Annotated in this window: 437 protein-coding genes, 1 tRNA gene and 3 pseudogenes (2 of these 441 cut by a window edge); 269 read left to right on the forward strand and 172 right to left on the reverse strand. The window is 64.2% G+C overall.

The window, feature by feature from the left end; genetic code table 11:
- The 3 genes from QA639_RS17445 to QA639_RS17455 all read left to right on the forward strand — a co-directional run.
- Positions 1 to 1,444, forward strand: the 3' portion of a protein-coding gene (locus QA639_RS17445; RefSeq protein WP_283090323.1) for a type II and III secretion system protein family protein. The gene continues 194 nt to the left of window position 1, outside the view; only the last 1,444 of its 1,638 coding nucleotides appear in the window; its start codon lies off the left edge, out of view; it ends in the stop codon at positions 1,442 to 1,444.
- An 11-nt stretch (positions 1,445 to 1,455) separates the two neighbouring features.
- The gene (locus QA639_RS17450) at positions 1,456 to 1,857 is read left to right on the forward strand and encodes a hypothetical protein (RefSeq protein WP_028334095.1); all 402 of its coding nucleotides are present in this window, start codon (positions 1,456 to 1,458) and stop codon (positions 1,855 to 1,857) included.
- Positions 1,858 to 2,028: 171 nt separating this feature from the next.
- Positions 2,029 to 2,565 (forward strand): tetratricopeptide repeat protein, encoded by a 537-nt coding sequence (locus tag QA639_RS17455; protein ID WP_028334096.1) that lies wholly within the window; start codon positions 2,029 to 2,031, stop codon positions 2,563 to 2,565.
- 59 nt (positions 2,566 to 2,624) lie between these two features.
- On the opposite strand, the gene QA639_RS17460 is transcribed toward QA639_RS17455, so the two are convergent.
- Positions 2,625 to 3,755, reverse strand: a complete 1,131-nt coding sequence (locus QA639_RS17460) for a hypothetical protein (protein ID WP_283090324.1) — start codon at positions 3,753 to 3,755, stop codon at positions 2,625 to 2,627.
- A gap of 237 nt (positions 3,756 to 3,992) precedes the next feature.
- Positions 3,993 to 4,259, reverse strand: coding sequence for a hypothetical protein (locus tag QA639_RS17465; RefSeq protein ID WP_157341863.1), 267 nt, complete (start codon positions 4,257 to 4,259; stop codon positions 3,993 to 3,995).
- 374 nt (positions 4,260 to 4,633) lie between these two features.
- On the opposite strand from QA639_RS17465, the gene dinB reads away from it, so the two are divergent.
- Together dinB and QA639_RS17475 are read left to right on the forward strand one after the other, a co-directional pair.
- The gene (dinB, locus tag QA639_RS17470; protein ID WP_283090325.1) at positions 4,634 to 5,881 is read left to right on the forward strand and encodes a DNA polymerase IV; all 1,248 of its coding nucleotides are present in this window, start codon (positions 4,634 to 4,636) and stop codon (positions 5,879 to 5,881) included.
- A gap of 111 nt (positions 5,882 to 5,992) precedes the next feature.
- The gene (locus QA639_RS17475; protein ID WP_016846027.1) at positions 5,993 to 6,202 is read left to right on the forward strand and encodes a hypothetical protein; all 210 of its coding nucleotides are present in this window, start codon (positions 5,993 to 5,995) and stop codon (positions 6,200 to 6,202) included.
- 81 nt (positions 6,203 to 6,283) lie between these two features.
- Here the strand turns inward: QA639_RS17475 and pyk are convergent, their stop codons facing one another.
- From pyk to QA639_RS17505, 6 genes are all read right to left on the reverse strand, one after another.
- On the reverse strand, positions 6,284 to 7,699 hold the full coding sequence (pyk, locus tag QA639_RS17480; RefSeq protein ID WP_028334099.1) for a pyruvate kinase: 1,416 nt from the start codon (positions 7,697 to 7,699) through the stop codon (positions 6,284 to 6,286).
- A 3-nt stretch (positions 7,700 to 7,702) separates the two neighbouring features.
- A complete protein-coding gene (locus tag QA639_RS17485; RefSeq protein WP_157341855.1) occupies positions 7,703 to 8,998 on the reverse strand; it encodes a glycerate kinase type-2 family protein in 1,296 nt (431 codons plus the stop codon).
- Between the two features lie 30 nt (positions 8,999 to 9,028).
- A complete protein-coding gene (gene oxlT / locus QA639_RS17490) occupies positions 9,029 to 10,387 on the reverse strand; it encodes an oxalate/formate MFS antiporter (protein ID WP_283090326.1) in 1,359 nt (452 codons plus the stop codon).
- A 65-nt stretch (positions 10,388 to 10,452) separates the two neighbouring features.
- Complete coding sequence (locus QA639_RS17495) at positions 10,453 to 11,235, reverse strand: fumarylacetoacetate hydrolase family protein (protein WP_028334102.1); 783 nt, start codon at positions 11,233 to 11,235, stop codon at positions 10,453 to 10,455.
- 5 nt (positions 11,236 to 11,240) lie between these two features.
- Positions 11,241 to 12,260 (reverse strand): 2-dehydropantoate 2-reductase, encoded by a 1,020-nt coding sequence (locus QA639_RS17500; RefSeq protein ID WP_028334103.1) that lies wholly within the window; start codon positions 12,258 to 12,260, stop codon positions 11,241 to 11,243.
- An 80-nt stretch (positions 12,261 to 12,340) separates the two neighbouring features.
- Entirely contained in the window at positions 12,341 to 12,754 is a 414-nt protein-coding gene (locus QA639_RS17505; protein WP_028334104.1) for a CBS domain-containing protein, read from the reverse strand.
- A 237-nt stretch (positions 12,755 to 12,991) separates the two neighbouring features.
- Here QA639_RS17505 and QA639_RS17510 point away from each other — a divergent pair, with 237 nt between their 5' ends.
- The 4 genes from QA639_RS17510 (at position 12,992) to QA639_RS17525 (ending at position 17,644) form a co-directional block, all read left to right on the forward strand.
- Entirely contained in the window at positions 12,992 to 13,840 is an 849-nt protein-coding gene (locus QA639_RS17510) for an IclR family transcriptional regulator (protein ID WP_028334105.1), read from the forward strand.
- Between the two features lie 181 nt (positions 13,841 to 14,021).
- A complete protein-coding gene (gene gcl / locus QA639_RS17515) occupies positions 14,022 to 15,809 on the forward strand; it encodes a glyoxylate carboligase (protein ID WP_283090327.1) in 1,788 nt (595 codons plus the stop codon).
- 36 nt (positions 15,810 to 15,845) lie between these two features.
- Positions 15,846 to 16,631 (forward strand): hydroxypyruvate isomerase, encoded by a 786-nt coding sequence (gene hyi, locus QA639_RS17520; RefSeq protein WP_283090328.1) that lies wholly within the window; start codon positions 15,846 to 15,848, stop codon positions 16,629 to 16,631.
- Between the two features lie 125 nt (positions 16,632 to 16,756).
- On the forward strand, positions 16,757 to 17,644 hold the full coding sequence (locus tag QA639_RS17525) for a 2-hydroxy-3-oxopropionate reductase (RefSeq protein WP_028334108.1): 888 nt from the start codon (positions 16,757 to 16,759) through the stop codon (positions 17,642 to 17,644).
- A gap of 26 nt (positions 17,645 to 17,670) precedes the next feature.
- On the opposite strand, the gene QA639_RS17530 is transcribed toward QA639_RS17525, so the two are convergent.
- Positions 17,671 to 18,033 (reverse strand): hypothetical protein, encoded by a 363-nt coding sequence (locus QA639_RS17530; RefSeq protein WP_063779950.1) that lies wholly within the window; start codon positions 18,031 to 18,033, stop codon positions 17,671 to 17,673.
- Between the two features lie 8 nt (positions 18,034 to 18,041).
- Positions 18,042 to 18,572 carry a hypothetical protein gene (locus QA639_RS17535; protein WP_283090329.1) on the reverse strand — a complete coding sequence of 177 codons (531 nt, stop codon included), beginning with the start codon at positions 18,570 to 18,572 and terminating at the stop codon, positions 18,042 to 18,044.
- Between the two features lie 66 nt (positions 18,573 to 18,638).
- Here QA639_RS17535 and QA639_RS17540 point away from each other — a divergent pair, with 66 nt between their 5' ends.
- Positions 18,639 to 19,250 (forward strand): exopolysaccharide biosynthesis protein, encoded by a 612-nt coding sequence (locus QA639_RS17540; protein WP_028334109.1) that lies wholly within the window; start codon positions 18,639 to 18,641, stop codon positions 19,248 to 19,250.
- Positions 19,251 to 19,358: 108 nt separating this feature from the next.
- Entirely contained in the window at positions 19,359 to 19,631 is a 273-nt protein-coding gene (locus QA639_RS17545; protein WP_016842183.1) for a DUF2312 domain-containing protein, read from the forward strand.
- A gap of 206 nt (positions 19,632 to 19,837) precedes the next feature.
- On the opposite strand, the gene QA639_RS17550 is transcribed toward QA639_RS17545, so the two are convergent.
- The gene (locus tag QA639_RS17550; RefSeq protein WP_346283734.1) at positions 19,838 to 20,422 is read right to left on the reverse strand and encodes an alpha-ketoglutarate-dependent dioxygenase AlkB; all 585 of its coding nucleotides are present in this window, start codon (positions 20,420 to 20,422) and stop codon (positions 19,838 to 19,840) included.
- Between the two features lie 506 nt (positions 20,423 to 20,928).
- Between QA639_RS17550 and QA639_RS17555 the strand changes: the two genes are divergently transcribed.
- From QA639_RS17555 to QA639_RS17595, 9 genes are all read left to right on the forward strand, one after another.
- The gene (locus tag QA639_RS17555; protein ID WP_283090330.1) at positions 20,929 to 21,915 is read left to right on the forward strand and encodes an ABC transporter permease; all 987 of its coding nucleotides are present in this window, start codon (positions 20,929 to 20,931) and stop codon (positions 21,913 to 21,915) included.
- Positions 21,916 to 21,974: 59 nt separating this feature from the next.
- Positions 21,975 to 22,997, forward strand: a complete 1,023-nt coding sequence (locus QA639_RS17560; protein WP_028334112.1) for a sugar ABC transporter substrate-binding protein — start codon at positions 21,975 to 21,977, stop codon at positions 22,995 to 22,997.
- 114 nt (positions 22,998 to 23,111) lie between these two features.
- Positions 23,112 to 25,223, forward strand: coding sequence for an ABC transporter permease (locus QA639_RS17565; RefSeq protein ID WP_157341841.1), 2,112 nt, complete (start codon positions 23,112 to 23,114; stop codon positions 25,221 to 25,223).
- A gap of 3 nt (positions 25,224 to 25,226) precedes the next feature.
- Positions 25,227 to 26,345 (forward strand): SMP-30/gluconolactonase/LRE family protein, encoded by a 1,119-nt coding sequence (locus QA639_RS17570; RefSeq protein ID WP_157341839.1) that lies wholly within the window; start codon positions 25,227 to 25,229, stop codon positions 26,343 to 26,345.
- Complete coding sequence (locus tag QA639_RS17575) at positions 26,342 to 27,883, forward strand: sugar ABC transporter ATP-binding protein (protein ID WP_051376137.1); 1,542 nt, start codon at positions 26,342 to 26,344, stop codon at positions 27,881 to 27,883. The genes QA639_RS17570 and QA639_RS17575 overlap by 4 nt, the downstream gene beginning before the upstream one ends.
- Positions 27,884 to 28,028: 145 nt before the next feature.
- Positions 28,029 to 28,688 (forward strand): GntR family transcriptional regulator, encoded by a 660-nt coding sequence (locus QA639_RS17580; RefSeq protein ID WP_233285872.1) that lies wholly within the window; start codon positions 28,029 to 28,031, stop codon positions 28,686 to 28,688.
- 114 nt (positions 28,689 to 28,802) lie between these two features.
- Positions 28,803 to 30,482, forward strand: a complete 1,680-nt coding sequence (locus tag QA639_RS17585; RefSeq protein ID WP_157341836.1) for an AMP-binding protein — start codon at positions 28,803 to 28,805, stop codon at positions 30,480 to 30,482.
- A 68-nt stretch (positions 30,483 to 30,550) separates the two neighbouring features.
- Positions 30,551 to 31,798, forward strand: coding sequence for an acyl-CoA dehydrogenase family protein (locus QA639_RS17590; RefSeq protein ID WP_283090595.1), 1,248 nt, complete (start codon positions 30,551 to 30,553; stop codon positions 31,796 to 31,798).
- A 135-nt stretch (positions 31,799 to 31,933) separates the two neighbouring features.
- Positions 31,934 to 32,128 (forward strand): hypothetical protein, encoded by a 195-nt coding sequence (locus QA639_RS17595; RefSeq protein ID WP_050386250.1) that lies wholly within the window; start codon positions 31,934 to 31,936, stop codon positions 32,126 to 32,128.
- A gap of 132 nt (positions 32,129 to 32,260) precedes the next feature.
- On the opposite strand, the gene QA639_RS17600 is transcribed toward QA639_RS17595, so the two are convergent.
- Positions 32,261 to 32,500: a hypothetical protein gene (locus QA639_RS17600; RefSeq protein WP_028334120.1), complete on the reverse strand. Its 240-nt coding sequence runs from the start codon at positions 32,498 to 32,500 to the stop codon at positions 32,261 to 32,263.
- Between the two features lie 279 nt (positions 32,501 to 32,779).
- Between QA639_RS17600 and QA639_RS17605 the strand changes: the two genes are divergently transcribed.
- Entirely contained in the window at positions 32,780 to 34,072 is a 1,293-nt protein-coding gene (locus QA639_RS17605) for a c-type cytochrome (RefSeq protein WP_198400112.1), read from the forward strand.
- A 60-nt stretch (positions 34,073 to 34,132) separates the two neighbouring features.
- Here the strand turns inward: QA639_RS17605 and QA639_RS17610 are convergent, their stop codons facing one another.
- Together QA639_RS17610 and QA639_RS17615 are read right to left on the reverse strand one after the other, a co-directional pair.
- Entirely contained in the window at positions 34,133 to 34,426 is a 294-nt protein-coding gene (locus QA639_RS17610) for a hypothetical protein (RefSeq protein WP_283090332.1), read from the reverse strand.
- 4 nt (positions 34,427 to 34,430) lie between these two features.
- Entirely contained in the window at positions 34,431 to 36,401 is a 1,971-nt protein-coding gene (locus tag QA639_RS17615; RefSeq protein WP_157341834.1) for a 4Fe-4S binding protein, read from the reverse strand.
- A 148-nt stretch (positions 36,402 to 36,549) separates the two neighbouring features.
- On the opposite strand from QA639_RS17615, the gene QA639_RS17620 reads away from it, so the two are divergent.
- The 10 genes from QA639_RS17620 to QA639_RS17665 all read left to right on the forward strand — a co-directional run bounded on the left by QA639_RS17620 (position 36,550) and on the right by QA639_RS17665 (position 45,717).
- On the forward strand, positions 36,550 to 37,305 hold the full coding sequence (locus QA639_RS17620) for a biotin/lipoate--protein ligase family protein (protein ID WP_283090333.1): 756 nt from the start codon (positions 36,550 to 36,552) through the stop codon (positions 37,303 to 37,305).
- Positions 37,302 to 37,841 carry a DUF6505 family protein gene (locus QA639_RS17625; RefSeq protein WP_283090334.1) on the forward strand — a complete coding sequence of 180 codons (540 nt, stop codon included), beginning with the start codon at positions 37,302 to 37,304 and terminating at the stop codon, positions 37,839 to 37,841. The genes QA639_RS17620 and QA639_RS17625 overlap by 4 nt, the downstream gene beginning before the upstream one ends.
- Entirely contained in the window at positions 37,838 to 38,845 is a 1,008-nt protein-coding gene (locus QA639_RS17630) for a DUF6352 family protein (RefSeq protein ID WP_157341831.1), read from the forward strand. The genes QA639_RS17625 and QA639_RS17630 overlap by 4 nt, the downstream gene beginning before the upstream one ends.
- Complete coding sequence (locus tag QA639_RS17635) at positions 38,842 to 39,357, forward strand: DUF3305 domain-containing protein (RefSeq protein WP_157341829.1); 516 nt, start codon at positions 38,842 to 38,844, stop codon at positions 39,355 to 39,357. The genes QA639_RS17630 and QA639_RS17635 overlap by 4 nt, the downstream gene beginning before the upstream one ends.
- On the forward strand, positions 39,354 to 39,974 hold the full coding sequence (locus QA639_RS17640) for a DUF3306 domain-containing protein (RefSeq protein WP_157341827.1): 621 nt from the start codon (positions 39,354 to 39,356) through the stop codon (positions 39,972 to 39,974). The genes QA639_RS17635 and QA639_RS17640 overlap by 4 nt, the downstream gene beginning before the upstream one ends.
- Positions 39,975 to 40,103: 129 nt before the next feature.
- The gene (locus tag QA639_RS17645) at positions 40,104 to 40,883 is read left to right on the forward strand and encodes a Cro/CI family transcriptional regulator (RefSeq protein WP_283090335.1); all 780 of its coding nucleotides are present in this window, start codon (positions 40,104 to 40,106) and stop codon (positions 40,881 to 40,883) included.
- A 29-nt stretch (positions 40,884 to 40,912) separates the two neighbouring features.
- Positions 40,913 to 41,128 (forward strand): twin-arginine translocation signal domain-containing protein, encoded by a 216-nt coding sequence (locus QA639_RS17650; protein WP_157341823.1) that lies wholly within the window; start codon positions 40,913 to 40,915, stop codon positions 41,126 to 41,128.
- Between the two features lie 2 nt (positions 41,129 to 41,130).
- The gene (locus QA639_RS17655; RefSeq protein ID WP_283090336.1) at positions 41,131 to 44,073 is read left to right on the forward strand and encodes a formate dehydrogenase subunit alpha; all 2,943 of its coding nucleotides are present in this window, start codon (positions 41,131 to 41,133) and stop codon (positions 44,071 to 44,073) included.
- Between the two features lie 13 nt (positions 44,074 to 44,086).
- Positions 44,087 to 44,683: a formate dehydrogenase FDH3 subunit beta gene (gene fdh3B / locus QA639_RS17660; protein ID WP_011088224.1), complete on the forward strand. Its 597-nt coding sequence runs from the start codon at positions 44,087 to 44,089 to the stop codon at positions 44,681 to 44,683.
- A gap of 41 nt (positions 44,684 to 44,724) precedes the next feature.
- Entirely contained in the window at positions 44,725 to 45,717 is a 993-nt protein-coding gene (locus QA639_RS17665) for a formate dehydrogenase subunit gamma (protein ID WP_028334132.1), read from the forward strand.
- 31 nt (positions 45,718 to 45,748) lie between these two features.
- Here QA639_RS17665 and QA639_RS17670 read toward each other — a convergent pair whose 3' ends face one another.
- The gene (locus QA639_RS17670) at positions 45,749 to 45,871 is read right to left on the reverse strand and encodes a hypothetical protein (RefSeq protein ID WP_283090337.1); all 123 of its coding nucleotides are present in this window, start codon (positions 45,869 to 45,871) and stop codon (positions 45,749 to 45,751) included.
- A 184-nt stretch (positions 45,872 to 46,055) separates the two neighbouring features.
- A complete protein-coding gene (locus QA639_RS17675) occupies positions 46,056 to 46,925 on the reverse strand; it encodes an AraC family transcriptional regulator (protein ID WP_051376139.1) in 870 nt (289 codons plus the stop codon).
- A gap of 143 nt (positions 46,926 to 47,068) precedes the next feature.
- Between QA639_RS17675 and QA639_RS17680 the strand changes: the two genes are divergently transcribed.
- From QA639_RS17680 to QA639_RS17775, 20 genes and pseudogenes are all read left to right on the forward strand, one after another.
- A complete protein-coding gene (locus tag QA639_RS17680; protein ID WP_428841164.1) occupies positions 47,069 to 48,313 on the forward strand; it encodes an MFS transporter in 1,245 nt (414 codons plus the stop codon).
- Entirely contained in the window at positions 48,310 to 49,185 is an 876-nt protein-coding gene (locus QA639_RS17685; protein ID WP_157341819.1) for a hypothetical protein, read from the forward strand. The genes QA639_RS17680 and QA639_RS17685 overlap by 4 nt, the downstream gene beginning before the upstream one ends.
- Positions 49,182 to 50,492, forward strand: a complete 1,311-nt coding sequence (locus QA639_RS17690) for a tetratricopeptide repeat protein (RefSeq protein ID WP_283090338.1) — start codon at positions 49,182 to 49,184, stop codon at positions 50,490 to 50,492. Before QA639_RS17685 ends, QA639_RS17690 begins: the two co-directional genes overlap by 4 nt.
- A gap of 90 nt (positions 50,493 to 50,582) precedes the next feature.
- Positions 50,583 to 51,263 carry a cupin domain-containing protein gene (locus tag QA639_RS17695; RefSeq protein ID WP_283090339.1) on the forward strand — a complete coding sequence of 227 codons (681 nt, stop codon included), beginning with the start codon at positions 50,583 to 50,585 and terminating at the stop codon, positions 51,261 to 51,263.
- A gap of 354 nt (positions 51,264 to 51,617) precedes the next feature.
- Positions 51,618 to 51,818: pseudogene (locus QA639_RS17700) on the forward strand (acetyl-CoA C-acyltransferase); the annotation flags it as partial.
- A 125-nt stretch (positions 51,819 to 51,943) separates the two neighbouring features.
- Positions 51,944 to 52,996, forward strand: coding sequence for an NAD(P)-dependent alcohol dehydrogenase (locus tag QA639_RS17705; RefSeq protein ID WP_283090340.1), 1,053 nt, complete (start codon positions 51,944 to 51,946; stop codon positions 52,994 to 52,996).
- A 1,391-nt stretch (positions 52,997 to 54,387) separates the two neighbouring features.
- Positions 54,388 to 56,058, forward strand: coding sequence for an aromatic/alkene/methane monooxygenase hydroxylase/oxygenase subunit alpha (locus QA639_RS17710; protein ID WP_028334167.1), 1,671 nt, complete (start codon positions 54,388 to 54,390; stop codon positions 56,056 to 56,058).
- A gap of 82 nt (positions 56,059 to 56,140) precedes the next feature.
- Positions 56,141 to 57,181 carry a 2Fe-2S iron-sulfur cluster-binding protein gene (locus QA639_RS17715; protein ID WP_283090341.1) on the forward strand — a complete coding sequence of 347 codons (1,041 nt, stop codon included), beginning with the start codon at positions 56,141 to 56,143 and terminating at the stop codon, positions 57,179 to 57,181.
- Between the two features lie 59 nt (positions 57,182 to 57,240).
- Positions 57,241 to 58,311 (forward strand): aromatic/alkene monooxygenase hydroxylase subunit beta, encoded by a 1,071-nt coding sequence (locus QA639_RS17720; protein ID WP_283090342.1) that lies wholly within the window; start codon positions 57,241 to 57,243, stop codon positions 58,309 to 58,311.
- Positions 58,312 to 58,317: 6 nt separating this feature from the next.
- On the forward strand, positions 58,318 to 58,689 hold the full coding sequence (locus QA639_RS17725; protein ID WP_283090343.1) for an MmoB/DmpM family protein: 372 nt from the start codon (positions 58,318 to 58,320) through the stop codon (positions 58,687 to 58,689).
- A gap of 116 nt (positions 58,690 to 58,805) precedes the next feature.
- Positions 58,806 to 59,828 (forward strand): amidohydrolase family protein, encoded by a 1,023-nt coding sequence (locus QA639_RS17730; RefSeq protein ID WP_283090344.1) that lies wholly within the window; start codon positions 58,806 to 58,808, stop codon positions 59,826 to 59,828.
- 6 nt (positions 59,829 to 59,834) lie between these two features.
- Positions 59,835 to 60,638: an iron-sulfur cluster assembly protein gene (locus tag QA639_RS17735; RefSeq protein ID WP_050386213.1), complete on the forward strand. Its 804-nt coding sequence runs from the start codon at positions 59,835 to 59,837 to the stop codon at positions 60,636 to 60,638.
- 122 nt (positions 60,639 to 60,760) lie between these two features.
- On the forward strand, positions 60,761 to 62,392 hold the full coding sequence (gene groEL, locus QA639_RS17740) for a molecular chaperone GroEL (protein ID WP_050386212.1): 1,632 nt from the start codon (positions 60,761 to 60,763) through the stop codon (positions 62,390 to 62,392).
- A gap of 109 nt (positions 62,393 to 62,501) precedes the next feature.
- On the forward strand, positions 62,502 to 63,182 hold the full coding sequence (locus tag QA639_RS17745) for an MIP family channel protein (RefSeq protein WP_050386211.1): 681 nt from the start codon (positions 62,502 to 62,504) through the stop codon (positions 63,180 to 63,182).
- 140 nt (positions 63,183 to 63,322) lie between these two features.
- Positions 63,323 to 63,817 (forward strand): hypothetical protein, encoded by a 495-nt coding sequence (locus QA639_RS17750; RefSeq protein WP_050386210.1) that lies wholly within the window; start codon positions 63,323 to 63,325, stop codon positions 63,815 to 63,817.
- A gap of 121 nt (positions 63,818 to 63,938) precedes the next feature.
- Positions 63,939 to 65,978, forward strand: a complete 2,040-nt coding sequence (locus QA639_RS17755; protein ID WP_244482437.1) for a sigma-54-dependent Fis family transcriptional regulator — start codon at positions 63,939 to 63,941, stop codon at positions 65,976 to 65,978.
- 116 nt (positions 65,979 to 66,094) lie between these two features.
- A complete protein-coding gene (locus QA639_RS17760) occupies positions 66,095 to 66,442 on the forward strand; it encodes a hypothetical protein (protein ID WP_283090346.1) in 348 nt (115 codons plus the stop codon).
- Complete coding sequence (locus QA639_RS17765) at positions 66,439 to 66,747, forward strand: hypothetical protein (protein WP_283090347.1); 309 nt, start codon at positions 66,439 to 66,441, stop codon at positions 66,745 to 66,747. Before QA639_RS17760 ends, QA639_RS17765 begins: the two co-directional genes overlap by 4 nt.
- 8 nt (positions 66,748 to 66,755) lie before the next feature.
- On the forward strand, positions 66,756 to 67,865 hold the full coding sequence (locus tag QA639_RS17770; RefSeq protein ID WP_283090348.1) for a WD40 repeat domain-containing protein: 1,110 nt from the start codon (positions 66,756 to 66,758) through the stop codon (positions 67,863 to 67,865).
- A 50-nt stretch (positions 67,866 to 67,915) separates the two neighbouring features.
- Positions 67,916 to 68,101 (forward strand): hypothetical protein, encoded by a 186-nt coding sequence (locus QA639_RS17775; protein ID WP_028334180.1) that lies wholly within the window; start codon positions 67,916 to 67,918, stop codon positions 68,099 to 68,101.
- Positions 68,102 to 68,625: 524 nt separating this feature from the next.
- On the opposite strand, the gene QA639_RS17780 is transcribed toward QA639_RS17775, so the two are convergent.
- The 9 genes and pseudogenes from QA639_RS17780 to QA639_RS17815 all read right to left on the reverse strand — a co-directional run bounded on the left by QA639_RS17780 (position 68,626) and on the right by QA639_RS17815 (position 77,067).
- Positions 68,626 to 69,696, reverse strand: coding sequence for a threonine aldolase family protein (locus QA639_RS17780; RefSeq protein WP_050386206.1), 1,071 nt, complete (start codon positions 69,694 to 69,696; stop codon positions 68,626 to 68,628).
- Positions 69,697 to 69,713: 17 nt separating this feature from the next.
- Positions 69,714 to 70,253, reverse strand: a complete 540-nt coding sequence (locus QA639_RS41915; RefSeq protein WP_410712190.1) for an ABC transporter permease — start codon at positions 70,251 to 70,253, stop codon at positions 69,714 to 69,716.
- 366 nt (positions 70,254 to 70,619) lie between these two features.
- A pseudogene (locus tag QA639_RS41920) lies at positions 70,620 to 71,351 on the reverse strand (ABC transporter permease); the annotation flags it as partial.
- Entirely contained in the window at positions 71,348 to 72,409 is a 1,062-nt protein-coding gene (locus QA639_RS17790) for an ABC transporter ATP-binding protein (protein WP_050386204.1), read from the reverse strand. The gene QA639_RS17790 and the pseudogene QA639_RS41920, both read right to left, overlap by 4 nt.
- A 4-nt stretch (positions 72,410 to 72,413) precedes the next feature.
- Positions 72,414 to 73,424: an extracellular solute-binding protein gene (locus QA639_RS17795; RefSeq protein ID WP_080667077.1), complete on the reverse strand. Its 1,011-nt coding sequence runs from the start codon at positions 73,422 to 73,424 to the stop codon at positions 72,414 to 72,416.
- Between the two features lie 28 nt (positions 73,425 to 73,452).
- Positions 73,453 to 74,535, reverse strand: coding sequence for a pyridoxal-phosphate-dependent aminotransferase family protein (locus QA639_RS17800; RefSeq protein WP_283090350.1), 1,083 nt, complete (start codon positions 74,533 to 74,535; stop codon positions 73,453 to 73,455).
- A gap of 92 nt (positions 74,536 to 74,627) precedes the next feature.
- Positions 74,628 to 75,125, reverse strand: coding sequence for a LeuD/DmdB family oxidoreductase small subunit (locus QA639_RS17805; RefSeq protein ID WP_028334186.1), 498 nt, complete (start codon positions 75,123 to 75,125; stop codon positions 74,628 to 74,630).
- Positions 75,122 to 76,384 carry a 3-isopropylmalate dehydratase large subunit gene (locus tag QA639_RS17810; RefSeq protein WP_283090351.1) on the reverse strand — a complete coding sequence of 421 codons (1,263 nt, stop codon included), beginning with the start codon at positions 76,382 to 76,384 and terminating at the stop codon, positions 75,122 to 75,124. The genes QA639_RS17805 and QA639_RS17810 overlap by 4 nt, the downstream gene beginning before the upstream one ends.
- 2 nt (positions 76,385 to 76,386) lie before the next feature.
- Entirely contained in the window at positions 76,387 to 77,067 is a 681-nt protein-coding gene (locus QA639_RS17815; protein WP_283090352.1) for an RraA family protein, read from the reverse strand.
- Positions 77,068 to 77,158: 91 nt separating this feature from the next.
- Between QA639_RS17815 and QA639_RS17820 the strand changes: the two genes are divergently transcribed.
- Entirely contained in the window at positions 77,159 to 77,893 is a 735-nt protein-coding gene (locus QA639_RS17820) for an IclR family transcriptional regulator (RefSeq protein ID WP_283090353.1), read from the forward strand.
- A gap of 307 nt (positions 77,894 to 78,200) precedes the next feature.
- A complete protein-coding gene (locus QA639_RS17825) occupies positions 78,201 to 78,497 on the forward strand; it encodes a hypothetical protein (RefSeq protein ID WP_283090354.1) in 297 nt (98 codons plus the stop codon).
- A gap of 103 nt (positions 78,498 to 78,600) precedes the next feature.
- Here the strand turns inward: QA639_RS17825 and QA639_RS17830 are convergent, their stop codons facing one another.
- From QA639_RS17830 to dctP, 4 genes are read right to left on the reverse strand one after another with little or no spacing between them, the layout of a single operon-like run.
- The gene (locus tag QA639_RS17830) at positions 78,601 to 79,518 is read right to left on the reverse strand and encodes an SMP-30/gluconolactonase/LRE family protein (RefSeq protein WP_283090355.1); all 918 of its coding nucleotides are present in this window, start codon (positions 79,516 to 79,518) and stop codon (positions 78,601 to 78,603) included.
- A 12-nt stretch (positions 79,519 to 79,530) separates the two neighbouring features.
- On the reverse strand, positions 79,531 to 80,838 hold the full coding sequence (locus QA639_RS17835; protein ID WP_283090356.1) for a TRAP transporter large permease: 1,308 nt from the start codon (positions 80,836 to 80,838) through the stop codon (positions 79,531 to 79,533).
- Positions 80,835 to 81,389 carry a TRAP transporter small permease gene (locus QA639_RS17840; protein WP_157341611.1) on the reverse strand — a complete coding sequence of 185 codons (555 nt, stop codon included), beginning with the start codon at positions 81,387 to 81,389 and terminating at the stop codon, positions 80,835 to 80,837. The genes QA639_RS17835 and QA639_RS17840 overlap by 4 nt, the downstream gene beginning before the upstream one ends.
- 6 nt (positions 81,390 to 81,395) lie before the next feature.
- Positions 81,396 to 82,400, reverse strand: coding sequence for a TRAP transporter substrate-binding protein DctP (gene dctP / locus QA639_RS17845; RefSeq protein ID WP_244978420.1), 1,005 nt, complete (start codon positions 82,398 to 82,400; stop codon positions 81,396 to 81,398).
- Positions 82,401 to 82,609: 209 nt separating this feature from the next.
- Between dctP and QA639_RS17850 the strand changes: the two genes are divergently transcribed.
- Genes QA639_RS17850 through QA639_RS17860 form a run of 3 tightly spaced genes read left to right on the forward strand, consistent with a single transcriptional unit; the run spans position 82,610 to position 86,107 of the window.
- Entirely contained in the window at positions 82,610 to 83,806 is a 1,197-nt protein-coding gene (locus tag QA639_RS17850; RefSeq protein WP_028334193.1) for a CaiB/BaiF CoA transferase family protein, read from the forward strand.
- A gap of 47 nt (positions 83,807 to 83,853) precedes the next feature.
- Positions 83,854 to 85,002 (forward strand): acyl-CoA dehydrogenase family protein, encoded by a 1,149-nt coding sequence (locus QA639_RS17855; protein ID WP_028334194.1) that lies wholly within the window; start codon positions 83,854 to 83,856, stop codon positions 85,000 to 85,002.
- Between the two features lie 13 nt (positions 85,003 to 85,015).
- Entirely contained in the window at positions 85,016 to 86,107 is a 1,092-nt protein-coding gene (locus tag QA639_RS17860; RefSeq protein ID WP_283090357.1) for an acyl-CoA dehydrogenase family protein, read from the forward strand.
- Here the strand turns inward: QA639_RS17860 and QA639_RS17865 are convergent.
- Both QA639_RS17865 and QA639_RS17870 read right to left on the reverse strand, forming a co-directional pair.
- Complete coding sequence (locus tag QA639_RS17865; protein ID WP_038377463.1) at positions 86,104 to 86,934, reverse strand: IclR family transcriptional regulator; 831 nt, start codon at positions 86,932 to 86,934, stop codon at positions 86,104 to 86,106. The two genes, QA639_RS17860 and QA639_RS17865, sit on opposite strands and share 4 nt — an antisense overlap.
- Positions 86,935 to 86,953: 19 nt before the next feature.
- Complete coding sequence (locus QA639_RS17870) at positions 86,954 to 87,796, reverse strand: IclR family transcriptional regulator (protein ID WP_028334197.1); 843 nt, start codon at positions 87,794 to 87,796, stop codon at positions 86,954 to 86,956.
- On the opposite strand from QA639_RS17870, the gene QA639_RS17875 reads away from it, so the two are divergent.
- The 6 genes from QA639_RS17875 (at position 87,777) to QA639_RS17900 (ending at position 94,751) form a co-directional block, all read left to right on the forward strand.
- Positions 87,777 to 89,090 carry an acyl-CoA dehydrogenase family protein gene (locus tag QA639_RS17875; RefSeq protein WP_283090358.1) on the forward strand — a complete coding sequence of 438 codons (1,314 nt, stop codon included), beginning with the start codon at positions 87,777 to 87,779 and terminating at the stop codon, positions 89,088 to 89,090. The two genes, QA639_RS17870 and QA639_RS17875, sit on opposite strands and share 20 nt — an antisense overlap.
- A complete protein-coding gene (locus QA639_RS17880) occupies positions 89,087 to 90,610 on the forward strand; it encodes a class I adenylate-forming enzyme family protein (RefSeq protein WP_157341605.1) in 1,524 nt (507 codons plus the stop codon). The genes QA639_RS17875 and QA639_RS17880 overlap by 4 nt, the downstream gene beginning before the upstream one ends.
- Positions 90,607 to 91,821, forward strand: coding sequence for an ABC transporter substrate-binding protein (locus tag QA639_RS17885; protein ID WP_283090359.1), 1,215 nt, complete (start codon positions 90,607 to 90,609; stop codon positions 91,819 to 91,821). The genes QA639_RS17880 and QA639_RS17885 overlap by 4 nt, the downstream gene beginning before the upstream one ends.
- 62 nt (positions 91,822 to 91,883) lie before the next feature.
- Positions 91,884 to 92,708 (forward strand): DUF1932 domain-containing protein, encoded by an 825-nt coding sequence (locus QA639_RS17890; RefSeq protein WP_283090360.1) that lies wholly within the window; start codon positions 91,884 to 91,886, stop codon positions 92,706 to 92,708.
- Between the two features lie 13 nt (positions 92,709 to 92,721).
- Positions 92,722 to 93,852: an Ldh family oxidoreductase gene (locus QA639_RS17895; RefSeq protein ID WP_283090361.1), complete on the forward strand. Its 1,131-nt coding sequence runs from the start codon at positions 92,722 to 92,724 to the stop codon at positions 93,850 to 93,852.
- A gap of 2 nt (positions 93,853 to 93,854) precedes the next feature.
- Positions 93,855 to 94,751 (forward strand): amidohydrolase family protein, encoded by an 897-nt coding sequence (locus QA639_RS17900; protein WP_283090362.1) that lies wholly within the window; start codon positions 93,855 to 93,857, stop codon positions 94,749 to 94,751.
- A 319-nt stretch (positions 94,752 to 95,070) separates the two neighbouring features.
- On the opposite strand, the gene QA639_RS17905 is transcribed toward QA639_RS17900, so the two are convergent.
- Complete coding sequence (locus tag QA639_RS17905; protein ID WP_283090597.1) at positions 95,071 to 96,270, reverse strand: ABC transporter substrate-binding protein; 1,200 nt, start codon at positions 96,268 to 96,270, stop codon at positions 95,071 to 95,073.
- A gap of 55 nt (positions 96,271 to 96,325) precedes the next feature.
- Positions 96,326 to 97,465: an acyl-CoA dehydrogenase family protein gene (locus QA639_RS17910; RefSeq protein ID WP_283090363.1), complete on the reverse strand. Its 1,140-nt coding sequence runs from the start codon at positions 97,463 to 97,465 to the stop codon at positions 96,326 to 96,328.
- An 83-nt stretch (positions 97,466 to 97,548) separates the two neighbouring features.
- Here QA639_RS17910 and QA639_RS17915 point away from each other — a divergent pair, with 83 nt between their 5' ends.
- The 4 genes from QA639_RS17915 to QA639_RS17930 are packed head-to-tail and all read left to right on the forward strand — an operon-like array spanning position 97,549 to position 102,740.
- Positions 97,549 to 98,415, forward strand: a complete 867-nt coding sequence (locus QA639_RS17915; protein WP_283090364.1) for a FadR/GntR family transcriptional regulator — start codon at positions 97,549 to 97,551, stop codon at positions 98,413 to 98,415.
- Between the two features lie 59 nt (positions 98,416 to 98,474).
- Complete coding sequence (locus QA639_RS17920; protein ID WP_244482432.1) at positions 98,475 to 99,284, forward strand: enoyl-CoA hydratase/isomerase family protein; 810 nt, start codon at positions 98,475 to 98,477, stop codon at positions 99,282 to 99,284.
- 14 nt (positions 99,285 to 99,298) lie between these two features.
- Positions 99,299 to 101,536, forward strand: a complete 2,238-nt coding sequence (locus tag QA639_RS17925) for an acyl-CoA dehydrogenase family protein (RefSeq protein WP_283090365.1) — start codon at positions 99,299 to 99,301, stop codon at positions 101,534 to 101,536.
- Positions 101,537 to 101,546: 10 nt separating this feature from the next.
- The gene (locus QA639_RS17930; RefSeq protein ID WP_283090366.1) at positions 101,547 to 102,740 is read left to right on the forward strand and encodes a CaiB/BaiF CoA transferase family protein; all 1,194 of its coding nucleotides are present in this window, start codon (positions 101,547 to 101,549) and stop codon (positions 102,738 to 102,740) included.
- Positions 102,741 to 102,760: 20 nt separating this feature from the next.
- Here QA639_RS17930 and QA639_RS17935 read toward each other — a convergent pair whose 3' ends face one another.
- Entirely contained in the window at positions 102,761 to 103,255 is a 495-nt protein-coding gene (locus QA639_RS17935; RefSeq protein WP_283090367.1) for a MarR family winged helix-turn-helix transcriptional regulator, read from the reverse strand.
- A gap of 205 nt (positions 103,256 to 103,460) precedes the next feature.
- Between QA639_RS17935 and QA639_RS17940 the strand changes: the two genes are divergently transcribed.
- The 7 genes from QA639_RS17940 to QA639_RS17970 all read left to right on the forward strand — a co-directional run bounded on the left by QA639_RS17940 (position 103,461) and on the right by QA639_RS17970 (position 110,324).
- Positions 103,461 to 103,787, forward strand: a complete 327-nt coding sequence (locus tag QA639_RS17940; protein ID WP_283090368.1) for a hypothetical protein — start codon at positions 103,461 to 103,463, stop codon at positions 103,785 to 103,787.
- Between the two features lie 13 nt (positions 103,788 to 103,800).
- The gene (locus QA639_RS17945; RefSeq protein ID WP_283090369.1) at positions 103,801 to 105,120 is read left to right on the forward strand and encodes a Rieske 2Fe-2S domain-containing protein; all 1,320 of its coding nucleotides are present in this window, start codon (positions 103,801 to 103,803) and stop codon (positions 105,118 to 105,120) included.
- Entirely contained in the window at positions 105,117 to 106,067 is a 951-nt protein-coding gene (locus QA639_RS17950) for a PDR/VanB family oxidoreductase (protein WP_283090370.1), read from the forward strand. The genes QA639_RS17945 and QA639_RS17950 overlap by 4 nt, the downstream gene beginning before the upstream one ends.
- A 27-nt stretch (positions 106,068 to 106,094) precedes the next feature.
- Positions 106,095 to 107,318, forward strand: a complete 1,224-nt coding sequence (locus QA639_RS17955; RefSeq protein ID WP_283090371.1) for an ABC transporter substrate-binding protein — start codon at positions 106,095 to 106,097, stop codon at positions 107,316 to 107,318.
- A gap of 50 nt (positions 107,319 to 107,368) precedes the next feature.
- On the forward strand, positions 107,369 to 108,652 hold the full coding sequence (locus QA639_RS17960) for a CaiB/BaiF CoA transferase family protein (RefSeq protein WP_283090372.1): 1,284 nt from the start codon (positions 107,369 to 107,371) through the stop codon (positions 108,650 to 108,652).
- The gene (locus tag QA639_RS17965; RefSeq protein ID WP_283090373.1) at positions 108,649 to 109,845 is read left to right on the forward strand and encodes a thiolase C-terminal domain-containing protein; all 1,197 of its coding nucleotides are present in this window, start codon (positions 108,649 to 108,651) and stop codon (positions 109,843 to 109,845) included. Before QA639_RS17960 ends, QA639_RS17965 begins: the two co-directional genes overlap by 4 nt.
- A 77-nt stretch (positions 109,846 to 109,922) precedes the next feature.
- Positions 109,923 to 110,324 carry a Zn-ribbon domain-containing OB-fold protein gene (locus tag QA639_RS17970; RefSeq protein WP_080667087.1) on the forward strand — a complete coding sequence of 134 codons (402 nt, stop codon included), beginning with the start codon at positions 109,923 to 109,925 and terminating at the stop codon, positions 110,322 to 110,324.
- A 283-nt stretch (positions 110,325 to 110,607) separates the two neighbouring features.
- Here QA639_RS17970 and QA639_RS17975 read toward each other — a convergent pair whose 3' ends face one another.
- Together QA639_RS17975 and QA639_RS17980 are read right to left on the reverse strand one after the other, a co-directional pair.
- The gene (locus QA639_RS17975) at positions 110,608 to 110,742 is read right to left on the reverse strand and encodes a hypothetical protein (RefSeq protein ID WP_283090374.1); all 135 of its coding nucleotides are present in this window, start codon (positions 110,740 to 110,742) and stop codon (positions 110,608 to 110,610) included.
- Between the two features lie 51 nt (positions 110,743 to 110,793).
- Positions 110,794 to 111,285 (reverse strand): Lrp/AsnC family transcriptional regulator, encoded by a 492-nt coding sequence (locus QA639_RS17980; RefSeq protein WP_028334214.1) that lies wholly within the window; start codon positions 111,283 to 111,285, stop codon positions 110,794 to 110,796.
- Between the two features lie 142 nt (positions 111,286 to 111,427).
- On the opposite strand from QA639_RS17980, the gene QA639_RS17985 reads away from it, so the two are divergent.
- From QA639_RS17985 to QA639_RS18010, 6 genes are read left to right on the forward strand one after another with little or no spacing between them, the layout of a single operon-like run.
- Entirely contained in the window at positions 111,428 to 111,820 is a 393-nt protein-coding gene (locus tag QA639_RS17985; protein WP_283090375.1) for a RidA family protein, read from the forward strand.
- A gap of 33 nt (positions 111,821 to 111,853) precedes the next feature.
- Entirely contained in the window at positions 111,854 to 113,239 is a 1,386-nt protein-coding gene (locus tag QA639_RS17990; RefSeq protein WP_157341583.1) for an MFS transporter, read from the forward strand.
- Positions 113,236 to 114,039 (forward strand): putative hydro-lyase, encoded by an 804-nt coding sequence (locus tag QA639_RS17995; RefSeq protein ID WP_283090376.1) that lies wholly within the window; start codon positions 113,236 to 113,238, stop codon positions 114,037 to 114,039. The genes QA639_RS17990 and QA639_RS17995 overlap by 4 nt, the downstream gene beginning before the upstream one ends.
- A 28-nt stretch (positions 114,040 to 114,067) precedes the next feature.
- Positions 114,068 to 115,654 (forward strand): gamma-glutamyltransferase, encoded by a 1,587-nt coding sequence (ggt, locus tag QA639_RS18000; protein WP_283090377.1) that lies wholly within the window; start codon positions 114,068 to 114,070, stop codon positions 115,652 to 115,654.
- A gap of 8 nt (positions 115,655 to 115,662) precedes the next feature.
- Positions 115,663 to 116,916: a diaminopropionate ammonia-lyase gene (locus tag QA639_RS18005; protein ID WP_283090378.1), complete on the forward strand. Its 1,254-nt coding sequence runs from the start codon at positions 115,663 to 115,665 to the stop codon at positions 116,914 to 116,916.
- Positions 116,913 to 118,130, forward strand: coding sequence for a M20 family metallopeptidase (locus QA639_RS18010; protein WP_283090379.1), 1,218 nt, complete (start codon positions 116,913 to 116,915; stop codon positions 118,128 to 118,130). The genes QA639_RS18005 and QA639_RS18010 overlap by 4 nt, the downstream gene beginning before the upstream one ends.
- Before the next feature lie 83 nt (positions 118,131 to 118,213).
- Here the strand turns inward: QA639_RS18010 and QA639_RS18015 are convergent, their stop codons facing one another.
- Positions 118,214 to 118,723, reverse strand: a complete 510-nt coding sequence (locus QA639_RS18015; protein WP_028334220.1) for a ParB N-terminal domain-containing protein — start codon at positions 118,721 to 118,723, stop codon at positions 118,214 to 118,216.
- 189 nt (positions 118,724 to 118,912) lie between these two features.
- On the opposite strand from QA639_RS18015, the gene QA639_RS18020 reads away from it, so the two are divergent.
- Genes QA639_RS18020 through QA639_RS41930 form a run of 3 tightly spaced genes read left to right on the forward strand, consistent with a single transcriptional unit; the run spans position 118,913 to position 119,788 of the window.
- Positions 118,913 to 119,542: an enoyl-CoA hydratase/isomerase family protein gene (locus QA639_RS18020; RefSeq protein WP_051376150.1), complete on the forward strand. Its 630-nt coding sequence runs from the start codon at positions 118,913 to 118,915 to the stop codon at positions 119,540 to 119,542.
- Complete coding sequence (locus QA639_RS41925) at positions 119,521 to 119,622, forward strand: hypothetical protein (RefSeq protein ID WP_487247046.1); 102 nt, start codon at positions 119,521 to 119,523, stop codon at positions 119,620 to 119,622. Before QA639_RS18020 ends, QA639_RS41925 begins: the two co-directional genes overlap by 22 nt.
- Positions 119,591 to 119,788, forward strand: coding sequence for a hypothetical protein (locus QA639_RS41930; protein WP_428841165.1), 198 nt, complete (start codon positions 119,591 to 119,593; stop codon positions 119,786 to 119,788). The genes QA639_RS41925 and QA639_RS41930 overlap by 32 nt, the downstream gene beginning before the upstream one ends.
- 281 nt (positions 119,789 to 120,069) lie before the next feature.
- Here the strand turns inward: QA639_RS41930 and QA639_RS18030 are convergent, their stop codons facing one another.
- Positions 120,070 to 120,279 (reverse strand): hypothetical protein, encoded by a 210-nt coding sequence (locus QA639_RS18030; RefSeq protein WP_283090380.1) that lies wholly within the window; start codon positions 120,277 to 120,279, stop codon positions 120,070 to 120,072.
- A gap of 171 nt (positions 120,280 to 120,450) precedes the next feature.
- Between QA639_RS18030 and dusA the strand changes: the two genes are divergently transcribed.
- Positions 120,451 to 121,410, forward strand: a complete 960-nt coding sequence (dusA, locus tag QA639_RS18035; protein WP_157341419.1) for a tRNA dihydrouridine(20/20a) synthase DusA — start codon at positions 120,451 to 120,453, stop codon at positions 121,408 to 121,410.
- Positions 121,411 to 121,419: 9 nt separating this feature from the next.
- On the opposite strand, the gene QA639_RS18040 is transcribed toward dusA, so the two are convergent.
- The 5 genes from QA639_RS18040 to QA639_RS18060 form a co-directional block, all read right to left on the reverse strand.
- On the reverse strand, positions 121,420 to 122,337 hold the full coding sequence (locus QA639_RS18040; protein ID WP_244482431.1) for a LysR family transcriptional regulator: 918 nt from the start codon (positions 122,335 to 122,337) through the stop codon (positions 121,420 to 121,422).
- Positions 122,338 to 122,502: 165 nt separating this feature from the next.
- Positions 122,503 to 123,639, reverse strand: coding sequence for a muconate/chloromuconate family cycloisomerase (locus QA639_RS18045; RefSeq protein WP_283090381.1), 1,137 nt, complete (start codon positions 123,637 to 123,639; stop codon positions 122,503 to 122,505).
- Between the two features lie 109 nt (positions 123,640 to 123,748).
- Positions 123,749 to 124,618, reverse strand: coding sequence for an intradiol ring-cleavage dioxygenase (locus QA639_RS18050; protein WP_050386283.1), 870 nt, complete (start codon positions 124,616 to 124,618; stop codon positions 123,749 to 123,751).
- Positions 124,619 to 124,688: 70 nt separating this feature from the next.
- The gene (locus QA639_RS18055; RefSeq protein ID WP_157341415.1) at positions 124,689 to 125,213 is read right to left on the reverse strand and encodes a flavin reductase family protein; all 525 of its coding nucleotides are present in this window, start codon (positions 125,211 to 125,213) and stop codon (positions 124,689 to 124,691) included.
- Positions 125,210 to 125,827 (reverse strand): FAD synthetase, encoded by a 618-nt coding sequence (locus QA639_RS18060; RefSeq protein ID WP_244978413.1) that lies wholly within the window; start codon positions 125,825 to 125,827, stop codon positions 125,210 to 125,212. Before QA639_RS18060 ends, QA639_RS18055 begins: the two co-directional genes overlap by 4 nt.
- A 253-nt stretch (positions 125,828 to 126,080) precedes the next feature.
- Between QA639_RS18060 and QA639_RS18065 the strand changes: the two genes are divergently transcribed.
- Together QA639_RS18065 and catC are read left to right on the forward strand one after the other, a co-directional pair.
- A complete protein-coding gene (locus tag QA639_RS18065) occupies positions 126,081 to 127,658 on the forward strand; it encodes a 4-hydroxyphenylacetate 3-hydroxylase N-terminal domain-containing protein (RefSeq protein ID WP_028334229.1) in 1,578 nt (525 codons plus the stop codon).
- Positions 127,659 to 127,744: 86 nt separating this feature from the next.
- Positions 127,745 to 128,035, forward strand: a complete 291-nt coding sequence (gene catC, locus QA639_RS18070; RefSeq protein ID WP_028334230.1) for a muconolactone Delta-isomerase — start codon at positions 127,745 to 127,747, stop codon at positions 128,033 to 128,035.
- 22 nt (positions 128,036 to 128,057) lie between these two features.
- On the opposite strand, the gene QA639_RS18075 is transcribed toward catC, so the two are convergent.
- The 4 genes from QA639_RS18075 to QA639_RS18090 all read right to left on the reverse strand — a co-directional run bounded on the left by QA639_RS18075 (position 128,058) and on the right by QA639_RS18090 (position 131,910).
- Positions 128,058 to 128,648, reverse strand: a complete 591-nt coding sequence (locus tag QA639_RS18075) for a TIGR02281 family clan AA aspartic protease (protein ID WP_028334231.1) — start codon at positions 128,646 to 128,648, stop codon at positions 128,058 to 128,060.
- Between the two features lie 25 nt (positions 128,649 to 128,673).
- A complete protein-coding gene (locus QA639_RS18080; RefSeq protein ID WP_028334232.1) occupies positions 128,674 to 128,877 on the reverse strand; it encodes a DUF1289 domain-containing protein in 204 nt (67 codons plus the stop codon).
- 256 nt (positions 128,878 to 129,133) lie between these two features.
- Positions 129,134 to 130,741 (reverse strand): sensor histidine kinase, encoded by a 1,608-nt coding sequence (locus tag QA639_RS18085; RefSeq protein WP_157341413.1) that lies wholly within the window; start codon positions 130,739 to 130,741, stop codon positions 129,134 to 129,136.
- Positions 130,742 to 131,037: 296 nt separating this feature from the next.
- Positions 131,038 to 131,910 (reverse strand): NAD(P)-dependent oxidoreductase, encoded by an 873-nt coding sequence (locus tag QA639_RS18090; protein ID WP_283090382.1) that lies wholly within the window; start codon positions 131,908 to 131,910, stop codon positions 131,038 to 131,040.
- A gap of 200 nt (positions 131,911 to 132,110) precedes the next feature.
- Between QA639_RS18090 and QA639_RS18095 the strand changes: the two genes are divergently transcribed.
- The 7 genes from QA639_RS18095 (at position 132,111) to QA639_RS18125 (ending at position 139,312) form a co-directional block, all read left to right on the forward strand.
- Positions 132,111 to 132,548: a VOC family protein gene (locus tag QA639_RS18095; protein ID WP_016843272.1), complete on the forward strand. Its 438-nt coding sequence runs from the start codon at positions 132,111 to 132,113 to the stop codon at positions 132,546 to 132,548.
- A gap of 57 nt (positions 132,549 to 132,605) precedes the next feature.
- Complete coding sequence (locus QA639_RS18100; RefSeq protein ID WP_283090383.1) at positions 132,606 to 133,736, forward strand: Mrp/NBP35 family ATP-binding protein; 1,131 nt, start codon at positions 132,606 to 132,608, stop codon at positions 133,734 to 133,736.
- 220 nt (positions 133,737 to 133,956) lie between these two features.
- Positions 133,957 to 134,193, forward strand: coding sequence for a hypothetical protein (locus QA639_RS18105; RefSeq protein WP_028334236.1), 237 nt, complete (start codon positions 133,957 to 133,959; stop codon positions 134,191 to 134,193).
- A gap of 308 nt (positions 134,194 to 134,501) precedes the next feature.
- On the forward strand, positions 134,502 to 135,590 hold the full coding sequence (locus QA639_RS18110; protein ID WP_028334237.1) for a TRAP transporter substrate-binding protein: 1,089 nt from the start codon (positions 134,502 to 134,504) through the stop codon (positions 135,588 to 135,590).
- A 240-nt stretch (positions 135,591 to 135,830) separates the two neighbouring features.
- Positions 135,831 to 136,919 (forward strand): TRAP transporter substrate-binding protein, encoded by a 1,089-nt coding sequence (locus tag QA639_RS18115; RefSeq protein ID WP_028334238.1) that lies wholly within the window; start codon positions 135,831 to 135,833, stop codon positions 136,917 to 136,919.
- Positions 136,920 to 137,306: 387 nt separating this feature from the next.
- Positions 137,307 to 137,981 carry a response regulator transcription factor gene (locus QA639_RS18120; RefSeq protein WP_028334239.1) on the forward strand — a complete coding sequence of 225 codons (675 nt, stop codon included), beginning with the start codon at positions 137,307 to 137,309 and terminating at the stop codon, positions 137,979 to 137,981.
- Between the two features lie 2 nt (positions 137,982 to 137,983).
- Positions 137,984 to 139,312: a sensor histidine kinase gene (locus QA639_RS18125; RefSeq protein WP_028334240.1), complete on the forward strand. Its 1,329-nt coding sequence runs from the start codon at positions 137,984 to 137,986 to the stop codon at positions 139,310 to 139,312.
- Positions 139,313 to 139,345: 33 nt separating this feature from the next.
- On the opposite strand, the gene QA639_RS18130 is transcribed toward QA639_RS18125, so the two are convergent.
- The 6 genes from QA639_RS18130 to QA639_RS18155 form a co-directional block, all read right to left on the reverse strand.
- Complete coding sequence (locus tag QA639_RS18130) at positions 139,346 to 140,626, reverse strand: M20/M25/M40 family metallo-hydrolase (RefSeq protein ID WP_283090384.1); 1,281 nt, start codon at positions 140,624 to 140,626, stop codon at positions 139,346 to 139,348.
- Between the two features lie 218 nt (positions 140,627 to 140,844).
- The gene (locus tag QA639_RS18135; RefSeq protein WP_028334242.1) at positions 140,845 to 142,446 is read right to left on the reverse strand and encodes a TRAP transporter large permease; all 1,602 of its coding nucleotides are present in this window, start codon (positions 142,444 to 142,446) and stop codon (positions 140,845 to 140,847) included.
- The gene (locus QA639_RS18140; protein ID WP_028334243.1) at positions 142,443 to 142,982 is read right to left on the reverse strand and encodes a TRAP transporter small permease subunit; all 540 of its coding nucleotides are present in this window, start codon (positions 142,980 to 142,982) and stop codon (positions 142,443 to 142,445) included. Before QA639_RS18140 ends, QA639_RS18135 begins: the two co-directional genes overlap by 4 nt.
- 342 nt (positions 142,983 to 143,324) lie before the next feature.
- Positions 143,325 to 144,359 (reverse strand): GTP 3',8-cyclase MoaA, encoded by a 1,035-nt coding sequence (gene moaA, locus QA639_RS18145; RefSeq protein WP_016844402.1) that lies wholly within the window; start codon positions 144,357 to 144,359, stop codon positions 143,325 to 143,327.
- Positions 144,360 to 144,615: 256 nt separating this feature from the next.
- Entirely contained in the window at positions 144,616 to 145,104 is a 489-nt protein-coding gene (locus QA639_RS18150) for a PEGA domain-containing protein (protein WP_283090385.1), read from the reverse strand.
- 161 nt (positions 145,105 to 145,265) lie between these two features.
- The gene (locus tag QA639_RS18155) at positions 145,266 to 145,946 is read right to left on the reverse strand and encodes an HAD hydrolase-like protein (RefSeq protein WP_283090386.1); all 681 of its coding nucleotides are present in this window, start codon (positions 145,944 to 145,946) and stop codon (positions 145,266 to 145,268) included.
- Between the two features lie 139 nt (positions 145,947 to 146,085).
- On the opposite strand from QA639_RS18155, the gene QA639_RS18160 reads away from it, so the two are divergent.
- The 6 genes from QA639_RS18160 to QA639_RS18185 all read left to right on the forward strand — a co-directional run bounded on the left by QA639_RS18160 (position 146,086) and on the right by QA639_RS18185 (position 150,939).
- Positions 146,086 to 146,760: an SDR family NAD(P)-dependent oxidoreductase gene (locus tag QA639_RS18160; RefSeq protein ID WP_283090387.1), complete on the forward strand. Its 675-nt coding sequence runs from the start codon at positions 146,086 to 146,088 to the stop codon at positions 146,758 to 146,760.
- A gap of 205 nt (positions 146,761 to 146,965) precedes the next feature.
- Complete coding sequence (gene rpiA / locus QA639_RS18165; RefSeq protein ID WP_283090388.1) at positions 146,966 to 147,664, forward strand: ribose-5-phosphate isomerase RpiA; 699 nt, start codon at positions 146,966 to 146,968, stop codon at positions 147,662 to 147,664.
- A gap of 23 nt (positions 147,665 to 147,687) precedes the next feature.
- Positions 147,688 to 148,221, forward strand: a complete 534-nt coding sequence (locus tag QA639_RS18170) for a DUF2059 domain-containing protein (protein ID WP_028334248.1) — start codon at positions 147,688 to 147,690, stop codon at positions 148,219 to 148,221.
- 230 nt (positions 148,222 to 148,451) lie between these two features.
- Positions 148,452 to 149,837: a glutathione-disulfide reductase gene (gene gor / locus QA639_RS18175; RefSeq protein ID WP_283090389.1), complete on the forward strand. Its 1,386-nt coding sequence runs from the start codon at positions 148,452 to 148,454 to the stop codon at positions 149,835 to 149,837.
- Between the two features lie 481 nt (positions 149,838 to 150,318).
- Complete coding sequence (locus QA639_RS18180; RefSeq protein ID WP_038377471.1) at positions 150,319 to 150,528, forward strand: DUF2934 domain-containing protein; 210 nt, start codon at positions 150,319 to 150,321, stop codon at positions 150,526 to 150,528.
- A 57-nt stretch (positions 150,529 to 150,585) separates the two neighbouring features.
- Complete coding sequence (locus QA639_RS18185) at positions 150,586 to 150,939, forward strand: cupin domain-containing protein (protein ID WP_157341397.1); 354 nt, start codon at positions 150,586 to 150,588, stop codon at positions 150,937 to 150,939.
- Between the two features lie 314 nt (positions 150,940 to 151,253).
- Here QA639_RS18185 and QA639_RS18190 read toward each other — a convergent pair.
- A pseudogene (locus QA639_RS18190) lies at positions 151,254 to 152,180 on the reverse strand (alpha/beta hydrolase family protein).
- A 151-nt stretch (positions 152,181 to 152,331) separates the two neighbouring features.
- Between QA639_RS18190 and QA639_RS18195 the strand changes: the two are divergent.
- The 3 genes from QA639_RS18195 (at position 152,332) to QA639_RS18205 (ending at position 156,021) form a co-directional block, all read left to right on the forward strand.
- Positions 152,332 to 153,720, forward strand: a complete 1,389-nt coding sequence (locus QA639_RS18195; RefSeq protein WP_283090390.1) for a class II 3-deoxy-7-phosphoheptulonate synthase — start codon at positions 152,332 to 152,334, stop codon at positions 153,718 to 153,720.
- A gap of 46 nt (positions 153,721 to 153,766) precedes the next feature.
- Positions 153,767 to 154,120, forward strand: coding sequence for a diacylglycerol kinase (locus tag QA639_RS18200; RefSeq protein WP_028334253.1), 354 nt, complete (start codon positions 153,767 to 153,769; stop codon positions 154,118 to 154,120).
- A 149-nt stretch (positions 154,121 to 154,269) separates the two neighbouring features.
- Positions 154,270 to 156,021, forward strand: a complete 1,752-nt coding sequence (locus QA639_RS18205; RefSeq protein WP_283090391.1) for an NAD+ synthase — start codon at positions 154,270 to 154,272, stop codon at positions 156,019 to 156,021.
- 7 nt (positions 156,022 to 156,028) lie between these two features.
- Here QA639_RS18205 and QA639_RS18210 read toward each other — a convergent pair whose 3' ends face one another.
- Both QA639_RS18210 and QA639_RS18215 read right to left on the reverse strand, forming a co-directional pair.
- Positions 156,029 to 157,192 carry a DUF2865 domain-containing protein gene (locus QA639_RS18210; RefSeq protein ID WP_283090392.1) on the reverse strand — a complete coding sequence of 388 codons (1,164 nt, stop codon included), beginning with the start codon at positions 157,190 to 157,192 and terminating at the stop codon, positions 156,029 to 156,031.
- A gap of 143 nt (positions 157,193 to 157,335) precedes the next feature.
- Positions 157,336 to 157,659 (reverse strand): hypothetical protein, encoded by a 324-nt coding sequence (locus QA639_RS18215; RefSeq protein WP_283090599.1) that lies wholly within the window; start codon positions 157,657 to 157,659, stop codon positions 157,336 to 157,338.
- A gap of 295 nt (positions 157,660 to 157,954) precedes the next feature.
- Here QA639_RS18215 and cysS point away from each other — a divergent pair, with 295 nt between their 5' ends.
- From cysS to QA639_RS18235, 4 genes are all read left to right on the forward strand, one after another.
- Complete coding sequence (gene cysS, locus QA639_RS18220) at positions 157,955 to 159,370, forward strand: cysteine--tRNA ligase (protein WP_283090393.1); 1,416 nt, start codon at positions 157,955 to 157,957, stop codon at positions 159,368 to 159,370.
- Positions 159,367 to 159,873 carry a GNAT family N-acetyltransferase gene (locus QA639_RS18225; RefSeq protein ID WP_168859235.1) on the forward strand — a complete coding sequence of 169 codons (507 nt, stop codon included), beginning with the start codon at positions 159,367 to 159,369 and terminating at the stop codon, positions 159,871 to 159,873. Before cysS ends, QA639_RS18225 begins: the two co-directional genes overlap by 4 nt.
- Positions 159,870 to 161,468 (forward strand): citramalate synthase, encoded by a 1,599-nt coding sequence (gene cimA, locus QA639_RS18230; RefSeq protein ID WP_283090394.1) that lies wholly within the window; start codon positions 159,870 to 159,872, stop codon positions 161,466 to 161,468. The genes QA639_RS18225 and cimA overlap by 4 nt, the downstream gene beginning before the upstream one ends.
- Positions 161,469 to 161,576: 108 nt before the next feature.
- A complete protein-coding gene (locus tag QA639_RS18235) occupies positions 161,577 to 161,954 on the forward strand; it encodes a VOC family protein (protein WP_157341390.1) in 378 nt (125 codons plus the stop codon).
- 151 nt (positions 161,955 to 162,105) lie between these two features.
- On the opposite strand, the gene QA639_RS18240 is transcribed toward QA639_RS18235, so the two are convergent.
- Complete coding sequence (locus tag QA639_RS18240; protein WP_028334261.1) at positions 162,106 to 162,711, reverse strand: LOG family protein; 606 nt, start codon at positions 162,709 to 162,711, stop codon at positions 162,106 to 162,108.
- Positions 162,712 to 162,924: 213 nt separating this feature from the next.
- Here QA639_RS18240 and QA639_RS18245 point away from each other — a divergent pair, with 213 nt between their 5' ends.
- The 4 genes from QA639_RS18245 to QA639_RS18260 all read left to right on the forward strand — a co-directional run bounded on the left by QA639_RS18245 (position 162,925) and on the right by QA639_RS18260 (position 167,735).
- On the forward strand, positions 162,925 to 164,913 hold the full coding sequence (locus QA639_RS18245; protein ID WP_157341388.1) for an ABCB family ABC transporter ATP-binding protein/permease: 1,989 nt from the start codon (positions 162,925 to 162,927) through the stop codon (positions 164,911 to 164,913).
- Positions 164,914 to 164,966: 53 nt separating this feature from the next.
- The gene (locus QA639_RS18250) at positions 164,967 to 165,665 is read left to right on the forward strand and encodes a phosphatidylserine decarboxylase (protein WP_016846296.1); all 699 of its coding nucleotides are present in this window, start codon (positions 164,967 to 164,969) and stop codon (positions 165,663 to 165,665) included.
- A 77-nt stretch (positions 165,666 to 165,742) separates the two neighbouring features.
- Positions 165,743 to 166,624 (forward strand): CDP-diacylglycerol--serine O-phosphatidyltransferase, encoded by an 882-nt coding sequence (gene pssA / locus QA639_RS18255; RefSeq protein ID WP_038377503.1) that lies wholly within the window; start codon positions 165,743 to 165,745, stop codon positions 166,622 to 166,624.
- Positions 166,625 to 167,015: 391 nt separating this feature from the next.
- Complete coding sequence (locus tag QA639_RS18260) at positions 167,016 to 167,735, forward strand: RraA family protein (RefSeq protein ID WP_028334264.1); 720 nt, start codon at positions 167,016 to 167,018, stop codon at positions 167,733 to 167,735.
- A gap of 63 nt (positions 167,736 to 167,798) precedes the next feature.
- Here the strand turns inward: QA639_RS18260 and QA639_RS18265 are convergent, their stop codons facing one another.
- Entirely contained in the window at positions 167,799 to 168,431 is a 633-nt protein-coding gene (locus QA639_RS18265; protein WP_028334265.1) for a TerC family protein, read from the reverse strand.
- A gap of 179 nt (positions 168,432 to 168,610) precedes the next feature.
- Entirely contained in the window at positions 168,611 to 168,964 is a 354-nt protein-coding gene (locus QA639_RS18270) for a hypothetical protein (protein ID WP_283090395.1), read from the reverse strand.
- Positions 168,965 to 169,222: 258 nt separating this feature from the next.
- Here QA639_RS18270 and QA639_RS18275 point away from each other — a divergent pair, with 258 nt between their 5' ends.
- A complete protein-coding gene (locus QA639_RS18275) occupies positions 169,223 to 170,050 on the forward strand; it encodes an SDR family NAD(P)-dependent oxidoreductase (protein ID WP_283090396.1) in 828 nt (275 codons plus the stop codon).
- Here the strand turns inward: QA639_RS18275 and pdxR are convergent.
- The gene (pdxR, locus tag QA639_RS18280) at positions 170,028 to 171,482 is read right to left on the reverse strand and encodes a MocR-like pyridoxine biosynthesis transcription factor PdxR (protein WP_283090397.1); all 1,455 of its coding nucleotides are present in this window, start codon (positions 171,480 to 171,482) and stop codon (positions 170,028 to 170,030) included. The genes QA639_RS18275 and pdxR overlap by 23 nt on opposite strands.
- A gap of 88 nt (positions 171,483 to 171,570) precedes the next feature.
- Here pdxR and QA639_RS18285 point away from each other — a divergent pair, with 88 nt between their 5' ends.
- Together QA639_RS18285 and QA639_RS18290 are read left to right on the forward strand one after the other, a co-directional pair.
- A complete protein-coding gene (locus QA639_RS18285; protein WP_283090398.1) occupies positions 171,571 to 171,978 on the forward strand; it encodes a cupin domain-containing protein in 408 nt (135 codons plus the stop codon).
- On the forward strand, positions 171,975 to 172,445 hold the full coding sequence (locus QA639_RS18290; RefSeq protein ID WP_283090399.1) for a carboxymuconolactone decarboxylase family protein: 471 nt from the start codon (positions 171,975 to 171,977) through the stop codon (positions 172,443 to 172,445). Before QA639_RS18285 ends, QA639_RS18290 begins: the two co-directional genes overlap by 4 nt.
- 15 nt (positions 172,446 to 172,460) lie before the next feature.
- On the opposite strand, the gene QA639_RS18295 is transcribed toward QA639_RS18290, so the two are convergent.
- Both QA639_RS18295 and QA639_RS18300 read right to left on the reverse strand, forming a co-directional pair.
- Entirely contained in the window at positions 172,461 to 173,801 is a 1,341-nt protein-coding gene (locus QA639_RS18295; protein WP_283090400.1) for an MFS transporter, read from the reverse strand.
- A gap of 92 nt (positions 173,802 to 173,893) precedes the next feature.
- Complete coding sequence (locus QA639_RS18300) at positions 173,894 to 174,907, reverse strand: methyltransferase (RefSeq protein WP_283090401.1); 1,014 nt, start codon at positions 174,905 to 174,907, stop codon at positions 173,894 to 173,896.
- A gap of 28 nt (positions 174,908 to 174,935) precedes the next feature.
- Between QA639_RS18300 and QA639_RS18305 the strand changes: the two genes are divergently transcribed.
- From QA639_RS18305 to QA639_RS18315, 3 genes are all read left to right on the forward strand, one after another.
- Complete coding sequence (locus QA639_RS18305) at positions 174,936 to 175,196, forward strand: hypothetical protein (RefSeq protein ID WP_283090402.1); 261 nt, start codon at positions 174,936 to 174,938, stop codon at positions 175,194 to 175,196.
- Positions 175,197 to 175,275: 79 nt separating this feature from the next.
- Entirely contained in the window at positions 175,276 to 175,851 is a 576-nt protein-coding gene (locus QA639_RS18310) for a winged helix-turn-helix domain-containing protein (protein WP_283090403.1), read from the forward strand.
- Entirely contained in the window at positions 175,848 to 176,888 is a 1,041-nt protein-coding gene (locus QA639_RS18315; RefSeq protein WP_283090404.1) for a tetratricopeptide repeat protein, read from the forward strand. Before QA639_RS18310 ends, QA639_RS18315 begins: the two co-directional genes overlap by 4 nt.
- 110 nt (positions 176,889 to 176,998) lie before the next feature.
- Here the strand turns inward: QA639_RS18315 and QA639_RS18320 are convergent, their stop codons facing one another.
- The 3 genes from QA639_RS18320 to QA639_RS18330 form a co-directional block, all read right to left on the reverse strand.
- Positions 176,999 to 177,595, reverse strand: a complete 597-nt coding sequence (locus tag QA639_RS18320) for a DUF2889 domain-containing protein (RefSeq protein WP_157341374.1) — start codon at positions 177,593 to 177,595, stop codon at positions 176,999 to 177,001.
- A gap of 194 nt (positions 177,596 to 177,789) precedes the next feature.
- Positions 177,790 to 179,346, reverse strand: a complete 1,557-nt coding sequence (locus QA639_RS18325) for an acyl-CoA synthetase (protein ID WP_283090405.1) — start codon at positions 179,344 to 179,346, stop codon at positions 177,790 to 177,792.
- The gene (locus QA639_RS18330; RefSeq protein ID WP_428841166.1) at positions 179,276 to 180,175 is read right to left on the reverse strand and encodes a TetR/AcrR family transcriptional regulator; all 900 of its coding nucleotides are present in this window, start codon (positions 180,173 to 180,175) and stop codon (positions 179,276 to 179,278) included. The genes QA639_RS18325 and QA639_RS18330 overlap by 71 nt, the downstream gene beginning before the upstream one ends.
- Here QA639_RS18330 and QA639_RS18335 point away from each other — a divergent pair.
- The 5 genes from QA639_RS18335 (at position 180,166) to QA639_RS18355 (ending at position 184,369) form a co-directional block, all read left to right on the forward strand.
- Positions 180,166 to 181,350 (forward strand): lipid-transfer protein, encoded by a 1,185-nt coding sequence (locus QA639_RS18335; protein ID WP_157341370.1) that lies wholly within the window; start codon positions 180,166 to 180,168, stop codon positions 181,348 to 181,350. The genes QA639_RS18330 and QA639_RS18335 overlap by 10 nt on opposite strands.
- Before the next feature lie 7 nt (positions 181,351 to 181,357).
- On the forward strand, positions 181,358 to 181,813 hold the full coding sequence (locus QA639_RS18340; RefSeq protein ID WP_028334277.1) for a MaoC family dehydratase N-terminal domain-containing protein: 456 nt from the start codon (positions 181,358 to 181,360) through the stop codon (positions 181,811 to 181,813).
- Positions 181,810 to 182,217, forward strand: coding sequence for a MaoC family dehydratase (locus QA639_RS18345; protein ID WP_157341368.1), 408 nt, complete (start codon positions 181,810 to 181,812; stop codon positions 182,215 to 182,217). Before QA639_RS18340 ends, QA639_RS18345 begins: the two co-directional genes overlap by 4 nt.
- 92 nt (positions 182,218 to 182,309) lie before the next feature.
- The gene (locus QA639_RS18350; RefSeq protein ID WP_157341366.1) at positions 182,310 to 183,137 is read left to right on the forward strand and encodes an SDR family NAD(P)-dependent oxidoreductase; all 828 of its coding nucleotides are present in this window, start codon (positions 182,310 to 182,312) and stop codon (positions 183,135 to 183,137) included.
- An 86-nt stretch (positions 183,138 to 183,223) separates the two neighbouring features.
- Positions 183,224 to 184,369 carry an acyl-CoA dehydrogenase family protein gene (locus tag QA639_RS18355; RefSeq protein WP_028334280.1) on the forward strand — a complete coding sequence of 382 codons (1,146 nt, stop codon included), beginning with the start codon at positions 183,224 to 183,226 and terminating at the stop codon, positions 184,367 to 184,369.
- A gap of 148 nt (positions 184,370 to 184,517) precedes the next feature.
- On the opposite strand, the gene QA639_RS18360 is transcribed toward QA639_RS18355, so the two are convergent.
- Complete coding sequence (locus QA639_RS18360) at positions 184,518 to 186,008, reverse strand: methyl-accepting chemotaxis protein (RefSeq protein WP_157341364.1); 1,491 nt, start codon at positions 186,006 to 186,008, stop codon at positions 184,518 to 184,520.
- 531 nt (positions 186,009 to 186,539) lie between these two features.
- Complete coding sequence (locus tag QA639_RS18365; protein WP_157341362.1) at positions 186,540 to 186,746, reverse strand: hypothetical protein; 207 nt, start codon at positions 186,744 to 186,746, stop codon at positions 186,540 to 186,542.
- A 136-nt stretch (positions 186,747 to 186,882) separates the two neighbouring features.
- On the opposite strand from QA639_RS18365, the gene QA639_RS18370 reads away from it, so the two are divergent.
- Both QA639_RS18370 and QA639_RS18375 read left to right on the forward strand, forming a co-directional pair.
- Positions 186,883 to 188,544 (forward strand): thiamine pyrophosphate-binding protein, encoded by a 1,662-nt coding sequence (locus tag QA639_RS18370; protein ID WP_028334281.1) that lies wholly within the window; start codon positions 186,883 to 186,885, stop codon positions 188,542 to 188,544.
- A gap of 42 nt (positions 188,545 to 188,586) precedes the next feature.
- On the forward strand, positions 188,587 to 189,858 hold the full coding sequence (locus QA639_RS18375) for an NAD(P)/FAD-dependent oxidoreductase (protein ID WP_283090406.1): 1,272 nt from the start codon (positions 188,587 to 188,589) through the stop codon (positions 189,856 to 189,858).
- 20 nt (positions 189,859 to 189,878) lie between these two features.
- Here QA639_RS18375 and QA639_RS18380 read toward each other — a convergent pair whose 3' ends face one another.
- Entirely contained in the window at positions 189,879 to 190,112 is a 234-nt protein-coding gene (locus QA639_RS18380) for a hypothetical protein (protein WP_028334283.1), read from the reverse strand.
- Positions 190,113 to 190,450: 338 nt separating this feature from the next.
- Here QA639_RS18380 and QA639_RS18385 point away from each other — a divergent pair, with 338 nt between their 5' ends.
- Complete coding sequence (locus QA639_RS18385) at positions 190,451 to 190,822, forward strand: hypothetical protein (protein ID WP_157344867.1); 372 nt, start codon at positions 190,451 to 190,453, stop codon at positions 190,820 to 190,822.
- 6 nt (positions 190,823 to 190,828) lie between these two features.
- Here the strand turns inward: QA639_RS18385 and QA639_RS18390 are convergent, their stop codons facing one another.
- Together QA639_RS18390 and QA639_RS18395 are read right to left on the reverse strand one after the other, a co-directional pair.
- Complete coding sequence (locus tag QA639_RS18390; protein WP_016848414.1) at positions 190,829 to 191,017, reverse strand: hypothetical protein; 189 nt, start codon at positions 191,015 to 191,017, stop codon at positions 190,829 to 190,831.
- Positions 191,018 to 191,325: 308 nt separating this feature from the next.
- Entirely contained in the window at positions 191,326 to 192,303 is a 978-nt protein-coding gene (locus QA639_RS18395; RefSeq protein WP_157344865.1) for an NADPH:quinone oxidoreductase family protein, read from the reverse strand.
- Between the two features lie 273 nt (positions 192,304 to 192,576).
- Here QA639_RS18395 and QA639_RS18400 point away from each other — a divergent pair, with 273 nt between their 5' ends.
- From QA639_RS18400 to QA639_RS18430, 7 genes are all read left to right on the forward strand, one after another.
- On the forward strand, positions 192,577 to 193,350 hold the full coding sequence (locus tag QA639_RS18400; RefSeq protein ID WP_016848416.1) for a motility protein A: 774 nt from the start codon (positions 192,577 to 192,579) through the stop codon (positions 193,348 to 193,350).
- Positions 193,351 to 193,378: 28 nt separating this feature from the next.
- Positions 193,379 to 194,209: an OmpA/MotB family protein gene (locus tag QA639_RS18405; protein WP_016848417.1), complete on the forward strand. Its 831-nt coding sequence runs from the start codon at positions 193,379 to 193,381 to the stop codon at positions 194,207 to 194,209.
- Between the two features lie 112 nt (positions 194,210 to 194,321).
- Positions 194,322 to 196,220 (forward strand): potassium transporter Kup, encoded by a 1,899-nt coding sequence (locus QA639_RS18410; protein WP_157344863.1) that lies wholly within the window; start codon positions 194,322 to 194,324, stop codon positions 196,218 to 196,220.
- 155 nt (positions 196,221 to 196,375) lie between these two features.
- Positions 196,376 to 198,301, forward strand: coding sequence for a potassium transporter Kup (locus tag QA639_RS18415; RefSeq protein ID WP_028334288.1), 1,926 nt, complete (start codon positions 196,376 to 196,378; stop codon positions 198,299 to 198,301).
- Between the two features lie 137 nt (positions 198,302 to 198,438).
- A complete protein-coding gene (locus QA639_RS18420) occupies positions 198,439 to 198,768 on the forward strand; it encodes a rhodanese-like domain-containing protein (RefSeq protein WP_283090407.1) in 330 nt (109 codons plus the stop codon).
- An 8-nt stretch (positions 198,769 to 198,776) separates the two neighbouring features.
- Positions 198,777 to 199,946 (forward strand): aminotransferase, encoded by a 1,170-nt coding sequence (locus tag QA639_RS18425; protein WP_157344862.1) that lies wholly within the window; start codon positions 198,777 to 198,779, stop codon positions 199,944 to 199,946.
- A gap of 6 nt (positions 199,947 to 199,952) precedes the next feature.
- Positions 199,953 to 201,062: a polyamine ABC transporter substrate-binding protein gene (locus QA639_RS18430; RefSeq protein ID WP_050386380.1), complete on the forward strand. Its 1,110-nt coding sequence runs from the start codon at positions 199,953 to 199,955 to the stop codon at positions 201,060 to 201,062.
- 146 nt (positions 201,063 to 201,208) lie between these two features.
- Here the strand turns inward: QA639_RS18430 and QA639_RS18435 are convergent, their stop codons facing one another.
- The 6 genes from QA639_RS18435 to QA639_RS18460 all read right to left on the reverse strand — a co-directional run bounded on the left by QA639_RS18435 (position 201,209) and on the right by QA639_RS18460 (position 206,036).
- Positions 201,209 to 202,144, reverse strand: coding sequence for a lipid A biosynthesis lauroyl acyltransferase (locus QA639_RS18435; RefSeq protein WP_057019707.1), 936 nt, complete (start codon positions 202,142 to 202,144; stop codon positions 201,209 to 201,211).
- A 17-nt stretch (positions 202,145 to 202,161) separates the two neighbouring features.
- A complete protein-coding gene (locus tag QA639_RS18440; protein ID WP_028334293.1) occupies positions 202,162 to 203,439 on the reverse strand; it encodes a beta-ketoacyl-ACP synthase in 1,278 nt (425 codons plus the stop codon).
- 106 nt (positions 203,440 to 203,545) lie between these two features.
- On the reverse strand, positions 203,546 to 204,730 hold the full coding sequence (locus tag QA639_RS18445) for a beta-ketoacyl-ACP synthase (RefSeq protein ID WP_028334294.1): 1,185 nt from the start codon (positions 204,728 to 204,730) through the stop codon (positions 203,546 to 203,548).
- Positions 204,731 to 204,733: 3 nt separating this feature from the next.
- Positions 204,734 to 205,204: a 3-hydroxyacyl-ACP dehydratase FabZ family protein gene (locus QA639_RS18450; protein ID WP_157344860.1), complete on the reverse strand. Its 471-nt coding sequence runs from the start codon at positions 205,202 to 205,204 to the stop codon at positions 204,734 to 204,736.
- 9 nt (positions 205,205 to 205,213) lie between these two features.
- Positions 205,214 to 205,513, reverse strand: a complete 300-nt coding sequence (locus QA639_RS18455) for an acyl carrier protein (RefSeq protein ID WP_028334296.1) — start codon at positions 205,511 to 205,513, stop codon at positions 205,214 to 205,216.
- Positions 205,514 to 205,694: 181 nt separating this feature from the next.
- A complete protein-coding gene (locus tag QA639_RS18460) occupies positions 205,695 to 206,036 on the reverse strand; it encodes a hypothetical protein (RefSeq protein WP_028334297.1) in 342 nt (113 codons plus the stop codon).
- A gap of 422 nt (positions 206,037 to 206,458) precedes the next feature.
- On the opposite strand from QA639_RS18460, the gene QA639_RS18465 reads away from it, so the two are divergent.
- Positions 206,459 to 207,085, forward strand: a complete 627-nt coding sequence (locus tag QA639_RS18465) for a ParB-like protein (protein ID WP_016848428.1) — start codon at positions 206,459 to 206,461, stop codon at positions 207,083 to 207,085.
- On the opposite strand, the gene QA639_RS18470 is transcribed toward QA639_RS18465, so the two are convergent.
- The 3 genes from QA639_RS18470 to QA639_RS18480 form a co-directional block, all read right to left on the reverse strand.
- Entirely contained in the window at positions 207,046 to 207,558 is a 513-nt protein-coding gene (locus QA639_RS18470) for an MgtC/SapB family protein (protein ID WP_157344856.1), read from the reverse strand. The genes QA639_RS18465 and QA639_RS18470 overlap by 40 nt on opposite strands.
- Positions 207,559 to 207,566: 8 nt before the next feature.
- Positions 207,567 to 208,145 carry a peroxidase-related enzyme gene (locus tag QA639_RS18475; RefSeq protein ID WP_028334299.1) on the reverse strand — a complete coding sequence of 193 codons (579 nt, stop codon included), beginning with the start codon at positions 208,143 to 208,145 and terminating at the stop codon, positions 207,567 to 207,569.
- A 98-nt stretch (positions 208,146 to 208,243) separates the two neighbouring features.
- Entirely contained in the window at positions 208,244 to 209,992 is a 1,749-nt protein-coding gene (locus tag QA639_RS18480; RefSeq protein WP_028334300.1) for an ATP-binding protein, read from the reverse strand.
- Positions 209,993 to 210,390: 398 nt separating this feature from the next.
- Between QA639_RS18480 and QA639_RS18485 the strand changes: the two genes are divergently transcribed.
- The 8 genes from QA639_RS18485 (at position 210,391) to ggt (QA639_RS18520) (ending at position 219,979) form a co-directional block, all read left to right on the forward strand.
- Positions 210,391 to 212,283, forward strand: a complete 1,893-nt coding sequence (locus tag QA639_RS18485; protein WP_346283735.1) for a putative bifunctional diguanylate cyclase/phosphodiesterase — start codon at positions 210,391 to 210,393, stop codon at positions 212,281 to 212,283.
- Between the two features lie 173 nt (positions 212,284 to 212,456).
- On the forward strand, positions 212,457 to 213,413 hold the full coding sequence (locus tag QA639_RS18490; protein ID WP_157344852.1) for a catechol 2,3-dioxygenase: 957 nt from the start codon (positions 212,457 to 212,459) through the stop codon (positions 213,411 to 213,413).
- 158 nt (positions 213,414 to 213,571) lie between these two features.
- On the forward strand, positions 213,572 to 214,042 hold the full coding sequence (locus QA639_RS18495; RefSeq protein WP_157344850.1) for a DUF1801 domain-containing protein: 471 nt from the start codon (positions 213,572 to 213,574) through the stop codon (positions 214,040 to 214,042).
- 215 nt (positions 214,043 to 214,257) lie between these two features.
- A complete protein-coding gene (gene soxC / locus QA639_RS18500) occupies positions 214,258 to 215,535 on the forward strand; it encodes a sulfite dehydrogenase (RefSeq protein WP_028334303.1) in 1,278 nt (425 codons plus the stop codon).
- Positions 215,536 to 215,569: 34 nt separating this feature from the next.
- A complete protein-coding gene (locus QA639_RS18505) occupies positions 215,570 to 216,067 on the forward strand; it encodes a c-type cytochrome (protein WP_244978592.1) in 498 nt (165 codons plus the stop codon).
- A gap of 136 nt (positions 216,068 to 216,203) precedes the next feature.
- Positions 216,204 to 216,512 (forward strand): BA14K family protein, encoded by a 309-nt coding sequence (locus tag QA639_RS18510; RefSeq protein ID WP_157344846.1) that lies wholly within the window; start codon positions 216,204 to 216,206, stop codon positions 216,510 to 216,512.
- Positions 216,513 to 216,658: 146 nt separating this feature from the next.
- Positions 216,659 to 218,158, forward strand: a complete 1,500-nt coding sequence (locus QA639_RS18515; RefSeq protein ID WP_198400185.1) for an amino acid permease — start codon at positions 216,659 to 216,661, stop codon at positions 218,156 to 218,158.
- An 84-nt stretch (positions 218,159 to 218,242) separates the two neighbouring features.
- On the forward strand, positions 218,243 to 219,979 hold the full coding sequence (gene ggt, locus QA639_RS18520; RefSeq protein WP_283090409.1) for a gamma-glutamyltransferase: 1,737 nt from the start codon (positions 218,243 to 218,245) through the stop codon (positions 219,977 to 219,979).
- A 118-nt stretch (positions 219,980 to 220,097) separates the two neighbouring features.
- Here ggt (QA639_RS18520) and QA639_RS18525 read toward each other — a convergent pair whose 3' ends face one another.
- On the reverse strand, positions 220,098 to 220,433 hold the full coding sequence (locus QA639_RS18525; RefSeq protein ID WP_244978581.1) for a hypothetical protein: 336 nt from the start codon (positions 220,431 to 220,433) through the stop codon (positions 220,098 to 220,100).
- 556 nt (positions 220,434 to 220,989) lie between these two features.
- On the opposite strand from QA639_RS18525, the gene QA639_RS18530 reads away from it, so the two are divergent.
- The 4 genes from QA639_RS18530 (at position 220,990) to QA639_RS18545 (ending at position 224,756) form a co-directional block, all read left to right on the forward strand.
- Positions 220,990 to 223,485 (forward strand): penicillin-binding protein 1A, encoded by a 2,496-nt coding sequence (locus tag QA639_RS18530; protein ID WP_157344842.1) that lies wholly within the window; start codon positions 220,990 to 220,992, stop codon positions 223,483 to 223,485.
- 195 nt (positions 223,486 to 223,680) lie between these two features.
- Positions 223,681 to 223,875, forward strand: a complete 195-nt coding sequence (locus QA639_RS18535; RefSeq protein WP_157344840.1) for a hypothetical protein — start codon at positions 223,681 to 223,683, stop codon at positions 223,873 to 223,875.
- Between the two features lie 215 nt (positions 223,876 to 224,090).
- Positions 224,091 to 224,164, forward strand: a tRNA-Gln gene (locus QA639_RS18540).
- Between the two features lie 184 nt (positions 224,165 to 224,348).
- Entirely contained in the window at positions 224,349 to 224,756 is a 408-nt protein-coding gene (locus QA639_RS18545; protein ID WP_018271115.1) for a GNAT family N-acetyltransferase, read from the forward strand.
- A 22-nt stretch (positions 224,757 to 224,778) separates the two neighbouring features.
- Here the strand turns inward: QA639_RS18545 and QA639_RS18550 are convergent, their stop codons facing one another.
- From QA639_RS18550 to QA639_RS18560, 3 genes are all read right to left on the reverse strand, one after another.
- The gene (locus QA639_RS18550; RefSeq protein WP_050386386.1) at positions 224,779 to 225,285 is read right to left on the reverse strand and encodes an invasion associated locus B family protein; all 507 of its coding nucleotides are present in this window, start codon (positions 225,283 to 225,285) and stop codon (positions 224,779 to 224,781) included.
- A gap of 105 nt (positions 225,286 to 225,390) precedes the next feature.
- Positions 225,391 to 228,543, reverse strand: a complete 3,153-nt coding sequence (locus tag QA639_RS18555) for an efflux RND transporter permease subunit (RefSeq protein WP_157344813.1) — start codon at positions 228,541 to 228,543, stop codon at positions 225,391 to 225,393.
- Complete coding sequence (locus QA639_RS18560) at positions 228,540 to 229,709, reverse strand: efflux RND transporter periplasmic adaptor subunit (protein WP_157344810.1); 1,170 nt, start codon at positions 229,707 to 229,709, stop codon at positions 228,540 to 228,542. Before QA639_RS18560 ends, QA639_RS18555 begins: the two co-directional genes overlap by 4 nt.
- Before the next feature lie 182 nt (positions 229,710 to 229,891).
- Between QA639_RS18560 and QA639_RS18565 the strand changes: the two genes are divergently transcribed.
- The 7 genes from QA639_RS18565 to QA639_RS18595 all read left to right on the forward strand — a co-directional run bounded on the left by QA639_RS18565 (position 229,892) and on the right by QA639_RS18595 (position 236,571).
- Positions 229,892 to 230,353 (forward strand): MarR family winged helix-turn-helix transcriptional regulator, encoded by a 462-nt coding sequence (locus QA639_RS18565; protein WP_283090410.1) that lies wholly within the window; start codon positions 229,892 to 229,894, stop codon positions 230,351 to 230,353.
- A 127-nt stretch (positions 230,354 to 230,480) separates the two neighbouring features.
- The gene (locus tag QA639_RS18570; RefSeq protein WP_028344615.1) at positions 230,481 to 230,720 is read left to right on the forward strand and encodes a hypothetical protein; all 240 of its coding nucleotides are present in this window, start codon (positions 230,481 to 230,483) and stop codon (positions 230,718 to 230,720) included.
- A 249-nt stretch (positions 230,721 to 230,969) separates the two neighbouring features.
- Positions 230,970 to 233,537, forward strand: a complete 2,568-nt coding sequence (locus QA639_RS18575; protein WP_028334317.1) for a TonB-dependent receptor — start codon at positions 230,970 to 230,972, stop codon at positions 233,535 to 233,537.
- A 20-nt stretch (positions 233,538 to 233,557) separates the two neighbouring features.
- Entirely contained in the window at positions 233,558 to 234,247 is a 690-nt protein-coding gene (locus tag QA639_RS18580; RefSeq protein WP_157344806.1) for a Fe2+-dependent dioxygenase, read from the forward strand.
- 3 nt (positions 234,248 to 234,250) lie between these two features.
- Positions 234,251 to 235,297 carry a tonB-system energizer ExbB gene (gene exbB, locus QA639_RS18585; protein ID WP_157344804.1) on the forward strand — a complete coding sequence of 349 codons (1,047 nt, stop codon included), beginning with the start codon at positions 234,251 to 234,253 and terminating at the stop codon, positions 235,295 to 235,297.
- Positions 235,298 to 235,300: 3 nt separating this feature from the next.
- Complete coding sequence (exbD, locus tag QA639_RS18590) at positions 235,301 to 235,765, forward strand: TonB system transport protein ExbD (RefSeq protein WP_028334320.1); 465 nt, start codon at positions 235,301 to 235,303, stop codon at positions 235,763 to 235,765.
- Between the two features lie 11 nt (positions 235,766 to 235,776).
- Entirely contained in the window at positions 235,777 to 236,571 is a 795-nt protein-coding gene (locus QA639_RS18595; RefSeq protein WP_050386368.1) for an energy transducer TonB family protein, read from the forward strand.
- Positions 236,572 to 236,711: 140 nt separating this feature from the next.
- Here QA639_RS18595 and QA639_RS18600 read toward each other — a convergent pair whose 3' ends face one another.
- The 4 genes from QA639_RS18600 to QA639_RS18615 form a co-directional block, all read right to left on the reverse strand.
- Complete coding sequence (locus tag QA639_RS18600; protein ID WP_283090411.1) at positions 236,712 to 237,947, reverse strand: ABC transporter substrate-binding protein; 1,236 nt, start codon at positions 237,945 to 237,947, stop codon at positions 236,712 to 236,714.
- Between the two features lie 195 nt (positions 237,948 to 238,142).
- Positions 238,143 to 238,550: a hypothetical protein gene (locus tag QA639_RS18605; protein ID WP_028334323.1), complete on the reverse strand. Its 408-nt coding sequence runs from the start codon at positions 238,548 to 238,550 to the stop codon at positions 238,143 to 238,145.
- A gap of 103 nt (positions 238,551 to 238,653) precedes the next feature.
- Entirely contained in the window at positions 238,654 to 239,334 is a 681-nt protein-coding gene (locus tag QA639_RS18610) for a site-2 protease family protein (RefSeq protein ID WP_028334324.1), read from the reverse strand.
- A gap of 85 nt (positions 239,335 to 239,419) precedes the next feature.
- Complete coding sequence (locus tag QA639_RS18615) at positions 239,420 to 240,322, reverse strand: DMT family transporter (protein WP_283090412.1); 903 nt, start codon at positions 240,320 to 240,322, stop codon at positions 239,420 to 239,422.
- A 92-nt stretch (positions 240,323 to 240,414) separates the two neighbouring features.
- On the opposite strand from QA639_RS18615, the gene QA639_RS18620 reads away from it, so the two are divergent.
- Entirely contained in the window at positions 240,415 to 241,287 is an 873-nt protein-coding gene (locus tag QA639_RS18620; protein WP_283090413.1) for a LysR substrate-binding domain-containing protein, read from the forward strand.
- Here QA639_RS18620 and QA639_RS18625 read toward each other — a convergent pair.
- The 4 genes from QA639_RS18625 to gntR form a co-directional block, all read right to left on the reverse strand.
- Positions 241,284 to 242,030: an SDR family NAD(P)-dependent oxidoreductase gene (locus QA639_RS18625; protein WP_028334984.1), complete on the reverse strand. Its 747-nt coding sequence runs from the start codon at positions 242,028 to 242,030 to the stop codon at positions 241,284 to 241,286. The genes QA639_RS18620 and QA639_RS18625 overlap by 4 nt on opposite strands.
- A 13-nt stretch (positions 242,031 to 242,043) precedes the next feature.
- Positions 242,044 to 242,778 (reverse strand): SDR family oxidoreductase, encoded by a 735-nt coding sequence (locus QA639_RS18630; RefSeq protein ID WP_283090414.1) that lies wholly within the window; start codon positions 242,776 to 242,778, stop codon positions 242,044 to 242,046.
- A 114-nt stretch (positions 242,779 to 242,892) separates the two neighbouring features.
- Positions 242,893 to 244,731: an IlvD/Edd family dehydratase gene (locus QA639_RS18635; protein WP_028334986.1), complete on the reverse strand. Its 1,839-nt coding sequence runs from the start codon at positions 244,729 to 244,731 to the stop codon at positions 242,893 to 242,895.
- A gap of 210 nt (positions 244,732 to 244,941) precedes the next feature.
- Positions 244,942 to 245,970: an HTH-type transcriptional regulator GntR gene (gntR, locus tag QA639_RS18640; protein ID WP_050386361.1), complete on the reverse strand. Its 1,029-nt coding sequence runs from the start codon at positions 245,968 to 245,970 to the stop codon at positions 244,942 to 244,944.
- Between the two features lie 208 nt (positions 245,971 to 246,178).
- On the opposite strand from gntR, the gene QA639_RS18645 reads away from it, so the two are divergent.
- From QA639_RS18645 to QA639_RS18715, 15 genes are all read left to right on the forward strand, one after another.
- Entirely contained in the window at positions 246,179 to 247,246 is a 1,068-nt protein-coding gene (locus QA639_RS18645; protein WP_283090415.1) for an ABC transporter ATP-binding protein, read from the forward strand.
- Between the two features lie 76 nt (positions 247,247 to 247,322).
- Positions 247,323 to 248,642, forward strand: coding sequence for an ABC transporter substrate-binding protein (locus tag QA639_RS18650; protein WP_028334989.1), 1,320 nt, complete (start codon positions 247,323 to 247,325; stop codon positions 248,640 to 248,642).
- A 109-nt stretch (positions 248,643 to 248,751) separates the two neighbouring features.
- Entirely contained in the window at positions 248,752 to 249,711 is a 960-nt protein-coding gene (locus QA639_RS18655) for a carbohydrate ABC transporter permease (protein WP_018271134.1), read from the forward strand.
- Positions 249,704 to 250,627 carry a carbohydrate ABC transporter permease gene (locus QA639_RS18660; protein ID WP_016847193.1) on the forward strand — a complete coding sequence of 308 codons (924 nt, stop codon included), beginning with the start codon at positions 249,704 to 249,706 and terminating at the stop codon, positions 250,625 to 250,627. The genes QA639_RS18655 and QA639_RS18660 overlap by 8 nt, the downstream gene beginning before the upstream one ends.
- Before the next feature lie 52 nt (positions 250,628 to 250,679).
- The gene (gene denD / locus QA639_RS18665; protein WP_028334990.1) at positions 250,680 to 251,666 is read left to right on the forward strand and encodes a D-erythronate dehydrogenase; all 987 of its coding nucleotides are present in this window, start codon (positions 250,680 to 250,682) and stop codon (positions 251,664 to 251,666) included.
- Positions 251,667 to 251,818: 152 nt separating this feature from the next.
- A complete protein-coding gene (locus QA639_RS18670; RefSeq protein ID WP_028334991.1) occupies positions 251,819 to 252,775 on the forward strand; it encodes a sugar kinase in 957 nt (318 codons plus the stop codon).
- Positions 252,772 to 253,422 (forward strand): bifunctional 4-hydroxy-2-oxoglutarate aldolase/2-dehydro-3-deoxy-phosphogluconate aldolase, encoded by a 651-nt coding sequence (gene eda, locus QA639_RS18675; RefSeq protein ID WP_028334992.1) that lies wholly within the window; start codon positions 252,772 to 252,774, stop codon positions 253,420 to 253,422. The genes QA639_RS18670 and eda overlap by 4 nt, the downstream gene beginning before the upstream one ends.
- Before the next feature lie 45 nt (positions 253,423 to 253,467).
- Positions 253,468 to 254,637 carry an acetyl-CoA acetyltransferase gene (locus tag QA639_RS18680; RefSeq protein ID WP_050386355.1) on the forward strand — a complete coding sequence of 390 codons (1,170 nt, stop codon included), beginning with the start codon at positions 253,468 to 253,470 and terminating at the stop codon, positions 254,635 to 254,637.
- A gap of 1 nt (position 254,638) precedes the next feature.
- On the forward strand, positions 254,639 to 256,177 hold the full coding sequence (locus QA639_RS18685; RefSeq protein ID WP_283090416.1) for a class I adenylate-forming enzyme family protein: 1,539 nt from the start codon (positions 254,639 to 254,641) through the stop codon (positions 256,175 to 256,177).
- A 143-nt stretch (positions 256,178 to 256,320) separates the two neighbouring features.
- Positions 256,321 to 256,521, forward strand: coding sequence for a hypothetical protein (locus tag QA639_RS18690; protein ID WP_028334995.1), 201 nt, complete (start codon positions 256,321 to 256,323; stop codon positions 256,519 to 256,521).
- Positions 256,522 to 256,693: 172 nt separating this feature from the next.
- The gene (locus QA639_RS18695) at positions 256,694 to 257,893 is read left to right on the forward strand and encodes a CaiB/BaiF CoA transferase family protein (protein WP_028334996.1); all 1,200 of its coding nucleotides are present in this window, start codon (positions 256,694 to 256,696) and stop codon (positions 257,891 to 257,893) included.
- 11 nt (positions 257,894 to 257,904) lie between these two features.
- Entirely contained in the window at positions 257,905 to 259,071 is a 1,167-nt protein-coding gene (locus QA639_RS18700) for an acyl-CoA dehydrogenase family protein (RefSeq protein WP_028334997.1), read from the forward strand.
- Between the two features lie 121 nt (positions 259,072 to 259,192).
- Positions 259,193 to 260,329, forward strand: coding sequence for a thiolase family protein (locus QA639_RS18705; protein ID WP_157344788.1), 1,137 nt, complete (start codon positions 259,193 to 259,195; stop codon positions 260,327 to 260,329).
- A complete protein-coding gene (locus QA639_RS18710) occupies positions 260,326 to 260,685 on the forward strand; it encodes a Zn-ribbon domain-containing OB-fold protein (protein ID WP_028334999.1) in 360 nt (119 codons plus the stop codon). Before QA639_RS18705 ends, QA639_RS18710 begins: the two co-directional genes overlap by 4 nt.
- Positions 260,686 to 261,210: 525 nt before the next feature.
- A complete protein-coding gene (locus QA639_RS18715) occupies positions 261,211 to 261,738 on the forward strand; it encodes a carboxymuconolactone decarboxylase family protein (RefSeq protein WP_028335000.1) in 528 nt (175 codons plus the stop codon).
- A gap of 182 nt (positions 261,739 to 261,920) precedes the next feature.
- Here the strand turns inward: QA639_RS18715 and glsA are convergent, their stop codons facing one another.
- The 4 genes from glsA to QA639_RS18735 form a co-directional block, all read right to left on the reverse strand.
- Positions 261,921 to 263,780 (reverse strand): glutaminase A, encoded by a 1,860-nt coding sequence (gene glsA, locus QA639_RS18720; RefSeq protein WP_050386350.1) that lies wholly within the window; start codon positions 263,778 to 263,780, stop codon positions 261,921 to 261,923.
- A gap of 22 nt (positions 263,781 to 263,802) precedes the next feature.
- A complete protein-coding gene (locus QA639_RS18725) occupies positions 263,803 to 265,866 on the reverse strand; it encodes a TRAP transporter permease (protein WP_028335002.1) in 2,064 nt (687 codons plus the stop codon).
- A gap of 142 nt (positions 265,867 to 266,008) precedes the next feature.
- Positions 266,009 to 267,172, reverse strand: coding sequence for a TAXI family TRAP transporter solute-binding subunit (locus tag QA639_RS18730; RefSeq protein WP_283090417.1), 1,164 nt, complete (start codon positions 267,170 to 267,172; stop codon positions 266,009 to 266,011).
- 153 nt (positions 267,173 to 267,325) lie between these two features.
- The gene (locus QA639_RS18735; protein ID WP_028335004.1) at positions 267,326 to 267,547 is read right to left on the reverse strand and encodes an acyl-CoA carboxylase biotin carboxyl carrier protein subunit; all 222 of its coding nucleotides are present in this window, start codon (positions 267,545 to 267,547) and stop codon (positions 267,326 to 267,328) included.
- Positions 267,548 to 267,676: 129 nt separating this feature from the next.
- Between QA639_RS18735 and QA639_RS18740 the strand changes: the two genes are divergently transcribed.
- On the forward strand, positions 267,677 to 268,651 hold the full coding sequence (locus tag QA639_RS18740) for an IclR family transcriptional regulator (RefSeq protein WP_028335005.1): 975 nt from the start codon (positions 267,677 to 267,679) through the stop codon (positions 268,649 to 268,651).
- Positions 268,581 to 270,140, forward strand: a complete 1,560-nt coding sequence (locus tag QA639_RS18745) for an acyl-CoA carboxylase subunit beta (protein ID WP_028335006.1) — start codon at positions 268,581 to 268,583, stop codon at positions 270,138 to 270,140. The genes QA639_RS18740 and QA639_RS18745 overlap by 71 nt, the downstream gene beginning before the upstream one ends.
- Positions 270,141 to 270,235: 95 nt before the next feature.
- Here QA639_RS18745 and QA639_RS18750 read toward each other — a convergent pair whose 3' ends face one another.
- Positions 270,236 to 271,399 carry a patatin-like phospholipase family protein gene (locus tag QA639_RS18750; protein WP_028335007.1) on the reverse strand — a complete coding sequence of 388 codons (1,164 nt, stop codon included), beginning with the start codon at positions 271,397 to 271,399 and terminating at the stop codon, positions 270,236 to 270,238.
- A 241-nt stretch (positions 271,400 to 271,640) separates the two neighbouring features.
- On the opposite strand from QA639_RS18750, the gene QA639_RS18755 reads away from it, so the two are divergent.
- The 3 genes from QA639_RS18755 (at position 271,641) to QA639_RS18765 (ending at position 274,953) form a co-directional block, all read left to right on the forward strand.
- Positions 271,641 to 272,426: an acetoacetate decarboxylase gene (locus tag QA639_RS18755; protein ID WP_018271149.1), complete on the forward strand. Its 786-nt coding sequence runs from the start codon at positions 271,641 to 271,643 to the stop codon at positions 272,424 to 272,426.
- A gap of 142 nt (positions 272,427 to 272,568) precedes the next feature.
- Complete coding sequence (locus QA639_RS18760; protein WP_157344780.1) at positions 272,569 to 273,588, forward strand: transporter; 1,020 nt, start codon at positions 272,569 to 272,571, stop codon at positions 273,586 to 273,588.
- 48 nt (positions 273,589 to 273,636) lie between these two features.
- On the forward strand, positions 273,637 to 274,953 hold the full coding sequence (locus QA639_RS18765) for a carbohydrate porin (RefSeq protein ID WP_157344902.1): 1,317 nt from the start codon (positions 273,637 to 273,639) through the stop codon (positions 274,951 to 274,953).
- A 27-nt stretch (positions 274,954 to 274,980) separates the two neighbouring features.
- Here the strand turns inward: QA639_RS18765 and QA639_RS18770 are convergent, their stop codons facing one another.
- The 3 genes from QA639_RS18770 to QA639_RS18780 all read right to left on the reverse strand — a co-directional run bounded on the left by QA639_RS18770 (position 274,981) and on the right by QA639_RS18780 (position 278,653).
- Entirely contained in the window at positions 274,981 to 276,285 is a 1,305-nt protein-coding gene (locus tag QA639_RS18770; protein WP_283090418.1) for an MFS transporter, read from the reverse strand.
- Positions 276,286 to 276,526: 241 nt separating this feature from the next.
- Positions 276,527 to 277,723, reverse strand: coding sequence for an acetyl-CoA C-acyltransferase (locus QA639_RS18775; protein WP_283090419.1), 1,197 nt, complete (start codon positions 277,721 to 277,723; stop codon positions 276,527 to 276,529).
- Positions 277,724 to 278,485: 762 nt separating this feature from the next.
- Positions 278,486 to 278,653, reverse strand: coding sequence for a hypothetical protein (locus QA639_RS18780; protein ID WP_198400183.1), 168 nt, complete (start codon positions 278,651 to 278,653; stop codon positions 278,486 to 278,488).
- A 176-nt stretch (positions 278,654 to 278,829) separates the two neighbouring features.
- Here QA639_RS18780 and QA639_RS18785 point away from each other — a divergent pair, with 176 nt between their 5' ends.
- The 3 genes from QA639_RS18785 (at position 278,830) to QA639_RS18795 (ending at position 282,534) form a co-directional block, all read left to right on the forward strand.
- The gene (locus QA639_RS18785) at positions 278,830 to 279,492 is read left to right on the forward strand and encodes a hypothetical protein (protein ID WP_283090420.1); all 663 of its coding nucleotides are present in this window, start codon (positions 278,830 to 278,832) and stop codon (positions 279,490 to 279,492) included.
- A gap of 228 nt (positions 279,493 to 279,720) precedes the next feature.
- The gene (locus tag QA639_RS18790; protein ID WP_050386744.1) at positions 279,721 to 280,980 is read left to right on the forward strand and encodes an MFS transporter; all 1,260 of its coding nucleotides are present in this window, start codon (positions 279,721 to 279,723) and stop codon (positions 280,978 to 280,980) included.
- A 141-nt stretch (positions 280,981 to 281,121) separates the two neighbouring features.
- Complete coding sequence (locus QA639_RS18795) at positions 281,122 to 282,534, forward strand: sensor histidine kinase (protein WP_050386743.1); 1,413 nt, start codon at positions 281,122 to 281,124, stop codon at positions 282,532 to 282,534.
- Positions 282,535 to 282,544: 10 nt separating this feature from the next.
- Here QA639_RS18795 and QA639_RS18800 read toward each other — a convergent pair whose 3' ends face one another.
- The gene (locus tag QA639_RS18800) at positions 282,545 to 283,315 is read right to left on the reverse strand and encodes an enoyl-CoA hydratase (protein ID WP_283090421.1); all 771 of its coding nucleotides are present in this window, start codon (positions 283,313 to 283,315) and stop codon (positions 282,545 to 282,547) included.
- Positions 283,316 to 283,537: 222 nt separating this feature from the next.
- Here QA639_RS18800 and QA639_RS18805 point away from each other — a divergent pair, with 222 nt between their 5' ends.
- Together QA639_RS18805 and QA639_RS18810 are read left to right on the forward strand one after the other, a co-directional pair.
- A complete protein-coding gene (locus QA639_RS18805) occupies positions 283,538 to 284,089 on the forward strand; it encodes a PaaI family thioesterase (protein ID WP_157344774.1) in 552 nt (183 codons plus the stop codon).
- A gap of 60 nt (positions 284,090 to 284,149) precedes the next feature.
- Entirely contained in the window at positions 284,150 to 284,764 is a 615-nt protein-coding gene (locus tag QA639_RS18810; protein WP_157344772.1) for a TetR/AcrR family transcriptional regulator, read from the forward strand.
- Positions 284,765 to 284,874: 110 nt separating this feature from the next.
- Here QA639_RS18810 and QA639_RS18815 read toward each other — a convergent pair whose 3' ends face one another.
- A complete protein-coding gene (locus tag QA639_RS18815) occupies positions 284,875 to 286,446 on the reverse strand; it encodes a winged helix-turn-helix domain-containing tetratricopeptide repeat protein (RefSeq protein ID WP_283090422.1) in 1,572 nt (523 codons plus the stop codon).
- Positions 286,447 to 286,615: 169 nt separating this feature from the next.
- On the opposite strand from QA639_RS18815, the gene QA639_RS18820 reads away from it, so the two are divergent.
- Entirely contained in the window at positions 286,616 to 286,855 is a 240-nt protein-coding gene (locus QA639_RS18820; RefSeq protein WP_283090423.1) for a DUF1127 domain-containing protein, read from the forward strand.
- Between the two features lie 15 nt (positions 286,856 to 286,870).
- On the opposite strand, the gene QA639_RS18825 is transcribed toward QA639_RS18820, so the two are convergent.
- Positions 286,871 to 287,785 carry a LysR family transcriptional regulator gene (locus tag QA639_RS18825; RefSeq protein ID WP_028335019.1) on the reverse strand — a complete coding sequence of 305 codons (915 nt, stop codon included), beginning with the start codon at positions 287,783 to 287,785 and terminating at the stop codon, positions 286,871 to 286,873.
- A gap of 121 nt (positions 287,786 to 287,906) precedes the next feature.
- Between QA639_RS18825 and QA639_RS18830 the strand changes: the two genes are divergently transcribed.
- The 9 genes from QA639_RS18830 (at position 287,907) to QA639_RS18870 (ending at position 297,704) form a co-directional block, all read left to right on the forward strand.
- A complete protein-coding gene (locus QA639_RS18830) occupies positions 287,907 to 289,403 on the forward strand; it encodes a CoA-acylating methylmalonate-semialdehyde dehydrogenase (RefSeq protein ID WP_028335020.1) in 1,497 nt (498 codons plus the stop codon).
- 21 nt (positions 289,404 to 289,424) lie between these two features.
- Positions 289,425 to 290,570, forward strand: coding sequence for an isobutyryl-CoA dehydrogenase (locus QA639_RS18835; RefSeq protein ID WP_283090424.1), 1,146 nt, complete (start codon positions 289,425 to 289,427; stop codon positions 290,568 to 290,570).
- On the forward strand, positions 290,567 to 291,649 hold the full coding sequence (locus QA639_RS18840) for an enoyl-CoA hydratase/isomerase family protein (protein ID WP_283090425.1): 1,083 nt from the start codon (positions 290,567 to 290,569) through the stop codon (positions 291,647 to 291,649). The genes QA639_RS18835 and QA639_RS18840 overlap by 4 nt, the downstream gene beginning before the upstream one ends.
- 25 nt (positions 291,650 to 291,674) lie before the next feature.
- A complete protein-coding gene (mmsB, locus tag QA639_RS18845) occupies positions 291,675 to 292,562 on the forward strand; it encodes a 3-hydroxyisobutyrate dehydrogenase (RefSeq protein ID WP_157344764.1) in 888 nt (295 codons plus the stop codon).
- A gap of 142 nt (positions 292,563 to 292,704) precedes the next feature.
- Positions 292,705 to 294,429 carry an AMP-binding protein gene (locus QA639_RS18850; protein ID WP_283090426.1) on the forward strand — a complete coding sequence of 575 codons (1,725 nt, stop codon included), beginning with the start codon at positions 292,705 to 292,707 and terminating at the stop codon, positions 294,427 to 294,429.
- A gap of 11 nt (positions 294,430 to 294,440) precedes the next feature.
- Entirely contained in the window at positions 294,441 to 294,920 is a 480-nt protein-coding gene (locus QA639_RS18855) for a MaoC family dehydratase (RefSeq protein WP_050386734.1), read from the forward strand.
- Between the two features lie 196 nt (positions 294,921 to 295,116).
- Positions 295,117 to 295,305, forward strand: coding sequence for a hypothetical protein (locus tag QA639_RS18860; RefSeq protein ID WP_198400186.1), 189 nt, complete (start codon positions 295,117 to 295,119; stop codon positions 295,303 to 295,305).
- 258 nt (positions 295,306 to 295,563) lie between these two features.
- A complete protein-coding gene (locus tag QA639_RS18865; RefSeq protein WP_028335026.1) occupies positions 295,564 to 296,481 on the forward strand; it encodes an SDR family NAD(P)-dependent oxidoreductase in 918 nt (305 codons plus the stop codon).
- 2 nt (positions 296,482 to 296,483) lie between these two features.
- Positions 296,484 to 297,704, forward strand: coding sequence for a BaiN/RdsA family NAD(P)/FAD-dependent oxidoreductase (locus QA639_RS18870; protein WP_283090427.1), 1,221 nt, complete (start codon positions 296,484 to 296,486; stop codon positions 297,702 to 297,704).
- Between the two features lie 49 nt (positions 297,705 to 297,753).
- Here the strand turns inward: QA639_RS18870 and QA639_RS18875 are convergent, their stop codons facing one another.
- The gene (locus tag QA639_RS18875; RefSeq protein WP_283090428.1) at positions 297,754 to 298,971 is read right to left on the reverse strand and encodes an MFS transporter; all 1,218 of its coding nucleotides are present in this window, start codon (positions 298,969 to 298,971) and stop codon (positions 297,754 to 297,756) included.
- 93 nt (positions 298,972 to 299,064) lie between these two features.
- On the opposite strand from QA639_RS18875, the gene QA639_RS18880 reads away from it, so the two are divergent.
- Positions 299,065 to 299,967 (forward strand): LysR family transcriptional regulator, encoded by a 903-nt coding sequence (locus QA639_RS18880; RefSeq protein WP_050386732.1) that lies wholly within the window; start codon positions 299,065 to 299,067, stop codon positions 299,965 to 299,967.
- A gap of 15 nt (positions 299,968 to 299,982) precedes the next feature.
- Here the strand turns inward: QA639_RS18880 and QA639_RS18885 are convergent, their stop codons facing one another.
- The 3 genes from QA639_RS18885 to QA639_RS18895 form a co-directional block, all read right to left on the reverse strand.
- Positions 299,983 to 301,062, reverse strand: a complete 1,080-nt coding sequence (locus tag QA639_RS18885) for a D-TA family PLP-dependent enzyme (protein ID WP_092081809.1) — start codon at positions 301,060 to 301,062, stop codon at positions 299,983 to 299,985.
- A gap of 146 nt (positions 301,063 to 301,208) precedes the next feature.
- Positions 301,209 to 303,026 carry an ABC-F family ATP-binding cassette domain-containing protein gene (locus QA639_RS18890; protein ID WP_283090429.1) on the reverse strand — a complete coding sequence of 606 codons (1,818 nt, stop codon included), beginning with the start codon at positions 303,024 to 303,026 and terminating at the stop codon, positions 301,209 to 301,211.
- 4 nt (positions 303,027 to 303,030) lie between these two features.
- On the reverse strand, positions 303,031 to 303,531 hold the full coding sequence (locus QA639_RS18895) for a YaiI/YqxD family protein (RefSeq protein ID WP_283090430.1): 501 nt from the start codon (positions 303,529 to 303,531) through the stop codon (positions 303,031 to 303,033).
- Positions 303,532 to 303,666: 135 nt separating this feature from the next.
- On the opposite strand from QA639_RS18895, the gene QA639_RS18900 reads away from it, so the two are divergent.
- Positions 303,667 to 304,470 (forward strand): hotdog family protein, encoded by an 804-nt coding sequence (locus tag QA639_RS18900; protein ID WP_028335033.1) that lies wholly within the window; start codon positions 303,667 to 303,669, stop codon positions 304,468 to 304,470.
- Positions 304,471 to 305,079, forward strand: coding sequence for a 2-hydroxychromene-2-carboxylate isomerase (locus tag QA639_RS18905; RefSeq protein ID WP_028335034.1), 609 nt, complete (start codon positions 304,471 to 304,473; stop codon positions 305,077 to 305,079).
- A 221-nt stretch (positions 305,080 to 305,300) separates the two neighbouring features.
- Here the strand turns inward: QA639_RS18905 and QA639_RS18910 are convergent, their stop codons facing one another.
- On the reverse strand, positions 305,301 to 307,673 hold the full coding sequence (locus QA639_RS18910) for a xanthine dehydrogenase family protein molybdopterin-binding subunit (protein WP_157344747.1): 2,373 nt from the start codon (positions 307,671 to 307,673) through the stop codon (positions 305,301 to 305,303).
- Positions 307,674 to 307,870: 197 nt separating this feature from the next.
- Here QA639_RS18910 and QA639_RS18915 point away from each other — a divergent pair, with 197 nt between their 5' ends.
- The 3 genes from QA639_RS18915 (at position 307,871) to QA639_RS18925 (ending at position 310,865) form a co-directional block, all read left to right on the forward strand.
- Positions 307,871 to 308,914: a Ppx/GppA phosphatase family protein gene (locus QA639_RS18915; protein WP_157344745.1), complete on the forward strand. Its 1,044-nt coding sequence runs from the start codon at positions 307,871 to 307,873 to the stop codon at positions 308,912 to 308,914.
- Between the two features lie 178 nt (positions 308,915 to 309,092).
- Positions 309,093 to 309,794, forward strand: a complete 702-nt coding sequence (locus QA639_RS18920) for an RlmE family RNA methyltransferase (protein ID WP_050386727.1) — start codon at positions 309,093 to 309,095, stop codon at positions 309,792 to 309,794.
- A gap of 234 nt (positions 309,795 to 310,028) precedes the next feature.
- Positions 310,029 to 310,865, forward strand: a complete 837-nt coding sequence (locus QA639_RS18925) for a Crp/Fnr family transcriptional regulator (RefSeq protein ID WP_080667121.1) — start codon at positions 310,029 to 310,031, stop codon at positions 310,863 to 310,865.
- A gap of 339 nt (positions 310,866 to 311,204) precedes the next feature.
- Here the strand turns inward: QA639_RS18925 and QA639_RS18935 are convergent, their stop codons facing one another.
- Together QA639_RS18935 and QA639_RS18940 are read right to left on the reverse strand one after the other, a co-directional pair.
- Positions 311,205 to 311,663 (reverse strand): phasin, encoded by a 459-nt coding sequence (locus QA639_RS18935; RefSeq protein ID WP_157344743.1) that lies wholly within the window; start codon positions 311,661 to 311,663, stop codon positions 311,205 to 311,207.
- An 815-nt stretch (positions 311,664 to 312,478) separates the two neighbouring features.
- A complete protein-coding gene (locus QA639_RS18940) occupies positions 312,479 to 313,966 on the reverse strand; it encodes a DHA2 family efflux MFS transporter permease subunit (RefSeq protein WP_028335040.1) in 1,488 nt (495 codons plus the stop codon).
- 242 nt (positions 313,967 to 314,208) lie between these two features.
- On the opposite strand from QA639_RS18940, the gene QA639_RS18945 reads away from it, so the two are divergent.
- Both QA639_RS18945 and guaB read left to right on the forward strand, forming a co-directional pair.
- Positions 314,209 to 314,460 (forward strand): hypothetical protein, encoded by a 252-nt coding sequence (locus QA639_RS18945; RefSeq protein WP_018271177.1) that lies wholly within the window; start codon positions 314,209 to 314,211, stop codon positions 314,458 to 314,460.
- Between the two features lie 183 nt (positions 314,461 to 314,643).
- Positions 314,644 to 316,134: an IMP dehydrogenase gene (gene guaB / locus QA639_RS18950; RefSeq protein WP_028335041.1), complete on the forward strand. Its 1,491-nt coding sequence runs from the start codon at positions 314,644 to 314,646 to the stop codon at positions 316,132 to 316,134.
- 176 nt (positions 316,135 to 316,310) lie between these two features.
- Here guaB and QA639_RS18955 read toward each other — a convergent pair whose 3' ends face one another.
- The 6 genes from QA639_RS18955 to QA639_RS18980 form a co-directional block, all read right to left on the reverse strand.
- Positions 316,311 to 317,153 (reverse strand): ABC transporter ATP-binding protein, encoded by an 843-nt coding sequence (locus QA639_RS18955; protein ID WP_157344738.1) that lies wholly within the window; start codon positions 317,151 to 317,153, stop codon positions 316,311 to 316,313.
- A 75-nt stretch (positions 317,154 to 317,228) separates the two neighbouring features.
- The gene (locus QA639_RS18960; RefSeq protein WP_428841182.1) at positions 317,229 to 318,425 is read right to left on the reverse strand and encodes an ABC transporter substrate-binding protein; all 1,197 of its coding nucleotides are present in this window, start codon (positions 318,423 to 318,425) and stop codon (positions 317,229 to 317,231) included.
- Between the two features lie 211 nt (positions 318,426 to 318,636).
- Complete coding sequence (locus QA639_RS18965) at positions 318,637 to 319,764, reverse strand: branched-chain amino acid ABC transporter permease (RefSeq protein WP_283090433.1); 1,128 nt, start codon at positions 319,762 to 319,764, stop codon at positions 318,637 to 318,639.
- A gap of 15 nt (positions 319,765 to 319,779) precedes the next feature.
- Complete coding sequence (locus tag QA639_RS18970; protein WP_080667122.1) at positions 319,780 to 320,709, reverse strand: branched-chain amino acid ABC transporter permease; 930 nt, start codon at positions 320,707 to 320,709, stop codon at positions 319,780 to 319,782.
- 9 nt (positions 320,710 to 320,718) lie between these two features.
- Positions 320,719 to 321,504, reverse strand: coding sequence for an ABC transporter ATP-binding protein (locus QA639_RS18975; RefSeq protein WP_050386723.1), 786 nt, complete (start codon positions 321,502 to 321,504; stop codon positions 320,719 to 320,721).
- Positions 321,501 to 323,471 carry an AMP-binding protein gene (locus tag QA639_RS18980; protein WP_283090600.1) on the reverse strand — a complete coding sequence of 657 codons (1,971 nt, stop codon included), beginning with the start codon at positions 323,469 to 323,471 and terminating at the stop codon, positions 321,501 to 321,503. Before QA639_RS18980 ends, QA639_RS18975 begins: the two co-directional genes overlap by 4 nt.
- A 708-nt stretch (positions 323,472 to 324,179) precedes the next feature.
- Here QA639_RS18980 and QA639_RS18985 point away from each other — a divergent pair.
- Together QA639_RS18985 and QA639_RS18990 are read left to right on the forward strand one after the other, a co-directional pair.
- Positions 324,180 to 325,202 carry an NADP-dependent oxidoreductase gene (locus QA639_RS18985; protein ID WP_050386721.1) on the forward strand — a complete coding sequence of 341 codons (1,023 nt, stop codon included), beginning with the start codon at positions 324,180 to 324,182 and terminating at the stop codon, positions 325,200 to 325,202.
- Between the two features lie 145 nt (positions 325,203 to 325,347).
- Positions 325,348 to 325,605, forward strand: coding sequence for a hypothetical protein (locus QA639_RS18990; protein WP_028335049.1), 258 nt, complete (start codon positions 325,348 to 325,350; stop codon positions 325,603 to 325,605).
- A gap of 6 nt (positions 325,606 to 325,611) precedes the next feature.
- On the opposite strand, the gene QA639_RS18995 is transcribed toward QA639_RS18990, so the two are convergent.
- Entirely contained in the window at positions 325,612 to 326,448 is an 837-nt protein-coding gene (locus QA639_RS18995) for a metallophosphoesterase family protein (protein WP_283090434.1), read from the reverse strand.
- 389 nt (positions 326,449 to 326,837) lie between these two features.
- On the opposite strand from QA639_RS18995, the gene QA639_RS19000 reads away from it, so the two are divergent.
- Positions 326,838 to 327,260 carry an MAPEG family protein gene (locus QA639_RS19000; protein WP_028335052.1) on the forward strand — a complete coding sequence of 141 codons (423 nt, stop codon included), beginning with the start codon at positions 326,838 to 326,840 and terminating at the stop codon, positions 327,258 to 327,260.
- A gap of 22 nt (positions 327,261 to 327,282) precedes the next feature.
- Positions 327,283 to 328,581 carry an RsmB/NOP family class I SAM-dependent RNA methyltransferase gene (locus QA639_RS19005; RefSeq protein WP_283090435.1) on the forward strand — a complete coding sequence of 433 codons (1,299 nt, stop codon included), beginning with the start codon at positions 327,283 to 327,285 and terminating at the stop codon, positions 328,579 to 328,581.
- A gap of 97 nt (positions 328,582 to 328,678) precedes the next feature.
- Here QA639_RS19005 and QA639_RS19010 read toward each other — a convergent pair whose 3' ends face one another.
- The gene (locus QA639_RS19010; protein WP_283090436.1) at positions 328,679 to 329,962 is read right to left on the reverse strand and encodes an MFS transporter; all 1,284 of its coding nucleotides are present in this window, start codon (positions 329,960 to 329,962) and stop codon (positions 328,679 to 328,681) included.
- A 114-nt stretch (positions 329,963 to 330,076) separates the two neighbouring features.
- Between QA639_RS19010 and QA639_RS19015 the strand changes: the two genes are divergently transcribed.
- A complete protein-coding gene (locus tag QA639_RS19015; RefSeq protein WP_283090437.1) occupies positions 330,077 to 330,526 on the forward strand; it encodes a winged helix-turn-helix transcriptional regulator in 450 nt (149 codons plus the stop codon).
- Between the two features lie 182 nt (positions 330,527 to 330,708).
- On the opposite strand, the gene QA639_RS19020 is transcribed toward QA639_RS19015, so the two are convergent.
- Both QA639_RS19020 and QA639_RS19025 read right to left on the reverse strand, forming a co-directional pair.
- Positions 330,709 to 331,041: a DHCW motif cupin fold protein gene (locus QA639_RS19020; protein ID WP_283090438.1), complete on the reverse strand. Its 333-nt coding sequence runs from the start codon at positions 331,039 to 331,041 to the stop codon at positions 330,709 to 330,711.
- A 255-nt stretch (positions 331,042 to 331,296) separates the two neighbouring features.
- On the reverse strand, positions 331,297 to 331,668 hold the full coding sequence (locus QA639_RS19025; RefSeq protein ID WP_283090439.1) for a nuclear transport factor 2 family protein: 372 nt from the start codon (positions 331,666 to 331,668) through the stop codon (positions 331,297 to 331,299).
- Between the two features lie 137 nt (positions 331,669 to 331,805).
- Between QA639_RS19025 and guaA the strand changes: the two genes are divergently transcribed.
- Together guaA and QA639_RS19035 are read left to right on the forward strand one after the other, a co-directional pair.
- On the forward strand, positions 331,806 to 333,404 hold the full coding sequence (guaA, locus tag QA639_RS19030) for a glutamine-hydrolyzing GMP synthase (RefSeq protein ID WP_283090440.1): 1,599 nt from the start codon (positions 331,806 to 331,808) through the stop codon (positions 333,402 to 333,404).
- Between the two features lie 212 nt (positions 333,405 to 333,616).
- On the forward strand, positions 333,617 to 334,537 hold the full coding sequence (locus QA639_RS19035) for a hypothetical protein (RefSeq protein ID WP_283090441.1): 921 nt from the start codon (positions 333,617 to 333,619) through the stop codon (positions 334,535 to 334,537).
- A 105-nt stretch (positions 334,538 to 334,642) separates the two neighbouring features.
- On the opposite strand, the gene QA639_RS19040 is transcribed toward QA639_RS19035, so the two are convergent.
- Positions 334,643 to 335,842 carry a DUF3644 domain-containing protein gene (locus QA639_RS19040; protein WP_283090442.1) on the reverse strand — a complete coding sequence of 400 codons (1,200 nt, stop codon included), beginning with the start codon at positions 335,840 to 335,842 and terminating at the stop codon, positions 334,643 to 334,645.
- A gap of 62 nt (positions 335,843 to 335,904) precedes the next feature.
- Between QA639_RS19040 and QA639_RS19045 the strand changes: the two genes are divergently transcribed.
- Complete coding sequence (locus QA639_RS19045) at positions 335,905 to 336,495, forward strand: hypothetical protein (RefSeq protein ID WP_283090443.1); 591 nt, start codon at positions 335,905 to 335,907, stop codon at positions 336,493 to 336,495.
- Between the two features lie 655 nt (positions 336,496 to 337,150).
- Here the strand turns inward: QA639_RS19045 and QA639_RS19050 are convergent.
- Entirely contained in the window at positions 337,151 to 337,714 is a 564-nt protein-coding gene (locus QA639_RS19050) for a TetR/AcrR family transcriptional regulator (protein ID WP_283090444.1), read from the reverse strand.
- 109 nt (positions 337,715 to 337,823) lie between these two features.
- On the opposite strand from QA639_RS19050, the gene QA639_RS19055 reads away from it, so the two are divergent.
- Positions 337,824 to 338,480: a glutathione S-transferase gene (locus tag QA639_RS19055; RefSeq protein WP_157344712.1), complete on the forward strand. Its 657-nt coding sequence runs from the start codon at positions 337,824 to 337,826 to the stop codon at positions 338,478 to 338,480.
- A 163-nt stretch (positions 338,481 to 338,643) separates the two neighbouring features.
- Here QA639_RS19055 and QA639_RS19060 read toward each other — a convergent pair whose 3' ends face one another.
- Positions 338,644 to 339,243 carry an NADPH-dependent F420 reductase gene (locus QA639_RS19060; RefSeq protein WP_050386714.1) on the reverse strand — a complete coding sequence of 200 codons (600 nt, stop codon included), beginning with the start codon at positions 339,241 to 339,243 and terminating at the stop codon, positions 338,644 to 338,646.
- A gap of 36 nt (positions 339,244 to 339,279) precedes the next feature.
- On the reverse strand, positions 339,280 to 340,014 hold the full coding sequence (locus QA639_RS19065; RefSeq protein ID WP_283090445.1) for an SDR family NAD(P)-dependent oxidoreductase: 735 nt from the start codon (positions 340,012 to 340,014) through the stop codon (positions 339,280 to 339,282).
- Between the two features lie 316 nt (positions 340,015 to 340,330).
- On the opposite strand from QA639_RS19065, the gene QA639_RS19070 reads away from it, so the two are divergent.
- A complete protein-coding gene (locus tag QA639_RS19070) occupies positions 340,331 to 341,227 on the forward strand; it encodes a LysR family transcriptional regulator (protein ID WP_283090446.1) in 897 nt (298 codons plus the stop codon).
- A gap of 282 nt (positions 341,228 to 341,509) precedes the next feature.
- Here QA639_RS19070 and QA639_RS19075 read toward each other — a convergent pair whose 3' ends face one another.
- Both QA639_RS19075 and QA639_RS19080 read right to left on the reverse strand, forming a co-directional pair.
- The gene (locus QA639_RS19075; protein WP_028335066.1) at positions 341,510 to 341,746 is read right to left on the reverse strand and encodes a hypothetical protein; all 237 of its coding nucleotides are present in this window, start codon (positions 341,744 to 341,746) and stop codon (positions 341,510 to 341,512) included.
- Between the two features lie 240 nt (positions 341,747 to 341,986).
- The gene (locus QA639_RS19080; RefSeq protein ID WP_283090447.1) at positions 341,987 to 343,132 is read right to left on the reverse strand and encodes an NAD(P)/FAD-dependent oxidoreductase; all 1,146 of its coding nucleotides are present in this window, start codon (positions 343,130 to 343,132) and stop codon (positions 341,987 to 341,989) included.
- Between the two features lie 356 nt (positions 343,133 to 343,488).
- Here QA639_RS19080 and QA639_RS19085 point away from each other — a divergent pair, with 356 nt between their 5' ends.
- Positions 343,489 to 344,676, forward strand: coding sequence for a serine hydrolase domain-containing protein (locus QA639_RS19085; RefSeq protein WP_283090448.1), 1,188 nt, complete (start codon positions 343,489 to 343,491; stop codon positions 344,674 to 344,676).
- Between the two features lie 78 nt (positions 344,677 to 344,754).
- Here QA639_RS19085 and QA639_RS19090 read toward each other — a convergent pair whose 3' ends face one another.
- Positions 344,755 to 345,408, reverse strand: a complete 654-nt coding sequence (locus QA639_RS19090; RefSeq protein WP_283090449.1) for a glutathione S-transferase family protein — start codon at positions 345,406 to 345,408, stop codon at positions 344,755 to 344,757.
- Positions 345,409 to 346,195: 787 nt separating this feature from the next.
- Between QA639_RS19090 and QA639_RS19095 the strand changes: the two genes are divergently transcribed.
- From QA639_RS19095 to QA639_RS19115, 5 genes are all read left to right on the forward strand, one after another.
- A complete protein-coding gene (locus QA639_RS19095) occupies positions 346,196 to 346,732 on the forward strand; it encodes a helix-turn-helix domain-containing protein (RefSeq protein ID WP_157344890.1) in 537 nt (178 codons plus the stop codon).
- 176 nt (positions 346,733 to 346,908) lie between these two features.
- Entirely contained in the window at positions 346,909 to 347,949 is a 1,041-nt protein-coding gene (locus QA639_RS19100) for an adenosine deaminase (protein ID WP_157344698.1), read from the forward strand.
- Complete coding sequence (locus QA639_RS19105; RefSeq protein ID WP_283090450.1) at positions 347,939 to 349,114, forward strand: MFS transporter; 1,176 nt, start codon at positions 347,939 to 347,941, stop codon at positions 349,112 to 349,114. Before QA639_RS19100 ends, QA639_RS19105 begins: the two co-directional genes overlap by 11 nt.
- Positions 349,115 to 349,229: 115 nt before the next feature.
- Positions 349,230 to 349,703, forward strand: a complete 474-nt coding sequence (locus QA639_RS19110; protein ID WP_157344696.1) for a VOC family protein — start codon at positions 349,230 to 349,232, stop codon at positions 349,701 to 349,703.
- A gap of 188 nt (positions 349,704 to 349,891) precedes the next feature.
- The gene (locus QA639_RS19115) at positions 349,892 to 351,154 is read left to right on the forward strand and encodes a serine hydrolase domain-containing protein (RefSeq protein ID WP_157344694.1); all 1,263 of its coding nucleotides are present in this window, start codon (positions 349,892 to 349,894) and stop codon (positions 351,152 to 351,154) included.
- A gap of 7 nt (positions 351,155 to 351,161) precedes the next feature.
- Here the strand turns inward: QA639_RS19115 and QA639_RS19120 are convergent, their stop codons facing one another.
- The 6 genes from QA639_RS19120 to QA639_RS19145 all read right to left on the reverse strand — a co-directional run bounded on the left by QA639_RS19120 (position 351,162) and on the right by QA639_RS19145 (position 356,947).
- A complete protein-coding gene (locus QA639_RS19120; protein WP_283090451.1) occupies positions 351,162 to 351,659 on the reverse strand; it encodes a peptide deformylase in 498 nt (165 codons plus the stop codon).
- 66 nt (positions 351,660 to 351,725) lie between these two features.
- Complete coding sequence (locus tag QA639_RS19125) at positions 351,726 to 352,598, reverse strand: bifunctional helix-turn-helix transcriptional regulator/GNAT family N-acetyltransferase (protein ID WP_283090452.1); 873 nt, start codon at positions 352,596 to 352,598, stop codon at positions 351,726 to 351,728.
- A gap of 164 nt (positions 352,599 to 352,762) precedes the next feature.
- Positions 352,763 to 353,230, reverse strand: coding sequence for a carboxymuconolactone decarboxylase family protein (locus tag QA639_RS19130; RefSeq protein WP_283090453.1), 468 nt, complete (start codon positions 353,228 to 353,230; stop codon positions 352,763 to 352,765).
- Between the two features lie 91 nt (positions 353,231 to 353,321).
- A complete protein-coding gene (locus tag QA639_RS19135) occupies positions 353,322 to 355,418 on the reverse strand; it encodes a hypothetical protein (protein WP_283090454.1) in 2,097 nt (698 codons plus the stop codon).
- 165 nt (positions 355,419 to 355,583) lie between these two features.
- Positions 355,584 to 356,444 carry a DMT family transporter gene (locus QA639_RS19140; RefSeq protein ID WP_050386704.1) on the reverse strand — a complete coding sequence of 287 codons (861 nt, stop codon included), beginning with the start codon at positions 356,442 to 356,444 and terminating at the stop codon, positions 355,584 to 355,586.
- Positions 356,441 to 356,947, reverse strand: a complete 507-nt coding sequence (locus QA639_RS19145) for a MarR family winged helix-turn-helix transcriptional regulator (protein WP_051376199.1) — start codon at positions 356,945 to 356,947, stop codon at positions 356,441 to 356,443. The genes QA639_RS19140 and QA639_RS19145 overlap by 4 nt, the downstream gene beginning before the upstream one ends.
- 210 nt (positions 356,948 to 357,157) lie before the next feature.
- Between QA639_RS19145 and QA639_RS19150 the strand changes: the two genes are divergently transcribed.
- Positions 357,158 to 357,955 (forward strand): DUF899 domain-containing protein, encoded by a 798-nt coding sequence (locus QA639_RS19150; RefSeq protein WP_050386702.1) that lies wholly within the window; start codon positions 357,158 to 357,160, stop codon positions 357,953 to 357,955.
- 129 nt (positions 357,956 to 358,084) lie between these two features.
- Here the strand turns inward: QA639_RS19150 and QA639_RS19155 are convergent, their stop codons facing one another.
- Positions 358,085 to 358,984: a LysR family transcriptional regulator gene (locus tag QA639_RS19155; RefSeq protein WP_028335082.1), complete on the reverse strand. Its 900-nt coding sequence runs from the start codon at positions 358,982 to 358,984 to the stop codon at positions 358,085 to 358,087.
- A gap of 103 nt (positions 358,985 to 359,087) precedes the next feature.
- Between QA639_RS19155 and QA639_RS19160 the strand changes: the two genes are divergently transcribed.
- A complete protein-coding gene (locus QA639_RS19160) occupies positions 359,088 to 359,870 on the forward strand; it encodes a GNAT family N-acetyltransferase (protein WP_283090455.1) in 783 nt (260 codons plus the stop codon).
- A complete protein-coding gene (locus tag QA639_RS19165; protein WP_028335084.1) occupies positions 359,867 to 361,060 on the forward strand; it encodes an MFS transporter in 1,194 nt (397 codons plus the stop codon). Before QA639_RS19160 ends, QA639_RS19165 begins: the two co-directional genes overlap by 4 nt.
- An 18-nt stretch (positions 361,061 to 361,078) precedes the next feature.
- On the opposite strand, the gene QA639_RS19170 is transcribed toward QA639_RS19165, so the two are convergent.
- Positions 361,079 to 362,518: an MFS transporter gene (locus tag QA639_RS19170; protein WP_063779973.1), complete on the reverse strand. Its 1,440-nt coding sequence runs from the start codon at positions 362,516 to 362,518 to the stop codon at positions 361,079 to 361,081.
- A 124-nt stretch (positions 362,519 to 362,642) separates the two neighbouring features.
- Between QA639_RS19170 and QA639_RS19175 the strand changes: the two genes are divergently transcribed.
- Positions 362,643 to 363,554: a LysR family transcriptional regulator gene (locus QA639_RS19175; protein ID WP_283090456.1), complete on the forward strand. Its 912-nt coding sequence runs from the start codon at positions 362,643 to 362,645 to the stop codon at positions 363,552 to 363,554.
- Between the two features lie 20 nt (positions 363,555 to 363,574).
- On the opposite strand, the gene QA639_RS19180 is transcribed toward QA639_RS19175, so the two are convergent.
- The gene (locus tag QA639_RS19180; protein ID WP_283090457.1) at positions 363,575 to 364,483 is read right to left on the reverse strand and encodes a LysR family transcriptional regulator; all 909 of its coding nucleotides are present in this window, start codon (positions 364,481 to 364,483) and stop codon (positions 363,575 to 363,577) included.
- Positions 364,484 to 364,697: 214 nt separating this feature from the next.
- On the opposite strand from QA639_RS19180, the gene QA639_RS19185 reads away from it, so the two are divergent.
- The gene (locus QA639_RS19185) at positions 364,698 to 366,218 is read left to right on the forward strand and encodes an MFS transporter (RefSeq protein ID WP_283090458.1); all 1,521 of its coding nucleotides are present in this window, start codon (positions 364,698 to 364,700) and stop codon (positions 366,216 to 366,218) included.
- A 50-nt stretch (positions 366,219 to 366,268) separates the two neighbouring features.
- On the opposite strand, the gene QA639_RS19190 is transcribed toward QA639_RS19185, so the two are convergent.
- Together QA639_RS19190 and QA639_RS19195 are read right to left on the reverse strand one after the other, a co-directional pair.
- On the reverse strand, positions 366,269 to 366,673 hold the full coding sequence (locus tag QA639_RS19190) for a cupin domain-containing protein (RefSeq protein WP_283090601.1): 405 nt from the start codon (positions 366,671 to 366,673) through the stop codon (positions 366,269 to 366,271).
- A 101-nt stretch (positions 366,674 to 366,774) separates the two neighbouring features.
- On the reverse strand, positions 366,775 to 367,176 hold the full coding sequence (locus QA639_RS19195) for an Ohr family peroxiredoxin (protein WP_050386698.1): 402 nt from the start codon (positions 367,174 to 367,176) through the stop codon (positions 366,775 to 366,777).
- A gap of 148 nt (positions 367,177 to 367,324) precedes the next feature.
- On the opposite strand from QA639_RS19195, the gene QA639_RS19200 reads away from it, so the two are divergent.
- A complete protein-coding gene (locus tag QA639_RS19200; protein WP_028335090.1) occupies positions 367,325 to 367,792 on the forward strand; it encodes a MarR family winged helix-turn-helix transcriptional regulator in 468 nt (155 codons plus the stop codon).
- 32 nt (positions 367,793 to 367,824) lie between these two features.
- Here QA639_RS19200 and QA639_RS19205 read toward each other — a convergent pair whose 3' ends face one another.
- Together QA639_RS19205 and QA639_RS19210 are read right to left on the reverse strand one after the other, a co-directional pair.
- Positions 367,825 to 369,165, reverse strand: coding sequence for an ATP-binding protein (locus QA639_RS19205; protein WP_283090459.1), 1,341 nt, complete (start codon positions 369,163 to 369,165; stop codon positions 367,825 to 367,827).
- Positions 369,162 to 369,884 carry a response regulator gene (locus tag QA639_RS19210; RefSeq protein ID WP_283090460.1) on the reverse strand — a complete coding sequence of 241 codons (723 nt, stop codon included), beginning with the start codon at positions 369,882 to 369,884 and terminating at the stop codon, positions 369,162 to 369,164. Before QA639_RS19210 ends, QA639_RS19205 begins: the two co-directional genes overlap by 4 nt.
- Before the next feature lie 283 nt (positions 369,885 to 370,167).
- On the opposite strand from QA639_RS19210, the gene bamA reads away from it, so the two are divergent.
- The gene (bamA, locus tag QA639_RS19215; protein ID WP_283090461.1) at positions 370,168 to 372,678 is read left to right on the forward strand and encodes an outer membrane protein assembly factor BamA; all 2,511 of its coding nucleotides are present in this window, start codon (positions 370,168 to 370,170) and stop codon (positions 372,676 to 372,678) included.
- 135 nt (positions 372,679 to 372,813) lie between these two features.
- On the forward strand, positions 372,814 to 373,365 hold the full coding sequence (locus tag QA639_RS19220; protein ID WP_050386693.1) for a carboxymuconolactone decarboxylase family protein: 552 nt from the start codon (positions 372,814 to 372,816) through the stop codon (positions 373,363 to 373,365).
- A gap of 8 nt (positions 373,366 to 373,373) precedes the next feature.
- Here QA639_RS19220 and QA639_RS19225 read toward each other — a convergent pair whose 3' ends face one another.
- Positions 373,374 to 373,940 carry an AAA family ATPase gene (locus tag QA639_RS19225; protein WP_157344667.1) on the reverse strand — a complete coding sequence of 189 codons (567 nt, stop codon included), beginning with the start codon at positions 373,938 to 373,940 and terminating at the stop codon, positions 373,374 to 373,376.
- Positions 373,941 to 374,154: 214 nt separating this feature from the next.
- On the opposite strand from QA639_RS19225, the gene QA639_RS19230 reads away from it, so the two are divergent.
- Both QA639_RS19230 and QA639_RS19235 read left to right on the forward strand, forming a co-directional pair.
- Positions 374,155 to 375,321, forward strand: a complete 1,167-nt coding sequence (locus QA639_RS19230) for an ABC transporter substrate-binding protein (RefSeq protein WP_157344665.1) — start codon at positions 374,155 to 374,157, stop codon at positions 375,319 to 375,321.
- Between the two features lie 135 nt (positions 375,322 to 375,456).
- On the forward strand, positions 375,457 to 376,674 hold the full coding sequence (locus QA639_RS19235) for an MFS transporter (RefSeq protein WP_050386690.1): 1,218 nt from the start codon (positions 375,457 to 375,459) through the stop codon (positions 376,672 to 376,674).
- Between the two features lie 28 nt (positions 376,675 to 376,702).
- Here QA639_RS19235 and QA639_RS19240 read toward each other — a convergent pair whose 3' ends face one another.
- Together QA639_RS19240 and QA639_RS19245 are read right to left on the reverse strand one after the other, a co-directional pair.
- A complete protein-coding gene (locus QA639_RS19240) occupies positions 376,703 to 377,350 on the reverse strand; it encodes a Vgb family protein (RefSeq protein ID WP_157344664.1) in 648 nt (215 codons plus the stop codon).
- A gap of 133 nt (positions 377,351 to 377,483) precedes the next feature.
- Positions 377,484 to 378,704 (reverse strand): helix-turn-helix domain-containing protein, encoded by a 1,221-nt coding sequence (locus tag QA639_RS19245; protein ID WP_157344662.1) that lies wholly within the window; start codon positions 378,702 to 378,704, stop codon positions 377,484 to 377,486.
- A 155-nt stretch (positions 378,705 to 378,859) separates the two neighbouring features.
- On the opposite strand from QA639_RS19245, the gene QA639_RS19250 reads away from it, so the two are divergent.
- Complete coding sequence (locus tag QA639_RS19250) at positions 378,860 to 379,045, forward strand: hypothetical protein (RefSeq protein WP_050386687.1); 186 nt, start codon at positions 378,860 to 378,862, stop codon at positions 379,043 to 379,045.
- A 5-nt stretch (positions 379,046 to 379,050) separates the two neighbouring features.
- Here QA639_RS19250 and QA639_RS19255 read toward each other — a convergent pair whose 3' ends face one another.
- Positions 379,051 to 380,142, reverse strand: coding sequence for an adenylate/guanylate cyclase domain-containing protein (locus QA639_RS19255; protein WP_157344660.1), 1,092 nt, complete (start codon positions 380,140 to 380,142; stop codon positions 379,051 to 379,053).
- A gap of 77 nt (positions 380,143 to 380,219) precedes the next feature.
- Here QA639_RS19255 and QA639_RS19260 point away from each other — a divergent pair, with 77 nt between their 5' ends.
- Positions 380,220 to 380,678 (forward strand): SRPBCC family protein, encoded by a 459-nt coding sequence (locus QA639_RS19260; protein ID WP_028335101.1) that lies wholly within the window; start codon positions 380,220 to 380,222, stop codon positions 380,676 to 380,678.
- Between the two features lie 7 nt (positions 380,679 to 380,685).
- Here the strand turns inward: QA639_RS19260 and QA639_RS19265 are convergent, their stop codons facing one another.
- Positions 380,686 to 381,327, reverse strand: a complete 642-nt coding sequence (locus QA639_RS19265; RefSeq protein ID WP_028335102.1) for an HD domain-containing protein — start codon at positions 381,325 to 381,327, stop codon at positions 380,686 to 380,688.
- Positions 381,328 to 381,532: 205 nt separating this feature from the next.
- On the opposite strand from QA639_RS19265, the gene QA639_RS19270 reads away from it, so the two are divergent.
- Both QA639_RS19270 and QA639_RS19275 read left to right on the forward strand, forming a co-directional pair.
- Positions 381,533 to 382,498, forward strand: a complete 966-nt coding sequence (locus QA639_RS19270) for a GlxA family transcriptional regulator (RefSeq protein WP_283090462.1) — start codon at positions 381,533 to 381,535, stop codon at positions 382,496 to 382,498.
- Positions 382,499 to 382,588: 90 nt separating this feature from the next.
- Positions 382,589 to 383,155 (forward strand): histidine phosphatase family protein, encoded by a 567-nt coding sequence (locus QA639_RS19275; protein ID WP_157344656.1) that lies wholly within the window; start codon positions 382,589 to 382,591, stop codon positions 383,153 to 383,155.
- Positions 383,156 to 383,176: 21 nt separating this feature from the next.
- Here the strand turns inward: QA639_RS19275 and QA639_RS19280 are convergent, their stop codons facing one another.
- On the reverse strand, positions 383,177 to 383,530 hold the full coding sequence (locus QA639_RS19280; protein WP_283090602.1) for an MmcQ/YjbR family DNA-binding protein: 354 nt from the start codon (positions 383,528 to 383,530) through the stop codon (positions 383,177 to 383,179).
- 191 nt (positions 383,531 to 383,721) lie between these two features.
- Here QA639_RS19280 and QA639_RS19285 point away from each other — a divergent pair, with 191 nt between their 5' ends.
- The 5 genes from QA639_RS19285 (at position 383,722) to QA639_RS19305 (ending at position 387,665) form a co-directional block, all read left to right on the forward strand.
- Complete coding sequence (locus tag QA639_RS19285; protein WP_244978577.1) at positions 383,722 to 384,354, forward strand: PadR family transcriptional regulator; 633 nt, start codon at positions 383,722 to 383,724, stop codon at positions 384,352 to 384,354.
- A 26-nt stretch (positions 384,355 to 384,380) separates the two neighbouring features.
- The gene (locus QA639_RS19290; protein WP_283090463.1) at positions 384,381 to 385,025 is read left to right on the forward strand and encodes an O-methyltransferase; all 645 of its coding nucleotides are present in this window, start codon (positions 384,381 to 384,383) and stop codon (positions 385,023 to 385,025) included.
- Positions 385,026 to 385,134: 109 nt separating this feature from the next.
- Positions 385,135 to 385,830, forward strand: coding sequence for a GNAT family N-acetyltransferase (locus QA639_RS19295; RefSeq protein WP_050386680.1), 696 nt, complete (start codon positions 385,135 to 385,137; stop codon positions 385,828 to 385,830).
- A 100-nt stretch (positions 385,831 to 385,930) separates the two neighbouring features.
- Entirely contained in the window at positions 385,931 to 386,806 is an 876-nt protein-coding gene (gene hchA, locus QA639_RS19300; RefSeq protein ID WP_283090464.1) for a glyoxalase III HchA, read from the forward strand.
- Positions 386,807 to 386,960: 154 nt separating this feature from the next.
- Positions 386,961 to 387,665, forward strand: coding sequence for a PA1136 family autoinducer-binding transcriptional regulator (locus tag QA639_RS19305; RefSeq protein ID WP_028335109.1), 705 nt, complete (start codon positions 386,961 to 386,963; stop codon positions 387,663 to 387,665).
- 48 nt (positions 387,666 to 387,713) lie between these two features.
- On the opposite strand, the gene QA639_RS19310 is transcribed toward QA639_RS19305, so the two are convergent.
- Positions 387,714 to 388,655, reverse strand: coding sequence for a LysR family transcriptional regulator (locus QA639_RS19310; RefSeq protein WP_283090465.1), 942 nt, complete (start codon positions 388,653 to 388,655; stop codon positions 387,714 to 387,716).
- A gap of 97 nt (positions 388,656 to 388,752) precedes the next feature.
- Between QA639_RS19310 and QA639_RS19315 the strand changes: the two genes are divergently transcribed.
- Together QA639_RS19315 and QA639_RS19320 are read left to right on the forward strand one after the other, a co-directional pair.
- Positions 388,753 to 389,976 carry an MFS transporter gene (locus QA639_RS19315; RefSeq protein ID WP_283090466.1) on the forward strand — a complete coding sequence of 408 codons (1,224 nt, stop codon included), beginning with the start codon at positions 388,753 to 388,755 and terminating at the stop codon, positions 389,974 to 389,976.
- Between the two features lie 62 nt (positions 389,977 to 390,038).
- A complete protein-coding gene (locus tag QA639_RS19320; protein WP_050386677.1) occupies positions 390,039 to 390,383 on the forward strand; it encodes a Lin0512 family protein in 345 nt (114 codons plus the stop codon).
- A 32-nt stretch (positions 390,384 to 390,415) separates the two neighbouring features.
- On the opposite strand, the gene QA639_RS19325 is transcribed toward QA639_RS19320, so the two are convergent.
- Positions 390,416 to 391,297: an SDR family oxidoreductase gene (locus QA639_RS19325; RefSeq protein ID WP_283090467.1), complete on the reverse strand. Its 882-nt coding sequence runs from the start codon at positions 391,295 to 391,297 to the stop codon at positions 390,416 to 390,418.
- A 94-nt stretch (positions 391,298 to 391,391) separates the two neighbouring features.
- On the opposite strand from QA639_RS19325, the gene QA639_RS19330 reads away from it, so the two are divergent.
- Entirely contained in the window at positions 391,392 to 392,096 is a 705-nt protein-coding gene (locus QA639_RS19330) for a glutathione S-transferase family protein (RefSeq protein ID WP_028335114.1), read from the forward strand.
- A 5-nt stretch (positions 392,097 to 392,101) separates the two neighbouring features.
- Here QA639_RS19330 and QA639_RS19335 read toward each other — a convergent pair whose 3' ends face one another.
- Entirely contained in the window at positions 392,102 to 392,647 is a 546-nt protein-coding gene (locus QA639_RS19335) for a disulfide bond formation protein B (protein ID WP_028335115.1), read from the reverse strand.
- A gap of 8 nt (positions 392,648 to 392,655) precedes the next feature.
- On the reverse strand, positions 392,656 to 392,808 hold the full coding sequence (locus tag QA639_RS19340; RefSeq protein WP_283090468.1) for a DUF5993 family protein: 153 nt from the start codon (positions 392,806 to 392,808) through the stop codon (positions 392,656 to 392,658).
- Between the two features lie 140 nt (positions 392,809 to 392,948).
- Here QA639_RS19340 and QA639_RS19345 point away from each other — a divergent pair, with 140 nt between their 5' ends.
- The 3 genes from QA639_RS19345 to QA639_RS19355 all read left to right on the forward strand — a co-directional run bounded on the left by QA639_RS19345 (position 392,949) and on the right by QA639_RS19355 (position 395,588).
- On the forward strand, positions 392,949 to 394,277 hold the full coding sequence (locus tag QA639_RS19345; RefSeq protein ID WP_283090469.1) for a dicarboxylate/amino acid:cation symporter: 1,329 nt from the start codon (positions 392,949 to 392,951) through the stop codon (positions 394,275 to 394,277).
- Between the two features lie 309 nt (positions 394,278 to 394,586).
- A complete protein-coding gene (locus tag QA639_RS19350; protein ID WP_063616606.1) occupies positions 394,587 to 394,805 on the forward strand; it encodes a hypothetical protein in 219 nt (72 codons plus the stop codon).
- Between the two features lie 141 nt (positions 394,806 to 394,946).
- Positions 394,947 to 395,588: a glutathione S-transferase family protein gene (locus QA639_RS19355; RefSeq protein ID WP_157344646.1), complete on the forward strand. Its 642-nt coding sequence runs from the start codon at positions 394,947 to 394,949 to the stop codon at positions 395,586 to 395,588.
- A gap of 220 nt (positions 395,589 to 395,808) precedes the next feature.
- Here the strand turns inward: QA639_RS19355 and QA639_RS19360 are convergent, their stop codons facing one another.
- Positions 395,809 to 398,283 carry an arylsulfatase gene (locus QA639_RS19360; protein ID WP_283090470.1) on the reverse strand — a complete coding sequence of 825 codons (2,475 nt, stop codon included), beginning with the start codon at positions 398,281 to 398,283 and terminating at the stop codon, positions 395,809 to 395,811.
- 320 nt (positions 398,284 to 398,603) lie between these two features.
- Positions 398,604 to 400,157: a winged helix-turn-helix domain-containing tetratricopeptide repeat protein gene (locus tag QA639_RS19365; RefSeq protein WP_283090471.1), complete on the reverse strand. Its 1,554-nt coding sequence runs from the start codon at positions 400,155 to 400,157 to the stop codon at positions 398,604 to 398,606.
- Between the two features lie 163 nt (positions 400,158 to 400,320).
- Here QA639_RS19365 and QA639_RS19370 point away from each other — a divergent pair, with 163 nt between their 5' ends.
- The 3 genes from QA639_RS19370 (at position 400,321) to QA639_RS19380 (ending at position 402,359) form a co-directional block, all read left to right on the forward strand.
- Entirely contained in the window at positions 400,321 to 401,361 is a 1,041-nt protein-coding gene (locus tag QA639_RS19370; protein WP_283090472.1) for an alpha/beta fold hydrolase, read from the forward strand.
- Positions 401,362 to 401,381: 20 nt separating this feature from the next.
- Complete coding sequence (locus QA639_RS19375) at positions 401,382 to 401,891, forward strand: cytochrome P460 family protein (protein ID WP_283090473.1); 510 nt, start codon at positions 401,382 to 401,384, stop codon at positions 401,889 to 401,891.
- Between the two features lie 99 nt (positions 401,892 to 401,990).
- Positions 401,991 to 402,359 (forward strand): ArsC family reductase, encoded by a 369-nt coding sequence (locus QA639_RS19380; protein ID WP_283090474.1) that lies wholly within the window; start codon positions 401,991 to 401,993, stop codon positions 402,357 to 402,359.
- 46 nt (positions 402,360 to 402,405) lie between these two features.
- Here the strand turns inward: QA639_RS19380 and QA639_RS19385 are convergent, their stop codons facing one another.
- Together QA639_RS19385 and QA639_RS19390 are read right to left on the reverse strand one after the other, a co-directional pair.
- A complete protein-coding gene (locus QA639_RS19385) occupies positions 402,406 to 403,023 on the reverse strand; it encodes a hypothetical protein (RefSeq protein ID WP_283090475.1) in 618 nt (205 codons plus the stop codon).
- A 3-nt stretch (positions 403,024 to 403,026) separates the two neighbouring features.
- A complete protein-coding gene (locus QA639_RS19390; RefSeq protein WP_283090476.1) occupies positions 403,027 to 403,188 on the reverse strand; it encodes a hypothetical protein in 162 nt (53 codons plus the stop codon).
- A gap of 338 nt (positions 403,189 to 403,526) precedes the next feature.
- On the opposite strand from QA639_RS19390, the gene QA639_RS19395 reads away from it, so the two are divergent.
- From QA639_RS19395 to QA639_RS19425, 7 genes are all read left to right on the forward strand, one after another.
- Positions 403,527 to 404,282 carry an ABC transporter ATP-binding protein gene (locus QA639_RS19395; RefSeq protein WP_016839877.1) on the forward strand — a complete coding sequence of 252 codons (756 nt, stop codon included), beginning with the start codon at positions 403,527 to 403,529 and terminating at the stop codon, positions 404,280 to 404,282.
- A complete protein-coding gene (locus QA639_RS19400; protein WP_028335124.1) occupies positions 404,275 to 405,018 on the forward strand; it encodes an ABC transporter ATP-binding protein in 744 nt (247 codons plus the stop codon). Before QA639_RS19395 ends, QA639_RS19400 begins: the two co-directional genes overlap by 8 nt.
- A gap of 40 nt (positions 405,019 to 405,058) precedes the next feature.
- Entirely contained in the window at positions 405,059 to 406,288 is a 1,230-nt protein-coding gene (locus QA639_RS19405) for an ABC transporter substrate-binding protein (protein WP_157344628.1), read from the forward strand.
- A 64-nt stretch (positions 406,289 to 406,352) separates the two neighbouring features.
- Positions 406,353 to 407,216, forward strand: a complete 864-nt coding sequence (locus QA639_RS19410) for a branched-chain amino acid ABC transporter permease (protein WP_028335126.1) — start codon at positions 406,353 to 406,355, stop codon at positions 407,214 to 407,216.
- A 1-nt stretch (position 407,217) separates the two neighbouring features.
- A complete protein-coding gene (locus tag QA639_RS19415; RefSeq protein ID WP_050386666.1) occupies positions 407,218 to 408,186 on the forward strand; it encodes a branched-chain amino acid ABC transporter permease in 969 nt (322 codons plus the stop codon).
- A 146-nt stretch (positions 408,187 to 408,332) separates the two neighbouring features.
- The gene (locus QA639_RS19420; RefSeq protein WP_028335128.1) at positions 408,333 to 408,977 is read left to right on the forward strand and encodes a DUF47 domain-containing protein; all 645 of its coding nucleotides are present in this window, start codon (positions 408,333 to 408,335) and stop codon (positions 408,975 to 408,977) included.
- Positions 408,978 to 409,076: 99 nt separating this feature from the next.
- Positions 409,077 to 410,081 (forward strand): inorganic phosphate transporter, encoded by a 1,005-nt coding sequence (locus QA639_RS19425; RefSeq protein ID WP_028335129.1) that lies wholly within the window; start codon positions 409,077 to 409,079, stop codon positions 410,079 to 410,081.
- Between the two features lie 60 nt (positions 410,082 to 410,141).
- On the opposite strand, the gene sugE is transcribed toward QA639_RS19425, so the two are convergent.
- Complete coding sequence (gene sugE, locus QA639_RS19430; RefSeq protein WP_016839884.1) at positions 410,142 to 410,456, reverse strand: quaternary ammonium compound efflux SMR transporter SugE; 315 nt, start codon at positions 410,454 to 410,456, stop codon at positions 410,142 to 410,144.
- A gap of 153 nt (positions 410,457 to 410,609) precedes the next feature.
- Between sugE and QA639_RS19435 the strand changes: the two genes are divergently transcribed.
- The 9 genes from QA639_RS19435 (at position 410,610) to QA639_RS19475 (ending at position 420,476) form a co-directional block, all read left to right on the forward strand.
- On the forward strand, positions 410,610 to 412,229 hold the full coding sequence (locus QA639_RS19435) for a peptide chain release factor 3 (RefSeq protein WP_038383667.1): 1,620 nt from the start codon (positions 410,610 to 410,612) through the stop codon (positions 412,227 to 412,229).
- Positions 412,230 to 412,466: 237 nt separating this feature from the next.
- Entirely contained in the window at positions 412,467 to 413,078 is a 612-nt protein-coding gene (locus tag QA639_RS19440; protein ID WP_157344879.1) for a hypothetical protein, read from the forward strand.
- A 70-nt stretch (positions 413,079 to 413,148) separates the two neighbouring features.
- Entirely contained in the window at positions 413,149 to 413,733 is a 585-nt protein-coding gene (locus QA639_RS19445; RefSeq protein WP_050386664.1) for an NnrU family protein, read from the forward strand.
- Between the two features lie 2 nt (positions 413,734 to 413,735).
- Positions 413,736 to 414,557 (forward strand): 3-methyl-2-oxobutanoate hydroxymethyltransferase, encoded by an 822-nt coding sequence (gene panB / locus QA639_RS19450; RefSeq protein WP_016839889.1) that lies wholly within the window; start codon positions 413,736 to 413,738, stop codon positions 414,555 to 414,557.
- 10 nt (positions 414,558 to 414,567) lie between these two features.
- Positions 414,568 to 416,166, forward strand: a complete 1,599-nt coding sequence (locus QA639_RS19455) for a class I adenylate-forming enzyme family protein (RefSeq protein ID WP_157344626.1) — start codon at positions 414,568 to 414,570, stop codon at positions 416,164 to 416,166.
- Between the two features lie 205 nt (positions 416,167 to 416,371).
- Positions 416,372 to 417,028 (forward strand): tetratricopeptide repeat protein, encoded by a 657-nt coding sequence (locus QA639_RS19460; RefSeq protein WP_028335134.1) that lies wholly within the window; start codon positions 416,372 to 416,374, stop codon positions 417,026 to 417,028.
- A 33-nt stretch (positions 417,029 to 417,061) separates the two neighbouring features.
- Positions 417,062 to 417,637, forward strand: a complete 576-nt coding sequence (locus QA639_RS19465) for a hypothetical protein (protein WP_028335135.1) — start codon at positions 417,062 to 417,064, stop codon at positions 417,635 to 417,637.
- 212 nt (positions 417,638 to 417,849) lie between these two features.
- Positions 417,850 to 419,232 carry a ribosome biogenesis GTPase Der gene (gene der / locus QA639_RS19470; protein WP_028335136.1) on the forward strand — a complete coding sequence of 461 codons (1,383 nt, stop codon included), beginning with the start codon at positions 417,850 to 417,852 and terminating at the stop codon, positions 419,230 to 419,232.
- Positions 419,229 to 420,476 carry an MFS transporter gene (locus QA639_RS19475; RefSeq protein WP_283090477.1) on the forward strand — a complete coding sequence of 416 codons (1,248 nt, stop codon included), beginning with the start codon at positions 419,229 to 419,231 and terminating at the stop codon, positions 420,474 to 420,476. The genes der and QA639_RS19475 overlap by 4 nt, the downstream gene beginning before the upstream one ends.
- 38 nt (positions 420,477 to 420,514) lie before the next feature.
- Here QA639_RS19475 and QA639_RS19480 read toward each other — a convergent pair whose 3' ends face one another.
- Positions 420,515 to 420,907: a YybH family protein gene (locus QA639_RS19480; RefSeq protein ID WP_028335138.1), complete on the reverse strand. Its 393-nt coding sequence runs from the start codon at positions 420,905 to 420,907 to the stop codon at positions 420,515 to 420,517.
- 198 nt (positions 420,908 to 421,105) lie between these two features.
- Here QA639_RS19480 and QA639_RS19485 point away from each other — a divergent pair, with 198 nt between their 5' ends.
- The 4 genes from QA639_RS19485 (at position 421,106) to QA639_RS19500 (ending at position 423,871) form a co-directional block, all read left to right on the forward strand.
- A complete protein-coding gene (locus tag QA639_RS19485; protein WP_283090478.1) occupies positions 421,106 to 421,363 on the forward strand; it encodes a hypothetical protein in 258 nt (85 codons plus the stop codon).
- 158 nt (positions 421,364 to 421,521) lie between these two features.
- Entirely contained in the window at positions 421,522 to 422,196 is a 675-nt protein-coding gene (locus QA639_RS19490; protein ID WP_028335140.1) for a TetR/AcrR family transcriptional regulator, read from the forward strand.
- Positions 422,197 to 422,587: 391 nt separating this feature from the next.
- Positions 422,588 to 423,250 (forward strand): DUF3313 domain-containing protein, encoded by a 663-nt coding sequence (locus tag QA639_RS19495; protein WP_283090479.1) that lies wholly within the window; start codon positions 422,588 to 422,590, stop codon positions 423,248 to 423,250.
- A gap of 51 nt (positions 423,251 to 423,301) precedes the next feature.
- Positions 423,302 to 423,871 (forward strand): DUF2147 domain-containing protein, encoded by a 570-nt coding sequence (locus QA639_RS19500; RefSeq protein WP_028335142.1) that lies wholly within the window; start codon positions 423,302 to 423,304, stop codon positions 423,869 to 423,871.
- A gap of 124 nt (positions 423,872 to 423,995) precedes the next feature.
- Here QA639_RS19500 and QA639_RS19505 read toward each other — a convergent pair whose 3' ends face one another.
- The 12 genes from QA639_RS19505 to QA639_RS19560 form a co-directional block, all read right to left on the reverse strand.
- Positions 423,996 to 425,222 carry an ABC transporter substrate-binding protein gene (locus QA639_RS19505; protein WP_028335143.1) on the reverse strand — a complete coding sequence of 409 codons (1,227 nt, stop codon included), beginning with the start codon at positions 425,220 to 425,222 and terminating at the stop codon, positions 423,996 to 423,998.
- A gap of 149 nt (positions 425,223 to 425,371) precedes the next feature.
- A complete protein-coding gene (locus QA639_RS19510; protein ID WP_283090480.1) occupies positions 425,372 to 426,511 on the reverse strand; it encodes an NHL repeat-containing protein in 1,140 nt (379 codons plus the stop codon).
- Between the two features lie 220 nt (positions 426,512 to 426,731).
- Positions 426,732 to 427,472, reverse strand: coding sequence for an SDR family NAD(P)-dependent oxidoreductase (locus QA639_RS19515; protein ID WP_283090481.1), 741 nt, complete (start codon positions 427,470 to 427,472; stop codon positions 426,732 to 426,734).
- A 224-nt stretch (positions 427,473 to 427,696) separates the two neighbouring features.
- Positions 427,697 to 429,223, reverse strand: a complete 1,527-nt coding sequence (gene purF / locus QA639_RS19520; RefSeq protein ID WP_283090603.1) for an amidophosphoribosyltransferase — start codon at positions 429,221 to 429,223, stop codon at positions 427,697 to 427,699.
- A gap of 34 nt (positions 429,224 to 429,257) precedes the next feature.
- Positions 429,258 to 429,893 (reverse strand): CvpA family protein, encoded by a 636-nt coding sequence (locus QA639_RS19525; protein WP_026192677.1) that lies wholly within the window; start codon positions 429,891 to 429,893, stop codon positions 429,258 to 429,260.
- 204 nt (positions 429,894 to 430,097) lie between these two features.
- Positions 430,098 to 431,588, reverse strand: coding sequence for a DNA repair protein RadA (gene radA / locus QA639_RS19530; protein ID WP_283090482.1), 1,491 nt, complete (start codon positions 431,586 to 431,588; stop codon positions 430,098 to 430,100).
- Between the two features lie 96 nt (positions 431,589 to 431,684).
- The gene (locus tag QA639_RS19535; RefSeq protein ID WP_283090483.1) at positions 431,685 to 432,299 is read right to left on the reverse strand and encodes a hypothetical protein; all 615 of its coding nucleotides are present in this window, start codon (positions 432,297 to 432,299) and stop codon (positions 431,685 to 431,687) included.
- Positions 432,300 to 432,471: 172 nt separating this feature from the next.
- Positions 432,472 to 432,759, reverse strand: a complete 288-nt coding sequence (locus tag QA639_RS19540) for a hypothetical protein (protein WP_050386652.1) — start codon at positions 432,757 to 432,759, stop codon at positions 432,472 to 432,474.
- Positions 432,760 to 433,211: 452 nt separating this feature from the next.
- The gene (locus QA639_RS19545; RefSeq protein ID WP_283090484.1) at positions 433,212 to 433,937 is read right to left on the reverse strand and encodes a sulfite exporter TauE/SafE family protein; all 726 of its coding nucleotides are present in this window, start codon (positions 433,935 to 433,937) and stop codon (positions 433,212 to 433,214) included.
- Positions 433,938 to 434,300: 363 nt separating this feature from the next.
- Positions 434,301 to 435,071, reverse strand: coding sequence for an exodeoxyribonuclease III (locus tag QA639_RS19550; protein ID WP_283090485.1), 771 nt, complete (start codon positions 435,069 to 435,071; stop codon positions 434,301 to 434,303).
- Between the two features lie 30 nt (positions 435,072 to 435,101).
- Positions 435,102 to 436,406, reverse strand: a complete 1,305-nt coding sequence (gene alr / locus QA639_RS19555; RefSeq protein ID WP_283090486.1) for an alanine racemase — start codon at positions 436,404 to 436,406, stop codon at positions 435,102 to 435,104.
- A gap of 48 nt (positions 436,407 to 436,454) precedes the next feature.
- Positions 436,455 to 437,957, reverse strand: a complete 1,503-nt coding sequence (locus tag QA639_RS19560) for a replicative DNA helicase (RefSeq protein WP_283090487.1) — start codon at positions 437,955 to 437,957, stop codon at positions 436,455 to 436,457.
- A gap of 598 nt (positions 437,958 to 438,555) precedes the next feature.
- On the opposite strand from QA639_RS19560, the gene QA639_RS19565 reads away from it, so the two are divergent.
- Positions 438,556 to 438,726, forward strand: a complete 171-nt coding sequence (locus QA639_RS19565; RefSeq protein ID WP_194295401.1) for a hypothetical protein — start codon at positions 438,556 to 438,558, stop codon at positions 438,724 to 438,726.
- Between the two features lie 20 nt (positions 438,727 to 438,746).
- Here the strand turns inward: QA639_RS19565 and QA639_RS19570 are convergent, their stop codons facing one another.
- Positions 438,747 to 440,000: a cyclopropane fatty acid synthase gene (locus tag QA639_RS19570; protein WP_157346420.1), complete on the reverse strand. Its 1,254-nt coding sequence runs from the start codon at positions 439,998 to 440,000 to the stop codon at positions 438,747 to 438,749.
- Positions 440,001 to 440,258: 258 nt separating this feature from the next.
- Here QA639_RS19570 and QA639_RS19575 point away from each other — a divergent pair, with 258 nt between their 5' ends.
- The 3 genes from QA639_RS19575 (at position 440,259) to QA639_RS19585 (ending at position 442,370) form a co-directional block, all read left to right on the forward strand.
- Positions 440,259 to 441,215, forward strand: coding sequence for a hypothetical protein (locus tag QA639_RS19575; protein WP_157346422.1), 957 nt, complete (start codon positions 440,259 to 440,261; stop codon positions 441,213 to 441,215).
- Between the two features lie 91 nt (positions 441,216 to 441,306).
- Positions 441,307 to 441,912 (forward strand): TetR/AcrR family transcriptional regulator, encoded by a 606-nt coding sequence (locus QA639_RS19580; RefSeq protein WP_157346424.1) that lies wholly within the window; start codon positions 441,307 to 441,309, stop codon positions 441,910 to 441,912.
- Positions 441,909 to 442,370, forward strand: a complete 462-nt coding sequence (locus QA639_RS19585; RefSeq protein WP_157346426.1) for a PaaI family thioesterase — start codon at positions 441,909 to 441,911, stop codon at positions 442,368 to 442,370. Before QA639_RS19580 ends, QA639_RS19585 begins: the two co-directional genes overlap by 4 nt.
- Before the next feature lie 49 nt (positions 442,371 to 442,419).
- Here the strand turns inward: QA639_RS19585 and rplI are convergent, their stop codons facing one another.
- From rplI to rpsF, 4 genes are all read right to left on the reverse strand, one after another.
- A complete protein-coding gene (rplI, locus tag QA639_RS19590) occupies positions 442,420 to 443,022 on the reverse strand; it encodes a 50S ribosomal protein L9 (RefSeq protein WP_028335158.1) in 603 nt (200 codons plus the stop codon).
- Between the two features lie 51 nt (positions 443,023 to 443,073).
- On the reverse strand, positions 443,074 to 444,042 hold the full coding sequence (locus QA639_RS19595) for a hypothetical protein (protein ID WP_157346430.1): 969 nt from the start codon (positions 444,040 to 444,042) through the stop codon (positions 443,074 to 443,076).
- Positions 444,043 to 444,168: 126 nt separating this feature from the next.
- A complete protein-coding gene (rpsR, locus tag QA639_RS19600; RefSeq protein ID WP_016844287.1) occupies positions 444,169 to 444,408 on the reverse strand; it encodes a 30S ribosomal protein S18 in 240 nt (79 codons plus the stop codon).
- Positions 444,409 to 444,414: 6 nt separating this feature from the next.
- On the reverse strand, positions 444,415 to 444,879 hold the full coding sequence (gene rpsF / locus QA639_RS19605) for a 30S ribosomal protein S6 (protein WP_028335160.1): 465 nt from the start codon (positions 444,877 to 444,879) through the stop codon (positions 444,415 to 444,417).
- 338 nt (positions 444,880 to 445,217) lie between these two features.
- Here rpsF and QA639_RS19610 point away from each other — a divergent pair, with 338 nt between their 5' ends.
- The 7 genes from QA639_RS19610 to mltG form a co-directional block, all read left to right on the forward strand.
- Complete coding sequence (locus QA639_RS19610) at positions 445,218 to 445,934, forward strand: TetR/AcrR family transcriptional regulator C-terminal domain-containing protein (RefSeq protein WP_157346432.1); 717 nt, start codon at positions 445,218 to 445,220, stop codon at positions 445,932 to 445,934.
- Positions 445,931 to 446,956, forward strand: coding sequence for a fatty acid desaturase family protein (locus tag QA639_RS19615; RefSeq protein ID WP_157346434.1), 1,026 nt, complete (start codon positions 445,931 to 445,933; stop codon positions 446,954 to 446,956). Before QA639_RS19610 ends, QA639_RS19615 begins: the two co-directional genes overlap by 4 nt.
- Before the next feature lie 265 nt (positions 446,957 to 447,221).
- Positions 447,222 to 448,175, forward strand: a complete 954-nt coding sequence (gene fabD / locus QA639_RS19620) for an ACP S-malonyltransferase (RefSeq protein ID WP_028335163.1) — start codon at positions 447,222 to 447,224, stop codon at positions 448,173 to 448,175.
- Positions 448,176 to 448,196: 21 nt separating this feature from the next.
- Positions 448,197 to 448,934, forward strand: a complete 738-nt coding sequence (gene fabG / locus QA639_RS19625; protein WP_028335164.1) for a 3-oxoacyl-[acyl-carrier-protein] reductase — start codon at positions 448,197 to 448,199, stop codon at positions 448,932 to 448,934.
- Positions 448,935 to 449,223: 289 nt separating this feature from the next.
- On the forward strand, positions 449,224 to 449,463 hold the full coding sequence (locus QA639_RS19630) for an acyl carrier protein (RefSeq protein ID WP_002716125.1): 240 nt from the start codon (positions 449,224 to 449,226) through the stop codon (positions 449,461 to 449,463).
- 96 nt (positions 449,464 to 449,559) lie between these two features.
- Positions 449,560 to 450,825: a beta-ketoacyl-ACP synthase II gene (fabF, locus tag QA639_RS19635; protein ID WP_028335165.1), complete on the forward strand. Its 1,266-nt coding sequence runs from the start codon at positions 449,560 to 449,562 to the stop codon at positions 450,823 to 450,825.
- A 127-nt stretch (positions 450,826 to 450,952) separates the two neighbouring features.
- Positions 450,953 to 451,767: the 5' portion of an endolytic transglycosylase MltG gene (mltG, locus tag QA639_RS19640; RefSeq protein ID WP_157346436.1), read on the forward strand. It continues 436 nt past the right edge of the window; 815 of the gene's 1,251 nt are visible here — the first part of the coding sequence; it begins with the start codon at positions 450,953 to 450,955; the stop codon falls past the right edge of the window.

Below are 451,767 nucleotides of genomic sequence, written 5' to 3' on the forward strand. Positions count from 1 at the left end.
GTCGCGCACCTTCAGGGTCGATACGGCGTTCTCGTCGATCGTCGCGGGCTCCCCCGATATCGCCGACGTTAAGTCGCTGAGCGATCACCTGATCTACGTCCAGGGCAGGAAGACCGGCACCACCAACGTCATCCTGTTCGACAGCTCGATGAAGCAGATCGGCATTCTCGATGTCGAGGTGACGCTCGATATCGGCAATTTGCAGCAGAATATCCAGGCCGGCACCGGCACGCGCGGCATTCGCGTGTCCGCCTCCGAAGGGCAGGTTGTGCTGAGCGGAATGGCTACCGATGCGGTTTCCGCGGAGCGGGCGATGACAATTGCCCAGGGCAGCGTTCCCAAGGACGCCATCGTCGTCAATGCCATGAGCGTTGCAGCGCCGCAGCAGGTCATGCTCGAGGTGCGCTTCCTCGAGGTCAGCCGCGAGGCGGGACGCGACCTCGGTGTGAATCTATATGCAGCAAACGCCAACGGCACCAATGTTGCGAACACGGGCCTTGGTGGGGCAGTGCCGGGGGCCGTAGGGCGAGCACCCATTGGCGGTGTCAACGGTAATGTCGGCGCTCCCCCCACTGGTAGTCTTCCACTGCTCGGAACGGTCGGAACGCTTATTGGCTCCGCTGGCGGCGTAGCCGCGCCTCCGTTCGGAAGCTTGTTGACGAGCATTCTTCGAACCAGCAGCGGCGGTTCGGTGGACCTTCTGATTACCGCGCTGGAAACGAAAGGGCTGGCCCGCCGGCTGGCGGAGCCGAACTTGACCACGCTGTCGGGCGATGCTGCGCGATTCCTGGCGGGTGGCGAGATCCCGGTGCCCGTCGCCTCGTCGCCGGTCCCGGGCGCACTGCCGACCGTGACCATCGACTACAAGAAGTTCGGCGTCGAACTGGCGTTCGTGCCAACCGTGCTTTCGCGCGGAGTGATCAATCTCCGCGTTGAGCCCTCGGTCAGCGAGCTCGATTTCACCAACGCGGTGAGCATCTCCGGAACGACGATCCCGGCGTTGACCCGCCGCGATGCGCGCACCACGGTCGAATTGCGCGACGGCCAGAGCTTTGCCATCGCCGGCCTGCTGCAGACGCGCAACCGGCAGGACGTCTCGCAACTGCCCTGGATCGGCTCAGTGCCGATTCTCGGGACCTTGTTCAGCAGCAAGTCGTACCAGCAGCAGGAAACCGACCTCGTCATCATCGTGACGCCGCGCCTGGTCGCGCCGGCGGCGCCCGGCCAGCAACTGGCATCGCCGCTCGATTCGCGCTTGCCGGCCAATGACGTCGACTTCTTCCTCAATGGCCAGATGGAAGTGCGCAAGCGTTACGACGACTACGTCAATTCCGGCGGCGATGTGAAGGGGCCCTATGGTCACATCATCGCGCCGAACGCCGTTGTACCGGCTCCGCCACCGGCCGTCGGTGCGAACCAGCCGGTCGTGAAGACCTTGAACTAGGGAGGCGAGAGATGACCGTCAGATACCTCGCTCTGCTCGCACCTTTCCTGCTCGGCGGCTGCTACGGCCTCTACGGGCACGACGAGATGGACCGCTACGTGCAGCGCTCCGACACCATCACGATGAGCGCCGGCAACGCCAAGGAGGTCAACGCCGTCACCCACACGATCCACCCGTGGCCGGCCTATGTCGGCGATCGCCGGCTCGCGTATGACGCGCGGCGTACAAACGGTGCCGTGCAGCGCTATGGCACTCAGCAACGCCCGCTCGATCAGCTCCCCGACATGGGCGATCCGACCAAGGCGATGGGCCAGGCGCCGCCCGTCACCACAATTCAGAACGTCAACACGACCGGATTGGGAGCCGGGACCGGAGGATCGGTGGCCGTCGGGGTCGGAGGAGGCGGCAGGTAATGTCCTTTTGGCGTCGGCCAGGTGCCGGGGCAGGGATTCGGAAGGGAAGTGCGACGTTAGGTTTCGGCAGACCTCAGTATTTCGGTCGTGCCGTCTGTTTTCGTAGGTAGTTTTGCGATGGATCTTCGAATGGTGCGGGGGATGCGCTGGACTTGGGCAACGGGGCGAGGATTGCATCGCCTCGCCCCGGCGTTGATCTGTTGCGGCTTGGCGACCGGCCTTGGGGCCTGTGACTACACGACGCGGGAGGCGGCCATCGTCGCCCCCGTGGATCCGCCGGGCGGCGACCCCGTGCAGGAGCCGACCGACGTCAAATACTATCCGTCCGACGAACCGGTGCGGATGGGACTCGAGCAGTACAATCGCGGCAATTACGGAATCTCGCAGCGCTATTTCAAGGATGCGGTCGAGAAGGCGCCGAAGGACGTGACGGCCTGGGTCGGCCTCGCGGCGAGCTATGACAAGTTGCGCCGCTTCGATCTCGCCGATCAGGCCTATGCGCAGGCGATCCGGCTTGGCGGCGAGACCGTCCAGATCCTCAACGATCAGGGCTATTCCCTGATGCTGCGCGGCAATCTGAGCGGCGCGCGGCGGAAGTTCGAGAAGGCGTATTCGCTCGATCCGGGCAACCCTGTCATCGCCAACAACCTCGAGCTTCTCAACGGCAGCCGGAAGTTCATCGAGCGGCCGCCGAACAATCAGCCCTGATCACGCCGCTCAACCGGTCGGTTCGGCAGAGCCAGGCGCGGGCCGCTTGGCGCGTTTTGCTAGTTCGGCATCAGCACGGCATCGATGCGGCGGCTGTTTCGCGTGCTGATGATGATGGCGCCGTTACGGGTTGCAAATCTCGCGCCGACAAGACGCGGCAGCTTCTCCGTCAGCGATGAAGGCAGCGGAATCATTCCGCCGGTGATGGGATCGCCGACGTTGATCGGCGCGACGGCTGCGCCGGCCGAAGGCGCTGCCTTGATGTACTCCCTTATCAACTGAATCTCTTCACGCGAGAGGCTGAGCGCGGCCTGTTCGCCTGCGCCGTCAGGCAGCTTCTTTTCCGCCTCGGCCTTGTCTCGCGCATCTTCCTGCTGGGCGGCATCGCGTTTTGCGACTTCGACCAGTTCGAGTCTGGTGAGGCGTTCCCTCAGCGGCGCGATCTCCCGTCGCAACGCGGCGATGTCCGACTTCAGCGAAGAGAGCTGACCAAGTGCAATCGCGGCGGCAACGCAAGCGACGACCGAGATCAGGCTGAGGCACGCCACCGCCAGCCCCGTCAATCCGCCTCGACGATCGGCACCTCGATCCGGGACATCCTCCGCGGATCGCCGTCGCCGCGCGGCGGCAAATTTCGGCTTGATCGTGCCGAGGAAGCTGACCAGACCGGACAGCCGCGAAGCCACCATGCGGTTCGCCTCTTGAAAGGAGCCGAAGGCAGGCGCAGGGACGATCGGAGAGTCCGTCGGGGGGATGTCGGGAGCAGCAGCCGAATGACCCGCGCCGGATGGCTGGCGGTCGTCGCGGTCCTCGCGCGTCATGCCGGGGAGCTCGAGATCGACGTCGTCGAGGCGGTCGACCGCAGTATCCGCAACGTAATGGCGCGTGTCGGCTGCAGCGGCGTCCAATCGTTCCGATTCCTGCTGATCGAGGCTTTGTTCGATGCGGGCGGCTTCAAGCGAGCGCCACAGCGCCAGCCCCGAATCGGTGATCTGCAGGCCCGCGTCGTTGATCGATGCCCATCCCGATTGGAAGACGTCGGCGTCGCCAAGCTCGGACGGCCGCTTCGACCGCGTGGTTTCATCGCCGGCCGCGATCATGCGCTTGACCTCGCGGCTGACCTCGTCGATCGCGATCCGTTGCCCGGGCCTTGCGGCCAGCACACTCAAGATCGCCAGATTGAACTTCATGCGGCGCCTCGCGATGCTCCTCAACTGGCCGTGCCGCCGTTCCGCTCCCATGCAGGCGACGTGCGAGCCTCAGCGGGGTCAAAGCGGATCAATCATGTCGGCGCGGACGTCGGTCGGTCAGGGAGTCAAGCAAGTGTACCGGCTCGCCAAGGGGCAAACAATCCGGCACCAGACCTACGACAGATGGATAAGTCGGCCCGCAAACGACGCGCGTCGGGATCGCGTTCGCTGCGCGCCTCAGAGAAACTCGCGAAGCCTGGAGAGCTCGATCACATGCTCGGGTGACAGCACGTCGGGGACGAGGGGAGGCTGCGACTTGGTCCGGATCTCGTAAAGATGTCGCGTCTTCTCGGGCTTGCCCATGAAATCCCGAATGCATTGGTCGAGCGTTCCGTCGACGACCACATAGGGCGCGCGATCCTCTCGCCTGGAGTTGTTGAGAGAAGGCCATTTGTAAAGGTGGGCCGCAGCTTGGAAGTCCACCTGATGGGATTGGTCGGTCATTGCAAAATATCTACCCGAAAAAGCCCTGCGCGGCAAAGTCAGCCGGCTGATGAGTGAGCCGGTGCGGTATCTCGAACCCTCCGCCGACGTGCCTCGCATTGATGCCTCGCAGCAACTCTCCACTCGATCTCCCGCGGACCGAGATCGGGGGGCGATCGGGCGAAGCCGGCTGAAGCAAGCGCCGGCAGACCCCCTCGCGCGGCAAGCGCGCAGCGTGGCAACGCGCGTTGACCACCTGGCGTCGTTCGCGGCGCCGTCGGCCACAATGACGTGCTGGATTGACTCGACTTCATAGTGTTCCTATTTTGTTCTATCGGCAATTTCCACGTCCGGGGACGGGCGGCTTCGGTCAGGTCAGGGATGAACGGGTCGAGATGGCAGCCGCAGCCACCATCCTTCATGCGGACCTCGATGCATTCTACGCATCGGTCGAGCAACTGCTCGAGCCGTCGCTGCGCGGCAAGCCGATCGCCGTCGGAGGCGGGGTTGTGCTTGCGGCGTCCTATGAGGCCAAGGCCTTCGGAGTGCATGGCGGCATGTCGGGACGGGAAGCGCGCCAACTGTGCCCGCAACTTGTTTTCGTCGGCGGCCATTTCAGCGATTACCAGCGGCTGGGTGACGCGGCCATCAAGGTGATCGGCGACTTCACGCCGCTGGTCGAGCGAATTTCGATCGACGAGGCGTTCGCGGACGTTGCCGGCTGCACTCACCTCTTCGGAACGCCTGCCGAAATAGCCGCGTCGATCCGGTGGCGCGTGCGCACCGAGCTCGGCCTTCCGATCTCGGTCGGCGTCGCCCGCACCAAGCATCTGGCGAAGATCGCCTCGCAGGTCGCAAAGCCCGACGGACTTGTCGTCGTTGATCCCGACGCCGAGCTGAGCTTCCTTCACGAACTGCCGGTTGAGTTGATGTGGGGGGTAGGGCCGGTCACCAGGACCCGGCTGGACGCGATCGGCGTCGCGACGATCGGTCAGCTCGCCAAATTGTCGGAACGGTCGCTGACGCACTTGCTCGGTCCGGCAGCGGGCGAGAAACTCGCCGCGCCGGCCTGGAATCGCGATCCGCGACAGCTCAAGCCACACCGGCGCGCGCGATCGGCAGGAGCACAATCTGCACTTGGCCGAAAGCCTGCGATCGAGCAAGTCATCCGGCCTACGCTGCTTCATCTCGCCGACCGCGTCGCCACGCGGCTTCGGGCGAAGTCATGGCCTGGACGAACCGTGACGGTGCGCGTCCGCTTCGCCGACCTGAAGTCGGTGACGCGCTCGATGACGCTCGATGCGCCGGTGTGCACGACCATCGTCCTGGCCCGGCTCGCCGAGAATCTGGTGCGCGCGGCTCTTGCCGACCATCCCGGCGAGAAGATCATCTCGCTGCTGGCGATCTCGGTGTCGCATCTCGAGGAGCATTGGGATCTTGCATTGGAGCTTCCACTCGGACTGGAGGACGAAGCGCTTCGGCCTGGAAGTCCGACAGGGATGGCCCGCTGGGCGGCGGACCGTGCGATCGACAGGATCCGCGATCGCTTTGGCTGGGAGGCGATCGGATATGGTTCGGCGGCGCTGGAGGCGGTTCATTCGGTGCCCGACGCGTTTCGCAAGCTTGCCGAGAGAGATCTCTAGCTCACCAGTTCACACGGCTGTCACTGCATTACGAAAAGGCAATTTGGAATCGCGCGCTTGTGAGTGGCGACCCCGTACGGCCGGCCTATTTTGAGCCTGCGGAGGATAGCCATGAAGTACAGCGCCGAACTGATCCAGACGATGCGCGATGCGTTGGATGCGGTCATGGCAAGCGTGCCGGCGGATCAATCCGTGTTCGGTCTCAAGGCCGCTGTTGCGGAATGCATCCTGCGAGCCGCGGCTCACGGCCAGACATCGTTCGACGGGCTCGTGACGTCGGCATCCGATCAGCTTCAGTCGATCATCTCGATGTTGACCTAGGCGATCGGGATGCGCGCGACCGTTGCGTTCATCTTGCCCCACGGTGCGCCAATGATGCAATCGCCCGGGCCGACGGTTCTCTCAGGGCAGCGATACGACCCGTAGATTGTTGGTTGTTCCCGCTTGTCCAAAGGGAATGCCGGCGACCACAACCAGCAGATCGCGGCTTGATGCAAACTGCTCTGCATGCGCGAATGTAGTTGCGCGCTCGACCATCTCCTCATAGCTCTGAACGTCGTCGGAAAGCACGCTGTGAGCGCCCCAAAGCAGGCACAGGCGGCGGGACACTTCGCGGCTTGGGGTGATGGCGAGGATCGGGCGGCTCGGCCGCTTGCGCGCGACGCGTGCCGCCGTGGTACCGCTCGACGTATAGGCCACAATGGCTGCGGCGTGAACGACGGAGGCGAGATCGGCGGCCGCCGTTGCCACGGCATGCGGTGGCGTTTGCTCTTCGCCGGGCTGGGTCGCCTCGACGATCGAGCGGTACATCTTGTGTTGTTCGGTGCTGCGGATGATGCGGTCCATCATCTCGACCGCCTCGCGCGGATATCGGCCTGTCGCGGACTCCGCCGACAGCATCACTGCGTCTGCGCCATCATAGATGGCGGTCGCAACGTCGGAGACTTCCGCACGTGTCGGCGTAGGGGCGGCGACCATCGAGTCGAGCATTTGCGTGGCGACGATCACGGGCTTCACCGCGAGACGGCAGGCCCGCACCAACTCCTTCTGGCGCCCCGGCACGTCCTCATGCGGGATTTCGACGCCGAGATCTCCCCGCGCAACCATGATGGCGTCGCACAGCTGGATGATATCGTCGATCCGTTCGAGCGCTGCCGGCTTCTCGATCTTGGCCATCAGACCGGCGCGGTCCCCAATGAGGCCTCTGGCCTCGATGATATCCGAGGGCTTCTGCACGAACGACAGGGCAACCCAATCCACGCCAAGTTTCAGGCCGAACTCCAGATCGAGGCGATCCTTCGCGGTAAGCGGTGAAAGATCGAGGACCGTCCCGGGCAGGTTGACGCCCTTGTGATTCGAGATCGTGCCACCGACGATCACCTTGGCTTCGATGAAATCGTCACCGAGCCCGGTAACGCGAACGCGGACCCTGCCGTCGTCGATCAGAAGGTCATGGCCGGGGGCAACGGCGGCAAAGATCTCCCGATGCGGGAGCGGAATTGCGGTTCGGTCGCCTTCCGATCCGGACAAGACGAATCGAATGGTCTCCCCGGCCACTGCGGCGATCTTTCCATCGCGCAAGGTGCCGACGCGGATCTTCGGACCCTGGAGGTCCATCAAGATGCCGATCGGCCGGCCGACGTCCTGTTCCAGCTTTCGGATCGCCGCGTGAATGCGTGCGTGATCGCTCTGCGTTCCGTGACTGAAGTTCAGGCGGAACGTATCGACGCCCGCCAGCAGCAGCGCCTCGAGCATCTCGGGGGAACTGCTCGCTGGACCAACGGTTGCAACGATCTTGGCTCGTCGATGACGACGCATGGATCACCTCGTCGGTGGCTGGCCGGCTGCGATCAGCACGGCACGGATATCATTGACGTTCGTAAGCGTCGGCCCGGTGCGCACGAGGTCTCCAAGGCGGTCGAAGAACGTGTAGCTGTCATGGGCAGCCAGGTGCGCCCGTGCGTCAAGCAGATTCGCGGCGGCCCGCCGCAGCGTATCCGGACCGATCAAAGCGCCAGCCGCATCTTCCGTTCCATCAATTCCATCGCTGTCGCCCGCAATGGCCCAGATATCGCACGTACCTGATAGGGCTATGACAAGACCAAGCAAAAACTCGGTGTTGCGGCCGCCGCGGCCCGCCGGGCCGCGTCCGATCGTAACCGTCGTCTCGCCTCCCGACAGCAGCACCGCGGGGGCAGGGCCTGGCTGTGCATGCCACGCGACCGACCGGGCGATGCCGGCCATCACGGTTCCGAGTTCCCGTGCCTCGCCCTCGATCGCGTCTCCAAGAATGATCGGCGTCAGGCCTTCGTCCCGGGCGGCGTTGGCCGCAGCGTCAAGCGCATGGAATGGAGCGGCAAGGATGCGGACATCAGCATCGATCTCGCCGGGCTTGGGTGTCTCGTCAGCTTGTTCAAGCACAAGCCGCGCCGCTTCCGGCAAGTCGATGGCAAACCGGCCAACGATCTCCAACGCATCGGCTTTTGTGCTGCTGTCCGGCAGCGAGGGACCGGAGGCAATCGCCGCGGGATCGTCGCCGGGAATGTCTGAAATCACGAGGGTCGTGACGCGGGCCGGGCGGGCGGCCAGCGCCAGCCGACCGCCCTTGATCGCGGACAAATGTTTGCGGACGACGTTCATCTCGGCAATCGTCGCGCCGCTTGCAAGGAGTGCCCGGTTGACCGCCTGTTTGTCGGCGAGAGTCATCGGAGATGCCGGAAGGGTCATCAGCGCCGAGCCACCGCCGGACATCAGGGCGATGACGAGATCGTCTGCTGAAAGCCCCTCGACGGCGTGCAGCATGCGAAGGGCCGCGGCCTTGCTCGTGTCATCCGGCACGGGGTGAGACGCTTCGAGCACTTCGATACGGCCGGCTGGAACCGAATGGCCGTGGCGCGTGACGACGACACCTGAAAGCTCGACGTCAGGCCATGCCGCCTCGAGGCCCGCCGCCATTGCCGCCGACGCCTTACCCGCGCCGACAACGATGCATCTGCCCTTCGGCTTTGCCGGCAGGGCGTCGGCAATCGTGATCCTTGGATCGGCGCTCGCGATGGCGGCGCCGAAGATTCGCCGCAGGGCGGTCCGAGCCCGCACATCCGTCCATTCGTCGCTCAATCGCTTGCGCTCCGGCCGATGGGTCTCTTGTTATGGCGCCTTCTCGAGACGGTTGTAAGACACGGGTGCCTCCAGTCGACCGCCTTCACCGGGAAAGACCTTTGCGCGAGCGATTGCGGCGCTTGCCGTCGCTTCACTGCCGAGAATGAACGCGCGCCGCATAGGCTTGATCAGAAACAACGCGGTGAGGGCAGCGGTGGCATTGAGCGCGACCGCGACGATGAACACGGCCTGCCAGCCGAGCTGGGAAGAGATGATGCTCGCGAGCGGCACGAGCAGCGCCGCCGTGCCCTTCGCCGTGTAGAGCATGCCGTTATTGGTGGTTGCGTATTTGGCGCCGAATGTGTCGCCCGACGTCGCCGGAAACAGGCTGTAGATTTCGCCGAAGACGCCAAAATAGATCGCCGTGGCCAGCACGAAGACAACCGGAATGTGACCGTAGGTGGACAGCGTCAGCAACATCAGCGCCGCAGTCGCGAACGCGATGAACATCGTGTGCTCGCGGCCGATGTTATCGGACACCCAGCCAAAGAGCGGACGGCCGAAACCATCGAAGACGCGATCGAGCGAGATGGCAAAGGTCAGCGCCGCCATCTGGAAGCCCGCCAGGGTGACCGGCGTGTCCGCGATCTTGAAGTCATGGGCGATCGGACCGATTTGCGCGGCGGTCATCAACCCGCCCGAAGCCACCATGACGAACACCAGGTACATGACCCAGAAGATCGGGGTGCGCAACACCTGGGGCGGAGTGTAGTCGATCGCACTCTGAGGCAGATTGAGACGCTTTTTCCTGGGTGCTTCGACGCCATGCGGTGGCCGGACGAACCAGGCCAGCAGGATGACGATGAGGCCTTGTCCGATCCCGAAGGTCAGGAAGGTGCTCTGGTAGCCGCCGGCGGCAATCATGTTGGCAATCGGTACGACGGTGAGGGCCGCACCGGCGCCAAACCCGGCGGCGGTTGCTCCTGCGGCCAGGCCGCGCCGGTCCGGAAACCATTTCAACGCATTGCCGACGCAAGTGCCGTAGACGGCGCCGGCGCCAATGCCCGCGACGACAGCTGCCGCATAAAGTGTGACGAGAGAGGAGGCGTATGAGTTCAAGACCCAGGCCAACCCGATCATCAGGCCGCCGAACATGATGACAATGCGGGGGCCGTATTTGTCCACGAACCAGGCCTCCACCGGCACAAGCCATGTCTCCGTCATCACGAAAATCGTGAAGGCGAGCTGGATGGCTGGACGACCCCAGTGAAACTTCGCGTCGATCGGATCAACGAACAGCGTCCAGCCATATTGCAGATTGGCGATCATCGCCATGCAGACAATTCCGATCGCCAGTTGCAGCCAGCGGAAGCCGCCGGGCGCTGATGCCGGATTCGTGGAGATCATGTACGCTCCTAAAGCAGATAATCGTCGTTTGGGCCGGCTGCGTCGGGTTATCGTCCCGCCGCAGCCTACTGACGGAATTCGTTGGTCAACTCGCCGATTCCGTCGATCGCGACGGTGACCGTGTTGACGGGCTCCTTCATGACCCCGACGCCAATCGACGTTCCGCAGCAGATCAGGTCGCCCGGCAACAGCGTCATGTCGTGCGAGATCTTGCTGACCAGCGTCTGTGCGCTGAAGATCATGTCCGCGATCGGGTAGTTCTGGCGCTCGACGCCGTTCAGGATGGTGCGCACCATAAGGCGTGCGGGGTCGAGGCCTGACGCAATCACGGGGCCGAAGGGGCCATATCCATCGAAGCCCTTGGCCCGCGCCCATTGCGGGAAGGTCGGGTCGCGATTGAGGATGTCCGCGGCGGTGACGTCGTTGGTGCAGGTGTAACCGAAGATGAAGGCGTCGGCGTGTTCGGGGGCGACCGCCGTGCAGCTTTTGCCGATGACGATGCCGAGTTCACCTTCGTAGGTCGTCTTGCCATCATAGCCCAAGGGACGCCTGATGACGGCACCAGGCGCGGTGACGCTGGTCGGCGCCTTCAACAGGTACAGCGGTTCGGCGGGCTCAGGTGATTTCAGCTTCTCCGCAAGCGCGTGAAAATTGTTCCAAAGCGCGATGACCTTGCTCGGTTGCGTGGGGGCCAGCAGCTCGACGTTATCCAGCGCCAGCGTTTGTCCAGTCGGTCGCGGGTCGCCGAACATGTCCCCGTCGTGCACGGAGATGCCGGACGGGGTGAGTTGCCCGAAGCCGATTTCGGCATGGTGGCGGAAGCGGACCCAGCGCGTAACATTGGCCATCGGGATCACGCCACCGCCAGCGTTTCTGCTGCTGCGGCGCCGGCCGCCCCGTCATAGAGGCCGGCCAGCCTGGTGCGCTGCGCGACCAGCGCCAGCACCGCATCGAGGGCGGGCGTCGCGATATCAGTCATCCGGCCCATCTCCTGCACCACGGTGATCAACGGATCGATCTCGACCGGACGTCCGCGCTCGAGATCCTGCAGCATCGAGGTCTTGTGTGCGCCAACCTTGCGCGCACCTTCGATGCGGCGTTCGACATCGACGCGGAACTTGACGCCGAGGCTTTCCGCGATCGCCTGGGCCTCCAGCATGATCGCCCGTGACAGCGCGCGCGTGCCGGGATTGCTGCAGATCACGTCGAGGGTCGCGTGGGTGAGGGCGCTGATCGGGTTGAAACAGACGTTGCCCCACAGCTTGAGCCAAATCTCGTCGCGAATGCGGTCGAGGACCGGCGCTTTCATGCCCGCGGCCACGAACAGCTCGGAAAGTTTCTGGACGTCGGATGTGATCTCGCCGGAGGGCTCGCCCAGCGGAAAGTTGTTTCCGTAGACATGGCGGATCACGCCGGGCGCCTCGATTTCGGTGGCGGGGTACACCACGCAGCCGATTGCGCGTTCGGGGCCCAGCTCGTTCCACTGCCGACCGCCAGGATCGATGCTCTCGAGCGTCGATCCTTCGTGCCGTCCGCCGTGCTTGTGGAAATACCAATAGGGAATGCCGTTAACGGCGGTGACGATGCGGGTCCGATCGCCGAGCAGCGGCCGCATCGGCTCGATGACCCCGGTGATCGAATGCGCCTTGAGGCAGATGATGACGTAATCCTGCTCGCCGAGTTCGGCGGGGTTATCGGTACAGCGAGGATGCACGACACGCTCCTCGTCGCCGATCAGGAGCTTCAGGCCGTTCTGCCGCATTGCGGCGAGATGCGCACCCCGCGCGACCAGGCTGACATCGGCACCAGCGCGCATAAATTCGACACCGAGATAGCCGCCGATCGCACCGGCGCCGTAGATGCAGATTCTCATCAGATCCTCGCAAGCAAAGTGGGGACACAGCAGGAGCCGCAGCGGCTCGAACCGAGTAGCAATGGCCTTGGGTAAGCCTGTCAGGCCGCGCAGGCGGCTTCCTCGTAAGCAAGGGTGATGTCCCGCATGCTCACGACGCCGACGAGCCGGCCGTTGTCGATGACGGGGACATAGCGGATCCCATGACGGGCCATGAGGCGCTCGACATCCGTGAGCGCATCTTGCGAATTGCAGGACAGCAGCGGCCGCGGCGAGATGAACTGCGCGACTTTCATCGCAAGACCATTGGTGCCGCGCTCGGCGATCACAGCAACGACGTCGCGCTCGCTGAACATTCCGATCACGGCGGCGTCCTTGCTGCGCGAGGCGTTCCTGACCACGAGGGCGCCGACATTGCTCGCGTACATCAGGTTCGCTGCAATGCTCACGGTTTCGTTCGAGCCGATCGTCACCACGTGCGCATTGTTGGCGCGAAGGATGTCCCCGACGTACATGGCATCGTCCTCCCGGTTGCTTGACTGGGTCGCTGTGAAATGATCGTGGTATACATTATCCCAGATGTCAAACAAAAGAATCGAGCCATTTGCTAAGAATAATGGCAAAAATACTGACCTATTCGCGAGTGCTGGCCCTTGACTTCAGGGCATTTTGGTATGCCATATGCCAATTATGGCGCTCGTTCTCGACGAGCAATTTCGTTCTGAACCGCAACCGGTTAGGGGCAGGTCGTGATGAAAAGAGAGCCGATCCGACGCAAGCCGTCCGATCCCGATCTTCGCGCGCAGCCCGAGCCGGACGCGCGCGACGGCGGCGTTCAGTCCGTTGATCGCGCCATGCAAATCCTGGAGACACTTGCAGAGGATGATGAAGGCTATCGGCTGACCGATCTGGCGATCCGCACCGGCCTGTCGCCCTCGACCGTACATCGGCTGCTGACCACGCTCGAGAACCGCAGGTTCGTTCAGTTCGACCGCGACGAATCCAAGTGGCACATCGGCGCGCAAAGCTTCGTGGTCGGCTCGACCTTTGTGCGCCGTCGGAATTTTGCTGCGCAGGCGCTGCCTTATCTGCGCAAGCTGCGCGACCAGACCCGGGAAACGGCCAATCTTGCGGTGGTCGATGACGAATCCATCATCGTCGTGTCCCGCATTGAAAGCCGGGAGATCATGCGCTCGCTGACCAAGGTCGGCGGGCGCGTCGCAATGATCGCCTCCGGAGTGGGGAAGGCGGTGCTGGCTACCTATTCCGACGCCGACGTCAATGCGATCATTCGTCGTCAGGGCATGCCGCGGCTGACGGAAAAATCGATCGTGCGGCCCGGCGAGCTGTTCAAGGAATTGGAGAACGTGCGGCGTCTGGGTTATGCGGTGGATGATGAAGAGGCGCGCCTCGGCCTGCGTTGCGTGGCCGCCGTCGTCTTCAACGATTGCAACGAGCCATATGCCGCAATCTCGGTATCCGGCATGGCGGACAGGCTGACGAACGAACGCTTGCCCGAGATCGGTACGATCGTGCACCGGATCGCAGCCGAACTCACGGCCGAACTTCGTGGAAACCGCACGCAGCAAGCGCAGGCGTAAGGCTGGCTGCAATTCCGTCCGCAACAATTTCCATTTCTACGCTGACGCTAATCGTTTGAAGACGCGCAAGAAATCGCGAGCGTTGCCACAGCGCGGAAATTCCAATCGATTGCGTTGAGATCGATGCTCGCGGGCCTGATGATCCTGCTCAGGCCAACTCATAGCGAAGCGGGATCATCACATGAAGATGCGAGCAGTCGATGCAGCAGTGCGCATTCTCCAACGCGAAGGGATCACGTGCGCATTCGGCGTTCCCGGCGCGGCGATCAATCCGCTTTACTCCGCACTGAAGCGCAACGGCTCGATCAGTCATATCCTGGCACGGCACGTCGAAGGCGCCTCGCATATGGCGGAAGGCTATACCAGGGCGAAGGCGGGCAATATCGGCGTCTGCATCGGCACATCGGGTCCCGCCGGCACCGACATGATCACCGGCCTCTATTCGGCGATCGCGGATTCGATTCCGATCCTCTGCATCACCGGCCAGGCGCCGCGGGCGCGGCTCTACAAGGAGGACTTCCAGGCCGTCGACATCGAGGCGATCGCAAAGCCGGTGACGAAATGGGCCGTCACCGTGCGCGAGCCGGCGCTGGTGCCGCGCGTGTTCAGCCAGGCTTTCCATGTCATGCGGTCGGGACGGCCGGGACCGGTGCTGATCGATCTTCCGCTCGATGTGCAACTGGCCGAGATCGAGTTCGATGACGAGACCTATTCACCGCTGCCGGTCTACAAGCCGACGGCGACGCGCAAGCAGATCGAGAAGGCGCTCGAGATGCTGAACGCCGCGGAGCGGCCGCTGATTGTGGCCGGCGGCGGCGTGATCAACGCCGATGCATCCGAGCTGCTGGTCGCCTTCGCCGAAGCGGTCAACGTTCCGGTGGTTCCGACGCTGATGGCGTGGGGCGCTATTCCTGACGATCATGCGCTGATGGCAGGCATGGTCGGCTTGCAGACCAGCCATCGCTACGCCAACGCCACGATGCTCGAATCCGATTTCGTGCTCGGCATCGGAAATCGCTGGGCCAACCGGCATACCGGCTCGATCGAGACCTACACGAAGGGCCGCAAATTCGTCCATGTCGACATCGAGCCGACGCAGATCGGACGGGTCTTCAATCCGGACCTCGGTATCGTCTCGGACGCCAAGGCTGCGCTGGAAATGTTCGTGAGCGTCGCCAGGGAGTGGCGGAGGTCCGGGAGGCTGCGCGATCGGCAAGCCTGGCCCGCCGCCTGTCGCGACCGCAAGCGTTCGATGCTGCGCAAGAGCCACTTCGATAGCATCCCGATCAAGCCCCAGCGCGTCTACGAGGAAATGAACATGGCCTTTGGCCGCGACACCTGCTACGTGACCGTGATCGGATTGTCGCAGATCGCGGGCGCGCAGTTCCTCAACGTCTACAATCCGCGCAACTGGATCAACGCTGGCCAAGCCGGCCCTCTCGGCTGGACGCTGCCGGCCGCGCTCGGTGTGCGCGCCGCCGATCCCGACCGCGAAATCGTCGCGCTGTCGGGTGACTACGACTTCCAGTTCCTGATCGAGGAACTTGCTGTAGGGGCGCAGTTCAATCTGCCGTACATCCACGTCGTCGTGAACAATTCATATCTCGGGCTGATCCGGCAGGCGCAGCGCGGCTTCGACATGGACTATCACGTCCAGCTCTCGTTCGAGAACATCAACGCGCCCGAGATCGGCGTTTACGGCGTCGACCACGTGACCGTCGCGGAAGGACTGGGCTGCAAGGCGATCCGGGTCACCGATCCGAACGACGCGCAGGCGGCTTTCGCGACAGCACGCGAGCTGATGGCGAAGCATCGCGTGCCGGTGGTGGTGGAGTTCATTCTCGAGCGCGTGACCAATATCGCCATGGGAACGGAGATCGACAACATCGTCGAGTTCGAGGAGGTGCTCGATCTTCCGCTCGATGACGTGCCGAGCGCATCACGATCCGGCACATTGTTGCCGGCTTGACGACATCTTTCAGCACTTCAAGCGGAGATACGACCCGTGCCTCAATTTGCCGCCAACCTCACCATGCTCTTCAACGAGCTGCCGTTCCTCGATCGGTTCGCGGCCGCCAAGGCCGCCGGCTTCAACGCAGTCGAGTATCTTTTCCCTTATGACTTCGAAAAGGGCGCGTTGCGCGAGGAATTGGCGCGCTGCGGGCTGACCCAGGTGCTGCATAATCTTCCGGCCGGCAACTGGGCCGCCGGCGAGCGTGGCATTGCGATTCTGCGCAATCGGGTCGATGAATTTCGCGACGGCGTGGTGCGCGCAATCGACTATGCAAAGGCGCTGGATTGCCGGCAGCTGAACTGCCTGGTCGGCATCGCGCCAGCCGATACGGATAGGGCAGACCTGCAGGAAGTCCTCGTGTCAAACCTGCGCTTCGCTGCCGACGCGCTCGCCCAGCACGGCATCAAGCTCCTGGTCGAACCGATCAATACGCTCGATATTCCCGGCTTCTTCCTGAGCCGTACGGAACAGGCTGTGCAGCTGATTTCCGAGGTTGGCTCATCCAATCTGTTCATCCAGTACGACATCTATCACATGCAGATTATGGAAGGTGATATCGCGCGGACCCTGCAGAGGCATCTCGCCCGGATCGCGCATGTCCAGCTCGCCGACAATCCGGGCCGTTATGAACCGGGAACCGGCGAAATCAACTACTCCTATCTGTTCAAGCATCTCGACAGCATCGGGTATCGAGGCTGGATCGGGTGCGAATACAAGCCGCGGACGACCACGCTCGAAAGCCTCGGCTGGCACGCCGCACAGACTTTCGTGACCTAGAGAGTTTTCCGTTCCGATTGAATCGGGACGGAGCTCTGGAATTTTATTTGACGCGTTTTCTTCACGCGAGCCGAGAGTCGCTCGCCGGAAAAACGCCTTCACCCGGCTGACAGGGAGCAGCGACAATGAAAGACATCGGATTCATCGGACTTGGCACTATGGGACGTCCGATGGCCGGCCACCTCCTGGCTGCCGGCTATCGTCTGTTCCTGCACGACGTCGTACCTGTTGCGCCCGAGTTGATCGCGGCCGGCGGCATCGCTTGCGAGTCTGCCAGGCAGGTCGCGCAGGAAGCGGACGCCGTGATCATCATGGTACCGGACACTCCGCATGTCGAAGCCGTGCTGTTCGGTCAAGGCGGCGTCGCGGAGGGCATCTCCAAAGGCATGATCGTGACGGATATGAGCTCGATCTCTCCGCTGGCGACGAAGGAGTTTGCACGCTGGATCGATGCGCTCGGGGCCGACTATCTCGACGCGCCGGTCTCCGGCGGCGAAGTTGGCGCAAAGGCGGCCAGCCTGACCATCATGGTTGGCGGGCGGGAGCGCGCGTTCAATGCGATGAAGCCCCTGTTTGAAACGATGGGGAAGAATGTCACGCATGTCGGCGGCAATGGCGACGGCCAGACCACCAAGGTTGCGAACCAGATCATCGTGGCGCTGACCATAGAGGCGGTGAGCGAGGCGTTGCTGTTCGCCTCCAAGGCGGGGGCCGACCCCGCGCTGGTGCGCCAGGCGTTGATGGGTGGCTTTGCGTCGTCCCGGATCCTTGAAGTGCATGGCGATCGCATGCTGAAGCGCAATTTTGATCCGGGCTTCCGCATTGAGCTGCATCAGAAGGATCTCAACCTCGCGCTGGAAGGCGCGCGCGCGCTCGGCTTGTCGCTGCCAGGCACTGCCGCCGCCCAGCAGCTGTTCAACGCCTGTACCGCCCTCGGCGGCAAGAGCTGGGACCATTCCGCTATTCTGAGAGCGCTGGAGGTCATGGCAGGCCACGAGGTTGCCGCTGCCTGAGCTCCATAGGAGGGCGGCGCAGGACGTCAGGAGGTACCTGTCGGCTTGGACATTGCTGAAAGCGCGCGTCTCAGGGCAGTGGCGGCGACAACGCCTGCGCAGCAGCCGGCGCCTTTGACGAATATGTCTTTTATGTAGCCATGCCTGCCGGCGAGCAGCTTTTGAATGAGTTCGAAGCCGACAATGACGGCAAGCAGTGCCAGCAGGATTGGCAGGACATGCTTCGGATAGGCGAGCGAAAAGACGGCTCCGACAATGAAGAGCGCCGCAAAGCGATCGGCGTTTGGCGATATCAACGTGTGGGGACGAAATGCCAGCGTTGTATCGGTGACGATGAAGAGGCCCAGGATCAAACCCCAAGCCAAATATCGGAATACGGTTTGGGGCATTTCTGAGCTCAACGGGCCATGCCGCCGGGCGCGACATTGAGCGGTGCGCCGCCAATCGAAATGGGACCCGAAGGCTTGGCGGCCCGAGGCGGCGGTTTTCTCGGCTGCGGGGTAGTTGGCGCTATCGGGGCACGCGGCACCTCGGCCGTAACAGGTGGCGGCGGCGCTGCCGGCGAGGGCAGATGCTGCAACTCTTCGACCTTCGAGGTCAGGACCGCCAACTGGTCGGTATTGGCCTTCAACTGCGCCTGGCCGTCGGCTACCGACCGATCGAGTGCGGCGAGGTCTTCCTCGAGCTTCTGTTGGGCCGCGAGGAGAGTTGGCAACGCCTCCTTGTCGCTCGTCGTCATCGCTCCGCCGGACGATTCGTGGCTTATGGCGGGGACCAATGCCGCGACTTCGGGCCAAGCGTAGACGCTGCCGGCGCCGACAAGGGCGACGACGACGATCAGAAGAAACCACGGCCAGCGGCGGCGACCGGCGGGCAGGGGGCTGTTCGGCGCATGGCCGTGCCACGCCTGGTCGGAATCGTTGTCCATCAATGCTTCCTAGGCGCCTCTGGCATTCGTTGCAATCGATACGGAGTTCGACCATGTTACCGGGTAATGCTTCATTTGCCCGTTCCCCCCTCAGCGCCTACCCGTACTTCCCAACTCCTCGAAGAACTCGTCGCGCAAGCACCTGACGGCCCCATCGACCTCGAATGGCTCCTCAGCCATCTGGACAGGCGCTCGTTCGGGCTGCTCCTGCTGTTGCTGGGGCTGCTTGTGATCGTCCCCGGCGTGGCCACAATTGCGACGCTGGCCCTCCTGTTTCCGGCGGTCGAGATGATGTTGGGGCACAGTGCTCCATCTTTTCCCCGCTTCCTGTCGAAGCGGCCGTTCGACTTCAAGCGATTCAAGCGCTTCACCGTCAGGGCGGGTCCGCTGCTGCGCGCGATCGAGAACATCAGCCGGCCGCGCTGGAACGCGCGCCATGACGTGACTGACCGGCTTGTTGGGCTGGTCGTGTTCCTGTTGGGTCTGTTGGCGGGCTGGCCCCTGCCTCTGGTCAACGTCATTCCCGGGATTGTGGTCGTCCTGATCGCGATCGCTTACCTGCAGCAAGATGGTCTGCTGTTGGCCGTAGCAATGGCGGCCGCGGTGATGTCCCTGCTTGGCCTTGGATGGACGCTCTGGACGTCGGCCGCGGCCGTGATCAGCTGGATCGCGATCTGAAATACCGCGGCAAGTCGCGGGGTAGATGCGCTACAGGATCGATGAAGCTTAAGACATTGGTTATCACTTTGCTTTCATTTTCACCGCCTCATTCAACAAAGAGGCACCATGTCTGACATCACCATTCCCGGCGGAAAAATTCGTTCCTTCATCGAGCGGATCGAGAATCTGGATGCTGAACTGCAGGAACTGAACGAGCAAAAGAAGGAAGTGTTTTCGGAAGCCAAGGGTGAGGGTTTCGACGTGAAGATCCTCAAGGAGATCGTCAAACTGCGAAAGCAGGATCAGGATGAGCGCGACGAGCGCGAATCGCTGCTCGATCTCTATATGCGCGCGATGGAAACGGCACCGGCCGACAAGGCTGCTGCGAAAGCGGCGTGAGACGCCCGATGCGTTCCCCGCGATCGACATCCGGGGGCGCGCGATCTCTCGGCGGACGAACTTCCCAAGCTCGTCCGCCCCGTCCCATCAACCATTCGCGCGGCGTTGGTCGCACCTTCCGTTCATGATTGCGTCTTCCGGTCGGATCGAAGTAGCGCTCGATCGGGGTTGATGCGGCGATACGCGGTTGAACCGGCAATCCAAGGTCATCGCGACGCTTTGGCGCCCCGCGCCATGGTTCGAAAGGTGATCGAATATCTGGGGGCCTCGACCGGCGGAATGCTGTGCTCCCATATCTGCCGTGCATCACCGGTCATCAGATAGAGCGATCGGGGCGCCGCATCGAGCGTGAACCGCTCCCATCCGCTTTCCGTCCGGCGTCGGAAGCGGAACTTGCATGCGGATCCCAGGGACAGTCCGACAATCCTGTCGAAATGCGGCTTGTCGCGGTGCCAGCCGATACCGACGCCGCGATCATACTCGGTGCACAGGATCTGCCCGATCTCGGTCGACGCGCCGCCGAAGGATTGGATCGCAGCGACGATGCCGCTTAACCAGGAGGGGATCGGTTCGGCACATTCCAGTCGGCGCGACCCATAGTCGTACCGGAAACCGAACGAAGCCACGCGGCGCTTGCCTTCGAACTGTCCGAACTGGAAGGGGGCAAGCGGAAGTGCCCGGATGTGGCTGATGAGTTCGCCCTCGGTCGCTTTGGACATGAAATCCGGCGCGTAGTGCAGACCCGCCGGTCCTGCGGCGGGCCCATCGAACATCGACAATTGCTCGGACAATCTGGTGCCGTCAGTGTTTGCGAACCTGTCACGCATATGGGCGCGCCGAGACTGAATTTAAACCGGCCGTCAGGTCACTCGGGTTTCCACCTGGCGCGGCTTCGATGGGAAGACGGCGTCAACGCGCGGTCGCGGCATTCTCTTTCGCCACGATCTTTAGGCCTTGGCCAGGAAGCGACCGCCGCTACGTCGTCGGTTCGTCCCTCGCCACGGCTGATGGCGCTGTGAGGCCCAGTCGACCTCAGGCGGCAAGCACTCAGGCCTAAATGTATCCAATATCGACGCGTCGGCTTCAAGAAGCTGATCAAACTGAGGAAAGTGCGCTTCGATTGGGCGCAGCCGATTGTGCGTATATCTAAGTATTTGCAAATAGTTAATTGATGTTCAGGTGTAAGCGCATCCTTGGGTCGAACTGGTTGCTGTCCAAATATTGGATACGGAGATTGACTTCTGGATACATTCTGTTCAATTTCCACCCACAATAAAATCAATCCTGGGAGGACCCGGTGACCGGCAGTTCGGGCGCGCGCGGGGCGAAATTGACGCAGACGACGGCCGTGCTGGTGATGTGCGCGGTCCTGATCGTCATTTTTTCGATCTTCCTGAAGGGCTTCCTGACGCTGGGCAATGTGTTCGCGCTGGCGCGCAACATTTCGATACTCGGCATTCTCGCGCTCGGCATGGCGGTCGTCGTGATCGGACGTGGACTCGATCTGTCGCAAGTCGCCTCCTTTGCCGCTTCGAACGCGATCGCGATCATCCTGATGAACTCGGGCTACGCGACGCCGATCGCGCTGCTGATCGGCTTCGTGATGGCGTTCGCCATCGGCATCCTGAACGGGTTTCTGATCTCGGTGATCGAGATGCCGCCGCTGTTGACGACGCTGGCGTCGAGCCTGGCGGTGCTGGGGATCGTGCGCACCACAGCGGTGCAGCACTATGTCGTCTATCTTTCCAAGGGGCATGACGAATTCCTGCGGCTCGGCGGGAACATCTGGGGCGGCGTTCCGATCTCGATCCTGATCTTCGCGGCCACCGCGGTCGTGGTGCATCTTTTCCTGTCGCGCACCGTGATCGGGCGCTTCGTCTATGCCCATGGCGACAATCCCGACGCCGCGCGTCAGACCGGTCTGCCGACCCGCCCGCTGACCATGATCGAGTACGCGCTATGCGCCGCGATCGGGTATGTCGGCGGTGTCGTGATGGTCGCGCAGACGGCGCTGATGCATCTCCAGGTCGCGGAATCGACGATCATTTTCGACGTCATCATGGTTGTGGTGCTCGGCGGCGTCAGCCTCGTCGGCGGCCGCGGCAACGTGATGAGCGTCATCGCCGGAACATTGCTGATCGGCGTGCTGCTGAACGGCATGACCATCATGGACATGGACGTGCAGACCCAGAACATCGTCAAGGGAGTCGTGCTGCTGATCGCGATCCTGCTCGATTCCCGGCTGCATCCGCGCGACGAGGAGACGTCGAAGCAGGGCGATTAAAGCTCTGTATCAACCAACGGGCCGCAACAGTCGGCCGACATAACAGGGGAGGAATTGACATGACGAAAGCTGTGCACAGAAGGGCGTTCGCCGGCATCGGACTGGCCGCGATGGTGGCAACCGCCGCACTGGTGGCGGCCCCATCGCAGGCGGCCGGACCGCGCGACCAGCTGCGCGAGAAGTTCGACAAGTCGCTCAAGGGCAAGACCGTGGCCTGGTCGCCGGTCTGGATGGGCGTTCTGGAATCCGAATGGACGCGCGTGATGAAGGATCGTTTCGACGATTACGGCATCAAGCTCGTCACCCGCGACGCCAACATGAAGTCCGACATCCAGCTTCAGACCGTCAGCGACTACATCAACGACAAGCCCGACGTGATCGTGGTGCAAAATCCGAACGTCACGCTGCTCGCCAAGGAGCTCAAGCGTGCGATGGACGCCGGCATCTATGTCGTGCAGGTCAACATGGCGTCGAATACCCTGACCGATGCCTATGTCGGCGTCGATGCCAAGGATCTCGGCACCAAGATCGCGCGCGAGGTCATCAATCAGTGTGGCGGCGGCAAGGGCTCCGGCGAGGTTGCGATCCTTGAAGGCGAGGCGACCGCGGCCTATTCGCTCGACATGAAGAATGGCGCGATGGAGGTGTTCAAGACCGACCCGTCGATCAAGGTCGTGTCGTCGCAGCCGACAAGCTGGGACGCCAACAAGGCCGGCGATATCACGACCACCGTGTTGCAGCAGCATCCCAAGCTGTGCGGGATCCTCAGCGTCTGGGGACCGCAAACCGCGGGCGCGGCGCAGGCGATCAAGGCCGCCAACATGGGTGACAAGGTGAAGGTGTTCGTCGCCAGCGACGGCCAGCCTGCGGATTGCGATCTGCTCGAGCAAGGCGCGTTCTCCGCGAACCTGTCGTATCGCGCCGACGTGCAGGGCCAGACCATCGCCGACGCGGTGATTGCGCTGTTGCAGAGCGGCGACAAGCCGGGCGCGAAGAACATCGCCTATTACACGACCCCCGCCTGGGTGAAGTCGAAGGATGATCGCATGTACTGCTTCAGCATCCCGAAGGGCGCGAAGTAAGTCGTTTCGGCGCCCGCGCCCACCGCGGCGCGGGCAAGCCGGAGCTGTCGATCCCAATCCCCTGCGTCGTCCCGCCGTTCGGCCGCTCCGCGCCGAGCCCGCCGGAGTCTGTTGATGAAGAGCCTGCAACGAGCCTGGCACCGCCACTCGCCCCAGTTGTTCCTGGGCGAACTGCTTGAGAAGCGCTGGATGGAGCCGATCATTCCATTCACGCTGACGATCGCGGTTTTCCTGGCCTTCGCCATCATGATCCCGCGCTACCTGACGGCGGGCAGCCTGCAGGAACTGATGCGGAATTTCGCGGAGCAGGGGATGGTCGCGGTCGCGATGGCCTTCTCCGTGCTGTCGGGCGGCATCGACCTGTCGGTCGGCGCGGTGTTCGCGATGTCGAACTTCCTCGCGCTCTATCTGTATCTCATCCTCGGGCTGCCGCTGCCGGTGACCATCGTCCTTGTCGTCCTGTTCGGCGCGGCGATGGGCGCGATCAACGGCGGCCTGATTGCCTACGGCAAGACCCGGCCGTTCCTGACGACGCTCGTCGTCCTCATCATTGTCCGCGCCGCCTACAACAAGGTGACGGTCGCGTTCACGAACGAGCTCGCGAGCATCGACAGCGGGTCCAGTACCTGGGACTTCATGGGATCGGGGAGGGTTCTCGGCATTCCCTTCAATATGCTGGTGCTGATCCTGCTTGCGGTCGGAACCCACTTCTTCCTCACCCGCATCAAGCCCGGCGTCCACATCATGGCGGTCGGGTCGAGCCGCAAGGCGGCCCGCCACGCCGGCGTCAACGTCAAGCGCGTGCTGTTCTCGGCCTATGTGATGTCGGGCGCGATCGCGGCGCTCGCGGGAATCCTCTATGCCGCGCGGCAGAGCAGCTCGGGCACCGACACCGGCGTCGGCTGGGAGATCAACGCGCTGGCCGCGGTGGTTCTCGGCGGCATCAGCCTGGCCGGCGGCCGCGGCACCATCGCGCGCGCCGTCATGGGCGCGGCGATCATCTTCATGCTCACCAGCGGCATGGTCCGGCTCGGCATCTCCGGCAACCTGACGACCGCCATCATCGGCATCATCCTGCTGCTTGCGGTCGGATTCAACGTGAAGTGGGTCAAGAACAAGGGCAAGGTGCTGCAAAAGGTCTATGTCACCCCAAGCTGGGTTGATTTCGAGCCGCCGCCGTCGGTCGAGCGGGGCAGCGGCACGCCGTTCGCGGAGAACGATCGCCTGAAGAACGCGGAAGCGATCGCGCTCAACATGATCGAGGGCCCGGAAGACATCATCCTTGACCGCAAGGACAACCTCTACACCGTCAACCGCAACGGCTCGATCATCCGCTTTCTCGCGCCTGACTATACCGTGCGCGAGGAGTTCGCACGCATCGGCGGCCGGCCGCTCGGGTTGGCGTTCGATCGGGATCAGAACCTCCTTGTGTGCATCGCGGGCATGGGCGTTTACGGCGTGAAGCCCGATCGCTCGGTCTTCAAGGTCACCGACCGCACCACGCGCACGCGTACGCGCCTCAAGGACGACTCGCGGCTCTACCTCGCTGACGATCTCGACGTCGCGCCGGACGGCAAGATCTATTTCAGCGAGGCCTCGACCCGCTATGAACTGACCGACTGGGCGCTCGACGGCTTCGAGGGGCGCGGCAACGGCCGGCTGATCTGCCACGATCCGAAGACCGGCACCACCAGGACGGTCCTCAAGAACCTGACGTTCCCGAACGGCATCTGCATTTCGCATGACGGTCAGTCGGTGCTGTGGGCGAGCACCTGGCTATGCCAGATCAACCGCTTCTGGATCGCCGGCCCGAAGGCGGGCACCAGCGAAATCCTGATCGACAACCTTCCGGGCTATTGCGACAACATCAACCGCGCCTCCGACGGCAAGTACTGGCTCGCCTTTGTCGGCCTGCGCACGCCGGTCTACGACCTTGCGATGCGCAACCCTGTTTTCCGCACCCGCATGGTCAAGCAGATCCCGCCGGACGAGTGGCTGTGTCCGGGCATCAACTACGGCTGCGTGGTCAAGTTCGACGACAACGGCGCGGTGACGGAATCGCTCTGGGATCCAGGCGGGCTTTCGCATCCGACCATCACGTCGGTCCGTGAACACAAGGGCTATCTCTATATCGGGGGCTTGGAGAACAACCGCATCGGCCGCATCCGCCTGCAGGACGCCGACCCGACCTGGGAAGCGCACAAGTCCTATTGGGGAGGGGCCTGAGCCATGTCTCTGCTTGGCGATATCATCGATCGCGTGCTGTCCCCGAACCGGGAAATTCACGGCATTCCGGTGCTCGACGGCGCCTTCTCGCCGAACCAGCGGCTCGATCAGGCCCGCCGGCTCGGCGACGAGATCGAGCGACCGGACGACATCGCGCTCGGGCAGGACGGTGCGCTCTACGTCTCGACCGGCAACCGCGTCCTGCGTTGCACGGGAGACGACTTCAACACGCGCACGGCGTTCGCGACGCTCGACGGCCCGGTCGGCGGGCTTGCCTACACGCCGGACGGCCGGCTGCTCGCCTGCGTCTCTGGCGTGGGGTTGGTGGCGCTTTCGCCAACTGGCGAGATCGCCGGCAAGCTCGAAAGCGTCGGTGGTGAGAAGATTGCCTGCCCGTTGTCGGTGACGGTCGCGCCGGACGGGGCGATCTACATGACCGACGGCTCGCGAAACAATCGGGCAGAGCATTGGCTGACCGACCTGATGCAGAACCGTGCCCCGTCGGGCCGGCTCATCGCCTGCAATTCCTCGCTCGGCAGTGCGAGCGTGCGTGCGGACAAGCTCGCATGGCCGCTCGGCTTGGTCGTATCCGGTGACGGCAAGGAGGTCTGGGTCGCCGAATCCTGGGCCCACCGCCTGACCGCCTTTTCACGTGCGGGTGACGACAAGCGCGTGATCGTCAAGAATCATACCGGCTATCCGGCGCGTCTTGCCCGAGGCGCGAACGGTGAGGTCTGGATGGCCTTCCTTGCGCTGCGCACGCAATTGACCGAATTCGTCCTGCGCGAGCGGGCATTCTGCGAAGAGATGATGCGGACGGTGCCACCTGAGCTTTGGATCGGGCCGGCGCTGGATGGCCGCCTCAATCCGCGCGAACCGACCCAGATCGGCCGCATCAAGAAACTTGGTATCCAGAAGCCGTGGGCCCCGCCGCGTTCCTATGGCCTTGTCGCCCGGCTCGACGCCAAGGGCACGGCGACCGAGACGCTGCACAGCCGGGTCGATGGTCTGGTTCATGGAATAACCGCCGTCCGCCCGATCGGCTCGCGTGTGCTGGCGGTGTCCAAGGGACGCGATTGCCTCGTCGAACTGCCGCCTGGTCGCGGCATGCAGGAAGGATGAACGCCATGCCGGCGGAACAACAGGCAGGGACGCCGCTGCTTCAGATCGTCAACGGCAGCAAGGTCTATGGCGGTCTGCACGCGATCGACGGTGTCAATTTCGATCTGCGGCCGGGCGAAATCCACGCGCTGCTGGGGGAGAACGGCGCGGGGAAATCGACGCTCTGCAAGGCGATCGCCGGTGCGATCGTGCTGACTTCCGGCGACTACTTGATCCAGGGACGCAAGGTTTCGTTCGCGTCGCCAAAGGAAGCGCTCGAGGGTGGGGTCGCGATGGTCTACCAGGAATCCAGCCTGGTCCCCTCGATGACGGTGGCGCAGAACCTTGAACTCGGTATGGAGAAATGGGTCACGGTCTACAGCAAGATCAACATTGCGGCGACCCAGTCGCTGCAATCGATGAACTTCAACGTCGACCCGCTGGTGCTGGTGGAGAATCTCGGAACCGCCAAGCGGCAGATGGTCGAAATCGTGCGTGCGGTTCGCCACAACGCCCAGGTCTTCATCTTCGATGAGCCGACCGCATCGCTGACCCCTGAAGAGACTCAGCATCTGTTCCATCTTCTCAACACCCTGAAGGAGAAGGGCGCCGGGATCATCTTCATCTCGCATGCACTGGAAGAGGCATTGAACATCGCCGATCGCATCACCGTGCTGCGCGATGGCAAGCTGGTCGCCACCGTACCGGCGAAGGACGTCACGCGGGACGCACTCGTGCGGATGATGGTTGGCCGTGAGGAAACGGCAGCGCAGTACGCGACCCACGGGGCTGATCCGGATGCGCCGAAGCCGCATGCCTCCCGCGGTAAGAAGGTGCTTTCGGTCGAGAACGTGACGATGGGCAGCATCGTCAAGAACATGTCGTTCTCGGTGTTCAACGGAGAAGTCGTCGGGATCTTCGGGCTGGTCGGGGCAGGGCGCTCCGAGATCGCGCAGATCGTCAGCGGCGCGCGCAAGCGCAACTTCCTGCGCGGCGGGATGATCTATCTGCGGGACAAGCCGGTCCGCTACCGGGTGCCGCGGCAGGCGGTGCGCGACGGAATCGCCTATATCACCGAGGACCGCAAGGTCGACGGCTTCTTCGAGACGATGACGGTGGATCAGAATATCTATCTTGGCTATCTGTCGTCGCCGCGCGTCAAGCGGTTCCTTTACTCCACGCGCGAGATGAAACGGATCGCCGATCAATGGATCTCGGCGCTCTCGATCTCTGCATTGAAGCGGACGCTGAAAATTGTCGAATATTCCGGCGGCAACCAGCAGAAAGTCGTGGTGGGAAAGTCTCTGTCCCAGGAGCCTACGGTGGTCATCTTCGACGAACCGACGCGCGGTGTCGATGTGAGCGCCATTCCACAAATTCACGAGGCGATTCGCAGGCTGGCGCGCGAGAACAAGGCGGTTGTCGTTATTTCTTCCTATCTGCCGGAGATTCTGGCTATCTCGGATCGGATCCTGGTCGCTCGTGGCGGACGTATCGTCGAGGAAATGGCTCGGGCTGATGCGACCGAGGACAAGATCATGTACGCGGCCATTCATTGAAGGAGGGCCTTTCATGAGTCCTTATCAGCGGCCTCCCCATTGGAAGGACATGACGCGGGACGGCAACGAAGACGATCCGGAGTCCGGTCGCCTGATGAGCGAGAGGATCGCAAGCGAGATTCGCAGCGCGGTGCTGAGCGGCGAGATGCGGCCGGGCACGCGGATTCGGCAGGAGCTCCTTGCGGCTCATTTTGGAGCAAGCCGCATTCCCGTGCGCGAGGCGCTGAAGCAGCTCGAGAACGAGGGGCTCGTCGTGATGGCGCCGAACCGTGGCGCCTGGATTGCGGACGTCAATTCGGAAGAATCGATCGAGATCTACAAGATCCGTGAAGCGGTCGAGCCGCTCGCCATCGGCGAAAGCGTTCCAAATCTGACCGACGAGGATATCGAGACGCTTGACCGCATTGTGCGCGAACTTGAGCAGGTCACGACGCTCGAGGAATATATCCAGCTCGATCGGGAGTTCCATCTGCGGACCTATTCGCGGGCGCGGATGCCGCAACTGCTCGCGATGGTCGAACGCTTCTGGAACAGCACGCAGCATTTCCGGCGGCAGTTTGTGAGCGAGACCTACGCCAAGGACGGGTTTCCGTTCTCCGATCCGCAGCATGTCCTGATCATGGACGCGATCCGGGCGCGCGATGTCGAAGCTGCACAGGTGTTGGTGCGCCTCCACATCCGGCGCACGCGCGTTGTTATTCAAGCAAAAGAGAGTGGGGCGGCCCAACCGCCCCTTGCAAGCCGTGCCGCGCTTCCGCATGCGCGTCTCGGCTCGGTCTATCGAGGAAAAAGTGCCAATGAGTAGTGGCGGCGAACGTCTTTTGCCACGGTTCCTGCTGCGCCAGGTGGCGGCGGCGGACCATAGCGGCCGCCGGACCGGACGGGGCTGCCATCGTTACGACACTGGTGGCAAGCGGCGATGACGGTCGGCCTGGATTCTGTGTCGCGGGCGCGCGCTTACGAGGAAGCCGCGGGCCGGCTGCGCGCGCGGCTCGGCGAATCGTCGGTCGCTCCGCCCGATCCTGGACAGCGGACGGCGCTCGATCTGTTTCGTGCCGCGCCGCACGAGGCGCCGGCGGTGTTCTATTTCGATGCGACGCAGACCTATGCCGATATCGATCGGCTGAGCGACCGGCTCGCCGCCCGCTTCGCGCAAAAAGGAGTCGGGCGCGGCGATCGGGTGGCCGTCATTCTTCAGAATGTGCCGCAGTTCGTCATCGTCAGCGTGGCGGCCTGGAAGGTCGGGGCCATAGTCGTCAGCCTCAACCCGATGTACCGCACGCCGGAGCTTCGCAAGCTGTTCGGGGATTGCGAACCGAAGGCGGTGATCTGCCACGACGATCAATGGGAGAACGTTTTTCCGGCCGCCGGTTCGGTCGATTCCGGGCTGGTGTTCTGGACCGGCGCTCGGGAATTCCAGACTCGAAACGACGTCCGGGTGCTGCCGGTGCCGGGCGCAGCTCCGCCGGCCCAGGCGCTGGCGACGGTTTTCGCCGAAAATGCACCCGCACCACCGGCATCAGTTCTGACTTCCGACGACATCGCCCTTCTCTTGTATACCTCTGGAACCACGGGCGTTCCAAAGGGCGCCATGCTCACGCATCGCAATCTGGTGGCGACCGCGTTGATCTGTTGCGATCATTTCGAATTGAACGGCACGTCGCGCATCTTTGGGGTCGCGCCGCTGTTCCACATCACCGGCTTTGAAATCCAGATGGTCGCGGCGTTTGCCGCGCGTGCGGCGATGGTGCTGACCTATCGCTTCCAGTCCCAGGTCGCGCTCGATGCCTTCCTTGAATGGCGGCCGACATTCATCGTCGGTGCCATCACCGCGTACATCGCGCTGATGAACCAGGCTGACGCGACGAGCCGGCATTTCGAAAGCTTCGTACATATCTATTCCGGCGGCGCGCCGATCGCGCCCTCGGTCATCGATGCCTTTGCGAGTCGGTTTGGACGGGCGATCCGCAGTTCCTATGGAATGACCGAACTGACCTCTGCAAGCCATCTTGCGCCCAACGAAGGTCGGATTCCGGTCGATCCTGACTCAGGCGCGCTGTCGATCGGCAGGCCGACTTCGGGCGCCGATGCGATCGTCGTCGACGACGAGCGCCGCCCGCTGGGACCCGGCGTGCATGGCGAGGTGGTTGTGCGTGGCTCAGGTGTGATGGCCGGCTACTGGAGGAAGCCGGCGGAAACCGACGAGGTGCTGACCAACGGCTGGCTGCATAGCGGCGACGTCGGCTTCTTTGACGAGAGCGGCTGGTTCTACCTCGTGGATCGCAAGAAGGACATGATCTCCGCGTCCGGCTTCAAGGTCTGGCCGCGCGAAGTCGAAGACGTGATCTATGGCTTTCCGGGCGTGCGCGAAGCAGCCGTCGTCGGCGCCGCCGATCCCTATCGTGGCGAGACGGTGGTCGCCTTCGTCTCCGCTCAACCCGGCATCGTGATCGACGTTGCCGCGCTCTCGCGCTTTTGCCGCGAGCGACTGGCGGCCTACAAGTGCCCGGTCGACATTCGCGTGCTGGACGATCTGCCGAAGACGGAATCCGGAAAAATCACCCGAAACACGCTCAGGGACGGCCTGCGCGGCCGGTAAGGAGAATCTACGTGGATATCACCCAAAGCGAGCGCAGCCAGCAACTGGCCGCGGGTCTCCAGCGCTTCATGATGGAGCACATCTACCCGAATGAGCGCCGATACTATCAGGAGGCCGAGCGGCTCGGACCCTGGGCTGTGCACCCGGTTGTCGAGGAACTGAAGCCGCGCGCACAACAGGCCGACCTGTGGAACCTGTTTCTGCCCGCTCACGAGGACGGGCTGACCAATCTCGAATATGCCCCGCTATGCGAGATCATGGGGCGTTCGCATCTTGCTCCCGAGGTCTTCAATTGCAGTGCTCCTGACACGGGCAACATGGAGACCATCCTGCGCTACGGTACGGAGGCGCAGAAGGAAAGCTGGCTGAAGCCCTTGCTGGCCGGCGAGATCCGTTCTTCCTTTGCGATGACGGAGCCCGACGTTGCCTCGTCTGACGCGACCAATGTGGCCAGCTCGATCGTCCGTGATGGCGACGATTACGTGATCAACGGTCGCAAATGGTACACCACCGGCGCCACCGATCCGCGATGCAAGATCATCATCTTCATGGGGCAGACGGATCCGCAGAATCCGGATCGCCACAAGCGTCAGTCGATGATCCTCGTGCCGAAGGAGACGCCCGGCGTTCATGTCGTCCGTTCGCTGCCCGTGCTCGGCTTCTACGGCGTACCGGATCGTGCATCCGAGGTGATATTCACCAATGTACGCGTGCCGGCCGCCAACATGCTGCTCGGTGAGGGGCGTGGGTTCGAGATCGCGCAGGGGCGGCTGGGACCCGGACGCGTTCATCATTGCATGCGATTGATCGGCCTCTCCGAGCGCGTGCTCGAGCGCATGTGCCGGCGCGCGCTGAAACGCGTCGCCTTCGGCAAGCCTCTCGCCGAGCAAACCGTGACGCTCGAGCGCGTGGCCGAAGCGCGCATGAAGATCGACCAGGCGCGGCTGCTGACGCTCAGAGCTGCCTACATGATGGACACGGTTGGCAACAAGGCAGCGCGGCAGGAAATCGCGATGATCAAGGTCGTTGCGCCGAACATGGCGCAGACCATTGTTGACTGGGCGATCCAGGCGTTCGGGGGAGGCGGCACCAACAACGACCATTTCCTTTCGGCAGCACTCGCGACGACTCGCTTGTTGCGACTGGCCGACGGCCCCGACGAGGTTCATCGCAACCAGATCGGCAAGCTCGAATTGCGCCGATGGCTCAATGTCGATCCCGCACGAACCGGCGGTGGCGCAGATCCGTTGTCGCCCGATGAATCTGAATCCTGGTCCGAAGGCGGCTTGTGGCCGCGCCCGAAGGATTTGCCATAGGCGCGTTGGGGAGAGCTGGAGCCGGAGGGCATCGGCTCCAGCGATGATCAACAAAAGGAGAGTTGTGAGCGATCTCACAGGGGGACGTCGAGTCCTGCACTAGTCAGGAATTTCTCAGAACCAACGGAGGTTCGCGTGAAGCTCCTGATGATCGCCGGCCTTACCGCCCTCGCGCTTTTTCTGGCTGCGACGAATGTCCCGAGATCGCATCCATCGTCCGTCAGCCACACGTCAGCGGCGGGGATGCCCGCTGTGCAAGAACAAGACAAACTGCCGGTCGAAGATTTCGACGATCGATCGCTGGTGTTTCCGAGGGGAACTCAGCAATAGAGAGAAATGGTGCCGTCGCATCCGAACGCATTGCGGTTCGGGGCGAGCGGGCCGGAAATCGTCTGGCGTTGAACGGCCCGACGCGTCGGACGATTTGTCCGCGTGCACGACCGTCCCCTCGCGGGCTGTGTTTCAAAAGCTCATGAAGATCGGGTTGATCCCCGCGGGATCGCCGACATGTCCCGGGAATTGAAACGGCGCACGGTGGCGATCGACTATCAGGATTGCCAGAAGGAGCGCTAAGACGGCGACGATGTAGATCAGCAGTGGCGACGCGTCCCGGGTGGCGGGATTGCGATCTCGCGGCGGTAATACGCGAAAGTGCCAAAAGCGCGAGATGAACTGCAGATATGCTTTCGGATGTATTTGCATGTTCGCCCTCGATTGTGAGGCGCCTTTACCAAGACTGGGACCGCATGGGCCGCCCTTCAAGGCGCCGCTTGTCGCACCCCCGAACCGAATACGAGCTCCCTTGTTGATTACTGGTGAAATGGGCACGTTGTTGCCAGGGACCAAGCCCGTCGCCCACGGACACGCCAGATTTCCAGAACGATCGCCGGCGGGGCCGATGGACGCCAGGGGCGCACTTTGGCCGGGCAGCAAAAACGGGCAGAATGGCCCAGGGCTTCGCTGCGAGTGTCTCCGACGGCCATGGATTTGATTTTGCGCCTCGCTACGTTCCTTGTGACGGCATCGTTGCTTCTTGCGCTGCAACCCGCGCAAGCGCAATTGGCCGGACACGGCGGACCTGTCCGCGCGATCGCCGTTTCAGGCGACGGCAGGACGGTTCTGTCGGGCAGCTTCGACACTGCGGCGATCCGATGGTCGCTGGCAACCGAGTCTGCGGAGCAGGTGCTTCGCTTCCATTCGGGTGCGGTGAATGCGGTCGCCTTCCTCGGCGATGGAAGAATGGCAACGGCGGGTGCGGACGGCCGGATTGCGATCTGGACGTCGGGCCGGCCGCAGCCGGACCGGGTCTTCGCAGACCATACGGGACCCATCGTCGGGCTCGCCGTTTCGCCCGATGCATCGAGGCTCGCATCCGCCTCGTGGGACCATACCGTGCGGCTCTCGTCGTTGTCCGACGGGAGCTCGCGCGTGCTGCAAGGACACTCGCAAAACGTGAATGGCGTGGCCTTTGCCCCCGACGGACAATCGCTGGTGAGCGTGGGCTACGATCTGACGGTGCGGATCTGGCGCCTGCCGGACGGCAGCGCCGAGGTCGTCACGGTGCCGTTGCCGCTGAATGCCGTGGCCATCTCGCCTGACGGCGAAATCGTCACCGGCGCAGCGGACGGAAAGCTGCGCATGATGTCCGCCGACGGCAAGGCAAGCGGCGAGGTCATGGCCGGTGCCACGCCGATCGTCGCCCTGGCGGTCTCGCATGACGGCGCCTTGATCGCCGCGGCGGCCATTGACGGCACGGTGGCGATCGTCGATCGCAAGGCGCGCAGCGTGCTACGCACGCTCGCCGGGCTGGGCGGGCCGGCTTGGTCGGTGGCATTCCTGCCCGATGGCGTGACGCTCCTGACCGGCGGCGCCGACGGCAAGATCAGGCGCTGGAATGCACTGACCGGCGCGGCGGCCGGATCGAACGTGGTGGGCACGCCGGGGGACCCGCTCGCCGGCTTTGCCGGCGACCACGGCGCCGAAGTCTTCAGGGCCTGCGTCGCCTGCCACACATTGTCGGAGACGGAGGTGCAGCGTGCCGGTCCGACGCTTGCCGGACTGTTCGGTCGGAAGATCGCCTCGCTGCCGGGCTATCGCTTCTCCGACGCACTCAAGACGATGGACATCGTCTGGACGCCGGAGACCGTCTCAAAATTGTTCGAGATCGGGCCGAACGCCTATACGCCCGGCACGAAGATGCCGGAGCAGCAGATCGGCTCGGCCGAAGATCGCCGCGCGCTCACGGACTTCCTGGCGCGGGCGACGTCGAGATAGCCCGCGTTGGCGCTAGCCGCCTCGCGGCGTCCTCAAGGCGTCACGCCGCGATATGAGGCTCTAATATCCCGGCCATTGCTCCACTGGGATCTTCGTCAGCTCCGGGTTCTCCTTGAGCATGTGAGCGATATTAATGCTGGGATGTTCCTTGAGCGCCGCCACGACGCACTGGTTGACGTATTTGCGGCGGGACAGCCACTTGATCTTCTTGCCCTTCGCCTCGGCCCTGCAGGCGACGACCGCCTGCTTGAGTGCAACCTTTTCGGCTTTGGTAAGCGTGGCGGCCTCGACGGCTGTGCCGCCAAGGACGGTGGTGACAAGGCTCGTCGACAGAACCTTCATGAATCGAGGCATGCGGCTAGTCCTTGTTCTCGCGTTGACGCAGGTAGTCATCCGTCGTCCGTGGTGGCGCGCGTTCCGGCACGTCCTGGATCGGATCGAACTGTTGTTCGCTCATGACAATGACCCGGCAATCGGCGCACATCCGCAAGGCCTCGGTCCGGCGGTCCCCGGCAGGGTACATCCAATGCCGTCCCTCGAGTTTGGTCGCGATCCGATCGATCGTGCTCTTGACGCCGAACGGCGTGCCACAGCGAACACACAGGGCCGGTTCTTCTTCCTTGATCACCCGCGCCGGCGCGCGTCTTGCCCGGAAATCGATCTGCGGGGTGAGCCTGATGACTTTTTCAGGACAGGTGCTCTGACACAAGCCGCACTGCACGCAGGCGTCTTCCACGAATTTGAGGACGGGGCGGTCCGGATCGGCGCGGAGCGCGCCGGTTGGGCAGGCCGAAACGCAGGACAGGCACAGCGTGCATCCGCCGATGTCGACGGTGATCGCACCGATCGGTGCCCCCTCGGGCAAGGCGATCACGTCAACCGGCTTGGGGGCGAGGCGATGCAGTTCGCTCAAGCCGAAGCGAAGCAGATCGCCGCGCTTGCCGACCGTCAGGAAAGTCGCGGGATTATCGAGACCGGCTAGGGGGCCAATCCCCGTCAGTTGCTCGGCCAGAGTGTCGGGATCGTCGGTTTCGATCGTGCTCACGCGGCGGCCGTCAAATCCGAGTCCGGCGAGAATGGTCTCGGCCATCCGGATCGTCTGCAACGAACCGGTCACGTCGTGTCGTGGCTTGGCGCGCAGCAGGAGCCGCACGGCAGCTGCGCCATAGGCGAAGGCCCCGATGATGGCTTCCAGGCCGATCTGCGTCAGCTCGTTGACGGCGAGCGGAAGCACATTGGCCGGCAATCCGTCGCCATGGCGGGCGAGCGCATCGATCAGCGGCGTGCCGTGCTGGCTGTCATGCAGCAGCAGGACCGGATGCGTTCCGCCGGCCTCGCGATAGGCGCGCAACATGGCGCGGAGGATCTGCAACTGGGTATCGGCGGGTGGCAGCGCGTAGGATGCCGCTCCCGTGGGGCAGGCGGCCGCGCATTGCCCGCAGCCTGCGCACACCTCCGCGTTGACTGCGACATGGTCGCCGTCCGGCGTGATCGCGCCGGTCGGGCACAAATCGAGGCAACGATGACATCCGGTCAGCTTCGAGCGGGAATGCGCGCACAGACTGGGCGTGAAGTCGACATATCTCGGCTTGTCGAAGCTTCCGACGAGATCGCGGGCCGCAAGCACCGCACGCAGCACGGCCGCAGGATCTCTCGGATCCGCGCGGAGATAGCCGTCCCGCAGATCGTGTGCGGGAAACAGAGGCGGCTCGCCGGAGACGTCGAGCACGAGATCGCAGCGCGAGATCGCGCCGTTGCGCGGGCCGTCGAACACGAACCGGGCGCGCGAGGATGGGCGCGGCTGGGCGTAGTCGTCGATCGTGAGCTCGAAGCCGCCAAAATGGCCCCATGCATTGCGGATCGTGCCCTTCACGATCGGGAACACGGCCGCGGCAGGCGGCACGACGTCCGCCGGCTTCCTGAGCATGACCGTGACGTCGAGATGGTCCGCCAGCAGCCGGCCGGCCTCGATCGCGGCCTCGTCGCGCCCATAGATCAGGATGATGCCATCGCTCGACAATGTGACCAGCGGATAGTCCGGCGCGGGAACCGCCGCCGCCGCAAGCAGTGCCGCCATCTTCGGGCCCGCCTTCGCGCCGTCGCGCGACCAGCCTGCCGTCTCGCGGATGTTGACGAAGCTGATCGGGCCAGCTCGTTCGCCCATCTCATTGGTGAACTGGCCGGCCTGCTGTGTGCAGGCGACGGTCAGCGGGCCGTCGGCTTTCGCGGCGTTGCGGAAATGTTCGAGCTCCGCCCCGCAGAGATGACGATGGCTCCTGATCTCGCAGTTGGGACATCCACGCTGGATCGCGGCCACGTCAGGGCGCATCGTGTCTTCACACGAGCAGATCAGGACGGTCTTCGCTGGCTGCTCCAGGTCGATCCCTCCGCGGGTGCGGCGCCGTCTTACGGACTCGCGCCATTCCTTCACCTCGTATAGATATTCACTATCGGGAAGAAAAGGAAAGTGGAGGACCTTGCGGTCGACCCGAACCAGCCGGGTCTCCGTGGCGGAAGCGATCCATCTGCCGCCGCCATTCACGCTCGTCCGGTTGCGTGAGAGCGGAGACGCCTTTGCTCACGCTTGCCGCATTGCACCTAAAGGCGGTGCCGGCACGCTGGTGTGCGTCGGCCGGTTCGATCTTGCCGAATTCGCCGTGGTGCTCGAGCCGGGCGAGCCCTTGGCCACCGCGCGGCGCGCCTTCTATGCGGGCATGGTCGCGCTCACCGACGCTCTGCGCGCCTATGCGCCGCCGCACAAGACGGTCGCGATCGGCTGGCCCGACACCATCGTGATCGACGGTGGGCTGGTCGGCGGCGGACGGATGGGATGGCCGAGGTCCGCGCACGAGGACGAGCCGCCTGCCTGGCTGGTGTTCGGCGCCATGATCAGGACGGTCGCAATGGCCGATCAGGGACCGGGCGTCCATCCGCTCGCGTCCGCGCTGGATGAGGAGGGGTTTGGCGAAGCGGGAGCCGTGCAGGTGACCGAGAGCTTTGCCCGGCACCTGATGCGGGCGATCGATAGCTGGCAGACCGACGGCTTTGGCGGCCTCGCGCGCGATTATCTCAGCCGGGTTCCCCACGAGCGGCGAACCGTGCTGCGGATCGATGACGGCGGCGATCTCCTCACGCGCCGCATTGGTGCCGACAGGATTGAACGCAGCGTACTTGTCAAGGCGCTCGGAACGCCGTCCTGGTTCGATCCGAAGCTCGGAGGGCCGCGGCTGTGAAACTGCTCCGCAGCATCGCGCTCGATCCCTCCGACACCTTCGTATTCGATGTGGCGGCCGAGCCTGGCGAATGGGCCGTCTCCGGTGCCTTCCGCTTCTGCGATCAGGATCCGACGAAGCTGACCGGCAAGGCTCGCGTCGCGTTCCGCAGTGGCTTCCTCGGGGTGCAGTCCTGGGGCTGGTCGACGCTGGCGCAGATTGTGCCTGCCACCGAGAACGATTGCAGCGCGCTGATCGACCGCCTCGCCAGGCAGCTCGTCGATCGCTTCGGTGCGCCGGATCTGGCGACCGCGCGGGCGGCGGCGGAAGAGGAGGTCGCCTTCGTGCAGTCGCTCTGCAACCATCCGGTCAGCTCGCTCATTGCCGTTCACCGTTCGGTGAGCGACGGCGAAGTCCGGGAGTCGTTCCGCAGGCTGCAACTGCGCCAGGGTCAGGGACACAGCAAGGCGTTTTCGTTCATGGAAGTCGAAGACGATGTCGAGCCTGACGGTGATCTCAAGCCTGCCGATATGAGCGGGGAGCCGCGGCACCGATGAATGATTTCTGGATCGCGTGTGGCCACCATCTGCTCGATCGCGACGAGAGCGGCGGGCTTTGCGTCACCGACGAGTTCCTGAAGGCCTATTTTGCTCGTCCGGAGCTGATTCCGCCGGACGAAGCATGCCCGGTCGAGCGGCGGCTGCACCGCGCGCTGCTCGCGGGTCCCCGCAGGCCGGTCGGCGCGGAAGAAATCGATGCGATTGTCGATGCGGATGCCCGGGAGAACTGGCGGCTCGTGCTTGCCTTCCGCGATCTCCTCGTGCGGCATCCGACGCTGGAGCAGGCCTATCTTGCAACCGTCCGGTCCGGGACGAACGATTTGCCGCCGCTGTTCGTCAATCAGCTTGTACACGTGATCCTGCGCAATGCGCTCGATGGCTGCGATGATCCGTTCGTGCTGCGCGCAGCCGAGTTGTTCTTCCGCCCGCAGCGCATCCTGCCGCAGGAGCAGGCCCTGCTGCTCGGCGATGAAGAGGTCGTCGGTGGACAGACTCCGACCCCGGTGCTCTCCCTGATGTCGATGCTGGGGGCGGTGACCGATGCCGAGCTCGACGTCTTGCGCGAGGACAATGCCGGCGACTACTGGCGCCGGAGCGATCAGTTCGACATGGCATTCGACCTCACCGCAGGCGGCCGCGGGCCGGCAGCGCTGGCGCAGGCGATGGCGCGCTGGATCTCCCATCTGCTCGGGATCGACGTCAGCATTGAGCCGCTGCGCGAGCTGCGTGATGCACGTCTCACCTGGTATGTCGGGCTCGACGCCGACGCGACCAGGCTCGGCGACCGTCTCTGGCATGGCGAGCAGCTCGACGACCGCAGCGCCGGACGTGTGCTCTCCTTGTTCCGCCTGACGTTTGCGGAAACGAGCGCGGCCGCAGACGAGACGCGGGGCGAGCCGGTCTATCTCATTCTGTCGATGAACGCCGATCAGAAGCTCCGGATGAAGCCGCAGAATTTGCTGACGGGGCTGCCGGTCAAACATCTGGAGATGGCGACATGAGCCCGGCTGCGCTGCCGCTTGTGCGCGTCCCCGTCGGCGTTGTGGTCGAGCGGCACCAGGCGGACTCGCCGTGGATCGACTTCGTCTGGCGCGCGGTTGCCGTGCTGCCTGACGAGCCGGACACCAAACCCTGGACGGTGCTTCGCGAGGAGAATGGGACGACGCTGTTTTATGCCGGCAGCGCCACGGTCGATCTCTATGGTTCCGAGACGGCGCGCTATCGCGACAATCTCGCCTCGGGCAGTCCGTCCATCTGGACCGTCTTGTCGCCGGCGGAAGGCGCCTGGCCCTATTCGGTGGCTGCCGCGACCGCCGATCCTTCGGAGGGCGAGGCGTTCACGGAGGCCGGTGCGAACCTGGTCGAGGCCGTTCCCATGCCGGAGATGCTGCGTGAGCAGATTGAAAGCTTCATTGCCGAGCACCACGTCGAACGGGAGTTCTTCAAGCGCAAGCGACGGCAGGCCGATCCGGAGGCGCTCGCGCGCCGGCAGCATGAAGGCGGACACGAATGAGTGAGGACAAGTTCCTGGCGCGCTGGTCCCGCCGCAAGCAGGAGGCAAAGGCGAACGCCACGCAACCGGACCCGGCAATGTGCGACGACATGCAGTCGATGCCGCCGCCTGCCGTGAACGATGATGACGCGGAATTCGACCTTTCGAGCCTGCCTTCGCTTGACTCGATTACGTCGGCGACCGACATCACGGCGTTCCTGCGCAAGGGAATTCCGCAGGAGCTGACGCGTGCGGCGCTTCGTCGCGCCTGGAGCGCCGATCCCGTCATTCGCGACTTTGTCGGGCTTGCCGAGAACGCCTGGGACTTCAACGATCCGGCCGCGATGCCGGGCTTTGGCCCGCTGGATTGCTCCGAGGCTGAGCTCACCGCGCTCATCGACAGGATCGTCGGCGGCCTCGGCAAGCCGGCCGAGGCGCCGCCTGCGCGTTCGGTTGAAGTCGCGGATTCGTCGCAGGAATTGCGCGAGGTCGAGTTGCCGGGCATCGCCACCGAAGAAGCCGCGACCACGGGATCTGCACCTGATCCTGCTGCAACGCAACGAACGCTCGCCGAAAGCTCCGACGGCGAGCAGGTGTCGGTTGAGCGCCGCACGCATGGCAGTGCGCTGCCTCGCTAGGGACCGCGACGAAAGGCCATAGCTTCAGACTATGCGAGCTGATTGACCCCCCGTTGGGCCGGGACTAGGCTTCGCTAGCGCTTTGTAAGAAAAGCAAAATCAGCACCCGGGACTTGGATGGAGGTCCACGTGCGCGATGCTGGCCTTGAGCGAGCCATTGACGCCGCCGGCGGCGTTGCAGAGCTTGCGCGCAAAATCGGGATCAGCCAGCCCTCTGTTTCGAACTGGAGCAAGGTGCCCGCGCAACGGGTGATCGCTGTCGAAGCCGCCACAGGCATATCGCGCGATAATTTGCGGCCTGATCTGTACGGCGAGCCGCTCCTCTCCGAAGCGCCGATCGATTCTGTCGATGTCGCGCGTGCGCAGGAATATCTGCTGCTCGCGACACTGTTGTCCGCCGCACCATCGAAGAAACTGCTCGATCAACTGGCTGCATTGACCGCCGATGCGACGCCGCTTGGGCGCGCGCATGCCGCGCTGGTCGAATCCGCCGCCAATGCAGTCGCGGCGAAGGTCGAACGCGAATATTTCGATCTGTTCACAGGTCTCGGCCGCGGCGAACTCTTGCCCTACGCCTCCTATTATCTCACCGGCTTTCTCAACGAGCGGCCGCTGTCGCGTCTGCGCGCCGACCTCGCTGCGTCCGGGATCGAGCGCATCGCGAACAATTCCGAGCCGGAAGATCACGCGGCGATCCTGTGCGAGATCATGGCAGGCTTCGCGGGAGGGCGTTTCCCGGCGCCGTTCGACACGCAGCGCGCCTTCTTCGGCAAACACGTCGCGCCGTGGATGGGGCGGCTGTTCGTCGACATCGAGCGCGCGGAGAGCGCCGTCTTCTATCGTGCGGTCGGTGCGCTTGGTCGCGCCTTTATCGAGATCGAGACAGAAGCATTCACGTTCGCGAACTGACCCGCATCCGCGGGTCCAGGAGAGATGCGATGAGTGAAGACAGGACTACAGTCGGGCGCCGCGATTTCCTGCGCAAGGTCGGCGTCGGCACGGTGGGCGCCGGCGCGACCCTCGCAACGCCGCTGGTCGGCTCTGCGCAGGCTGACAGCGAAACGAACGATGAGAAGCGCAAGGCGCGCTACAAGGAAACCGATCACGTCAAGGCCTTCTACCGCGTCAATCGTTATCCGGCCAAGGGAGGTTGACCGTGCTGATCAAGCGAACAAACCAGCGTTCCCCGCGCCAGGGTTCCGCCGCCAGCTCCCCTGCAGATCAGGCCGGTGGCCTCGACCGCCGCAGCTTCCTGCGCAAATCCGGTCTTGCCGGCGGCGCGCTTGCCGCGTTCGGCACCTTGCCGCTCGGCAGCGTGCGCAAGGCGGAAGCCGCGGCGGCCGGTCCGCTCACGGCGGGTGCGACCGTCCGCAAGAGCATCTGCACGCATTGCTCGGTTGGGTGCACGGTGACGGCCGAGGTCTTGAACGAGGTATGGATCGGCCAGGAGCCGAGCTGGGATTCGCCGATCAATCGCGGCTCGCATTGCGCCAAGGGCGCCTCCGTGCGTGAGCTCGTGCACAGCGAGCGGCGGCTGCGCTATCCGATGAAGCTGGTGGGCGGGCAGTGGACCCGCGTCTCCTGGGACACCGCAATCAATGAGATCGGCGACAGGATTCAGGCTGTCCGTGAGAAGTCGGGTCCCGATTCCGTCTATTGGCTCGGCTCGGCCAAGATGACCAATGAAGGCGCCTACCTGTTCCGCAAGCTCGGCGCGTTCTGGGGCACCAACAATACCGATCACCAGGCCCGCATCTGCCATTCAACCACCGTCACCGGCGTCGCCAACACCTGGGGCTACGGCGCGATGACCAACAGCTACAACGACATCCGCAATGCGAAGACGCAGGTCATCCTGGGTGGCAATCCGGCCGAGGCGCATCCGGTCTCGCTGCAGCATCTGCTCGAGGGCAAGGAGCTGCAAAAGGCCAACTTCATCGTGATCGACCCGCGCCTGACGCGCACGGCCGCACACGCGACCGAATATGTGCGGATGCGGCCGGGCACCGACATCCCGGTGCTCTACGGCATGATGTGGCACATCCTGCAGAACGGCTGGGAGGACAAGGAGTTCATCCGGCAGCGCGTCTACGGTTTCGACGACCTCAAGAAGGAGGTCGAGAAATGGCCTCCTGAGGAAGTCGAGCGCGTCACCGGCATTCCCGGCGAGCAGCTCAAGCGCGTCGCCAAGATGTTCGCTACCGAGAAGCCGGCAACGCTGATCTGGGCCATGGGCCAGACGCAGAAGACCGTCGGCACCGCCAATGTGCGGGCGAGCTGCATCGCCCTGCTGATGACCGGCAATGTCGGCAAGGCCGGCGCCGGCGCCAACATCTTCCGAGGCCACGACAACGTACAGGGCGCGACCGATGTCGGGCTCGATATCGTCACGCTGCCGTTCTACTACGGCCTCGCCGAAGGCGCCTGGAAGCACTGGTCGCGGGTCTGGGAGGTCGACTATGACTTCCTGAAGTCGCGGTTCGATTCCAAGCAAATCATGGAAACCCCCGGCATTCCGCTGACCCGCTGGTTCGAAGCGGTGACGTTGCCGAAGGAGCAGGTTGCCCAGAAGGACAACGTGAAGGCGGTGTTCGTGCAGGGCCACGCCTCCAACAGCATCACCCGTATCCCTGAATCCCTCAACGGCCTGAAGGCGCTCGAGCTGCTCGTCATCGCCGATCCGCATCCGACGACCTGGGCCTCGCTCGCGGTCGAGGCGGGACGCACGGAAGGCGTCTACATTCTCCCGGTCGCCACCCAGTTCGAGTGCAAGGGCTCGCGCGTCGCTTCCAACCGATCGCTGCAATGGGGCGAGCAGATCGTGAAGCCGATCTTCGAGTCGAAGGACGATCTCGAAATCATCTATCTGATGGCGAAGAAGCTCGGCTTCGCCGATCAGATGTTCAAGAAGATCAAAGTCGAGAACAACCTGCCCGAGGCCGAGGACGTGCTGCGCGAGATGAACCGCGGCAGCTGGTCGACCGGCTATTGCGGACAATCGCCCGAGCGCCTCAAGGCGCACATGAAGAACCAGGCGAAGTTCGACATGCTGACGATGCGGGCGCCGAAGGACGATCCCGAGGTTGGCGGCGACTATTACGGCCTGCCTTGGCCGTGCTGGGGATCACCCGAGGTCAAGCACCCCGGCACGCCGCTGCTCTACAACACCAATCTGCACGTGATGGACGGCGGCGGCACGTTCCGGCCGCGGTTCGGCGTCGAGCGCGAGGAGAAGCTGCCGGACGGCACGACGCGGAAGGTAAGCCTGCTCGCGGACGGCTCCTATTCATTGGGGTCGGGAATCCAGGACGGCTATCCGGAATTCACGCTGGCGAGCCTGAAGAAGCTCGGCTGGGACAGCGAGCTCACCGAAGCGGAAATGGCCGTGATCAACAAGATCAATCCGGCCAATCCGGACACGGTGTCGTGGTCGCTCGATCTGTCGGGCGGCGTTCAGCGCGTCGCGCTGGCGCACGGCTGCGTACCTTACGGCAACGGCAAGGCGCGCATGAATGCCTTCGGCTTGCCGGATCCGATCCCGGTCCACCGCGAGCCGATCTATACGCCACGCGTCGATCTCGTCGCCAAATACCCGACACTGCCCGACGCCAAGCAGTTCCGGATGCCCAATATCGGATTCTCGGTGCAGAAGGCCGCAGTGGAGAAGGGCATTGCAAAGCAGTTTCCGCTGATCCTCTCGTCGGGCCGTCTGGTCGAATATGAGGGCGGCGGCGAGGAGACGCGCACGAACCCGTGGCTTGCCGAGTTGCAGCAGGACATGTTCATCGAGATCAATCCTGCCGATGCCGCCGATCGCGGTGTCAAGGACGGTGGCTGGGTCTGGGTCACCGGCGCCGAGAACAATTCCAGGGCAAGGATGAAGGCGCTCGTCACCGAGCGGGTCGGCAAGGGCGTTGCATGGATGCCCTTCCATTTCGGCGGCTGGCTTGCGGGCAAGGATCTTCGCGGCAACTACCCGAAGGGCACCGATCCGATCGTGCTCGGCGAAAGCGCGAACACGATCACCACCTACGGATACGATCCCGCGACGGGCATGCAGGAGCCCAAGGTCACTCTCTGCCAGATCGCGGCGGCATAAGGGAGCAACGACGATGGCACGTATGAAATTTCTCTGCGACGCCGACCGTTGCATCGAGTGCAACGCCTGCGTCACGGCTTGCAAGAACGAGCACGAGGTGCCCTGGGGCATCAACCGCCGCCGGGTCGTCACCATCGCCGACGGCAAGCCGGGCGAACGCTCGGTCTCGATGGCCTGCATGCACTGCACGGACGCGCCCTGTGCGGCGGTGTGCCCGGTGAATTGTTTCTATACCACCGCCGACGGCGTGGTTCTGCACTCCAAGGATCTCTGCATCGGCTGCGGCTACTGCTTCTACGCCTGTCCGTTCGGCGCGCCGCAATATCCGAAGGTCGGAAATTTCGGCTCGCGCGGGAAAATGGACAAATGCACCTATTGTGCTGGCGGCCCCGAGGCCGATGGCAGCAAGGAAGAGTACGAGAAATACGGCGCGAACCGGCTTGCCGAAGGCAAGCTGCCACTGTGCGCGGAGATGTGCTCGACCAAGTCGCTGCTCGCCGGCGACGGCGAGATAATTGCCCAGATCTATAAAGAGCGCGTGCTGAAGCGCGGCTACGGCTCAGGCGCATGGGGCTGGAAGACCGCCTATCGCGAGACGATCGAGTCCTGACGACGACCTGGCGCGGGTCGCGTCGATATCGGGAGGACCTTATGGCGTGTTTTGCACGATTTGTTCGGCTCGTCCTTGGCGTGGCTGGACTCCTGCTGCTCGTCTCCGCGGCTTCCCCGTCCGTAGCCCAGCAGGTCAACCCGACTGCAAGCGCGGTCAAGGAGCAACAGCTCCTGCAGGAACTGAACCGGGTGCAGGGACGCGTCAGCATTCCCGACCAGCGCTCGGGCGTTCTCGAACAGCCGGCCGGCCGTGAATGGCGCGAGTTCCGGAACGTGACGCTGCGCTGGATCGGGGGCATCGCCATACTTGGCATGCTCGCGGCGCTGGTCATCTTCTATCTCAGCCGCGGGATGGTGCGGCTGCAGAGCGGTCGTTCCGGCCGGACCATCGTGCGCTTTTCCGCATTCGAGCGCTTCGTGCACTGGATGACGGCGACTTGCTTCATCATTCTGGCGATCTCGGGGTTGAACGTCACTTTTGGACGTCCATTGCTGCTGCCGTTGATCGGCCACGAGGCGTTTTCCGAATGGTCGCAATGGGCGAAATATGTTCATAACTATCTCAGCTTCCCGTTCACCATCGGCGTCGTGCTGATTTTCCTGATGTGGATCGCGGGCAATATCCCGAACAAGGTGGATGTCGATTGGATCAAGCGCGGCGGCGGGATCGTCGGGCACGATCATCCGCCGGCCTATCGTTTCAACGCCGGCCAGAAGGCGATCTACTGGATCGTGGTCATCGGCGGAGGTCTGGTGGCAGCGACGGGATATGCGCTGATGTTCCCCTTCTACCTGTCAGGCATCGAAGGGATGCAGCTCGCGCAGATCGTCCACTCCATCGTGGCGATGCTCTTCACGGCGGTGATGCTGGCGCACATCTATATCGGCACGATCGGCATGGAAGGCGCGTTCGAGGCGATGGGAAGCGGCACCGTCGATGTCAATTGGGCCAGGGAGCACCACAACCTCTGGCTTGAAGAAGAGAATGCGCGCGATGCGCGACCCCAGCCCTCCGTCACCGCGGCGGAGTAGGCGGGACGCGCAGCCGTTGAACGCGAAATTGCTACAGCCGTACGCCCGTCGTTGCAAAGGCCTGTGCGACCGGTTCTTGCACCCGGTTCAGCGCCAGGGCCCCGATTGCCGACACGACGACGGCGGTCACGCAGGCGAGCAAGAAGACTTTCATTGTCGTTCTCCCAAATCGATCGGGATGCCGTGAGAGTTTACACAAGATGAAGCGTTGCGGACAGCGTTGTCCGTGTGCAAACTGCGGACAAAAATGAGCGTCGAGTTCGAGTCGCTCCCCGCCGCTCATTTCCGCTTTCTTCCGATGAACCACGGTTTTCCAACGAGTCCTTACGGCTGAAGGGTCAGCGCGCTCGGCGGGTCGGATATTGAGGTCCGGATCGACGCCTTGATGGTGCCCCTCTGCTGGCAGCATGGCCCAGACTGCGTCGATGTTGCAGGGGGCTAACGCGCATTTCAGAGCGAAACATGAATATGAATGCGGAGGCCGATGAGTAACCCAGCCGCAACGCGATCTCCGTGATCGGCAGGTCGCTGCCCAACAATTCGATAGCCTTGAGCAGGCGGAGACGCTGACGCCATGCGCGCAAGCTCATGCCGACTTCGCGCTCGAAGTGCCGCGTCAAGGTTCGCGGCGACATGCCGATCTCACGCCCCCATCTCTCGGCGTGGCGCGTATCCGCTGGATCGGCGTAGAGGGTTTCACAGAGCGCCAGCAGGCCTGGGTGGGTCGGCCAAGGTAACGCTGCCGAGATCGGCGTCGCCCGCCGCAACTGATCGAGGATGAGCGCGATAACGCGAGCGGCGTAGCGACGATCCTCGCTTTTCAGCGACGCGGCTTCCACGATGAGCGTCCGCAGGAGCGGGGACACATGGATGACGGTCGTGCCCGAAGTCATGCCTTGGCTGGCAGCATTGGCGACCCAGAGGCTCCGGAATTCCGCTCCCATCAGCGAGCCGACCGAATGCTTCGTACCGGCCGGCAGCCAGACGGCCTGTTCCGGAGAAATGACGACGCGCCGTCCATCCGCCTTCACGGTGAGCGCGCCTGAGATCGCGTAGACCAGCTGATTCCAGCTGTGACTGTGTTCGGCGAAGTAGCTCCTCGCGGGAAGAGACTGCACCCGAACGATCAAAGGCTTCGGTGATCCGAGGCCCTGCGGGGCATCGACCGTCTTCCAGCCGGCGTTCCCTGGCGAAATGTGACGTTTCATCTACATAAATTGGCAATCTGTAGAAGGAAAAGTCCAGCGATTTCTCCTTAACTCCGACGCGGTGATCCACGGCCCTGGACCGGCCACCGGTCCGATCGGCGACGTCCCGTCGACGGACATCTAACGGCGGAGCAAGCCGCAGCGTGAACTTCAATTTTCCCGTTCCCAGCCATGAGGCGCCGACCGCCATTCGCCGAGAGCGCAGCAATGTCGCAAGGCTGGCTGTCGCCCAGGCCCTCGCAGGCGCCAATTCCACGGTCGTCTACGCAACCGGGGCCGTGGTCGGCGACATGCTGGCGCCCACCAAGGCACTTGCGACGCTGCCGGTCTCGGTTTTTGTCGTCGGCATGGCCATGTGCACGCTGCCGGCGGGCGCTGTCGCGCAGCGCTATGGCCGGCGCGCGACATTCCTGCTCGGTGCAGGCAGCGGCGTCCTCGCGGGCTTGATTGCGCTCCTTGCCGTACTCAACGCGTCATTCCCGCTATTCTGCGCAGGGACCTTCTTTGGCGGCGTCTATGCGGCCGTGGTGCTCTCGTTCCGCTTTGCGGCGGCCGATTGCGCAGCGCCTGAACGGCGTCCGCGCGCGCTCTCGGCCGTGATGGCTGGCGGTGTGTTCGCCGGTGTGATCGGTCCACAGCTTGTGACGCACACCATGAATCTGTGGGCGCCGTACCTCTTTGCTGCGACGTTTGTCGGCCAGGCGGTCGTTGCCGCGCTCTCCGCGGTCATTCTGGCGGGCGTTGAGCTTCCTCCGCGGACTGCAATGCATCTCAACGCCGGAAGGCCGCTCGCTGTCATTGCCCGGCAGCCGCGCTTTATCCTGGCCGTGATCTGCGGGGTCGTCTCCTACCTGCTCATGAATTTCCTCATGACCGCAGCTCCGCTGGCGATGAAGCTCTGCGGGCTGCCTCAGGAATCGGCCAATCTCGGTCTGCAGTGGCACGTCATCGCGATGTACGCCCCGAGTTTCTGGACCGGCCGCCTGATCACGCGCTTCGGCGCATCCGCGATCGTCGCGGTCGGGCTGGTATTGATTGCGGCCTCTTCGTCGGTGGGCCTGCTCGGGATCGATGTCGTGCATTTCTGGGCGACGCTGAGCCTGCTCGGGATCGGCTGGAACTTCAGCTTCATCGGCGCCTCCGCGATGATCCTGGAGTGCCATCGTCCCGAGGAAAAGGCGCGCGTTCAGTCGCTCAATGATTTCGTGGTCTTCGGCACGATGACCGTCGGCTCCTTCCTTTCGGGCGGGCTGCTGTCGTCCTTCGGCTGGTCGACCGTCCTGATGCTGTCGTGCGCACCACTGCTCGGCGCGTTGCTGGCACTCATCGGCTTTTCATACCGGCCCGGCCGCACGACCAAGCTAGCGTCTCGAGGAGAATCCACATGAGCGTAGCGGAAACTCCAGTTCAATATATGGAGCGAACGCGCCAATATTACCGTGCCCTTGGTTACGACAACGACTATGTCTGGGCGACCTTTGATGATGTCCCTTTCACCAAACCTGCCAAACCATCATCGGACCTGCGTATCGCACTGATTACCACGGCCAGTCCGCCGGATTTTGACGGCGTCAAACGGGTATGGTCGGGTGTGGTTTCGCCGCCGCCCGGGAAGCTGTTTACCGACAATGTTGCGTGGGACAAGGAGTCGACCCACACCAATGATCCGGGCAGCTTCTTGCCGGTAGAAGCCGCTTTCGGATTGGTCGGCGAAGGTGCCCTCGTCGGACTGACCCGGCACTTTCACGGCGTGCCGACAGAATACAGCCAACGGAAAACGAACGCGGAGGATGCACCTGAAATCCTGGCACGGGTTCGAAAAGACGGGGCTGATGCTGCGATCCTTTGCCCCCTTTGCCCCGTGTGTCATCAGACCGTAAGCTTGGTGGCCCGGCATCTGGAAGCGAACGGCATTCCGACGGTCATTGTCGGCTCGGCGCAGGATGTCGTGGAGCACTGCGGCGTGCCACGGTTCTATTTCACGGATTTCCCGCTGGGCAATCCTTGCGGGCATCCCTGGCGACCGGACATGCAGCGCGAAATCATGCGCCAGGCGCTCGCCCTTTTTGACACGGCGACGGCGCCGCGAACGACCGTGAAAGCGCCATTTGCGTGGAATGAGGAGGGTTCCCTTTGGCGGCCCCGGTATGGAAGAGTAAATCCAGCGGATCGAGAGCGGCTGCTCAAGCTGGGTGATGAGCGCCGCCGGCGGCAAGCCAAGGCCAAGCAGGTTTCCATGGAGGGAGTGTCATCAAAATGACCGAGAGTTCGATGGGAAATCGGGTGCGCGTTCTTGAAGACCGGTACGGTAACCCCTTGAGCACAAGCTCTGCCGCCGCCCGCGACGCATATGTCGCCGGCGTCGACAAGCTGCTCGCGGCCGGATCGGGAATTGACCAGGCATTCCGCGACGCGATCGCCGCCGACGAAGGTTTCGCTCTGGCGTACATCGCGCTTGCGCGAACCCTGCAACTGCTCGGTCGCGGCAACGAAGTCAAAGCGCCGCTCGAACGCGCGATCGCGCTAGCGCCGGCTACGACTTCGCGTGAGCAAGGTCATATTGCGATCTTTGCCAAGATCCTGAGTGGTCAAGGCGCTGCGGCGGTTTCGGCGATCGCCGAACATATGAAGCACTGGCCGCGCGATGCCATGGTGCTGGCACCGGCCACCGGTGTCTTCGGCTTGATCGGCTTCTCGGGCAAGTCCGGCCGCGAGGTTGAGCAACTGGCGATGCTGGAGCCGCTTGCAACCCATTATGGCGATGACTGGTGGTTTCGAACCGTGCTCGCGTTTGCCGAAATCGAGCTGCACAGGCTCGACAGTGGTTTCAGGAATATCGAGACCGCACTTCGTGGTTGTCCCCGCAACGCTCACGCTGCGCATATCAAGGCCCATCTGTTCTATGAGCAGGGACAGCGCGAGGAGGGGCTGGTTTATCTCGAGCAATGGAACGCCGCCTACCCACGCGAGGGGCAACTGCATTGCCATATCAGTTGGCATCTTGCCCTGTGGTCGCTGGAGACCGGCAGGCGGGATCAAGCCTGGAAGATCTATCGTGAGGCGCTGCATCCGGGCGGTTCGTGGGGGCCGCAAATCAATGTCCTCACGGATTGCGCCTCGTTCCTTGCGCGCGCCGAGATGGCGGGCGAGCCGCGATATCCGGAACTCTGGAGCGAGATCAGCCAGTATGCGGCGAAGTGGTTTCCCAATTCGGGGATCATCTTTGCCGACATGCACAGCGCGCTTGCCTTTGCAATGGCTGGCGATGCGGAGGCCTTGGCGAGGATCATCGAGAACCCGAAGGGACCCGCCGCGGACATGGTGGTGCCCATCGCGCGCGGCTTCGATGGTTTGGCCAAGGGCGACTGGACACGGGTCGTCGATGAGCTAAGGCCCGTCCTGGCAACTCATGAAAGGGTTGGAGGCAGCCGCGCCCAGCGCGACCTGCTGGAATATTCCGTGACCTGCGCCTTGCTACGCAGTGGTCGAGCCGACGAGGCGCGGCGGCTGATCGCGTCACGACGACCGCAGAATGTGGCGAGTGGCGTTCCGCTCGCGGGGATCTGAACGTGTCCTGGTTTGGGACCTGCACTGGTCAAGAGATCCGAAATGGCGAAGCGGTGGGTTTCGGATGGCGCCGCCTGAGGGAGAGTAACGATGCGCATCAACGATGATCTGTCGAAGCCCGTTATCGTTCACGCCTCGAAGCTGGACTGGGTGGCCAGTCCGTCGGCCGGCGTGGATCGGCGCATGCTGTTCCGCATTGGCGGCGAAGTCGCGCGCGCGACCTCGATCGTGCGTTATACTCCCGGTAGCGCGTTCCCGCATCATACGCATGGGGGTGGAGAAGAGATTGTCGTCCTTGAAGGTACCTTTCAGGATGAGCATGGCGACTACCCCGCGGGCAGCTACTTCCGCAACCCTCCAGGGACGTCACATGTTCCCGCCTCGAAGGACGGCTGCACCATCTTCGTGCGGCTCTGGCAGTTCCGGGACGAGGACCGGACCCAGGTCGTGCGTCAGCCAGGTGAGGGCCAACACGTTGCGCCGCGCCCCGGTGCAAGCAGCGTCAGCGTGCTGTTTGACGACGGCCACGAAGAGGTCCGCCTTGAAGACTGGCGGCCGGGTGAAGTCATCAGCCTTGCGAACGCGCGCGGGCTCGAGTTCTTTGTTCTATCGGGGGGACTAACGATCGGGGGCGAGACGCTGCAGCCGCAGGGCTGGGGTCGGCTACCCAGCGGCGTCGACCTGAAAGCGACCGTGGGCCCGCAGGGCGCGAAAATCTGGATCAAGGAGGCGCCGCTGCTGCATCCGGATATCTGTCGACTTCCCGGGTAGCCGATACAATCCTGACCGCCTCTGCGCTGGGCTCCTTGCAAGGGCGAAGCTGCTTTGCATGGGGTTGTTTTCGATATTTTGGTTGGGCCGGGCCTGTTTCCGCCGGGCAGCGCTCCGAAACATCATGTTGCATTGAACCGATGTTGCGGCTACGCAATTGAGATGACATGGAAATTTTCCGTTGCCCCGATGATGGACTGGAGCGAGAGTTCAAGGTTTTCAGTTGGTTAGATGGCCACGTGTGCACGACGTGTGCACGCGGAGATCAAGAAAAATCTCACTACAGGCAGCGCGAGCATGGTGCGCGACGAAGCGCTTCCGACTGTGCAGATTGTCGCGCCGGCCGCGGATATTCTTCCCGCAACCCGCAAGGTGCTCGCCAGGGCCGGACTGACGCGCGATGATATTGACCTGTTCGAGGTCAACGAGGCGTTCGCCGTCGCCGTGGAGAAGTACATCCGCGACCTGCGGATCGATCGAAACAAGATCAACGTCAATGGAGGTTCGATCGCGCTGGGTCATCCAATTGGCGCGACGGGCACCGTCTTGATCGGGGCAAGTTTCCCGACGGGCTCCCCGCATCCTGCGTCGCGCTGCAAGAGCAATTGTGCTGGCACGAAAAATGCTGAGGCGCCTCCGCAACGGCGAGCACAAGGTTCGCTGGGCAGACGGAGGAGAACATGAAAGCCCAAGTATTGAGAGCGTATGACGAGAGGCTGTCCAACGACCGCTGGGTCATCGAAGAAAACGTACCTGATCCCAAGCTGACGAAATCGACTGACGTTATCGTCCGAATCGGCGGCGCGGGCGTATGCAGGACCGATATCCATATCATCGAAGGAGTCTGGAAGCCGCACATGGATCCGTCCGGCGACAAACTCCTCCCCATCATCATGGGACACGAAAATGCAGGTTGGGTCGAGGAGGTCGGCAAGGAGGTCGAGGGACTGAAGAAAGGAGATCCCGTCATTATTCATCCGAAGATCACTGGAGGAACGTGTCTCGCCTGTCGTCGCGGCTTCGACATGCATGGTCCCGGCACGTTTCCTGGTCTGGATTGCAACGGTGGCTATGCAGAATTCCTCTGCACCTCGGAGCGGAATATCGTGCCGCTGCCACGGACGCTCGCCCCCAAGGAGGTGGCGCCTTATGCGGACGCGGGGCTCACGGCCTATCGCGCCGTCAAGAAGGCTACGCGTCACCTTTTGCCCGGCGAATCTTGCGTCGTTATCGGTGCAGGTGGATTGGGTCACATCGCAATCCAGTGCCTCAAAGCAATGTGCGCCGCCGATATTATCGTCGTCGACAAGTCCGAAGCGTCGCTGAAGCTGGCCGAAAAGTCAGGTGCCGACCATCTGGTGAAAGCCGACGGCGAAGAAGTGGCTGCCGTTCTGGCTCTGACCGCCGGAAACGGCGCGGAGGCAGTAATCGATTTCGTCGGTGAGAAGGGCACGACATCGAAGGGGCTGGCGATGACCCGTTCGATGGGAAGTTACTACGTTGTTGGTTACGGCGAGGACATCCGCATCCCGACTGTCGACATGGTGATCACCGAGAAGAACATCATCGGCAATCTCGTCGGCACATGGGCCGAGCTGACGGAGTTAATGGCGCTCGCAGACCGCGGTCTGGTTGAACTGGCAACCGCCGAGTATCGTCTCGCCGATGCAAACAAGGCCTTGCACGATCTCAATGCCGGCAAGATTCATGGACGCGCAGTTTTAATTCCGTGAACCCGGGTCTCGTCCACCGCGAGCATTTGCTCGTGGTGGATTTCACCGGCCCGTCTCCTGACACGGCTACAAATTCTCGTTCGTTTGGGCGCGCTGGAGGTGGCTTTGAAAGCTCATCGGAAGCGAGTTTTTTAGTCCGGCCGGAAGCAGCCAATCGACCAAATCGGCTCTAGGCATCCAAACCGACTTTTCATGCTGCATCGCAAACTGAGGTGAGAATGCCACCTGCAGTTCACGGCGAGTCTCAATTTGCATCTTTGTCGCAATTTGCGTCGTGGACGCTCTCAAGTTGACGGGGCGCGGTCATCAGGGATCGCCGGTGATCACGGCGTTCAAGAAGCTGTTGTCGGAGGTTCCGGACGGTCTGGCACGGCCGTTGCACGAACTATGCGGCAGGGAGCCGCGAAGCATGAGTTGACCGTTTAAAGGCAGTGCTGGGAGCCGCCCGCAAGACGCTTCGTCGTTCCGGGTCGGCTGAATTGGGGGCGAGAGTGACATCATTTCTTCGCATTGAGCGGCGCTATATGAGGTTCATTCTGGTGAACGGCATGGCGCTGCGCCCGAGAATCCTCTGTATGCTTTGCTGTGAGCCAATCGGCGCCCACTATCTCAAAGAATTCAGCACCGGGCTGTCGTTCTGCGGTCATGACTGTTACGCGCTCTATTGCGATCGCTGGATCTCCAGGGCGGAGCAGGTAAAGTGCTCGGCCGTTGCGGAGACCTCCTGCTGATTGGCGCATGCGTATGGGCAAGTGTTCCCGCGCAGTGCATCGGCTAGAAGAGCCGCCCAGGTTCGAGGTCCCGAAACATCGCTGGACCTAACGTGCGGTCGTTACTGATCCCAACGAAGCGTTATCGGCATCCAAGCCCGTTTCCATCTTTGCAACGCAAACATTGCTGCACCAATCCCTTTGCGCTGTCGGAATTCTCATTCTGCAATTTCCGTCGCAATCTGCATCGCCTCCGGCAGCAGGCCGGGCCCGTGTAACGCGTCCGCCCACGCCATACACGCGTCGATACCTCGGAAAGAGAGTTGGCGAGCGCCTCGGATGCGCTGGCACGCCCATTGCAAAGCTCCTGATCACAACAACGCCGACTGCTCCGTCTGGGGTGAGCCGCGACAAGAACGAGGGAAGGGGACGCTTGGCTGAGGGCGCATCATGTGTGGGATGAAGTATAGCGATCGCAGGACCGTAGTTCGGAAGATCGCGCCTGATCATCGTTGCGGTGCACCACAGTCGTTCCCGAGACCCTTGCCGATATCAAACGTCCGGCCATGCAAGCGGCCGCGAGGTGGCCCGTAACGCACGGGTAAGCACTGCCCGGTCCGCGAAGGTCCAGGCAGGCGGAATATCGATGTGGTTTCTGACCCGATCAGGAGGAAAGACGAGATGTCTGGAACTTTAACACTCAACAAGATCACCGCCCAGCGCGGCATATCCGTCGGTGATGCTGCAAAGAAGATTGCAGATCTCGGGTGGAATCCTTCCTACGTCCAGGAAGCGATGACCTTTCCCACGGACTACAAGATCGCGAAGGCGCCGAAGGATCCGATGAAGCAGGTCCTCCGCTCCTATTTCCCGATGCAGGAGGAGAAGGACAACCGCGTCTACGGTGCGCTCGATGCTGCGCTGCGCGGCGACATGTTCCGCAACGTCGAGCCGCGTTGGGTCGAGTGGATGAAGCTGTTCCTGGCGATAATCCCGTTCCCGGAAATTTCCGCCGCCAGGTCCATGGCTATGGTCGGCCGCCTCGCTCCAGGTGAAGATCTTCGCACCGGCTTCACGATGCAGATGGTCGACGAGTTCCGTCACTCGACGATCCAGATGAATCTCAAGAAGTGGTACATGGAGAATTACATCGATCCGGCCGGCTTCGACATTACTGAGGAGGCGTTCGGCAAATGCTACGCCACCACGATCGGCAGGCAGTTCGGTGAGGGCTTCATCACCGGCGATGCGATCACCTCTGCGAACGTGTACCTGACCGTGGTCGCCGAGACCGCGTTCACCAACACGTTGTTCGTCGCCATGCCGTCGGAAGCGGCCCGCAACGGTGACTACGCGCTGCCGACGGTCTTCCTGTCGGTGCAGTCGGATGAGAGCCGGCACATCGGTAACGGCCACTCGATGCTGATGTCGATGCTGAAGGAGCCGGAGAACCATCTGCTGCTCGAGCGCGACATGCGCTATGCCTTCTGGCAGAACCACGCCATCGTCGACGCAGCGATCGGCACCTTCATCGAGTACGGCACCACGAACCGCGACAAGACCAAGGAGTCCTATGCCGAGATGTGGCACCGCTGGATCTTCGAGGACTATTATCGCACCTACATGCTGCCGCTCGAGAAGTATGGCATCAAGATCCATCATGACGACGTTCAGACTGCCTGGAAGCGTCTGACCGAGAAGCACTATGTCCACAAGGTCGCGCAGTTCTTCGCGGTCGGCTGGTCGGCCAACTTCTGGCGCATCGAGGCGCAGACCGACAAGGACTTCGAGTGGTTCGAGCACAAGTATCCGGGCTGGTATGCGCAGTTCGGCGACTTCTGGAAGTGGTATGAGAAGCTGTCGCATCGCGGCCAGACCAACATCCTGTTCAACAGCGATGTCGGTTACGTCTATCCGCATCGTTGCTGGTCGTGCCTGGTGCCCTGCCTGATCCGCGAGGACATGGTCACGGGCGAGATCGACGGCAAGCTCTACACGTTCGCCCATGAGCTCGATCGCTGGACGGCCGTCGAAGCCTTCGCCGGCGAGTATCAGGGGCGTCCGACCCCCGCGATGGGACGGTTCAGCGGCCGTCGCGAATGGGAAAGCGTCTACCACAATGTCGATATCGCCGACGCCATCAAGGATCTCGGCTTCGTGCGCACCGACGGCAAGACTCTGGTCGCCCAGCCGCACCTGCGCTTCGAGGAGAAGGAAATGTGGACGCTCGACGACGTCCGCGGCCACATCCTCAAGAGCCCGCTGCTCACGCTGCGGGAAATGAGCCCGGCCGACCGGGAAAAGCATCTCGCCGAGTATCGCAAGGGATTCACCATCAATCCCTGCAACTAACCGAGACGGAAGGGGCCGGCTCCGGCCGGCTCCTTCCGATCACTCTCCGGAAGATACGCAAGTCTTGGTTTGAGGAGGCCCTATGGGCACGCCCGCTAATGTCGTTCGCCTGCAACCGGTAGGCATAGAATTCGAGGTCGAGGAGAACGAGACCGTTCTTGACGCCGCCTTTCGCCAGGGCATCGCACTGCCGCATGGTTGCAAGGAGGGACAGTGCTCGGCGTGCAAATGCGTCCTTACCGGAGGCGAAGTAGAGCTCAAGAAATATTCGACGTTCGCCCTCAACGAGATGGAGCGAGGCCAGGACTACATCCTGCTGTGCCGGACCTTGGCCTATTCGGATCTCGAGGTGGAGCTCCTCAACTACGACGAGGAGGTGCTGTCGAAATCGATCCCGGTGAGGGACTTCACGGGCACAGTCACGAGCGTCTCCGCGCTGACCCATGACATCCGGCTCCTCGAGATATCGCTCGAGCAACCTCTGAAGTTCTGGGCGGGTCAATATGTCGACATCACGCTCCCGGGGGCAGAGACGATTACGCGCTCGTTTTCCATGGCAAATTCGCCGATCGAGGGCGAAAAGCTCACATTCATCATCAAAAAATACCCGAACGGACGCTTCTCTTCCCGGCTCGACGGAGACCTCTCCGCCGGAACCGCGGTCGGAATCCGCGGACCCTACGGGACCTGTTTCCGGCGAGAAAACAGAGCCGGAGCCATAGTCCTGGTCGGCGGCGGATCGGGAATGTCGCCGTTGTGGTCGATCCTGCACGATCACATCGAGTCTGGCGAGGCTCGTCCGGTGCACTTTTTCTATGGCGCACGGACGCGCAACGATCTTTTTTACCTCGATCGCTTCGCAGAACTCGCCGCCAGGCATCCGGAGTTCAAGTTCATCCCGGTGCTCTCCCATGCGGCCGATGATGCGGCCTGGAGTGGAGCAAAGGGCTTCGTGCACGAAGCCGTCGGAGCGCACCTTCGCAACGCGAGATATGGCGAAGACGTCGACGTCTATGCGTGTGGACCGTCGCCGATGATCGAGGCGCTGGTGCCCGTGCTGCAGCTGAACGACGTCGAGTCGGATCGCATCTTCTTCGACAAGTTCACACCAGCCAACAACTGAGGTTTTCGAATAGCGACCGTGCCTTTTACAGAGCCCACCAAGGGAGGAGGAAGACGACCATGACTGCCGTTCAAAGTGTTCCAGCGAAATCCGGTGCAGCAGGCGCTGCGGTGTTTCCGGATTCGGACAGCCGCAAGTACCGGTATTTCGAGCCCCGCAGCAAGCGGGCGACGCACTATGAGGACGTGACCGTAGACGTTCAGCCCGATCCGGAACGCTATTTGCTGCAGGACTGGATCATCTCCTTCCCCAACGGGAAGGGGGCCTACACCAAGGACAACACGGCCGCGTTGAGCTCGAACTGGCATGCCTTCCGTGCGCCCGATCAGGAGTGGGAGCGCACCCACTACCAGCGCCAGTCCAAGATCGAGACGATGGTGCAATCGGTGATCGCCAACGGCCGCAAGTCCGGTGCGCCGAAGGGCTTCGACAAGGCCTGGGTCAAGATCCTGCAAAGCCACCTCGGTGCGTGGAAGCACGCCGAGTTCGGGCTCGGCACATCGCTGATGCAAGCTCAGCGCTACGGCTACACCCAGATGATCAACAACGCGACCCTGACGAACTCGTCCTATAAGCTTCGGCTGGCCCAGGACATCACGCTCTATCTCGCCGAGATCGGAATGGACATTCCGGGCTTCGACGACACGGCTGGCAAGCGGGCGTGGCTGGAGGACAAGGGCTGGCAGGGCACCCGGGAAGCGATCGAATCGATCATGGGGTCGGCTGACTATCTCGAGCAGTACTTCGCCACCAACATCGTGTTTGAGCCGCTGGTCGGTGAGCTGTTCCGCAGCGGATTCCTGATGCAGGCCGGCTCGCCGAACGGCGACTTCATCACGCCGGCGGTCATTTCGGCGGCCGAGGCCGACTATGAGCGCAATCTCGCCAACACGATCGACCTGATGCATCTGCTGGTGAGCGACAATCAGCACGCCGCACACAACAAGAAGCTGTTCCAGGGCTGGGTTAACAAGCACGTGGCGCTGGCCGGCAAGGCGGCCGCCGGACTGCAGCCGATCTGGTCGCAGCCACATTCGAAGCCGGTGCAGTACGCCGACGTCCGCGCGCAGTCGGTCGAACGCATCAAGAAGATTCTCGGCGAGCTGGGTCTCGTCCTTCCCAAGGAGTGAATTGCAATGTCCATTGCTTCAAGAAGTGCGACCAACCAGAACATCTTCCAGAAGATGGGAGATCTCCGTTTTGAACAGACGATATCCCATCAGTGCGGCGTCACCATGAACGACAGCGTCGAAGCGCGCGCCATCGCTGAATTCATGGGCAAAAAGCCGAACGTGACCGTGACCTACCAGCCGGCCCTGATCCGCATCGACGGCGAGGGAAAGCTGATCTTCAAGATGGATGAGATCAGCGACATCCTCGGAAAGGAGATGACGGCCGAGATATTCGAAGTGAATACCTCGACCCACTACGGCCGGATGGTGCGCATCGACGACAATACGGTGACGCTGTTCGGAAACATGGACGAGGTCTTCGAATACATCGAGTGAAGCTCCCTCACTGGGGCCGCATCCTCAACGGTGTGGTCCCGCCGTTTCCAAAGTATTTGCGCAGCTACGATGCGTGGATTGATCGAACAGCGCTTATCAAATTCTCGGAGATCATCATGTTCATAACTCCCACGGGCGAGGAAGTCTTCGTCATCGACGGTCATACCCACTTCTGGGACGGCAGTCCGGCGAACCAGCTCAACATTCACGGCAAGCAGTTCATTGATTGCTTCTACGCCTACCACAGCTCGCTCAGTCCAAAGGACAAGCTCTGGCCCAAGGAGCAATTCGAGAAATACAGCGCAGAGCAGATGTACCGCGATCTGTTCGTCGACGGTCCGGACGACATGGCCATCGTGCAGTCGACCTACCTCACGGAATTCTACAAGAACGGCTTCAACACCATCGACCGCAACGCCGAGATGGCGAAGAAGTACAAGGACCGCTTCATCGTCAACGGCGCCTTTGATCCGCGCGACGGTGAGCGGGCGCTGGAATACATCCACTACATGAAGGATACGTTCGGCATCAAGGGCGTCAAGCTCTACACCGCCGAGTGGAAGGGCGAGTCGCGGGGCTGGAAGCTCACCGATCCGAACGCCTATCGTTGCTTCGAACTGTGCCAGAAGCTCGGCATCACGAACATCCACGTCCACAAGGGGCCGACCATCATCCCGCTGGACAAGGATGCATTCGATGTTCACGACGTCGATCACGCGGCGACCGATTTTCAGGGCCTGAATTTCATCATCGAGCATTGCGGGCTGCCCAGGCTCGACGACTTCTGCTGGATCGCCGTCCAGGAGACCAACGTCTATGGCGGCCTTGCGGTCGCGCTGCCGTTCATTCACGGACGTCCACGGTATTTCGCGGAAGTGATCAGCGAATTGCTGTTCTGGGTCGGCGAGGACAAGATTCTCTTCGGCAGCGACTACGCCATCTGGACGCCTCGATGGCTGGTCGAGAAGTTCTGGAACTTCGAGCTGCCCGAGGATCTGAAGCGGGAGCACGGTGTCGATCTGACGCCGCAGGCAAAGAAGAAGATCCTCGGTCTCAACGCCGCGCGGCTTTATGGCGTGGATGTCGAGGCACAGAAGGCAAAGCTTGCGAAGGGTGCCTACGCGACCGCGGCGGGATGACATCACATGAACGCACTGCTCCACGAGTGTGACCGAAGAACCAGCGAGGTGTGGCAGCGCCTCGCGTTGGTGACAGACCCCGAGCTCGACGAGTCTGTGACCGAGCTTGGATTCGTCGAGCATGTTACCGTCGATGACGATGGCGATGTCGACATCGTCTTTCGGTTGCCGACCTTCTGGTGTTCGGCGAACTTCGCGTTCCTCATGGCCGACGACATGCGTCGGGCGGTGTCGTCGCTGCCGTGGGTTCGCAAGGCGCGGCCACAGCTTCGGGACCACATGGTCGCGGAGCAGATCAACCGCGGCGTCCGCGAAGGGATGTCGTTTGCCGATGCGCTCAAGGAGTTCGCACCTGGAGGCTCGCTTGACGAATTGCGGGATAAGTTCCGCCGCAAGGCGTTCGAGCGGCGCCAGGAGGTCATGATCCTGGCCTTGCGGGGGATAGGTTATGAAGATCCGGCGATCTGCCGGATGAGTCTGTGTAGCTTTGACGAGGTCGAGTTTGCTTCGCCGGACGTCGCGCGACAGAAGCCCCGCTACCGCGAGCTTCTGATCGAAACAGGCCTGGCCTGCCTCCCGGAGGATCGCACCTTTGTCACCTACGAGGGGGCCCCCATCAAACGGCACGAACTGGCATCCTATCTGCAGCGGTTGCGGGGAGTGCGCATCAATATGGAATTCAACAGCTCATTGTGCAGAGGCCTGCTAGCCGTCCGTCGTCGCGAACTCGTCGACGACAATCCCGGACCGACGCCGTCACCGTGCGGCGGCTGTAGCAGCCGCTGTGCTGCTCCATCAGGCAGCCCGTGACCTTTGAGAAGCTTAAAGCGTGGGGGCGCGTTTAACGCGCTGCCCGCAAGCGCCAAGAACCGGAGCGGTCAGCAAGTCCGCCCAACCAGACAACAAGATCCGTCCGCTTGGGAGTGAAGCCAATGCCGAAAGTATTGCTACATCATATCGAAGCCCGCCGTGCTCTTGCGCGCGGGGTCCAGAAGCTTGCAGCAGCGGTCGAATCGACCCTCGGTCCGAAGGGCATGAACGCGATGGTCGACAGGCCGATCGGCACGCCCATCGTCTCGCGCGATGGCGTCACCATCGCCTCTGAAATCGAACTGCCTGATCGCTTCGAGAACATGGGTGCGCAGGTGGTGCGCGAGGTCTCGATGCATACCAATGAGGTCGCCGGCGACGGCACGACCACCGCCATGGTGCTTGCAAATGGCCTCATCCAGGGAGGAGTTGCAGCACTAGAGCGGGGCGCCAAGGCGGTCGATCTCTGCAAAGGGATCGACCGGGCTGTTGAGGTCGTTGTTGAGGCTTTGAAGAGCTCCGCAATTGCCGTATCGGATCGCAAGACGCTGGAGGCGGTGGCGACGATCGCGTCAACCGACGCCCATCTGGGCGGTCTGATTGCGGAGGCGGTCCAGCGCGTCGGCAAGGATGGCATCATCAGTTCCGACTACGGGCTGACGACGAGCACGACGCTCGAAGTCGTCGAAGGCATGTCGTTCGATCGCGGTTACATCTCCCACCACATGGTGACGGATGTCGAAAAGATGGAGGTGGTGCTCGATCAGCCCTACATCCTCCTGACCGACCTGAAGATCAAAACGCCGGCCGAGCTGGCGGCGGTGCGCGCGACGGTCGCCTCGACCGGGCGGCCGCTTGTTATCGTCGCCGAGGAGATTGCGCCGGAAGTGGTCGTCACACTGCTCGGCGATGACAATCGCGGCAAGATCCTGGTGGTCAATCCGCCTGATTATGGTCATTGGCGCAAGGCAATGATGGACGATCTCGCCATCATCACCGGTGGCCGGGTCATTGCGCGCGAGCTTGGCGGCAGACTGGAAGAGGCCAGCCTGGCCGATCTCGGCACCGCACGGCAGGTGCGGGCCAGTGCGCGGGAAACGGTGATCATTCGGGGCGGCGGCGACGATGCGGCGATCGCGGCGCGGCGCCTGCAGGTGGCCAAGCAGCACGATCTGGCTCCGCCTAACATCGAACAGGACAAGCTCAAGGAGCGGTTGGCGAAGCTGTCGGGCGGGACTGCCGTGATCCTCGCAGGCGGCGTCACTCCGGTGGAGCAGAAGCGGACGATCCAGTTGATTGACGATGCGCTCAGTGCGGCGCGGGCCGCGGCCGAGGAGGGCATCGTGCCCGGTGGCGGCACGGCGTTGGCGCAGTGTGCGCCGGTGGTGACGCGTACGCTCGGCAACATCAATGGCGACTTGGGTGAGGGAATCAAGCTAGTGCGAGAAACCCTGTCTCGTCCGGCCGCTTTCATTGCACGGAATGCCGGCCATGATGCGGAGAAGGTCGTGGCCGATCTGCAGAGCTCCCGGTCGGGCGTCGGGTTCGATGCCGCCAACGGCGTATTCATTGACATGGTGTCGGCCGGCATCGTCGACCCCGTCCGGGTGACCTATACGGCGCTTCGAAACGCAGCTTCCGTCGCGACCCTCGTGCTGACCACCAACACGCTGATTGCCGACGTGCCGGAGTATATCGACCCGACACAGGGGCCCGCACTGGGCGGTGGGGCTGAGAAACTTGGACGCGCATGAGACTGTGTGCGCGGTCCGCGTTTCACCGCGTCGTCTCAGGAGACGACGCGGGCCGCGACCAGAGGGACAGAAACCTCGATATCGAATCCATCACCAGGAAGGGGGAGTTATGCAGAAGTATGTTGCGGAATTTATCGGTACGTTCGCGCTGGTGTTCTTTGGCTGTGCGACCGTAATCTTTATGCGGGCCGAGGTCGGCTTGCTGGGCGTCGCGTTCGCATTCGGCCTGACCGTGGTCGCAATGGCCTATTCTATCGGACATATCTCCGGTGCTCATCTCAATCCGGCGGTCAGCCTCGGGATGCTCGTCGCCGGGCGGATGTCGCCGCGGGATTTCTCGGGCTATATCGTCGCGCAGTTCGTCGGGGGAATCGCGGCTGCGGCCGTGCTGTACCTCATCGCCGAAGGCAAGGTCGGAGGCTACGACGTCGCGGCGAACGGCTTTGGCCAGAATGGCTGGGGCCAGTACGGTGTTCTATCCGCGTTCGTGTTCGAAGCGTCGGCAACGTTCCTATTTCTGACGGTGATCCTTGGTGCGACGCAAAACGGAGCGGCGTCTGCCTATGCCGGGTTGGTGATCGGTCTGACGCTGGTCGCGATCCATCTCGCCGGCATTGCTGTGTCGGGATCGTCGGTCAATCCGGCGCGCTCGTTTGGGCCTGCATTGTTTGCGGGCTCCGATGCGCTGTCACAGGTGTGGCTCTATTTTGTGGCGCCGTGCCTGGGGGCCGCACTGTCCGGTTACGTCTTCAAGGCGGGGGTGACGCGCCAGATGGTGGCAACGGCGTGACGTTCGCGATCGAATGATTGATTGCACCGTGACAACGATCCGGAACGGGTTACAATCTTGAAAGTCCCGGCATGAGCCGAAGGAGGCAGTGTAACAAGCCTCCAGGCTCATCCGATCAGCCGGGCGGGAGGAAAAGGGACATGGTCTATATTATCTCCAAGCGCGACGGTCCGCACCGTGAAGAACTGGCGGCCAAGGACTTCCTTCAGAAGAACCGCACGACGATCAACGCGCTTGCCAATCATCTGACGCTCGGGCGTTGGCAGCAGCTGCGCAATCCTACGCCTCCTCCGCAACCGCAGCCGTCGGGCAAGCTCTGGTCCACGCCGCCGGCTCGTCCAAAGGAGGCCGAGCCCTATGTGCGGATCAGCCATAACGGTCGCGTCGTGATCGCCGATCTCGCATCGGGACGGCAGCTCGATTTTGTCGGCGAACTGCGCGGCAACGGCCAATCGCGATACTTCGCTCTGGCGACGCGCGAGAACGGGATCTTCGAGCCGCTGGACGACGAATTGTACAGGGTCCTGGCCGACCTTGAGGGAGTGAGTGTGCCCGACGAGACGTCGGAAGCTCACCTGGAACAGGTCATCTCAGGTCGTCTCGGCCTGGACGCGATCTCCAGAAGCGTCGAATGATCTGCGTGAGCTGAGCCTGCAGGGAAAGCGATCCCGGTGGGCTCCGGCTCAGTTTGTGTTTGCCGATCGGGTTGCTGTTTGCCAACGGACGTATGGTGCTCCAATGCTGACGGAAACGCTCATGGCCAAGCCGCCGTTTTCCCTGGAAGGCTACAAAGCTTCGGACGCGGAGCAGGGGCGGCCATACGATGAGGGCGAAACCAACAAGGCATGGGAAAACTTCCTGACCTTCGGGGACCTGAGGCGCGAGAACGCTCCGGTGCGAAGCGTCATCGAGGATTCATGGCAGCGCAGCGTCAAGTCCGGGGTTGATGCTCGTGGCAAGGGCAGTCATCTCCTAGCCTCGCCGGACGATCTCTATGAACTTCGTTTGAAGAATGATGATCTGCTTGGTTCGAGCGCCGAGACCTTCCGCCGTATTGCCGAGGTGCTTGGTGACGCGGCGACGATGGTGGTCATCACCGACGGGAACGGCGTCGTGCTGGAGGTCGGGGGCGATCGGCGGACCATTGATGCGGGGCACGATATTCGCCTGGAAGCAGGCGCGGCCTGGGGCGAAGCGGTCACCGGCACCAATGGCATCGGCACAGCGCTGGTCACTGGAAAGCCGGTTCATGTCCATGCGGCCGAGCATTTCTCGGAGGGCATCAAGGCGTGGACCTGCGTCGGTAGCCCCATTCGCAGTCCGATAGACGGCAGCATCATCGGCATCGTCGACTTTTCCGGACCTCAAGCAATCTTTCACCGGCACAATGTGGCCCTGGCGGTGGTCGCGGCCCATCACATCGAACTGGCGCTCTCGGAAAAGATCCGCATCGAGAGAATGCGGCTGCTTGAGGCGAGCATTTCCCGAATGCCGGGGATGAACAGTGCTGACGGGGTCGTTATTCTCGACCGGTTCGGCCGGGTCGTTCACCATAACGACATGGCGTCAGTTCGCTGGCACCGGATTGCGCAATCGCAAGACTTGAGCATCGGGAGGCAGCTTCTGCCAAACGACAAAGGCTTTCTCGCGAAAGACCTTGCCAAGGGGCTGCCCGAGGAACTGCGCGAGCAGCGGATCGAGCCGCTCGTGGTCGACGGCGTCGTAAAGGGCGCGATGCTCGTGCTCGCAGCGAAGCCACGCGCCAGTCTTGCCCGATCCCAGATGTCGCCAGCAGCCCGCGCCGCACTTGTTTCGGCCAGGGAAGCGATTGTTGGCTGCAGTGACGCATTACTGCAAACGATCGAGAAGATTGAGCGGGCAGCGCTTGGACGAACGGCAATCCTGCTCGAGGGTGAGACCGGCGTCGGCAAGGAACTGTTCGCCCGTCTGGTTCACGCCGCCAGCCAGAATACCGGCAAGGAGCCGTTCATTGCCTTCAATTGCGGTGCGGTCTCCAAGGAACTCCTCGGCGGCGAATTATTCGGACATGCGCCGGGCGCCTATACCGGCGCTACGCGCGAGGGGAGGCCTGGACGGTTTGAGTTTGCCAATGGCGGGGTGCTTAGCCTTGACGAGATCGGTGAAATGCCGATGGAGCTGCAGCCTTACTTGCTTCGTGTGCTGGAGGAGCGCGCGGTGTACAGGCTTGGTGACAGTAAGGCACGACCTGTAGACGTCCGGCTCGTGGCGTCGACCAATCGGAATCTGAAGCAGGAGGTGGCGGAAGGGCGTTTTCGCAAGGACCTGTACTTCCGGATCGGTGTCGTCAAGTTCACCATACCGCCGCTCCGTGAGCGCCTGGGCGATGTCGAGATTCTGATCGATCATTTCAACAGGCAGTTTGCAGAGACCTATAGTACCCAACCGCTACACTTCGAGGCAGCGACGATGGAGTTGCTGCGTCGCTATAGCTGGCCCGGGAACGTTCGCGAACTGCGCAATCTGGTCGAGAATCTCGTGCTGATGACGATCACCGGCATCGTCGCTCCCCGGGACTTGCCAGAGGATTTCGTGGAAATGGCGTCGGTTCAGCCCTCCTCGGTGTCCGTGCAGGCGGGGCATAGCTCGACGGGATCGGAAGGCGACGAGATTGCGCGTTTCGACGAGGTGGAACGCCGCACCATCGAGAGGGCGGTCGCGAATGCTGGCGGTAACATTGCCGCCGCTGCCGAGAAGCTCGGGCTTTCGCGCGCTACGCTATATCGCAAATTGCACCAATACCGTTCCCGAACCTGAGGGCGGGGTGACGCATGGCGGCTGTCTGGGATGAACAGAACGGCGGGGAGGGGCCGGCGACCGCGGCGGCGCTCGCATCGCAGATTGTTGCGCGCGCGGACCGCGACGTCATTTTCGTGGTGCAGCTGCTCGGCGAAAGCCAGGATCTGCTGGTTCGGCATTTCATCGTGCTCATCGAGGTCGAACTCTCAAAGCGCGGCGTCAGTTACGGTGCGCATCCGCTCTTGCGTCCGTTCATCGAAACGCATGCACGCGAGCTTTCGGAATTCGTCTTGAAGGGGATCGGCTTGCGGCATCAGTTCGGCCTTCAGGCCATCGAGACGATGGCCGGCGATCCGGCGCGGTTGCTGAGGGTCGATCTGTGGGACTCCCTGCAATCTCACATCAATGACGCGCAGCAACATTTTGTATCTGGTGTCGGAGGCCTGCAGCGGATCCTAGCTCAGATCGAGGCAGGCCGATGAGTGATGATTCTCCAACCCTGGTCGAAGTGCTGAAGGAACGATTGGTCGTCGTTCAGGAGATGTCGGCCGCTCAATCACGCAACCTTCTGAACCTTCAGCTCGGCGGTGGGGCGGAGTTCGAGATTCAGGAGATTGAGCGCGAGATCGCCGCGACGGGCGTCTCGCATGCGCTCGCCGAGGCGCTGGAGGAAGCGCGGGCGCGCCTGAAAAACGCAACTGCCGGAATGGCAGTATGCGACGCTCAATGCGCCGCACTGGAACGACGTCTTGAAGATCTTGACAGGCGGATTGCCGCCGGCAGGTGAGATGTTCGATGGATACGATGGAAGCAGACACTGCAACGCTTTATGATTTGCTTGGGCGACGCTGGACGGTAGGGGCGCCCGTCACCAGTTTGGCCTTCGCGGAAGACGGAGTTGCGTTTGCGCTCGCCGATGGCGCTCTGGCGATCGCTCCGTTGACCGATATTGAGCCGCCGCAAGATCGCTGTCGTGTCGCGCTGGACGGGGGCCGGGCCACAATCTCGCCGCGGCGGAAACCGGTGCCCCCATTGACGAAGGTCGTTATCAGCGATGCTCCGCTTCACCTCGCCTTGATCGGGACGTCGGGCTTTGTCGCAAGTGATCACAGCCGGTTGCTTCGCGTGTCGGCATCCGGCGTCACGCATCTGATCGCGGACCATGGGTCCCCAATTGATCTCGTCGCCCCGGTTCAGGCTGGCGGCTTTCTGGCCGCCTCCGGCGGATCGGTCATATTTTACAATCCAAATGGCGATGTCAGTTGGCTCCAGGAGCGAGCGGGCGGGCATGCATCGGCACTGGCCGTATCAAGGGATAGTCGGCGCTTTGCGGTCGGGGCCGATAATTGTCTGCTCGTTCGTGCCTTCGGGGCACGACCAGGGCCGGCGGCTTCATTCGAACTCGGCCCGATCTCTCATTTGGCGTGGAGCCCGGACGGATCCTGGTTAGCCGCTTCGGTCGTGGGGACAGGTGTCGTCTTGGTCCGTCTTGCCGATGCCCGGATCGTCCGGATGTCCAGCTATCCCGGGAGTACTGCATCTCTGTCGTGGAGTGCGGATTCCCGCGTTCTCGTCACGAGCGGAGCTTATCGGATGATCGCATGGGATATTGCGAGCCTCAGCGACGACAGCGAACGGCCGGCCAGCCTTGCGACAGGCCGTGCCCGACCCGTACTCGTGAAGGCAGTGGATATACACCCCGAGGGTCAGCTGATTGCAGCAGGATACGCGGACGGCATGGTGGTTGTCGCCAAGATCGGCGAATCCGACGAACTGCTCGTCAAGCCACCCGGCCGGGGCGCTATCCACGCACTTCGGTGGTCGGCCGATGGCCAGCATCTCGCATTCGGCACGGACAACGGGGAGGCGGCGATCGTCACGTTCCCCTCCCACATCTTCAAATAGCGGGCTCGCACCAAAGGCGAAAGTCTTCCGCGATCATTAGGAGGGATACCATGACGTCTACTCGATCGCTAAACGAAGCCGAAAGCAAAGATCAGTATTTCAAGGAGCTGGCCGAGCTTTCCGAGCGGATGATCGCCGCGCATGGCAAGGAGTTCTCGATGGGCGCTCTCGTGCTGGCGGCCAGGTTCATCGCAGAGAACAAACCCTTCGAGCGAAGTGCAGCGACGACGAGCTGAGCAAAGCCAGCGATTGATAGCCGTTGTTGCAGATTGCGTTAAGCCGGACAGAACACGAACTGTGTGTGTAGGTCGGCGAAGCCGTGACGGTAACCGGCGCCCGCCCCGTAATTTTCTGCAGTTCGGGGCGACCTGCCGCAATTTGGCTGCAGCTTGCGCAAACCAGCTCATGATGGATGGAGCGTGAGTTCAAGTTTTTCAAAAGGTGAGCAGACCGCGTGTGCATGACGTGTGCACCGAGAGATCAAGAAAAATCTATTGTCGTCAAGTCTTGAGGGGCTTCCTTGAATTGATGTGTGACGGCTGAAAAGCGGTGATGGCTCGAGAGTGCTCGAGCCTCTGGCTCGCGCATTGTGGCGAGGACGCTAGTGTTCCTCACGGCATTCGGCCGGTCGGGAGAAGCTGAACCAACTACAGTCGACGATAAGAGTTGGTGCGGGGTTTGGGTCGCTCCCTGTTCGCATGGGCTACGCTTTGTCCGCCACACTGCTCTTCTATGTTCATCAACAGGGCGCGCGCAGGTGTCACAAGCCAACCGATGTTGGTCCCGTGACCGCGCGACGGACGAGGGCGATGACCTCATCGGCCTCCTGCTCGGTGCTGTCAAAGCGGGCGACGAACCGGATCACCTCGTCGCCTCGTCGCGCGAATTGCAACCCGTTTGCCGTGAGCCGGTCGATGGCTAGTGCGGGCAGCTTTGCGAAGATCAAATTGGCTTCCACTGGAGCAACGAGCCGAACGTCAGGCAGTGCAGCAAGACCTGCTCCAAGGTAGGCAGCCACGGAATTGGCCTTTGCCGCGAGTCGTAGAAAAAGGCGATCCTCGACATAAGCGAGCAGCTGCGCGGACGCATAACGCATCTTCGACGCGGTCTGTCCGGCGCGGCGAAGCCGATAGGACAGGGGTTCAACAAGGTTGTGGTCGAAGACCACGATCGCATCCGCTGACATCGCCCCGTTCTTGGTTGCTCCAAACGACAGGATGTCGACGCCCGCTCGCCAGGTCATATCGGCCGGGCTACAGCCGAGCCGCGCCAAGCCGTTGGCGAACCGGGCGCCATCCATGTGCAGCGACAGATTCTTGTCACGGGCGATTTCGCCGATCGCGGCGATCTCGGCGAGAGGGTAGACCGTCCCATATTCGCTGGCCTGAGTGATCGACACCGCATCGGGCTGCGCGCGATTGCGGACTCCCCAAGCCGCCCCGGTAACCGCCTCGCGCAGGATTGGCGGCTCGATCCGAAAATGCCGGCCGGGCAGCGTGAGGAGCTTCGCGCCACCTGTGAAGGCTTCGGTCGCGCCGCCTTCCGCCGTGTCGATATGTGCCTCCTTGTGGCAATAGATCGCGCCATAGGGCCGCACGCAGGTTGCGAGCGACAAAGCATTGGCGGCCGTGCCGGTCGAGACTGGGAACACCGCAACCTCGGTCTCGAACAGCGTCGAGAAGCGCTGATTCAGCAATTTCGAATAATCGTCGTCGCCATAAGCGGCGGCTGGCCCACGATTGGCCGCCTCGATCGCTCGCAGTATCTCAGGGCTGACCGGTGCGACGTTGTCGCTGCGGAAATTCGGGAGCGCTTGGGTTGCGTCGTTCATGCCGTCCTCACCTGCCGTCAGATCACGGTCGTTTCGTGTTTGCTTATGCGTCGGTTGATCAGGAGCAACGGGATTGCGGTGACCAGGATAAGCACCGCGGCTGCGGCGGCCGCGAGTCCCGCGCCGGTGCCCTCGATGGCATGGTACATCACGACGGTCGTGGTGACCCAGCCGCTCGCATAGAGCACGATAGTTGCGCTCAACTCGGATGCTGCGGTGATCCAGACCAGCACGAGGCCGCCGACAAGGCCGCTCGCCATCAACGGCACCGTCAGGGTCGCGAAGGTTTTGCTCGGCGAGACCCCAAGATTGATTGAGGCTTCCTCGAGCGAGGGATCGAGCTGATGCACAATTGCCGAGGACGACCGGATCGCGAAGGGCAATTTGCGGACGACATAGGCGATGACTAGGATCAGCCAGCCGCCGGTCAAGATCAACGGCCCGCTGTTGAACGCGATAATGAGCCCGATCGCCAGGATCGTGCCGGAAACCGCAAACGGCACCATGCCGACGAAATCGAGCAACCCAGACAGGCGCGTGCGGTGCCGGGCCACCACGTAGCCGATCGGAGCGCCGATCAGCATAGTGGCGATGGCCGCGATGCTGGCGAGCGTCAGCGTGTTGAGCAGCGGCCGATAGGAGCCCGACAACAAGGTCGCGTAATTGCCCAATCCGAACTCCCAGGTCAGCACGGGGCCACGGAAGCGCAGGAGAGAGATCATCAACACGGCTGCGAAAGGCAGCAGCGAGAAAATCACAATGCCCCAACTCACGACCGTAGCCACCAGCCGCAGTCCCGGTGTCATCGGCAGCTTCGCGGTCGCACTGCGGGCATTGGTTGAGAAGCGGCGCTTGGCGAGATAGTGCCGTTGAACGAGAAGCGCGAGCGCCGTGCAGGCAATCAGGAGCACGCTGAGCGCACCCGCAGCAGCCGGATTGGCGTCAGATTCGCCGGCGAACAGCTTGAAGATGTCGACGGCCAGGAACGGGCGGTCCTCAGCCAGCACCGCTGGCACGCCGAAATTCTCCAGCGCCTCAATGAACACCAAAATTCCCCCGGCAAGTATCGCCGGCATCACGATCGGCAGCAGCACGGTGCGGATCACATAGGACCGTGAACCGCCGAGATTGCGGGCTGCCTCCTCCATCGAGGCATCGACGGCCTGGAAGCCGGCCAGCACGGGCATGACGACGTAGGGATAGAGCGTCAACGTGAACACGATGACGATGCCGGGTAGGCCATAGATCGAGCCGATCGGGATGCCGATTCCGCGCAAGGCGCTAGTGATGACGCCGGCATGGCCGAACAGCAGCACGAGCGCGTAGGCGCTGACGAAGGAGGGCAGGACCAGCGGGAGGGAGGCAAGCGTCAGCAGCAGTGCGCGGCCCGGTATGTCGATCCGGGCAAGACAGAAGGCGAGCGGAATTCCGATCGCGCATGTGAAGGCCGTCGCGAGCGTGGCGCAAAGCAGACTATTGCCGATGCTGCCAAGGTAGTAGCGGCTCTTCACAATCGCCGCATAGTTCCCGAGCGTCAGCCCGCCCGTGCCGTCGATCCGTATGCTCGCATCCAGAACGAGCGCCAGTGGGTAGAGCAGAAAGACCGCGAGCAGAACCAGCGCCGCCAGCGCCACGATGGTGGCAAAGCGTTTCATGGCGCCGGATACGCCGTGATCTGGGCAGGATCGTAGGCAAGGGTGAGCGGAGCGCCGGGCAAGACATCAAGTACCTGGCCGCCGAGCGCTGTGATCCGAAGCTGGGTGCCGTCTGGCAACGTTGCGTGGAGACGCTGCATCGGGCCCAGAAATTCGCGTAGCGCCAGACGTGCCTGAACGAGCGGGCCGTCGGAACTGTTTCCCAGCCGCAGGGCCTCCGGCCTGAGCGACAGCAACACCGGTGCGCCCGGTGATGCAACCTCGCCTCTGACTGAGAACTCCGTTCCGGCCGCCGCGACAGGGGTGTTGCGGCCGTCGAAAGCGCCGGCGATGCCCGGCACCATATTGGTCGAACCGAGGAACTCGGCGACGAACGCAGTCTGCGGCATCCGATAGATGCGTTCGGGCGTGTCCACTTGCTCGATCTTGCCGCGACGCAAGACGGCGATGCGGTCCGAGATGGCGAGCGCCTCCTCCTGATCGTGCGTCACGTAGATCGCAGTGAGGCCGAGCGCCTGCTGGAGCTGTCGGACCTCGATTCTCATTTCGGTGCGCAGTTGCGCGTCGAGATTGGAAAGAGGCTCATCGAACAGGAGCACAGCAGGTTCGATCACGAGCGCGCGGGCGATCGCCACGCGTTGCAGCTGGCCACCGGAAAGCTGGTGTGGCGAGCGTGGACCGTAACCTGCTAGGCGCACCCGCTCGAGCGCTTTGTCGACACGCGATGCAATCTCGGCAGCCGGGACCTTCCTGGCCTTCAGCCCGTAGGCCACGTTTTCGGCGACGGTGTGGTTCGGGAAGATCGCGTAGTTCTGAAACACCATGCCGCTGTCGCGGCGATGCGCGGGCAGGGCATCGATGCGCCGGTCGTCGAAGGAAATGGATCCGGATTCGACATCGACGAAGCCGGCGATCATGCGCAGCAGCGTCGTCTTCCCGCAGCCCGAAGGCCCGAGCAGCGTGAACAGCTCGCCGTGCCTGATGTCGAGCGAAATGTTGTCGACGGCCCGCACCGCGCCGAAGGTGCGGGTCAGGCCTTCAATCCGGATCCTGGTCATGGGATCAGCGCGTGTTCTGGATCGTGGTCTTCAGCCGCGCGAGGGTGTCGCGCCGGGCTGCTTCCCATTTGGCATCGTCATAAGGCAGCACCTTGATCGCCCGGAACGGCAGCATCCCGGGTGCGACTGCCTCGAGCTCGATATCTTGACGGGCAGGTCGCCGGAAGGTCGCCTTAAGCAACATCTCCTGAACTTCTTTGCTGGCCAGGTAGTCGACCAGCCGCTTGGCGGGCTCGGGGTTCGGTCCGCCTTTCAGGACGGCCGCGCCCTCGACGCCCGCATATGTGCCCTCGGCCGGATAGGTGACGCTCACTGGCGCGCCATTATGGGCCCACAGGAAGCCGGCGTATTCGAGGGTGATGCCAAGTGGATATTCGCCGCTACCGATCCCGTCGAACACCTGGGTCGAGCGGTTGAGCACCTTCGCATTGGCGAGCAGCCCGTCCATCCTCGTCCACGCCGCGTCATCCGCACCCCACAGCGACAGAAGTGTGGTCGCGGCCGCATATGAGAATCCCGAATTGGCCGGGTCGGTAAAAGCGAGCTTGCCCTTCCATTTCGGATCGAGGAGGTCGGCCCAGGATTTGGGCCCGCTGGCCTTGTCGATCGCCTTGGTATTCTGCCCGATTACAACGACCTGGATGTTGGTGCCCAGCCAAAGGTCGTTTGGATCGCGGAATTGGGCCGGCACGGCTTCGCGGCCCGTGGCCGGGTAAGCCTGAAGATGTGGACTCGCCAGCCGCAGCAGCGTCGCATTGACACCCCAGATCACGTCACCCTGCGGATTGGCGGACTCGGAGGCGACACGGCGTACAAGGACACCCGATCCGGTCGAGACCACGTCGACTTTGATCCCGGTCGCCTTGGCGAAGCCTTCGGCGACAAGCTTGTTCACGGTGTCGTCGTTGGCCGAATAGAGCACGACGCTCTGCTGGGCCGCGGCCAGCCCGGCCGCGAACAGCGATACCGCGAGCGCCACGACTCGGGCGAGGACGGAGGCAGGACATCTCATCATGGTTCGCCTTTATCGGTTCAGTCGTCGCTCATGTGGTGGCAGCGAGGTACACGGTGGCCGCCTTGAGCCCGGCGCCTGGTTCAATCGGCAAGCCGAGCTTCGTGAGTGAGTCTTCAAGATGCAGAAGGTCGGTCAGAATCGTCGCCGTGCTCAAAGCCCCCATCGTGCCAAACCGGATGACACGGCCAGAGAGACGGTTGCGGGCGCCTGCGATCACCGTGCGGTGATCCTGGTAGAGCTGCCGGACGATGGCTCCGCCTTCGAGCCCGTCTGGGACCTTGAAGACCACGACCGTGCTCGAGCGCGGCTCATCGCGGCAAAAATCTGCTAGTCCGAGCGCCGCGCCGCCGGCGCGCAGCGCGGCTGAGAGCTTCTTGTGGCGCTCGAGCACATTGGCGAAGCCTTCCTCATGCATCATCGTCAAGGCCTCTCGCAGACCGTAGATGAGGCTCACCGGCGCCGTGAATGCGGTCTCGTTTTGCTCTGCGGATTTCAGCGCGCGACGGAAATCCCAATAGAAGGTCGATCGCTGCTTGTCCTGCCCGATCACGCGCCATGCCTTGGCGCTCACGCTGGCAAGTGCGAGGCCGGGCGGGCACATCAAGGCCTTTTGCGAGGCTGAGACCACGATATCGACGCCCCATTCGTCCTGCCGCATCTCGATGCCGCCAAGACCGCTGACAGAATCTGCGATCAGCAGCGTGGGCCGGTCGCGCACGAGCGCGCCGAGCGCGGCGAGATCGGCCACGATCCCGGTTGAGCTCTCATTGTGCACGGCGACGACGGCGCAATAGGTGTGCTCGCGCAACCGTGCCTCCACCGCGGCGATATCGATCGCCTGGCCCCATTCGATCGCGACCGTGTCGACCGTGATGTTCATGGCCTTGGCGATGGCGGTGAAACGCTCGCCGAACTGACCATGCTCGATCACAAGGATCCGGCTACCGGGCCCCGCCACGTTGACGAGCGCGGCCTCCATGACGCCTGTTCCGGAACTCGCAAAGAACAGGACATGGTTTGTCGTCCCCAGGATCGGACGGATCATCTTCTCCGCCTCGCCGATCGCGGCCCGGCATTCGGGACCGCGATGGTTGACCATTGTCCGGGCCATCGCCTGCCGCACCCGCTCGGGCACCTCGGTTGGACCGGGAAGCCGAAGACGGTAACCTGTCGAGGCGATGGCGGAGGAAGTCTCTGTGGCCGTCATAGCTTGAAGTCACCGTTCTGACGCATGTAGGGAACGAGGCCACCCGCGCGCAGGATCGCCAGCATGATCGGTGGCAGAGGATCCGGGCTGAGCGTCTCGCCACTACGTTCGTTGCGGATCGCGCCGGTGCCGTCGTAGATCAGGATGTCGCCCTCACTAATCCCGGCGGTATCGCAGACGAGCGGCAGCAGGCCGTTGTTGATGGCGTTGCGGTAGTAGGTCCGCGAGAATCCTCGAGCCAGCACCGCCGGAATGCCGGCGCCGAGCACTGTCGTGACGGCGACCTCCATGGCCGAACCGCAACCGAAATTCTTGCCCGCCACCAGGATGTCTCCGGGCTGTACAGAGGCTGCGAAGGCAGGGTCGACATGCTCGAACAGGAATTGCTTCAGAACAGCGGGATCGAGGCTCTCTCGCTTGCGGGTCGAGCTGATGATCGAGTCAGTGTTGACGTCGTCGCCAACCAGTCGCGCGCGTCCCCGTAGAGCTGTCATCGCGACACCTCGCGGGGATCAGTCACCGCGCCGCGTGTTGCCGTGGCTGCGCAGGCAGCCGGGGAGGCGAGGTAGATTGATGCCTTGGCGTTACCCATGCGGCCCTTGAAGTTGCGGTTGGCCGTCGAGATCACTGAAACTCCGTCTGCCGGGATCACCCCGCAGGTCCCGCAGCAGGAGCCGCAACCCGGCTCGACCACCGTCGCGCCGAAGCCGACCAGGGCGTCGAGCGTGCCGTCGGCCGCCATGGCGTCGCGGACCTCGCGCGATGCCGGCGTGACCACGAGCTGGACGCCGGGCGCGACGCCTCCACCCGCCTCGAGCACGGCACGGGCCTGATGGAAATCGCGTAGCCTGCCGCCCGTGCAGGTGCCGAGATAGACCATCTGCACCGGCGTGCCGGCCGCATCCTCGAGTGGTACGACCTGATCCACCAGATGCGGCAATGCGATCTGCGGCGGGAGTGCGTCGAGCGCGATCTCCACGGTCCGGCTGTAGCGGGCATCCGGATCCGGTGCGATCGGTTCGAAGGCTTGGCCGGTGCGACCTTCCAGATACGCGACGGTCTCTTCATCGGCCGGGAAGATGCCGGTCTTCGCTCCCATCTCGACCGCAAGATTACTCAGGACGAGGCGGTCCTCCAGCGTGAGCGTGGCGAGGCCGGGCCCCGCGAATTCGAGCGCCTGATAGGCCGCACCGTCGGCGCCGAGTCGGCCCACGATCGCCAGCGCGATATCCTTCGCATAGACGCCGCTCGGCAGTTCTCCGGTCAGAACGACGCGGATCGAGTCCGGGACGCGCAACCACATCCGGCCGCACAGCATGATTGCGGCAAGGTCGGACGAACCGATCCCGGTCGCAAAACAATTCAGCGCCCCGTATGTCACGGCGTGGCTGTCGGCTCCAACGACTAGGCTGCCCGGCAGCGCGCGGCCGGTCTCGACGATGAGCTGGTGGCCGATTCCTTCGCCGGCCTCATGCAGTGTGACGCCGAAGCGTTTGGCGAAGTCTCGCATCACGCGATGCAGTTCGATCGTTTGCGGGCTCGCGGGCGGCACGTAATGGTCGAGCGCAAAGACCAATCGCGCAGAATCGTGCACGTTCTTCCCGCCCATCGCCTTGAAATAATCGAGCGCCATGGGGACTGAACCGTCGGTACCGAGCGCGCAATCGACCTCGCAGACCACGAGGTCCCCGGCCTGCGCATCCTGCCCGGATTTTCGAGCGAGTATCTTCTCGGAGATCGTACGCCCGGCCATCGTTAGACCTCTGGCATCTCGCAGCCGAGACGGCGGAGCGAGGCGTCGACCCAGCTACGATCGAGCGTACCGGCTTCGATCGCCGCCATTTGCTTGGTCTCGGCAGCCCTCTTGGCTTCGGCGGCCTCGATCACCGCGCGGCAATCGTCGACGGCGACCGCGAGGACGCCGTCGTCGTCGCCCAACACCAAATCGCCGGGTTGTATGACCATGCCGCCGATCGCGATCGGCCCGTTGATCTCGCCCGGACCGTCCTTGTACGGACCGCGATGGGTGACACCCGCTGCGAATACGGGCAGCGGGTTCGCCCGGATCGCAGCCGCATCGCGGATCGCGCCATGGATGACGATGCCGGCGACGCCGCGCCGGGCCGCCTGCGCGAGCATCATCTCTCCGAAGATTGCGTTGCTGAGGTCGCCAGCCGCATCGACCACGATGACGTCGCCGGCAACTGCCATGTCGAGCGCCTTGTGAACCATCAAATTGTCGCCGGGGCGGGTCTTCACGGTCAGAGCGGGACCAGCCATGCCACCGGCCGCATGCATCGGCCGCAGCGTCGCGCCGCCCGAGGCCATGCGTGACATCACATCACTAATATTGGCGACCGGAAGGGCGCGAGCCCGCTTGATCCATTCGTCCGCGACAGCGCGCTTGCGGGAATGGATCCTGAACCCTACGGCCATACCGAACCCCATTGAAAATGGAACGCCGTTACGCATAGTGTAATGGCGATGCGCCGAGGTCAACCCAGAATCGGCGGAACAGGGGATTTCGATGCCGAAGACACAGGGGGTCGCCGCCGTGCAACGCGCACTGGCGATCCTGGATACCTTCGCCGGAGCCGGCTCGCGCAGCCTGGCCGACATCGCCAAGTTCACGGGTTTGGCGAAACCAACGGTGATGCGTTCGCTGGTATCATTGGACGAAGCCGGCTACGTCGTCCGCCTCAGCGACGGCCGCTACGCACTTGGTGCGAAGACTTTTCAGCTCGGCACCACCTATCGGGCCAATTTCAATCTCGAACAGCATGTGCTGCCGGTGCTTCAGCGGCTAAGCCAGCAGACGTTGGAGAGCAGCGCGTTTCACGTGCGCGAACGCGACAGCCGGCTCTGCCTGTTTCGGGTGGATTCGCCGCAACTAGTACGCGACGTCGCGCGGCTCACAAATCTCGCGCCGCTTGATTTGACCTCGACAGGACAAGTGCTGAGGATGGCCCGTTGGGCGGACCGGGTAGATGACGGCGTGCAAATTTTCGTCAGCTCCGGAATTTACGACGCCGTGACGGCCTCTCTCTCCACCGCTGTCTTCGGCCACGACAGAGCACTGGTGGGGGCCATGACGGTCAGCGGCCCCGTCGAACGCATACGTCGCGCCGATCTCGGGGCGTTGGCGGCCCGGCTTACCGACGCCTCGCATCAGCTGTCGCTTGTGCTCGGCGCGCCACTGCCCCGGGAGGTCGGCGCGCCGCGCATCATCAGCTTGCCATCGGCGGAAACCGGCTCTCCCTGAACCTCCTCCAATTTGAGCTGTTTGGCGGAGCTTGCCCGAGCTGGGTGGTGATGGATTGGAGTGAGAGTTCACGTGTTTCAATCGATTAGAGGGCGTCGTGTGCACGATGTGTGCATCAGGAGATCAACAAAAATCTATAGTCGGCCAATACAGGCAGCGGCCTCAAAGCTCGTTTCGGTGTCATGGAAAGTGGCGTGGATTCGGCTCGATCTCCTATCCGGCTCGGAAGTCGAAATATGGTCTGACCTCGCGCAGTTGATCGAGCAGGGCAGGTCGATGAGCGGGGTCGAGATCGCCGCCATTCATCATGAGCGATTGGAAGTTCAGGGGCAGCCTGGCTGCATTATTGGGGGGATCGACTGCTGCTCATCCGCAATGCCCGTGCCGATCCCGAACGATCGCCAAGACGAGTGAATACGGCGCCGATCCGACCGTGCCGTTGAGCATCCTGCGCTTCACCGCCGTGTTCGATTTCAGCGGCAGCCCGACGAACTACGCTGTCGATGGCCATGGCAACGGATCGAATGCCCCTGAGCAAGCAACTGGCTGGTCCGCATCTATCGGAGGACGTGCCGCCAGGGGTTTTCAATCGACAACGGATTGACACAGGCGCCGTCCGCCACTCGATGATATCTGTGCATCAAAGTCGGTGATGGGACGCCAAAGCGCGAGGGTGGCCTCAATACGCTGCCTTCCTCATTGAGCGGCTAACGATGCGAGGCCATCAGCCGTCCCGCAACGGGCAGGCGCGCGACCAGAATGGAGCCGGTTTCCGACTCCGTGATGTAGAGGTTCTTGTTGTCGGGACCACCATAGGCCACATTGGTCGTGGCGAGGCCCTTGCAGGAGCGGATTCGATAGAGTGGCTCGCCCAGGCGACTGAATATCCAAGCGGTGCCGAGGCCGGCGTGAGCGATGGCAAGATTGTCTTGCTCGTCCATCGCCAGGCCGTCGGGGCCGCCCAGGCTTCCGGACAACTGGAGGAATATGCCGACCTTCGATGCCGTGCCGTCCGGCATCAGCGGTATCCGCCAGATCGCATTGCCGCGCGTTGCGGCGACATACAAGATGTGTTCGCTGCCATTGAGCACCAACCCATTCGGGCTCGGCACGTTGCCGACGATCAAGTCGAGCGTTCCGTCGACGCGCAGACGATAGACGCGACCGGTCGGGTCGTGCGTGCCGGTCTGCCCCTGGTCCGTAAAATAGATGTCGCCATTGCTGGAAAACACCAGGTCGTTGACACCCTTGAAGCGCTCCGACCAGCGCCGGTCCAGCACGTTGGTGACTTTGCCGCTATCCGGCTCGAGCATCATGAGCCCGTGGCGATAGTCCGTGATGAATATCCGACCATCGCGTGCGATCTTCAAGCCGTTCGGCTCGCCGTCATATTCTGCGACCAGCGTGAACTCGCCGGCCGGGGAAATGCGGAAGACCCGGCCATAAGGAATGTCGACGATATAGAGATTGCCGTTGCGATCGAAAGACGGTCCCTCGATGAAGGAATCAGTCGGAAGTCCCCGGCGGTTCACGACTGCCCAGGCGTTGTCAGGGTCCTTGCGACGAAACTTGTCCGGTAGGCAGGCGAAGACTTCGGTCTGGATTACTTCCGGTGCTGCGTACATCTATTCATCTCGTCAAGGGACAACAGCGGCCTGCGAGGGCAGCCACATCGCGATTTCAGGGAAGATCACCAGCAGACCGAGCAGCACGAACATGATCAAATGGAACGGAATCGTGCCCGTGACGACGTCGCTCAGCTTGCCGGTCCAGATGCTCTGGATCACGAAAAGGTTGATGCCGATGGGAGGCGAGATCTGGCCCATCTCGATGAAGAGCACGAGGATGACGCCGAACCAGATCGGGTCGATGCCGTATTGGACCAGAACGGGATAGAGAAGGGGCACCGTCACCACGATCATGCCGAGACTTTCGACCAGGCAGCCCAGCACCGTATAGAGCACGAACAGAGCGAAGAAGAATTCGAGCTTCGAGAGCTTCAGATCGACCAGGAACTGGGTGATCTGCTCGCCGACGCCGGCATAGCTGATGGCGTAAGAGAACAGGAAGGCGGCATAGACGATGAACAGGATGTTGCCGCACACGCGCACGGTGGTCTGTAATGCGCGCCAGAGAATTGCGACGCTGAAGTCACCCCAGAACATCGCGATGATCATCGCCAGCACACAGCCGACGGCAGCGGCTTCAGTCGGCGTGACCAAGCCGGAATAGATGCTCCCGATCGTGCCGCCGATCAGCACCATGAACGGAATGACGTCGAGCAAGGCCGACAGCAGTTCGCGGACCGATCGGGCGCCGGTTTCAGCGGGTGCGATCCCCGGCTTGAACCAGGCGTGCAGGGCAATGTAAGTCATGAACATCGCGGTCAGCAACAGGCCCGGCATGACGCCGGCCATGAACAGCTTGGCGACCGAGGTCTCCGTGAAGGTGCCATAGACGATCATGGCAATACTCGGCGGGATCAGGATGCCGAGCGTGCCCCCTGCGGCCAGAGAGCCGGCGGATAAGCGGGGGCTGTATTTGCGCTTCCGAAGTTCCGGCAGCGCGACGCGTCCGATCGATGCAGCCGTGACGACACTTGAGCCGCTGATGGCGGCAAAGATCGCACATCCCGCGATGTTGGTTTGCAGCAAGCCCCCAGGAATCCACGAGACCAGCTTCGACAGCCCGTGATAGACCCGCAGGCTCAACCGGCTCTCCTGCAGGATCTCGGCCATCAGGATGAACAGCGGGATGGCGCTCAGCGTAAAGCTGTTCATGCTGCCCCAGCTGACGAGGCCGATGCCTTTCAGCCCGGCCAAACCGGCGTGCAGCAGCAGATAAATGACGGAAGGTACGGTGATTGCGAACGGGATCGTCATGCCAACGCAAAGCAGGCCGACGAAAATCGCAAGGACAAGGATCAGTTCGACGCCGGGAGTCATCGCTGCATGCTCCCTTGAAGGTGCCGGATTTTGACGAGAATGGTGCGGACCAGGGCGAAGCACAGGAGCAGCATGCCGAGCGCCATCGTGGTCTGCGGCAACCACAGCGGCGTTTGCAGCGGCGTGGGAGCCACGTCCTCGGAGCGCCAGGAGTTCATCACGAGGCGCCCCAGTTGCCAGGTGACGAAAGCGGCGGCGATCAGCGACATCAGGTCAAAGATGATCTGCGAAACGATCCGTGCGGACTGTCCAAGCCGGGCCTGGATCAGCTCAACCCGGTGAAACGCGCCATGCGCTTCGGCAACCGACATGCTGAGGAAGGTGGTCGCGACTAGAAGATAGCCGCCGATCTCATCGGTTATCTGAAGCGATGTCGAAAATACGTTGCGCGCGATCGCTTCCGCTCCGATCAGGATGATCATGGCAACCAGAAACAGGGCGCAGAGCGCCTCGGACGCATTCTCGACCGGGCCCGGGCCCGATGACACGTTGTCGATGAAGTGGACGGCGCCGTCAGGCGCCACGTCCTTGATCTCGATGCCGCCGGCCATGATTGATTACCGGCCGAGAGCCGCACGAACCTGCTTGAGCGCGGCCGCGGCATCCGGGCCCTTCGACTTTGCCCATTCATCCCAGAATGCCGAGATCACCTTGGTGCCGGCGTCAATATCGCCGGGCTGTTCCGGCGTGACGGTCATCCCGCCCTCGGCAAACTTCTTGCTGAGACCGTCTTCCTCGTCCGCCATGGCCTTGGTGATCAGCGGCATGTTGTCTGTGATCGCCTTGCGGACCTTGGCCTGGATCTCCGGTGACAGCTTGTTGAAGCGATCCTTGTTCACGATGATGACGGAATTGAAGTAGTTGATGCCCAGCCGATAGTTGAATTTCAGCAGGTCCTTCCAGGTGTTTCCGCCGCCGGTATTGGCGGTGAGCACGCCGTCGACGATGCTGCGATCCAGCGCCGAGGGGACTTCCGGCGCGCCAAGCGTGACCGGCACGCCGCCGAGCCGCTTGATGAATTCGCCCTGCTCGGGCGAGGTCACGCGGATCTTCTGCCCTTTGATGTCTGCGAGCGAGGTCAGCTTCTTGCTCGAGAATGCGACCTGGTAAGGATAAAGGTACTGCCCGAGCACCAGCACGCCTTTTTTCTCGAAGGCCTTTTCCAGGTACGGCGCCATGATGTCGGCGGCTTTCTTGTATTCATCAAGCGAGCGGATCAGCAGCGGCAATCGCAGGACGCCGCCAATCGGCACGTTGCCGAGAAAGTATCCGTCGTCGCCCATCTGCACGACGTCGTCGCTGACCGCCTGGGTGATGGTCGTGGTGTTGATCGGAAGCGATCCGCCGAGGTGCAGCCGGATCGTCAGCTCGCCGGCGGTATCCTTCTCGATCTGCTCGATGATGGCGTTCATGCCCTTGGCCGCTGCAACCGTCGCCACGGGATTGTAGATGTAGAGATCCCATTTCTCGGCAGCGGAGGCCGGGGCGGTCTTTGCAAGGCCCGCCAGTGCAATGGCCCCTACAATTGCATGCGCAAATCCGCGGCGGCTCGTCGGCATCATCGTTCGCTCCCGGTCGTTTATTGTCGTTGAGCAAAACTATGTTTGATCGCGGCCCGGCCAGCAAGTGAACGAACGGTCATAATCAATCGCATATGTGATAAATGCCTGGATCACGCCGAAGCGTATTGATCGTTCTGCGATCACGTAGAAGTTGGACATCCCGCGTGGCGTGCCGGTAGACGCGGCCAACTGAACGAGAGAGTTTCGGGATGGACACGACCCCTGCAGATGGCCCGTTGGGCGGAATCCGCGTCATCGACCTGACCAATGTGATCATGGGGCCGTTTGCGACCCACATCATGGCCGATCTCGGTGCGGACGTGATCAAGATCGAGAGCGAGGAAGGCGATTCCTTTCGCACCTACCGTCCCAATCGCAGCGAGGGCATGGCCGGCGGCTTTCTCCATCTCAACCGCAACAAGCGTAGCGTCGTGCTTGACTTGAAGCAGCCATCGGGAATGGCTGCACTGCACAAACTGATTGCGACGGCCGATGTCTTCGTGCACTCGCTCCGTCCCAGAGCGATCGATAAGCTCGGACTTGGCTATCAGGCGGTTCGTGCGATCAAGCCGGATATCATTTATTGCGGCGCTTACGGTTTCAGCGAGAAGGGACCTTATCGCGACAAGGCCGCTTATGACGACATCATCCAGGCGGGCTCCGGACTTGCCGCGCTGCACCTTGCCGCGCGAGGCGAGCCGGCATTCATGCCGACCGTGCTGTGCGACAAGCTATCGGGGCAGGCAGTCGCCTATTCGGTGATGGCGGCCTTGTTCCAGCGTGAGCGCGGCGGCGGCGGCCAGGCCATCGAGGTGCCGATGTTCGAGACCACGGCGGAATTCGCCTATATCGAGCATCTGCTCGGCTTTGCCTTCGAGCCCTCGCTTGGAAGTCCCGGCTATAGCCGTGTCGTCAGCCCGCGGCGGAAGCCGTTTCGGACCGGCGACGGCTACATGTGCATCCTTCCCTATTCGGATCGGAACTGGCGCGATTTCTTCGATTTTATCGGGCGTCCCGAGCTGAAGTCGGACGTCCGTTTCTTCCCGCTGGTCGAGCGGGCGTCTCATCTGGAGACGCTGTACGAGATCATCGAACAAGAGGCTCCCAGGCGCTCCACCGCCGCATGGGTCGCGTTCTGCGATGATGTCAGCATTCCCTGCATGCCTGTGCTCGGCCTCGCCGACTTGCCCGATGACAAGCACATGAAGGCGGTCGGAATGTTCGCGCGCGCCGAACATCCGTCGGAAGGCGCGTACAAATCGATCCGGGCACCGGTGTCCTTTAGCTTAGCACCGTTCCGCCTTCGCCGGCATGCGCCTCGCTTGGGCGAGCATACGGCCGAGATCCTGGCAGAGATCGGAATGGACGCTGCGCAGGCGTCTGCCAACAGCGTCAGGAGCAAGTGAGGCGCCGGGCGCGTTGCGCTAAGCGAGATAATCTGAAGGAGGTTCAATTGCGCGCATTTCGGTTCGAATCCCTGACGCTTCCGCCGGAAGCCGATGCGATGCGGCGCAAGGTTCGCGTGTTCCTTGAGGATGAGCGGGCCAATCGACGCTATGCCGCACACCGGACGTCGTGGTCGACATTCGATCCGGAATTCAGCCGGCGCGCCGCGAAGGCGGGCTTCATCGGCATGACCTGGCCGAGGCAATATGGCGGCGGCGAGTATTCCAACCTCGAGCGTTTCGTCGTCACCGAGGAGATGCTGGCGGCCGGGGCACCAGGCGGAGCGCACTGGATCGCCGATCGGCAGTCGGGTCCTCAGATCCTCAAGCATGGCAGCGAACGTGCGAAGGAGTTGATCCTGCCCAGAATCGCGTCGGGCGAGTGCTATTTCGGCATCGGCATGAGCGAGCCCGACTCCGGCTCGGACCTCGCGGCCGCTCGAACCAGGGCAGATCGGGTGGAAGACGGCTGGGTAATCAACGGCGCCAAGATCTGGACATCGAACGCACACCGCGTCCACTACCTGATTGTGCTGGCCCGCACCGGGCCACCCGGCCAGGATCGCCATGCCGGCTTGTCCCAGTTCATCGTGGATACGACGTCGAAGGGTATCGAGATCAGGCCGATCATGAACCTGTCGGGCGGACACGAGTTCAACGAGGTTTTCTTCAAGGACTGCTTCGTTCCGGACGACATGATGATCGGTAAGCCGGGTGAAGGCTGGACGCATGTCACCGGCGAGTTGGCGTTCGAACGGGCCGGTCCGGACCGCTTCATGTCCGATATCCGCCTGCTCGTCGAACTAATCAACAAGGTGGGACACGAACCGAATGAACGCCAGGCCGTCGAGATCGGTCGGCTGGCGGTTCACTTCGCTACGCTACGGCGAATGTCGTCCTCGATCGCCGGGCTTCTGGAGCAGGGCGGGACCCCGGTCACGGAAGCCGCGCTTGTCAAGGACGTCGGCACGGCATTCGAACGAGAGGTCCCGGAGATCGTGCGGAAGCTCCTGCCGATGGAGGCGAGTCTCGACGATGAGGACGAATACTCGCAAGGATTGGCGCACGTGCTGCTACACGCCCCGTCCTTCACCATTCGGGGGGGAACGCCGGAAATCCTGCGCGGGATGATTGCCCGCAGTCTCGGATTGCGGTGAGAAGGAGCGCGTCATGGAAGACATGTCAGCTATCGTACTTGAGCAGGCAGACCGCCTGTTTCAGCAACACATCGACAAGCAGATCCTGCTGGAGGCCGATGCAGGTCATTGGCCGGGGTCGCTGTGGGGCGCTCTGGACGATGCTGGCTTGCCACTCGCCCTCGTGCCGGATGCGAAGGGCGGCGTCGGACTTGCTTCGAGCGTGGCTGCGAGCCTGATCCGTAGGTCCGCATTTCATTCGGTGCCGCTGCCGCTCGCGGAAACCATCATGGCCAACGCCCTGTGGACGGATGCCGGCGGGGAGGTCATCAAAGGAGCCATGACGCTTGCGCCGGTCAATCCGCTGGATCGCATCACGCTCGTAGCGGGCGCCAGGGGCGCGACACTCCATGGCACCGCGCGCCACGTTCCATGGGGCAAGCAGGCGTTGCACGCGCTGGTATTCGCTCGCGACGCATCCGGAAAGGCGTTCCTCTGCCGCGTGCCCACCGCAAAGATCAACTCGACCAAGGCGGGACGGAACGTCGCTTGCGAGCCACGCGAGGACATCGACTTCGACGGCTTGCACCTTTCATCGAACGACGTGTCGCCGGCATCCTCCTGCCTCGCCGCAGAGGGTTTGATGCCATTCGGCGCGGCCATTCGGGTGCAACAAATGATCGGAGGGATGGAGCGCTGCATGGACTATGCTTTGGCCTATGCCAATGAACGTGTCCAGTTTGGCCGTCCGATCAGCAAGTTCCAGGCCGTTCAGCACATGTTGGCGATTGCTGCCGGGCATTTCGCGGCAGCGTCGGCGGCCGGCGACGCGCTCTCCGAGGCACCGCTGCTCGGCGACAATGCGTTTGCCGTGGCGATCGCAAAGTCCCGTTGCGGCGAGGCCGCCGGACAGGTTGCCGCCATATGCCATCAGGTGCACGGCGCCATGGGATTTACGCAGGAGCAACCGCTGCATTATGCCACTCGTCGGTTGTGGTCATGGCGCGACGAATGGGGCGCCGAACCGTGGTGGCAGGAAAAAATTGGCCGGGTAATCTGTGCGCGCGGCGGAGAAGGCTTCTGGCCGCTGCTGGTCGACCGGCAGGAAGCTGTCGGCGCCGCCTAGGCTGACGGAGCTGGCCGGAGATAGCGCTGCACGACATCATTGAGCAGTGCGACGATCTCGGCTCGACGTCGTGTCATGTCCTGCAGAGGACCTGACACTGCAACAGCGAGCGCTCTGTTCCATCCGTCGATGCCTTCGGGCAGGGGAATGGCAATCGACCCTGCGCCCGGCGTCACCAGTCCTGCCGAGAAGAAGTAGCCATCACGCCGCGTGCGACCGACATTCTCGACCACCTGATTGATGTCGATACGCGGAATCCCGAGCGCTGCTTCCGCGTTCGTGCGCGTGCAGAGGCCGCGGATCTCTCTGTCGCTACATGGAGTCAGCAGCGAAAAGCCGGTGGCCGACCAGACCACCAGCCGCCGGGATCCCGGCGGAACGTGGAAGCGCATCGCGGACCTCGCCTGCAGCACGTGGATATACTGCGCGAAGATGCCGCTGCGCGCGGCGATGATCACGGTGTCGCCGGTCTTGTGGGACAGCTCTTCAAGCATCCTGATCAGGCTGCCGTTTCTGACCGGGCCCTTGTCCAGCCAGGTCCCGAGCAGGGTGACACGCGGTGAGGGCAGGAAGCTGCGGCTCTCCGGCAAATAGTCCATGTAACCCAGCTCGACCAGGCAGTTGAGGAGGATGGAGGTCGATGATTGCGGAAACGCAAGGCGTTCGGCCACTTCGGCAACCCGCGCGTCGCGCTGAATTTCGTCGAAGAACTCAAGAATCCGAAGCACGCGTCCCGCCGACTTGACCGAGCCCGCTGCGGGAGGGCCATAGCTCGTGGCTTCCGTGATTTGACTGTCTGCGGAGATTTTGGTTCTTCGTGTTGGCATTGTACGACGACTGATCCTGCTATTTTCGCAGACGCCTGGTCTTCTCTCGTTCAGATGTCCGCGTCGTCCCGCTGCGCATTTTCAAGGCGATCCCCAATTCGCTGGCCGCGTCGCGCACTACAGACAATATTTGCTGGGCGTCGCGTGAAATCAGTTCGGACAGACCGCCGATTCCAAGTCCGATAGGTTGCTCGAGCGGTCCGCGCGGCATCGCAACGCAGACAATACCGGCGCCGAGCGAGATCCGCCCCAGCGAAATCGCAAACCCGGTCCGTCGGATTTGCTTCAGCTCTTCCATAATTTCGGGAAGCGGCGAGACGAATGGATTCGCATTCCATAGATTGGAAACGTCGGAGGGGCGGATGCCTTGTGCTCCTTCGTCCTTGACGCGTCGTTTCGTCTGTTGCCAAAGCTCCTCGACCGTCTGGTCCGGCATCTCCGAGAGCAGCAGTCGCCCCATGCCGGCTTCCATCAGTGGCAGCCGCGATCCCACCGGGATGTCGAGGCGCATCGCGTGGCGACCGGGAATCACGTCGATGTAGCGCACACACAGATCGGACGGGACGCCGAGCAGGATCGTCTGGCTGGTGCGTTCACCAACCGCGACCATCAGCGATCTAACGTCCGCGCGCGAGACGCTCGGCTCGACCCAGTTGCCCAACGCCGCCACCCGGCTGCTGGGAAGGATTCCCCGACTATCATGATCAACGACGAGATAACCGGCATTGATCATGCTCTGTACGATCGTCGACGTGCTCGACTGGGGAAATGCGAGACTTGCCGACAGTTCCGCGATGGTCACGGCCCGCTGTCTGGAATCGATGTACTCCAGAATCTGCAACGTGCGCAGTGACGACTTCACACTGATTCCTAAGGACTTGCCGGATCGTGATCGTGGCATGTTTCCTCCGTTTAATCATATAGATGATATTAAATATCTTATTGACGATCAAGACAATCTGCGTTGTTCTCTCGGCGAAAACAAATGCGAAGGAAACGCGATGGAAGGCTTGCCGAACACCGTGTGGCGGCCGGCGGTCGAGGCCGGGTTCGTGGACGAGGTGCGGCGGTTCGTGAAGCAGCGCATCGTGCCGCTGGCCAATGAGATCGACGCCAAGGACCTGTACCCAGCCGAGATCGTTCGCGATCTTGCAAAGCTTGGCTGCAACGCGATCTCGCTGCCAAAGAAATTCGGCGGCCGCGAGCTGGGCTATGCCCATAGCGTAGCCGCCTGCGAGGAGATCGGCTACGGAAGCGCCGCCGTCGCGATCTGTCTGATCACGATCTTCCAGGCGCAGACGATGCTAAACACGTTCGGCTCGGAGAGCCTTAAGCAGCAATATTTGCCGCAATTCGCGCGGGGGCTGATCGCCTCTTACGCTCTCACTGAAGCTTCGCATGGCAGCGATATCCGCAAGCTCGAGACCAAGGCCCGCAGGGAAGGGGATGGCTGGGTTCTGAACGGCGAGAAGTCGTTCATTACGTCCGGCTCGCGCGCCGAGCTTTTTGTGATCCTGGCGCAGACCGATGTCGGCGTCTCCGTCTTTGTCGTTCCCCGCGAGTCCGCCGGCGTTTCGACCTATATCGGCGAGAACTCCGCGACCTTCGGCCTGCGCAACGGCCCGCATGTCAACGTTCGGCTGCAGGACGTGCGGCTTCCGCTGGATCACCTGGTCGGGCAGGAGGGCAAAGGCGTCCGGCAGGCGGTGACGACGCTCGACTATTCGCGCACACTTGCCGCGGGCATTTCGGTCGGTATTGCAAGGGCCGCGTTTGACGCAGCCCTTGTGTTCGCGCGCGATCGCACCGCGTTCGACCAGAAGGTTGTCAATTTTCAGGGTATCCAATGGTACTTCGCAGACATGCTGGCGAAGATCGATGCCGCGCGCCTGTTGGTTTACGAGGCGGCGCGGGCGCTGGACAACCATGACGACGTCATCCGTCGGGCCAGTGCCGCGAAGCTGTTCGCTTCGGAGGTAGCAACCGAGGTCGCGGCGCGCTGCGTCCAGATCTGCGGCGCCTACGGCACGATGGTGAACGCGCCGTTCGGTCGCTTCATGCGCGATGCCAAGACCTATGAGATAGGCGGCGGCTCCTCCGAAGTGCTAAAGAACGCCTTGGCCAAGCGTGTCGTCAACTACGCGGCCGAGCTATGATCCTGGAACGCCTGTCACACTGGGCATCAGTCACGCCACAAAAGCCGTTTGTGGTCACTGCGGAGCGATCGTATTCGTTTGCGGAAATCCATTCGCTATCGCTCAGATGCGCGCGACTGCTGCAAGGGCGCAGCATCGGAAAGGGCGACCATGTTGCTCTTATCTCGGGGAACTCCGCCGCGTTCCTGGTCGCGTGGTTCGGTATCAATGCGGCCGGTGCCGTTGCCGTGTGCCTGAACGACCAGTTGAAGGGCGACAGCATCGACTATCTGGTGGCGCAATCCGATTCCAGGCTGATCATGGCCGATGAGGATTGGCTGGTCTCGAGGCGCGGTGATCTTCGTGACGGCCGGGCCGAGCTTCCCGTTGTCGCGATCGACGACGAAAAGTTTCTTCTGGAGCTTGCCGCTCTTCCCGAGAGCGAGGTCGCCGACATCGCGCCGCATGATGCCTGCACGATCCTGTATACGTCGGGAACGACCGGGCGTCCGAAGGGCGTGATATGTGCGCATGGCGGTTACGCGGCGACCGGAGTGCAGTCGGCCCGCATCCTCGAACTGACCGCGGAGGACCGCATCTTCGTCTATCTGCCGCTATATCACACGAATCCACAGACCTATGCGGTTATGTCGGCGTTGACGGTGGGCGCATCGCTTGGCCTGCGGCGGCGGTTTTCGGCGACTTCGTTCTTCGAGGACGCGAAGGCCGTGCAGGCGACCGGTTGCACGTTCGTCGGCACGGTACTCGCGATCCTGGCGGCACGCTATTCCGTACCGATGCGCGACCACATGATGCGCTTTACGATCGGAGGCGGTACGACAGCCGAACTCGCGCGCACCATCGAGGACCGCTTCGGTTTCAAGGTGCACGAACTCTACGGCATGACCGAGGTCGGAGGTTGGGTATCCGGAAGTACGGCTGGGGACCACAAGCTCGGCGCCAACGGCCGGGTGCGGCCGGACATGCAGGTCCAGATCGTCGACCCGGATGACAACCCGCTCCCGACCGGCGAGCGCGGCGAGATAGTGGTTCGGCCGCTCGAACCGAACCGAATCCTGCTCGGTTACTACAACAAGCCGGACGAGTTAGCGAAGGCGAGCCGGAACTTCTGGTTTCACACCGGCGATGTCGGCAGCTTCGATTCCGACGGATATCTATATTTTCATGGACGCACGAAAGAGCTCATTCGGCGTGGTGGAGAGATGATCTCGCCGCAGGAGCTCGAGGGCCGTCTGCTGAAGCTGCCCGGGGTCCGGGATTGCGCGATCGTAGGCGTTGCGGATCCGATCATGGGCGAAGAGGTCAAGGCGGTAGTCGTGACGGACTGCGATTTCGATCTGCGCGACGTGCGCGGGCGGCTTGCCGATCAGGTGCCGACATACATGCTGCCTCGGTTCGTCGAGCGAGTTCTCGCGATACCGCGCACCCAGACAGAGAAGATTCTGCGTCGCGAACTCCAATACATCGATGATCGGGTCACCGATCTCACCAATAATGAAAACGGGAGGAACTTGAAATGAAAGGGCTTGCGAGGGTACTTGGTGTACTGGCTTGCTGTCTGGCGACCGGTGCCTGGGCCGGAGACAAATCGGGGACGGTGAAGATCGGTGTCCTGACCGACATGACCGGGGTGTTCTCCGATCTGACCGGAAATGGATCGGTCGAGGCAGCCAAGATGGCGATCGAGAAGTTTGGCGGCAAGGTCAACGGCCGTCCGGTCGAGCTCGTGTTTGCCGATCACCAGAACAAGGCCGACGTCGGCCTTGGTATCCTGCGTCGCTGGTATCAGGTCGACGACGTCGATGCGGTGTTCGACTTCGCCAACTCGGCCGTCGCACTCGGCGCCGTCGAGATCACGAAGGAATTCGACCGGGTGATGGTTCCGTCTGGCGTCGGCGCGACCGACCTGACCGGCTCCAAGTGCTCGCCCAACACGATCCACTGGACCTGGGACTCCTATGGAAACGCCAATGCGCTGGTCAAGAGTGTGATGCATCAGGGCGGAAAGAAGTGGTTCTTCGTCACGGTCGACTATGCGTTCGGGCACAGCCTTGAGGAGAACGTCACGAAGTTCGTCAAGGCAGCTGGTGGTACCGTGCTGGGCTCCGTGCGTCATCCGCTCAACACGTCGGACTTCAGCTCCTATCTTCTTACGGCGCAGTCGTCCGGTGCGGACGTCATCGTGCTGGCCAGCGGCGGAGCCGATCTCTCGAACGCGATCAAGCAGGCACGCGAGTTTGGGATCACGTCGGACAAGTACAAGATTGTCGCGCCGCAGTTCAATCTTGCCGTCGTACACGCGGCGGGCCTTGACGCTACGCAGGGTCTGCTCGCCGCTGGCAGCATGAACTGGACCAAGGACGAGACGACGCGAGCCTTCGCGACCGAGCTCGCCAAGCGCAACAAGGGGATTCACCCCGATGCGCTTCAGGGCGGCGTTTACTCCTCGGTGCTGGCCTATCTCGGCGCCGTCGAGAAAGTCGGCGGCACCGATGGCCGCAAGGTGGTCGAATATCTGAAATCGGTCCCGGTCAAGGACCCGCTGCTTGGCGATGGCGTGGTCCGCGCCGATGGGCGTATGACGCATCCGGTGCAGATCTTCCAGGTCAAGTCGCCAAAGGAATCGAAGGAGCCATGGGATTACTTCCGGACTATCGATACGATCCCCGGCGACCAGGCGTTCCGGCCGCTGAATGAAAGCGAATGCCCGCTCGTCAAAGCGTCACGATGACCGGCACACCCTCGATTGCACTCGTCGGTCTCGGTGAGGTCGGCACCAGCTTTGCGAGCGCATTGCTCGATCGCGGTGTCGAGCTGAAGGTTGCCTCGCGTGCATCGCCGCGCGCGACGGCCTCGGCGAAGAAGCTCGGCATCGACGTCGACGAGGATGTCGCGCGCGCGGCGAGCACGGCCGACGTCGTGCTGCTGACGATCACCGGCGATGGGCTGCGCGACGTGGTCAAAACAATCGCACCGGTACTACGGGAGCAGGCGATCCTTGCCGACCTGACCGCCGCCGATCCGCCACAGGTGATTGCGGCCGCCGAAACGCTCGGTGCGAACCGTGCGCGGTTCGTCGATGTGGCGATCATGGGCGCCGTCAGCCTGCACGGCATCCGGACGCCCCTGCTGGCGTCAGGGGAGAAGGCAACGGACTTCGCGGAGGCGATGAATGCGCTCGGCTTTTCCGTATCGGCCCGCGACGGCTCCGCGGTTGGCGATGCATCGAGCCTGAAGCTGCTCCGGAGCCTGTTTGCCAAAGGCCTCGATGCGCTGGTCGTGGAGTCGATGCTGGCCGCGGAGGCACTCGGCTTGCGTCAGGACCTGATCGAACTGCTCGGCGATTTCGATCAGCGTCCATTGCGCGACCACATCGACATGTATCTGAGGACGCATCCTCCCCACGCCGGCCGGCGGCTGGTGGAGATGGAGCTGGCGGAAACGCAGTTGAAGTCGCTCGGGCTCAGGAGCCTGACCACCCGCGCGACCATCGATCGCTATCGCCACACAACGGACCTGGTCCGGCAGGGTGGGGCGATGCCGGGGCCGGATGCTCCAGCGGCCCTGCAATGGCTTCTGGCCGCCGAACGAGCCAGCACAGACAAGAACAAGAGCTGAAGGATATTCGCCGATGGATTCGAAGGAGATGGATGCGAAGGAGCGGCTGGTCTACGTCACGCCCGCGCTTTTGAAGAGGCAGATCGAACTTGTGTTGTCCGCATGGGGGATGACGCCGGACAAGGTCAACGTGATCGCGGATCTATTGGTCGAAACCGATCTGCGCGGCATCGAATCTCACGGCGCGTCCATGCTCCCTCTCTATGACAAGATGCGGCGCGCCGGCGGACTCAACATGACGCCGCAGCCGCGGATCGTGAAGGAGAATGCCGCCACGGCTCTCATGGACGGCGATGCGGGCCTCGGCCATCCCGTCGCGGTCGAGGCGATGAACCTCGCGGTCACCAAGTGCAAGGCGATTGGCATCGGTGCCGTCTCGGTCGTCAATTCGCATCACTTTGGAGCGACCGGGCTCTTTGCCGAGATGGCGGCGCGCCAGGGTGTCATTGCACTTGTCACGTCGTCGGCTCGTACCGTTGCAGTGCTCCCGACCGGCGGCACGACGCCCGTGCTCGGCACCAACCCGATTGCATTCGCGGCGCCGGCGAGCAGGGGGGATCCGTTTCTTCTAGACATGTCGACCTCCGCGGTCGCCGCCAACAAGGTCAAGGTCTACTCATATCATCAGACGCCGCTTCCGGTCGGCTGGGTGGTCGACGGCTCCGGAAAGCCGGTCACCGACCCCACGGAAGGCTTCCGGACCTGCATGGAGAGCGACGTCGGCGGATTGATGCCGATGGGCGGCACCCGCGAAACCGGCACCCATAAGGGCTACGGTCTTGCCGTCATGGCGCAGTTGCTCGGCAGCACGCTGGCGGGTGGCTCGTTCTCGCCGTTTCGCAGCCGGGATACGAAGCCGGGCACGCCCGACAATATCGGTCATTTCTTCCTTGCGCTGGATCCGGATTTCTTCCGTGCCGGCGGGTCATTCGAAGACGACGTCAGCGACATCCTAGATCATCTTCGCGCGACGCCTGCCGTCGATCCGGGCAGCCCAGTGATCGTCGCCGGTGAGCCGGAATTCGCGCGCAGAGCGGAGCGGCTGAAGACCGGCATTCCACTCAACGATGCGTTTCTGGATGAAGTGAAGGCCGTCGCAAAGAGCGCGGCCGTCGATTTCATTCTCGATTCAAAGGTGCAGTGACGATGCTTCATTTCGACGGTGTCATTAAGGACTGTCTCCCTCCGCGACTGGCTTCAACTCCGGAGAGGATCAAGGTTCCGGCTGGCGCGTGGGAGACGCATGCCCACGTTATCGGTCCCGCAGTCGACTATCCTTTCGTATCAGGCAGACACTTCAATCCACCGCCGGCATCGCCTGCCGATTTCGTCGCGATGCTCGACAGGGTCGGCATGCAGTATGGTGTCGTCGTGCAGGTGTCGGTGCACGGAACCGATAACCGGCTGCTCGTCAAGGCATTGCGCGAATACCCCGACAGGCTGTGTGGGGTCGCCGTGATCGACCCCGATATCTCCGACAATGAGATCGCCGAGCTCAAGGATGCCGGCGTGCGCGGTATCCGCATTCTCGATATCGTCGGTGGCGGTGTCGGCCTGCAGAATCTCGAAGTCCTGGCGGACCGCTGCGCGGAAGTTGGCTGGCACGTTCAGGTCGCGACCCGCGGCGAGACTTATCCCGAAATCGGCGATCGACTGCTTCGACTGCGGGCACCCTTCATCATCGATCACATGGGGTGGTGCGCCGCGGCAAACGGCCTTAACAGCCCCGAATTCCAGGCGGTGCTCCGCATTGTCCGAAACTCAAGCTGCTACGTGAAGCTGTCCGGCGGCTTCAGACTTTCGGCGCAATCGTATCCGTTCCGCGACGTCGTTCCGTTTGCCGAAGCGTTGATCGATGCCGCGCCCGATCGGATGGTGTGGGGAAGTGACTGGCCCCATGTCGGTCTCTACGACGCTGCCACTGTCCCGGACGTCGGCGAGATCCTCGATGGGCTCGCCAAGTATACCGCCGATGTTCAGCAGCAGCACAAGATACTGGTGTCTAACCCAGCTAAGTTCTACGGGGTTCCCGTCGCCACCTAGTCCCGCGCCTGATTTCCCACCTGGAAAAGGGCTTATGCTCTTTTCAAGTGGGATCTGGAGCCGGCGATCAATGGCCATCACACTTTTTGCTGCGTGCCTCACTCCGACAGGGTTTTGGGCCCGACCCTGACGTCCGGCCCGGTGACGCATTGGCGCCGCCGCTGAGGTTCCAGAGATAACGCTCTGTGCAGACTCGCTGGCCCATCACCACCACCAGTGCCTTCCGGCGATGGAACATGGCTGCTCGGGCAGCTCTAACCGGGCGCGGCTGTTGTCCTGACCTAGCGAGAGGCTTGGTGTCTCTCGCCGACAGTGTGGTCTAGTCGGCCGATAGAGGGGCGCCGGTCAAGGACCAGCTTTCTCCGTCAAATGTCGCAATCCGCAGAGTTCTGAAGGGCGTGTAGTCTCCGGGCCGGGTGCTGATCGCGACGCCTGGGAGCATCATCGGCAATCGCTCGCCATTGAGCGAGGTCGCCTGCTTCATGAGGTTCTCGCGGGTCAGGTCGTCGCCGCATTTGCGCAGAGCCAGCTCCACGGCGTGCACGTTCATATAGGCAACGAGCACAGAATAATCGTCCGGATTGGCTGAAGGTGCATACGCCTTCAAGAACTCCTTGTAGGCCTTGACTTCCTCATCATTGGCCCAGGCTGGGTCGCCCGGTTGCTTGAGGAATTGCGTTGTGACCAGCCTTTTCGATGCTTCGAGGCCTGCGGGCTTCAGGATAGTTTCGACCGATGCGGTCGAGCCGCCGATCACGTGCAGCGGCTTCCAGCCGAGCTCGTAAACCTTGCGGATCGATTGCGCGGCTGCCTTCGACGACGACTGCTCGATCAGGGTGTCGACACCGGCGGCCTTCAGCTGGACGATCTGCGAGTCGATCGTCGGATCGGCGAGCTCGTAGGAAGCCTGGGCAACGATCAACTCGGCCTTCGGACCGAGGCCGGCGCGGAGACCCTTGAGGTAGTCCTTGCCATAGTCGTCATTCTGATAGAGGACGCCGATCCTGGCGTCCGGCTTTGCCGTCAGGATGTACTTGGCGACGACGCGGCCTTCGGTTTCGAAGTCGGGATAGAGCGGGATAGTCCAGGGAAATGCCTTGGGATCGTTGAAGCGGCGTCCGCCGGCGGTGATGAAGAGTTGCGGCACCTGCTTGGCGTTCAGGTACTTCTGGATCGCGACGTTGGGCGCGGTACCGATCGTGCCGACCTCGGCCAATATGCCGACGTCCTCGATCAGCTTGCGTGATTGTTCGACCGCTTTCGGCGCGCTGTAGGCATTGTCGAGCTGCGTGAAGTTGATCTTGCGGCCGTTGATGCCGCCTTTGGCGTTCAGCATCTCAAAGTAGCCGACCACCGCCCGCCCGGCGCCCGCGCCGAACGCGGATGCGGGGCCACTCAGCGGCGTCGATTGGCCGAGCTTGATCTCGGTATCGCTGGCACCGGGACCGTAGGCTTTCTGAGCATAGGCAGGTACCGCCAGAAGTGCTGACAGCACGCCGGCTATCAGCGCCTGGTTCATGATATGGTTCAAGGTCGTTCCTCCCGGTAATGTATCTTCTTGAAATCGATCTGCACTATCGCAGCAGCTCGCGGGCGATCACCACGCGCTGGATCTGGTTGGTGCCTTCGAAAATCTGGGTCAGCTTGGCATCGCGCATCATGCGTTCGACCGGATAGTCCATCGTGTAGCCATAGCCGCCGAAGATCTGGACCGCGTCGGTCGTCACCTTCATCGCCATGTCGCTGCCGACGCATTTGGCCATGCTGGCAAGCACGTTGAGCCGCTTCCAGTCGCCGGCATCGCCGGCGCGGGCACATTCGTAGACCAGTGCGCGGGCCGCCTCGATCTGCATGGCCATGTCGGCGAGCATGAACTGCACGCCCTGGAACTCGGCGATCGGCTTTTTGAATTGCTTGCGCTCCTTGGCGTAAGCGACGCAGGCATCCAGTGCGCCTTGGGCAAGGCCAACGGATTGCGCGCCGATGGTCGGCCGGTTGAGGTCGAGCGCGCGCATCGACGCGCGAAAACCCTTGCCTTCCTCACCGACAAGGTTTTCGGCGGGGACCCGGACATTGTCGAAGAAGATCGGCGTGTTGGGCGCGCCGCGAAAGCCCATCTTGCGCTCGTGGCGCCCGAACGTGATGCCCGGCATTTTCTTCGGCTCGACGATGAAGGCGCTGATGCCGTCCGCACCGGCGCCGTCACTGGTTCGCGCCATGACCACGATGTAGTCGGCGGCGACTCCATAGCTGCACCACTGCTTGCGGCCATTCAGCACATAGCTTTCTCCGTCCTTGCGGGCGCGGGTATTCAGCGCGGCGACATCTGAGCCGGCCTGCGGCTCCGAGATTGCGATCGCCGTGACCACGCCGCCCTCGGCGATGATCGGCAGATATTTCTTGCGCTGCTCCTCCGAGCCGAAATGCATTAGCGGCATGATGAACATGGTGTTGAGTGCCGCGATCGACGCGCAGGCGGGCGAGACCTTCGAGATCTCCTCGCGCGCGATGCAGGCCATGGTCAGGTTGCCGTTCGGGCCGCCATAGCGTTCCGGCACCCAGAGTTGCATCAGCCCCATTTCGCCGAACAGCTTGACCAGCTCGAGCGGGAAGCGGTCGGTTTCGTCGATCTCGGCGGCGATCGGCGCCACGTGCCTCGCGACCATCCTGCGCACGTTGTCACGGAACGCGACCTGCTCCTCGGAAAAACTCATACGAACTCCCGGTTTGTTTTCTTTGCGGAAAGCCCAAAAAAGGGGCTTCCATTGAATGGGTGATCCATTTAATAGTTCACCGCATGAGCACCAAGTCAAGCCCCCGCGCGCCGCAGCGCTCCCGTGCCGCCTCGCCGAGCCGCCGGGAGCGGGTCTCCGATCATCGTGCGGTCGGCTCCCCGGCCGCGCCGACATTCAAGCCAATTCACACCAGGCGGACGTTCGAGGAGATCTGCGAGCGCATTCGCGAGCAACTGGCGCTCGGCGTGCTGAAGCCCGGCGACAAGCTGCCGGCCGAGCGCGAACTTGCGCAACAGCTCGGGGTCAGTCGCAACGTGCTGCGGGAAGCGCTGCGCAGCCTCGAAATGGCCGGCGTGCTCCGGCTGCAGAAGGGCGTCAAGGGCGGAGCCTTCATCCAGCAGGGCGACACCCGCCGCATGAACGAGGTCATGCGCGACATGCTGAGCCTCGGCACGATTTCGGTGCGGGAATTGTCGGAGGCGCGGGTCCACGTCCTCGACCTCGTGGTGCAGCTGGCTTGTGCCAATGCCCGCCGGGCCGATCTCGATGCATTGGAAGCCAATATCGAGCGGACGGAGCTTGCGACGAAGGAGGGCCGGCTGCTCGACCGGGTCGAATGTTCGCGCGAGTTCTACAAGCTGCTGGCGGCCTCGACCGGCAACAAAGTGATTGCGATGATCGTGGACTCGGTGACCGAGATCCACATGCGCTTCGTCTACGCCAAGGTCGCCTCGAGCGGGGTCGCGATGGCGCGGCTGGCGGAAAAGCGGCGGCAATTCCTGGCGGCGCTCAGCGAACGGAACGTCGATCTGGCAAGCCGATTGCTGCGATCGCATCTGGAATCCGTGCAACGCATGCTCGAGCAGGATCCGGGCGCCATGTCGCTTCACGTCGCATTGGCGGATGTGCAGCCCGGGATGCGCCGCTAGCGCGCGCGCCTGAGTTGCCAATAATCAATAACTCAAACAGCGAAACAATGGAGGCAAACGTGTCCAATTACGCCAAGTATGAATGCCTGACGGTCGAGGTCGCGGACAAGGTCGCGACCGTGACCTTGAACCGCCCGCAGGCGCGCAATGCCATCAATCAGAAGCTGATCCGGGAGTTGCGCACGATCTGGGACGACCTCGCCGACGATCATGCCGTTAATGCTGTGGTGCTGACCGGCGCCGGCGACTTCTTCAGCGTTGGTGGCGACGTCAAGGCGATGTCCGAGCGGCCTGGCGGCGATGTGCTCGAAGAGGGCGAGGTACATGATCCCATGATTAGCCGCCGCGGAGTCACCCGCCAGCTCGAGCTCGACAAGCCCATCATCGCGGCGATCAATGGCGACGCCATCGGCCTTGCGGCTACCCATGCGCTGCTTTGCGACATCACGGTGATGGCGGAAGACGCGCGGATCGGCGACACCCATGTCTCGCGCGTCGGCCTGGTCGCGGGCGATGGCGGCACCGTGATCTGGCCGCTGCTGATCGGCATCAACAAGGCCAAGGAATTCCTGATCCGCGGCACACTCCTGAAGGGAAATGAGGCGGAGCGGATCGGGCTGGTCAATCATGTCGCGCCGCGCGCGGAGGTGTTGGCCAAGGCCCGCGCGATCGCGGTCGAGCTCGCGAACGGTCCGACCTGGGCCATTCGCTGGACCAAGCTGTCGATCAACCAGATCGTCAAGGAGCGGGTCAACATGCTGCTGGAGGCGTCGATGGCGCTGGAGCAGGTGACGTTCGAGACTGCCGACCACAAGGAAGCGACTATGTCGTTCAAGGAGAAGCGGAAGCCCAGGTTCGGCCAGGCATAGCGCGGGGCTTCACCATGGCGGCGATCGAAGCGTCGAATGACGATGTCGCAGGAGTGCTGCGCGATTCCTTGCGCGGTTTCCTGGACGAGCATTGGCGTCCACTCGGTTTAGCGGCGCCGTCCTCGCCGGAAGAGGTGTCGGCGATCTGGCGCAAGCTCGTTGGGCTGGGCGTCGCCGCGCTTGGTGCGGAGAGCGGCGAAGGCGGGCTCGCCGAAATCCTCATCGTCATGGCGGAACTCGGCCGGGCCGGCTGTCCGGCGCCGATGTGGTCTGCGGCGCTCGCCAATCTTGCGATCTCCGGATCGCAGGTCGATGTCGCAGTGGATCTGCTGGATCGGCTGCAGTCCGCGAAGGCGACCGTTGCCTTCTCATTCGGCGCGCTGGATCCGGACGCCGGCACAGGAGCGGTTGAGGTCGCGGACCTCAAGGCAAAGGGCACGCTTCGTTTTGTCGAGGCTGCCGGAGGCGCGACGCATCTTCTGGTCGTTCTAGACCAGGCCCAACTTGCGCTGATCAATCTTGGTGGTCCCGGTGTCGAGTGCGTCGCAACTCGCGCGATGGGAGCGTGGGGGCTCTATGAGGTCCGGCTGAACGAAGCGCCGCTCACGCGCATTCCCGCAGGTACGGTCGATCTCGACCATCTCCGCATCAAGGGCAGAGCGATGTTGACCGCGCGCGCTCACGGCGCGGCGCGGCGTGCCTTTGAGCTCGCCGTGGATTACGCCAAGGAGCGGCATCAGTTCGGGCAGCCGATCGGCAGGTTCCAGGCCATCCAGCACAAGCTGGCCGACTGCCTGATCGCGCTAGAAGGCGTCAGGTTGATCCTCGATCATGCCGCCAGACTGCATGATGGCGGCGAGGGCGGCTGGCGCTACTTCGCCGATTGCGCATCGGCGTTCTCCGGTCATGCGCTGCGGCAGGTGTCGCTGGAGATCCAGCATACGTTCGGTGCCATCGGCTATGCCGAAGAGCACGAGGCGCCAATCCACTTCAAGCGCGTGCATCTCGATACGGTTGCGCTCGGCGGCGCCTCGGATGCCAAGAGCGGGCTGGCAGCGCGGCTGCTGGATGCGGGCGGCGTCGGGCTGCCGCAATATGACCTCGGGTCGGCTGGGAATGCGTTTCGTGATCAGATCCGGTTCTGGCTCGAGCAAAACTGGACTGGAGATACGAAGCAAGCGTTCGACGTAAGGCCGTTCGCCAAGCGTGAGTTCGATGCCGGCTTCGCCCGCGACATCGGTGAGACCGGATGGATCGGCCTTGGATGGCCAAAGCAATTCGGCGGCCAGGCGCGATCGCCGCTGGAGCAGATCGCCTTCATGGAGACGATGGAGCGGGGCGAGGCGCCGCGAATCGGCGCGGCGATCCAGGCCAATGCGCTGATGATGTTTGGCACGGCAGCGCAGCAGCAGAAATACCTTCCGGAAATCCTGCGTGGCGAAGCGATGCACGGTATGGGCTACAGCGAGCCGCAGGCAGGGTCGGACCTTGCGGCGCTGCGCACCAGTGCGGCCAGGGACGGCGATCACTGGGTGATCAACGGCCAGAAGATCTGGACCACCACCTGGTGGGGCAAATACATGTTCCTCGCCGCGCGGACCGACAAGGACACGAAGCCGCCGCACGCGGGCATCAGCATGTTCATCGTGCCGATGGATTCGCCGGGCATCACGGTCCGTCCGTCTGCTACCATGTATGATGGCACGTTTGCCAACATCTTCTACGATAATGTCCGCATCCCCTCCGAGAACCTGGTTGGCGGGGTCAATGGCGGTTGGAAAGTGTTGACCGGCGCGCTGGCCTTCGAGCGCGGGCTGGTCGGTGGCGGGATCGTCCTGAAGGTCGCGCACGCCTTCGAGCAGCTGCGTTTGCATGTAATGGCGAAGCAAGGTGATCGGTCTCTCGCTGATGATCCAATGATCCGCGACAGGATGGCGACCCTGGCGTCAGAGATCGAGATCGGCCGGCTCTTGATGATGCATTGCGCCGAACTTGCCGCCGACGGCATGACGCCGCCGGAATATGGCGCGATCAGCAAGGTGTTTTCCGGTGAACTGATGGAGCGCTTTGGCGAGGCTGCGCTCGACATCCTTGGCATGCGCGCCGCGCTGTCCGAGCAGATGCCGGGCGCGATCGACAACGGCCGCTTCGAGCAAAACCTGCGGCATTCGCTGATGTGGGTCATCAGCATCGGGACAAATGAGATTCAGCGCAGTCTGATCGCGCAACGCGCGCTCGGGATGCCGAGATAGGAGAGATCGGATGCAGAAGGATGGCGACAGGGCGCCGCTCGCCGGCGTGCGCGTGCTCGATTTCTCGATCATGGTGGCGGGGCCCTATTGCGCGCGGCTGCTCGCCGACGTCGGCGCCGAGGTCATCAAGATCGAGCCTCCGGAAGGCGACGATATGCGGTTGCGAACGCCGCTGCGCGAAGGCCACAGCACCTATTTCGGCCAGCTCAATGCCGGAAAGCGTAGCCTGGCGCTGGACCTGAAGAATGCCGACGCCATCAGGCTCGTACATCGCATGGTCGCGGAGGCGGACATTCTCGTCGAGAATTTCCGCCCTGGCGTGATGGACCGCCTCGGCCTTGGCTACGAGACGCTTCGCGAGATCAACCCGCGCCTCATCTATTGCTCGATCTCGGGTTATGGCCAGTCAGGCCCAGCCGCCGAGCGCGCGGCTTATGCGATGATCGTGCATGCCGAGAGTGGATTCGATCACTCCCTGATGCGCTATGCCGGCGACCGGGAGCGTCCCGCGCCGGGCGCTATTTTTGTGGCCGATATCCTCGGCGGTATCTTCGGCTATTCCGCGATCCAGACCGCGATGGTCCAGCGTACGCGCACCGGGAAAGGACAGCGCGTCGATGTAGCCTTGATGGACTGCATGCTGAATCTGCTGGTCTATGAACTTCAGGAAGCGCAATTCCCGATCCGTGCGCCGCGCCCGACCTATGGGCCGGTCCGCACGCGCGACGGCGATATCCTGATCGCCCCGGTCACGCCGCGTAATTTCGCGGCGCTGTGCGAGGTGACTGGGCAGGAAGAGCTGGTGAACGACCCCCGCTTTTCGACCATTCCGGCGCGCGGCGCCAATTGGACCGCCATGATGCAGGTGATCGAGAAATGGACGGAGCGCCACACTGTCGCTGAATGCATCGCGGCGCTGGATCGCGCCGGCGTTCCTTGCGCCGATTACCGGACGCCGGGCGCGGCGCTGACCGATGACCATTTGCGCCAGCGCGGTGTGTTCGGGACGGTCTCGGATGGCGCCGGCGACTTCGTCGGCGTCAATGCGCCATGGCAGATGTCCGGGGCCGATACGCCGATAGGAAGCCGCGTTCCCGGGATCGGCGCGCAGCGGGATGATGTGTTGTCGCGGATCCTGGAATTGTCGCCCGACGCAATCGCTGCACTTGCTGCCGCCGGCACATTTGGAAAGGCGCCGGCCTAGGAGGGCCGCGCGTCGGCACCTCAGGTATCGGCCGGAGCGTCTGGCGGCGGAGCCTTCGCGATCGCAAGTAGACATTTCAGGAAATGCGCGCGGTCTTCCTTGCGCAGCGGAGCCAGCATGATGTTTTGCAGCTCAGCGGCGGCCGGAATGACGGCCAGAAGCGCTTCCTCTCCCTTGGCGGTGATCTGCACCTGGAGCGAGCGGCGGTCGTCCGGATTATCCTTCTTTGAGACCAGCCGGCGCGCGACCATGCGCTTGAGCATTTCGCTCAGCGTGTTGCGGTCGCAACTGATCCGCTCCGCCAGCACGGAGGGGGTGAGGGGCCCCAACTGATACAGCGCCATCAGCACGCCGAACTGCCGCGGCGTGATATCGCTCTGGCGCGTCATGCTTTGGTAGAGGCCGTCGTAGCGGGCCTCCAGCAGCCGCAGCAGAAATCCGACGCCGCCTTCGAGTTGCCAGTCGCGCGCGATGTCTGTGGCCAAGTTCGTCTTCATACCCTTGTCGGCTGCCATGCCGTCGTTGAATCCCAGCTGCGATGTTTCGAATTCGCCTTAGCCGTTAGCAGCTTGGCCTGACGTCCTCAACCCTGTGGCAAACCGCGGTCCAAGTCTGTTCCGCGCGCGATGGATCGCGCCCTCGGCTCTTGCCAGCCCTCCGGCTATGTAGTACGTATACGTATCAAACGCGATGCGTAGACATCGTTCAGGGAGGTTGAACTTGGACCTGCGTGAGCTGCTGTCGATCCCCTATCTGCTTGAGGCCGAGGCGGTCGAAACCGAGCCGGGGCAGTGGCGGGTTCGACTTGCCTATCGGGAGCTGCCGGGGTGCACGGCGGAAGCCTCCGTCGTCGAGGAGGCTCTGCGCGAGCTCGAGCGGCGCCGCATCGAATTGATCGTCCGCCTGGTGGAGGAGGGCAAGCAGCCTCCGATCCCACGCAAGCCGCTCACCGCATCCGATCCGCTTTGGACCGCTCAGGATCTTGGACTGTCTGACCGTGTCGCCACGCTTCTCGGCGGCGCGACGGGCCCGGCCACACGCAATTGAAGGAGGCAAACCCATGCTCTCGCGCGAAGACAATGAACGCCTGGTGAGGGTCGGCAAGGGCACGCCGCTCGGCGACCTCTTTCGCCTTTACTGGATTCCATTTCTGCCGTCGGCGGATCTCAGCAAGGACGGGCAACCGAAGCGCATCCGGCTGCTGGGCGAGGATCTGGTCGCCTTCCGCGACACCGAGGGCCGCGTCGGACTGGTCGACCAGGCCTGCCCGCATCGCGGCGCACCGCTGATCTTCGCAAGAAACGAGGATTGCGGGCTGCGCTGCGTCTATCACGGCTGGAAATTCGACGTCACCGGTGCCGTGACTGACATGCCGGCAGAGCCGGTGCGCAGCCGCCTCAAGGAGCGGGTGCGGATCAAGGCCTATCCCTGCAAGGAGCGCAACGGGATGATCTGGACCTATATGGGTCCGGACCAGGCCGAGCTTCCGCCGTTGCCGAACCTCGAATGGAATCTCGTGCCGGCCGAGCAGGTGCACATCTCGGTTCGCGTCCAGGAGTGCAATTGGCTGCAGGCGGTCGAGGGCGAGATCGATTCGGCGCACGCGCCGCTGCTTCATGGACGGCTGGATGCGCAGGGCACGACGAGCGCCTGGATTCAGAAGCGCGACCTGCGCCCGACCTTCGAATGCATCAAGCAGGATTTCGGCATGAGCATCGCCGCGCGGCGGAATTACGATGCCAACACGTTGTATTGGCGGGTCAACCAGTTCCTTCTGCCGTTCTATACGCTGGTGCCCCCGCTGTCTCCGTTCCCGGATCTGAGCGGGCATGCCTGGGTGCCCATCGATGACGAGAACACGCTCTGTATCATGTTCTCCTATCATCCGTCGGAGCCGCTGCTGGAGAAGACGCGGCAGGTCTTTGCAGAAGGACACAAGGGCCGCGAGAGTGGCCACGCCAGCCGCCACGTTCTCGTGCAGCACCCGGTGACGGTGCCGTATGCCGGCTACTGGACCAGATACAACCCGCAGAACGGATTCCAGTTCGACTACGAGGCTCAGCGGACCACCTGGTTCTCGGGCCTGCCGGGGCTCTGGGTGCAGGACGGTGCGTGCCAGAGCGGCGTCTCGCCGATTTTCGATCGCACCAGGGAGACGCTCTGTTCGAGCGATACCGGCATCGCGATGACGCGGCGCTTCATCCTGGAGGCGCTCGGCGCCTATCGCGATCACGCGATCAAGCCGAAGGGTGTGTTGGACCCCGACGTGTTCATGGTGCGGGCGGTGTCGCTGCGGCTGCCGCCGGAGGATTCCTGGGTCGATGCCGGCGCACCGTTCATGCGGGCGAAGCTCGGTGCCGATTTCGGGTACGAGCTGTGAGCGCATCCAACCAGAAGGTTCTGGTCAAGCGCATTGGCTACGAGGCCGAGCGGATCCACTCCTACGAGCTGATCGCGCGGACGGGCAGCGAGCTGGCCCCGTTCACAGCCGGCAGCCATATCGACCTGCATCTGCCGAACGGCATGATCCGCAGCTACTCGCTGGTGAACGATCAGTGCGAGCGGCATCGCTACGTCATCGCGGTCAACAAGGATGCCGGGAGCCGCGGCGGCTCCAGCTTCATTCACGACGCTGTCAGGGTCGGGGACATCATCGCGATCTCCGGGCCGCGCAACAACTTCGCACTTCAGGATGAGGCTGAGCATTCGGTCCTGATCGCTGGCGGTATCGGCATCACGCCGCTGCTGTCAATGATCCGGCGCCTGGAAGCGCTCGGATGCCGATGGGACCTGTTCTACGCCGCAAGGACGCGCGCCGCTGCCGCATTTCTCGACGAACTCGGCACGTATCGATCGAGGGTCCATGTCGATTTCGACGACGAGCGATCGGGACGGGTTTTCGATCTGCCGGCGATCGTCAGGAACGCGCCGGCTCACGCGCATCTTTATTGTTGCGGTCCGCTGCCCATGCTCGAGGCGTTCGAGGCGGCGACGGCCGATCGTCTGGCCGATCGCGTGCATGTCGAATATTTCAAGGCACGGGAAGCCCCGGCCACCGAGGGCGGCTTCGACGTCAAGCTGACACGAAGCAACCGCACCATCGCGGTCGAGGCCGGGAAGACCATCCTCGATGCGCTGCTGGATGCCGGGATAGCCGCGAACTACGCCTGCACCGAGGGGGTCTGTGGCACCTGCGAGACGCGCGTGCTCGAGGGCATACCCGATCATCGCGACCAGTTTCTGAGCGAGGAAGAGCAGGCGGCGAACAAGAGCGTCATGATCTGCTGCTCGGGCGCCAAGTCCCGCACGCTCGTGCTCGATCTCTAAGACAACAACATACGACGGGTGGAAACAATGAAGTATCTTTCGCGTATTGTCGGAATAGCCCTCCTGGCCGCTTGCGCCAGTGCGCCCGCGTCGGCGGACGCTGCGCGCTCCCTCAAGATCGGTGTGCTCAACGACGCGTCCGGCCCTTATTCGGACAATGCCGGCGGAGGTTCGGTGACGGCGGCCAAAATGGCGACCGAGGACTTCATGCGGCTTCATCCGGATTTCAAGGTCGAGATCGTCTCGGCCGATCACCAGAACAAGGCCGATGTCGGCGCCGCAATCGCGCGCCGCTGGATCGATCAGGAGAAGGTCGATGCAGTCGCTGATGTGCCGAACTCGGCCGTCGGGCTCGCCGTCAACGAGGTCGTGCGCGGCACCAAGGCGGCGCTGATCGCGTCGAGTGCGGCGTCTTCCGACCTGACCGGAAAATACTGCTCACCCAATACGATTCAATGGACCTTCGACACCTGGGCGGCCTCGCACACCATCGGCGCCTATCTCGTGCGTCACGGTGGCAAGAAATGGTACTTCATCGCCACCGACAATGCGCTCGGCAAGTCGATGGTGCGCGATGGGACGGCGGTGATCGGCGCCGGCGGCGGCACCGTTCTCGGATCGGTCAACGTGCCGATCAATAATGCGGACTACGCGTCGTTCATTCTACAGGCAGAAGGCTCGGGCGCCGATCTGATCGCGTTCGCGACCGCCGGCGGCGACACCGTCAGCCTGATCAAGCAGTCCGCCGAGTTCGGACTAAAGCAGAGTGGGCGTACCTTCGCGGCGCTGCTGACCACCACCAACGATGTCGAGTCGAGCGGCCTCGCGGTCGGCGAGGGGCTGATCATCACCCAGCCGTTCTACTGGGACCTCAACGATGCCAGCCGCGCATGGTCGGCCAGATTCAGCGAGCGGCAGCATGGGCAATCGCCGACGGCCTTCCATGCCGGCGTCTATTCGTCCGTGCTGGCCTATCTCAATGCGGCGTTGGCGGCAGGAACCAATGACGCGCCGGCCGTGATCCAGAAGTTGAAGGAGACGCCGATCGACGACGCCTTGTTCGGGCCGGTCGTGGTGCGCGCCGACGGCCGCGCCATTCACAACATGTATATCCTGAAGGTGAAGAGCCCGACTGCGTCGAAGAGCAAGTGGGATCTGCTGGAGCAGGTCGGCGTGTTGTCCGGGCCAGAAGCCTTCCGGCCGCTCGACCAGGGTGGATGCCCGCTCGTCGAGCCACCGAAGAGTAACTGACGACAGCCGCGGTCCTCGGATCAACATTTCTCAAACCAACGGATCTCCCGATGCTGGACCAGCTCGAAGCCGATTTCCCCGAGCACACGCCTCGTCCTCCCGGCGCGCCAAAGGCGCTCGAGGGGATTCGGGTGATCGATTTCTCGCATTTCATCGCGGGACCGTTTGCGACCATGATCCTGGCCGACATGGGCGCCGAGGTGATCAAGATCGAGGCGCCGGGCCGCGGCGACGATCTGCGCCGCTATCCCCCGGTGCATCCCGATCTCAAGCACGGTGCGCCGTTCCTCTGGACCAACCGCAACAAGCGCAGCGTTGCTCTCGATCTGAAGTCCCCGGAGGGCCTGAAGGTTGCGCGTGAGCTGATCGCGACGGCGGACGTCCTCGTCGAAAACTTTTCGGCGAGCGTGATGGCCCGGCTCGGGCTCGACTATGAGAGCTGCCGCAAGATCAAGCCCGAGATCATCTATTGCTCGGTGTCGGCCTATGGCCGCGACGGGGCGTTTGCGGACCGGCTCGGCTTCGATCCGATCGCGCAGGTCGAGAGCGGCTTCGTGTCGATGAACGGCTACGCCGACCGGGAAGGGGTGCGGGCCTTGTCGCCGGTGATGGACATCAGCACCGCGATGATGGCGAGCAATGCAATCCTTGGCGCGTTGTTGGCGCGCGAGCGCAGCGGGCAAGGCCAGGCCATCGAGGTGTCGTTGTTCGACAATGCCGTCCTGATGACCGGCTACGCGACCACGCAGTCGCTCTTCAATGGCACCGATCCGAAGCGAAGCGGCAACACCAGCCCGGACACGTGTCCGTCGGGCGTGTTCCTGGCGAGCGATTGCTCGTTCTATATCAACTGCGGCAATGACAAGATCTTCCAACGCCTGATGGCGCAGGTCCTTGAGCGCGAGGATCTCGCGGCGGCCGAGATTTATGCAACCGGCCCTGACCGAATCCGCAGGCGCGAGGAGTTGTTCGCGATCCTCGGTGATGCCTTTGCCCGGCAGCCCTGGTCGCACTGGCAGTCGCGGATGCGTGCGGCCGGCGTGCCCTGCGGCCAGCTGCGGACCGTCGGCGAGGCGATCCGTTCGCCGGAGGCGAGGGAGCGCAGCATCGTTACCCGGATCCCGCACGAGGCGGTGGGCTGGGTGCCGAACGTGAACCTGCCGATCCGCTATTCGCGGACGCCGATCGTCGATCCCGTTGCAGCACCGGCCGTTGGGCAGCACACCGGAAACGTGCTGCGCGAGTTGCTCGGCTATGATGAGGCGGAGGTCGCGCGGCTCGCCAAGGGCGGAGCCTTCGGCAGCCAGGCTTCGCAACGGGATGCCAAGCCGTGACCGGGCGCGCGCAAGACGAGCGCACGCTGCGGGGCCGCGTGGCCGTGATCGGGATCGGTGAAACCGAATATTATCGTTATGGCGCTTCTCCCGATCCGGAATTCAAGCTCGCGCTGAAGGCGATCCTGGCGGCTTGCGAGGATGCCGGGCTCGATCCCCGCGAGATCGATGGTTTCTCTTCCTACAGCGACGATCGCAGCGAGGCGTCACGGCTGGCTGCAGCGCTGGGCACGCATCGATTGCGCTCCGCCACCATGCAATGGGGCGGAGGCGGTGGCGGTTGCTGCGCGGCGGTCGCCAACGCGGCCGCCTCGATCGTCGCAGGCCTTGCCGATTGTGTCGTGGTGTTCCGTTCATTGGCGCAGGGCCAATATGGCCGTTTCGGACAGGCAGCCGGGATTCACACCGTTTCCGGCGAACGGTCCTATCTGATGCCCTATGGTGTGCTGGCGCCCCCGCAGCGCTTTGCCATGCGAGTGCAGCGCTACATGCACGAGCATGGCGTGCGGCAGGAGGCGCTACGCTCGATTGCTCTCGCCTCCTATCATCATGCCCAGGCCAACCCGCGTGCCGTGATGCATGGCAGGCCGCTGCACGCGGAGAAATACGATGCCTCGCGCTGGATCGTGGAGCCATTCCATCTCTACGATTGCTGCATGGAGAATGACGGAGCGGCGGCCTTGCTGCTGGTATCGGTAGAGCGCGCCAAGGACTTCGCGTCCAAGCCGGCCTACGTACTCGGTGCGGCCTTCGGCTCGGGCCATCGTGCAGCCGCGACGGCGCACAACGCGCCGCTCTACGCTACCGCGAGCTTCGACACAGTTGCCCCCGATCTGTACCGCACGGCCGGGGTAGGGCCGTCAGATGTCGGCGTGGTCCAGGCGTACGAGAACTTCACCGGCGGTGTCGTGATGGCGCTGGCGGAGCATGGCTTCTTCAGGCCCGAGAAGGCCAACGACTTCCTGACTTTCGACAATTTGATCGCTCCATCCGGGAGGCTCCCGCTCAACACCAGTGGCGGCAACCTTGCCGAATGCTACATGCACGGCTTTGAGCTGGTGCTGGAAGCTGTTCGTCAGGTGCGTGGCGCGTCGACGAGCCAGGCTCGACGAAATGATGTTGCGTTGGTGATCGGCGGCCCGATGGTGACGCCGGCCAGTAACCTCATCCTGGGTTCGGAGGCAACGTTATGAGTGGACCTACGCACTATCTCCCTGTCGGGTTGCCCATTCCAGTGGGCGAGCCGGACGGCCTCTCGACACCCTATTGGATGGGCTTGCGTGAAAATCGCCTACTGGTGCAACGCTGCGATCGCTGCTGCACCTGGCAGTTCGGGCCCGAATGGATTTGCCACAATTGTCATTCCTTTGATCTCACGTGGACTGACGTCGAGCCGACTGGCCGCATCTACAGTTGGGAACGCGTGTGGCATCCATCCCACCCGGCGCTAAAGCAGTGCGCCCCATATCTCGCGCTGCTCGTTGAGCTGCCACACGCCGGTGGCGTACGCATGGTGGGTAATCTGCTGGGCGATCCCCGGCAGACCGTGGTCATCGGAACCGAGGTTAAAGGGGTGTTCGAACATCACCTGGAGGCCGATCCAGTGTTCTCCTTGCTGCACTGGTGGCTACAGCGAGACGCTGACGCGTCGGACAGTCGATCGGGCGCCTAATGAGATTGCGGGCTGGCAAGAAACCCTTCAGACAAACCGCGGCTTAGACGGTTTGCCTTGGCGTAATTGGCATGAGATGGCTCCGGAAGGCTCAACAATGGACTGGAGTGAGAGTTCAGAGTTTCAATAGGTTATAGGGCTGCGAGTGCACGGCATGTGCACTCGAAGATCAAAGAGGAAGTATGAACGAGAGCAGATCCTCCCTTTTCTGGAGGATATGGATTTGCGATCGCATGTGCAGAGCTTGCGCCGAAGGGTTTGTGCGCGGTGTGCGACTTCCCGCTCAATTGCTGTCGCTCGCTGTAAGCTTCAGAAATTCACTTTTCATCCCGTTGACCTTCGCTATGTACGCCGCGACGAGGTGGTCGCCGCAGCGCTCGCCCGCTGCCGGCTGGAAGCTGCGGCGCACGAAGGCCAATGCGTTGCCTGTGCCGCAGAGTTGGATGATAGCGGCAAGATTTCGCGATCCTTACTTCGGCAGGATCAAGGCCATCGACGCCTTCACCCGGTCCATCACGACCAGGGTTTTGAAGTGCTTGATATTGTGGTTTTCGAAGAACAGGCGCTTGGTCAACTGTTCGTATTCCTGCATGGACCCCACTGTTACGACGAGCACGAAGTCTGTTTCTCCCGTCACGTAGTAGCATTGCTGCACTTCCGGGGCCGAGGCGAAACTCCCCTTCGACGCCTCCAGCAGGTCAAGCCGCTCATTCTCGATCTGGACCTCCACCAGAACGGTAATTGGTTGACCAACTGACGCGGGGTTCAGGATGGCGACGTTACCCTGGATGACGCCGTGCTTTTCCAGACGGCTGATCCGTCGCTGCACCGCAGCCGCGGACAGGTTGACCATTTCTCCGATCGTCCGCTGTGGAGTTGTGTTGTTTCGCTGAAGAATCTCCAGGATCGCAAGATCCTGAGGATCAAGGTCATTCAAGCGAAGTTCTTGTGTCGGTGCCATGGCGCGCAACAAAATCACGGGATCCGGCCCAACTTAGAGGCCTTTTCTCGACAGAGCGCAATACTGTCACCTCCATGACAGTGGTCGATGCGGACGGCATTTGCGCCGGATCCGGGCCTGAGAGATTCCGAACGAGGTGATGATGAGCACGATTACGCGCCACACGGTGCCGGGGTTACCCCCGTCGATGTCGCCGAGCAGCCACGCGGTCGAGGCCGATGGATTTGTGTTTTTGACGGGTCAATTTGCGAGAAACCTCGATGACCCCGGCTCGCCACTTCCTGAAGGTATCGCGTCGCAGACGGAGCAGACCCTCAAGAACATGGAACGGGTGCTGGGGAGCCTCGGCCTGAAGATCGAAAACGTGGTCAGCGTCCGCGCGTTTCTCACCAACTTCAAACGCGATTACGACGAGATGAACGAGGTCTACTCCCGGTTTTTTCACCCGGATCATCGACCGACGAGGACCTGCGTCGGCGTCACCGATCTCGTAAGGGACGCTCTGATCGAAATCGACTGCGTCGCAAGGCGATAAGTAAAACAACCACAAAATCCAGAAGGGGAGAAAATGCAGCAAGCCAGCTCGGTATCGGCACGCCTCGACCGCCTTCCGATCTCGAAGGTTCACAAGCGTATCGTCGCCCTTGTGGGTGGCGGCATGTTCTTTGACAACCTCGATATCTACATAGCCGGCGCAGTGCTGGGCGTGTTTCTCTCAACCGGCTTCTCCAGTCTCGACCTGAATGCGTACTTCGTGTCCGCGACATTCCTGGGCATGTTTCTGGGAACGGTCGGGGCCGGCGTCGTCGCGGATTTGCTCGGTCGCCGGGTGACCTTCCAGTGGAATTTGGCGATCTTTGGTCTGGCCTCGCTCGCCGGTGCGGCGGCGCCCAACATGGAATGGGTCGTTTTTCTGCGGTTCCTTTGCGGCGTTGGCCTCGGTGCCGAGATCGTCCTGGGCTATGGGACGCTTGCCGAGTTCGTGCCGCCGCAGCAGCGGGGGCGCTGGGTTTCCACGCTCTCGATGATTTCCAGCATGGGGCTACTGGTGTCGACCCTGCTGAGCTGGGCGCTCATCCCGGTATTCGGTTGGCGCGTTATGTTCGCTGTCCCCGGCGTTGGAGCACTGGTCATCTTATGGCTTCGAAAGGCGCTTCCCGAGTCTCCGCGCTGGCTGGAGGTCAAGGGGCGGTTCAGCGAAGCGGACCAGGTCGTTTCTGCTATCGAGCATGAGGCTCGCAGAGAGCACGGCGAACTAGACGCTCCGGAGTGGCGGCCTGCAGTTGCACCCGGGTCAATTTGGCAAAAGGCGTTCATTCGGCCTCTGGTCCTCGGAACGGTTTTACAGGTCATCATGTTCGCAGCCCTGTATGGCCTCGTCTCGTGGATCCCGACTTTCCTTCTCAAGCAGGGCATCCCGATCAATCAGACCCTCGGCCAGTCCGCGCTCATGTCCCTCGGCGCGCCAACGGGAGCATTCGTCGCCCGGCTTTGGGTCGATCGTTTGGGTCGACGCGTCGCGATCATCGGCGGCTCTATCGGTGCGGCCGTCATGACAGTGCTGTTCGGCCAAGCCACTTCACAGGTCGCTGCCGTGGGCATCGGCTTCGCCACCTTCGCGTTGATCTACTTTCTTCTCGCGACGATCCAGGCGGTCTATTTGCCTGAGCTCTTCCCGACGTCGGTTCGTATGCGCTGCAACGCCGTCTGTGTTGGAATAGCGAGGCTTACGACGGCTGTGGTTCCCTTCGGCGTTGTCTATCTCTTCAACAACTGGGGCGTCGCTGCGGTGCTGTCCACGATCGGCGGGCTACTTTTCGTGCAGGCCGTTACCATGGCGTTGCTTGGACGTGAAACTGGCGGACGTTCGCTCGAACTCGCGACCAATACAATGGCTCGACCGATGTCGGATTACGCGCCCGTCGAGGCGCCTGCGACCAAGGCGGTGCCATGAACAGTCGGGCTCCTGATTTCGATACGCGCGACGTCACCTCGGTCCGTAAGGCGGTGCGCTCCGGTGCTTATGTCGGCTACACGGCCGGCTTCGCACCGGATCGCGTGCAGGCGAACATCTGCATTCTTCCTCGAAGCCATGCGGAAGATTTCCTTCTGTACTGCCAACGCAATCCGCAGCCATGCCCCCTGATTGCCCGGTCGGATGTCGGCGATCCCTGTCTTCCCACCCTGGGGGAGGATATTGACATCCGCACCGATGTGCCGCGGTACCACGTCTTTCGCGATGGACAACTCGCGGAAGAAGTGACCGACATATCCCGGCTCTGGCAGAATGACCTGGTGACCTTCGCTTTGGGTTGCTCCTTTTCGTTCGAGTACGCCTTGGTGGAAGCGGGAATTGCGCTCAGGTATCTCGAGCGTGGCGAAGTGGCTGGCGTCTATGAGACGACGGTAGATACGATGCCTGCCGGTGACTTCCGTGCGAAGCTGGTGGTCACGATGCGACCGTTCGCGGCCAGGGAGGCTATTCGTGCCATCCAGATAACGTCGCGCTTTCCGAACGTTCATGGTGCTCCCGTTCATATCGGCGATCCCGGCTTGATCGGAGTGGACCTGTCGAAGAGGTACAGGGAGGTAGGTTCGGGAGAGGTGCTTCCGCACGAGATCCCGCTGTTCTGGGCCTGCGGCCTCACCCCGCAGCTTGCGACCGCGAACGCAAAGCCGCCCTTGTGCATCACGCACGCGCCGTCCTCCATGCTCATTACAGATCTGCGTAATGCTGGCCTCGCTTCCTTTTAGGCCCCGTCAATTCCGGAAGGGGTAAGGCATGAGAAACTTCGAGTCACCGGGGCGGTCGGAAGCCTTCGGCGGGAACGGCATGGCCGCTACTACGCACCCGCTCGCCACATTGGCCGCGATCGATGTGCTACGCGATGGCGGCAACGCCGTAGATGCAGCCGTAGCGGCGGGAGCGATGCTTGCCGTCGTCGAGCCGACCCAAACAGGTGTCGGCGGGGATTGCTTCGTCTTGTTGAAACGGGAAGGGCAGCCGGTCATCGCCCTTAACGGGTCCGGAGCTGCACCGGCTGCGGTAAGCATCGGCAGTCTCGCGAAAGCCGGAATCAGAACGCTCGATCCCGAAAGCGTCCACACGGTTACTGTTCCGGGCGCTGTACGCTCCTGGGCGCGGCTCACGGAGGACCACGGAACGTTCGATTTGGCGCGTCTTCTTGCACCGGCCATCGCGGCTGCGGAAAACGGTTATCCGGTCACCGAGCGACTGTCCCGGGACTGGAGCAGGCAGGTGCCGAAGCTGTCGCGTCTCGCCGCGACGACCTCGGTCTTTCTTCCCGCCGGGGAAGCGCCGAAGCCCGGCCAGCTGCACATGCAGCCGGCGCTCGCTTGCGCCCTCAAGGAGGTCGCCGCAAAGGGAGCGGACGTATTCTACGAAGGGTGGATCGCAGAAAGCATCGTGAAGACGCTTCGTTCGCTGGGTGGTTTTCACACGCTCGAAGATTTTGCCGCGTTCAGGCCCCGATACGAGACGCCGATATCGACATCCTATCGTGGCTACGAATTATGGGAATGCCCGCCTAACGGCTCGGGCGTCGCTGTCCTTGCCATGGCAAACCTGCTCGACCGATATATTGTCGCAGACTTCGCCCCGGTATCGGTCGAACGCTATCATCTGCTGTCCGAAATTGCCCGCATCGGCTATGCGGAGCGGGACGCCTTCGTCGGCGATCCCGATGCCGCACCAGTACCTGTCGAGCGTATGAAGAGCTCGGCCCGTGCCGACATCCTCAGCGGCCGGATATCGCAGAACTCGCGGCTGGTCGACGTCGTTCCGGTCGCGATGCCAGAACACAAGGACACGGTGTTTCTGTCCGTCGTCGACAAGGATCGTACCGCGGTCTCGTTCATCAACTCCATCTTCGACGATTTCGGCAGCGGCATCGTCGCCCCCGAGTGCGGGGTTCTCTTGCACAATCGCGGCTTCGGCTTTGTGCTCGAACCCGACCATCCGAATACGCTCGCGGGCGGCAGGCGTCCGATGCATACCATCCTGCCGGCCATGCTCACCCGCGACGGCGAGTGCGTGCTTTCCTTCGGCGTGACTGGTGGTCACTTTCAGCCGATTGGGCAGATCCAGATCCTGTCGAACCTGCTCGACTACAAGATGTCCGTGCAGGAAGCCATCGACCAACCGCGCATCTTTGCTCGCGGTGACGTGCTGGACGTCGAAGGAACCGTTCCGGCGCATGTTGTCGAAGGTCTCCGCGCTCTCGGGCACCGCCCGACGCCGGCGCCCAATCCACTTGGAACTGCCCAGGCGATCTGGATCGACCGGAAACGTGGGCTCCTAAGAGGCGGGGCAGATTCCCGTCGTGACGGCGTCGCACTAGGTTATTGAGAGACCAAATGTTCAAAATCCTCAGCGAAAACTTCTCCCTCCAACCCAACCCGAACTCCGTTCGTCAGGAAAAGTACGGCGACAACGGGCGCGGCGATATCCTCAGCCTCGCAGCCCTCGATCAGGCGCGGAAGGAGATCACCACCTGGCCCGGCTATCGTCCCACCGAGTTGCGGCGTCTGGACGGGCTGGCGAGCGCCGCGGGCGTTCGCACGATCCTCTATAAGGATGAGGGCGCTCGCTTTGACCTCGGCAGCTTCAAGGCCTTGGGCGGAGCCTACGCGGTGGCCTCCTTCCTGCAGCGCGAAGTAGAGGCGCTCACCGGCGAGCGCCCGAGCACGAAAGAGCTTGGGTCCGGATCGCTGAAAGACGTCACGACCGGCATGACGGTGACCTGTGCGACGGACGGAAATCACGGCCGGTCCGTGGCATGGGGCGCCCGCACTTTCGGGTGCCGGTGCGTGATCTTCGTGCACGCCACGGTGAGCCAGGGCCGCCGCGATGCGATCGCCGCCTACGGCGCTGAAGTACGCGTGGTCGACGGAAATTATGACGACGCCGTTCGCGAGGCTGCAGACACGGCAGCGCGAAACGGCTGGCAGGTGATCTCCGATACGTCTTACGAGGGATATACCGACATTCCCCGCTACGTCATGCAAGGGTACGGAGTGATGGTGGAGGAAGCCGTCGAGCAAATGCCGCGCGGTGCTTTTCCGACCCACGTCTTCGTGCAGGGCGGCGTTGGCGGCCTCGCTGCAGCCGTCTGCTCCTATCTTTGGGAGCGTTTCGACGAGAAGTCGCCCTTGTTCTACGTGGCCGAGCCCGAGACGGCACGATGCCTCTACCTTAGCGCGGCGGCGGGGCGGCCGACTGCCGACCACGGCTCGCTGGACACGATCATGGCGGGTCTTGCCTGCGGCGAGGTCTCCCTTCTGGCCTGGTCGATCCTCGATGCGGGCGCCGACGGCTTCTTCTCGATCACCGACGCATCCGCGGCGGAAACGATGCGCCTGCTTGCGGACGGTCGGTACGGCGATCATCCGATCGTCGCCGGTGAGTCCGCCGTCGCGGGTTTGGCTGCAGCACTTCTGGCGGCGGGCGATGCCGACGCCCGACATGCCATCAAGCTGACGGAAGAGAGCGTGGTGCTGGTCATCGGCACGGAAGGTGCAACCGATCCCGCCGTCTACGAGCGAATCGTCGGGAAGGCGCCCGAGCGCGTCGTGGCTGGCTGGTCGACCAGGAAGGAATTAGTGCAATGACGTCGTCTGGCTGGAACGAGCTTATTTTGCGTGAGATCGACGAAGATCGCGAGGCTCTCGTCGATCTGTGCCGTCGGTTGGTCGCGGCTCCGAGCATGAATCCGCCGGGGCGGACGACGGAAGTAGCGGACGAATTGCAGGCGTTTCTCCGGGGGAGGGGCTTGGCAAGCGAGCGGATCGCTGTTGTCGACGACGCCGCGAACGTTCACCTGACGCTGAGCGGCTCGGCGGAAGGAAAGCATGTGGTCTTCAACGCCCACATGGACACGATGCAGCCGGGCGACGAGTCAGCGTGGAGCGTGCCGCGTCTCGAGTTAACGCGCAAGGACGGTCGTCTTTACGGCCTTGGCATGGGCAACCTGAAGGGCGGTCTCGCCGCGATGGCCCTCGCGACGACCGTGCTTGCGCGGCATCGTGATCAGCTTCCGGGGAGCTTGAGCTTCACGGCCGTTTGCGACGAGGTCATGTTCGGCGGACGCGGCACCGAGCATCTCCTTGCGGTTCGGCCGGATCTTGCCGGCGACTTTATGATCAGCGCAGAAGGTCCCGGTTTTATGGATTTCGCTGTCGCGGAGAAAGGCCTTCTCTGGGTGGATGTTGAGGCAACCGGACCGGGAGGGCATTCGTCCCGCGCGCTGCGCGGCGAAAGCGCCGTCGGCAAGCTCGCCAACTTCATGGCGCAGGTCGATACCTTCAACGACGTCTTCGCGACCTTGCCCGAGGAACTCAAAGGCGTGACCGGCGGAGAGGGAAATCTGGGGCTTCGCTTGTCGGCCAACGCCGGCGTAATCCAGGCTGGCGAAGTGCGTAGCCTGGTCTCACCGTCCGCACTTGCCCGGTTTGATTTCAGACTTCCACCGGGCATCACTGCTGCAAGCGTCAAGCACCGCCTGCAGAAGATCGCCAGCACCGTTCCGGGAATCCGTCTATCGTATCCGAAGGAGTGGGATGCGAATTGGGAGGCGGCCGATAGCCCGTATGCAAAGAGCCTGATTCATGTGATTGCCAATGTGCGAGGAAAGACACCTCAGCTGGTCGTGCGGCTTCCAGGCAGCGATGCCCGTCACTGGCGGAACAAGGGTGTCCCGGCCGCATGTTTCGGACCACAGCCGACGTTGTCAGCTGGCGTTGACGACTATGCCAACGAGCAGGACGTTGTCGATTGCGCGAAGATCTATGCCCTTGCTGCGATTGATCTCATGAGTCTTCGCTGAGGAGGTGAATACTTCCTAGTCCAGGCCACGGCAATCGTCATGAAGATTCCGCTGACGGCGGATGCAGAATCGAAAGCGGTCGATCAATAACGGCCGCCGTCGCGCTTTTGCTGCGCGATCCACTCCGACAACGTCTTTTTCGGCGTCGGTCCTGAGGCCCGGCTTGGCGATGTTCTCGAGTTCTCGCCCGCGCCCCTTGCCGCGCGGGCTCGCTCCTTATCCGTCTTGTTCAAAGCAGTAATCGAACTTTCTGCAGCTTCCTTCTCGAGACGCAGCTTTTTCAACCGCGCCATCTTGTCGCGTTCTGCATCTGCTTCGGGTCCCTCGGACAAGAGCGTCCGTTGCTGAGCATCCTCCGCAGAGACCATGATTCCCACAATCGTCGTCTCTCCAAGCGCCTTGCAAGCTTCGAGCCGATGTAGTCCCTCGACCAGAACGAAGCGGTCTTCGTCGGGCCGGACGAGGATGGGGGTTTGTTGTCCGATTTCCAGAATGCTTCCAGCGATCTCCTCGACGACTTGGGGTTTGATTGCCTTCCTTCTTTTCACGGGAACGTAGATCTTCTCGATTGGGAAGCTTTCCGGTTTGGGCATAACGTCTACTCCGCTGTACAGGCCCGTCCGAAACGCATGCCGGGGAGGCGGGATTTTAGGAATGAAGCGCTCGGCTGCAATGGCAATATTAGCGCGCGCAGGATTGATCGGTGTGGGACCCGGGCGCATTCTGAGGCGGGCACCGCCAACGCGTGATTCTTCGGCGAGCGGTTGCGGTGAGGGTAGGCCATGCCTCTTGTTTCCACCCAGGATCGCGACGCGGTCCGTGTCATCACCTTCGCTAACGCCCCATTCGGCACCATGACGGCCGCCGGGGCGGCCGAGATGTTCGATGCGGTCGCCGCTGCAGGGATGGCCCCATCGGTGCGGGTCATTGTCATTACAGGGGGCCTACCCGGCATCTTCATCCGTCACTACGACGTTGGGGAACTCTCTGAGGCTGCAGATGCGATTGAGCGCGGAGCGCCTCGCGCCCCGCCGTCGCCTGGTCCTCGACCACCTGGTTTCCACGCGCTGACAGATGCGATTGCAGCGGTCGACAAGCCGGTCATTGCGGCTATCAACGGCCTGTGCATGGGAGGAGGCTTCGAGCTTTCGCTGGCCTGCGACCTGCGCATCGCCGGGAGCAGTGTCGCGGCGATCGGACTTCCGGAAACGCGCATCGGCATCTTTCCGGGTGGTGGCGGTACACAGCGTTTGCCCAGGATCGTTGGAGAGGCCAAGGCGCTCGAGATGATCCTCTGTGGCCTGACAGTGACGGGACTGCGCGCGCACGAAATCGGAATTGTGCATGAGGTTGTCGCCGATCCGCTCGCGCGTTTGGGCAGAAGCGGGCACTGGTCGTCTGGACGCGACTGATCTTGCCGAACGGCAATTCGATCGTGATCGAGAACCTTCCGGCCACGGATGTTGCAAGGCTATGCCGGGCTCGAGGATGAGGTGGACTTCCATACCTGGCAACTGCTCAAGGGCGTGGCGTTGGCGACGCTGATCGGAGTAGCGAACGATGCGGCCCATGGGAATGACCTGTCGTGGATTCGTCTCGAAGTATTCAATGAGCTCGTCGAGCTCATCCTGCGTTGGCCGCCGGTCTCGCTCGTCTGATTTTTCCGACGAGACCCAAATGCTTCAACGCGAAGCGCGCGAGGGCGAACCTCCTCGGCAGAAACCTCAATTCCGTGGACGGCCGCGGCGTGCGTCGCGAGTGTCCTGATGAAAGCCATATCGATTGCGAGGGTCGCCGGCCTGGCGCCTTCCTTCGCTCGCTTGCGGCCATATTCAACGGTCCAGCCGAGAGGTATCTTGGTGCATCCGAGCTCCTCCTTGAGCGCCTTCAGTACCGCCGCTTTGGATCGGCGTGGTGGGCGGCCGACGTCGCGCATGCCTTAAATGTGCAGATCAATGATGTCGCCGAAGGTCTTCGCTTTTACGGCAGCGCGCGGTTTGGGTGACCCGCTACGATCAATATTGCGCTCCACGTCGAGCGCCCATTCCTCGCCGTCCTTGCGGCGGCGAAAGGTCTCTGCCACATAACGGTTGTTGCGGCGAACTTGGACCCGCCAGTTTCCCGACGGCAACTGAGTAAAGGTGGCCATGGTCGTGTGCTTTTCCCAAACGGTGTGCGATACGTGTGCGTCGAGAGGTCAAAACGGGTACAAACGTGTGCAAATTCGGCAAGTTTGGCGGGTACTCGTTCTTGTTACATCCCATTGAGAACTTAAGGTAAATCATTGGAATCGCAAGACTATCGCTTTTCTGTGGCACCCATGATGGACTGGACCGACCGGCATTGCCGGGTCTTCCATCGGCTGATGTCGCGGCGTGCGCGGCTTTATACTGAGATGCTGACGACCGGCGCCATCATCCATGGCGACCGGGCGCGGCTGCTCGGCTTCGACGCCAGCGAGCATCCGGTGGCGCTGCAGCTCGGCGGTTCCAATCCGCGCGATCTGGCGACCGCTGCAGAGATCGGCGAGCAGTTCGGTTACGACGAGATCAACCTCAATGTCGGCTGTCCCTCCGATCGGGTGAAGGATGGCCGCTTCGGTGCCTGCCTGATGGCCGAGCCCGCGCTGGTCGCCGAAGGCGTTGCGGCGATGAAGCGCGCGGTGCGGATTCCCGTCACGGTGAAATGCCGGATCGGCATCGACGACCAGGATCCGGAAGTCGCGCTCGATACGCTGGCCCGCGGGGTGGTTGCGGCGGGCGCGGACGTGCTCGTCGTGCACGCGCGCAAGGCCTGGCTCAACGGACTGTCGCCGAAAGAGAACCGCGACATCCCGCCGCTCGACTACGGTCGGGTCTATCGCCTCAAGGCGGCGTTGCCGGATGTGCCCATCATCATCAACGGCGGCATCACCAGCCTTGCGGAGGCAGAGCAGCATCTGGCGCACGTCGATGGCGTGATGCTGGGGCGGGCGGCCTATCAGGAGCCGTGGCGGCTGCTCACCGTCGATTCCGAGCTGTTCGGCGAGACTGCGCCGCACGCGACGATGAAGGACGTGTTCGCGGCGATGCTGCCCTATATCGAGCGGCAGCTTGCCGAGGGCACGCGGCTGCATTCGATCACGCGGCATTTCGTCGGTGCCTTCCATGGCGTCCCCGGTGCGCGTGCGTTCCGCAGGCACCTCGCGGAGAACGGCGTTCGGCCGGGGGCTGACATCGACGTGCTGCGCGAGGCGATCGCACGCGTTGACGATCGCGCGCCGGCGGCGGTCGCGGCCTGAGGGCGCTCGTTACGGCTTGCGCTGACGCCGCGTGACGTCCTGTGCGACCTTCAGGAAATTGAACAGATGCGACATCCGGTTGTCGCGCCGGTAGTTCAGCGACAGGGCAGTGCCTGGATTGTGTCCTTCATAGGCGCGGTAGGCGACGCCGGGCCGCTCCGCCTCCGAGACCGATTTCGGCACCAGCGCGATGCCGACGCCGACCGACACCAGGCTGATCGCGGTCTGGTAGTCTTGGGCCAGCACCTGCGATTTCGGAATGAAGCCTTCTTCGAGGCAGATGTTGAGGATGTGGTCGGCGAAGCTCGGGCGCGGCTTGCGCGGGTAGAGGACGAACGTCTCGGCCTTCAGCGCCGCCAGCCGCGGGACCCTTTGATCGAGCAAGGGCGAAGTGTCGGAGAGCGCGAGGATCAGCGGCTCCTGCAGCAGCGGCTCCGACTTCAGCTCCTCGTCGTCGAGCGAGGGGCGGGCGATGGCGATATCGATCTCGCGCTGGATCACCGCGCGCTTCTGCTCGGCGTTGTTCATCGCCGACAGCGCGAGCTCGACGTCAGGATAGGCCGAACGAAACGCCTGGATCACGCTCGGCAGCACGCCATAGGTCGCCGAGCCGACGAAGGCGACGCGCAGGTGCCCGGAAAAGCCTTCGCCGATCCGCTTGATCTCGCGGTGCGTCCGGTCGAGCCGCTCCAGCACGTCGCGCGCACGTTCCAACAGAACGCTGCCAGCCTGGGTCAGCCGGATCTGGCTGCGGCTCCGGTCGATCAGCATGACGCCGAGATCGCTCTCGAGTTGCGCAATCTGCCGGCTGAGCGGCGGCTGCGCGATCGCAAGCCGCGATGCGGCGCGGCCGAAATGCAATTCCTCGGCGACGGCGACGAAATAGACCAATCGCCTGAGATCCATGACATCGTCGCGATCGGTCACGGCTAGCCGAACGTCTGCTCGCGCGCTTCCGGGGAAGCTGCGGAAAAATCCTGCCGGGTTCGATATCGCGTGGTCATGTGCGCACGATCGAGACGATGGTTCCGACGCGAAGACTGGGCGTGGGTCCGTGGATTGTCAATTGTCCGCGGGAACGACGCCATCCGGCTAGTCCTTCCGGGCGAAGGCGCGGATCTTGTCCTCGTCGACCTCTACGCCGAGACCGGGGCCATCAGGAGCGCAGATCTCGAACTCGTCGAACCTGATCGGGTTGACGACCAGATCCTCCACGAGGATTCGCGGACCGAAATGCTCGGTGCCCCATTCGAGCCTCGGCAGGGTGGCGAAGGCGGCGAGATGCGCCGCCGCGCCGATGCTGCTCTCCAGCAGGCAGCCGCCATAGAGTTCGAGCCCGTGGGCGGCCGCGACCGCAGCGGCGCGCTTCATCTCGAACAGGCCCCCGCTCTTCACGAGCTTCAGCGAGTAGACGCTGCCGCAGCCCATCGCGCCCGCGCGCGCGATTTCCTCCTTGGTGAAAGCCGCTTCGTCCACCAGCAGCGGAATCGAGGTGCGGGCCGCGACACGCGCCATCGCTTCCAGTTGCAGCGCCGACACCGGTTGTTCGATCAGGGCCACATCCAGCTCCTCCAGCGCCGGCATGAAGCGGATGCATTCGGCCTCGGTCCAGCCCTGGTTGACATCGACGATCAGGCGCACCTCGTCGCCGAGCCCGGCGCGCAGCGCTTGCAGCCGTTTCAGATCGACCTGCGGCCGGTTGAAGCCGAACTTGATCTTGAACTGGCGGTGTTCGCGGCGCCGCAGCTTCTCCCTGGCTTCCTCGACCTCCTGGCCGCTGTCGCCCGACGCCAGCGCCCAGATCACCTCCATGCGTTCGCGCACCGCGCCGCCGAGCAGCGCGCTGGCGGGCAGGCTGAGCGTCTTGCCGGCGGCGTCGAGCAGGGCGGACTCGATGGCGCCCTTGGCGGCGAAATTGCGGGTGGCGGCCTTGCTCATGTGCAAGGCATTGGCTTCGAAGGCGAGGGCAGGCTGTCCGAGCAGCGCCGGCGCCAGATAATTCGTGACCGCGGCCTTGATCGACTCCACGCTCTCCTCGGCCCAGCGCGGCCCGCCGAGCGTCGAGGCTTCGCCGATGCCCGTCACGCCGTTGTCGAGCAGCACGCGCACCAGCACGTAGCCCTGATGGGTGACCTCGGTGTTCGAGAGCTTGTGCCGGCGGCGGGTCGGCGCCTCTACGATGGTGGCGCGGATACTGCGGATCGCAGTGTCCTTTGCGTGAGCCTGCACTCGCTCCACGGGTTCGGCGATTTCGATCACGGCACGACTCATATGTCCTCGCAGGTCAGTTCAGAATGGGCCCTGCCAGGCTGATGGGCCTGGCAGGACGTAACGGGTACTACTCGGCCGCGACGAGCCGTTCGACGGCCGCTTTCTTGAGCTTGAAGTCGAAGTTGAGAACCAGATCGGTGTCGGCGCCGGCGGGGGCCTTGGCGAACTTGCCGATCAGGCTCTGCTTCACGGCGAACACCGAGTCGTTGTCGAGATACTTGGTCTCGGAATCGTAGATCTGCGAGATCAGCGATTGATATCCGTCCTTCGCAAGCATGAAATGGATGTGGCCCGGACGCCAGGGATGGTGGCCCATATATTTCAACAGCTCGCCGCCGGCGCCGTCATAGGGGATCGGGTAGGGCTCGGGGCGGAGCGCCACGAAGGCATATTCGCCGTTGGCGTCGGTCGTGAAGCGTCCGCGCAGATTGTAGGCCGGCTGTTCCGGATCCTGCAGGTCGTAGAGGCCGTTCGGCGCGTCTTCCCAGACGTCGATCGTGACGCCCTCGATCGGCCGCCCCGCGGTGTCGCTGATGCGCCCTGAGACCTTGACGGTCTGCGCGTTGTCGAACGTCTTCTTGATGATGGAGGCGCCCTTGGGTAGCACCGGCGGGTTTTCCCGGTAGAACGGTCCGAGCACGGTGGATTCGCTCTCGCCGTCGGTGACCCGGTGATCGAGCATGTCGACCAGCACCTCGACGCCGAGGATGTCGGCGATCAGGATGAACTCGTTGCGCTTCTCGTCCGAGATGTCGCCCGCGCGGCGCAGGAATTCGCATGCGGCGAACCACTCGGCGAAAGTCAGGTCGACCTCCTTGCAGAAGTCGTGCATGTGGCGGATCAGGCTTGTCATGATCTGACGGTTGCGATCCGGAATGTCCTTCGAGAGCGCGGCGATCACGTGGTCGGTGATGGTGTCCTTGTTGACGTTCAGCATGGTCGTTCCTCCTTTTCTTGCAGTTTGCTCAAACTTGCATCCCCGTTTTCGGGAATATCGGTTGCTGGTCTCACCAGACAAATTCGTAAGCGGCATTCTCCAGCGTTGCGGGCGCAGGGTGCGGATCGGCAAGGCCGCCGAAGCGGCCGCGGAAGAACAGCAGCGGCTTCTTGCTGGGCTCCAGCGACATCTCGCGGACCTGGCCGAGGAAGATCGTGTGGTCTCCGGCGACGATCTCATCGGCGAGATCGGTCACGAAGTATGCCGCCGCGTTGGCGATCACAGGCAGGTCGTTGCGGCGTTCGAAGACGTTGCAGAGATCGAGCCTTGGCTTGCCGGCGAAATGCCAGGCGAAATCCTCCATGCCCTCGGCGAGAATGCTGACCGCAAAGCGGCCGGTGTTCTGGATGTTGCAGAGCATCTTCGCGCTCTTCGCGATCGAGATTGCGACCAGCGGCGGATCGAGCGAGACCGACATGAAGGCGTTGGCCGTCATGCCGTGATCACGGCCCTCGCAATGCGTCGTGATGATGGTGACGCCGGTGCCGAACTGGCCACAGGCATTGCGCAACTCTCGCGGATCGATGGCGGTCATTGGCTTGCGACCTCGAGTTGGGCCAAACCGGATCGGTTGGCCGGTGGCGCGGTCACGATATCTCGCCAGTTTTCCAGCGTCGCCGCGGCGGCGGCAAGGCCGGATCGTCGCAAGGCGCGAATCCGGCTGCTGGAGACGATCTCGCCATCGCCACAGCGCACCGGCGGCAGGATGCGCGTGTTGAAGTGCTGCCGCAGCAGCAGCGCGGTGCCGCCCTTGCAGGACCCGAAGCGGAAATCCTCGCCGACGATGACTTCGCGTGGTCGCAGAAGCTGCAATTCGGCGAGGAAATCGAGCGCGGTGCGCCGGACGTAGATCTGGTTGAAATCGGCGACGACGACGTGGTCAGGCGCGAATGTTGCGATGCGCTCCAGCTTTTCGCGAAGCGAGATCAGCGGCTCGGCCTGGCCGAAATACACTTTGGGCGGCGGATCAAAGGTGTAGACCACGGCTGCAATGCCGCGGCGCCGCGCTGCCGCGATGGTCTGCCGCAGCAGTTCCTGATGGCCGCGGTGGACGCCGTCAAATGCGCCGATGGTCACGACACAGGCGTCGAGGGCCAATTCCCCATCGCGATGGAAAGCGACAGCGCTGCTGTCAAAACCCTTGCCCATGGTTCGCTCCCTTGCCGTGCTGCATCAGCTGCGGCGTTGCGCCGGCCGAACGATCCTTGCCGTCCGGTCCGTGCCATCGAGTCATAGCCCGAGCCGGGCCGGTCTGCGCGGTATGGTGTGATACCTTTCGCCCGCTCCGGGTCAGCGCGTAGCGTTTCCTCCGATGTCACGCCGTCCAAGAGCGTGACGAGATGGTCTTAGGGCCGGTGCGGGAAGCGCGGCCGGTCCAACGACACCAGCGGAGGAGAAACCCATGACTACAGCAGCTGCCCTGCGGGCCGACGTGCCAGCGTCAACCACCAGCGTCTATACCGGTGCGGAATTCCTGGACAGCATCCAGGACGGCCGGGAAATCTACATCTACGGCGAGCGCGTCAAGAACGTCACCCAGCATCCCGCCTTTCGCAATTCGGCGCGGATGGTGGCGCGCTGGTACGACCGCTTCCATGAGAAGAAGGATCAGATCGGCGTCCTGACCGACACCGGCTCGGGACAGCTGACCCATCCGTTCTTCCTCGGCTCGAAAACGGCCGACGACCTCGTCAAGGGCCGCGATGCGATCGCCGAATTGCAGAAGGTTGCGTTCGGCTGGATGGGCCGCTCGCCGGACTACAAGGCGTCGTTCCTCGGCACGCTGGGGGCGAATTCAAGCTTCTATGGCGATTACGCCGGCAATGCGAAAAAGTGGTACGCCCGGACCCAGGAGCGTCTGGACTTCTGGAATCATGCCATCGTCAATCCACCGATCGATCGCGACCGCGCCATCGAGGAGGTGCGCGACGTCTTCATGCATGTCGAGAAGGAGACCGACGCCGGCCTGATCGTGTCGGGCGCGAAGGTGGTGGCGACCGGCTCGGCGCTGACGCACTACAATTTCATCGCCCACTACGGCATTCCGATCAAGGACAAGTCGTTTGCGCTGATCTTCACGGCGCCGATGGATGCCAAGGGCATCAAGCTGATTGCCCGCTCGTCCTACGAATTCACGGCGGCGGCGACCGGCTCGCCGTTCGACTATCCGCTGTCCAGCCGCTTCGATGAGAACGACTCGATCCTCGTGTTCGACAAGGTGCTGGTGCCTTGGGAGAACGTCTTCATCTATGGCGACGTCGACAAGATCAACCAGTTCTTCCCGGCCTCGGGCTTCATCCCGCGGTTTACGCTGCACGGCGTGACGCGGCTTGCCGTCAAGCTCGACTTCATCGCCGGCCTGTTCTCGATGGCGGTCGAGGCGACCGGGTCAAAGGACTTCCGCGGCGTGCAGACGGCGGTGGGCGAGGTGATCGCCTGGCGCAATCTGTTCCACGGCATTGCCGACGCGATGGTGAAGTCGCCGATCGCCTGGCAGGGAACCGATGGCTACAACCTGCCGAACCTGAACTACGGGCTGGCCTATCGCGTGTTCGCGCCGATGGCCTATCCGCGGATCAAGGAATTGATCGAACGTCATGTCGCGAGCGGCCTGATCTATCTGCCGTCGAGTTCGGCCGACCTGGAGAGCGAGGCGATCCGGCCCTATCTCGACCGCTTTGTGCGCGGCTCCAACGGCTATGCCGCGATTGACCGGATCAAGCTGCTGAAGCTGCTCTGGGACGCGGTCGGCTCCGAGTTCGGCGGCCGGCATGAACTCTACGAGCGCAACTATGCGGGCAATTACGAGAATCTGCGCGTCGAGACGCTGATGGCCGCGAGCGCCACCGGCGACCTCGGCGCCATGCAGGATTTCGTGCGCAACTGCATGAGCGACTACGACGTCTCCGGTTGGACGGCGAAGGACCTCGTCAACCCCGACGACATCAACCTCGTCAGCCGCGGTTTGGTGCAGGGCTGACGATCTGTTAGACGGATCAATGGAGCCGCCACAGTTGCGTGGCGGCTCTACGCCGTTCCATCTTGTCGTAGAAGGGTTCACTTGTCATGCTGTTCCACGTCGAAATGGATGTGCGGATTCCGCACGATCTCCCGGTCGAGAAGGTCGACGCGCTGAAGGCTGCGGAACGCGTCCGCGCCATGGAACTGCAGCGTACGGGGGCCTGGCGCCATCTGTGGCGGGTGGCGGGGCGCTACGCCAATGTCAGCATCTTCGACGTGTCCGGCGCGCAGGAATTGCACGACATCCTGTCCAGCCTGCCGCTGTTTCCGTTCATGGAGATCGAGGTCACGCCGCTGTGCCGGCACCCGTCGTCGATCCACGACGACGATCGGTAGCGGTGGGGTAGGCGCCGTCGCGCTAGTCGACGGCCGTGCGCGCGCGCCGGTGGCGGCTCGAGGTGCTGATGCTGCCGGTGACGTCGGGGTAGCCGGTCAGGCTCAGTGTGTCGGCGCGAACGCCCCAGCTCTCGAGCCGGTCGAGGAAGCTCATGCCGAGCAGGTTGGTCTTCATCTGCCCGCGCTGCACCACCAGCGCCGGCACCGATTTCTCGACCAGCTTGCCGACCGCGAGCCGGTCGAGCGTCAGCCGCGCCGCCTTGGTGTGACCGCCGGCAGTCTCGAGGTCGACATTGTATTCGAGCATATCGATCGGCAGCCCGATCGCTTTCGCGGTTTCCCAGGTCAGCACGACCGAAGTCGCGCCGGTGTCGATCACCATTGGGGCGCTGACGCCGTTGATCTTAGCGCGGAACGCGAACTCGCCGCCCTGGCCGCGCGCGATCTGCACCGCGGGGGCGGAGCTGGAGGTCGAGGCTGAGGCGGTGATGCTGCGGCCGAAGATCTGGGTCAGATTCTCCCTGGCGCGGGCGATCTGCTCGGGGTCGCCATAGGCAACAACGGCGCCGGCGGTTGCCATCAGCAGCACGATGACGAGGAGGATACGGGTCACGGCGCAACTCCCGCCGCAGCGCCGATCACGCGCGCTTCGGACGCGGCTCCATGCGCTCGAGCCCAGCCTCGGCCATGCGCGCCGGCAGCGTCGCCATCACCGACAGCCGCTCCGCGCGGTCCATCTTGTGCCAGCGCGCGATCTCCGGGAGCGTGCGGCCACAGCCGAAGCAGAGCTTCGTCCTGGGGTCCATCATGCAGACTGCGATACACGGCGTCTCTGAGCTCATTGTTCAAGTGTTGAACGGTTTCGGCGGCCAGTGCAAGCCGGCTGGTGTGGGATGCTGCATCACGCCACGGCTTTTTGTCGCGAGCATGGTCCTGGCGCGAACGCCTTGGGTTTATTGCCGAAGCGTTTTCGAGCGAAGTGGATACCGGTTCGCGTGAAGAAAACGCGTCAGAACCAAAATCTAGAGCCCCGTTCCGAATCCATCGGAACGGAAAGGGCTCTAGCGATAACCGCGTCACGATCTTCCGCGACATGCTCTACAATCCGGTGCCGGCACTCATGATCGACTTGCGGCGCACGCGTTTCCGGTCGGCGCCCATCGCGGGCTCGACGGGCTCCGGCGGCTGCATCGGCGGCGCTTCTTCAGTCATCGGCGCCAGCGCGCTCATCACCCGTTCCGGCGGCAAGGTGACGATCACCTCGGTACCGATGCGCAGCTTCGACTTCAGCGTGAAGGTGCCACCATGCATGTCGATCAGGCTTTTCGCGATTGGCAGGCCAAGGCCCGCGCCCTGTTCCGCCGACTTGATCGAGTTGGAGCCCTGGCCGAAGGAGGCCAGCACGACCGGGATCTCGTCCTCGGCGATGCCGCTTCCAGTATCCTTGACGCTCAGATATTGCCCGCCCGACGCGGTCCAGCCGACCTTCAACCAGATTTCGCCGCCCTGCGGCGTGAACTTGATCGAGTTGGAGAGCAGGTTGAGCACGACCTGGCGGATGGCGCGCTCGTCGCCCCAGATCCTGGGCATGCCGTGCTCGAACACCTCGTGGATGGTGATGCCGCGGCTGGAGGCGCGCAGCTTCAGGAGATGGTGGCAGTCGGCGACGACATGCACCAGCGCCACGGCCTCTTCGTTCAGCTCGTAGCGGCCGGCCTCGATGCGTGACAGGTCGAGGATCTCGTTGATGAGATTGAGCAGGTGCACGCCGGAATTATGGATGTCGGCGGAATATTCCTTGTAGACTGGCACGGTATGCGCGCCAAAAATCTCGCTCTTCATCACCTCGGAGAAGCCGAGGATCGCGTTGAGCGGCGTGCGCAGCTCGTGGCTCATCTGGGCGAGGAAGCGCGACTTGGCGACGTTGGCGGACTCGGCGCGGTGCCGTGCCTCGTCGGAGATCGCCTTGGCCTGTTCCAGCTCGCCGATCAGCGCATCCTTTTCGGCGCGGGCCTCCAGCGTCGCCAGCGTGGTCGAATGCAGGCGGTGCGCGAGCAGGGCAAAATAGCCTTCGGCTGCAAGTGCGAGCAGTGCCAGCACGTAATTGTCGAACGCGCCGTTGAGCACGAGGTCGAGCGCGATCCCGACCGTCACCGGAACGGTCGCCGCAAGTGCTGCGATCGGCAGGCTCGCGGCCAGCATGCTGGAGACCGCGATCACCAGCAGCATCAAAAACATCATCAGCGTGTTGGAGGCGAGGTCGCGCCCGGCGGGGTGTATCAGGATCGCGGTCCAGCACAGGCCGTAGAGCAGGTCGAGCAGCACGAAGCGTGTCCGCCATTTGCGGGTGACCGCGACGGAGATCGGTTCGGCGAGGAAGCGGGAACAGCTGCGGATGATGGCGAGATGGACGCAGAGGATGCCGACCGTCCAGGCGCCGGCGACGATCGGCTTCATCCAGAGGCCAAACAGCACACCGGTTGCCACCACGAGCAGCATCACGACGTAGGACGCCGACATGCGGGTCTGGGCGTATTGGCGGAGCAGTTCGGCGTCGAACGCCGGGCGGGTTCCACTGGTTGACGTTAACCGATCCCGCGCCTCGCGCACCCGCTGCGCGGCGACGCGCCGGCTGTTCACCGGCACCGTCACCTGAGGTCCTGCCGGAAGCGCTACAACTTCAGGCTTTTCTGCGGGATTACTCATAAACAACACAAATCCTGCCAGCGAACCGCGCGGGCCTTTTGCATTGTCTATCTGTGACGCTAAATCATTAAGCGTTGCCTTAAAGAGCTAAGGAAAAGCGTAAACGGGAAGTTAAATTAACTTTTGCGCGGGGGTCCCGCTGTTGTGCGAGGGCGGGTGCACATGCGCACGCCGGGTCTGACAATTCCATGCTCTCATGGCCGGGCTTGTCCCGGCCATTTACGTCTTGCTTCTCGTTGGATCCAAACCCGTGGATGCCCGGGACAAGCCCGGGCATGACGAGATGGTGGAAAGTGTTACCGCTGCAGACGGGCCAGCAGGCTCGACGTGTCCCAGCGCTTGCCGCCCATCTTCTCGACCTCGGCATAGAACTGGTCGACCAGCGCGGTGGCGGGCAGGGTGGCGCCGTTGCGGCGGGCCTCCGCCAGCGCAATCGAGAGGTCCTTGCGCATCCACTCGACCGCGAAGCCGAAATCGTACTTGCCCTCGTTCATGGTCTTGTAGCGGTTCTCCATCTGCCAGGACTGCGCCGCGCCCTTGGAGATGGTCTCGATCACGGCGGCGACGTCGAGGCCGCTCTTCTTGGCAAAGTGGATGCCCTCGGACAGGCCCTGAACCAGACCTGCGATGCAGATCTGGTTGACCATCTTGGTGAGCTGGCCGGCGCCCGCCGGTCCGAGCAATTTGCACATCCGCGCGTAGGCGCCGGTGATGATCGGCTCCGCGCCCGCATAGGCGTCCTCGCTGCCGCCGCACATCACCGTCAGCACGCCGTTCTCGGCGCCGGCCTGGCCGCCCGACACCGGCGCGTCGACGAATTTGAAGCCGGCCTTGGTGGCGGCGGCATCGAGCTCGCGGGCGACCTCGGCGGAGGCGGTGGTGTGATCGACGAAGGTCGCGCCCTTCCTGATCCCGGCGAAGGCGCCGTCGGAGCCGATCGTGACCGAACGCAGGTCGTTGTCGTTGCCGACGCAGCACATCACGAAATCCTGGCCTTCGGCGGCGGCTTTCGGGGTCGGCGCGGTCTTGCCGCCGAACTTGTCGGCCCATTCCTTCGCCTTCGCCGCGGTCCGGTTGTACACGGTGACCTCATGGCCGCCTTTTTTCACGAGGTGTCCCGCCATCGGGAAACCCATCACGCCGAGACCGAGAAAAGCGACTTTAGCCATATCTGTTACCTTGTGATTTGCCGTGGTGATCGCCCTTCGCTCGCCGGCAAATTCGCGGCGGGCAGGGCATTCCGTCCATGGAAGGAGCCGCACCATACCCCCTGTGCAGCGGAGGGCAACGGCCTTGGTGGGATGGCAGAAGGCGGTTTTGTGCTAGGATTGGCCTACCAACGAACTTCACAAAAAAGGGAGTGTATCGCATGGGCATGAGCGTCGGTGTGCTCGATCATTTCAATATCCGGACTCGGAATCTCTCCGCCACGGTGCGGTTCTATGAGGACATTCTGGGCCTGGAAAAGGGCGCGCGGCCGAACTTCGCGTTCCCCGGTGCGTGGATGTACAGCGAAGGCAAGGCGGTCGTGCATCTGGTCGATATTTCGGCGACCGACGAGGCACAAAAGCCCGACTCGGGCGTCGTCCATCACGTCGCCTTTGCCAGCCAGGGCTTCGATGGGATGCGGCAGCGGCTTCAGTCCAAGGGGATGGAATTCGACTCGCGCCAGGTTCCCGGCGGCGATCTCTGGCAGATCTTCGTCAACGACCCGAACGGGGTCATGATCGAGCTGAACTACGAGGCCGCCAAGGAAGGTGGCTCGGCCGCGCCGGCCGAGCGGCGGGACGACGTCGGAGCGAGGTAGCCTTTTGCGCTGCAACGCTCTATGGGTCGGTCTCTTGAACTTTCCAGGAGATGCGCGGTGAGCGTGACGCAGCAACAGGTTCTCGATTGCCTTGCCAAGGTGATGTCGCCACGCGGCACGGCCTTGACCAACGCCAATGTGCTGTCGGCGATCACGGTCACCGACGGCAAGGTGTTCTTCTCGATCAATGTCGATGCCGCGGAGGCCCGCGCCTGGGAGAGCGTGCGCGCGCAGGCCGAGAACGCCGTGCGCGCCATTCCCGGCGTCAGCGTCGCGATGATCGCGTTGACCGCCGAGCGTAAGGCGGGCGGGGCGGCACCGGCGCCGCGGCCGGCCGGCGGCGTCCCGCCGGCGTCCGCCCATCGCCATCCACATCCGCCCGGCGGGCAATCGCCGATGGCCCGGCAGGCCGAGATCCCCGGCATCTCCGCCGTCATCGCCGTCGCCTCCGGCAAGGGCGGCGTCGGCAAGTCGACCACGGCGCTCAACCTCGCGCTCGGCCTGCGCGACCTCGGCCTGCGCGTCGGGCTGCTTGACGCCGACATCTACGGCCCGTCGGTGCCGCGGCTGACCGGCATCCGCGAGAAGCCGCAGCTCAATGACGACAAGAAGATGGTCCCGCTGCAGCGCTTCGGCCTGTCGATCATGTCGATCGGCTTCCTGGTCGAGGAGGACACCGCGATGATCTGGCGCGGGCCGATGGTGATGTCGGCGATCACCCAGATGCTGCGCGACGTCGCCTGGGGCACGCTTGACGTGCTCGTGGTCGACATGCCGCCCGGCACCGGCGATGCCCAGCTCACGCTGGCGCAGAACGTCCCGCTCAAGGGCGCCGTCATCATCTCGACCCCGCAGGACCTTTCGCTGATCGACGCCCGGCGTGGGCTTGCGATGTTCAAGAAGGTCAACGTGCCGGTGCTCGGCATCGTCGAGAACATGAGCTATTTCCAGTGCCCGCATTGCGGCACCCGCTCGGATATCTTCGGCCATGGCGGCGCCCGCCACGAGGCCGAGAAGCTGGGGGTGCCGTTCCTCGGCGAGATCCCCCTGCACATCGCGATCCGCACCGCCTCCGATGCCGGCAACCCCGTGGTCGAGAGCGAACCGGACGGCCCGCACGCGGCGATCTACCGCGCGATCGGCGGCAAGGTCCGCGAGCAGCTGCAAGGCGTCATCGCGGCAGCCTGAGCCTGCGCTGCTGTCCCGCTGGGCCGATTGGCCGCGAAGCGTCGGGAGCGCGGCGGCTTTCTTCACAGGCCCGTGCCGTTGGTGCCTTTGGACGATTGCTGAATCGGTTCCGGCCTGTATGTTTATGCAGGAGTGGCCGAATCGTACCATCCTTCGATCAGCGGAAGGCGGCCGCGGGTGAAGCCAAACTGCGGGAAGGGGCCGTGAGGCGACCATCGACATGGCAGCATCACGCGAAGCAAACAAACAGCACCGCAAACATCTGACGCGGGAGAAGCGCGCAGAGGCCTCCCGGCTTGCGTTCAACATGGCCAAGAAATCCGACTCGATCGGCGAGGCTGCCGAGGTGATCGCCAAGACGTATGGCGTCAGCAAGACAACTGCGCAAAGCTGGATCCGGCGCGGGCGGTATTTGGCTGATCAAGCCAAGAAGGCGAGAGAGACGACGCGGCGCTGATTGCTCCGGTAACCCCCGGCGGTTGAGAGCGGGCCGGACGGCCCGCACGCGGCGATTTACCGCGCGGTCGGCGGCAGCTCCGCGGCCACCTGCCAGGCGTCATCGTCGCTGCCTGAAGGCGCATTTTCCGGCTGATTTCCAGCCTCATCAGACTTTCGTTTAATTGGCGCGGTCATGCCATTGTCGCGTTTCCGTGAAGCCACCTTCCGTGTTAAAGGGCCGACCAGAGCGCCTCGGCAAGCCTTCACGCGCCTGCCGGAGAGCTGCTTGCGGTCACTGGGAAACGCCCCTGAAGGAGAAGTCTTACGATGAAGCGTCGTGATTTTTTGAAAGTTTCTGCGGCCGGTGCTGCCGCGACGGCGGTTGCCGCGCCGGCGATCGCGCAGTCCTCGCCTGAAATCAAGTGGCGCCTGACCTCGAGCTTCCCGAAGTCGCTGGACACCATCTATGGCGGTGCCGTCGAGCTGTCGAAGTACGTCGCGGAGATGACCGACAACAAGTTCCAGATCCAGGTGTTCGCGGCGGGTGAAATCGTCCCCGGCCTGCAGGCGCTGGACGCGACCTCCAACGGCACGGTCGAGATGTCGCACACCGTCGCCTACTACTATGTCGGCAAGGACCCGACCTTCGCGATCTACGCGTCGGTGCCGTTCGGTCTCAATGCCCGCATGCAGAACTCCTGGTGGTATCAGGGCGGTGGCCAGGAGCTCGGCAACGAGTTCTTCAAGAAGTTCGGCGTGATCGGTTTCCCGACCGGTAACACCGGCACCCAGATGGGCGGCTGGTTCCGCAAGGAGATCAAGACCGTCGCCGACATGTCGGGCCTGAAGATGCGCATCGGCGGCATTGCCGGCCAGGTGCTGCAGAAGGTCGGCGTGGTGCCGCAGCAGCTCGCCGGCGGCGACATCTATCCGGCGCTCGAAAAGGGCACCATCGACGCGGCCGAATGGGTCGGTCCCTATGACGACGAGAAGCTCGGCTTCCAGAAGGTCGCGAAGTACTACTACTATCCGGGCTTCTGGGAAGGCGGTCCCACCGTGCACTCCTTCGTCAACCTGGAGAAGTGGAACGCGCTGCCGAAGAACTATCAGGCGATCCTGGCCAACGGCGCCGCCAACGCCAACAGCTGGATGGCCGCGCGCTACGACATGCAGAATCCCTCGGCGCTGAAGCGGCTGGTTGCCGGCGGCACGCAGCTGCGTCCGTTCACCAACGAGGTGCTCGAGGCCTGCCTCAAGGCGACCAACGAGCTTTGGGGTGAAATCTCGGCCAAGAATGCCGACTTCAAGAAGTCGATCGAGGCCATGCAGGCCTACCGCTCGGACCAGTATCTGTGGTGGCAGGTCGCCGAATACACCTTCGACAGCTTCATGATCCGCTCGCGCACCCGCGGCTGATCGGCGTCTAGCCTTTTGGACGAGCGTTCGCGCGACGCGAACGCATTGCCCGGCCTCCGCAAGGAGGCCGGGTTTTTTGCGTCTGGCATTCGTGAAGGGGATGTTCCATGCTCGCATCCGAAGCCTCGGCACGAAGGCGGCGTGTGATCGGTCACCGGTCATGACGGCAAAAAGAAAAGCGGCGCGACGATCGAAAGCAGTCGACGCTCGGACAACACAATCGAACAGGGCAGGATTCAAATGAAGCGAAGAGATTTCATCAAGGTCACGGGTCTGGGCGTCGCCGGCGCCGCCACGGTCGCAGCTCCCGCGATCGCGCAGTCGATGCCGGAACTCAAGTGGCGCTTGACGACGAGCTGGCCGAAGTCGCTCGACACGCTGCACGGCGGCGCCGAGCTGATGGCGAAGGCGGTCGGTGAAGCCACCGACAACAAATTCCAGATCCAGACCTTTGCCGCCGGCGAGATCGTACCGGGCCTGCAGGTGCTCGACGCCGTGCAGAACGGCACCGTCGAGATGGGGCACACCGCGCCCTATTATTATTTCGGCAAGGACCCGACCTTCACCTTCGGCTCCGCGGTGCCGTTCGGGCCCAACATGCGCCTCAACCAGGCCTGGTTCATGCTGGGCGGCGGCAAGGACCTGCTCAACGAGTTCTACAAGAGCTACAACGTCACCTCGCTGCTCGCCGGCAACACCGGCTGCCAGATGGGTGGCTGGTTTCGCAAGGAGATCAACAGCGTCGACGATCTCAAGGGCCTCAAATTCCGCATCGGCGGCTTTGCCGGCAAGGTGATGCAGAAGCTCGGCGCGGTGCCGCAGCAGCTCGCCGGCGGCGACATCTATCCGGCGCTGGAGAAAGGCACCATCGATGCGGCCGAGTGGGTTGGTCCCTACGACGACGAGAAGCTCGGCTTCTACAAGGTCGCGCCGAACTACTACTTCCCCGGCTGGTGGGAAGGCGGCCCCATGCTGGTGGCGATGATCAATCTCGACAAGTGGAACGCGCTGCCGAAGCATTATCAGTTCGTGCTCGAGCAGGCCGGCCATCTCGCCAACAACTGGATGATGGCGCGCTACGACCAGGCCAATCCGATCGCACTGAAGAAGCTGCTCGCGGTCGGCACCAAGCTGCGTCCGTTCCCGCCTGCGGTGATGGAAGCTTCCTTCAAGGCCGCCAAGGAGCTGCATGCCGAGGTTTCGGCGACCAATGCAAACTTCAAGAAGGTCTATGACTCGCTGACCTCGTTCTCCAACAACGGCTATCAATGGTTCCAGGTCGCCGAGGTCGGCTACGACAATTTCATGGCGCGCCATTCGCAGGCGTGATTGCTGTAAGTTGGACAGGAAATCGGCCTCGGAGCGAAAGCGCCGGGGCTTTTCCATGCCGCGATCACGGCAGCGGCGCGACGCGGCTTGCGAAGACGCATGACCGCCGGTCGCTGGCCGTGGCGGCAGCTGCCAGTTCTCGATCTCCGGGCGCGAACGTGCAATCCGTTATGTTATCATGGCTAGCTGACGTCAGCCTTACACGGGCGCAATCAAAGGCGCCTGGCGTAGATTTTGATTCAGCGGGTTGGCGGTATCTGTTTTCAGGGCAGTAACACTAGCTGGAGCAACATGCGCTTGTGTCGCCATCGAGACGTCACCTTCGCATGCGTCTTGTTTTGACGACAGCAAGCGGAAGATCGATCGAATGAGGACTGGATTGCTGCGATGCGCCTTCTGATCGTCGAGGACAATGTCGAGCTCTCGCGGCTGCTCGCCAGCGGGCTGATGGCGGCGGGATACGAGTCCGATGTCGTCAACAGCGTTGCCGAGGCGCGCGATGCGCTGCGCAGCGTCAGTTATGCCGCCATGATCCTCGATCTCGGTCTGCCCGACGGCGATGGCTTGTCGGTGCTGTCGGAGCTTCGCCGCAAGACCGATCCGCTGCCGGTCCTGGTGCTGACCGCGCGGGGCGGCCTGCAGGATCGGGTCAGCGGCCTGCGCAGCGGCGCGGACGACTATCTGGCGAAGCCGTTCGCGCTGGAAGAGCTGGTGGCGCGGCTCGAAGCCATCCTGCGCCGGCCCGGCCAGCTGCTCGGCTCCTCGCTGAAGCTCGCCAATCTGGTCTACGACACCGAGAGCAAGCAGGTGTTCGTCGACGGCGCTCCGCACGTGTTCTCGGCGCGCGAAACATCCGTGCTTGAGATCCTGCTGCGGCGGCAGGGGCGGGTGGTGCCGAAGAAGAATGTCGAGGACCACATCTTCGGCCTGTCCGGCGAGGTCGCCTCGAACGCCGTCGAGGTTTACGTGTCGCGGCTGCGCAAGCTGCTCGCCGAGCACCGCGCCAGGGTCATCATCCATACCATTCGGGGCGTCGGTTATCTGATGGCGGAGGAGAAGTAGGCGTGTTCCGCTTCAAGTCGCTGACGTCGCGGATCGTGTTCCTGCACATCGTGGCGGTCGCGGTCGCGGCGATCTTCCTGCCGCTGCTGCTGCTATGGCTGTTGAATTCGGAGATAAATCAGCTGCATCGCGAAGCGATGCGCGACCAAGCCGCCGATCTCGGCCAGAACCTCTCGGTCGATGCCGCAGGCAAGGTGCAGCTCAACCTGCCGGACAGCCTGAAGGGACTCTATTCCGACGCCTACGGCCGATACCGCTACGACATCTACGATGCCGACGGTCATCTGCTGTTCTCGTCACATCGCGAGGCGCCGCGACTGCCGGTGTCCGCCAACCGGATTTCCGGTGCCAGCGTCACCAAGCTGCTCGGCGGCCAGACGTTGCGCATCCTGGTCGCCGAGGACCTGTCGCATCGCGACGTCATCATCGACGACATCGTCTCCAACTTCTTCCGGCGGGTTGGCTGGATCACCATCCCGATCCTTCTGATCCTGCTTGCCACCGACATCCTGATCTTCCGCCGCGCGGTGACACCGCTGTTGCGGGCCTCGGAGGAGGCTAGGAGCATCGGACCGGCAAGGACCGATATCCGCCTTCCGACGGAGGGAATTCCGAGCGAGATCCTGCCGCTGGTGACGGCCGTCAACCAGGCGTTCGATCGCCTTGAGGAAGGCTTTCACGTGCAGCGCCAGTTCACGGCCGATGCCGCGCATCAGCTGCGCACGCCGCTTGCGATCCTCAGGACCCGGATCGAAACGCTCGATGCGGCCAAGGGGACCAGGGAGCTGCATGTCGACATCGAGAGCATGAGCCGCATCGTCAGCCAGCTGCTCGAGATCGCCGAGCTCGACACGCTGGTGCTGGATCCCGGCGAGACCGCGGATTTGCGCGCGGTGTGCGCCGAGGTGGTCGGCTCGATCGCGCCCTACGCGCTGGCGCAGCAGAAAGACATCGCGTTGCGCGGCACCGACAATCCGGTGCAGGTCAGGGGCAATGCGGAGATGCTGCAGCGGGCGATCTTCAATCTGGCGGAGAACGCCATCAAGTACACCGCCGAGAGGACTTCGGTCGATGTCGAGGTGCACGACAACGGTTCGGTGCAGGTGCGCGACTGCGGGCCGGGGATTGCGCCCGCCGAGCAGGGCCTGATCTTCCAGCGCTTCTGGCGCAGCGATCGCCAGCGCACCGACGGCGCGGGGCTCGGGCTCTCGATCGTGCGCGGCGTCGTCGACGATCACGATGCGACGGTAAGAGTGGAGAACCTGCCGTCCGGCGGCGCCCAGTTCACGCTGCGCTTCCGCCTCGCCAAGGCGGAGCCGGCGGCGTCCTGAGCCGGCCCGCGAACGTGCCGCGGCCTTGCCGGTCTACTTCACCTTGCCGTCGGACAGGTCCATGATCATGCGCGTGGTCAGCACCAGGCGCGGTACGATGCTGTTGATCTGCACGTATTCGGCATCGTTGGAGTGCGCGCCGAAGCCCGACAGGCCCATGCCTTCGACCACGGCGCCATTGGTCTTGAGGGCGGCAAACGCCGCGTCGGTGCCGCCGCCTGTGGCCCTCTCGGCGACGTTCAGCGACAGGCCCAGCTCCTGGTAGATCGTCTTGCCGTGGCCGGCGACGCGGCGCGAGGCGTCGGTGGTCTCGAGCGGCGGGCGGCGCACCTCGAACTTCACGTCCACCCTGGAGTCCGGCAGCAGGCGATTCTTGATCTTGTTCTGCAAGGCCTTCTCGAGCTCGTCGAAATCCGCCACCTTGAGCGCGCGCGCATCGGCCTGGGCGGTGGCTTCGGCGGGGATCACGTTGCGGTTGGTGCCGGACTTGGACACTGTCCAGTTCAGCTTCAGACCCTGCTCCGGCTTGGACAGGTCCTTCATCTGCAGCACCTGGTGCGACAGCTCATAGAGCGCATTCACGCCGCCTTCGGGCCTGGCGCCGGCATGCGACGACTTGCCGTGCACCGTGAGGTAGGCCGAGCCGATGCCGCTGGTGGCGAGGCGCAGCGTGCCGTCGGTGCCGCCGCCCTCGAACGAGAACACGGCATCCTGTTCCGCGGGGAGGCGGGTGATGGTGCCGCGCCAGCCGGGCGAAGAGATCTCCTCGTCGCCATTGATGAGCACGGTGAGCGTGCCGTAATTTTTGTAGTTCAGCTTCTGCAGCAATGCCACGGCGTGGAGGATGGTGGCGACGCCCTGCTTGTCGTCGGCAATGCCGAGCCCGTAGGCCTTGTCGCCATCGATACGGAAGGGTTGGTCCTTCAGCATGCTCTTGAGATACACCGTATCCATGTGCGCGATCAGCATGATCTTCGCGCTGCCGGTGCCCTTGAAGACGGCCTGCACGGCGGGACCGATCTTCTCGGGCGTGTCGTCGAGGCGGTAGATATCGGTGGTCTGCAGGATATCGACCGTGCCGCCGAGCTGCTTGAGCTGGCCGGCGATCCGCTCGGCGAGCTGGTTCAGACCCTCGATGTCCTTGCTGCCGGATTCGATCTGCACAAGGTCGCGCAGGGTGTCGAGCAGTGGCTGCTGTTCCTGTTGCGCCAGCGCGCGAAGGTCGGCGGCATGCGCTGCGGGCGCGGCGAGCGCCAGACCAAACGACAGTATCAGCGGGCGAATAAGCGAGCGGGCGGGACGCAGTTGGGGCATGGCGGCGATCTGTGAGTTGGAGGACGATCCGTATCCCCGTCTTCACAGGCCTCGCCGGTGCGGTCAACAGCGGCGTGCCTCGCGCCCGCAAGAGCGTTTTCGGGCGAAGTGGACACCGGTCCGCGTGAAGAAGGCGCGTCAAGACAAGAATCCAGAGCTTCGGTTCTGATTCAATCAGAACCGAAATGCTCTAGGCGCGCCGAATGCGCTGATGCCGGCTACTGCTTCGGCTGGCCGAAGTCCAGCGGCGGCAGGTCGATCTGCGGCACCTCGATCTTGACCTTGTTGAGGTCGACATCGAGCGGCTTGTCGAGCAGTCCGGTGACGACGACCGGGAACGCGATCACCAGCGCCACCATGATCGCCTGCAGGCCGATCCAGGGCATTGCGCCCCAGTAGATGTCGGAGCTCTTGACTTCCTTCGGCGCCACGCCGCGCAGATAGAACAGCGCGAAGCCGAACGGCGGATGCAGGAACGAGGTCTGCATGTTGACGCAGAGCATCACGCCGAACCAGATCAGCGCCGCGTCGGGGCCGACCACTGGCGCCAGCACCTTCTGTGCGATCGGCGCGATCATCGGCAGGATGATGAAGGCGATCTCGAAGAAGTCGAGGAAAAACGCCAGGAAGAAGATGAACAGGTTGATGAAGATCAGGAAGCCCCAGACGCCGCCGGGCAGCGAGGTCAGGTGGTGCTCCAGCCAGGTGCCGCCGGATACGCCGAGGAACACCACCGAGAAGCAGGTCGAGCCGATCAGGATGAAGGTGACCATGCAGGTGATCCGCATGGTGGTCTCGTAGCCCTGCTTGATCAGGTCGCGCAGGTCCGGGATCCTGACGGCCTCGAGGCAGATCCAGACCACCGCGGCGTAGGTGATCGCGAAGGCGAGCTTGAAGATCAAGTTCTCGCTGTACAGCATAGCGATGATGGTGCCGATGCCGCCGGCGATCACGCCGACGATCAGCACCTTGTTGCCGGTGGCGCTGAAATCCTTGTGGTGGATGGCGGCGAGCACAATGGCGCCGACCGCGCCCATGGCGCCGGCTTCCGTCGGGGTCGCAAGGCCCATCATCATGGTGCCGAGCACGACGAAGATCAGCACCGCCGAGGGGATGATGCCGAGCAGGCACTTCTTCCACAGCGCCCAGCCGGTCAGCGTGCGCGCCTCGATCGGCACCGCCGGCACATGGCTCGGCTTGAAGATGCCGAGCACGAAGGTGTAGCCGGCGAACAGCAGGATCTGGAACACCGATGGGCCCCAGGCGCCGAGATACATGTCGCCGACCGACTTGCCGAGCTGGTCGGCGAGCACGATCAGGACGAGAGAGGGAGGGACAAGTTGCGTGATGGTGCCGGAGGCGGCGAGCACGCCCGTGATGTAGCGGATGTTGTAGCCGTAGCGGATCATCACCGGCATCGAGATCAGCGCCATCGCGATCACCTGCGCCGCCACCGTGCCGGTGATGGCGCCGAGGATGAAGCCGACGATGATCACGGAATAGCCGAGGCCGCCGCGGATCGGGCCGAACAGCTGGCCCATCGAATCCAGCATGTCCTCGGCGAGCCCGCATCTCTCCAATATCGCGCCCATGAAGGTGAAGAACGGGATCGCCAGCAGCAGCTCGTTGGACAGCACGCTGCCAAAGATGCGGCCCGGGATCGCCTGCAGGAAGTTGAGGTCGAAGAAGCCGAGATAGATCGAGAGGAACCCGAACGACAGGCCGACCGCGGCGAGCGTGAACGCCACCGGATAACCGATCAGCATCGCTACGATCAGGCCGCCGAACATCAGTGGCGGCATCATCTCCAGCGTGATCATTGAGTCGGCCTCTCATACTTCGCGTCGATGGTCACGTAGCCCTGCAGCGCGGCGATCCGCTTGATCACCTCTGAGACGCCTTGCAGCGCAAGCATCACGAAGCCGGACGGGATAACGAACTTGATCGGCCAGCGCAGAAGGCCGCCGGCGTTGCCGCTCATCTCGCCGACCGCATAGGCCTGGTAGAAGAACGGCCAGGACAGATAGGCGAGCAGGAGGCAGGCCGGGATCAGGAAGAACAGCGTTCCGATCAGGTCGAGCCAGAGCTGGCCGCGTTCGGACAGCATCAGATACATGATCTCGACGCGGACATGCTCGTTGCGCTTGAAGGTGTAGGAGGCACCGAACATCACGAGGATCGCGAACATGTACCACTGCGCCTCGAGCCAGCCGTTCGACGAGTAGCTGAACGCGTAGCGGATCATGGCGTTGCCGGCGCTGACCAGGCACGAGATCAGGACCAGCAGGTTGCAGATGTAGCCGATCTTCTCGTTGAGTTGGTCGATGGCCTGACTTAATGCCAACAATGGGCGCATCACGATCTCCACGGCCGCGCCATCCGCGCGCCGAATATCTCTTCAAGCATCATCTGGCCGCCGCGCGCATGCGCACGGAGCCACGGCTCACTTTCAGGAGCAGTTGCAAAACGTTCGTCCTCCCCCGAAATCCGCTTCAGCCGTTCTTGGCTGCCGGGGATCGTCGGCAGCAGCCGACGGAGGGCAGCGGCCTATGCTGGCCAGACTAGCGTGAAAGCTGATTCACCAAATCAGCGCCGTGGAACGCCGTCAATCGGAAAATGGACAAATTGACGCCGCGGCAAACTGTTGTCCCGCCTTGGTAATCGGGGGACAGGCCGCGCGTCGGGAGAAGCTTGAAGACTAGCCGCCGGTCACGCTCATGTGGCGGCTGACGCTCGGACGGTTGTGGCGGCGGTCGATGATGAAATCGTGCCCCTTCGGCTTCAGTCCGATGGCCCGGTCGATGGCCGCCGCCAGCAGGTCATTGTCGGCGGAGGCACGCAGCGGCCGGCGCAGGTCGGAGGCGTCCTCGTGGCCGAGGCAGGTGTGCAGCGTGCCGGTGCAGGTGATCCGCACCCGGTTGCAGGATTCGCAGAAATTATGGGTCATCGGCGTGATGAAGCCGAGCTTGCCGCCGGTTTCGGCGACCCGGACGTAGCGGGCGGGGCCGCCGGTGTCGTCGGACAGATCGGTCAGCGTGTAGTGCTTCTCGAGCCGCGCGCGCATCAAGGACAGCGGTACGTACTGATCGATCCGGCCTTCGCCGATGTCGCCCATCGGCATCACCTCGATCAGGGTGAGGCCCATGCCCTTGCCGTGCGCCCATTCCATCAGCGCCGGAATCTCGTCCTCGTTCATGTTCTTCAGCGCGACCGCGTTGATCTTGACCGCGAGTCCCGCCGAGCGCGCCGCCTCGATGCCTGACAGCACCTTGTCGATGTCGCCCCAGCGGGTGATGGCCCGGAATTTTACGGGGTCGAGGGTGTCGAGCGAGACGTTGACGCGGCGCACGCCGCAATCGGCCAGCTCCTGGGCGAAGCGCGCCAGCTGCGAACCATTGGTGGTCAGCGTCAATTCGTCGAGTGCGCCCGTGGTCAGATGGCGCGACAGCGAGCGCACCAGGCCCATCACGTTGCGGCGGACCAGCGGCTCGCCGCCGGTGAGGCGGATCTTGCGCACGCCCTTGGCGACGAAGGCCGAGCAGAGCCGGTCGAGCTCTTCGAGCGTCAACAGATCGGCCTTCGGCAGGAAGGTCATGTCCTCCGACATGCAGTAGAAGCAGCGCAGGTCGCAGCGGTCGGTGACGGAGACGCGCAAATAGCGGATGGTCCGGCCGAACGGATCGGTCATCGGACGAAACAGCGTGTCGGAATGCGCTTGCGTGGATCCGTTCATTCAGTTCGGGCCTTGCAATCTGTTTCCTGCCTGCCGCGCCGTGATCGGCTCCGGCATCCGCAATCTATGCATGTTGGCGCGTTGTCACAATGCGTCCCAAGGGATGATCGTATGGATGATCCGCAACATGCAAAGCGATAGGCGAAGCATATCACGCGATGCATGATCGCAATCGCGGATGTGCCTCCACCAAATACAAAAACCCCGGCTTTGGGCCGGGCTCTTGTGCAATGCAAATCCGGTGCAGCCGCCTTCGCTAGCGCGACGGAGCCGCGGCCGGCGCCGGCGCAGCCGCGCTCGGGGCGGGGAACGCGGAGTCCGGAGCGGCGGCGGCGGGAGCCGCTGCGGCAGCCGGCTTCGGCTTCCTCTTCCGTATCGGCTTCTTCGCCGCGCGCGGCGGCGGGCCGGCCGGTTGCAACTCGGCGAACACCGGACTCGGATCCAGCGTCGTGGTGGCCGGCGTGGTGAAGTCGCCGGGAACGCGGGTCACGGTGACCGGAACGGTCGCCGGCTGGAACTTCGGCATGTTGAAGGTGACCGAGAAGTTGGTCTCCGGCGCCGGGATCGACACGGTGCAGGGCGTCTTGCAGCCCGGTCCGAGCGAGGTCACGGCGTCGGCGCCGGGCGGGTTCGAATCCAGCTGTACCGGCATCGGCGGCGGCGCCGACTTGAACGAATCCAATGAGAAGGAGGAGCAGCCAGCCAGGCTCAGCCCGGCGGCCGCAATCACGATGATACGACGCATGATCCACACTCTACTGCGGCAATCAGCCACAATCCCCGGAGCGGACCATAGGTGCGTCGGAACAGAGGCGCAACAGCAGGGGCCCTGCTCGTTAAAGGATGGTTAATGGCGGAATCGCATGGCTGAATATTGTCAAGCGATATCAGTGTGTTGCGGAAGGTCTATGCCGCGTTCAGGCTGGCGACCGCGTCCGGCAGATCGCGCATATGGCTGATCAGCCGGTCCGGCTTTAGCTCGGTCATCGGGACGTCGGTATAGCCAAAATCGACGCCGATCACCGGGACCTGGGCGCGCCTTGCCACCCCGACATCGGGGCCGGCATCGCCGACCATGATGGCGCCGGGCAGCCGGCCGCCGGCGCGGGCCACCGTCTCGCGCAGGAACGTCGGATCGGGTTTTGCGATGCCGAACGTATCGGCGCCGCAGATCGCGGCGAAGCGCTTGGTCAGGCCGAGCCGGTCGAGCAGCAGCTTCGACAGCCATTCCAGCTTGTTGGTGCACACCGCAAAGCGATGGCCCTTTGCCTCGAGCCGGTCTAGCGCGGCCTCGAGCCCGTCGAACGGGCGCGAGCCATCGGCGATATGTTCGGCATAATAGTCGACGAAATCCGCGGTCAAGCGGTCAAGGTCACCGACGCTGACCGCGCGTCCTTCCACCTCAAGCCCGCGTTCGAGCAGCTTGCGCGCGCCGGCGCCGATCATGTTGCGCGCGGCCGCCAGCGGCACCGGCCGCAGGCCCTCGCGGTCGAGCACATGGTTCAGGGCGCCGATCAGATCAGGCGCGGTGTCGACCAGCGTGCCGTCGAGATCGAATACGACGATGGGGGGAGAGGAGGCGGACATGATGCTTTTGGCTATCGGGCCAGGCGCTGCGATGCAAGAGTAGATGTGGGCAGGTCATGAAATAGGGGCGGCTGAGATGCGGGAACTTGCCGGAAAATCCGCTTTTGTCACCGGCGCGGCCAGCGGAATCGGACTTGCGATGGCTACCGCCTTCGCCCGCGAGGGCATGAAGGTGATGCTCGCCGACATTGAAACCGGTCCGCTGGACAAGGCCGTCGATGCGCTGCGCGCCGGCGGCGCGGATGTTCACGGCGTGGTCTGCGACGTTGCCGATCCCCTAAGCGTCGACCGCGCGGCGGAGGCGTCGTTCCGCGCCTTCGGCAAGGTCCATGTCGTCTGCAACAATGCCGGCGTCGCGGCCGGCGGCGGCATCGAGCAGATCTCGATCGAGAGCTGGCGCTGGGTGATCGACGTCAACCTGATGGGCGTCGTGTACGGCATCAAGAGCTTCCTGCCGCATATCCGCGGCCACGGCGAGGGCGGTCACATCGTCAACACGGCGTCGATGGCCGGTATGAACGGCGGGCTAGGCTTCAGTCCCTATGGGGCGAGCAAGTTCGCGGTGGTCAGCATGTCGGAGGGACTTGCCTGGCAACTCGCGCCTGACGGCATCGGGGTCAGCGTGGTGTGCCCGAGCTATGTGCGCACCCGCATCGGTCAGAGCGGGCGCAATCGCCCCGATTCGCTACGGTCCGACCCGCCCGCTGGAGCCTGGCAGCGCAGCCTCCGCCATGGTCGCCGAGATCGCGCGGCAGCTCGATGCTGGGCTCGATCCGGCGGCGGTCGCGGACCGCGTGCTGGCCGCGATCCGTGACGACCAGTTCTACATTTTCACCCACCCCGGGATGCGGTCCGAGGTCGAACAGCGCTTTTCGGCGATTTTGGCCGCGATGGACGCCGTTTCGGCCTAAAGACTGGTCCGCTTGCCGCTATTCCTGCCTGCAAAACGACGCTAGATATGCGCCCGCCGGGCCACCCGATGGCGGCCCGTAACGGACCAACCGAGGGGCTATCGGCACGTGGACATGGACGCACTGAAACGCCAGGCGGCGGCGCGCGCGCTCGAAGAGGTGCGCGACGGCATGAAGCTCGGGCTCGGCACCGGATCGACCGCGAAGCATTTCGTCGAGCTGCTCGGCGAGAAGGTCCGTGCGGGCATGAAAGTGATCGGCGTGCCGACCTCGGAAGCGACCCGCGCCGATGCGATCCGCTGCGGCGTTCCGCTGACCACGCTGGACGAGATCGACCATCTCGACCTCACCATCGACGGCGCCGACGAGATCGACCCGGCGCTCAACCTGATCAAGGGCGGCGGCGGTGCGCTGCTGCGCGAGAAGATCGTCGCGGCCGCCAGTGATCGCATGATCGTGATCGCCGACGACAGCAAATGGGTCGACGTGCTCGGCCGCTTTCCGCTGCCGGTCGAGGTGATCCCGTTCGGGCTCGCCGCAACGCAGGCCGCGATGGCGCGGGCGTTCGCCGAGGCCGGCGTGTCCGGCGAAATGCTGATCCGGAAAGGCAAGGACGGTCACGTTTTTGTCACCGATGGCGGCCACTGGATCATCGATGCCCATCTCGGCCGGATCGCCGATCCGCCGCGTCTTGCCGGTTTGCTCAGCGCTATACCGGGCGTGGTCGAACACGGCCTGTTCATCGGGCTTGGCAGCGTCGCCGTGCTGGCCGGCGCGCAGGGAATTCGGGTTGTTGAACGGCCATGAGGCCGCAAGCAAGGAGACTTGGAATGAATCGTTTTTCGGGACTTTTGTCGGCTGCGGCCCTGGCGGCTGGACTGGCGCTCGCACCGGCGATGGCGCAGCAGCCGCAGCTGCCCCCCATGCCCAAGGACGTCAAGCAGTCGACCCCCGCGGCGATCGGATACGCCAAGGAAATCCTGACGATGAAGAACGTCTCGGTGATGTATGCCGGCGCCGTTCCGGGCATCATCGAGAAGACCAAGACCGGCCTGCTGCAGCAGTACCTGAACTACCAGAAGGATCTCAACGAGGTCGCGCTGGTCATCGCCAAGAATCTGGCTGGCAGCGAGAAGGAAATCGGCGAGGGCATGGCGCAGCTCTACGCCGCCGAGTTCACCGAGCAGGAGCTGAAGGATCTCGTGATCTTCTACAAGACGCCGCTCGGTCAGAAGCTTTTGACCTCCGAGCCCAAGGCAATCAACGATTCGCTGAGATATATGCAGGAGTGGGCGCAGCAGTTTGGCGTGATCGTCAACGCCCAGTTCAAGGCCGAGATGAAGAAGCGCGGCAAGGATATCTGAACACGTTGTCACCTCGCCCCGCTTGCGGGGAGAGGCACAGGCCGCCGCCGGCGGCCGTTACTGAAGCGACGCCGAAGCGAAGCTTCGGCTACGGCGGAGCGCCGGGTGAGGGGGACTCTCCACTAGCTGGCTCGTGGAGATGCCCCTCACCTCAACCCTCTAAGAGCGAGCTTCGCTCGTCTCGACCCCGCAAGAGCGGGGCGAGGGAGAAGGAAGGAAGAGGTACTGCTATGGCCGAGTTTGACGTCGACCTGTTTGTCATCGGTGGTGGTTCGGGTGGCGTTCGTGCCGCCCGCATCGCCGCGGGTTACGGCGCGAAGGTCATGGTCGCCGAAGAGTACCGGATGGGCGGCACCTGCGTGATCCGCGGCTGCGTGCCGAAGAAGCTGTTCGTGATCGGCAGCCACGTCCACGACGAGATCGAGGACGCGGCCGGCTTCGGCTGGAGCATCGGGCAGGTCTCGTTCGACTGGGCGACGCTGGTCGCCAACAAGGACAAGGAGATCGCCCGGCTCGAGGGCGCCTACACCACCAATGTCGGGAAGTCGGGCGCACGGATCGTGAAGACCCGCGCGGTGCTGGAGGATACCCACACCATCAGACTCGCCACCGGCGAGAAGGTGACGGCGAAGTACATCCTGATCGCCACCGGCGGCGCGCCCAATCACGGGCCGATCGTGCCCGGCATCGAGCACGTGATCTCCTCCAACGAGGCGTTTCACCTCAAGGAGCTGCCGAAGCGGATCGTGATCCAGGGCGGCGGCTACATCGCGCTGGAATTCGCCGGCATCTTCGCCGGCTTCGGCTCCGACGTCACGGTGATCTATCGCGGCGACAACATCCTGCGCGGCTTCGACGAGGACGTGCGCAAGCATGTCCGCGCCGAGATGGAGAAGCGCGGCATCACCATCATCACCGGCTGCACGGTGGCGAAGGTCGACAAGCACGGCCATGACTTCACCACGCATCTGTCGAGCGGCTCGAGCATCGCCTCCGACCAGGTGATGTTCGCGATCGGCCGGCATCCCAATGTCGCCAATCTCGGGCTCGAGACCGCCGGCGTCGCCATCAATCCCGCCAATGGCGGCATCCAGGTCGACGGCTGGTCGAAGACCTCGGTCGACAACATCTACGCGATCGGCGACGTCACCCACCGCACCAATCTAACCCCGGTGGCGATCCGCGAAGGCCATGCCTTCGCCGACACCGTATTCGGCAAGCGCCCGGTCCAGGTCGACCACGCGACGATCCCGACCGCGGTGTTCTCGCAGCCGGAGGTCGGCACCGTCGGACTGACGGAAGAGGAGGCGCGGGCGCAGTTCAGCCACGTCGACATCTACAAGACTGATTTCCGCCCGATCAAAGCGACGATGTCCGGCCGTGACACTCGCGTGCTGATGAAGCTCGTGGTCGACGGCGCGAGCGACCGCGTGCTCGGCTGCCACATCGTCGGCGATGGCGCCGCCGAAATCACCCAGGCCGTCGCGATCGCCGTCAAGATGAAGGCGACCAAAGCCGATTTCGACGCCACCATCGCGCTGCATCCAACCGCTTCCGAAGAATTGGTGACGATGCGCACCCCGACCGCGCGCCACGTTCGCCAGGCGGCGGAGTAGGCCTAACCCGCGGGGCCGGCGCTGCCCGTCCTGGTGCTCTCCTGGCGATCGCGGGCGGGGAATGAGCCTTGCCTGATAGCCCAACGCCGCCCGCTTAAAATACATGCGGACGGCGCTGTCTCTAGCCCCAGGAAGGTTCGTGGCAAAATCCTGATGAGTGTTTGTCTGCGGAAGCGGGCAAAGGTTTCATACCTCAGAAGGGGTAGCACGCCTCCGCAAGACCGGCGCCGACGGCCGCGCTTCGTGCCCGGGAATTGGGGCACCCTTGTTGACATGCACATCCACCCGGGACTTTTCCTCAGGGCCGCGCTTCGCGCGCGCTCAAATCGAACCCGGTTTCCGGCGAATGGCCCGGGCGGCGGCGCTGTGCACAGGCCACGCGTCATCGGCGCGTGGCGCGTCTCGCGCGCCTTGGAACCTTGCGCTATGCTGTCCGTTCCACTCTCAAACAGTTTGATGTCTCAAATTGAGGGAGCCGCGCATGAGAGGCCCAACCGAGCAGGAGATCCGGACCCGCGCCTACGAATTGTGGAAGGACGCCGGCGAGCCGCCGGGCAAGATGGATCAGCTCTGGTATCAGGCCGAAAAGGAATTGCTGGCGCGGCGGGCCACCAACGGCGAAGCGCCTTGCGACATCAACGGGCGCAACGGGCCGAGTACATATCCGGAGAGGCTAAGGGGCGTGCATTGAGTGCGTCGCGCGGCTGAGCTAACGAGTCCGGCGGGCTGGCCCGGACCCGGAGGCATCATGAGCGGCGCGATCGATCTTTCGCAGAAACTGTCGACATTCAGCGATCACTGGTCACCACGCACCGTGGCGCAATTCAACGCCTGCGACGTCATGGTCGTGAAGGTGCAGGGCGAGTTCGTCTGGCACAAGCACGACGACACCGACGACTTCTTCCTCGTGCTGAAAGGCATCCTCGACATCGAGCTGCGCGACCGCACCGTGACGCTAACTCCGGGCCAGATGTACGTCGTGCCGAAGGGCGTCGAGCACCGACCCGTCGCGCGGGAGGAGGTGCATCTGCTGCTGATCGAGCCGACGGGGACACCGAACACCGGTGACGCTGCGACGGCTGCGCCGCGGAAGGTGGTGTGAGACTGGCAGGATGGGCGGAGCGAAGCGATACCCATCATCTTGACCACGAATCCGAGTTGAAGAGCAAAGCTCGGGCGATTCATGTCGCGAGAATGCGAATGTATGGCTCACCGGCAGCGCAATACATGCGGTGTCGTCCCTGCGAGCAAGCTCTCATTCTCTTTGGTGTCATCGGCCGCGCATGCGGACGATCCACTACGCCGCGGCTTCTCGGTTCAAGATGAGCTGCGCATCAGGTGCATCGCATCACGCGAGAACCATCCTCATCGTCGTCCTGGCGGAAGCCAGGATGATGGCGGTGAACGTTCGCGGGCTTACCGCTCCGCCTCGATCCACTCCGCGGCGCCGCGCCACAGCGCGTTGCGGTGTTCGCTGCGGAAGAAGCCGAGATGGCCGATCGCTTTTGCGCCGGCGTCGGCGGGACGGATCGAGATGATCTCGGGCGTGATCGACGTGAAGGCGGAGCACAGCAATTCGACCGCCGGCCGCGTCGCCCAGGTGTCGTCAGTTATGGCGAGCGCGCGGAGCTTGCCCTTGAACTTCGGAAAATTTTCGCGCGCCGTCAGCGTGGCATCATCGAGCAGATAACGCTCCCGCATCACCCGCTCCGCCATTGCTCGAACACGCCCCTCGGCAGGTCCATGCCGAGGCCGGCCCAGGCGGGCAGGTAGCCGAGCGTGCGCGCCAGCGGCAGGCCGACGCCGTTCAGGAAGGCGACGACGCGGTAGCGCTCGGGCGAGGCCATCAGCTTCCAATAGGCAGCCTGCGAGGCGATCAGGAGCGCGCGCGGGATCTCGGCATTGTTGGCGAGCAGGCCGAGTGCCTGGCCGCCGAAGGAGTGGCCGACATAGGCGAAGGGGAGGTTGCGGTAGCGCTCGCGCATCCAGCTCACCGCCGTAGTGGCATCGAGCGCGGCCCAATCCGCCATCGTGGCCTTGAAGCCGGCCAGCGATTTCGGCTTGTTGAGGCCGGTCGCCGCCATCGGCCGGCTATCGCCGGTGCCGCGGTAGTCGTAGGTCAGCACCGCCGCGCCGCGGCGGGCGAGGTAGCCGGCGAAACCACGATAGACCTTGCGGGGCACGGCGGTCGCCGAATTGATCAGAACGGCGTGGCGCCGCGTGCCGCGCGGCAGGAACAGCGTCGCGGCGAGCGGATAGCCGTCCGCGGCCGGCACGACGATGTCGTCGCTAAAAAACGTCGTCCAGCGCGGCGGAGGCCACGGCGATTTCCCCGGCATTCATGCTATGCTCTACCAAATGCGAATTCGGATTTCCCTGCAAGGGCTTGACCAGATTGCAGGAATCCTTCTAGCGGGAAAGCAGGGCCCTGTGTATAAGCCGGGCTTTCCTCATGCCGTGATTAGGTTGCGGTTTTTGCTCAGGAGTTGACCTCATGTCCGAGCGGTGGACACCCGATAGCTGGCGCGCCAAGAAGGTGCTGCAGGTGCCCGATTATCCCGATGCCAAGGCATTGGCCGATGTCGAGGCCCAGCTGGCGACCTTTCCGCCGCTGGTGTTCGCGGGCGAGGCGCGCAGCCTGAAGAAGGCGCTGGGGCGGGTCGCCGCCGGCGAGGCTTTCCTGCTGCAGGGCGGCGACTGCGCCGAGAGCTTTGCCGAGCACGGCGCCAACAACATCCGCGACTTCTTCCGCGTCCTGTTGCAGATGGCGGTCGTGCTGACCTATGCCGGCGCGCTGCCGGTGGTGAAGGTCGGCCGCATCGCCGGCCAGTTCGCCAAGCCGCGCTCGTCGCCGACCGAGAAGCAGGGCGACGTCGAGCTGCCGAGCTATCGCGGCGACATCGTCAACGACATCGCTTTCACCCCGGAAGCGCGCATTCCCGATCCGCAGCGCCAGCTGATGGCTTATCGCCAATCCGCCGCGACGCTGAACCTGCTGCGCGCGTTCGCCACCGGCGGCTTCGCCAATCTCGGCAGCGTGCATCAGTGGATGCTCGGCTTCCTGAAGGATTCGCCGCAGTCACGCCGTTACAAGGAGCTGGCGGACCGCATCTCGGATGCGCTGAACTTCATGCGCGCCTGCGGCCTCGACCTCGAGAGCCATCCCGAGCTGCGCGCCACCGATTTCTACACCAGCCACGAGGCGCTGCTGCTCGGCTACGAGCAGGCGATGACGCGGGTCGATTCCACCACCGGCGACTGGTACGCGACCTCCGGCCACATGATCTGGATCGGCGACCGTACCCGCCAGCTCGATCACGGCCATGTCGAATATTTCCGCGGCATCAAGAATCCGATCGGCCTGAAATGCGGCCCGTCGCTGAAGCCGGACGAGCTGTTGAAGCTGATCGATATCCTCAACTCCGACGATGAGCCGGGGCGCCTGACCCTGATCAACCGGTTCGGCGCCGACAAGGTCGGCGACCATCTGCCCGGCTTGATCCGCGCCGTGCAGCGGGAAGGGCGCAAGGTGGTGTGGTCGTGCGATCCGATGCATGGCAACACCATCACCTCGACCTCGGGCTACAAGACGCGGCCGTTCGACCGCGTGCTGTCGGAGGTGCGGTCGTTCTTCCAGATCCACGCTGCCGAAGGCACCCATGCCGGCGGCGTGCACCTGGAGATGACCGGACAGGACGTCACCGAATGCATCGGCGGCGCGCGCGCCATCACCGATGAAGACCTCAACGACCGCTATCACACGGTCTGCGATCCTCGCCTCAACGCCGAACAGTCGATCGACATGGCCTTCCTGATCGCCGAGCTCCTGAAGCAGGAGCGCGCCGGCAAGGTCAAACCGATGCCGGCCGCCGCGGGCTTGTGATTTGGGGCAGGTGACTTGGCGCAGGCAGTGACTTGGGGGCAGTGACTTGCTGAGGTTCTGGCGAGCCACCATCAACTCGCGCAACGGGCTGGCATTCGCCATTCGCTCGGAGCAGGCGATTCGCGAGGAGGTGGTGGCGCTGGCGCTGTCGCTGCCGCTGGCCTGGCTGGTCGGCGCCACCGTGATGCGCCGGGTCGAATTGGTCGCCACCGTGGTGCTGGTGCTCGTCATCGAGCTGCTCAACACCGCGATCGAGAAGCTCGCCGATCGCCTGACCATGGATCACGATCCGCAGATCGGGCGGGTCAAGGACATGGGCTCGGCCGCGGTCGGCGTCGCGCTTGTCATGGCCGGGCTGTTCTGGCTGTTCGCCCTCGCCGAACGCATGGGCGCGTTCTGATTCCCGAGCATGATCCGGAAAGTGGGAACCGGTTTTCCGATCGGATCATGCTCAAAAGACACCATCGATGGCCATGGCGCGATTTCTGCAATCGCACCATGACCGGAAGGTGATTGAAGTTTGCTGTTGTGCAGGACAACTTAGGGCGTATGAGCGAACAACAGATCAAGATCACCCTGGCGCAACTCAATCCGACGGTCGGTGACGTCACCGGCAACGCCGCGAAGGCACGCGCCGCGCGCGAGACGGCCAAGGCTGACGGCGCCGACCTCGTGGTGCTGTCGGAACTGTTCATCGCCGGCTACCCGCCGGAGGATCTGGTGCTCAAGCCGGCGTTCCAGTCGGCCTGCCGCGCCGCGATCGAGGAACTGGCGCGCGAGACCAGGGATGGCGGCCCGGCGATGCTGATCGGCACGCCCTGGGTCGAGGACGGCAAGCTCTACAATGCCTGCGCGCTGCTCGACGGCGGCCGCATCGCCGCGCTGCGCTTCAAGGCCAATCTGCCGAATTACGGCGTGTTCGACGAGAAGCGGCTGTTCGCGCGCGGCCCGGCGCCGGGCCCGGTGACGGTGCGCGGCGTGCGCATCGGCGTGCCGATCTGCGAGGACATCTGGCTCGAAGAGTCCGAAGAGTACGAGAACGTCGTCGAATGTCTCGCCGAGACCGGCGCCGAGATTCTCGTGGTGCCGAACGGCTCGCCCTATGCCCGCGACAAGGCCGACCTCAGGCTGTCGATCGTGGTGGCGCGCGTCACCGAGAGCGGACTGCCGCTGGTCTATCTCAACGAGGTCGGCGGCCAGGACGAGCTGATCTTCGACGGCGCCTCGTTCGCGCTGAATGCCGATCTCTCCGTCGCGGCGCAGCTTCCGGCGTTCGAGGAGAACATCACGACGCTGACCTGGCGCAAGACCGCCGACGGCTGGCGCTGCAACGGGCCGAGCACGGCGCAGCTCGAGGGCGACAAGGCCGATTACGCGGCCTGCGTGCTCGGTCTGCGCGACTATGTCCGCAAGAACGGTTTTCCCGGCGTGCTGCTCGGCGTCTCCGGCGGCATCGACTCGGCGCTGTGCGCGGCGATCGCGGTCGATGCGCTCGGCGCCGACAAGGTGCGCGGCGTGATGCTGCCGTTCCGCTACACCGCGCAGGTGTCGCTCGACGATGCCGCCAAGCTCGCCGCCGCGCTCGGCATCCGCTACGAGATCCTGCCGATCGCCGATGCCATGAACGGCTTCGAGACGATTCTGGCGCCGGTGTTCAAAGGGCTGGAGCGCGACATCACCGAGGAGAATTTGCAGGCGCGCGCCCGCGGCACGCTGTTGATGGCGATCTCCAACAAGACCGGCGCGATGGTGGTGACCACCGGCAACAAGTCGGAGATGTCGGTCGGCTACGCTACGCTGTATGGCGACATGAATGGCGGCTTCAATCCGATCAAGGACATCTACAAGACCGAGGTGTTCCGCCTGTCGAGCCTGCGCAATGGCTGGAAGCCGGACGGCGCGCTCGGGCCGTCAGGCGAGGTGATCCCGGTCAACATCATCATCCGGCCGCCGACCGCGGAGCTGCGCGAGAACCAGACCGACCAGGATTCGCTGCCGCCCTACGACGTGCTGGACGCGATCCTCGAACGGCTGGTGGAGCGCGAGGAGCCGCTGGCGACCATCATCGAAGCCGGCTTCGACCGCGATGTGGTGGCCCGGGTCGATCGCCTGCTCAACATCGCCGAATACAAGCGGCGGCAGGCGGCGCCGGGGGTGAAGGTGACACGGAAGAATTTCGGCCGCGACCGCCGCTATCCCATTACCAACCGTTTCCGCGATTTCGGCAAGGCGCTGCCGGCGCCCGACGAGACGCTGGTGGCGCGCACCTCGCGCGCGTCGGCGGAAGCGTTCGAGGGCTGAGCTCTTCTTACCGCTTCGGGATGAAGGTCGGGCCGACGGTGCGGATCTGGCCGTCGCTCGCCGGCGCGGCCGCCGGTGCCGTGGCGTCAGCGGCTGCGGGCTGCTGTTGAGCTGCGGCGGCGGGCGCGCCCTTCTTGCCGGCGGCGGCCTTGGTCTGGGCCCGCTGCTGCATCTTCCGCGCGCTCTCCTCGGTGACGATGATGTCGCCCTGCTGCTCGGCGGACGCCTTGTCGTCGACCGCCTTCAGCGCCTCGGCCCAGCTTTGGCCGGCCGGCTTGCAGGAGCAGGACGGATTGAACTCGGTGCGGTACTTGAAGGCGTTCGGCAGCGACGAGTAGGACACACCGCTGATCGAGACCGCCTGGTTGATGTCCTCGCCGGGGTTTCGGTAGGTGAACAGGCTGGCATCCGCGGCAGGGCACTGCGCCTTGCAAATCTGCTCGTCGGCGCCGAAGCGCGCCTGCACCGTCGCGAACGAGATCGGGAAATAGGCGCCGTCGCAGGTGCGGACGCAGACGGTGCGGAAGGTGCCGGACTGTGCGCCATACTGCGCATCGGGCGGCGGCAGCGGATTGTTGGGATTGCCGCCACTACCGCCGCCGAACAGGTTCTCGAGAAAGTTGCCGGGGCCACGCGCGGCTGCGGCATATTGCGGGCCGCAATTGTTCTGCGCCAGCGCGGTCAAGACCGAGCGGCGCTGGTTCTCACGGTCGGCGCCGCCGAGCCCGCCGGAGCGCAGCCGCTCGAGATTGGCGGTGATCTGGTCGAGATTGGCGCGCATCTGCTGGATCTGGGTGTTGACCGGGCCGCACTGCGCCGAATTGTTATTGAAGAGCGAGAAGAACCCGGAGCTATCGCAGCCCATGCGCCGGGCCTGCGCCGTCACGCGATCGAGCTCGCCCTGCTGGCGGGTTGCCGCATCCTGATAGCGGCGGATCTGCTCGTCCTTGGCCGGGTCGCCGGAGCCGCCGCCGCGGTCGATCGCCGCCAGCTGGCCTTCGAGCCGGCCGCACATCGGATTGGCCTGCGGATTGGGCTGTGGCGCGCCTTGCGGAGCCGGACCGGGCGGGCCGGGCGGCACTTGCGCCAGGGCATGCGTGGCGGGCAGGGACATGCCGGCCAGCACGACGCAAGTCAGAAACCAGCGGGAGAAGCGAGAACTATTGGGCATATCCGGCCATTAAAACGACGCCGCGCGGCGATCAACGCCAAAGCGCGCGGGCAAGGCCGCTGCAATAGCCGTTTCTCGGGGCAGCGTCACGTCGTTTCCGGGGCGCCGGTGTGGCAATAATCCCGCCCGACCAGCGGCTTGGCTCAGCGCTGGCAGGTAATGGCGACGAATTCGCCGCAGCCGTTGCCGTTGCATTTTTCATTCGCGGCGTGCGGAACCGCGCCGGTGATCTCGTCGGGATCGACGCGGCGGTAGTTGGTGGCCTGCGCAAAATCACGTGACCGGCAATAGGCGCGGGCGGCGGAGGCACCGCAACGATCGCCGCGGGCGAGGCACTGGTCGATGCCGTAGCCGTCGGCCTGGTTGGCGACGATGAAGACGCGGCTGTCGGCCAACGCGACTGAGGAGACAAGGAAAGACGGAGCAAGGACGAGCGTGCAGGCAATCAATGCTGAAATGGGCCGCATGGTGCACCAGTGAAAATGGCGGGGAATCCGCCAGCGACCGGATACGCCCAAATCCTTAATAATGATTAACCATGAGGGCGTTGACGTGATTTCGGTGTGGGGCGGCTGGCAAACCCGCCCGAAAACAGCCCCTTGACGCAATAATGGGGCCGTGAGACATGGTGGAACCATGAACGGCCACCTCGCCATCTGCAGCATTTGCCGCGAGATTATGAGCTAGCGATTCGCTGGCTGAGGCCGTCTTTTCTCAACACATGAGAGTATTGGACCGCCCGGCCGCAAGGGAACGGTTTCCATGGATTTGCGCCTCTACGATACGCTGACCCGGGAGAAGCGGCCGTTTGTGCCGCTCGATGCAGACAACGTCCGCATGTATGCCTGCGGACCGACGGTCTACGACTTCGCCCACATCGGCAACGGCCGCGCCGCCATCGTTTTCGACGTGCTGTTTCGCGTGCTGCGCCATCGCTATGGCGCCGGTCACGTGACCTATGTCCGCAACGTCACCGACGTCGACGACAAGATCAACGTCCGCGCGGCGCGGGATTATCCCGGCGTGCCGCTGAACGAGGCGATCCGCAAGGTCACCGAGCTGACCTATCAGCAGTATCAGGACGACGTCACCGCGCTCGGCTGCTTGCCGCCGACCGTGCAGCCGCGCGCCACCGAGCACATCCCGGAGATGCGCGCCATCATCGAGAAGCTGGTCGCCGGCGGCTTTGCCTATGTCGCCGAGGATCACGTGCTGTTCTCGCCGCAGGCGATGAACGCGGCCAATTCGGCGCTGCGGCGTTACGGCGCGCTGTCGAAGCGTTCGCTCGACGAGATGATCGCCGGCGCCCGGGTCGACGTCGCGCCCTACAAGCGCGACAACACCGACTTCGTACTGTGGAAGCCGTCGAAGCCGGGCGAGCCGTCATGGCCATCGCCCGCAGGCATCAAGGTCGAGGGCCGCCCCGGCTGGCACATCGAGTGCTCGGCAATGGCCTGGAAGCATCTCGGCGAGAAGTTCGACATCCATGGCGGCGGCATCGACCTGGTGTTCCCGCACCATGAGAACGAGCTCGCGCAGACTTGCTGCGCGTTCCACTCCGACCGCATGGCCAATGTCTGGATGCACAACGGCTTCCTGCAGATCGAAAGCGAGAAGATGTCGAAGTCGCTCGGCAACTTCTTCACGATCCGCGATCTCCTGGCCGATTGGCCCGGCGAGGTGCTGCGGCTTGCCATGCTGAAGACGCACTATCGTTCGCCGCTCGACTGGACCGCCAAGGCCACCGAGGAGGCCGCGAAGACACTCGACGACTGGTACGCGGTCGCGGCCGACGCCGAGCCTGGCGCGCCGTCGCCGGCGATGGTCGAGGCGCTCTACGACGACCTCAACACGGCGCAGGCGATGGCGGTGCTGCACGGCCTGCGCAGTGCTGCGTCGAGCAGCGAACAGAGCCGCAAGGAGTTTGCCGGCTCGCTCCGGCTGCTTGGCTTCCTGTCGGAGAGCGCGGCGGCGTGGGCGGCCCGCAAGCAGCATGCGAGCGGCGTCGATGCCACAGCCGTCGAGGCGCTGATCGCCGAGCGAACCGCGGCGCGGGCGCGCAAGGACTTCAAGGAATCCGATCGGATCCGCGATCAGCTCGCCGCGATGGGCGTGGCGATCAAGGATGGCAAGGATGCCGGAGGAAAGCCGATCACCACCTGGGAGATCGCGCGATGAGCCGCTCCGCGCCCGCCTTGCGCCCGTATCTGCCCGACGACGCGCCGCTGCTGGCGGCGATCTTCGCGGCCTCGATCATGGACCTGACCGGCGACGATTACAGCGAGGCGCAGCAGGAAGCCTGGGCGATGGCCGCCGACGACGAGCAGGCGTTCGGCAAGAAGCTCGCCGGCCAGCTCACGCTGATCGCGACCTTGCAGGGCGCCCCGGTCGGTTTCGCCTCGCTGAAGGGCGCCGATCTCATCGACATGCTCTATGTGCATCCGAGCGCGGTCGGGCAGGGCGTCGGCAGCGCGCTGTGCGATGCGCTGGAGAAAATCGCGAGCGCCCGCGGCACCAAGACCCTGAAGGTCGATGCCAGCGACACTGCGCTGGAATTCTTCCGTAAGCGCGGCTACGTCGCCCAGCAGCGCAACTCTGTCACTATCAACGACGAGTGGCTCGCCAACACCACGATGCAGAAGCAGCTCGATGGTGTCGCGACCCCGGGAGGCCACGCGTGAGCCGCGAGCGCCTCTATCTGTTCGACACCACGCTGCGCGACGGCGCGCAGACCAACGGCGTAGACTTCACCCTGCAGGACAAGCAGGTGATATCAGGCATGCTCGACGCGCTCGGCATCGACTATGTCGAGGGCGGCTATCCCGGCGCCAATCCGACCGACACCGAGTTCTTCAGCAAGAAGCCGGCGTTCGACCACGCACGCTTCACCGCGTTCGGCATGACGCGGCGGCCGGGCCGCTCGGCGTCGAACGATCCCGGGCTTGCCGGCATCCTCGAGGCCAAGGCGGACGCGATCTGCTTCGTCGCAAAATCCTCCGCCTACCAGGTCCGCGTCGCGCTCGAGACCACGAATGAGGAGAACCTCGCCTCGATCCGCGACAGCGTCGCGGCCGCGAAAGCGCTCGGCCGCGAGGTGATGGTCGACTGCGAGCATTTCTTCGACGGCTACAAGGAGAACCGCGACTACGCGCTCGCCTGCGCCAAGGCGGCCTATCAGTCCGGCGCCCGCTGGGTGGTGCTGTGCGACACCAATGGCGGCACCATGCCGCATGAGATCGAGACCATCGTCGGCGATGTCGTCAAGCACGTGCCCGGCGCCCATCTCGGCATCCACGCCCATAACGACACCGAGCAGGCGGTCGCCAATTCGCTCGCCGCGGTGCGGGCCGGCGCGCGGCAGATCCAGGGCACGCTCAACGGCCTCGGCGAGCGCTGTGGCAACGCCAACCTCTGCTCGCTGATCCCGACCTTGAAGCTGAAGCAGGAGTTTGCCGACAAGTTCGAGATCGGCGTCACCACGGAGAAGCTGGCAACGCTGGTGAAGGTGTCGCGCACGCTCGACGACATGCTGAACCGCGCGCCCAACCGCCATGCGGCCTATGTCGGCGAAAGCGCGTTCGTCACCAAGACCGGCATCCATGCCTCCGCTGTCATGAAGGACCCGCAGACCTATGAGCACGTGCTGCCGGATTCCGTTGGCAATCACCGCAAGGTGCTGGTGTCCGATCAGGCCGGCCGTTCCAACGTGATGGCCGAGCTCGACCGCGCCGGCATCGCCTACGACAAGAGCGATCCGCGCCTGACGCGCCTGGTCGAGGAATTGAAGGAGCGCGAGGCGGCCGGCTTTGCCTATGAATCCGCCAACGCGTCGTTCGATCTGCTGGCACGGCGCACGCTGGGCAAGGTACCGGAATATTTCAAGGTCGAGCAGTTCGACGTCAATGTCGAGCAGCGCTACAACGCCAACGGCCAGCGGGTCACCGTGGCGCTCGCAGTGGTGAAGGTCGATGTCGACGGCGAGCGGCTGATCTCGGCCGCCGAAGGCAACGGCCCGGTCAACGCGCTCGACGTCGCGCTGCGCAAGGATCTCGGCAAGTACCAGAAATATATCGATGGCCTGAAGCTGATCGACTACCGCGTGCGTATCCTCAATGGCGGCACCGAGGCGGTCACGCGCGTCTTGATCGAGAGCGAGGACGAGACCGGCGAGAGCTGGACCACGGTCGGCGTCTCGCCCAACATCATCGACGCCTCATTCCAGGCGCTGATGGATTCGGTGTTCTACAAGCTGGTGAGGTCAGGCGCGCAGGCGTGAGGCTTAGGCTGTCATTCCGGGATGGTCCGTAGGACTAGACCCGGAATCTCGAGATTCCGGGTTCGGTGCTGCGCACCGCCCCGGAATGACGGATAGAGGAGGACAGACATGATCGACCACGTCTCCGTCGGCATCCGCGATCTCGAACGTGCCGCGCGGTTCTATGAACCAACGCTGGCCGCGCTTGGCCTGAGCCGCCTCGTCACGCGGCCCGCGACGATCGGCTTCGGCAAGGCCTATCCCGAATTCTGGATCAATCTGCGCGCCGCGATGGCGCAGGTGCCGCATGAGAGCGGCACCCATATCTGCCTGCGCGCGAAGACCACCGCCGAGGTCGATGCCTTCCACGCCGCCGCGCTGGCGTCCGGCGGCCTCTCCGATGGCCCTCCGGGCCTGCGCCCGCACGACCGCGTGCGCTACTATGCGGCCTTCGTCCTCGATCCCGACGGCAACCGCATCGAGGCCGTGACGTTTCCGAGCGAGTGAGGTTGGGGGGCGGCTACCTAACCCCGTCGTCCTGAGGCGCTCGCGGAGCGCGCCTCGAAGGGCGAACGGCCACCAGCCGGGCTGTACATGCTTCGAGACGCGCGTTCCGCGCTCCTCAGCATGACGGAATAGGGTTAGCGCGCCCGAACAATCAGAGCCGCCGCGCCACTTCGGGCGCGAGTTCCTTTGCGGCCTCGGGCGTGCGTGCCACCGCCGAACGCAGCCGCGGCAGGATCTCGTCAACGCGGTCGGCCATCAGGACGTTGATCGGCAGCGTCGGGCGGATGAACTCGGTCATGCGCATGTGGTTCAAAAGCGAGAGCAGGGGCTCCCAGAAATTGTCGATGTTGGCGAGCAGGATCGGCTTGTGGTGACGGCCGAGCTGCTGCCAGGTCAATTGCTCGACCAACTCCTCCAGCGTGCCGATGCCGCCGGGCAGCGCGACGAACGCATCCGAGCGCTCGAACATCAGGCGCTTGCGCTCATGCATGTCGGGCGTGACGATCATCTCCTGAACCGAGGTCAGCGCGTTCTCGCGCGCGCGCAGGAATTCGGGAATGATGCCGGTGACGGAGCCGCCGTGGTCGAGCGTGGATTTCGCGACCGCGCCCATCAGGCCGATCGAGCCGCCGCCATAGACCAGGCGAACGTTGTTTTCGGCAAAGCTTTTGCCGAGCGCGACGGCAGCTTCAACGAAACGGGGATTGTTACCGGGGCCGGAGCCACAATAAACACAGACAGTCTTGATTTGGTTCATATGATCCTTGTGGCACCGCAGCGTAAACAGGGTCAAGACTCCCATATGGGGATTGAGAGCCAAAAAATCCCGTAAATTCCCGCGAATCGCGAACAATTTTCGTCATAAGCCTGTACGCCGCGTTCAAACGATCTATATGACGGGCACAATGGCAAACCGTGGAAAAGATGTGGCAGCGGACCGCCGCGCCGTGAACGCGCGGGCGGGCGCCTGATGGTGCCGCCGCAACAGCATGTGACCGGCGCCGCACAGCCCACGGCCACGCCGCCGGCCGCCGAGAAGGGGACGCTGCTTGGCACCCTCGTTCATCTCTGGCCCTATATCTGGCCCGGCGATCGCGCCGATTTGAAGACGCGCGTGATCTGGTCGGTGGTGCTGCTGCTGTTCGCCAAGCTCGCGACGCTGTCGGTGCCGTTCACCTTCAAATGGGCGATCGATGCGCTGAACGGCACCGGCTCGGCGCCGGTTGCGGCCTCGAACTGGGTGGTCTGGCTGATCGCCTCGCCGGTGCTGATGACGATCAGCTACGGCGCGGTGCGCATCATCATGGCGGTGCTGACGCAGTGGCGCGACGGCATCTTCGCGCGCGTCGCCATGCATGCGGTGCGGCGGCTCGCCTACATCACCTTCGTGCACATGCATGAGCTGTCGCTGCGCTTCCATCTCGAGCGCAAGACCGGCGGCCTGACCCGCGTGCTGGAGCGCGGCCGCTCCGGCATCGAGACCATCGTGCGGATGGTGATCCTGCAGCTGATCCCGACCATCGTCGAGGTCGCGCTGCTGGCAGCGGTGCTGCTCTGGCAGTTCGACTGGCGCTACGTGCTCGCGGTGTTGCTCACGGTCGTCGTGTTCATGTACTTCACCTATATCGCAACCGAGTGGCGGATCGAGATCCGTCGCAGGATGAACGATTCCGACACCGAGGCGAACACCAAGGCGATCGACTCGCTGCTCAATTACGAGACGGTGAAATATTTCGGCGCCGAGGAGCGCGAGGCGCGGCGCTACGACCGCTCGATGGAGCGCTACGAGCAGGCCAGCGTGAAGACCTATACCTCGCTTGCCGTGCTCAACACCGGGCAGGCGATCATCTTCACCGCGGGGCTGACCGCGACCATGCTGATGTGCGCGTTCGGCATCCGCAACGGCACCCACACCGTCGGCGATTTCGTGCTGATCAACTCGATGATGATCCAGCTCTACCAGCCGCTGAACTTCATGGGCATGGTCTATCGCGAGATCAAGCAGGCGATCATCGACATCGAGAAGATGTTCGACGTGCTGGCGCGCGATCCCGAGGTGAAGGACATTCCGGGGGCCAAGCCGCTCGCGGTGTCGTCCGGCAGCGTGCGGTTCGAGGATGTCCGCTTCGCCTACGAGACGGACCGGCCGATCCTCAAGGGCCTGAGCTTCGAGGTGCCGGCCGGCAAGACGGTCGCGATCGTCGGTCCCTCCGGCGCCGGCAAGTCGACGATCTCGCGGCTGCTGTTCCGCCTCTACGACGTCTCGAGCGGCCGCATCCTGATCGACGGCCAGGACATCAAGACCGTGACGCAAGCCTCGCTGCGCTCGGCGATCGGCATGGTGCCGCAGGACACCGTGCTGTTCAACGACACCATCCGCTACAACATCCGCTATGGCCGCTGGGACGCCGGCGACGACGAGGTGGAGGAGGCGGCGCGCCTTGCGCAGATCGACGGCTTCATCCGGATGTCGCCGCAGGGCTATGAGACGCAGGTCGGCGAGCGCGGCCTGAAACTCTCCGGCGGCGAGAAGCAGCGCGTTGCGATCGCGCGCACGGTGCTGAAGGCGCCGCCGATCCTGGTGCTGGACGAGGCGACCTCCGCGCTCGACAGCCACACCGAGCACGAGATCCAGGGCGCGCTGGAGCGGGTCTCGCGCAATCGCACTTCGCTGGTGATTGCGCATCGGCTGTCGACCATCGTCGGCGCCGACGAGATCATCGTGCTGGACCAGGGCCGGATCGCCGAGCGCGGCACCCACGCGCGGCTTTTGGCCGCCGACGGCCTCTATGCCAGCATGTGGAACCGGCAACGCGAGGCCGAGGAGGCCCGCGAACGGCTCGCCCAGGTCGATGACGACGGCACCGCGCCGAATCGGCTGCCGCCGGCGGTCACCGAATCGTCGGAGGATTCCACCCCTGATGCGGGTGAGAAACCCTTGCCGACCGCCGCGGAATAGTCGATTTAGGGCCTCTCCCGCCAAATGGGGCGGGGAAACGCAAGCGAGCTCTGATGTCGATCGCCAATTCCATCCGCGCGCAGATCCCGCCGATCCACCCGGAGGGCTATCCCTTCATTGGCGGCTTCGCTCTGGCGAGCCTGATCCTGTTCTGGATCTGGACCCCGCTGGGCTGGATCGGGACGCTGCTGACCGTCTGGTGCGCGCTGTTCTTCCGCGATCCGGTCCGCGTGACGCCGCTGCGCGACGGCATCGTGGTATCGCCGGCCGACGGCCGCGTCTCGATGGTGGTGCAGGCGCTGCCGCCGGCCGAGCTCGGGCTCGGCGACAAGCCGCTGCCGCGGGTCTCGGTGTTCATGAGCGTGTTCAACTGCCATGTGAACCGCAGCCCGGTGGTCGGCCGCATCGACCGCATCGCCTACCGGCCCGGCGCGTTCATCAATGCCGAGCTCGACAAGGCGAGTGAGGACAATGAGCGCAATTCGCTCGTGATCTCGACCTCCAACGGGCGCATCGGCGTGGTCCAGATCGCCGGCCTCGTGGCGCGGCGCATCGTCTGCTTCGTCAAGGAAGGCCAGTCGATCGGCGCCGGCGAGCGCTTCGGCCTGATCCGCTTCGGCTCGCGGCTCGACGTCTATCTGCCCGAGGGCACCAAGGCGCTGGTCTCCGAGGGGCAGACTGCGGTCGCCGGCGAGACGATTCTGGCGGATTTCCGCAATGCCGATCCGGGCCGGACTTACCGCGCCGATTAACTCTGTTTCGCCAGCCCCATCAGCCGGTTCCCGCCGCAATGGCGGACGCGGGCCGCGCTTGCTATATTCATCAGGCCATGACGCCATTCGATCCGAATTCCACCGAGTATCGCCGCCGCCGGTTCCGCCCGATCCCGGTGCGGATGCTGGTGCCGAATATGATCACGCTGCTGGCGATCTGCGCCGGGCTGACCGCGATCCGGCTGTCGACGGAAGGGCGGATGGAGCTTGCGGTCGCCGCCATCGTCTTCGCCGCGATCCTCGACGGCATCGACGGCCGCGTTGCCCGCATGATCAAGGGCCAGTCGAAATTCGGCGCCGAGCTCGACAGCTTGGCCGACTTCGTCAATTTCGGCGTGGCGCCGGGCCTGATCCTGTATTTCTGGCAGCTGCATGAATTGAACAATGGCGGCTGGATCGCCGCGATGGTGTTCGCGATCTCCGGCGGCCTGCGGCTTGCGCGTTTTAATGCCTCGATCGACGATCCGAACAAGCCGGCCTTCGCCGCCAACTATTTCACCGGCGTGCCGGCGCCGGCCGGTGCGATCACCGTGCTGCTGCCGATCTATCTCGCCTTCCTCGGCGTACCGATGCCGCCGGCGACGCTGACGGCGTTCTATACGCTCTTGATCGCCTTCCTGATGGTGTCGCGGCTGCCGGTGTTCTCCGGCAAGACCGTGAAGATGCGCGTGCCGCCGGAAATGGTGCTGCCGGTGTTCGTATCGGTGGTGTTCTTCGTCGCACTGCTGATCGGCTATCCCTGGCACATCCTGTCGGCGGGCTCGGTGCTCTACCTGATCAGCCTGCCCTGGGGCTGGAAGTCCTATCGCGACCAGGAGCGCCAGCTTGCCGCGCAGACGCAAGCTGCGGGCGCGCCGATGGCGGCGCAGGCCGCTGCTCCCTATACGGCGCCGGTCGCGGAGAGTGACCACGACGATCGTCCGACGCATCTGCACTGATGCCTCAGCGTAACCCGTCACCCCGCGCAAAGGCTTCGCCTTTGTCGCTGGAGGCGCGAGCGCAGCGAGCCTCGTAGGGTGGACGGCCACCAGCGAGGCCGTCGACCCTTCGAGACGGCCGCTGCGCGGCCTCCTCCAGCGACAACGGCTTTGCCGTTGCGCGGGGGTGACGGTGATGTTGCTTCATTCCAGCAAATATCAGCCATGAGCGTGCCTCGGTTGGGTTCGCGTGCGATCTCGGCTATAGGCTGAGACGGCCCGCTCGAGCATGATCCGGAAAAGTGGAGACCGGTTTTCCGAAAAGATCATGCTCAAACAAAGAAATGAGATCATGATGCGTTTCCCTGGAAACGCATCATGATCTGACGCCAAAAATCAGGAGAGAAACGCCGTGACGACATCCGCTTCCGCCCCGCTTCCTGCTTCCGTCCTTGAAGCGTTGGCGCGCTACGACACGCCGACGATTTGCAACGCGATGGAGATCGTCGCGCCGGAGCGCCGTCTGATCGGCTACACCGTGAAGCCGCTGGTCTGCCCGTTCCCGACGCTGCCGCCGATGGTCGGCTACGCCCGCACCACGACGATCCGCTCGGTGCTGAAATCCGGTCTCTCGGCCGAGGAGCAGTCGAAGCGCCGCATCGAATATTACGAATATGTCGGCACCGGCTTTGGCCCGCGCATCTCTGTCATCCAGGACATCGACGGTCCCGACGTCGGCTACGGCGCATTCTGGGGCGAGGTGCAGAGCAACGTGCACAAGGCGCTCGGCTGCCTCGGCGTCATCACCGACGGCTCGATCCGCGACATCCCGCAATGGGCGCCGGGCTTCCAGGCGCTGGCCGGCTCGATCGGCCCGTCGCACGCCTGGGTGCATGCGGAGAGCTTTGGCGGCGAGGTCCGCGTCGCCGGCATGACGGTGCGTTCCGACGACCTGATCCACGCCGACAGCCACGGCGCGATCGTGATCCCCTATGAGGTCGCGGCGAAGCTGCCCGAGGCCGCCGAACTCTGCGGCCGCCGCGAGACCCCGATCCTGGACATCGCGCGCAGCAAGGAGTTCTCGCTCGAGAAGCTCAAGGACGCGCTGAAGCGTTCGGCGGAAATCCACTGAGGCAGCACGCGTTGTCGACTTGCAGAACGGCGGGCCGAACGGCCCGCCGTTTTGCTTTCGGTGTCAGACCGGAGCCACCTTCGCGATCTCGTTCGCTCCGCGAACCGTCATGTCGATGGCGACGTAGAGGATCACGGCGAGGCCGACATAGGCGATCCAGCGGTGGTTCTGCAGCAGCCGCGCGATGAAGGAGGCCGCCGCGCCCATCATCGCGATCGAGAGCGCGAGGCCGAACACCAGCACGATCGGCTGCTCGCGCGCCGCGCCCGCGACCGCCAGCACGTTGTCGAGCGACATCGAGACGTCGGCAACGATGATCTGCGTGGTGGCCTGCCACAGCGTCTTGCGCTGGCCCTTTGCGCCATCGGCATGTTCGGCAGTGGTCTCGTGCGCGTCGGCGCGCAGCTCGCGCCACATCTTCCAGCACACCCACAACAGCAGGATGCCGCCGGCCAGCAGCAGGCCGACGATCTGCATCAGCTGCGTAGTGACCAGGGCGAACATGATGCGCAGCAGTGTCGCGGCACCGATGCCGATCAGGATCGCCTTGCCGCGCTGCTTCTCCGGCAGGCCGGCCGCGGCAAGGCCGATCACGACGGCGTTGTCGCCGGCCAGCACGAGGTCGATGACGACGACTTGCAGCAATGCGCTGAGGGCGTCGAGTGAAAACAACTCGGGCGAAAATAGTTCGGACATGGGTCATGTTCCCCTTGAGGTCGGGGAGCGGACCCTTTCGACGAAACCGGCTCTTGCCGTCATGCGGACGGCAAATCCACCGCGACGCCTATCCGCGTCACGGGTCGAAGCAGGGCCACTCCAACTGAGTTCCAGTCCGACATCGCAGCTTGTGGCTGCCAGAGGGGCCCGGCCTGGGATTACGGTCGTGACACCGGACGCATTGCCGCTTCTTCCTCGAAGAACAGCGCCGCCTGATCCGGCTCGCCGAGGATCGCCGCTGCGCACCCCATGAAGGTGAACGCGCCGGCAAAATCCCACAGCGTGAGGTTCGCCACGCTTGTGCGCACGTGGATCACGCGCGCCGCAATCGCGGTAATGGCTGCCTGGACGAACAACAACAGGCTGAGCACGGGCAGCACGAGTGCGGGCTCAACCAGACGGAGCGTCAGGACGATCGGCAGCGCGGTGAGCGCGCCGAACAACAGGAGCATGCCGAACGGCTCCAGCGAGGGAGTCTTTCGCAGCATCGTGTCTGGAATGATCGAGGACATTCCGGTCCTTTACCGATCCTGACTTGTCGTTCACGTCGAGGATATCAGAACACGATCTCCTTGACGCGCGACGCGGCGCCGCGCGACCGCCGGCCGCGCGACAAGATGTACGCATGCGGTTCCCGGAGAGGGCCCGTGTCCGGGGCGACTTTGGACGCCGTTTTGGCGCCGCCGGCGCGGTGGCATGCCATGGCAAATTCCGCGCGGCGCCTTTATCTTTGCTGACAGCGCTGGGCGAACGATCGAAAGGCAATTTCGATGAATATGGCAGGCAAGACGGTGCTGATCACCGGTTCCACCGACGGCGTCGGCCGCTACGTCGCGATGAAGCTGGCGGCGGCCGGCGCCCGGATCCTGATCCACGGCCGCGATACCAAGCGGGCGCAGACGCTCGCCGACGAGATCAAGCGCCTCAGCGGCCGCGAGCCGATGTTCTACCAGGCCGATCTGTCCTCGCTCGCCGAAGTCCGCGAGTTCGCCCAGCTGGTGCTCGACGACCAGGAGCGCCTCGATGTGTTCGTCAGCAACGCCGGCATCGGTTCGCAAAACGAGGGGCCGGCGCGGCAGACCAGCAAGGACGGCCACGAGCTGCGCTTCGCGGTCAACTATCTCGCCGGCTTCCTGCTCGCGCATCTGTTGCTGCCGCGGCTCAAGGCGAGCACGCCGGCGCGCATCGTCAATGTCGCGTCGCTCGGCCAGCACCCGATCGATTTCGGCGACGTGATGATCACGAAGAACTACAGCGGTGCGCGCGCCTATGCGCAGAGCAAGCTGTCGCAGATCATGTTCACCATCGACCTGGCCGCCGAGCTGGAAGGTTCCGGCGTGACCGTCAACTCGCTGCACCCTGCGACCTACATGAACACCACGATGGTGCGCGCCAGCGGCGCGACGCCGATCTCGACCGTCGAGCAGGGCGGTGATGCCATCCTGCGTCTGGTCCAGGACGACGATGTGGCAGGCCGGAGCGGGCTGTTCTTCGACGGCAAGCGGGAGGCCCGCGCCCATGCCCAGGCCTATGATTCCGAGGCGCGCAAGCGGCTCAAGGCGTTGAGCCTGACGCTCACCGGGCTGCGGGCTTCCTGATCCGGCGCGGCGCCGGCCCCCCTTGGATGCGACCTTGGGCGCGGATCACCTCGAACAGGCGCTTGCAGGCGGCCGGAACGCCGCGATCCGGCACCGTTGCTATGCCGAGCAATAGACCCGGCTGCGCGCGCTTCGGTGAGACATACCAGGGCGAGAGCGGGGCGGGCGCCAGCCCGTGCGCGAGCAGTGCCCTGACGATCTCGACGTCGGCGGTCTTGTCCGGCAGCGTCAGCATGACGGCGAGGCCGGCAACCCGCACGTCGTTGCTCCAGCTCCGTAGCGCCGTCGTCAGCGCATCGCGGTTGTCGCAATAGGCCCGCTTGGTTCGCCTGAGATGGCGAATGTAGTGGCCGTCGCGCATGAACTCCGCGGTGGACAGCTGCACCGCCGGTCCGGGAGCGGGGGCCAGGCATGTCGCGACATCGGCGAACTGCGCCGCCAATGGCTCCGGCGCAACCAGGAAGCCGAGGCGAAGCGTCGGCGAGATGGTCTTGCTGAAGGAGCCGAGATGGATCACCCGGCCGGCGCCGTCGAGCGAGGCAAGCGCCGGCGCGGCGCGGCCGTCGAGCTGGAACTCGCCGAGATAGTCGTCCTCGATGATGAAGGCTCCGGTCTGGGCGGCCCAGTCGAGCAGCTGCGTGCGACGTTGCGGCGACAGCGGCGGGCCGAGCGGCGCCTGCTGGCCCGGCGTCACGATCGCGAGTGCCGCGTCGGGGGCGTGTTTGAGGCCGTGGTCGACATCGATGCCGTTGGCATCGACAGGGATCGGGACGACCTCCAGCCGGCCGAGCTCGAGGCCCTTTCGCGTCAATGGAAATCCCGGGTCTTCCATCCACACGCGGCGGCCTTCGAGGCCGAGCACGCGCAGCGCGAGGCCGAGCCCGCCGCCGAATCCCGAGGTGATGACGATTTGCGCGGGCGAGCATTCGAGCCCGCGCGCGATCGCGAGGTGCGCCGCGATCTCGCGTCTCAATTCGAGCTCGCCGCGCGGATCGATGGTGCGCGTCACCGCGCTCAATTCCGCCCGGACGGCGCGCGCGCGGATTCGCGCCAGCAGCTTGGCGGGGAGGCAATCCTGCGCGGGGACGCCCATCCGGAAGTGTCCCTGACCGCTCAGATCACGAAACATCTCCACGACCGAGCCGGGAGCGACCGGCGCATCGGGCTTGGCGGCTGTTCGCGGCCGCCTCGCGACGGTGGTGCCGTTGGCCTTCGACGACACGATATGCTGGGCGTCCGATAGCTTGTCATAGGCCGCGCGCACCGTGCCGCGCGCAACGCCGAGCTGCGCGGCGAGGTCGAGCCACGATGGCAGCCGGGCGCCCGGCACCAGCACGCCGTTGTCGATCGCCACCGCAATCGCCTTGCGGATCTGCTCGGAGAGCGGCGTCCTGGCCGAGCGGTCGAGCGCGATGGGAAGCGGATTTGGCATGGCTCGTGGTACACCAATTCGGTTCATTCTTGGTGCTTCTTTTCAGGCCTCTGTGCCCGCATCTATCCGGTAGCGATGGAGGCACGAGATGAAGACCTTGATGACGACGCTGCTGGCCTGCGCCGCGCTTGCGACCCCCGCGATGGCGCAATCGGTGACGCCGAAGTTCGAGCATATGATCACGAACATTCCCGGCAAGTCGCTGATCGCGGTCGAGGTCAATTTCCCGCCGGCCGAGCCGTCGGCGCCGCATCATCACGCCAAGTCGGCGTTTCTCTATGTCTACGTGCTCCAGGGCGCGATCGAGAGCCAGCTGGAAGGCGAGGCCGCGCATGTCTATCGGGCCGGCGACAGCTTCTTCGAGCCGCCCGGCGCGCATCACGTGCTCGGGCGCAACGCCAGCGCGACCGAACCGGCGAAGCTGCTTGCGGTGTTCGTCGTCGACAGCAACGACAAGGCGCTGACCGTGTTCGACAAGGAAGGACACAAGCAATGAGCATGCGGATCGATTACAACAAGGTCGCGCCCGCGGGCATCAAGGCGCTCGGTGGCGTCTATGGCTACATCACGCAAAGCGGGCTCTCCGCGCAGCTCGTCGAACTGGTCTATCTGCGGATATCGCAGATCAACGGCTGCGCCTATTGCCTTGACTCGCATACCCGCAGCCTGCTGAAGATGGGCGTCAAGGTCGAGAAGCTTGCGGTGCTGCAGGTCTGGCGCGAGGCCGAGGCGCTGTTCGACGACGAGGAGCGCGCCGCGCTAGCCTGGGCCGAAACCGTCACCCGCGTGGCGGAGACCGCGATCCCGGACGACGCGTATGAAGCGGCGCGCGCCACCTTCAGCGAGAAGCAACTCGTCGACCTGACCATCGCGATCGGCCTGATGAACACCTACAACCGCATCGCCATCGGCTTCCGCAACCCGCCGCAGGCTGTGGTCGAGCATTCCGCTGCGGCGGCTTGATCTTGGCAGGATGGGTCAACTCCTCGACAGGAGCAACTCATTCGTTGCGGGCCGCATGCTCAGCAGCAGGAGTGCACCGGAGAGTAAGTACAGCGCCATGACGAAGTACATGCCATAGATGTTGTCGCCGGTGTTCCGCACGATGAACCCGGTGATCGACGGGCTTACCGCCGGACCGAGGTTTCCGAGGCTGGTGACGAGGGCAAGGCCGCCGGCCGCCGCGCCTGCTGAGAGGTACTCACTGGTCAATGCATAGAAGAGCGGCGGCGCTGACACAAACCCGATGACGGCGAAGGAGAGAGCCAGGATCGAACCAACAAAAGTGCCGTGGAGCAACATGAGAAAGGACAAGCCGCCGGCGGCAATCGTGACGCAGGTCGCATAGTGCCAGCGGCGCTCATGCCGCTTGTCCGAGTGACGACCGATCAGTATCATGCAGACGATACCCGCAGCGTTGGCTACTGCGTGATAGACGCCGACCAGTAGCGGATCCTTTACTCCCCAGCTATGGATCAGGGTCGGCATCCAGAATACCATCGTGTAGTTGGCGCCCAGCAGACAAAAACAGGCCAGCGACAACAGGTAGACCTTCGGGTCTCGCAGCAGCTGCCGGAACGTCCCCGAGGTCGCCTTGACGATGTTCTCTTCGTCATGCTGTAAAGCATCGTCCAGCAGCGCCTTCTCCCCCTTCGAGAGCCACGCGGCCTGGAACGGCTTGTCCTTGAGCAGGTAATACACGAGGACGCCGAGGATTGGCGCGGGCAGCCCCTGGATCAGAAACAGCCATTGCCAGCCGTAAAGACCGCTGACGCCGTCGAAATACTTCAGGATCGAACCACACAGCGGACCAGCGATGAACATCATAATGGGGGGCGCCGACGCAAGGATCGCGATGACCTGCCCGCGCCTCACCGACGGGTACCAATACGACAAGTACAGCAGCACGCCCGGGGAGAAGCCGGCTTCAAAGACACCAAGAAAGAACCTCGCCGCATAGAACTGGAGCGGCGTCGATACGAACATCATGGCGGTCGCCGCCAATCCCCAGAGCACCATGATCCGCAACAGGGTCTTGCGCGCGCCGATCCTTTCCAGAAGAAGATTGCTGGGCACCTCAAACAGGAAATATCCGACGAAGAAGATGCCCGCGCCGAGCCCGTAGACTGCATCATCAAATGGCAGTGTCTGCTTCATCTGAAGCTGTGCAAAGCCGATATTGATGCGGTCGAGAAAGGCGACCATGCTGGCGATCAGTAGCAAAGGTATAAGGCGCCAGTCGACCTTGGCGAACACGGCCTTATACGCCGGGTTCTCCAATATGGGCGACGATGACTTGTTTGCAGCAGGCAGATGCATTCTTGTTCCTTCCAAAATATGCTTTTGCCTATGATGTCCTTCGAACCAGTCGCTGCTCCATTGCGCGGGAGTAATGGTCTGACCTCGAAAGCTCAGGTGACCGTTGCCTCGATGAGGCTGAGACGTCCGGCCGGATAGGTCGCGGTGTGAGTAAAGCCGGATTCGCGAAACAGCCAAGCGTACTGCTTTTCCGTTCTTTCGAGACCGCCAGGCCCGCGAAGCATGAGCAGATCGGTCAGCGTCTGTTCCCTGTGCGCATCGCTTACGCTCGGGAATTCCGGCATGATCCGTTCGATAAGCAGGAGCACGCCACCTCCGGGGAGCGCCCTTCGGCAGTTTGCGAGGATGACCATGCTGCGCTCATCGCTCCAATCGTGAATGATGTGCTTCATCACGATGGCATCCGCGATCGATGGAATCGTCTGAAAGAAATCGCCGGCCATGAATTCGACGCGGTCACTGAGCCCGCTGCGCCTCAGGTGGCCAGTCGCGGATTCGGCGCAGCGGGGAAGGTCGAAAATGGTCCCTCGGATGTGCGGATGTTGCTCGGCTATGGCGCCAACGAGTTCGCCGGAGCCGCCGCCGACATCCATGAGATGAGCGAACGCACCGAAGTCGTAGGCCCCCAGGATATCCGGAACCGCCAGACGGGTCCCCTCCATCATAGCCGCATTAAATATGCTGACCATCTCCGGATCGCACGCCATCAGATCAAAGCTGTTTTCGTGGCCAAGCAGTTGCGCGGCGGTCTTGCCGGTCATGATCGAGTCCAGCAGCCCGGTCCACGATTCGGTCAGAAACTGGCCTTCAAAGATCGTCCAGTTTTTGAGGGACTGGGTTGCGGCCCCGTCAAGGCAAGCCCCCAGTTCGGTCAATGCGTATTGCTCTTCAGCGACCGTGCAAATGCCTATGGTCGAAAGCGCGGTCAGCAGGCGGCGGAGCGCCTGCTTGTTCGCGCCGGTCGCCTCGACGAGTTCGCCAAGGGGCCGCGATCTATCGCGCAGGAGCTCAGCGATCCCCAGCTTCGCGGCGACATAGATGACCGCGGTCACGCGCTGCGACTGAATAAGGTGCAGCAATCTTGCGGATGCGTGGATAGAGGACATCGATCATTCCCTCTCATGTTGCTCGTTGGTGCCGGTCCAGCACTCCCGGGCAAACCTGCTCAGGCTCGAAAGCGGCGCGCTGTGCGGCATTGATTGGCCGATCCTGATCTCGGTGTCGGTGACGCCGGGGCCGCATCGCCAGTCCGTCCCCGCAACCGGGGAAGGGTTGAAACCTGAAATACTTAGCGCAGTATGGATGACAGAACTGATCATGGAGGCCTGCTTGGCGCTGACCGCTTTTGGTGGATCGCTGCTCGGGACGGTTTTGCTATCCCGCGCCGCAAGATGATGCTGTACAATTGCTGCCAGGTCCCGAAACCTCGCCGATATTCTGCCGATATTTTCCGAAATGGCCCAACGAGGCGTTCTTGCTTAAGTCATCGCAGCCTTCGATTGTGATCGGTGACCGGACCTTGGATCTGGCTCGCGAATTGCTGCTCGACGGGCGCGGCGACATCGTGCCGTTGCGTCCTCAAGCCTGGGCGGTGCTGCGGCTCCTCGCGCAACGCGTCGGGCACCTGGTGCATAAGGACGAGATATTGGATGAGGTCTGGTCGGACTGCGAGGTCACGGAAGACTCTCTTGTCCAGGCCATCGGCGACATCAGGCAGGCCTTGGGAGGGGCGGGCCGATTGGCCCTGAGAACCTTGCCTCGCCGCGGCTACATGCTGGTCGTGGATGGCGAGCAGGCCGACCGCCCCGCCTCCGCCAGCGTCACGACTTCGTCGATGCCGGACCACGCTGGAAAGCCAGCGGGTTCATCTTCGATCCCACACCTGTCCATTGTTGTTCTACCGTTCACAAATATTGGCGGAGATTTGGAGCAGGAATATTTCGTCGATGGCGTGACTCACAGTTTGACCACCGACCTGTCGCGGATCGCCGGCGCGTTCGTCATCGGCCGGGCACCGCGTTCACGTTCAAGGGCAAGGCGGTGGACGTGAGGGAGATCGGTCGCGAATTGAATGTCCGTTACGCGCTGGAAGGGTCGGTGCAACGCGGCGGCAACCGCTTTCGCCTGAACGTTCAGTTGACTGACACGGAAACTGGAGCCCACGTGTGGGCCGAGCGCTTCGACAAGCCCGCTGCCGACTTGCTGGACATGCAGGATGAGATCGTATCCCGGCTCGCCAATACGTTGAACGCCGAGCTTATCAAGGCCGAAGCGCGACGGGCAGAACGGTTGCCCCAGCCGGACGCGATGGATCTCTATTTTCAGGGCAGGGCTGTCCTGAACAAAGGAATAGCGCCTGCGGTTATGGCGCGAGCAAGGGATTTCTTCATGCGCGCCCTCGCGCTTGATCCCGACAATATTGAAGCAGCGGTTGCCGCGGCTCAGGTCGATTTTGCGATCGGTTCTTCCTCCATGGCCGATGACGGACCGGCATATTTCAGGGCTGCGGAGAAGGCGCTGAATGGCGTGTTGTTGCGTGCGCCCAATCACCCCAGAGCCCACATGTTGCTCGGCGCGGTTCAAATTCGGACACACCGCGCTGCAAAGGGTATCGCTGAATGTCGCCAGGCGCTGGCGCTCGATCGGAATTTGGCCGATGCGCATGGGTTTATTGGCCTCGGGAAGCATGCGCTGGGGCGTGGCGAGGAAGTCGAGGGGCATATTCAAGAGGCGTTACGACTGTCCCCTCGCGATACGCGTGCCTTTCTCTGGATCATGGTTGTCGGAATGGCCAAGTTGATGTCCTGCACCAATGCAGACCTCGAGGCGCTGGACTGGCTTCGCCGGAGCATTGAGGCTAATCCCAATTTTGCGCTCGCTCACTTTCACTTGGCTGGCGCGTTGGCCATGATGGGAGACCTCGAGGAAGCACAATCCAGTGCCAAAGCCGGACTGGCACTTGATCCCAACTTCAGCATTCGTCGATACGACGTCAATGTCGTCTTCCTGTCCGACAATCCGGTATGGCTCGCCAAGCGTAAGCGTTTTTATGAGGGAATGCGCATGGCCGGCGTGCCGGAGAGCTAATGCCACGTTCGATCATCTACGTGAATGGGATAAAGCTGCGACGAGGAGCTACATTTGAGCTCCAGCAGCGGCGCGCCATACACGCGTCTTGGTCAGCGGCGGAGCACCACTCACGAACCCGGCTTCGCCTCGACAGGCTTCTGCGCGAACTGCGGGAATGTCTCGGCCACGACCGGTCCATCCAGCCGCCATGAATAGCAGCCGCCGACGAAGAACGGCGGCTCGGTGACGTCGCGCTGATGGTCGAGCGCGCCGCGGCCCTGCGGGTCCTTGCCCGAGGTAGCTGTCTGGAACAGCGTCGTCACCGCGGGACCCAGGAGCTCGGCGAGATGGGTGCAGGTCTCGAGCCTGCCGATCTTGCGACGGACCAGTTCGCGCCAGCCCTTGCCGATGCGTTCGCCGACCAAGCGCTGCAGGATGCCCTCGACGTCGAGGCAGGACGGGTAGGGCGTCGAGGCCATCGTGGTGCCGGTCTCGCGGATCGTAAAGCTGTCGTCGACCGCGAGCCGCAGGCGGATGTCGTGCACGGGATCGTCGGGCTGCTGCAGGCCGCGATGCTTGTCCTGTCGGGCATAGGGTTTGGTGTCGACCAGCCGCGCCTCGACTTCCCACAATCCGTCGTCGCGGAGATAGCCGAGACATTCGACGGAGCGGCGGTGCATCAGGCGGCGGGGCTTGCCGTCGGCATTGGTATCGGGTGCGGACATCGGAACTCGCTGGATTGAATCTCGAACCGATCCAATCGGCCGTGCGCTCCGATGTCAACGCTCGCGGTCGAATGGCGTCATGAGACGTCGTCATTCCGGGATGGCGCGTTAGCGCCAGACCCGGAATCTCGAGATTCCGGGTTCGATGCTTCGCATCGCCCCGGAACGACGGGGGTGACGTTGAGAGCCGTCCCTCAGCTCACGCGCCGTTCGCGGTTCTCCCAATACGGCTTGCGCAGCTCGCGCTTTAAAATCTTGCCGGCGCCGGAGAGCGGCAGCGGCGTCGCGGTGATGTCGACGCTGCGCGGGCATTTGTAGCCGGCGATCAGCACCTTGCAGTGCTCCATCAGCTCTTCCGGCGTGGCGCTGGCGCCGCTCTTCATCACCACGACGGCGTGAACCTGCTCGCCCCAGCGTTCGCTCGGGATCCCGATCACGGCGCATTGCGCCACCGCCGCGTGCTGGGCGAGCGCGTTCTCGACCTCGGCCGAATAGACGTTCTCGCCGCCGGAGATGATCATGTCCTTGACGCGGTCGACGACGTAGACGAAGCCGTCTTCGTCCATGTAGCCGCCGTCGCCGGTGTGCATCCAGCCGTCGATCACGGCGCGCGCGGTCTCCTCCGGCCGCTCCCAATAGCCCATCATCACCATGTCGCCGCGCACCGCGATCTCGCCGACGGTGCCCGTCGGCACAACCTTGTCCTCGGTATCGACGATCTTGACCTCGGCGCCGAGCGTCGCCCGGCCGGCGCCGCGATGCCGTCCCTTGGCGCGGCCGTCGCCGATATGTTCCTTCCAGTGCAGCAGGGTTGCGATCGGCGACAGCTCGGTCATGCCGTAGGCTTGCGTGAACTCGACATGAGGCAGCGCCTTGATGGCGCGCATCAGCACGGCGTCGCTGATCACGGAGGCGCCGTAGGAGATCCGCTTCAACGACGACAGGTCGTAATTGCCGAGCGTCGGGTGATCGACGAACATCTGGATCATGGTCGGCACCAGCAGCACGTCGGTGATGCGCTCCTTCTGCACGGCGGCCGCGACGCCGTCAGGCGTGAAGCCCTGGATCACGACGTTGGAGCCGCCGGACAGCAGCACCGAATACATCGCCGCGCCATTGGCGAGGTGGAACATCGGCGCCGCGTGCAGGTAGACCGTGCTGCTCGGCCACAGGCCTTCGCCGAGCGCGTTGAGCGCGTTAGCCATCAGATTACCGTGGCTCAGCATCACGCCCTTGGAGCGGCCGGTGGTGCCGCCGGTGTAGAAGATGCCGGCAAGGTCGTCGCGGCTGCGCATCGCATCCGGAACAGGCGCGCTGCGCGCGATGAGCGTCTCGTAATTCTCCATGCCGGCGGGCGTGTCGCCCTCGTCGGCATAGACCAGCTGCAGGCTGGGGATGGCGCCTGCCAGCGCCGTGACGACCGGCGCAAACGCCTTGTCGACGAACAGGATCGTTGCGCGGCAGTCGCGCAGTGCGTCCTCGTTCTCGATCGGAGACCAGCGGATGTTGAGCGGCACGATCACGGCGCCGGCCCAGCCGACGGCGAGGTAGAGCTCGAGATAGCGGTCGGAGTTCAACGACAGGATCGCGACGCGGTCGCCGTCCTGGGCGCCGAGGCCGCGGATCGCGGCGGCGAGGCGGGCGACGCGGTCGCCGACCTCGCGCCAGTTGCGCCGCCGCTCACCGCAGACGACTGCGAGCCCGTTTGGATTGACCTGCAGCGCGCGCCGCAGTCCGTGTGTGATGTTCACTCGTCTCCTCCCTTGATGCGTTTCCCTTGCGAGGCGGTTTGTCCGCCTTCTCGTGCGCCGTTGTTTTGCGCGTTGGTGTCATTTGCGTTGTTGCTTTGGCGATGCCTTCGGTGAGACGGATCGCGAATTCCTCGGCGACGGCACGTCCGCTCAGCTCGCCGCCCGGCTGGAACCAGTGTCCGATCCAGTTCAGCGAGCCGGCGATCGCGAAAGCCGCGAGCTTCGGGTCGCAGGGTTTCACCGAACCGTCCGCGACGCCCTGTGCGATATAGTCGCGGAAGGCGCGGTCGATCCGCCGCTTCGCGGTCTGCACGATCTTGCGGTTGTCCTCGCTGAGATCGCGGATGTCGAAGCGGACCAAGCTCTTGCCGTAGTCCGCGGTCATCAGCTCGGCATAGCGGACGGTGAGCTTGCGCAGCTTGTCGAGCCCTGAACCGCCGCCTGTTGACGTTTCGGCAATGCATTCAGCGACCAGCTCATTGCCGATCGACCAGCACTCGTACAGGATCTCGTCTTTGCCGCGGAAGTAGTTGTAGAGCGCCGGCTTGGTGATGTTGAGCCGCTTGGCGACGTCGTTCAGCGTGGCGCGGTGATAGCCCTGTTCGAGGAATAGGGCGACGGCCGTGCGCAGCACCGCCTCGCGCTTCTCGTCGCGGGCGCGGCGCCGGCTCTCGAACGGCAGCCAGGGCGACTCGTTGCTGGAAGAGGGGGAGTGGGCGTCCATCGCGTCGGCTGTTGTCGCATTGACTCCGGAAGATCGCCCGTATATTACCCATGGGTAATGAATAGTCCAGTGGGTAATTTCCGGGAGGACACGCGATGACGTCACGCACCTATGTTGCCGGGGTCGGCATGATCCCGTTCGTCAAGCCCGGCGCCAATGCGCCGTATCACGTGATGGGCGCCGAGGCGGCGAAGCTGGCGCTCGCTGACGCCGGCCTCGATTACGGTCGTGTGCAGCAGGCCTATGTCGGCTATGTCTATGGCGACTCGACCTGTGGACAGCGCGCGCTCTATCCGGTCGGCATGACCGGCATCCCGATTGTTAACGTCAACAACAACTGCTCGACCGGCTCGACCGCGCTGTTCCTGGCGCGGCAGGCGATCGAGTCAGGCGCGGCCGATTGCGTGATGGCGCTCGGCTTCGAGCAGATGAAGCCCGGCGCGCTCGGGGCCGTGTTCACCGACCGTCCCAGTGCGTTCGACGATTTCGACGCCGCAGCCGACAAGCTGGTCGACGCGCCCGGCGTGCCGCTGGCGCTGCGCTATTTCGGCGGCGCCGGCCTCAGCCACATGAAGAAATACGGCACGCCGCTCACCGCCTTTGCAAAAGTGCGCGCCAAGGCGAGCCGCCACGCCAAGAACAATCCGCTGGCGCTGTTCCGCAAAGAGGTCAGCGCCGACGACGTGATGAACGACCAGGTGATCTGGCCCGGCGTGATGACGCGTCTGATGGCGTGCCCGCCGACCTGCGGCGGCGCCGCCGCGATCCTGGTCTCGGAGAAATTCGCCGACCAGCACGGCCTCAACAAGCAGGTCCGCATCGCGGCGCAGGCGATGACCACGGATACGCCGTCGACCTTCGGTGCCTCCGACATGATGCAGGTGGTCGGCTACGACATGGCGCGCGATGCCGCCAAAAAGGTCTACGAGGCCGCCGGCATCGGGCCTGATGACCTTGACGTCGTCGAGCTGCACGACTGCTTCGCGCACAACGAGCTGATCACCTATGAGGGGCTCGGCCTGTGCGCCGAGGGCGAGGCCACGAAATTCATCGACGACGGCGACAACTCCTATGGCGGCAGGATCGTCACCAACCCGTCCGGCGGGCTGCTGTCGAAGGGCCATCCGCTCGGCGCCACCGGGCTTGCGCAGTGCTATGAGCTGACGCGGCAGCTGCGCGGCACCGCCGCGGCGACGCAGGTGGAGGGCGCGCGGATCGGCTTGCAGCACAATCTCGGCCTCGGCGGCGCCTGCGTCGTGACGCTCTACGAACGCGCCTGAGGTCGTCATGGTCGATCAATCGGCTGTCGGGCGTACATTTACGCCCGTGACCGCGCGCGTCGAGCCGGGGCGGCTGCGCTTCTTCCTCGATACGCTCGGCGAGACGAACGCGATCTATCGCGACGAGGCAACCGCGCAGGCGGCCGGCTTCACGGCAGCGCCAGTGCCGCCGACCTATCTGTTCTGCCTCGAGATGATGGATGCACCTGACCCGTTCGAGTTCCTGACCGCGCTCGGCATTGACTTGGCACGCGTGCTGCACGGCGAGCAGCGCTTCGACTATCACGCGCCCGTCATGGTCGGCGACACCCTGACCTTCCGCCCGCGCGTCACTGGCGTGACCGACAAGAAGGGCGGGGCGATGACGCTGATCGTCGTCGACACCCCGGTCACCAACCAGACCGGCGTCCATGTCGCCGATGTCTCGCGCACCGTCGTGGTGCGCAATGCGAGGCCGTCATGAGCGCCCGCGTTCCATCGGTCGGCGACATCATCGTCCACAAGGAGTTTCCGCCGATCACCCGCCATCGCCTCGCGCTGTATTGCGGCGCCTCGGGCGATCACAATCCGATCCATGTCGACATCGACTTCGCGAAGGCGGCCGGCTTCCCCGACGTGTTCGCGCACGGCATGCTGGTGATGGGCTATCTCGGCCAGGCGCTGACCGACGCGGTGGCGCCGTCGCGCATCCGCTCGTTCTCGACCCGCTTTGCCGCAATCACCCAGCTCGGCGCGAAGCTGACCTGCGAGGGCGCGGTGACCGAGCTGATCGAGCAGGGCGGTGAGAAGCGCGCAAAGCTCGCGCTGACCACCAGGGATCAGAACGGCGAGATCAAGCTCGCCGGGGAAGCCGTTATCGCGCTTTAGCGAGAGGGTCTCGCCAAGCAGGGACTCGTGCTCCCTCTCCCGCATGTGGGAGAGGTGAAGAAAACAAGATCATCTCGTCCAAGGGAGGAACCATGTCGAAACTGCAAGGCAAAGTCGCGCTCGTCTCAGGCTCTGGGCGCGGCATCGGGCGCGCGATTGCGTTGAAGCTCGCCAGCGAGGGCGCGCGCGTCGTGGTCAACGACCTCGATGCCGAGCCGGGCGATGCAGTCGTTGCCGAGATCAAGGCCGTGGGCGGCGAGGCGATCGCGGTCAATGGCAGCGTGACCGAAGCCGGCTTTGCCGATCGCTTCGTCGGCGCCGCGATCGAGCAGTTCGGCGGTCTCGACATCATCGTCAACAATGCCGGCTACACCTGGGACTCGACGATCCAGAAGATGACCGACGAGCAGTTCCAGGCGATGCTCGACGTCCATCTGGTCGCGCCGTTCCGCATCATGCGCGCGGCGTCGGAGCCGATCCGGGTGATGGCGAAAAGGGAGGCCGAGGCGGGCCGCGAGGTGTTCCGCAAGGTCGTCAACATCTCCTCGATCGCGGGCCTCTACGGCAATGCCGGGCAGGCGAGCTATTCGTCCGCCAAAGCCTCGCTGATCGGGCTGACGCGCACGATGTGCAAGGAGTGGGGCCGCTACAAGGTCAACGTCAATTGCGTGGCGTTCGGTCTGATCAACACCCGCCTGACCCAGCCGATCGAGACCCAGCAGAAAACCATCGACGTCGCCGGCCGCGACATCAAGGTCGGCGTCCAGCCGCAGATGCTGGAGGCGATGGGACGCATGATCCCGCTCGGCCGCGGCGGCACGCCGGAGGAGGCGGCTGACGCGGTCTATCTGTTCTGCGCTCCGGAATCGAACTACATCAGCGGTCAGGTGATCGTCGCCGGCGGCGGTCTCTTGATCTGACGAGAGCGTTTTCAAGCGAAGTGGGTACCGGTTCGCGTCAAGAAAACGCGAAAACGCGTCAAGAAAGAATGCGTAGCGAGGATATCATGCATTACCGATCGTCCTGGATGACCGAGGAACTGGACACCTTCCGTGACCAGTTCCGCAAATTCCTCGCCAAGGACCTGGCGCCGCACGCTGAAAAATGGCGCGAGCAGAAGCTGGTCGACCGCTCTGCCTGGCGCGCGCTCGGCGAGATGGGCGCGTTGCTGCCGAGCGTGCCCGAGGCCTATGGCGGCTTAGGGGCCACCTTTGCCTATGACGCCGCCGTGCTCGATGACCTCGAGAGCACGGTGCCGGAGCTGACCACCGGCGTCTCCGTGCACAGCGCGATCGTGGCGCATTACATCGTCAACTATGGCTCGGAGGAGCAGAAGAAGCGCTGGCTGCCGAAGATGGCGTCGGGCGAGATGGTCGGTGCCATCGCGATGACCGAGCCCGGCACCGGCTCCGATCTGCAGGCCGTCAAGACCACGGCGAAGAAGCAGGGCAATTCCTACGTCATCAACGGCCAGAAGACTTTCATCACCAACGGCCAGGCCGCCGATCTCGTGATCGTGGTCGCGCGCACCGGAGCTCCGGGCGCCAAGGGCATCTCGCTGATCGTGGTGGAGACCGCGGGCGCCGAGGGCTACCGCCGCGGGCGCAACCTCGACAAGATCGGGCTGCACGCGTCTGACACGTCGGAGCTCTTCTTCGACAACGTCACGGTGCCGCCGGAGAACCTGCTCGGAGCCGAGGAGGGCAACGGCTTCGCGCAGCTGATGCAGCAATTGCCGCAGGAGCGGCTGTCGCTCGCGATCGGCGCGGTGGCCTCGATGGAGCGCGCGGTCAGGATCACCGCCGAGTACACCAAGGAACGCACCGCGTTCGGCAAACCGCTGCTCGAATTCCAGAACACCGCCTTCAAGCTCGCCGAGCGCAAGACCGAGGCGATGATCGCCCGCGTGTTCGTCGACTGGTGCGTCGAGCGCCTGGTCGCCGGCGACCTCGACACCGTGACAGCGTCGATGGCGAAATGGTGGTGCTCGCAGAAGCAGGTCGAGACCGCCGACGAATGCCTGCAGCTGCATGGCGGCTACGGCTACATGCAGGAATATCCGATTTCGCGCATGTTCATCGATTCCCGCATCCAGAAGATCTATGGCGGCACCAACGAGATCATGAAGCTCCTGATCGCGCGTTCGCTCTAGGCGGGCGCGTCCTTGGCGTCATTCCGGGGCACGCGAAGCGTGAACCCGGAATCTCGAAGCTGCGGCTCGAGATTCCGGGTTCGATGCTCGCGCATCGCCCCGGAATGACACGGAGAGGCGGGTGCGCGCTCATGTCCCTCGCGCGCCGCTACATCGCGCGCACGTTCTTGAGGAACTTGTCGACCTGAACTTCCAGCTCGGAGGCGTTGCTGGCGAGCTCTCCGGAGGCCGCCAGCACGTTCTCGGCGGCCTTGCTGGCATCGTCGATCGCCTTGGTCGTGCCGTTGATGTTTGCCGTGACCTCCTTGGTGGCCGCGGCCTGCTCCTCGACGGCGCTGGCGATCACGGTCGAGATCTCGCTGATCTGGACGATAACCTGCGAGATCGCCTTCAGCGCGGTAGCGGTGTTGCCGGTCGCAGCCTGCATCTCGTTGATCTGCGCCGAAATGTCTTCCGTGGCCTTGGCGGTCTGGTTGGCCAGCGCCTTCACCTCGGAGGCGACGACGGCGAAGCCGCGTCCGGCCTCGCCGGCCCGCGCGGACTCGATGGTTGCGTTGAGCGCAAGCAGGTTGGTCTGGCCGGCGATCTGGCTGATCAGGGCGACGACGTCGCCGATCTTCTGCGCCATGGTCACGAGACCCGCGACCAGCTTGTCGGACTTCTCGGCCTCGTCGACCGCCATGCGGGCGATGCGGCTCGCCTCGGCTACCTGGCGGCTGATCTCGTTGACCGAGGACGACAGCTCCTCGGACGCGGACGCCGCGCTCGCCGAGCGCTGATTGACGAATTCGGCGGTCGTCGTCAGTGATCGCGCCGTGCCCTGCATTTGCGTCGAGGCCGACGCCAGCATCCCGGCAAGGCCCTTCACGTCCTTCTCGAAATCGTCGGCCAGTTTCACATTGCCTGTCACCACCGACCAGCTCAGCATCGCGCCGGTGTAGTTGCCCCGCTTGTCGGTCAGCCCGGAGACCCGCAGGTCGAGCGTTTCCGGCCCGAGCTTGATCTTGGCCGCATGCGGCAGGCTCTTGGGATCGCCGACGATGCGGCGCTGGTGCGCCGGGTTCTTGTGGAAGATGTCGAACGAGTTGCCGAGGATCTTGTCCGGCGCCACCGGAAGCAGATGCTTCACGGTGTCGAGCGTCTTCAGGCTGGTCTGGTTGATGTAAGTGATGTTGAAATCGGTGTCGCACATCATGATGTTGATCGGCATGTTGTCGAGCATCTGCAACAGCCGTTCGGTCTGCGTTTCAAGCCGCGCCTTCTCGGTCGCGAGCTCCCAGGTCAGCATCGGCCCGGTGTAGCGGCCGCGCGAACTGGTCATCGCCGTCACGGTGAGATCGAGCGTCTCGCCGCCGATGGTGATGCGCGCCTTGTGCGGCAGGTTCTTCGGGTCGGACAGCAGCCGGCGCTGATGCTGCGGGTTCCTGTGAAAGATGTCGATCGATTGCCCGATCAGCGCGTCGACCTTCACCGGCAGCACATGCTCGATCTTCTTCAGGTTCTGCCGCGTCGACTCGTTGATGTAGGTGATTTTGAAATCGTCCAGCTCGCAGAGCATGACACTGATCGGCATGTCATCGAACAACCGATACGAACTGTCCGAGCCGACCACGCTTGCGACGCTCTTCATCCCCAACATGCATTGCCTCCAGCCTTGATAATGATCTTGGTGAATTGAAACGGTGCACCTGATCGGCGACGGAATGCCTTCCACCGCCGGCCCCACGCAGGTGCGCTACACGATTTACAATTTCTGACTGCGTGGAACGGTAGGCGATTCGAGTTCCACCAAGAAGGCGTGCAATGCGCCGCGTGCGCTCGCGCAAGGTCGAGCTCGCGATGAGCGCAGCCGAAAACGTCGCGCAACACCGCGATTTGCCGTGAAATCCGCGCGATCCCGCGGCGAAGATGCGAAGCGGCCGATCGCTGCACCGTAATCTTACGGAAGCAGAAGCGTGCGCTCCTAATGATTGTTAGCGTGCACATGACGTGGTGGTTTATGCAGGTGGTGCCACGGCATCGCGCGCGGCGGAGGGCCTCTGATTTCAATCGTGTCGGCGGCCACGCGCTGTCGGTCTTGGCGATGTGGCGTGCGAGCATTCTTTTGCGCTCTGTTGCGTCGGTCGGCGCCTCGTGATGACAGGGGCTGCCGCATCGTCTATGCGAGTGTTCATGAAAGAAGCGCGCGTAGGTTGATCATGCCGCGTGAGACCCGATGGGGGTCACAGACCGGCGTGGCGACATCGATCCCGCTTGAGCGCGGCGAGATCGCGCCGGGCCGGCCGACGGTGACCTGCGCCGCTTGCCGGCTGGCGGCTTCAATCGTGCCGACGAACGTCCGCTCTGCGGAAATCGATGACGAAACAGCGTTGCCCATTGCCTACCGCATGGCTTGGCGCCGCTGCGCCCGCGAGACGCAGCTTCGGCCTTGCACCCCATTTCCGTCTATCATACCCCGTGGGACCACGATCCGCGCGAAGCCCAAACGCGCGCCAGTACCTGCAGGAGCCCTCATGACCAAAAGCAATGCCCGCACCGGAGGCCAGATCCTGATCGACCAGCTGGTCGCGCAAGGGGTGGAGCGCGTCACCTGCGTGCCGGGCGAGAGCTATCTGGCGGCGCTCGACGCCTTGCACGACAGCCCGATCGACGTCGTGATCTGCCGCGCCGAGGGCGGAGCCGCGATGATGGCGGAGGCCTATGGCAAGCTCACGGGACGTCCGGGCATCTGCTTTGTCACCCGCGGTCCGGGCTCGACCAATGCAGCCCATGGCGTGCACATCGCGATGCAGGACTCCACCCCGATGATCCTGTTCGTCGGCCAGGTCGACACCGGCATGCGCGAGCGCGAGGCGTTCCAGGAACTCGACTACAAGGCGGTGTTCGGCACCATGGCGAAATGGGCGGTCGAGATCGATCGTCCGGATCGCATTCCGGAACTGGTCGCGCGCGCCTTCCGCGTCGCGCTGCAGGGCCGGCCCGGTCCGGTGGTGATCTCGCTGCCGGAGAACATGCTGACCGAAACCGCCGCGGTCGCGGACGCGCCGAAGGTCGAGCCTGCGGCGAGTTGGCCGGCGCCGTCGGATCTCGAGCGTCTTGGCACCATGCTGGCATCCGCCACGGCGCCGATCGTGGTGCTCGGCGGCTCGGCCTGGACCGCGGAGGCCGCCAAGGGCATCGCGCGCTTCGCCGAGCGCTTCGACCTGCCGGTTACGACCTCGTTCCGCCGCGCCTCGCTGTTCGATGCCGACCACTCGCATTATGCCGGCGATCTCGGCATCGGCCCGAGCCCGAAGCTCAGGGATCGCATCACCGGCGCCGACGTCATCCTGCTGATCGGCGGCCGCATGTCGGAGATGCCGTCCTCATCCTACACGCTGCTCGACATTCCGGTGCCGAGCCAGAAACTGATCCATGTCCATCCCGGCGCCGAGGAGCTCGGCCGTGTCTACCAGCCGGCGCTGGCGATCCAGGCGACGCCTGCGGCCTTTGCCGCCGCGGTCGAGACCATGAAGCCCGCGGCCGCACCCGCCTGGAAGGGCGAGGCGGCCAAGGCGCATGCGGACTATCTCGCCTGGACCGACAAGCCGCGCGAGCTGCCGGGCAGCTTCCAGTATGGCGAGGTCGTGACCTGGCTGCGCGATCGCCTGCCGAAGGATACCATCGTCTGCAACGGCGCCGGCAATTATGCCGGCTGGATTCACCGCCACCATCGCTTCCATGCTTTCGCCGCGCAGCTCGCGCCGACCTCGGGCTCGATGGGTTACGGCGTGCCGGCGGCTGTGATGGCCAAGCGGCATCATCCGGACCGGGTCGTCGTGGCGTTTGCCGGCGACGGCTGCTTCCTGATGAACGGGCAGGAGTTCGCCACCGCCGTGCAGTACGACGCGCCGCTGATCGTCGTCGTCATCGACAACGCGCAATACGGCACCATCCGCATGCATCAGGAGCGCGACTATCCCGGACGCGTCGTCGGCACCCAGCTCAAGAATCCGGACTTCGCGCTTTATGCCAAGGCGTTCGGTGGCCATGGCGAGCGTGTCGAGCGCACCGAAGACTTCGCGCCCGCGTTCGAGCGCGCGCTGGCCTCCGGCAAGCCGGCGATCCTGCACTGCCTGGTCGATCAGCGCGCGCTGTCGGTCGGTAAGGACTTTGTGCCGCAGGCAACGCGCTAGGGCATGATCCGGAAACGTGCGAAGCGGTTTTCCGAGGAGATCATGCCCCAACAAGAGTTCCGTCACGTCGCGATCATCGGGGCCGGCGCGGTCGGCGTGATCAGCGCCATCGAGGCGCTGCGCGCGGGCCACAGCGTCACCTTGATCGATCCGGGCGAGCCCGGCGGCACCCAGGCGGCGAGCTACGGCAATGCCGGCTGGCTGTCGTCGCATTCGGTGATCCCGCCGGCCGAGCCGGGCACCTGGAAGAAGGTGCCGGGTTATCTGATGGATCCGCTCGGGCCGCTGGCGATCCGCTGGTCGTATCTGCCGAAGGCCTTGCCGTGGCTGATCAAGTATCTGCTGTCGAGCCGGACCGAGGCGCAGGTCGAGGCCACCGCGCGGGCGATGCGCGATCTCCTGAAGGATGCGCCGCTGCTGCACCTGCAGCTCGCCGAGGAAGCAGGCGTGGGCGAATTGATCGAGCGGCGCGGGGTGATGCATGTGTTTCCCTCGCGCGCGCCGTTCGACCGCGATCTCGGTTGGCGCATCCGCAAGCGCGTCGGCATCGAATGGCTGGAGCTCGATGAAGACGAGATGCGCCAGCGCGAGCCCGACCTGCACCCGCGCTACAAATTCGGCGTCGTGGTGGAGGAGGCGGGCCGCTGCTGCGATCCAGGCGCCTATGTCGCGGCGCTTGCCGCGCACGCGATCGCGATTGGCGCCGAGCGCGTCGCCGCCAAGGCCACGGGCCTCAGGCTTGCCGGCGACAGGCTGGTCGCCGTGGTCACCGAGAGCGGCGAGATCGCCTGCGACGCCGCCGTCGTCGCCGCGGGCGCGCGCTCCAGGCAACTGACCGCCTCGATCGGCGATCCGCTGCCGCTGGAGACCGAGCGCGGCTATCACGTCATGATCGAGAATCCGGAATCCGGCCCGCGCAATTCGATGATGGCCTCGGACGCCAAGATGGTCGTCAACTGGACCGACAAGGGCCTGCGCGCCGCCGGTACGGTGGAGATCGCGGGGCTCGATGCCGCGCCGAACTGGAAGCGCGCCGAAATCCTGCGCGAGCATCTCTTCAGCATGTTCCCGAAGCTGCCGAGGGATATTCCGCCATCGCGGATCAAGACCTGGTTCGGCCATCGGCCGAGCATGCCGGACGGGCGCCCCTGCATCGGCTATGCCCGTGCCACGCGCGACGTGATCTACGCCTTCGGCCACGGCCATGTCGGCCTGGTCGGATCGGCCCGCACCGGCCGGCTGGTCGCGCAACTCCTGAGCGGCAAGGCGCCGGAGATCCCGCTCGCCCCGTTCGCGCCCTCACGCTTCCTGTAGGGAGCAACGGAGGCGAAGTCTCAGCTGTCGCCGGCCCAGGCCGTGATCGCGGCCGGCGCGATCACGCGTCTCGGTATGTGCGGATTGATCGTTCCGGCGCTGACGTCCTGCGTCTGAACGAGCAGGGTGCGCGCAAACGCCTTGGCATCCTGCTCGGTCGTGAAGGTACGGGTCTGGCGCGCGAAGCGGTGATGTCCGGCGTCAGGATTTCGCATGGCGAACGAGACGTACCAGATAGCCTTGTCGGTCTTCATCGCGCCTCTTTGGTGGTAATCCGCCCGCGCGATCGCGACGTGGTGCTCGATGCTCGATGTGCAAAAAGTGCCAAGACAAAGAATCCTGAAATACAACACATTGCGGCGAATAGGCTCCTCGGCGAACCAGCAATGCTACAGCATCGGCATGTCTACCGATACTGGCGGCATATTACCTGTCAACCGATGGGTGAAATGACAATGCGCCGTTGCGACGTTGGTTCCATCCGGCAAATTGCCATATCCTCCCGGGACCTTTGCGCTGTCAGGAACGTCGATCTCCTGGGCAAGTTGTCCCGCGCATTCGTGGCCGGAGCGCGCGGCGTCGGGAACACGAGATGACGGGGGTCGGTAGGTGGAAAATCCAATACGGTTCGATCGTCGAGATCACCAGTGAAGCGAATGGCCGCATCGAGGAGACGTTTCGAACCGCGCTGGCCGATAGCGGCTTCTACGGCCAGACGGTTGTGATCTTCGGCGTCCACCAAGGCAATTGCATCGGATTTTCGTCAGTCGGTTCGTCGGCGGCGGGCGATCGCGTGGTTTCCTATACCGGCTTGCTTCGCGATCAAAAAATGGAAGCGGCGTGGTTTGTCGTGTCGGACAAGGCGCTGGTCGCGACCCGCGAGGGCGAAGCGGCGGCCCTGAAGCCCGTGAACTGGTGGCGAGCCGTCACGACAAGTGTCGATACATTCGAACGCTCGACGTAGGCCTCGCTAGATGACTTGGTCCTCCTTGCGTGCGGCGTTGATGGTTTCCTCCACCTCGGCGGCAAGGGCCGTGAGATGTTCGGCGAGCTTGCTGAACAGCTCGCGCTTGCGCATGTCAGTTGCCAGGTCGCGGATCAACGCACATTCCGCCGCGTCGCGTCGAAGCTTTTCGAGATGCGTCAGCATGTCCTGCATTTTTCGTCCCCGAATGCCGTATTCCGCAACGCTAAGGCGGCACAGAACCGCGCAACAATAACCTGTGATAATTTTTGCGAACCTTGGCGACGGTCGCGTATCTCTCCGACCCTCAAGGCAAGCTTGGCTTGCGAGACCGGCTTCTCCAGGAGGCCGGCGCCCTCCCGCAGCTTGCCGCTCGTCATGCGGTTGTTTGACTCACAGACCGCGCAACACGCTCGCCGTCGTTTTCGCCTAGTGCGCACTTGCGCACGGGGGCCGGGACGACGGTGGTGGGTGAGGCAGACGTGAGGGTGTTGCCGCTTCCTCTAACCGATCCGCACCACCATCTTGCCGAGCGCCGCACGGGTTTGCATGGTGGTGAAGGCCGCGCCAAAGTCCTCGAATGCGAATACCTTGCCGACCACAGGCGTCAGCCGGCCTTCGTTTAGCCAAGCCGACATTTGCGTCATCACGCGCGCCTGCGCCTCGGGCTCCCGCCGCGCGATCTGGGCGGCATCGACGCCGATCAGGAGGCCGCCTTTCAGGAGCGGCAGATTGAACGGCAATGCGGGAATGTTGCCGGCCGCGAAACCAACCACGACATGGCGGCCGTTCCAGGCGATCGAGCGGAACGCCTGCAGCGAGACCTCGCCACCGACCGGATCGAAGATCACGTCGGGGCCATGGCCGGCGGTCGCGTCCTTCAGCGCGTCGCGCCAGTCGGGCTTCGTGTAGTCGACGACCGCGTCGGCACCGAAGCTTGCGGCGAAGTTGCGCTTCTCCTCCGTCGAGGCCGCGGCGACGACGCGCGCGCCGAGCAGCTTGCCGACTTGAATGGCGGCGATCCCGGTGCCGCCGGCGGCGCCGAGCACCAGCAACTGCTCGCCGGCCTTGAGCGAACCGCGCTCGCCGAGTGCATAGAGCGCGGTGAGGTAATTGGTGCGAAAAGCCGCGGCGGCCTCCATCGACAGTCCGTCGGGCATGATCTCGACGGCGTCGGGCGGCACCACGATGTGCTCGGCCAGCGCGCCCGAGCGCGCCGCGCCCATCACCCGCATGCCCGGCGCGATGCCGGCAACGCCGCCTGCGACCGCATCGACCACGCCGGCGAATTCCGCGCCCGGCGTAAAGGGGAGGGCATCCTTGGTCTGGTAGCGGCCCTCGACCTTCAGCCCATCCACGAAGCCGATGCTCGCGGCGTGGACCCGGACGCGGATCTGTCCGGGGCCGGGTTCGGGGGTGGCGATCTCCCTCAGCCCGATCTGATCGATGGGTGCGTATTGCTCGACGACGACCGCCTTCATCCTGTCCTGCTCGCTTGTTCGTTTCCTCTGGCCAAACCTATGTCATGTCCGTTGTTGTACGGGGAGACCTTTTACGCATGCAGCGATGGCATCGCATGCGGAAAGCCAGCATCTTCAACGACATCGCGAAAAGGCCGGCGTTTACCCGTTGTTATCCCTACCAAATTCGGTAACCCGTCCTTAATGGCGTTAACGTTAGGGTTTTCCACGCGGCCCGCACTGGGCTGCGCGCCGTCCAAGGACGGGCAGGTTGCGTACGCGTTGGAGTCTCCTATGGATATCATGACTGGCGCCGGGCTGTTGGCTGGCATCATCGTCATCGCGGTGATGATGTTCATGGGCGGCGACCTGCACATGTTCATCTCCGAACATGCCATGATCATCATCTTCGGCGGCTCGATCGCTGCGACGATGATCCGTTTTCCGCTCGGCGTGATGCTGCATGGCCTGCCGCTCGGCGCCAAATTCGCCTTCACCATGAGCCGGTTGTCGGCCCGCGATCTGGTCGACGAGCTCGCCCGCATCGCCGAGATCGCCCGCAAGCAGGGGCCGGTCGGTCTGGAAAAGGTCGAGACCGACGAGCCGTTCCTCGCCAAGGGCATCCGTTACGTCGCCGACGGTTACGACCTCGAATTCATCCGCGACAACATGGAACGCGACCGCGACAACTTCCTGATGCACCTCGACGAGGGCAGCAAGATCTATCGCGCGATCGGCGACTGCGCACCGGCGTTCGGCATGATCGGCACGCTGATCGGCATGGTGCAGATGTTTGCCAACATGACCGACCCCTCCAAGCTCGGCCCGTTCATGGCGACCGCACTGCTCGCGACGCTGTACGGCGCGCTGGTCGCCAATTTGTTCTGCCTGCCGATCGCCGACAAGCTGCACGGCAAGCTGCTCGACGAGGAGACCAACCGCACGCTGATCATCGACGGCATTCTGATGATCCGCGACTCCAAGAGCCCCGCGCTGGTACGCGAGATGCTGCTGGCCTATCTGCCGGAGAAGCATCGCCAGGAGGAAGGCGAGCCGGTTCCGGCCTGACCGGACCGCTCTTTCGGAAAACGCTACAATGGCCAAGAAAAAGCGCGGCGACGCCCATACCGGAGGTCACGGCTGGTTCGTGACCTTCGCCGACCTGATGGGCCTGATGATGAGCTTCTTCGTGATGCTCGTCGCGTTCTCCACCATGGACAACAACAAGCTGAAGATCGTTGCCGGCTCGATGCGCGATGCCTTCGGCGTGCAGACCAATGTGCGCTATTCCGGCATCGTCGAATCCGACGGCCTGCCGACCCGGCCGAAGCTGAAGAACGTCGAGCATATCTCGCCGGAGGACTCCTCGGCCAATCCGACGCCGGACGAGAAGGAGCGCAGCCAGATCAACGGCGCGCGGCTGAAGATCGACCGCGAATTCGCGCTCGCCTCGGCCTCGCTTCGCCAGGCGCTGCAGGACATGCCGGAGCTGACCGAGATCTCCAAGAACATCATGTTCGAGGAGACCAAGGAGGGACTCAACCTCGAGATCGTCGACCAGGACGGCCGCTCGATGTTCGCGGACGGCTCCAGGGAGCCGTACGACCGCACCCGCCGGCTGATCCAGAAGCTGGCCGCGCCACTGAAGGCGACGCCGCTGCGGGTTGCGATCGTGGGGCATACAGCCGCAGGCTTCGTGCCGGCGCGCAGTGATTACGACGGCTTCGACCTGTCCGCGGACCGCGCCAACGCGGTGCGGCAGATCCTGGAGCGGGAAGGGCTGCCGCCGTCGCATATTTTCGCGGTTTCCGGCAAGGCCGACGGCCAGCCGCTGTTTCCCGACGACCCGACGCTGCCGGCCAACCGTCGCGTGACCATCACGTTGATGCGGGAAAATCCGCCACTGCCGCCGGATCTGAAGCCGTAGCTCCGGGTTACCATACTACCGTCGACTGCCACCGGTGCGCGGTTGACACGCGGAGCGGAAGCGTCGATAGCCGCGCGGATCAAATCAACCGATCGGGCGTTCCAACCTCGCCATGGCTGTCAGCGTCTCATCTACCGAAGCTCAGGAAGGACAACCCACCTCCAGCTTCTGGGCCCTGACACTCGGCAGCATCGGGGTGGTGTTCGGCGACATCGGAACTTCGCCGCTCTACGCATTCCGCGAAGCGGTCGGCGGCGCCGCGCACGGCCAGCCGGTCACCCGCATCATGGTGCTGGGCGTGCTCAGCCTGATCCTGTGGGCACTGTTCACCGTCGTCACCGCGAAATACGTGCTGCTGCTGCTGCGCGCCGACAACAATGGCGAGGGCGGCACGCTCTCGCTGATGGCGCTCGGCCAGCGCGCGATCGGTCGGCGCAACTGGCCGCTGCTCGCGCTCGGCGTGGTCGGCGCCTCGATGTTCATCGGCGATTCCATGATCACGCCTGCGATCTCGGTGCTGTCGGCGGTCGAAGGCCTCAAGCTCGCCACCCCGCATCTCGAGCACTATGTGGTGCCGCTGACGATCCTGATCCTGGTCGTGCTGTTCTCGGTGCAGAGTTCTGGCACCGCGCGCGTCGCTTCCGCCTTCGGTCCGGTGATGGTGGTGTGGTTCGCCTCGCTGGCGGTGATGGGGCTCGTCCACATCATGGACGACCCGTCGGTGCTGGCGGCGATCAATCCCTATTACGCGCTCCAGTTCATGCTGACCCACGGCACCATCGGCCTGGTGACGCTGGGCGCGGTGTTCCTCGCGGTGACCGGCGGCGAGGCACTGTATGCCGATCTCGGGCATTTCGGCCGCAAGCCGATCCAGTCCGGCTGGCTGTTCTTCGTGCTGCCCTCGCTGCTGCTGAACTATTTCGGGCAGGGCGCGCTGGTGCTGTCCGACCCTGGCGCGATCGAGAACTCGTTCTACCGCATGGTGCCCGACGTGCTGCTGCTGCCGCTGGTCGGGCTCGCCACCGCCGCGACGGTGATCGCGAGCCAGGCGGTCATCACCGGCGCCTATTCGCTGATCAGCCAGGCGGTGCAACTCGGGCTCTTGCCGCGCTTCGAGGTCCGCTACACCTCGGAGACCCATGCCGGCCAGATTTATCTGCCACGCGTCAACCGGCTGCTGCTGATCGGCGTGCTGCTGCTGGTGCTGCTGTTCCGCACCTCGAGCGGGCTGGCTTCGGCCTACGGCATCGCCGTCTCCACCACCATGGTCGCCGACGGCATCATGGGCTTCATCGTGATCTGGAAGCTGTGGAACTGGCGCGTGGCGTCGGCGGCAGCCTTGATCCTGCCGTTCGTGATCGTTGATATGACCTTCTTCAGCGCCAATCTCCTGAAGCTGTTCGAGGGCGCGTGGGTGCCGCTGCTGTTCGGCGTCGTGATGGCGACGATGATCTGGACCTGGCGCCGCGGCGCCGCCATCCTGGTCGCCAAGACCCGGCGCATCGAGGTGCCGCTGCGCGACCTGATCCACAGTCTGGAGAAGCGGCCGCCGCATATCGTCAAGGGCACTGCGGTGTTCCTGACCAGCGATCCGAGCTTCGTGCCGACCGCGCTGCTGCACAATCTCAAGCACAACAAGGTGCTGCACGAGCACAACGTGATCCTGACCATCGAGACCGCACCGACGCCGCGCGTCGATCTATCCGAGCGCGTCAACATGGAGAAGGTGAGCGACAAGTTCACCGCGGTCCGGCTGCGCTTCGGCTACATGGAATCGCCGAACGTGCCGAAGGCGCTGGCGGTCGCGCGCAAGCTCGGCTGGCAGTTCGACATCATGTCGACCTCGTTCTTCGTGTCGCGCCGCTCGCTGAAGCCGTCGGCCCAGTCCGGGATGCCGCAATGGCAGGACCACCTGTTCATCGCGATGAGCCGGTCCGCCAATGATGCCACCGACTATTTCCAGATCCCGACCGGCCGGGTGGTTGAAGTGGGTACCCAGGTAACTATCTGATCCGGCGCAGGATTCTGACGTTGATCGACCGTGATCCATGCGTGATATGCATGGCGGAGGCCTGAATCCGGGCTAACCTATGCATTCCTGCCGGGAGTATAGCGCTGCGACCCGGCATTGTGCGGTGCGGCAGAAGACAGAGGCACAGCTTCCCCATGTCATCCGAGAGTGCGATCACCGCGGCGGAAACGCCGGCGGCAAACGGCAATGGTGAGGCGCATTCAACCGCCACCTTCAAGGCCCTGATGCTCGGCAGCATCGGTGTCGTCTATGGCGACATCGGCACCAGCCCGCTTTACGCCTTGCGCGAGGCCGTCGTTGCGGCCGCCGGCGGCGAGGGCGCGGTGACGGCGCATGCGGTGCTCGGCGTGCTATCGCTGATCCTCTGGGCTTTGATCGTTGTCGTCACGCTGAAATACGTCGTGATCCTGCTGCGCGCGGACAACAATGGCGAGGGCGGCACGCTGGCGCTGATGGCGCTGGCGCAGCGCGCGGCGACCAAGGGCGGCGCCGCGATCGTGCTGCTCGGCATCATCAGCGGCGCGCTGTTCTATGGCGACGCTGTCATCACGCCGGCGCTCTCGGTGCTGTCGGCAATCGAGGGCATCAAGCTCGTCACCTCGACATTCGATCCCTATGTCGTGCCGCTCACGGTGGTGATTCTTGTCGTCCTGTTCGCGGTGCAGTCGCGCGGCACCGCGCGCGTCGCGGCCTTCTTCGGTCCGGTGATGTGCGTGTGGTTCGCCCTGATCGCGGTCGCGGCGCTGCCGCAGATCGTGCGGCATCCCGAAGTGCTGTACGCGCTCAATCCGATCCTTGCGGTGTCGTTCATGCTGCATCACGGCGTGATCGGGTTCATCACGCTCGGTGCGGTCTTCCTCGCGGTGACCGGCGCCGAGGCGCTCTATGCCGACCTCGGCCATTTCGGCAAACGCCCGATCCAGACCGCGTGGCTGTTCATCGTGCTGCCGTCGCTGGCGCTGAACTATCTGGGGCAGGGCGCGCTCTTGATCGGCAATCCCAAAGGCATCGAGAACCCGTTCTTCCTGATGTTCCCGGACTGGGCCCTGATCCCGATGGTCGCGCTTGCGACCATGGCGACCGTGATCGCGAGCCAGGCCGTCATCACCGGTGCGTATTCGCTGACGCGGCAGGCGATCCAGCTCGGCCTGCTGCCGCGGTTCGAGATCCGCCACACCTCGGAAGCGCATTCCGGGCAGATCTACATGCCGCGCATCAACCGCTTCCTGTTCATCGCGGTCATCGTGCTGGTGCTGATGTTCCGCTCGTCGAGCGCGCTGGCCTCGGCCTACGGCATTTCGGTGACCGGCACCATGGTGGTGACGGCGATGATGGGCTTTGTCGTGATCTGGAAGGTCTGGCGCTGGTCGCCGATCGCCGCCGCGGCGCTGGTTGCGCCATTCCTGTTCCTCGACATCACCTTCCTCGCCGCCAACCTGCTCAAGGTGTTCGAGGGCGGCTGGGTGCCGCTCGCGCTTGGCGGCGCCATGATAGTGGTGATGTACACTTGGCGGCGCGGCAGCCGGCTGCTTTTCGAGAAGTCGCGCAAGCTGGAATTCCCGCTCGCCGATCTCGTCGCGATGCTGGAGAAGCGGCCTCCGCAACGGGTCTCCGGCACCGCGGTGTTCCTGACCAGCGATCCCGTCAGCGCGCCGACCGCGCTGATGCACAGCCTCAAGCACTACAAGGTGCTGCACGAAAAGAACGTCATCCTGACCATCGAGACCGCGCCGACGCCGCGGATCGATCCGTCCGAGCGAGTGCGGATGGAGCAGCTGAGCGAGACCTTCTCCAAGGTGACGCTGAAGTTCGGTTTCATGGAGCAGCCGAACGTGCCGAAGACGCTGGCGATCGCCCGCAAGCTCGGCTGGCAGTTCGACATCATGTCGACCTCGTTCTTCCTCTCCCGCCGTGCGCTGAAGCCGGCGGCGCATTCGGGCATGCCGAGTTGGCAGGACCATCTGTTCATCGCGCTGAGCCGCTCGTCGAACGATGCCACCGACTATTTCCAGATCCCGACCGGGCGGGTGGTCGAGGTCGGGACACAGGTTACGATCTAGGGGCCACGATCCAGCTTTTCCGCGTGGCATCTAACCCGTTTCGGACGCTTGATTTTCTCCGCGCAAGAGGCGACTTTGCGGCCCGGAACGGCGAGCCGGGCGACGCTCGCCAAAGATCATGTCGGGAGGATATTTCCGTGGCGGAGCACAAGGTGGAAGATTTGTTTCCGGACGAGGTGTCGAAGGGCATAGCGGAAGGCCGCTATCTCCTCGTCGACGTCCGTGAGCCGAACGAGGTCGCCGTCGAGGCCTATCCCGATGGCGTCGTGGTGCCGCTGTCGACGTTCGATCCGGCGGCGATTCCCGATCCGCAGGGCAAGCAGGTGGTGTTTGCCTGCCGCTCCGGCAAGCGCTCGGTGACGGCCTCGCTGGCCGCGCAGGCCGCGGGCCTGCCCTATGACAAGCATCTGGCGGGCGGCATCATCGGCTGGAAGGCGGCGGGACTGCCGACCAAGACCGGCGGCTGATCCTCGACATGACCTCCATGAACAAGGTCTTCGCGGACCTTCCTGTCACCATCTTCGAGGCGATGTCGCAGGCCGCGCGCGACAACAACGCCATCAATCTCGGCCAGGGCTTTCCCGACGATCCCGGTCCGGAGGACATCCGCCGCGCCGCCGCGGACGCCTCGATCAACGGCTATAATCAATATCCGTCGATGATGGGCATCCCGGAGCTCCGTCAGGCGATCGCATCGCATTACGGCCACTGGCACGGGCTCAAGCTCGATCCGATGACCGAGGTGATGGTCACCTCCGGCGGCACCGAGGCGTTGACCTCCTCGATCCTCTCCGTGGTCGAACCCGGTGACGAGGTGGTGTGCTTCCAGCCGGTCTATGATTCCTATCTGCCGATCATCCGCCAGGCCGGCGGCATTCCGCGGCTGCTGCGGCTCGAACCGCCGGAGTGGCGGCTGAGCGAGGAGATGCTGCGCAGCGTCTTCAATCACAAGACCAAGGCGGTGCTGTTCAACAATCCGCTCAATCCGGCGGCGGTGGTCTATCCGCGCGAGGACCTCGAACTGCTGGCGCGGTTCTGCCAGGAATTCGACGTGGTCGCGATCTGCGACGAGGTCTGGGAACACGTGGTGTTCGACGGCCGTGAGCACATCCCTCTGATCACGATCCCGGGCATGCGCGACCGCACCATCAAGGTCGGCAGCGCCGGCAAGATCTTCTCGCTGACCGGATGGAAGATCGGCTTCGTCTGCGCCGCGCCGCAGCTGCTGCGCGTCGCGGCGAAGGTGCACCAGTTCCTCACCTTCACGACGGCGCCCAATCTGCAGGCGGCGGTGGCATATGGCCTCGGCAAGCCCGACGATTATTTCCTCGACATGCGCAAGGACATGGCGCGGAGCCGCGACCGCCTGACCAGGGGGTTGGAGAGCATCGGCTTTCCGGTGCTGAAGTCGCAGGGGACCTACTTCCTCACCGTGGACCTGTCGCCGCTCGGTCTCAATGAGACCGACGCGGAGTTCTGCTGGCGGATCGTGCAGGACTACAAGGTCGCGGCGATCCCGGTGTCGGCGTTCTACGAGCAGGATGCGGTGACGTCGGTCGTGCGTTTTTGTTTCGCCAAGAAAGACTCGACGCTCGACGCCGCGCTGGAGCGGTTGTCGGACGCCGTTCACCGCCGCAAGAGGTAGGCCAGAATGCGAGAGCAGAACCGTCGTCTCGTCAGCTTCGTCGGCGCGGTCGCGACGGTCCTGCTGCTCTCGGCCTCCGCCGACGCCGAGGAGCGCACGGTCAACTTCTACAACTGGTCGAACTACATGGCGCCGGGAGTCCTCGAGGACTTCACCAAGGAAACCGGCATCAAGGTCGTGTACGATACGTTCGACGCCAACGAGACGCTGGAGACGCGGCTGCTCGCTGGCAAGTCGGGTTACGACGTCGTGGTGCCGACCGGCTACTTCCTGCAGCGCCAGATCACCGCGAAGGTGTTCCTCAAGCTCGACAAGTCGAAGCTGCCGAACCTCGCCAACGCGTGGCCCGTGGTGACGAGCCAACTAGCTACCTACGATCCCGGCAACAATTACGGCGCCAACTACATGTGGGGCACCACCGGCATCGGCTACAACGTCAAGATTGCGCAGAAGACTCTCGGTCCCGATGCGAAGATCGACAGCTGGGACATGGTGTTCAAGCCGGAGAACCTCGCCAAATTCAAGGACTGCGGCATCCACATGCTGGATTCCGCCGACGACATCCTGCCGGCGGCGCTGAGCTATCTCGGCCTCGATCCGAACTCGACCAAGCAGGCCGACCTCGAGAAGGCCGCCGATCTCGTCATCAAGATCCGGCCCTATGTGCGTAAATTCCACTCGTCCGAATATCTCAGCGCGCTGGCCTCCGGCGAAATCTGCTTCGTGGTCGGATGGTCGGGCGACATCATGCAGGCGCGCAGCCGGGCGGCGGAAGCCAACACCGGCGTCGAGATCGGTTACACGATCCCCAAGGAGGGCGCGCAGATGTTCTTCGACAATCTCGCGATCCCCGCGGATGCGAAGAACGTTGCCGAGGCCTATGAGCTGATCAACTACCTCTACCGTCCCGAGATCGCGGCGAAGAACTCGAACTTCCTGTCCTATGCCAACGGCAATCTGGCGAGCCAGAAGCTGATCGATCCGAAGATATTCGATGACAAGAACATCTATCCCGACGAGGCGATGCAGAAGAAGCTGTTCGTGATCACGGCGCGCGATCCCGCGACGCAGCGGATCATCAATCGCCTGTGGACGAGGGTGAAGACCGGGAAGTGACGCGGGGCGTCATTCCGGGATGGTGCGTCAGCACCAGACCTCAGATGCGCAATTGCGCATCGGGGAATCTCGAGATTCTCGGTGCGCAAATGCGCACCTGAGGGTTCGATGCTTCGCATCGCCCCGGAATGACAAGTCGGATGAGCCTACCGCCAGCGCCGGTGCAGCCAGAGCCATTGATCGGGATACTCACGGACCCAGCCCTCGACGACATCGGTGATCGCCTGCATGGTGCCCTGAATATCGATCTGGCCGGATGCGTCGAACACCGGCTTGACTTCCTCGGTGACCTCGCCGCGGAAGCGGCCGTCGGGCAGGCGGATGATCCGCGTGCCGTGGATGGGGCAATCGATCTGCCGGCGCAGGCGCGCCAGCAGCGGATTCGCCGTGGTCTTGCGGCCGAAGAAGGTGACGGGAACGCCGTTGGTCAAATACTGATCGACCAGCATCGCGACGTGCTGGCCGTTCTTCAGCGCCTGCGCCAGCTTGAGCGGTGCGTCACGGCCGGCCGGCACCAGGGTGCCCAGGTTGACCGCGCGGATGCGTTCGATGGCGCGGTCGGCGGCTTCGATGTTCGGCCGGCGAAACAGGATGGTGGCGTCGAGCCCATGCGCTGCGGCGGCAATTGGAGAGAGCTCCCAGTTGCCGAGATGTGCGGCGAAGAACAGAGCCGGCTTGCCGTCGTCACGCAACTGATCGAACAGCTGCTTGCTGCGCGCCGAGAATTCGACGCGACCCGGCTTGTCGGGATTCTGGGGATCGTGGTCCCAGATGCGGTCGATGTGCGCGAATTCAGCGCCGATGCGTCCGAGGTTGTGCCAGACGCCCGTCAGGATCTCCTCGATCTCCTCGGGTGACTTTTCCGGGAAAGCGGCCTTGAGGTTCTCACGGCCGATGCGATCCTCGCGCAGCCGGCGGCCGATGAAATGCGCGGCGCGGCCGAAGAATCTTGCGGTCTTCTCGGGATCGAAATAGCGCGTCGTACGCAGCAGGCCGATCGTCAGCCCGCCGATCGCCGCGTCGGTCACGGGCTTCGCGGCGTCACGCAGGTGCGCCCTGGTGCGAAGGAGCAGACGTTTCATCTGATGATGCGAGGGCGCTAGGCCGGCTCGCGCGTCAGGATCAGTGAGGCGTTCTGCCCGCCGAACCCGAACGAGTTCGACATCACGGCGGTCACCTTGGCATCGCGCGCCTTGTTGCCGACCACGTCGAACGGGATCGCGGGGTCGGGCACCTCGTAGTTGATCGTCGGCGGAATCCGCTGATGCTCGAGCGTGAGCAGCGAGAAGATCGCCTCGACTGCGCCGGCGGCCGAGATGGTGTGGCCGACCATCGACTTGTTCGACGACACCGGAATGTTTTTGGTGTGTTCGCCAAACACGGCCGACGTCGCAAGATACTCCATCTTGTCGTTTTCCGGCGTCGAGGTCCCGTGCGCGTTGATGTGATCAATTTGCTCGGGCTCCATTCCAGCATCGGCGAGCGTCTTGCGCACGCAGCCGATCGCCGGCTTGCCGTCCGGGCTCGAGCGGGTGCGGTGGAAGGAATCGGTGAGCTCGCCGCAGCCGGCAACGACGCCGAGGATACGCGCGCCGCGCGCCATCGCGGCGTCGTAGCTCTCGAGCACCAGCGCACCGGCGCCCTCGGCCATCACGAAGCCGTCGCGGTTCTTCGAGAACGGTTTCGAGGCGGCTTGCGGCGGGTCGTTCTGGGTGGAGAGAGCCGACAGTAGCGAGAAGCGCACCATGGCTTCGGGATTGACCGAGCCGTCGGTCGCGATACACAGCGTTGCATCGGTTTCGCCGCGGCGGATCGCCTCGACGCCGAGCTGGATCGCGGTCGCGCCGGACGCGCAAGCCGTCGACAGCGAAATCGGCGACCCTTTGGTGCCGAAGGTCTCGGCGAGATTGAGCGCGACGGAGCCGAAGGTGAAGCGCCGGTGAAAGTGCGCGAACTTCCCGCCGCTGCAGGTCGCCAGGTATTCGATGATTCCAAAGTCCTTGGTCGGAACCTCGCGCGCGACTTCGAGCCGCTGCGGCCACTCGGTCTCGATCGGGGCGACTGCCAGAAACAGCGGGCCGGGAAAGTCGCCCTTGCTGCCGATGCCGGCTTGCTCGAGCGCTTCTTCGGTCGCGATCTCGGCCAGACGCTGCGACAGGCTGGTCGACGAGAACGGGTCGACGGTAACGAAATCGACGGCGCCGGCCATCGTCGTCTTCAGACTGTCGAGCGGGAAGCGTGTCACGGTCTTGATGCCGGACTCACCCGCGGTGAGGCGCTTCCAATTGTCGGTCTTACCGCCGCCGAGCGACGTCACGATTCCCATGCCGGTCACGACAACGATCGGTCGGCCGAATTTATCGCGTGGTGCTGTCATGGTTTCCCCGTCGGTGCTTGCGCCGGACTTAAAGCGCGATGAGCTTCATCGCACTCTAGTTGTTTGTTCGAGCATGATGTTCGGAATCAATTTTCCGGATCATGCTCTAACTGACGGCCTCGACCAGTGCCATGCCTTCGCCCTGCCAGTGGCCGACCCCCAACACGACAATCTGGGTTGGCGCTTCGGTCTTTTCAACCTCCAGCCCGGTCGGGTCGTTGGCCGGATAGAGGGCGCCGCGCGAGATCGACAGCGCGGCCAGCGCGAGCCCGAGTGGGAACTGCGCCTCCATCGTGTGGCCAAAGGTCGTTCCGGTGGCGCGGACGGCAAAGCCGGCATGCTGGCTGAGGAATGCGCGCTCTTCGGCAGTCGCAGGCTCGGCGCCGGTCGCGCCCGTGATCAGGATACCGTTGTCGCCGCTAACGCCGAGCTGCGGCCACAACGCTTCCAGCGATTTCGTCACGGCGCCCGGCTCCTTGCGTCGGGCAAGGTCGGCGACCACCTTGGTCAGCTTAGCGTACGGCTTTGCGCCGCGGGCCTCGGCATGTTCGCGCGATTCCATCACGAGGAAGGCGCCGGCCGAGCCGATGGCAAAGCCCGGATTGTTCCTGCGGGCCCAGACCGAGCTATGCTGGTCCTTGAGGGCGAGATCGCCGAATGCATAGAGCATCAAGAGGTCGCCGCGATCGCCGTTATGAGCAGCGCCGACCAAGGCGATGTCACTCTGGCCGGCCCCGATGCGCGCGACCGCGATCCGTGCCGCGTCGATGCTTGAGGCTTCCTCGCCCATGAAGGTGCGCGAGGTCCCGCACACGCCGTGAACGATCGCGATGTTGCCGGCAAGCAGGTTGGAGAGCTGCGCCAGGAACAGCGTCGGGCGCAGCTCGTTCATCAGCTTCTCGTTGAGGAGGGCGGGCGGCAGCTTGCCCTGCGCGTCGGCGTTCATGATCGCCAGGTCGACATTGAGGTCACGCTCGCCGCCACCGGCTGCGATGATCATGTCCATCCGCGACAGGATTTCCTGATTGCCTTTGACGCCGGCGGAATCGAGCGCCAGCCCGGCGGCATAGGTACCGATCCGCTGCCAGGCTTCCATCTGACGCTGATCGCCCTTCTTCGGGATCTGGGCGTCGAAGCTGACGGGGGCGATCGGATGGATCACGTATGGCGCGAGACGCTTCTCGTCGGCATTGACGCGCCGGGCGCCGAGCGCCTCCCAATGCGCATCCAGCCCCTCGCCAAGCGAGGAGAGCAGGCCTACGCCGGTGATCCAGACTTCCTTCTCAGCCATTACTCAACTCATTGCCTGCTGCGGAAACCCGATCTTGGTGGCCATCGCATCCATGTGCACGCGCAAGTCGGGGCTGGGGAAGGGGATGTGACGGAAGGTCAGCTCGGCATTGCACTTGAGCTCCTTGCCGACGCGAACCTTCGCCGAGGTCACGGCGAAGCCTGAACCTTCGTGCTCGATCTTGGCCTCGATGGTCAGGAGCGAACCGGGGCTGACGAAGCCGCGCATCTTGGCTTCCTTGATCATGGCGAGGAAGGGCATACGCTCGAACTTGGTCAGACCGAGGATCAGCCAGCCCGAGCTCTGGGCCATTGCTTCGGTCAGCAGCACGCCGGGCATGATCGGGTAGCCCGGGAAGTGCCCCGCGAACACCGAATGGCTGTCGGGCGGAACATCCGCCTCGACGACAATGGTCCTTGCGTCGAGGTTGAGGTCGACGATCCGATCAATCAGCTGAAAGATCTCGAGCTGCATGATGGGCGATTACGAGCCCGAGCCCGTGCCCGCGTTCTTGGCTGCAACCAGCTCGTCGATGCGGTCGGCGAGATTCTTCAACACGAAATACTGCTCGGTCGTGGCCTTGCCGTCGTTGACCTCCTGGGTCCACTTTTCGAGCGGCATCTTGATCCCGAAGGCCTTGTCGATGGCAAAGGCGATGTCGAGGAAGTCGAGGCTGTCGATCCCCAGATCGTCGATCGCGTGGCTCTCCGGCTTGATCGTGTCGCGCGGGATGTCGCAGGTCTCCGCGATAATGTTGGCGATCTGCTCGAATGTGGAGGACATCATTAAGCCTTTGATATATTGAAGGTAATTCCGGGTCGGCTCAGAGGAGGCGGGCGCGTTGCCCCGGAATGCCCGATTGCTGGTGCCGGAGTCGTGTGCCCGTATATCGGAGCAGGGCCGTTAGTTCAATGGAGCTTGGCCGGCCTCGCAAGGACGGTTTTTGGGCAGGGTTCCGGCCAGCCTAGCTGCGCGGCATCACCGTAATCTTCGCGCAATCCCGGCGGCCCATCAGCACGCAATCCTGGGTCTTGCGCAAATCGGCGATGCTCATGGCAAGCCAGATGCCGATCGCGGTGAGCGCCACCGTGAAGGCGAAGGCGGCGATGTTGGCGAGCATGCGCTGGCGGAAATCGTCCGGCTCCTCGCGCGGCTTCTCATAGCGAGAGAGGTCGTTGGCAACGGAAGCCGGGCGCGTCGATCGGAGCGGCTCCTCGCGCTTGCCGGGCGGCTGCGCCGAGGTACGCGGCCGGAATTTGAGCACCACGTGCTCGGCATCCGAGGAGATTGGCCGCTGCGTCTTCACTGTTGTCAGTCCGGTCGCGTCGCCAGTTATGTTTAGCATGTTCGCTGCACTTCACACCTAAAATCTTGGTGCGCGCAGAGGTGGTATTCATGCTTCGATCACCTCCAGGAACTGGCTTGCCGTCGAGGCGACTGCTGCGGAGCGCGGGATGCTCGGCATTGCGACGACCCAGCCGATGTCGACACACTCGTTCGACCTTCGCGCATGCACAGTTTGCGCCGCAACGCGGTCACGGAGGTTGAGGCTGCGCGCCCGGGCATTGACAGCCCGGGAGCATCGACAGCCGAGGCCGGACCATCTTGGCCATCGGCCCCCCACCGCTTCGTGAAGCCATGCCGGCGCACCGGACTCTTTCACCCGCCTGCGGGCTCATGACATAGTGGAACCCGTTCCGGAGTGCCGGTCAAAAAGGAGCATAAATCATGGCCCACACGCGCGAGCCTTACGTCAAACCGGTCCCGATCCTGTCGCTGCGGCCGACCCAGATGACGGTCGGCATGCAGGAGGTGACGGAGAAGCGGAAGCGCTGGCGCGAGCACAAGTCGGACAAGAAGCGCGCCGAACTGCTGGGCAAGCACATGATCCCGGTCGTCCATGGTCCCGACGATCGCTACTACGTGGTCGATCACCATCACATGGCGCGTGCGCTGCACGAGGAGGGCGTCAAGGACATCCTGGTCACGGTGATCGGCGATCTCACGATGGTCGAGCGTGACGTGTTCTGGGGCGTGATGGACAACAAGCGCTGGGTCTATCCCTACGATTCCAAGGGCGAGCGCCGCCACTTCAAGGACATTCCGAAATCGATCAAGGATCTCAGGGACGATCCGTTCCGCAGCCTCGCCGGTGAGATGCGCCGGGCGGGCGGCTTTGCCAAGGACACGACGCCGTTCAGTGAATTCCTGTGGGCCGATTTTCTGCGCCGCCACATCCCGCGCAAGACGGTGGAGAACAATTTCGCCAAGGCGCTGGAGAAGGGACTGGCGCTCGGCCGCAGCAAGGACGCGGTCTATTTGCCCGGCTGGTGCGGGCCGGCATCTGACGACTGATCTGCCGCCACCGCCGGCCCGTGCTGATCCTCCCTGCCGCCGAGCGCGTGGTGCAGCCACCGTTCGGTCCGCTTGCCGAAGGTCAACAGCAGGAACGCCAGCACGACGGCGGTGACGACGATCGGCCAATGTCCGGCGCCGCAGACGATGCCAACGCAAGCGGCGAAGAAAGCGCATGCGGCGCTGGTCAGGCCGCGAACCTGGAAGCGGTCGCCCTGCCGCACGATCACGCCGGCGCCGAGGAATCCGATGCCGGTCAGCACGCCCTGGATCACGCGGCTCACCGCGTCGGTGAACTTGCCGGGCTCGACGGCCTGCAATGCCAGCAGCACGACCATGGCCGTCGAGAGGCTGACCAGGCCAAGCGTCTTCAGGCCGATCGGCTTGCCGCGCAGGTCGCGGTCGAGCCCGATCGCGCAGCCGGCAAGGGTGGCCGCGCCGAGACGCAGGATGATCTCGCTCCAGTCCGCCAAGGCGTCCTCTATTTCGGCTGGCGGCCGAGCATGTAGAACTCGCCGTTCGGCCGCATGCCGGTGACGTTGGCGAGCCGGTTCGACAGCGCGAAGAACGCCGCAACCGCGGCGATGTCCCAGACGTCGTCGTCGCTGAAGCCGTGGGCGGCAAGCGCGGCAAAGTCCGCCTCCGAGACTTCCTCGGCGGCGCGGCTCACCTTCATGGCGAAGTCGAGCATCGCGCGCTGCCGCGGCGTGATGTCGGCCTTGCGGTAGTTGACCGCGATCTGGTCGGCGATCTCGGGATTCTTGGCGCGGATGCGCAGGATCGCGCCGTGGGCGATCACGCAATACTGGCACTGGTTGGCGGCGCTGGTCGCCACCACGATCATCTCGCGCTCGGCCTTCGAGAGGCCGGAGTCCTTTTCCATCAGCGCGTCGTGATAGGCGAAGAAGGCGCGAAACTCGTCGGGGCGATAGGCCAAGGTGAGGAATACGTTCGGCACGAAGCCGGATTTCTCCTGCACCGCCAGGATGCGGGTGCGGATATCCTCGGGGAGCTCGTCGAGAGCGGGCGTCGGGAAGCGTTTTACGGTCGGCTGCGTCATGAGATGGTTCCGGCGTGCCGCCTGGATGCGGCGTCACGCGAGACCATAGTGGATGACGCCTTGGGCGCAAGGCGCATCGGCGCCTTGGCGGAATTCGGCTAACGCAGCGGCTTCTTCAGAAGCGAGAAGCGGTCCGGATCGAGGCCGAGCGAGGGCTGCAGCATCGGCGCCTCGGCCGGCGCCATGGTGCGCGCCGGCGCCGGAGAGCTGAAGTTTGCGTCGCCGCTCGGGCTGTCGCGATGCGAAGTGGCACCGCGCCAGCGCTCTAGCACGGCACTGACGAAATGCATGTCATGGCCGGCGGTGACCGACGGTACCGTGGCGATGGTGGCCTCGCCGCGCGGCAGCTGGTGGGGCGGCACCTCCTTGAAGCGCAGCCGGGTCGGCAGCGCCACGCCTTCGCCGAACGCCAGCACCTCGCGGGTGCCAAGCGAGGGCACGAAGGACAGCAGGTTGGCGGCGGCGTCCGAGACCGCGGAGCGCAGCAGCGCCTGGTCGCGGTCGTTGGCAAGGCGCATCGTGAACAGCGTGTTGCACTGGGAGATGATGGTCGCGTCGAGCTCGGCTGGACGCTGGGTAATCAGGCCGAGATAGACGCCGTATTTGCGGCCTTCCTTGGCAATGCGCGACACCGCCTTGCGGGTCGGCCCGAAGCCGATATTGCGGTCGGCGGAGGCGTAGCGGTGCGCTTCCTCGCAGACGAACAGCATCGGCGAGACGCCGTCGCTCCACAGCCCGAAATCGAACGCCATGCGGCACAGCACCGACACCACGGAATCGACGACTTCGGCGGGGAAGCCAGCGAGTTGCATGATCGTCATCGGCTTGCCGTTGGCGGGCAGGCGGAACAGATGGCTGATCACCTCGGCCATGGTATCGCCGCCGACATTGGCATTGTCGAACATGAAGGCGTAGCGCGGATCGTTGCGCACCGCGTCGATGCGCGAGATCAGCTTGTGATAGATGATGCGCGAGGAGCGGTTCTCCAGCTTGCCCATGCGCTCGTCGATCAGCGAGATCAGGTCGACGAGGCGATAGGGCACCGGCGTATCGACGGTGTAGCCGACCTGCTTGGGGTCGATGCGCTTCAGCCCGAGACCGACCCGATCGGAGTTCTGGTACTGGGTGTAGATGCCCTTCGCCATCGGGATCACTTCGGCGAGGATGTCGAGCTCCTCGGGCACGCCGGGCCGGCCGCCGAACAGCACGTCCACGATCTCTTCGAAGTTGAACAGCCAGAACGGTAGCTTCAGGTTCCGCGGGTTGAGCACCTGCGCGCGCTCGCCGAAGCAGCGGCCATATTCATTGTGCACGTCGAGCAGGAAGATGCGCAGGTTGGGCCGCGACTTCAGGATCTCGTTGAGCAGCAGCGACACGCCGGTCGACTTGCCGACGCCGGTCGAGCCGAGCACCGCGAAGTGCTTGGACAGCATCTCCTCGACGTCGACATAGGCGATGACAGAACGATCCTGCTGCAACGTGCCGACGTTGATCTGGTCCGAGCCGCTCGGCGCATAGACCGTGCGCAGCTCCTGGTTCGTGATCAGATCGGTGCTGTCGCCGATGGTCGGATAGTGGGTGACGCCGCGCTGGAATTTCGGGCGGTCGCCACCCAGGATCTCGCCCAGCAGGTCGACCGAGGCGGTCGCCATGAATTCGTCGGACGCCGGCAGGTTCTCGCACGTCACTTCGGTGATCATGGCGACGATGACCGAACTTGCGCAGCGGATACTGACGAACCGGCCGACGGTCGCTCGCATTTCTGAAAGTTGCATCTGGCCGCCCGCCAGCAGCCCAACCCGGGCCTGCGAGCCGCGCACAGAGATCACACGTCCGAAGGGTGTCACAGTTCCAGCCTGGCTCGTTCTCAAAATCTAAATGTCCGGACCAATATGCCCGCCCGGGATTGGAAAAACCGTTAAATCGCCGGGGTTCCGCATCGGCTAAATCTACACCTTCCCGGTGACGATTTGTTTCTATCGTACCGCGAGATTACGCGCTGTCGCGCGCATCGGCGGCGAAATCGTCGCTTTCCGGCACAGCCGCGTTTGTTTCCCGGTTTTTCTGTTAAGGCTGGATTCACCATCTCCGCGGAGTGCATCGGCGGCTCCGTCGGTTTACGGGGCATTGGGGGCGAATTGTCATACGTTGTCGCCCGGTATCGCGTAACCGATTGCTAACTGCGAGTTGTAACGACCTTTCCATTTGTGCTGCGTAACGATGCCGCGCCCTGGGAGAGATCAGCGTGCGCATCGAACACCGCAATTCATCGTCAGGAAATGCCGATGCCGGCTCGACCAAGGGGCTGGCGTTCTGTGCCGGCCTGTTGGTCGGCAGCCTGCTCGGAAGTGCGACCGCGCAATGGAGTGAGCGCGAAGGCCTGCTGATGGCGGCATTCGCGATCATGGCCGTGATCGTCTTCCTGTTGCTCAAGCGGCACGAAATCTCCGACGAGCGGCTCGCCACCGAACGCCACAATCTCGTGACTGCCGTGAACAACATTCCGCAGGGCCTCGTGCTCTACGATGCGTCGGCGCGCATCATCATCTGCAACCGTCCCTACATCGAGATGTTCGGGCTTTCGCCCGACGTCGCCAAGCCCGGCTGCACGATGCGCCGGCTGATTGCGCATAGACAGGAGACGGGCTCGTTCGACGGCGATGTCGACGACTTCTGCGACGCCATCATCGGCAACGTGAAGCTTGGCCGCGCCACACGTCAGCTGACGCAGGCGCCGGGCGGGCGCGCGATCGAGATCGTCAACAAGCCGCTGCCGGAAGGCGGCTGGGTGGCGACCATCGAGGATGTCACCGAGCGTACGCGCACCGAGAACAAGATCGCCCACATGGCGCATTATGATGCGCTGACCGACCTGCCGAACCGCGTGCTGTTCCGCGAACGCCTGGAGCGGGCGCTGAAGGCGCTCCGGCCGGATCAGCAGCTCGCGGTCATGTATATCGACATCGACGAGTTCAAGGCCGTCAACGACGCGCTCGGCCATCAGATCGGCGACGAATTGCTCAGGGCGATCGCCGACCGCCTGCGCGGCTGCGTTGGGGACACCGACGTCGCAGCGCGGCTCGGCGGCGACGAGTTTGCCGTGATCCAGACCGCCGTCCGCGATCAGACCGAGACCATGCAGCTCCTCGCTGCGATCTATCAGTCGATCCGCCGGCCGATCGACTGCAGCGGGCATCTGATCACCACCGATGCCAGCATCGGCATTGCCGTTGCGCCCGCCGACGGCCTCGACATCGATCACTTGCTGCGCAATGCCGACCTCGCGCTCTACGGAGCCAAGAGCGACGGCCGCCGCACCTACCGGTTCTTCGAGGCCGGCATGGACGCGCGCGCCAAGGCGCGGCGCAGCCTCGAGCTCGAACTGCGCCAGGCGATCGCCGACGGCAGCTTCGAGCTGCACTATCAGCCGCTGCTCCATCTCGAGGAGGGCCAGGTCAGTTGCTGCGAGGCGCTGGTGCGCTGGCGTCATCCCGAACGCGGCACCATCTCGCCGGCGGATTTCATCCCGATCGCCGAGGACACCGGCCTGATCAACGATCTCGGTCACTGGGTGCTCAATACCGCGTGCCGCGAGGCGATGAACTGGCCGGAGCATGTTCATGTCGCGGTCAACGTATCTCCGATCCAGTTCAAGAGCCAGACGCTGGCGCTCAACGTCGCCGCCGCGCTCGCCGCGACAGGGCTTGCACCTTCGCGGCTCGAGCTCGAGATCACCGAGGCGGTGCTGATCCGCGACGACGAGGCTGCGCTCGATATCCTGCATCAGCTGCGCGAACTGGGCGTACGTATCGCGCTCGACGATTTCGGCACCGGCTATTCCTCGCTGAGCTATCTGCAGCGCTTCCCCTTCGACAAGATCAAGATCGATCGCGCCTTCATCAAGGATCTCGCCGGGACCGGTGCGTCGTCCACGATCGTCCAGGCCGTCGTCAACATCGCCGCTGCCAGCGACATGACCACGACCGCGGAGGGCGTCGAGACCGAGCAGCAGCGCAACCTGCTGCGCATCCTCGGCTGCACCGAGATGCAGGGCTATCTGTTCAGCCGGCCGGTGTCATCGGCTGAAATCCGCAAGCTCCTGTCGTCGGATCGCGAGAAGGCCGTCTCGGTCTCCTGACTCGACCGCTTTCACGAGGTGATTCCGTCCACGGAATGCCGTGCGAGCGCAATTGCCGTCGCCAGTAATTTGTTGACGGGACCTAATCATTTGTACACTAGTACAAATCAACGCGCCGCTCACCTGTCCAGCCGCAAGTCGTCGATCCGGCGCGTCGCGGAGGGAGACCGTCCATGCAGCCGGAACCGATCTTCGATCTCGCGCATCTCGGGCACATGGAGCTTTTGACGCCGAAGCCGGACGAGAGCCTGAAATTCTTCGTCGACGTCATGGGCATGACCGTCAGCGGCCGCAAGGGCGAGTCGGTCTATCTGCGCGGCTGGGACGATTACGAGCGCTATTCGCTGAAGCTGACGGCGTCGAAGACTTCAGGGATGGAGCACATGGCGCTGCGGGCGCGCAGCCCGCAGGCGCTCGAACGCCGCGTCGCCGCGCTGATGGGCTCGGGCTTCGATATCGGCTGGATCGACGGTGACATGGGGCAGGGGCCGGCATTCCGTTGCCGCGACCCGGACGGCCATGTCATCGAGCTCTATTACGAGACCGAGTGGTACGAGGCGCCGTCCGAGCTGAAGCCCGCGCTGAAGAACCAGGCGCAGCGCTTTCCGGCGCGCGGCGTCAATGTCCGCCGGCTCGACCATCTCAATTGCCTCGCGGTTGACATCAAGGCCAACCGTCTGTTCTTCGAAAACTACCTCGGCTGTCGCACCACCGAGCAGATCGTGCTCAACGACGGCACGGAAGCCGCGATGTGGATGACGATGTCGAACAAGAGTTACGACTTCGCCTATACGCGCGACCATTACGGCAAGCCCGGCCGGTTTCACCATGTCACCTACGCGCTCGACAGCCGCGAGGAGATCCTGCGAGCCGCGGATATTTTTCTCGAGCACGGGGTGCATATCGAGACCGGGCCGCACAAGCACGCGATCCAGCAGACCTTCTTCCTCTATGTCTATGAACCCGGCGGCAACCGCGTCGAGGTCGCCAACGCCGGCGCACGCCTGATCCTCGCGCCGGACTGGAAGCCGATCGTGTGGACCGAGGAGGAGCGCAAGAAGGGACAGGCGTGGGGATTGAAGACGATCGAGTCGTTCCACACCCACGGCACCCCGCCGCTGATCGACTAGATGCCAGACCGCCACACGAAGGCCACCCGAGCGCGTCGATACGCCGCCGCGAACACGCGCGCTCGCTGACGACAACACCGACGCGCAACCGATATGATCCGGTTTCGCGACGGCGGGCGCTGCGCCGCGCGAGACGTGAACCGGTGAGAGCGGGCACTATGGCTGGCAAGACGCGAAAGACGTCGGCGAAGGGTGCGAAAGAGAGCGCCGCGAAGCGTGGCTCTGCAAAGCCGCGTCTGCTCGCGGGCGGCAATCCGCAGATCGCCAAGGGATATGGTGACGCTCCGGTGCAAGTCTATATCGCCGCGATGCCGGGGTGGAAGCGCGACGTCGGACGCAAGCTTGACGCGCTCATCGTGCGTGCCGTCCCCGGCGTGCACAAGGCGGTGAAGTGGAACTCGCCGCTCTACGGCATGGAAGGGGACGGCTGGTTCCTCGGCATCCATGTCTTCACGCGCTACGTCAAGGTGGCGTTCTTTCGCGGTGCGTCGCTGCTTCCGGTGCCGCCGGGCGAGTCAAAGCAGCAGCACACGCGCTATCTCGACATTCACGAGAACGACGAGCTCGACGAAGCCCAGTTCACCGCGTGGGTGAAGCAAGCCAGTCAATTGCCCGGCGTACGGATGTGAACGCAAGCAAAGACTGTCGAACAACGGCCATCACGCGCCGTCGATGCGGCTATGCGCGCCGGAGCATTGCCTCCCCTCAGCCCTTTGATGTTAGGCTGCACCAAAGCCCGATGAATTGTCATCGCGCTTTGGATTGTTGTCCTGGCATGATCTTTTCGGAAGACCGTTTCGCACTTTTCCGGATCATGCTCTGGTAACGTCAGAGGAAAACGTCGATGAGCGAACACACGACGGACAAGCGCGTGAGAGAGGCGTCTCGCAGGCGATTCCTTCAGGCCGGTGCAGCACTGGCCGGAGGCTCCGCGATATCGGGAGTTGCCGGTTCTACCGCGCTTGCCGAGCAGGGAAATAATCTTCCACCGAATGTGCCGGAATGGATGAAAGCGCCCGGCGACCCGATGGGAAGCCAGCCCTATGGCACGCCATCGGTTCACGAGAAGGCTGTCGTCAAGAACATCTCGAAGACGCTACCGCAATACATCTCCGCTTCGGGCCGCACGCCGTTGCAGGAGCTCGACGGCATCATCACGCCGAACGGTTTGTTCTACGAACGCCACCATGGCGGCGTGCCAACCATCGACCCGGCCGAGCACCGGCTGGTGCTGCATGGCATGGTCGATCGCCCGCTGGTGTTCACGATGGAGGACATCCGCCGCTTTCCGTCGCAGTCGCGCATCCACTTCCTCGAGTGCTCCGGCAATCCGGTCTACACCAAGCCCTACGGCAAGACGGCCTCCGACCTCGTCGGCCTCCTGAGCTGTGCGGAATGGACCGGCGTGCCGCTGAAGACGGTGCTGGACGAAGCGGGCCTGCAGGCGGGTGCCAAATGGATCGTGGCCGAAGGCGCCGACGCGGCTGCGTTGACGCGCTCGATCCCGATCGAGAAATGCCTCGACGATGCCATGCTGGTCTACAGCCAGAATGGCGAGCGGCTGCGCCCGCAGCAGGGCTATCCGCTGCGCCTGTTGCTGCCCGGCTTCGAGGGCAACATGAACGTGAAGTGGCTGCGCCGGCTCAAGGTCGTCGCCGAGCCGGCCTATTCGCGCGAGGAGACCTCGAAATACACCGACCCGATGCCCGACGGTACGTCGCGCGAATTCACCTTCTATATGGAAGCCAAGTCGATCATCACACGGCCGTCCGGCGGGCAGAAGCTGACGACGCAGGGTTTTCACGAGATTACCGGGATCGCCTGGAGCGGTCACGGCAAGATCAAGAGCGTCGAGGTCTCGCTCGACGAGGGCAAGAGCTGGCAGCAGGCCGAATTGCAGGAGCCGGTGTTGACGCGCGCGCTCACGCGCTTCCGCTTGCCCTGGCATTGGGACGGCAAACCCGCCGTGATCCAGAGCCGCGCCATCGACGAGACCGGATACGTGCAGCCGACGCTGGCGGAATTGGTCAAGGTGCGCGGTCTCAACTCGTTCTACCACAACAACGCGATCTGGCCCTGGCGCATCGATGCGAATGGTGAGGTGACCAATGGCCAGGCGTAAGCTCAAGGCGGCGTTCCTTGTGAGTGCGGTCGCGATGCTCGCCACTGCCGGGCATGCCGAGGATCGCTTTGGCATCGGGCGTGAGGCGACGCCTGCCGAGATCGCCGGCTGGAACATCGATATCGGCCGTGACGGCTCCAACCTGCCGCCGGGCAACGGCAGCGTCGAGCGCGGCCGCACGGTGTTCAGCGAGCAATGCGCGGCGTGCCACGGCGACAGCGGGCAGGGCGGCATCGGCGACCGCCTGGTCGGCGGACAGGGCACGCTGGCGAGCCCGAAACCGATCCGCACCGTCGGCAGCTATTGGCCCTATGCCCCGACGCTGTTCGACTACATCCGCCGCGCGATGCCTCAGAACGCGCCGCAGTCCCTGAGCAATGAGGACGTCTACGCGGTGTCCGCCTACATCCTCAGTCTGAACGGCATCGTGCCGGCCAATGCGGTGCTCGACGCCAAGTCGCTTGCCGCCATCAAGATGCCGAACCGCGACGGCTTCGTCTCCGACCCGCGGCCCGACGTGCACAACCACTGAGCGGCAGGCACGGCCGGGTGGCTCGCAGCATCGTGACGTCATGGCCCCTGTGCCCGGAGGATTGCCGTCCCTATCTCCGTTTGGGACGGCTCGGCCGTCATCCGGCACACGTTAATTGATCGATAGGAGAGGCCGCATGACCAGGTCATGGGCAGTCGCAGCCGCCATGCTGCTCGTGGGAATGACGTTCGCGCCGGTCGCGGCCCAGATGTCGGAGCCGGCATATTTCGACGCGCAAAATCCCGGACGCAGCGCGATCAACGGCGGCGCCCTGACGCCATGGGGTGAGGCCCAGGCGGCCGCGCAGCGCGGCGGCAATCCGGCGAACGCCTACGGCGCCATGCCTGCGGCGGAGCCATCTTCCTCTTGCGCGCGTTACCATTCATTCGATCCAGCGTCCGGCACCTTCCTTGGCCGTGATGGCCGCCGCCATCCCTGCCGATAGGGCGCCGCACCACGCTTGACGGTGGATAAGGGCGCCGGCATTCGCCCGGCGCTCGAACGACTGGACGTTAGGCGCGTTATAGTCCGCCGATCGTGTCGGGTCCCGCCGGACCCGAGCGGCGGAGGACACCCGGCGTGACAGACGCTCTGGCCGGTTTCTGGGACCGAAAGTCGACCTCGGACCTGTTGCGGGAGGCGGCGCGGGCCGATGGCGACGCGGAGACGCCGATCTTCCGGCGCTCGCTGTCGGCGTTGCAACTGGTCACGCTCGGCATCGGCGGCATCATCGGCGCCGGCATCTTTGTGCTGACGGGCCATGCGGCCGCTGCCAATGCCGGTCCCGCGGTCACGCTCTCCTTCATGCTTGGTGCGGTGGCCTGCGCCTTCGCCGGCCTGTGCTACGCCGAGATGTCGTCGACGGTGCCGATCTGCGGCAGCGCCTACACCTATGCCTATGCCACGCTCGGCGAACTGATCGCCTGGATCATCGGCTGGGACCTGATCCTCGAATACGCGGTCGGCGCGATCGCGGTCTCGGTCGGGTGGTCCGGCTATTTCGTCAGTCTGATGCGCGATTTCGGCATCAACCTGCCGCCGCAATTCACCTCGGCGCCGCTCGCCTACGACGTCAACACCGGCGCATGGTCGTCGACCGGTGCGGTCATCAACATCCCGGCGATGGCGGTCATCGCGTTCGTGACCACGTTGCTGGTGGTCGGCATTCGCGAGTCCGCGCGCCTTACCAGCTTCGTCGTCGTGGTCAAGCTCGTCGTGATCGCGCTGTTTCTCGCCACCGCGGCTTCCTCGGTGACGCTGGCGAACTGGGTGACGGCGAGCAACCCGGAGGGCGCGCTGATCCCGCCGAATGCCGGTCCAGGCGTGTTCGGCTGGTCCGGCGTGGTCCGCGGTGCGGCGGTGGTGTTCTTCGCCTATATCGGCTTCGACGCGATCTCGACCGCGGCGCAGGAAGCGAAGACGCCGGAGCGCGACATGCCGATCGGCATTCTCGGTTCGCTCGTGATCTGCGCCGCGCTCTATGTCGCGGTCGGATTCGTGCTGACCGGCATCGTGCCCTATGACCGGCTCAGCGTGCCCGATCCGATCGCCGTCGGCATCGATGCGATCGGCATCGGCTGGCTCGGTCCGTTCATCAAGCTCGGCATTCTGTTCGGATTGACATCGGTGATCCTCATCATGCTGCTGGCGCAACCGCGGATCTTTCGCGCCATGGCGCATGACGGATTGCTGCCGGGCTTTGCCGCTAAGATCCATCCGCGCTTTCAGACCCCCTATGTCTCGACCATCTTCGCCGGCACCGTGGCCGCTCTTCTCGGCGGGCTGTTGCCGATCGGGCTGGTCGGCGAACTGGTCTCGATCGGCACGCTGTTCGCATTCACGGTGGTCTCGATCGGCACGCTGGTGCTGCGCGTGCGCGATCCGGAATTGCCGCGTCCGTTCAAGGCGCCGGCGATCTGGCTGGTGGCCCCGGCTGCCGCTGCAACCTCGCTGTTCCTGATGTTCGGCCTGCCGCTCGACACCTGGATCAGGCTCGCGGTATGGCTGGCGATCGGGCTTGTGATCTATGCGACCTACGGCAGACGGCACAGCCGGCTGCGGGCAAGTGGCGGGGACCGCGCGGGCCTATAGTGCGCGCGCGTGCGGCCTGCTAGATGTACGCGTTGAGATAGCACCGCAAGCCGCGACAAGCCGGTATTCTCCGGGGAGACTTCCATGCAAAATCCAATGGCCCGCGCGCGATGGATGGTCGCCGCGCTCGTCTCGATCGGCATCGTGTCGGCTGTTCCCGGTCGCGCAGCCTCGGTCGCGCCGGCCGCCGCCGAGAACGGCATGGTGGTTTCCGCGCAGCATCTCGCGACCCAGGTCGGCGTCGAGGTATTGAAGCGGGGCGGCAATGCGGTCGATGCGGCGGTCGCCGTAGGGTACGCGCTCGCGGTGGCCTATCCCGCCGCCGGCAATCTCGGTGGCGGCGGGTTCATGACCATCCAGTTCGCCGACGGCCGCAAGACCTTCCTGGATTTCCGGGAGACCGCGCCGAAGGGCGCCACTGCCGACATGTATCTCGACAAGGAAGGCAACGTCATCCCGGGGCTGTCGACCAAGGGGCATCTCGCTGTCGGCGTACCGGGATCGGTGGCCGGGATGGAATATGCGCGCGAGAAATACGGCACGATGAAGCGCGCTGACGTCATCGCGCCGGCGCTGCAACTGGCGGAGGATGGTTTCGTGCTCGACCAGGGCGACGTCAGCATGCTGCAGACCTCGACCAAGGACTTTCAGGACGATCCGCCCTCGGCCGCGATCTTTCTCAACAATGGAAAACCGTTCCAGGTCGGCGAGCGGCTGGTGCAACATGAACTCGCCGAGACGCTGCGCGAGATCAGCAAGCGCGGCACGGATGGCTTCTACAAGGGCTGGGTCGGTGCGGCGATCGTCGCCGCGAGCCAGGGCGGCAAGGGCCTGCTGACGCAGGTGGATCTGGACAACTACAGGGTTCGCGAGCTGGCCCCGGTCGAATGCGACTATCGCGGTTACCACGTGGTCTCGGCGCCGCCGCCTAGTTCGGGCGGTGTGGTGATCTGCGAGATGCTCAACATCCTCGAGGGCTATCCGCTGAAGGAGCTCGGCTACCATTCGGCGCAGGCGGTGCACTACCAGATCGAGGCGATGCGCCACGCTTACGTCGATCGCAACAGCTATCTCGGCGATCCGGATTTCGTGAAGAATCCGCTCGAGCGCCTGCTCGACAAGACCTACGCCGCGAAGATCCGTGCCGCGATCGACCCGGCCAAGGCCGGTATGTCCAGGGACATCAAGCCCGGCGTTCCGCCGCATGAGGGCAGCAACACCACGCACTATTCGATTGCCGACAAGGACGGCAATGCGGTGTCGGTCACCTACACGCTGAACGACTGGTTCGGTGCCAAGGTGACGGCGGCCAAGACCGGCGTGCTGCTCAACGACGAGATGGACGACTTCACCGCCAAGGTCGGCGTGCCGAACCTGTATGGGCTGGTGCAGGGGGAGGCCAACGCGATCGTCCCCGGCAAGCGTCCGCTGTCCTCGATGAGCCCGACCATCGTCTCCAAGGACGGCAAGCCGGTCATCGTGATGGGCACCCCGGGCGGCAGCCGCATCATCACCGCCGTGCTGCTGACGATGATCAACGCGATCGACTACGGCATGAACGCGCAGGAGGCCGTGGACATGCCGCGCTTCCACCAGCAGTGGCTTCCCGAGGCGACCAACCTCGAGGACTACACGCTGTCGCCGGACACGCGGAAGATTCTGGAGGGCATGGGCCACAAATTCGGCCCGCCGCATCCGGCCAACCACCTCGCGGTGATCATCATCGGCGCGCCGTCGCTGGGCGGCAAGCCGGTCGGCAACAATCGCTTCTATGGCGCGAACGATCCGCGACGCAATTCGGGGCTCGCCGCGGGTTATTGATGGCGACGCCCAGCGACAATCCCTAGCCCGGATGAGCGAAGCAATATCTGGGTCTTGTTGAGCCCCCGCATGTCGCTCCGCTCATGCGGGCTACCGCTCCAATTGATCCGCGCTGCGGTCAGGCGACGGCGGTCGACCTGCCGTCGTTCTGCCCGCTGGTCAGCAGCAGGCGCCGGCGGATCGCGTCTTCGACCAGGGCCAGCGATTGCTTGGCTTCGCGCGCCTCGGCTTCGGCGGCCTGAGCGCGGAATTCTGCCGCATCGAGTTGTTCCTGTTGGGACTCGATGCGCCGTCGAGCTTCCTCGAGCGCCCGCGACGCATCCCTCAATTTGCGCTCGGTGGCGGCGATGATTTCGAGCTGCGCCTGTTCGGCGGCCTCGGCGCGCGCTTCGCCGGCGCGGGCCCGGTCCTCGATGCTGCGGAACAAATCCGCCGCCTGATAGACGAGGTCCAAGGCTTCTGTGCCCATGGCCGATGTGGGTGGTTTTGGAAATCCAAGGACATTCGGGTCGGCCGTAAAAGGCCGTCTAAATCCGCGCAGTGCCATCAAAATCAGCCCGTCGCGAGTCGGTGTATGCCAACAACTTGCGGTAGTTATAGTTAACAAATCCTTAATGTGACTGGCGCGCCGGCGCTGTCCACCGGTTTCTGATGTCGCAGCACCCAAATCGTCGGCCGCATGGGGAATCGATCCGTCCGGCCCGCGCTTTTCTTTCGCAACGTGCTCTCCGCGCAAGCGTATCGAGACCGCAGCGCTATCAGGCGCGGCGTGCGAATCGCGCAGCGCTGCAGCGAAGATCGATGCAGCCTCCGCGGGCACCACCAGTCGGCGAGGTCTGCCGATTTGGCTGCGGGCGCGAGCCGGGCTCTATGGCATAAGTTTGACGCCTGGCTTGCTTTAATTTCCGGTGTTGAATTGCAGGTCCATGGAGCGACCGATATACCGGGCGGCCTAAGTGGCACGCAGCGCGCTCAGAACGAGCGACGTATTCGCCACGGAAATCTGGTCGATGAAATTTCTGTTGCGGTTCTTCGGGTTCCTGTTCACCGCAGGCACCATCCTGTTCCTGGCTGGTCTGGCCGCGGTCGCAGGGCTGTTCTGGCATTTCTCCAAGGACCTGCCTGACTATTCGCAGCTCCAGAACTACGAGCCGCCGGTGATGACCCGCGTGCACGCGGCCGACGGCTCGCTGCTCGGTGAATACGCCAAGGAGCGCAGGCTCTATCTGCCGATCCAGGCGGTGCCGAAGCTCGTGATCAACGCGTTCCTCGCCGCCGAGGACAAGAATTTCTACGAGCATGGCGGCGTCGATTACACCGGCATGGCGCGCGCCGGCGTCGCCTACATCCAGAACTTCGGTTCCAACCGGCGGCCGCAGGGCGCCTCGACGATCACCCAGCAGGTCGCCAAGAACTTCCTTTTGACCAACGAGGTGTCGTTCACCCGCAAGATCAAGGAAGCCTTGCTGGCGATGCGGATCGAGCGGGCTTACTCCAAGGACAAGATCCTCGAGCTCTATCTCAACGAAATCTATCTCGGCCTTGGCGCCTACGGCATCGCGGCGGCCTCGCTGGTGTATTTCGACAAGTCCGTCAATGAACTGACGGTCGCGGAAGCTGCCTATCTGGCGGCGCTGCCGAAAATGCCGGCCAGCCTGCATCCAGTGCGCAACCGCGCGCGCGCCGTCGAGCGGCGCAACTACGTGATCGACCGACTGCAAGAGAACGGCTGGATCACCGCCGCCGACGCCGACAAGGCGCGCAAGGAGCCGCTGACCGTCACCAACCGCAGCAATGGCGCGCACACCTTCGCCGGCGAATATTTCTCGGAAGAAGTCCGCCGCGACATCTTCGAGCGCTATGGCGAGAAGAAGCTCTATGAAGGCGGCCTGTCGGTGCGTACCACGCTCGACCCCAAGGTCCAGGTGATGGCGCGCAAGGCCATGGTGGCTGGGCTCGTCAACTATGACGAGCAGCAGGGCTATCGCGGTGCGATCCAAAAGCTCGACCTGACCAGTGACTGGGGCGTGCCGCTCGCCGAGATCAAGTCGCTCTCCGACATCTCGCCGTGGCGGATGGCGGTGGTGCTGGAGAGCAACGATCAGTCGGCACGGATCGGCTTCCAGCCGGGCCGCGAGCTCGGCGGCGCCATCAGCAAGCAGCGCGATACCGGCATCATCACGCTTGAGGGCGTCAGATGGGCGAGGGCGCTCTCCGGCCCGTACAAGGGCAAGACGCCGACATCGGTGGCGCAGGTGCTGCAGCCCGGCGACGTGATCTACGCCGACCCGCTCTTCAGCAAGGACGGCCAGCGCGTCGAAGGCCAGTACCGGCTGCGCCAGGTCCCCGAATTGTCGGGCGCGATGGTGGCGATGGATCCGCATACCGGCCGCGTGCTGGCGATGGTCGGCGGTTTCTCGTTCGACCAGAGCCAGTTCAACCGCGCGACGCAGGCCTACCGACAGCCCGGTTCGACCTTCAAGCCGATCGTCTATTCGTCGGCGCTCGACAATGGCTACACCGGATCGACCATGATGATCGACGCCCCGATCGAGATCGACCAGGGGCAGGGCAACATCTGGCGGCCCGAAAACTTCTCCACCGGCAAGTATCAGGGCCAGGTGACGCTGCGCAACGCGCTGCGGCTGTCGCTCAACACCGTGACCGTGCGCCTGGCGCAGGAAATCGGCATGCCGCTGATCGGCGAGTATGCAAAGCGCTTCGGCGTCTATGACGAGTTGCCGAACTATCTCGCCTATGCACTCGGCGCCGGCGAGACCACGGTGATGCGAATGGCCACGGCCTATTCGATGATCGCCAATGGCGGCGTCCGCGTGAAGCCGACCTTGATCGACCGCATCCAGGACCGCTACGGCCACACCATCTTCAAGCACGATCAGCGCGAATGCCGCGGCTGCGACGCGCCGGAGGGCTGGAAGAACCAGCCGGAGCCGCAACTCGTCGACCGCCGCGAGCGGGTGCTCGACGCGATGTCCGCCTACCAGATCACCTCGCTGATGGAGGGCGTGATTCAGGCCGGTACCGGCACCGCGCTGAAGGACGTCGGCAAGCCGCTCGCCGGCAAGACCGGCACCTCGAATGAGGCCAAGGACCTCTGGTTCGTCGGCTTCTCGCCCGACCTCGTGGTCGGTCTCTATGTCGGCTACGACAAGCCGCGCTCGCTCGGCCGCAACGCGCAGGCCGGCCATACCGCGGCACCGATCGCGCGCGACTTCCTGAAGCTCGCGCTGGCCGACAAGCCCGCCACCCCGTTCAAGCAGCCGGTCGGCATCCGGCTGGTCCTCGTCGATGCCAAGACCGGCCTGCGTGCCACGCCTGGCCAGAACAGGGGCGTGGTGCTCGAAGCCTTCAAGCCGGGCCAGGCGCCGCCGTTCAATGATCCCGGCATGGTCGCCGGCACCGACGTGATCGACGGCACCCAGCAGGGCATTTCGCCGGACGCCGATCGGGCCGTGATGCGCTCAGGGACAGGCGGGCTGTACTGAGGTCGGCCGGCTGGACCCCCTCTGACTGTGGTCGTTCGGTCTCTTGCGCCGCCGTGCCAAACGGCGGTGCGGCGCTTTGTCAGGGCGCTCTGGTTGAACACGCCGCTTGCGAGATCGACCTATTTGCAGAGGCCCGCGGATTGCGCGGGCGAGATCATCTGTTCCTGATGACGTGCGTTCCGTCTTGGATTGCCAATGATCAAGGTACTCAAGCTCGTCGCTCACCTCGTGTGGGCGGTTTCCATGATCGGGCTCGGAACGTTGATCGGTGCGAGCTATGGCTGGGCGCATCACGGCTGGATCGGCGCGGTCGCGCTTGGCTTCGTCGGGTTCGGCGTCGGAGCATTCCTCGCCGCCGATCCTTTCGTGGTTCTTGAATTCCTTCAGTGAAACCTTTCAAGCCACGACCTGGGGGGAAAGCTGCCACCAATGGCTGGTCCCACACTGGCGGTGATTTTACGCCCATTCCCCGCCAACAATGCTTGCCAAGCGTGGGACCAAGCGGGTAGAAGGTCGCACTCGCGCGGGCGCTGATTTGGCAGGCGAACCCGCTGCACCGAGATGTCCAGTCATCCAGCTAAGCTGTTGATACCACGGGCGAATCTTGGGGAATGGTGTAACGGTAGCACAACAGACTCTGACTCTGTTTGTCTTGGTTCGAATCCAGGTTCCCCAGCCAATCTGTCTCGGTGGCGCGACCTTCCTCTGAAATCCCATTGAGATTGCCGGCCGCGGCCAGCTCCCGGTGCAGGAGCGGCCGTCACGCAGTGCGCACATCACGGTATCGAGGGTGGATTAGCCCGGCGTAATCCACCATGGTCTCGCGCGTGTGGTCCGGCTCGTTACGACAGAGGTTTAAACTGATGGACGAAATTCTCTATGCCCGTGAAGCGTCGATCGGCGTCGACGAGTTCATCGAGGTGCTGCGGCAGTCGGGCCTCGGCGAGCGGCGCCCGCTGGCGGATACCGACCGGATGGAGCGCATGATCGCCAATGCGAATCTGATCGTGACGGCGCGGAAGGCGGGCAAGCTGGTCGGCGTGTCGCGCGCGCTGACCGATTTCGCCTATTGCTGCTATCTGTCCGACCTTGCAGTCGATCGCGGGTACCAGGGACATGGCATCGGCAAGCGCCTGATCGCGGAGACGCGGCGCCTCGCCGGACCTGAATCGATGTGCCTGCTGTTGTCGGCGCCTGACTCGATCGGGTTCTACAAGACCATCGGCATGCCGCAGCCGGACAACGCGTTCCTCTACAAGCGGGAGCGATAGCGAACGGCTACGCTGCGCGGCGTTACTTGATCTTGTCGTAGACCGTCGCAAAGTCGGCGAGCGGCATCGGGATCGAGATGGTTTCCTTGCCGAGATTCTGGAACGACACCTTGAGCTGCTTGCCCGATTTCAGCTGGGTCAGGACATCGGCGGCGATCGGCGTATTGATGTAGCAGCCGCGCGCCTCGCAAGTTTGGATCGGCACGTCGACGGCCTTGCCGTCGTCGACCTGCAGCTTGGCGCCGACAGGCAGGTTCAATCCCAGTGGAAGCTGGATCAGCGCAACCGGAGTGCGGGTGTCGCCGGGAACGCGGATATTGACCAGCACGATGAGCTGGCCGGTCTTGGTGAGCACCGCGGTCTGTTCCATCGCGCATTCGAGCGGAGCGTCGCGGCTCGCACTGGTGCAGCGTGCGATCCAGCCGGAATTGTTGGGGGCTGTTGCATCGCTCTGGGGAGCGGCGGGAGCAGCTGCCGGAGCGGGCGCGTTCTTGCTCTTGGCCGTCTGAGCGTGGCCGGAGTGGGCCATGCCGAACACGGTGAACAGGACGAAGAGCGACTTTGCGACAATCTTCACGATACCGGCTCCGAAATGAACATCTTTCGGATGTGCCGGGATGCCGGCAAAGTCAAGTCACTCGGCGGCCTCCTTGACCGATCCATGCTCGCCGTCGTCAGCGTCGTGGTCGGCGCGCGGCGAGCGGCCCCAGTTCGCAAACGCATTCGAGAGCCTGTCGAGATAGAGATAGACGACCGGCGTCGTGAACAGCGTCAGCGCCTGGCTAACGATCAGGCCGCCGACCATGGCGTAGCCGAGCGGCTGGCGGATTTCCGAGCCGGTGCCGGTCCCTAACATCAGCGGCACGCCGCCGAGCAAGGCGGCCATCGTGGTCATCATGATCGGGCGGAAGCGGAGCAGGGCGGCCTGGCGGATCGCCGCCACAGGCTCCATGTGCTGGTCGCGCTCGGCCGCGATCGCGAAATCGACCATCATGATGCCGTTCTTCTTCACGATGCCGATCAGAAGGATGATGCCGATCAGCGCGATCAGCGAGAAGTCGAAGCCGGCCGCCATCAGGATCGCGAGCGCGCCGACGCCGGCCGACGGCAGCGTCGACAGAATCGTGATCGGGTGGATGTAGCTCTCGTAGAGGATGCCGAGGATCAGGTAGACGACCACGAGCGCCGCGAGGATCAACAGCGGCACGGTCGACAGCGATTGCTGGAACGCCTGCGCGGTGCCCTGGAAGCTCGAGCTCAGTGTCGGCGGTGCGCCGAGGTCGACCATCGCCTTCTGCACCGCTTCCGTCGCCTGGCCGAGCGCAACGCCCTGCGCCAGGTTGAACGAGATCGTGATCGCCGGGAACTGGCCCTGGTGGCTGATCGAGAGCGGCCGTACCGGCACGCTGGTCCAGGTCGCGAAGGTCGAGATCGGCACCTGTTCGCCGGTCAGCGGTGACTTGATGTAGATCTTGTTCAGTGTGTCGATCGCGCCCTGCAGCTCCGGCAATACCTCGAGGATCACGTGGTAGCTGTTGAGCTGGGTGAAGTACTGCGTCACCTGGCGCTGGCCGAACGCATCATAGAGCGTGTCGTCGATCAGCTGCGGCTGGATGCCGTAGCGCGAGGCGGTGTCGCGGTTGATCTTCAATTCGAGCGTGGTGCCGTTGGTCTGCTGGTCGGTGGCGACGTCGCGCAGCTGCGGCAGCGTCTGCATCTTGCCGAGAATTTTCGGCGCCCATTCGTTCAATTCGGCGAGGTTGGCATCCTGCAGCGTGAATTCGAACTGGGTGCGGGTCGGGCGGCCGCCGAGGCGGACGTCCTGCGCCGCCTGCATGAACAGCCGGGCACCCTCGACCTTCTCCAGCTTCGGCCGCAGCCGGGCGATGACCTGCTGCGCGTTGGCGTCGCGATCCTTCAGCGGCTTCAGCGTGATGTACATCGCGCCGTTATTGCCGGCGCGGCCGCTGCCGCCGATCGCCATTGCCACCGTCGCCACCGCGGGATCCTGCTGCACGATCTTGCCGAGTTCCTCCTGCTTCCGCTTCATGTCGGCGAAGGAGATGTCCTGGTTGGCTTCCGAGGTCGCGGTGATCAGGCCGACATCCTGCTGCGGGAAGAAGCCCTTCGGGATGATGACGAACAGGTAGACCGACAGCGCCAGCGTCCCGAAGAAGATCATCAGCGTCGTGAACTTCCAGCGCAAGGCGAGGTCGAGCACGCTCTGATAGCCGCGCAGCATGGCGTCGAAGCCGCGCTCGCTGAGCTGGTAGAAGCGGCCGTGCTTCTCGTCATTGTGGGCGCGCAGGAAGCGCGAGGCCATCATCGGGGTCAGCGTCAGCGACACGAACATCGAGACGAAGATGGTCATCGCCAGCACGACCGCGAATTCGCGGAACAGGCGGCCGATGATACCGCCCATCAGGAGCAGCGGAATCAGCACCGCGACCAGCGAGATGCTGATCGAAACGATGGTGAAGCCGATTTCCTGCGAGCCCTTGAAGGCGGCAGCCATCGGCTTCTCGCCCTCTTCGATGTAGCGGCTGATGTTCTCCAGCATCACGATGGCGTCGTCGACCACGAAGCCGACCGCGATGGTCAGCGCCATCAGCGACAGATTGTCGAGCGTGTAGCCGAACACCCACATCAGCGCGCAGGCGCCGAGCAGCGCCAACGGCACCGTGACTGTCGGGATCACGGTCGCCCAGAAACTGCGCAGGAAGACGAAGATCACCATCACGACCAGGAAGATGGTCAACAGCAGGGTGAACTGGACGTCCTCGACCGCGGCGCGGATCGTAGTGGTGCGGTCGCTGATGACGTCGATCTTGATCGCCGGCGGGATCGCGGCGACCAGCCGGGGCAGCGTCGCCTTGATCTTGTCGACGGTGTCGATGACGTTGGCGCCGGGCTGCTTGAAGATGACGAGGAATACGCCGCGCTTGCCGTTGGCCCAGGCGGCCTGCTTGGCGTCCTCGGGCCCGGTGACGGCCTGGCCGATGTCACGGATCCGCAGCGGCCCGCCATTGCGGTAGGCGATGATGACGTCGTTCCACGGGCTCGCCGTCAGCAGCTGGTCGTTGGCGTAGATGGTATAGGCGCGGGTGGCGCCGTCGATATTGCCCTTCGGGCTGTCGACAGTGGCGATGTTGATCGCGGCGCGGACGTCCTCCAGCGACAGGCCCTTGGCGACGAGCTTGGCCGGGTCGATCTGGACGCGAACCGACGGCTTCTGCTGGCCGCCGATGATGACCTGCGCAACGCCCGAGATCTGGCTGATCTGCTGCGCCAGCTGGGCGTCGACGGCATCGCTGACCGTCGTCAGCGGCAGCGTGTCCGATGTCGCCGACAGCAGCATGATCGGCGAGTCCGCCGGGTTGACCTTGCGGTAGGTCGGCGGCGAGGGAAGGGTTTTCGGCAGCTGGCCGCTTGCCGCGTTGATGGCGGCCTGCACGTCATTGGCGGCGCCGTCGATGCTGCGGTTGAGGTCGAACTGGATGGTGACCGCCGCCGTGCCGAGATAGCTCGTCGAGGTCATCTGCGCGATGCCGGGGATTTGCGCGAACTGGCGTTCCAGCGGCTGGGCGACCGAGGTCGCCATCGTTTCCGGGCTGGCGCCGGGCAAGGTCGCGGTGATCTGGATGGTGGGGAAGTCGACCTGCGGCAGCGGCGCGACCGGCAGCAGGGGATAGGCGACGAGACCGACGAACAGGATGCCCGCCATCAGCAGCGAGGTGCCGATGGGGAAACGAATGAATGGTGCGGAAATTCCGGCGCCGACGCTCATTCCTGCGCAACCTTCGACTGGGACGGATCCGAGCTCGCCACCGCCGTTGTCACCTGGGTTCCCGGCGAGACCTTGTACTGGCCCGCGGTGATCACCTGCTGTCCGGGCGACAGGCCCTCGTCGATCACCGACTTGCCGTCGATCGACTGGCTGACCTTGATCTTGCGAAGCTCGGCCTTGTTCTCCTGATTGACTGAATACGCGTAGAGGCCATCGGTGCCATGCTGCACCGCGTCATCGGGGACGACGGTGGCATCCTTCAAGGTTCTGACCAGAAGGCGGGTCGAGACCGACTGGCCCGGCCACAGCGCGTGGTCCTTGTTATCAAACACCGCCTTCAGCCGGACAGTCCCGCTGGTGGTGTCGACCTGATTGTTGATCAGCGCCAGGGTTCCCGTGGATAGCACCCGCTTGCCGTCGGTGGTCAGGGCAATGGTCTTGGGCGGCGCCACGGCCAGCGCCGCCTTGATATCGGGTAGCTGGTCTTCCGGCGCGGTGAAGATCACAGTGATCGGTTCGATCTGGGTGATCGTGACAATGCCGGTCTGGGCCGAGGCGTTGACGATGTTGCCGATGTCGACCAGTCGGAGGCCGACAATGCCGTCGATCGGGGATTTGACGGTGGTGTAGTCCACCTGGGTCTGGGCGTTGAAGATGGCGGCCTCGTCAGCCGAGATCTGGGCGGTCAGCTGCGCCACCGTGGAGCGCTGGGTGTCGAGCTGCTGGCGCGTCGCGAACTCGCCGAGCTTGGTGTAACGCTGCAGGTCGAGATTGGCGTTGGCGAGATTGGCTTCGTCCTGCGCCTTCTTGGCCTTGGCCTGGTCGAGCGTCGCCTGATAGGGCCGCGGGTCGATCTCGACCAGCGTGTCCCCGGCCTTGACGAACTGGCCTTCCTTGAATGCGATCCTGGTGATCTGGCCGTCGACCCGGGTGCGGACCTGGACCGTGTTGAACGCCTGCACGGTGCCGAGGCCGGTGAGATAGACCGGGAAGTCGGCTTTCTCGACCGGTGAGATCTTGACCGGAACGGCCGGGCGTTGGGCTGAGCGCTTCTGCGCGGCTTCGATCGCCTGCTGGTTGCTCGTGTGTTTCTGCCAGCCGAAATAACCGGCGGCGCCGACCGCAGCGATCACCAAAACCCAACCGATGGTGCGTGACTTTGACATGCGGACTCTTGGGTTCGACGTAACAATAAAGGGTGATCGAAACGGTTCACAGAGCTTGCGGATATAATATGCGTGCACTTAATGTGTAAACACACCAAGGCTTGAGAATCCTAAACATTTGGAAAGGTTTAGGTCAGAAACGAGCAGAAACATTTCGTCTGGGAAACGCACCGAGGACCCCTATGTCGCTCGATCTCAAACGCCAGTTTATCGCGCAGTTCGTCGAGAGTTCCCGGCTGCTGCGCAATTATATCGATCATCGCGCCAAGGCGCGAGGCACCACGCGCGCGCAATGGATCGTGCTCTTCCGCCTGCGCGAGCAGGAGGGGCTGTCCCAGGTCGATCTCGCCGACGTCCTCGAATTGCAGCCGATCTCGCTGGTGCGGCTGCTCGACCGCCTCGTCGAGCATGATCTGCTCGAACGGCGTCCCGATCCCAGGGATCGCCGTGCCAATCGCCTGTTCCTGACCAGGAGCGGGCGCCGTCTCGTCGACGACCTCGACAGTCTGCGCGACGCGATCGCCGGCGACGTGTTGCGCGACGTCTCGGACAAGCATGTCGAAAGCGGCCTCTCCACGCTTCGCGAGGTCAAGGATCGCATCAAGGCGCTCGACGAGGAGGCGGAGCGCATCGCCGCGAAGTAGCGCATCTCATCGTGCGCAGATTCCTTCGCTCCATCCATTCACCCGTTGCAGCGTGCGCGAGCCGGTTGAATCGTCGCGGGATGTCGTTCATATCGCGCAGCGACGATGCGAGAGGACGAGGGCTGCGATGGATGAGTTGAACGGGCGCATGATGGCATGCCAGATCCTGGTCACCGGATTGATCGCGCGCGTCGCCAACGAGCAGCGGGACCCGCTGCGCTTTCTCACCGACTTCCGCGATGAGATCAAAGCGGTCGTCAACGGGGTCAACATCGCCGGCCTCGAGAACAGCGACCGCGTGCGGCAGGTCGCGCAGCGGACGATCGACGAGCTGTTTTCGCTGATGAAGCCACCAAGCGCCGAGTGATCGGGGACGCATGCTTGCAAGCGGCGGTCAATGACGGGCGGCACCGATTTAGAACGATTATTAGAACGCTTAAAAACTACAGTTTAGAACGATTTCAAACCGCAGATTAGAATCGCTTTGAATTGGGGCGATTCAAGCCAACTGTTGCGCTCGGCGCATTGATAAAAAAAGTCACGCTCGATAACCGAAAGAGACAGTTCGTCGCAGCTTCATTTCGCGACGGGCTGACTTTTCTGGGGCAAGCAAGACATGAGCAATGTGAAGGCGCCGAGATCGCTGCGCTTCGATGCAGCGATCGGTTCGGCTGATGATACCGGTTATTCCGCCACGAAGGTCTCCGCAGTCGCGAGCCTGATCGCGGTGGCGTCGTTTTCGGGGGCCGAAGCGCAGCAATCCAACCTGCCGCCGGTGAATGTCGATGCCCCGGTCGCTCGCCCGCGGCCCGTGACGTCAAAGCCCACGGCGGACCAGGTCCGCGCCCGCAATGCGCTGCGCCGCGCCGCGCGCCGCAACAACCAGCAGGCTCAACAGGCGCCGGTGCCGTTTCCCAACGCCGGCGGTCTTCCCGCTGACCGCGATCCCTATGCGGATCCTGCCGCGCCGTACAAGGGCGACCGTTTGCAGGCCTCCGGGAAATATCCCGAGCCGATCCTGAACACGCCGAAATCGGTCACGGTGCTGACCAAGGACGTGCTCGAGGACAAGAACGCCACCTCGCTGAAGTCGGCGATCCTGTCGACGGCCGGCGTCACGCTCGGCACGGGCGAGGGCGGCAATGCCTTCGGCGACCGCTTCTTCATCCGCGGCTTCGATGCGCGCAACGACATCTTCATCGACGGCGTGCGCGACTCCGGCGTCAGCGTCCGCGAGAATTTCTTCACCGAGCAGGTCGAGATCCTGCGTGGCCCCGGCTCGTCCTTTGCAGGCCGCGGCACCACCGGCGGCGCGATCAACATCGTCACCAAACAGGCGACGACGCAGAACAGCTTCTACAACATGGACACCACGTTCGGCACCGATCGCACCAAGCGCGTAACGCTCGACGTCAACCAGGTGATCAGCCCGACGCTGGCGATCCGCGCCGGCGGACTGTTCCAGGATGCCGGCGTCGCCGGCCGCAGCTATGTCACCGACGACCGCAACGGCGCGTTCGTCGCCGGAACATGGAAGCCGGTCGATGCGGTGAAGATCACCGGCAACTACATCCACACCGAGCTGACCGGACTCCCGGATTTCGGCGTGCCGTATTATCGGCCGAGCACCGCGAGCACGGCCGGCGGCCCGTTCCCGGATTTTGGCGTCAACCGCAACAATTGGTATGGTTTCGTCAACCGCGACTTCTTCAGGACCGGGCAGGACATCGGCACCATCAACGCCGAGGTGCAGATCACGCCGGACCTCGTGGTCAGCAACAAGATCCGGGAATCGCGCTCGACCCAGAACTACATCGGCACGCTGCCGGAAGCGCCGACGCTTGCCGCCGGCGCTCCCTTCACGGCGTATACGCTGAGCGCCAATCCACAAAGCCGCTACCAGGTCACCGACGTGTTCGCCAACCAGACGGAGGCGACCTACAAGTCGGTCGACGGGCTCGGCTTCAAGCACACGACGACGGCCGGCGTCGAATACGACAACGAGCGGTCCTCGATCGACAGATATCTTGGGCTGAGCTCGGAAATAACGACCGGCACATCGGCTTTCACGGGAAGCGGGTCGCTCTCCGGCGTCAGCGTGTTCAATCCGCAATACACCAACATTCCATTCCCGATTCCGTCGGGGCTGTCCGGGATGCCGACCAAGATCGGGATCGACACCACCAGCGGCTACATCATGGATACCGCGAACTACAATGACTTCGTGATCCTCAATGGTGGCATCCGCTACGACGACTACAAGATCAACACGTCGGGATATCTGACGTCGGGCAACAGGACCACATTCGGCAGTCAGTCGGCCGACTTCGGGATGCCGAACTTCAATCTCGGCCTCACGTTGAAGCCGTTGCCGAACGGCAGCGTCTATGCGGCCTATGCGACCTCGTCGAACCCTGTCGGCGCCGAGTTCGACGGCACCAGCACGGCGTATGGCGGCCTGTCTCCGGTGCTGAACGGCGGCAATACCCAGATCTTCGGGCCGGAAAAGAACAAGGCGATCGAAGTCGGCACCAAGTGGGAATTGTTCGATCGTCATCTGCTGGTGACGGCGGCGCTGTTCCAGACCGAGAAGGAAAATGCGCGTGAATCGCAGAACGTGAACAACGCGGCCGCGGCCGCGGCGCTCGGCTGCTCCTATCCGACCGGGACGACCGGCAATATCTCCTGCATCACCGCGGGCGCGGCCTACCGCATCCGCGGCATCGATCTCGGCGTCGGCGGCAAGATCACCGACAAATGGAGCGTGTTCGGCGGTCTCGTGCTGATGCAGTCGGCAGTGACGAGGTCGCTCGCGCCGCCGGCCAACACCATCCTGTATTCCAGCAATGTCGGACTGCCGCTCGCCAACGTTGCGCATCAGTCGTTCAGCATGCTGACCAAGTACCAGCTCACCGACATGTGGGAGCTTGGCGGGCAGGCGGTGTATCGCTCGAAGGTCTATGGCGGCACGCTGCTCGCGGCCAACCAGGGCACCTCGATCCCGAGCTACTGGCGCTTCGACGCCTTTGCCGAAGCAAAGATCGACAAGCACTGGACGATGAAGCTGTTCGTCAACAACATCTTCGACAAGCGCTACTACGACGCGCTGTACCAGAGCGCGGCGCCGTTCGTGCTCGAAGCGCCGGGGCGCGCCGCGTATCTGGTTGTTTCTGCGCGTTACTGACGGAGGCTTCGCGGCGACAGATGCTGGTCTGTGTTTCCAACGTATTGAGCAAGGCTGATGTGGCGGACTTCCGCCGCATCATGGCGCAAGCCGAATGGGAGGACGGTCGCTCGACCGCCGGCGCCGCGTCCGCGATGGTCAAGCGCAACGAGCAGCTGCCGCCCGACAGCGAGGTCGCGCGGCAGCTCGGCAACCGCATCCTGTCGGCGCTGTCGGCGAGCCCGCGCTTCATCTCGGCGGCGATCCCGCTTAGAATCTTTCCACCCTTGTTCAATCGCTATGCCGCCAGCGACGGGCACCATTTCGGCCTGCACGTCGACAATGCGGTGCGCGGCGACAGGCTGACGGGCATGAGGATCCGCACCGACCTCTCGGTCACGCTGTTTTTATCGGAGCCGGAGGACTACGACGGCGGCGAGCTCGTCATCGAAGACCTCTACGGATCCCATGAAATCAAGCTGCCGGCGGGCGATCTCGTGGTTTATCCTGCTTCCAGTTTGCATCTGGTCACGCCGGTCACGCGGGGGACCCGGGTAGCGTCTTTTTTCTGGCTGCAGAGCATGGTACGGGATGCACACGCGCGCAGCCTGATCTTTGATCTCGATACCGCGATCCAGGCTCTGGTGGAGCGGCTGGGGCGCGATGACCCCGAAACGGTCAAATTGACCGGGATTTATCACAACCTGATCCGTCACTGGGCCGAAGTGTAACTGATGATGACATTCAAGTTCCCCGCTGCGTCTGCCATGATCGCCTCGCTGGCGATGCTGATGCTGGCCGCGCCGTCTTCGGCGCAGCAGCAAACGGCGCCTGTAGCGCAGCCCGCACCCGTGACCCGGCCTCAGCCCGCACCCGCGGCCCAGCCGGCGGCAGCCCAGCCTGCGCCGACTGCCCAAACCGCGCCGATGGCCGCCCAGCCGGCACAAGCGGCACCGCAGGCCCAGGCCGCGCCGGCCCCTGCCGCGGCCGCTCCGGCACCGACGGCGAACGAGGCGTCCCTGGCTGCGCCCGCGAGCGGCGACAGCAAGTCGCTGAAGTCGACCTCGACCGGCCTGCACGAATTGTCGCCGTGGAATATGTTCTTGAACGCCGACATCATCGTGAAGGCCGTGATGCTCGGTCTCGCTTTCGCCTCGCTCGTCACCTGGACGGTGTTCATCGCCAAGATGGTCGAGCTGACGGTAGCGCAGCGCAAGCTGCGCGGCGCACTGGCCAAGATCGCTGAATCGCGCTCGCTGGCCGAAGCGCAGTTCGCGCTCGGCGCCAAGGGCAGCGTGCTGTCGTCGTTCATCGCCGCTGCGATGCGGGAGGGGCGCCTGTCGGCGGGCATCTCGAGCGACAGCGGCATCAAGGAGCGCGCGGCGTCGAGCTTCGCCGAGATCGTGCGCGCCGAAGCCCGCAAGATCCGCCTCGGCATGGGCCTGCTCGCGACCATCGGCGCGACGTCGCCCTTCGTCGGCCTGTTCGGCACGGTCTGGGGCATCATGAACAGCTTCATCGGCATTTCGAAATCGCAGACCACGAACCTTGCGGTGGTCGCGCCGGGCATCGCGGAAGCGCTGCTCGCCACCGCGATCGGCCTCGTCGCGGCGATCCCCGCGGTCATCATCTACAACCACTTCTCGCGCGTCACGAAGGTCTATCTCGAGCTGGTCAACCGCGCCTCGGGCGCCGCGGGACGGCTGTTGTCGCGCGACCTCGATCGCACCCATGGCGACGTTCCGCGCAACGCGCATGCGCGCGCCGCGGCGGCGGAGTAGGCGATGGCAGTCTCGATCTCCGAGAACGATGGCGACGACGATTTCGCGGAATCCCACGAGATCAACGTCACGCCGTTCATCGACGTCATGCTGGTGCTGCTGATCATCTTCATGGTGGCGGCACCGCTCTCGACCGTCGATCTTCCGATCGATCTGCCGACCTCCAGCGCGACGCCGCAGAAGAAGCCGGACAAGCCGACCTATGTCAGCATCAAGCCGGATCTCACGCTGGCGATCGGGGAGAACGCGGTGAAGCGCGTCGACCTGGTCAATTCGCTGGATGCCGTGCCCGACATGAGCCGGGACAAATACGTGTTCGTGCGGGCCGATCGGATGGTACCCTATGGCGAACTGATGGGCGTGATGGAGCTGCTGCGTGCCGGCGGCTACACGCACGTGAAGCTGGTCGCGCTCGAGGGCGTTCCAGGAGCGCCCGCGGCCGCGCCGGCTGATTCTGCCAAACCCTGACGGCGAACGCGATGTCCACCAACCCCGATCTCGACCTGCGGACCTCGAAGCGGCTCTGGGTGATCGCTGCCGTGACGGCGGTCGGGCTGCATCTGGGCGGTGCCGCGCTGGCGCTGACCAATTTGCGCGGCGACGACGGCGATGAGGGCCTCGGCGCCGCTGGCGCGGAATATGCCGTCGAGCTTGCCTCGGCGGATGTGCCCGACGATGCTGCACCGCCCGGCGCGCCGGCTGACGAGCAGCAGGCCGTGCAGGAAATGGCGCAGCAGAAGGCCGAGGTGAAGGACACCGACCTGCCTCAGGAAAAGCCTGTGGAGTCCGACGACCCCGATCGCATCGTGACGGAGGATACGGCCAAGAAGCAGAAGGAGGAGGAGGCCAAGGTCGCCAAGGTCGAGACCAATGCGCAGGAAGCGCAGCAAGCCTCGGAGTTGGCCGCGCCCACCAAGCTGGAGGACGCCCGTCAGTCGGAGACCACCAAGGCGCCCAATCCCGGCATCGGCAAGGACAAGCTGCTGCTGACCGCCAAATGGGGCAAGAAGATCAGCGCCTATCTCGACCTGCACAAGAAATTCCCCGAGAACGGCAAGGCCAAGGCAGCCAAGGTGAAGGTCGCACTTGTGCTGAATCGCCTCGGCAAGGTGTTGTCGGTTGCCGTGCTGGAATCGTCCGGAGATGCCGCCTTTGACGACGCGGCGATCTCGATGGTCCACCGGTCCGATCCGGTCCCGGCGCCGCCGGCCGACCTGACCGACGATCAGTTCTCCTTCAGCCTCGACGTCAACTACAACAAGCCGAAGAAGTAGCGAGCCGCGGCCGGCTGCGATCAGACCCTGGCGTCATTCCGGGGCGCGACAAGTCGCGAACCCGGAATCCATTTATCCATTGAATGTGCCGCTGCTCAATTCCGGGGTCGTCGTTTCACGCGGCCCGGAATGACGTTGCCTCAGCTCTTCTTCACCAGCGGGCAGACGCTCTTCTCGAGCGGCAGCCAGGCTTCGTCCGCGGGGATGCTGGCGACCAGCTTGTAATAGTCCCACGGATATTTCGACTCGGACGGCTTCTTCACCTCGAACAGATAGGCCGGGTGGATCTTGCGGCCGTCGACGCGGATCGAGCCCTTGCCGAATAGGGGATCGTCCGTCGGTAGCTCCTTCATCTTGGCGACCACGGCGCGGCCATCATGCGGATTGCCGCCGAGCGCTTCCAGCGCCTTGAAATAGTGGATCAGCGACGAATAGACGCCGGCCTGCACCATGGTCGGCGGGTTCTTCTTGAAGCGCTCCATGAAGCGCTTGGAAAAGGCGCGGGTCTGGTCGTTCATGTCCCAGTAGAATGTCTCGGTGAAGTTCAGCCCCTGCGCGACGTTGAGGCCGAGCGCGTTGATGTCGGTGATGAACAGCAGCATGCCGGCAAGCCGCTGGCCGCCCGAGACGATGCCGAATTCCGCGGCCTGCTTGATCGCGTTGGTGGTGTCGCCGCCCGCATTGGCGAGCCCGACGATCTTGGCCTTCGAGCTTTGCGCCTGCAGCAGGAAGGACGAGAAGTCGGCATTGTTGAGCGGATGCTTGACGCTGCCGAGCACCTTGCCGCCATTCGCGGTGACCACCGCCGAGGTGTCGCGCTCGAGCGCTTGGCCGAACGCATAGTCCGCGGTGAGGAAGAACCAGGTGTCGCCGCCGGACTTCACCAGCGCCTTGCCGGTGCCGTTGGCGAGCATGTAGGTGTCATAGACCCAGTGCACCGTGTTCGGCGAACACTGCGCGCCCGTGAGGTCGGACGAGGCGGAGCCCGAGTTCAGGTTGACGACATTCTTTTCCTTCGAAAGGTTGGCAATCGCGAGCCCGACATTGGAGGCTGCGAGATCGACGAACACGTCGACCTTCTCGACATCGATCCACTGCTTGCCGATGTTGACCGCGACATCGGGCTTGTTCTGATGATCGGCCGAGATCAGATCGATCTTCCAGCCCTTCGCCAGCAGCCCGGAATCCTCGATCGCCATCTGCGCCGCCACCGTCGAGCCGGGACCACCGATATCCTGATAGAGGCCGGACTGATCGCCGAGCGCGCCGACCTTGGCGACCTTGTCCATCGTCTGCGCCGACGCACCGCCGCAGAACGCAAGACTCGTGGTCATGACCAGGGCCGTCGTGACCGAGGCTGCAATGGAACGCTTCATCTTCCCTCCAGTATGATTTTGCTTTTTGAGTTCCGCATTATGCCCGGCATCGGGCGCATCGCCTAGGGCGCTGGCGTGATCGCTCGCGCGCGATATTCCACGCCACGGCGGTTGCGCGGCCGGTGACGCGCGACGGGATGCCGCGGCGTGCGGAGGTCGATCATCAAACGCGGATAGGGTGAAGCGCGGACGGCGCTATTTCCAGTAGTACCGGATCGCGACGTAGACCACGACGAGGCAGGCGAAGATCAGTGCCACCGGCATCGAACGCTTGGCGTTCGGGTCGGAGGTGCTCGCCTTCTTGGCGGGCAGGCGGCGGAACGTCGTGACGTTGCCATTGTCGGCGACAGGCTCGCGCGAGCGCGCCGGAACCTCCGGCGCTTTGCCGGCGCCGCCCATCTCGACATAATAGGTGCGGTACATCTCCTGGATGGTTGCTTCGCAGGCGTCGGCTTCGCTCATCTGTCCCAGCAGCTTGTTGTAAATGGCCAGGAAATTCTGCGCTTCAGGCGGTAGGGCGGAGGCGCCGTTCAGCTTGGCCATCATCTTCCAGGTCGCAAAGTCGGCCCGCGCGCGGGTGTCGGCGCGTCGTGCAATCAGCATATCGGCAGCTTTGATCACCATGGCCTCGAAGCGTTCCTGTCCTCAACGCGCGACCCGGAAAAATGGCTACCGGCTTTTCGGTCGGGTCGTGCGCAGATCAAGGCTATGTGTTTCCGGTAATGAGGAGAAGGGCGTTGATTACATAGCCGGTCAGAGTTCGCAGTATCGTTGAAATAACATCAAGATTTAGGCCGATTTGCTGGCCGATCACCGGCAGCAGGATCAACAGCCCGATCAGGATCAGCATGCCGTAGGGCTCCAGCCGGGCGAGCGGGATCGCCAGCGGCCGCGGCAACAGCCCGACTGCGACCCGGCCGCCGTCCAGCGGCGGGATCGGCATCATGTTGAAGATCGCGAGCACGATGTTGATCAGGAAGGCGTTTTTCAGGTTGTCCGCGGTCCATTTTGCGGCATCGGCGGGCACCAGTGGCAGCGCGTGGAATGCCAGCGCCGCGGCGATCGCCAGGATGATGTTGGTGGCCGGGCCGGCCAGCGCCACCCACACCATGTCGAGCTTGGGATGATTGAGCTTGCGGAAGTTCACCGGCACCGGCTTGGCGTAGCCGAATAGGAACGGCGAATGCGCGAACAGCAGCACCGCAGGCAGGATCAGCGTGCCGAACGGATCGATGTGCTTCAGCGGGTTGAAGCTGACGCGGCCGAGCTGCCAGGCGGTGTCATCGCCAAGCCGATGCGCGACGAAGCCGTGCGCGGCTTCGTGAAACGTGATCGCAATGACCACCGGCAATACCCAGACGGAGATGTCATAGAGGGAGATGTTCAATGGCGTGCCGCCTCGGGTTCGCTGGGACCGGACCTCAGGCTAGCACGGATTCGCTGAAGGCCTTGCTGGCGAGCGTCGCCGCAGGTCAGCGCATGTCGGGGGCGACCGCGTGCGCCAGCGGCGGCTGGGTGGTCGCGATCCAGATGCCGACAAAAACGGTGACGATGCCGGCCACCAGATTCCAGCTCAGCGGTTCGCCGAGCAGGGCTGCGCCGACCAGCGATGCCGCGATCGGATTGACGGTGACCGAGATCGCCACCCGGGTCGGCGTCGTCCGCTCCAGCGCGAGGGCCCAGAGATAGAAGGTGAGCGCGGCGCCGAAGGCGCCGAGATAGATCGCGCCGAACCATTGCGGCGCGCCGAAATCGGCAACCGGCGCAAAACTGCCGCGCAGCAGCGACGCTGTTATGAGGACAACAGACCCGGCCGCCATCGCGAGCGTGGTGAAGGGGATCGGGCCGGAGCGGCGGATATAGGGTTTTGACCAGATGCTGTAGAGCGCCATGCACAGCGCGGCTGCGACCATCAAGAGGTCGCCGCGCCAGGCGCCGGGTGGCGCTGTGGCGAGGCCGGAGAGCAGCGCCATCGAGACGCCGAGGATGGTGATCAGGACGCCTGCGGTTTTGCGTGCGGTGAGCGCTTCGGCGCCCAGCGCCGCGCCGACCAGCATGGTCAGCAGCGGCAGTGTCGACAGCGCGAGCGCGCCGCGCGCGGCGGTGGTGAAGATCAATGAGGCGTTGAACAGGACCGGAAATGCCGCAAAGAACAGCAGGCCGAGGCCGGTAACGCCGAGCCAGTCGTGCCGCGTCGGCCAGCTCCGGCGTTGCAGCAGTGCCGGCGGCAGCAGCAGCAGGACGCCGATGCCGAAGCGGAACGCGCCGATCGCCAGCGGGTCGATGGCGCCGACCAGAAACCGCGTCGCTCCGATCGAAGTGCCGCCGAGCGCGCTCGATGCCACCGCCGCCAACACCCCCCAGATCTCGCCCATTCCCTTCGCCCCTCGGTTTTGCTTGCGCAATCTAGGGATGGGGACATAATCAGGGAATGGAATAGATTTGATCGATTAAATCAAAGATCGTTATGAGTGCGCCCATCATGGACCCGGATCTTCTGCAGGCCTTTGTCGCGGTGGCGGAGCATCGCTCCTTCACCCGCGCGGCCTCGGCGTTGAACCGGACCCAATCCGCCGTCAGCATGCAGGTGAAGCGGCTGGAAGAGCGGCTGCAGGCCGAACTGTTTCACCGCAGCACGTCAAGTGTCGACCTGAGTGCGGCAGGCGAGGGATTGCTCGGCTATGCCCGCCGCATCCTGAGCCTCAACGCGGAGGCGGTCGGCCGGGTGCGCGCGCACGGCACGGATGGGCGGGTTCGCCTCGGTGTGATGGACGACTATGGGACGATGATCGTCCCGCCGCTGCTCAAGGACTTCATCGCCGGCTATCCGCTGATCCATGTCGAGATGGAGACGGGGCTGACGTCGACAATGACCGATCGGCTCGGCGAAGCCTATGACCTCGTGATCGCGATGCACCCTGAGGGACGCGGCGAGGCCGAGTTGCTGCGCACCGAGCAGGCGGTGTGGGCCGCGAGCGCCGTGCATCGCGTCGAGGAGCTCGATCCGCTGCCGGTCGCGCTCTATCCGCAGGGCTGCCTGTTCCGGAGCTGGGCGATGCAGGCGCTGGACCAGGCGAACCGGCCGTGGCGGCTCGCCTTTGTCAGCCACAGCCTGTCCGCGGTCGAGGCGATCGCGGCGCAGGGCCTCGCCGTGACCGTGGTCAAGTCGGGGACGTTTCCGCCGACGCTGCGTCGGCTGACCGCGCGCGACGGCATGCCGCGGCTGCCGCGGGCCGAGATACGGCTGCATCGTGCGCAAAACCTGTCGCACGCGGCGTCACTCCTGGCCGATCATCTCGTCGCGGCGCTGCGGCAGCCGGCGAGGCGAGCGGCGAGTTAATAGGTCGCGCGGCCGCCGGAGATGTCGAACACCGCGCCGGTGGAGAAGGCGCAATCCTCCGACGCCAGCCATGCCACCATCGAGGCGAGCTCCTCGACCTGCACGAAGCGGGCCTTCGGGATCTTCGACAGCATGAAGTCGATGTGCGCTTGCGTCATCTGGTCGAAGATCGCGGTCTTCGCCGCAGCCGGCGTCACCGCATTGACCAGGACGTCGTGCTGCGCGAGCTCCTTGCCGAGCGATTTGGTGAGCGCGATCAGGCCCGCCTTGGACGACGAATAATGCGCGGCGTTCGGATTGCCTTCCTTGCCGGCGATCGAGGCAATGTTGACGATGCGGCCGTATTTCTGGCCGATCATGGTCGGCACGATCGCCTTGCAGCAGATGAAGGGACCCTCGAGATTGATGCGCATTACCCTGCGCCAGTCGTCGAGATCGGTTTCCCATACCGGCCTGTTGGCTCCAGTGATACCGGCGTTGTTGACGAGAATGTCGATCTTGCCGAACGCCCGCAGCGTTTGATCGCGCGCGGCGTCGACCGCGTCGGGATTGGTGACGTCGGTCTTGATCGCGATCACGTTCTCGCCGATCGCCCGTGCGGTCTTCTCGGCCAGCGGCTGGTCGAAATCCCAGATCGCGACCTTGGCGCCCGACGCGACAAAGCGCTCGGTGATGGCGCGGCCAAATCCCTGCGCGCCGCCGGTGACGACGGCACAGCGCCCGTTGAGATCGATCTTGTTCATTGCTGCCTCCCGATTAAAGCGTCCAGCCGCCGTCGATGACGTGGGCGACGCCTGTCGTGAACGAGCTTTCGTCGCTGGCAAGATAGACGGCGAGCGCGGCGATTTCCTCGGCGGTGCCGAGCCGGCCCATCGGCTGGCGCGCAACGAACATCTCGCGTCCCTGCGGCCCGGCAGCTGCCGCACGCTCAAGCATCGAAGGCGTCTCGATGGTGCCGGGGCAGATGCAGTTGCAGCGGATGCCCCTGGCGATGAAGTCGGCCGCGACCGAGCGCGTCAGTGCCGCGACCGCGGCCTTGGTGGCGCTATAGACGTAGCGGTTCGGCGCCGCCTTCACCGCGCCGGCGGCGGAGGCGATGTTGACGATGGCGCCGCCGCCCTGCGCCAGCATGCCGGGCAGGAAAGCGCGCGTGGTGCGGTGCATCGACTTGACGTTGAGGTCGAAGGAGAAGTCCCAGTCGTCGTCCGAGCACTCCAGGGCGGTGCCGTGATGCACGAAGCCCGCGGCATTGAGCAGGATGTCGGTCTTGCCGGCGCGTTTTGCCATTGCCTCGACGGCTGCGGTGTCGCGCACGTCGAGCTTCGCAACCTCGGCGACGCCTTCCTGCTTGAGCAGCGCAAGTTTGCCTTCGTCGATATCGGTCGCGAACACGGTCGCACCCTCGCGGGTAAAGGCCAGCGCGCAGGCACGGCCGATGCCGACGGCCGCTGCGGTTACGAATGCGCGTTTGCCCTTCAGGCGGTCTGACATGCGTTTCTTCCTTCTTTGGCGATTTGCAGTGTCATGCGCGGGCTTGACCCGCGCATCCATCTTTTCGGAGAACGATGGCTTGCCGGGTCGCGCCCGGCAATGACGGTTTGCGTCCTAGTGATTATCGCGCGCCACGCCGACCTTGCCGGCGATGTCGTGGTAGCGCGTCGCGAGCTCGAGGCAGGCGCCGGTCGCATGCTGGCCGACGGTCTTGCGGTAGAGCTCCTGCCACGGCGTCTGGTTGGCCGGATGCGGGAAGCCGCCCTTGGCCTTCAGCTCGGCGCGGCGGGTGCGCAGCTCATCCTCCGAGATCATGATGTTGGCGCTGCCCTTGTTGAGGTCGATGCGCACCTTGTCGCCGGTCCTCAGGATCGCGAGCCCGCCATCGGCCGCGGCCTCGGGCGAGGCGTTGAGGATCGAGGGCGAGCCCGAGGTGCCGGACTGCCTTCCGTCGCCGATGCAGGGCAGGGACAGGATGCCGCGTTTGATCAGCGCCGCGGGCGGCTGCATGTTCACCACCTCGGCGCCGCCGGGATAGCCGATCGGGCCGGTGCCGCGGACGAACAGGATGCAGTGCTCATCGATGTCGAGCGCGGGATCCTCGATCCGGTTGTGATAATCCTCCGGCCCCTCGAACACGATGGCGCGGCCCTCGAAGGCATTGAGGTCCTTCTGATTGGACAGGTACCGATCGCGGAATTCCTTCGAGATCACGCTGGTCTTCATGATCGCGGAGTCGAACAGATTGCCGCGCAGCACGATGAAGCCGGCGTCCTTCACCAGCGGCTTGTCGTAGCCCCAGATCACGTCGCCGTCGGGCGCAGGTGCTTCCTTGCAATTTTCGCCCATGGTGCGGCCGTTGACGGTGAGGGCGCCCTCGTGGATGCGCTTGTGCTTGATCAGCTCGCGCACCACCGAGGGCACGCCGCCGGCGCGGTGATATTCTTCGCCAAGATAGAAGCCGGCCGGCTGCATGTTCACCAGCAGTGGGACGTCATGGCCGTATTTCTGCCAGTCGTCGATCGACAGCTCGACGCCGACATGGCGCGCCAGGGCATTGATATGGATCGGCGCATTGGTCGAGCCGCCGATCGCGGAGTTGACCACGATGCAGTTCTCGAACGCCTCGCGCGTCAGGAAGTCCGACGGCTTCAAATCCTCCCAGACCATGTCGACGATGCGCTTTCCTGTCTCGTAGGCGATCTGGCCGCGCTCGCGATACGGCGCCGGGATCGCCGCGCAGCCCGGCAGCGAGAAGCCGAGCGCTTCCGCGAGCGAGTTCATGGTGGAGGCGGTGCCCATCGTGTTGCAATGGCCGACCGAGGGGGCCGAGGAGGCCACGATCTCGATGAATTGCTCATAGTCGATCTCGCCGGCGGCGAGCCGTTCGCGCGCCTTCCACACCACGGTGCCGGAGCCGGTGCGCTGGCCTTCGTGCCAGCCGTTCAGCATCGGGCCGCCCGACAGCACGATCGCCGGCAGGTTGACGGTCGCCGCCGCCATCATGCAGGCCGGCGTGGTCTTGTCGCAGCCGGTGGTCAGCACCACGCCGTCGAGCGGATAGCCGAACAACACCTCGACCAGGCCGAGATAGGCGAGGTTGCGGTCGAGCGCCGCGGTCGGGCGCTTGCCGGTCTCCTGGATCGGATGGGTGGGAAACTCCATGGCGATGCCGCCGGCGGCGCGGATGCCCTCGCGGACGCGGTGCGCGAGCTCGAGGTGATGCCGATTGCAGGGCGACAGGTCGTTGCCGGTCTGCGCGATGCCGATGATCGGCTTGCCGGACTGCAATTCCTCTCGCGTCAGGCCGTAGTTGAGATAGCGCTCGAGATAGAGCGCTGTCATGCCCGGATTGTGCGGGTTGTCGAACCATTCCTGGGAGCGGAGCCTGCGGCCCTTGCCCTTGCTGGTCGCGCCTGCGGCGTCGTGCCCGTTGGTGGGGGATTTTGTCATTGGTTTCTCCCGCAATGCAAACTGGTGGGCCCATTCAAGGGCTCTGGTTCAACGTCGTTTCTACCTTGCGCAAATCGTCGTGCATTACAAACCCGACCGATCACGCACAGGTGTTTCGTGTGATGGATTGGACCTTAGTTGAAGGGTCTTGGTTGCGCTATCATTTTATCATTTTTCGCGTCCCTTATGACGGGCAGCTGCCGGGCGACGTCAATTGCGTCGCGCCGAGCTTTGCCGTTCCATGACACTGAAGCCGAGATCGACGACGGGTTCGGCGGGCCGGCGCCCTTCCAGCGTCTCGATAACCATCACGGCAGCGTTTCTGCCCATTTCGTAGCGATTGGTGCGCACGCTGCTCAAGGTCGGCTCGCTCGACGCCATGAATTCGAGGTCATTGAAGCCGACGATCGCTATCTGCTCCGGCACCGCCATGTGCCGGCGCTTGCATTCGAACAGCGCGCCGAGCGCAAGGTCGTCATTGACGCAGAACACCGCATCGATGTCGGGCGCCTTGGCGAGCAGGTCGGCAAACAGCGTCCCGCCGAGCGTGACCGAGGTCGGGATCGCCGTCGTCACAATAAGCTGTGGATCGAACAGCCCAGTGTCGGTCATCGCGGAGCGATAACCGTCGAGCCGGCGCTGCACCCGCGGATCCATCCGCGCGCCGAGGAATCCGATCCGCCGGTAGCCCTGCGCGAGCAGGTGGGCGATGGCCGCTTTTGCGGCGTCAAAATGCGAGAATCCGATCATCATGTCGATCGGGGAGGGACCGACCTCCATGATCTGGACGATCGGACAATCGACCGTCTCCATGATGCGGCGGGAATCGGCGGTCTGGTTGATGCCGGTAATGATCAGCCCGGCGGGCTTCTGTGCCAGAAACAGACGCAGCAGGCGCTCTTCCTGCAGGATGCTGTAGCGGGTGTTGGCGAGCTGAATGCTGTAGCGACTGCCGTCGAGCGCGTCATAGATGCCGCGCAGCACGTCGGAGAACACGTTGTTGGTCAGCGACGGGATCAGGACACCGATCACCTCGGTGCGCTGCGACGCAAGCGCGCGTGCCGCGAGATTGGGCACGTAACCGAGTTCTTTTGCCGCACTTTCGACCCGCGCGCGCTTACCGGCCGAAAGTGCTTCCGGATTCCTGAAGAACCGTGAGGCCGTAATCGGGCTGACACCGGCGAGCTTCGCGACTTCGGCGAGCCGGATCTTGCCTGGCGTGATGCGCTTTCGGGCCATTTGCCGCTCATATCACGACGTTCGTCGCAGACAAACTGATATTGACAGCGCTACCAAGCGATTGCTAATCGAACGATTGCCAAAACCGGATAAACTGCGGACAATAACGCCAGTCCAACAGCGCCGCGTACCCAGCGCGGCCGGAACACAAAACAGAGCGGTGGCGGCACTCGTCGTACGTCGTCGGGAACTTGAGGGAGGGAAGTGGATGTCGTCGGTCCAGATTCGCGACGTGCGGAAATCATTCGGCAATTTTGAGGTTCTGCACGGCGTGTCGATCCCGATCGAGGACGGCGAGTTCGTCGTTCTGGTCGGCCCCTCCGGCTGCGGCAAGTCGACCCTGCTGCGCATGCTGGCGGGGCTCGAGAATATCACCTCCGGCACGATCTCGATCGGTGACCGCGTCGTCAACAATGTCCAGCCCAAAGAGCGCGACATTGCGATGGTGTTCCAGAACTACGCGCTCTACCCGCACATGACGGTTGCCGACAACATGGGCTTCTCGCTCAAGCTGCGCGGCGCCAAGCCCGAAGAGATCTCGACCGGCGTCAAGCGCGCTGCGGAAATCCTCGCACTGACGCCGCTGCTCGAGCGCTATCCTCGCCAGCTTTCGGGTGGCCAGCGCCAGCGCGTCGCGATGGGCCGCGCCATCGTGCGCGATCCCCAGGTGTTCCTGTTCGACGAGCCGCTGTCGAACCTCGACGCCAAGCTGCGTGTTGCGATGCGCACCGAGATCAAGGAGCTGCACCAGCGGCTGAAGACCACGACCGTCTACGTCACCCACGACCAGATCGAGGCCATGACCATGGCCGACAAGATCGTGGTGATGCATGACGGCATCGTCGAGCAGATGGGCTCGCCGCTCGAGCTCTATGACACGCCGGCGAACCAGTTCGTGGCTGGTTTCATCGGTTCGCCGGCGATGAATTTCCTCAAGGGCAATGTGAAGGTGAACGGCGCCGCCTATTTCGAGGGACCGAACGGCGTCAGGCTGCCGCTGAAATCGGCGCCGGCCAATTCCGACGGCCAACCCGCGGTCTACGGCGTGCGGCCCGAGCACTTCACCATCGCCGATGACGGCGCCGAGGCCGAGATCGTGGTGGTCGAGCCGACCGGCTCGGAGACCCAGGTGTTCGCCAAGCTCGGCGGCGAGCAGGTCGTCGCCGTGTTCCGCGAGCGCCATCTGTTCAACCCGGGCGACAAGGTTCGGCTCAAGCCGGATCCGTCGCTGGTCCATCTGTTCGACGATTCGACGGGGAAACGACTGAACAACTGACGGACCGATCGATCTTAATGGCCGACCAACAGGCCAGATCAAAAACAACAAAAACACAATCATAGGGAGAAGGACGATGCACGATTTTACTCGCCGCTCGCTACTTCAGGGCGGCACGGCGCTGGCTGCAACCGGCATGCTCACCGGGCCGGCGCTGTTTGACTTCGCCAAGGCCTGGGCGCAGAGCGCGCCCTGGAAGGCGGAGCCCGGCGCCAAGCTCACCGTGATGCGCTGGAAGCGCTTCGTGCCGTCGGAAGACGATGCGTTCAACGCGATGGTCGCAGCCTTCAAGTCGGCGACCGGCACCGAGATGAATGTGTTCTCGGAATCCTTCGAGGACGTGCAGCCGAAAGCCTCCGTCGCCGCCAACACCGGTTCGGGCCTCGATCTGGCCTGGGGCCTGCACACGCTGCCGCAGCTGTTTCCGACCAAGGTCCTCCCGATGAACGACGTTGCCGATTATCTCGGCAAGAAGTACGGCGGGTGGACCGAGGCTGCCGCCACAACCTGCAAGAAGGGCAATGACTGGCTCGGCATTCCTGTCGCGACCGTCGGCGGCTATTTGACCTACCGCAAGTCGGCGGTTGAAAAGGCCGGCTTCAAGCAGGTGCCGTCCGACTTCCCGGCCTATCTCGAACTGTGCAAGGCGCTGAAGAAGAACAACACGCCGGCCGGATTCGCGCTTGGCCATGCCACCGGCGACGCCAATGCCTGGGTGCACAACATCCTGTGGGGCTTCAATGGCTGGACCGTCGACAAAGACGACAAGGTCATCATCAACTCGCCGGAGACGATGAAGGCGCTGGAATATGCCAAGGCGCTGTCGGAGACCTTCATTCCGGGTGTCGCGTCCTGGAACGACTCCTCCAACAACAAGGCGTTCCTGTCTGGCGAATTGTTCCTGACCTCGAACGGCATCTCGATCTACATCGCCGCCAAGGACGACCCGAGCAAGAAGGAGCTCGCGGACGATATCGACCACGCGCTGTGGCCGGTCGGGCCGATCGGCAAGCCGACCGAGCTGCAGCTCGCGGTTCCGATCCTCGCGTTCAACTTTACGAAGTATCCGAACGCGGCAAAGGCTTTCGTCGCCTTCATGCTGGAGAAGGAGAATTACGACAAGTGGCTGACCGGCGCGCGGGGCTATCTGACCCATACGCTGAACGCCTACGACTCGGCTCCGGTGTGGACCGCCGATCCGAAGAACGCGGTGTTCGGCCAGGCCTCGAAGCGCGCGCTGCCGGCCTCCGGCATCGGCACGCCCGGCGAGAAGGCCGCGACCGCGATCGCCGACTTCATCGTGGTCGACATGTTCGCGAACTACTGCACCGGTGCCAAGGACGGCAAGGCCGCGATGGCGGAAGCCGAACGGCAGCTGAAGCGTATCTATCGCTGATGTGATGGCCGCGGGCGGCGGAGCGCCGCCGCCCGCGTCATCATTGGAATGCCATCATTGGAATATTGCGTAGTCATGCTCAATCCGTTGAGCAATCGGGACATCGCCTATGGCTGACATCGCCCTTGCGCCGCGACGTGCGAAAACCGAAATCCGCGAAGCGACCGCCTGGGATCAGCTCCGCCACAACAAGAACTGGCTCGGCTTCTGGTTCATGTTGCCGGCGATGGCGTTCCTGATCTTCTTCCTGGCCTATCCGCTGGGGCTCGGCATCTGGCTGTCCTTCACCGACACCCGCATCGGCCGCGTCGGTCATTTCATCGGCACCGAGAACTATGAATGGCTGTGGGACGACGCCATCTTCTGGCTGTCGGTCTTCAACACGCTGCTCTACACCTTCATCGCGAGCGCCGTGAAGTTCGCGGTCGGGCTCTATCTGGCGCTGCTGCTCAACGAGCGCATGCCGTTCAAGGCGCTGTTGCGCGCCGCGGTGCTGATCCCCTTCATCGTGCCGACCGTGCTGTCGGCGCTGGCGTTCTGGTGGATCTTCGATTCCCAGTTCTCGATCATCTCCTGGTCGCTGAAGCACCTTGGCCTGATCACCCAGAACATCAATTTCCTCGGCGATACCACTTGGGCCCGGATCTGCGTGATCTTCGCCAATATCTGGCGCGGCGTGCCGTTCGTCGCGATCACGCTGCTGGCGGGCCTGCAAACCGTGCAGCCTTCGCTGTATGAGGCGGCGACCCTGGATGGCGCTTCACGCTGGCAGATGTTCCGTTACATCACCTATCCCTTGCTGACGCCGATCATCGCCGTCGTGATGACGTTCTCGGTGCTGTTCACCTTCACCGACTTCCAGCTGATCTGGGCGATGACCCGCGGCGGCCCGGTCAACGCCACTCATTTGATGGCGACGCTGTCGTATCAGCGCGCGATCATCGCGGGGCAGCTGGGCGAGGGCGCCGCGATCTCGAGCGCGATGATCCCGTTCCTGCTCGCCGCGATCATGGTGTCATGGTTCGGCCTGCAACGCAGGAAGTGGCAGCAGGGAGAGAGCAATGACTGATCTTCCCGCCTCCAAGGTCGACCTCAAGAGCATCCTGTCGACGCCGTCGCGCGTCGACAACAGCGAGGGCATGAGCTACCTGCAGTCGGTGCCGCGGCGGATCGTGACGCTCTACATCCCGTTGTCGATCATCGTGATCATCCTGCTGTTCCCGTTCTATTGGATGGGGCTGACGGCGATCAAGCCGGACGAGCAACTGCTCGATCTCGACAAGTACAATCCGTTCTGGACCTGGAATCCGACCTTCAAGCATATCCACAAGCTGCTGTTCGAGAGCTACTATCCGCATTGGCTCTGGAACACGATGTATGTGGCGGTGGGCGCCACCGTGCTGTCGATCATCGCGAGCGTGCTCGCGGCCTATGCGATCGTGCGGCTGCGCTACAAGGGCGCCAACGTCGTCGGCGGCCTGATCTTCCTGGCCTATCTGGTGCCGCCGTCGATCCTGTTCATTCCGCTCGCGACCGTCGTGTTCCAGTACGGCCTGTTCGACTCGCCCCTGGCGCTGATCCTGACCTATCCGACGATCCTGATTCCGTTCTCGACCTGGCTGTTGATGGGCTATTTCAAGACCATTCCGTTCGAGCTCGAGGAATGCGCACTGATCGACGGCGCCAGCCGCTGGCAGATCCTGATCAAGATCGTGCTGCCGCTCGCCGTCCCCGGCCTGATCTCGGCCTTCATCTTCTGCTTCACCCTGTGCTGGAACGAATTCATCTATGCGCTGACGTTCCTGCAGTCGACCCCGAACAAGACCGTGCCGGTCGCCATCGTCAACGAATTCGTTGACGGTGACATCTATCGCTGGGGGTCCCTGATGGCAGGGGCGCTATGCGGCTCGCTGCCGCTGGTTATTCTTTACGCGTTCTTCGTAGAGCATTATGTCTCGGCGATGACGGGTGCCGTGAAGGAATGAGCGCGCAAGGCCCGCAGCTGAATTCGAACAAGACAAGAAAAGGAGCAGGGTCGTGCACATTCTGATTCTGGGCGCCGCCGGCATGGTCGGCCGCAAGCTGACCGAGCGTCTCTTGCGCGAGGGCCGCCTCGGCAAGCAGGAGATCACCCGGATGACGCTGCAGGACGTGGTCGCGCCGGCCAAGCCTGCGAACGCCTCGATCCCCGTCAATGTGGTCGCATCCGATTTCGCCGATGCCGGGGCCGCGGCGCCCCTGATCGCCGAACGTCCCGAGGTGATCTTCCATCTCGCCGCGATCGTCTCGGGCGAGGCTGAGGCCGAGTTCGACAAGGGCTACCGGATCAACCTCGACGGCACCCGCTATCTGATCGACGCCATCCGTGCCGTCGGCGGCGGCTACAAGCCGCGGCTGGTGTTCACGTCCTCGATCGCGGTGTTCGGCGCGCCGTTCCCCGAGAAGATCGGCGACGAGTTCTTCCACACGCCGCTGACGAGCTACGGTACCCAGAAGTCGATCTGCGAGCTCCTGATCAACGATTACACCCGCAAGGGCCTGCTCGACGGGATCTCGATCCGCCTGCCGACAATCTGCGTGCGTCCGGGCAAGCCGAACAAGGCGGCGTCCGGCTTCTTCTCCAACATCATCCGCGAGCCGCTGGCGGGAGAGGAGGCGGTGTTGCCGGTCTCCGAGGACGTCCGGCACTGGCATGCCTCGCCGAAATCGGCGGTCGGCTTTCTGGTCCACGCCGGCACGATGGATCTCGATGCGATGGGGCCGCGGCGCAATCTCAGCATGCCCGGGATGTCCGTCACCGTCGGCGAGCAGATCGCGTCGCTGGAGCGCGTCGCCGGCAAGAACGTCACCGCGCGGATCAAGCGGGTGCCTGATCCGACCATCATCAGCATCGTTTCGGGCTGGCCGCGCGATTTCGCCACCGACCGCGCGCTGAAGCTTGGATTCACCACGGCCGAGAAGACGTTCGACGATATCATCCGGATCCATATCGAGGACGAACTCGGCGGCAAGTTCGCCGCCTGAGTGCGGGCTAAAGCATGATCCGGAAAAATGCGAAGCGGTTTTCCCTCGCGACAAACGCGGAACGCGTTTGCGCGGAGATCATGCTCAGACAAGGGGCTAAGGCGCGATGATGATTCAACCAAGCTTCATCGCGCTTTAGCGCGGCGCTCGAGATGACCAGAGTTGCCAGCATCGGCGAATGCATGATCGAGCTGCGCCAGGCCCCTGGCGGCCAGCTCGGCGGGCTGTATTCGCGCTCCTATGGCGGCGACACGCTCAACACCGCGGTCTATCTGTCCCGGCTCGGCATCCACGTCGATTACTTCACGGCGCTCGGCGATGATGCCCTGAGCGATGAGATGATCGCGGGCTGGACGAGCGAAGGCATCGGGACCAAGCATGTCGTGCGATCGGCGGGCAAGCTGCCCGGCCTCTATCTGATCCAGACCGACGACAAGGGCGAGCGGCGCTTCTTCCACTGGCGTGACAGCGCCGCCGCCCGCGACCTGATGGATCTGCCCGAAACGGAAGACATCCTGAACTCGCTTGCGACCTATGACCTCGTCTATCTCTCGGCGATCACGCTCTCGATCCTGCGCGAGGATGGGCAAGAGCGATTGCTGGCGGCGCTGAAGCGTGCGCGGCTGCTGGGGACGCGGTTCGCGTTCGACACCAATTTCCGCGCCCGCGGCTGGCCGGACCTGAACATCGCGCGCAAGGCCTTCAGCAGCGCGTTCGAGACGGCCGATATCGTGCTTGCCTCGACCGAGGATCTGGCGCCGCTTTATCCCGGCGAGAGCAACACGGCGCTGCTTGCGGGTATCTCGAGCCCCGAGGTGGTGCTGAAGCTCGCCGAGCCGGCCTGCATCGTGCGCTCGGCCGGCGGAACGCGCGAGGTGAAGGCGGAGCAGCTCACCAAGCCAGTGGTCGATACCACCGCGGCTGGCGACAGCTTTGCCGCCGCCTATCTCGCCGCCCGGCTCGGCGGCGCCGAGCCCGAGGAGGCGGCGCGCGCCGGCCATCGGCTGGCCGGTGTCGTGGTGTGCTATCCCGGCGCGATCATTCCGCGCTACGCCATGCCGCCGAAAAAGGCGCTTCGTCTCCCACCATCCCGCAAGGCCTCGCAATGACAACGACATCGAAGCAGGACCAGATCGCTGAGCTGATCCGCCAGGCCACCGTGATCCCGGTGCTGACCATCGAGCGGCTCGAGGACGCGGTGCCGCTTGCGAAGGCGCTGGTCGCCGGAGGCGTGCAGACGCTCGAGGTGACACTGCGGACGGCGGTCGCGGTCGACGCGGCCAAGGCCATCATCGCCGGTGTGCCGGAGGCGATCGTCGGGATCGGCACGATCCTCAATGGTGATGACCTGGCGCGCGCCGAGGCGCTGGGCGCCAAATTCGGCATCAGCCCGGGTGCGACGCCGGAGCTGTTGGCGGCGGCTGCCTCCAGCCGGTTGCCGTTCGCGCCGGGGATCGCGACCGCCTCCGAGCTGATGCAGGCGCTGGCCCACGGCTTCGACATCGTCAAATTCTTCCCGGCCGAGCAGGCGGGCGGTATCAAGGCACTGCGGGCTCTGGCCGGGCCATTTCCGCAGGTCAGGGTGTGCCCGACCGGCGGGGTCAGTGAGGCCAATGCGGCGACCTGGCTCGCCGAGCCCAATGTGCTGGCGGTCGGCGGTTCCTGGCTGTGCCCGGCGGCCGATATCCGCGCCGGCAATTGGGCCGGCATAACCGCCATGTGCGCGACGGCGATGAAAACGCTGAAAGCCGCCTGAAGATACGCTACATAACCCTCCGAACAGGAACAGGGAGATACAGCCATGACCGCCAGCATCGTGGGTTGGGCGCACACGCCATTCGGAAAATTCGACGCGGAGACCGTCGAGGGTCTCGTGGTCAAGGTCGCCAACGAGGCGCTGGCTGACGCCGGCATCGCCGCGTCCGATGTCGACGAGATCATGCTCGGCCATTTCAACGCCGGCTTCTCGCCCCAGGATTTTACGGCCTCGCTGGTGCTGCAGGCCAATCCGGCGCTGCGCTTCAAGCCGACCACCCGGGTCGAGAATGCCTGCGCCACCGGATCGGCCGCCGTGCATCAGGGCATCCGCGCCATCGAGGCGGGCGCTGCGAAGATCGTGCTGGTGGTCGGCGTCGAGCAGATGACGAGGACGCCGGGCCCGGAGATCGGCAAGAACCTGCTCAAGGCGTCGTATCTGCCCGAGGACGGCGACACGGTCGGCGGCTTCGCCGGCGTATTCGGCAAGATTGCGCAGGCCTATTTCCAGAAATACGGCGACCAGTCGGATGCGCTGGCGATGATCGCCGCCAAGAACCACAAGAACGGCGTCGCCAATCCCTATGCGCAGATGCGCAAGGATTTCGGCTTCGAGTTCTGCCGCGCCGAGAGCGACAAGAACCCGTTCGTCGCCGGTCCCTTGAAGCGTACCGACTGCTCGCTGGTCTCGGACGGCGCCGCCGCGCTGGTGCTGACCGACGCCGAGACCGCCAAGACCATGGGCAAGGCGGTGAACATCCGCGCCACCGCGCATGCGCAGGATTTCCTGCCGATGTCCAAGCGCGACATCCTGCAGTTCGAAGGCTGCACCACCGCCTGGCAGCGTGCGCTGCAGAAGGCCGGCTTGCAGCTCTCCGATCTGTCCTTCGTCGAGACCCATGACTGCTTCACCGTCGCCGAACTGATCGAATATGAAGCGATGGGCCTGACGCCGAAGGGACAGGGCGCGCGCGCGATCATGGAAGGCTGGACCCAGAAGGACGGCAAGCTGCCGGTCAATCCGTCCGGCGGCCTCAAGGCCAAGGGTCACCCGATCGGCGCCACCGGCGTCTCCATGCATGTGATGAGCGCGATGCAGCTCACGGGGCAGGCGCCCGAGGGCATGCAGCTCAAGAACCCGCAGATCGGCGGCATCTTCAACATGGGCGGCGCCGCAGTCGCCAACTACGTCTCGATCCTCGAGCCGGCGAAGTAGCTTGAACATTGCCGAATGGCTGGCGGCGACGGCACGGGCGCGTCCCGACGCGCCGGCGCTGCTGACCGGTTTCGATCTCGACGCCGACTACGCCACCTTTGCCCGCCGCGCCGCCTCGATCGGGGCGGCGCTGGCGCGTGATCACGGCATTGCCGCGGGCGACCGCATCGCGCTGTTTGCGTCGAACTGCACGCAATATCTCGAATGCCTCTACGGCATCTGGTGGATCGGCGCCGCCGCGATCCCGATCAACGCCAAGCTGCACGGCCGCGAGGCGGCGTGGATCTGCGGCAATGGCGGTGCCAAGCTCGCTTTCGTCTCCGATGATACGATCGGTGCGTTGAACGAGGCGAAGGACGACTGCCCCGCCGGCATGACCACGCTGTCGGTCGACAGCAACGCTTACAAGACGATGCGAAGCGGCAAGGGCCCACCTGCGCCGCTTCCGCGCGAAGACAACGATCTCGCCTGGCTGTTCTACACATCGGGCACCACCGGCCGTCCCAAGGGCGTGATGCTCAGCCACGGCAATCTGGTCGCGATGTCGCTGTGCTATCTCGCCGACGTCGATCCGGCGACGCCGCAGGATGCCTCGCTCTATGCCGCGCCGATCTCGCATGGCGCCGGCCTCTACAATTTCCCGCACGTCCGGATGGGCGGTCGCCACGTCGTGCCGGAGTCCGGCGGCTTCGATCCGGATGAGGTGCTCAACCTCGGCCGCCAGCTCGACAATGTCGTGATGTTCGCGGCCCCGACGATGGTGCGCCGCCTGGTCGACGCCGCGAAGAAGCGCGGCGAGAACGGCGAGGGGCTGCGCACCATCGTCTATGGCGGCGGTCCGATGTACACGGCCGACATCACCGATGCGATGGCGACGATGGGCCAGCGCTTCGTGCAGATCTACGGCCAGGGCGAGTCGCCGATGACCATCACGGCGCTGTCGCGCGGCTGGCACGCCCGAAGCGATCATCCGCGCTATCTCGAACGGCTGGCTTCGGTCGGGCTGGCGCAGAGCGTCGTCACCGTGCGCATCACCGACAAGGACGGCAACCCGCTGCCTGCCGGGGAGACCGGCGAGATCGAGGTCAAGGGCGCGACCGTGATGCTCGGCTACTGGAACAATCCGAAGGCCAACGCCGAGACATTGAAGGACGGCTGGCTGCGCACCGGCGATGTCGGCCGGCTCGATGCCGACGGCTTCCTCACGCTGTCGGACCGCTCCAAGGACGTAATCATCTCCGGCGGCACCAACATCTATCCGCGCGAGGTCGAGGAAGCCCTGCTGACCCATCCCGATGTCCGCGAGGTCTCGGCCATCGGCGTGCCGGATCCGGAGTGGGGCGAGATCGTTGTCGCCTGCGTCGTGCTCGCGGACGGCGCCGCCGCCGACGACGGCAAGCTCGACGCGCATTGCCTTGCCTCGATCGCCCGCTTCAAGCGGCCCAAGCGCTATGTCTATCTCGGTGCACTGCCGAAGAACAATTATGGCAAAGTGCTGAAGACCGCGCTGCGGGAGATGCTGGCCAAAGGCATGGGCTAAATCGCGGCGAGGCTGGGTTGAATCGAAAACATCGAAAACAACCCCATGCACAGTAGGGATTGGGGTCGCTAAAGCGGTTAAGGGATAGGCCGCCGCCTCCCGCCGCGCTAAGCTGCCTGTGCTTGTCACCGGGAGAACGGACCATGGGAATCGAGACGTCTCTGTCGCTGTCGGAAGTGAACGATCGCATCGCGATCCTCCGGGACAATATCAGGCAGCTGATCGAGCAGGCCGCAGGCGCAGCCGGCGCCGAAGTCGAGGAGCGCATCGCCGAGCGGCTCGAGCAGCAGAATGCGGAACTGGAAAAGCTCCTGAAGGCGCGCGAGGTGATGACGGGGCAGTAGCCGGCATAAGGGCGGCGGTGAATCCACTTCGTTTTGCCCACCTTGCGTTCCGCCGCACGGAAGCGGCCCGGCCGCAGCCATGCATACGCCCATACGCCCGGCGCAGCTTGATCTCTTTGAAAAGCTCCCGTTACTAGCTCCATAACCACGACATCCGGGAGCGAACAGGACGATGGGACCACTGCAGGGTATCAAGGTCGTCGACATGACGACCGTGCTGATGGGACCCTACGCCACGCAGATGCTGGGCGATTACGGCGCCGACGTCATCAAGGTGGAATCGCCCGATGGCGACGTGACGCGGCAGATCGGTCCGACGCGGCATCCCGGCATGGGACCGGTGTTCCTCAACACCAACCGCAGCAAGCGCTCGGTCTGCCTCGATCTGAAGAAGCCGGCGGGGCGCGAGGCGGTGCTGCGGCTGATCGCGAAGGCCGACGTGCTGGTCTACAATGTGCGGCCGCAGGCGATGGCGCGGCTGCAGCTCGGCTATGACGTCGTTTCCAAGGTCAACCCTCGGCTGATCTACGCCGGCGTGTTCGGCTTCGGCCAGGAGGGACCTTATGCCGCCAAGCCCGCCTATGACGATCTGATCCAGGGCGCGACCGCGCTGCCGGCGCTGATGGCGCAAACCTCGGACGGCGTGCCGCGCTACGTACCGAATGCGCTGGTCGATCGCATCGTCGGCCTCACCGCGGTCGGCGCGATCTGTGCGAGCCTCGTGCATCGCGACCGTACCGGGCAGGGCCAGCGCGTCGACATTCCTATGTTCGAGACCATGGCCGGCTTCGTCATGGGCGATCACATGGGCGGCCTGACCTACGACCCGCCACTCGACAAGGGCGGCTATGCGCGGCATCTGTCGCCGGACCGGCGGCCTTACAAGACGCTCGACGGCTATATCTGCGTGATCGTCTACAACGACAAGCAGTGGGAAAATTTCTTCAAGGCGACCGGCCGCGACGATCTGCGCAGCGATCCGAAATTCGCGACCTTCGCCGGCCGCGCCACCAATATCGATGTCGTCTACGCCGAGCTCGCGCGCATCCTGCAGACCAAGACGACGGCCGAGTGGAACGAGATCCTCGAAAAGGCCGACGTGCCGGTGATGCCGATGCACGATCTCGAAAGCCTGCTGGAGGACCCTCATATGGTCGCGACCGGCGTCTTCCCCGTGGTCGATCACCCGACCGAGGGCCGGATCCGCAGCATGACGCCGTCGGCGCGGTGGTCGGAGACCAAGGTCGAGCCGAGCCGGCTGGCGCCGCGGCTCGGCGAGCACAGCGCGGAGATTTTGCAGGAGGCAGGTTTCTCCACCGAGGAGATCGCGGCGATGGTGCGCGACGGCGCGGCCAAAGCGGTGCAGGCATAGGAGCACGACAGATGGATTTCGCACTCTCCGCCAACCAGGAATCGATCCGCGATGCCGTCGCCAAGATCTGCTCGCGCTTCGACGAGGCCTACTGGCTGAAGAAGGACAAGGAGGGCGGCTATCCGGCCGACTTCCACCGCGCGCTGGCCGATGCGGGCTGGCTCGGCATCTGCATCCCCGAGGAGTATGGCGGCTCCGGGCTCGGCATCACCGATGCCGCGATCATGATGCGCACCATCTCCGAATCCGGCGCCGGCATGTCCGGCGCGTCCGCGGTGCATATGAACGTGTTCGGGCTCAATCCGGTGGTGGTGTTCGGCACCAGGGAGCAGTGCCAGCGCATGTTGCCGCCGATCATCGACGGTCGCGACAAGTCCTGCTTCGCGGTGACCGAGCCCAACACCGGCCTCAACACCACGCAGCTCAAGACCCGCGCGGTGCGGCAGGGCGACAAATACATCGTCAACGGCCAGAAGGTGTGGATCTCGACCGCGCAGGTCGCCAACAAGATCCTGCTGCTCGCGCGCACCACGCCGCTGGAGGAAGTGCGCAGCCCGACCCATGGCCTCAGCCTGTTCTACACCGATTTCGACCGCAAGCGCGTCACCGTGCACGAGATCGAGAAGATGGGCCGCAAGCCGGTCGATTCCAACGAGCTGTTCTTCGAGAATTTCGAGATCCCGGTCGAAGACCGCATCGGCGAGGAAGGCCGCGGCTTCGAATACATCCTGCACGGCATGAATCCGGAACGTATCCTGATCGCGGCCGAAGCCGTCGGCCTCGGCCAGATCGCGCTGAAGCGGGCGTCGGAATACGCCAAGGGCCGCATCGTGTTCAATCGGCCGATCGGCATGAACCAGGCGATTCAGCATCCTCTGGCGAAGTGCTGGATGGAACTGGAGGCTGCCTGGCTGATGGTGCTGCGCGCCGGCTGGCAGTATGACCAGAACCTGCCCTGCGGCCCCGCGGCCAACTCCGCAAAATATCTCGCGGCGGAAGCCGGCTTCCGCGCCTGCGAGCAGGCGGTGATGACCCATGGTGGCTTCGGCTACGCCAAGGAGTATCACGTCGAGCGTTACTTGCGGGAATCGCTGATCCCGCGCATCGCGCCGATCAGTCCGCAGCTGATCCTCAGCTTCATCGGCGAGAAGGTGCTCGGCCTTCCGAAGTCGTATTGATGATAGGAAGCTCCCACGGCGTCATTCCGGGGCGATGCGAAGCATCGAGCCCGGAATCTCGAGATTCCGGGTCTGGTCCTTCGGACCATCCCGGAATGACGATGGAGAAGGTAGAGACACGATGAGCTTCGTCACCGGCGTCGGCCTCACGTCCTACGGCAAGCATGAGGGCCTGTCCTCGCTCGACCTGATGAGCAAGGCGGCCGGGCTTGCGATCTCGGATGCCGGGCTGAAGCGCTCCGACATCGACGGCATCCTCTGCGGCTACTCCACGGTCTCGCCGCATATCATGCTGGCCACGGTATTCGCCGAGCACTTCGGCATTCGCCCGTCTTACGCGCACGCCGTGCAGGTCGGCGGCGCCACCGGGCTTGCGATGACCATGCTGGCGCATCACCTGGTCGACGCCGGTGTTGCAAAACATGTGCTGGTGGTCGGCGGCGAGAACCGGCTGACCGGGCAGAGCCGCGACGCCTCGATCCAGGCGCTGGCCCAGGTCGGGCATCCCGATTACGAGGTGACGCTGGGGCCGACGATCCCGGCCTATTACGGCCTGGTCGCGACGCGCTACATGCATGAATACGGCCTCACGCAGGAAGACCTTGCCGAGTTCGCGGTGCTGATGCGCAAGCACGCGCTGACGCATCCCGGCGCGCAATTCCACGAGCCGATCACGGTTGCCGACGTGATGGCCTCCAAGCCCGTGGCGATGCCGCTCAAATTGCTCGACTGCTGCCCGGTGTCGGACGGCGGCGCGGCCTGCGTGATCAGCCGCGAGCCGGCCGGCGAGCGGCGGGTCCGTGTCCGCGGCTGCGCCCAGGCGCACACCCATCAGCATGTCACCGCCGCGCCTGCGCTGAGCGAACTCGGCGCCGAGATTTCGATCGCGAAAGCGAAGCAGGCGGCGGGCGTCGCGATCTCGGACGTGCGCTACGCCGCGGTCTACGACAGCTTCACGATCACGCTCGCGATGCTGCTGGAGGATCTCGGCCTTGCCGGGCGCGGTGAGGCGGCGGCGCGGGTGCGTGCCGGCTATTTCAATCAGGATGGCGAGATGCCGCTCAACACCCATGGCGGCCTGCTCAGCTACGGCCATTGCGGCGTCGGCGGCGCGATGGCGCATCTGGTCGAGACCCATCTGCAGATGACCGGGCGCGCCGAAAATCGTCAGGTGCGCGACGCCTCGGTGGCGCTGCTGCACGGCGATGGCGGGGTGCTGTCGTCACATGTCAGCATGTTCCTGGAGCGCGTGCGATGAGCGGACGGATCGTGGACTGGACCAAGGGCACTGAAGCCATCGTCTACCAGACCTGCAACGGCTGCGGCGCGCGGCAATATTTCCGCCGCAGCTTTTGCGCTGCATGCGGTTCGCCGGATCTTGCCGAGCGTCGCGCGAGCGGGGCAGGGACAGTATATGCGACCTCGCTGGTCTGCCGCGCGGCGACGCCGGAGACGCGGGCGCATGTGCCGTACAATATCGTGCTTGTCGATGCCGACGAGGGCTTTCGCATGATGGCCCATGGCGACAACGACCTCGCCATCGGTGACAAGGTCGCGGCGCGCTTCACGCAATTCGCGGGGAGGTTGGTTCCGTATTTCTCAAAGACGAAATGAGGGGCTGAACGATCCAGTCAGAACGCGAGACCAGGCTGAACAGGTTCGCTCTTGCCCCTCATAGTTTGCGGATACTAGTGCCAATAAAAGATGACGCTGGCGATGACGAGCATCGCCGTCACCGCCAGCATTTGCGCAAGCGCTTCCGAGGCCGCCCTCTTGGTGGCTTCCTTCATGCGTTTCCCCTAGACTTGGGCGTGACTCATCGTTGCGCAAACTGCGCGCAAGACGGCCGGATTTTTTACTCGGAACACCCCGCGTCGAGTATTCGCTTTTGACGAGTCCCCACTCAGCGAATATCGACTGTGACAGCGTTGTCTGGGAATGCGGCGGCAATTTGACTCGCGCGTGTTGCTCCTGCGACAGCGGCCCGTACGGAGCGTTTTTGAGCGAAGTGGATACCGGTTCGCGTGAAGAAAACGCGTCAAAACAAGGATCTAGAGCCCCGTTCCGATTTCATCGGAACGGAAAAGGCTCTAGTGTTTCGGAACCCGACAGAAACGACAGCAAGATCAAGGTTAGGAAATGGCCCGTATCGACTACTCCGATCCCGCGAAGGCAAACCCGCGGACCCGCGAGATCCTCGACAAGAACCGCAACGCCAACATCTTTCGCATGATGGCGCATTCGCCAAGCTACTTTGAGCAGTATTGCCGGCTCGGCGGCGCGATCCGCCACAAGGGCGAGCTCGATCCCGTCGTGCGCGAGCTGGCAATCACGCGCACCGGCATTCTCTGCGAGGCGCCCTACGAGATCGTCGCGCACAAGCGGATCGGCAAGAATGTCGGCGTCACCGACGAGCAGAACGCCGCGCTCGAGGATTGGCAGTCCGCGACCTGCTTCAACGAGGTGCAGCGCGCGGCGCTCGCCTTCACCGACGAGATCGTCAAGCTGAAGAAGCCGACCGACGCGACCTTCAAGACGATCGCGGCGAAGCTGACGCCGGCCGCGCTGATCGAGCTGCAGCTCTCGGTCGGCTTCTACATCATGACGTCGAAATTCCTCGAGACGTTCGAAATCGACATGCAGCCGGTGACGGAAGTGGTGAGCTGAGCGGATCGCGTCGCGGAGTCCTTCGCCTCGCCCCGCCTGCGGGGAGAGGCCGGAGCGCATGCAGCGAAGCGGAATGCGGTCCGGGTGAGGGGGAATCTCCGCGAGTCTGACTCGAAGTTATTTTGCGGATGCAGCCCCTCACCCAACCCTCTCCCCGCGAAGGGCGGGGAGAGGGTGAAGAATTAGCCCGACGTCAGCAGATCGACCTTAGCATTCGCCACGATCAGCCGATCGGCGAGGATCTGCGCGAGGTTGCGCATGATCCGCTCGCCGGCGCGCGGGTGCTGCTCGCGGAAGCGTTCGAAATCCCTGATCGCGACCTCATAGGCGGTCGCCGACATGTCAGCGAGCACGTCCGCGGAGCGTGTCGGCTCCAGGAGCGCCATCTCGCCGAAAGCCATGCCGGCAGTCAGCGTCGCGAGCCGGATGCCGTCCGGCAGGGTGACGTGGACCACGCCGCTGCGCAGGAAGAACAGCGAGGTGGCCTCACCGCCCGCGGCGATGACCTTTTCATTCTGCTGGTAGGTCCGGACCGTGCAGAGCGCGGTGAGATCGGCGATCTCGGCTTCGCTCAATCCGGCGAGCAGCGGCTGCTCGGCAAGCTCCGTGGTCTCGAGGAAGTCGATCGAGCCGCCATAGCGGTAGACGATCTGGTCCTCGGCCCACTCGATCGCGGTGTCGAGCAGATAGAAATCCCTGATATTGCCGAGCCGCCTGGTCCACTCGCTGATCGTGGCCCATTCGCGCGAGGTGCGCTTGATGCCGGACAGGATCACGGTGACGCCGAGCTCGGCGAGCTCCTGGAAGGCCTCGGCCACCAGCCTTGCGCCGGCGCGGGTCGTCGCGGTGACGCGGCGCAGGTCGAAGATCACGAATTCCGGCCGCGGGCTGCCGGCGAGGCGGCGCGAGACATAGTCGACATTGGAGAGCGACAGGGTGCCGACCAGCTCGATCACGCGAACTTCCTGGAAGTGCCTTGCCAGGATCTCCTGCTCCTGCGGCCGGCGCACCCGCCGCGACGGGTTCTTGCCGATATTGTAGTCGGCGATGATGCTGTGGCGCGCGTCGTCGCTGCGGTTCAGCATATGCAGGTCGTAATGCGCCGACAACGTCTCGCACACCTTGATGCCGCGCACGCTGTTGCCGTGCTTGTCGAGCTTCGGCGAATAGCTGCCGAGCCCGAGCCGCGCCGGCAGTGCCGCCAGAATGCCGCCGCCGACCCCGCTCTTGGCGGGAATGCCGACGCGGTAGATCCATTCGCCGGCATAGTCGTACATGCCCGACGAGGTCATCACCGACAGCGTGCGCGCGATCGCGTAGGGCGTCACGACTTGCTCCTCGGTCAGCGGATTGATGCCGCGATTGGCGAGCGTCGCCGCCATCACGGCGGTGTCGCGCGCGGTGACCAGGATAGAGCATTGCCGGAAATAGACGTCGAGCACCGCAGGCACATTCTCGGTGATCACGCTGTTGGTGCGCAGGAGATAACCGATCGCCCGGTTGCGGTCGCCGGTGGCGCTCTCGGAGGCGTAGACCGCCTCGTCGACATCGAGCTCACGCCCGGCGAAGCGGCCGAGTGCCTGGCGGATAAACTCGAACGCGCCGTCGCCCTTGTCGGCGTGGAGCAGACCGGAGCAGGCGATCGCGCCGGCATTGACCATCGCATTGAACGGATGGTTCTCGGCATTGAGCCGGATCGAGTTGAAGGGGTCGCCGGATGGCTCGACGCCGATCACGCTTTCCACTCGTTCGGCGCCCAGCGTGTCCAGCGCCAGCGCGAACACGAACGGCTTCGACATCGACTGGATGGTGAACGGCACCCTGGTGTCGCCGACCTCGTAGACGTGGCCGTCGAGCGTCGCCAGGCTGATGCCGAAATGGGTAGGGTCGGCCTTGCCGAGCTCGGGGATGTAGTCGGCCACCGCGCCGGTGGCCTCCGGCAGGAAGTCTGCGTGACAAGTGTGCAGAAACCGCAGCAGCGGCGGCTTCGAGCTGGACCAGGCCGTGGTGGTGGCGGTGACGGGAGGAGGCGATCGTTTCATCGCCTCCTGTTGTGCATCGCAATCAGGGCGCGCGCAACTGGTTCGGAACCAGCGCCTGACGGCGGACCAGCAGCAACGCGATCAGCACCGTCGGGGCGAGGATCGCGACCCCCAGCAGCGATACCTGCAGCTGCGACAGCGGGTTGATGCCGCCGCCAGGCGTCGCGAGCACGAAGCCGCCGATCACCAGCAGCACCCGGAGCGGCCATTCCAGGGCACCGGCGCCGCGGAGGTCGCCGACGAAGGCCTGATAGCCCTGGATGCCGCCGCAGATGAACAGGGTGCCGCACGCCGCAAGCGCCATCAGGCCGAGGCCGGCGAGATAGGGGCTCGGGCCCTGCATCACCAATGCCGGGTTCAGCACGAAGAAGAACGGGATGAAATAGATGATGCTGCCGACCCACATCGATTCCCAACCGGTCTTCATCGCGGGCGAGCCGGCGATACCGGCGGCGGCGAAGGAGGCGATCGCCACCGGCGGCGTGATCGACGACAGCATGCCCCAATAGAAGATGAACATGTGCACCGCCATCCGGTTCAGCCCGAGCTTCTCCAGCGCGGGCGCGACCAGGATGGCGAGGAAGATGTAGCAGGCGGTGGTGGTCAACCCGAGGCCGAGGATCAGGCTGGTGAAGGCGCACATCACGAGCAGCAGGAACGCGTTGTCGCCCGCAAGCGTCAACAGATCGTTGGCGAGGCTCGAGACCACGCCGGTCATCGAGAACGCCCCGATCAGGAGACCGCAACCGGCGAGGATGCCGACCAGCTCGACGAAGGTACGGCCATTGACCTCGAGGAATTTTCCGATCGTCCCGAGCGTCCAGCGGCTCTCCTTGGAGAAGATCTGGTTCAGCACCAGCAGCAGCGCGGTGGCGTAGAACGGCGCGTGGCTTTCGCGCTTGAAATACAGCAGCATCACGATCAGGAGCGCGATCACGAAGACGTAGTACCAGCCGTCCTTGATCGTATCCATCACGCGCGGCAGCTCGGCGCGCGGAATGCCCTTCAGCCCGTGGCGTGCGGCGTAGGAATCGACCTGCATGAACAGGCCGACATAGTAGAGCGCCGCAGGGACGATCGCGGCCACCGCGACCTCCGCGTAGCTGATATTGAGGAACTGCGCGATCACGAACGCGGTGGCGCCCATCACCGGCGGCGCCAGCACGGCGCCGGTGGAGGCGCAGGCCTCGATCGCGCCGGCATAGGAGGCGCGGAAGCCGCTCTTCTTCATGACCGGGATCGTCATGGTGCCGGCGGTCAGCACGTTGGAGACGATCGAGCCCGACATCATGCCGAGCAGGCCGGACGCGAAGATGCAGACCTTGGCGGCGCCGCCGCGGAACGTGCCGCACAGCGCGAAGGCGAGGTTGATGAAGAATTTTCCGGCGCCGGTCATCATCAGCGCGGTGCCAAACACCAGGAAGCCGATCACGGTGTCGGCGAAGGCCTGGATCGGAATGCCGAGCAGGCTCTCGCCGGACAGCACGTGATAGGCGGTGGTCTGGTCGAGCGTGAGCTGCGAGCCCCTGAACGGCCCGAGCCAGCTGGCCTCGGCGAACAGCGGATAGACGGTGAAGGGCAGCACGCTGAGCAGGAGGCTCCAGCCGCCGGTCCGGCGCAGCGCCTCCATCAGCATCACCCACATCACGAGGCCGGCAATGATGACGTTCCTGGGAGCGCCGTCGGACTCCCAGCCATATTGCGCCGCCTTGCGCACGTTGAGCATCAGCCAGATCGAGGCGGCGAAGGTCGCGACGGCAAGCGCGAGATCATACCAGGGAATGCGGTTCAGCGGCGCGCGCTCCGTCCCGGGGAAGATCAGGAACGTGAAGGGCAGCATCAACGCGATCAAGAGATAGAAATATTCGGTGTTGAGCTGGGTATAATCGATGAAGAAGCGCAGCGAGAATTGCTGGTTGATGCAGAGCAGGATGGTTGCGGCGGTTGCGACCACCAGCGCCCAGCGCCACACCCCGCGCAGGGTGCGCACGCGCGTGACCTCGGCCTCCTGCAGATTGTCGAGACCGGCATGCGGATCTTCAAATTCGATTCTTTTCGCAGGCGCAGCCGCGGCGTTCTCGGGCATTACGCATCCCCCAATGTTGTCCGTTTTGCCCATAACCTAGAGCATGATCCGGAAAAGTGCGAAGCGGTTTTCCGAAGCGCCATGCTCAAACGGGCGGAAGCGCGATGACGACTAACCCGATCTCATCGCGCGTTGGCGGGTCTCACTCAAAGCCATTGGGCATATTGGCTTTCGCAAGCGCCGCAGCGCGTGCCTTCATCCAGCCATCGAGGAAGGCCTTGTCGTCCGACGGTGGGTTCGACTTGCCGTAATCCGTCCAGGCGGCGGCCAGCACCTCCTGGCGCTTGTAAAGAGCGTTGTTGTGCGCCTCCTGCTCGTCGCTCCAGTGGCCGGTTTCCTTGAGCGCCTTCACCGCGCCGGGATGCACGGGAACGACCCAGTTCTTGGTCTGCCGGTCGGCGCCGAGCCCGGCGGCGCCGGGCGCCGAATCCTTGTAGGCGTCGTAGTTGACGATCATCGCCTTGGTGATCGCATAGATCTGGTCGACCGGCTGCGCAGCATAGGCGACGAAGATCGGGTAGGGGTAATTGCCGAGCTGAATCGGCTTGTCCGGCGAGATGCCGGCGCCGCAGGTTGCGGTTTGTGGGAAGAAGAACGAGCCGACCTTTTTCACCCGTGACCAGCCTTCCTTGTCGTCGGCGGGCAGCGGCGGCCACATCAGGCCGCGCGGCGAGGTCTCGGCTTCCTTGGCGGGGCCGGTGATCGTGGTGCCGAAGGCGGCATCGGTGTCGTTGTTGATCAGGCCTTTCCACATCGCGCCGTAGCTTGCGAACTCGACGATCTTGACATCCTTCTGGGTGAGGCCGCCGAACGCGAGCATCGCGAGCGAGTTCTGGTTCAGCGCCGGCGAGCCGACCACGAAGCCGACGCGCTTGCCGCGAAGGTCTTTCATTTCCTTGACGCCGGCATCGGCCGCCACGCCGAGCGCGCCGCAATTGCAGTCGACCGACGACAGCATGAGCTGCAGCGGCTGCGGGCCCCACTCCTTGGCGCCGAACTCGAACACGCCTTCCTGTGCGAAATAGGTACCCGATCCCATCGCCGAGGAGACCGCGCGCTTGGCGCGCAGGGGCGCGAGCCGCGCGACGTCATTGCCGGCCGGCAGCACGCGGACGTCGGTGCCGTATTTGTCCTTCATCATCTTGCCGACGCCGACCGCGATGTTGAAGCCGGCGGTGCCGGTGTCGTAGGCGGTCACCGCCATGGTCGGCGGCAGCTTGATGTCCTCGGCCGAGGCGGGCAGGGCAGCGAAGATCGAAATGCCGGCAAGTGCGGCAGGCGCGAGCGCCATCAGCCGATGGATCATAATTCCTCCCTTTGTTTCGCTGTGCGAAACTTTTCCGGGCGGGATGATTGCATCGTGATCCGGCGATGGCAACGCTACCTCCGGCGCAAGCCGGCGATTTCGGCAGCTGCATCACCGGACAGATTGTCGCGGCTGGACTGGAAGGACGGGATCTCAGGTCTCGACGATCGCGACCGCCTGGCCTTCGGCGATGACATCGTCGATCTTGACCAGAATCGACTTGATTTTGCCTGCTGCAGTCGACGTGACCGGTATTTCCATCTTCATCGCTTCGACGAACGCAATCTCGTCGCCATCGCCGATGCTGCTGCCGGTCTCGACAGGAAGCGCGCAAACGCGCCCGGCAACTTCGGTCACAACCTTGATATCTGGCATTCCACTCTCCGATACCGTCTTGCGGAAATTTCATCCGGCGAACGGCTTTTTGTTGTGGCGGCAGATTGCCTGAGGTAGCTTCTTCTGCAAGTGGAATTTTATTCCGCAGGACGGAATGGAGCCAAGCAAATGGGAAGGCGCTCGGAACGGCTTAGCAGGCAGGGAATGCTCGCCAGCGAGACAGGCGATGGCGATGTCATCCAGGTGGTGTCGCGCGCCTTCGACGTGTTGCGGTGCTTCGAGGGACACGAGGCCCGGCTCGGCAATCTCGAGATCTCGAACCGCTGCGGTTTGCCGCGTTCGACGGTGTCGCGGCTGACGCACACGCTGACGCGGATGGGACAGCTCGTCTATCTGCCGCGCGACCAGAAATATCGCATCGGCCCGAGCGCGGTCGCGATGAGCACCACGATGATGAAGGGGCTGCAGCTGCGCAATCTGATCCGGCTGCGCCTGCAGGATGTCGCCGATCAGTTGCCCGGCACGGTGGGCTTCGTCATCCCCGACCGCTTTCACCTGGTCTATCTGGAGTTCGCCCGCGCGGCGAACGCGCTCGGCCTGCATGAGGCCACCGGCAGCCGGATCTCGATGGCGACCACCGCGGCCGGCCACGCCTACACGGCCGCGCTCGATCCCGCGGTCGGCGACGCGCTGATCGCGGAGATGGAAGGCGAGTTGCCCGACAGCGCCAAGATGCTGACGCCGCGCATCGAGGCCAACCGCCGGCATTTGCAGGAGCACGGCTACGTCGTCGCCTGCGGCCTGTGGAGCCCGCACATCAACGGCGTCGCGGTGCCGCTGTGGTCGCCGCAGTACCAGACCTATGTGGTCACCACGATCGGCCTGCTCTCGGCGATGTATGACGAGGCGCGGCTGCATCGCGAGGTGGCGCCGCAAATGGTCGAGCTCGCGGCCGCACTCGGCAGCCTGCTCGAAGGCGCCGACGGCGACATCTTCAGCAATCGGATCGAACGCAAGTCGCTTCCGGTGACCGCCCATAACAACAACAAAATCATCAAGACGGGAGCAGTGAATGAACTGGAAGCCGGAACTCGACGACCTCGCCCGCCGCGAAGCGTTCGCGCGGGAGATGGGAGGCGTTGACAAGGTCAAGCGGCAACGCGACCAGGGCCGGCTCACGGTTCGTGAGCGCATCGACAAGCTCGTCGACCAGAACAGCTTTCACGAGGTCGGTGCCATCTCCGGCATCGCCGAATATGACGAGAGCAACGAACTCAAGCGCCTGACGCCGGCGAACTGCGTGTTCGGCCGCGCCAGGGTCGACGGCCGCACCGTGGTCGTGGTCGGAGACGACTTCACCGTGCGCGGCGGCTCGGCGGATGCATCGATTTCCGCCAAGCCGCTCATGGCGGAGGAGATGGCGCACGACTTCCGCCTGCCGATCGTTCGCGTGATCGAGGGCTCCGGCGGCGGCGGCTCGGTGAAGACGATCGAGACCAGGGGCGCGGCCAATCTGCCCGGCGGCGTCGGCGGCACGCGCTGGTACTGGTACACGACCGCCAATTTGGCCCGCGTGCCGGTGGTCGGTCTCGGGCTCGGCTCGGTCGCGGGCCTCGGTGCCGCGCGGCTCGCCGCCACGCATTACTCTGTCATGACCAAGAGCTCCGCGATGTTCGTCGCCGGCCCGCCGGTGGTGAAGCGCCTGGGGCAGGATCTGACCAAGCAGGAGCTCGGCGGCGCCGACATCCAGACCCGCGCCGGCGCGATCGATCAGGCCGTCGAGACCGAAGAGGAGGCGTTCGACTACGCGCGGCGCTTCCTGTCCTATCTGCCGCCGTCGGTCTACGACCTGCCGCCGACCATTCCCTGCACCGACGATCCGGAGCGTGCCGAGGAATCGCTGCTCAAGGCCGTGCCGCGCAACCGCCGGCAGGTCTACAAGATGCGGCCGATCATCGATGCCGTCGTCGACAAGGGCTCGTTCTTCGAGGTCGGCACCAATTTCGGCCGCCCGATCATCACCGGATTGGCGCGGATCGAGGGCAGGGCGGTGCTGCTGCTCGCCAGTGATCCGTTCCACTATGGCGGCTCGTGGACCGCGGACGCCTGCCAGAAGGTGGTGCGCTGGGTCGACTTCGCCGAGACCTTCCATCTGCCGGTGGTCTACCTGATGGATTGCCCGGGCTTCATGATCGGGCTCGAGGCGGAGAAGACAGCGACCATCCGCCATGGCGTGCGGGCGATGGCGGCGGTCAACCAGAGCACGGTGCCGTGGTGCACCATCATCATCCGCAACGCCTTCGGCGTCGCCGGCGTGGTGCATCAGCCGGCCAACCGCTTCTCGATGCGTTACGCGTGGCCGTCGGCATATTGGGGCTCGCTACCGCTGGAGGGTGGCATCGAGGCGGCCTATCGCGCCGAGATCGATGCGGCCGCCGATCCCGCGGCCAAGCTGCGCGAGATCGAGGATCGCCTCAACAAGCTGCGCTCGCCGTTCCGCTCGGCCGAGAAGTTCTGGGTCGAGGAGGTGATCGATCCGCGCAAGACGCGTTCGGTGCTCTGCGAGTTCGCGCGTCTCGCCGAACCGATCCGCAAGGCCGGGCCGCCGAGCAACATGTCGACGCGGCCGTAAGGCTTTCACGCCGTCATTCCGGGGCGGTCCGCAGGACCGAACCCGGAATCTCGAGGTTCCGGGTTCATGCTTCGCATGCCCCGGAACGACATGTCTTATTCACTCTCCCGATGCACGTCGTGGATCACGATGCCCATGCCGTTCTCGGGCATCTTGATCCATTCGCGCCGCTTCAGCGAGCGCTTGGTGTCCTCGTGCCCGCTCACCCAATGCTCGCGCATCGAGGTGCCGGAGAATTCGTGGTCCTTGGCGTCGCCCTCATAGGCCTTCTGCTGATAGATCAGCTGCAACAGCGTGATGCCCGGCAGCCGGGCGTTTGCCTTCTTGAGCTGGCGCTCCTCGTCCGAGAGCTGACCGTCGGGGATTTTTCCCAGCGCGTTGTGCAGGGCGGTGCGCAGATTGTAGGTCTTGCGATAGACGTCGGTGTTGTAGCGGGTGCGCGACGAATACATGATGTCCTTGTGCCGGGCCATCACGTCCTGGATGTCGCGCGGCAGCGCGCCGCGCGCCGAGAATAGGTCGACCTGGAACACCAGCGAATTCATGTTGTCTTCCTGGTCGAGCAGATGCTGCAGCGGCGTGTTGGACACGATGCCGCCGTCCCAGAAATGATCGGTACCGACCTTCACCATCGGCAGCGCCGGGGGCAGCGCGCCGCTCGCCATGATGTGCTCGGGGATGATCTCGTCATGGGCATTGTCGAAATAGATGAAGTTGCCGGAGAGCACGTTCACTGCGCCGACCGCGAAGCGTATCTTCTTGGAATTGATGCGGTCGAAATCGACCAACTCAAGCAACGACTCGCGCAGCGGCGTGGTGTCGTAGTAGCTGGTGGCGGTGCGCGCGCCGGCCGGGCTGAACCACGGATTGCTCTGATGCGGGGTGAAGAAGCCGGGTTGTCCGAGCGTCGTCGTCAGCCATGAGCTGGTGAGGTTGCGGGCCTTGCGGAAGACGTCGCCGTCCGGCGTGTAGTGCCAGATCTTGCGGCTGGTGATGCGATCCCAGAACGTGTGCAGCCGCTCGAGCCGCTTTTCGGGCGGATTGCCGGCGATGATAGCCGAGTTGATTGCGCCGATCGAGACGCCGCACACCCAATCGGGCTCGATGTTGGATTCATGGAGCGCCTGATAGACGCCAGCCTGATAGGCACCGAGCGCGCCGCCGCCCTGCAGGACCAGAGCCACGCGATCGCAGCCTTCCGGACGCCAGCCCGGTGTCGCGTGATCGATATCGTCGAAATGCGGCGTTCGCGCGTCCATATCAGACACTCCAGAATTTGCGGCGAGAATTCAGCGCGCCGATGACGCCGTGATGACAAATGCAACGCCCGCGCTCGGCGCATCCGGCATGCCCGCCTGCATGGTTAGCATTGGCCTCATCAACGAAACGCGAGTCACGCAAGCGCAACCGCGGTCATGTACCTGACGGAAATTCCTCACATCGCTGTCAATCTCGGCCGCTAGCTTTCGCGCAAACTTTTCAAACACGAGGTTATTTGCGATGCGCAGGGAAGATCTGCTCAAGCTTCCGTCGATGCCGGCCGCCGGCCCGAGCTATCCCGCCGGTCCGTATCGCTTCATCGATCGCGAATTCCTCGTCATCACCTATGAGACCGATCCGGAGTTGATCCGCGCCGGCCTGCCCGAGCCACTGGAGCCGATCGAGCAGGCGATCGTGCATTACGAATGGATCAAGATGCCCGACAGCTCCGGCTTCGGCAGCTACACCGAGTCCGGCCTCGTGATCCCCGCGCGCCTGCATGGCGAAGAGGTCAACTTCGTCTGCCAGATGTATCTCGACGATGATCCGCCGATCGCGGCCGGCCGCGAGATCTGGGGCTTTCCGAAGAAGTACGCCCATCCGAAGCTCGAGATCGTCAAGGACACGCTGACCGGCACGCTGGAATATGCCGGCCAGCTCGTCGCGATGGGCACGATGGGCTACAAGCACGAGAGCATGGCGGGCAATGGCGACGTCACCCGCGCTACGCTGTCGAAGACGCAAGTTAATCTGAAGATGATCCCCGGCGTCGACGGCCATCTCGAGGTCTGCCAGCTGGTCGCGATCAACCTGACCGACATCGTCGTCAAGGGCTCCTGGATCGGACCCGGCCGGCTCCACCTGGTGCCGCACGTCAATGCACCGGTCGCCGATTTCCCGGTCAAGCGTGTCGTCGGCGCGCATCACTTCCTCGCCGACCTGACGCTGCCGTTCGGCCGCGTCGTGCACGACTACAACAAGGAGGCCGCGGAAGCGGCGGCGCCGACCGGTCTTGCGGCCGAGTAGGGCGGTCGCTGACATAAAACTGTAACAGGCGCGTCCTCCTATGTTGCGTCGAGGGGACGCGCTTGCTCAGCGTTGCGCGTGGGCGAGGTCTTGAACATGTCATTTCGCGCGGTTGCGTTACCGATTGCCTTGGGGGCGGGCCATGCTGGCTGATCCACCTCCCGCTCCGGCAGGGTCGCTGCTGACCCGTGAGGCGGTCCCCGGTCTGGTCTGGGCGTTCCGCCTGCATCACGACGGCCGTGCCGAGGCGCTTCCGATCGATGCGCCGATCGAGCCGAGCCATGACGGAAGGCTGTGGCTGCACTTCAACCTGACCGACGTCCGCACCCGGGCATGGCTTGCCAACATGCACATCCCGCAGCTCGCGCGGGACCTGCTGCTGTCGAATGACAATTTCCAGCAGATCCACGTCGTCGACAATTGCGTCTACGGCGTGTTTTCCGATCTGGTGCGGGATATTGACGCCGCGACCCGGGAGACCGGCTTTCTCCGCTTTGCGATGACCGAACGCCTCCTGGTCAGCGGCCGCCATCAGGCGCTGTGCTCCGCCGATGCGACGCGCCGCGTGCTCGAGGGCGGCCATCGCGTCGGCAGCGTCGCGGCGCTATTGGAAAAGATCGTCAACGAGATCGCCGACACCATGGACCGCATGACGGACAAGATCGGCACCGATATCGATGCGATCGAGGAGCGGGTGCTCGCCGAGGATACCGGATCGGAGCTGCGCAAGAATCTGAGCCGGATGCGCCGCACCTGTGTGCGCCTGCATCGCCAGCTCGCCGGCCTGCGCGTGCTGTTTCACCGGCTCGAGCAGAAGAACACCGACAATCTCAGCCCGGCGCTGCGGCTGCAGGCCGGCAAGCTCGCGCAGCGGCTCGACGGTCTCGACCACGACATCGTCGAACTGCACGAGCGCAGCCGCCTGCTCGAGGAGGAGCTGCGCTTCAAGCTCGAGGAGGAGAGCAACAAGCATCTCCACGCCTTGTCCGTCGTCACCATGATGCTGCTGCCGCCGACGCTCGTCACCGGCATCTTCGGCATGAACACCAAGGGATTGCCGTTGACCGACGTCGACAGCGGGTTCCTGGTCGCGGCCGGCCTTCTGATTGGGTCGGCGCTGCTGGCTTATCTGCTGATGCGGCGGCTCGGCATCGTCAAATAGTGCGAGCGCACCGCGGCATTCCCGATGTGCAGAGTTCTTTCCCGCGCGATGTTGGTGGCCGCGGCCCTTGCGCTCGGCGCGCCGGCGAATGCCGAAGACAAGCCGATCGCCGAGCGGATTGCTGATACGCGGGCTGCACTCGAGGAGGCCGGCTACCAGTTCAGCCTGACCTATATCGGTGAGGGGTTTTCCAACGTCTCCGGCGGTGTCAGCAACGGCGCGGCCTATACCGGCCGTCTCGATCTCGGCACCACCATCGACCTCGAGAAGGTGATGGGCTGGACCGGTGCGACCTTCCACGCCAACATATACCAGATCCACGGCGACGGGCTGTCGCGGAGCTATGTCGGCAACCTGTTCCTGGTGTCCGGCGTCGAGTCGCTGCCGGCGACGCGGCTCTATGAATTCTGGATCGAGCAGAAGCTGCTCGGCGGCAAACTCTCGGTGCGCGTCGGCCAGCAGGGCTCGGACGTCGAGTTCATCGACAGCCAGTACGACGACATCTTCATCAATTCGGCGCTCGGCTGGCCCGGCATTGTCGGCACCATTCTGCCGGCCGGCGGACCGTCGCCGCCACTTGCCGTGCCCGGCATCCGGATCAAGGCCAATCTGTCCGACCGCATCACCGCCTATCTGGCCTTGTTCGACGGTTCGGCTTCGCCGCCGCAGGGCATGGACGACCCGCAGATATTGAACGCCCACGGGCTCAATTTCCGGGTCAACGATCCGCCATGGTGGATCGGCCAGCTCAAATACAAGTTCGAGATCGGCGAGAGCAGGCTGCCGGCGACCATCACCGGCGGCGCCTGGTATCACATGGGCTCGTTCGCCGACCAGCGCTTCTCGGCCGACGGGCTCTCGCTCGCCGATCCCGACAGCTCCGGCGACACGCGATGGCTGCGGCGGGACAACGGCATCTTCATGGTCTATGAGCAGCTGCTTGCGCGCGCCAGGCCGGACGCTGACAAGGGCGTTGCGTTCTTCATGCGCGCCTCGGTCAGCCCGTCGGACCGCAACCTGATCAGCACCTATGTCGACGGCGGCTTCCTGTTCACCGGTTTCAGCGAGACCTATCCGGACGATCGGTTCGGCATCGCCGCGATCTATGCCAGGATTTCGGACGCCGCGCGTGCGCTCGACCGCGACACCCAGATCATCACGGGCACGCCGTATCCGATCCGCGACTACGAAGCGATCCTCGAGATCACCTACCAGCACGTGGTGAACCCGAATTTCACCATGCAGCCGATGTTTCAATACATCGCCCATCCCGGCGGCGGCGCCGTCGATCCCAATGATCCGACGCAAACGCATCGGATCAAGGACAGCGTGGTGTTCGGGATGCGCACCATCCTGTCGTACTGACCGGCGCACGTCGCGCAGGCAGCGGCCTCAGGCCGCGACCGGCTTCGGCTCCGCCACCGATTTCGGCTGCGGCCGCGCGATCGCCAGCGCGATCAGCGCGGCAAAGATGCACAGCGCACCGGCAATGAAGAACGCCGGCAGGTAGCTCTGATAGATCGTGCGCGACAGTCCGGCGCCGAACGCGGCGGCGCCTGCGCCGAGCTGGTGCCCGGCGAAGATCCATCCGAACACCAGATTGGCGCGCTCGGCACCGAAGCGCTGCGCGGTGAGGCGCACCGTCGGCGGTACCGTCGCGATCCAGTCGAGGCCATAGAACATCGCGAACAGCGACAGCCCGTAGAACGTGAAGTCGGAGAACGGCAGGAACAGCAGCGACAGCCCGCGCAGGCCGTAATACCAGAACAGCAGATAGCGGTTGTCGTAGCGGTCCGACAGCCAGCCCGAGACGATGGTGCCGAAGAAATCAAAGATCCCCATCGCGGCGAGCAGGCTTGCAGCCTGCACCTGCGGGATGCCGTAGTCCAGGCACATCGGGATCAAATGAACCTGGACCAGGCCGTTGGTCGAGGCGCCGCAGACGAAGAAGGTCGCGAACAGGATCCAGAACACCGAGGACTTCGCGGAGTCGCGCAGCGTGCCGAGCGCGGCGGCCACGATCGGCACATTGGCCGGCGGCGGCGCGGGAAGCGGCGCGGTGCCCTCGTCGCCGAACGGACGCAGCCCGACGTCGTTCGGCCGGTCGCGCATCACCATCAGCACGGCAAAGGCGGCGACGCCGAGCATGACGCAGACCAGCCCAAGCGCGACACGCCAGCCGTAGCGCTCGGTCAGTGTCGCAAGCAGCGGCAGGAAGGCGAGCTGTCCCGTCGCGACGCTTGCTGTGAGGATGCCGACCACGAGGCCGCGCCGCGCCACGAACCAGCGCGCCGCGATCGTCGCGCCGAGCACCAGCGCGGTCATCCCGGTGCCGATCCCGATCACGACACCCCACAGCAGGATGAGCTGCCAGACCTGGGTCATGGCGAGCGAGGCCAATAGACCGCAGACCACGATCAGCTGCGCCGCCAGCGTCACGTTGCGCAGGCCGTAGCGGTTCATCAGCGCGGCGGCGAACGGCGCCATCAGCCCGAACAGGATGAAGCGGATCGACAGCGCCGAGGAAATCTCGGCGGTGGACCAGCCGAACTCCTTCTGCAGGGGCACGATGAACACGCCGGGCGCGCCGACGGTGCCGGCGGAGATCAGCGCGGCAAGGAAAGTCACGGCCACCATCACCCAGCCGTAGTGGATGTTGCGGCGGGCGAGGGTGGAAGCAAGCCAGTTCGAGATCATTGTGTTCCGGATCGATTGCGGTGAAAGCTTTGCGTGATGCGCAATATGGCACGAGGGAGCCATGGCTAAAATGCCATAGTTCCCTCGTTTTAGGACTCGGACGCCAGGCCGTCGTATTGCCTCATGGACGCCTTTCATAACTAACCGTCACTGCGAGGAGCGAAGCGACGAAGCAATCCATCGTTCGGTTCGCGAGGAGAGATGGATTGCTTCGCGTCGCTCGCAATGACGGCATACCGGATCAGTGCGCGACCCGCTCGACGGCGATCGCGGTGGCTTCGCCGCCGCCGATGCACAGCGCGGCAACGCCGCGCTTCAGGTTCTGCGCCTCCAGCGCGTGCAGCAGCGTCACGATCAGCCGCGCGCCGGTGGCGCCGATCGGATGGCCGAGCGCGCAGGCGCCGCCGTTGATGTTCAGCCTGTCCCTGGGAATGCCGAGGTCGCGCTGCGCCGCCATCGCGACCACCGCAAACGCCTCGTTGATCTCGAACAGGTCGACATCGCCGACGCTCCAGCCGACCTTGTCGAGCAGTTTTCTGATCGCCGGGATCGGCGCTGTCGTGAACCACTGCGGCTCCTGGCTGTGGGTGGCGTGGCCCTTGATCTCGACCAGAACAGGCAATCCATCGCGATCGGCGAGCGAGCGCCGGCTGAGGATCAGCGCTGCGGCGCCGTCGGCATTGGCGGATGAGGCGGCCGGTGTGATGGTGCCGCCCGCCCGGAATGCCGGCTTCAGGCCGGGGATTTTTGCCGGATCGACCTTCAGCGGGTGCTCGTCATTGGCAACGATGCGCGGGCCGGCCTTCTCGGCGAGCGTGATCGGCGCGATCTCGGCCTTGAAGGCGCCGCCCTCGACCGCCTTGCGGGCACGGCTCAGCGTCTCCATCGCGAACGCGTCCTGGTCGGCGCGGGTGAACTGATAGGCCTCCGCGGTCGCCTCGCCGAAATCGCCCATCGAGCGGCCGGTCTCATAGGCGTCCTCGAGCCCATCCATCATCATGTGATCGATGATGCGGTCGTGGCCGGCGCGATAACCGCCGCGCGCCTTCTGCAACAGATACGGCGCATTGCTCATGCTCTCCATGCCGCCGGACAGCACGATCTCGGCCGAGCCGGCCTTGATGATGTCGTGGGCGAGCATGGTCGCCTTCATGCCGGAGCCGCAGACCTTGTTGACGGTGGTGGCGCCGGTGGCGTCCGGCAGTCTGGCGCCGCGGGCGGCCTGGCGGGCAGGGGCCTGGCCCTGGCCGGCGGGCAGCACGTTGCCCATGAACACCTCGTCGATGCGCTCGGGCGCGAGTCTTGCGCGCTCCAGCGCCGCGCCGATCACATGCGAGCCGAGCCTGTGCGCCGGCAGCGGCGCGAGCTCGCCCATGAAGCGGCCGAGCGGGGTGCGGGCGGCGGAGAGGATGACGACGGGATCGGTGCTGGTTGCCATGGCAGGAGTCCCTTCAATGCCGGGGATTTGATTGAATTATTGTCATCATATGATGCAATGCAAAAATTGCAACTGCGGCTCTCATGACAAAATGTCGTGTTCGCATGAGTTGGGGATGGGATCACCGCCATCACCAATGTCGGCCTGGCGAAAGCTTGGATACATAACCACCGACTTTTGTTGTGGGAAAGGCCGCGGCCCCAGTATTGCGAGGCAATTCGCATTCGGGGTAATGGGTCCTGGCCTTCGCCAGGACGACGAGGAAGATGGTTCTCGATTCAAAGTGTTCACCACGCGATGTCGTCACCCGCGCATGCGGGTGATCCAGTATTCCAGAAGCCGCAATGCTTGAGCCGAGAGGCCGCGGCGTACTGGATGCCCGCATGAGCGGGTGATGACACCGGGGAGAATGAGAGTCCACGGTTGCTTCCCAGGCGTCGTCCCTGCGAAAGCAGGGACCCATACTCCGCGGCGGATGGTTGTTGAAGCGACTCGTCGTTCCAACATCGCGCAACAATCAGCATCGGTGGTTACGGGTCCCTGCTTTCGCAAGGACGACACCGAGTGTTGGGCGCCTCTTGTGAGTCACACGTCGCATTCTCGGCATGAATCGCCCGAGCTTTGCATCGACCGCGAAGCGCCCTCGATCGGGTGAGACGGACAAACCATACACTGGTTTGGTCTTCGCTTGCGTCGTCGGGCAAATCAGTGATTGAGAATTTCGCCGGGCGGCGGCGCATCCGAGCTTGTCTGCGATTTGATCTAATCCGACCGCCAGGCGCCGAGCAGAAATCGTCGCTTCGGCGCGAAGCCCGCTTGTTTCTGCACGTCCGGCAGGTCGACGGCATAACGCCGCATCAGCAGCCGGATTGCGATCGCGATGATCACAAAGGGCGCCAGGTAGATCGCGAAAACTTCGAAGGCGTTCATGTCGTCCTCCGCGGCTTCGGAACAGGCATGCTAGCACGATCATCGCGCGCGCGGGCAGCTAAAACTGTACCGGCACCGCTGAGTTGGCGTTAACCGAATTCCGAACGCTGATCAATTCAAGGTTGCGAAATACGGGTCTGTTTACCGATCCGGCGCTAAGGCTGGCGGATTGTGCAATGGAAAGTCCCACCGCAATGTCCGTGATCGCCGTCGAGCAGCCGTCCGCCCGCATTCCGCTCTCCGTCAAGATCGGCTTCAGCGCCTTCATGGCCGTCCTGGTGCCGGTGTACACCTACTGTTACGGGCCGACCAACTTTCTGTATTTCTGCGACGTCTGCCTGATCCTCACCTTGATCGGGATCTGGACCGAGAGCGCGCTGTTGATTTCGATGTGCGCCGTCGGACTCCTTGTGCCGCAAACATTTTGGGTGATCGACTTTCTCGCCCATGTCGCCGGCTACTCGCTCACCGGAATGACCGACTACATGTTCGACCAGAACCTGTCGCTGTTCCTGCGGTTCCTGTCGGGCTTCCACGGCTGGCTGCCGTTCCTGCTGCTGTTCCTGGTCTGGCGGCTCGGCTATGACCAGCGCGCGCTGATCGCCTGGAGCGTGCTGGCATGGGCGCTGCTGCTGATCTGCTACTTTGTGATGCCGGGACCGCGGCCGGACCCGGGCATGACTCCGGTCAACATCAACTACGTCTTCGGCACCAGCGACAGGGCGGCGCAAGGCTTCGTGCCGCCGCTGGTGTGGCTGGCCGGCCTGATGATCGGCCTGCCGCTGCTCGCTTTCATACCCACCCATTTCATGCTGCGGCGCGCCGTGCCGCCGGTGTAGGCCTGCGCTTCGCGAGGCTGCGCTATCCCGTCGCCGCGGATACCATCGTGCATGGCCGCATGCGGCGGCTTCGATTGACAGCAATCGCCTCGGCGCTACGCTGCCGGAACAGGGCATTTTCCCAAGCGACTCAAGACAGATTCAAAGCGCCGCAAGCACGATCAAGAACCAAGACCCAGAAGAACAAGGAAAAAGGGCAGGACACGCCGTGACACGCGTCATCGCGTCTTGAGCGGGACCACGCGGACCTCCGCGCTCGCGCCATTTCGCATCCGCAGCTATCGCTTTCAATGGCCGTCCGATCTGCTCACCTCGTGGGCGTTCGAGGTCGAGACGCTGGTGCTCGGCTGGTACATCATGGTCGAGACCGGCTCGGTGCTGCTGTTGACCGTGCTGGCGTCGCTGCAATATGTCGGCACGCTGGTCGCGCCGGTCGTCGGCATGATCGGCGACCGCATGGGGCACCGCGATCTCCTCGCCGTGATGCGCTTTGCCTATACGGCGCTCGCCGGCACCATCATGACGCTGGCGCTGACCGGGCATCTCGCCCCGCTCAACGTCATGATTATCGTCGCGATCATGGGCGTGATCCGCCCGTCGGATCTCGGCGTGCGCGGCGCGCTGCTCGCCGACATCATGCCGCCGGAGCAGCTGGTGGGCGCCATCAGCCTGGCGCGCACCACGCAGGACTCGGCGCGCATCGCAGGAGCCCTGACCGGGGCCGGATTGTTCGCGGCGCTCGGCATCGGCTATGTCTACGTCGGGATCGCCGGCTTCTATTTCGTCGCCGCCATCCTGATGCTCTGCATGAGCCGCCCCAAGTCGCATGGCACGACCGATCTCGCGGCCGGCGACGCGCCGGGTTCAAAGCTGCTGCGCGACCTCAAGGAGGGCATCGTCTATGCCTGGAGCGGCCCGGGCATGCGCGCCGCGCTCTGCGTCGCGTTCCTGGCCAACCTCACCGCGTTTCCACTGACCAACGGCCTGTTGCCCTATGTCGCGCGCGACATCTTCCTTACCGACCAGACCGGGCTCGGCTATCTCTCGGCAAGCTTTGCGGTGGGCTCGCTGATCGGCTCGATCACGCTCAGCATGGCCGGCGGGGTACGCATCGCGCGGCTTCTGATCGGCGCGACGCTCGCCTGGTACGCCATGCTCCTGGTGTTCGTCGAGCTCCGGACCATGCCGGTCGCGATGGCCTGCCTGCTGCTCGCCGGCATCGCGCAGAGCATGTCGATGATCTCGGCCGCCGTGATGCTGATGCGCAACGCCAGCGCGCATCTGCGCGGTCGCGTCATGGGCGTGCGCATGATGGTGATCTACGGCCTGCCGCTCGGGCTGCTCGCTGCCGGCAGCCTGATCGACCTGATCGGCTACACCGCGACCGGCACGCTGCTCGCCGCCGCCGGCTTCATCGCCATGCTGGCGATCGCGCTGCACTGGCGCGCCGACCTCTGGCCGACCCACGCCCCGGCCAACGCCCGGTGAGGGGCGCGGCGCGATGCCGCGCCGCGGTCGCCGATGCGCCAAAAGGACGCGACAGCGCGGGCAAGCTGTCGTAGATCATTTTCGACGCTCCCATTTGCAGTGCCCAGTTCCAGTGCCAGGCCTTTTTCGTTTGATATTGTAATGCTCCGTCTTTTGACCCGCCTTGGACTGCGATTCGACGACATCGTCGAGGAGCGCCGATTTGTAGACCAGTACGTGCGGGGCAATATCGGCTGGACACAGGTCGCGATGCTGCTCGGCGCCTTTACCTATGCCGGATATGCGTTCTGGGATTGGGTGCTCTATCCCGACGTCGTGGCGACCACGCTGGCGATCCGCGGCGGGGTCGCCGTGCTGGTCTTGCTGCCGCTCACCGCCTTGCTCTCGGTGCCCGCGATGAAGCCGTGGGCCGAGACGATCTTCCTCGTCTATTGCGTCGTTCCAGGCTGCGTGCTGCCGAGCGTCTACCTCGTGCTGCCCTCGGGATTCACCTATGCGGCACCCGGCGTGATGATGGTGATCCTGTTCGTCTCGACCATGCTGCCGCTCCGGATCGGGCCGCTGGCCGTGTTCTGTCTCACGACATGGATTGCGCTATGCATCGCTGAATCACTCGGGCCGGCGTTGCCGCCGGGCTTGCGCTTCATCAATCATTCCCTCGTCATCAATGCCTATGCGTTGTCGCTTTACGCCGTCGCCGCCCGCGAGTTCCGCGCGCGCCAGCAGTTCCGGACGGCGCAGGCGCTGAAACGTGAAAAGGAGCGCTCGGAAGCCTCGTTGCGCGATTTGCACGCGACGCAATCGCAGCTCGTGCAGGCCGAGAAGCTGGCCTCGCTCGGGCAGCTCGTCGCCGGTGTCGCACATGAGGTCAGCACGCCGCTTGGCCTGGCGCTGACCACATCAACGACCATGGAGGCGGACCTTCGCGCGATGGGCGAGGCGCTGAAGGGCGCAGCCGTCCGGCGCTCCGACCTGACAAGGGGCATTGCACGGATCGAGAACGGCCTTCGACTGACCTCGGAAAACCTGCATCGGGCATCCGAGATGGTGCACAGCTTCAAGCAGGTCGCCATCCACCACGCCGACGAGGAGCGCCATACATTCGAGCTCGGCGGATGGCTGTCCGAGCTGATCGCGAAGCTCGGGCCGCTGCTGTCCCGGCAGGGATTGATCGTCGAACTCGACTGCCCGCAAGGCATCGTTCTGAGCAGCTATCCCGGCGCGCTGGCGCAGGTGATCAGCAACCTGGCGTTCAACGCCGCGGCGCACGCTTATCCCGACGGCCGCGGCGGACGCTTCACCATGACGGTGACGCAGCCGGATCAGGCGCTGGCGCGGATCGCCTGCGCCGACCAAGGCGTCGGCATCCGCGAGGATTTGCAAGCCCGCGTGTTCGATCCGTTCTTCACCACCGGGCGGGAGCGGGGCAATATCGGCCTCGGCCTGCACATCGCCTTTAACACCGTCGTGTCGTCGCTCAGCGGCCGGATCGCGCTGGAGAGCGAACCGGGCCGCGGCACGCTGGTGTTGATCGAGATCCCTGTCTCCAGCTGAGCGCTGGCGGCTACCGCTTCCGGTCCAAAAACCCCTGCAGCAGCCGCTGCGGCTCGCCGGTCTGGAACGACTTTCCGAACACGCCGACGCTGAGGTTCACCGACTCGGTCAGCGGCAGCTCTTCCCATTGCCGCAGCAGATCCTTCTGGATCCGTAGCGCCTCGGGGCCGCATTCCAGCAGCGCCTTGACGGTGTGCTCGACGGCTTGGTCGAGGCCGCCGGGTTTTGCCACGGTGTCGACCAGGCCCCAGGCGACCGCGGTTTGAGCGTCGATGTTCTCCGCGGTCATCATCAGCCAGCGGGCGCGGCCCCAGCCGATCAGGCGCGGCAGCAGCGCGGCGTGGATCACCGAGGGGATGCCGACGCGCACCTCGGGCATGCCGAACATCGCGTCATGCGCGGCGACGCGGACGTCGCAGGCCGCCGCGACCTCGAGGCCGCCGCCGAGGCACCAGCCGGGCAGGCGGGCGATCACCGGCGCCGGGAATTTGCGCACGGCCTCGCAGAGGTCGCGCAGCCGGCTGATGAATGCTTCGGCGGATGGCTGGTCGAGCCTCGCCATTTCCTTGATGTCGGCGCCGCCGATCATGCTGCGCTCGCTTTCGCCGGTCAGGATCACCGCGCGGATGCTCGGATCGGCGGCCAGATGCTCAAAGCCCTCGCGCACGCCGTTGGTGACGGCGGAACTCACGATGTTCAGCTTGCCGGCGTTGCAGATGGTCAGGCGGACGACGCCTCTGTCGTCGCGGGCGATGCCGCAGTGGGGATTGAGCATGTCCATGGAAAAAGTCCCGGCGCAGGATTGGATCGACAAGTCATTCCGGGATGGTGCGCAAGCACCAGACCCGGAATCTCGAGATTCCGGGTTCGACGCTTGCGTCGCCTCGGAATGACTTGGGCCATGTCCCGGACAAAGCATGGCTCTGTCAAGGGACCGGGTGCGGCGGTTGCGCCGAGGGACACGGATCTATAGAATTATAATTATCATATAAATGGAGCCGTCATGACTGCCGCCGAAAGCATCGATCTTCATTCGCCCGATTTGCGGCGCGCCCGCGTGGTGGAATGGCAGGCGCCGGGACCCGTGGCGAAGGCGGCGCTGCCGATGTCCGGGATCGAGGCGATGCGCGCGATCCGCGACGGCCGGTTGCCGCCGCCGCCGATGGCGAAACTGATCGGCTTCCGCATGGCGGTGGTCGACGAGGGCCGCATCGTGATGGAACTCGAGCCGCATGAGAGCCTGGAAAACACCATCGGCCTGCTGCACGGCGCGACCGCCGCGGCGCTGCTCGATACCGCGATGGGCTGCGCGATCTCGACCATGCTGCCGGCGGGGCAGACCTCGGTGACGCTCGACCTCAAGCTGACCTATCTGCGGCCGCTGTCGGCACGGTCGGGCACCATCAGCGCCGAAGGCAAGGTGATCAAGCTCGGCCGCCAGACCAGCTACGCCGAGGGCTTCGTCCGCGACGGCAGGGGCAATCTTGCGGTGCACGCGACCGCGACGTTTTCGATGCTCGGCGGGGAACCCAAAGTGCCCGACAAGGCGAAATAACTGCAGCATTCCGGCCGCAAATCTGCTATTATATGATTAGAAACATTCCATGAGAGCGGCATGCGCTATTCGAAAGAACACAAGCAGGAGACCCACGCGCGGATCGTCAAGAAGGCCGCGACGCGGCTGCGCGAGCGGGGCGCCCACGGCATCGGCGTCGCCGACCTGATGAAGGACGCCGGCCTGACCCATGGCGGCTTCTACGCGCATTTCGACTCGCGCGAGGCGCTGGTGATCGAGGCCTTCAGCTACGCGATGGACCGCGCCATCGAGCGCTGGCGCAAGGTCGCCGCGGACACGCCGCCGGAGAAGCGGCTTTCGACCATCATCGACGGCTATCTTTCGGCGGTGCACCGCGACGATCCCGGCCAGGGCTGCGCGATCCCGGCGCTCGGCGCCGAGATCGCCCGCGAGAGCCCGAAGACCCGCAAGGCGTTTGCCCTCAAGCTCGACCAGATGATCGACATGATGGCCGACCAGATCCTGGACGTGCCGCGCAAGGCCGCCCGCAAGCAGGCGACGGCGACGCTGGCGACCATGATGGGCACCATCGTGATGTCGCGCATCGCCGGAAGCGGCGAAATGTCCGACGAGATCCTGTCGGCGGGCCGCGAGGCGGTGCTGGGACGTGCCGCCGCGGCCAAGGCGCCGGCGAAGAAGGCGAAGGTAAATTAGACGATATGCTTCTCCAACGTCGTCCCGGCGAGGGCCGGGACGACGGCGAAATTATTGCCTGCTGAACAGCGCGCTCAGCTTCCACGGTCTCGTAGGCTGCGAACCGGCGATCAGTCCGGAAGCCCTGCTTCGCGGAGGCCTTTGATAAAGCGCGCAAGATCCTCCGCTCGACGAAATGGCGCCAACTCTTCCAGATTGGAGATGCGCAAATTGGGAGCGCGTTCGCGTAGACGTGCGATGGCCTTTTGAGCCGGCTCGAGGCGTCCAGTGAGCGCATTGCTGGCGGCGAACATGCAGATGGCCAGCAGGAAATCCGGATTGTCGCGCAATGTCTTTTCGGCCCATGACGATGCCATATCGTAGTGGCCCGAGAGAAAATGCGCATACGATACGGCTCCGTGGTTGGCGTACATCGACGGATCGAGCGGGCTCAGGCGCATGGCACGCGCGGCGTAGTCAAGCACGAGGTCGGGCTCGCCTCTGAAGGCTCTGACCCAAGCACCGAGATTCCAAGCCATTGCCAGGTTCGGATTGATCGTCAGTCCGCGATCCACGAACGCAATGGCATCATCGAATTTGTGCGCTATGAAGGCGAGTACATATGCTCCCATGCACATCGCTGCCGGGTCATCTGCTCCCAGATGCACGGCCTTCCATCCGAGCCGCGTAGCTTCGGCAGTTTCCTGCGCACGATCGATCATCCAGCGTCGCGCTCTGCGCTGGATGTAGCACCATCCGGCCATGCCATAGGCGCACGCCAGACCGGAATCGAGCTGGATCGCCTTGTAGAAGAGCTGGAGCGCTTCGCTGTTTGCATCCTTCGTCCACCGACGGGCGGTCGCCAAGCCACGCAGGTAATAGTCATATGCGTCCAGATTTTCGGTTGGCTTGCGCGTGGCTCGCTTGATTTCCTCGCGCTGCAGCATGGGTGCGATTGCGCCTACCACGGTAGACGTCACCTGGTCCTGTAGATCGAAGATATCTTCGAGCGCGCCGTCAAGGCGGTCGGCCCAGAGATGCGCGCCGGTTTCAGCATCGATAAGCTGACCGGCGATACGAATGCGGTTTCCGGCCTTGCGCACGCTCCCTTCGAGCACATAGCGCACCGCGAGTTCGCGGCCGACCTGCTTGATGTCGACGGGCCGGCCCTTGTAGGTGAAGCTCGAATTGCGCGCGATCACAAACAGCCAATGAAACCGCGACAGGGCCATCGTGATGTCTTCTACGACGCCGTCGGCGAAATACTCCTGCTCCGGGTCGGCGCTAAGGTTCTGGAAGGGCAGCACGGCAATCGAGGGCTTGTCGGGGAGCTTGAGGGGAGGCTGCCGCGGTTCTATCGGCTCGGCGCCCCTTGCCGCGCTTGCCGTCGTCCGCTCTTCCCGGACCGCACCGATGAACCGGAAACCTTTGCGTGGCAGTGTCTTGATGAGGCGCTGCTGCTCACCGGAGTCGCCGATTGCGCTCCGCGCAGCGTTTAACCGAGTGGTCAAGGCTGCATCGGACACACTGCGCCCATTCCAGATGGCGTGGATGACGTCGTCTTTGCTGACGACGCGATCCCTGTTGCGGATCAGAAAGTCGAGCAGGTCGAATACCTGCGGCGCGACGCAAACCATGTCCGTTCCGCGATGCAACTCGCGCCGGTCCGTGTCGAGTGCGTACTCCTCGAAGAGATAGCGCAAGCCGCGAATCCCTTGGGTGTGCCTCGGAATGATCGTGAGGCGCCTTGGCACCGCTTGGTATGCCAAGAATAAGCCGCCGATGAGGAAATTGTAAGCCGACTGTTAAGCGCGCAAGCGCATGCCGCGGCATCTTGTCCGGGTGGAAAGGACGTATCCCGGAGGTGCAGCAATGAGCACGATCTACAGTCCAGCGCGTTCAGCCCAGGCGACCACATCGACGCCGCGGATCGTGAGCGCCTTCAAGGGCTTTTGGGATGCAATTCAGGAATGGCGCAAATGGGAGCGGCTGCGCACCGATCTCGGCAGCCTGAGTGACCGGGAGCTCATGGACATCGGGATCTCGCGTGGCGAGGTCGATTACGTCGCCTCCAACCGGGATGCCGACCCGCGCGGCATCCGATCCGTCTGACGTCGTCGGTGAGCGCTACACCCCGCTGAACAGCGCGCGCTCGGCTTCCACCGTCTCGTAGATGTAGTCCGCCACCGCGCGGATGCGGGCGAGATCCTTGCTGTCGGCGTGCATCAGGAGCCAGAAGGTGCGCGAGATCCGCACCTCGTCCGGCAGTACCGGCTGCAACTCGGGGTGGGCTGTCGCCATGAAGTGGGGCAGCACGGCGATGCCGAAGCCGGCGATGGTGGCGTTGAGCTGCGCGATCAGATTGGCGCTGCGGAATTTCGCCGAGATCTTTGGCGAGACCTGCGGCAGGTAGTCCAGCTCCGGCGTGAACAAGAGCTCCTCGATGTAGCCGACGAAGCGATGCCGCGGCAGGTCGGCGCGTGCGGCAATTGCCGGCGCCTGGGCGAGATAGGCGGGTGCGGCATAAAGCCCGAGCGTGTAGTCCAGGAGCTTGCGGCCGACGATGCGGCCTTCCTTCGGCATGGTCAGGCTGATCGCGATGTCGGCCTCGCGCTTGGAGAGCGAGAACAGCCGCGCGGTGGCGACGAGCTGCAGATCGAGATCGGGATACCGCTCGGTGAACTTGACCAGCCGCGAGGCCAGGAAATGGCTGCCGAAGCCGTCGGGCGCGCCGATCCGCACCGTGCCGGTGAGATGGGCGCGCGAGCCGCCGACCGCCTCCTGGTTGGCGACGATGGTGGATTCCATCGCCTCCGCGCTGTCGGCGACGCGCTGGCCGGCCTCGGTCAGCAGATAGCCGGTCTTGCGCCGATCAAACAGTTTTGCGGAGAGGTGGCGCTCCAGCCGGTCGACACGGCGGATCACTGTGGCATGATCGACGCCGAGCTGCTTGGCGGCAGCCGAAACCGACCCGCCGCGCACGATGGCGAGCACGAAACGGAAGTCGTCCCAGTCGATTGTGCCGCCGCCTTGATCCAGCATTTCCGCACATCTATGGTGCAATTTATCGGACTTGAATCCCATAAAATGCAGGGTCAATAGGGTTTGTAAAGCGATCCCGCCGCGAGGAGCGGCGATTCAGGTGCTTCAGGGAGGTTTTTCCATGCGCTCAATCGGACATTTCATCGGTGGCAAGGAGGTCAAGGGCACGTCGGGCCGTACGGCTGACGTCTTCGAGCCGATGACCGGCGAGGTCCAGGCCAAGGTGGCGCTGGCCTCCAAGGCCGAGCTCCGCGCCGCGGTCGAGAACGCCAAGGCCGCCCAGCCGGAATGGGCCGCCACCAACCCGCAGCGCCGCGCCCGTGTCATGATGCGGTTCCTCGAGCTGGTGCAGCGCGACTACGACAAGCTTGCCGAGCTGCTGGCGCGCGAGCACGGCAAGACCGTTCCCGACGCCAAGGGCGACATCCAGCGCGGCCTCGAGGTCGCCGAGTTCGCCTGTGGCATCCCGCATCTGATGAAGGGCGAGTACACCGAGGGCGCCGGCCCCGGCATCGACATCTATTCGATGCGCCAGCCGCTCGGCGTGGTCGCCGGCATCACGCCGTTCAACTTCCCGGCGATGATCCCGATGTGGAAGTTCGCGCCGGCGATCGCCTGCGGCAACGCCTTCATCCTCAAGCCGTCTGAACGCGATCCCGGCGTGCCGATGAAGCTCGCCGAATTGATGATCGAGGCGGGCCTGCCGGCCGGCATCCTCAACGTCGTCAACGGCGACAAGGAGGCGGTCGACGCCATCCTCGACGATCCCGATATCAAGGCGATCGGCTTCGTCGGCTCGACCCCGATCGCGCAATACATCTACGAGCGCGCCGCGCAGACCGGCAAGCGCTGCCAATGCTTCGGCGGCGCCAAGAACCACGCCATCGTGATGCCGGATGCCGACATGGACCAGACGGTCGATGCGCTGATCGGCGCCGGCTACGGCTCCGCCGGCGAGCGCTGCATGGCCGTCTCGGTCGCGGTGCCGGTCGGCAAGACCACCGCCGACCGCCTGATGGAGAAGCTGATCCCGCGCGTCGAGTCGCTCAAGATCGGCACCTCGGTCGATCCGTCGGCCGATTACGGCCCGCTGGTGACCCGCGAGGCGGTCGAGAAGGTCAAGAGCTACATCGACATCGGCATCAAGGAAGGCGCGACGCTCGCGGTCGACGGCCGCGGCTTCAAGATGCAGGGCTACGAGAAGGGCTTCTATCTCGGCGGTTCGCTGTTCGACAACGTCACCAAGGACATGCGGATCTACAAGGAAGAGATCTTCGGCCCGGTGCTATCGGTGGTGCGCGCCCACGACTATCACGAGGCGCTGGCGCTGCCGTCCGACCATGACTACGGCAACGGTGTTGCGATCTTCACCCGCGACGGCGACGCCGCGCGCGACTTCGCCGCCAAGGTCAATGTCGGCATGGTCGGCATCAACGTGCCGATCCCGGTGCCGATCGCCTACTACACCTTCGGCGGCTGGAAGAAGTCCGGCTTCGGCGACCTCAACCAGCACGGTCCGGACTCGATCCGCTTCTACACCAAGACCAAGACGGTGACCTCGCGCTGGCCGTCCGGCGTCAAGGAAGGCGCGGAGTTCTCGATTCCGACGATGAAGTAAACTCGTCCCGAGAGGCGAAGCATGCAGTTCGCTCTCAACGAGGACCAGATCGCGGTTCGCGACATGGCGCGGGCGTTTGCGGCGGAGAAAATCGCGCCGCACGCGCTCGAATGGGACGAGACAAAGCACTTTCCGGTCGACGTGATGCGCGAGGCGGCGGGCCTCGGCATCGGCGGCATCTATATCAAGGATGATGTCGGCGGCTCGGCGATGACGCGGTTCGACGCGGCGCTGATCTTCGAGGCTCTGGCGACGGGGTGCCCGACCACGTCGGCCTTCATCTCGATCCACAACATGGCGTCCTGGATGATCGATGCCTACGGCAACGACACCCAGCGCCACACATGGCTGCCGAAGCTCTGCACCATGGAGCTGATCGCGAGCTACTGCCTGACCGAGCCGGGTGCCGGCTCCGACGCGGCCGCGTTGCGCACCCGCGCGGTGCGCGACGGCGATCACTACGTGCTCAATGGCCAGAAGCAGTTCATCTCTGGCGCCGGCAGCACCGACCTGCTGGTGGCGATGGTGCGCACCGGCGGCGAGGGTCCGGGCGGCGTCTCGACCCTGGTCATCGACGGCAAGACGCCGGGCGTGTCGTTCGGCAACAATGAGCGCAAGATGGGCTGGAATGCGCAGCCGACCCGCGCTGTGATGTTCGAGAACGCGCGCGTGCCGGTCGAGAACCGGCTCGGCGAGGAGGGCATCGGCTTCAAGATCGCGATGGCCGGGCTCGACGGCGGCCGTCTCAACATTGCGGCGTGCTCGCTCGGCGGCGCGCAGGCGGCGCTCGACAAGGCGCTGGCCTACATGAAGGACCGCAAGGCGTTCGGCAAGCGGCTCGACGAATTCCAGGCGCTGCAGTTCAAGATCGCCGACATGGCGACCGAGCTGGAAGCCGCACGCACCTTCCTGTGGCGCGCGGCCGCCGCGCTCGACCGCAAGGATCCGGACGCTTCCATGCTCTGTGCGATGGCCAAGCGGTTCGGCACCGATGTCGGCTTCGAGGTCGCCAACCAGGCGCTGCAGCTGCACGGCGGCTACGGCTATCTCAGCGAATACGGTGTCGAGAAGATCGTGCGCGATCTGCGCGTGCACCAGATCCTCGAAGGCACCAATGAAATCATGCGGCTGATCGTGTCGCGCAAGTTGATCGAGGGCGCGCGATGAATGATGCGGCAGCAGCCGAAGGCGATCTGATCGCGCGCAAGGAAGGTTCTGCCGGCATCATCCGGCTCAACCGGCCGAAGGCGATCAATGCCGTGACGCTGGAGATGTTCCACGACATCGACAGGGCGCTCGATGCGTTTGAAGCCGATCGGGATGTCGCAGTGATCGTGCTGGAAGGCGCCGGCGAGCGCGGCCTGTGCGCCGGCGGCGACATCCGCGCGCTCTGGGAAAGCTCGAAGGTCAAGGGCGATCTCGGCAAGATCCTGTGGCGCGACGAATACATCCTCAACGCGCGGATCAAGAAATTCCCAAAGCCCTATGTCGCCTTCATGGACGGCATCGTGATGGGCGGCGGCGTCGGGCTGTCGGCGCATAGCCGCCACCGCGTGGTGACGGAGCGGACCAAGCTCGCGATGCCCGAGGTCGGCCTCGGCTTCTTCCCCGATGTCGGCGGCACCTATCTACTGTCGCGCTCGCCGGGTGAGATCGGCACCTATTTCGGGCTCACCGGCACCACGATGAACGGTCCCGATGCGATCTACGCCAAATTTGCCGACGCCGTGGTGCCGAGCGCAAAGCTGCCGGCGCTGCGCGAGGCGCTGACCAAGGTTGCGCCGGGTACGAGTTCGGCCGAGATTGATCGGCTGATCGGAGGCTTCGCGACTAGCGAGACGGCTGGCCCTGTCGCCGCGATGCAGGCCAAAATCGACGGCTGGTTCGCACACGGCCGGATGGAAGACGTCGTCGCCGCGCTGACGGCCGACGGCTCCGACCTGGCGCAGGCTGCGCTGAAGACGCTCGGTGAGAAGTCGCCGCGCGGCATGGTGGTGACGCTGAAACTGCTGCGGCTGGCGCGCGCGACCGCGACGCTGGAAGAGTGCCTGAAGCGCGAATATCGCGCCGCGCTCGAGGTGTTCGCCAGCGACGATTTCCGCGAGGGCGTGCGCGCCGCCGTGATCGACAAGGATCGCAATCCGACATGGTCGCCGGCCGGGATCGAACAGGTGACGCCGGAGATGCTCGCGCCTTACTTTGCCGAGATCGGCGCCGACGAATTGAAATTTCCCGACAGCAAATAGAAACGTCGCAAGCGGAGGACTTCCCATGGCAAACGTCGCATTCATCGGGCTCGGCAATATGGGCGGGCCGATGGCGGCCAATCTGGTCAAGGCCGGCCACAAGGTGACCGCGTTCGATCTGGTCGCAGCGTCCCGCGATCAGGCCAAGAGCGACGGCGCAGCGATCGCCGAGAGCGGCGCCGGCGCGGTGAAGGGGGCCGATGTCGTCATCACCATGCTGCCGGCCGGCAAGCATGTGCTCGGCGTCTGGAGCGAGGTGCTGCCCGCGATGGCCAAGGGCACGCTGATCATCGACTGCTCGACGATCGACGTCGAAAGCGCCAAGCAGGCGCATGCGCTGGCCGCCAAGCACGGCATGGCCTCGGTCGATGCGCCGGTCTCCGGCGGCACCGGCGGCGCCAAGGGCGCGACGCTGACCTTCATGTGCGGCGGCGAGCCGAAGGCATTCGCGGCGGCCCAGCCGATGTTGGCGAACATGGGCAAGAAGATCGTGCATTGCGGCGCCGGCGGTGCGGGGCAGGCAGCCAAGATCTGCAACAACATGATCCTCGGTATTTCCATGATCGCGGTCGGCGAGGCTTTCGTGCTCGCCGAAAAGCTCGGCCTGTCGCACCAGGCGCTGTTCGACGTCGCATCGACCTCGTCGGGGCAGTGCTGGTCGCTGACGACCTATTGCCCGGTTCCCGGCCCGGTGCCGACCTCGCCGGCTAACAACGACTACAAGCCGGGCTTTGCTTCGAACCTGATGGTCAAGGACCTGACCCTGGCGCAGGACGCCGCCAATGCGGCCGGCGCGGTCACGCCGCTCGGCAAGCACGCGCAGGAGATCTATAAGACCTTTGACGCGTCGGGCCACGGCGGGGTCGACTTTTCCGGAATTATCCAGCACGTTCGGAGCCTCGCTGGAAAGTAGCGGGCCGCTCGTAGCCCGGATGGAGCGCAGCGAAATCCGGGACTGCTTATCGACCGGCGCGACCGCCCCCGGATTGCGCTTCGCTCTATCCGGGCTACGCTTGACGGTAACGCTGGTTGCCAATCAACGGGCTCGGAAGAAGATGACCACATTTCAGGACGCTCGCGCCTTTCTGCTCAAGCACCGCATCGACTACGACGCCGCGGTGAAGGGATTTCGCTGGCCCGATCCGGTGCCGTTCAACTGGGCGCTCGACTGGTTCGATGCCGAACTGGCGCACAATGCCGACAGCCGCGACCGGCCGGCGCTGTGGATTGTCGATGCCGCAAGCAGCAACGAGACCAGGCTTTCCTTCGCCGAACTGTCGCGCCGCTCAAACCAGGTTGCAAATTTCCTGCGCGCGCAGGGGCTGAAGCGCGGCGATCATCTGTTGCTGCTGCTCGGCAATGTCGTGCCGCTGTGGGAGACCATGCTGGCGGCGATGAAGCTCGGCGTGGTCGTGATCCCCGCCACCACGCTCTTGACCGCGGATGAATTGCGCGACCGGCTCGACCGCGGCAAGGCAAGGGCGGTGGTCGCCACGCAGGATCAGGTCGCGAAGTTCGCGGGCCTCGGCAGCGACAAGCTCGCCCGCATCGTGGTCGGCGCGACGCAGCCGCAGGACGGCTGGCTGCCGTTCGAGGATGCGGCGAAGGCGCCCGAGGCGTTCACGCCCGATGGCCCAACCAAGGCCGACGACCCGATGCTGCTCTATTTCACCTCGGGCACCACGGCAAAGCCGAAGCTGGTGCGGCACAGCCAGCGCAGCTACCCGGTCGGCCATCTCTCGACGATGTACTGGATCGGCCTGCAGCCCGGCGACATCCATCTCAATATCTCGTCGCCCGGCTTTGCCAAGCATGCCTGGAGCTGCTTCTTCGCGCCGTGGAACGCCGGCGCGACGATCTTTATCGCGAACCAGCCACGCTTCGAGGCGAAGGGACTGCTCTCGACCATCGGCCGCTGCGGCGTGACCACCCTGTGCGCGCCGCCGACGGTGTGGCGGTTGTTCATCCAGGAAGAGCTCGCAAGCTTCAAGGTCTCGCTGCGCGAGGTGTGCGGCGCCGGCGAACCGCTCAATCCTGAGATCATCGACCAGGTCAAATCGGCCTGGGGGCTGACCATCCGCGACGGCTACGGCCAGACCGAGACCACGGCGCTGGCGGGCAATTCGCCGGGACAGAAGGTGAAGGTCGGCTCGATGGGCCGGCCGCTGCCGGGCTATCGCGTCCAGGTGACCGACAATGACGGCCACGCCGCGAAGGAAGGCGAGGTGACCTTGCTGCTCGGCGCAGACCGGCCGGCGGGCCTGATGCAGGGCTATCAGGGCGACGACGGCAAGCTGATCGGCACCGACGGCGAGATCTATCGCAGCGGCGACGTCGTGTTTACCGATGACGAGGGCTATCTCACCTTCGTCGGCCGCACCGACGACGTGTTCAAATCCTCTGACTACCGCATCTCGCCGTTTGAATTGGAGAGCGTGCTGCTCGAGCACGACGCGGTGGCGGAAGCGGCCGTGGTGCCGAGCCCGGACCCGATCCGGCTCGCGGTCCCCAAGGCCTATGTGCTGCTGGTGTCCGGTGTCGAGCGCACGCCGGAGACGGCCCTGTCGATCTTCCAGCACCTGCACACAAGGCTGGCGCCATTCAAGCGCATCCGCAAGATCGAGCTGGTAACAGAGCTGCCGAAGACGATCTCCGGAAAAATCCGCCGGGTGCAGTTGCGCCGGCTCGAACATGACGATAATCGCACAGATGCGTTGCGCGGAGCCGAGTTCCGCGAGGAAGAATTTCCGGAGCTGCAAAAGGTGCGGACCTCCGGTTAGGAGGTCAGCCAATGAACGAAGTCTGGAAGAAGCCGCCGGTGTCGCTGGAAACCTACCAGGGCATGGTCGGAAAGGAGATCGGCGTGTCCTCGTGGCACCTGCTCGACCAGGGCCGCATCGACACCTATGCCGACGTGATCGAGGATCACCAGTTCATCCATGTCGATCCCGCGCGCGCCAAGGCGGAGACCGCCTTCGGCACCACGATCGCCCATGGCTTCCTGACGATGTCGCTGATGTCGATCATGTCCTACGAGGTGATGCCGGTGCTCGAGGGCACCGCGATGGGCGTCAATTACGGCTTCGACAAGCTGCGCTTCATCTCGCCGGTGCGCTCGGGCAAACGCGTCCGCGGCCGCTTCGTGCTGGCCGAAGCCACGCTGCGCAAGCCGAAGGAGTTGTTGTCGCGCACCAACGTCACGGTCGAGATCGAAGGCGAGGACAAGCCCGCGCTGGTCGCCGACTGGCTAGGCCTGATCTATTTCAGCTAGAGCGAACAGGAATCTAGAGCCCCGTTCCGATTCATTCGGAACGGAAAAGGCTCCAGGAGATGGTTGAGTAGCTCCACCTTTTCCGCAAGCAGCAGAGGTGGAGCGAACCCGCATGGTCCAAGAAGCGCATTGACGGCTTTGATCCCCGGTGTCCATCATGCCGCCTTTAGGCGGTGCGGTCCCGGGAGTGGCAGCCATGGTGCAGAACATCGTCGCCGGACTTGTTGTCATCGCATTGATTGTGATCGGCTCGATCAGTTACGCCCAGGAGCATCATGAGTGCTGGAACGGGCACCTGATCAGGAGCTTGAAGGACAAGACCTTGAACGATGGGCACCGGTTCAAAGCCTTGAAACCCTGCGGGTCGATGGCCCCTGAAGTCTAACTGACCCTGTGGCCGGTCAGCGCAACACTTGACCCGGCCATCCATCGCTGCTCAAAAGTCCCCAACCTTTTCATGCCGCTCAGGCGTGCACCCTCTCCCCTTGTGGGAGAGGGTGACGAAATCGAGCGGAGCGAGATGAAGCCGGGTGAGGGGTCTCTCTCCGCGTGCTCATCCGTGGAGAGAGAACCCCTCATCCGGCGCGCTTGCGCGCGCCACCTTCTCCCACAAGTGGAGAAGGAAAGAACAGGAATCAACAGCATGGCAATCAGGTTTGACGGACGCGTCGCTATCGTCACCGGCGCGGGCAATGGTCTTGGGCGGGCGCATGCGCTTGGGCTGGCGAGCCGCGGCGCCAAGGTCGTGGTCAACGATTTCGGCGGCGCGCGCGACGGCACCGGCGGCTCGTTGTCGCCGGCCGAGACCGTGGTCGAAGAGATCCGGAAAGCCGGCGGAACCGCGATGGCCGACGGCGCCGACGTCTCGAACTTCGAGCAGGTCACCGCGATGGTCGAGCGAGCCACCAAGGAGTGGGGCAGCGTCGATCTGCTCTGCGCCAATGCGGGCATCCTGCGCGACAAGTCGTTCACCAAGCTCGAGGTCGCCGACTGGGCCAAGGTGCTCGACGTGCATCTCACCGGCACCTTCTACTGCTGCAAGGCGGTGTGGGCCGGCATGCGCGAGCGCAACTACGGCCGCATCGTGCTGACGACCTCGTCGTCCGGTCTGTTCGGCAATTTCGGCCAGGCCAACTACGGCGCGGCGAAGGCCGGCATGGTCGGCCTGATGAACGTGCTCGCCGAAGAGGGTCGCAAGAACAACATCAAGGTCAACACCATCTCGCCGACGGCTGCGACCCGCATGACCGAGGAACTGCTGCCGCCGCAGGCGCTTCAACTAATGAAGCCGGAAGCGATCACGCCGGCGGTCGAATTCCTGCTCTCGGAGGACGCACCGACCCGCACCATCATGGGCGCCGGCGCCGGCTCGTTTGCGGTGATCCGCGTGCTGGAGACCGAAGGCGTCAACCTGCCGCAGTCCGAATGGACGCCGGACGGCGTCGCCGCGCACTTCAATGCGATCAGCGACATGTCGACCGCGAAGGCGCTGCAGGGCGCGTTCGAGCAGACGCAGAAGTATGTCGCCCAGGCCGCCGCGCGGGCCGGGATCAAGCTCTGAGCATGACCGTCGCCGTCATCGGAGCCGGACCTGCCGGCCTGATGGCGGCGGAGGTGCTCGCGCAAGGTGGCGCACAGGTCACCGTCTACGATGGGATGCCGTCGGCCGGCCGCAAGTTCCTGATGGCCGGCCGTGGCGGGCTCAATCTCACCCACTCCGAGCCGCTGCCGGATTTCCTTGCGCGCTATCGCGATGCGATGCCGCATCTGAAGGCTGCGGTCGAGGCATTTCCGCCCGATGCCTTACGCACCTGGAGCGATGCGCTGGGGCAGCCGACATTCGTCGGCACCAGCGGCCGCGTATTCCCCGAGGCGTTCAAGGCATCGCCCCTGCTGCGCGCCTGGCTACGGCGGCTCGATTCCGCGGGCGTTGCGTTCGCATTCCGGCATCGCTGGGTTGGATGGGACGCGCGCGGCGGACTGCTGTTCGAGACGCCGGACGGCCAGCGCACAGTCAATGCCGATGCAATCGTGCTGGCACTCGGCGGCGCGAGCTGGCCGCGGCTCGGCTCCGATGGCGCCTGGGCGGAGATCCTCACCGCGAAGGGCGTTGCGGTGGCGCCGATCAAGCCAGCCAATTCCGGCTTCACGGTTGCCTGGTCAAATATCTTCCGCGACCGGTTCGAAGGCCGGCCGCTCAAGGGAGTCGCGCTCACGATCGGCTCGCATACGGTGCGCGGCGAGGCGATCGTCACCCGCGCCGGCATCGAAGGCGGTGCCATCTATGCGCTGTCGGCGGAATTGCGCGAGGCGGTGCTCGCCAAGGGCACGGCGACCCTAACGGTGGCACTGCGGCCCGACGCCGCGCGTGACGAACTGGTCGCGCGCCTCTCGGCGCCGAAGGGCAAGCAGACCGTCTCCAATTTCCTGCGCAAGGTCGCGCAGCTTTCGCCGGTCGGCATCGGTTTGTTGCAGGAGGCGGCGGTCGCCGCCGGCCGTTCGCTGGCCGCGCTGCCGCCGACCGAATTGGCCGAACTGATCAATGCGGTGCCGATCCGGATCACCGGCGTGGCGCCGATTGCCCGCGCGATCTCGAGCGCCGGCGGGATCAGATTCGACGAGCTCGACGCGCATTTCATGCTGCGGCGGCTGCCCGGCGTCTTCGCGGCCGGCGAGATGCTCGATTGGGAAGCGCCGACCGGCGGCTATCTGTTGCAGGCGTCGTTTGCAACGGGCGTCGCCGGCGGGAAGGGGGCGTTGCGATGGTTCGCGCAGAAATCGTAGCTCTGTAGGATGGGTAGAGCGAAGCGAAACCCATCCCACGCCGTGCCACTCATTCTGATCCCGTCTTCGTCGCGAGGTCGGTGATCAACCCAAGCACACCGAACGCTGCAGCCACCGCGCACACCGCGGTCCAGCCACCAAAGCTCCACGCCGCGGAGGCCGCAGCCGCGCCGACGGCGCCGCCGATGAAGAACAGCGCCACGAACAGGCCGTTGATCCGGCCGCGCGCCTCGGGCCGCAGCAGGTTGACGGCGCGGCGGCCGAGCGTCTGGTCGGTGGTGATGCCGAGATCGAGCAGGATGGTGCCGAGGCTCAGCACGACGAGTGCAGCGATCCGCGACTCCAGCACCCCGGCCCACGCGCACAGCGCCAGCGATGCAATGATCAGAATGTGCGAGCCGATCAGCATCGGCCGCGCCAGGCCACGGTCGCCCCAGCGGCCGGCCAGCGGTGTCGCGATAGCGCCGGCAACGCCGATCAGCGCGAACAGCGCGATCCCCCTGGCGTCGAGCTTGAACGGCGCATCCGGCAGCCGCAGCGCCACGGCGGCCCAGAACGCAGTGAACGAGGCCATCACCAGCGCAGCGGTCCAGGACCGGACGCGCAGCACCGGCTCCTCGCGCAGCAGTTTTGGGAACGATCGCAGCAGCGCGCCGTAGCTGACCTTCGCCGCAGGCTGTAGCGTCGGCAGCGTGCGCGCCAGTGCGCCGGCGAGCACCGTCATCAGCACGGCCGAGGTGACATAGTAGCCGCGCCAGTTCCAGCTGTCCGCGATCAGGCTCGCCATTGGTCGCGACAGCAGGATGCCGATCATCAGGCCGCTCATCACATCGCCGATCGCCTGTCCCCGGCGCTCCGGCGGCACCATCGACGCCACCAGCGGCACCACCATCTGGATCGCGGCGCAGGAGGCGCCGAGGATGAAGGTGGCGGCCAGCAGGATCAGCGGCGTCGGCGCCATCGCGGTGCCGATCGCCGCGACGATGGCGCAGGCCAGCGTCCGCAGGATCAGCCGCTTGTTCTCGACGAGGTCGACCAGCGGCACCAGCAGCAGCAGCCCGAGCGCATAGCCGAGCAGGGTCAGCGTCGAGATCAGGCCGGCCTCCAGCTCGGTCATGCCGAGCGAGCGGCCCATCAGGCCGACGAGGATCTGCGGCGCAAAGAGATTGGTAACGACGGTGCCGGTCGTGATGGCGCCGATCCAGATCAGCGGACGCACGGCGACGGTGCGCGCCGGGGAGAGTTTGGTGGCTTCGGAGATGGTCATGGGGCCTCGCGATGGAGTGGCGAGGCCCCCTTTAGGGGATCGGCCTAATATGCTACAATTCAAATAAGATGATGAAGAATATGCGAGATTGTTATGAACACGCATGACCTCGTGGCGTTCGTCGCCGTGGTGGAGACCGGATCGATCGTCGCGGCCTCGGCGCGGCTGAACCTGACCCAGCCCGGCGTGACGCGGCGGATCCAGAATCTCGAGGAGATGCTCGGCGCGCAGCTGCTCGACCGGCTCTCCAAGCCGCTGAAGCCGACGGCGGCGGGAATCGAGGCCTATGAGCAGGGCCGCCGGCTGCTGCGCATGCTCGATGACCTCAAGTCAGGCGTCGCCAATGACGGCGTGGTGCGCGGCGAGTTCAGGCTCGGCCTGACGCCGTTTTTGTCGGAGGCGGGGCTCACCGGACCGCTCGACGCGGTGCGCGGCGAATTTCCCGCGCTGGCGGTGCGCGTCGTCTCGGGCTGGTCGCCCAACCACATGGAGCGGGTCAGCCGCAACGAGCTCGATGCCGCGGCAATCTGTTTGCCTGACGGCACCGCGCCGCCCGACGATCTCGTGGCCGACGATCTCGGCGCGCAGCCGGTGGTGTTCGTCGTCGCGCGCGACATGAAGACGCCGAAGTCAGTCGATCTCGAATGGCTGTCGCGGATCGGATGGGTGATCAACCAGGACGGCTGCGGCTTCCGCCAGACGCTGAAGCGCCATTTCGATGCGGCGCATCTGCCGTTCAACATCGCGGTTGAGGCGCTCGATAGCGAGTTGCGGCTGTCGCTGGTGGCGCGAGGGCTCGGCATCGGCCTCGTGACGCCGGTGGCGCTGAAACGAAGCCCGATCCGTAGCCGGCTCAAGGCCGTGAAGATCGCGGATTTCAATCCCGCGGTCCGCGCCTGGATCGTGCATCGCCCGCCGGCCGGCCGCCTGGCGCGGCCGATCAAGGTGTTTCGCGCAGCGCTGGATCGCGAGTTGCAGGCGCTGATGCACGGGTAGATGCGTAGGATGCGGCTAGCGCAACTTCCCGCGCGCCGTCACTGGCAACGCACCGATGATCTCGTCACCGCGCACCATCACGACCTCGTCCATCATGTTGACGACGACGCAGACGTGATTGGGCACGATCCGCACCACGTCGCCGACATTGGGCCGCGTGTTGCTGCGAGACAGATCAAGGAAGCCGTGTTCCTCGGCGAAGCGCGCGATCCTGGCCTCGGGATGTTCGAGGATCAGGCCGTGGCCTTCAAGGCCGCCGGTGTCCGAGGTCAGCGTCTTGGAGCCGGCATCGAGGATGCCGCGCTCCGGGCCGGCGCGGCTGACGACGGTGGAATAGATATGCAGCGCGCAATCGTCCCAGGTCGCGACGCCGGCCGCGACCTGCATGCGGTCGTTGTAGATGTAGGTGCCGAAGCGATGCTCGGTGCCGCCCTTCAGCTTGCCGAGGTTCTTCAGGTTCGGCGTGCCGCCGGTGGAGACGATGGTCGCGTCGAGGCCGTGGGCGCGAACGCCGGCCAGCGCCTCGTCGTAGAATTTCTGCGCATCGGCCCAGCCGGTCTCGGTCGGGTACAGCATGAAACCCGCGAAGCTGAGGCCCTTGGAGGCTGCGATCTCCCGCGCCAGCGCGATCGCCTCGGCCGGGGTCTCGACGCCGGCGCGCTTGCGGCCGGTGTCGCATTCGACCACGACCGAGAGCGGGCGGCCGGAGGCGGCTGCGGCCTTCGGCAGGTCGCCCACGACGACGGAATTGTCGGCGGCGACGGTGACGTTGGCCTTGCTTTGCAGCGCGCCGAGCCGCGCCATCTTCTCGTCGCCGAGCAGATTGTAACTGATCAGGATGTTGTCGATGCCGGCGTCCGCCATGATCTCGGCCTCGCCGAGCTTCTGGCAAGTGATGCCTTTGGCGCCGGCCTTGATCTGCAGCTGCGCCAGCATCGGGTTCTTGTGCGTCTTGATATGCGGGCGGTTGGCGACGCCGGCCTCGTCGCAGGCCTTCTGGATGCGCGCGATGTTGCGCTCGACCCGGTCCATGTCGATCACGGCGCAGGGCGTGCCGTATTCCTTGGCGATCTTGGCGGCGAGGGGCGTGGTCATGATTTATCCTTCTTCTCCGACCTCGTAGGATGGGTAGAGCGACGCAAAACCCATCGACTTTCTTCTGCGCGGACACAGGATGGGTTTTGCGGAGTTTATCATCGGGCCGCGCTTTGCGCGGTCCCGTTGGCTCCACCCATCCTACATTACGCTTGTTCGATCTCTTCGCGCAGCACCTCGAGTTCGAGCCAGCGGTCCTCGGCGGCGGCGAGCTCCTGCTGCGCCTTTGCGATCGCCGCCGAGGCGGCGTCGAATGTCTTGCGATCCTTCGTATAGAGATCGGGATCGTCGAGCAGCTTCTGCTGCTTGGCGATCTCGTTGTGCAGCTTGTCGATCGTCTTCGGCAAGGTTTCCAGCGCGTGCTTCTCGTTGAAGCTCAGCCGGCGCCTCGGTGCTGCTTCGGGCGCCGCGGCTCTGGCTTCCTTCTTCTCTTCTGTCGCGGCATCCGCCTTCACCGTCTCGCGCTTCACGTCGGCACCGCGCTGCGCCAGCATGTCGGAATAGCCGCCGGCATATTCGATCCAGCGTCCCTGGCCTTCGGGCACGATCACCGACGTCACCACGCGGTCGAGGAAGTCGCGGTCGTGGCTGATCAGGATCACTGTGCCTTCGTAATCGCCGAGCATGTCCTCGAGCACATCGAGGGTTTCGAGGTCGAGGTCGTTGGTCGGCTCGTCCAGGATCAAAAGGTTGGACGGCTTGGCCAGCGCGCGCGCCAGCATCAGGCGGCCGCGCTCGCCGCCGGAGAGCGCTTCGAGCGGCGTGCCGCGCTGCTCCTGCGCGAAGAGGAAATCCTTCATGTAGCCGATGACGTGCTTCGACTTGTCGCCGACCATGACGTGATCGCCGCGGCCGCCGGTCAGCGCCTCGGCCAGCGTCAGCTTCGGGTCGAGGCTCTCGCGGTGCTGGTCGAGGGTTGCCATCTCGATATTGGCCCCGAGCCGCACCGAACCGGAGTCGGGCGGATCGTTGCCGATCAGCAGGTGCACCAGCGTGGTCTTGCCGGCGCCGTTCGGGCCGACGATACCGAGCCGGTCGCCGCGCTGGATCCGGGTCGAGAAGCCGTCGACGATCTTGCGCTCGCCGAACGCCTTCGCGATGTTCTTGGCCTCGATCACCAGGCGGCCGGATTTCTCGGCCTCGGCGGCGGCGAGCGTGGCATTGCCGGTGGCGCCGCGATAATCGCGGCGCTGGTCGCGCAGCGCATGCAGATTGCCGAGCCGCTTGACGTTGCGCTTGCGGCGGCCGGAGACGCCGTAGCGCAGCCAGTGCTCCTCGTTGACGATCTTGCGGTCGAGCTTGTGCTGCTCGCGCTCTTCCTCGGCCAGCACCTCGTCGCGCCACGCCTCGAAGGCGCCGAAGCCGCGCTCGATCTGCCGGATCTGGCCGCGATCGAGCCAGGCCGTGGTGCGCGACAGATTGGTGAGGAAGCGGCGGTCGTGGCTGATCAGCACCAGCGCGCAGCGCCGGCTTTCCAATTCGCCCTCGAGCCATTCGATGGTCGGCAGGTCGAGATGGTTGGTCGGCTCGTCCAGCAGCAGGATATCGGGCGAGGGCGCCAGCACGCGGGCCAGCGCCGCGCGGCGTGCCTCGCCGCCGGAGACATGCGCGGGATCTTCCTCGCCGCTGAGGCCGAGCTGTTCGAGCAGATAGCGCGCCTGGTAATGGTCGTCGCCGGGGCCGAGGCCGGCCTCGACATAGGCGAGCGTCGTCTTGTGCTGGCCGAAATCGGGCTCCTGCGGCAGATAGCGGATGGTGGCGCCGGGCTGCACGAAACGGCTGCCGGCGTCGGGCTCGACCAGGCCGGCCGCGATCCGCAGTAACGTCGATTTGCCGGAACCGTTGCGGCCGATCAGGCAGACGCGCTCGCCGGCGGAGACCGACAGCTCGACGCCCGTCAGCAGGGGCGTGCCGCCGAAGGTGAGGCTGATGTCCTTGAGCTGGATCAGAGGCGGCGGAGCCATCGCGCTAACCCTGCTGGCTCGCCTGCGCCTGCTCGGCGCGGCGGCGCTGGATCCGGCGGATGGTCTGGTCGAGTGTCGACAGGAAGGTCGAGCGGTCGCGCGGCGAATATGATTTCGGCCCGCCGGTGATCTCGCCCGACGAGCGCAGATCGGTCATCAGATTGCGCACCGCGAGCGTCATGCCGATCGACTGTTCGGTGAACAGCTTGCCGTTCGGCGCGATCACATCGGCGCCGGCCTTGACGCAGCGGCTCGCCAGCGGAATGTCCGCTGTGACCACCACGTCGCCTTCATGCGCGCGTTCGGCGATCCAGTCGTCGGCAGCATCCATGCCGGAACCTGCGGAGATGCGCTCGATCAGCGGATCCTGCGGCACGCGGATGAAAGAGCCCGCGACCACGCTGACGGGCACGCCGAGCCGGATCGCGACGCGATAGATCTCGTCCTTCACCGGGCAGGCGTCGGCGTCGACATAGATGCGGGTGGGAGCAGGGGTTTCAGTCATCGATTCCAGGGTTGGCAGACGCGGCCTGCGTGTACTCCATCAGGCGGAAAATAGCGAGCAAAACGAGAGGCTTGTCACGCTGCCCGGTTCGACTACGATTGCCTGAGAAAAACAACGGAAATAAGGGAAAACCCCATGGATTCGAAGACGGCTTCGCTGACCTACCGTGTCTCGGCGTACAACACCTCGAAACTGTCGGAGAACAAGATCCACGACGACACGGTGGCCCGCAAGTTCGGCTTTTCCGGTGGGCTGGTGCCCGGCGTCGATGTGATGGCCTACATGATGCACCTGCCGGTCGAGAAATGGGGCCGCGATTTCCTCGCGCGCGGCCTGATCGAGGCGCGCTTCGTGAAACCGGTCTATGACGGCGAGATCGCGGAATTGACCGGCCAGGAGACCGGCAATGGGCTGACGATCGAGCTCCACAGCCGCGGCGAACTCTGCGCCACCGGCACCGCCTCGCTGCCGGTGTCCGCGCCGAAATTCGTGCTCGACGACTACAAGCAGGTTGCCGCGGTCGCCGAGCGCAAGCCGGTCAGTGCGTCGTCCTATGAGGAGGGCAAGTGGCTCGGCACCATCCCGCGCGACTGGTCGGGCGATGCCGCGAAGGAGTATCTCGCCGATATCCGCGAGACCGACCCGATCTACCTGCGCGAGGGTCTCGGCCATCCCGGCCTGCTGCCGCGGGTGATGAACAAGGTGCTGGTCGACAATGCGATCCTCGGGCCCTGGATCCATGTCGGCACCCGCATGCAGCTGCTGTCGGCGGGCAAGATCGGCGACGAGCTGACCGCGCGCGCCAAGGTGACCGGCAATTACGACAAGAAAGGCCACCGCTTCGTCGAGCTCGATGCGCTGGTGCTCGGCAATGGCGTGCCGCTCGCGCATTGCTGGCACATCGCGATTGTTCAACCGCGCGAACAGACGGCGGCGTAGATGTCCATCACCATCGACTATTATCTGTCGCTGAACTCGCCCTGGACCTTCATGGGCAGCGCGCCGTTTGCTGAGATCGCGCGGCGCCATGGCGCAAGCGTCAACGTCAAGCCCTGCAAGTTCGGTCCGATCTTCGAGCAGACCGGCGGCCTGCCGCTGCCGAAACGCTCGCCGCAACGGCAGGCGTATCGGCTGGTGGAGCTGAGGCGCTGGCGCGAGGTGAGGGGCATTCCGCTCAACGTCGAGCCTAGGTATTTTCCCAGCGATGACCTTGCGGCGGTGCGCCTCGTCATTGCTGCCGCCCTGCAGGGGAAGGATGCGCACCGCCTGTCGCTGGAGTTCGGCCGCGCGATCTGGGAACGCGAGGAGGCACTCGCCGACGCCGACGTCATGTCGGCCGCCGCGCAACGCGCCGGCCTCGACGTGGCCGCCCTGCGCGCGGGCGCTCCGTCGGATGTCGAGCTCGACCGGCTCTACGAGCAGTACACGCAGGACGCGCTGAAGGCCGGCGTGTTCGGCGCGCCGAGCTACGTGCTGCCGTCCGGCGAGATTTTTTGGGGACAGGACCGGGTGGAATTTCTGGACCGCGCGCTGAAGACGTTGGCGTGATTGGACCCGAGCGGGCGACGACGTAGGGAAGGGGCAAGACCGCCCCGCACCAACAGGTGTCATACCCCGCGCATGCGGGGTATCCAGTACGCCGCGGCTTCTCGGCTCAACAACTGCTGCCTCTGGAATACTGGATCACCTGCTGGAGCCTGTCATCGGGCGGCGCATCGCGCCGACCCGGTGGCGGGTGATGACAGCGGTGGGTGAGGCGAAACGGCGCCTTACGCCGCGCTCGCCTTGGCGTCCTGGATCGCGCGCCAGACGCGTTCGGGCGTCAGCGGCATGTTGATGTGCTTGATGCCGTATTCCGACAGCGCGTCGACCACGGCGTTGACGATGCAGACGAGGCTGCCGGCGCAGCCGGCTTCGCCGCAGCCCTTGGTGCCGAGCGGGTTGGATTTCGCCGGCGAAGGATGATCGCCGACCAGCATCGCCGGCACGTCGCCGGCACGCGGCAGCGCGTAGTCCATGAACGAGCCGGTGATCGGCTGGCCGGAGGCGTCGTAGCTGATCTCCTCCATCAGCGCCTGGCCGATGCCCTGCGCGACGCCGCCATGCAGCTGGCCCGCGACGATCATCGGATTGACCACGACGCCGAAATCGTTGACCGCGGAGTAGCGCACGATCCGCGTCACACCGGTGTCGGGGTCAATCTCGACCTCGGCGACGTGGCAGCCGTTCGGGAAGGTCGACGCCGTCTCCTTGGTAGCGTGATCGACGTCGAGGGTCTCCGGCGTGCCTTCCGGCATCTTGCCGGCGCGCATCCGCTCGGCGAGCTCCATGATGCCGATCGAGCGGTCGGTGCCGGCGATGGTGAAGCGGCCGGCGCCGAATTCGATGTCGGCCTCGGAGGCCTCCAGCATATGCGCGGCGGCCTTCTTGCCCTTCTCGACGACGAGCGCCGAGGCCTCGACGATCGCCTGTCCAGTCGCGGTGATCGAGCGCGAGCCGCCGGTGCCGTTGCCGAACCGCACCAGATCGCTGTCGCCCTGTTCGAGGGTGATCTTCTCGAAGGGCACCCCAAGCTGGTCAGACAGCACCTGCGCGAACGGCGTGGCGTGGCCCTGGCCGTAATCCAGCGTGCCGGTGGTGAGCTTCACCGATCCGTCGGGCTCGAAGCTGATCTTGCCGAGCTCGCCAGACGGCGGCGCGGTGACCTCGAGATAGGAGCCGACGGCGATGCCGCGCAGCTTGCCGCTCTTTTTGCTTTCCTTCTTGCGCTTGGCGAAGTTGTCGTAGTCGGAGATCTCCAGCGCCTTCTGGAACACGCCGGCGAAATCGCCGCTGTCATAGGTGACGCCGGACGCCGCCGGGAAGGGCAGCTGCGACGGCTTGATGAAATTGCGCTTGCGCAGCGTGAAGCGGTTGATGCCCATCTCGTCGGCGGCGGCATCGATCAGCCGCTCCATGTAGTAGTTGGCCTCGGGCCGGCCGGCGCCGCGATAGGCGCCCATCAGCGTGGTGTTGGTCAGGATCGTCTTGATGTCGACGCCGAGCAGCGGCGTGCGATAGACGCTGGCGAGGTTCTTGCCGGTGTTGAGCGACAGCGGGCCCGGCGCGACCCCGGTGATGTAGGCGCCGAGATTGCCGTAGCCGGACAGCCGCACCGCGAGGAACTTGCCGTCGGCATCGAGGGCGAGCTCGGCGTGGATCAGCTGCGCGCGGCCCTGGCTGTCGGAGAGGAAGCTGGTCGAGCGCTCGTCCAGCCACTTCACCGGGCGGCCCAGCTCGCGCGCCGCGTGCGCGATGCAGTTATATTCGGGATAGTTGAGGTTCTTCATCCCGAACGAGCCGCCGACATTGCCGGTGAGGATGCGGACCTTGTCGGCGGGCACGTTGAGCAGGCGCGCCAAAATCGCCTTGTTGCCGGACACACCCTGGGTCGGCACCTGCAGCGTGAAGCGTTCGGTTTTCTTGTCGTAATGCGCGAGCGCGACGCGCGGCTCCATCGAGACCACGGCGACGCGGGTGTTGACGATGTCGAGCTTGGTGACGTGCGCAGCGCCGGCGAACGCCGCCTCGATCTTGGCGGTGTCGCCATAGTGATAGTCGAGCGCGACGTTATCGGGGATGTCGTCATAGAGCTGCGGCGCGCCGGGCTTGGCAGCCTCGGCCGCATCGGTCACCGCGGGCAGCGGCTCGATATCCACCTCGACAGCCTCAGCGGCATCGCGCGCCTGCGCCGCGGTCTCCGCGACCACGAAGGCGACGGGATCGCCGACGAAGCGCACCTTGTCGGTCACCAGCGCGGGGCGGTTGGTCTGCTTGAGCGGGGAGCCGTCGCGGTTCTTCAGCGGCAGGCCGCAGGTGAAGGGGTTGTAGCCGGCGGCGGCAAGGTCGGCGCCGGTCCAGACCCCGAGCACGCCCGGCATCGCCCTGGCGGCCGCCGTATCGATCCCCTTGATGATTCCGTGAGCATGCGAGGAGCGAACCATCCAGCAAGTGGCCTGGCCGGGCAGCGAGAAATCGTCGGTGTATTTGCCCTTGCCACGCACCAGGGTGTCGTCCTCCTTTCGTCGAACAGGCTGTCCGACACCGTATTTTTGCAGTGCGATAGCGTTTTCGAGGGAGGCAGGCGGCGTGTGATCTTGCATCGAAAATGACCTGAAATGCCCGGATTTGCTGGAGTTTGGGGGCGCTGAGGAGATAACGCACACCCCCCTTAACGACAACGCCCGATTGGGCATGGACCCAATGTGAACGGAGTTTGCGTAGGGCTTTGACGCTGCTAAAGTTTCCGTGAACGATAATTATTCGGCGGGCCTTTTGGTCCCGCGGAAAGACAGTTTTGATGAACGACCATGTGCGGCTTTGCGACGGCCCCCGGGCCAGCGAAGCCCCGCCAGGGTTGGTTGCGGCAGCGGCGGAAAGTGGCGTCTACGCCGCGCTGGACCTTGGCACCAACAATTGCCGCCTGTTGATCGCCTGTCCCACCGGCGACGGGTTCCGCGTGGTCGATTCCTTCTCGCGGATCATCAGGCTCGGCGAGGGCATCGCCGCCACCGGCTCGATCAGCGAGGCCGCGATCGAGCGTGCGATTGCCGCACTGGCCATCTGCAGCGACAAGATCCGCTATCGCAAGGCGCGCCGGCTCCGCCTGATCGCCACCGAGGCCTGCCGCGCCGCCGGCAACGCCGAGAGTTTCCGCGCGCGGGTGGCGGCCGAGACCGGCATCAAGCTCGAGGTGATCGATCGTGAGACCGAGGCGACGCTCGCCGTGATCGGCTGCTCGCCGCTGCTTGATCCGAAGGGGCGGGGCGCCATCCTGTTCGATATCGGCGGCGGCTCGACCGAGCTGGTGCGGATCGAGCGCGACCCCAACGCGCTCGACGCGGCGCCACGCATCAAGGCGTGGATGTCGATCCCGCTCGGCGTCGTCACGCTGGCCGAACATTTCGGCGGCAAGAACGTCACCAGGGATATGTATGCGCGAATGATCGATGAGGTCGCGCGGCACGTCGCGCCGTTCGCGGCCGAGCACGGCAAGGATCTGCGCGACATGCACATGCTCGGCACCTCGGGCACCGTGACCACGCTCGCCGGCGTGTTCCTCAATCTGTCGCGCTACGACCGCCGCCGCATCGACGGCATCTGGATGAACGATTGCGACGTCACCGCGACGATCCAGAAGCTGCTCGGCATGAGCTATGAGGCGCGCGTCAACAACAACTGCATCAGCGTCGAGCGCGCCGATTTGGTGCTCGCCGGCTGCGCGATCCTCGATGCGATCCGCAACGCGTTCCCGATGCCGCGGCTCCGCGTCGCTGATCGCGGCCTGCGCGAGGGCATGCTGGTCGAGATGATGCGCGAGGACGGCGCGCTGCGGGCGTGCTAGAGCCTGAGCTACCTCGCCCCGCTCTTGCGGGGAGAGGTCGGATCTTACGCGAAGCGTAAGATCCGGGTGAGGGGCCGCTTCCACACATTCAGTATGCGGAAGCAGCCCCTCACCCCAACCCTCTCCCCGCAAGAGCGGGGCGAGGGAGAAGCACACACACCGAGACGCAAGAACCATCATGGCGAAAGACACCACCGGACGGCTGCACGTCACGGTCAAGAGCGGCGGCAAGCGCAAACTGTCGTCAAAACTCTGGCTCGAGCGCCAGCTCAACGATCCCTATGTCGCCAAGGCCAAGGCGATGGGCTACCGCTCCCGCGCAGCTTTCAAGCTGCTCGAGATCGACGACAAATACCGTCTGCTCAAGCCGGGCATGACCGTGGTCGACCTTGGCGCGGCGCCCGGCGGCTGGAGCCAGATCGCGGCCAAGCGGACCGGCGCCGTCGACGGCAAGGGCAAGGTGGTCGCGATCGATCTGCTGGAGATGGGCGAGATTCCAGGCGTCACCTTCGCGCAGTTCGACTTCCTCGACCACGACGCGCCGGAAAAACTGATCGTGATGATGGGCGGCCGCGCCGACATCGTGATGTCCGACATGGCCGCCAACACCACCGGCCATCGCAAGACCGATCAGCTGCGTATCATCGGCCTGGTCGAGACCGCCGCGCATTTCGCCGGCGAAGTGCTCAATCCCGGCGGCACGTTCCTGGCAAAAGTGTTCCAGAGCGGCGCCGACGCCGAGCTGGTGGCGCAGCTGAAGCGCGATTTCGCGACCGTCCGCCACGTCAAGCCGGCCGCCAGCCGGCAGGATTCGTCGGAGCGCTATGTCCTGGCGACAGGATTTCGCGGGCAGCAACAGCCGTTATCGCGCGGGGAGTAGCGGCGACGCATCCGCCGAAGCCCCCTCGAAGGCAATCCATGATTTCTCATAGGGTGCGGCCGGAGCGCCGCCCCGCTACGCGAGCGCGGTCGCGGGCGACCTGAACCATTGGAACTCTTCCCGTTGCGGCGTATTCTATCTTCCCGGCGCGGTCAGTTCGTTGCGTATTCCGGCCTGGCGCCACGGCAGGTTTGTGCAGCGAGCCGCGCCTCCGTCTTGCGGAGCTCTTCCGTGATGGAACGCAGGTCGAGCATAGGCAATCGCCTTCTGGCGGCCCTGCCGCCCGCCGACCTTGATTTGCTTGCGCCTCATCTCCGCAAGGTATCGCTCGAACGCGACGCCGTGCTGGTGCGGTCGGGCGACCTCGTCGAACAGATCTATTTTCCCTGCACGGCATTGATCGCGTTCGTCATGGACATGCCGAACGGACAGGCCGTTGCGACGACAATGATCGGCAACGAGGGCGCCGCCGGCATCCTGTCGACACTCAGGTCGATACGCTCGCCGATGACCGCGGTGGTTCGCGTCGCGGGCACGACGTGGCAGATTTCGCCGGCACGATTTCACGCCGCGCTCGCGCACAGTCACGCGCTTGCCAGTGCGGTACAGCTCCATATGCGGTCGTTGCTGGTCCAGTTCCAGCATATCGCGGCGTGCAATGCGCTCCATTCCGTGGAGGCCCGCCTGGCCCGGTGGCTGTTGCAGGTTCACGATCAGATCGGTGACGACACGTTGCCGTTGACGCAGGAGACGCTGTCGGAATTGCTGGGCGTGCGACGAACGACCGTGACCCACGTCGTGCACAAGCTTCGCGCCTCGGGCGCAATCCGCTCCAACCGGCGGAGCTCGATCGAGGTCGACAGGCCGCGGCTCGAAACCGCGGCCTGTGAATGCTACGAGATCATGCGCGGCAGGATCGACCGCATCGTATCCGCGGAAGGGATCAGGTCGTCCGGTCACGGCGCGCCACCACATGGACCTCGGCGTTCGCACGCCGGACCGTGGACCAATGGCGACAAGGTTCATGCACATACGCGCGGCGCGGGCGCTGAGCGATCACGAAGCCATTGAATTAGGGTTAGGCAAGCGCAGAGGTCAGGACGCCTTGCGCAATTCCAGCTCGGGTTCGTCGACCCACGCGTCCCTGGCGAACCATTCGTGATTGGTCCGACAGCTCGTGCAATTGCTGCGCGAAAAGAACACGGTGCTGCACCGGAACGTCTCGCGGTCGGATTTCATGCCGGTATTGATCGCACGTCCCGTCCGCGGGCATTTGATCATGATGACGCCCACCTTGGTCCTCCTCCAATGTGAGAAATTGCGGCTCCCGCGCACCGTCGGCTGGACCGCGCCCCTTCTGATCGGAGACGTTTGGTCCAGCCGGCCTGGGAGCGGGGGGGGGGCGGCTCCTCAGGAAGGTGTTTTCAGGGTCTTTGCAAAGCTCTTCTTGATCGGCTCGGAGGTCTCGGTCGCGACCTTCTTCGCGATCTCCCAGAGCTCCTTATTCTGCGCGGTCGTGATTTCGAAATTCTTGCGGCCGTGATCGGCCGAAAGCTGGATGACTTCCGACAGCGACCTGGTGCCGGCGAGTTCGGATATGAACGCGAGGGCCGAACTGGCGTTGGCATGCGAGATCTCGATCACCTTGGCTGCGTAATCCGCGGCGCCCTTGGCGTTGACCGCATATGCCTCCTTGAGCAAGACGGAGATTTCCTCCGAGGCTTCCTTGACCTTCTCGAACTGTTCCCGGGCACGCCTCGCATTTTGTTCGGCGATACCCTGAAAGGCCTGGGGCAGCGCGAACAGGGGCAGGCCAAAGCCGCCGGCTTTCGGATTGTCGCTCACTTCATTCGTCTGGACGTCACTCACTGGCTCTGATCCTTTCAAGCGAAACCAAATCAAGGAAAACCCGCGCCTCGCGGTGCACGGACGCTGAGGAAGCGTAGCTGGCGCGCTCCCTTCCACCTGTTTTTTTGCTGATGCCGGGTCACCGCGTGCCCGCTTGAGCAGGACTATGCAGGATCGGCGGTGCAGCTTCCGTTCGCTTTCTGACTCTCGCGGAGATTTTTTTCCGGGACGAAACGGCCGTCGTATCGTGCCACCGCGGGGCGTTCAGCCACCGATCGCGGCGGTGGCGCAGCCGGTGCGGCTGGACATCCCGACCGCTTGCCTCAGGAGGGTGCGTGGTCGGATGTCATCCTGATCGGAAGGCGCGCAGCACGACATTTCGGCGCGACTGCTTGGAACCTCGGTGCGTGGCCGGAGTCGATTCCTTTGCTCCCGGCCAATGCCCCCCAAGCCCACCGGGAGAAAACCCCCCACGGGTTGGCGGCCTTGGTGCAGCGTCAGTTTCGCGCACCGGGGCCGTTTCGCGCCGGACTGGAAAATTGGAAACCGCGGGCGCATACTTCTGACATGGCGACCATTGTTCAATGCAATTGCGGCGCCGAGTACAGACGCACCGAAGAGAAGTTCTTGGTGCCGCATACGGGTGATGCGATCTGCACGGTCTGCGGAGCTGCGCTGGAATCGTGGCTGGAAGCGACCCACGTTCCCACATACGAACTTATCGAACGCCCGGATCGAGGGCAGCAAGGCGGAATGACCGGCCACCCCTAAGGGCCCGGCCGTGACCAGACGGCGGTTTGCAGTGTCCGTGCCTCGGAGACGGCTCGTTCGATCGACTAGCCGAGGCGCTGATCGCGCGCGTTCTGGGTGTCCTCGGTCGCTGCCTTGACGGCGTCAGTGGCGGCGCGCTTCTCGGCGCCCTTGCGGCTCGAGATGTCGATCGCCTTGCGGCCGGCGATCTCGTTGCCGGCCTCGGCCGGCATCTGCCAGAAGAACCAGGCCGAGGCCGCCGAGATCAGCGAGACCACGATGAAGGCGGGCGCGAACACGTCGGCGGAGAGCTCGGTCTGGTGATGCAGCGCCAGCGTGGTTTCGACCGAGAACGCGCCGACCGCGACGCCCGCGGACACCGCGAGCTGCTGGTTGACGCTGACGAGGGTCGTGGCCCGGCTCATCTGCGGCGCCTCGACCTCGGCATAGGCCACAGTGTTGATCGCGGTGAATTGCAGCGAGCGGAAGAAGCCGCCGACCACCAGGATGGTGAAGATCAGCATCAGCGGCGTCGAGATCGTGAACAGGGCGCAGGCGGCGAGGAAGGCCGAACTGACCACCGCGTTGACGGTCATCATGTTGCGGAAGCCGAAGGCGCGGATGATGCGCGCCGCCAGCGTCTTCATGCCCATGGCGCCGACCGCCGACGCAAAGGTGACGAGACCGGACTGGAACGGCGACAGGCCGAAGCCGACCTGCATCAGCAGCGGCAGCAGGAACGGCAGCGCGCCGATGCCGAGCCGGAACATGAAGCCGCCGATGATCGACGCGCGCATGGTCGGCAGCCGCAGCAAGCCGAAATCGAGCACCGGCGAACCGGTCCGCCGCGCGTGGATGACGTAAAGCGTCATCGAGACCGTGCCGACGGAGACCAGCGCGGCGACGATCGACCACGGCAGCAGATTGAGCCCGGCCACCGACAGCCCGAATGCGATGCCGGCGAGGCCGATCCCGGCCAGCACCAGTCCCATGAGATCGAAGCGCTCGGGATCCTCGCTCTTGATCGGGTCGATGTATTTCAGCGCCAGGAAGATGCCGAGCAGGCCAATCGGGATGTTGATCAGGAAGATCCAGTGCCAGGAGAAATAGGTGGTGATGAAGCCGCCGAGCGGCGGCCCGATCACCGGGCCGATCAGCGCCGGGACCGTCACCCAGGCCATCGCGTTGACCAGCGCGCTCTTGTCGACCGAGCGCAGCAGCACCAGCCGCCCGACCGGGGTCATCATCGCCCCGCCGAGGCCCTGCAGGATGCGGGCGAACACGAAATCGGTCACCGAGGACGACAGTGCGCAGCCGATCGAGCCCAGCATGAATACGCCGACGGCGCCGGCAAACACGATGCGGGCGCCGAAGCGGTCCGCGGTCCAGCCGCTCGCCGGGATGAACACCGCGAGCGACAGCAGGTAGGAGGTGATCGCCAGTTTCAGCGTCAGCGGGCTGGTGCCGATATCGGCGGCGATCGCGGGCAGCGAGGTCGCGATCACCGTGGAGTCCATGTTTTCCATGAACAGGGCGGTGGCCACGATGAGCGGGATCAGGCGTTGCTTGTTCATCAAAACAGGACAGCTGTGCTGAAAAAGGCGGGCGAGGGGGCCATATCATCCTGCCCTCGGCCACGCTATTGCGGAACCGACCAAACGCCCTAAATCCAGCGTGACGCTGGTATGCATCCGCCCGTGTCAGAGCCTTTCCGTTCCGATAGGATCGGAGCGGAGGCCTTGGATTGATGTTTTGACGCGTTTTCTTCACGCGAACCGGTATCCACTTCGCTCGAAAACGCTCTGGAAGGTGTGCCGTGATCTACGTCCTCGCCGCTCTCTTGCCGCCGATCGGGCTGCTCCTGAACGGACAGCCGTTTTCGGCCATCTTCAATCTGGTCCTGATCGTGTTTTGCGCGGTTTTCGGGCTGTTTTTCCACGTGTTGCTGCTGGTGCCGTCGGCCCATGCCGTGATCGCGGTCCACATGAAGCGCGAGGACCGGCGCCATCGCGAAATGGTCGAGGCGATCCGCCGCCATGGGCCGCCGCCGGGTTACCGGGCGCCCTGAACCGGCCCCCTAAAAAGGCCTGTGCATGGCTGGCAAACACTTTGATTCGTCATGCCGCCATGCTATCGACCAGCGTCAACCCCACCGATGGGCGCCGATTCGACGGTGACGCAGCGAGCGTCGCCGCAGGCGGCGTTCATCCGTAAGACCATCGCGGCTGGGCCGCAGATAAAGGAGTTGGCAATGGCCACGGGATTTCCGGCTATCCGCGAAGCCTTCACGTTCGACGATGTGCTGCTGAAGCCCGGCTTGTCCGACGTGCTTCCCTCGGAAGTCGATATTCGCTCGCGCGTCACCCGCGCGATCTCGCTCAATATCCCGATCATGGCGTCCGCGATGGACACCGTCACCGAGGCGCGCATGGCGATCGCGATGGCGCAGGCCGGCGGTCTCGGCGTCATCCACCGCAACTTCGATCCGGAGGGCCAGGCCGCGCAGGTGCGGCAGGTCAAGAAGTTCGAGTCCGGCATGGTGGTCAATCCGCTGACCATCGGCCCCGACGCCACGCTGGCCGATGCGCTGACCCTGATGAAGGAGAACGGCATCTCGGGCATTCCGGTCGTCACCGGTGCCGCCAAGAACGTGCCGGGCAAGCTGGTCGGCATCCTGACCAACCGCGACGTGCGCTTCGCCAGCGATCCCCGGCAAAAGGTCTCGGAGCTGATGACGCACGAGAACCTCGTCACGGTGCGCGAGGGCGTCGGCCAGGACGAGGCGAAGCGGATGCTGCACAAGCATCGCATCGAGAAGCTGCTCGTCGTCGACGATCAATATCGCTGCGTCGGCCTGATCACCGTCAAGGACATCGAGAAGGCGGTCGCTCATCCGCTCGCCTGCAAGGACGAGCATGGCCGCCTGCGCGTCGCCGCCGCCACCACGGTCGGCGAGACCGGCTATGAACGCACCGAGCGGCTGATCGATGCCGGCGTCGACGTCGTCGTGGTCGACACCGCGCACGGCCATTCGCGCCACGTGCTCAACGCCGTCAACCGCATCAAGCGGCTCTCCAACGCGGTGCAGGTGGTGGCCGGCAACGTCGCGACCGAGGGCGGCGCGCAGGCACTGATCGATGCCGGCGCGGACTGCATCAAGGTCGGCATCGGCCCGGGCTCGATCTGCACCACGCGCATCGTCGCCGGCGTCGGCGTGCCGCAGCTCACCGCGATCATGGATGCGGTGGCGGCGGCGAAGAAGGCCGACGTGCCCGTGATCGCCGACGGCGGCATCAAATATTCCGGCGACCTCGCCAAGGCGCTCGCCGCCGGCGCCGACATCGCCATGGTCGGCTCGCTGCTCGCCGGCACCGACGAGACCCCGGGTGAAGTCTTCCTGTGGCAGGGCCGCTCCTACAAGGCCTATCGCGGCATGGGCTCGGTCGGCGCGATGGCGCGCGGCTCGGCCGACCGCTACTTCCAGCAGGACATCAAGGACACGCTGAAGCTCGTCCCTGAAGGCATCGAGGGCCAGGTGCCCTACAAGGGTCCGGTCGGCAATGTGATGCACCAACTCGCCGGCGGCCTGCGCGCTGCGATGGGCTATGTCGGCGCCAAGGACATCAGGGATTTCCACGACAAGGCCGAATTCGTCCGCATCACCGGCGCCGGTCTGCGCGAGAGCCACGTCCACGACGTCACTATCACGCGCGAAGCCCCGAACTATCCGGGCGGGGTGTAAGCCCAAGCACCGTCATTCCGGGGCGGTCCGAACGACCGAACCCGGGGTCTCGGGATTCCGGGATGCCATCATCTGCTAAAGCGCGATGAGATCATGTTGAATCGTCATCGCGCTCTAGCTCGTTGTTTAAGCATGATCTTTCCGGAAAACCGCTTCGCACTTTTCCGGATCATGCTCTAGGCGAGCCAGCGCTTGCGCCGCTTGTAGTGCTTCACATCGCGGTATGATTTTCGCTTCTCTCCGGCGACGCCAAGATAGAACTCCTTGACGTCCTCATTTGCGGCGAGCGCGTGCGCCTCGCCGTCCATCACCACACGGCCGTTTTCGAGGATGTAGCCGTGGCTCGCATATCTGAGCGCCATATTGGTGTTCTGCTCGGCGAGAAGAAACGACACACCTTCCTTGGTGTTGAGATCCTTCACGATCTCGAAGATCTCTTCGACGATCTGCGGCGCGAGGCCCATCGATGGTTCGTCGAGCAGGATCATCTTCGGGCGCGACATCAGCGCGCGGCCAATCACGCACATCTGCTGTTCGCCGCCCGACGTATAGCCGGCGGTGGAATTGCGTCGCTCTTTGAGGCGGGGGAAATAAGCGTAGACACGTTCAAGGTCCTGCGCGATCGCGAGCTTGCCGTCCGTCCGCGTAAAGGCGCCGGTCAGGATGTTCTCCTCGACCGTGAGATGAGGGAAGGCACGCCGCCCCTCCATCACCTGGATGCAGCCGCGTCGCACCACGTCGTTTGGCGACAGGGACTTCACCTCGACGCCGTTGAACAGGATCGAGCCCTTGGTGACCTCGCCGCGCTCTGCGTGCAGCAGATTGGAGACCGCCTTCAGCGTTGTCGTCTTGCCGGCGCCGTTGGCGCCGAGAAGCGCAACAATGCCGCCTCGCGGGACCTCCAGCGAGACGCCCTTCAACACGAGAATGACGTGATCGTAGACAACCTCGATATTGTTGACCGATAGGATCAGCGCTGCCGCTTCCGTCGCGGCGGTGACGACCTTGGCGGTTGACATGCGCAGACCTCCAAACGGAGCAGGGGCTGGGATCCGGGAGCAGGCAACCCTGCCTCCCGGATCACTCGCACGGGGTCAGGTTTCCTTCGCGCAGTCGCGCGGCTTGATCTTCTTCTCCGCGGCATACTTCGCGGACACATCGGCGACGAGCGGTTCGATCAGCGATTCGTCAGCCGTGTACCAGTCGGAGATCACTTTCCAACCCTTGCCATCCCATTGCTGGACGCGCCCGTAGCGCGCGCCTTCGTGGTCGGAGCAGGAAATGCTGACCGGCTTCAACATCCCCTCGAAGCCGAGCTCCTTGATTCGTGCATCGGTGAGGATGAGGTTCTCAAGCCCCCAACGGACCTGCTCGCCCGTCAGCGGTTGCTTGCCGAATTTTTCTTGCGCCTTGCGGATCGCCTCTACGCCGAGCATGGCATTCGTGATGCCGCGGTTGTAGAGGACTTCGCCGATCTTGCCAGGTTCTGTCGAACCCTTTCCCTTGGCGTAGACGTACTTCTCTATGTCGGCGTGCGCGGGGAATTTTCCTGCGCCATGCTGAAGCATCAACGATTTGTAACCGCTGGCCTGATCGCCCGCCGGCGTCACATCCGGCTCCGCGCCCGACCACCAAACACCGATCATCCTGTCGCGCGGATAGGCGACGGCGGCGGCTTCCTTGATTGCCGTGCTGTTCATGACGCCCCAGCCCCAGACCAGGACATAGTCGGGCCGATGCTGGCGGATCGCCAGCCATTGCGACTTCTGCTCGACGCCGGGATGCGTGACGGGAATCGGCGTGAACTCAAAGCCGTACTTCTGCGCCAGCACCTGCAGCATTGGAATTGGCTCTTTGCCATAGGGGCTGTCATGGTACAGCAGCGAAATCTTTTTGCCTTTCAGCTTGTCGAAGCCGCCGAGTTCCTTGGCGACGTGCTGGATCGCGATGTCGGCCGCGGACCAATACGTGCCGAGCAACGGAAAATTGTATGCGAACACCGCGCCGTTCTTGGAATCGGCACGGCCATACCCCATCGTGATGATCGGGATCTTGTCAGCCGCGGTCTTTTCGGTGAGTGCGAAGGTGATCCCGGTCGACAGCGGATTGATGAAGGCCGCGCCGGTTGGTCCTTTGCTCTTGAGACGCTCGTAACACTCCACTCCCTTGTCGGTCGCGTAGCCCGTCTCGCATTCCTCGATCAGAATCTTGACGCCGTTGATGCCGCCGTCACGTTCATTGATCAGGTTGTAATAGTCTACGACGCCGTTTGCGTAGGGCGCGCCGTTCACAGCGTACGGTCCGGTCCGGTAGGACAGAATTGGGATGAACTGTTCGTTTTGCGCTGCGGCCGGTGCGCTAAGTGCCGCGCCGCCCAAGGCTGTCGCGAGTATCAGTAACCTGCGTGCAATACTTGCCATATTGATATCCTCCTTGCGGTACTTCCTTCCTCTCCGTTGTCGGCGGCCGTCACTCGATTGCGATCAAGGCACGATCGCTGCCTCAATAGGGAAACGGCCAAAGTCTGAGCTTCTCCTTGCCGATCGATATCAGCCGGGCGAAGCCATGGGGTTCCTTGATGAGCAGATAGCAGATCAGGGATCCGAAGATGATGAACTGGAGGTGAGTGATCGTTTGCGTCGACAGTGGCAGGCCGAGCTTGGTCGGAATCACATTCAGCATGATCGGCACGATGAGGATGAACGCTGCTCCGATGAACGAACCCATGATCGAGCCGAGCCCGCCGATGATGACCATGAACAGAAGCTCAAGCGAGCGGTCGATCGAGAACGCGAGCGGCTCCCATGAACCGAGGTAGACGAACGCCCAGAGCGCACCCGCCACGCCGATGATGAACGAAGAGACCGCGAAAGCCGTTAGTTTTGCATAGAGCGGCCTGATGCCGATCAGCTCGGCGGCAATATCCATGTCGCGGATCGCCATCCACTGCCTGCCGAGATTGCCGCGCACGAGATTTTTCGCCAACACCGCCATGACGGTCGCGACGGCCAGGCAAAGCAGGTAACGCTCGACCGGTGTGCGAACGACCATGCCGAAGAAATCCAGTTCCGGCGCATTCACTGATCCCGACGGGGCGTAGTTGGTGAACCACGGGAGCCGCAGGAACGCCCAATCGAAGAAGAACTGCGCGGCGAGCGTTGCGACTGCCAAGTAGAGACCCTTGATCCGCAGACTGGGAATGCCGAACAGGATTCCGGCACCCGCGGCCATGAACCCGCCGAGCAGAATGGATGCCAACACGGGCAACGGTGGGATCGCGATCGCAAAGCCAAGCCAGGCAAGCGGGATATGAACGCCGGTCGCCAGCTTGTAGGCGGAATAGGCGCCGATGGCCATGAACGCGCCGCTGCCGAGCGAGATCTGGCCGCAATAGCCGACGAGAATGTTTGTCCCGATGGCGGCAAGCGCCAGGATGAGGAAGGGCAGCAGGATGGCCCACAACAGATAGTCGGTGCCGAACGGCCAGATCCGGAAGGTGGCCAGCAGCGGCACGCCAATGAAAGCAATTCCGAGCAAGACAGCGAGGGCAATACGATCCTGCCGGATCGGGAAGATCGCCATATCCTCCGCATAGGTCGCCTTGAACTGGCCGGCTTCGCGATAGAGCACAACGACCTCCTTGCCTCAGACGCGTTCGATGATCCGCTCGCCGAACAGGCCCTGCGGCCGCAGGAGAAGCACCGCCAGCGCCAGCACGTAGGCAAACCAATATTCGATGCCGCCGCCGATGGATGGCCCGAGATATACCTCTGCGAGCTTCTCACCGGCCCCGACAATGAGCCCGCCGACGATGGCTCCGGGAATGGAGGTGAGGCCGCCGATGATCAGGACTGGCAAAGCCTTCAGCGCGAGAAACGTGATGGAGAACTGCACGCCAAGCTTGGTCCCCCACACGGTCGCCGCGACGAGTGCAACGAGGCCAGCAACGAGCCAGACCACGAACCAAATCCAACTGATTGGAATCCCGATCGAGTGCGCGGCCAAATGGTCGTCGGCCACGGCTCTGAGCGCGCGACCGGTCTTGGTGCGCTGAAAGAAGACCGCGAGGCCGGCGACCAGGACGCCCGCGATCAATGCGCCCCAGACATCCAGCTTGTTGACCAGAATCCCGCCCGGGAACAGGCCTTCAAACAAGAACCAGGCGTCGGTCGGGAACAGCCGCAACGGGTAGACATCCGATCCGAAGATCATCTCCGCGGCGCCCTCGATGACGAATGTCACGCCGATCGTCGACATGAACAGCGTCAAGCCGTCCTGATTGACGAGAGGTCCGATCACGAATCGCTCGATCAGCCAAGCGGTTGCCGCCATGATCACGGCGGCAAAGCCGATAGCGAGGATGACCGCGACCCAAAGCGGAAGGCCGTTGGCGACCAGGAGGTCGAGGGCGCGAACCAGCGCCAATCCCGCGAGCAACACCATGGCTCCCTGCGCATAGTTGAATACGCCGGATGCCTTGAAGATCAGCACGAAGCCGAGTGCGACCAGCGAATAGAGCACGCCGGACATCAATCCGCCGATCAGGACCTCGAGAAACTGACCCAGTGCGATCATGGACGCACCTCAATGCGCGACGCCAAGATATGCGTCGATGACGGCTTGACTTCTCTTCACTTCATCAGGCGTGCCGTCGGCGATCTTCACGCCGTGATCAAGCACCGCCACGCGGTCCGACAGATCCATGACCACGGCCATGTCGTGCTCGATCAGGGCAATGGTCGTGCCGTAATGGTTGTTCACATCAATGATGAACCGCGACATGTCCTCCTTCTCCTCCAGGTTCATGCCTGCCATCGGCTCGTCCAGGAGCAGAAGGTCGGGCTCCATCGCCAGAGCGCGACCGAGTTCGACACGCTTCTGCAAGCCGTATGGCAGACGCCCGACCGGTACCTTGCGGATTGTCTCGATCTCCAGGAAGTCGATGATCTCCTCGACCTTGCGCCGATGCTCGATCTCCTCTGCGAGGGCAGGGCCATAACGCAGCAGTTGCCACAACAGCCCCCGGCGTACCTTCAAGGTGCGGCCTGCCATGATGTTGTCGAGCGCGCTCATGCCCTTGAACAGGGCGACATTCTGAAAGGTGCGCGCGATGCCGCCGCGCGCCGCCTCGAACGGCTGCATTTTGGACCGGGTGCTTCCCTTGAAGGTGATGGCGCCATGGTTGGGATGATAGAACCCGTTGACGACGTTCAGCATTGAGGTTTTGCCGGCGCCGTTGGGGCCGATGATGGCGCGAATTTCGCCTTTTTTGACGTTGAACGAGACGTCCCGCAACGCCTTGACGCCGCCGAAGGCCAGTGCCACGCCCTCGACCTGCAGCAGGATTTCGTTGGCGTTTGGCGCTCTCATGCTGCTCTTCCCAGCGATTCTGCCGGACCGATGATTTGCATGTCGCGAATCTCGACTCGTGCCGCGATCGTGCCCTTCCGGCCATCCTCAAACGTGACTTCCGTGGAAATGTCGGCGTCATGCGCTCCGTTGTAGAGTGCCGTGACCAACGACGCATAGCGTTCGGCAATGAAGCGGCGGCGCACTTTCTGCGTGCGGGTCAGCTCGCCGTCATCCGCGTCGAGCTCCTTGTGCAGAATGAGGAAGCGGCGAATCTGGGCGCCGGCAAGCACCGTTTCCCCGGCCAGGGAGCGGTTCACCGCGGCGACGTCTTTGGCGACCATCTCGTAGACCAGCGGATGGCCGGCAAGCTCCTGATAGGACCCGTAGGCGACGTTGTTGCGTTCCGCCCAATTCGCGACCGCGACCGGGTCGATGTTGAGCATGGCGCATACGAACTCTCTGGAGTCACCGAACGTGATCGCTTCCTTGATATTGGGATAGAACTTCAGCTTGTTCTCAAGGTACTTGGGAGCAAACATCGTGCCGTCAGCCAATCGACCGACGTCCTTCGCACGATCGATGATCTTCAGATGCCCGGTCTTCTCGTCGAAAAAGCCCGCGTCGCCGGTCCTGACGTATCCATCGGACGTCATCGCTTCCGCGGTCTTTGCCTGATCCTTGAAATATCCGAGGAACATGCCGGGCGAGCGAAACTGCACTTCGCCCGATTCCGCGATGCGGATGGCGACGTTGGGCGCCGGCGGACCAACCGTATCCGGGTAGATCTCGCCATCGGGCTGACACGTTACATAGAGGAACGCTTCGGTCTGGCCGTAGAGCTGTTTCAGGTTCAGTCCGATGGCGCGGTAGAACGCAAACAGATCCGGACCGATCGCTTCACCTCCGGTGTATGCGACGCGCACCTGAGACAGGCCCAGAACGTTCTTGAGAGGCTCGTAGACCAGCCAGCGTCCCAGCGCATAGAGCAATCGGCCTGACAGCGGCACCGGACGTCCCGTCAAGACTTGCTCGCCATACCACCGCGCGACGTCCAGAAAGTAGCTGAACAATCGCCGCTTGATCGGCGCTGCGTCCTCCATCCGGACCATCAGCCGCGTCAGCATGGCCTCGTAACCGCGTGGCGGGGCCAGGTAGAAGGTTGGCCCTATCTCATGCCGATCCTGTTCGATTGTGTTGCTGCTCTCGGGGCACGCCATGCAGAATCCAGCCACGAGGCCTTGCGCATAGCTGACGTAATGATCGCCCGCCCAAGCCAGCGGCAGATATGCCAGTACCACGTCCTTGTCGGTCAACTTGTCGAACCGCGTGGTGTCGGTTGCAGCATCGATGCAGCCTCGCGCCGACAGCATGACGCCCTTGGGCGCGCCGGTCGTTCCCGAGGTGTAGAGGATGATCGCGATGTCCGAACCGTTGCCGGCCCGAATGGATTCATCGATCCGTTCGCCAAGCGCCGGGTCGGCTGCAAGCGCGGTGCGGCCGTCATTGATGATATCGCCGATTGCGATCAGTCGGCCGTGGTCGTAGCCGTCGATTCCGCGCGGTTCGTCGTAGATAATCCTGTTGAGTTGCGGCAGTCGGTCGGACACCGACAGAACCTTGTCGACCTGCTCCTGATCCTGCGCGGCGACCAGCGTCGCCTCGGCGTGAGCGAGAACAAAAGCGAGCTCATCAGCCACTGCATCGGAATAGACCGGAACGGGGATTGCGCGCAGCGTCTGCGCTGCCATCATGGTCCAGTAAAGCTTCGGCCGATTGGAGCCGACGACCGCGATTGTCTCGCCCGGCCGCAAGCCAAGGCGATGCAAGCCGGCAGCATAGCTACGAATGATCTCGGCAACCTCAGCCCAGGTCCAGCTCTGCCAGATGCCAAGGTCCTTATGCCGGAACGCTGGCCGCGCGCCAAATTGTGCCGTGTTTCGCAGCAGCAATTTGGGAAACGTATCATACGATCCGTCGCCGGCCATGTCGGTCTCGATCCAAAAACCGAAGCGTTGGTTCGCTCCTGTTATGGTGATGCCTGCCCCATTTTTGGGTAACAGACATGCGAGTGCCGCATGGTCCGAGATTACAGCGAATCGAAAGTCCGACAAGTGCCAGATTGATAGGTCGCGTTTTTGCCGCGGCCGCGCGCGGCAGAGATAGGTCTACCGACTGCCAATTCGCCGAAGGTGATCCGGCCGCCACCAGACGGACATTGCGGCGCGAAGACGCTGGTCGGCTCTCAAGAGGTAACCCCAATGCTTCGGAGAGCTCACGTCCGTCGGGTGGTCCCGAGAAGCGGACCGAAGTCCTGCACCACTCAGGTTTCGAGGGCGACCGGAAACCGATTGCCGATCAGCTACGCGGCCGCCCTCGTTGCGACCCATGGAGGGCCGTCTAACCGCGTTGGCTTCGCCGTGCCGGATGGGGAGGTCGGATCAGGCGACTTGACGATGGCCGCTTCGTTTGCCGGTGGCGCGCCATGACAAACTTGCCGCCACCAGGGTGCCCTGCGAACCGCCCCCGACATGACAGTATCGCGTTGGCGCCAATGTGCCTGGCATGACGGCTGTCATTTCAAACAACATTTCAAACAACGCAACGGGAAAACAGCAAATCCATCTCCCTTGCGGGGAGATGGATTGCGTGACTACGTGTGCGCCACGAACCAATCATCCAAGAGGAAAATCCGCATGTCCCAAGGAAAGCGCATCGTTCTGGCTTCGCGCCCGCACGGCGAGCCCACGTCGGCCAATTTCAGGCTCGAGGACTACACGCCGCCGGCACCGGGTGCGGGCGAGGTGCTGCTCCGCACCATCTGGCTGTCGCTCGATCCCTATATGCGCGGCCGCATGAACGACGGCCCGTCCTACGCCGCGCCGGTGCCGGTCGATGGCGTGATGGAAGGCGGCACGGTGAGCGAGGTGATCGCGTCCAACAATCCGGGCTTTGCCAAGGGTGACATCGTGCTGTCGCGCGCGGGCTGGCAGACCCATGCGCTGTCCGACGGCAAGGGGCTTGCCAAGATCGATCCCAAGATCGCGCCGATCTCGACCGCCGTCGGCGTGCTCGGCATGCCCGGCATGACCGCCTATACCGGCCTGCTCGAGATCGGCAAGCCGCAACCGGGCGAGACGGTGGTGGTTGCCGGCGCCTCCGGCGCGGTCGGATCGGCGGTCGGCCAGATCGCGAAGATCAAGGGCGCGCGTGCGGTCGGCATCGCCGGCGGCAAGGACAAGTGCGACTATGTCACCAGGGAGCTCGGCTTCGATGCCTGCCTCGATCATCGCGATCCGGATCTGGCGGCGAAATTGAAGGAAGTCTGCCCGAAGGGCATCGACGTCTACTTCGAGAATGTCGGCGGCGCCGTGTTCGAGGCGGTCTATCCGCAGCTCAACGCTTTTGCGCGCGTGCCGGTGTGCGGCCTGATCGCGCACTATAACGATCGCGAAGCGCGAGCACCGAAATGGGCTTCGTCGATCATGTTCGCGATCCTGACCAAGCGGCTGACCTTCCGCGGCTTCATCGTCAGCGACTTCGCCGCCATGCACGGCGACTTCCTCCGCGACATGTCGCAGTGGGTGCGCGAGGGCAAGGTCAAGTACAAGGAGTTCGTGACCGAGGGCCTGGACAGCGCGCCGGAGGCCTTCATGGGCCTGCTCAAGGGCGCCAATTTCGGCAAGCAGCTGGTCCGGGTCGGGCCGGACAAGGCCTGAGTTAGAAGCCCCGGAAGCTCCCATTCCGCGCAACAAAGTGTCAAAAGCGCCACAATGGCGGGGGATTTGGGGGCCTTTTGGCCCCCATTTGCTTGACGGAGACCCGCAGCAATTGATTCAATGTAGCTATATTTCAGGTGTAGCCATGATTTTTGAAGCTATTGTTTTCGGGGTCATTCTCCTCGCCGTCGGCTATTGGGCGACCATGTTCGTCATGGGCCGCCGCGACGACGTCTTGCACGGAAAATTCGTCGAGGAGCGGCCGGACACGACGCCGGTCCGCTTCATTCCGCACGTATCTCGCGCACGGCCCGCGCCGGCGGCACCACAGCCCGACAAGGATTCGCTGCACGCGCTGCTTACCGTGATCAAGCAGGACCTGCACGACGCGGCGCGGAGCTGACGCGGCTCAGGCCGGCTCCTTGCCGAGCAGCATGTCCAGGTCGACATCGACCTGGCCCTTCGCCCTGACGTGGCGGACCTCGAAACTGTCGGGCTGGAATCGGTATTCGACGAGACCGGTTTCCTTGATGCCGATCACCTCCTGCCGCGCGTCGGAGATGACGAAGCCGGCCGAGGGCGCCCAGACGTGTCTGACATGCTCGAACGTGTAGTCGCGGCGCTGGTGCACATGGCCGCTGCCGACCAGGCGCCAATCGACCTTGCCGAGCATCTCGATCAGGCGGCGCCGCGCCGGCTGCGGGACGAAGCGGATCGCGGTCTCGGCGCGCTCGGCATCGTAGGGCAGGTCGAGATAGAGCGGCTTGTGCAGGAACAGCGCGACCGGCCTGCCGACGGCCTTGTCGAGCGCGCCTGCGAGCCAGTCGAACTGCTCGGCCTCGCTGTCGAGGCCGGTGTTCATGATCAGCGAATTCAGCCCGATGAAGCACCAGCCGGCAGCGTCGAAATGCCAGCGGTCCTCGCCGAGCACCGAGGTGAAGGCGCCGCGCGTCTCCTCGGTCGGCAGTTGCGTCGGTGGCGCGCCGACCGCGGTCGGATTGTCGCCGATGTCGTGATTGCCCGGCAGATAGAGACAATCGACCGGCAGCGCGTTGTGCAGCTCCTTGGCGAAGGCGAGGTCGTCGCGGCTGGTCGGGCCGTCGAACGAGACGTCGCCGGAGTTGAGCACGAGATCGGGACGCGTCGCGTCGATGTGCTCGCTGACGCGATGAAAGTTATCGATCAGCGGCTTGAAGCGGCGCGCGAGATGGGTGTCGGAGATCTGTGTCAGGCGAAATTGGGGCATGCATCGCTCCTTTCGGCCGGAGCATAGGTCGGCGCGAAGTCGGAACAATGACGATTTCGCCGTCTTATTCGATGCTCTGTTTGATGCCTTGTTTGATGTTTTGTTTGGTTTTGCGCCTTGGCACGGTCGCTGGATCGCCAGTTGCCGCACCGACGCAACGAGCCTTGCCGTCACCATGCCGAGCACGCCGCTGCCCGGGCCGCGTCGTCGAGGATCGGGGAGATGGTGCGCATCGCGTCAACCGTGAGGGGCTGAAACCGCCATTGGTCCTGGGAGTTGGTCACCCGGGCTCGGATCACGGTTCAACGGGTTACCGCGCACGCTTCATTGTGTTGGGCGCGAGTGGCGGCTAAGAGGGCGGCGGGCGCCCGCGGCTGAGGGAGATTTTGATGTCGGTTCAAATGGTTCTGCTACCGGTCTTCATCCAGATCGGGCTCACCTTCGCGCTGTTGTTCGCCATGGCGACGAGGCGCACGAGGGCGCTGACGAGCGGCGAGACCAAGATCGCCGACATCGCGCTGCGCGAGCCGAACTGGCCGGCCCAGGCCACCAAGTTCGGCAACTGCTTCGCCAACCAGTTCGAGCTGCCGATCCTGTTCTATGTCCTGATCGCTATTGCGCTGCCGCTGCGCCGTGCCGATCTGTTCATCGTGCTGATGTCCTGGGTGTTCGTGGTGACGCGGTTTGCCCATGCCGGCGTGTTCGTCACCTCCAACGACGTGCGGCCGCGCTCGCTCGTCTGGTTCGCCGGCGCGCTGGTGCTGGCAGCCATGTGGCTGTATTTCGCGCTCAGACTGCTGCTGCTGATCTGATGCGCCCAACCGAAAGAGATCAATGACCCCCGCTGCCCGGCTTTCCGCCGCGATCGAGCTGATCGCCACCATCGACGCACAGCGCATTCCCGCGGCGAAAGCGCTGAAGGAATGGGGTACCGCGCACCGTTATGCCGGCTCCGGCGATCGCGCCGCGATCTCCGGTCTGATCTGGGACGTGCTGCGCCGGCAATCCTCCGCCGCCTATTTGATGGATGACGCCAGCGCGCGGTCGCGCGTGCTCGGCATGCTCAAGCTCGAACGCGGCATGGACATCGCCACGATCCAGGCGCTGTGCGACGGCGGCCGGTTCGCGCCGGATCCGCTGACCGCGACCGAGGAGGCCGCATTGGCCTCGCGCTCGCTCAGGGATGCGCCGGCGCATGTCGCGGGCGATTATCCGGACTGGCTCGACCCGCATCTGGCAAGGGTGTTCGGCGACGACCGCGCGGCGGAAGCGACCGCGATGGCGAGCCGCGCGCCGCTCGATCTGCGCGTCAACACGCTGCGCGGCAAGCGCGAGAAGGTGCTGCCGCGGCTGTCGCATCTCGGTGCCAAGGAAACGCCGTGGTCGCCGCTCGGCCTGCGCATCGAGCTCGGCGCCGACGCGCGCAATCCGGGCATCCATGCCGAGGAGGATTTCATCAAGGGTGCCGTCGAGGTCCAGGACGAGGGCTCGCAGCTCGCCGCGCTGTTCTCGGCGGCCAAGCCCGGCGAGCAGGTAATCGACCTCTGCGCCGGCGCCGGCGGCAAGACGCTGGCGGTGGCGGCGATGATGCAGGGCAAGGGCCGGCTGATCGCGACCGACAGCGACAAGCGCCAGCTTGCGCCGATCCATGAGCGGCTGTCGCGCGCCGGCGTGCACAATTGCGATGTGCGCACGCCGCGCGGCGAGGAGGAGGTGCTGTCCGACATCAAGGCGTCCGCAGACCTCGTGCTGATCGACGCGCCCTGCACCGGCACCGGCACCTGGCGCCGCAATCCCGACGCCAAATGGCGCATGCGCCCCGGCGCGCTCGAGGTGCGGCTGAAGGATCAGGCCGAGGTGCTGGAGCGCGCCGCGCCGCTGGTGAAGGGCGGCGGACGGATCGCCTACATCACCTGCTCGGTGCTCTCCGAAGAGAACGGCGAGCAGGTCAGGGCCTTCATCGCGCGGCATCCGGAGTTTTCCGTGCAGCCGCCGGAGCAGACCGCATCGGTGCTGTGGGACAAGGCCGAGGCCTTTGCCGAGGCTGCGCTGCAGTCGGCCGAGGGCCTGCTGATGACGCCGCGACGGACCGGCACGGATGGGTTCTTCGTCTCGGTGTTGAAGAAGGCGTAACAGCGATCGTCATTCCGGGGCGTCCGTAGGACGAACCCGGAATCTCGAGGTTCCGGGTTCAATGCTTACGCATTGCCCCGGAATGACGAAATCCACATCATGAGTGCCCGCAATCATACGCCGCACCAACTGCCGTCGGCGTCCTGCTCGCCACGATGACCCAGTACAGCAACGCGCAGGCGCTGATCGCGGCACCCAGGACGCAGACGCCGGGCCAGCCGGCGGCCGCATAGGCCATCGTCGAGGTGATCGCGCCAAAACCTGTTCCGATCGAATAGAACACCATGTAGCCACCGACCAGCCGGCTCGCCGCGTCGGGGCGCGCGGCGACGATCAGGCTCTGGTTGGTGACATGGATCGCCTGCACCGCGAAGTCGATCATCAGCACGCCGGCTAGCACCAGCCATAGCGAGGTGTTGAGGCAGGCGATCGGCACCCAGCCGGCGAGCATCAGCAGCAGCGACAAGCCGGTGGTGCGCTGCCCCCAGCCGCGATCGGCGAGCCGGCCGGAATTGCGCGCCGCCAGCGCGCCGGCGAGACCGGCGATGCCGAGCATCCCGATGGTGGTGTGCGACAGCGAGAGCGGAGGTGCCGCGAGCGGCAGCACGACCGAGCTCCAGAACACGCTGAAGCTTGCGAAGATCAAGAGCGCGAACACCGCGCGCTCGCGCAAGACGTGCTCCTCGACAAACAGCGCGACCGTCGAACGCAACAGCTTGGCGTAGGACGATCCGGCCATCGGCTGCGGCGCATGCCGTGGCAGCGCGCGCGCCAACAGCGCCGCCAGCACCAGCGTCAGCGCGGCCGAGGTGAGATAGACGACGCGCCAGCCGCCGAGATCGGCCAGCGCGCCGGCGGCAAAACGTGCCAGCAGGATGCCCGAAACCACGCCGCTGGTGACGGTGCCGATGGTGCGGCCGCGGTCGGCCGGCGCTGCCAGCGTCGCGGCGTAGGCGACCAGCACCTGGATCACGACGGCGAGCAGCCCGACCAGCACCATGCCGACAAGCAGCACCGGGGCGTTCGGCGCGGTGCCGACGATGGTGAGCGCGATCGCCGACAGCACGGTCTGGCCGACGATCAGCCTGCGGCGGTCCCAGAGGTCGCCGAGCGGCACGATCAGCATCAGGCCGAAGGCGTAGCCGACCTGGGTCAGCGTCACGACGCCGCCGATCACCGCCGGCGCGATGGCGAGATCCAGCGCCATGGTATCCAGCAGCGGCTGCGCGAAATAGATGTTGGCGACGCTCAGCCCGCAGGCGACGGCGAACAGCAGCACGACGGCGGGCGACAGAGCGCGAGCCGTGGTGTCGCCGGGCTTGTCGTTTGTCTTGTGATGGTCCTCGGCCGGCCGGACCTCAGCCATGATCTGGTTCGTCATCTTGCCTCCGCTGCAACTCGCAATCTGGTCTCATCATGAGACCAGTTGCGTGAAGCACTGTCTAGTCCTATTTTAGAACCAGTTCGGAATCGTGATCGAGAAAGGTTGGCCGCGATGAAGCGGACCGGATTCGCCAAAGCGGAATGCCCGGTGGCGCGCGCGCTGGATGCGATCGGCGACTGGTGGTCGCTCCTGATCGTGCGCGACGCGTTCGACGGCCTGCGCCGGTTCGGCGACTTCCAGAAGAATCTCGGCATCGCCAAGGGCATGCTGACGACGCGGCTGCGCACGCTGATCGAGCTCGGCGTGCTCGAGCAGGTCGCGGCCTCCGACGGCAGCGCCTATCAGGAATATGTGCTGACCAGGCGGGGCCACGACCTGTTCCCGATCGTGGTCTCCTTGCGGCAATGGGGCGAGGCGCATCTTTACGCCCGCGGCGAGCCGCATTCAGTGCTGCTCGACCAGGCCGGGCAGGCGGTCGGGCAACTCGTGCTGCCGTCGAGGAGCGGCAAGCCGCTGGGCTGGGCGGACACGAAGGTGAGGAAGGTGGCGCGGCGGCGGTGAGTGCGTGTTAGCGGCTACTTCGTTGCCGGTCTCCGCAAACACTGTCGTCATCCTGAGGTGCGCGCCGGGCGGTGCGCCAGCAACGCGCGGCGAGCCTCGAAGGATGGGGATGGAGCCGGGCTGTCGCCCTTCGAGACGCGCTACGCGCTCCTCAGGGTGACGGGAGACAACGGGGTTGCTCTTCAATCCACAATAAACAGCGTCGCCCCCGTCTTGGTCGACGAACGGTGCGCGGCGTCGCCGAAGTCGGAGACCTGGTAGCTCATGCCCGGCTTCAGCGTGAACCTGCGGCCGTCGCGCAGCTCGGTGTCGAGCTCGCCCGCGACGACGTAGAGCACATGGCCGCGATCGCACCAGTGATCGGCGAGGTAGCCCGGCGAATATTCCACCATCCGGACCCGCAGCTCGCCGATGTTGAGCGTGCGCCACAACGCCTGTCCGGTCTCGCCGGGATGCACTGAAGGCTCGACGTTGCTCCAGTCGGTGACGGTGAAGGGCAGGGGCGGGATTTTCATGGGCTGGATCCTGACGTTCTGTGGCTCTACGCGTCTGCATCTCCAAATGCCGGCGTCATCCCCGCGCAACGGCGAAGCCGTTGTCGCTGGAGGTGCGCGTCGAGCGGTGCGCAAGAACGCTCGACGGGCCTCGAAGGACGGGGATGGAGCCGGGCTGTCGCCCTTCGAGGGCCGCTGAAGAAGCGGCTACCTCCAGCGACAAAGGCGAAGCCTTTGCGCGGGGGTGACGGGAGAGAGCAGGAGTGGCGCAGCAGCTTAATGCACCAGATGGTTCGCCGAGCCCTGCCGGATCTTCCCCTCGTCATCCAGCCGCAGATACTCGCAGATCTTCTTGCCGCGTTCGTTCTGGTAGAACACGACGACGCTGTCGGGCGAGACATAGAGGTCGATCAGCTCGAAATGCAGCTCGGGCAATTTCGCCAGCGCCGCGCTCCAATAGGCCCGCAAGCTGGCCTTGCCGCGCACCGTGCCTGACGCGCCGAAGCCGAGCGGTGGGATCCGGTCCGAGGTCATCTCGGCATCCTCGGCATACATCGCCAGCACGCGCTCGAGATCGCGCGCATTCCAGGCGGCGACCCAGTCGCGGCCGAGCGCGGTGAGGCGGGATGGCTCGTGAAAATCCGGCATTGGTTTCCTCCATGCGGCTCATGGCCAAATTAGGTCAATAATACTGACCTATATGGATTTGTCCATGCCCAAAGAAGAATGTGGGCGCCCCTTCGAGCGCGGTTGCGGGGGCGGGCGCCGTCGCGTATCTGCTTGCCATGACAGCCCAGCACACAGCCCGCGAACCGTCGACGCCCTCCGTGGCCTCGGCGCATGACAAGATTCTGATTGTCGATTTCGGCAGCCAGGTGACGCAACTGATCGCCCGCCGCGTCCGCGAGATGGGCGTCTATTCCGAGATCGTGCCGTTCCAGAAGGCGGAGGCCGCCTTCAAGGAGATGAAGCCGAAGGCGGTGATCCTCTCCGGCGGTCCGGAATCGGTGCATGAAACCGGTTCACCGCGCGCGCCGCAGCTGATCTTCGAGTCGGGCGTTCCCGTGCTCGGCATCTGCTACGGCCAGATGACGCTCGCGGCCCAACTCGGCGGCGAGGTCGAGGGCGGGCACCACCGCGAGTTCGGCCGCGCCGATGTCGAGGTGAAGACCGACAGTCAGCTGTTCGAGGGCATCTGGGGCCACGGCGAAAAGCACCAGGTGTGGATGAGCCATGGCGACCGCATCACCAGGATGCCGCCCGGCTTCTCCGTCGCCGGCACCTCGCCGAATGCGCCGTTCGCGATCATCCAGGACGAGACGCGCAAATATTACGGCCTGATGTTCCATCCCGAGGTGGTGCACACGCCCGATGGCGCCAAGCTCTTGCGCAACTTCGTGCGCAAGGTCGCGGGGCTGACCGGCGACTGGACCATGCGCGCGTTCCGCGAGGAGGCGATCGAGAAGATCCGCGCCCAGGTCGGCAAGGGCAAGGTGATCTGCGGCCTGTCCGGCGGCGTCGATTCCGCCGTCGCGGCGGTCCTGATCCACGAGGCGATCGGCGACCAGCTCACCTGCGTGTTCGTCGATCATGGCCTGCTGCGGCTCGACGAGGCCAAGACCGTCGTCGACCTGTTCCGCAACCACTACAACATCCCGCTGGTCCACGTGGACGCGTCGAAGCAGTTTCTGGGTGAGCTCGAAGGCGTCACCGATCCCGAGGTGAAGCGCAAGACCATCGGGCGTCTGTTCATCGACGTGTTCGAGGCGGAAGCCAAGAAGATCGGCGGCGCGCAGTTCCTGGCGCAGGGCACGCTCTATCCCGACGTGATCGAGAGCGTCTCCTTCACCGGCGGCCCGTCGGTGACCATCAAGTCGCACCACAATGTCGGCGGCCTCCCGGCCCGCATGAACATGAAGCTGGTCGAGCCGCTGCGCGAATTGTTCAAGGACGAGGTGCGCGTGCTCGGCCGCGAGCTCGGCCTGCCCGAAGTGTTCGTCGGCCGCCACCCGTTCCCGGGCCCGGGCCTTGCGATCCGCTGCCCCGGCGACATCACCCGGGAAAAGCTCGACATCCTGCGCAACGCGGATGCGGTCTATATCGACCAGATCCGCAAGCACGGCCTCTATGATGCGATCTGGCAGGCTTTTGCGGTGCTGCTGCCGGTGAAGACCGTCGGCGTCATGGGTGACGGCCGCACCTACGAATACGTCGTGGGCCTCCGCGCCGTCACCTCGACCGACGGCATGACCGCCGACTTCTACCAGTTCGACATGAAGTTCTTAGGGGAGACCGCGACGCGCATCATCAACGAGGTGAAGGGCGTGAACCGCGTGGTGTACGACGTGACCAGCAAGCCGCCGGGGACGATTGAGTGGGAGTAGGGGGCAAAATAGCCGAGGCCTTAGGCCGAAACGAGACACTCATTTCGCACGAATCCTAGGGTTGGCGAATAGTGGCGAGGGAAGCAGACTTTCCAGCGACCGTGATCAAGGCGCTGGCCGAGCGGGTAGGGCACCGCTGCTCATTTCCAGATTGCAATGCGTCGACGATCGGTCCAAGTGCAGAGTCGGCGACTAGTATCGCAAAGACAGGAATGGCCTGTCACATCTATGCGGCAGCGGACGGTCCGGCTGCACGTCGAACAGGCCGTAGCAAAAGTATCGACGAACTGCGTTCGATCGAAAACGGCATCTGGATGTGTTATCGGCATGGCAAACTCATCGACACCGATGAATGTAGCTACACGCCGCAATTGTTGAGTGACTGGCGGCGGCTCGCAGAGCATCGTGCGAGATTGCGACACGAACTGGGGCGCGAACTTAGTAGCGACGATATGTCCGGCGAAGCTCTGGCGAAGGTCGCCATCGCGATCTACGTGCCAGAACTGACACGCGAGATCACAGAGGCCATTCAAGTCAGTGATCTCAGCGGTGTCTGGGGGGCGCAAACGGCATTGGCGGTGCGTGACTTTGTGATCGAGATTGGCCGCAACGCAATGACACATGGCCGAGCGAATAGCTTCCAACTGACAATTGCCGCACACACTGTCGTCCTATCTGACGACGGCGCACCATTCTCGCTAGAAAACCTGCTCGCATCTGGCAGTCCTCGAGGCGGCACTACATCTCTCAAGCAAATGCAGAAGCGACTGCCCAACTTGGTGGTCTCTTATGCTCGGCAAGAGGCGCGCAACGTGATCACGATCGCCTCGACCAGTGCAATCGACGAAATGCTATCAACGAATCCCTGCACAACCGACTTCTTCGGCGCGATGTCCTCCGTTAGGGCTGCAATGGAATTCATCGAGACGCGTCCGGAGTGCGGTACGATTTTCCTTCGGCCGAGGTGGGGCTCACTCTCTTACAGCGATCTCGGAAGTCTCGCTTGGGCAATAGATGCCTATGGATTCCGCCAACGTGACATTGCATTGATCCTCGAGCCGCATTCTGAAGGGATTCTGGAGGTCATCGCTGAGACAATGCCAAATGTTCGCGTCATCAAAATTCGACATTAGTTCCCGAGAGTGGACTGCAAGCACCGCCCGCATGGGCAGAGTGGTATCCAGACTTTTCCGTGAGCGCCTCACATCTCGTCCCGCATGTTGCCCTGCTCATGCGGACTATGTTGCCGACCTGCCCAATGCGCTGGATGCGAGTTTCGATCGAACGTACCCAAGCCATTTTTCGTACCACCACCAATCGCCAGGCCGTAGCTCGACGCCAAATTGGTGAACAGGATTCTTTGCATCGGCGCTCTTCCACAGGAGTTGATGGGCATGCTGATTGAATCCTCGATGCCCTTCGCGACGCACAATGTCGATAATGTCTTTGGGCTTGTACTTCTTGCGCTCCGCCTCCTTGATCAGTACGCGTGCGATCTCCTGACCTTCCGCGGTGTTTGGTCGAATGAACTCGATAACTTGGTCCGCCTTTCCCTTTGAATTGACCGAACGTTCTATGTAAGCAACGCGATAGGCGTACTTTGGATCTCTAATGACTTCGTCCGACAGATTGTCTTCGTAGGCGGTATGCGCTGCGATCAAATGGGTAGGCAAGTCGGTATCCTTGAGCAACAGGTCGCGCTGGTTCTTGGCAATGCCGGCAAATTGCAAGGCTATTCCGAGTTCACGGTCGAGGCCGTATTCCGCGCCGAACATTGATTGGAGTGCAGTGTTGAAGTTCAGGCAGCAAGCTTGCAATTTGGCGCTGATATAGTCGTCGATTCGACGCGTCATCTGATGCTCGATCTCATGGCGGATGCCGATGAGGAATCTGAGGTTCGCCTTTGTGGCAGCGTCGAGCGGACAGTTGGTGTCGTCAAGGCACATTTCCAGTTCCCAATGCTTCTCGGCCCCGTGACGTGTCCTTAGAATTTCACCGGTTCTCCGATCGCGATACCGATAGTCGACTCCAAGACGCCTGAAATGTGCGTGCATCAAGTATGTCCAAGCGATCACCGCTGTGACGATGAAGACTTCAGACTTAAAGTAGGAGCGGGGGTTATTGAAACCTTGCACTGCATGAAGCATCGCTTCGCGGGCCTTGATCAATAGTTCATCACCAACTATGTGAAGACCGCTGCCGTCAACGTTAGGCCATGCCTCAAGGAATGCGGCCAGTTCCTCTGTCGTGGCTGGCGCTACAGTGCCATGGGTCTTGCCGTCGCGAATATCTTTAATCCTCCCATGATTGATCGAGCGAGTAGGTCGCGTAAAATACGCTAAAATGTCCTGATCTGTTTTTCGCGGGGCAGCTGCCATCATTGCCTTGATGATCGCAACCTCGCCACGCTCAAGTCGATTCGTCGGATTTCCTGGCATTGCTTTGCAATAGATAAGAATCGGGAATCGTCTTCGCTACAATCATTGATTGTGCAGCCAATATGTTCAAGCCTAACTTAACGAAACCCGAATTTTGCGAGATCATCGAAGGGATGTCTCCCCTCGATATTGCTCGATTTCTGTACTGCCAGGAAATCGCGGGCGCTCACCTCGCGGTGGGCAAGTTCGAGGATATGTTGATCTCAGCGATGCATACGTGTGATCGAGTTAGGCTGGAAAAGGCCCTTGGGTCGGACAAGGACCACTGGGAGCGGTCTTTGTCCAAGCGCTCTTTGCTGCAAGGCTCTACGCTCGGATCGTTGATTAAGATCCTTGAGCGGCATGGGGTGCAAGGCGCAGATATAGCCTATCTCAAATGGATAAAGGACAAACGAGATTACTTTGTCCATCGCTTGTTTCATGACGGCGCATGGCCTGGTGATCTGGATGAGGACGGCTGTCGAACGATGAGGCGGAGGCTTCTCGCGATTCAGCTCTGGCTATCGCGGGCAGAGAGAAACATTTGGCTGATCTTTGAGCGAGCCGGTTTCGTTGAACTTGACCATCTGGAAGATGGCGGTCTTTTGGCCACCAACATGGGCATATACGATCTATTGGAGGCCGATACTCAGAGCGCCGACGAGGATTTTTGATGGCCACTTCCGGCGTGTCGGTTGGATTTGCCTTCAACACAAATCAAATCCCGCTTCACCACCTGCGACAAATCACCCCGACTGGCAACTCACCAAAACCTGTCAATCTGCGAATAAGAAAATATTCCGCTTGGCGTTTGACCCAACTCAGATGTTCAATATGCGCGTCTCACCCGACACGAGGGGCGGATCGCGATCGTCACGAACGCGGGTCGAGATGCGGTGGACGCTGAATGCGCGACTGACGAGTGCGCGTGAGGCGGACGGCGAAGTCGTGTGGTCCTGACGCCCTAGTGGCAGGTGTCTCTTCACATTGCGCGGTGCGCGTGGCGAAGACGGTGACAAAAAAGCCTGGTCTCGCCGGGGAGAGCACGAAGTAAGCCGCACAACCATCGCGCAGGGAAAGCCGGGTTGTTTCCGGTTACACCTGTGGTCCTACCCCCGAGCTTTCTACCCATTGCTCGGGGCCCATGGGTGCGATCGGCGCCCGGCTTTCCCTGCGCCCTCTATTCTCAACGAGGGTGAAACCAAGAGCAAAGCTCGGACGGTTCAGTCGCGAGAATGCGGTTTCATGCCCGCGCGCCGGCTGAAGCGGGCAGGGCGGATCGGCCGGGGAGGCGTGATGCACCACATCGATCATCGAACCATGGATGAGCTACGCAGGCAGCAGGCCGGCGGCGCGATAGCTGTCGATCAAGGAGTCGTAGAGCGAAATATCGGAGCGGCTTCTGGCGACGAGCTGCGCGCCGGCGACGGCGGCGAAGATGGCGCGGGCGCGCTGTTCGCTCTTTCTCGAACTGACCAGACCCGCGGCCACCAACAGCTTGCTCAGCCACGCCACGTTGACGTCGGCAAAGGTCTGGACTTCCTTCTTCACTGCGTCCGGCAGGTCGTCGACTTCCGCCGACATGAAGCTGCAGAGGCACATGCGATTGTTGTTCTCGAGCGCCTTGCGAAACACATCGGGATATCGACGCAGGCATCGGACAGGATCGGCCGCTTCTGCCAGCATCGCCTCGAGTTGGGCGGCGGTGTCCTCCCAGTAGCGCCGCGCGACGGCCACGCCGAGATCGGCCTTGCTCGGAAAATGGTGATAGATGCTGGCGGCCTTGATCCCGACTTCGTCCGCCAGATCACGGAAATTCAAGCCGCCATAGCCGCGGGCCTGCGCGGTCCGCTTTGCCGCCGCCAGGATGGCCTCCCGAGAGCTTGAACTCACTTCGTCGCCTCACTGCTTCGTTATCTACCAAGTGACAGATAGGCGTTGACCGGTCCGATTTGAAGGCTAGTTTGAACCTACCAAGTGACAGGTAGACACAGGAGTCCTGATGAAGATTTACGATTGGCCAACCGGCCCATATCCGGCCCGCGTTCGCATCGCCCTGGCCGAGAAGAACCTGCGGTCGCACGTGGAGTTCGTATTGGTCGATCTCTACAAGGGCGAGCACAAGCAGCCCGAATTCCTCGCCAAGAACTACTCCGGCACGCTGCCGGTGCTCGAACTCGACGACGGGACCTTCATTGGCGAGTGCACGGCCATTACCGAGTACCTTGACGCGCTCGATGGCGCGCCGACGCTGACCGGCAGGACGCCGCGCGAAAAGGGTGTGATCCACATGATGAGCAAGCGCGCCGAACTGGAAGTGCTCGATGCCATCAGTGTCTATTTCCACCACGCCACGCCGGGTCTCGGGCCTCATGTCGAGATCTATCAGAACCCGGAATGGGGATTCCGTCAGCGCGACAAGGCCCTCAGGGGGATGCACTACTTTGACGGCATTCTGAAACGACAGCCGTTCGTTGCCGGCGACGCATTCACGATGGCCGATATCACCCTCATCGGCGGCTTGATCTTCGCGGGACTCGTGAACGTGCCGGTGCCGGTGGAGTGCGAGGCTCTTTCGGCATGGTACGCAGCGATGCAGGAGCGTCCTAGCGTGAAGAACCGGATAACGATGTCCGAGCCGATCAAGGCACTTGATTGAGATCGTCGTTTGCGACCACCGCCCTCGTGAGTCTTACGCGAGGGCGGATCGCCAGGATGGCAAGCGTAGCCCGGACGAGCGCAGCGACATCCGGGTATCTTTCTTCCATCGCATCCCGCATGTCGCTCTGCTCATGCGGGCTACCCGGCTGCCGAGGGTCCGATCACTGCTCCTTCTTGAACAAATCCTGGAAGATGAGCGGGCCCCAACTGCGGCCGCGTGCGTGCACCAGCGCGCCACCCTCGTTGAGCTTTCCCAGCTTGACGGGCGCGAACCCGAGTTGCTTCGCCAAGGCCGCCACAGGAGCGGTCGCGTCCTCGTCGTCACCAGACAGCAAGACGACCCGGTGCCCGCCCTCGACGATCGGATCGGCAGCCAGGGTGGCCGCAATCAGGTGATTGAACCCTTTGACGAGCTTGGCGCCGGTGAACGCCTTCGCGACGAAGGCGGAGGACGGGAGGCCGTCCAGCTCTTCAGGGACTGGAAACGCGTTCATCGCGTCGATGACCGTCTTGCCTTTCCAGCTCGGCAGGGCCTTCGCAACCTCGCGATGCTCCCCGAACGGGACCGCCAGGATGATTGTGTCGGCCTCGAGTGCTTCCCGCAACGACTTGGCGACGACCGTGGGTCCAATCGCCCGAGCCTGCGGCGCCAACGCCTCGGGCGGTCGGCGGCTGGCGACGGTCACGTCGATGTTTTTACGGGCGAAGGCGTGGGCGAGGGCCTGACCTATCTTACCGAATCCTACAATCGCGTAGCTCATAATGTTTCTCCGATCCGTGTTGGTGTTGATTCGATTTCAGATGGCCGAAAAACCGCCGTCGACAGACAAATCCACTCCATTCACGAAGCTCGAATCGTCTGACGCAAGAAACAGCGCGGCCGCCGCAATTTCCTCAGGACGACCCATCTTTCCCCGCGGGATCAGGGATTCGAACATCCGCTTCGCCTCCTCGGTGAGAACCTGGTCCTGCATCGGTGTGGCGATCGGCCCCGGGCTCAGCACGTTCACCCGGATATTCCTGCCCTTCAGTTCGTTGAGCCAGGTGCGCGCGAATGAGCGCAACGCCGCCTTGCTCGCCGCATATACGCCGTAACCGGGAAAACCTTTTACGGACGCGACCGACCCGGTCATGAAGATCGATCCGCCATCGCTGAACAGCGGCAACGCCTTCTGAACCGTAAACAGCGTGCCGCGCGTATTCAGGCCGAAGGTCGCATCGAAGTGCTGCTCGGTAATCTCGCCCAGTGGGATGGCTTCGCCGATGCCGGCGCTCGCGTACTGGACGTCGATCTTGCCCTTTTCCCGCTTGACCGTGTCGAACAGACGGTCGAGGTCGTCGAGATTGGCCGCGTCGCCGCGCACGCCGGTTACGTTCCGGCCGATCAGCCTGACGGCCTGGTCGAGCGCCTCCTGCCTTCGGCCCGTGATGAAAACATAGGCGCCTTCTTCAACGAACCGCCTGGCGCTCGCCAGCGCCATACCGCTCGATCCACCCGTGATGACTGCAACCTTACCCTCAAGCTTTCCCATGACTTCTCCTTTCGTCGTGTCGGACAGCGTCTCGGGTCCCATTTGCGAGATGGCCCTCGAGAACCTCGACGTAGCTCCGCCGGCGTCAGGCGTTGAGTGCGGAAGCGCGCACATCGGTGGTGCGAAATCGATCCGGCTGGACGACTGACGCCGGCCGCGACGATCGGTGTCCGCCGTTCGGAATTGGGCCGCGCTTGTCGGCGTGGCTATTCGGCTTGGGCTATGATGATCGCCCGTGCTACCCACATACGAGATGCTGTTCGTTGTACTGGAGACGGGCTTTGGAAGGCGCACCCCAGCGGTGCTGGATTGCACCATGATCGACTGGGATGACGTTCGCTACTTTCTTGCCGTCGCGCGCGGAGGCTCGGTGCGGGCTGCCGCCGAGCGCCTCGGGGTGAACCACTCGACCGTGCTGCGACGCGTCGGCCAGCTGGAGGAACGGCTCGGAGCGCAGATGTTCGAGAAGCTGCCTTCGGGTTACCGCCTGACGGCTGCGGGGGAAGAGGTCCTCGAGCTCGCGGACCAGATGGAAGCGTCGTCGCACCAGCTGGAGACGCGCGTCTTTGGCCGCGACCAGAGCGTGCGCGGGCTTCTGCGGGTGACGCTGGCACCGCCCCTCGCGACACACCTGCTTATGCCGGACTTCGCCGATTTCGCGCGTCTGCATCCGGACATCGAAATGGAAATCTTGTCGTCCGGCGAGCTGGCAAATCTGACCAACCGGGAGGCCGACGTCGCGATCCGCGTCGTCTACGACCGCAAAACCCTGCCGCTCAATCTTCACGGCCTGAAGGGACCGGAGCTGTTCGGCGGCATCTACATATCCCGCGATCGACTGGCCGCGTGGCGTGCGGGCGCGCCTGATCCCGTCAGGTGGATCGTCATAAGCATTCACGGAATCCCGGACTGGGCCCACGAGGGCGAGGTTCGCGCCGCCGAGGTTCCGTTCAGGGCCACAGATGCCGCGGCACAGATCGTCGCGGTGCGGCAGGGGCTCGGGATGACGACGCTGCCGTGCTTCGTCGGAGATGCCGACCCCCTGCTGGTGAGGGTGCCGGGCACCGACCTGCACATGTACGGGACGCTCTGGCTTCTCACACAGGGGGAGACGCGCAAGACGAAGCGCGTGCGGCTCTTCACCGAGTTCGTATCCCGCAGGCTCACCGCGTACTCGCCGCTTCTCGCCGGGCTGTCGATATCGCGCGACTGACGCGCGGGCAGCTAGCCGATGGCGCTTGCCGCAATCCGATCGGAGGCGAGCTGCGCTTGGACCAAGCGAAAATCGCGCTCAATCCCTTGCGCTGCTGACGGTGGCAAGCGTAGCCCGGACGAGCGAAGCGATATCCGGGGCATTTCTATCCGTGTGCCGCGTGGTGTCCCGCATATCGCTGCGCTCATGCGGGCTACTCACTGTTTCGCGGATGTCGCAATGGCACATCGCGCCGGTCAAGCGGCTAGGGGGCAGCCCGACCGATCGATGCGCGCGGAGCGATCAATACGGACCCGGCTCGCAGGGGACATTGTTGCCGGTCCAGGGCGCGGTGGCGAATGAACCGACGCGCGGCGCCGGGATGCAGGCGCGACCGTCAACGTAGACGGGCTCGGTCGGCGCGGCAGCGCTCGCCTCCGCGACGTGGCGGGACATCGCGTGGGTTTCACGCGCCATTGCCGGCGACGCGATCATGGCAACCGCGATCAAAGCAGCCGACAGGAGTTTGACGTTCGTCATGGAGTTTCTCCGTTTTGTTTATGGGGCCAAGGAGTCTGGCCTCGTCAGATATTTGTGCACGGTAACGGCGGACTTAAATGCAATCATCACTCACGCCGGCTCAACGCTGCGTGAGCAATGCGATCCTCGACGTTGTGTCGCGCGATGCAGACCATCACCGACAGATTGGATGAACGAGGCGTAATCCATCACATCTTCGCGCGATGATCGTGAGGGTGCGTTACGTCCGCTAAAACTCCGTCACGGCGCGAGCTCGGCTCTGACCTCGCCGAGCAGCGCCATGCCGCCGAGCCGGCCCAGTTCGTCCGAACATTTTGCGCTCTTGCCGTAGCAGCAGAAGGCGACCGTGACGCGCTCTGAAAGCGGTCCGATGCAGGGCAGGCCGCTGTCGCCGAAAGTGGTCATGCAGGGCACGACGCGGCGTTCCTCGAAAGCGAGGTCGCGAATGCGGTCAAGGATCTGTCCTTGAAGCCGATCGGCGACTTCAATCGATCCGCCCGAGCGGAACCAGTCCTTGATATCGGCCTCGCTGTCGAGCGGAAGATCGACCGGATCGCCGCCGAGCTTCAGCCAGGTCTGGCCGTCCGGATAGGGGATCGGCGGCAGGATGTAGGGATTGTCTCCCTTGGGCCCGAGACAACGCATCGACGGCATTCCGGCCAGGCGTTGAACCTCCGCCGCACCAAGCCGGAACAGGGCCGCGGTCCGCCCATAGACCGTAAAGCCCAGCGAGCGGCCGAGCAGCGATTGGGTATGCCCGCCGGCCGCAACCAGAACACGCTCGGCCTCGACGCTGCCCGATCGCGTCCGGATCGTCACGCCGGAGCCGCTTTCCGACATCCCCAGCGCTACCTCGTCGATGATCCGGGCGCCGGCACGCTCCGCCGCGATCGTCTGCGCGCGGACCAGGCGGCGCGGGCTGATGTATCCGGCATTGCGAGGCTCGAAATATCCCTGCATTCCCGCCGTCGATTTCAGAAACGGAAAGCGCTCCGCGAGCCCCGCATCATGATAGGCTTCACACTGGATCCCGTCTTCGGCACAGATCCTGCCGATCGAAGCAACATCAGTGGTTTCGCTGCGGCCGACGTGAAGCGCACCGGCTTCCCGATAGAACTCCACGCCGCTCTCCGCTGAAATCTCGCCGTAGCGAGAAATCGCGGCGCGGTTCGCTTGCCGCCAGAACGGCCCCGGATCGTAACTCCGCGTGATGCGGCCCTCGTCATAGTGGCTGCCGAACACGCCGCCATGGCGCGAAAAATCCGCCGGCTCACCGGGCCCGATCAGCGCAACATCATGGCCCATCTTGCTCAGATGCCGCGCAGCCGCCGATCCGATCAGGCCGCGTCCGATCACCGCAAGTTTGATCGCTTGATTGGTGCTCACGAAGAAGTCCTGCGCTCTGCCTGCATCGGCAGCGTGAATTCGACCATGTCATTTCCGATGCTCTGGCAGCAAGCATAATCCAGCCGAGCGCGCAGCTGGACCGGCGAAGCTTGATCCGCCGCATCTTGAAGCCGGGCGCGAGGCGGCGGGTTACGCGTTCGGCTAACCTGGCCCCGACTCCCGCTAGAGTCTTCGCGACTGCCGGGAAGTCGGCGCAAGCGGCGTCTGACGACGCTGTTTCCACCGAGCGAACTTGAAATAAATAGTCACGGTGATTTCACTCGCGCTGGACGGCGTTATATGAGATGATGCAACCAAAGGTCAACATGGTGCATCTTCACCGGCAGGAGGGCGAAATGAGCGACCAGATGATCGATGCGACGACAAGTCCGGCACAGATCGTTCAGCAGGCGGCAAAAAAATATCTCGACATCAGCAACGCCCCTGGCTGCTGCATCGCGGTCTATGACGAAAAGTCGTTCGGCACCAAGGGCTACGTCTACCCCAAGGGACTGTCAGGCGTGGCCGGCTCTTCGCCCGCGCCATTCAGTGTCACGACCGACACGGTGTTCGAGATCGGATCGGTGACCAAGGTGTTCACCAGCACATTGCTGGCGGTGGCGGTCAAGGCGGGTGGGCCTTCTCTTGACGATACCATCGGCCCTTACCTGAACCTCTTCAGCGCGAACGCAGTGGGAACGCCCGTGCTGGACGCCATCCAGCTCGTGCAATTCGCCACCCATACCTCCGGCATGCCGGAGCAGCCGGGGGACGGCTTGACTGGCTACAGCGAGCAGCTGTTTGCGGACGAGCCGCCCTCCAATCAACTCATCAACTGGTGGAATCAATATGATACGCCGCCGCAGGGCTGCTGGCAGTATTCCAACATCGGCTTCGTGACCCTGGGCTTTGCGGTCACGCAGATGTTTGCGAAAGACAAGGGCCATAACTACAACGAAATTTTGGCCGAATACGTCACCGGTCCGCTCGGCATGAAGCAAACGGGCGCCGTCGTCAATTCATCATGGAAGATCGCGCAGGGATGTATCGGGCATTGGAGCAAGAGTTCTGAGCCGCCATACCAGATCGTTTTCGACCGCAACACGCCGACCGGCGGCACAGCCTTTGATCTGAAAACCACCGGCGACGATATGCTCAAATTTCTTGCCGCGCAGATCGCGGCGCCGAAGGGGCCGCTCGGCTCGCAGATCGCGCTCACGCAGCAGAACCAGGGGACATTCCCCCTTTGCGGGGAGAAGACCAGCGTCACCATGGGCCTCGCCTGGCAGATCACCACGGACACGCAGGGCCATACCGTTTTCACAAAGAACGGCGCGACGAGCAGGGGCGGATTCGAAGCGATCGTGATCGTCGTGCCGGAATTGCAATGCGGTGTCGCGCTGCTGAGCAACCAGTATTTCGATGCGTCGGGCGTGCACCCCGCGGGGATCGCACCCGGCCGCACCGCAATAGAGATTATCTCGCAGCTTCATCCAGGATTCGAACTGACCGAACCGCTGCCAGAACACGATCCATTCGACTAGCAAACCTGGCCCGGACGGGCGCAGCGTGTCCGGCGGCCTTGCCATCTGCGCGAGAGCCTGTCTCTGATGTCGCCGACGTCAGCCGGTCGGTCGCTTACCCGTGTTGACCGCCAGCTGCGCGGCGAAAGCCCGGCGGTAAGCCGGCCGGGCTTCGCCGCGGGCGACATAGGCGGACAGGCTCGGATATTCGTCGAGAATGCCCGATGCTCTCAGCCTGAGCAGCACCGACACCATCATCAGGTCGCCCGCGCTGAACGCGCCGTCGAGCCAGTCGGCCTTGCCGAGGCGGGCGGAGAGTTGCTGCAGCCGGTCGCGGATGCGATCCATAACCAACGGCAGGCGCTCTTTGGTCCAGGGCTTGTCGCTCTCCAGAATCCTGGTGGTCATGAGTTCGAGGATCGGCGGTTCCATCGTGTTGACCGCGGCAAACATCCAGGTGATTGCGCGGGCGCGGGCATTGGCATCGCCGGGCAGCAGGCCCGCATGACGCTCGGCGATATGGAGCACGATCGAGCCTGTCTCGAACAGCGCGAGATCACCTTCCTCATAGGTCGGAATCTGGCCGAAGGGATGCAGCGCCAGATGCGCAGGCTCCTTCATCGCCTGGAACGAAACAAGGCGAACCTCGTAAGGCTGGCCCGCTTCTTCCAGCGCCCAGCGAACGCGCGTGTCGCGGGCCAGTCCCTTGCCGCCATCGGGCGACCGTTCGAAGGCGGTGATGGTGGGCGTCATCGTTTCTCTCCATGTCCTTGCGTCCCGAGGACGAGCGGGCGGCGCGCGCCCCGACAGCCGATTCGGGATTCTTTTGACAGCAAGCTACATGCTCGCGCATGCGGGGCACGCGGTCGAGTTGCCCCGGCGCAACTCAAATCCCTTTGCGTCGCCTGCGACAAATCACCCCGACGGGCAACTCAGCAAAACGCGTCAAGCCCGCGATAAGAAAATATTCCGCTTCGGTGCCCCCGAGCATTCTACCCATTGCTCGGGGCCCATGGGTGCGATCGGCACCCGGCTTTCCCTCCGCCCTCTGTGAGAGGAGGGCGGGAAACTAAGGCAAGGCTCGGGCACTTCATGTCGCGAGAATGCGGAAGCTTGATTCACGGCTCGCGCAACACACTCAGTGTCGTCCCTGCGAAAGCAGGGACCCATAACCACCGATGGTCATTGTCGAGCGATGCCAGAACGACGAGTCCTGTTCCCAACCCCGGCCGCGCCGTAATGGGTCCCTGCTTTCGCAGGGATGATCAGCGTGTTTGCGGAACGGTTGTGGCCACCGCATCGCGCGGCCGGACCGGACAGACATTGTGATCGTGATGGCGGTGTGCGGTTTCGCCAACCACCTTATGCGAAAAAAGACGGACTGCCTTGACCGGGCTCGTGACATGCCTGTGGTTCGACCAGCACCAGGCGCGCGCGGTTGCGGATTTTACGCCGCGGCCGTTCCTGGTAGCGGTGTCCGCGGGGTATATCTTCGCTGACTGCGCGCCACGAGTTGCAGAACAAAGTCGGGTGAATGTTGATGGGTGATCAAGGCCGCGGGTTGCGAAGAATGCGATTGCTTCGTCAGATGAAGCAAAGCCACCTCGCTGAATTGATGGGTGTGGATCAGGCGACCGTGTCGCGCTGGGAGCGCGGTATTCTCGATCTGTCTGAAACCCAGTGGATCTCGGCGCGCCGATTGCTCATGGGTCCGTTCGAGCCGGCCCAGGATGCCGCCCTGAAGCGCCTTGTCGAATCCTCGACGCGCAAGGTCCATCTGGTGTGCGACCTGACGCATCGGCTGCTTGCCGCATCGGCGCCCAGGCAGGCCGAATGGCGAACCGGCTTGTCCGAATTCCTGGGCAAATCGCTACGTGTCTATGCCTCTCCGGAAATCCTCGCGGCTGATACCGCCCTCAATGATCTCGGCTGGTATGACGGGCAGCTCAGCTCGCTCGAGGTCAATACGGGTCCGAACTCCGATGCGGACCTCGTGATCCTTCCGGGACGCATGCTGTGGGAGCGCATCATGCTCGCCGACGGTGCCCCCGCACGGCTGGTCACCACCATTGCCTGATGCACGGGGAGGCTGCCTCAGCCGGATAACGCTCGCATATTTTATGCGTGGCGACCTTTCGACAAAGGCTGCTAGGTCAGGCTCGTACGGCAGACGAGCTTTGGCACGCGCATCCGGTTGGATGCGCGGGAAAAAGCTCTGAAGCGGAACACGCCCGAGGCCAGAGATCGCGTTCAATGAATTCCGTTCCGTTATTTGACATCAAGGCCGTTCCGAAGGCCGAGCTTCACGTGCATGTCGAGGGAACACTGGAGCCGGGCATGCTGCTCGATTTTGCCCGCCGGAATGATGTGGCGATCCCGTACCGCTCGATGAACGATATCCTCTCGGCGTATCGATTCTCCGATCTCCAGTCATTTTTGGAGATCTACTGGGCCGGCCTGACCGTGCTTCGGACGGAGCGCGACTTCTATGAGTTGACGCGCGCGTACCTGACCCGTGCGCGGGAAGACAATGTCGTTCATGCGGAAATCTACGTCACCCCTGCCGACCATACCGAGCGTGGCGTGCCGTTCGATGCGGTCATGGACGGCATCAGCGCCGCTTATGCAGACGCGCGGTTGCAACGCGATATCACTGGAGGCGTGATCCTGTGCGTTCGCCGGCATAAGCCTGTTGAAGAGGCCTTCGCCGCCATCGAGGCGGCACGCCGCTGGCGCGACGGCGTGGTGGCGCTCGGACTTGGTGGGCCGGAAAAAGGCTACCCGCCCGGACCCTTCGACGAGGTCTTCGCCCGCGCCCGCGCGCTTGGCTGGAAGACGACTGCGCATGCCGGTGAGGAAGGGCCACCCGATTACGTAACCGAAGCGATCGACAGGCTGCGCGTCGACCGCATCGATCACGGCGTCCAATGCGAGGCCGATCCGGCACTGATGCGGCGCCTTGCCGACGAGGGGACGCCGCTCACGGTATGCCCGCTGTCGAATGTGGCGCTGCAGATCTTCCCCGATCTCCAACATCACAATCTGCGCCGGCTGCTCCACGCCGGCCTCTGCGTCACGGTCAACTCCGACGACCCCGCGTATTTCGGAGGTCACGTCAACGAGAATTTCGTCCGCGCGGCAGCGGCGTTGGGCCTGACTGCCGAGGAGCAATTGACCCTCGCCGACAACAGCCTCAAGGCTGCGTTCATGGATGAAACGCGGCGTCAGGACTATCGGCGCGTCATCAGGGACATCAGGGCGCCCCTCCACACCGGTCACCTGCATGACGACTGACACTTCCAGTCCCGGGCTCCGCGTCTGGTTCGCCGTCATCGTGCTCGGCGTTGCTTCGTTCACGATGGTCACGACCGAGTTCGCGCCGGTCGGGCTGTTGTCCCAGATCGCCCTCGACCTTGGTCAAGACCAGGCCGCGGTCGGGCTCACGGTCACGCTCTATGCCTGGATCGGCGCTGCGAGCGGCCTGTTGTCCGCCGTTCTGCTTCAGGGCTTTCCCCGCAAGCCGCTGCTCGTTGTTCTGATGCTGGTGCTGTCCGCGACCAACCTTGCGGCAATGCTCTCCGGCGGTTTCACGGGGTTGTTACTGGCGCGGGCGGTCGGTGCTGTCGTTCACGGCTTCTTCTGGGCGATGGCGGCCGCGATCGCAACGCAGATTGCGCCGTCTCATCGCATGGGTGTTGCGACAGCGATCGTGTTCGGCGGAATCTCGATGGCAACCGTCGTCGGCGTGCCACTCGTCAACCTCATCGGACAGAACAACGGATGGCGCGCGGCATTCGGCGTGATCGGCGGGGTCGGATTGTGCACGTCCGTCCTGATGGTCGGGGTTCTTCCGCGGCTCCGGGCCGGATCGCCGGCGGGATGGCAAGCGCTGGCAGCGGTGATTTGCCGACAGGACCTGCGGAAAATCTATTCCGTAACGGCGTTCATGGCGGCAGCGAATTTCGCAGCCTACACGTTCATCGAACCCTTCCTCGGCGAGATCGCGGATGTGCCGCCTTTCATGATCGGTGTGATGCTGTTCGGTTTTGGCGGAGCAGGATTTGTCGGCAACATCCTGACCGGCGTTCTGATCGATCGCTTCATGACATCCGTCATCACGTGGGGACTGCTTGCCCTCGCGGGCGCGCTTGTCGGGCTTGGATGGTTTGGCCCGCAACTGGGGACCGGCACGGTCGTTACCTTGCTCGTTGTCTGGGGCGCCGCCGTCGCGGCGCTGTTCGCGGGCCTCCAGACCTGGATCTTGCGTGCGGCCGGTTCCATGGCAATGTCCGCGGCTGCTATCCACTCGGCCGTCATCAATTCGGCGGTTGGCGTCGGAGCCATTCTTGGTGCCCGGATGCTGACTCTCTCGGATGTATCCGGAGTGATGCTGATGGCGGGAGCGATCGTCATCGTGCCGCTCCTGATCATGCGCGTGGGCCGAAGTTGCGAAACGTGATCCGCGATGGCGAAACACGTTGTGGGACGAAAGCCTGCGCCGCGTCGAACCAGGACCATAATCACGGATTATGCCCTCTCTCATCCTGCTCGATGATCCCTGGAAGGAGACTGCCATGACCGATCTCGTCACATGCCTTTGGTTCGATCAGGGCCGGGCGCGCGAAGCGGCGGAGTTTTATGCCGCGACGTTTCCCGACAGCCATGTCGGCGCGGGCCATCAATCTCCGATACCGGGCATCGGGCAGGGCGAGGAGCTGACGGTCGAGTTCACCGTGCTCGGCCGGCGCTTCGTGGGGCTGAACGGAGGCTCCAACTACGTGCCGAACGAGGCGGTCAGTTTCATGGTGCTCACCGACAGCCAGGAGGAGACCGATCGCTACTGGAATGCGGTCACCGGCAATGGCGGCAAGGAATTGCCGTGCGGCTGGTGCCGGGATCGCTGGGGCTTTGCCTGGCAGATCACGCCGCGGCGGCTGCTCGAACTCGTCAACAGCGCCGATCGCGCCGCCGGCAAGCGCGCCATGGAGGCGATGATGACGATGAAGAATATCGACATCGCCGCGATCGAGCGCGCGGCGGCGGGGTAATCCGTCTGCCGGAATGATTTGGCCCGGGCTCGATAGTCAGGTGTCCGATCGAGCTGGCGTGTGCGGCACGCGGCCATTCGCGTTGCGGCATCCGCTCGCCGCGACGGTCACCCCGGCGCAAACGCGGGATGTGCCTGGTGCTGTCGCGTGATACGAAATTCGCATTCGCAGCTCTGGAGCCAGCCCTGATGTCCGTCGCAGCCGCCGCCAATCAACCGCAAAATCTCACCGCCGCCGAATCCGATCCGCAAACGCTTGGCTGGATGCAGGGCTTTCCGCCGCCGCAGGACAGGACCATCACCTTCCAGAACGGCTCGTTCCGCAGCTTCCCCGAATTGCGCTGGGCCTGGAGCAACATCCGCCAGCTGGTGCCGACCGTGAATGTCTGGCGCGGGGCAGGGTCGGCGTCGGTGCTGCCGCGCGAAGAGCATGATATTGGCGCGTCGGCATCGGTGACGATGGACGGCCGCCCGATGACCTTCGCGCGCATGCTCGAGGAAACCTATGCCGACGGCATCGCCGTGCTACGCCGGGGCAAGCTGATCTACGAGCGCTATTTCGGCGCCTTGAGGCCGCACAAGCCGCACATCGCGATGTCGGTGACCAAATCATTCACCGGCACGCTTGCCGGCATCCTGATCGCCGAGGGCAAGATCGATCCGCAGGCGCCGATCACCGATTACGTACCGGAGCTGAAGGCAAGCGCGTTCGGCGATGCCCGCGTGCACGAGGCGATGGATATGACCACCGGCCTCAAATACACCGAGGTCTATACCGACAAGAATTCCGACGTGTGGGGGTTGCGGCGCGCCAACGGCATGGCGCCGATCGAGCCGGGCTATGAGGGCGCGACCAATATCTTTGATTTCCTCTGCGCGCAGCAAAAGCAGGGCGAGCACGGCAAGGCGTTCGCCTACAAGACCGTCAACACCGACGTGCTGGCCTGGATCTGCCGCCGTGCCAGCGGCATGACGCTGTCGGACCTGCTTTCCGAGCGGATCTGGGCGCCGATGGGCGCCGAGGAGGATGCGCATTATCACGTCGACCGCATCGGTACCGAAAGCGGCGGCGGCGGACTGTCGACGACGCTGCGCGATCTTGCCCGCTTCGGCGAGACGATGCGCAACCACGGCCGCTTCAACGGTCGCCAGATCGTACCGTCCGATGTGGTCGAAGACATCGCGCGCGGCGGCGATCCCGGAAAATTCAAGCCGGCCGGCTACACCACACTGCCAGGAGCGTCCTACCGCAATCAATGGTGGGTGACGCACAATGCGCACGGCGCCTTCATGGCGCGCGGCGTTTATGGCCAGGGCCTCTATATCGATCCGAAGGCCGAGATGGTGATCGCGCGCTACGCCTCGCACCCGGCTGCCGGCAACGCGGCCAACGACCCTGTGACGCTGCCGGCTTACATGGCGCTGGCCAAGGATTTGATGGCGGGAGGGTGACGTCCGACTACGCGCGCGACAGCTTCTCGAACCGCTTGATCGGGCGCTCCCGCTTCAGGCGGGATAGCCGCCTGATCCAGAATTCGCCGTCGAGCTGATCGATCTCGTGCTGATGGCACACCGCGCGCAGGCCGTCGGACTCTTCGGTCTGCATGTTGCCGTCGAGATCCTGATAGCGGATGCGGACGCGGGCGTGACGCTCGACCTCGTCATTGACCCCGGGCATCGAGACGCTGCCCTCCTGGTGCAGGATCATCTCGGGCGAGGTCCGGATGATCTCCGGATTGACATAGGTCCGCGCCCCCTCGCTGGCATCGAGCTCGAGCACCACAACGCGCAGGGATACACCGATATGCGGCGCGGTGATGCCGATGCCGGGCGCCGCGCGCATGGTCTCGAGCAGGTCCTGCGCCAGTTCGCGCAGCGCCTCGTCGAACATGGTCACCGGCTCGGCCGGCAGTGCAAGCCGCGGATCGGGATAGCGCACGATGGGGCGAATGGTCATGCCCGTGTCTTAGGCCAGGGCATCGCGCCGGACAAGCTGATGCGGGCGCCGCGCGCGGCGCGCCGTTCAGAGATGCTTTTCGAAGAACAGATCGGGGTAGGGGTCGTCGTTGAAGCGCGGGATCTCGGTCCAGCCCGTCCGGCGGTAGAGCTGGCCGGCTTCCGGCAGCGCGCTGTTGGTGTCGAGCCGCAACACCGCGATGCCGAGCTCGCGCGCGGCCTTCTCGCCCGCGTCCATCAGGCGGCGGCCGAGGCCGAGACCGCGCGCGCCAGGTGCGACCCAGAGCCGCTTGATCTCGGCGAACCCGCTGCTGCCGCCCTTCAGCCCGACGCACCCGATCGGCAGGCCGTCCGACATCGCCACGATGAAGCTGCCGCGCGGCCGCACCATGTCCTTGGCCTCAGGGTCGCGCGACAACCTGACGTCAAAGCCTTTCTCGAAGCGCCGCGCCAGCTCGGCGTAATATTCACCGAGGCAATAGCGCGCCTCGTCGCCGCGCGGATCCATCTCATCGAGGGTGGTGCCATCGCGGCCGAGCGCCGAGGCGATCAGGTCCATCGCCGCCAGCAGCGCCTCGCGTTGGCTGTGGTGGGAGAGAAAGTCCTTTGCCTGCCGGTTGGAGATCGCCTCATAGGCGTTGAACTCGCGCTTACCCGCCGCCGTCAGCCGCGCGATGCGGCGGCGGGCGTCGTCGCCATGCGCCGTGGTCTCGATCAGTTCCTCGTCCTCAAGGCTGCGCAGCAGGCGGCTCATCAGGCCGGAATCGAGCCCGAGATAATCCCTGATCTCGCCGACATCGGCGCGGCCGTGCCCGATCGCATTCAGCACGCGCGCCGCGCCGAGCGGCCGGCCGCGCCCGAGGAACGAGGTGTCGAGCGCGCCGACGGCGGAAGTCACGGCACGGTTGAAGCGACGGACGCGGGAAACGGGGTCGAGCATATATCTGACTTTAGTCAGATATCGTCGCCACGTCAATCGGCCGGCGATCCGGACCGAATGGAGCCTTGTCGCCTAGTGCAGAGGCCATGCGACAGCGACGCGCATCAGCCTGAAACGCAGCGGCGCGAAGTCAGCCGCTGCGTCGTCTCGTGCCATTTCCGCGGTCACGCCGCAGCCATCCTGGCCTTGAGCACGTGCGGATCGACGAAGCCGCCAAAGCCGACCGCGATCCGGTTCCAGCCGTTGATGACGTTGATCAGCAAGGTCACCTTGACCTGCTCCTCCGGCGTGAAATGCGCCTTCAGCGTCTCGTAGGCCGCGACATGGGTATGCTGCTCACAGATCCGCGTCAGGGCTTCGGTCCAGCCGAGCGCGGTGCGCTCGCGATCAGTGTAGCAGGGCGCTTCGCGCCAGGCCGACAGCAGGTAGATGCGCTGCTCGGTCTCACCCTCATCGCGGGCGAATGTCGTGTGCAAATTGATGCAATTGGCGCAGCCGTTGATCTCCGAGGCGCGGATCTTCACGAGCTCGGCGAGCTTCGGCTCGAGGCTGGAGGAGATCGCGACCGACGCGTCGAACCAGATCTTCATGATCTTGGGGGCGGCGGCGAGCGGATCAAGTCTGACAGTCATGGTCGGTTTCCCTGGGTTGGTTGACGACATCATGACGAACGAGGAACGGCGAATGTGACATGCCGGCACGATATTTTCATCCGCCGCGGCGCTACTGGGGCGCGAGATCGCTCGCCGCTTGCCGGAGTTCTTGCAGCAGCTCTGTTTCCCATTGCGAAGGATCCGTCAGGAACCGCGCGAGGTTGTCGAAACAATAATACCCGAACTCCGACTTTGATCGGGCGGCGGACGTCGCGGCTGCACGCGCCAGCAAACGCGCCGCATACTGCTTCGCCGTCATCAGGCTCGCCGCGTGCTCGGCCATCTTAGCCATTCGCCAGAGCGCCGAGTGATCGATGGCATTGCCGAGATCGCCGAAATAGAACCCTTCCGCGAGCTCCAGGCGAGCGCTAGCACTGCCCGCGTTCTCCAGCATCAACGGAGCGATCTTCTCGAAAAAGAAGCTCTCGTGATCGGTATCGACCAGCCCGTAGTAGCGCAGCAGGACATCGTTGCTGGTTTTGTCCACGCGCGCGAGGCACCATGCGGCGTAGCCGAACAGCGCGGTCGGAATCTCGTCTCCGTAAGGATCGTACCAGGCGCTGGCATGCGGTCCGATGTGCGTGCATACCGCGTCGATCAGCCTTCGGATCGCAGGCGCGGCGCGGGGGCAGTGCTTCGCAACATGCGAGAAGAACTTCTTCTCGTTGAGCCGCTTGCCATCGAAACGGAACACTGCCTGCAGGTGGTTGTCGTGAGGGCGCTCATTGATATCGGGGCTGATTTGCGCCGTGAGCGCATCGATGGCCGCGATACAATCGGGCTCGCTCATCGAGGCGAGATCGACGGCGTAGGTGCTGAACCGCTTGGCGAGCGTCTCGGCCTTCTGGGCGAGCGCGGCATCCTTGTCCTCGTCTTGCGGCTCGGGTGGCGCGGGCCTGAAATGATCTTCGGTTACGGGCACCGACCGGACGCGGTGTACCGGATCGCCTGGCGCGCCGGAGACCGTCACCATCCCCTCTGCGAACCGCATATCGAGACGCCGGTCCGGCAGGGGCGTCGCCTTCGACCAGCCGCGGGCGCGCGCCAACCAGGGACGGTCGTCCATCCCGAACCGCTCCAGCATAATCTTGGGCGAGACCTTCCCGTCCACGCCGACGCAGGCGACGAAGTCATTCCGCTTCAGCCAGAAGGCCAGGCTGTCGGGTTGCCAGCCAATCACGTCCCGCTCGGAAAGCTCGAAGTCGCGCAGATTGCTGCTGACGTTGGCGTAGTGGCTGTTCGGATCCGGCCACAGATCGGGGTGCGATGTCGCGTTGATCCGGTTGGTCGTCAGCGAGCTCTCCCGATCGAGCAGCTGCGAGACCTTGCGGTAGATCTCGCCTCGCCGAGGCGGCAACCCCTGCTTCCGCCTGTCGAGATCGAGCTGGGTCGTGTCGGGCAACCCTTCCGCCTGCATCCACATCGGCGCGACGGAGTGCAGCCGCCGCAGCGGAAACGCCTGCCAGATCTCGACGGCAAAGCTGAAATACTCCCGCTGCGCCGTGGTGTCTCTACCCAGCAACCGGGAGACGAGCGAGCTCTCCTCGGTAATCATGGGAAGGCGGGAATTGTCGGCGCGCAACCAATAGCGGCCGCACGGGCTCGAGCGGATCAGGAACGACCTGGCACGCGATCCCTCGCAGCTCGACACATTGTAAGCGCCGGTCTGCGGATCAATGCGCAGCAGCAGCGCGATAATTCCATTGTCATGCCGGAACGCCGAAACCAGAATCCGGCCAGCCTGGTCCAGAACCGGCGGGCACAGCGAGTTGCCGCTCGGCATGTCCAGAACCGAGCGGACGATCGCCCTGCGCTCGAGGTCGATGACATGCAGGTCAGTCGCGTTCGCGGCGTGATAAAGCACGAGATAGACGAACCGGCCATCCTTGCTCTGGAGAAATCCGTAACTCAGATAGTCGTCGCGCGCGTCCTTTCCGTCGTGGCCGCGCGCCCAGGGCGTTTGCAGCCGATCGACGAGCCGGCGATGCGCCAAATCATAGAAGGCGAATCCCGCGTCGGTGTTGAAGAACCACGCGATTGCGTCCGGCAGCAGCCCGGCATTCCGCGCGGGCCGCTGGCCGAGGGCAGGACGCATGATCCAGTCATCCTGGCCGTCGACCTGGATTGCGAAGTACTCGGTATTGCGGATTTTGCGGATGGAGTTCACGATCGGGTAACCCTGCGAAGCCGCCTCGTCGTCCCGGGTTGCTTCTTTATATGCGAGCCGGACAACGTCCGATTAATGCGATCGGGAAACATGCGGTTGACCAGCCGGCGACCGGCGGCGGGAGGACACTTGCCGCATGTATCTTGCTGTGCGCCGACGAGCCGGTTAGGCGCGCGCCAGGACCAGCACGTTGCCGGCAAGGATCGCGGCGGCGCCGGCGAGCACAGGCCAGCCCAGCGCAAGGTGCTCGAACAGGGCGGACAGCACGAGCGCGACGAGCGGCACCAATGCGAGCGTATAGGCCGCGCGGCCGGGACCGAGCCGGCGCACCAGCTCGAAATAGAGCATGAAGGTGATGCAGGACGCGGCGATCGCGAGATAGAGGAAGCTCGCCACGTAGGAGGGCGAGATGTCGGCCGCAAACGGCGTGCCCGTCGCGACGGCCCACAGCGCGCTCGCCGTCGCGCCGACGAACGCGCCCCAGCCGAGCACGGAGACGACGGGCAGTCCGGCGCGCTGGTTGCGTGCACCGACCGTTGTCCCGGCGCCGGTTGCGATGGCCGCGGTGAGCGCCCAGACGAATCCCGCAAGCGGCGCGGCGCCGTGCGCGGCGGCGCCGGGCAGGAAGATGATCGCCAGTCCAAGGATGCCGCACAGCGCGCCCGATACGAAGCCGGAGGAGATCGGAACGCCGAGTGCGGCGCGCGCGAGCACGGCCGCGAACAGCGACGATGTCGACAAGACGAGTGCCGCAAGCCCGCTCGGCATCCGTGCGGTCGCCTCATAGAAGGCGATGAAGGCAATGGCGAAGAACAGCAGGCCCTGCAACACGACCGCCGGCCGGTCCTTTCGCGGGATCGCGAGCGGCACGCCGCGCAGCCGTCCGTAGCCGAGCAGGATGACGCCCGCGAGCACCATGCGCAGCGCGACCGACCACGGCGCGGGCGTTACGCCGGCCTGCATCGCCGTTGCCAGCGCGCCGCCGCCCCAGAGCAGCGCGGTCAGCGCGAACAGCAGGACTGTCATGGCGTGCCGGCGTCGTCGCGCAGTGCGCGCCAGCCGCCGGCATCGATCCGCGCGCTTTCCCCCTCAAGCCGGGTGAGGGCGGAATCGAGCGTGACGCGTTCGCTCTCCGAGAGCCGCGCCAGCAGCCGCGTCTCGATCGCGCTGCCGAGTGCAGCGATCCGGTTGAACGCGGCCCGGCCGCTGCGGGTGATGCTAACGGCGGCAAAGCGCCGGTCGGACTTGCCGGAGCGTCGCACCGCGAAGCCGAGCTCTGTGAGCTGGCCGATGCCGCGGCTGACCGCGAACGGATCGAGCGCGCAGGCGCGGCCGATCTCGGAGGCGTTGGCCGCGTCGCGCTCGGCGATGACGGCGAGGATGCGCCAGCCGGCCTGGCTCAATCCGAACGTCTCGCCGTAGAAGCGCTCGAGCGGTCGGGCGACCTGCGCCGCGACCAGGAACAGGCGGTAGGGCAGCCAGGCACTGAGCTTCAGCCCGTCATCGGACGCAGGCGCGGTCTGTTTCATGGAATGAGAGGCTCGCACATATAATTGCAAAGTGCAAGCATATCGCAAATACTTATTGGATCGCATGCGTGAAAATCCCGACACACTTGTCACTCCCACTCACTGCTGCCGCGGCGCCAGATTGGGGCATGACCAACGGCGAACGGCGGGCGGCGATGGAACCGCGCTGGGATCCCGGAGTTCGTCCAAATCGGAGATGGAGAGACCATCATGAATAAATCAGCTGAAAGCGATCGCGGCGGCCTGACGGCGATGCAGACGCCGCCGGTGGTGTCACGGGAGGCGTGGGAGGCGGCGCGCCTCGAGATGCTGGTGAAGGAAAAGGCCCAGGTGCGGGCACGCGACGCGCTTGCGGCGGAGCGGCGGCGAATGCCCTGGATGGCGGTCGAGAAGCCGTATGTCTTCGAAGGACCGAACGGCAAGGCGAGCCTGCTCGACCTGTTCGAGGGCCGCCGGCAGCTGATCATCTACCGCGCCTTCTTCGAGCCCGGCGTGTTCGGCTGGCCGGATCATGGCTGCCGCGGCTGTTCGCTCGGCGCCGATCAGGTCAGTCATCTCTCCCATCTGAACCAGCGCGACACCACGCTCGCTTACGCCTCGCGCGCACCGCAGGCGGACATCGCGCGGCTGAAGGCGCGGATGGAGTGGGACATGCCGTGGTACACGATCACCGACAGTTTTGACACCGACTTCGGCGTTGCCGAGTGGCACGGCCACAACGTGTTCATCCGCGACGGCGAGCGGATCTTCCGCACTTATTTCGTCAACAGCCGCGGCGACGAGGCGATGGGTACGGTGTGGAGCTATCTCGACATCACGCCGCTCGGCCGCCAGGAACTCTGGGAGGACTCGCCGAAGGGTTACCCGCAGGGGCCGACCTACAAATGGTGGAACTGGCACGACAATTACGAGGCCGAGGCCACGCCGAACGCAAAATGGGCGGCGGTGACCGATGCCGGCGAGGCCGCGTTCCGCAAGATCGCGGAGCAGGAGCGCAAGGCGACGTAAGGGGTAGAGCAGGGAGAACGCGCGGCGTGCTTTCAAGGGCTTCGGTTTTGATTGGATCAGAACCGAAGCTCTCGCTTCTTGTCTTGCCTGCCTTCTTGACGCGGACCGGCGTCCACCTCGCTCGACGCTCTAGCGGCCATTGTCCCTGGCCGAGAGCGCCTTCAGCGCCGACAAGGTCTGCCGCAGCCCGCGATCGAGGCGCTTGTCGCGGCGGATCACCACCGCGAGCCGGCGGTAGAGCTTTGGTGACAACGACCGGACGATCAGGTCGCGTTGCTTGGTCCTGGCGGGAACGGCCATGCCGGGCAGCACCGCGCAGCCCAGCCCGGCGCGCACCATCTCCTTGATCGCCTCGACGCTGCCGAGCGACATCAACGGCTTCAACGACACGCCGCCGCGGGCCAGCCACTCGTCCGCGGTGCGTCTGGTGTTGCCGCCCGGCTCGAACAGCAGCACCGACCTGGTCGCCAGCACCTCCGGCGTGATCCGCGCCGGCAGTTGCATGTCGCGGGGCGCGATCAGCACGAACTCGTCGTTCACGACCGGCGTGATCTCGAAGCTGCGCCCCGACGCCGGCAGCGTGACAAGCGCGATGTCGATGGTGTTGTCCTCGACCGCCCGGGCGATCTCCGCGGTGTTGCCAGTCGTGACCGTGATCTCCAGCGAGGGCAGCGCGGCGCGCAGTTCCTTCAGGATCGGCGGCAGCAGGAAGATGCAGGCGGTCGCACCGGTGCCGAGCCGCACGCGGCCTGCCGTTCCGGTCGTCTGCTGTGCAACGGCGTCGACCGCCGATGCCACCGCCGCATTGATCTGATGCGCGTGCGAGAGCAGCGCGACGCCGGCGGCGGTCGGTCTGGCCTTGCGTCCGACCCGCTCGATCAAGGTCGCATTGAGGCTGCGCTCGAGCTGGCGCACCTGCAGGCTCACCGCGGGCTGCGTGAGTTGCAGCCGCTCGGCCGCCGCCGAGAAGCTGCCGCAGTCGATCACGACGGCGAAGCTTTCGAGATAATCGAGGTTGAGGTTCTTCATCAAAGTATCTCTTATGCCGCGCATAAGCTGTCAAAGCTTCACTTATATAACGCCGGGGCGCATAGTCCGGCAAGCGACGGCTTCGGCAGACCGGGAGTGGGCTTTGTCCGGCCTCAAGTCCATTGGCGGTGTCATCGTCGAGCTGGGGCGCTATCTTGCGGTCTCGCCGCATTCGCGCATCCGCCGCAGGCAGGCGCTGCGCGAGCTCGACGATCGCCTGCTGGCCGATGTCGGACTGTCGCGCAGCGATGTCGAGATGAGCCCGTGGTGCCTGCAGCATGCACCGGCGCGTTGTCGAAGCACGGGCATAATGCCGCAAGACGAGGCAAGGATGAGAGACAACGAAGACACCGTGATCCGCGACGCCACAGAGGTCGACATGGCGGAGGTGCAGCGCATCTACGCGCACCACGTGCTCAACGGACTGGCGACCTTCGAGGAAGTGCCGCCGACACTCGACGAGATGCTCAGGCGCCGTGCCGCCGTGCTGGCCGCGGGGCTGCCGTATCTCGTGGCCGATATCGAGGGACGGGTGGCCGGCTACTCCTACGCGACGGCGTACCGGCCGCGGCCGGCCTATCGCAACACCATTGAAGACTCGGTCTACGTGTCGGAAGCCCTGCATGGCCGCCGCGTCGGCGCGGCGCTGCTGCGGGCGCTGATTGAACGATCGGAGGCGGGACGCTGGCGGCAAATGATCGCGGTGATCGGTAACAGCGGCAACGCCGGATCGATCGCGCTGCACCGTCGCATGGGCTTCGAGACGGTGGGGACACTGAGGTCGGTGGGCTTCAAGCTCGGGCAATGGGTCGACACCGTGCTGATGCAGCGGCCGTTGGGGCCGGGCGCTTCCACGCTTCCGTCAGACAAGGAAACGGCCCGGTGATCGCACGCCGGGTCGTGATTGCCCTCGGGCTGGCTCAACTGATCTCGTGGGGCGCGACCTACTATCTGATCGGCGGGTTCGGCGAGCAGATCGCCGCGGATCTGGGCTGGAGCCGCGACATCGTCTACGGCGGATTTGCTGCGGCGCTCTTGGTCATGGGGGTGACGTCGCCCCTTGCGGGCAGGTGGGTGGACAGAAGCGGTGGCCGGCAGGTCATGGTCGCGGGCGCGGTGATCAACGCGCTCGGCTGCGCCGGTCTCGCGCTCTCGCACCAGATCGGCAGCTATTTCGCATCCTGGATCGTTCTTGGCCTCGGTATGCGGTTGACGCTGTACGATGCCGCCTTCGCGGCGCTGGCCCGGATCGGCGGGCCGGAGGCGCGCCGTGCGATGTCCGGGATCACCTTGCTTGGTGGCTTGGCCGCCACCGTGTTCTGGCCGCTCGGCCATACGCTCTCGGACCATTTCGGCTGGCGCATCGCGGTGCTGGCCTATGCCGGCATTGCGCTATTGACGATCCCGCTGCATCTGCTGATTCCGAACCAGCGATTTGCCGGCGTGCCGGGCTCTGCTGCGGTGGCATCGAGGCAACCGCGCGCGGCGGGGCGACGGCAGCTTGCGGCGGCGAGCGGGCTCTATGCCGTGATCATGACCGGCGCGAACTTCCTGAACGCCGGCATGTCCGCGCACATGATCGCGGTGCTCACCGGCCTCGGGCTCACCGTCACTGTTGCGGTCTGGATCGCGACGCTGCGGGGGATCGGGCAATCCGCCGCGCGTCTCTGCGAAGTCCTGTTCGGCGGACGGCTCGATCCGCTCGTGCTCAACCTGATGGCCTGCCTGATCATGCCGCTCTCCTTCATCGCCGGCCTGTTCAGCGGATCAGCGCGGGAGATGGGGGTCGCGTTTGCGCTGCTCTACGGCGCGTGCAACGGCATTCTGACCATCACCAGGGGGACGCTGCCGCTCATCCTGTTCGATCATCGCAGCTATGGCACGCTGGTCGGCCGGCTCATTGTCCCGAGTTTCATCCTGCCGGCGGCGGCGCCGCTGATCTATGCAATCATGATCGACCGGTTCGGCGATGCGAGCGCGCTCTATCTCTCCACCGGTCTCGCCCTGGTGACGCTGCTTGCCGCCATCCTGCTCAAGCTGCTGTTTCCGCCGCCGCTCGCGGCCGCGAAGCAATAGCCGTCGGCGGTGTCGATCTCAACGCGCCGCCGGCTCGCGCGGCAGCCACAGCGACAGCCAGCCACCGAGCGCCAGCAGCGCGACGTTGCAGCCGAGCGCGATCGTGAAGGCGTGCGCGTAGTCATCGGCCTGCGGATGCGGCCCGAGCAGGCTGTAGAAGATGCCGCCGATCATCGCGACGCCGAGTGCGGCGCCGATCTGGAAGGTCGAGATCATCATGCCCGATGCCAGCCCGGCATGGCGCGGATCGATGCTGCCGATCACGGCCTTGATCACCGAGGGCATCACGGTGCCGAAGCCAAGCCCGCCGCAGATCAGACCGAATTCGAGGCTTTGCGGAAGCGCGCCGCCGACCGACAGCATCACGACACCGAAGCCGACAACCTGAAGCGCAAAGCCCAGCGTCAGCGTGCGCGGGCCAAGCCATTGCATCACCAGCGACGACACCAGCGAGCTGACGAAGAAGCCGGCGGCAAAGGGCAGGGTGGCAAGGCCGGCTTCCAGCGGAGATTGGTGCAGGCCACTTTGCAGGTAGACCGCGAAGGTCAAATAGAAAGACGACAGCATGTAGAAGGCCAGCGCCATCACCAGCCCGATCACGAAATCGCTGTTGCGCAGCAGATGCAGCGCGACCAGCGGGTCGCCGCCTCGGGCTTCGAGGCGCGCCTCGTAGCGGACGAAAGCGGCGAGCATCAGCGGAGATGCCAGCAGCATCGCGACGATCCGGATAGGCCAGCCGGATTCCCGGCCCTCGATCAGCGGATAGACCAGAAGGCCAAGCGTGAGCGACAGCAGAATGACGCCCCCGACGTCAAGCCGCTGCGCATGCGCGGCGTGCGAGTCGGTCAAGAACAGCAGGCCGGCGACGAAGGCGGCGAGGCCGATCGGCACGTTGATCAGGAAGATGGCCTGCCAGGCCAGTCCGAACGGATGAGCCGAGACGAGTACGCCGCCCAGCAGCTGGCCGCAGATATTGGCAAGACCGAAGGTCGCGCCATAGAAGCCGAGCGCACGGCCCTGTTCGGCCGCCGGAAACAGCACGCGGATCGAGGCGAGCACCTGTGGGGCCATCACGGTGGCGGTGAGGCCCTGCAGGATCCGTCCGGCGACCAGCATGGCCGGTGACCACGCGATGCCGCACAGCACAGATGCGATCGTGAAGCCGGCGACGCCGGTCAGGAACATCTGCCGCCGCCCCAGGAGGTCGCCGAGCCGGCCGCCGGTGATCAGGAACACGGCGTAGGTCGCGGCATAGGCCGAGATCACGAACTGCACCTCGCTCGGGCTGGCGCCGAGATTGTCGCGAATGGCCGGCAGCGCGAGATTGACGACATTGAAATCGAGGATCGGCAGGAAGGCGCCGGTGAGCAGCACCGGCAGCGCCAGCCATCGCCGCGGGTCGACCGTCGCCGGCCGCGCGGCGTGCAATTGCAACGTCTCGGTGGTCTCGCTCGTCACCTGCCAGCTCCTCTCGGCAATCGCCGGCGCCCTCACGAGGGGTGTCGTCGGTTGAACGTCCGGGAAGATGGCCTGTCCGTTTGTGATAAGATATTATCCAGCGCTGCGAAGTGAGTTTGCAAAAATGCACAGTGTCCTCGACTGGAACGACCTTCGGCTGGTCCTTGCGGTCGCACGGGAAGGCAGCCTCTCGGGGGCGGCGCGCCAGCTCGGCGTCACGCATTCCACCGTGTTTCGCCGCCTCGGCACGATCGAGGATGCGATCGGAACGCGGCTGTTCGAGCGTTTCCGCGATGGTTACGCGCCGACGCCGGCGGGCGAGATCGCGGCGGCGTCGGCAACCCGGCTCGAGGACGAAGTGCTCGCGCTCGAGCGCAAGCTGGCGGGGCAGGACCTCAGGCCGTCGGGGCCGGTGCGGATCACGACGACGGACACGCTCGGCGCGGTACTGATGCGGCATCTGCCGGCGATGCGCGCCGCGCATCCGGAGATCCAGCCGGAGATCATCATCTCGAATGCGATGGCGAACCTGACGCGCCGCGAGGCCGAGATTGCGATCCGGCCGACGCCGGCACCATCCGAACTGCTGGTTGGACGGCGCATTGCCGATATTGCCCACGCGGTCTACGGATCGCGCGCCTATCTCGCCCGCCGCGTCGACAAGGATCTGTCGACGCACGACTGGATCGGGCTCGACGATGCGCTGGCGGGGACCGTCATCGCCGGCTGGATGCGCGAGAACGTGCGTTCGGCGCGGATCACCTGCCGGGTCGATGCGCTTCCGGCGCTGCGCGATGCCGCGGCGGCGGGATTGGGGCTTGCCCTGCTGCCCTGCTATGTCGGCGATGTCGCGCCCACGCTGCGCCGCCTGACGCCGAAAGCACTCGGGCAGCCGCGCTCGGCGCTGTGGCTATTGACCCATGACGATCTCAAGCGCACCGCGCGCATCCGCGCGACGCTCGATTTTCTTGCCAGGGCGCTCGCCTCGGAGCGTGCGCTGTTCGAGGGAAAGCGCGCCGGCAGCGCGCGGCGCTAGCCGGCCGGCGCGCAGATCGTTCAGGAGCCGACAACTTCCGTGACGGTTTGGATGTCCTCTGCCGCGCGATTCGCAGGCATCCGATGATGCTCGCGAAAGGCACCAACGATCGTCTTCAGTACCGCGCGCGATTTCGCATCTGACAGCGCCGACAGCAGCATGATCTCGGACGGCGGCAGGGCAGGCAGGCCGAGCCGCCGGCCGACCTCGATCGTCCCGGCCGGCGCGAGCCGGCGGGAGAATACCGAAGTAGCGAGGCCTGCGGCGACTGCGTCGGCGACGGCAAAGGACCCACAGCCGAGGAAGCTTTCCGTCCACGGGATGTCCGCCGCCGACAGAGCGCGCGTCGCGATGTTGAGCACGCCGCAGGACGGCGAGGAGGCAGCGAGCCGCAGCGGCTCGCCCGCGCGATGGACGAAGTCCGGCGTTGCGAACCAGCCGTAACGATCCGTCGCCAGCATCTCGCCGTCGCGGCGGTCGTCCTCGCGGCGGATGATGGCGGCATCGATCTCGCCGCGATCGAAGGCGTCGAGCAGGTCGCGGGAATCCTCGAGCCGGACTTCGATGGTGAGCGCCGGGTCGTGCGCATGCAGCCGCGCCAGCAAGGTCGGAACCTCCGCGCCTCCGACATGGGTGGCAATGCCGAGCGAGAAGCGACGCGGGCGCACGGGCGACAACGCCGCGACGGCGCGATCATGCGCGGCGAGCAATTCCTGCGCCGGGGCGAGGAAAGCTGCGCCCTGTGCCGACAGGCGCACCAGGCGCGGTGTCCGTTCGATCAGCCTGTGGCCGAGCTGGCTTTCCAGCCGCTTCAACTTGACGCTGATCGCGCCCTGCTTGGTGCCGAGCGTTTCGGCGGCGCGGGTAAAGCTCTTGAGATCGGCGATGGTCACGAATGTCTTCACGGCGTCGACGTCGAGCGTGGTCATGTCAGTCATCCGGATTTGTTGTCTCTGAAATATCTAGTCATCCAATTCACCAATGCTCAAGCCATGACTAGCTTTGCGTTGTGAAGCGCCGTGGCCACCCGATTCCTGCCGCTGCTGCCTCAATACATCGTGAGTCGATCGATCGACGCTGCTGCCAGCACCCTGGCAACAGCGTGCGGTACTCCGTTGGCTTGCCACAACAAAAGGCCTGATCATGTCTACTGAACTGAGCCGCCGCGGCGCTGTCGTGCTGTCCGCCGTATGCCTTGCCTGCCTGATGTTCGGATTGGAGATTTCCAGCATCCCCGCGATCCTGCCGACGCTGGAGCGGGTGCTGCATGCCGACTTCAAGGCGCTGCAATGGATCATGAACGCCTACACGATCGCGGTCACCACGGTGCTGATGGCGATCGGGACGGTGGCGGACCGCTATGGCCGCAAGCGGATATTCCTGGTCGCGATCGCGGCATTCGGCGTCACCTCGCTGATCTGCGGCGTTGCCTCGAGCGTCGAAATGCTGATTGTCGCCCGGTTCCTGCAGGGCCTCAGCGGCGGCGCGCTCCTGATCTGCCAGATCGCCGTGCTCTCGCACGAATTCCAGGGCGGCCGGGTGCGCGCCGTTGCCTGGGGCTGGTGGGGCGTCATCTTTGGCATCGGTCTCGGCTTCGGGCCGATCATCGGCGGCGCGGTTGTCGCGGTGCTGAGCTGGGAGTGGGTGTTCCTCGTCCACGTGTTGTTCGCGGCCGTCGCGTTCGTGCTCTCGATCGGCGGCGTGCATGAATCGAAGGACCCGAAGGCGAGCAGCCTCGACGTCGCCGGTATCGTGACGATGTCGCTCGCGGTGTTCTGTCTCGCCTTCTACATCACGCAGGGGCCGGATCTCGGCTTCGTCAGCTCGAGGGGGCTTGCGATCCTGGGCGTTTCAGCAGTGAGCTTCGCAGCGTTCATTATTGCCGAGAGAATCAGCCGGCGGCCGATGTTCGACTTTTCAGTGTTCCGGATCCCGGCTTTCTCCGGTTCGATCGTCGGCTCCGCGGCGATGAACCTCAGCTACTGGCCGTTCATGATCTATCTGCCGATCTGGTTCCACGCCGGCCTGGGCTATGACAGCGTGTCGGCGGGACTTGCCTTGCTCGCCTACACGCTACCGACGCTGGTGATGCCGCCGTTCGCCGAACGCCTGTCGCTGCGCTATCAGCCGGGCCTGATCATCCCGGTAGGGCTGTTCACCATCGGCGCCGGATTCATGCTGATGAAGTTCGGCAGCGCCGCCGCGCAGGCGAACTGGGCGACGATGCTGCCGGGCTGCTTGCTCGCCGGCATCGGTCTAGGCATCACCAACACGCCGGTCACCAACACGACGACCGGCTCGGTCTCGAGCGACCGCGCCGGCATGGCCTCGGGCATCGACATGAGCGCGCGGATGGTTTCGCTTTCGATCAACATCGCGCTGATGGGCTTCATCCTGGCGAGCGGCGTGCTGGCGCATCTGAAGGCGGTGCTGCCGGCGCTCGAAGGCGCGCAACTTCGCACCATCGCCGAGCGGATCGCTGCCGGCGACGTCGCATCGACACCGGAGCTGACCGGCCCGGTCGTGCATCAGGCACTCGCAAGCGGCTTCGGCTGGGTGATGCTCTATGGCGGCATCGGGGTGTGGATCATGGCCGCGCTCAGCTTCCTGATCTTCAACGCGCGGCCGGTGCGGCAGGCCGAGGGGGCTCACGGCACGAAGTGAACACGATGTCGCCGTGCCTGCCCAGGGGAGGGGCGGGCAGGCGGTACCGGTCACTTCACGAGGGTCAGCAGCGGCTTGTCCTTCTCGACGATGTAGGTCGCTAGCTCGCTGGCGGTGACGTCGCCGACATTCCTCGCCGCATGGACCGTGCCGGCGGGAATGAACAGCACGTCGCCGGCCTTCAGCCTCGCCGGCGGCCTGCCGTCGACGTCGTATTCGAGCGTGCCGGCGAGCACGTAGATGATTTCTTCGCCCGGATGCGTATGGCGGCCGAATGCCTTGTCCGGCGCGATGTCGACACGCACCTGCACGGCTTCACGTCCGCCGACGCTGAGGTCGTGGCGCTGCAGGTCAGTTCGCGTGAAACCGGCCGGTTGCTGCGCCTGTGCGCTCGGTATGGTCAGGAGGCTGGCGGTGAACAAGGCCGTTCTTGCGAGCAGGCGCGTTGCCTTCATCAGCTTGCTGGTCATCTTGAACTCCAGGATTTGCTTGCGTCCTTGTCCGACCACGAGCCCGCAAGCGGCCGGCCCGCGTCGGAGATCGTCGTATGCTCGTTTCAAACGAGGGTGGTCGTGACATCGATGTTGCCGTGGACCGCCTTGGAGTAGGGGCAGATGCCGTGCGCGGCTTCGATCAGCTGCTGCGCAACCTCGCGCTCGACGCCGGGGACGTGGACGGTGAGGCGGGCGCTCAGGAAGAAGGCGCTGCCGGCCTGGTTCAGATCGATCTCGGCGTCGACCTCGGGCTCGCTCGCGAGCTTGACCTTGCGCTGACCGGCGGCGAGCTGGATCGCGCCGATGTAGCAGGCCGACCAGGCGGCCGCGAACAGGTTTTCCGCGGCAGGGTGCGGCTGCGGCAGCTTGACGTCGAGGAAGCCGTCGCGCGAGCGGGCGGCGCCATTCGGGCCGGCGGTGACGTGGGTCTTTCCGGTGACGAGAACCTTTGCATTGGCAGTCATGGCGAACTCCTTTCGGATGAATATAGATCGTATCCGATCTAATCGTGTACGCGTCGAAATAGGCCTCGGGCTTGATCGTGTCAAGCACTTCCGATTTAATCGGATACGATTTATATTGACCGAGACATCACAAACTCCGGAGACGCCCGTGACCCGCACCTCCAAGGCCGAGACCAAGGGCCGAAAACTCTCGAATTTTCTGTGCTTTGCGGTCTATTCGGCCAATCTGGCCTTCGGCCGCGCCTACAAGCCGATCCTGGATGCGGTCGGCCTGACCTACACCCAATACATCGCCATGGTGGCGCTGTCGGAAGAGGATGAGCAGACCGTCAGCGCGCTCGGCGAGAAGCTGTTCCTGGAATCCAACACGCTGACGCCGATCCTCAAGAAGCTCGAGCAGAGCGGCTATATCAGCCGTACCCGCGATCCCGCCGATGAGCGGCAGGTTCGCGTGAGCCTGACGCCGGCCGGCCGACGCCTGCTCGACAAGGACATCAATGTGTCCCTGGTCGAAGCCACCGGGCTCGGAGACGAATTTCCCGTCGTGCAGAAGACCGTCGCGAGGCTGCGCGACAATCTGCTGCGCAACACACGCGCCGATCCGAAGAAGGGCTGATCCTGCGGGCCAAACCCGATCCTGAATTTGCTCTAGCCAACGAGTTCAGGAACTACGGGTCGCGACGCGCTCGTCCCGCTTCGATCCGATCCGAGGTGCACGGGCCCTGGCAATTTGATGCGGACAAGAAGGCCGTGCGGCGCGTTGTCGTGCAGGGACAGCTCGCCGCCATGCCCGCACACCATGGCCTGCGCGATCGAAAGGCCAAGTCCGAAGCCGCTTGTCTCGTCCATGGTGCGGGCCTCGTCGCCCCGGACGAACGGCTTCAGCATTTCGGCCCGGCGGTGCTCCGGAATCCCCGGACCGTCGTCCGAGACATCGATGGTGACCTGATCGGCTGACGCACCCAGCCGGATGTCGACTTCGCTACCGAACCTCAGGGCATTCTCCACCAGGTTGGTCACGGTGCGGCTGATCTCGCTCGGGCGGATCAGGAGCGAAGCCCTGGCCGGGCCCTGGTAGCGCACGACGTGGCCGCAATCGGAGAACTGCTCGCAGATCGTCTGCAGCAGGGCGGCGACGTTCACCAGCGTCGGCTTCGCCGCGCTGCCGCCGCTCAGGAATGACAGCACGGATTCCAGCATCGCCTGCATCTGGTCGAGGTCGTGCAGGGTCTCTGCGCGCTGGGCATCGCTTTCGATATATTCGGACCTCAGCCGCAGCCGGGTGATCGGCGTGCGCAGGTCGTGACTGATGGCGGCGAGCATGCGCGTGCGGTCATTCATCAACGTGGTGATGCGTTCGCGCATGCGATTGAGCGCGACCGCTGCGGCGCGGATTTCCTCCGGGCCAGTCTCCGGCAGCGGCGCGGCCGCCTGGCTGATGCTGAAATTCTCGGCGGCGCGGGCAAAGGCGGAGAGCGGCGCGCTGAGCGCGCGGCCGGCCCACACGCCGAGCAGCGTGACGCTCACAAACAGGAACAGGAACGTGCTCACCCAGAACCCGCCGAAGAACGGCGGCATTTTCATCGGGCCGATCGTCGCTTCGAACAGCGCTCCGTCCGGCAACCGAACCGCCGCCGGCGCGGTCTTCGAGGAAAACTCGTCGATATCGTCGACGCCGGGCCGCTCTGACGAAGCACCGTCGGACGAGTCCGGACCTGCGTCGCGCAATGTGAGGTGCAGCCGAGGAAAGGCTCGATCGGCCGCCCGCAACAACGTTGCGCGATCGGCCGCAGGGGCCTCGGCCAGAAGCTTGGCAACCAGCTGGAACTGATGGATTGGCCTGTCCGCGAACGATCTCGGCTTCTGGCTGATGAAATAGAGCCCGATCAGCGCATGGATGAGCACCAGCGACAGCAGGATTAGCGCGGCGATCTGGCCACTGATCCGGTGGAAGCTGAAAAGCGCGGCAATCCTGCGTGTCCAGCTCATGCGTCCTCCACATGCGGCGTGAAGATGTAGCCGCCGGTGCGCACCGTCCGGATCACCGACGATCCTTCGCTCGTATCGAGCTTGCGGCGAAGCCGGCTGACCAGCACGTCGATGCTGCGCCCGAACGGACTGGCCGGCCGGCTGCGCGTCATGGTCAGGAGGCCATCCCGCGTCAGGATCCTGCCCGGCCGCTCGCAGAACACCTGCAGCAGGTCGAACTCCGCGCTGGTCAACGGGACCTGGGCGCCGTCGGGATCGCGCAATTCGCGCAGGCGAAGATCGATGGTCCAGTCCTGGAAGCACAGGCGCGCGGCGCTCTGGCCCGAGCGCCCGGCAAGGCCGGCCTGGGCCTGCCGGCGCAGCACGGCGTTGATCCGTGCCAGCAACTCGCGCGGATTGAACGGCTTGGCGAGATAATCATCCGCGCCCATCTCGAGCCCGAGGATCCGGTCGAGGTCCTCGCCCTTTGCCGTGAGCATGATGATCGGGATCGTCGAGTCGCCGCGCAGGCGGCGACACAGGGTTAGTCCATCCTCTCCGGGCAGCATCAGATCGAGGACGACGAGATCGAGCGAATGCCCGGCAAGGTAACGATCCATTTCCCTGCCGTTCGAGGCGGTGGCCACCAGGCAGGATTGGTCGCGCAGGTAGCGGGCAATCAGGTCTCTGGTCTGCAGATCGTCTTCGACGACCAGGATCTTCGGAGTGTTTGCAAGCATGATCCGCGACGGGCCCTCATCATAAGGTCATTGGCGCGCGTTCCGACGCGCTCAGCCACCAATCGACCAGCATACGCGTCGCTTGTGGGCGGCATTGCGCCTTTTCGTAAGCATAGTGTTTCTGAACTGTAAGCGTCGCTCGCAGCCCGAAACAATCGGCGATGCCGGCCGCGTCGCACCGCGCTCACAGTCCCAAACCACTGGAAATAATCCCGCAATCCTGCAGCCACACCGCAGCCATCACCATCCCGTCACAACGGGGGGCTTGTTCGCGAGGTGTGGAATGAAGACGTGGCGGGGCTTTGTCGCGGCAATCGTGCTGTCGGCCTTTTCGATCCCGGGGACGCCGGTGACATGGCCGTTGTTGGCTCCGGTGGCGGCCCAATCGGTCGATGCGATTACGGTCGAAGGCAACCGGCGGGTCGAGGCGGAGACCATCCGCTCCTATTTCAGGCCGGGGCCCGGCGGCCATCTCGATCAGGCTGCCATTGACGATGGCCTCAAGGAGCTGGTCGGGACCGGATTGTTCCAGGACGTCAAGATCAATCAGGCGGGCGGCAGGATCGTCGTTTCGGTGATCGAGAATCCGGTGATCGACCGCGTCGCGTTCGAGGGCAACAAGAAGATCAAGGACGAGCAGCTCTCGGCCGAAATGCAGTCCAAGCCGCGGGGTACCCTGTCGCGGCCGATGGTGCAGTCGGATGCGCTGCGGATCGCCGAGATTTATCGGCGCTCAGGCCGCTACGACGTGCACGTCACGCCGGAAATCATCGAACGCTCGAACAACCGCGTCGATCTCGTCTTCACCGTCGACGAGGGAGCGAAGACCGGCATCAAGACCATCGAGTTCATGGGCAACAACAGTTTTTCGGCGGCGCGCCTGAAGGACGTGATCAAGACCCATGAGACGAACTTCCTGAGCTTTCTCGGCAACGCCGACATCTACGACCCGGATCGGGTCGAGGCCGATCGTGACCTGATCCGCCGCTTCTATCTGAAGCACGGCTACGCGGACGTCCAGGTCGTGGCTGCACTCGCCGAGTATGATCCGGAGCGTAAGGGCTTTCAGGTGACGTTCAAGATCGATGAGGGGCAGCAATACCGCGTTGCGACGGTCAGTTTCCGCTCGAACATTGCGGGCTTCGATCCGACGACGCTGCGTTCATTGTCGCGCGTCAGCGAAGGCTCGCTCTACAATGTCGAGGCGGTCGAGAAGTCGGTCGAGGACATGCAGATCGAAGCGTCGCGCCGCGGCTACGCCTTCGCGGTGGTCCGTCCGGACGGCGCCCGGAATTTCGAGGCCCACACGGTGGGGATCGTGTTTCGCGTGGAGGAGGGGCCGCGCACCTATATCGAGCGGATCGATATTCGCGGCAACGGCCGCACCCGAGACTACGTGATCCGGCGTGAGTTCGATCTCTCCGAGGGCGATGCGTATAACCGTGCGCTGGTCGATCGCGCCGAGCGGCGGCTGAAGAATCTGGACTACTTCAAGAGCGTCAAGATCACCACCGAGCCTGGCTCGACGAGCGATCGCGTCGTTCTGATCGTCAACCTGGAGGAAAAGTCGACCGGCGATTTCTCCGTGTCGGGCGGTTATTCCACGACGGACGGCGCGCTTGCCGAGGTCAGCGTCTCGGAGCGAAATCTGCTCGGCCGTGGCCTGTTCGCCAAGGCGACGGTCAGCTACGGCCAGTACTCGCGCGGCCTGTCGCTGTCCTTTGTCGAGCCGTATTTGCTCGACTATCGCGTCGCGCTCGGGCTCGATGCGTATTACAAGGAGCAACTGCCGACCGACTACACGACCTATGGCGTGAAGACGATCGGGTTCTCGCCGCGGCTCGGCCTGGCGCTACGCGAAGACCTGACCCTCCAGTTGCGATACTCGCTCTATCAGCAGGAAATCTCGCTCGATAGCGCCTACGCGAACTGCAACAACAATCCGTCCAACCCGTCGCTCGCGTTCAATCCGACGCCTGCCTACATCCAGAGTGTACTCGGGGGCGTCGATCCCACGAACTCGGTCTCGTCAGGGCTGTATGGATATGGCTGCTACGGCGACGGAGAATCCACCTTGCCGGTGCGCAAGGAGCTGGCCGCAGGGGCGACCTGGACCTCGCAGATCGGCTACACGCTGAGCTACAACACCGTCGACAACAACAAGAACCCGACCGACGGCCTGCTGATCGACTTCAAGCAGGACTTTGCCGGCGTCGGCGGCGACGTGACGTATCTGAAGAGCGCGGTCGACGCGAAATACTATACGCCGCTGGTGTCCGACCTGATCGGACTGATTCACCTGCAGGGTGGCCTGCTCACCAAGGTCGGCGACAACGATCTGCGCATGCTGGACCATTTCCAGATGGGGCCGAATCTCGTGCGCGGCTTTGCCACCAACGGCATCGGGCCGCGCGACATCACCTATGCGAGCCTCGGCGCGGTCGGGGATGCGCTCGGCGGCACCAAATATTGGGGTGCGTCGATGGAGCTGCAGATGCCGTTTTGGTTCCTGCCCTCCGAGGTTGGGCTGAAGGGGGCTGTCTATGCGGACGCCGGCTCGCTCTGGGGTTACGAAGGCCCGACGTCGTGGGCCGCAACCGGCGAGGTGAATACGTCTGCTTGCAAATGCGGCCTCCAATACGACGATGGGAACGTGGTACGAACCTCGGTCGGTGTCGGCCTGATCTGGGCCTCGCCGTTCGGCCCGCTGCGCTTCGATTACGCCGTGCCGATCACGAAGGGCAAATACGACATCGTGCAGGAGTTCCGGTTCGGAGGCGGGACTTCATTCTGAGCCGACAGTCGCTCCGCTTGCCGGACTGCGTCGCGGGTTGCGGCCGGCGTGACGCCTGCCATGCCGTCCTGCCGCTTGCGGCGGCCGGAGAAGCGGGGCAGGCTGCTTCGGTTCAATTCCCATCCGAGGCAATCCATGTCACGCGTGTCAATCAAGACCAGGAACGACCTGCCGAGCGAGCTCAAGCCGCTGTGGGACAAGATGACCACCTATGGCGCGTTCGAGAACCAGGCAGGCGTCATGGCGCAGCGCCTGCCGATCTTCAAGCACATGTGGTCGCTGCTGGTCGATCTCGCCGACGAGGCGGTGGTCTCGAAGCGGCATCTCGAGCTCGCGCTGGTGACGGTCTCGCTGCTCAACAAGTGCGACTATTGCGTTTCGCACCATGCGCCGAAGCTCGCGATCCAGGGGGTCTCGGAGGCGGGCGCCGAGCGGCTGCTCGACTATCAGGATCATCCCGAGCTCGATGCGCTCGACAAGCTCGTGGTCGAATATGCGATCGCCGTCACCAACAACTGGAACAAGACCCGCGACGAGATCTTCGCACGCCTGCGGGAACACTTCTCGGAACCGCAGATTGTCGAGCTGACCTGGCGGATCGCGCTGTGCGGCGCGTTCAATCGCTTCAACGACATCTTGCAGCTCGACGTCGAGCAGGGCGTTCCGCAGCGCGAGGCCGCGGAGTGACGGCCTGATCAGGCCACCGGTGCGGCGCCGTCGCCGAGCGTCGTGAGCACGAAGTCGGCCCGCGCGGATGGCGGTAGCTTCGGCAGGTCGACGACATCGTAGCCGAGCGTCGGCAGTGCATCCATCAGCCGCTGATACTCCGCCATTGCAGTCTGGAAGCCGTGCCGCCGCTCCGAATCGGTGACGTAGATCTCGGGCCACGGCGGCGTCATGAACACGCGACCGTGGTAGCGATGGTCGGAGCAGATCGGGTGCAGCACCGGCTCACCCGTCAATGCCTCCAGCGCCGACGCCGCGTCGACGAGGCCGCGGTCGAAGAACACCCATCCGGAATGAGCCTTAGCCATCTCCATATCTTGCAGCGCGACGTCAATGGCGCGCCGCAGGAAGACCGCCGTATCGACCCAGGGCAGGGCGTTGCCGCCGGACGCGAGCTCATCGGCAACGATGCGGCGGCCGGGCTCTTCGACGATGGGATAGCCGCGTCTGCACAGTTCGGCCAGCAGCGTCGATTTTCCGCCGCCGGAGCAGCCGGAGATCAGGACGAAGCGGTTTTGCAAAGGGTGTCCTTTCATCAATCGTCACACCGCATGAACGAGCACTCCGCGAACGCGGGTTGCCCGATAGGCTTGAAATCTTGGGGAAGAAGGCGCGCGGAAATGTCTCGACGCGCCGAGTGAGCATAGCTTCGAATGTGACGCAAATGGGGGCGCGCTTGACGAATTCTTCAGTGCCGCGCCGATAAGCTCGATCAAGCATGGTTGTATCAAGCTTGAAGGGACGACGTACATGGCATCACGCTCGACCGTCTGCACGACGCTCGCGCTGCTAGTCTGCGCCGCGGTGCTGCAGCCGGCGCGCGCCGCTGAACCCGGCGAACCGGTCCGAGTCGGCGCGGTGCTGCCGTTTTCCGGCGGGGTCGAGCTTTACGGCCAGCAGGCGAAACTCGGGCTCGATCTCGCCGCCAAGGACATCAACGCGGCCGGCGGCATTCTCGGCCGGCCGGTCGAGGTTATCTATGTCGACGACAAGACACGGCCGGGTTCGGCCGCCGAGGCGATGCGCTCGCTGATCGAGAAGCAGGGCGTGCTGGCGGTGGTCGGTCCGATCACGTCGCAAAACCTGAATGCGCTGGTGCCGATTGCCGAGAGCTCGAAGACGCCGCTGCTCTATGCAACCAATTACGAGGGCGGCAAATGCAGCCGCTATCTGTTTTCGTTCGGCGCGGTGCCGAACCAGGAGCTCGGCCAGCTGCTGCCCTACATGACCCGGACTTTCGGCAACACCTACTTCCTGCTCGGCGCCGACCGGGTCTGGCCGCATCAGATGTTCGGCATCGCGCAGCCCCTGATCGAGAAGCTCGGCGGCAAGGTGGTCGCGACGAAATACACGCTGGGAACCGAGACCGACTTCTCACCGCTTATCAAGGAGATCGCGGCGAGCAAGGCAAAGGTGCTGCTGTTCGCGCTGAAGGGCGACGGGATGGATTTCATCCGGCAGGCCGACGACGCCGGGCTGTTGAAGGACATCACCGTCGCATTCCTCGGACTGTCCGAGGTCGATCTCGGCATCTTCCGCGGCAAGGGCCAGAACATGGTGACGGTGGTGCCGGCGGTCGCGGCGAGCGAGGATCCTGCCGTCAAGGCGTTCGTGGCGAAGGCCCGCGCCGCCGCGGAGCCGGGTGTCGCGGTGTCGAACTATGTGATGACGCATTACAGCACGCTGATCGCGCTCAAGGCGGCGGCCGAGAAGGCCGGCAAGCTCGACAAGGAGGCGATCATCGACGCGATGGCGGGCCTCGCCATTCCGTCGCCGACCGGCCCTGTCACGCTCGGTCAGGATCATCACGTGGCGATGAACATGTTCATTGCCAAGACGCAGGGTTCGGAACTCGTGCAGGTGCGAGCACTCGGCGAGATCGCGCCGGAGCCGGAGTGCAGTCCAACTGGCCGCTGACCAGGAGGAATATGTCGGTAGCGGCGCTCGAGGCCGCGATGCTCGCAAAAAAGTGAGCTGGCGCGCTCGTCAGCTGTCGGTTTCGCGTCGTCCCGCTCGTCTTCCAGCCAGAACGAGCTGTATGGGAGTTCCGGAATGAGCAATTCGACCTATCGCTGGGTGATCGTCGCGGCCGGCGGCCTGCTCGGCTGCGTCGCGATCGGCGGCATGTTTTCGCTGCCGGTGTTCCTCCAGCCCATGGCGCGCGAGACCGGCTGGTCGGTGACCGGCATCTCCAGCGCGATGACGATCGGCTTCCTCGCGATGGCCTTCACCAGCATGATCTGGGGCACGCTGTCGGACCGCTTCGGGCCGCTCCCGGTGGTGCTGACCGGATCGGTCGTGCTGGCGGCAAGCCTCGCGCTGGCCAGCCAGGCGCCATCGCTGCTGGCCTTTCAGTTCGTGTTCGGCGCGCTGGTCGGCGCGGCAACGGCGGCGATCTTCGCCCCGATGATGGCCTGCGTCACCGGCTGGTTCGACACCCATCGAAGCCTCGCCGTCTCGCTGGTGTCGGCCGGCATGGGCATGGCGCCGATGACGATGTCGCCGCTCGCGGCGTGGCTGATCTCCCACCACGACTGGCGCACCGCGATGCTGATCGTCTCGGGCGTGGTCGGCGCGATCATGATCCCGGTCTCATTCCTGGTGCGCCGCCCGCCGGCGCTGCAGGGCGACCACGCTGAAGCGGTCTCGGAGAACGGCGAACCGCCGATGTCGCTGGCGCAGGCGCTGCGCTCGCCGCAATTCATTATTCTGATCGCGACCAATTTCTTTTGCTGCGCTACCCATTCGGGCCCGATCATCCATACCGTGAGTTACGCGGTCACCTGCGGCATTCCGATGGTTGCCGCGGTGACGATCTACAGCGTCGAAGGGCTCGCCGGGATGGGCGGCCGCATCGCCTTCGGCCTGCTCGGCGACCGTTTTGGTGCCAAGCGCGTGCTGGTGCTCGGATTGCTGGCGCAGGCGTTCGGCGCGCTCGGCTACGTCTTCGTGCGCGAGCTTGCTGCATTCTACGCGGTGGCCGCGATCTTCGGCTTCATCTATGCCGGCACCATGCCGCTGTATTCCGTGCTGATCCGCGAGAACTTCCCGCTGCGGATGATGGGCACAGTGATCGGCGGCACCGCAATGGCCGGCAGCCTCGGCATGGCGACCGGACCGCTCGCCGGCGGCCTGATCTACGACACCTTTGCGAGCTACACGTGGCTCTATGTCGGCTCCTGGGCGGTCGGCATCGGCGCGTTCCTGATCATGATGACGTTCCGCCCGATCCCGGCGGCGCGGCCCACGGCGGTGCCTGCGCCGGCATGAGGCCGGTGCGTGCGTGAAGCGATCTGCTTCACGCGCGGCTGCGCTTCGGCCGCCGGATGGCACGCACCTTGTTGTTGGCGGAGCCGCTGCCGCAGAAGAAGCGGTCGGCGCCGTCGGACTCGAGGCCAGACACGAACACGCCCTGCGGCATCTCCAGCCGTTCGATGACCTCGCCGGTCTGCGGGTCGATGCGCCGCACGTCGCTTTCATCGCCTTCCCAGGTGCCGTGCCAGAGTTCGCCATCGACCCAGGAGACGCCGGTGACGAACCGGTTGCTTTCGATGGTGCGCAGAACCTTGCCGGTTTCCGGATCGACCTGAACGATGGTGCGGTCGCGATACTGGCCGACCCACAGCGAGCCCTCCGCCCAGGCGAGGCCCGAGTCGCGGCCGCCGCCGGGCGAGGGGATGGTGGATATCACGCGCCCGCTGTTCGGCTCGATCTTCAGAATGCGGTCCTCGGCGATCTGATAGAGGTGCTTGCCGTCGAAGGCGGTGCCGGCATGAGCCGCGATATCGAGGGTGCGGGTGGTGTTGCCGCTGTCGGGATCGAAGGCGACCAGGCGGTCGCCGGCCGCGAACCAGACCTGCTCGCCGTCGAAGCTGACGCCGCCGACGTTCTCGACGCCGTCGAAGGGGCCGTATTCCCGGATGATCTCGGCCGTGGCCTTTTTCATGTGCGCTCCTGTCGCCTGGAGCTTCGGTTCTGATTGAATCAGAATCGAGGCTCCAGAATCCTGTTTTGACGCGTTTTCTTCACGCGAACCGGTATCCGCTTCGCTCGAAAACGCTTCCGATTGCGCCCCGATGCTAGCCGTTCGGCAGCGGGGCAGGGAGTAACAAGGTCGTCGTGAATCCCGGCACCGGCGGCGTCATCCAGCGCCGGGCGCGGGCACGGCCGACCGACTGCACCTTGCCGGTGGCGGCCAGCGCGTCGAGCGCGCGCTGCACGGTGCGCTGGCTCGCCCCCAGCGCGACCGACAGCGCCGAGCTCGACCAGGCCTCGCCGTCGGCGAGAAAGGCCAGCACCGCGGCATGCTCCTCCTCGACCGGCAGCGCCAGCACGGTCACCTCGCGCCGGCCATGCGGCTGGAGCACAAAGCCGTCCGGCGTCGCGCTGAGATCGGCTAGCGGCCGCAGCGCCCGGCGCAGCCGTCCGATCTCGACCCGCAGCCGCGCCCGGTGTGATTCATCGGCGTGCTTGCCGCGAAACGCCCGCGCGATCAGCGTGCCGCGCGACACGTCCTGCGGCCACGCTTCGCCCAGCGCGCGGGCGAGCGCGAACAGCACCGGCCGGCGGGTCAGCGAGACCGTCGTGCCGATATCGCGCACGACGTAGCGGCAGGCATCGATGACGAGCGCCTTCGACGCCATCAGCGCCTCGACCTCCTCGAGCAGCAGCGGCCGCTCGCTGCCGCGCGCAATCAGACGCGCCGCGGGCGTCGCCAGCAGGCGCGCAGTGCTTTCGACCTCGGCCGCGAGCTCGGCGATGCCGGCGCGGCGTGCTGCTTCCCTTGCGCGGGCCAGCGCTTCGCGTGCCGGCCTGGTCCGCAACCGCCGCATCGCGATTCCGGCGACGACCAATTCATGGCCGACCCGCAGCGCCGGCGGGAACGGCGCAGGGTCGAGGCCAGCAAGCATGCGCTCGGCCGCATCGAGGCTCCCGATCAGCAGCAGGCGGCGGATTTCGAGATAGCCGGCATGGGCGGCGTTGAGTGCATCGCCTCGTGCTGCGAGCGTTGCGCGCGCCGCGGCGAGGCTCTTCCCGGGGAAGGAAAGGTCGCGCGACACCAGCGCGATCTCGGCCTCCGCCACCACGCAGCGCGCCCGCGCGACCGCTTCGCGCGGGCCGAAGGCGCGTCCTGCACGCCGCAACAGCTCCTTGGCGCGGGCGAAATCGCCGAGCCGGGCCATCGCGATGCCGCGCAGCGCCAGCGCCGGCGCATCGTCGCGCAGGGCTACCCGTTTCAGTGCGCCGAGGGGATCACCCGCCGCGAGCGCGCGCGCCGCAGCTATGATCAGCGAATCCATTCGAATCCCGACACACTTGTCACTCTCACCCTCCGAGGCCCGGTCCTAACCTAGCACATGACGACATGGATCATCTCCAGAGAGATCGAACGATGACCGGTTTCGAAACACGAGAAGATTGGGCGAGGAGGCGGCTCAGCGGACGTGGGCCCATCGTGGCGCGCTTTCTGTCGCTGGCGGCGGCGCCGACCTTCGCCGTGATGGCGCTGATTGCCGCGATGGCGCCGGCCGACATGATCTGCGGCGCGATGCAGGGACCGCTGTCATTGCAGGGCATGGTCCCGATGTACGCGCTGATGAGCGCATTTCATCTGGCGCCATGGCTGCGCCTGTTCAGATGACTGGCTCAGCTCTCCGGCAAAGTGAAGACCGCGCATGGCCGCGCGATGCCGCGCAAGTCATGACTGCCGAGCGCGACCAGCGGCGTCTCGGTCTCGGCGGCGAGGGCGCCCGAAACCAGCACGGTCTGCTCCAGCGGCTTGCACAGCCCTTCGAGCCGGCTCACCAGATTGACCGCGGCACCGATCGCGGTGAAGTCGAGGCGGTCGGCGGCGCCGATATTGCCCCAGTGCACCTCGCCGAGATGCAGCGCCGCGCCGAATGGCAACGGCGGCAAGCCCTGCTTGCGTCGCTCTGCATCGAGATGCGCCATGCCGACGCGCGCCGCCGACACCGCGCGCAATGCCGCCTCGGATGCGCTGCGCGCGCTGGTCGTGACCGGAAAGATCGCAAGCAGGCCGTCACCGATGAATTTCAACACCTCGCCGCCGAAGGCGTGGATGGCGCCGGCGATGCGGTCGAACCAGGCATCGAGCGCCGCGATCACCTCGGCAGGCGGATGGCTTTCCGACAGCGCGGTGAAGCCGCGGAGGTCGGCGAACAGCAGTGCCGCCCGGATGGTTTCGCCGGTATTGCGACGCAATGGCGATGCCAGCACGCGCGCCGCGCTGCGCCGGCCGAGATAGGCCTCCAGCGCCGCCGTCAGTGTCGCGCGCGCCGCGAGCGCGGCGAGCGGCGCGGCCATGAACCGCGCCGCCTCGCGCAATTGATCCGCCTCGGCAGGTGTGAAGGCGCGTGTCCCGATCCAGCCGAGGGTCGGGCCATCCGGCCGCGTTCCGATCGTGCCCTCGTGGATCGGGCCGGGCGCGAGAGTTCCGAGCCAGCGCCAGCCGGCGTCGCCGGATCCCACCATATCGGGCATCGCAAAGGGTTGTTCCGGTGCGAATCCGAGCGCTTCGATGACCTCGCCATTGTCGGCACGCCACAGCCAGGTTCGTCTTGCAATCAGGGGGTGCGGAACCTCGAGCGTCAGAGCGCCGCCGGCAAGCGGCAGGCCATCCGTGATAAGGTGGCTACCCAGGTCTGCCAACAACCGGTTGGCGCCCGCGGTCTCGGCGGCGGCGTCGACCAGCCAGCTCAACGTCGAGGACAATTGCATCACACCATCATGGGGTTGACGCACCACCCTTGTCACGAATTATCCCTGAGCGCCGACTGTCAATGGAGCATGGATCGATGACTGAAGCCTTCATCGTTCAACGCGAGATCCAGATCGCAGCCCCGGCTGCAACCGTGTTCGCCTTTCTGACCGATCCGCAGAAGATCGTGAGCTGGATGGGGCTCGAAGCCGCGACCGAGACGCATCCCGGGGGCCTCTACTTCCTCAAGGGGCTCGGCAGCGATCGCAGCCGCGCCGCGCGCGGAGCGTTCCGCGAGGTTGTGCCGGTGCATCGTCTCGCCTACAGCTTCGGCTGGGAGGGCAGCGAGGAAGTGCCGCCGGGATCGAGCCTGATCGAGATCGACCTGATGGAGCAGGACAACGGCACGCTGCTCCGCATGACCCATAGCGGCCTTCCGAACGCCGCGCAGTGCGAGAGCCATGACAAGGGTTGGGCGCATTACATGGGCCGGCTCTCGCTGGCGGCCGCCGGTCGGGATCCCGGCCCCGACCACGGTCCCGCCAACCGCCATTGACGTCGCGTCATGTCGGCCATTTCGAGCCGAGGATGATCGAGCAGAAGTTCATCCTGGTGTAGTTCATGTCCTTCAGCGCCAGCACGTCGGCCTTGACGTTGCCGAAGGTCGTCAGCGGCTTCTTGATGGTGCCGGCGGCGAAATGATCGATGATGTTCTCCTTGAAGTTCGCCTCGCGCGGATGGTGCGCGCAGACATGGTCGCGGTGCTCGTGCGGGAAATCGTCGTAGGCGATGCCGAGCACGTCCATCTCGACGCCGGCGGTGACCAGCGCAATGGTCGGACGCATATGCTCGGGGACGCCAGGCGTGGTGTGCAGGGCGATTGAGGTCCAGACATCCTCGATGTCGCGCTCCGGAACGCCATAGCCCTTGAGGAAGTCGCGTGCGGCGTTGGCGCCGTCGACCTCGAAGCGCAGATCGGGGCTCGCATGCGCTGCGGTCAAGCCCATGTCGTGGAACATGGCGCCGATATAGAGCAACTCGGGATCGAATTTCAGCTTGCGGCGGTTGCCGGTCAGCGCGCCCCAGAAGAACACGCGGCGACTGTGATTGTAGAGCAGGTCGTCCTCGGTATCGCGCACCAGTTGGGTGGCGGCGCGGGCCATCGCGCTGTCGGGTACGCGGATGCCGGCGATGATCTCGGTCATTTCAAGACGCTCCTCGATGTGGCAAGACGATGTCGTGGCGTGCGAACACGCGAGCCCGGCGCTCGTCTCTGCGGTGTGTGCGGATCGCCGGGTGGCGCGATCCGTGGTGCGTTTGTCGCCCGGTTGGGCCCGATCCCGCAACGATCGCGCGCCGCCGGATCGGGCCAACCAGACGTCGTTTCGCGCCAGCGGGCAGGGAGAAGGTATGGCGGTTCAGAGAGTCGCGATCGCGATTCACGAAGGGGTTCAGGCGCTCGATGTCGCGGGCCCCGTCGACGTTTTCGCAGAGACGAACGGCTTTGTGCCCGCGGGGAATGGCTATGAGACCGTGCTGGTCGGCGCCGGCTGCGAACCGCTGCGCGCGTCGAACGGCATGAAGATATCGGCCGATCTCAGCTTCGCCGAGGCACAGGAGAGGTTCGATATCCTGCTGGTGGCGGGCGGGCCGGCATTGCCCGACGCCGCGCCGGATCCCGAACTGACACAGTGGCTGCGTGGGGCGCCCGCGCGCGCCGAGCTCTATGGTTCGATCTGCACCGGCGCCTTCGCGCTCGGCCATGCCGGGCTGCTCGACGGCCACAAGGTGACGACGCATTGGCAGAATGCGCAGCTTCTGGCGGCGCGCTTCCCGGCAGCCGAGGTCATCTTCGACCGCATCTACATTCGCGACGGACAGCTGATGACATCGGCCGGCGTGACCGCGGGGATCGATCTCGGGCTCGCGCTGGTCGCCGAGCGGCACGGGCCGCAGGTTGCGGTCGCGGTGGCCAAGCGGCTGGTCGTGGTGGCGCAGCGCCAGGGCGGGCAGTCGCAATTCAGTCCCTATCTCACCGCGCCGGTCGATGAGGATTCGCCGATTGCGCGCGCGCAGGCGCATGTCATGCAGCATGTCGGCGAGCGCCACACGCTGCAGTCGCTGGCGGAAGCCGTCGGCATGAGCGTGCGCAATTTCGGCCGCGCCTTTGCGCAGGAGACCGGAATCACGCCGCATGAATTCGTCGAGCGGGCGCGGGTTGACGCCGCACGCCGGCTGCTCGAGGGCTCAGACCGGCCGCTGAAGGCGGTTGCGTTCGACTGCGGCTTCGGTTCGGCCGACCGGATGCGGATCGTGTTCACCGAGCGGCTCGGCGTGTCGCCGGCGCAGTACCGCGCGAGTTTTAGCAAACTGTGATGCGGTTCATCAACCGGAGGCTGTATCGGGGATAGGATCGACGTCACCGACGCCGGATCCTGCCACACATCTTCTCCCGAGAGGCCGCCCATGGACGCGCTCACGCTCTTCATCATCCGTCATGCCGAGAAGCCGGGCGATTCCTGGCCGGGACCCGGTTTCACCGCGGATGGCGTCTCCGACACCGAGTCGCTCGTGCTCCGTGGGTGGGAGCGTGCGGGCGCGTGGACCGCGTTGTTCGGCACCGATCTCGCCGGCGGTGACTATGCCAAGCCCGATGCAATCTATGCTGCGACACCGGGCACCACGGCCAATCAGCCGCCGTCGAGCCGTCCGGCCGAGACGATCTCGGCGCTTGCCGCTCGGCGCGGCCTGACCCCGAACGAAAGCTTTGGCAAGGGCGATGAGCCGAGGCTGGTGCCTGCGGTGCTGGCGCTGAAGGGCGTCGTGCTGCTGTGCTGGGAGCACAAGGCAATCATCTCCGATATTCTTCCGCTGATCCCGGTCAGCAAGGGCACGCCGCCGACCAAATGGGAGGGCAGCCGCTTCGACGTCGTGCTGCGCTTCGAGCGCGCCAAGGGCGACGACAAGTTCGCGTTCAAGGAGCTGTTTCCAAAATTGCTGTCGGGCGATTCCGACAAGCCGCTAGGCAGCTGAACCGCGTTGCGGCTCCGGCGATCAGTCGAGCCCGAGCGCTTTGCGCGACTTCCGCGTCAACTTTTCGACGATGAGCGCATGCGCCTGGTCGAGATAGGCCTTGAGCTCGGCATCGGGCAGGGAGTCGTTCGCCATCAACTGCACCCATTTGGCGCGCGCCAGATACGGCGCCGGGCGCGCCAGGCCCTGCTCGATCAGCAGCTGATAGGCCATGTTCGAGGCCTTGAACATGAAGCCGCCGGTGCTCTCGATGTAGCCGCCGGCCAGCGCGAACATCTTGCCGCCGACCTTGAACACCGACGTGCCTTCCCATTGCACCACCTTGGTGGCGGCGGGCAGGCGCAGACAATGGGCTTCGAAGGTCTTGGGGCGCATGAGTAGCAGGGCTGGAAGGCGTTCAAAGCCATAGGCCAGCCGCATGAAGGTCGGCAAGCCCCCCGGCCGAGGCCGGCAATCCTTGGCCAGCACTGGTCGCCGCCCATTTCGGAAATTTCACGAAAATGTGGGTTGTCTTCACTCCATCTGTAGATATATCGTAAGATATGTTTTCAGTAAGGAATGAACAAATGAGACGATCGATGTTTCGCGACCGGGACGATGACGGCTTCCGGTTCGGGTTCTTCGCCATGGGCCGGCACGGCGGGGGCGGGCACCGCTTTGGCCGCGGAGGCCATGGCTTCTTCGGGCGGGGTGGCGGCGGTGATTTTCCGGGATCGCGGCGGCTCTCGTCGCAGGACCTGCAACTCGTGATCCTGGCGCTGCTCGGCGAGCAGCCGGCTCACGGCTACGAGCTGATCAAGAGGATCGAGGAGCGGTCGGACGGCTTCTACAGCCCGAGCCCGGGCGTGATCTATCCGGCGCTGACATTCCTCGAGGAAATCGGCCATGCCAGCGTCACCCAGGACGCCGCGCGCAAGCTCTACAGCATCACCGAGCAGGGCAGAACGTATCTCGGCGAGAACCGCACGACCGCGGATACCATCCTCGAGGCGCTGTCGCGGATCGGCCGCCGCATGGAGGAGGTGCGCGAAGCCTTCGCCGGCGTGAGCGATCTCGATGGCGAAGCGTCCGACGAGGTACACCGCGCCCGTCACGCGCTGAAGAGCGCGCTGCGCCAGAAGCGCGGCTGCGATGCCGCGGAGGCGCGGCGGATCGCAAAGATCCTCGACCGCGCGGCCGCTGAGATCCTGCAGCAATGACGCCGTCGCAGCAAACGAGACCTTTCTTGTACAACGCCGAACCGCACAGCGCGATCCGTGATGCCCGCGTCACCGCCGTCATCGAGCGTCTGCAGGCCACCCGCCGGGCGCCCGTGCGCGGCAATCCGATGCAGAGCGGCAGCCGCGACCCGCACGACTACGCCGAGCAGGGATTCTCGATCCACCCGGAGCAGGGCGAACTCATCTATCTGTTGTGCCGCGGCCTGCGCGCCAAGCGCGTCGCCGAATTCGCGACCTCGGTCGGAATGTCGACGCTCTATTTCGCAGCTGCGATGCGCGACAATGGCGGCGGCACCGTGATCGGATCGGAGATCGTGCCGGCCAAGGTCGCAGCGGCGAAGCGCAATCTCGCAGACGCTGGCCTTGCCGATTACGCCGACATCCGCGAGGGCGATGCGCGCAAGACGTTGCGCGATCTCGGTGGTCCCGTCGACTTCATCCTGATCGACGGCTGGCCGGGCGACAAGGGCCCGACGCTGGCGCGCCAGGTGATCGAGATCGTCGCGCCGCAGCTGCGCGTCGGCGGCTACGTCATGAACGACAATGCCGAGGCGGATTTCCTGGAATTCGTACGCGATCCCGACAACGGCTTCGTGTCGATCACGCTGCCGCTCAAGGGTGGCACCGAGCTCTGCCTGAAGGTGGCGTAGCGGGGTTTTCACCTGCTGTCGTGATTGTGAGCCGCAACCACACCATGCCATGCTGGATTTTGCCGGCGCTTCTTGCTCTGTTCGAGGAAAATCAGGAGCGAAGCGCCGCATGTCCGAAGTCCCGCCCATTCATCCGCTCGATCGCCCGATCTGGAGCGCGCTGACCACGAGACAACGCGAGTTGGCGGAAGGCGGCGCCGATGCAAGGCGCTTTCCGCTTGCGATCGCACCCTTCGCCGACATGGTCGACATGTCGCCACGGAGCTTTGCCGCGCTCGGTGCGCTGCTGTCGGGACCTGACGTCGCGGTGCTGTTCACGCCCGATCCTGTCCCGGTGCCGCCGCAGTTCAAGGTGCTGCTGGCCGAGACCGGCGAGCAGATGATCGGCGTGCCCGCGGACCATTCTGCGCCCGGCGTCGAGATCGTCACGCTCGGCGCTGCCGATGTTCCGGAGATGATGGCGTTGACGGAACTGACAAAGCCCGGCCCGTTCAGTGCGCGGACGCATGAGCTCGGCAGCTTTTTCGGCATCCGTATCAATGGCGAACTGGTCGCGATGACCGGCGAACGGATGAAGCCGGGGAACTACACCGAGATGACCGCCGTCTGCGTGCATCCGGAGCATCGCGGCCGCGGCTACGCGCAGGCGCTGCTGTCGGCGGTCGCCGGCCAGATCGTGGCGCGCGGCGAAATTCCATTCCTGCACGTCTTCACCAGCAATGTCTCGGCGATCGCGCTCTATCGTCGCCAGGGCATGGAGGTCCGCCGCCGCCTGCACATCACGGTGTTGCAGAAGCAAGGGTAGGGATGCCCGGCAGAGTGGGTTGAGGGAAATCCCTCATTCCTCATCGCGGATCTCGTGCTTACCTTTGCCGGATCGCAACACGATGAGAGAGGATATCTCGATGTCCGAGCAATCCCAGGACAAGCGTCCCGTACCCGATCCGGCGGAGAACAACGCTTTCTTTCCGTCGCCTTACTCGCTTGGGCAATTCACCTCGGCCAAGTCGGATCTCTCCGGCGCGGACTACCCCAACGCCTACAGGGGCGGCCGCTGGAAAATTCTGATGATCGCCGCGGACGAGCGCTATCTGCTGTTGCAGAACGGCACGATGTTCTCGACCGGCAACCATCCCGTTGAGACCTTGTTGCCGATGTATCACCTCGACAAGGCGGGCTTCGAATTCGATATTGCGACCGTGTCGGGTAATCCGGTCAAATTCGAGCTCTGGGCGTTTCCGAAGGAGGACGACGCGGTCAAGAGCATCTACCAGAAATATCTCCCCAGGCTGAAGCAGCCGCTGAAGCTCTCCGACGTGATCGAAAAAAAGCTCGGCAAGGATTCCGACTATATCGCGGTGTTCATTCCCGGCGGCCATGGTGCGCTGATCGGCTTGCCCGAAAGCACCGACGTGAAGGCCGCCCTGAAATGGGCGCTCGACAACGACAAGCACATCATCTCGCTTTGCCATGGCCCGGCGGCGTTGCTGGCGTCCGCGGTCGGCGAAGCCAAGGGCGACTATCCCTTCAAGGGCTACAAGATCTGCGCATTTCCCGACGCCATCGATCGGACCACGCCCGATATCGGCTACATGCCGGGCGCGCTGACCTGGGCATTCGGCGAACAGTTGCAGGCGTTCGGCGTCGAGATCTTGAACAAGGACATCACGGGCAAGACCCATCAGGATCGCAAGCTGATCACCGGTGACAGCCCCTTCGCCGCCAATAATGTCGGCAAGGCTGCCGCAAAGGCGCTGCTCGATACGCTCGGCGGGCGCTGAGCGGTCGGCGGCTCAAGCTGCGGGCGCGGCGCACCCCGCCGCGCCGCCGGTGGCGGCTCAATGTCGCGCGCCTTGCAGGCCGGTCTCGCTTGAGGGAAAATCCTCAACGCGCTGGGCCGCACGATCGGCCTTCCGCAAGACACGATGGTACCGCATGGACCGCTACATCGAAGCCGTGGTTGCGATCGAGGGCAGCGAGAGCTTGCCCGCGATCCAGGCGGCGGTGCGGTCCGCGAGCCTGCCGCTCGGCTACGACCGGTTCGTGATGTTCTCGGCGTCGCCGGCACGCGAGGACCTGGTTGACCGGATCTACTGGGTCGAAGGCGACTGGTTCGGCAAAGGCGTGACCGTCGATGCCGAGACCTATGTCCGGCATTGTCCGGTGACGCGCAATTTCCTCGATGTGGACCAGGCGTTTTTCTGGACCAAGGTGATGTCGGCGCGCGGCGAGAAGTACCGCGTGGTGCGCACGCCGCGCGGGCCCGGTTTCCATGGGCTGCAGGTTCCGGTGTTCGGGCGCACCGGCCTTGAAGGCGCGATGAGCTTCGCCGGGACGCGGATCGATGCGTCGGCGCGGACGCGTGCGGCGCTGACCATGATCGGTGCGGCGGCCTTCCGCGCCGCCCGCGGGCTGATGGAAGCCCACGAGCCGAACGGTGCGTCGAGCCTGTCGCCGCGGGAGCGCGAGGTGTTGCGCTGGACCTCCGCGGGACGTCGCCAGGCCGACATCGCGGCATCGCTCGGCCTGTCGGAACGCACGGTCGAGAACCATTTGCGACGTGCGCGGCTTCGGCTCGGCGTCGCCACGACAGCGCAGGCCATTCGGCTCGCGATCCGCAGCGGTGAGATCGAGGACTGAGGCGCTTGCGGACGGCCGCCACAGGGCCGGGCGAGCGATCGCCGCGGCTCAGTGTTTCTTCGCCGTCTTCGCCCTGGTCTTCGGCGCATGCGTGCCCGCCGCGATCCGCGTCAATGCATCGGCAAACGCGCGTGCCGCAGGTCCCAGCGGTTCATCGAGCCGGTGGGCGAGATAGGCCTCCATTGCAAGCGCGGCGTTGCGGCCGAGCGCGCCGGTTTCGACCCGCACCAGGCGGCGCTCCTTCAGGTCGCGCGCCACCTGCCAGAGCGGCAGCCGGCCCCAGCCGAGCCCCGCCAGGATCATGGCGTGCTTGGTGTCCTGATTGCTCACCCTGCATATCTGCGGCGAGAGCACGCCGAAGCTACGGCCTTCCGACAGCGGGGTCGGATCCGACAGCACGATCTGGAGATGATCGGCGAGATCCGCCACGCTCTTGCGGCCGCGGCGCGCGAGCGGATGGCTTGCGGAGGAGACGGCGACGATCTGCACCGCACAGATCGCATCGAGCGCAAGACGGGGATCGCGAAAATCCTCGCCGACCGTGACGGCGAGCGCGCTGCGCCGTTCGGTCAAGCCGGCGATCGGACCGCCCATCGGTTCGACCGCGAGCCGCACGCTGACAGACGGATAGGCCGCCCGCATTTCCGTCAGCGCCGCGCCGACGGCGGCGATCGGAAACAGCGTATCGACCACCAGCGAGAGTTCCGATTCCACGCCATCGCCCAGGCTGCGTGCCCGCGCCCGCATCGCGTCGACACGCAGCAGCAGGTCGCGCGCGTTGCCCAGCAGTGCCTTGCCCTCGGCCGTCAGCGCCGGGCGATGGCTGGAGCGGTCGAACAGCGTGAGCCCGAGCTCGGCCTCGAGGTTGGCGATGGCATGACTGACCGCGGATTGCACCCGCGCCAGTTTGGTCGCGGCGGCGCGAAAGCTGCCGCTCTCGGCGATGGCGACAAAGGTGCGGATCTGATCGAGCGTCAGGTTGTCGAGCATGATCTATGAAATCGATCAATCGGATGCAAAACTATCACTCCTGTCGATGGTCGGGAAACGCTATCTCTGTGCCGTGAGCCAGGGGCGGAGTGGACGCATGACGATCGAGACGGCCGTGATGCAGCAGAGCGAGGCGAAGCGATGGGCCACGGTCGCCATCGTGATCGGTTGCGGGATCGGCGCGGCGCTGCAGGTCGGCAAGGTTCCGATTGCCGCCTCGATGCTGCAGCAGAGCCTCGGCATCGACCTTGCCGCGGTCGGAACGATCGCCGGCATCTTTGCGGTCCTCGGGCTTGTCGGCAGCGTTCCGGCGGGCGTGGTGATTGCCGCGGTTGGCACGCGCAGGGTGCTGCTGTGCGGGCTCGCGGCGATCACGCTGGGGGCAGGCTCGGGCGCGCTCGCGCCACAGCTCGCGGTGCTATTGGCATCGCGCATGCTGGAAGGGCTCGGCTTCCTTCTGGTGATGGTCGCGGCCCCCGCATTGCTCGATCGCGTCGTCGATGTCAGCGCACGTGACGTCACCATGGCGGTGTGGAGCTGCGTGATGCCGTTCGGGATCGCGCTGGCCCTGGTCGCCGGACCGATCTTCGATGGCTGGCGCACGATCTGGTGGGCCAGTGCCGCCTTTGTTGCCGTGCTGTTCATCCTAGCCGGCCTCATCGTGCCTGAAGTGGCATCGCGGACCGGCGCGGCGCGGAGCGGCCTGATGCGGGAAGCCACCGCGCTGGCACAGCGCCGCACCCCGGCGCTTCTGATGGTGCTGTTTGCGCTCTACAGCCTGATGTTCTTTGCGTTGTTCAGCTTCCTGCCGATCCTGCTGACCGAGCGGCTTGGCGTGTCCAGCCAAGGCGCCGGCGGGCTCAGTGCGTTGGCCGCGGCCGGCAACGTCGTCGGCAATCTCGCCGCCGGTCATCTGCTTGCGCGCGGCGTCAGCCGCAATTTGCTGATTGCCGTGGCGGCATTCGTGATGGGCGCGTCCGCGCTCGGAATCTTCCTGCCGGTGCTCGGCGGCTGGGGCGCATTCTGGCTGTGCCTTTTGTTCTCCGCGATCGGCGGCCTGATCCCGGCGACGTTGCTGGCAACCGCACCCGCCGCGGCGCGATCGGCGGCGATGGTGCCTGTCATGATGGGCCTGTTGATGACGGGCAGCAATTTCGGCCAGGTCACCGGTCCGATCGCGGTCGGCGCCGTGGTCTCGGCATGGGGCTGGGGCGCGGCTTGCGTCATGGTGGTGGCCGCGGCGATCCTTGCCGGTCTCGCGGCGTGGATGCTGGCGCGGGGCGATCACAACAGCGTAAGCGAGGCGAGGGACCCGGCTTGACGCCGCGCGCGCAGGGGCCGAAGGAGTGACGGTCTCTCACGCCAACGACAGCAGGAACCTTCATGACACGCGTGCGCTGTATCACCGAAATGGGCATGGGCGTCGACGTCCACGGCCGCGACGCCACCAAGGCCGCCAAGCGGGCCGTCTCGGACGCCATCCGTCATTCCAGTCTCGGCTTCTTCCGCATGCTCGGCAAGACCGCCAACGACATGTTCGTCGACGTCACGATTGCCGTGCCGAATCCCGAAGATATCGATACCGCAGCGGTCGCGAAGGAATTGCCCTATGGCACCAAGACCGTGAAGGCGATCGCGGGTGGGCTCGAGATTCCGTCTGATCTCGGCAACGACCCGATTCTGATCGCGAACGCCGCCGTCATCGTCAGCTTCGACGACGGCAAGTGACGGAAGCGCGTCAGGCGACCGGCATGCGTGCGTTATTCGCCGCCACTGAAATAGTCGGGCTTGCCGGTCGTCCAGGTCTCGCCCCAATGCTGGCCGCCGCCGTCGACGGTCAGCGTCTCGCCGGTGACGAACTTGCCGGAGGGCGCGGCGAGGTAGATGGTTGCCTCCGCAATGTCCCATGGCGTGCCCGGGCGCATCATCGGATTGGAGCGCGGGTAGGCGGCGCGCGCCGCTTCGCTGTAAACGTTCCAGCCCTCGGTCTCGATCGCGCCGGGCGCGATGCAGTTGATGCGGATGTTCAGCGGCGCCCATTCGACCGCGAGCGCGCGCGACAGGCCGATCACGCCGGAGCGTGCCGCGATCGAGTGCGCAATGCCGTAGAGGCCGTGCGTCGTGACCACGACGATATTGACGATGCTGCCGGGATGCTTGCGGTCGCGCCAGCGCTGCGCCGCGGCCTGCATCATGTACCAGGTACCGTTGAGGTTGGTGTTGATGACCGCATTCCAGCCCTTGATCGAGACGTCGATCGCAGCTTGCGGGAACTGGCCGCCGGCGCTGTTGACGAGATGATCGACACGGCCGTGCTCGGTCCACAGCGCCTCGAACATCGCATTGACCGCGTCGGGATCCTTGATGTCGGCGACATGCGCGGACGCCTTGAGCCCCCGATGGCCGAGATGATCGACCAGCGCATCGAGCTTGTCGGCATTGCGGCCGGCGATCACGACATGTGCGCCGAGCCGCGCGAACAGCCATGCGATGGCGCGGCCGATGCCGCCGGCGCCGCCGGACACCACGACCACCTGACCGGCGAGCGCATCAGCCGCGAACACGGTCGGGTGCGTTGCGAGTTCGTCGTCGGAGAGGCCGAGCGTTGCGCCTGTTGTTGCGCCTGTCTGTTGATCGTTCATGGCCGGTTGCAGACCTTGCGGCTTTCACTGAGCTCCGTACATTAGCCATCCAACAACAACCGTGCAAAGCAACAACCCTGCAAAGAATGTCGACATGACCGACTTGTCTGCCTTTCCCATCACAAAACGCTGGCCCACCCAGCATCCGGACCGCCTTCAGCTCTATTCGCTGCCGACGCCGAACGGCGTGAAGGTCTCGATCATGCTCGAGGAGATCGGGCTGCCTTACGAGGTCCATCTCGTCGACTTCAACAAGGATGACCAGAAGACGCCGGAGTTCCTGTCGCTGAACCCGAACGGCAAGATCCCGGCGATCCTCGATCCCAACGGTCCAGGCGGCAAGCCGCTGCCATTGTTCGAATCCGGCGCCATCCTGCAATATCTCGCCGACAAGACCGGCAAGCTGCTGCCAGCGGACGCGGCGCGCCGCTATCAGGCGATCCAGTGGGTGCATTTCCAGATGGGCGGCATCGGACCGATGTTTGGCCAGGTCGGGTTCTTCCACAAATTCGCCGGCAAGGATTACGAGGACAAGCGGCCGCTGCAGCGCTACGTTGCCGAGTCGAAGCGCCTGCTCAGCGTGATGGAGATGCATCTCGCCGGACGGCAGTGGTTCATGGACGACGAATACAGCATCGCCGACATCTCGATGCTCGGCTGGGTGCGCAATCTGATCGGCTTCTACGGTGCGCGCGAGCTCGTCGAATTCGACCAGTTCACGCAGGTCGCGGCCTGGCTGGAGCGCGGTCTCAAGCGGCCGGCCGTGGAGCGCGGATTGAATATTCCGAAACGGCCCTAAGCAGCCTACTTCAGCAGCTCATAGACGATGGGATTGTCGGCGCAGGCGGCAAAGCCACACTCGAGCAGGGTGGAGAGCACATTCAGTGCCGTCAGCCCGACCACCAGCCACACCGCACCTTGCGCGAAGGCGCCGGGCGAGCTGCCCGGCGCCGCGCGGCGCTCGAACTGGCGGTCCAACAGCAGCATCGCCGCGAGCAGCACGATCGCGGCGATGAATCCGATCAGCGCCCACGTATAATAATGATAGCCGAACAGCGCCGAACCGTAACCGGCGTCGCCGGGGAGGATGTGCAGCAGCACCTGCCGGGTCGAGACCGTGGCGCCGACGACGGCCGTCAGCAGCGACAACGCATAATGACTTGGCCGCGGCCCGAAGCGGATATTGAGGATCGGCCCGATCGCCAACAGTGCGAACAGGATGCGCTGCAACAGACAGAGCGGGCAGGGCAGCTCGTGGAGCAGCAGCTGCGCGGCAAAGGCGGCGGCCAGTACCAGCGCCAGCCCATAGAGCGCGACGGCATTGAGGGTGACGGCCTGGGTGTCGTTCATGGCCGGCCTCAGAACGACAAAGTGAGACGGTCGGTGGCGTGGTGCAGCAAGGTCGCGACGCAGGCGATCAGGATCACCGCGAACAGGCCGATCGCGACGGGGCGCGGGCCACGCCAGGCCACCAGCATGGCGATGGTGAGAAACAATGCCGTGAATTCCACTCCAAGCCTCCCGATGCAAGCCGGGCGCAGTCTATGACAGATTCGTGTGCGCTCGCGACGCCACGAATGGGCATTGTCGCTTGCGCGCGGCTCCGCCAAGATGGCATCACCAGTTGAGTTCATCCTAGCCGGGGCACCTCATGACCACAGCCGCGATCAAGCCCATTGCCCATCCCCGTCATCAGCCCTGGTACAAGATCCTCTACGTTCAGGTGCTGATCGCGATCGTGGCAGGTGTCCTGATCGGATATTTCTATCCGAATCTCGGCAAGGAATTGAAGCCGCTGGGCGACGGCTTCATCGCGCTGATCAAGATGATGATCGCGCCCGTCATCTTCTGCACCGTGGTACACGGCATCTCCTCGATGGGCGATCTCAAGCGCGTCGGCCGGGTCGGGTTGAAGACGCTGATCTATTTCGAGGCGGTGTCGACGGTGGCGCTTGCGGTCGGTCTTCTGGTCGGCGAGCTGCTGCAGCCCGGCCACGGCTTCAACATCGATCCTTCCACGATCGATCCGAAATCGGTCTCCAACTACGTCACGCAGGCCAAAGAGCAGGGCATCGTTGCCCATCTGATGGCGATCATTCCGGACAGCTATCTCGGCGCGGTGGCGCGCGGCGACCTGTTGCAGGTGCTGCTGATTTCGATCCTCTCGGGCTTCGCCATCGCTCTCATGGGCAAGGTCGGCGAGCCGATTGCGTCCGCGATCGACACGGCCGCCAAGATGTTCTTCGGCATCATCCGGATCATCGTCCGCGTCGCGCCGCTCGGCGCATTCGGCGCAATGGCCTTCACGGTCGGCGCCTACGGCCTCGGCTCGCTGTTGAATCTGGCAGCGCTGATCGCGACCTTTTATCTCACCAGCATCTTGTTCGTCCTGATCGTGCTGGGCGCCATCGCACGGCTCGCCGGCTTCTCGATCATCCGCTTCATCGCCTATATCAAGGACGAGCTCCTGATCGTGCTCGGCACGTCGTCGTCGGAGACGGTGCTGCCGCAGATGATCCAGAAGATGGAGCATCTCGGCGCCTCGCGCTCGGTGGTCGGGCTCGTGGTGCCGACCGGCTACAGCTTCAATCTCGACGGCACCAACATCTACATGACGCTGGCGACGCTGTTCCTGGCGCAGGCCACCAACACGCAACTGACGATCTGGCAGGAGCTCGGCATTCTGGGCATCGCCATGATCACCTCGAAGGGCGCTTCCGGCGTCACCGGCGCCGGCTTCATCACGCTCGCCGCGACGCTGTCGATCGTGCCCGACATTCCGATCCAGTCGATCGCGATCCTGGTCGGCATCGACAAGTTCATGAGCGAGTGCCGTGCGCTCACCAACCTGATCGGCAACGGCGTCGCTTGCGTCGTGATCAGTCTGTCGGAAGGGGAGCTCGACAAGCAGGCGCTGCACGAGACCATGGCGCATCCGCTCGAGCTCGGCGAAGCGCTCGAGCCGGGCGGCTCAGGCTAGAGTAATATGAAGTTATGGGGCCGTCGCAGGGGGGCGCTGCCAAAAATAGCGAAAACAACCCCATGCAAAGTAGGCGGCGGCCGGCGTTGAGCCAAACAACTTGACACGTCGGGCAACTCAGGGATATTCTTCTAATATTCCGAAATTGCGCAGCCTGGACTTAGTCCGCTAGGTACGGCCTATCGTATGCTGTCGCCTCATCGAACGTCAGGTTTCGGACCGAGATCGACGGGACAAAATCGACCCGTTGGGGACGTAGGTGGGGCGGCAAAAATGTCTTCTTTTTAAGGCAATTCGGTCGGAGGCGAGATGGTCGATCCGTGGCCCCCAGATGCAAAGTTTCAAATGGGTGACTATGCTGCAAAGAAGGGGCGAGCATCATGGCGCGGTAGAATCGTTGGTTGGTATCGTACGGATTTGACCAAGCTCGGATACGCGATCGAGAGCTACTTCGAGCCTGGCTCGGTGCAGATTTACCCAGAGACGGCGATCGACGCATGGAAGCCGCCGGTCTTGGAACGTGAGTGACCGAGTCTCACCCTCCTGCGACCTTCGCAACGTCTGCTAATGGGCAAGGGCGCGGTGCTCTTACACGAATCGGAAGGACGGTCGTGGGTAGGTACCAAGCGTTAGATTCGATCCACTAGCCCAATCCAGGAACGCTTAACCATGCTCACCGTCTATGGCGAAGGTCGTGGCTTCCGTGTTGTCTGGCTGCTCGAGGAATTGGGATTGGCGTATCGGCTGCGCCCGGTCGATCTGTTCGCAGTCGAGAATGATCGCGATTTCCTCGCGATCAACCCCGCCGGCTTCATTCCCGTACTGCAGGACGGCGAGACAATCATGGTCGAATCGATTGGGATTCTCGAGTACCTGCTCGCCCGCCACGGCTCGGGTTCGCTTGCCGTCGCCCCTGATGATCCCGCCTTCGCTTCCTATCTGCAATTTCTCCACTTGGGCGAGGCCGGGCTCGCGGGGCCGATGAACGCCGTCATTGTCGGTCGCCAACTGGCGCCCGTAGCCGAGCGAGATGCCCGGGTGACCCGCTGGGCACGCGAGACCTTCGAGAGCCGGCTGGGGCTGGTTATCCGCCGCCTCGCGGATTGCCCCTATCTCGCCGGCGACCGCTTCACGGCTGCCGATATCTCGGTGAGCTACGCCCTGCTGCTCGGCCTGCGAACCGGAAACTACGTCCCCGGTCCGACCGAGCGGGACTATCTCGCCCGCACGACGGTACGCCCTGCCTACCTCCGAGCGATGGAAAGCTGCCAGGCCACCAAGGCCTGGGCGGCAAGATCACCGGGATTGTAGTGTTTCGCTTCAATCCGGCTGTGGCTCCGGGCTTACAAGTCTACTGCCTGGGCCGTGTACTCATCGAGCGGCTGGCGCCCGATGTCCGCTTAGCCCCCATCAGCGGCGGAGAAGCGGATATCTCCCGAGATCGCCGAAAGGGCCTGTAGCAGACGTCGACTCGCGGTTGATTGTTTCCGCCTCGTGCCAATCGCGGGCTTGTAATCAGCGAAAGGTCAGTTCAATCCCTGGCTTTTTCAAGCGCGTGCCGCATTACCTTCTGCTCATCGCTCGATAGTTGCGTTGCCCCGAGGTTGAAGGTCAGCTTGTCGATCTTCCCGGTGAACTGGAATGGCAGCTTGTAGCTGTCATCCACGCCGGTCCGGGTATCGGAGCCGATGTCGAAAGACTCGTCGATGGCCATCAGGAACGCAATCGAGTGCGGCATCGACTTGCGGGAAATCTCTTTGCCGTCTACCGAGAGTACCCCGGTGCCGCCTTTGCCGAAGCCGGGCCCATCATATTTGAAATCGAACACGATCGTATGCTTGCCCGGCTTGAGCGGCGAGCCGAGCCAGTCGCGCGCTCCTACGCCGGCTTCCCAGCGATACCGTTTCAGATCCAGCATGTTGTAGACAAAGACGGGCTTGCCTTTCAGCAGGTATAGGCCATACCCGGCGAAGCGGCCGCCAAGCGTTGCGATCATGCCCTCGGCCCCGCCCGGTGGGACCGTGATCTCGGCAGTGATCTTGAAGTCTTTGTTTAAGAGGCTTGGCGCGTTATCGACCGGAATACCGGAATTGAAACCTGTATACGTGAAGACGGTCCGTCCCGCGGTGGCGCTCGGCCGCGGTGTGATGAGGCGCGGCAGAACTGAATTATCCAAAGGCAAGACCTGAAATTTGGCTGCCTCCGCCAGGAACAACGCCTGCATCTCCTTCAGCTTGTCGGGATTCTGACCGGCAAGGTCGTTGTTTTGCGAATAGTCGTCCGCGATGTTGTAGAGTTCCCACTTGTAGTCGCTGATCTCAGGTAGCTTGGCCGTTCCCAGAAGCCAGGGCGGCGCCGGCGGCGTCGTGCATGCATACCAACCATCGTGATAGATTCCGCGGTTGGCGAACATCTCGAAGTACTGGGTGTCGCGTTTCGACGGCGCGTTGGCATTGGCCTGGTCGAACGTGTAAGCCATGCTCACGCCCTCGATGGGCTTTTGAGCAATTCCGTTCACCGTCGTCGGAGCTTGGATGCCTGTGGCTTCAAGAATGGTCGGCACGATGTCGATCATGTGGTGGAACTGGGAGCGAATGCCGCCGACATCCTTGATGTGTCCGGGCCATGAGATGGCCATACCCTGCCGGGTGCCGCCGAAATGCGATGCCACCTGCTTGGTCCATTTGAACGGCGTGTCGAAGGCCCAGGACCATGCCACCGACATGTGCGGGTAGGTCTTGTCGGAGCCCCAATTCTCGTAATGGAGCATCAGCTCGGCTTCGGGCAATTTCAACACGCCGTTGTAGGCGGTCATCTGGTTCGGAGTGCCTTCCAACGTCCCTTCGGCGCTAGTGCCGTTGTCACCACTGATGTAAATGATCAGCGTGTTATCGAGCTTGCCCATGTCCTGGACGGCCTGGATGACGCGGCCGATCTCATAGTCGGTATATGCCGCGTAGCCGGCAAATACCTCGGCCTCGCGCGCATATAGTTTCTTCTGAATCAATGACAGCGAGTCCCACTTCGGCAACGTGTCGGGCCATGGGGTGAGCTGGGTGTTAGCCGGGATTACGCCGAGCTTTTTCTGGTTGGAGAAAATCTGCTCACGCAGCTTCTCCCAACCCATGTCGAACTTGCCCTTGAACTTGTCTATCCATTCCTTTTTCGGCTGATGCGGCGAATGCGTTCCTCCGGGCACGTAGTAGACGAAGAACGGTTTGTCGGGAGCGGCGGCGTTCAATCCGTTCATGTAGTTGATGGCGTCGTCCGCCATATCCGTGATGAGGTTGTAGTTTTGCTTGCCGATCCACGGAAATACCTGGGTCGTGTTACGAAACAGATAGGGCGTCCATTGGTCCGTCTCGCCGCCCATGAACCCGTAAAAATACTCAAATCCCATGCCGATCGGCCATTGATCGAACGGCCCCGCCGAGCTGTACGTATAGGTCGGCGTGTTGTGGTTCTTACCGAACCATGAGGTCGCAAAGCCATTGTCCCGCAGAATCGTCCCGATTGTCGCGCTCTCAGGTCCGATGACGGAATCGTATCCGGGATAACCGGTCGACATTTCACCGATCACGCCAAACCCGACAGAGTGGTGGTTACGACCGGTAATTAGTGCCGCCCGCGTCGGCGAGCAAAGTGCTGTCGAGTGAAATTGCGTATAGCGCAAGCCGGCCTTGGCGACACGATCCATCGCAGGGGTCGGAACGACGCCACCGAACGTACCCGACACACCATAACCTTGGTCGTCGGTCATGATCAGCAGTACGTTTGGCGCGCCTTTGGGCGGCACGACGGACGGTGGCCAGTAGGGCTTTGAGTCTTTGGCGGTTTCGTTGATCACGCCGCCGAACTTCGGAGGTTCGGGGGGAAGCTGCTTGCCGTCGATTGTGATCGTAGCGCCGGGCGAACCCGCTGCTCCGGTCGTCTGCTGCGCTATCGAGGGCAGCGTTGTGAGCAAGGTCAACGCAGCAGTAGACAACATCAGGGCGGACAAATTCATGATCGATCCTCCAGACGGGCTCGACGCACGGGCCACATACTGACACTGAAATAAACGGCCGGCAGCTTGGGGTTGATTTAGATCAACGAATGTCCGCTTCGGGGTCAAACTCGACGTGAGCATAATGCGTCCGCTTTCGGCTACATCGCGACCGCTCCCGTCGGCGCAGGCTCATTGAGCCTCACTGCCGGGCCATGATTCAAATCCTGAACCGAAGGGGCCGAATCGTGCGCCACGAATGGACTCCCATCAGGCCGATGCTGCCAAGCAGGCCGCGCGGCGTGCCACGGGTGAATGATCGTCGCGTCCTCGGAGCGGCGTCAGTCCGGGACGCCGGCTGCCTTGAGGGTTTCACGATAAGTCGCGGACATCGATTGCACCGGAAACGGAATCCGCGACAGGAAGCCGGAGATCGTGAACTCCGGATCCACCTTGAGCAGCTCGCGCGCGATCTGGGTCGCGCGCTCGCTGTCGCCGGTCTTGACCAGCGCCACGATCAGGACGCGCAGCGCCACCGCGAAACGTCGGTTCTGGGCCAGCGCCTTGTCCGCCCACATCACCGCCTCGGCGAAATTCTGGTCGAGCACCGCGCAGATCGCGAGCGCCGCGGCGGCGAACCAGCCGCGCGGGTCGCGCGGGTTCAGCCGTTGCGCGCGCTCGATCATGGCGCGGCCGGCTTTCTGATTACCACGCATCGCCTCGATCCAGCCGCCGAGCACCAGCGCCATCGCCGAGTTCGGGTTGATCGCCCGCGAGCGCTCGAACAATTCGCGCGCGGGCTCGATCTCGTCGGCCATGTTCCAGATCGCGAACGCCGCCATCCACAACACCTGCGGGTCACCGGGCGCGAGCTCGACCGCGCGCCAGGCTTGCGCGACCGCGCGTTCCCGGTAGGCATCGTTCGGCTTCAGCCAGCCCTGGACATGGCGCATCGCATGACAATAGGCGGAGGCCGCCAGCGCCGGTGCATAGGCGGGGTCGAGCGCCAGTGCCTGGTCGAGGCAATCGAGTGCCGCTTCCATGCTCTCGGGCGTGAACTCGTAACGCAGGCTGTAGGCGCGCAGCAGCAGATCGTAGGCGTCGAGCCTGTCGGGCGGCGCTGCCCGCACCCGCTCGGCTTCCGCGACGAGCAGGGTCGGCTCGATCGCGCCGACCACGTTCTCGGTGATGCGGTCCTGCAGGTCGAACACATCAGTCACTGCGCCATCGAACCGATCGGCCCACAGATGCGCACCGGAGACGGCGTCGATCAGCTGCCCGGTGATGCGCAGCCGATCGCCGCCGCGGCGGACGCTGCCTTCGAGCACATAGCCGACGCCGAGATCGCGTCCGACCTGGCGGATGTCGACCGCCTTGCCCTTGTAGGTGAAGGCGGAGTTGCGCGCGATCACGGTGAGGCGGCTGCAACGCGCGAGCGCGGTGGTGATATCCTCGGCGATGCCGTCGGCGAAATAATCCTGCTCGGGATCGCCGCTCATATTGGTGAAGGGCAGCACCGCGATCGACGGGCCCTCGCTCGGCCGCGGCGGGGTGCCGTTGGCCGCGATCGGATGAGTGGGCGCGGCGCCCTCCCTGACATCGCCGACAAAGCGGAGACCTTTGCGGGGCAGGGTGCGGATCAGCCGCTGCTCCTCGCCATTGTCGCCGATCGCGGTCCGCGCGGCGTTGATCCGGCTGCTCAGCGTCGCTTCCGAGACGATCCGGCCGTGCCAGACGGCGGCCAGCACCTCGTCGCGGCTGACCACCCGATCACGGGCGCGGATCAGGAACTCGATGAGGTCGAAGACCTGCGGCTCGACGGCCACCAGAACATCGCCACGGCGCAGCTCACGGCGTTCGGAATCGAGGGTCAAGTCGTTGAAATGGTAGGTCAAATCGAAGAGTCCGGCGGCCGGCGGCTGAATGCGTGGCGGAACCTAGCACAGGCGGCCCGGAGCCAAAATCACGACGGTCTGAAGGACAAATCCACGTCCTCTGAAAGCGGACGGGGGCGGTCTCTGCAATATTTCATCCCGACACCAGACGCAGGAGATCGCCATGTCGCAATCCATCAATCAGCAACGCCGCCGCTTCCTCGGCATCGCCGGCGGGATCCTTGCCGCCTCCAGGCTCGGCTTCATCGGCTCGGCTCAGGCACAGTCCAAGCCGGCGCTGCCTGCGATCAAGGCTGGCGCGCACACCACGGTCGGTCCGGTCAAGCAGATCAATGCCGGCGTGCTTGATACCGGTTATGTCGAGATGGGGCCTGCGTCCGGTCCCGCAGTGATCCTGCTGCACGGCTGGCCCTACGACATCCATAGCTATGCCGACGTCGCGCCGGCGCTGGCCGAGGCCGGCTACCGCATGATCGTGCCGCATCTGCGCGGCTACGGCACGACGCGCTTCCTCTCCAGCGACGCCATGCGCAGCGGCCAGCCGGTCGCGGTCGCCGCCGACATCATCGCGCTGATGGATGCGTTGAAGATCGAGAAGGCCGTGCTCGGTGGCTATGATTGGGGCGCGCGCACCGCCAACATCATGGCGGTGCTCTGGCCCGAGCGCTGCAAGGCCATGGTTTCGGTGAGCGGCTATCTGATCGGCAGCCAGGCGGCCGGCAAGATGCCGCTGCCGCCGAAGGCCGAGTTGCAATGGTGGTACCAGTTCTATTTCGCGACCGAGCGCGGCCGCGAGGGTTACGCCAAGAACCGGCATGACTTTGCCAAGCTGATCTGGCAGCTGGCGTCGCCGCAATGGAAGTTCGACGACGCCACCTACGACCGCAGCGCAGCGGCCTTCGAGAACCCTGATCATGTCGATATCGTGATCCACAATTACCGCTGGCGGCTTGGTCTCGCCGAGGGCGAGGCGAAGTACGACGCGTTCGAGAAGACGCTCGCCCAGGCGCCCGTCATCGCGATCCCTACCATCACGATGGAGGGCGATGCCAACGGCGCGCCGCATCCGGAGCCCGCGGCCTATGCCAGGAAGTTCTCCGGCCATTATGAGCATCGGCTGCTGACCGGCGGCATCGGCCACAATCTGCCGCAGGAAGCGCCGCAGGCCTTTGTCCAGGCCATCATCGACGTCAGCAAGGTCTGAGACGGAGCGGATCGCCGATCATGAGACAGGATGTGAAATGGGCAGCTGCCGCGGTCGCGGCAGCCTGCATCAGCGCGGCACTGCCGTTCGCCGTTGGGCGCGCCGATGACGCGGCACTGGCATCGCCGATCTTCGGCGTGAAAATCCCTGACGGCTATCGCGACTGGAAGCTGATTGCGGTCGGCGAGGAGACCGGGCTGGACGAACTTCGCAGCGTGCTCGGCAACCGGGCCGCCGTGAAGGCGTATCAGGACGGCGCCGCGCGATTCCCCGACGGCACCGTGCTGGTCAAGCTCGCCTGGAAGCGCAAGCCGGTTGCAGGCCTCGACGGCGCCTTCATCACGGGGCCCGCGACAACCGTGCAGGTCATGGTCAAGGACTCCGCCAAATATGCCTCCACCGGCGGCTGGGGTTTCGGCCGCTTCATCGACGGCAAGCCGGTCGACGCCGCCCAGCACGAGACCTGTTTCGCCTGCCACGAGGCCCACGCCAGCGATCACGATTTCGTCTTTACCCATTACGCGCATTGAACGCCGGCAATATCCGTGTGGAGACCTGATGGCTCCGATCTGGCGCCGGGATTGCCGCGGGGCTAGTTTCCCCGCGGCAATCGCATGCGGGGAACGGCTTTGACCATCACCATCTACGGCATCAAGAACTGCGACACCATGAAGAAGGCGCGCAGCTGGCTCGACGATCACGGCGTTGCCTACGACTTCCACGACTACAAGACCGCCGGGATCGCCAAGGACAAGCTCAAGCAGTGGAGCGACGAGGTCGGCTGGGAGACGCTGCTCAATCGCGCCGGCACCACCTTCAAGAAGCTGCCCGATGCCGACAAGGAAGGCTTGAACGAGCGCAAGGCGCTGGCGCTGATGGCCGAGCAGCCCTCGATGATCAAGCGTCCGGTGCTCGATCTCGGACTGAGGCGCGTGGTCGGCTTCAAGCCGGACATCTACGCCAAGGAAGTACCGGCGAAGGCGCGCAAGAAAGGCTAGGGGCGCTTCCAGCGATGGGGTGACCGCTTCGCGTGAAGCGACGCGTCTAGATCAACTCGGCTGATTCATGGCTCGCCGGACGATCCGTCGGGACGAACCTGCGGTCGATCACCGCCCGCTCCGTGACCACCGGGGCCGACTTCGCAGCCACACCCATCAGATTGCGCAGCCGAAAGCGGCCTTCGATGCTGATCGCCTTGTAGGAGCCGATGATGTGCTCGACGGCATCGCCGCGTCCGAACGGCAAGAGCAGCCGTTCATAGGAAACCTCCCTGCCGTCGGCGTCGGCGACCGTCGCAACGGTGTAGGTCGGGCGCTTGCGCGCCAGGCAGGCACGATATGACAGGATGACCCCCGCGTAGCGCTCGGGTCCGATCGCATCGTCAAGATAGCGGTTGGTGCGCAGCCGCGACTCGACGTGCTCGTTGCCATAGGCCGTCGTCAGCCTCGCGCCTTCCTGCGTGATCAGGAAACGCGCGGCCTCGCCACCGCCGACCACGTCGAAGCTCATCATGTCGGCGCGCTCGTCGGCGGTGTCCTCGATGTGGAAGTCGCACAGCAGGGGAAGCGCGTCCGGCATACGCAGCGCGCGCAGCCAGGCGTTCAGCAGCACCCGCTGCGTGATCGATTTGACCACCGATGGATCGGCACTTCTGAATTGCATCGGCTAGCCGAATTCAGGCACATCCCGGGACGGAATGCGGCCACGGACAAGTTCATCGATCTGCGGGATGGTTTGGCTGCGGGCATAAAGTCGCAGCCACGTGCCGAGGAAACCACGTTGCGGGATCGATTTGACGACCGAAGAACTGGCGCGCTCGAAATGCAAGGCTCTAGCCATTCATATGCAATGGCCGGAGCTTCGGCGAGAGGCGCAAATATTCTATGAAAGCGGGAGTCCGGAGCAAAACACCGTTAACGACCGCTTTCCCGAGGCGCAAAGCGCGCCGAAATGCCATTCGACTAAGGATCAACCGGAACCGGTCACGCTGATGCCGCAGTGCACAGCTTTCCACCTTGCGTAACCGCCGCAGATGACGGCATATTCCGGCCCGGAGGCGACGGGCCCCGGACGGTTTCCAAGACGGATCGGACGCCTGTCGGACACGAAAAAAGCTGGCCACGCGGGCGAGGGGCTTCGCAGCGATGGCGTATGGGGGAATCTATTTGGCAGATGAGTTCATCCTCGAAACCAGCGGATTGACCAAGGAATTCGCGGGTTTCTTCGCCGTTCGCGACGTCGCGTTGAAAGTGCGTCGGGGCAGTATCCATGCGTTGATCGGGCCGAACGGCGCCGGCAAGACGACCTGTTTCAATCTGCTGACCAAATTCCTGAAGCCGTCGGCAGGCCAGATTCGCTACAAGGGCCACGACATCACCGCGATGCCGCCGGCCGACGTGGCGCGCCTCGGGCTGGTCCGTTCGTTTCAGATTTCGGCGGTATTTCCGCATCTGACCGCGCTCGAGAACGTTCGCGTGGCGCTGCAGCGGCAACACGGTTCGTCGTTCGATTTCTGGCGTTCGAAAAGCGTGCTCGACCGCTTCAATCCGCGCGCCCATGAGCTCCTGAACGACGTCGGCTTGAGCGAATTCGCCAACACGCCGGCGGTCGAGATGCCGTACGGCCGCAAGCGCGCACTTGAAATTGCAACGACGCTCGCGCTCGACCCCGAGATGATGCTGCTCGACGAGCCGATGGCCGGCATGGGCCACGAGGACATCGACAAGATCGCGGCGCTGATCAAGCGGATTTCCGCGAAATACACCATCCTGATGGTCGAACATAACCTCTCGGTGGTGGCCAACCTCTCCGACATCATCACCGTGCTGACGCGCGGGCAGGTGCTGGCGGAGGGCAACTACGCCGACCTCTCCAAGGACGAGCGGGTGAAGGAAGCCTATCTGGGAGCGGGTCATGGCTGAGGCGAAACTGGCGGAGAGGCCCGTGGCTGCGGCGGGCGCCGACGTGCTGGCGGTCAAGGATCTGCAGGCCTGGTACGGCGAATCCCACATCCTTCACGGGATCAATTTCAACGTGAAGGCCGGCGAGGTGGTGACGTTGCTCGGCCGCAACGGTGCAGGCAAGACCACCACGCTGAAGTCGGTGATGGGCGTGATCGGCAAGCGCGCCGGCTCGATCCGCTTCGACAATCAGGAAATCATCCGCGCCACCTCGGACAAAATCGCGCGGCTCGGCATCGCATTCTGTCCCGAGGAACGCGGCATTTTCGCCAGCCTCGACGTCCGCGAGAACCTGCTGCTGCCGCCGGTGGTGCGGCCGGGCGGCCTGCCGCTCGACCAGATCTTCACGCTGTTTCCCAACCTGAAGGAGCGCCTCACCAGCCAGGGCACCAAGCTCTCGGGCGGCGAGCAGCAGATGCTGGCGATTGCGCGCATCCTGCGGACCGGCGCGCGCTTCCTGATGCTGGACGAGCCGACCGAAGGGTTGGCGCCGGTCATCATCCAGCAGATCGGGCACACCATTGCGCGCCTGAAGTCGCAGGGATTCACGATCCTGTTGGTCGAACAGAATTTCCGTTTCGCCTCGACCGTTGCGGACCGCTACTACATTGTCGAGCACGGCAAGGTGATCGACGGCTTCGCGAATTCCGAGCTGTCGGCCAACATGGACAAGCTCCATACCTATCTCGGTGTCTGATATCGCCAGAACCAGAAAATTTAAGACGAGGGAATACGACATGAAGAACAAGATTTCGGCGCTCTTGCTCGGCACCGCGATGGTGCTGTCCGCCGCAAGCGTCGCCTCCGCCCAGGAAAAGCTCGACAAGACGGTCAAGATCGGCGCGCTGTCGGATCAGTCCGGCCTCTACGCCGATCTCGCCGGCCCCGGCTCGACGCTGGCGGCGCAGATGGCGATCGAGGACTCCGGCCTCAAGGCCAAGGGCTGGACCATCGACCTGATCTCCGGCGATCACCAGAACAAGCCCGATATCGGCACCACCATCGCCCGGCAGTGGTTCGACGTCGACAAGGTCGACACCATCGTCGACGTGCCGAATTCCGGCGTGGCGCTCGCGGTCAACAACGTCGTGAAGGAAAAGAACGGCGTCTACATCAATTCGGGCGCCGCCACCTCCGATCTCACCAACGCGCAGTGCTCGCCGAATACCGTGCACTGGACCTACGACACCTACATGCTCGCCCACGCCACCGGCCAGGCGCTGGTGAAGGCGGGCGGGGACACCTGGTTCTTCCTCACCGCGGATTACGCGTTCGGCGCGGCGCTCGAGCGCGACACCACGGCCGTCGTCACCGCCAATGGCGGCAAGGTGGTCGGCGGCGTCAAGCATCCGCTCAACACCGCTGACTTCTCCTCCTTCCTGCTGCAGGCGCAGGCCTCCAAGGCCAAGATCATCGGTCTCGCCAATGCCGGCGGCGACACCACCAACTCGATCAAGCAGGCGGCCGAGTTCGGCATCGTCAAGGGCGGCCAGAAGCTCGCGGCGCTGCTGCTGTTCCTCACCGACGTCAAGGCGATCGGGCTCGAGACCGCGCAGGGCCTCAACTTCACCGAGACGTTCTACTGGGACCTCAACGACAAGACCCGCGCCTTCTCCAAGCGCTTCTCGGAGCGGATGAAGAACAGCGCGCCCCCGACCATGGTGCAGGCCGGCGTCTATGCGGGCCTCATGCATTACTTCAAGGCGCTGGAAGCGCTCGGCGGCAATCCGCATGATGGCGCCAAGGTGGTCGCGAAGATGAAGACGATCCCGACCGACGATCCGCTGTTCGGCAAGGGCGAGGTCGAGGCCAACGGCCGCGTCACCCACGACGCCTATCTGTTCGAGGTGAAGAAGCCCTCGGAGTCCAAGGGACCGTGGGACTTCTACAAGCTGGTCGGCACCGTGCCGGGCAACCAGGCCTTCACGCCGCTCGACAAGAGCACCTGCGCGCTTCTGAAGAAGTGACGATCATGCCCGCCGGCCATGGGCGTGGCCGGCGGGCTTCATCTATCTAGCGAAAGCTCATTCGATGCAGGCTCTCTACGCACAGCTTCTGGTGGGACTGATCAACGGCTCGTTCTACGCGCTGCTCAGTCTGGGGCTCGCCGTCATCTTCGGCATGCTCAACATCATCAATTTCGCGCATGGCGCGCTCTACATGATGGGCGCCTTCGTGGCGTATTTCCTGCTCAATCTGGGCGGCATCAATTACTGGTGGGCGCTGATCATCGCCCCCGTCGTGGTCGGCATCTTCGGCATGATCCTCGAGCGGACCATGCTGCAATGGCTGACCGGCCTCGACCATCTCTACGGACTGCTGCTGACCTTCGGCATCGCGCTGATCGTGCAGGGCGTGTTCCAGAACTATTTCGGGTCCTCGGGCCTGCCTTACTCGATCCCGGACCAGCTCAAGGGCGGCGTCAATCTCGGCTTCATGTTCCTGCCGATCTATCGCGGCTGGGTCGTCGTCTTCTCGCTCGTGGTGTGCCTTGCCACCTGGTTCCTGATCGAGAAGACGCAGCTCGGCGCCTACCTGCGCGCCGCGACCGAGAACCCGACGCTGGTGCGCGCGTTCGGCATCAACGTGCCGCGCATGATCACGCTGACCTACGGGCTCGGTGTCGGTCTTGCCGCACTCGCCGGCGTGCTGTCGGCGCCGATCAACCAGGTCCGCCCGCTGATGGGCGCCGATCTCATCATCGTCGTGTTCGCGGTGGTCGTGATTGGCGGCATGGGCTCGATCATGGGTTCGATCATCACCGGCTTCGCGCTCGGCGTGATCGAGGGACTGACCAAGTATTTTTATCCCGAGGCCTCCAACACCGTGGTGTTTGTCCTGATGGTGGTGGTGTTGCTGGTGAAGCCAACGGGACTGACGGGACGGGCGGCTTGATATGTCAGCATTGACCGACGATACACTTCCGATTACGCCGCGCGCGATGCGCGACGAGATGATCGTATTCGCCGCGATGGCGCTGCTGCTGGCGATCGTGCCGTGGACGGGGATCTATCCGTTCTTCGTCATGCAGGCGCTGTGCTTCGCGCTGCTCGCCTGCGCCTTCAACCTCCTGATCGGCTATGGCGGCCTGCTGTCGTTCGGCCACGCGATGTTCCTCGGCACAGCCGGTTACGTCTCGGCGCATGCGCTGAAGGTGTGGGGGCTGTCGCCGGAGCTCGGCATCCTGGTCGGCACCGCGGCCGCGGCCTTGCTCGGCCTGGTCACCGGCTACATCTCGATCAAGCGGCAGGGCATCTATTTCTCGATGATCACGCTGGCGCTGTCGCAGCTGCTTTACTTCCTCTATTTGCAGGCGCCGTTCACCCATGGTGAAGACGGCATCCAGGGCATTCCGCAAGGCCACCTGCTCGGAATCTTCGATCTCTCGAAGCCGCTGGTGCTTTACTATGTCGTGCTGGTCGGCTTCCTCGCCGGCTTCCTGCTGATCTACCGCACTATCAATTCGCCGTTCGGCGAGGTGCTGAAGTCGATCCGCGAGAACGAGCCGCGGGCGATCTCGCTCGGCTACAAGACCGACCAGTACAAGCTGCTCGCCTTCATCCTGTCGGGCACGCTGGCGGGCTTTGCCGGCTCGCTGAAGGTGTTCGTGGCGCAGAATGCCTCGCTCACCGACGTGCACTGGTCGATGTCCGGTGAAATCGTGCTGATGACGCTGGTCGGCGGTCTCGGCACCATCTTCGGCCCGGTGGTCGGCGCCTTCGTGATCATCGCCATGCAGCAATATCTCGCCGGTTTCGGCCAGTGGGTGACGGTGATCCAGGGTGTGATCTTCGTGGCCTGCGTGCTGCTGTTCCGGCGCGGCCTGGTCGGTGAGCTCGCCCACCTCCTGCGGCGGTCGCTGTAGGGCAGGTCTCGGCGATTTTCGGCCGACTTTAGCGGTGGACGACCGCCCGCTCGGGCGGTCGTGTCAGGTGTTTTCCCCGCCAGATGCTCTATGACAGTTCTGTGACAGTCGCTAAAAGGGCTGTCCCGGAATGATGGAACTGAGACATGCTGCGCTGGTTTCGCGCCTTCCTGCCCAAGGAAGAGCGGTTTTTCGACCTGTTCGCCCGACACGCCCGGACCTCCGTGCAATGCGCATTGGCGTTGCAGGACATGCTGAAGGGCGGGGAGGAGACTCCTGTCTTTTGCCAGCGCGTCAATCAGTTCGAGAACGACGCCGATAGCGTCACCCGCGAGGTTCTGACCGCGGTCCGCCGCACCTTCATCACCCCGTTCGATCGCGGCGATATCAAGAACCTGATCACCTCGATGGACGACGCCGTCGACCAGATGCAGGCGACCGCAAAGGCGGTCATGCTGTTCGAGGTGCGCGAGTTCGAGCCGCCGATGCGCGAGATGGGCACTTTGATCGTCGAATGCGCCAATCTGGTCGGCCGCGCGCTGCCCCTGTTGCAGTCGATCGGCCACAACGTCTCGATGCTGACCCAGATCACCGAGGAGCTGACCAAGCTCGAGGGCCGGGTCGACGATCTCCAGGATATCGGGCTCAAGGAGCTTTTCCTGAAGCACCGCGACGCCAACACGATGGACTACATCGTCGGCGCGGAGATCTACGACCATCTTGAGAAAGTGGCCGACCGTTTCGACGACGTCGCCAACGAGATCAACTCGATCGTGATCGAGCAAGTCTGAGCATGATCCGGAAAAGTGTGATGCGGTTTTCCCTGCGACAAACGCGAAGTGTTTGCGCGGCGATCATGCTCAACAAAGCACCATAGAGCGGGGCATCACGTGGACGCCACGCTGGGTCTTCCAATTCTGACCATCCTGATCGCGGTCGCGCTGCTGTTCGACTTCCTGAATGGCCTGCACGACGCCGCGAACTCGATTGCGACCATCGTCTCGACCCGCGTGCTGCGGCCGCAATATGCGGTGTTCTGGGCGGCGTTCTTCAACTTCGTCGCGTTCCTGGTGTTCGGCCTGCACGTTGCCAACACGATCGGCACCGGGATCATCGAGCCGTCGGTAGTGGATGCGACCGTGATCTTCGCCGCGCTGGTCGGCGCGATCGTCTGGAACGTGATCACCTGGGCGCTGGGCATTCCGTCGTCGAGCTCGCACGCGCTGATCGGCGGCCTGGTCGGCGCCGGCATGGCGAAGGCGGGCATTTCGGCGGCGGTGTGGAGCGGGCTCTCCAAGACCTTGCTCGCGATCGTGCTGTCGCCGCTGGTCGGCTTCCTGCTGGCGCTGGTGCTGGTCGCGATCGTGTCCTGGCTCTCGGTGCGCTCGACGCCGTTCGCGGTCGATCGCGCATTCCGCATCCTGCAATTCGCCTCGGCGTCGCTCTATTCGCTCGGCCATGGCGGCAACGACGCGCAAAAGACCATGGGCATCATCGCCGTGCTGCTCTATTCGCAGGGCCATCTCGGCGACAAGTTCGAAATTCCGTTCTGGGTGGTGCTGGCCTGCCAGAGCGCGATGGCGCTGGGTACCCTGATGGGCGGCTGGCGGATCGTCCGCACCATGGGGCTGCGGATCACCAAGCTGACGCCGATGCAGGGTTTCTGCGCCGAAACCGGCGGCGCCGTGACGCTGTTCATGGCGACCTATCTCGGGGTTCCCGTATCGACCACGCACACCATCACGGGCGCCATCGTCGGCGTCGGCGCCGCACGGCGGCTCTCCGCCGTGCGCTGGAATGTGGCGAGCTCGATTGTCTACGCCTGGGTGATCACGATCCCGGCGTCGGCCGCGGTCGCAGCCGCGAGCTATTGGGCGGTGCAGATTCTGAAGTAGCGCTTTCGAGCGAAGTGGAAGCCGGTTCGCGTTAAGAAAACGCGTCCCAAAAAGGAGTAATCAGCCGACCAGCTTCAGCCCGACGATGCCGGCAACGATCAGCCCGATGCTGGCGAGCCGCATCGCGGTCGCGGGTTCACCGAGCAGGATGATGCCGAGCGCCGCGGTGCCGACCGCGCCGATCCCGGTCCAGACCGCATAGGCAGTTCCAATCGGCAGCGTCTTCAGCGCGAGGCCAAGCAGGATCACGCTGCCGGCCATCGCCGCCAGCGTCAGCACCGACGGCACCAGCCGCGAGAAACCTTCGGTATATTTTAGCCCGATCGCCCAGCCGATCTCGAGCAGGCCAGCGGTGAACAGAATGGTCCAAGCCATCACGAACCCTCCAGATAAGGCAGGGTCGTCCCCGCTGACGGTATGGTGAGGAGAAGGTCGTCCTTCCGGTGCCTATATGGGGATGGTGCGGCCGTTCCGCATTGCGACAAAACGCCCTTGATTGCGCCCGTTTTCCCTGCCAAATGCCCCGCCATGTCCGACATTTCAGTTTCAGCCGAATCGCCGTCCCGCTCGCCGCTTTCAGAGGAAGTGGCGCGACGGCGCACCTTTGCGATCATCTCGCACCCGGACGCCGGCAAGACCACGCTGACGGAAAAGCTGCTGCTGTTCGGCGGCGCCATCAATCTCGCGGGCCAGGTCAAGGCCAAGGGCGAGCGGCGCAACACCCGCTCGGACTGGATGAAGATCGAGCGCGAGCGCGGGATCTCGGTCGTCACCTCGGTGATGACCTTCGAGTTCAACGACCTCGTGTTCAACCTGCTGGACACGCCGGGCCACGAGGACTTTTCGGAAGATACCTATCGCACGCTGACCGCGGTCGATTCCGCGGTCATGGTGATTGACGCCGCGAAAGGCATCGAGGCGCGCACCCGAAAGCTGTTCGAGGTGTGCCGGCTGCGCGACATCCCGATCATCACCTTCATCAACAAGATGGACCGCGAGAGCCGCGACACGTTCGAGCTTCTGGACGAGATCGAGAAGACGCTGGCGCTCGACACCACGCCGATGACCTGGCCGGTCGGCCGCGGCCGCGACTTCCTCGGCACCTATGACGTCGTCAATGGCGGCGTGCGGCTGCTCGAGGGCGGCGGCGCCAAGACGGGCGCCACGGAGCAGATCGACATCGCCGATCTCGGCAAGCGCAATCCCAATCTCGACGTCGCCGAGGTCAAGGACGAGCTCGCGCTGGCCTCGGAAGCCTGCAAGCCGTTCGAGCTCGCGGCGTTCCGCGAGGGCCATCTGACGCCGGTCTATTTCGGCAGCGCGCTGCGCAATTTCGGCGTCGGCGATTTGCTGGAAGGCCTCGGCAAGTTCGCGCCGGCCCCGCGCGCGCAGGACTCGGATTTGCGCAAGGTCGAGGCAGCGGAGCCGCGCATGAGCGCGTTCGTATTCAAGATCCAGGCCAACATGGATCCGAACCACCGCGACCGCATCGCCTTCGCCCGGCTGTGCTCGGGCAAGCTCAGCCGCGGCATGAAGGCCAAGCTGGTACGCACCGGCAAGAACATGAGCCTGTCGAGCCCGCAGTTCTTCTTCGCGCAGGACCGCTCGGTCGCCGACGAGGCCTTTGCCGGCGACGTCGTCGGCATTCCGAACCACGGCACGCTCAGGATCGGCGATACCCTGACCGAGGGGGAGGATCTGACCTTCGTCGGCGTGCCGAGCTTCGCGCCGGAAATCGTCCGCCGCGTCCGGCTGACCGACGCGATGAAGGCGAAGAAGCTGAAGGAAGCCTTGCAGCAGATGTCGGAGGAGGGCGTCGTGCAGGTGTTCCGCCCGCGCGACGGCGCGCCGGCGCTGGTCGGCGTGGTCGGCCCGCTGCAGCTCGACGTGCTGAAGGCGCGGCTCGACGCGGAATATTCGCTGCCGGTCGAGTTCGAGATCTCTGAATTTTCGCTGGCGCGCTGGATCTCGTCCGACGACCGCAAGCAGCTTGACGCCTTCATCTCCGCCAACAATTCCGGCATCGCCGACGACGTCGACGGCGATCCCGTGTTCATGGCCAAGAACGAGTTCTATCTCGGCTACACCCGCGAGCGCGCCGAGGGCATCACCTTCTCCAACGTCAAGGACGTGAAGAAGAAGGCGTAGTGGCGCCGACCATTCACTGTCGTCTGCCGGGCTCGACCGGGGGCCCAGTACGCCGCCGCCTATCGATCGATAACAGCCGTCTCTGGAATACTGGATCGCCCGGTCGAGCCGGGCGATGACAGCGGGGTTGTGGAGCGACGGATAACAGCTACACGCGCAAGGATTTGAACACGGCCCCGCTTGATGCGCTCCGGCTGCGGACCCATTTTCTCCGGAGTGCAATCCGGGTCCGCCTGCATGCTCCGACGCGTCGCCATCTGTCTCGCTTTTGCCGTGCCGGCCTTTGCGCTCGCGAGCGCGGCCTCTGCGCAGCAGCGGCAACAAACCAACCCGGCGCCCTTCGCACACACGCCCTGCAGCGTGCTCGACGAGGGGCCTTGCATCCCGTCCTATTGCAGCGTGCTCAATCACGGGCCGTGCTTTCCCGAGATGGATTATCCGTACGGCGAAAATCTCCAGCTCACGATCCTGACCGTGCCACCGCAGGATCAGGCCGAGAAGTACCGCAAGCCGGATCATGATCTCAATACCATCGGCGATCTGTTCGCCGCGCTGCGCGCCTGCTGGGCGCCGCCACCGCCGGACGACGCGCGCGCGGGCATGCAGATGTCGGTGCGTTTCAGCTTCAAACGATCGGGCGAGATGATCGGCGCGCCGCACCTGACGTTTTCGACGCGGGGCATCCCGGCCGACACCCGCACCACCTACCTCAACGCGATCAATGCCTCGCTGAATGCCTGCCTGCCGCTGAAATTCACCGGCGGATTGGGCGGGGCGCTGGCCGGTCGCCCGATCATGATCCGCTATGTCGACAACCGGGAGCTGGCCAAATCGGCCGACAAGCCGTGAAGCTGACGCATTGCCACCCGCCCGGCGAAGGTGATACGCGAAGGCATTAATCGATCAAGGGAGGAACATCGTGGGACTGCTCGTCATGATCCTGGGTCTCGTGCTGTTCCTCGGCGTCCATGTGCTGTCCAGCCTGCGCGAGATGCGCGCCGGCCTGATCAAGGCGATGGGCGAGGGCGTCTACAAGATCGCCTATTCGCTGGCCTCCGCGGCCGGGCTCGTGCTGATCATCTGGGGCTTTGCGCATTATCGCGCGACCGGATGGATCGACGTTTGGACCCCGCCGACCGCGCTCAAGCACATCACGGTGGCCTTGATGCTGCCCGCCGTCATCCTCGTCGTCGCCTCCTATATCCGCGGCCGCATCTACACCACGCTGAAGCATCCGATGCTCGCCGGCGTGAAGCTGTGGGCGTTCGCGCATCTGCTCGCCAATGGCGACCTCGGCTCGATCATCCTGTTCGGCTCGTTTCTCGGCTGGGCGGTCTATGACCGTATCTCGCTGAAGCGCCGCACGGATGCCGGCGCGCCCCCGATTCCGGTGGGCGGCCCAACCAACGACCTGATCGCGATCGCGGTCGGTGTCATCGTCTATCTGGCGCTGGCGTTTGCGTTCCACCCGGTCGTGATCGGCGTGCCTGTCATGGGAGCCTGACTATGTCTGTTCAATCCGCCATCAAGCGCAAGACCGCGCCCGATCTCCGCGCCCGCAAGAACGGCGAGCCGATCGTGATGCTGACGTCCTATCACGCGCACACCGCGGCGCTGGTCGACCGTCATTGCGATGCCATCCTGGTCGGCGATTCCCTCGGCAACGTCATGCACGGCTTCGAGACCACGGTGCCGGTCACGCTCGACATGATGATCCTGCAAGGCCGCGCGGTGATGCGCGGCTCGCAAGCTGCGCTCGTCGTGGTGGACATGCCGTTCGGCTCCTATGAGGGCTCGAAGGAGCAGGCGTTTCAGTCCGCGGTGCGGATCATGAAGGAGACGCTGTGCGGCGCGGTCAAGCTCGAGGGCGGCGCGCGGATGGCAGAGACGGTGGCGTTCCTGTCCGAGCGCGGCATTCCGGTAATGGGCCATATCGGCCTGACGCCGCAGTCGATCAATACGCTCGGCTCGTTCCGCGCGCAGGGCCGCGAGGAGGAGACCTGGGCGCCGATCGAGAACGACGCCAGGGCGATCGCGGAAGCCGGCGCCTTCTCGATCGTGGTCGAGGCGGTCGCCGAGCCGCTGGCGCGCAAGATCACGCAGTCGATCGCCGTGCCCACCATCGGCATCGGCGCCAGCGCGGCCTGCGACGGCCAGGTGCTGGTGCTGGAGGACATGCTCGGCCTGTCGCCGCGGGCGCCGAAATTCGTGCGCCGCTACGGCAATCTCGGGCCGATGATCGAGGAGGCGATCGCGGGCTATGCGCGCGACGTGAAGAGCCGCGCCTTCCCGGGACCGGAACACGTCTACGGCATGAAGAAGAGCTGACGGGGCGCGCATGGACTGGTCGCAGCACGCAATTCCGCCGATGCGGCTCGAGCCGCGCTTCGGCGACCGCGTCGTGCCGGCTTTCCCGGAGCGGCCCGGCAGCCTGTGGGGGATGATCGCGGACGCCGTTGCGCAGAATGGCGACGGCGAGGCGCTGGTCTGCGGCGCGACGCGCCTGAGCTGGCGCGAGGTCGCAGAGAAATCGGCCAAGGTCGCGGCGGGCTTTGCAAGACTCGGCCTTGCGCCCGGCGACCGCGTCGCGATCCTGCTCGGCAATCGCATCGAATTCGTGCTGACGATGTTCGCCGCCGCGCATGCCGGGCTGGTCACGGTGCTGCTCTCGACGCGCCAGCAGAAGCCCGAGATCGCCTATGTGCTGAACGATTGCGGCGCGACGCTTCTGGTCCATGAGGCCACGCTTGCCGACCGCATCCCCGATGCGGCCGACATTCCCGGCCTCAGGCATCGCATCTCCGTCGGCGACGACGGCGCATCGCAATTCGCCGGTCTCGTCGACAACGCTGCGGCCCAGGCGCCGGCGGAGGTGAGGGAAGAGGACACCGCGATGATCCTCTACACCTCGGGCACCACGGGCCGGCCGAAGGGCGCCATGCTCGCCCATTGCAACATCATCCACTCCTCGATGGTGTTCGTGTCGTGCCTGAAGCTGACCAAGTCGGATCGCTCGATCGCCGCGGTGCCGCTCGCGCATGTCACCGGCGCGGTCGCCAACATCGCCACCATGGCACGCTGCGCCGGCGCGCTGATCATCATGCCGGAGTTCAAGGCCTCGGAATATCTGAAGGTCGCGGCGCGCGAGCGCGTCAGCTACACGGTGATGGTGCCGGCGATGTACAATCTCTGCCTGATGCAGCCGGATTTCGACAGCTACGATCTGTCGAGCTGGCGGATCGGCGGCTTCGGCGGCGCGCCGATGCCGGTCGCAACCATCGAAAAGCTCGACGCCAAGATTCCCGGGCTGAAGCTTGCGAATTGCTACGGCGCGACCGAGACCACGTCGCCCTCGACGCTGATGCCGGGCGAACTGACCGCCGCTCATATCGACAGCGTCGGCCTGCCGTGCCCCGGTGCCGAGATCATCGTGATGGGCGCTGACGGCCGCGAACTGCCGCGCGGCGAGATCGGCGAGCTCTGGATCCGCAGCGCCTCGGTCATCAAGGGCTATTGGAACAATCCGAAGGCGACCGCGGAGAGTTTTACGGCCGGCTTCTGGCATTCTGGCGATCTCGGTTCGATCGACGCGGCAAACTTCGTCCGCGTGTTCGACCGCCAGAAGGACATGATCAACCGCGGCGGCCTGAAGATCTATTCCGCCGAGGTCGAGTCTGTCCTGGCCGGCCATCCGGCCGTGGTCGAGAGTGCGATCATCGCCAAGCCGTGCCCGGTGCTCGGCGAGCGGGTGCACGCCGTGATCGTGACCCGCACCGAAGTGAACGCGGAGAGCCTGCGCGCCTGGTGCGCCGAGCGGCTCTCGGACTACAAGGTGCCGGAGACCATGGCGCTGACATCAGAGCCGCTGCCGCGCAACGCCAACGGCAAGGTGATCAAGCGCCAGATCAGGGAGAGCCTGTCGGAAATGGGGGCTTAGCGTTCTGCACCTCCCCCGCAAGCGGGAGAGGGAGGCCACGCAGTCCCGTTGCGGCCCGCTGCAAACGTCCCCCGTTAACGCTTTGATCCGCCTCGCTTTGCCTTGCCTCCGCCACACCATTAGGGTAACGCCGCCGCGATGTGGGGATCGGGTAGGGCTGGGCCCCACCGATAGCAGCGGTCCCGAGGGGATGGGATAGCCTTAAGTGTCTGAATTATTTGACGAAGTCGACGAGGAAGTCCGTCGCGATCAGCTCAAGAAGCTGTGGGACAAGTACTCGCTCTTTATCATCGCCCTGGCGATCCTGATCGTTGCGGGCGTCGGTGGCTGGCGCGGCTACCAGTATCTCGAGGCCAAGAAGGCCGCCGAGGCCGGTGCGGCGTTCGACCGTGCCGTCGAACTGTCCGATCAGAACAAGCACGCCGAGGCCGAGGCTGCGTTCGCCGCTCTCATCACCAAGGCACCGTCCGGCTATCGCAACCTGGCGCGGTTGCGCATGGCCGCCGAGGTCGCGACCCGCGACCAGCCGGCTGCCGCGAAGCTCTATGACGAGATCGCAGCCGACCGCAGCGTCGGCGGTCCCGAGCAGGACCTGGCGCGGATCCGCGCCGCGCAGCTCGCGATGGAAACCACCACCTATCCGAACATGCTGCAGCGGCTCGAGGCCACGGCAACGGCGAAGGACTCGACGTTCCGCCATTCCGCGCGCGAGCTGCTGGCGCTGTCGGCCTGGCGCGCCAACGATGCCACCGCCGCGCGGCAGTGGCTCGACCAGATTGCCAATGACGGCGAGACGCCGCCGAGCCTGCGCTCGCGTGCCGAAGCGCTGCAGGCCTTGTTGCCGCCGGTCGCGAAAAGCTGACTTGGCGCGAAACCCGAGTTTGAGAGATCGACCATGCGCCGCTCGCAACGCCTGATCGCAGCCGCAGTTCTGACAGCGCTTTGCAGCGTGCTGGCGGGTTGCGGCGGTGGCGGCATGTCCAATTTCGATCCGAGCGACCTGCTCGACTTCCTCGACACCAAGAAGAAGCTGCAGGGCGACCGCAAGCCGGTATTCCCCGAAGGCGTGCCAGGCCTGGAGCAGGGCGTGCCGAAGGAATTGTACAAGGGCTCGCAGCAGGAGCAGCTCGACCAGCAGAACGCCGCGGCGGCCGCTGCCGCCCAGCCGGCTCCACCGCCGGAGCCGGCGAAGGGTGCCAAGAAGCAGGCCAAGGGCAGGGCAGCGCCGGCCGCAGATCAGGCGGCTGCTCCCGATGCCGCTGCCGAGGAGGGCGCCCCCGCCGCGCTGCCGCCGGAGCCGAAGCCGAAGAAGATCGTCCGCCGCCGCACCACCGCGCCACCCGCCGACGATCAGCAGGCTCAGCCTGCGGTGCCGGCTCAGCCTGCGGCGCCGGCTCAGCAGACCCAGACCACGCAACAATCCGGCGGCGCCTTCCCCGCACCGCTACCGAGCGGCGGATTTTCACGCTAATTGCGAGCGGGATTCCACCTCGCCCCGCCTGCGGGGAGAGGTCGGAATTCAAGCACAGCTTGAATTCCGGGTGAGGGGGAGTTTCAACCCTCTCCCCGTAAGAGCGGGGAAAGGGGAAGATGCTCCATCATTTGCTTCGACCGCCCCCTATTCCTGCTGTAGTTCTTTCCAGCACCTTGACCCGCGGACAACAGACCGCGCCTGGATGATCCATGTCCTTCACCATCGCCATTATCGGCCGGCCCAATGTCGGAAAGTCGACGCTGTTCAACCGGCTGGTCGGCCAGAAGCTCGCGCTGGTCGACGACGAGCCCGGCGTGACGCGTGACCGTCGCGAGGGTCAGGCGAAGCTCTACGATCTCGACTTCACCATCATCGACACCGCAGGTCTGGACGAAGGCGCCAAGGGTTCGCTTACGGCGCGGATGCAGGAGCAGACCGAAACCGCGATCGAGCTCGCCGACGCCCTGATGTTCGTGATCGACGCCCGCGTCGGCCTGACGCCGACCGACCGTGCCTTCGCCGACTTCGCGCGAAAGGCCAACAAGCCGGTGGTGCTGGTCGCCAACAAGGCCGAGGGCAAGCATGGCGAGATCGGCGCGATGGAGTCCTACGCGCTCGGGCTCGGCGACCCCGTCCAGATTTCGGCCGAGCATGGCGAGGGCATGGGCGACCTCCATGAGGCGCTGAGCGCGTTGGTGCCGGAGACACCGGAGGAAGACGACGAGGTCGAGGACGATGAGGACATCTCGGAGGAGGAGGCCGCGCAGCGTCCGATCCGCGTCGCCATCGTCGGCCGGCCGAATGCCGGCAAGTCGACGCTGATCAACCATCTGCTCGGCGAGGAGCGGCTGCTGACCAGCCCCGAGGCCGGCACCACGCGCGATTCCATCGCGGTCGAGATCACCTGGCAGGGCCGCCAGTTCCGGGTGTTCGACACCGCCGGCCTGCGCCGCCGCTCGCGGATCGAGGAGAAGCTGGAAAAGCTCTCGGTAGCCGACGCGCTCCGCGCGGTGCGCTTTGCCGAAGTCGTCGTGATGATGATGGACGCGCAGAACAAGTTCGAGGAGCAGGACCTGCGCATCGCCGACCTGATCGAGCGCGAAGGCCGCGCCATCGTGCTCGCGGTCAACAAATGGGACCTCGTCGAGCGCAAGCCCAACCAGATCTCGCAGCTGCGCACCGATGCCGACCACTGGCTGCCGCAGGTCAAGGGCGCGCCGATCGTCGCCGTCTCCGGCCTGATGGGCGAGGGCATCGACCGCCTGATGACGGCGATCCAGGAAGCCTATGCGGTCTGGAACCGGCGCTTGCCGACCTCGGCGCTCAATCGCTGGTTCGAGCAGGCGATCCAGGCCAACCCGCCGCCGGCGGTCTCGGGCCGCAGGCTGAAGCTGAACTACATCACGCAAGTGAAGGCGCGCCCGCCGAGCTTCGTGCTGTTCTGCTCGCGCGCCGACGCGATCCCGCGATCCTATCTGCGCTACCTCATCAACTCGCTGCGCGAGACGTTCGATCTGCCGGGCACGCCGATCCGGATCACGCTGCGCGAGAAGGCCAATCCGTTCGCCCACAAGCGCAAACGGCCGTCGTGAGCGAAGAGGTCGAAGCCAAGCCTGCGGCTGTTCCGCAGGCGCGCAGCGGCGCGGTGATCTTCATCTTCATCACGCTGCTGCTCGACATGCTGGCGCTCGGGATCATCATCCCGATCCTGCCCAAGCTGATCGAAGGCTTCGTCAACAACGACACCGCGAACGCGGCGCGCATCTTCGGCGTGTTCGGCTCGATCTGGGCCTTGATGCAGTTCGTCTGCTCGCCGATCCTCGGCGCGCTGTCCGATCGCTTCGGCCGCCGGCCGGTGGTGCTGCTGTCGAATTTCGGCCTTGCCGCCGACTATGTGCTGATGGCGCTGGCGCCGAACCTGGTCTGGCTGTTCATCGGGCGGGCGATCTCGGGCATCACCTCGTCGAGCATCTCGACCGTGTTCGCCTATATCGCCGACGTCACCGCGCCGGAGCAGCGCGCCGCGATGTTCGGCAAGATCGGCGTTGCCTTCGGCGCCGGCTTCATCCTCGGACCGGCGCTGGGCGGCCTGCTCGGCGAGATCGATCCGCGGCTGCCGTTCTGGGCCGCGGCGGGTTTGAGCTTCGTCAACGGGCTGTATGGCCTGTTCATCCTGCCGGAATCGCTGCCCGTGGAGCGGCGGGCGCCGTTCAAATGGAAGAGCGCCAATCCGATCGGCGCGCTGCATTTCCTGCGCTCGAACCGGACGCTCGCCGGCCTGTCGCTGGCGACGTTCTTCGGCCAGCTCGCGCATGTCGTGCTACCCTCGGTGTTCGTGCTCTACGCCACCTATCGCTATGGCTGGGACACCGGCACCGTCGGCGCGACGCTGGCGCTGGTCGGCCTCTGCGGCATGATCGTGCAGGGCGCGGCGATCGGCCCGATCGTGCAGCGCCTCGGCGAGCGCAACGCGCTGTTCCTCGGCCTCGCCTGCGGCGCCCTGGGCTTCGTGATCTTCGGCGCCGCGCCATCAGGACAGCTGTTCTGGATCGGCATTCCCGTGATGGCGCTGTGGGGCATTTCCGGCGCCGCGACCCAGGCCTTGACGACGCAACTCGTCGCCGCCGACCAGCAGGGTCAGTTGCAGGGCGCGACATCAAGCGTGCAGAGCATGTCGGAATTGATCGGCCCGTTCCTGTTCACGCTGACGTTTGCGTATTTCATCGGCGACAGCGTGCCGCTCAAAATGCCCGGCGCGCCGTTCTATCTGGCAGGTGCGCTGCTGCTGCTCGCGCTCGCCATCGCTTGGCGCGCGACGGCGGCGAAGCAAGCTTAGGGCGGGCAAGCCGCCGAACGGATCCACCATGAGACGCGCTATTCCGTCGCCGGCACCGAATGGTGCTCGTGCGTGACGCGCCACCCGCCGTCGACCTTGCGCAATCCGATCGTCAGCCTGAACTGGAACGTGGCATCAGGTGGCCCGCACCGCATCACCGCGACCGCGAAGGCCACTTCATCGCCGGCCGTGATCGCGATCTCCTCGATATCGAAGGCGTAGGAGGGGCGGTGATATCTGAAGAACAGATCCCATGTCTTGCTGTACTCGTCCAATCCGCGCGACTGCAACGGCGGGGGAACGTCGAACATCACGAGGTCCGGATCGTGATGGGCGAGGATACCTGGATAGTCGCGTCTGCGGACCGCGTCCGTCCAAGCGTCGATGAGCGTCCTGATTTGGGCTTCCGCCGTCTGTTTCTGCTGTGTCATCGCTCGCGTGCTCCGAATGCTGGCCGATCGCTGCTTCGAGGACGAATGCGAGCGCGCCGATCCGACATGCGTCCGGACCTGCTATATCGGGAGAATTGCGTCATATTGTCTATTTACAAACCATCCGGTTGGTTTGTATAAAGCTGATACCGGATGAAGACGCGCCTCGCTCCGGGGTGCGCTGCCAGGAGCAGCATGGTGACCGACGAGGCCGTTGATATCTGCGATGAGTTGACCCGCTTCAGCGCCGCGCAGGCGGCGCTGCTGACGTCGCGCGGCCTTGTCTATCTGACCGACCTGAAACTCGATGGCGGCAGGCACGGGACGATTGTCGCCGCCAGTTATGCCGACGCGCAGTCCGTCGCCCGCGCGCGCGGTCGAGGGGAACGGGTCGTCGGCCGAATGGCCTACGGTTTCCTTCATGGTCTGCTGCAGAAGGTTCGCTTGTGCGCGTGAGCGATCGGATAGCTCGATGACCGATTTCCGAGATTGATGCGTCTTCCGAGGGCGACACCGCCATTCCGGGGACGCCGTTCGCGCTGCCTCGCAGCGCTTGAGATTGAGCGAAGCCGCTGAGATACTGTGATCTCAAGCGACTCCTTCCTGAGTACACCATGGATAATCCTTCCCGCTCGGAACGCTCCCGCAACGCCGCACTTGACGCCGCGATCACCATCGTGACGCGCGATGGTCCGGGGCGCCTGACGCTGGACGCGATTGCGCGCGAGAGCGGTCTCAGCAAGGGCGGCGTGATGCATCAGTTCCGCACCAAGGAAGCGGTGCTGCGCGCCTTGCTCGAGCAGCAGATGGCGCATTTCGAGGAATTCTCAAACCGCTACATCGAAAAGGTACGCGGGACCACGGACCAGCCCGAACTGTCGGCGCAGATCGCGACGCTGCGGGAGGCGATCTCAACGCCGCGGGCAGGGGCGTTCGCACTGCTGGCGGCGATGAACGAGAACCCCGAATTGATGGCGATGCCGCGCGATGTCGACATCAAAAAGGTCGCGCTGATGAAGGCCGAGGCGAGGGATCCCGATCTCGCGCTGCTGCGCTGGGCCGCGGCGCGGGGGCTGCTGTTGAGTTCGTTGTTCGGCATGTTGTCGCTGACCGAGGCGGAGCGCGATCGCCTGTTCGAGCGCTTGCTCGACGACAGCAAGTGGACCGCGATGGAGCAGGGCGCGACGGAGGCAGCAAAGCCAGCCAAGACGACGGCTGTGCGCACAGCATCTTCGCCTCCGGCCGGTGCGCGCGCGGAAAAGCTCGCATCGGTTCGCAAGCGCAGCTGAATTCCGGCGCTGCCGAAAGCACAACGCCGCCCAAGCGGAATATGGATCGCTTGGCGGCGTTGGATCGGCACCGGGCCCCTGAAATCCCCCGGCGATTTCTGCCGTACCACACGAGATGTCGCGGGTTTGTGACAACGCGCGGCCGCCATTCGCGAAGCGGCCTCGCCAGTTAACACGACATGTCGACCGCCGCATTTTTCCGGCGCGCTTCTTGCGATTGCAACTTTACAAACCAACTGGTCGGTTTTATAGTTGATCGCACTGAGGCAAGATCTGGCGGCGCCGCGACGGCGAGCCAGGTCGGCAGTGACGGCCGCAGCCGTACTTTCAGCCCCGGACGCGGCTGCGGCCGAGCTGCTCTCCCGCTTTAGGGTCGGATGAGGAGATTGGAATGGAGAGCTCGATCGCCGCGCGCGGTCTGGGAGCGATGGCGCTTTGCGTCCTCGCGGGAGGATGTGCCGCCGTCACGCCGGTGGCCTATTCGGAGGTGGCATCGTCGGCCTACATGACGCCGGACACGTCCGATTCTTCGGGACGTGTGCCGTATCGCTATGCGCCGCCGGTCGACTGGCGGAGCTACAACAAAGTGATGATCGATCCGGTCGTGATCTATCGCGGCGCGGATCATCAGTTCGGCGACATGTCCGAGAAGGACAAGCAGACGCTCGCCGCCTATATGCAAACCCGCTTCGCCGACAAGCTGCGCGGCCGCTTCACGCTGGTGAATGCGCGCGGGCCGAACACGTTCCGCCTGCGGCTGACGCTGACCGGCGCGGTCGCCAACACGCCGGTGCTCGGCACGTTGTCGCGTTTCGATCTGGCGGGCGCGGTCTATAACGGCGTGCAGGCCGCGCGCGACGGCGAGGGTACGATGACCGGCTCGGTGATCTATGCCGTCGAGATGTTCGACAGCTCGACCTCGCGCCTGCTCGGCGCCTATGTCAGCAGGCAGTATCCCAACGCCTACGACATCAAGGCCAGCGTCGGCGATCTCGCCGCGGCCACCGCCGGCATCGACAAGGGTGCCGATGCCTTCATGGCGCAATTGAAGTGAGGCGCGCCGCGCGCGTCCGCAAACCATCCCGACACTGAAAGGTCCTTTACCATGAACTTTCTGGTTCGCATGTTCCTGCGCAGCCTCGTCGCTGCCTTGCTGATGAGCTCGACCGGCCGCGCCGAGACGATCGCCCCGGTCGATCCCAGCGGCACCTGGCTGACCGAAGACGGCCGCGCACGCATCCGTCTCGAGCGCTGCGGCACCGCGCGTGACCGCGTCTGCGGCTTCATCGTGTGGATGAAGGATCCGCTCGATTCACACGACCAGCCGTTCCGCGATAGCTTCAATCCCGATCCCGACAAGCGGACGCGTGCGCTGCTCGGCCATCAGCTGATCCTCGGATTGAAGCTGACGCCGGAGGGCAGGTTCGACGGCGACATCTACAACGCCGAGGACGGCAAGTCCTATGCGGTCTCGCTGTGGCGCGACAAATCCGACCGGCTGAAGCTCAAGGGATGTCTGCTCAAGCTGCTGTGCCAGACCCAGACCTGGACGCAGACGCTGGACGTGCAGCCGGGCCAGCTCGTCGGCCTGACCGGCGACGTCGGCGGCCCGCGCGCCGACAGGGAATGGGCATCGTTGCCGCCGCCCGTCAAGGCGAAGTCGGCGGCGAAGTAAGAAGATGCAAAAAGTCATTGCGGCGCGATGCGCAGCATCGAACCCGGAATCTCGAGATCCTCAGATGCGCAAATTGCGCATCTGAGGTTCGCGCGTTGCGCGCCCCGGAATGACCGCTACGCGGTCACTTCTTCAGCAGCGGACAGTCGCTGGCCTCAAGCGGCTTCGCGGCGTCTTCCGGCGCGATCGTGGCGATCAGCTTGTAATAGTCCCAGGGATACTTGGACTCTTCGGGCTTCTTCACCTCGAACAGATAGGCCGGAATCAGGCGCCGGCCGTCGGCGCGCAGCGGGCCCTTGCCGAACAGCGGATCGTCGGTCGGCAATTCCTTCATCTTGGCGACGACCTTGGCACCGTCATGCGGATTTCCGCCGAGCGCTTCCATCGCCTTGAGATAGTGCAGCACCATCGCGTAGTTGCCGGCCTGGGTCATCGACGGCATCGCGTTCTTGCTGGCGAGGGCGGAGAACCGCTTCGACCAGGCGCGGGTCTGGTCGTTCATGTCCCAATAGAAGGATTCCGTGAACGTCAGGCCTTGCGCGGTCTTCAACCCGAGCGAATGCACGTCGTTGATGAACAGCAGCAGCGCCGCGAGTTTTTGGCCGCCGGAAACGATGCCGAATTCAGCCGCCTGCTTGATCGCGTTGGTGGTGTCGCCGCCGGCATTGGCGAGGCCGACCACCTTGGCCTTGGACGATTGTGCCTGCAGCAGGAACGAGGAGAAATCGGCGGTGTTGATCGGATGCTTGACGCTTCCGAGCACCTTGCCGCCATTGGCGTTGACGACCGCGGTGGTGTCGCGCTCAAGCGCGTGGCCGAATGCATAGTCGGCCGTCAGGAAGAACCAGGTATCGCCGCCGGCCTTCGTCAGTGCCTTGCCGGTGCCGTTGGCCAGCATGTAGGTGTCGTAGGTATATGAAATCGTGTTCGGCGTGCAGGCCTTGCCGGTGAGGTCGGCGGTCGCCGCGCCCGAATTCAGCAGGACGATGTTCTTCTCCTTGACGAGATTGTTGACTGCAAGCGCTACGCCGGAGTTCGGCGTGTCGGCGATCGCATCGACCTTCTCGTTGTCGACCCATTGCCGAGCGATGTTGACGCCGACGTCGGGCTTGTTCTGGTGGTCGCCACTGAGGACGTCGATCTTCCAGCCCTTCTTGAGCAGGCCGGAATCCTCGACGGCCATCTTGATCGCGACCACGGAGTTCGGGCCGCCGATGTCGGCATAGAGGCTCGACATATCGTTGAGCACGCCGATCTTGACGGTCTTGTCCTGCGCGAACGCAGAAGTTGAAAGGCCAAGTGCGGCGCAAGCAAGAAGCGCGGCGCAGCGCCGCGCAAACGTCGTTGTCATGAAATTCCCTCCACTGTCTAAAGCCCGGACAGCCCTCTTGCGGAGCCTTTTTGCCGGTCGCTCAAGTTCCCGCTTACCCTTTCCCGGGGGACGCGGCAATCCGCCTAAAGCCGGGTGGGCCTGCGTCGAAGCGTCATCCGGTGAAATCCTTACTTGAGCGCGTCGGAGGTCAGCTTGAATTTCTGGATCCGCTTTCCGGTGTCGACCTCGGCGGTATAGACGTTGCCCCTGGCGTCGACCGCGAGCGCGTGCACCCAGTGGAATTGCCCGGCGTTGCGGCCGTTGCGGCCGAAGCTGCCGACCACCGCGCCGTCGTCACGCCTGATGATACGGATTTCGTTGTTCTCGCCGTCGGCGGAGAGCAGGTAGGTCTGCTTGGGATCGGGCCACAGCGCGATATCCCACACCGCGCCGTTGCCGAGCGTGCTCTTCTCGAAGAAGAACTCCTTCACGAAGCTGCCGTCCTTCCTGAACACCTGGATGCGGTTGTTGATGCGGTCGCAGACATAGACCAGTCCGTCATTGGCGATCTTCACGCAGTGCACGGGATTGCTGAACTGCTGCGCGACCTGCGCCTTCGGATCGTAAGGCGGCTGCTTGGCGTCGTCGGGCTTGTTGCCATAGGCGCCCCAATGCCGCTTGTAGGCGCCGGTGGTGGCATCGAACACGATGACGCGCCGATTGCCGTAACCGTCGGCGACGTAGATCTCGTTGGCCTCCTTGTCGATCGCGGTCTCGGCGGGCTTGCCGAGCTGGGTGGTGTCGTTGCTGCCCTTGCTCGGTGCGATCGAGCCGATCTGCGAGACGAACTTGCCGTCGAGGGTGAACTTGAGGATCGCATTGTCGTTGTCGGCGTTGCCGCCGATCCAGACGAAGCCGCGCTCGTCGACCTCGATGCCGTGCTCGCGGCCAACCCACTCGTAGCCGTCACCCGGACCGCCCCAGGACCGCAGCAGATTGCCGTCAGCGTCGAATTCGAGCACCGGCGGCGCCGAGATGCAGCATTTCGAGCGCGGCGGATTGAGGCTCGCGCCCTTCTCGTCGTCGGTCAGCGAGCGCGGCCGGTGAATCATCCAGATGTGGCCCTGCCAATCCACCGTGATGCCGCCGACCTGGCCGAGGATCCAGTTGTTCGGCAGCGGCTTTGGCCATGATGCATCCACGGTGAAGGTCGGGATGTCGCCAGCTTTCGCGGGGGTTGGTGTAGCGAAGAGGGCTGATGATGCGATGCAGGCGGAGAGAAACAATCCGGACAGAATGGAGCGCGCGCGATTGAACGTCGGCGTCATTGGTTGCCTCCCGAGATTTTTCTTGGCGGTGGTCCCGCTGGGAGCGTAGTCAATCGTGGGGCGGGGAGGGTGTCAATCACCCAGCCGCCATTGCGCGGCGGTTGCGTAGCCGGATGGAGCGAAGCGAAGTCCGGGAAAAGTCTCTCCGCGGAGAAGCCGTCCCGGATTACGCTTCGCTCCATCCGGGCTACGGGCCTTCATTTGTCGCGAGCGAAGCGACCTACACTGGCGGCTGGAAGGTTCGCAGCGTGCGCGCCTTGTAGTCGTAGAGCTTGCCGGTCTCGGTCCACGCGGGCGAACACATCGGCACGATGAATTCGGCGGCCATGTCGGGCGTATCCAGCGTCATCGGGTCTTCGCCGGGAAACACCTGCGCCCGCATCCGGGTGCGGATCGGACCGGGGCTGAACAGATTGACGCGCAGCGCCGTGTTGGCGGTCTCGTTGGCCCAGGAGCGCACCAGTGCCTCCAGCGCGGCCTTCGAGGCCGCATAGGGGCCGAGATAGGCGTTGGCCTTGTGGGCGACGCCCGACGTCACGAACACCGCGCGGCCGGCGTCGGATTGGCGCAGCAGCGGGTCCATGCAGCGGATCAGCTGGAAGTTGGCGGTGACGTTGATCGCGAACACGTCGTTCCATGGCTTCAGCTCGATATGGCCGAGCGGCGACGACGGCCCTGCGGTGCCGGCATTGCCGACCAGGATATCGAGCTTGCCGTGGCGCTCATGCAGCGCGAGGCCGAGCCGCGCGATGCCGTCGTAATCGGTGAGCGAGAGCGGCACCAGGGTGGCGCTGCCGCCTGCCTTGCGGATCTCGTCGTCGAGCTCTTCCAGCCCGCCTTGCGTGCGCGCCACCGCCACGACATGCGCGCCGGCCTTGGCCAGTGCGACCGCGGTCGCAAAGCCGATGCCGCGCGAGGCGCCGGTCACGAGGGCGATACGGGAGGCGAGGGGTGTTGTCATGAGCCGATCTCTTCGTCGTGCCCGGCCTTGTGCCGGGCATCCACGTCTTCGCGGCGGGTATTACAGACGTCGATGGCCGGGACAAGCCCGGCCATCACGGAAAGCAGGGTCATTCCGGGATGGCCGAAGGGCCAGACCCGGAATCCAGAGCTTCGAGGCACCATCGCAAAACAACGTCGAGATCCCGGGTTCGCGCTTCGCGCGCCCCGGGATGACGCTTCGCGTCAGCTCGCCTCCGCCAGCAGCGAGAGCTGGCGCGGCGGGGCCTCGGTTTCGCTCTGATCGGTGAGGTGGGTCGGGTAGGCGCCGGTGAAGCAATGGTCGGCGAATCTCGGATTTGCCGGGTCGCGCCCCTCATAGCCCATCGCGCGGTACATGCCGTCGATCGACAGGAAGGCGAGCGAGTCGGCGCCGATGATGTCGCGCATCTCCTCGAGCGAATGGGTCGCGGCGAGCAGGCCGCCGCGGTCCGGCAGGTCGATGCCGTAATAGTCGGGATAGAGGATCGGCGGCGAGGCGAGGCGGAAATGCACCTCGCGGGCGCCGGCGTCGCGCATCATGCGCACGATCTTCTTCGAGGTGGTGCCGCGCACGAGACTGTCGTCGATCAGGATGATGCGCTTGCCCTCGATCGCGGCGCGGTTGGCCGAATGCTTCATGCGCACGCCGAGCTCGCGCACGCTCTGGGTCGGCTGGATGAAGGTGCGGCCGACATAGTGGTTGCGGATGATGCCGAGCTCGAACGGCACGCCGGAATACTGGCTGTAGCCGACTGCGGCGGGCACGCCGGAATCCGGCACCGGCACCACGACGTCGACCTCGGGGTGGCTCTCGCGCGCCAGCTGGGCGCCGAACGCCTTGCGCACGTCGTAGACCGAGCGGCCGCCGACGATCGAATCCGGCCGTGCGAAATAGATGTATTCGAAGATGCAGGGCCGGGCCGGCTTCGGCGGGAACGGCTTGTGGCTGTGCGCCCCTCGCTCGTCGAACACGATGATCTCGCCGGGCTCGATGTCGCGGACGTATTTCGCGCCGATCATGTCGAGCGCGCAGGTCTCCGAGGTCAGGATCGGACGGCCGTCGAGATCGCCGAGCACCAGAGGACGGATGCCGAGCGGGTCACGCGCGCCGACCAGCTTCTTGTTGGTCAGCGCGACCAGCGCATAGGCGCCCTCGATGGTGCGCAGCGCCTCGATGAAGCGGTCGATGAAGCGGGTGCGCTTGGACTGCGCCACGAGATGCAGGATCACCTCGGTGTCGGTGGTCGACTGCATCATGGCGCCGCCCTTGACCAGCTCGCGGCGCAAGGTCAGGCCGTTGGTGAGGTTGCCGTTGTGGCCGACCGCGAACCCGCCGGCGCTGAGCTCGGCGAACAGCGGCTGGACGTTGCGCAGGATGGTGCCGCCTGTCGTGGAGTAGCGGACATGGCCGACCGCGGCGTTGCCGGGCAGGCGCTCGATCACCTCGCGGCGGGAGAAGGCGTCGCCGACCAGGCCGAGCCGGCGTTCACTGTGGAAGCGGCTGCCGTCGAAGGAGACGATGCCGGCGGCTTCCTGGCCGCGGTGTTGCAGGGCGTGCAGGCCGAGCGCGGTGATCGCGGCGGCCTCGGGATGGCCGAAGATGCCGAACACGCCGCATTCCTCGCGGAGCGTGTCGCCATCGAGATCGGGGTGATATCTGAGAGGGTCTTGCAGTTCGATTGGGCCGAGGTCGAGATCCATTTGGTCGGTATGATCCGAAGGGGTCTGCATCTCGTTCATCGCCTCTCGTAAGGGCCCAAATAGTTTATCGGCCCGCGGGTTTCTCGATCAGCTTCTTCAAGCTGTCACGCGCAGGTTTGCTATAGCCATCGCCCGACGCCGGCGTCGCCTGATCATTGGTATCGGCCGCAGAATCGTCGTCTGGCTTATTCTTCTTGAACTTCTTTAAGATGGTGTTCTCGGGGTCGTCAGGCAAGAGCGACATCAGCCAATCCCCGGTTCCCTGCAGCACTACGCGGGACTTCGCCCCGGTCACCCAATCGGGCCGCTGCTTGTCCGGAACCAGCCAGGTGAAGAACATGAACGCCACGACCACGATCAGGAGGCCGCGGGCGAGCCCGAACAGGAAGCCGAGGGTGCGGTCGAGCGCGCCGATCCGGGAATCCAGGATCATGTCCGAGATCCGCACCGTGACGATCGAGACCACGATCAGCGTGCCGATGAACACGCCGGCCACCACGACCACGGCCGCGACCGTGTCGTTGTTGAAGTAGGTCTTGGCGGTCGGCAGAAGCTTCGAGAACGCATACAGCGTGACCAGCGCGGCGGCGCCCCAGGCCGCGATCGACAGGATCTCGCGCATGAAGCCGCGCACCATCGCGAGCAGGCCCGAAATCAGCATCACGCCGAGCAGGACGAGATCAAGTATCGTTATGGGCATCGGCTGGTCAGGTCCGCTGGTACGTTTCGGTACGCTGTTAAGGGCTTACGTTGTTAAGGGCTTACGCTGCTAAGGGCTCTCGCGAATCGGCAAAGTCGGTGCCGTCCTAACTGAGGCGCATTGGGGGCATCCGGCAAGGCCAGAGCGCCACCTGTCCCGCGCGGCGGATGTATAGCGGCGGGGGGCTGATACGTCACGCCCGCTTTAGCTGGTCTCGCGACGGAATCGGGCCGGTGTGGCATTTTTCTCAGCCGCATCAGGGCCTCCGGGGCCGCCCTGGTCGCGGCGACCGCCGCTTGGCGTTCCCCGGTCGCCTCTTGGCGTACCGCGTGCCGCAATTTCGGCGACCAGCGTGGTGAGGTTGCCGACGCTGTTGAGGGTGAGCCCTGAATCGCCGCCGCTCTCGCCGCGGGCCGATTCGGGCAGGATGGCGCGGGCGAAGCCGAGCTTGAGGGCCTCCTTGAGCCGGGCCGGGGTCTGCGCCACCGGGCGGATCGCGCCCGATAGCGAAATCTCGCCGAAATAGACTGCATCCGTCGGCAACGGCGCATTCACCAGCGAGGAGACCAGCGCGGCCGCCGCGGCAAGGTCCGCGGCCGGTTCCTGGATGCGCAGACCGCCGGCGACGTTGAGATAGACGTCATGTCCGGACAATTTGACGCCGCAATGCGCTTCGAGCACCGCGAGCACCATCGACAGCCGGCTCGGGTCCCAGCCGACCACGGCGCGGCGCGGCGTGCCGAGCGAGGTCGGTGCCACCAGCGCCTGCAACTCGACCAGCACCGGACGGGTGCCCTCGATGCCGGCGAACACCGCCGTGCCGGGGCTGCCGAGCTCGCGCTCGGAGAGGAACAATTCCGAGGGGTTGGTGACCTCGCGCAGGCCGAGCCCGGTCATCTCGAACACGCCGATCTCGTCGGTCGCACCAAAACGGTTCTTCACCGAGCGCAGGATGCGGAACTGCTGCGAGCCTTCGCCCTCGAACGACAGCACCGCGTCGACCATGTGCTCGACCACGCGGGGACCGGCGATCTGGCCGTCCTTTGTCACATGGCCGACCAGGATGATCGCGGCACCCGTCTTCTTGGCAAAGCGAATGAGGGCCTGCGCCGAGGCGCGGACCTGGGTCACCGTGCCGGGCGCGGATTCCACCGTGTCGGTCCACATGGTCTGGATCGAGTCGATCACGATCAGGCGCGGCACCGCGCCTTCCGACAGCGTCGCGACGATGTCCTCGACCGAGGTTTCCGAAGCCAGCTGCACCGGCGCGTCCGCGAGCCCGAGCCGCTCGGCGCGCAGCCGCACCTGGGCGACCGCCTCTTCGCCGGAGATATAGACCGCGCGGTGACCGGCGCGCGCCATCATGCTGGTGGCTTGCGTGAGCAGCGTCGATTTTCCGATGCCGGGATCGCCGCCGACCAAAAGCACCGAGCCGCGGACGAAGCCGCCGCCGGTGACGCGGTCGAGCTCGGCCATGCCCGACGACAGCCGCGGCGCGTCCTGGGTCTTGCCGGACAGCGATTCCAGCGCAAACGTCCGCCCCTTGCGCTTGCTGCGGATCGAGACCGGCACCGAGCCTGTGGTGTCTTCCTCGGCCAGCGTGTTCCACTCGCCGCAGGAGTCGCACTTGCCCTGCCAGCGATTATACGCCGCGCCGCAGTTCTGGCAGACGAAGGAGAGGGTGGATTTGGCCATGGAGCAGGTGAGTCGCGCTATCGCGCACGATGCATAGCACGGTTCGGCCGCCGCGCACGATCCATCGAAGACGGAGCGCCAGATGGCGGGGCCGGCTCAGCGCGAGAACACCCGCGTTCCGCTCGGCCAGCGCGGCTTGTCGCCGACCGGGCTTGCACCGATTTCCCAGCCGACGCCGCCCCACAGCACGTCGACGGCGCCAAGCTCTCCGGCGCTGTCGCGGACGTAGAACACGTTCGGCTTGGCGTTGACTTCCAGCGGGCCGTTGCTGCCGCTGGACTGTCGCCTCAACGCGCACCAGACGTCGGCCAGCCTGCTCTCGTGGCTCTGACCGAGCTTGGCGAGGATCTCCTTGTCGCTCGAGGCTGCGCTCAGGATGAAGGTCTGCAACGATGCGCCGCCGCTATCGTCCTCGACCTTGTTCGTGAAGCGCTGCGCGAACGTCGCGCCTAACCAGGAAATCCTGACCGGCGCGCTCGAGGCGATGTCCTCCTTGAAATGTTCCCGCGCGACGAATTTTTCGGCGTGGGGAATTGCCGAGGTCGACGACGGATCGGACGGTTCCTCGCTTTTCGGCTGCTGGGAACATGCAACGCGGTCAGCAGCGGCAACGGCACCCGGTTGTCCCGGTCTTGTATCGTCTGCCGCGACGCTCAAACCCTGTGTCGCCAGAACAACGGTCAACCACAGGGTGAGGCTTGGTTGGCGCATGTTTTTGTTGTCCCTGAATCCGCTGTGCTCGCGGAGACAAGGTAAACCGCATCTTGCAGATGTAAATCAAAGATCAGGTTTCTGGTTAAGGATAAAAAGTAAGTTCAACTACAGCGCGAATTTGAATCAAATGCGCTTCGCGCAAGGGAACTGCTCTTGATTGTACGCGCGGTCAAACGTGGAGGTCCCGCCTCGACAGCAGCAGCGGCGGATTCTCGCGCGGCGTCAGACTCGTCGGCAGAGCCCGGCAGCATCTCGCCTGCGCGCGCAACGGATCGCTCCAGCTCCAGCGAACCCGCCACGACGGATTGTTCGCGTAGGCCGGAATGCGCCAGACCCAGATCGTCTCGTAGACGCTGTCGCCGAACTGCGCGACATCGGGCCTTGCCGTCGGCCACAACGCCGAGCCGGCAACGGCGAACGTCACAATCGCCGCAGTCGTGATCATCATCTTGCGCATCGCGCGCCTGCCTTTCCCGCCTGTCGTGGGCTTTGACGACCCGCGACTCCAAATGCTTCGACTTGCGATCCCGAATTCGTCAGGCCGACATCGGCGACATCAGGCGCCGGGCTGTGCGCCCGATCTGCACGCCATCTGTCGCTGACTCTTGTCGCCTGAACTCTCGGGACTCGCATCCGGGCCGTCGATCAACCCCGTGATGCCTGCTGGAGCAAAGTTCTTTTCCGCAAACGATCAAGTGCAAGTAATGAGATTGTCATAAACGCAGTGGCTGGACGGTGGCAATCCGGATAACAACGGAAGGTGAGCGCTCAACAAAACTCTTTCGGGGTACACGCCACCCGATGCGCAAAGCCCCGTAGAATTACGACATCATCGGGAGGATGTTTGGTGTTCGTCACGGTGAAATCCGTTTGCCCAAGGCCTGGTCTCACGCAGTCGATGCCGGAATTTTACTGCGTCATTGCAGGCCACAGCAACGCCGTGCCCGCCGCCAGCATGATGCCGTCCATGATCAGGCGGAACGACTCCGGCTTCAGCTGCAGCACGAAGCGCTTGGCGATGAAGGCGCCGGCCATCAGCGAGGCGCCGGCGATCAGGCCCTTCAGTGCGATGTCCGGCGTCAGCGCGCCGAAACGCTCGAACGTCACCGACTTGCTGACATAGAGCCCGAGCGAGCTCGCCGCCTCGGTGGCGAGGAACGCGCCCTTGCTGAGACCGTAGAACAGGAACAGCGGCACGCTGAGCGGGCCGGTCGAAGCCACGATGCCGGTGAGGTAGCCGATGAGCGCGCCGCCGATTGCGAGATGCCAGAGATTGGCTTTCAGCCTGTGCCGTGCCAGCCAGTGCCGCACCGGCACCATCGCGATCAGGAATACGCCGATCGCGATATCGACAGCGTGCGAAGGCAGCGCGAGCAGGGTGCGCGCGCCGAGCGCGGCGGCCGGAATGCCGGTGATCGAGTAGGCGATGCAGGCACGCCAGTCGACCTCGCGCCACCAGGCGAGGATGCGCGACAGATTGGCCATCACCGCGGCGACGGCCATGATCGGCACCGCCTGCTTCGGTCCGTACTGATAGACCAGCACCGGCATCAGCATGATCGACGAGCCGGTGCCGACGATGCCGGAAATGGTGCCGGCGACCAGGCCGACGATGAGGACGAAGAGGAAGCCCACCTGCGCGCTCCGGTGAGGTGATCCCGAGCCATGCTGAATGCGTGTCCCGGGGAGGGGCTCAGTGTGACCTCATGGTTCGAGACGGCGCAAGGGCGCCGCCGAACCATCGACATGCCATCGTGCGCAGCGCAGCAAGACTTGGACAAATCATATCGCGAGAGTGCGGAGGTATGACCCACAGACCCCGCACCATATTTGATGTCGTCCCTGCGAAAGCAGGGACCCATAACCACGAATGCTGATTATCGCGCGTCGCCGGAACGACAAGTCCCGTTCACAACATCCGCCGCGGAGTATGGGTCCCTGCTTTCGCAGGGACGACGGAGTGATTGTGGCGCGAGCGCGCGCGCGACACGCACACCGTCACCTCAGCACCACCCACGCCGGCGCGTGATCGCTGGCGCCGTCTTCGCCGCGGATGGTGCGGTCGACGCCGGCTTTCACGAGCCGCGGCGCCACTGCGGGGCTGAGCAGGAGATGATCGAGCCGCAGGCCTGCATCGCGTGGCCAGCGCTGGCGCTTGTAGTCCCAGAAGGTGAACATCTGATCGTCCGGATGCAGGGTGCGGATCGCATCGCACCAGCCCTGATCGACCAGCGCCTTGAAGGCGGCGCGACTCTTCGGCTGGATCAGCGCATCCTTGTCCCAGGAGTGCGTCGGGTAGATGTCGAACGGCGTCGGCGCGACATTGTCGTCGCCGGCGAGCACCACCGGGACGTCCTCTTTGAGCAGCTTGGCGGCATGGGCGCGCAGTCGCTTGAACCAGGCGAGCTTGTAATCGAATTTCGGCCCGGGCTGCGGATTGCCGTTCGGCAGATAGAGGCTGGTGACGACGATGCCGCGCACCGCGGCTTCGATGTAGCGTGCTTCGTGATCGCCGGCATCGCCGGGCAGGGCGGTGCGGATCAGCACCGGCTCGGCCTTGCGCGCGAGGATGGCGACGCCGTTCCAGGTCTTCTGTCCCTGCCACACCGCGCCGTAGCCGGCCTGCTCGAGCGCGGCCGCGGGAAATTCGGCGTCGCTGGCCTTCAGCTCCTGCAGGCTGACGATGTCGGGCTTGGCGGTCTTGAGCCAGCGCAACAGGTTGGGCAGGCGGCGGTTGACGTTGTTGATGTTGAAGGTCGCGATCTTCATGCGCGCAAGCGATCGCGAACCTTGATCATGTCAGGTCGACGTCGCTGTTGGCTCGGCGGCCGGCAGTGGCGGCGGCGCAGCGGGCGCTGCTGTTGGCAAGGCTGGCGGCGCAGCGGGCGTGGCAGCCGGCTCGCTCGTCTCGGCGACCGCGTCGCTTCTCGCGGCGACGGCATCGCCGCCCTTGTAGATGCGCACGAAGCGGCGGCCGAGGCTGGTCAGCACCTCATAGCCGATGGTGCCGAAATGATGCGCGACCTCGTCGACCGTGATGCCTTCGCCGATCAGCGTCACCATGTGGCCGCGCCGCACGGCATTCTTGTCGAGGTCGGTGACATCGACCGCGATCAGGTCCATCGAGACGCGGCCGGCGATCGGGCAGCGCTTGCCGGCGACCACGACCTCGGCGCCGCGGGTGCCGTCATTGGCGCTGGCGGCGCGGAAATAGCCGTCGGCATAGCCGGCGGCGACGATCGCAAGCCGGGTCGGCCGGCGCGCGGTCCAGGTGCCGCCATAGCCGACGGTCTCGCCGCGGTCGATGTTGCGGATCTGCACGATGCGCGCCTTGAGGTCGACCACCTGCTGCATCGGGTTGTCGGCCTCCGGCGTCGGATTGACGCCATAGAGCGCACAGCCCGGCCGCACCATCTCGAACTGGAATTGCGCGCCGAGAAACACGCCGGAAGAATTCGCCAGCGAGGCCGGCACGCCGGTGAACAGGCTCGCGATCTCGCGGAAGCTCGCAAGCTGCTTGGCGTTGGCAGGATTGTTGAGCAATTCGGCGGAGGCGAGGTGGCTCATGACCAGCGTGATGCCGTGGTCGCCGGCGTTGATCCGCGGGATGATGCCCTGCGCCTCGCTGACCGTGAGCCCCAGCCGGTTCATGCCGGTGTCGATATGGATGGCGGCGCCGCCGGACCAGCCGGAGCGGCGGCAGAACACGTCCCATTCGGCGAGCTCGTTGAGATCGCCGATCACCGGCTTGCAGTCGATCCTGGCGTAGGCGTCGCCGGTGTTCTGGAAGAAGCCGCCGAGCGAATACACCGTCGCCTCGGGAGCGGCCGCGCGCACCGCGGCGGCCTCCTCGACGCTGGCGACGAAGAAGGTCTTGCAGCCGGCCTTGGCCAGCGCCCGCGCAACCTGCTCGGCGCCGCAGCCATAGGCGTTGGCCTTGACCACGGCGGCGCACTCGGCCGGCACCGCGGTCTTCTCGAGCTTGCGCCAGTTGGCGATGATGGCGTCGAGGTCGATGGTGAGGATACCGCTGGCGGTCGGGTGGGCCGCCAGCAAACTGGCATCGGGTGTCAGCTGCGATTTCGCGTCAGTCACGATGTTCATGGCTCAGTTTTACGCGGGTGCCTTGCGTCGTTCAACCGAGTCCGGATCTCAGTGGCCGTGATCCGGAACCTGACCATCGGGTGCGAGGTCGCCGAAGCGCGTGACGCTGGCCTCGAAGTGCAGATCGACCGTGCCGGTCGGGCCATGGCGCTGCTTGCCGATGATGACTTCGGCCTTGCCGTGGGCGAGGTCCATGTCCATCTGCCACTTCTCATATTCCGGCGTGCCCGCGCGCGGCTCCTTGTTGGCGAGGTAGTATTCCTCGCGATAGACGAAGATCACGACGTCGGCGTCCTGCTCAATCGAGCCGGATTCACGCAGGTCGGACAGCTGCGGCCGCTTGTCGTCGCGGTTTTCGACCTGACGCGACAGCTGCGACAGCGCGATGATCGGAACGTTCAGTTCCTTGGCCAGCGCCTTCAGGTTGGTGGTGATCTCGGTGATTTCCTGCACGCGGTTGTCGTTGCCGCGTTTGCCCGAGCCCTGCAGCAGCTGGATGTAGTCGATCACGATCAGGTCGAGGCCCTTCTGGCGCTTGAGCCGTCGCGCCCGCGCGGTGAGCTGCGAGATCGAGAGACCGCCGGTCTCGTCGACGTAGAAGGGCAGCGATTGCAGCTCGATCGAACAGTCGCGGATCTTCTCGAAATCGAGCTCGGAGATGCCGCCGCGACGGATCGAGCTCGAGGGAATGCCGGTGCGCTCGGCGAGAATACGGGTCGCGAGCTGTTCGCCGCTCATTTCGCAGGAGAAGAAGCCGACACAGCCGCCATTGATTGCCTTGGTGGTGCCGTCCGCCTGGACTTCCGGCACATAGGCTTTGGCGATGTTGTAGGCGATGTTGGTGGCGAGCGATGTCTTGCCCATGCCGGGACGGCCGGCGAGGATGATGAGGTCGGACGGCTGCAGGCCGCCCATCTTGGCGTCGAGGTCGCGCAGACCGGTCGAGATGCCCGACAGCTTGCCGTCGCGCTGGAACGCCTTCGCCGCCATGTCGACGGCGATCGTCAGTGCCTGTGCGAAGCGCTGGAAGCCGCCGTCATAGCGGCCGGTTTCAGCAAGGCTGTAGAGCTGACGCTCGGCATCCTCGATCTGGGCGCGCGGCGCGAAGTCGACCGGCGCGTCGTAGGCGACGTTGACGATGTCCTCGCCAATCTGGATCAGGTTGCGGCGCAGGCTGAGATCGTAAACGGTGCGTCCGTAGTCCTGGGCGTTGATGATGGTGGTCGCTTCGGCGGCAAGCCGGGCGAGGTATTGACCGACCGTCATGCCGCCGATGTCGAGCTCGGCCGGCAGGAACGTCTTCAAGGTCACGGGGTTCGCGACCTTGCCCATCCGGATCAGGCTTCCGGCGGTTTCATAGATTTGCTGATGGATGGTTTCGAAGAAGTGCTTCGGCTCCAGGAAATCGGAGACCCGGTAGAAGGCGTCGTTGTTGACCAGGATCGCACCCAGCAGGCCCTGTTCCGCTTCGATGTTGTGCGGCGCACTTCGGTAGGCCGGGGATGCGGCGTCGGGCGCGAGCTTGTGGACGTTCGAATCAATCAAGGCCATGGACGAGCTTATTCTTCTGATTTCGTCGTTACTGAGATTTCGGCTGTGGGGCGGCGATGAAGCGCCAGCCCGGCACGAAGCGAAAGGACGGATGTTTCTTATGCACGATTCACACAACGCGAGGTGTGAATCCGAAACAGCCGGATGCATTCCGCTTGACTGGGGTTTTGTCCGAAACCGGGCGGGAGCCGGCCGATCAGCACGGTCGTTGGCAAAAATTGGACGCAGCCTGAACCTTTTGCCAGGCGAGCGGACCCATGGAGAGGCGAGGCGGCTGTTGGCGTCGATTTCTCAGACCAGGATGAGGAAGGCCAGCGCGATCAAGGCGGCCACCACGCCAGTGGCGATCAGGGCGTAGTCGGTCGCGATATCGCGCTGCGGGTCCAACATCGTCTGGTGTGTTTCTCGGGTCATTCCGGACCACTACGACAGCCCGGGACAGACCTCTGTGAAGTAGATCACATGCGCCGCACTTTCTTTGCGGCAGGTTCGCGGGAACGACCCGGCGGATTCCGGGTTGTCTTCGCTCAGGCAAGATACGGCGGCGATGGCTCAAGAGTTTCAGACAGCGCGATCAAGGCTTGGCCGGGCAGATGGCATGGACCGCCGCTGGCTGGCGGCGCTTGTCGATGCCATGGAGCAGGCGGCGCGTCCGGAGGTCCGCAACGTTCCCTGCGATGCCAGCTTGATTTCGGCCGCCGCGGCCCATCTGGCGCGTCCGGCGCCGACCTTTGGCCATTGCGGATCGGCCTACAGCCTGCGCAACTAGCAGCACCCGTTCCTTCGGACCTATTCGCCGGCCAGTTGCAGCCGGGGCTTGGCCGCACCGGCCTCCTTCAGCCGCAGGCGGGCTTCTTCGCCGCCGATATAGTCGCGCGTTATCGGGACGATGCCTTGGCGCTTGGTGAGCTGGAGCTGGAAGTTCATCATGTTCTGCACGCGGAACGACATCTCCGAGGCGGCCAGGTAGAATTCCCACATTCGGGCAAAGGTCTCGTCGTAGAGCCGCACGGCCTCCTCGCGTCGCGCCATGAAGCGCTCGCGCCACGCCTTCAGCGTCTCGGCATAGTGCAGGCGCAGGATCTCCATGTCGCAGATCAGTAATCCGGCCTTCTCGATCGCCGGCATGACCTCGGACAGCGCCGGAATGTAGCCGCCGGGGAAGATGTATTTCCGGATCCAGGGGCTGGTGACGTCGGGGCCGGTGGAGCGGCCGATCGAATGCAGCACCATGACACCGTCGTCGCTGAGCAGTTCGGCGCAGCGCGCGAAGAAGGTTTCATAGTAGGCGACCCCGACATGCTCGAACATGCCGACCGAGACGATGCGGTCGAACGGCCCGGGGATGTCGCGGTAGTCCTGCAGCAGGAAGCGCGCCGATTGCGCCAGGTTCCGCTCCGCCGCCCGGGCGTTGGAAATTTGCAGCTGCTCGGTCGACAGCGTGACGCCGGTGACGTCGGCGCCGCTCATCTCGGCGAGATAGAGCCCAAGGCCACCCCAGCCGGAACCGATGTCGAGGATGCGGTGCCCGGGCTTGATCAGGAGTTTTGCGGCGAGGTGACGCTTCTTGGCGAGCTGGGCATCGTCCAGCGTCGCGTCCGGCGTCTCGAAATAGGCGCAGCTATATTGCTTGTCCGCGTCGAGGAAGAGGGAATAGAGGCGGCCGTCGAGATCGTAATGACGGGCGACGTTGCTTTTGGATCGGCCGCGTACATTGATCTGCTGGGCGCGGCGTCCGAGGAAGCGTACCCAGGCCTGCAGCCTGGCAAAGTTCGGCAGCATGGCTGCCTGACCCATCAGGACCGCGAGCACGTCGGCGACGATGCCTTGCTCGACCACGAACGTGCCGTCCATGAAGGCTTCGCCGAGATAAAGTTCGGGATCGACCAGGACGCGGAGTTCCGCTCCTCGCGTCATGAAGCGCACGGCGACCGGTACGCCCGTGCCGTCACCGCAGGTGAACTGAGCGCCGCTTGCGGTCGTGAACGTGATCGAACCGCGGCGGATGAAGCGCCCCAAGAAGTATCGCAACAATCGGTCCATCGAAACACCAACGGAACGGCAAGCTGCACACCGACACCACCGGAGTTGATCACTCCAATGTGTCCCCAACCTCAAGATAGGCAGGGAATTAGATCGCGCTATTGCGTTGTGGTCAAAGCCGATATTCCAAAATGTGACAATTGCGTGGATGCGTCATGGGCGCGCTTCCATTCGTGCGATAATCGGCTAAAACGTGACCGCCGCGGCCGATCCATCAGGCGCCGGCGGCGATTTTTCCGGAATCTGGAGACTTAAGGAATGTTGAGCCGAGCCCTCAGTCTGGCGACGGTGGCGCTTCTGACTGGCTGCCTGTCAGCCGTATCGGCGCGAGCGCAAAACCTCGAGGCCGGCAAGAGCCCCTCCCAGATCTTCGCAAGCACCTGCACTGCTTGCCACAAGAGCCCGCGCGGCCTGCTGAAGTCGGTTCCGGCCGGTTCGCTGCCGGGATTCCTGCGCCAGCACTACACGACGTCCAGCGACATGGCCGGTGTGCTTGCGTCCTATCTGATTTCGAACGGCGCCAACGACCCGCGCTACCAGGCCAAGGATCAACCCAAGGGCGCCAAGGGCCGGGACGGCAGGCAGGAGGCCAACCAGTCTCCGGAGCAGCCGTCCGAGCGTCCAGCCCGCCGGCGGCACCAGGATGCAGCGCCGCAGGAAGGTGCCAAGGAAGGGGCCAAGCCTGACACCGACGGTTTGAATCCGGAAGGACGTCCAGTTCACCGCGGCAAGCGGATGGCCCGCCCGAGCGAGGCGCCGGAGGGTGCGAAGCCGGACGACGGCCAGACGCCGCAGGCCTTGGGCGAGGGCAAGCCGTCGCGTCAGAAGCACGGCCGTCGCGGCAAGCCCGTCGAGGAGCCGAAGTCCGAGGAGACACCCAAGGGCGCGGCGACCAGCGACGATTCCAAGACATCCACCAGGCATGATGACAAGGGTGAAGCCGAGAAGACGGCGAAGCCTGCCGCCGAGCCCGACACGGCAAAGGTCGACGCGCCGAAGAGCAATGGCGGCGGTGAACCGCCTGCCGTGCGATCCGATCCGGTTCCGCAGGTCACACCGGCACCTGCGGCGGCTGCGCCTGCCGCATCCGAGCCGGCCGCGGCCGCATCCCCCGCTCCGGCGCCAGCCGCGCCGCCGGTGACTGCGACGGCGCCGCCGCCACCTCCGCCCACGACGCCAGGCTCCGGCCCGCCGGAAGCCCCGACCTCGAAGTAATCGCCAACGCCGGGCCGCAAGGTCCGGCGTATTCGTTTGACCATCATTAGAGCAATACTCTAGAGTGTTAATCTAGTCAGGAGAGGACGACTTGAGCACGGCACGCGAAGATCTGCTGGCGGCAGGACTGGCGGTGTTCGACCGCGACGGGTTTGAGGGCGCGACGGTGGCCGAAATCCGCTCCCGCGCGCGCGCGTCCAACGGCAGCTTCTTCCACTTCTTCACCTCGAAGAAGGAGCTCGCCGGCACCCTGTTCCTGGAAATCCTGCAGGCCTATCACGCCGCCATCATCAGCTCGGTCGACGCCAGCTGCGGGGCGGGCGAGGGCGTTGCGCGGCTGATCCACGCCCATCTCGATTGGGTCGTGAGCAACCGGCGCGAGGCGCGCTTCCTGTTCGAGATTTCGCGCAGCGAGTGGGGCGAGGAGGTGCGCGGCGCGCAGCGCACCGAGAATTCGCGGCTCACCGATGGCATCGAGCGCTGGCGCGCGCCGCTGCTTGCGCGCGGCGAATTGCTGCCGATGAGCGCTGTGCTGTTCTTCAGCCAGATCATCGGGCCGGCGCAGATCTTCTGCCGCGCCTGGCTGTCGGGCCGCCATACCGGCGATCCGCGCGAACAGGTCAAGACGTTGATCGCCTGCGCGATCCGCGCAGTGGTGGCGTCGGGTGCGCCGGAGCGAACAGGAGGGACTTCATGAGCGAGACCGATCCCGACTTTGCACCGATCGCGACGCGAATTCGCGACAATGTCAGCCGGCAGGGCTTCATGGGTCTTGTCGGTGCCGAACTGGCCGAGCTGTCGCGCGGCACCTGCACGCTCGCGGTCGACCGCCGGCCGGAGCTGTTGCAGCAGCACGGCCTGTTTCACGGCGGGGTGACGGCGTTCCTGGTCGACAACGCCACCACGATCGCAGCGGCGACGTCGCGCGGGCAGCCGGCGCTGACGGCGGAGTACAAGCTGAACCTGCTGTCGCCGGCGTCGGGCGATCGTCTGATCTGCCGGGCGCGCGTGATCAAGCCGGGACGTCAGGTCGCCGTCGTTGCAGCCGACGTGTTTTGCGTCATCGACGGCAAGGAGAAGCACACCGCGACCGCATTGGCCTCGATCGCCATGCTCGACGACAAGGCGGCGGCACGAATCCGAAGCCCGGCCTGATCGAGGCCGGGCTTCGTAGCGTTTAGTCGGTTGGACGATGGCGAGACGCTTACTTCTCTTCGGCGGCCGGAGCCGGCGCGGCTTCCTCGTCGTGCTGGGCTTCCGGATCGAAGAACTCGCCGGCGGCGGCGAGCGCCTCGGCAGCCGCGTCCTGGTCTTCCTGGCGGGTCGAGATGTCCTCGCCGCGCTTGATCCGCTCGGCCTCTTCAGCGGAGCGAGCGACCGTCACGGTGACGCTGGTCTCGACCTCGGGGTGGACGGCGATCGTCACCTTCTGCGCGCCGATCACCTTGATCGGCGAGTCGAGCCAGACCTGCGGGCGCGAAACCGTCACGCCGTCGGCCGCCAGCGCGGCGACGATGTCGCGCACCGTGACCGAGCCGAACAGCTGGCCGGACTCGGAGGCCTGGCGGATGATGACGATGTCGCGGCCGTCGATCTTCTCGGCAACCTTGGCGGCTTCGCCCTTGGCCTTGATGTTGTTGGCCTCGAGCTCGGCCTTCATGCCGTCATACTTGGCGCGGTTCGCCTCGGTGGCGCGCAGCGCCTTGCCGCGCTTCAGCAAGAAGTTGCGGGCGAACCCGTCCTTGACGCGCACGACTTCGCCCATCTGGCCAAGCTTGGCAACGCGTTCGAGCAGAATGACTTCCATTTTCGTTCTCCTTTAGATGCTAAGTACGGGTTTAAGCGGTTGGATCGAATCTCAAGCCGCGGGCAAAGGCGGCGGTCTTGTCTGCAGATAGCGCTGGCGCAGCCCGAACACGGCGTCGGCGATGCCGAGCGCGAACATCGCCACGATCGGCCAGCCGAACATGACGACGACCGCATAGATGCCACCGAGCCAGAAGCCGCGATTGGTGAGCGACAGCGTCAAGGTGTGCAGAACGGCGAAGCCGACGAGCGCATAGGCGATTACGAGTGCCGCGGTGACGATCTGCGCCAGCAGCGCAAGCATGCCGCCGATGAAGCTGACGCCGACCGCCGCCAGCAGCGCGACCAGCGTCACGGCCGGAAGCGCCGTGGTGCGGAAATCCGGCCAGGGCCGATTCAACCGCCCCGAGGTTTGCGCAATCTTGCCGGCGAGCCACAGGCTCAGCGTCAGCGTGACCATCGCGAGGATCGTTGCAGCGAGGGGCGCGAGGATCACCAGCACGTCGACCAATCGTTCGATCTCACCGCTGGGCAACCCTTCGCCGGTGCCGAGCACCTTAAGCAGGCCGCGCCGCAAGGCACCGGTGACTGTGTCGGCATCCGAGCCGAGCGTGAGCAGCGCTGCGGTCGTGGTGATGATGGCGAAGGCTGCGATCCAGAGCAGGATACGGCCGACGGGATACCATTCGAGCGTAGGCGGCTGCTCGGTGGCGCTGTCGCCGGCGGCGTTCTCGATCGGCCGTCCGAGCAGCGCAAGGTGGCCGAGCCACCAGCCGGGCACGGCGACGATCATGGCAAACGCGATGCAATAGGGAAGTCCGAAGATCGCGCCGAGAACGGATGCGGCAGCGACGCCGCCGATGGCCGCGGCAAGCGGCCCCCAAGCGAGTGCCGACACCATCAGCGGCAGCGGCGCAAGAAAGTACAGCAGCAACGAGATCAGCGCGCCCGAACTGATCGAGGCGAACATCAGCGCCGACGCGGCGCCGGCGGCAAGTGCAACAATGAGTATCCCGATCATCAGCTGTCCCGCCCCCTTCGAGCGGTTAGGGGTCCTGCTTCGAGAACCCCAACCATCGGCGACCGGACGACCCGGAAGCCTTATGAGAATGAGCGGCCGGCGACGTATGCCGCCGGCCGGAAACGATTACCTGATCACGTAGGGCAGCAAGCCGAGGAAGCGCGCGCGCTTGATGGCGCGGGCGAGCTCACGCTGCTTCTTGGCGGACACGGCCGTGATGCGGCTCGGCACGATCTTGCCGCGCTCGGAGACGTAACGCATCAGCAGCTTGGAATCCTTGTAGTCGATCTTCGGCGCATTCGCGCCCGTGAACGGGCAGGACTTGCGACGACGGAAAAACGGACGGCGGGCACCAGCATCAGCCATGATTCTTTACTCCTCGGTCGCAGCTTCTTCGTCGCGCGGACGGCGCGGACCACGGTCGCCACGGAAGCCACCCTCGCGGTCACCACGGAAACCGCCTTCGCGGTCGCCACGGAAGCCACCACCACGGTCATCGCGCTCGCGATCGCGGTCGGCCTTGCGCATCATCGCGGACGGGCCTTCCTCGTGCTCTTCGACGCGCACGGTGAGGTAGCGGATGACGTCTTCGTTGATCCGCTCCTGGCGCTCGATCTCGGTGACGACAGCCGACGGTGCGTCGATGTTCATCAGCACGAAATGCGCCTTGCGGTTCTTGTTCATGCGGTAGGTGAGGGAACGCACGCCCCAGCTCTCGGTCTTGGTGACCTTGCCGCCGCCCTGTTCGACGATCCCCGTCATCTGGGCCGTCAGTTCATCCACCTGCTGGGTGCTCGCATCCTGACGCGCGAGAAAAACATGCTCGTAAAGAGGCATGGTTGTCCTTTCCTGTGTTGGCGCGGTTTCCGGCGACAAGCCCTTCGAGACCTTCGGAAAGGACTCGAGCTGCTCAGAAGGCGGGAGCACGGGACGACGGGCCGACTGGCCCTGCCACATCAAAATCAACGGGTGAATTTGCTGAGACCGTCCGTTCAGCTCCCGGCCGGAGCCCACGAATGGCGCGCTTATACGGATTTTGGCCGCGAAAGCAAGGGTTCTCGGCCTCCGGATGCGCGAGGCGTCGTAGCCCTCCAGGCCGTTTGACGCAACCTCGGGCGTTTTCCCGTTGATTTCTTTGTTTGTATGTCATACAAATATCTTTAGGAGGATGAGATATGGGTTCGGAGACCGCCGGCGGCATGTCTGCGCCCGATCCGAAGCACGCGGTCCGCGCGACGCGGTCGGCGGGGCGCAAGATGCGCTCGCTGCTGCTCGATGCCGCCAGCCGCCTGTTCAAGGAGCGCGGGCTCTCGGGCACATCGATCTCCGATATCGCCGCGGCCGCCGACGCCTTTCCGAGCCAGATCACCTATTACTTCCGCACCAAGGAAGCGCTGTTCGTCGAAGCCGCCAGCCGCGACATGCTCTATCTCGCGCGCGCGACCGAGCAGGCCGCCCTGAATGCGCACACCCCGCGGGACTACACCCACGCTTTGGCCGAGACCGTGACCGCGACCGACACGGTCGCCTTCTTCGCGGAGGCCTTGACTCTCACGCGACGCCGGCAGGACCTCGCGCCCCTGGTCGAGCGCACCATCGAACGCCTGCACAGCGAAGGCGCGCGCGCCTATGCGAGCCAGGTCGAGCGGCATGGCTGGCGCTCGCTGCGCGCGCCCGAGGAGAGCTCGCGGCGATTCTGGGCAATCGCGATCGGCGTGATCGTCGAAGGTTTCGCGATGGGCCGCGGCTCCGAGGAAATGTGCCGCGAATTGCTGCGCGCGCTCGGCGAGCAGGCGACATCAACTTCGACGTCGGCCAATGAAGGGACGCGGCTGCGCCTGGTCGGCGATCACGACACTTCATCCTCAACGGACGGGGAGACAAGCACATGACCGCGCTTCGCATGCGAGCCCGCGATTTCCTGACTGAGGACGAATTGGTCGCGGTGCGCGAGCGCACCACCTGGAAGGGCGCAGCCCTGATCGTGCACGCCTGGGCGCTGATCCTGGGCGCGGTCGCGCTGGTCGCCTGGTGGCCCAATCCGCTGACCTATCTGCTCGCGGTCGCGATCATCGGCTCGCGCCAGCTCGGGCTCGCGATCCTGATGCATGACGGGGCGCACGGCTGTCTGTCGGCGGACGAGAGGACCAATCTGACGCTGAGCCAGTGGTTCTGCGCCTATCCGATCTTCGCGGAGACCCGCGGCTATCGCCGCTATCATCTGCAGCATCATGCGCGGACGCAGCAGGAGGATGATCCCGATCTCGTGCTGTCGGCGCCGTTTCCGATCACGAAGCTGAGCTACCGCCGAAAGTTCTTCCGCGATATCACCGGGCAGACCGGCTACCAGCAGCGCAAGGCGCAATTGCTCAATGCGATCGGGCCGAAGGAGTGGCCGTTGTCGCGGCGCGCCGCCAACTTCTGGCAGAAGCTCGGGCCGCAATGCGTCACCAATGCGCTGCTGTTCGCGGGCCTCGCCGCCGCCGGCGTGTGGTGGGCCTATCCGCTGTTGTGGCTGGTGCCGCTGCTGACCTGGATGATGGTGATCACGCGCATCCGCAACATTGCCGAACACGCCGTCGTGCCCGACAGCTCCGATCCCCTGCGCAATACCCGCACCACACGGGCCAACATCCTCGAGCGTCTCTTCATCGCGCCGTACTACGTGAACTATCACCTCGAGCATCATCTGCTGTTCTACGTGCCCTGCTACAACCTGCCGCGCGTCCATCGCATCCTGAGCGAAAGCCGCTATGCCGGCCGGATGGAGGTGCAGCCGGGCTACGCCGCGGTGCTGCGGATGGCGACCGCCAGGCCCGCCAGCGAGGATCGTCCGGGGCAGCTGGTCAACAGCGCACGCCGGGCGAGGGCCGGCGCCGAGGTTAACGCCGACCAGAATGCCGGCGGGTTCTAGCCCGGAGCCGGACCGGCATCCCCAGGGTTCCTCCGGCGCGGCTTGACAGCACCGCCTCCGTCAGTGTCTTACGGCCCGGTCCGGGGCCGGTTGCAAGGCTTGGTTGTCAAGGCTTGGTTGCCAAGGCCTTATTGCCAAGGCTTGGTTGCAAGGGATTGGCCCGGACCCGCTGTGGCGCGTTTTGCGCGACGCGGATACCGTTTTCCCCTGCGGCAGGCGTAAAGCGCCTGCGCGGAGATCACGCTCAACAAGGTAGGGATCGCCGATGACGGCAGCATTTACGTTTCCCGGGCAGGGCTCGCAGGCGGTCGGCATGGGCAAGGCCCTGGCCGACGCCTTTCCGGCGGCCAGGGCGGTGTTCGACGAGGTCGATTCCGCGCTGGGCGAGAAGCTGACCGCGATCATCTGGGATGGTCCCGGCGAGACATTGCAACTCACCGAAAATGCCCAGCCCGCGCTGATGGCGGTGTCGATCGCCACATTGCGCGTGCTCGAGGGCGAAGCCGGCTTTTCGGTCGGCCGCAACGCGGCCTTCGTTGCCGGGCACTCGCTCGGCGAGTATTCGGCGCTGGCCGCCGCCGGGAGCCTCTCCGTCAGCGACACCGCGCGGCTGCTCCGCACCCGCGGGCTCGCGATGCAGAAGGCGGTGCCGGTCGGCGTCGGTGCGATGGCCGCATTGCTCGGTCTCGACTACGAAACCGCCGTGGCGGTCGCCAACGAGGCGGCGCAGGGACAGGTCTGCCAGGCCGCCAACGACAATGGCGGCGGCCAGGTGGTGGTCTCCGGCGACAAGGCCGCCGTCGATCGCGCGGTCGAAATCGCCAAGACCAAGGGCGCCAAGCGCGCCATGCTGCTGCCGGTGTCGGCGCCGTTCCATTGCAAGCTGATGCAACCGGCGGCCGATGCGATGGCAGAGGCGCTGTCGGGCGTGACCATCAAGGCGCCCGCGGCGCCGCTCGTCAGCAACGTGCTGGCTTCCGCCATCACCGATCCCGACGAGATCCGCCGCCGCCTGATCGAGCAGGTCACGGGCACCGTGCGCTGGCGCGAGTCGGTTGCCTATATGGCAGGGCAGGGCGTGACGCGGTTCTTCGAGATCGGCGCCGGCAAGGTGCTGAGCGGCCTTGTCAAGCGCATTGCCGACGGCGCGGTCGGCGTGTCCGTCGGCGGTCCGAACGATATCGCTGCGGCCAAGGACGCGCTCGCAGCTTCGGCTTGAAGCAGCCGGAAGGAGAATTCGATGTTTGATCTGACTGGCAAGACGGCGCTCGTCACGGGCGCAACCGGCGGCATCGGCGGCGCGATCGCGCAGGCGCTGCATGCGCAGGGCGCGACGGTGGCGATCTCGGGGACGCGGCGTGAGGTGCTGGACAGCTTCGCGGCCAAGCTCGGCGAGCGCGTGCACGTGCTGCCGTGCAATCTCTCGAGCAAGGATGATGTCGAGGCGCTGGTGCCGGCAGCGGAAGCTGCGATGGGGCAGGTCGACATCCTGATCGCCAACGCCGGCATCACCCGCGACAACCTGTTCGTGCAGCTGCGCGACGAAGATTGGGACGACGTGATCGCGGTCAACCTGACCGCGACGTTCCGCCTGGCGCGCGCCGCGACCAAGCTGATGATGCGCAAGCGCTTCGGCCGCATCATCGCGATCACCTCGATCGTCGGCGTCACCGGCAATCCGGGGCAGGGCAACTACACCGCGTCGAAGGCCGGCATCATCGGCTTGATCAAGACGCTGGGCGCCGAATACGCCAAGCGCGGCGTGACCGCCAATTGCATCGCGCCGGGTTTCATCAAGACGCCGATGACCGATGCGCTGAACGACAAGCAGCGCGAATCCATCCTGGCGAAGGTTCCTGCGGCTCGGCTCGGAACGCCCGAGGATATCGCTGCTGCGGCGGTCTATCTGGCCTCAAACGAGGCCGCCTACGTCACCGGACAGACGATCCACGTCAACGGCGGGATGGCTATGATTTGAGCTACTGGCCGGCTCTCGCAATGCGGCGAAAAGCCGTTTTCGGGAGCCGGTTCAGGCGTGTAGTCAAGGCTTTGGAAGTATGGTAGCTGAAGCCCCCGTGGATGGGCGAAGAACGCCATTGCAGGATTTTGAAACCCTGTATATTGGCGTGGCGACGCCTGCCGTTCGCCGGGGCTTTAGTCGGCTACGACCGGGCCGAATCAAGACTATGCGCGACTGAGTAATCGAGACGACCACGATGGCTCGTATCGTCTTGGGGTCGGGTCCAATGGAACAACGAGGTTGAACGATGAGTGAGATTGGCGAGCGGGTTAAGAAGATTGTGGTCGAGCACCTTGGTGTCGAACCCGAGAAGGTGGTCGATAGCGCGAGCTTCATCGATGACCTCGGCGCCGACAGCCTCGACACCGTCGAGCTCGTGATGGCATTCGAAGAAGAATTCGGTTGCGAGATTCCCGACGACGCGGCGGAGACGATTCTGACCGTTGGCGACGCGACCAAGTTTCTTGAGAAGAACGCGAAGAGCTGACGCCGATCGCGAAGTTGACGGGGCCGGACGGACCGTGATCGAGCGGTCCCCCGGCTTCTTATTATCAGCCGCGCATTGCTGGCCGGAGACGTGGAAATGAGACGAGTTGTCGTCACGGGGCTGGGCATGCTTACACCGCTCGGCTGCGGCGTTGACGCAACTTGGGCGCGCATCCTCGCCGGAGACAGCGGCGGCAAGAAGATCGACACGTTCGACGTGTCCGACCTGCCGAGCCAGGTCGCCTGCTACATTCCGCGCGGCGACGGCACTGGCGGCACCTTCAATCCCGATCAGTGGATGGAGCCGAAAGACCAGCGCAAGGTCGACGACTTCATCGTCTATGCGATGTGCGCGGCCAAGCAGGCGCTGGACGATGCCGACTGGCATCCGAAGTCGGATGAGGACCAGTTCGCCACCGGCACGATGATCGGCTCCGGCATCGGCGGCCTCACCGGCATTGCCGAGACTGCGGTGCTGCTGAAGGAGCGCGGACCGCGCAGGGTCTCTCCGTTCTTCATTCCGGGCCGCCTGATCAATCTGGCCTCCGGCTACGTCTCGATCGAGCACGGCCTGAAGGGACCCAATCATGCGGTGGTCACGGCGTGCTCGACCGGCGCGCATGCGGTCGGCGACGCAGCGCGGCTGATCGCGCTCGGCGACGCCGAGGTGATGGTCGCGGGCGGCGCCGAATCGCCGATCTCCCGCATCGGCATCGCCGGCTTCTGCGCGGCGCGTGCGCTGTCCACCGGCTTCAACGAGACCCCGGAAAAGGCATCGCGGCCGTACGACAAGGATCGCGACGGCTTCGTGATGGGCGAGGGCGCCGGCGTCCTCGTGCTTGAGGAATACGAGCACGCGAAGCGCCGCGGCGCGAAGATCTATGCCGAGGTCACCGGCTATGGCCTGTCGGGCGATGCCTTCCACATCACCTCGCCGCCGCCGGACGGCAATGGCGGCTTCCGCAGCATGAGCATGGCGCTGAAGCGCGCCGGCCTCGCGGCATCCGACCTCGACTACATCAATGCGCACGGTACCTCGACGCAGGTCGGCGACGAGATCGAGCTCGGCGCGGTCGAGCGTCTGCTCGGCAATGCGGCCTCGAAGGTTTCGATGTCGTCGACCAAGTCCGCGACCGGACATCTGCTCGGTGCGGCCGGCGCGATCGAGGCGATCTTCGCGATCCTGGCGATTCGCGATAACGTGGTGCCGCCGACCATCAATCTCGACAATCCGTCGGTGCAAACGGCGATCGATCTTGTGCCGCATACGTCGCGCAAGCGTGACGTCAATGTGGCGCTGTCCAATTCCTTCGGTTTCGGCGGCACAAACGCTTCCGTGATCGTGCAGCGCGTGACCAATTAGTAGGTCTTTAGAACTAGTCCACCGTTTTGCCGTATTCCGCGGTGACTCCTAATAGCGGGCGTATGCTATTGGCAGGGCAGGGGTTTGTCCGGCCACGATTCAACCGGCAGGATATTGGTTTGCATCGATGAGTGAGAGGCCGCCCATTTCACCGAGGAGTCCACGCGCCGCGCTGGAGCCCGAACAGCTTCCGCCGCCGCCCAAGCGCTCGGATCGCGCCCGCAATCCCTTCGTGATCGTCGGCAATGCCATCTTCACCATCCTGATCATCCTGATGATCGGCGCTGGAGCGACGTACTACTACGGCAAGCAGGCACTGGAATCGCCGGGACCGCTGCAGGAAGACAAGATCGTCAACATCCCGGCGCGCGCCGGCAAGCGTGACATCGCCGACGTGCTCTCGCGTGAGGGCGTGATCAACGTCAATCCGTGGGTCTTCATCGGCGGCGTGTTCGCGCTGAAGGCAAGCTCCGATCTCAAGCCCGGCGAATATTCGTTCCAGAAGAATGCCAGCCTGCGCGACGTCATCGCCACCATCGTCGACGGCAAGGTGGTGCAGCACGCCATCACGATACCGGAAGGCCTGACGTCCGAGCAGATCGTGACCCGGCTCTCCGACAACGACATCTTCACCGGCTCGGTGCGCGAGATCCCGCGCGAGGGCACGCTGCTGCCGGAGACCTACAAATTCCCGCGCGGCACCACGCGCGACCAGGTGATCCAGCGCCTGCAGCAGGCGCAGAAGCGCGTGCTCGCCGAAATCTGGGAACGCCGCAACACCGACACGCCGCTGAAATCGCCGGACCAACTGGTGACGCTGGCCTCGATCGTCGAGAAGGAAACCGGCCGCGCCGACGAGCGCAGCCGCGTCGCCGCCGTGTTCGTCAACCGCCTGCGCCAGCGGATGAAGCTGCAGTCCGATCCGACCATCATCTACGGACT

Source organism: Bradyrhizobium pachyrhizi, assembly GCF_029714545.1.
Lineage (GTDB): Bacteria > Pseudomonadota > Alphaproteobacteria > Rhizobiales > Xanthobacteraceae > Bradyrhizobium > Bradyrhizobium pachyrhizi.

Bases quoted from the DNA above. Each gene is read 5' to 3' on its own strand.
- QA639_RS19260 (WP_028335101.1), top strand. From the start codon at position 380,220: ATGACTGAAGCCTTCATCGTTCAACGCGAGATCCAGATCGCAGCCCCG.
- QA639_RS18735 (WP_028335004.1), bottom strand. From the start codon at position 267,547: ATGCCAGATATCAAGGTTGTGACCGAAGTTGCCGGGCGCGTTTGCGCG.
- QA639_RS19040 (WP_283090442.1), bottom strand. From the start codon at position 335,842: ATGCCAGGAAATCCGACGAATCGACTTGAGCGTGGCGAGGTTGCGATC.
- mmsB (WP_157344764.1), top strand. From the start codon at position 291,675: ATGGCAAACGTCGCATTCATCGGGCTCGGCAATATGGGCGGGCCGATG.
- QA639_RS19020 (WP_283090438.1), bottom strand. From the start codon at position 331,041: ATGAAAATCCCGCCCCTGCCCTTCACCGTCACCGACTGGAGCAACGTC.
- QA639_RS17725 (WP_283090343.1), top strand. From the start codon at position 58,318: ATGTCCATTGCTTCAAGAAGTGCGACCAACCAGAACATCTTCCAGAAG.
- soxC (WP_028334303.1), top strand. From the start codon at position 214,258: ATGAGCGAACACACGACGGACAAGCGCGTGAGAGAGGCGTCTCGCAGG.
- QA639_RS19420 (WP_028335128.1), top strand. From the start codon at position 408,333: ATGCTGCGCTGGTTTCGCGCCTTCCTGCCCAAGGAAGAGCGGTTTTTC.
- QA639_RS18605 (WP_028334323.1), bottom strand. From the start codon at position 238,550: ATGCTGATTGCACGACGCGCCGACACCCGCGCGCGGGCCGACTTTGCG.
- QA639_RS18855 (WP_050386734.1), top strand. From the start codon at position 294,441: ATGAACGAAGTCTGGAAGAAGCCGCCGGTGTCGCTGGAAACCTACCAG.
- hchA (WP_283090464.1), top strand. From the start codon at position 385,931: ATGTCCGAGCAATCCCAGGACAAGCGTCCCGTACCCGATCCGGCGGAG.
- QA639_RS18880 (WP_050386732.1), top strand. From the start codon at position 299,065: ATGAACACGCATGACCTCGTGGCGTTCGTCGCCGTGGTGGAGACCGGA.
- QA639_RS17705 (WP_283090340.1), top strand. From the start codon at position 51,944: ATGAAAGCCCAAGTATTGAGAGCGTATGACGAGAGGCTGTCCAACGAC.
- QA639_RS41930 (WP_428841165.1), top strand. From the start codon at position 119,591: ATGTTGCAAGGCTATGCCGGGCTCGAGGATGAGGTGGACTTCCATACC.
- ggt (WP_283090409.1), top strand. From the start codon at position 218,243: ATGCAAAATCCAATGGCCCGCGCGCGATGGATGGTCGCCGCGCTCGTC.
- QA639_RS17880 (WP_157341605.1), top strand. From the start codon at position 89,087: ATGATCCTGGAACGCCTGTCACACTGGGCATCAGTCACGCCACAAAAG.
- sugE (WP_016839884.1), bottom strand. From the start codon at position 410,456: ATGGCTTGGACCATTCTGTTCACCGCTGGCCTGCTCGAGATCGGCTGG.
- QA639_RS17795 (WP_080667077.1), bottom strand. From the start codon at position 73,424: ATGATGAGATGTCCTGCCTCCGTCCTCGCCCGAGTCGTGGCGCTCGCG.
- QA639_RS19560 (WP_283090487.1), bottom strand. From the start codon at position 437,957: ATGGCCTTGATTGATTCGAACGTCCACAAGCTCGCGCCCGACGCCGCA.
- cysS (WP_283090393.1), top strand. From the start codon at position 157,955: ATGGATTTGCGCCTCTACGATACGCTGACCCGGGAGAAGCGGCCGTTT.
- QA639_RS18405 (WP_016848417.1), top strand. From the start codon at position 193,379: ATGGCCAAGAAAAAGCGCGGCGACGCCCATACCGGAGGTCACGGCTGG.
- QA639_RS18395 (WP_157344865.1), bottom strand. From the start codon at position 192,303: ATGAAGGCGGTCGTCGTCGAGCAATACGCACCCATCGATCAGATCGGG.
- QA639_RS17770 (WP_283090348.1), top strand. From the start codon at position 66,756: ATGGATACGATGGAAGCAGACACTGCAACGCTTTATGATTTGCTTGGG.
- gcl (WP_283090327.1), top strand. From the start codon at position 14,022: ATGAAGATGCGAGCAGTCGATGCAGCAGTGCGCATTCTCCAACGCGAA.
- QA639_RS17995 (WP_283090376.1), top strand. From the start codon at position 113,236: ATGAACAGTCGGGCTCCTGATTTCGATACGCGCGACGTCACCTCGGTC.
- QA639_RS18235 (WP_157341390.1), top strand. From the start codon at position 161,577: ATGATCGACCACGTCTCCGTCGGCATCCGCGATCTCGAACGTGCCGCG.
- QA639_RS17780 (WP_050386206.1), bottom strand. From the start codon at position 69,696: ATGAACGACGCAACCCAAGCGCTCCCGAATTTCCGCAGCGACAACGTC.
- QA639_RS19495 (WP_283090479.1), top strand. From the start codon at position 422,588: ATGGAGAGCTCGATCGCCGCGCGCGGTCTGGGAGCGATGGCGCTTTGC.
- QA639_RS18975 (WP_050386723.1), bottom strand. From the start codon at position 321,504: ATGAGAGCGCCAAACGCCAACGAAATCCTGCTGCAGGTCGAGGGCGTG.
- QA639_RS18155 (WP_283090386.1), bottom strand. From the start codon at position 145,946: ATGTCCGCCTCCTCTCCCCCCATCGTCGTATTCGATCTCGACGGCACG.
- QA639_RS18850 (WP_283090426.1), top strand. From the start codon at position 292,705: ATGACCACATTTCAGGACGCTCGCGCCTTTCTGCTCAAGCACCGCATC.
- QA639_RS18660 (WP_016847193.1), top strand. From the start codon at position 249,704: ATGACTGATCTTCCCGCCTCCAAGGTCGACCTCAAGAGCATCCTGTCG.
- QA639_RS18700 (WP_028334997.1), top strand. From the start codon at position 257,905: ATGGATTTCGCACTCTCCGCCAACCAGGAATCGATCCGCGATGCCGTC.
- QA639_RS17915 (WP_283090364.1), top strand. From the start codon at position 97,549: ATGAGCACCAAGTCAAGCCCCCGCGCGCCGCAGCGCTCCCGTGCCGCC.
- QA639_RS18870 (WP_283090427.1), top strand. From the start codon at position 296,484: ATGACCGTCGCCGTCATCGGAGCCGGACCTGCCGGCCTGATGGCGGCG.
- QA639_RS18895 (WP_283090430.1), bottom strand. From the start codon at position 303,531: ATGACTGAAACCCCTGCTCCCACCCGCATCTATGTCGACGCCGACGCC.
- QA639_RS19115 (WP_157344694.1), top strand. From the start codon at position 349,892: ATGTCCGTCGCAGCCGCCGCCAATCAACCGCAAAATCTCACCGCCGCC.
- QA639_RS19105 (WP_283090450.1), top strand. From the start codon at position 347,939: ATGACGACTGACACTTCCAGTCCCGGGCTCCGCGTCTGGTTCGCCGTC.
- QA639_RS19130 (WP_283090453.1), bottom strand. From the start codon at position 353,230: ATGACTGTCAGACTTGATCCGCTCGCCGCCGCCCCCAAGATCATGAAG.
- QA639_RS17710 (WP_028334167.1), top strand. From the start codon at position 54,388: ATGTCTGGAACTTTAACACTCAACAAGATCACCGCCCAGCGCGGCATA.
- QA639_RS19255 (WP_157344660.1), bottom strand. From the start codon at position 380,142: ATGCAATTGTCCTCGACGTTGAGCTGGCTGGTCGACGCCGCCGCCGAG.
- QA639_RS17750 (WP_050386210.1), top strand. From the start codon at position 63,323: ATGGTCTATATTATCTCCAAGCGCGACGGTCCGCACCGTGAAGAACTG.
- QA639_RS19035 (WP_283090441.1), top strand. From the start codon at position 333,617: ATGGCCTGTCACATCTATGCGGCAGCGGACGGTCCGGCTGCACGTCGA.
- QA639_RS19110 (WP_157344696.1), top strand. From the start codon at position 349,230: ATGACCGATCTCGTCACATGCCTTTGGTTCGATCAGGGCCGGGCGCGC.
- QA639_RS17960 (WP_283090372.1), top strand. From the start codon at position 107,369: ATGCTGGACCAGCTCGAAGCCGATTTCCCCGAGCACACGCCTCGTCCT.
- QA639_RS19355 (WP_157344646.1), top strand. From the start codon at position 394,947: ATGCTCACCGTCTATGGCGAAGGTCGTGGCTTCCGTGTTGTCTGGCTG.
- QA639_RS17850 (WP_028334193.1), top strand. From the start codon at position 82,610: ATGGACACGACCCCTGCAGATGGCCCGTTGGGCGGAATCCGCGTCATC.
- QA639_RS18940 (WP_028335040.1), bottom strand. From the start codon at position 313,966: ATGAACAAGCAACGCCTGATCCCGCTCATCGTGGCCACCGCCCTGTTC.
- QA639_RS18650 (WP_028334989.1), top strand. From the start codon at position 247,323: ATGCACGATTTTACTCGCCGCTCGCTACTTCAGGGCGGCACGGCGCTG.
- QA639_RS18575 (WP_028334317.1), top strand. From the start codon at position 230,970: ATGAGCAATGTGAAGGCGCCGAGATCGCTGCGCTTCGATGCAGCGATC.
- QA639_RS18655 (WP_018271134.1), top strand. From the start codon at position 248,752: ATGGCTGACATCGCCCTTGCGCCGCGACGTGCGAAAACCGAAATCCGC.
- eda (WP_028334992.1), top strand. From the start codon at position 252,772: ATGACAACGACATCGAAGCAGGACCAGATCGCTGAGCTGATCCGCCAG.
- QA639_RS18530 (WP_157344842.1), top strand. From the start codon at position 220,990: ATGAAATTTCTGTTGCGGTTCTTCGGGTTCCTGTTCACCGCAGGCACC.
- QA639_RS18580 (WP_157344806.1), top strand. From the start codon at position 233,558: ATGCTGGTCTGTGTTTCCAACGTATTGAGCAAGGCTGATGTGGCGGAC.
- QA639_RS19180 (WP_283090457.1), bottom strand. From the start codon at position 364,483: ATGACCACGCTCGACGTCGACGCCGTGAAGACATTCGTGACCATCGCC.
- QA639_RS17985 (WP_283090375.1), top strand. From the start codon at position 111,428: ATGAGCACGATTACGCGCCACACGGTGCCGGGGTTACCCCCGTCGATG.
- QA639_RS17745 (WP_050386211.1), top strand. From the start codon at position 62,502: ATGCAGAAGTATGTTGCGGAATTTATCGGTACGTTCGCGCTGGTGTTC.
- QA639_RS19220 (WP_050386693.1), top strand. From the start codon at position 372,814: ATGTCACGCGTGTCAATCAAGACCAGGAACGACCTGCCGAGCGAGCTC.
- QA639_RS19405 (WP_157344628.1), top strand. From the start codon at position 405,059: ATGAAGAACAAGATTTCGGCGCTCTTGCTCGGCACCGCGATGGTGCTG.
- QA639_RS18565 (WP_283090410.1), top strand. From the start codon at position 229,892: ATGTCGCTCGATCTCAAACGCCAGTTTATCGCGCAGTTCGTCGAGAGT.
- QA639_RS19275 (WP_157344656.1), top strand. From the start codon at position 382,589: ATGGACGCGCTCACGCTCTTCATCATCCGTCATGCCGAGAAGCCGGGC.
- QA639_RS17615 (WP_157341834.1), bottom strand. From the start codon at position 36,401: ATGCGCCCTGACGTGGCCGCGATCCAGCGTGGATGTCCCAACTGCGAG.
- QA639_RS17690 (WP_283090338.1), top strand. From the start codon at position 49,182: ATGACCGAGAGTTCGATGGGAAATCGGGTGCGCGTTCTTGAAGACCGG.
- QA639_RS17910 (WP_283090363.1), bottom strand. From the start codon at position 97,465: ATGAGTTTTTCCGAGGAGCAGGTCGCGTTCCGTGACAACGTGCGCAGG.
- QA639_RS19435 (WP_038383667.1), top strand. From the start codon at position 410,610: ATGTCCGACATTTCAGTTTCAGCCGAATCGCCGTCCCGCTCGCCGCTT.
- QA639_RS18910 (WP_157344747.1), bottom strand. From the start codon at position 307,673: ATGCAAGATCACACGCCGCCTGCCTCCCTCGAAAACGCTATCGCACTG.
- QA639_RS18140 (WP_028334243.1), bottom strand. From the start codon at position 142,982: ATGCGCCCATTGTTGGCATTAAGTCAGGCCATCGACCAACTCAACGAG.
- QA639_RS17540 (WP_028334109.1), top strand. From the start codon at position 18,639: ATGCTTCATTTGCCCGTTCCCCCCTCAGCGCCTACCCGTACTTCCCAA.
- QA639_RS17930 (WP_283090366.1), top strand. From the start codon at position 101,547: ATGCAGAAGGATGGCGACAGGGCGCCGCTCGCCGGCGTGCGCGTGCTC.
- QA639_RS18390 (WP_016848414.1), bottom strand. From the start codon at position 191,017: ATGCAGGACATGCTGACGCATCTCGAAAAGCTTCGACGCGACGCGGCG.
- QA639_RS19095 (WP_157344890.1), top strand. From the start codon at position 346,196: ATGGGTGATCAAGGCCGCGGGTTGCGAAGAATGCGATTGCTTCGTCAG.
- QA639_RS18265 (WP_028334265.1), bottom strand. From the start codon at position 168,431: ATGTCCGAACTATTTTCGCCCGAGTTGTTTTCACTCGACGCCCTCAGC.
- QA639_RS18555 (WP_157344813.1), bottom strand. From the start codon at position 228,543: ATGAGCGTCGGCGCCGGAATTTCCGCACCATTCATTCGTTTCCCCATC.
- QA639_RS17840 (WP_157341611.1), bottom strand. From the start codon at position 81,389: ATGGCCGGCGGCATCGAGATCAAGGACGTGGCGCCTGACGGCGCCGTC.
- QA639_RS18475 (WP_028334299.1), bottom strand. From the start codon at position 208,145: ATGACGCAGCCGACCGTAAAACGCTTCCCGACGCCCGCTCTCGACGAG.
- QA639_RS18430 (WP_050386380.1), top strand. From the start codon at position 199,953: ATGCGAGAGCAGAACCGTCGTCTCGTCAGCTTCGTCGGCGCGGTCGCG.
- QA639_RS17860 (WP_283090357.1), top strand. From the start codon at position 85,016: ATGGAAGACATGTCAGCTATCGTACTTGAGCAGGCAGACCGCCTGTTT.
- QA639_RS18830 (WP_028335020.1), top strand. From the start codon at position 287,907: ATGCGCTCAATCGGACATTTCATCGGTGGCAAGGAGGTCAAGGGCACG.
- QA639_RS19370 (WP_283090472.1), top strand. From the start codon at position 400,321: ATGTCGCAATCCATCAATCAGCAACGCCGCCGCTTCCTCGGCATCGCC.
- QA639_RS17820 (WP_283090353.1), top strand. From the start codon at position 77,159: ATGCCGAAGACACAGGGGGTCGCCGCCGTGCAACGCGCACTGGCGATC.
- QA639_RS19070 (WP_283090446.1), top strand. From the start codon at position 340,331: ATGATCGACTGGGATGACGTTCGCTACTTTCTTGCCGTCGCGCGCGGA.
- QA639_RS18490 (WP_157344852.1), top strand. From the start codon at position 212,457: ATGCAGCCGGAACCGATCTTCGATCTCGCGCATCTCGGGCACATGGAG.
- QA639_RS19190 (WP_283090601.1), bottom strand. From the start codon at position 366,673: ATGAAGGCAACGCGCCTGCTCGCAAGAACGGCCTTGTTCACCGCCAGC.
- QA639_RS19055 (WP_157344712.1), top strand. From the start codon at position 337,824: ATGAAGATTTACGATTGGCCAACCGGCCCATATCCGGCCCGCGTTCGC.
- QA639_RS19285 (WP_244978577.1), top strand. From the start codon at position 383,722: ATGAGACGATCGATGTTTCGCGACCGGGACGATGACGGCTTCCGGTTC.
- QA639_RS17800 (WP_283090350.1), bottom strand. From the start codon at position 74,535: ATGGCCCGGACAATGGTCAACCATCGCGGTCCCGAATGCCGGGCCGCG.
- QA639_RS18970 (WP_080667122.1), bottom strand. From the start codon at position 320,709: ATGATCGCACTGGGTCAGTTTCTCGAGGTCCTGATCGGCGGATTGATG.
- QA639_RS18690 (WP_028334995.1), top strand. From the start codon at position 256,321: ATGGGAATCGAGACGTCTCTGTCGCTGTCGGAAGTGAACGATCGCATC.
- QA639_RS19150 (WP_050386702.1), top strand. From the start codon at position 357,158: ATGAATAAATCAGCTGAAAGCGATCGCGGCGGCCTGACGGCGATGCAG.
- rplI (WP_028335158.1), bottom strand. From the start codon at position 443,022: ATGGAAGTCATTCTGCTCGAACGCGTTGCCAAGCTTGGCCAGATGGGC.
- QA639_RS18375 (WP_283090406.1), top strand. From the start codon at position 188,587: ATGCCCCAACAAGAGTTCCGTCACGTCGCGATCATCGGGGCCGGCGCG.
- QA639_RS17695 (WP_283090339.1), top strand. From the start codon at position 50,583: ATGCGCATCAACGATGATCTGTCGAAGCCCGTTATCGTTCACGCCTCG.
- QA639_RS18705 (WP_157344788.1), top strand. From the start codon at position 259,193: ATGAGCTTCGTCACCGGCGTCGGCCTCACGTCCTACGGCAAGCATGAG.
- QA639_RS18560 (WP_157344810.1), bottom strand. From the start codon at position 229,709: ATGTCAAAGTCACGCACCATCGGTTGGGTTTTGGTGATCGCTGCGGTC.
- QA639_RS19490 (WP_028335140.1), top strand. From the start codon at position 421,522: ATGGATAATCCTTCCCGCTCGGAACGCTCCCGCAACGCCGCACTTGAC.
- QA639_RS19375 (WP_283090473.1), top strand. From the start codon at position 401,382: ATGAGACAGGATGTGAAATGGGCAGCTGCCGCGGTCGCGGCAGCCTGC.
- QA639_RS17955 (WP_283090371.1), top strand. From the start codon at position 106,095: ATGAAGTATCTTTCGCGTATTGTCGGAATAGCCCTCCTGGCCGCTTGC.
- QA639_RS18290 (WP_283090399.1), top strand. From the start codon at position 171,975: ATGAGCATGCGGATCGATTACAACAAGGTCGCGCCCGCGGGCATCAAG.
- QA639_RS18905 (WP_028335034.1), top strand. From the start codon at position 304,471: ATGTCCATCACCATCGACTATTATCTGTCGCTGAACTCGCCCTGGACC.
- QA639_RS18445 (WP_028334294.1), bottom strand. From the start codon at position 204,730: ATGGCTGAGAAGGAAGTCTGGATCACCGGCGTAGGCCTGCTCTCCTCG.
- QA639_RS19045 (WP_283090443.1), top strand. From the start codon at position 335,905: ATGTTCAAGCCTAACTTAACGAAACCCGAATTTTGCGAGATCATCGAA.
- QA639_RS18350 (WP_157341366.1), top strand. From the start codon at position 182,310: ATGTCGAAACTGCAAGGCAAAGTCGCGCTCGTCTCAGGCTCTGGGCGC.
- QA639_RS17730 (WP_283090344.1), top strand. From the start codon at position 58,806: ATGTTCATAACTCCCACGGGCGAGGAAGTCTTCGTCATCGACGGTCAT.
- QA639_RS18980 (WP_283090600.1), bottom strand. From the start codon at position 323,471: ATGGCCGGCGACGGATCGTATGATACGTTTCCCAAATTGCTGCTGCGA.
- QA639_RS18450 (WP_157344860.1), bottom strand. From the start codon at position 205,204: ATGCAGCTCGAGATCTTTCAGCTGATTGATCGGATCGTCGACCTCAAC.
- alr (WP_283090486.1), bottom strand. From the start codon at position 436,406: ATGAACATCGTGACTGACGCGAAATCGCAGCTGACACCCGATGCCAGT.
- QA639_RS19205 (WP_283090459.1), bottom strand. From the start codon at position 369,165: ATGAGCTGGACACGCAGGATTGCCGCGCTTTTCAGCTTCCACCGGATC.
- QA639_RS18545 (WP_018271115.1), top strand. From the start codon at position 224,349: ATGGACGAAATTCTCTATGCCCGTGAAGCGTCGATCGGCGTCGACGAG.
- QA639_RS17900 (WP_283090362.1), top strand. From the start codon at position 93,855: ATGCTTCATTTCGACGGTGTCATTAAGGACTGTCTCCCTCCGCGACTG.
- QA639_RS18825 (WP_028335019.1), bottom strand. From the start codon at position 287,785: ATGCTGGATCAAGGCGGCGGCACAATCGACTGGGACGACTTCCGTTTC.
- QA639_RS19325 (WP_283090467.1), bottom strand. From the start codon at position 391,297: ATGAACGATCAACAGACAGGCGCAACAACAGGCGCAACGCTCGGCCTC.
- QA639_RS19090 (WP_283090449.1), bottom strand. From the start codon at position 345,408: ATGACGCCCACCATCACCGCCTTCGAACGGTCGCCCGATGGCGGCAAG.
- QA639_RS19185 (WP_283090458.1), top strand. From the start codon at position 364,698: ATGTCTACTGAACTGAGCCGCCGCGGCGCTGTCGTGCTGTCCGCCGTA.
- QA639_RS17970 (WP_080667087.1), top strand. From the start codon at position 109,923: ATGGGCTTGCGTGAAAATCGCCTACTGGTGCAACGCTGCGATCGCTGC.
- QA639_RS18890 (WP_283090429.1), bottom strand. From the start codon at position 303,026: ATGGCTCCGCCGCCTCTGATCCAGCTCAAGGACATCAGCCTCACCTTC.
- QA639_RS18320 (WP_157341374.1), bottom strand. From the start codon at position 177,595: ATGTCCGCACCCGATACCAATGCCGACGGCAAGCCCCGCCGCCTGATG.
- QA639_RS18740 (WP_028335005.1), top strand. From the start codon at position 267,677: ATGGGAAGGCGCTCGGAACGGCTTAGCAGGCAGGGAATGCTCGCCAGC.
- QA639_RS17530 (WP_063779950.1), bottom strand. From the start codon at position 18,033: ATGCCCCAAACCGTATTCCGATATTTGGCTTGGGGTTTGATCCTGGGC.
- QA639_RS17580 (WP_233285872.1), top strand. From the start codon at position 28,029: ATGCGGCCGGGCACGCGGATTCGGCAGGAGCTCCTTGCGGCTCATTTT.
- QA639_RS18365 (WP_157341362.1), bottom strand. From the start codon at position 186,746: ATGGGCAACGCTGTTTCGTCATCGATTTCCGCAGAGCGGACGTTCGTC.
- QA639_RS18250 (WP_016846296.1), top strand. From the start codon at position 164,967: ATGTCGATCGCCAATTCCATCCGCGCGCAGATCCCGCCGATCCACCCG.
- QA639_RS18860 (WP_198400186.1), top strand. From the start codon at position 295,117: ATGGTGCAGAACATCGTCGCCGGACTTGTTGTCATCGCATTGATTGTG.
- QA639_RS18095 (WP_016843272.1), top strand. From the start codon at position 132,111: ATGGGCATGAGCGTCGGTGTGCTCGATCATTTCAATATCCGGACTCGG.
- QA639_RS17790 (WP_050386204.1), bottom strand. From the start codon at position 72,409: ATGACCAGGATCCGGATTGAAGGCCTGACCCGCACCTTCGGCGCGGTG.
- QA639_RS18835 (WP_283090424.1), top strand. From the start codon at position 289,425: ATGCAGTTCGCTCTCAACGAGGACCAGATCGCGGTTCGCGACATGGCG.
- QA639_RS18240 (WP_028334261.1), bottom strand. From the start codon at position 162,711: ATGAACCAAATCAAGACTGTCTGTGTTTATTGTGGCTCCGGCCCCGGT.
- QA639_RS19280 (WP_283090602.1), bottom strand. From the start codon at position 383,530: ATGCGCCCCAAGACCTTCGAAGCCCATTGTCTGCGCCTGCCCGCCGCC.
- QA639_RS17545 (WP_016842183.1), top strand. From the start codon at position 19,359: ATGTCTGACATCACCATTCCCGGCGGAAAAATTCGTTCCTTCATCGAG.
- QA639_RS19100 (WP_157344698.1), top strand. From the start codon at position 346,909: ATGAATTCCGTTCCGTTATTTGACATCAAGGCCGTTCCGAAGGCCGAG.
- QA639_RS18495 (WP_157344850.1), top strand. From the start codon at position 213,572: ATGGCTGGCAAGACGCGAAAGACGTCGGCGAAGGGTGCGAAAGAGAGC.
- QA639_RS19335 (WP_028335115.1), bottom strand. From the start codon at position 392,647: ATGAACGACACCCAGGCCGTCACCCTCAATGCCGTCGCGCTCTATGGG.
- QA639_RS19360 (WP_283090470.1), bottom strand. From the start codon at position 398,283: ATGAATTTGTCCGCCCTGATGTTGTCTACTGCTGCGTTGACCTTGCTC.
- QA639_RS19565 (WP_194295401.1), top strand. From the start codon at position 438,556: ATGGACCGCCGCTGGCTGGCGGCGCTTGTCGATGCCATGGAGCAGGCG.
- ggt (WP_283090377.1), top strand. From the start codon at position 114,068: ATGAGAAACTTCGAGTCACCGGGGCGGTCGGAAGCCTTCGGCGGGAAC.
- QA639_RS17945 (WP_283090369.1), top strand. From the start codon at position 103,801: ATGCTCTCGCGCGAAGACAATGAACGCCTGGTGAGGGTCGGCAAGGGC.
- QA639_RS18335 (WP_157341370.1), top strand. From the start codon at position 180,166: ATGACGTCACGCACCTATGTTGCCGGGGTCGGCATGATCCCGTTCGTC.
- QA639_RS18435 (WP_057019707.1), bottom strand. From the start codon at position 202,144: ATGAAACGTCTGCTCCTTCGCACCAGGGCGCACCTGCGTGACGCCGCG.
- QA639_RS19550 (WP_283090485.1), bottom strand. From the start codon at position 435,071: ATGAAGATCGCGACCTTCAACATCAACAACGTCAACCGCCGCCTGCCC.
- QA639_RS17475 (WP_016846027.1), top strand. From the start codon at position 5,993: ATGAAGTACAGCGCCGAACTGATCCAGACGATGCGCGATGCGTTGGAT.
- QA639_RS18055 (WP_157341415.1), bottom strand. From the start codon at position 125,213: ATGACCGCCATCGATCCGCGAGAGTTGCGCAATGCCTGTGGCCAGTTC.
- QA639_RS19315 (WP_283090466.1), top strand. From the start codon at position 388,753: ATGACGATCGAGACGGCCGTGATGCAGCAGAGCGAGGCGAAGCGATGG.
- QA639_RS19155 (WP_028335082.1), bottom strand. From the start codon at position 358,984: ATGAAGAACCTCAACCTCGATTATCTCGAAAGCTTCGCCGTCGTGATC.
- QA639_RS17505 (WP_028334104.1), bottom strand. From the start codon at position 12,754: ATGTACGTCGGGGACATCCTTCGCGCCAACAATGCGCACGTGGTGACG.
- gntR (WP_050386361.1), bottom strand. From the start codon at position 245,970: ATGGCCCGAAAGCGCATCACGCCAGGCAAGATCCGGCTCGCCGAAGTC.
- QA639_RS18120 (WP_028334239.1), top strand. From the start codon at position 137,307: ATGCGCCTTCTGATCGTCGAGGACAATGTCGAGCTCTCGCGGCTGCTC.
- moaA (WP_016844402.1), bottom strand. From the start codon at position 144,359: ATGAACGGATCCACGCAAGCGCATTCCGACACGCTGTTTCGTCCGATG.
- QA639_RS18370 (WP_028334281.1), top strand. From the start codon at position 186,883: ATGACCAAAAGCAATGCCCGCACCGGAGGCCAGATCCTGATCGACCAG.
- QA639_RS18900 (WP_028335033.1), top strand. From the start codon at position 303,667: ATGGATTCGAAGACGGCTTCGCTGACCTACCGTGTCTCGGCGTACAAC.
- QA639_RS18170 (WP_028334248.1), top strand. From the start codon at position 147,688: ATGAATCGTTTTTCGGGACTTTTGTCGGCTGCGGCCCTGGCGGCTGGA.
- QA639_RS18210 (WP_283090392.1), bottom strand. From the start codon at position 157,192: ATGCCCAATAGTTCTCGCTTCTCCCGCTGGTTTCTGACTTGCGTCGTG.
- QA639_RS17465 (WP_157341863.1), bottom strand. From the start codon at position 4,259: ATGACCGACCAATCCCATCAGGTGGACTTCCAAGCTGCGGCCCACCTT.
- groEL (WP_050386212.1), top strand. From the start codon at position 60,761: ATGCCGAAAGTATTGCTACATCATATCGAAGCCCGCCGTGCTCTTGCG.
- QA639_RS19440 (WP_157344879.1), top strand. From the start codon at position 412,467: ATGCTCCGACGCGTCGCCATCTGTCTCGCTTTTGCCGTGCCGGCCTTT.
- QA639_RS17585 (WP_157341836.1), top strand. From the start codon at position 28,803: ATGACGGTCGGCCTGGATTCTGTGTCGCGGGCGCGCGCTTACGAGGAA.
- QA639_RS17450 (WP_028334095.1), top strand. From the start codon at position 1,456: ATGACCGTCAGATACCTCGCTCTGCTCGCACCTTTCCTGCTCGGCGGC.
- QA639_RS17590 (WP_283090595.1), top strand. From the start codon at position 30,551: ATGATGGAGCACATCTACCCGAATGAGCGCCGATACTATCAGGAGGCC.
- exbD (WP_028334320.1), top strand. From the start codon at position 235,301: ATGGCAGTCTCGATCTCCGAGAACGATGGCGACGACGATTTCGCGGAA.
- rpsF (WP_028335160.1), bottom strand. From the start codon at position 444,879: ATGCCTCTTTACGAGCATGTTTTTCTCGCGCGTCAGGATGCGAGCACC.
- QA639_RS19505 (WP_028335143.1), bottom strand. From the start codon at position 425,222: ATGACAACGACGTTTGCGCGGCGCTGCGCCGCGCTTCTTGCTTGCGCC.
- QA639_RS18110 (WP_028334237.1), top strand. From the start codon at position 134,502: ATGAAGCGTCGTGATTTTTTGAAAGTTTCTGCGGCCGGTGCTGCCGCG.
- QA639_RS18765 (WP_157344902.1), top strand. From the start codon at position 273,637: ATGTTGGTGGCCGCGGCCCTTGCGCTCGGCGCGCCGGCGAATGCCGAA.
- QA639_RS17805 (WP_028334186.1), bottom strand. From the start codon at position 75,125: ATGACAGCTCTACGGGGACGCGCGCGACTGGTTGGCGACGACGTCAAC.
- QA639_RS18885 (WP_092081809.1), bottom strand. From the start codon at position 301,062: ATGACCACGCCCCTCGCCGCCAAGATCGCCAAGGAATACGGCACGCCC.
- dusA (WP_157341419.1), top strand. From the start codon at position 120,451: ATGATGGACTGGACCGACCGGCATTGCCGGGTCTTCCATCGGCTGATG.
- QA639_RS17715 (WP_283090341.1), top strand. From the start codon at position 56,141: ATGGGCACGCCCGCTAATGTCGTTCGCCTGCAACCGGTAGGCATAGAA.
- QA639_RS18400 (WP_016848416.1), top strand. From the start codon at position 192,577: ATGGATATCATGACTGGCGCCGGGCTGTTGGCTGGCATCATCGTCATC.
- QA639_RS19400 (WP_028335124.1), top strand. From the start codon at position 404,275: ATGGCTGAGGCGAAACTGGCGGAGAGGCCCGTGGCTGCGGCGGGCGCC.
- QA639_RS18730 (WP_283090417.1), bottom strand. From the start codon at position 267,172: ATGATCCATCGGCTGATGGCGCTCGCGCCTGCCGCACTTGCCGGCATT.
- QA639_RS17990 (WP_157341583.1), top strand. From the start codon at position 111,854: ATGCAGCAAGCCAGCTCGGTATCGGCACGCCTCGACCGCCTTCCGATC.
- QA639_RS17525 (WP_028334108.1), top strand. From the start codon at position 16,757: ATGAAAGACATCGGATTCATCGGACTTGGCACTATGGGACGTCCGATG.
- QA639_RS19230 (WP_157344665.1), top strand. From the start codon at position 374,155: ATGGCATCACGCTCGACCGTCTGCACGACGCTCGCGCTGCTAGTCTGC.
- QA639_RS19455 (WP_157344626.1), top strand. From the start codon at position 414,568: ATGGACTGGTCGCAGCACGCAATTCCGCCGATGCGGCTCGAGCCGCGC.
- QA639_RS18130 (WP_283090384.1), bottom strand. From the start codon at position 140,626: ATGCCCCAACTGCGTCCCGCCCGCTCGCTTATTCGCCCGCTGATACTG.
- purF (WP_283090603.1), bottom strand. From the start codon at position 429,223: ATGCAGACCCCTTCGGATCATACCGACCAAATGGATCTCGACCTCGGC.
- QA639_RS17675 (WP_051376139.1), bottom strand. From the start codon at position 46,925: ATGAAACGTCACATTTCGCCAGGGAACGCCGGCTGGAAGACGGTCGAT.
- QA639_RS18775 (WP_283090419.1), bottom strand. From the start codon at position 277,723: ATGGCAACCAGCACCGATCCCGTCGTCATCCTCTCCGCCGCCCGCACC.
- QA639_RS19010 (WP_283090436.1), bottom strand. From the start codon at position 329,962: ATGACGAACCAGATCATGGCTGAGGTCCGGCCGGCCGAGGACCATCAC.
- exbB (WP_157344804.1), top strand. From the start codon at position 234,251: ATGATGACATTCAAGTTCCCCGCTGCGTCTGCCATGATCGCCTCGCTG.
- QA639_RS18300 (WP_283090401.1), bottom strand. From the start codon at position 174,907: ATGTCCTCTATCCACGCATCCGCAAGATTGCTGCACCTTATTCAGTCG.
- QA639_RS17810 (WP_283090351.1), bottom strand. From the start codon at position 76,384: ATGGCCGGGCGTACGATCTCCGAGAAGATACTCGCTCGAAAATCCGGG.
- QA639_RS18710 (WP_028334999.1), top strand. From the start codon at position 260,326: ATGAGCGGACGGATCGTGGACTGGACCAAGGGCACTGAAGCCATCGTC.
- QA639_RS18715 (WP_028335000.1), top strand. From the start codon at position 261,211: ATGGCCCGTATCGACTACTCCGATCCCGCGAAGGCAAACCCGCGGACC.
- fabG (WP_028335164.1), top strand. From the start codon at position 448,197: ATGTTTGATCTGACTGGCAAGACGGCGCTCGTCACGGGCGCAACCGGC.
- QA639_RS18270 (WP_283090395.1), bottom strand. From the start codon at position 168,964: ATGTCCTCGATCATTCCAGACACGATGCTGCGAAAGACTCCCTCGCTG.
- QA639_RS19615 (WP_157346434.1), top strand. From the start codon at position 445,931: ATGACCGCGCTTCGCATGCGAGCCCGCGATTTCCTGACTGAGGACGAA.
- QA639_RS18195 (WP_283090390.1), top strand. From the start codon at position 152,332: ATGTCCGAGCGGTGGACACCCGATAGCTGGCGCGCCAAGAAGGTGCTG.
- QA639_RS17640 (WP_157341827.1), top strand. From the start codon at position 39,354: ATGAGTGAGGACAAGTTCCTGGCGCGCTGGTCCCGCCGCAAGCAGGAG.
- QA639_RS18620 (WP_283090413.1), top strand. From the start codon at position 240,415: ATGAGTGCGCCCATCATGGACCCGGATCTTCTGCAGGCCTTTGTCGCG.
- QA639_RS17835 (WP_283090356.1), bottom strand. From the start codon at position 80,838: ATGACTCCCGGCGTCGAACTGATCCTTGTCCTTGCGATTTTCGTCGGC.
- gor (WP_283090389.1), top strand. From the start codon at position 148,452: ATGGCCGAGTTTGACGTCGACCTGTTTGTCATCGGTGGTGGTTCGGGT.
- QA639_RS19065 (WP_283090445.1), bottom strand. From the start codon at position 340,014: ATGGGAAAGCTTGAGGGTAAGGTTGCAGTCATCACGGGTGGATCGAGC.
- QA639_RS19330 (WP_028335114.1), top strand. From the start codon at position 391,392: ATGACCGACTTGTCTGCCTTTCCCATCACAAAACGCTGGCCCACCCAG.
- QA639_RS17885 (WP_283090359.1), top strand. From the start codon at position 90,607: ATGAAAGGGCTTGCGAGGGTACTTGGTGTACTGGCTTGCTGTCTGGCG.
- QA639_RS17830 (WP_283090355.1), bottom strand. From the start codon at position 79,518: ATGTACGCAGCACCGGAAGTAATCCAGACCGAAGTCTTCGCCTGCCTA.
- dctP (WP_244978420.1), bottom strand. From the start codon at position 82,400: ATGATGCCGACGAGCCGCCGCGGATTTGCGCATGCAATTGTAGGGGCC.
- QA639_RS17500 (WP_028334103.1), bottom strand. From the start codon at position 12,260: ATGAGAATCTGCATCTACGGCGCCGGTGCGATCGGCGGCTATCTCGGT.
- fdh3B (WP_011088224.1), top strand. From the start codon at position 44,087: ATGGCACGTATGAAATTTCTCTGCGACGCCGACCGTTGCATCGAGTGC.
- QA639_RS18030 (WP_283090380.1), bottom strand. From the start codon at position 120,279: ATGGCCACCTTTACTCAGTTGCCGTCGGGAAACTGGCGGGTCCAAGTT.
- QA639_RS17670 (WP_283090337.1), bottom strand. From the start codon at position 45,871: ATGAAAGTCTTCTTGCTCGCCTGCGTGACCGCCGTCGTCGTGTCGGCA.
- QA639_RS19125 (WP_283090452.1), bottom strand. From the start codon at position 352,598: ATGCTCGACCCCGTTTCCCGCGTCCGTCGCTTCAACCGTGCCGTGACT.
- QA639_RS17665 (WP_028334132.1), top strand. From the start codon at position 44,725: ATGGCGTGTTTTGCACGATTTGTTCGGCTCGTCCTTGGCGTGGCTGGA.
- QA639_RS18160 (WP_283090387.1), top strand. From the start codon at position 146,086: ATGGCTACCGCCTTCGCCCGCGAGGGCATGAAGGTGATGCTCGCCGAC.
- QA639_RS18920 (WP_050386727.1), top strand. From the start codon at position 309,093: ATGGCGAAAGACACCACCGGACGGCTGCACGTCACGGTCAAGAGCGGC.
- QA639_RS17825 (WP_283090354.1), top strand. From the start codon at position 78,201: ATGAGCGATTGGAAGTTCAGGGGCAGCCTGGCTGCATTATTGGGGGGA.
- QA639_RS19015 (WP_283090437.1), top strand. From the start codon at position 330,077: ATGAAGCGGACCGGATTCGCCAAAGCGGAATGCCCGGTGGCGCGCGCG.
- QA639_RS18615 (WP_283090412.1), bottom strand. From the start codon at position 240,322: ATGGGCGAGATCTGGGGGGTGTTGGCGGCGGTGGCATCGAGCGCGCTC.
- QA639_RS18630 (WP_283090414.1), bottom strand. From the start codon at position 242,778: ATGTCAGACCGCCTGAAGGGCAAACGCGCATTCGTAACCGCAGCGGCC.
- QA639_RS17495 (WP_028334102.1), bottom strand. From the start codon at position 11,235: ATGGCCAATGTTACGCGCTGGGTCCGCTTCCGCCACCATGCCGAAATC.
- QA639_RS18595 (WP_050386368.1), top strand. From the start codon at position 235,777: ATGTCCACCAACCCCGATCTCGACCTGCGGACCTCGAAGCGGCTCTGG.
- QA639_RS19265 (WP_028335102.1), bottom strand. From the start codon at position 381,327: ATGACCGAGATCATCGCCGGCATCCGCGTACCCGACAGCGCGATGGCC.
- QA639_RS19535 (WP_283090483.1), bottom strand. From the start codon at position 432,299: ATGCGCCAACCAAGCCTCACCCTGTGGTTGACCGTTGTTCTGGCGACA.
- QA639_RS17560 (WP_028334112.1), top strand. From the start codon at position 21,975: ATGACGAAAGCTGTGCACAGAAGGGCGTTCGCCGGCATCGGACTGGCC.
- QA639_RS18050 (WP_050386283.1), bottom strand. From the start codon at position 124,618: ATGCTGAACGTCAACAAGGACACCATCACCGACCACGTGATCGCCGCG.
- QA639_RS19320 (WP_050386677.1), top strand. From the start codon at position 390,039: ATGACACGCGTGCGCTGTATCACCGAAATGGGCATGGGCGTCGACGTC.
- QA639_RS18355 (WP_028334280.1), top strand. From the start codon at position 183,224: ATGCATTACCGATCGTCCTGGATGACCGAGGAACTGGACACCTTCCGT.
- QA639_RS19225 (WP_157344667.1), bottom strand. From the start codon at position 373,940: ATGAAAGGACACCCTTTGCAAAACCGCTTCGTCCTGATCTCCGGCTGC.
- bamA (WP_283090461.1), top strand. From the start codon at position 370,168: ATGAAGACGTGGCGGGGCTTTGTCGCGGCAATCGTGCTGTCGGCCTTT.
- QA639_RS18510 (WP_157344846.1), top strand. From the start codon at position 216,204: ATGACCAGGTCATGGGCAGTCGCAGCCGCCATGCTGCTCGTGGGAATG.
- QA639_RS18810 (WP_157344772.1), top strand. From the start codon at position 284,150: ATGCGCTATTCGAAAGAACACAAGCAGGAGACCCACGCGCGGATCGTC.
- QA639_RS19540 (WP_050386652.1), bottom strand. From the start codon at position 432,759: ATGCGCAAGATGATGATCACGACTGCGGCGATTGTGACGTTCGCCGTT.
- QA639_RS19085 (WP_283090448.1), top strand. From the start codon at position 343,489: ATGAGCGACCAGATGATCGATGCGACGACAAGTCCGGCACAGATCGTT.
- QA639_RS17510 (WP_028334105.1), top strand. From the start codon at position 12,992: ATGAAAAGAGAGCCGATCCGACGCAAGCCGTCCGATCCCGATCTTCGC.
- QA639_RS18090 (WP_283090382.1), bottom strand. From the start codon at position 131,910: ATGGCTAAAGTCGCTTTTCTCGGTCTCGGCGTGATGGGTTTCCCGATG.
- QA639_RS17605 (WP_198400112.1), top strand. From the start codon at position 32,780: ATGGATTTGATTTTGCGCCTCGCTACGTTCCTTGTGACGGCATCGTTG.
- QA639_RS17610 (WP_283090332.1), bottom strand. From the start codon at position 34,426: ATGCCTCGATTCATGAAGGTTCTGTCGACGAGCCTTGTCACCACCGTC.
- QA639_RS18505 (WP_244978592.1), top strand. From the start codon at position 215,570: ATGCTCGCCACTGCCGGGCATGCCGAGGATCGCTTTGGCATCGGGCGT.
- QA639_RS18415 (WP_028334288.1), top strand. From the start codon at position 196,376: ATGTCATCCGAGAGTGCGATCACCGCGGCGGAAACGCCGGCGGCAAAC.
- QA639_RS19500 (WP_028335142.1), top strand. From the start codon at position 423,302: ATGAACTTTCTGGTTCGCATGTTCCTGCGCAGCCTCGTCGCTGCCTTG.
- QA639_RS19575 (WP_157346422.1), top strand. From the start codon at position 440,259: ATGTTGAGCCGAGCCCTCAGTCTGGCGACGGTGGCGCTTCTGACTGGC.
- QA639_RS18245 (WP_157341388.1), top strand. From the start codon at position 162,925: ATGGTGCCGCCGCAACAGCATGTGACCGGCGCCGCACAGCCCACGGCC.
- QA639_RS18105 (WP_028334236.1), top strand. From the start codon at position 133,957: ATGGCAGCATCACGCGAAGCAAACAAACAGCACCGCAAACATCTGACG.
- QA639_RS19295 (WP_050386680.1), top strand. From the start codon at position 385,135: ATGTCCGAAGTCCCGCCCATTCATCCGCTCGATCGCCCGATCTGGAGC.
- QA639_RS18635 (WP_028334986.1), bottom strand. From the start codon at position 244,731: ATGACAAAATCCCCCACCAACGGGCACGACGCCGCAGGCGCGACCAGC.
- QA639_RS18380 (WP_028334283.1), bottom strand. From the start codon at position 190,112: ATGAAGACCGACAAGGCTATCTGGTACGTCTCGTTCGCCATGCGAAAT.
- QA639_RS18805 (WP_157344774.1), top strand. From the start codon at position 283,538: ATGACTGCCGCCGAAAGCATCGATCTTCATTCGCCCGATTTGCGGCGC.
- QA639_RS18955 (WP_157344738.1), bottom strand. From the start codon at position 317,153: ATGTCAACCGCCAAGGTCGTCACCGCCGCGACGGAAGCGGCAGCGCTG.
- QA639_RS18625 (WP_028334984.1), bottom strand. From the start codon at position 242,030: ATGAACAAGATCGATCTCAACGGGCGCTGTGCCGTCGTCACCGGCGGC.
- QA639_RS18780 (WP_198400183.1), bottom strand. From the start codon at position 278,653: ATGAACGCCTTCGAAGTTTTCGCGATCTACCTGGCGCCCTTTGTGATC.
- QA639_RS17600 (WP_028334120.1), bottom strand. From the start codon at position 32,500: ATGCAAATACATCCGAAAGCATATCTGCAGTTCATCTCGCGCTTTTGG.
- QA639_RS18600 (WP_283090411.1), bottom strand. From the start codon at position 237,947: ATGAAGCGTTCCATTGCAGCCTCGGTCACGACGGCCCTGGTCATGACC.
- QA639_RS18755 (WP_018271149.1), top strand. From the start codon at position 271,641: ATGCGCAGGGAAGATCTGCTCAAGCTTCCGTCGATGCCGGCCGCCGGC.
- QA639_RS19310 (WP_283090465.1), bottom strand. From the start codon at position 388,655: ATGCTCGACAACCTGACGCTCGATCAGATCCGCACCTTTGTCGCCATC.
- QA639_RS19515 (WP_283090481.1), bottom strand. From the start codon at position 427,472: ATGACAACACCCCTCGCCTCCCGTATCGCCCTCGTGACCGGCGCCTCG.
- QA639_RS19240 (WP_157344664.1), bottom strand. From the start codon at position 377,350: ATGAAAAAGGCCACGGCCGAGATCATCCGGGAATACGGCCCCTTCGAC.
- QA639_RS17980 (WP_028334214.1), bottom strand. From the start codon at position 111,285: ATGGCACCGACACAAGAACTTCGCTTGAATGACCTTGATCCTCAGGAT.
- QA639_RS18410 (WP_157344863.1), top strand. From the start codon at position 194,322: ATGGCTGTCAGCGTCTCATCTACCGAAGCTCAGGAAGGACAACCCACC.
- QA639_RS17575 (WP_051376137.1), top strand. From the start codon at position 26,342: ATGAACGCCATGCCGGCGGAACAACAGGCAGGGACGCCGCTGCTTCAG.
- QA639_RS18340 (WP_028334277.1), top strand. From the start codon at position 181,358: ATGGTCGATCAATCGGCTGTCGGGCGTACATTTACGCCCGTGACCGCG.
- QA639_RS18865 (WP_028335026.1), top strand. From the start codon at position 295,564: ATGGCAATCAGGTTTGACGGACGCGTCGCTATCGTCACCGGCGCGGGC.
- QA639_RS18275 (WP_283090396.1), top strand. From the start codon at position 169,223: ATGAATATGGCAGGCAAGACGGTGCTGATCACCGGTTCCACCGACGGC.
- QA639_RS17765 (WP_283090347.1), top strand. From the start codon at position 66,439: ATGAGTGATGATTCTCCAACCCTGGTCGAAGTGCTGAAGGAACGATTG.
- QA639_RS18085 (WP_157341413.1), bottom strand. From the start codon at position 130,741: ATGAGTAATCCCGCAGAAAAGCCTGAAGTTGTAGCGCTTCCGGCAGGA.
- QA639_RS17865 (WP_038377463.1), bottom strand. From the start codon at position 86,934: ATGCCAACACGAAGAACCAAAATCTCCGCAGACAGTCAAATCACGGAA.
- panB (WP_016839889.1), top strand. From the start codon at position 413,736: ATGTCTGTTCAATCCGCCATCAAGCGCAAGACCGCGCCCGATCTCCGC.
- QA639_RS18670 (WP_028334991.1), top strand. From the start codon at position 251,819: ATGACCAGAGTTGCCAGCATCGGCGAATGCATGATCGAGCTGCGCCAG.
- QA639_RS19120 (WP_283090451.1), bottom strand. From the start codon at position 351,659: ATGACCATTCGCCCCATCGTGCGCTATCCCGATCCGCGGCTTGCACTG.
- QA639_RS19595 (WP_157346430.1), bottom strand. From the start codon at position 444,042: ATGATCGGGATACTCATTGTTGCACTTGCCGCCGGCGCCGCGTCGGCG.
- QA639_RS18385 (WP_157344867.1), top strand. From the start codon at position 190,451: ATGACGGGGGTCGGTAGGTGGAAAATCCAATACGGTTCGATCGTCGAG.
- fabF (WP_028335165.1), top strand. From the start codon at position 449,560: ATGAGACGAGTTGTCGTCACGGGGCTGGGCATGCTTACACCGCTCGGC.
- QA639_RS18205 (WP_283090391.1), top strand. From the start codon at position 154,270: ATGAGCGAACAACAGATCAAGATCACCCTGGCGCAACTCAATCCGACG.
- QA639_RS17895 (WP_283090361.1), top strand. From the start codon at position 92,722: ATGGATTCGAAGGAGATGGATGCGAAGGAGCGGCTGGTCTACGTCACG.
- QA639_RS19630 (WP_002716125.1), top strand. From the start codon at position 449,224: ATGAGTGAGATTGGCGAGCGGGTTAAGAAGATTGTGGTCGAGCACCTT.
- QA639_RS18180 (WP_038377471.1), top strand. From the start codon at position 150,319: ATGAGAGGCCCAACCGAGCAGGAGATCCGGACCCGCGCCTACGAATTG.
- QA639_RS19610 (WP_157346432.1), top strand. From the start codon at position 445,218: ATGGGTTCGGAGACCGCCGGCGGCATGTCTGCGCCCGATCCGAAGCAC.
- QA639_RS18135 (WP_028334242.1), bottom strand. From the start codon at position 142,446: ATGATCACGCTGGAGATGATGCCGCCACTGATGTTCGGCGGCCTGATC.
- QA639_RS18785 (WP_283090420.1), top strand. From the start codon at position 278,830: ATGGAAAGTCCCACCGCAATGTCCGTGATCGCCGTCGAGCAGCCGTCC.
- QA639_RS19385 (WP_283090475.1), bottom strand. From the start codon at position 403,023: ATGCAATTCAGAAGTGCCGATCCATCGGTGGTCAAATCGATCACGCAG.
- QA639_RS18840 (WP_283090425.1), top strand. From the start codon at position 290,567: ATGAATGATGCGGCAGCAGCCGAAGGCGATCTGATCGCGCGCAAGGAA.
- QA639_RS19060 (WP_050386714.1), bottom strand. From the start codon at position 339,243: ATGAGCTACGCGATTGTAGGATTCGGTAAGATAGGTCAGGCCCTCGCC.
- radA (WP_283090482.1), bottom strand. From the start codon at position 431,588: ATGGCCAAATCCACCCTCTCCTTCGTCTGCCAGAACTGCGGCGCGGCG.
- pyk (WP_028334099.1), bottom strand. From the start codon at position 7,699: ATGCGTCGTCATCGACGAGCCAAGATCGTTGCAACCGTTGGTCCAGCG.
- QA639_RS19525 (WP_026192677.1), bottom strand. From the start codon at position 429,893: ATGCCCATAACGATACTTGATCTCGTCCTGCTCGGCGTGATGCTGATT.
- catC (WP_028334230.1), top strand. From the start codon at position 127,745: ATGCTGTTCCACGTCGAAATGGATGTGCGGATTCCGCACGATCTCCCG.
- QA639_RS17935 (WP_283090367.1), bottom strand. From the start codon at position 103,255: ATGGCAGCCGACAAGGGTATGAAGACGAACTTGGCCACAGACATCGCG.
- QA639_RS18060 (WP_244978413.1), bottom strand. From the start codon at position 125,827: ATGGGCAAGGGTTTTGACAGCAGCGCTGTCGCTTTCCATCGCGATGGG.
- QA639_RS18020 (WP_051376150.1), top strand. From the start codon at position 118,913: ATGCCTCTTGTTTCCACCCAGGATCGCGACGCGGTCCGTGTCATCACC.
- QA639_RS18465 (WP_016848428.1), top strand. From the start codon at position 206,459: ATGGCCCACACGCGCGAGCCTTACGTCAAACCGGTCCCGATCCTGTCG.
- QA639_RS18985 (WP_050386721.1), top strand. From the start codon at position 324,180: ATGTCCCAAGGAAAGCGCATCGTTCTGGCTTCGCGCCCGCACGGCGAG.
- QA639_RS18455 (WP_028334296.1), bottom strand. From the start codon at position 205,513: ATGTCCTCCACATTCGAGCAGATCGCCAACATTATCGCGGAGACCTGC.
- QA639_RS19415 (WP_050386666.1), top strand. From the start codon at position 407,218: ATGTCAGCATTGACCGACGATACACTTCCGATTACGCCGCGCGCGATG.
- QA639_RS17570 (WP_157341839.1), top strand. From the start codon at position 25,227: ATGTCTCTGCTTGGCGATATCATCGATCGCGTGCTGTCCCCGAACCGG.
- QA639_RS19140 (WP_050386704.1), bottom strand. From the start codon at position 356,444: ATGACAGTCCTGCTGTTCGCGCTGACCGCGCTGCTCTGGGGCGGCGGC.
- QA639_RS18150 (WP_283090385.1), bottom strand. From the start codon at position 145,104: ATGCGTCGTATCATCGTGATTGCGGCCGCCGGGCTGAGCCTGGCTGGC.
- QA639_RS18005 (WP_283090378.1), top strand. From the start codon at position 115,663: ATGTTCAAAATCCTCAGCGAAAACTTCTCCCTCCAACCCAACCCGAAC.
- pdxR (WP_283090397.1), bottom strand. From the start codon at position 171,482: ATGCCAAATCCGCTTCCCATCGCGCTCGACCGCTCGGCCAGGACGCCG.
- QA639_RS19350 (WP_063616606.1), top strand. From the start codon at position 394,587: ATGGTCGATCCGTGGCCCCCAGATGCAAAGTTTCAAATGGGTGACTAT.
- QA639_RS19345 (WP_283090469.1), top strand. From the start codon at position 392,949: ATGACCACAGCCGCGATCAAGCCCATTGCCCATCCCCGTCATCAGCCC.
- QA639_RS18645 (WP_283090415.1), top strand. From the start codon at position 246,179: ATGTCGTCGGTCCAGATTCGCGACGTGCGGAAATCATTCGGCAATTTT.
- QA639_RS18285 (WP_283090398.1), top strand. From the start codon at position 171,571: ATGAAGACCTTGATGACGACGCTGCTGGCCTGCGCCGCGCTTGCGACC.
- QA639_RS18990 (WP_028335049.1), top strand. From the start codon at position 325,348: ATGATTTTTGAAGCTATTGTTTTCGGGGTCATTCTCCTCGCCGTCGGC.
- QA639_RS18015 (WP_028334220.1), bottom strand. From the start codon at position 118,723: ATGCCCAAACCGGAAAGCTTCCCAATCGAGAAGATCTACGTTCCCGTG.
- QA639_RS17815 (WP_283090352.1), bottom strand. From the start codon at position 77,067: ATGGCCGTAGGGTTCAGGATCCATTCCCGCAAGCGCGCTGTCGCGGAC.
- der (WP_028335136.1), top strand. From the start codon at position 417,850: ATGTCCTTCACCATCGCCATTATCGGCCGGCCCAATGTCGGAAAGTCG.
- QA639_RS19210 (WP_283090460.1), bottom strand. From the start codon at position 369,884: ATGCTTGCAAACACTCCGAAGATCCTGGTCGTCGAAGACGATCTGCAG.
- QA639_RS17565 (WP_157341841.1), top strand. From the start codon at position 23,112: ATGAAGAGCCTGCAACGAGCCTGGCACCGCCACTCGCCCCAGTTGTTC.
- QA639_RS18535 (WP_157344840.1), top strand. From the start codon at position 223,681: ATGATCAAGGTACTCAAGCTCGTCGCTCACCTCGTGTGGGCGGTTTCC.
- QA639_RS19480 (WP_028335138.1), bottom strand. From the start codon at position 420,907: ATGACACAGCAGAAACAGACGGCGGAAGCCCAAATCAGGACGCTCATC.
- QA639_RS19075 (WP_028335066.1), bottom strand. From the start codon at position 341,746: ATGACGAACGTCAAACTCCTGTCGGCTGCTTTGATCGCGGTTGCCATG.
- QA639_RS17775 (WP_028334180.1), top strand. From the start codon at position 67,916: ATGACGTCTACTCGATCGCTAAACGAAGCCGAAAGCAAAGATCAGTAT.
- QA639_RS17630 (WP_157341831.1), top strand. From the start codon at position 37,838: ATGAATGATTTCTGGATCGCGTGTGGCCACCATCTGCTCGATCGCGAC.
- QA639_RS19465 (WP_028335135.1), top strand. From the start codon at position 417,062: ATGCGCCGCTCGCAACGCCTGATCGCAGCCGCAGTTCTGACAGCGCTT.
- QA639_RS18770 (WP_283090418.1), bottom strand. From the start codon at position 276,285: ATGATCTCGAACTGGCTTGCTTCCACCCTCGCCCGCCGCAACATCCAC.
- QA639_RS18550 (WP_050386386.1), bottom strand. From the start codon at position 225,285: ATGGCCCACTCCGGCCACGCTCAGACGGCCAAGAGCAAGAACGCGCCC.
- QA639_RS18995 (WP_283090434.1), bottom strand. From the start codon at position 326,448: ATGCCCCAATTTCGCCTGACACAGATCTCCGACACCCATCTCGCGCGC.
- QA639_RS17925 (WP_283090365.1), top strand. From the start codon at position 99,299: ATGGCGGCGATCGAAGCGTCGAATGACGATGTCGCAGGAGTGCTGCGC.
- QA639_RS17535 (WP_283090329.1), bottom strand. From the start codon at position 18,572: ATGGACAACGATTCCGACCAGGCGTGGCACGGCCATGCGCCGAACAGC.
- QA639_RS18695 (WP_028334996.1), top strand. From the start codon at position 256,694: ATGGGACCACTGCAGGGTATCAAGGTCGTCGACATGACGACCGTGCTG.
- glsA (WP_050386350.1), bottom strand. From the start codon at position 263,780: ATGAAACGATCGCCTCCTCCCGTCACCGCCACCACCACGGCCTGGTCC.
- oxlT (WP_283090326.1), bottom strand. From the start codon at position 10,387: ATGATCTCCACGAATCCGGCATCAGCGCCCGGCGGCTTCCGCTGGCTG.
- QA639_RS18185 (WP_157341397.1), top strand. From the start codon at position 150,586: ATGAGCGGCGCGATCGATCTTTCGCAGAAACTGTCGACATTCAGCGAT.
- dinB (WP_283090325.1), top strand. From the start codon at position 4,634: ATGGCAGCCGCAGCCACCATCCTTCATGCGGACCTCGATGCATTCTAC.
- QA639_RS18760 (WP_157344780.1), top strand. From the start codon at position 272,569: ATGCTGGCTGATCCACCTCCCGCTCCGGCAGGGTCGCTGCTGACCCGT.
- QA639_RS18680 (WP_050386355.1), top strand. From the start codon at position 253,468: ATGACCGCCAGCATCGTGGGTTGGGCGCACACGCCATTCGGAAAATTC.
- QA639_RS18795 (WP_050386743.1), top strand. From the start codon at position 281,122: ATGCTCCGTCTTTTGACCCGCCTTGGACTGCGATTCGACGACATCGTC.
- QA639_RS18800 (WP_283090421.1), bottom strand. From the start codon at position 283,315: ATGGACATGCTCAATCCCCACTGCGGCATCGCCCGCGACGACAGAGGC.
- QA639_RS19145 (WP_051376199.1), bottom strand. From the start codon at position 356,947: ATGAAACAGACCGCGCCTGCGTCCGATGACGGGCTGAAGCTCAGTGCC.
- QA639_RS18345 (WP_157341368.1), top strand. From the start codon at position 181,810: ATGAGCGCCCGCGTTCCATCGGTCGGCGACATCATCGTCCACAAGGAG.
- QA639_RS18115 (WP_028334238.1), top strand. From the start codon at position 135,831: ATGAAGCGAAGAGATTTCATCAAGGTCACGGGTCTGGGCGTCGCCGGC.
- QA639_RS17460 (WP_283090324.1), bottom strand. From the start codon at position 3,755: ATGAAGTTCAATCTGGCGATCTTGAGTGTGCTGGCCGCAAGGCCCGGG.
- QA639_RS18080 (WP_028334232.1), bottom strand. From the start codon at position 128,877: ATGAGCTCAGAGACGCCGTGTATCGCAGTCTGCATGATGGACCCCAGG.
- QA639_RS19195 (WP_050386698.1), bottom strand. From the start codon at position 367,176: ATGACTGCCAATGCAAAGGTTCTCGTCACCGGAAAGACCCACGTCACC.
- QA639_RS18745 (WP_028335006.1), top strand. From the start codon at position 268,581: ATGAACTGGAAGCCGGAACTCGACGACCTCGCCCGCCGCGAAGCGTTC.
- QA639_RS19510 (WP_283090480.1), bottom strand. From the start codon at position 426,511: ATGACGCCGACGTTCAATCGCGCGCGCTCCATTCTGTCCGGATTGTTT.
- QA639_RS18925 (WP_080667121.1), top strand. From the start codon at position 310,029: ATGGAACGCAGGTCGAGCATAGGCAATCGCCTTCTGGCGGCCCTGCCG.
- QA639_RS18440 (WP_028334293.1), bottom strand. From the start codon at position 203,439: ATGACAGCACCACGCGATAAATTCGGCCGACCGATCGTTGTCGTGACC.
- QA639_RS18725 (WP_028335002.1), bottom strand. From the start codon at position 265,866: ATGCCCGAGAACGCCGCGGCTGCGCCTGCGAAAAGAATCGAATTTGAA.
- QA639_RS19235 (WP_050386690.1), top strand. From the start codon at position 375,457: ATGAGCAATTCGACCTATCGCTGGGTGATCGTCGCGGCCGGCGGCCTG.
- QA639_RS19570 (WP_157346420.1), bottom strand. From the start codon at position 440,000: ATGGACCGATTGTTGCGATACTTCTTGGGGCGCTTCATCCGCCGCGGT.
- QA639_RS19585 (WP_157346426.1), top strand. From the start codon at position 441,909: ATGAGCGAGACCGATCCCGACTTTGCACCGATCGCGACGCGAATTCGC.
- QA639_RS17720 (WP_283090342.1), top strand. From the start codon at position 57,241: ATGACTGCCGTTCAAAGTGTTCCAGCGAAATCCGGTGCAGCAGGCGCT.
- QA639_RS19000 (WP_028335052.1), top strand. From the start codon at position 326,838: ATGTCGGTTCAAATGGTTCTGCTACCGGTCTTCATCCAGATCGGGCTC.
- QA639_RS18875 (WP_283090428.1), bottom strand. From the start codon at position 298,971: ATGACCATCTCCGAAGCCACCAAACTCTCCCCGGCGCGCACCGTCGCC.
- QA639_RS19410 (WP_028335126.1), top strand. From the start codon at position 406,353: ATGCAGGCTCTCTACGCACAGCTTCTGGTGGGACTGATCAACGGCTCG.
- QA639_RS19245 (WP_157344662.1), bottom strand. From the start codon at position 378,704: ATGGATTCGCTGATCATAGCTGCGGCGCGCGCGCTCGCGGCGGGTGAT.
- QA639_RS18570 (WP_028344615.1), top strand. From the start codon at position 230,481: ATGGATGAGTTGAACGGGCGCATGATGGCATGCCAGATCCTGGTCACC.
- QA639_RS17755 (WP_244482437.1), top strand. From the start codon at position 63,939: ATGGCCAAGCCGCCGTTTTCCCTGGAAGGCTACAAAGCTTCGGACGCG.
- QA639_RS18215 (WP_283090599.1), bottom strand. From the start codon at position 157,659: ATGCGGCCCATTTCAGCATTGATTGCCTGCACGCTCGTCCTTGCTCCG.
- QA639_RS17905 (WP_283090597.1), bottom strand. From the start codon at position 96,270: ATGAACCAGGCGCTGATAGCCGGCGTGCTGTCAGCACTTCTGGCGGTA.
- QA639_RS19025 (WP_283090439.1), bottom strand. From the start codon at position 331,668: ATGCCGGATTTTCACGAGCCATCCCGCCTCACCGCGCTCGGCCGCGAC.
- QA639_RS18360 (WP_157341364.1), bottom strand. From the start codon at position 186,008: ATGTTGGGGATGAAGAGCGTCGCAAGCGTGGTCGGCTCGGACAGTTCG.
- QA639_RS18225 (WP_168859235.1), top strand. From the start codon at position 159,367: ATGAGCCGCTCCGCGCCCGCCTTGCGCCCGTATCTGCCCGACGACGCG.
- guaA (WP_283090440.1), top strand. From the start codon at position 331,806: ATGACAGCCCAGCACACAGCCCGCGAACCGTCGACGCCCTCCGTGGCC.
- QA639_RS19175 (WP_283090456.1), top strand. From the start codon at position 362,643: ATGCACAGTGTCCTCGACTGGAACGACCTTCGGCTGGTCCTTGCGGTC.
- QA639_RS17685 (WP_157341819.1), top strand. From the start codon at position 48,310: ATGAGCGTAGCGGAAACTCCAGTTCAATATATGGAGCGAACGCGCCAA.
- guaB (WP_028335041.1), top strand. From the start codon at position 314,644: ATGGCCACGGGATTTCCGGCTATCCGCGAAGCCTTCACGTTCGACGAT.
- QA639_RS19270 (WP_283090462.1), top strand. From the start codon at position 381,533: ATGGCGGTTCAGAGAGTCGCGATCGCGATTCACGAAGGGGTTCAGGCG.
- QA639_RS17735 (WP_050386213.1), top strand. From the start codon at position 59,835: ATGAACGCACTGCTCCACGAGTGTGACCGAAGAACCAGCGAGGTGTGG.
- QA639_RS18820 (WP_283090423.1), top strand. From the start codon at position 286,616: ATGAGCACGATCTACAGTCCAGCGCGTTCAGCCCAGGCGACCACATCG.
- QA639_RS18010 (WP_283090379.1), top strand. From the start codon at position 116,913: ATGACGTCGTCTGGCTGGAACGAGCTTATTTTGCGTGAGATCGACGAA.
- rpsR (WP_016844287.1), bottom strand. From the start codon at position 444,408: ATGGCTGATGCTGGTGCCCGCCGTCCGTTTTTCCGTCGTCGCAAGTCC.
- QA639_RS18295 (WP_283090400.1), bottom strand. From the start codon at position 173,801: ATGCATCTGCCTGCTGCAAACAAGTCATCGTCGCCCATATTGGAGAAC.
- QA639_RS18915 (WP_157344745.1), top strand. From the start codon at position 307,871: ATGAACGACCATGTGCGGCTTTGCGACGGCCCCCGGGCCAGCGAAGCC.
- fabD (WP_028335163.1), top strand. From the start codon at position 447,222: ATGACGGCAGCATTTACGTTTCCCGGGCAGGGCTCGCAGGCGGTCGGC.
- QA639_RS19305 (WP_028335109.1), top strand. From the start codon at position 386,961: ATGGACCGCTACATCGAAGCCGTGGTTGCGATCGAGGGCAGCGAGAGC.
- pssA (WP_038377503.1), top strand. From the start codon at position 165,743: ATGACGCCATTCGATCCGAATTCCACCGAGTATCGCCGCCGCCGGTTC.
- QA639_RS17635 (WP_157341829.1), top strand. From the start codon at position 38,842: ATGAGCCCGGCTGCGCTGCCGCTTGTGCGCGTCCCCGTCGGCGTTGTG.
- QA639_RS18425 (WP_157344862.1), top strand. From the start codon at position 198,777: ATGACCTCCATGAACAAGGTCTTCGCGGACCTTCCTGTCACCATCTTC.
- QA639_RS17650 (WP_157341823.1), top strand. From the start codon at position 40,913: ATGAGTGAAGACAGGACTACAGTCGGGCGCCGCGATTTCCTGCGCAAG.
- QA639_RS19005 (WP_283090435.1), top strand. From the start codon at position 327,283: ATGACCCCCGCTGCCCGGCTTTCCGCCGCGATCGAGCTGATCGCCACC.
- QA639_RS18065 (WP_028334229.1), top strand. From the start codon at position 126,081: ATGACTACAGCAGCTGCCCTGCGGGCCGACGTGCCAGCGTCAACCACC.
- QA639_RS18750 (WP_028335007.1), bottom strand. From the start codon at position 271,399: ATGGACGCGCGAACGCCGCATTTCGACGATATCGATCACGCGACACCG.